The organism is Bordetella genomosp. 4 (genome assembly GCF_002261185.1).
In the GTDB taxonomy this organism is placed as follows: Bacteria; Pseudomonadota; Gammaproteobacteria; order Burkholderiales; family Burkholderiaceae_B; genus Bordetella_A.
Map to the genome: position 1 here is coordinate 56,928 of NZ_NEVQ01000003.1, position 397,376 is coordinate 454,303.

The 397,376-nt window shown below is 59.8% G+C and carries 364 protein-coding genes, 4 tRNA genes, 1 other RNA gene and 1 riboswitch (1 of these 370 only partly in view); of the genes, 198 read left to right on the forward strand and 171 right to left on the reverse strand.

Going from position 1 to position 397,376, the window contains the following annotated elements; all coding sequences use genetic code 11:
* On the reverse strand, positions 1-36 hold the start of the coding sequence (locus CAL20_RS02685; RefSeq protein WP_094823812.1) for an NmrA family NAD(P)-binding protein. 897 nt of this gene lie to the left of the window's left edge; only the first 36 of its 933 coding nucleotides appear in the window; it begins with the start codon at positions 34-36; its stop codon lies beyond the left edge, outside the window.
* A gap of 350 nt (positions 37-386) precedes the next feature.
* Between CAL20_RS02685 and CAL20_RS02695 the strand changes: the two genes are divergently transcribed.
* On the forward strand, positions 387-1,118 hold the full coding sequence (locus tag CAL20_RS02695) for an AraC family transcriptional regulator (protein WP_254924423.1): 732 nt from the start codon (positions 387-389) through the stop codon (positions 1,116-1,118).
* Between the two features lie 354 nt (positions 1,119-1,472).
* Here the strand turns inward: CAL20_RS02695 and CAL20_RS02700 are convergent, their stop codons facing one another.
* The 5 genes from CAL20_RS02700 to CAL20_RS02720 are packed head-to-tail and all read right to left on the reverse strand — an operon-like array spanning position 1,473 to position 6,695.
* Complete coding sequence (locus tag CAL20_RS02700) at positions 1,473-2,711, reverse strand: acyl-CoA dehydrogenase family protein (protein ID WP_254924422.1); 1,239 nt, start codon at positions 2,709-2,711, stop codon at positions 1,473-1,475.
* A 13-nt stretch (positions 2,712-2,724) separates the two neighbouring features.
* Positions 2,725-4,071 (reverse strand): NtaA/DmoA family FMN-dependent monooxygenase, encoded by a 1,347-nt coding sequence (locus CAL20_RS02705; RefSeq protein WP_176456623.1) that lies wholly within the window; start codon positions 4,069-4,071, stop codon positions 2,725-2,727.
* A gap of 7 nt (positions 4,072-4,078) precedes the next feature.
* A complete protein-coding gene (locus tag CAL20_RS02710) occupies positions 4,079-5,077 on the reverse strand; it encodes an NrtA/SsuA/CpmA family ABC transporter substrate-binding protein (protein WP_094823808.1) in 999 nt (332 codons plus the stop codon).
* Between the two features lie 31 nt (positions 5,078-5,108).
* Entirely contained in the window at positions 5,109-5,816 is a 708-nt protein-coding gene (locus tag CAL20_RS02715) for an ABC transporter ATP-binding protein (RefSeq protein WP_094823807.1), read from the reverse strand.
* A 3-nt stretch (positions 5,817-5,819) separates the two neighbouring features.
* Positions 5,820-6,695 carry an ABC transporter permease subunit gene (locus tag CAL20_RS02720; RefSeq protein WP_094823806.1) on the reverse strand — a complete coding sequence of 292 codons (876 nt, stop codon included), beginning with the start codon at positions 6,693-6,695 and terminating at the stop codon, positions 5,820-5,822.
* 290 nt (positions 6,696-6,985) lie between these two features.
* Between CAL20_RS02720 and CAL20_RS02725 the strand changes: the two genes are divergently transcribed.
* Positions 6,986-7,315, forward strand: a complete 330-nt coding sequence (locus CAL20_RS02725) for a hypothetical protein (RefSeq protein WP_094823805.1) — start codon at positions 6,986-6,988, stop codon at positions 7,313-7,315.
* 242 nt (positions 7,316-7,557) lie between these two features.
* Here the strand turns inward: CAL20_RS02725 and CAL20_RS02730 are convergent, their stop codons facing one another.
* From CAL20_RS02730 to CAL20_RS02745, 3 genes are all read right to left on the reverse strand, one after another.
* Positions 7,558-8,457, reverse strand: a complete 900-nt coding sequence (locus CAL20_RS02730) for a site-specific integrase (RefSeq protein ID WP_256981326.1) — start codon at positions 8,455-8,457, stop codon at positions 7,558-7,560.
* Positions 8,458-8,611: 154 nt separating this feature from the next.
* Entirely contained in the window at positions 8,612-8,905 is a 294-nt protein-coding gene (locus CAL20_RS25835; RefSeq protein WP_094837121.1) for a DUF4224 domain-containing protein, read from the reverse strand.
* Between the two features lie 581 nt (positions 8,906-9,486).
* Positions 9,487-10,401 (reverse strand): dATP/dGTP pyrophosphohydrolase domain-containing protein, encoded by a 915-nt coding sequence (locus CAL20_RS02745; RefSeq protein WP_218830692.1) that lies wholly within the window; start codon positions 10,399-10,401, stop codon positions 9,487-9,489.
* Positions 10,402-10,455: 54 nt separating this feature from the next.
* Between CAL20_RS02745 and CAL20_RS02750 the strand changes: the two genes are divergently transcribed.
* Positions 10,456-11,409, forward strand: coding sequence for a hypothetical protein (locus CAL20_RS02750; RefSeq protein WP_094837123.1), 954 nt, complete (start codon positions 10,456-10,458; stop codon positions 11,407-11,409).
* 89 nt (positions 11,410-11,498) lie between these two features.
* Here the strand turns inward: CAL20_RS02750 and CAL20_RS02755 are convergent, their stop codons facing one another.
* From CAL20_RS02755 to CAL20_RS25740, 4 genes are all read right to left on the reverse strand, one after another.
* Positions 11,499-12,461 carry a ParB/RepB/Spo0J family partition protein gene (locus CAL20_RS02755; protein WP_094837124.1) on the reverse strand — a complete coding sequence of 321 codons (963 nt, stop codon included), beginning with the start codon at positions 12,459-12,461 and terminating at the stop codon, positions 11,499-11,501.
* Complete coding sequence (locus CAL20_RS02760; RefSeq protein ID WP_094837125.1) at positions 12,458-13,153, reverse strand: hypothetical protein; 696 nt, start codon at positions 13,151-13,153, stop codon at positions 12,458-12,460. Before CAL20_RS02760 ends, CAL20_RS02755 begins: the two co-directional genes overlap by 4 nt.
* A 277-nt stretch (positions 13,154-13,430) precedes the next feature.
* Entirely contained in the window at positions 13,431-13,658 is a 228-nt protein-coding gene (locus CAL20_RS02770) for a hypothetical protein (RefSeq protein WP_094837127.1), read from the reverse strand.
* Positions 13,655-13,783, reverse strand: a complete 129-nt coding sequence (locus CAL20_RS25740) for a hypothetical protein (RefSeq protein WP_256981327.1) — start codon at positions 13,781-13,783, stop codon at positions 13,655-13,657. The genes CAL20_RS02770 and CAL20_RS25740 overlap by 4 nt, the downstream gene beginning before the upstream one ends.
* A 123-nt stretch (positions 13,784-13,906) precedes the next feature.
* Here CAL20_RS25740 and CAL20_RS02775 point away from each other — a divergent pair, with 123 nt between their 5' ends.
* From CAL20_RS02775 to CAL20_RS02785, 3 genes are all read left to right on the forward strand, one after another.
* Positions 13,907-14,251, forward strand: a complete 345-nt coding sequence (locus CAL20_RS02775) for a hypothetical protein (protein WP_094837128.1) — start codon at positions 13,907-13,909, stop codon at positions 14,249-14,251.
* A gap of 836 nt (positions 14,252-15,087) precedes the next feature.
* Entirely contained in the window at positions 15,088-15,495 is a 408-nt protein-coding gene (gene bamE / locus CAL20_RS02780) for an outer membrane protein assembly factor BamE domain-containing protein (RefSeq protein ID WP_094837129.1), read from the forward strand.
* A 364-nt stretch (positions 15,496-15,859) separates the two neighbouring features.
* The gene (locus CAL20_RS02785; protein ID WP_094837130.1) at positions 15,860-16,444 is read left to right on the forward strand and encodes a Panacea domain-containing protein; all 585 of its coding nucleotides are present in this window, start codon (positions 15,860-15,862) and stop codon (positions 16,442-16,444) included.
* 490 nt (positions 16,445-16,934) lie between these two features.
* On the opposite strand, the gene CAL20_RS25745 is transcribed toward CAL20_RS02785, so the two are convergent.
* Both CAL20_RS25745 and CAL20_RS02800 read right to left on the reverse strand, forming a co-directional pair.
* On the reverse strand, positions 16,935-17,984 hold the full coding sequence (locus CAL20_RS25745; protein ID WP_256981328.1) for a S24 family peptidase: 1,050 nt from the start codon (positions 17,982-17,984) through the stop codon (positions 16,935-16,937).
* Between the two features lie 447 nt (positions 17,985-18,431).
* Positions 18,432-18,809, reverse strand: a complete 378-nt coding sequence (locus tag CAL20_RS02800) for a hypothetical protein (protein ID WP_094837131.1) — start codon at positions 18,807-18,809, stop codon at positions 18,432-18,434.
* A gap of 347 nt (positions 18,810-19,156) precedes the next feature.
* Between CAL20_RS02800 and CAL20_RS02805 the strand changes: the two genes are divergently transcribed.
* From CAL20_RS02805 to CAL20_RS02970, 31 genes are all read left to right on the forward strand, one after another.
* Entirely contained in the window at positions 19,157-19,672 is a 516-nt protein-coding gene (locus tag CAL20_RS02805) for a phage regulatory CII family protein (RefSeq protein ID WP_094837132.1), read from the forward strand.
* Positions 19,666-19,971: a hypothetical protein gene (locus CAL20_RS25440; RefSeq protein WP_143277040.1), complete on the forward strand. Its 306-nt coding sequence runs from the start codon at positions 19,666-19,668 to the stop codon at positions 19,969-19,971. The genes CAL20_RS02805 and CAL20_RS25440 overlap by 7 nt, the downstream gene beginning before the upstream one ends.
* Positions 19,964-20,260 carry a hypothetical protein gene (locus CAL20_RS02810; RefSeq protein ID WP_094837133.1) on the forward strand — a complete coding sequence of 99 codons (297 nt, stop codon included), beginning with the start codon at positions 19,964-19,966 and terminating at the stop codon, positions 20,258-20,260. Before CAL20_RS25440 ends, CAL20_RS02810 begins: the two co-directional genes overlap by 8 nt.
* Complete coding sequence (locus tag CAL20_RS02815; RefSeq protein ID WP_094837134.1) at positions 20,257-20,751, forward strand: nuclease domain-containing protein; 495 nt, start codon at positions 20,257-20,259, stop codon at positions 20,749-20,751. Before CAL20_RS02810 ends, CAL20_RS02815 begins: the two co-directional genes overlap by 4 nt.
* Positions 20,748-21,599 (forward strand): helix-turn-helix domain-containing protein, encoded by an 852-nt coding sequence (locus tag CAL20_RS02820; RefSeq protein WP_094837135.1) that lies wholly within the window; start codon positions 20,748-20,750, stop codon positions 21,597-21,599. The genes CAL20_RS02815 and CAL20_RS02820 overlap by 4 nt, the downstream gene beginning before the upstream one ends.
* The gene (locus CAL20_RS02825; RefSeq protein WP_143277041.1) at positions 21,571-22,326 is read left to right on the forward strand and encodes a replication protein P; all 756 of its coding nucleotides are present in this window, start codon (positions 21,571-21,573) and stop codon (positions 22,324-22,326) included. The genes CAL20_RS02820 and CAL20_RS02825 overlap by 29 nt, the downstream gene beginning before the upstream one ends.
* Positions 22,323-22,745, forward strand: a complete 423-nt coding sequence (locus CAL20_RS02830) for a putative PDDEXK endonuclease (RefSeq protein WP_256981329.1) — start codon at positions 22,323-22,325, stop codon at positions 22,743-22,745. The genes CAL20_RS02825 and CAL20_RS02830 overlap by 4 nt, the downstream gene beginning before the upstream one ends.
* Positions 22,745-23,410: a hypothetical protein gene (locus tag CAL20_RS02835; protein WP_094837137.1), complete on the forward strand. Its 666-nt coding sequence runs from the start codon at positions 22,745-22,747 to the stop codon at positions 23,408-23,410. Before CAL20_RS02830 ends, CAL20_RS02835 begins: the two co-directional genes overlap by 1 nt.
* Before the next feature lie 154 nt (positions 23,411-23,564).
* Positions 23,565-23,639 (forward strand) — tRNA-Met (locus CAL20_RS02840).
* 488 nt (positions 23,640-24,127) lie between these two features.
* Positions 24,128-24,352 carry an HNH endonuclease gene (locus tag CAL20_RS02850; protein WP_256981330.1) on the forward strand — a complete coding sequence of 75 codons (225 nt, stop codon included), beginning with the start codon at positions 24,128-24,130 and terminating at the stop codon, positions 24,350-24,352.
* 182 nt (positions 24,353-24,534) lie between these two features.
* Positions 24,535-24,900 carry a P27 family phage terminase small subunit gene (locus CAL20_RS02855; RefSeq protein WP_256981331.1) on the forward strand — a complete coding sequence of 122 codons (366 nt, stop codon included), beginning with the start codon at positions 24,535-24,537 and terminating at the stop codon, positions 24,898-24,900.
* On the forward strand, positions 24,869-26,650 hold the full coding sequence (locus CAL20_RS02860; protein ID WP_094837141.1) for a terminase large subunit: 1,782 nt from the start codon (positions 24,869-24,871) through the stop codon (positions 26,648-26,650). Before CAL20_RS02855 ends, CAL20_RS02860 begins: the two co-directional genes overlap by 32 nt.
* Positions 26,647-27,945, forward strand: coding sequence for a phage portal protein (locus tag CAL20_RS02865; RefSeq protein WP_094837142.1), 1,299 nt, complete (start codon positions 26,647-26,649; stop codon positions 27,943-27,945). The genes CAL20_RS02860 and CAL20_RS02865 overlap by 4 nt, the downstream gene beginning before the upstream one ends.
* 10 nt (positions 27,946-27,955) lie before the next feature.
* On the forward strand, positions 27,956-28,831 hold the full coding sequence (locus tag CAL20_RS02870) for a head maturation protease, ClpP-related (RefSeq protein WP_094837143.1): 876 nt from the start codon (positions 27,956-27,958) through the stop codon (positions 28,829-28,831).
* A gap of 2 nt (positions 28,832-28,833) precedes the next feature.
* Positions 28,834-30,027 carry a phage major capsid protein gene (locus CAL20_RS02875; protein ID WP_094837144.1) on the forward strand — a complete coding sequence of 398 codons (1,194 nt, stop codon included), beginning with the start codon at positions 28,834-28,836 and terminating at the stop codon, positions 30,025-30,027.
* 61 nt (positions 30,028-30,088) lie between these two features.
* The gene (locus tag CAL20_RS02880) at positions 30,089-30,319 is read left to right on the forward strand and encodes a hypothetical protein (protein WP_094837145.1); all 231 of its coding nucleotides are present in this window, start codon (positions 30,089-30,091) and stop codon (positions 30,317-30,319) included.
* Positions 30,320-30,322: 3 nt separating this feature from the next.
* Positions 30,323-30,643: a head-tail connector protein gene (locus CAL20_RS02885; RefSeq protein ID WP_094837146.1), complete on the forward strand. Its 321-nt coding sequence runs from the start codon at positions 30,323-30,325 to the stop codon at positions 30,641-30,643.
* On the forward strand, positions 30,643-31,005 hold the full coding sequence (locus CAL20_RS02890; RefSeq protein WP_094837147.1) for a head-tail adaptor protein: 363 nt from the start codon (positions 30,643-30,645) through the stop codon (positions 31,003-31,005). The genes CAL20_RS02885 and CAL20_RS02890 overlap by 1 nt, the downstream gene beginning before the upstream one ends.
* A 9-nt stretch (positions 31,006-31,014) precedes the next feature.
* Positions 31,015-31,482 (forward strand): HK97-gp10 family putative phage morphogenesis protein, encoded by a 468-nt coding sequence (locus tag CAL20_RS02895; RefSeq protein WP_094837148.1) that lies wholly within the window; start codon positions 31,015-31,017, stop codon positions 31,480-31,482.
* Positions 31,482-31,847 carry a DUF3168 domain-containing protein gene (locus CAL20_RS25840; protein ID WP_094837149.1) on the forward strand — a complete coding sequence of 122 codons (366 nt, stop codon included), beginning with the start codon at positions 31,482-31,484 and terminating at the stop codon, positions 31,845-31,847. Before CAL20_RS02895 ends, CAL20_RS25840 begins: the two co-directional genes overlap by 1 nt.
* A gap of 83 nt (positions 31,848-31,930) precedes the next feature.
* Positions 31,931-32,653, forward strand: coding sequence for a phage tail tube protein (locus tag CAL20_RS02905; RefSeq protein WP_094837150.1), 723 nt, complete (start codon positions 31,931-31,933; stop codon positions 32,651-32,653).
* A 2-nt stretch (positions 32,654-32,655) separates the two neighbouring features.
* Positions 32,656-33,036 (forward strand): phage tail assembly chaperone family protein, TAC, encoded by a 381-nt coding sequence (locus CAL20_RS02910; RefSeq protein ID WP_094837151.1) that lies wholly within the window; start codon positions 32,656-32,658, stop codon positions 33,034-33,036.
* 2 nt (positions 33,037-33,038) lie between these two features.
* The gene (locus tag CAL20_RS25940) at positions 33,039-33,296 is read left to right on the forward strand and encodes a phage tail assembly protein T (protein ID WP_094837152.1); all 258 of its coding nucleotides are present in this window, start codon (positions 33,039-33,041) and stop codon (positions 33,294-33,296) included.
* 41 nt (positions 33,297-33,337) lie between these two features.
* Positions 33,338-36,457, forward strand: a complete 3,120-nt coding sequence (locus CAL20_RS02920) for a phage tail tape measure protein (RefSeq protein ID WP_094837301.1) — start codon at positions 33,338-33,340, stop codon at positions 36,455-36,457.
* A gap of 454 nt (positions 36,458-36,911) precedes the next feature.
* Positions 36,912-37,391, forward strand: a complete 480-nt coding sequence (locus CAL20_RS02930; protein ID WP_094837154.1) for a DUF1833 family protein — start codon at positions 36,912-36,914, stop codon at positions 37,389-37,391.
* A 375-nt stretch (positions 37,392-37,766) separates the two neighbouring features.
* Positions 37,767-40,469 (forward strand): host specificity factor TipJ family phage tail protein, encoded by a 2,703-nt coding sequence (locus CAL20_RS02940; protein WP_094837156.1) that lies wholly within the window; start codon positions 37,767-37,769, stop codon positions 40,467-40,469.
* A gap of 143 nt (positions 40,470-40,612) precedes the next feature.
* A complete protein-coding gene (locus CAL20_RS02945) occupies positions 40,613-42,505 on the forward strand; it encodes a hypothetical protein (protein ID WP_179266614.1) in 1,893 nt (630 codons plus the stop codon).
* A gap of 21 nt (positions 42,506-42,526) precedes the next feature.
* Complete coding sequence (locus CAL20_RS02950; RefSeq protein WP_094837158.1) at positions 42,527-43,303, forward strand: hypothetical protein; 777 nt, start codon at positions 42,527-42,529, stop codon at positions 43,301-43,303.
* A gap of 58 nt (positions 43,304-43,361) precedes the next feature.
* Complete coding sequence (locus tag CAL20_RS02955; protein ID WP_094837302.1) at positions 43,362-43,748, forward strand: hypothetical protein; 387 nt, start codon at positions 43,362-43,364, stop codon at positions 43,746-43,748.
* A gap of 259 nt (positions 43,749-44,007) precedes the next feature.
* Positions 44,008-44,439 carry a glycoside hydrolase family protein gene (locus CAL20_RS02965; RefSeq protein WP_094837160.1) on the forward strand — a complete coding sequence of 144 codons (432 nt, stop codon included), beginning with the start codon at positions 44,008-44,010 and terminating at the stop codon, positions 44,437-44,439.
* On the forward strand, positions 44,436-44,705 hold the full coding sequence (locus tag CAL20_RS02970) for a hypothetical protein (RefSeq protein WP_094837161.1): 270 nt from the start codon (positions 44,436-44,438) through the stop codon (positions 44,703-44,705). The genes CAL20_RS02965 and CAL20_RS02970 overlap by 4 nt, the downstream gene beginning before the upstream one ends.
* Before the next feature lie 187 nt (positions 44,706-44,892).
* On the opposite strand, the gene CAL20_RS02975 is transcribed toward CAL20_RS02970, so the two are convergent.
* The 4 genes from CAL20_RS02975 to CAL20_RS02995 form a co-directional block, all read right to left on the reverse strand.
* Positions 44,893-45,177, reverse strand: coding sequence for a hypothetical protein (locus tag CAL20_RS02975; protein ID WP_094837162.1), 285 nt, complete (start codon positions 45,175-45,177; stop codon positions 44,893-44,895).
* Positions 45,178-45,822: 645 nt separating this feature from the next.
* Positions 45,823-46,491 carry an SOS response-associated peptidase gene (locus CAL20_RS02985; RefSeq protein WP_094837164.1) on the reverse strand — a complete coding sequence of 223 codons (669 nt, stop codon included), beginning with the start codon at positions 46,489-46,491 and terminating at the stop codon, positions 45,823-45,825.
* Position 46,492: 1 nt separating this feature from the next.
* Entirely contained in the window at positions 46,493-47,086 is a 594-nt protein-coding gene (locus CAL20_RS02990) for a hypothetical protein (RefSeq protein ID WP_094837165.1), read from the reverse strand.
* Between the two features lie 169 nt (positions 47,087-47,255).
* A tRNA-Phe gene (locus tag CAL20_RS02995) sits at positions 47,256-47,331 on the reverse strand.
* A 188-nt stretch (positions 47,332-47,519) separates the two neighbouring features.
* On the opposite strand from CAL20_RS02995, the gene hemA reads away from it, so the two are divergent.
* The 4 genes from hemA to grxD all read left to right on the forward strand — a co-directional run bounded on the left by hemA (position 47,520) and on the right by grxD (position 51,284).
* Complete coding sequence (hemA, locus tag CAL20_RS03000; protein ID WP_094837166.1) at positions 47,520-48,794, forward strand: glutamyl-tRNA reductase; 1,275 nt, start codon at positions 47,520-47,522, stop codon at positions 48,792-48,794.
* Between the two features lie 92 nt (positions 48,795-48,886).
* Positions 48,887-49,969 carry a peptide chain release factor 1 gene (gene prfA, locus CAL20_RS03005; protein WP_094823803.1) on the forward strand — a complete coding sequence of 361 codons (1,083 nt, stop codon included), beginning with the start codon at positions 48,887-48,889 and terminating at the stop codon, positions 49,967-49,969.
* Between the two features lies 1 nt (position 49,970).
* Positions 49,971-50,789, forward strand: a complete 819-nt coding sequence (gene prmC / locus CAL20_RS03010; RefSeq protein WP_094823802.1) for a peptide chain release factor N(5)-glutamine methyltransferase — start codon at positions 49,971-49,973, stop codon at positions 50,787-50,789.
* 168 nt (positions 50,790-50,957) lie between these two features.
* The gene (grxD, locus tag CAL20_RS03015; protein ID WP_094823801.1) at positions 50,958-51,284 is read left to right on the forward strand and encodes a Grx4 family monothiol glutaredoxin; all 327 of its coding nucleotides are present in this window, start codon (positions 50,958-50,960) and stop codon (positions 51,282-51,284) included.
* A gap of 497 nt (positions 51,285-51,781) precedes the next feature.
* On the opposite strand, the gene CAL20_RS03020 is transcribed toward grxD, so the two are convergent.
* The 10 genes from CAL20_RS03020 to CAL20_RS03065 form a co-directional block, all read right to left on the reverse strand.
* Positions 51,782-52,360, reverse strand: coding sequence for a DUF934 domain-containing protein (locus CAL20_RS03020; RefSeq protein ID WP_094823800.1), 579 nt, complete (start codon positions 52,358-52,360; stop codon positions 51,782-51,784).
* A complete protein-coding gene (locus tag CAL20_RS03025) occupies positions 52,353-54,098 on the reverse strand; it encodes a nitrite/sulfite reductase (RefSeq protein ID WP_094823799.1) in 1,746 nt (581 codons plus the stop codon). Before CAL20_RS03025 ends, CAL20_RS03020 begins: the two co-directional genes overlap by 8 nt.
* A gap of 211 nt (positions 54,099-54,309) precedes the next feature.
* Positions 54,310-54,966, reverse strand: a complete 657-nt coding sequence (locus CAL20_RS03030; protein WP_094823798.1) for a carbonic anhydrase — start codon at positions 54,964-54,966, stop codon at positions 54,310-54,312.
* An 86-nt stretch (positions 54,967-55,052) separates the two neighbouring features.
* On the reverse strand, positions 55,053-55,388 hold the full coding sequence (locus CAL20_RS03035) for an FxLYD domain-containing protein (protein ID WP_094837167.1): 336 nt from the start codon (positions 55,386-55,388) through the stop codon (positions 55,053-55,055).
* Positions 55,389-55,512: 124 nt separating this feature from the next.
* On the reverse strand, positions 55,513-56,553 hold the full coding sequence (locus CAL20_RS03040; RefSeq protein WP_094823796.1) for a cyclase family protein: 1,041 nt from the start codon (positions 56,551-56,553) through the stop codon (positions 55,513-55,515).
* 21 nt (positions 56,554-56,574) lie between these two features.
* Entirely contained in the window at positions 56,575-57,354 is a 780-nt protein-coding gene (gene pcaD, locus CAL20_RS03045) for a 3-oxoadipate enol-lactonase (RefSeq protein ID WP_094823795.1), read from the reverse strand.
* A gap of 56 nt (positions 57,355-57,410) precedes the next feature.
* Positions 57,411-57,707, reverse strand: a complete 297-nt coding sequence (locus CAL20_RS03050; protein WP_094823794.1) for a YciI family protein — start codon at positions 57,705-57,707, stop codon at positions 57,411-57,413.
* A 23-nt stretch (positions 57,708-57,730) separates the two neighbouring features.
* The gene (gene catC, locus CAL20_RS03055; RefSeq protein WP_094823793.1) at positions 57,731-58,006 is read right to left on the reverse strand and encodes a muconolactone Delta-isomerase; all 276 of its coding nucleotides are present in this window, start codon (positions 58,004-58,006) and stop codon (positions 57,731-57,733) included.
* A 33-nt stretch (positions 58,007-58,039) separates the two neighbouring features.
* A complete protein-coding gene (locus tag CAL20_RS03060; RefSeq protein ID WP_094823792.1) occupies positions 58,040-58,684 on the reverse strand; it encodes a 3-oxoacid CoA-transferase subunit B in 645 nt (214 codons plus the stop codon).
* Positions 58,681-59,364, reverse strand: a complete 684-nt coding sequence (locus CAL20_RS03065) for a 3-oxoacid CoA-transferase subunit A (protein WP_094823791.1) — start codon at positions 59,362-59,364, stop codon at positions 58,681-58,683. The genes CAL20_RS03060 and CAL20_RS03065 overlap by 4 nt, the downstream gene beginning before the upstream one ends.
* Before the next feature lie 162 nt (positions 59,365-59,526).
* Between CAL20_RS03065 and CAL20_RS03070 the strand changes: the two genes are divergently transcribed.
* Positions 59,527-60,303 (forward strand): IclR family transcriptional regulator, encoded by a 777-nt coding sequence (locus tag CAL20_RS03070; RefSeq protein ID WP_373558264.1) that lies wholly within the window; start codon positions 59,527-59,529, stop codon positions 60,301-60,303.
* A 138-nt stretch (positions 60,304-60,441) separates the two neighbouring features.
* On the opposite strand, the gene CAL20_RS03075 is transcribed toward CAL20_RS03070, so the two are convergent.
* From CAL20_RS03075 to CAL20_RS03085, 3 genes are all read right to left on the reverse strand, one after another.
* Positions 60,442-61,167, reverse strand: a complete 726-nt coding sequence (locus tag CAL20_RS03075; protein WP_094837168.1) for an SDR family NAD(P)-dependent oxidoreductase — start codon at positions 61,165-61,167, stop codon at positions 60,442-60,444.
* A gap of 19 nt (positions 61,168-61,186) precedes the next feature.
* Entirely contained in the window at positions 61,187-62,524 is a 1,338-nt protein-coding gene (locus CAL20_RS03080) for a short-chain fatty acid transporter (protein ID WP_094823788.1), read from the reverse strand.
* 121 nt (positions 62,525-62,645) lie between these two features.
* Positions 62,646-63,578 (reverse strand): 3-hydroxyacyl-CoA dehydrogenase family protein, encoded by a 933-nt coding sequence (locus tag CAL20_RS03085; protein ID WP_094823787.1) that lies wholly within the window; start codon positions 63,576-63,578, stop codon positions 62,646-62,648.
* A gap of 421 nt (positions 63,579-63,999) precedes the next feature.
* Between CAL20_RS03085 and CAL20_RS03090 the strand changes: the two genes are divergently transcribed.
* Positions 64,000-64,941, forward strand: a complete 942-nt coding sequence (locus tag CAL20_RS03090) for an alpha/beta hydrolase (protein ID WP_254924419.1) — start codon at positions 64,000-64,002, stop codon at positions 64,939-64,941.
* A gap of 113 nt (positions 64,942-65,054) precedes the next feature.
* Here CAL20_RS03090 and ppc read toward each other — a convergent pair whose 3' ends face one another.
* A complete protein-coding gene (gene ppc / locus CAL20_RS03095; RefSeq protein WP_094823786.1) occupies positions 65,055-67,904 on the reverse strand; it encodes a phosphoenolpyruvate carboxylase in 2,850 nt (949 codons plus the stop codon).
* Between the two features lie 249 nt (positions 67,905-68,153).
* Here ppc and queC point away from each other — a divergent pair, with 249 nt between their 5' ends.
* Together queC and CAL20_RS03105 are read left to right on the forward strand one after the other, a co-directional pair.
* The gene (gene queC, locus CAL20_RS03100; RefSeq protein WP_094823785.1) at positions 68,154-68,858 is read left to right on the forward strand and encodes a 7-cyano-7-deazaguanine synthase QueC; all 705 of its coding nucleotides are present in this window, start codon (positions 68,154-68,156) and stop codon (positions 68,856-68,858) included.
* A 245-nt stretch (positions 68,859-69,103) separates the two neighbouring features.
* Positions 69,104-70,438 (forward strand): MFS transporter, encoded by a 1,335-nt coding sequence (locus CAL20_RS03105; RefSeq protein WP_094823784.1) that lies wholly within the window; start codon positions 69,104-69,106, stop codon positions 70,436-70,438.
* A 34-nt stretch (positions 70,439-70,472) separates the two neighbouring features.
* On the opposite strand, the gene CAL20_RS03110 is transcribed toward CAL20_RS03105, so the two are convergent.
* Together CAL20_RS03110 and CAL20_RS03115 are read right to left on the reverse strand one after the other, a co-directional pair.
* Entirely contained in the window at positions 70,473-71,672 is a 1,200-nt protein-coding gene (locus tag CAL20_RS03110) for an MFS transporter (RefSeq protein WP_094823783.1), read from the reverse strand.
* A gap of 4 nt (positions 71,673-71,676) precedes the next feature.
* Entirely contained in the window at positions 71,677-72,228 is a 552-nt protein-coding gene (locus CAL20_RS03115) for a GNAT family N-acetyltransferase (RefSeq protein WP_094823782.1), read from the reverse strand.
* 164 nt (positions 72,229-72,392) lie between these two features.
* Between CAL20_RS03115 and CAL20_RS03120 the strand changes: the two genes are divergently transcribed.
* Complete coding sequence (locus tag CAL20_RS03120; RefSeq protein WP_094823781.1) at positions 72,393-73,283, forward strand: LysR family transcriptional regulator; 891 nt, start codon at positions 72,393-72,395, stop codon at positions 73,281-73,283.
* 67 nt (positions 73,284-73,350) lie between these two features.
* Positions 73,351-75,210 (forward strand): dihydroxy-acid dehydratase, encoded by a 1,860-nt coding sequence (gene ilvD, locus CAL20_RS03125; RefSeq protein ID WP_094823780.1) that lies wholly within the window; start codon positions 73,351-73,353, stop codon positions 75,208-75,210.
* Positions 75,211-75,529: 319 nt separating this feature from the next.
* Here the strand turns inward: ilvD (CAL20_RS03125) and CAL20_RS03130 are convergent, their stop codons facing one another.
* The 6 genes from CAL20_RS03130 to CAL20_RS03155 form a co-directional block, all read right to left on the reverse strand.
* The gene (locus CAL20_RS03130) at positions 75,530-76,339 is read right to left on the reverse strand and encodes an SDR family oxidoreductase (RefSeq protein ID WP_094823779.1); all 810 of its coding nucleotides are present in this window, start codon (positions 76,337-76,339) and stop codon (positions 75,530-75,532) included.
* A gap of 137 nt (positions 76,340-76,476) precedes the next feature.
* The gene (locus CAL20_RS03135; RefSeq protein WP_094837169.1) at positions 76,477-77,814 is read right to left on the reverse strand and encodes an NAD(P)H-dependent oxidoreductase; all 1,338 of its coding nucleotides are present in this window, start codon (positions 77,812-77,814) and stop codon (positions 76,477-76,479) included.
* Between the two features lie 154 nt (positions 77,815-77,968).
* Positions 77,969-78,529, reverse strand: coding sequence for a 5'-3'-deoxyribonucleotidase (locus CAL20_RS03140; protein ID WP_094837170.1), 561 nt, complete (start codon positions 78,527-78,529; stop codon positions 77,969-77,971).
* A 361-nt stretch (positions 78,530-78,890) separates the two neighbouring features.
* Positions 78,891-80,339, reverse strand: a complete 1,449-nt coding sequence (locus tag CAL20_RS03145) for an efflux transporter outer membrane subunit (protein ID WP_094823863.1) — start codon at positions 80,337-80,339, stop codon at positions 78,891-78,893.
* A gap of 230 nt (positions 80,340-80,569) precedes the next feature.
* Complete coding sequence (locus CAL20_RS03150; protein ID WP_094823776.1) at positions 80,570-83,767, reverse strand: efflux RND transporter permease subunit; 3,198 nt, start codon at positions 83,765-83,767, stop codon at positions 80,570-80,572.
* 142 nt (positions 83,768-83,909) lie between these two features.
* A complete protein-coding gene (locus CAL20_RS03155) occupies positions 83,910-85,229 on the reverse strand; it encodes an efflux RND transporter periplasmic adaptor subunit (RefSeq protein ID WP_094837172.1) in 1,320 nt (439 codons plus the stop codon).
* 257 nt (positions 85,230-85,486) lie between these two features.
* Here CAL20_RS03155 and CAL20_RS03160 point away from each other — a divergent pair, with 257 nt between their 5' ends.
* The 3 genes from CAL20_RS03160 to CAL20_RS03170 all read left to right on the forward strand — a co-directional run bounded on the left by CAL20_RS03160 (position 85,487) and on the right by CAL20_RS03170 (position 88,680).
* A complete protein-coding gene (locus tag CAL20_RS03160) occupies positions 85,487-86,500 on the forward strand; it encodes a LysR family transcriptional regulator (RefSeq protein WP_094823774.1) in 1,014 nt (337 codons plus the stop codon).
* Between the two features lie 156 nt (positions 86,501-86,656).
* Entirely contained in the window at positions 86,657-87,778 is a 1,122-nt protein-coding gene (locus CAL20_RS03165; protein ID WP_094823773.1) for an AI-2E family transporter, read from the forward strand.
* A gap of 134 nt (positions 87,779-87,912) precedes the next feature.
* Positions 87,913-88,680 carry a phytanoyl-CoA dioxygenase family protein gene (locus CAL20_RS03170; protein ID WP_094837173.1) on the forward strand — a complete coding sequence of 256 codons (768 nt, stop codon included), beginning with the start codon at positions 87,913-87,915 and terminating at the stop codon, positions 88,678-88,680.
* Here the strand turns inward: CAL20_RS03170 and CAL20_RS03175 are convergent.
* Positions 88,608-90,491: an ABC transporter ATP-binding protein/permease gene (locus CAL20_RS03175; RefSeq protein ID WP_094837174.1), complete on the reverse strand. Its 1,884-nt coding sequence runs from the start codon at positions 90,489-90,491 to the stop codon at positions 88,608-88,610. The genes CAL20_RS03170 and CAL20_RS03175 overlap by 73 nt on opposite strands.
* A gap of 216 nt (positions 90,492-90,707) precedes the next feature.
* Entirely contained in the window at positions 90,708-91,616 is a 909-nt protein-coding gene (locus tag CAL20_RS03180) for a LysR substrate-binding domain-containing protein (RefSeq protein ID WP_094837175.1), read from the reverse strand.
* A gap of 167 nt (positions 91,617-91,783) precedes the next feature.
* Between CAL20_RS03180 and CAL20_RS03185 the strand changes: the two genes are divergently transcribed.
* Positions 91,784-92,950, forward strand: coding sequence for a mandelate racemase/muconate lactonizing enzyme family protein (locus tag CAL20_RS03185; protein WP_094823862.1), 1,167 nt, complete (start codon positions 91,784-91,786; stop codon positions 92,948-92,950).
* Between the two features lie 923 nt (positions 92,951-93,873).
* On the opposite strand, the gene slmA is transcribed toward CAL20_RS03185, so the two are convergent.
* From slmA to argB, 3 genes are read right to left on the reverse strand one after another with little or no spacing between them, the layout of a single operon-like run.
* Positions 93,874-94,446, reverse strand: a complete 573-nt coding sequence (slmA, locus tag CAL20_RS03190) for a nucleoid occlusion factor SlmA (RefSeq protein WP_094819645.1) — start codon at positions 94,444-94,446, stop codon at positions 93,874-93,876.
* Positions 94,447-94,491: 45 nt separating this feature from the next.
* On the reverse strand, positions 94,492-95,241 hold the full coding sequence (locus CAL20_RS03195) for a pyrimidine 5'-nucleotidase (protein ID WP_094837176.1): 750 nt from the start codon (positions 95,239-95,241) through the stop codon (positions 94,492-94,494).
* The gene (argB, locus tag CAL20_RS03200) at positions 95,241-96,143 is read right to left on the reverse strand and encodes an acetylglutamate kinase (protein ID WP_094819647.1); all 903 of its coding nucleotides are present in this window, start codon (positions 96,141-96,143) and stop codon (positions 95,241-95,243) included. The genes CAL20_RS03195 and argB overlap by 1 nt, the downstream gene beginning before the upstream one ends.
* A 231-nt stretch (positions 96,144-96,374) precedes the next feature.
* On the opposite strand from argB, the gene CAL20_RS03205 reads away from it, so the two are divergent.
* The 6 genes from CAL20_RS03205 to CAL20_RS03230 all read left to right on the forward strand — a co-directional run bounded on the left by CAL20_RS03205 (position 96,375) and on the right by CAL20_RS03230 (position 102,403).
* Positions 96,375-97,160 carry a MetQ/NlpA family ABC transporter substrate-binding protein gene (locus tag CAL20_RS03205; protein ID WP_094819648.1) on the forward strand — a complete coding sequence of 262 codons (786 nt, stop codon included), beginning with the start codon at positions 96,375-96,377 and terminating at the stop codon, positions 97,158-97,160.
* Between the two features lie 202 nt (positions 97,161-97,362).
* Positions 97,363-98,688 carry a histidinol dehydrogenase gene (gene hisD, locus CAL20_RS03210; RefSeq protein WP_094819649.1) on the forward strand — a complete coding sequence of 442 codons (1,326 nt, stop codon included), beginning with the start codon at positions 97,363-97,365 and terminating at the stop codon, positions 98,686-98,688.
* Positions 98,685-99,452 (forward strand): SDR family NAD(P)-dependent oxidoreductase, encoded by a 768-nt coding sequence (locus CAL20_RS03215; RefSeq protein WP_094819650.1) that lies wholly within the window; start codon positions 98,685-98,687, stop codon positions 99,450-99,452. Before hisD ends, CAL20_RS03215 begins: the two co-directional genes overlap by 4 nt.
* Positions 99,449-100,480 carry a LacI family DNA-binding transcriptional regulator gene (locus CAL20_RS03220; RefSeq protein ID WP_094819885.1) on the forward strand — a complete coding sequence of 344 codons (1,032 nt, stop codon included), beginning with the start codon at positions 99,449-99,451 and terminating at the stop codon, positions 100,478-100,480. The genes CAL20_RS03215 and CAL20_RS03220 overlap by 4 nt, the downstream gene beginning before the upstream one ends.
* Before the next feature lie 163 nt (positions 100,481-100,643).
* Entirely contained in the window at positions 100,644-101,588 is a 945-nt protein-coding gene (locus CAL20_RS03225) for a Bug family tripartite tricarboxylate transporter substrate binding protein (RefSeq protein WP_094819886.1), read from the forward strand.
* 29 nt (positions 101,589-101,617) lie between these two features.
* Positions 101,618-102,403, forward strand: coding sequence for an HpcH/HpaI aldolase family protein (locus tag CAL20_RS03230; RefSeq protein WP_094837177.1), 786 nt, complete (start codon positions 101,618-101,620; stop codon positions 102,401-102,403).
* Positions 102,404-102,412: 9 nt separating this feature from the next.
* Here the strand turns inward: CAL20_RS03230 and CAL20_RS03235 are convergent, their stop codons facing one another.
* The 4 genes from CAL20_RS03235 to CAL20_RS03250 all read right to left on the reverse strand — a co-directional run bounded on the left by CAL20_RS03235 (position 102,413) and on the right by CAL20_RS03250 (position 104,999).
* Positions 102,413-102,907 (reverse strand): peroxiredoxin family protein, encoded by a 495-nt coding sequence (locus tag CAL20_RS03235; RefSeq protein WP_094837178.1) that lies wholly within the window; start codon positions 102,905-102,907, stop codon positions 102,413-102,415.
* A gap of 80 nt (positions 102,908-102,987) precedes the next feature.
* The gene (locus CAL20_RS03240) at positions 102,988-103,725 is read right to left on the reverse strand and encodes a BON domain-containing protein (RefSeq protein WP_373558265.1); all 738 of its coding nucleotides are present in this window, start codon (positions 103,723-103,725) and stop codon (positions 102,988-102,990) included.
* On the reverse strand, positions 103,725-104,318 hold the full coding sequence (locus tag CAL20_RS03245) for a phosphoheptose isomerase (RefSeq protein WP_094819654.1): 594 nt from the start codon (positions 104,316-104,318) through the stop codon (positions 103,725-103,727). Before CAL20_RS03245 ends, CAL20_RS03240 begins: the two co-directional genes overlap by 1 nt.
* A gap of 180 nt (positions 104,319-104,498) precedes the next feature.
* Positions 104,499-104,999 carry a YraN family protein gene (locus CAL20_RS03250; protein WP_094837303.1) on the reverse strand — a complete coding sequence of 167 codons (501 nt, stop codon included), beginning with the start codon at positions 104,997-104,999 and terminating at the stop codon, positions 104,499-104,501.
* 68 nt (positions 105,000-105,067) lie between these two features.
* Between CAL20_RS03250 and rsmI the strand changes: the two genes are divergently transcribed.
* On the forward strand, positions 105,068-106,006 hold the full coding sequence (gene rsmI, locus CAL20_RS03255; protein WP_094819655.1) for a 16S rRNA (cytidine(1402)-2'-O)-methyltransferase: 939 nt from the start codon (positions 105,068-105,070) through the stop codon (positions 106,004-106,006).
* The gene (locus tag CAL20_RS03260) at positions 106,003-106,590 is read left to right on the forward strand and encodes a methylated-DNA--[protein]-cysteine S-methyltransferase (RefSeq protein WP_094819656.1); all 588 of its coding nucleotides are present in this window, start codon (positions 106,003-106,005) and stop codon (positions 106,588-106,590) included. Before rsmI ends, CAL20_RS03260 begins: the two co-directional genes overlap by 4 nt.
* Before the next feature lie 14 nt (positions 106,591-106,604).
* Here CAL20_RS03260 and CAL20_RS03265 read toward each other — a convergent pair whose 3' ends face one another.
* Both CAL20_RS03265 and rapZ read right to left on the reverse strand, forming a co-directional pair.
* Entirely contained in the window at positions 106,605-107,633 is a 1,029-nt protein-coding gene (locus tag CAL20_RS03265; protein WP_094819657.1) for a septal ring lytic transglycosylase RlpA family protein, read from the reverse strand.
* Positions 107,630-108,502, reverse strand: coding sequence for an RNase adapter RapZ (rapZ, locus tag CAL20_RS03270; RefSeq protein ID WP_094819658.1), 873 nt, complete (start codon positions 108,500-108,502; stop codon positions 107,630-107,632). Before rapZ ends, CAL20_RS03265 begins: the two co-directional genes overlap by 4 nt.
* Positions 108,503-108,833: 331 nt before the next feature.
* On the opposite strand from rapZ, the gene CAL20_RS03275 reads away from it, so the two are divergent.
* Together CAL20_RS03275 and CAL20_RS03280 are read left to right on the forward strand one after the other, a co-directional pair.
* Positions 108,834-109,448, forward strand: coding sequence for a c-type cytochrome (locus tag CAL20_RS03275; RefSeq protein WP_254923901.1), 615 nt, complete (start codon positions 108,834-108,836; stop codon positions 109,446-109,448).
* A gap of 12 nt (positions 109,449-109,460) precedes the next feature.
* The gene (locus CAL20_RS03280) at positions 109,461-110,786 is read left to right on the forward strand and encodes a cytochrome c (protein WP_094837180.1); all 1,326 of its coding nucleotides are present in this window, start codon (positions 109,461-109,463) and stop codon (positions 110,784-110,786) included.
* A gap of 11 nt (positions 110,787-110,797) precedes the next feature.
* Here CAL20_RS03280 and hprK read toward each other — a convergent pair whose 3' ends face one another.
* From hprK to CAL20_RS03320, 8 genes are all read right to left on the reverse strand, one after another.
* Positions 110,798-111,724, reverse strand: coding sequence for an HPr(Ser) kinase/phosphatase (gene hprK / locus CAL20_RS03285; protein WP_094819661.1), 927 nt, complete (start codon positions 111,722-111,724; stop codon positions 110,798-110,800).
* Between the two features lie 17 nt (positions 111,725-111,741).
* Entirely contained in the window at positions 111,742-112,197 is a 456-nt protein-coding gene (locus CAL20_RS03290; protein ID WP_176456437.1) for a PTS sugar transporter subunit IIA, read from the reverse strand.
* 358 nt (positions 112,198-112,555) lie between these two features.
* Positions 112,556-112,894, reverse strand: coding sequence for a ribosome hibernation-promoting factor, HPF/YfiA family (hpf, locus tag CAL20_RS03295; RefSeq protein WP_094819663.1), 339 nt, complete (start codon positions 112,892-112,894; stop codon positions 112,556-112,558).
* A gap of 234 nt (positions 112,895-113,128) precedes the next feature.
* Positions 113,129-113,920 carry an LPS export ABC transporter ATP-binding protein gene (gene lptB / locus CAL20_RS03300; RefSeq protein ID WP_094819664.1) on the reverse strand — a complete coding sequence of 264 codons (792 nt, stop codon included), beginning with the start codon at positions 113,918-113,920 and terminating at the stop codon, positions 113,129-113,131.
* A gap of 28 nt (positions 113,921-113,948) precedes the next feature.
* Positions 113,949-114,524, reverse strand: a complete 576-nt coding sequence (gene lptA / locus CAL20_RS03305) for a lipopolysaccharide transport periplasmic protein LptA (RefSeq protein ID WP_094837304.1) — start codon at positions 114,522-114,524, stop codon at positions 113,949-113,951.
* Positions 114,525-114,607: 83 nt separating this feature from the next.
* Positions 114,608-115,219, reverse strand: coding sequence for an LPS export ABC transporter periplasmic protein LptC (gene lptC, locus CAL20_RS03310; protein ID WP_094837181.1), 612 nt, complete (start codon positions 115,217-115,219; stop codon positions 114,608-114,610).
* 13 nt (positions 115,220-115,232) lie between these two features.
* Positions 115,233-115,841 (reverse strand): KdsC family phosphatase, encoded by a 609-nt coding sequence (locus tag CAL20_RS03315; RefSeq protein ID WP_094819666.1) that lies wholly within the window; start codon positions 115,839-115,841, stop codon positions 115,233-115,235.
* Positions 115,838-116,827, reverse strand: coding sequence for a KpsF/GutQ family sugar-phosphate isomerase (locus CAL20_RS03320; protein WP_094819667.1), 990 nt, complete (start codon positions 116,825-116,827; stop codon positions 115,838-115,840). The genes CAL20_RS03315 and CAL20_RS03320 overlap by 4 nt, the downstream gene beginning before the upstream one ends.
* A gap of 111 nt (positions 116,828-116,938) precedes the next feature.
* Here CAL20_RS03320 and purT point away from each other — a divergent pair, with 111 nt between their 5' ends.
* The 8 genes from purT (at position 116,939) to CAL20_RS03360 (ending at position 126,242) form a co-directional block, all read left to right on the forward strand.
* Positions 116,939-118,153: a formate-dependent phosphoribosylglycinamide formyltransferase gene (purT, locus tag CAL20_RS03325; protein WP_094837182.1), complete on the forward strand. Its 1,215-nt coding sequence runs from the start codon at positions 116,939-116,941 to the stop codon at positions 118,151-118,153.
* 381 nt (positions 118,154-118,534) lie between these two features.
* The gene (locus CAL20_RS03330) at positions 118,535-119,080 is read left to right on the forward strand and encodes a GbsR/MarR family transcriptional regulator (RefSeq protein WP_094819669.1); all 546 of its coding nucleotides are present in this window, start codon (positions 118,535-118,537) and stop codon (positions 119,078-119,080) included.
* A 207-nt stretch (positions 119,081-119,287) separates the two neighbouring features.
* Positions 119,288-120,865: a cytochrome ubiquinol oxidase subunit I gene (locus tag CAL20_RS03335; RefSeq protein WP_094819670.1), complete on the forward strand. Its 1,578-nt coding sequence runs from the start codon at positions 119,288-119,290 to the stop codon at positions 120,863-120,865.
* 15 nt (positions 120,866-120,880) lie between these two features.
* Complete coding sequence (gene cydB, locus CAL20_RS03340) at positions 120,881-122,035, forward strand: cytochrome d ubiquinol oxidase subunit II (protein WP_094819671.1); 1,155 nt, start codon at positions 120,881-120,883, stop codon at positions 122,033-122,035.
* Positions 122,036-122,063: 28 nt separating this feature from the next.
* Positions 122,064-122,198 (forward strand): cytochrome bd-I oxidase subunit CydX, encoded by a 135-nt coding sequence (cydX, locus tag CAL20_RS03345; protein WP_094819672.1) that lies wholly within the window; start codon positions 122,064-122,066, stop codon positions 122,196-122,198.
* Positions 122,195-123,958: a thiol reductant ABC exporter subunit CydD gene (gene cydD / locus CAL20_RS03350; protein WP_373558266.1), complete on the forward strand. Its 1,764-nt coding sequence runs from the start codon at positions 122,195-122,197 to the stop codon at positions 123,956-123,958. Before cydX ends, cydD begins: the two co-directional genes overlap by 4 nt.
* The gene (gene cydC, locus CAL20_RS03355; RefSeq protein WP_094819673.1) at positions 123,955-125,640 is read left to right on the forward strand and encodes a thiol reductant ABC exporter subunit CydC; all 1,686 of its coding nucleotides are present in this window, start codon (positions 123,955-123,957) and stop codon (positions 125,638-125,640) included. Before cydD ends, cydC begins: the two co-directional genes overlap by 4 nt.
* Positions 125,641-125,693: 53 nt before the next feature.
* Positions 125,694-126,242 carry an adenine phosphoribosyltransferase gene (locus CAL20_RS03360; RefSeq protein WP_094819674.1) on the forward strand — a complete coding sequence of 183 codons (549 nt, stop codon included), beginning with the start codon at positions 125,694-125,696 and terminating at the stop codon, positions 126,240-126,242.
* A 10-nt stretch (positions 126,243-126,252) separates the two neighbouring features.
* On the opposite strand, the gene CAL20_RS03365 is transcribed toward CAL20_RS03360, so the two are convergent.
* Positions 126,253-127,170: a LysR family transcriptional regulator gene (locus CAL20_RS03365; RefSeq protein WP_094819890.1), complete on the reverse strand. Its 918-nt coding sequence runs from the start codon at positions 127,168-127,170 to the stop codon at positions 126,253-126,255.
* A gap of 716 nt (positions 127,171-127,886) precedes the next feature.
* Between CAL20_RS03365 and CAL20_RS03370 the strand changes: the two genes are divergently transcribed.
* A complete protein-coding gene (locus CAL20_RS03370) occupies positions 127,887-129,005 on the forward strand; it encodes a porin (RefSeq protein WP_094819675.1) in 1,119 nt (372 codons plus the stop codon).
* Between the two features lie 270 nt (positions 129,006-129,275).
* Here CAL20_RS03370 and ilvA read toward each other — a convergent pair whose 3' ends face one another.
* Positions 129,276-130,784, reverse strand: coding sequence for a threonine ammonia-lyase, biosynthetic (gene ilvA, locus CAL20_RS03375; RefSeq protein ID WP_094837305.1), 1,509 nt, complete (start codon positions 130,782-130,784; stop codon positions 129,276-129,278).
* Positions 130,785-131,012: 228 nt separating this feature from the next.
* On the opposite strand from ilvA, the gene CAL20_RS03380 reads away from it, so the two are divergent.
* Together CAL20_RS03380 and CAL20_RS03385 are read left to right on the forward strand one after the other, a co-directional pair.
* On the forward strand, positions 131,013-131,558 hold the full coding sequence (locus CAL20_RS03380) for a YqaA family protein (protein ID WP_094837183.1): 546 nt from the start codon (positions 131,013-131,015) through the stop codon (positions 131,556-131,558).
* 190 nt (positions 131,559-131,748) lie between these two features.
* Positions 131,749-135,708, forward strand: a complete 3,960-nt coding sequence (locus tag CAL20_RS03385; protein WP_094819677.1) for a DUF3683 domain-containing protein — start codon at positions 131,749-131,751, stop codon at positions 135,706-135,708.
* Positions 135,709-136,622: 914 nt separating this feature from the next.
* Here CAL20_RS03385 and CAL20_RS03390 read toward each other — a convergent pair.
* The 7 genes from CAL20_RS03390 to phoB all read right to left on the reverse strand — a co-directional run bounded on the left by CAL20_RS03390 (position 136,623) and on the right by phoB (position 143,355).
* Positions 136,623-137,393 carry a LamB/YcsF family protein gene (locus CAL20_RS03390; protein WP_094819678.1) on the reverse strand — a complete coding sequence of 257 codons (771 nt, stop codon included), beginning with the start codon at positions 137,391-137,393 and terminating at the stop codon, positions 136,623-136,625.
* Between the two features lie 114 nt (positions 137,394-137,507).
* Positions 137,508-138,509, reverse strand: coding sequence for a biotin-dependent carboxyltransferase family protein (locus CAL20_RS03395; RefSeq protein WP_094837184.1), 1,002 nt, complete (start codon positions 138,507-138,509; stop codon positions 137,508-137,510).
* Positions 138,506-139,231 carry a 5-oxoprolinase subunit PxpB gene (gene pxpB / locus CAL20_RS03400; protein WP_254923886.1) on the reverse strand — a complete coding sequence of 242 codons (726 nt, stop codon included), beginning with the start codon at positions 139,229-139,231 and terminating at the stop codon, positions 138,506-138,508. Before pxpB ends, CAL20_RS03395 begins: the two co-directional genes overlap by 4 nt.
* 24 nt (positions 139,232-139,255) lie before the next feature.
* Positions 139,256-139,633, reverse strand: coding sequence for a VOC family protein (locus CAL20_RS03405; protein ID WP_373558269.1), 378 nt, complete (start codon positions 139,631-139,633; stop codon positions 139,256-139,258).
* Between the two features lie 374 nt (positions 139,634-140,007).
* A complete protein-coding gene (gene serA / locus CAL20_RS03410) occupies positions 140,008-141,207 on the reverse strand; it encodes a phosphoglycerate dehydrogenase (RefSeq protein ID WP_094837185.1) in 1,200 nt (399 codons plus the stop codon).
* 138 nt (positions 141,208-141,345) lie between these two features.
* A complete protein-coding gene (gene phoR, locus CAL20_RS03415; protein ID WP_094837186.1) occupies positions 141,346-142,644 on the reverse strand; it encodes a phosphate regulon sensor histidine kinase PhoR in 1,299 nt (432 codons plus the stop codon).
* A 12-nt stretch (positions 142,645-142,656) separates the two neighbouring features.
* A complete protein-coding gene (gene phoB, locus CAL20_RS03420; RefSeq protein ID WP_094819892.1) occupies positions 142,657-143,355 on the reverse strand; it encodes a phosphate regulon transcriptional regulator PhoB in 699 nt (232 codons plus the stop codon).
* A gap of 157 nt (positions 143,356-143,512) precedes the next feature.
* On the opposite strand from phoB, the gene ubiE reads away from it, so the two are divergent.
* The 6 genes from ubiE to rfaE2 all read left to right on the forward strand — a co-directional run bounded on the left by ubiE (position 143,513) and on the right by rfaE2 (position 149,561).
* Positions 143,513-144,277 (forward strand): bifunctional demethylmenaquinone methyltransferase/2-methoxy-6-polyprenyl-1,4-benzoquinol methylase UbiE, encoded by a 765-nt coding sequence (gene ubiE / locus CAL20_RS03425; protein ID WP_094819684.1) that lies wholly within the window; start codon positions 143,513-143,515, stop codon positions 144,275-144,277.
* Positions 144,278-144,533: 256 nt separating this feature from the next.
* Positions 144,534-145,535 carry a Tim44 domain-containing protein gene (locus tag CAL20_RS03430; RefSeq protein ID WP_094819685.1) on the forward strand — a complete coding sequence of 334 codons (1,002 nt, stop codon included), beginning with the start codon at positions 144,534-144,536 and terminating at the stop codon, positions 145,533-145,535.
* 250 nt (positions 145,536-145,785) lie between these two features.
* Positions 145,786-146,424 (forward strand): ubiquinone biosynthesis accessory factor UbiJ, encoded by a 639-nt coding sequence (locus CAL20_RS03435; protein WP_094819893.1) that lies wholly within the window; start codon positions 145,786-145,788, stop codon positions 146,422-146,424.
* 3 nt (positions 146,425-146,427) lie between these two features.
* Positions 146,428-147,981 carry a ubiquinone biosynthesis regulatory protein kinase UbiB gene (gene ubiB, locus CAL20_RS03440; RefSeq protein WP_094837187.1) on the forward strand — a complete coding sequence of 518 codons (1,554 nt, stop codon included), beginning with the start codon at positions 146,428-146,430 and terminating at the stop codon, positions 147,979-147,981.
* A gap of 167 nt (positions 147,982-148,148) precedes the next feature.
* Entirely contained in the window at positions 148,149-149,036 is an 888-nt protein-coding gene (locus tag CAL20_RS03445; protein WP_094819687.1) for a ferritin-like domain-containing protein, read from the forward strand.
* Between the two features lie 36 nt (positions 149,037-149,072).
* The gene (rfaE2, locus tag CAL20_RS03450) at positions 149,073-149,561 is read left to right on the forward strand and encodes a D-glycero-beta-D-manno-heptose 1-phosphate adenylyltransferase (RefSeq protein WP_094819688.1); all 489 of its coding nucleotides are present in this window, start codon (positions 149,073-149,075) and stop codon (positions 149,559-149,561) included.
* Between the two features lie 485 nt (positions 149,562-150,046).
* Here the strand turns inward: rfaE2 and CAL20_RS03455 are convergent, their stop codons facing one another.
* Complete coding sequence (locus CAL20_RS03455; protein ID WP_094819689.1) at positions 150,047-150,466, reverse strand: CBS domain-containing protein; 420 nt, start codon at positions 150,464-150,466, stop codon at positions 150,047-150,049.
* A gap of 342 nt (positions 150,467-150,808) precedes the next feature.
* On the opposite strand from CAL20_RS03455, the gene CAL20_RS03460 reads away from it, so the two are divergent.
* Positions 150,809-151,258, forward strand: coding sequence for a DUF2231 domain-containing protein (locus CAL20_RS03460; protein WP_094819690.1), 450 nt, complete (start codon positions 150,809-150,811; stop codon positions 151,256-151,258).
* Entirely contained in the window at positions 151,255-152,649 is a 1,395-nt protein-coding gene (locus tag CAL20_RS03465) for a PQQ-dependent sugar dehydrogenase (RefSeq protein ID WP_094819691.1), read from the forward strand. The genes CAL20_RS03460 and CAL20_RS03465 overlap by 4 nt, the downstream gene beginning before the upstream one ends.
* Before the next feature lie 166 nt (positions 152,650-152,815).
* Here CAL20_RS03465 and CAL20_RS03470 read toward each other — a convergent pair whose 3' ends face one another.
* The 6 genes from CAL20_RS03470 to CAL20_RS03495 form a co-directional block, all read right to left on the reverse strand.
* On the reverse strand, positions 152,816-154,150 hold the full coding sequence (locus CAL20_RS03470; RefSeq protein WP_094819692.1) for a TolC family outer membrane protein: 1,335 nt from the start codon (positions 154,148-154,150) through the stop codon (positions 152,816-152,818).
* A gap of 9 nt (positions 154,151-154,159) precedes the next feature.
* Positions 154,160-154,840, reverse strand: a complete 681-nt coding sequence (locus tag CAL20_RS03475; RefSeq protein ID WP_094819693.1) for a protein-L-isoaspartate O-methyltransferase family protein — start codon at positions 154,838-154,840, stop codon at positions 154,160-154,162.
* 189 nt (positions 154,841-155,029) lie between these two features.
* Positions 155,030-155,866: a bifunctional hydroxymethylpyrimidine kinase/phosphomethylpyrimidine kinase gene (gene thiD, locus CAL20_RS03480; RefSeq protein ID WP_094819694.1), complete on the reverse strand. Its 837-nt coding sequence runs from the start codon at positions 155,864-155,866 to the stop codon at positions 155,030-155,032.
* Positions 155,863-156,672 carry a thiazole synthase gene (locus CAL20_RS03485; RefSeq protein WP_094819695.1) on the reverse strand — a complete coding sequence of 270 codons (810 nt, stop codon included), beginning with the start codon at positions 156,670-156,672 and terminating at the stop codon, positions 155,863-155,865. The genes thiD and CAL20_RS03485 overlap by 4 nt, the downstream gene beginning before the upstream one ends.
* 99 nt (positions 156,673-156,771) lie before the next feature.
* Entirely contained in the window at positions 156,772-157,695 is a 924-nt protein-coding gene (locus CAL20_RS03490) for a helical backbone metal receptor (RefSeq protein WP_373558270.1), read from the reverse strand.
* A 161-nt stretch (positions 157,696-157,856) separates the two neighbouring features.
* Positions 157,857-159,890, reverse strand: coding sequence for a TonB-dependent receptor (locus tag CAL20_RS03495; protein ID WP_094837188.1), 2,034 nt, complete (start codon positions 159,888-159,890; stop codon positions 157,857-157,859).
* Between the two features lie 74 nt (positions 159,891-159,964).
* Positions 159,965-160,103: riboswitch (cobalamin riboswitch) on the reverse strand.
* A gap of 107 nt (positions 160,104-160,210) precedes the next feature.
* On the opposite strand from CAL20_RS03495, the gene metH reads away from it, so the two are divergent.
* Positions 160,211-163,984, forward strand: coding sequence for a methionine synthase (metH, locus tag CAL20_RS03500; RefSeq protein WP_094819895.1), 3,774 nt, complete (start codon positions 160,211-160,213; stop codon positions 163,982-163,984).
* A gap of 774 nt (positions 163,985-164,758) precedes the next feature.
* Here the strand turns inward: metH and CAL20_RS03505 are convergent.
* A complete protein-coding gene (locus CAL20_RS03505) occupies positions 164,759-165,529 on the reverse strand; it encodes a class I SAM-dependent methyltransferase (protein ID WP_094819697.1) in 771 nt (256 codons plus the stop codon).
* Positions 165,530-165,628: 99 nt separating this feature from the next.
* Here CAL20_RS03505 and CAL20_RS03510 point away from each other — a divergent pair, with 99 nt between their 5' ends.
* Positions 165,629-166,450 (forward strand): helix-turn-helix transcriptional regulator, encoded by an 822-nt coding sequence (locus tag CAL20_RS03510; RefSeq protein WP_094819698.1) that lies wholly within the window; start codon positions 165,629-165,631, stop codon positions 166,448-166,450.
* Between the two features lie 150 nt (positions 166,451-166,600).
* Here CAL20_RS03510 and mutY read toward each other — a convergent pair whose 3' ends face one another.
* From mutY to CAL20_RS03525, 3 genes are all read right to left on the reverse strand, one after another.
* On the reverse strand, positions 166,601-167,659 hold the full coding sequence (gene mutY / locus CAL20_RS03515; protein WP_094837189.1) for an A/G-specific adenine glycosylase: 1,059 nt from the start codon (positions 167,657-167,659) through the stop codon (positions 166,601-166,603).
* Positions 167,660-167,931: 272 nt separating this feature from the next.
* Positions 167,932-168,840, reverse strand: a complete 909-nt coding sequence (locus CAL20_RS03520; protein WP_094837190.1) for a cell division protein FtsX — start codon at positions 168,838-168,840, stop codon at positions 167,932-167,934.
* Entirely contained in the window at positions 168,837-169,505 is a 669-nt protein-coding gene (locus CAL20_RS03525; RefSeq protein ID WP_094819701.1) for a cell division ATP-binding protein FtsE, read from the reverse strand. Before CAL20_RS03525 ends, CAL20_RS03520 begins: the two co-directional genes overlap by 4 nt.
* Positions 169,506-169,720: 215 nt before the next feature.
* Here CAL20_RS03525 and CAL20_RS03530 point away from each other — a divergent pair, with 215 nt between their 5' ends.
* The 4 genes from CAL20_RS03530 (at position 169,721) to CAL20_RS03545 (ending at position 173,959) form a co-directional block, all read left to right on the forward strand.
* Positions 169,721-170,737, forward strand: coding sequence for an amino acid ABC transporter substrate-binding protein (locus CAL20_RS03530; RefSeq protein WP_094819702.1), 1,017 nt, complete (start codon positions 169,721-169,723; stop codon positions 170,735-170,737).
* A gap of 128 nt (positions 170,738-170,865) precedes the next feature.
* Complete coding sequence (locus CAL20_RS03535; RefSeq protein WP_094837191.1) at positions 170,866-172,056, forward strand: amino acid ABC transporter permease; 1,191 nt, start codon at positions 170,866-170,868, stop codon at positions 172,054-172,056.
* Between the two features lies 1 nt (position 172,057).
* Complete coding sequence (locus CAL20_RS03540) at positions 172,058-173,158, forward strand: amino acid ABC transporter permease (protein ID WP_094819704.1); 1,101 nt, start codon at positions 172,058-172,060, stop codon at positions 173,156-173,158.
* Positions 173,159-173,218: 60 nt separating this feature from the next.
* Positions 173,219-173,959, forward strand: coding sequence for an amino acid ABC transporter ATP-binding protein (locus CAL20_RS03545; RefSeq protein ID WP_094819705.1), 741 nt, complete (start codon positions 173,219-173,221; stop codon positions 173,957-173,959).
* An 862-nt stretch (positions 173,960-174,821) separates the two neighbouring features.
* On the opposite strand, the gene CAL20_RS03550 is transcribed toward CAL20_RS03545, so the two are convergent.
* Both CAL20_RS03550 and CAL20_RS03555 read right to left on the reverse strand, forming a co-directional pair.
* Positions 174,822-175,826, reverse strand: coding sequence for a tripartite tricarboxylate transporter substrate binding protein (locus CAL20_RS03550; protein WP_094837192.1), 1,005 nt, complete (start codon positions 175,824-175,826; stop codon positions 174,822-174,824).
* Positions 175,827-175,849: 23 nt separating this feature from the next.
* On the reverse strand, positions 175,850-176,953 hold the full coding sequence (locus CAL20_RS03555; RefSeq protein WP_094837193.1) for a mandelate racemase/muconate lactonizing enzyme family protein: 1,104 nt from the start codon (positions 176,951-176,953) through the stop codon (positions 175,850-175,852).
* Between the two features lie 219 nt (positions 176,954-177,172).
* Here CAL20_RS03555 and CAL20_RS03560 point away from each other — a divergent pair, with 219 nt between their 5' ends.
* From CAL20_RS03560 to CAL20_RS03595, 8 genes are read left to right on the forward strand one after another with little or no spacing between them, the layout of a single operon-like run.
* On the forward strand, positions 177,173-178,129 hold the full coding sequence (locus CAL20_RS03560; RefSeq protein ID WP_094837194.1) for an NAD(P)H-dependent flavin oxidoreductase: 957 nt from the start codon (positions 177,173-177,175) through the stop codon (positions 178,127-178,129).
* A 44-nt stretch (positions 178,130-178,173) separates the two neighbouring features.
* Positions 178,174-178,911: an enoyl-CoA hydratase/isomerase family protein gene (locus tag CAL20_RS03565; protein ID WP_254923888.1), complete on the forward strand. Its 738-nt coding sequence runs from the start codon at positions 178,174-178,176 to the stop codon at positions 178,909-178,911.
* 1 nt (position 178,912) lies between these two features.
* Complete coding sequence (locus CAL20_RS03570) at positions 178,913-180,109, forward strand: CaiB/BaiF CoA transferase family protein (RefSeq protein ID WP_094837195.1); 1,197 nt, start codon at positions 178,913-178,915, stop codon at positions 180,107-180,109.
* A gap of 27 nt (positions 180,110-180,136) precedes the next feature.
* On the forward strand, positions 180,137-181,120 hold the full coding sequence (locus CAL20_RS03575; protein WP_094837196.1) for a Bug family tripartite tricarboxylate transporter substrate binding protein: 984 nt from the start codon (positions 180,137-180,139) through the stop codon (positions 181,118-181,120).
* An 8-nt stretch (positions 181,121-181,128) separates the two neighbouring features.
* On the forward strand, positions 181,129-181,902 hold the full coding sequence (locus tag CAL20_RS03580; RefSeq protein ID WP_256981333.1) for an enoyl-CoA hydratase/isomerase family protein: 774 nt from the start codon (positions 181,129-181,131) through the stop codon (positions 181,900-181,902).
* 5 nt (positions 181,903-181,907) lie between these two features.
* The gene (locus tag CAL20_RS03585) at positions 181,908-183,569 is read left to right on the forward strand and encodes an AMP-binding protein (RefSeq protein ID WP_094837307.1); all 1,662 of its coding nucleotides are present in this window, start codon (positions 181,908-181,910) and stop codon (positions 183,567-183,569) included.
* On the forward strand, positions 183,566-184,540 hold the full coding sequence (locus CAL20_RS03590; protein ID WP_254923890.1) for a hydroxymethylglutaryl-CoA lyase: 975 nt from the start codon (positions 183,566-183,568) through the stop codon (positions 184,538-184,540). Before CAL20_RS03585 ends, CAL20_RS03590 begins: the two co-directional genes overlap by 4 nt.
* A gap of 55 nt (positions 184,541-184,595) precedes the next feature.
* Complete coding sequence (locus CAL20_RS03595; protein WP_094837198.1) at positions 184,596-185,117, forward strand: MarR family winged helix-turn-helix transcriptional regulator; 522 nt, start codon at positions 184,596-184,598, stop codon at positions 185,115-185,117.
* Positions 185,118-185,222: 105 nt separating this feature from the next.
* On the opposite strand, the gene CAL20_RS03600 is transcribed toward CAL20_RS03595, so the two are convergent.
* On the reverse strand, positions 185,223-187,286 hold the full coding sequence (locus CAL20_RS03600; protein WP_094837199.1) for a TonB-dependent copper receptor: 2,064 nt from the start codon (positions 187,284-187,286) through the stop codon (positions 185,223-185,225).
* 190 nt (positions 187,287-187,476) lie between these two features.
* Here CAL20_RS03600 and CAL20_RS03605 point away from each other — a divergent pair, with 190 nt between their 5' ends.
* A complete protein-coding gene (locus tag CAL20_RS03605; protein ID WP_094837200.1) occupies positions 187,477-188,505 on the forward strand; it encodes a Bug family tripartite tricarboxylate transporter substrate binding protein in 1,029 nt (342 codons plus the stop codon).
* A gap of 17 nt (positions 188,506-188,522) precedes the next feature.
* Here the strand turns inward: CAL20_RS03605 and glpK are convergent, their stop codons facing one another.
* Positions 188,523-190,064, reverse strand: coding sequence for a glycerol kinase GlpK (glpK, locus tag CAL20_RS03610; RefSeq protein ID WP_094819716.1), 1,542 nt, complete (start codon positions 190,062-190,064; stop codon positions 188,523-188,525).
* 133 nt (positions 190,065-190,197) lie between these two features.
* Positions 190,198-191,562, reverse strand: coding sequence for a DHA2 family efflux MFS transporter permease subunit (locus tag CAL20_RS03615; RefSeq protein WP_373558271.1), 1,365 nt, complete (start codon positions 191,560-191,562; stop codon positions 190,198-190,200).
* A 165-nt stretch (positions 191,563-191,727) separates the two neighbouring features.
* Between CAL20_RS03615 and CAL20_RS03620 the strand changes: the two genes are divergently transcribed.
* The 4 genes from CAL20_RS03620 (at position 191,728) to CAL20_RS03635 (ending at position 194,145) form a co-directional block, all read left to right on the forward strand.
* Positions 191,728-191,916 (forward strand): DUF3460 family protein, encoded by a 189-nt coding sequence (locus CAL20_RS03620; protein WP_094819718.1) that lies wholly within the window; start codon positions 191,728-191,730, stop codon positions 191,914-191,916.
* Positions 191,917-191,947: 31 nt separating this feature from the next.
* On the forward strand, positions 191,948-192,835 hold the full coding sequence (locus tag CAL20_RS03625; RefSeq protein ID WP_094819719.1) for a segregation and condensation protein A: 888 nt from the start codon (positions 191,948-191,950) through the stop codon (positions 192,833-192,835).
* Positions 192,836-192,868: 33 nt separating this feature from the next.
* The gene (panC, locus tag CAL20_RS03630; protein ID WP_094819720.1) at positions 192,869-193,711 is read left to right on the forward strand and encodes a pantoate--beta-alanine ligase; all 843 of its coding nucleotides are present in this window, start codon (positions 192,869-192,871) and stop codon (positions 193,709-193,711) included.
* A 200-nt stretch (positions 193,712-193,911) separates the two neighbouring features.
* On the forward strand, positions 193,912-194,145 hold the full coding sequence (locus CAL20_RS03635) for a LuxR C-terminal-related transcriptional regulator (protein WP_094819721.1): 234 nt from the start codon (positions 193,912-193,914) through the stop codon (positions 194,143-194,145).
* A gap of 85 nt (positions 194,146-194,230) precedes the next feature.
* Here CAL20_RS03635 and CAL20_RS03640 read toward each other — a convergent pair whose 3' ends face one another.
* Both CAL20_RS03640 and CAL20_RS03645 read right to left on the reverse strand, forming a co-directional pair.
* Positions 194,231-196,267 (reverse strand): PIG-L family deacetylase, encoded by a 2,037-nt coding sequence (locus tag CAL20_RS03640; protein ID WP_094837202.1) that lies wholly within the window; start codon positions 196,265-196,267, stop codon positions 194,231-194,233.
* Between the two features lie 197 nt (positions 196,268-196,464).
* The gene (locus CAL20_RS03645; protein ID WP_094819723.1) at positions 196,465-197,202 is read right to left on the reverse strand and encodes a copper resistance protein NlpE N-terminal domain-containing protein; all 738 of its coding nucleotides are present in this window, start codon (positions 197,200-197,202) and stop codon (positions 196,465-196,467) included.
* Between the two features lie 179 nt (positions 197,203-197,381).
* Between CAL20_RS03645 and CAL20_RS03650 the strand changes: the two genes are divergently transcribed.
* From CAL20_RS03650 to CAL20_RS03680, 7 genes are all read left to right on the forward strand, one after another.
* Positions 197,382-198,254 carry a prepilin peptidase gene (locus CAL20_RS03650; protein ID WP_094837308.1) on the forward strand — a complete coding sequence of 291 codons (873 nt, stop codon included), beginning with the start codon at positions 197,382-197,384 and terminating at the stop codon, positions 198,252-198,254.
* 141 nt (positions 198,255-198,395) lie between these two features.
* Positions 198,396-199,043, forward strand: coding sequence for a dephospho-CoA kinase (gene coaE, locus CAL20_RS03655; RefSeq protein WP_094837203.1), 648 nt, complete (start codon positions 198,396-198,398; stop codon positions 199,041-199,043).
* Between the two features lie 40 nt (positions 199,044-199,083).
* Entirely contained in the window at positions 199,084-199,836 is a 753-nt protein-coding gene (gene zapD, locus CAL20_RS03660) for a cell division protein ZapD (protein WP_176456434.1), read from the forward strand.
* A 119-nt stretch (positions 199,837-199,955) separates the two neighbouring features.
* Positions 199,956-201,257 carry an MdtA/MuxA family multidrug efflux RND transporter periplasmic adaptor subunit gene (locus CAL20_RS03665; RefSeq protein ID WP_094819725.1) on the forward strand — a complete coding sequence of 434 codons (1,302 nt, stop codon included), beginning with the start codon at positions 199,956-199,958 and terminating at the stop codon, positions 201,255-201,257.
* Positions 201,254-204,430, forward strand: a complete 3,177-nt coding sequence (locus CAL20_RS03670; protein ID WP_094837204.1) for an efflux RND transporter permease subunit — start codon at positions 201,254-201,256, stop codon at positions 204,428-204,430. The genes CAL20_RS03665 and CAL20_RS03670 overlap by 4 nt, the downstream gene beginning before the upstream one ends.
* Positions 204,427-207,543 (forward strand): multidrug efflux RND transporter permease subunit, encoded by a 3,117-nt coding sequence (locus CAL20_RS03675; protein ID WP_094837205.1) that lies wholly within the window; start codon positions 204,427-204,429, stop codon positions 207,541-207,543. Before CAL20_RS03670 ends, CAL20_RS03675 begins: the two co-directional genes overlap by 4 nt.
* Positions 207,544-207,623: 80 nt before the next feature.
* Positions 207,624-209,084: an efflux transporter outer membrane subunit gene (locus CAL20_RS03680; protein WP_256981334.1), complete on the forward strand. Its 1,461-nt coding sequence runs from the start codon at positions 207,624-207,626 to the stop codon at positions 209,082-209,084.
* Positions 209,085-209,928: 844 nt separating this feature from the next.
* On the opposite strand, the gene CAL20_RS03685 is transcribed toward CAL20_RS03680, so the two are convergent.
* The 4 genes from CAL20_RS03685 to CAL20_RS03700 form a co-directional block, all read right to left on the reverse strand.
* Entirely contained in the window at positions 209,929-210,891 is a 963-nt protein-coding gene (locus tag CAL20_RS03685) for a Nudix family hydrolase (protein WP_094837207.1), read from the reverse strand.
* Complete coding sequence (locus tag CAL20_RS03690) at positions 210,884-211,750, reverse strand: ATP-binding protein (protein ID WP_094837208.1); 867 nt, start codon at positions 211,748-211,750, stop codon at positions 210,884-210,886. Before CAL20_RS03690 ends, CAL20_RS03685 begins: the two co-directional genes overlap by 8 nt.
* 72 nt (positions 211,751-211,822) lie before the next feature.
* On the reverse strand, positions 211,823-213,049 hold the full coding sequence (gene argJ, locus CAL20_RS03695) for a bifunctional glutamate N-acetyltransferase/amino-acid acetyltransferase ArgJ (protein ID WP_094837209.1): 1,227 nt from the start codon (positions 213,047-213,049) through the stop codon (positions 211,823-211,825).
* A 214-nt stretch (positions 213,050-213,263) separates the two neighbouring features.
* Entirely contained in the window at positions 213,264-213,752 is a 489-nt protein-coding gene (locus CAL20_RS03700) for a MarR family winged helix-turn-helix transcriptional regulator (RefSeq protein ID WP_094819732.1), read from the reverse strand.
* Between the two features lie 187 nt (positions 213,753-213,939).
* On the opposite strand from CAL20_RS03700, the gene CAL20_RS03705 reads away from it, so the two are divergent.
* The 12 genes from CAL20_RS03705 (at position 213,940) to CAL20_RS03765 (ending at position 227,555) form a co-directional block, all read left to right on the forward strand.
* Positions 213,940-215,103: an ABC transporter substrate-binding protein gene (locus CAL20_RS03705; protein ID WP_094819733.1), complete on the forward strand. Its 1,164-nt coding sequence runs from the start codon at positions 213,940-213,942 to the stop codon at positions 215,101-215,103.
* A 33-nt stretch (positions 215,104-215,136) separates the two neighbouring features.
* The gene (locus CAL20_RS03710; protein ID WP_094819734.1) at positions 215,137-216,051 is read left to right on the forward strand and encodes a branched-chain amino acid ABC transporter permease; all 915 of its coding nucleotides are present in this window, start codon (positions 215,137-215,139) and stop codon (positions 216,049-216,051) included.
* A gap of 3 nt (positions 216,052-216,054) precedes the next feature.
* Positions 216,055-217,011, forward strand: a complete 957-nt coding sequence (locus CAL20_RS03715) for a branched-chain amino acid ABC transporter permease (protein WP_094837210.1) — start codon at positions 216,055-216,057, stop codon at positions 217,009-217,011.
* Positions 217,008-217,823: an ABC transporter ATP-binding protein gene (locus CAL20_RS03720; protein ID WP_094837211.1), complete on the forward strand. Its 816-nt coding sequence runs from the start codon at positions 217,008-217,010 to the stop codon at positions 217,821-217,823. Before CAL20_RS03715 ends, CAL20_RS03720 begins: the two co-directional genes overlap by 4 nt.
* On the forward strand, positions 217,817-218,521 hold the full coding sequence (locus CAL20_RS03725; protein WP_094837212.1) for an ABC transporter ATP-binding protein: 705 nt from the start codon (positions 217,817-217,819) through the stop codon (positions 218,519-218,521). The genes CAL20_RS03720 and CAL20_RS03725 overlap by 7 nt, the downstream gene beginning before the upstream one ends.
* Before the next feature lie 1,087 nt (positions 218,522-219,608).
* Entirely contained in the window at positions 219,609-222,044 is a 2,436-nt protein-coding gene (locus CAL20_RS03735; RefSeq protein ID WP_094837214.1) for a bifunctional salicylyl-CoA 5-hydroxylase/oxidoreductase, read from the forward strand.
* On the forward strand, positions 222,041-222,832 hold the full coding sequence (locus CAL20_RS03740; protein ID WP_094819739.1) for an SDR family NAD(P)-dependent oxidoreductase: 792 nt from the start codon (positions 222,041-222,043) through the stop codon (positions 222,830-222,832). The genes CAL20_RS03735 and CAL20_RS03740 overlap by 4 nt, the downstream gene beginning before the upstream one ends.
* A 54-nt stretch (positions 222,833-222,886) precedes the next feature.
* Positions 222,887-223,744, forward strand: a complete 858-nt coding sequence (locus tag CAL20_RS03745) for an enoyl-CoA hydratase family protein (RefSeq protein WP_094819740.1) — start codon at positions 222,887-222,889, stop codon at positions 223,742-223,744.
* Between the two features lies 1 nt (position 223,745).
* A complete protein-coding gene (locus CAL20_RS03750) occupies positions 223,746-224,915 on the forward strand; it encodes an acyl-CoA dehydrogenase family protein (protein WP_094837215.1) in 1,170 nt (389 codons plus the stop codon).
* Positions 224,916-224,960: 45 nt separating this feature from the next.
* A complete protein-coding gene (locus tag CAL20_RS03755) occupies positions 224,961-226,601 on the forward strand; it encodes an AMP-binding protein (protein ID WP_094819742.1) in 1,641 nt (546 codons plus the stop codon).
* A gap of 41 nt (positions 226,602-226,642) precedes the next feature.
* Positions 226,643-227,077, forward strand: a complete 435-nt coding sequence (locus tag CAL20_RS03760; RefSeq protein WP_094819743.1) for an acyl-CoA thioesterase — start codon at positions 226,643-226,645, stop codon at positions 227,075-227,077.
* Between the two features lie 73 nt (positions 227,078-227,150).
* Positions 227,151-227,555: a RidA family protein gene (locus CAL20_RS03765; RefSeq protein WP_094837216.1), complete on the forward strand. Its 405-nt coding sequence runs from the start codon at positions 227,151-227,153 to the stop codon at positions 227,553-227,555.
* A 101-nt stretch (positions 227,556-227,656) separates the two neighbouring features.
* Here the strand turns inward: CAL20_RS03765 and CAL20_RS03770 are convergent, their stop codons facing one another.
* Positions 227,657-228,553, reverse strand: coding sequence for a LysR family transcriptional regulator (locus tag CAL20_RS03770; RefSeq protein ID WP_094837217.1), 897 nt, complete (start codon positions 228,551-228,553; stop codon positions 227,657-227,659).
* Between the two features lie 108 nt (positions 228,554-228,661).
* Between CAL20_RS03770 and CAL20_RS03775 the strand changes: the two genes are divergently transcribed.
* The 5 genes from CAL20_RS03775 to CAL20_RS03795 are packed head-to-tail and all read left to right on the forward strand — an operon-like array spanning position 228,662 to position 233,282.
* The gene (locus CAL20_RS03775) at positions 228,662-229,654 is read left to right on the forward strand and encodes a Bug family tripartite tricarboxylate transporter substrate binding protein (RefSeq protein ID WP_094837218.1); all 993 of its coding nucleotides are present in this window, start codon (positions 228,662-228,664) and stop codon (positions 229,652-229,654) included.
* Between the two features lie 34 nt (positions 229,655-229,688).
* Positions 229,689-230,738, forward strand: a complete 1,050-nt coding sequence (locus CAL20_RS03780; RefSeq protein ID WP_094837219.1) for an Ldh family oxidoreductase — start codon at positions 229,689-229,691, stop codon at positions 230,736-230,738.
* A 28-nt stretch (positions 230,739-230,766) separates the two neighbouring features.
* Positions 230,767-231,744, forward strand: coding sequence for a Bug family tripartite tricarboxylate transporter substrate binding protein (locus CAL20_RS03785; RefSeq protein WP_094837220.1), 978 nt, complete (start codon positions 230,767-230,769; stop codon positions 231,742-231,744).
* Between the two features lie 3 nt (positions 231,745-231,747).
* Entirely contained in the window at positions 231,748-232,518 is a 771-nt protein-coding gene (locus tag CAL20_RS03790; RefSeq protein WP_094837221.1) for an MBL fold metallo-hydrolase, read from the forward strand.
* 23 nt (positions 232,519-232,541) lie between these two features.
* Positions 232,542-233,282: an ABC transporter substrate-binding protein gene (locus CAL20_RS03795; protein ID WP_094819750.1), complete on the forward strand. Its 741-nt coding sequence runs from the start codon at positions 232,542-232,544 to the stop codon at positions 233,280-233,282.
* A gap of 67 nt (positions 233,283-233,349) precedes the next feature.
* Here CAL20_RS03795 and hemL read toward each other — a convergent pair whose 3' ends face one another.
* The 3 genes from hemL to CAL20_RS03810 all read right to left on the reverse strand — a co-directional run bounded on the left by hemL (position 233,350) and on the right by CAL20_RS03810 (position 236,335).
* Positions 233,350-234,633, reverse strand: a complete 1,284-nt coding sequence (gene hemL, locus CAL20_RS03800) for a glutamate-1-semialdehyde 2,1-aminomutase (protein ID WP_094837222.1) — start codon at positions 234,631-234,633, stop codon at positions 233,350-233,352.
* A gap of 200 nt (positions 234,634-234,833) precedes the next feature.
* Positions 234,834-235,529 (reverse strand): thiamine phosphate synthase, encoded by a 696-nt coding sequence (gene thiE, locus CAL20_RS03805; RefSeq protein ID WP_094819752.1) that lies wholly within the window; start codon positions 235,527-235,529, stop codon positions 234,834-234,836.
* Positions 235,526-236,335, reverse strand: coding sequence for a hydroxymethylpyrimidine/phosphomethylpyrimidine kinase (locus tag CAL20_RS03810; RefSeq protein ID WP_369597627.1), 810 nt, complete (start codon positions 236,333-236,335; stop codon positions 235,526-235,528). Before CAL20_RS03810 ends, thiE begins: the two co-directional genes overlap by 4 nt.
* 160 nt (positions 236,336-236,495) lie before the next feature.
* Here CAL20_RS03810 and CAL20_RS03815 point away from each other — a divergent pair, with 160 nt between their 5' ends.
* From CAL20_RS03815 to CAL20_RS03830, 4 genes are all read left to right on the forward strand, one after another.
* Positions 236,496-236,660 carry a rubredoxin gene (locus CAL20_RS03815; protein WP_094819754.1) on the forward strand — a complete coding sequence of 55 codons (165 nt, stop codon included), beginning with the start codon at positions 236,496-236,498 and terminating at the stop codon, positions 236,658-236,660.
* Between the two features lie 49 nt (positions 236,661-236,709).
* Positions 236,710-237,324: a YqgE/AlgH family protein gene (locus CAL20_RS03820; protein WP_094819755.1), complete on the forward strand. Its 615-nt coding sequence runs from the start codon at positions 236,710-236,712 to the stop codon at positions 237,322-237,324.
* A complete protein-coding gene (ruvX, locus tag CAL20_RS03825) occupies positions 237,317-237,712 on the forward strand; it encodes a Holliday junction resolvase RuvX (RefSeq protein WP_094819756.1) in 396 nt (131 codons plus the stop codon). The genes CAL20_RS03820 and ruvX overlap by 8 nt, the downstream gene beginning before the upstream one ends.
* Before the next feature lie 132 nt (positions 237,713-237,844).
* Complete coding sequence (locus CAL20_RS03830) at positions 237,845-238,594, forward strand: lysophospholipid acyltransferase family protein (protein ID WP_254923892.1); 750 nt, start codon at positions 237,845-237,847, stop codon at positions 238,592-238,594.
* A 70-nt stretch (positions 238,595-238,664) separates the two neighbouring features.
* Here CAL20_RS03830 and CAL20_RS03835 read toward each other — a convergent pair whose 3' ends face one another.
* The 8 genes from CAL20_RS03835 to mpl all read right to left on the reverse strand — a co-directional run bounded on the left by CAL20_RS03835 (position 238,665) and on the right by mpl (position 247,438).
* Entirely contained in the window at positions 238,665-239,504 is an 840-nt protein-coding gene (locus CAL20_RS03835; RefSeq protein ID WP_094819758.1) for a symmetrical bis(5'-nucleosyl)-tetraphosphatase, read from the reverse strand.
* The gene (gene lptG, locus CAL20_RS03840; RefSeq protein ID WP_094837223.1) at positions 239,501-240,679 is read right to left on the reverse strand and encodes an LPS export ABC transporter permease LptG; all 1,179 of its coding nucleotides are present in this window, start codon (positions 240,677-240,679) and stop codon (positions 239,501-239,503) included. The genes CAL20_RS03835 and lptG overlap by 4 nt, the downstream gene beginning before the upstream one ends.
* Positions 240,680-240,791: 112 nt before the next feature.
* Positions 240,792-241,526, reverse strand: coding sequence for a monofunctional biosynthetic peptidoglycan transglycosylase (gene mtgA / locus CAL20_RS03845; RefSeq protein WP_141217648.1), 735 nt, complete (start codon positions 241,524-241,526; stop codon positions 240,792-240,794).
* Between the two features lie 6 nt (positions 241,527-241,532).
* Positions 241,533-242,393, reverse strand: coding sequence for a shikimate dehydrogenase (gene aroE / locus CAL20_RS03850; protein ID WP_094819761.1), 861 nt, complete (start codon positions 242,391-242,393; stop codon positions 241,533-241,535).
* Positions 242,394-242,490: 97 nt separating this feature from the next.
* Entirely contained in the window at positions 242,491-243,390 is a 900-nt protein-coding gene (locus CAL20_RS03855) for an energy transducer TonB (RefSeq protein ID WP_094837224.1), read from the reverse strand.
* A 14-nt stretch (positions 243,391-243,404) separates the two neighbouring features.
* The gene (locus tag CAL20_RS03860) at positions 243,405-245,294 is read right to left on the reverse strand and encodes a ribonuclease catalytic domain-containing protein (protein WP_094837225.1); all 1,890 of its coding nucleotides are present in this window, start codon (positions 245,292-245,294) and stop codon (positions 243,405-243,407) included.
* A gap of 140 nt (positions 245,295-245,434) precedes the next feature.
* Positions 245,435-246,034, reverse strand: coding sequence for a YqiA/YcfP family alpha/beta fold hydrolase (locus CAL20_RS03865; protein WP_179266617.1), 600 nt, complete (start codon positions 246,032-246,034; stop codon positions 245,435-245,437).
* Between the two features lie 21 nt (positions 246,035-246,055).
* Complete coding sequence (mpl, locus tag CAL20_RS03870; RefSeq protein WP_094837227.1) at positions 246,056-247,438, reverse strand: UDP-N-acetylmuramate:L-alanyl-gamma-D-glutamyl-meso-diaminopimelate ligase; 1,383 nt, start codon at positions 247,436-247,438, stop codon at positions 246,056-246,058.
* 69 nt (positions 247,439-247,507) lie between these two features.
* Between mpl and CAL20_RS03875 the strand changes: the two genes are divergently transcribed.
* The 8 genes from CAL20_RS03875 to CAL20_RS03910 all read left to right on the forward strand — a co-directional run bounded on the left by CAL20_RS03875 (position 247,508) and on the right by CAL20_RS03910 (position 254,520).
* Complete coding sequence (locus tag CAL20_RS03875) at positions 247,508-248,050, forward strand: TlpA family protein disulfide reductase (RefSeq protein WP_094819766.1); 543 nt, start codon at positions 247,508-247,510, stop codon at positions 248,048-248,050.
* Between the two features lie 136 nt (positions 248,051-248,186).
* A complete protein-coding gene (gene aroQ / locus CAL20_RS03880; RefSeq protein ID WP_094819767.1) occupies positions 248,187-248,621 on the forward strand; it encodes a type II 3-dehydroquinate dehydratase in 435 nt (144 codons plus the stop codon).
* Between the two features lie 121 nt (positions 248,622-248,742).
* Complete coding sequence (gene accB / locus CAL20_RS03885) at positions 248,743-249,201, forward strand: acetyl-CoA carboxylase biotin carboxyl carrier protein (RefSeq protein ID WP_094819768.1); 459 nt, start codon at positions 248,743-248,745, stop codon at positions 249,199-249,201.
* Positions 249,202-249,209: 8 nt separating this feature from the next.
* Positions 249,210-250,556, forward strand: a complete 1,347-nt coding sequence (gene accC / locus CAL20_RS03890; protein ID WP_094819769.1) for an acetyl-CoA carboxylase biotin carboxylase subunit — start codon at positions 249,210-249,212, stop codon at positions 250,554-250,556.
* A gap of 257 nt (positions 250,557-250,813) precedes the next feature.
* A complete protein-coding gene (prmA, locus tag CAL20_RS03895) occupies positions 250,814-251,734 on the forward strand; it encodes a 50S ribosomal protein L11 methyltransferase (RefSeq protein WP_094819900.1) in 921 nt (306 codons plus the stop codon).
* Positions 251,735-251,757: 23 nt separating this feature from the next.
* The gene (locus CAL20_RS03900) at positions 251,758-252,828 is read left to right on the forward strand and encodes a DUF3426 domain-containing protein (protein WP_094819770.1); all 1,071 of its coding nucleotides are present in this window, start codon (positions 251,758-251,760) and stop codon (positions 252,826-252,828) included.
* Positions 252,829-252,840: 12 nt separating this feature from the next.
* Entirely contained in the window at positions 252,841-253,782 is a 942-nt protein-coding gene (locus tag CAL20_RS03905; RefSeq protein WP_094819771.1) for a carbohydrate kinase family protein, read from the forward strand.
* A 234-nt stretch (positions 253,783-254,016) separates the two neighbouring features.
* The gene (locus CAL20_RS03910) at positions 254,017-254,520 is read left to right on the forward strand and encodes a glycine zipper 2TM domain-containing protein (RefSeq protein WP_094819772.1); all 504 of its coding nucleotides are present in this window, start codon (positions 254,017-254,019) and stop codon (positions 254,518-254,520) included.
* Positions 254,521-254,593: 73 nt separating this feature from the next.
* Here CAL20_RS03910 and CAL20_RS03915 read toward each other — a convergent pair whose 3' ends face one another.
* From CAL20_RS03915 to CAL20_RS03935, 5 genes are all read right to left on the reverse strand, one after another.
* Positions 254,594-255,157, reverse strand: a complete 564-nt coding sequence (locus CAL20_RS03915; RefSeq protein ID WP_094837228.1) for a YggT family protein — start codon at positions 255,155-255,157, stop codon at positions 254,594-254,596.
* A gap of 146 nt (positions 255,158-255,303) precedes the next feature.
* On the reverse strand, positions 255,304-255,894 hold the full coding sequence (locus tag CAL20_RS03920; protein WP_094819774.1) for a histone H1-like DNA-binding protein: 591 nt from the start codon (positions 255,892-255,894) through the stop codon (positions 255,304-255,306).
* Between the two features lie 317 nt (positions 255,895-256,211).
* Positions 256,212-257,414, reverse strand: a complete 1,203-nt coding sequence (locus CAL20_RS03925; RefSeq protein ID WP_094819775.1) for a ribonucleotide-diphosphate reductase subunit beta — start codon at positions 257,412-257,414, stop codon at positions 256,212-256,214.
* Between the two features lie 27 nt (positions 257,415-257,441).
* Positions 257,442-260,372 (reverse strand): ribonucleoside-diphosphate reductase subunit alpha, encoded by a 2,931-nt coding sequence (locus CAL20_RS03930; protein WP_094819776.1) that lies wholly within the window; start codon positions 260,370-260,372, stop codon positions 257,442-257,444.
* Positions 260,373-260,677: 305 nt separating this feature from the next.
* The gene (locus tag CAL20_RS03935) at positions 260,678-264,232 is read right to left on the reverse strand and encodes an indolepyruvate ferredoxin oxidoreductase family protein (protein WP_373558272.1); all 3,555 of its coding nucleotides are present in this window, start codon (positions 264,230-264,232) and stop codon (positions 260,678-260,680) included.
* A 142-nt stretch (positions 264,233-264,374) separates the two neighbouring features.
* On the opposite strand from CAL20_RS03935, the gene CAL20_RS03940 reads away from it, so the two are divergent.
* The 3 genes from CAL20_RS03940 to CAL20_RS03950 all read left to right on the forward strand — a co-directional run bounded on the left by CAL20_RS03940 (position 264,375) and on the right by CAL20_RS03950 (position 266,872).
* Positions 264,375-264,836: an Lrp/AsnC family transcriptional regulator gene (locus tag CAL20_RS03940; protein ID WP_094837230.1), complete on the forward strand. Its 462-nt coding sequence runs from the start codon at positions 264,375-264,377 to the stop codon at positions 264,834-264,836.
* 289 nt (positions 264,837-265,125) lie between these two features.
* Entirely contained in the window at positions 265,126-265,635 is a 510-nt protein-coding gene (locus tag CAL20_RS03945) for a hypothetical protein (protein WP_094819901.1), read from the forward strand.
* 1 nt (position 265,636) lies between these two features.
* Positions 265,637-266,872, forward strand: a complete 1,236-nt coding sequence (locus CAL20_RS03950; RefSeq protein WP_094819779.1) for an MFS transporter — start codon at positions 265,637-265,639, stop codon at positions 266,870-266,872.
* 198 nt (positions 266,873-267,070) lie between these two features.
* Here the strand turns inward: CAL20_RS03950 and gltX are convergent, their stop codons facing one another.
* Complete coding sequence (gene gltX / locus CAL20_RS03955; RefSeq protein ID WP_094837231.1) at positions 267,071-268,468, reverse strand: glutamate--tRNA ligase; 1,398 nt, start codon at positions 268,466-268,468, stop codon at positions 267,071-267,073.
* A 122-nt stretch (positions 268,469-268,590) separates the two neighbouring features.
* Between gltX and CAL20_RS03960 the strand changes: the two genes are divergently transcribed.
* Positions 268,591-271,038 carry a bifunctional acetate--CoA ligase family protein/GNAT family N-acetyltransferase gene (locus tag CAL20_RS03960; protein WP_094837310.1) on the forward strand — a complete coding sequence of 816 codons (2,448 nt, stop codon included), beginning with the start codon at positions 268,591-268,593 and terminating at the stop codon, positions 271,036-271,038.
* A gap of 44 nt (positions 271,039-271,082) precedes the next feature.
* Here CAL20_RS03960 and CAL20_RS03965 read toward each other — a convergent pair whose 3' ends face one another.
* Positions 271,083-271,766 (reverse strand): alpha/beta hydrolase, encoded by a 684-nt coding sequence (locus CAL20_RS03965; protein ID WP_094837232.1) that lies wholly within the window; start codon positions 271,764-271,766, stop codon positions 271,083-271,085.
* 81 nt (positions 271,767-271,847) lie between these two features.
* The gene (gene yjgA, locus CAL20_RS03970) at positions 271,848-272,399 is read right to left on the reverse strand and encodes a ribosome biogenesis factor YjgA (protein ID WP_094819782.1); all 552 of its coding nucleotides are present in this window, start codon (positions 272,397-272,399) and stop codon (positions 271,848-271,850) included.
* A 71-nt stretch (positions 272,400-272,470) separates the two neighbouring features.
* Between yjgA and pmbA the strand changes: the two genes are divergently transcribed.
* The 7 genes from pmbA to erpA all read left to right on the forward strand — a co-directional run bounded on the left by pmbA (position 272,471) and on the right by erpA (position 278,898).
* Positions 272,471-273,838 carry a metalloprotease PmbA gene (gene pmbA / locus CAL20_RS03975; protein WP_094837233.1) on the forward strand — a complete coding sequence of 456 codons (1,368 nt, stop codon included), beginning with the start codon at positions 272,471-272,473 and terminating at the stop codon, positions 273,836-273,838.
* Positions 273,839-274,045: 207 nt separating this feature from the next.
* Positions 274,046-275,143, forward strand: a complete 1,098-nt coding sequence (locus CAL20_RS03980) for a TRAP transporter substrate-binding protein (RefSeq protein ID WP_094819784.1) — start codon at positions 274,046-274,048, stop codon at positions 275,141-275,143.
* A gap of 395 nt (positions 275,144-275,538) precedes the next feature.
* Positions 275,539-275,967, forward strand: a complete 429-nt coding sequence (gene rplM, locus CAL20_RS03985) for a 50S ribosomal protein L13 (protein ID WP_094819785.1) — start codon at positions 275,539-275,541, stop codon at positions 275,965-275,967.
* A gap of 9 nt (positions 275,968-275,976) precedes the next feature.
* The gene (rpsI, locus tag CAL20_RS03990; RefSeq protein ID WP_003814889.1) at positions 275,977-276,369 is read left to right on the forward strand and encodes a 30S ribosomal protein S9; all 393 of its coding nucleotides are present in this window, start codon (positions 275,977-275,979) and stop codon (positions 276,367-276,369) included.
* A 155-nt stretch (positions 276,370-276,524) separates the two neighbouring features.
* Positions 276,525-277,589 (forward strand): N-acetyl-gamma-glutamyl-phosphate reductase, encoded by a 1,065-nt coding sequence (argC, locus tag CAL20_RS03995; protein WP_094819786.1) that lies wholly within the window; start codon positions 276,525-276,527, stop codon positions 277,587-277,589.
* 42 nt (positions 277,590-277,631) lie between these two features.
* A complete protein-coding gene (locus CAL20_RS04000; protein ID WP_094819787.1) occupies positions 277,632-278,432 on the forward strand; it encodes a DUF6776 family protein in 801 nt (266 codons plus the stop codon).
* A gap of 97 nt (positions 278,433-278,529) precedes the next feature.
* On the forward strand, positions 278,530-278,898 hold the full coding sequence (gene erpA / locus CAL20_RS04005) for an iron-sulfur cluster insertion protein ErpA (protein ID WP_094819788.1): 369 nt from the start codon (positions 278,530-278,532) through the stop codon (positions 278,896-278,898).
* A gap of 77 nt (positions 278,899-278,975) precedes the next feature.
* Here erpA and CAL20_RS04010 read toward each other — a convergent pair whose 3' ends face one another.
* Entirely contained in the window at positions 278,976-280,184 is a 1,209-nt protein-coding gene (locus tag CAL20_RS04010; protein ID WP_094819789.1) for an anhydro-N-acetylmuramic acid kinase, read from the reverse strand.
* Positions 280,185-280,208: 24 nt separating this feature from the next.
* On the reverse strand, positions 280,209-281,615 hold the full coding sequence (locus tag CAL20_RS04015; RefSeq protein ID WP_373558273.1) for a M23 family metallopeptidase: 1,407 nt from the start codon (positions 281,613-281,615) through the stop codon (positions 280,209-280,211).
* Between the two features lie 310 nt (positions 281,616-281,925).
* On the opposite strand from CAL20_RS04015, the gene tyrS reads away from it, so the two are divergent.
* The 12 genes from tyrS to CAL20_RS04075 all read left to right on the forward strand — a co-directional run bounded on the left by tyrS (position 281,926) and on the right by CAL20_RS04075 (position 296,498).
* The gene (gene tyrS / locus CAL20_RS04020) at positions 281,926-283,155 is read left to right on the forward strand and encodes a tyrosine--tRNA ligase (RefSeq protein ID WP_094819790.1); all 1,230 of its coding nucleotides are present in this window, start codon (positions 281,926-281,928) and stop codon (positions 283,153-283,155) included.
* A gap of 30 nt (positions 283,156-283,185) precedes the next feature.
* On the forward strand, positions 283,186-283,842 hold the full coding sequence (locus tag CAL20_RS04025) for a YbhB/YbcL family Raf kinase inhibitor-like protein (RefSeq protein ID WP_094819791.1): 657 nt from the start codon (positions 283,186-283,188) through the stop codon (positions 283,840-283,842).
* A 325-nt stretch (positions 283,843-284,167) separates the two neighbouring features.
* Entirely contained in the window at positions 284,168-285,415 is a 1,248-nt protein-coding gene (glyA, locus tag CAL20_RS04030; RefSeq protein WP_094819792.1) for a serine hydroxymethyltransferase, read from the forward strand.
* A gap of 195 nt (positions 285,416-285,610) precedes the next feature.
* Positions 285,611-286,090 (forward strand): transcriptional regulator NrdR, encoded by a 480-nt coding sequence (nrdR, locus tag CAL20_RS04035; RefSeq protein ID WP_094819793.1) that lies wholly within the window; start codon positions 285,611-285,613, stop codon positions 286,088-286,090.
* 146 nt (positions 286,091-286,236) lie between these two features.
* Entirely contained in the window at positions 286,237-287,409 is a 1,173-nt protein-coding gene (ribD, locus tag CAL20_RS04040) for a bifunctional diaminohydroxyphosphoribosylaminopyrimidine deaminase/5-amino-6-(5-phosphoribosylamino)uracil reductase RibD (RefSeq protein WP_256981336.1), read from the forward strand.
* Positions 287,410-287,475: 66 nt separating this feature from the next.
* Entirely contained in the window at positions 287,476-288,096 is a 621-nt protein-coding gene (locus CAL20_RS04045) for a riboflavin synthase (protein WP_094819795.1), read from the forward strand.
* Positions 288,097-288,486: 390 nt separating this feature from the next.
* Positions 288,487-290,412, forward strand: a complete 1,926-nt coding sequence (locus CAL20_RS04050; RefSeq protein ID WP_176456436.1) for a PrkA family serine protein kinase — start codon at positions 288,487-288,489, stop codon at positions 290,410-290,412.
* A gap of 12 nt (positions 290,413-290,424) precedes the next feature.
* Positions 290,425-291,690: a YeaH/YhbH family protein gene (locus tag CAL20_RS04055; RefSeq protein WP_094837235.1), complete on the forward strand. Its 1,266-nt coding sequence runs from the start codon at positions 290,425-290,427 to the stop codon at positions 291,688-291,690.
* Positions 291,687-293,252 carry a SpoVR family protein gene (locus CAL20_RS04060; protein WP_094837236.1) on the forward strand — a complete coding sequence of 522 codons (1,566 nt, stop codon included), beginning with the start codon at positions 291,687-291,689 and terminating at the stop codon, positions 293,250-293,252. The genes CAL20_RS04055 and CAL20_RS04060 overlap by 4 nt, the downstream gene beginning before the upstream one ends.
* A gap of 246 nt (positions 293,253-293,498) precedes the next feature.
* Positions 293,499-294,461: an NUDIX hydrolase gene (locus CAL20_RS04065; protein ID WP_094819799.1), complete on the forward strand. Its 963-nt coding sequence runs from the start codon at positions 293,499-293,501 to the stop codon at positions 294,459-294,461.
* Between the two features lie 127 nt (positions 294,462-294,588).
* Entirely contained in the window at positions 294,589-295,452 is an 864-nt protein-coding gene (gene nadC, locus CAL20_RS04070) for a carboxylating nicotinate-nucleotide diphosphorylase (RefSeq protein ID WP_094837237.1), read from the forward strand.
* Positions 295,453-295,553: 101 nt separating this feature from the next.
* Positions 295,554-296,498, forward strand: a complete 945-nt coding sequence (locus tag CAL20_RS04075; RefSeq protein WP_094819904.1) for a Bug family tripartite tricarboxylate transporter substrate binding protein — start codon at positions 295,554-295,556, stop codon at positions 296,496-296,498.
* A 26-nt stretch (positions 296,499-296,524) separates the two neighbouring features.
* Here the strand turns inward: CAL20_RS04075 and CAL20_RS04080 are convergent, their stop codons facing one another.
* The 3 genes from CAL20_RS04080 to CAL20_RS04090 are packed head-to-tail and all read right to left on the reverse strand — an operon-like array spanning position 296,525 to position 299,509.
* A complete protein-coding gene (locus CAL20_RS04080; RefSeq protein WP_094819801.1) occupies positions 296,525-297,499 on the reverse strand; it encodes a Bug family tripartite tricarboxylate transporter substrate binding protein in 975 nt (324 codons plus the stop codon).
* Between the two features lie 46 nt (positions 297,500-297,545).
* On the reverse strand, positions 297,546-298,841 hold the full coding sequence (locus CAL20_RS04085; protein ID WP_094837238.1) for a hydantoinase/carbamoylase family amidase: 1,296 nt from the start codon (positions 298,839-298,841) through the stop codon (positions 297,546-297,548).
* Positions 298,838-299,509, reverse strand: coding sequence for an orotate phosphoribosyltransferase (locus tag CAL20_RS04090; protein ID WP_094837239.1), 672 nt, complete (start codon positions 299,507-299,509; stop codon positions 298,838-298,840). Before CAL20_RS04090 ends, CAL20_RS04085 begins: the two co-directional genes overlap by 4 nt.
* 198 nt (positions 299,510-299,707) lie before the next feature.
* On the opposite strand from CAL20_RS04090, the gene CAL20_RS04095 reads away from it, so the two are divergent.
* Positions 299,708-300,622 carry a LysR substrate-binding domain-containing protein gene (locus CAL20_RS04095; protein WP_094837240.1) on the forward strand — a complete coding sequence of 305 codons (915 nt, stop codon included), beginning with the start codon at positions 299,708-299,710 and terminating at the stop codon, positions 300,620-300,622.
* A 35-nt stretch (positions 300,623-300,657) separates the two neighbouring features.
* Here CAL20_RS04095 and CAL20_RS04100 read toward each other — a convergent pair whose 3' ends face one another.
* Positions 300,658-301,059: a type II toxin-antitoxin system HicB family antitoxin gene (locus tag CAL20_RS04100; RefSeq protein WP_094837241.1), complete on the reverse strand. Its 402-nt coding sequence runs from the start codon at positions 301,057-301,059 to the stop codon at positions 300,658-300,660.
* 176 nt (positions 301,060-301,235) lie between these two features.
* On the opposite strand from CAL20_RS04100, the gene CAL20_RS04105 reads away from it, so the two are divergent.
* Positions 301,236-301,326: transfer RNA gene (locus CAL20_RS04105), tRNA-Ser, on the forward strand.
* A 74-nt stretch (positions 301,327-301,400) separates the two neighbouring features.
* Here the strand turns inward: CAL20_RS04105 and CAL20_RS04110 are convergent.
* The 13 genes from CAL20_RS04110 to CAL20_RS04170 form a co-directional block, all read right to left on the reverse strand.
* Entirely contained in the window at positions 301,401-302,606 is a 1,206-nt protein-coding gene (locus CAL20_RS04110) for an ISL3 family transposase (protein WP_306431326.1), read from the reverse strand.
* A 113-nt stretch (positions 302,607-302,719) separates the two neighbouring features.
* Positions 302,720-304,267, reverse strand: coding sequence for an amidase family protein (locus tag CAL20_RS04115; protein ID WP_218830697.1), 1,548 nt, complete (start codon positions 304,265-304,267; stop codon positions 302,720-302,722).
* Between the two features lie 11 nt (positions 304,268-304,278).
* A complete protein-coding gene (locus CAL20_RS04120) occupies positions 304,279-305,166 on the reverse strand; it encodes a glycine betaine ABC transporter substrate-binding protein (RefSeq protein WP_094837244.1) in 888 nt (295 codons plus the stop codon).
* Between the two features lie 33 nt (positions 305,167-305,199).
* Positions 305,200-305,862, reverse strand: a complete 663-nt coding sequence (locus CAL20_RS04125; RefSeq protein WP_094837245.1) for an ABC transporter permease — start codon at positions 305,860-305,862, stop codon at positions 305,200-305,202.
* Complete coding sequence (locus CAL20_RS04130; protein ID WP_094837246.1) at positions 305,862-306,857, reverse strand: ABC transporter ATP-binding protein; 996 nt, start codon at positions 306,855-306,857, stop codon at positions 305,862-305,864. The genes CAL20_RS04125 and CAL20_RS04130 overlap by 1 nt, the downstream gene beginning before the upstream one ends.
* The gene (locus tag CAL20_RS04135; RefSeq protein ID WP_094837247.1) at positions 306,854-307,537 is read right to left on the reverse strand and encodes an ABC transporter permease; all 684 of its coding nucleotides are present in this window, start codon (positions 307,535-307,537) and stop codon (positions 306,854-306,856) included. Before CAL20_RS04135 ends, CAL20_RS04130 begins: the two co-directional genes overlap by 4 nt.
* 123 nt (positions 307,538-307,660) lie before the next feature.
* Entirely contained in the window at positions 307,661-308,677 is a 1,017-nt protein-coding gene (locus CAL20_RS04140; RefSeq protein WP_094837248.1) for a GlxA family transcriptional regulator, read from the reverse strand.
* Between the two features lie 153 nt (positions 308,678-308,830).
* The gene (locus CAL20_RS04145; RefSeq protein ID WP_094837249.1) at positions 308,831-309,796 is read right to left on the reverse strand and encodes an alpha/beta hydrolase; all 966 of its coding nucleotides are present in this window, start codon (positions 309,794-309,796) and stop codon (positions 308,831-308,833) included.
* On the reverse strand, positions 309,793-310,719 hold the full coding sequence (locus tag CAL20_RS04150) for an amidohydrolase family protein (protein ID WP_094837250.1): 927 nt from the start codon (positions 310,717-310,719) through the stop codon (positions 309,793-309,795). Before CAL20_RS04150 ends, CAL20_RS04145 begins: the two co-directional genes overlap by 4 nt.
* Positions 310,720-310,975: 256 nt before the next feature.
* Positions 310,976-312,247: a putative Na+/H+ antiporter gene (locus CAL20_RS04155; protein ID WP_094837251.1), complete on the reverse strand. Its 1,272-nt coding sequence runs from the start codon at positions 312,245-312,247 to the stop codon at positions 310,976-310,978.
* 173 nt (positions 312,248-312,420) lie between these two features.
* The gene (locus CAL20_RS04160) at positions 312,421-313,170 is read right to left on the reverse strand and encodes a 3'-5' exonuclease (RefSeq protein ID WP_094837252.1); all 750 of its coding nucleotides are present in this window, start codon (positions 313,168-313,170) and stop codon (positions 312,421-312,423) included.
* Between the two features lie 2 nt (positions 313,171-313,172).
* A complete protein-coding gene (locus CAL20_RS04165; protein ID WP_094819807.1) occupies positions 313,173-315,050 on the reverse strand; it encodes a DUF294 nucleotidyltransferase-like domain-containing protein in 1,878 nt (625 codons plus the stop codon).
* 82 nt (positions 315,051-315,132) lie between these two features.
* Positions 315,133-316,773, reverse strand: a complete 1,641-nt coding sequence (locus tag CAL20_RS04170) for a BCCT family transporter (RefSeq protein ID WP_094837253.1) — start codon at positions 316,771-316,773, stop codon at positions 315,133-315,135.
* A 215-nt stretch (positions 316,774-316,988) separates the two neighbouring features.
* Between CAL20_RS04170 and CAL20_RS04175 the strand changes: the two genes are divergently transcribed.
* The 6 genes from CAL20_RS04175 to CAL20_RS04200 all read left to right on the forward strand — a co-directional run bounded on the left by CAL20_RS04175 (position 316,989) and on the right by CAL20_RS04200 (position 324,066).
* On the forward strand, positions 316,989-317,936 hold the full coding sequence (locus CAL20_RS04175) for a LysR family transcriptional regulator (protein WP_094837254.1): 948 nt from the start codon (positions 316,989-316,991) through the stop codon (positions 317,934-317,936).
* A gap of 181 nt (positions 317,937-318,117) precedes the next feature.
* Positions 318,118-319,089 (forward strand): tripartite tricarboxylate transporter substrate-binding protein, encoded by a 972-nt coding sequence (locus CAL20_RS04180; RefSeq protein ID WP_094837255.1) that lies wholly within the window; start codon positions 318,118-318,120, stop codon positions 319,087-319,089.
* 33 nt (positions 319,090-319,122) lie between these two features.
* Entirely contained in the window at positions 319,123-320,571 is a 1,449-nt protein-coding gene (locus tag CAL20_RS04185) for a sulfatase-like hydrolase/transferase (RefSeq protein ID WP_094837256.1), read from the forward strand.
* Between the two features lie 167 nt (positions 320,572-320,738).
* Positions 320,739-322,091, forward strand: a complete 1,353-nt coding sequence (locus CAL20_RS04190) for a Fic family protein (RefSeq protein ID WP_094837257.1) — start codon at positions 320,739-320,741, stop codon at positions 322,089-322,091.
* Between the two features lie 80 nt (positions 322,092-322,171).
* Positions 322,172-323,371 (forward strand): multidrug effflux MFS transporter, encoded by a 1,200-nt coding sequence (locus CAL20_RS04195; RefSeq protein ID WP_094837258.1) that lies wholly within the window; start codon positions 322,172-322,174, stop codon positions 323,369-323,371.
* 44 nt (positions 323,372-323,415) lie between these two features.
* Complete coding sequence (locus CAL20_RS04200) at positions 323,416-324,066, forward strand: hypothetical protein (protein WP_143277043.1); 651 nt, start codon at positions 323,416-323,418, stop codon at positions 324,064-324,066.
* A gap of 121 nt (positions 324,067-324,187) precedes the next feature.
* Here the strand turns inward: CAL20_RS04200 and CAL20_RS04205 are convergent, their stop codons facing one another.
* The gene (locus CAL20_RS04205) at positions 324,188-324,934 is read right to left on the reverse strand and encodes a class II aldolase/adducin family protein (protein ID WP_094837260.1); all 747 of its coding nucleotides are present in this window, start codon (positions 324,932-324,934) and stop codon (positions 324,188-324,190) included.
* On the reverse strand, positions 324,931-325,914 hold the full coding sequence (locus CAL20_RS04210) for a Bug family tripartite tricarboxylate transporter substrate binding protein (RefSeq protein ID WP_256981337.1): 984 nt from the start codon (positions 325,912-325,914) through the stop codon (positions 324,931-324,933). The genes CAL20_RS04205 and CAL20_RS04210 overlap by 4 nt, the downstream gene beginning before the upstream one ends.
* Positions 325,915-326,153: 239 nt before the next feature.
* On the opposite strand from CAL20_RS04210, the gene CAL20_RS04215 reads away from it, so the two are divergent.
* The 3 genes from CAL20_RS04215 to CAL20_RS04225 all read left to right on the forward strand — a co-directional run bounded on the left by CAL20_RS04215 (position 326,154) and on the right by CAL20_RS04225 (position 328,946).
* On the forward strand, positions 326,154-327,128 hold the full coding sequence (locus CAL20_RS04215) for a tripartite tricarboxylate transporter substrate binding protein (protein WP_094819825.1): 975 nt from the start codon (positions 326,154-326,156) through the stop codon (positions 327,126-327,128).
* A 78-nt stretch (positions 327,129-327,206) separates the two neighbouring features.
* Positions 327,207-327,998, forward strand: a complete 792-nt coding sequence (locus CAL20_RS04220; RefSeq protein ID WP_094819826.1) for an SDR family oxidoreductase — start codon at positions 327,207-327,209, stop codon at positions 327,996-327,998.
* Positions 327,999-328,115: 117 nt separating this feature from the next.
* Positions 328,116-328,946 carry an IclR family transcriptional regulator gene (locus CAL20_RS04225; RefSeq protein WP_094819827.1) on the forward strand — a complete coding sequence of 277 codons (831 nt, stop codon included), beginning with the start codon at positions 328,116-328,118 and terminating at the stop codon, positions 328,944-328,946.
* Between the two features lie 23 nt (positions 328,947-328,969).
* On the opposite strand, the gene CAL20_RS04230 is transcribed toward CAL20_RS04225, so the two are convergent.
* A complete protein-coding gene (locus CAL20_RS04230; RefSeq protein WP_094837262.1) occupies positions 328,970-329,683 on the reverse strand; it encodes a tellurite resistance TerB family protein in 714 nt (237 codons plus the stop codon).
* Between the two features lie 255 nt (positions 329,684-329,938).
* Between CAL20_RS04230 and CAL20_RS04235 the strand changes: the two genes are divergently transcribed.
* Complete coding sequence (locus CAL20_RS04235; protein ID WP_094819829.1) at positions 329,939-330,337, forward strand: OsmC family protein; 399 nt, start codon at positions 329,939-329,941, stop codon at positions 330,335-330,337.
* On the opposite strand, the gene CAL20_RS04240 is transcribed toward CAL20_RS04235, so the two are convergent.
* Entirely contained in the window at positions 330,312-331,298 is a 987-nt protein-coding gene (locus CAL20_RS04240; protein ID WP_094819830.1) for a LysR substrate-binding domain-containing protein, read from the reverse strand. The genes CAL20_RS04235 and CAL20_RS04240 overlap by 26 nt on opposite strands.
* Before the next feature lie 131 nt (positions 331,299-331,429).
* Here CAL20_RS04240 and CAL20_RS04245 point away from each other — a divergent pair, with 131 nt between their 5' ends.
* The 3 genes from CAL20_RS04245 to CAL20_RS04255 all read left to right on the forward strand — a co-directional run bounded on the left by CAL20_RS04245 (position 331,430) and on the right by CAL20_RS04255 (position 335,544).
* On the forward strand, positions 331,430-333,166 hold the full coding sequence (locus CAL20_RS04245; protein ID WP_094819831.1) for an IlvD/Edd family dehydratase: 1,737 nt from the start codon (positions 331,430-331,432) through the stop codon (positions 333,164-333,166).
* A gap of 99 nt (positions 333,167-333,265) precedes the next feature.
* Positions 333,266-334,588 (forward strand): MFS transporter, encoded by a 1,323-nt coding sequence (locus CAL20_RS04250; RefSeq protein WP_094837263.1) that lies wholly within the window; start codon positions 333,266-333,268, stop codon positions 334,586-334,588.
* A 29-nt stretch (positions 334,589-334,617) separates the two neighbouring features.
* Positions 334,618-335,544, forward strand: coding sequence for a dihydrodipicolinate synthase family protein (locus CAL20_RS04255; RefSeq protein WP_094837264.1), 927 nt, complete (start codon positions 334,618-334,620; stop codon positions 335,542-335,544).
* 249 nt (positions 335,545-335,793) lie between these two features.
* Here the strand turns inward: CAL20_RS04255 and fabI are convergent, their stop codons facing one another.
* Genes fabI through gloB form a run of 3 tightly spaced genes read right to left on the reverse strand, consistent with a single transcriptional unit; the run spans position 335,794 to position 338,833 of the window.
* Complete coding sequence (fabI, locus tag CAL20_RS04260) at positions 335,794-336,576, reverse strand: enoyl-ACP reductase FabI (protein ID WP_094837265.1); 783 nt, start codon at positions 336,574-336,576, stop codon at positions 335,794-335,796.
* Between the two features lie 54 nt (positions 336,577-336,630).
* Positions 336,631-338,010 carry a transglycosylase SLT domain-containing protein gene (locus CAL20_RS04265; RefSeq protein WP_094837266.1) on the reverse strand — a complete coding sequence of 460 codons (1,380 nt, stop codon included), beginning with the start codon at positions 338,008-338,010 and terminating at the stop codon, positions 336,631-336,633.
* A 10-nt stretch (positions 338,011-338,020) separates the two neighbouring features.
* Positions 338,021-338,833, reverse strand: coding sequence for a hydroxyacylglutathione hydrolase (gene gloB, locus CAL20_RS04270; protein ID WP_094837267.1), 813 nt, complete (start codon positions 338,831-338,833; stop codon positions 338,021-338,023).
* A gap of 21 nt (positions 338,834-338,854) precedes the next feature.
* Here gloB and CAL20_RS04275 point away from each other — a divergent pair, with 21 nt between their 5' ends.
* The 4 genes from CAL20_RS04275 to CAL20_RS04290 all read left to right on the forward strand — a co-directional run bounded on the left by CAL20_RS04275 (position 338,855) and on the right by CAL20_RS04290 (position 344,560).
* Entirely contained in the window at positions 338,855-339,631 is a 777-nt protein-coding gene (locus CAL20_RS04275; RefSeq protein WP_094837311.1) for a class I SAM-dependent methyltransferase, read from the forward strand.
* Between the two features lie 42 nt (positions 339,632-339,673).
* Positions 339,674-340,135, forward strand: a complete 462-nt coding sequence (gene rnhA / locus CAL20_RS04280; protein ID WP_094819837.1) for a ribonuclease HI — start codon at positions 339,674-339,676, stop codon at positions 340,133-340,135.
* A gap of 181 nt (positions 340,136-340,316) precedes the next feature.
* Positions 340,317-341,465 (forward strand): efflux RND transporter periplasmic adaptor subunit, encoded by a 1,149-nt coding sequence (locus CAL20_RS04285; RefSeq protein ID WP_094837268.1) that lies wholly within the window; start codon positions 340,317-340,319, stop codon positions 341,463-341,465.
* Complete coding sequence (locus CAL20_RS04290) at positions 341,462-344,560, forward strand: efflux RND transporter permease subunit (protein ID WP_094837269.1); 3,099 nt, start codon at positions 341,462-341,464, stop codon at positions 344,558-344,560. The genes CAL20_RS04285 and CAL20_RS04290 overlap by 4 nt, the downstream gene beginning before the upstream one ends.
* 4 nt (positions 344,561-344,564) lie before the next feature.
* Here the strand turns inward: CAL20_RS04290 and CAL20_RS04295 are convergent, their stop codons facing one another.
* Positions 344,565-344,804, reverse strand: a complete 240-nt coding sequence (locus CAL20_RS04295; protein ID WP_094837270.1) for a hypothetical protein — start codon at positions 344,802-344,804, stop codon at positions 344,565-344,567.
* Positions 344,805-345,106: 302 nt separating this feature from the next.
* Between CAL20_RS04295 and dnaQ the strand changes: the two genes are divergently transcribed.
* Positions 345,107-345,838: a DNA polymerase III subunit epsilon gene (gene dnaQ / locus CAL20_RS04300; RefSeq protein ID WP_094837271.1), complete on the forward strand. Its 732-nt coding sequence runs from the start codon at positions 345,107-345,109 to the stop codon at positions 345,836-345,838.
* A 109-nt stretch (positions 345,839-345,947) separates the two neighbouring features.
* Positions 345,948-346,022 (forward strand) — tRNA-Val (locus CAL20_RS04305).
* A gap of 288 nt (positions 346,023-346,310) precedes the next feature.
* Here CAL20_RS04305 and CAL20_RS04310 read toward each other — a convergent pair.
* Both CAL20_RS04310 and CAL20_RS04315 read right to left on the reverse strand, forming a co-directional pair.
* Complete coding sequence (locus CAL20_RS04310) at positions 346,311-346,508, reverse strand: hypothetical protein (RefSeq protein ID WP_141217650.1); 198 nt, start codon at positions 346,506-346,508, stop codon at positions 346,311-346,313.
* Positions 346,509-346,593: 85 nt separating this feature from the next.
* A complete protein-coding gene (locus CAL20_RS04315; RefSeq protein ID WP_094819843.1) occupies positions 346,594-347,055 on the reverse strand; it encodes a hypothetical protein in 462 nt (153 codons plus the stop codon).
* 177 nt (positions 347,056-347,232) lie between these two features.
* Here CAL20_RS04315 and CAL20_RS04320 point away from each other — a divergent pair, with 177 nt between their 5' ends.
* Together CAL20_RS04320 and CAL20_RS04325 are read left to right on the forward strand one after the other, a co-directional pair.
* Entirely contained in the window at positions 347,233-348,324 is a 1,092-nt protein-coding gene (locus tag CAL20_RS04320) for a helix-turn-helix transcriptional regulator (protein WP_254923899.1), read from the forward strand.
* Positions 348,325-348,428: 104 nt separating this feature from the next.
* On the forward strand, positions 348,429-349,370 hold the full coding sequence (locus CAL20_RS04325; RefSeq protein WP_254923900.1) for a ChbG/HpnK family deacetylase: 942 nt from the start codon (positions 348,429-348,431) through the stop codon (positions 349,368-349,370).
* A 97-nt stretch (positions 349,371-349,467) separates the two neighbouring features.
* Here the strand turns inward: CAL20_RS04325 and CAL20_RS04330 are convergent, their stop codons facing one another.
* The 7 genes from CAL20_RS04330 to CAL20_RS04360 form a co-directional block, all read right to left on the reverse strand.
* Positions 349,468-350,238 (reverse strand): enoyl-CoA hydratase/isomerase family protein, encoded by a 771-nt coding sequence (locus CAL20_RS04330; protein ID WP_094819845.1) that lies wholly within the window; start codon positions 350,236-350,238, stop codon positions 349,468-349,470.
* Complete coding sequence (locus tag CAL20_RS04335) at positions 350,231-351,379, reverse strand: extracellular solute-binding protein (RefSeq protein ID WP_143277044.1); 1,149 nt, start codon at positions 351,377-351,379, stop codon at positions 350,231-350,233. Before CAL20_RS04335 ends, CAL20_RS04330 begins: the two co-directional genes overlap by 8 nt.
* Positions 351,376-352,572 (reverse strand): CaiB/BaiF CoA transferase family protein, encoded by a 1,197-nt coding sequence (locus tag CAL20_RS04340; RefSeq protein ID WP_094837272.1) that lies wholly within the window; start codon positions 352,570-352,572, stop codon positions 351,376-351,378. The genes CAL20_RS04335 and CAL20_RS04340 overlap by 4 nt, the downstream gene beginning before the upstream one ends.
* A gap of 11 nt (positions 352,573-352,583) precedes the next feature.
* A complete protein-coding gene (locus CAL20_RS04345; RefSeq protein WP_094837273.1) occupies positions 352,584-353,354 on the reverse strand; it encodes an SDR family NAD(P)-dependent oxidoreductase in 771 nt (256 codons plus the stop codon).
* A complete protein-coding gene (locus tag CAL20_RS04350; RefSeq protein WP_094837274.1) occupies positions 353,351-354,547 on the reverse strand; it encodes an aldose 1-epimerase family protein in 1,197 nt (398 codons plus the stop codon). Before CAL20_RS04350 ends, CAL20_RS04345 begins: the two co-directional genes overlap by 4 nt.
* A gap of 77 nt (positions 354,548-354,624) precedes the next feature.
* Entirely contained in the window at positions 354,625-355,539 is a 915-nt protein-coding gene (locus CAL20_RS04355; RefSeq protein WP_094837275.1) for a sugar phosphate isomerase/epimerase family protein, read from the reverse strand.
* Positions 355,540-355,578: 39 nt separating this feature from the next.
* Entirely contained in the window at positions 355,579-356,673 is a 1,095-nt protein-coding gene (locus CAL20_RS04360) for a Gfo/Idh/MocA family protein (RefSeq protein WP_094837276.1), read from the reverse strand.
* 365 nt (positions 356,674-357,038) lie between these two features.
* Between CAL20_RS04360 and CAL20_RS04365 the strand changes: the two genes are divergently transcribed.
* Positions 357,039-358,049, forward strand: a complete 1,011-nt coding sequence (locus CAL20_RS04365; RefSeq protein WP_094837277.1) for a LacI family DNA-binding transcriptional regulator — start codon at positions 357,039-357,041, stop codon at positions 358,047-358,049.
* A 13-nt stretch (positions 358,050-358,062) separates the two neighbouring features.
* On the opposite strand, the gene CAL20_RS04370 is transcribed toward CAL20_RS04365, so the two are convergent.
* The 3 genes from CAL20_RS04370 to CAL20_RS04380 form a co-directional block, all read right to left on the reverse strand.
* Positions 358,063-358,977, reverse strand: coding sequence for an alpha/beta hydrolase (locus CAL20_RS04370; RefSeq protein ID WP_094837312.1), 915 nt, complete (start codon positions 358,975-358,977; stop codon positions 358,063-358,065).
* Positions 358,978-359,135: 158 nt separating this feature from the next.
* Positions 359,136-359,771: a LysE family translocator gene (locus CAL20_RS04375; RefSeq protein WP_094837278.1), complete on the reverse strand. Its 636-nt coding sequence runs from the start codon at positions 359,769-359,771 to the stop codon at positions 359,136-359,138.
* Between the two features lie 80 nt (positions 359,772-359,851).
* Complete coding sequence (locus CAL20_RS04380) at positions 359,852-360,775, reverse strand: DMT family transporter (RefSeq protein ID WP_094837279.1); 924 nt, start codon at positions 360,773-360,775, stop codon at positions 359,852-359,854.
* A gap of 156 nt (positions 360,776-360,931) precedes the next feature.
* Here CAL20_RS04380 and CAL20_RS04385 point away from each other — a divergent pair, with 156 nt between their 5' ends.
* The 4 genes from CAL20_RS04385 to fusA all read left to right on the forward strand — a co-directional run bounded on the left by CAL20_RS04385 (position 360,932) and on the right by fusA (position 365,946).
* Positions 360,932-362,329 carry an aminotransferase-like domain-containing protein gene (locus CAL20_RS04385; RefSeq protein WP_094837280.1) on the forward strand — a complete coding sequence of 466 codons (1,398 nt, stop codon included), beginning with the start codon at positions 360,932-360,934 and terminating at the stop codon, positions 362,327-362,329.
* A gap of 76 nt (positions 362,330-362,405) precedes the next feature.
* A complete protein-coding gene (locus CAL20_RS04390) occupies positions 362,406-362,753 on the forward strand; it encodes a TIGR01244 family sulfur transferase (RefSeq protein WP_094819856.1) in 348 nt (115 codons plus the stop codon).
* Positions 362,754-362,844: 91 nt separating this feature from the next.
* Complete coding sequence (locus CAL20_RS04395; RefSeq protein WP_094819857.1) at positions 362,845-363,312, forward strand: universal stress protein; 468 nt, start codon at positions 362,845-362,847, stop codon at positions 363,310-363,312.
* A 522-nt stretch (positions 363,313-363,834) separates the two neighbouring features.
* Entirely contained in the window at positions 363,835-365,946 is a 2,112-nt protein-coding gene (gene fusA / locus CAL20_RS04400; protein ID WP_094837281.1) for an elongation factor G, read from the forward strand.
* 449 nt (positions 365,947-366,395) lie between these two features.
* On the opposite strand, the gene CAL20_RS04405 is transcribed toward fusA, so the two are convergent.
* Positions 366,396-367,199: an alpha/beta fold hydrolase gene (locus tag CAL20_RS04405; RefSeq protein WP_094837282.1), complete on the reverse strand. Its 804-nt coding sequence runs from the start codon at positions 367,197-367,199 to the stop codon at positions 366,396-366,398.
* 140 nt (positions 367,200-367,339) lie between these two features.
* Between CAL20_RS04405 and CAL20_RS04410 the strand changes: the two genes are divergently transcribed.
* Both CAL20_RS04410 and CAL20_RS04415 read left to right on the forward strand, forming a co-directional pair.
* Positions 367,340-367,861, forward strand: a complete 522-nt coding sequence (locus CAL20_RS04410; RefSeq protein WP_094819860.1) for a YbaK/EbsC family protein — start codon at positions 367,340-367,342, stop codon at positions 367,859-367,861.
* On the forward strand, positions 367,858-368,766 hold the full coding sequence (locus CAL20_RS04415) for a DMT family transporter (protein ID WP_094837283.1): 909 nt from the start codon (positions 367,858-367,860) through the stop codon (positions 368,764-368,766). Before CAL20_RS04410 ends, CAL20_RS04415 begins: the two co-directional genes overlap by 4 nt.
* Before the next feature lie 243 nt (positions 368,767-369,009).
* On the opposite strand, the gene ybgF is transcribed toward CAL20_RS04415, so the two are convergent.
* The 8 genes from ybgF to CAL20_RS04455 form a co-directional block, all read right to left on the reverse strand.
* On the reverse strand, positions 369,010-369,693 hold the full coding sequence (gene ybgF / locus CAL20_RS04420; RefSeq protein ID WP_094819862.1) for a tol-pal system protein YbgF: 684 nt from the start codon (positions 369,691-369,693) through the stop codon (positions 369,010-369,012).
* Between the two features lie 85 nt (positions 369,694-369,778).
* The gene (gene pal, locus CAL20_RS04425; RefSeq protein WP_094819863.1) at positions 369,779-370,282 is read right to left on the reverse strand and encodes a peptidoglycan-associated lipoprotein Pal; all 504 of its coding nucleotides are present in this window, start codon (positions 370,280-370,282) and stop codon (positions 369,779-369,781) included.
* 33 nt (positions 370,283-370,315) lie between these two features.
* Positions 370,316-371,635, reverse strand: coding sequence for a Tol-Pal system beta propeller repeat protein TolB (tolB, locus tag CAL20_RS04430; protein WP_094819864.1), 1,320 nt, complete (start codon positions 371,633-371,635; stop codon positions 370,316-370,318).
* Positions 371,636-371,651: 16 nt separating this feature from the next.
* Entirely contained in the window at positions 371,652-372,830 is a 1,179-nt protein-coding gene (gene tolA / locus CAL20_RS04435; protein ID WP_094837284.1) for a cell envelope integrity protein TolA, read from the reverse strand.
* A 33-nt stretch (positions 372,831-372,863) separates the two neighbouring features.
* On the reverse strand, positions 372,864-373,340 hold the full coding sequence (tolR, locus tag CAL20_RS04440; RefSeq protein ID WP_094837285.1) for a protein TolR: 477 nt from the start codon (positions 373,338-373,340) through the stop codon (positions 372,864-372,866).
* Positions 373,340-374,020, reverse strand: coding sequence for a protein TolQ (gene tolQ, locus CAL20_RS04445; protein ID WP_094819867.1), 681 nt, complete (start codon positions 374,018-374,020; stop codon positions 373,340-373,342). Before tolQ ends, tolR begins: the two co-directional genes overlap by 1 nt.
* 3 nt (positions 374,021-374,023) lie before the next feature.
* Positions 374,024-374,446 (reverse strand): tol-pal system-associated acyl-CoA thioesterase, encoded by a 423-nt coding sequence (ybgC, locus tag CAL20_RS04450; protein WP_094837286.1) that lies wholly within the window; start codon positions 374,444-374,446, stop codon positions 374,024-374,026.
* Between the two features lie 49 nt (positions 374,447-374,495).
* On the reverse strand, positions 374,496-376,226 hold the full coding sequence (locus CAL20_RS04455; RefSeq protein WP_094819869.1) for a proline--tRNA ligase: 1,731 nt from the start codon (positions 376,224-376,226) through the stop codon (positions 374,496-374,498).
* Between the two features lie 64 nt (positions 376,227-376,290).
* Here CAL20_RS04455 and CAL20_RS04460 point away from each other — a divergent pair, with 64 nt between their 5' ends.
* The 3 genes from CAL20_RS04460 to CAL20_RS04470 are packed head-to-tail and all read left to right on the forward strand — an operon-like array spanning position 376,291 to position 379,142.
* The gene (locus CAL20_RS04460) at positions 376,291-376,866 is read left to right on the forward strand and encodes an RNA pyrophosphohydrolase (RefSeq protein WP_094819908.1); all 576 of its coding nucleotides are present in this window, start codon (positions 376,291-376,293) and stop codon (positions 376,864-376,866) included.
* The gene (locus CAL20_RS04465) at positions 376,847-377,533 is read left to right on the forward strand and encodes a response regulator (protein ID WP_094819870.1); all 687 of its coding nucleotides are present in this window, start codon (positions 376,847-376,849) and stop codon (positions 377,531-377,533) included. The genes CAL20_RS04460 and CAL20_RS04465 overlap by 20 nt, the downstream gene beginning before the upstream one ends.
* Positions 377,514-379,142: a sensor histidine kinase gene (locus tag CAL20_RS04470; protein WP_373558267.1), complete on the forward strand. Its 1,629-nt coding sequence runs from the start codon at positions 377,514-377,516 to the stop codon at positions 379,140-379,142. The genes CAL20_RS04465 and CAL20_RS04470 overlap by 20 nt, the downstream gene beginning before the upstream one ends.
* On the opposite strand, the gene CAL20_RS04475 is transcribed toward CAL20_RS04470, so the two are convergent.
* The 11 genes from CAL20_RS04475 to CAL20_RS04525 form a co-directional block, all read right to left on the reverse strand.
* Positions 379,139-380,071 (reverse strand): LysR family transcriptional regulator, encoded by a 933-nt coding sequence (locus tag CAL20_RS04475; RefSeq protein WP_094819871.1) that lies wholly within the window; start codon positions 380,069-380,071, stop codon positions 379,139-379,141. The two genes, CAL20_RS04470 and CAL20_RS04475, sit on opposite strands and share 4 nt — an antisense overlap.
* A 27-nt stretch (positions 380,072-380,098) precedes the next feature.
* The gene (locus CAL20_RS04480) at positions 380,099-381,004 is read right to left on the reverse strand and encodes an NAD(P)-dependent oxidoreductase (protein WP_094837287.1); all 906 of its coding nucleotides are present in this window, start codon (positions 381,002-381,004) and stop codon (positions 380,099-380,101) included.
* Positions 381,005-381,162: 158 nt separating this feature from the next.
* The gene (gene denD / locus CAL20_RS04485) at positions 381,163-382,140 is read right to left on the reverse strand and encodes a D-erythronate dehydrogenase (RefSeq protein WP_094837288.1); all 978 of its coding nucleotides are present in this window, start codon (positions 382,138-382,140) and stop codon (positions 381,163-381,165) included.
* A complete protein-coding gene (gene otnI, locus CAL20_RS04490) occupies positions 382,137-382,937 on the reverse strand; it encodes a 2-oxo-tetronate isomerase (protein ID WP_094837289.1) in 801 nt (266 codons plus the stop codon). Before otnI ends, denD begins: the two co-directional genes overlap by 4 nt.
* 66 nt (positions 382,938-383,003) lie before the next feature.
* Complete coding sequence (locus tag CAL20_RS04495; protein WP_373558268.1) at positions 383,004-384,323, reverse strand: MFS transporter; 1,320 nt, start codon at positions 384,321-384,323, stop codon at positions 383,004-383,006.
* A 78-nt stretch (positions 384,324-384,401) separates the two neighbouring features.
* A complete protein-coding gene (gene otnC / locus CAL20_RS04500) occupies positions 384,402-385,064 on the reverse strand; it encodes a 3-oxo-tetronate 4-phosphate decarboxylase (RefSeq protein WP_094837290.1) in 663 nt (220 codons plus the stop codon).
* Positions 385,064-386,350, reverse strand: a complete 1,287-nt coding sequence (otnK, locus tag CAL20_RS04505) for a 3-oxo-tetronate kinase (RefSeq protein WP_094837291.1) — start codon at positions 386,348-386,350, stop codon at positions 385,064-385,066. The genes otnC and otnK overlap by 1 nt, the downstream gene beginning before the upstream one ends.
* A 75-nt stretch (positions 386,351-386,425) precedes the next feature.
* Complete coding sequence (ltnD, locus tag CAL20_RS04510; RefSeq protein WP_094837292.1) at positions 386,426-387,340, reverse strand: L-threonate dehydrogenase; 915 nt, start codon at positions 387,338-387,340, stop codon at positions 386,426-386,428.
* A 111-nt stretch (positions 387,341-387,451) separates the two neighbouring features.
* The gene (locus CAL20_RS04515) at positions 387,452-388,324 is read right to left on the reverse strand and encodes a FadR/GntR family transcriptional regulator (protein ID WP_094837293.1); all 873 of its coding nucleotides are present in this window, start codon (positions 388,322-388,324) and stop codon (positions 387,452-387,454) included.
* Positions 388,325-388,626: 302 nt separating this feature from the next.
* Complete coding sequence (locus CAL20_RS04520) at positions 388,627-390,132, reverse strand: tripartite tricarboxylate transporter permease (RefSeq protein WP_094819879.1); 1,506 nt, start codon at positions 390,130-390,132, stop codon at positions 388,627-388,629.
* A gap of 13 nt (positions 390,133-390,145) precedes the next feature.
* The gene (locus CAL20_RS04525) at positions 390,146-390,610 is read right to left on the reverse strand and encodes a tripartite tricarboxylate transporter TctB family protein (RefSeq protein ID WP_094819880.1); all 465 of its coding nucleotides are present in this window, start codon (positions 390,608-390,610) and stop codon (positions 390,146-390,148) included.
* A gap of 434 nt (positions 390,611-391,044) precedes the next feature.
* Between CAL20_RS04525 and CAL20_RS04530 the strand changes: the two genes are divergently transcribed.
* The 4 genes from CAL20_RS04530 (at position 391,045) to CAL20_RS04545 (ending at position 392,900) form a co-directional block, all read left to right on the forward strand.
* On the forward strand, positions 391,045-391,506 hold the full coding sequence (locus CAL20_RS04530) for a hypothetical protein (protein ID WP_440898637.1): 462 nt from the start codon (positions 391,045-391,047) through the stop codon (positions 391,504-391,506).
* The gene (locus CAL20_RS04535) at positions 391,506-391,808 is read left to right on the forward strand and encodes a cell division protein ZapA (protein WP_094819881.1); all 303 of its coding nucleotides are present in this window, start codon (positions 391,506-391,508) and stop codon (positions 391,806-391,808) included. The genes CAL20_RS04530 and CAL20_RS04535 overlap by 1 nt, the downstream gene beginning before the upstream one ends.
* Positions 391,809-391,867: 59 nt before the next feature.
* Positions 391,868-392,053: non-coding RNA, 6S RNA (ssrS, locus tag CAL20_RS04540), on the forward strand.
* Positions 392,054-392,129: 76 nt separating this feature from the next.
* On the forward strand, positions 392,130-392,900 hold the full coding sequence (locus CAL20_RS04545) for an SIMPL domain-containing protein (RefSeq protein ID WP_373558274.1): 771 nt from the start codon (positions 392,130-392,132) through the stop codon (positions 392,898-392,900).
* On the opposite strand, the gene lgt is transcribed toward CAL20_RS04545, so the two are convergent.
* On the reverse strand, positions 392,875-393,663 hold the full coding sequence (gene lgt, locus CAL20_RS04550; protein WP_094819883.1) for a prolipoprotein diacylglyceryl transferase: 789 nt from the start codon (positions 393,661-393,663) through the stop codon (positions 392,875-392,877). The two genes, CAL20_RS04545 and lgt, sit on opposite strands and share 26 nt — an antisense overlap.
* Positions 393,664-393,766: 103 nt before the next feature.
* Here lgt and ilvD (CAL20_RS04555) point away from each other — a divergent pair, with 103 nt between their 5' ends.
* The 3 genes from ilvD (CAL20_RS04555) (at position 393,767) to msrA (ending at position 396,992) form a co-directional block, all read left to right on the forward strand.
* A complete protein-coding gene (gene ilvD / locus CAL20_RS04555) occupies positions 393,767-395,452 on the forward strand; it encodes a dihydroxy-acid dehydratase (RefSeq protein WP_094819884.1) in 1,686 nt (561 codons plus the stop codon).
* Between the two features lie 276 nt (positions 395,453-395,728).
* Positions 395,729-396,094 carry a c-type cytochrome gene (locus CAL20_RS04560; RefSeq protein WP_094837313.1) on the forward strand — a complete coding sequence of 122 codons (366 nt, stop codon included), beginning with the start codon at positions 395,729-395,731 and terminating at the stop codon, positions 396,092-396,094.
* A 334-nt stretch (positions 396,095-396,428) separates the two neighbouring features.
* On the forward strand, positions 396,429-396,992 hold the full coding sequence (gene msrA / locus CAL20_RS04565; protein ID WP_094837314.1) for a peptide-methionine (S)-S-oxide reductase MsrA: 564 nt from the start codon (positions 396,429-396,431) through the stop codon (positions 396,990-396,992).
* Positions 396,993-397,376: the final 384 nt, after the last annotated feature.

Here is a 397,376-nt window from a genome sequence, read left to right on the forward strand (position 1 = left end):
GATCCTGCCGGTCGCGCCCACCACGGCGATACGCATGGCTAATCTCCTGGAGTTGTCTAACCATGATCCTAGAGGATTGCGCCGCGGCCGGAATTGGAAATAATGCCATATGATCTCGAAATTGGGCCAAACTTCGAACAAGCGGCCTCCCCCGCGCACGGCTCCTTAGATGGGGGGAGCAGTGACGCTGAAGCCGGTCGCCTTTTCCATCGAGCGATGGGGCATCGCGCAGTCGGGTTCTGGGCGATCCGGGAGGATTGCGTCGCGAACGAAATTGGCGATAATGCCATATGATCTCGAAATTAGGCCAAGCTGCAAATAAGCGACCTCCCTGCGGTACCGCGATCAATCTGAGCCTCTCGCGAGGGCCAGCGATGGCAATCAGGGTGGACTTTGCCGACTATGAAGCCGAGGGGGCGCTGCACCAACACCCGCAGGGTCAACTGGTCCTGGCGCTACATGGCGCGGTTACCTGCAGAGCGGAAAGCAGGGTCTGGATCGTGCCGCCCGACTGCGGCGTTTGGATACCGGGTGGCGTTCCTCATAGCAATCAGGTCACGTCCAATGCTCGCCTGGCATATCTGTTTGTCGAGCCCGGTGTGGCCATGCTTCCGGATGCGTGCTGCACGCTTGCGGTGTCGCCGATGCTGCGCGAGATGATACTCCGGGTAGCGGACCTATCGGAAAGTAATGCGCGCGATGCTCATCTCGATCGGCTCATGCGGGTCATGCTCGATGAGCTCGCGCTGATGCCGCGGGAGAGGCTGGAGCTGCCCGTATCTGACCATCCAAAGATCGCCTTGATCGCTGCGGCTCTTTTGGCAGACCCGAGCGACCGCCGGACCGTCGGCCAATGGGCGGAGCGTGTTGCCCTCAGCGAGCGATCTCTGAAGAGGCTTATGGTCCACGAGACTGGATTGAGCTTCGGCCGTTGGCGGCGCCAGCTTCATCTCGTCATCGCGCTGCGGGAACTTGCTGGCGGTGCGACCGTCCAGCGGGTCGCAGGCGACTTGGGGTATGAATCCACGACGGCCTTCATAGTCATGTTCAAGAAGGCCCTCGGGACCACACCAACGCGTTACTTTGCCGACCGTTCATTGGCAACGGAGTACGCGTGAGGCAGTCCTATCCAAATCTCCGGCCGCCTTCATCCAGTTCGTGTCTGGAGCGAGCACGGCCCCGCACATTCGCCAAGTAAGAGGGCCAGCAGGAATCGCCGTGCATATGGCTGCGCCCAAAGCGCTTCCTGACAACCTCATTGTCACACGCCTCGCGCACAGATCCCCACGTTCTCATTGTCAATATTGGCCCAACGGCGCTCGGCTATCCAATCACGCTCCTCGAGTAGCATCGTGCAGGCGGTCCCGGTATAGGGCGCGTGCAGGTCGAAGCCGAAAAGCGCGTCGGCTGTGATCAAGGAACTGCCTACCTCAACGCCTACGGCGGCGCCGATGGCCGTCCGACACCGGGGATTAGAAGAACGCCCCGGTGGGCGGCAGGACGCCGTTGAGCAAGTGATCGCCGAGAAAACGCTCTTTGTACAGGCGCGGGTTGTGCGACGAAATGACCTTGATGTTGCGCCAATGCCGGTCCAGCGCGCCCTCGATGGTGACGACTGAACCTGAGCCCAGGTCTATCAGCCATCCTGCCAGTTGCGGCGCGATGTCGTCGGCGACGATCTTGGCCTCGGTCGCCTTGAGCGTAGCAGCCAGGGCCAGTGCGTCGGCCTGTGCGCTGCCGTAGGCGTCGAAAGCCGCTGCAAGCGCCAATATCGCGCGTTCTATGACAGCGTCCAGTGCGCCGGCGTGCGCGGCGATGCGGCCAAGCTGTGCCTGAAGCACGGCTTCGTCACGTGGCATGTCGGCCTGACCATGATAGAAGTTGCGCTGCCGTCCGTGGATGAGCTGAACGCCGTCGCACGCGATGCGGCGGGCGATGCCGGCGATGGCGTTGGTCAGGTACACCTGGTGGAAGGTGTAGCGCCAGGTGCCGTTGTACTCTGCCCTGGCGGGTACAGGATAGATATCGCCGGCCTGGATTTGTACCTCGGCGAACCGCGTGTTGCCGGAGCCCGTGAGCTTCTGTCCAAAACCGGGCCAGTCGTCGTTCAAATCCACGCCCGGAGCGCTGGTTGAGGCGAGGTAATGGACCAGTTTGTCCTCGCGGTTTTCGCGGGCAGGGCCGATGAGCCAGTCGGCATAAAGGTTGCCGGTGGAATAGGGTTTGATGCCGCTGCCCACATAAAAGCCCTGCGCGGCACGCCATTCCAGGCGTCCAGTAACGCCTGACGGTGCTTCGCCGGCGCGTTTGGGCGGGGCGTTGCCGAACCCTAGACCGAATGTGCGTCCTTCGGCGGCTTCGCGCAGCAGCCGCGCATACAAGGGCTCGCTGGGCGCGCGCAGGGCTTCTTCTACCGCATAGAAGTGATTGCGGAAAGCGTGCGCGATATTGGAGTCGGCATAGGCGAGGTCGCGCGCGAGCCGGAAAAGATCAGGCAGCGCCAGTCCGGCGCCCCCTTGTTCGCGTGACAGGCGCAGCCTGCCCAAGCCTGCGGCCTTGAGTTCAGCGACGCGATCCCGTGGAAGCCGACGCTCGACGTCGCGCTGCGCCGCTTCGTTGGCGATCGATTCGAACAGCGGCTCGAATCCCAGCATGTGCGTGACGGCGCTCCAGGCATAGCCTGACGTCTCTGTGGCGAATTCATGCGGCATGGTGCGGCTCCCTTCAGGCGCTGAGGCGCTCGGCAGCGCCGGGACGAAAGGGCTCCAGGCCCAGGTGGCCGCGCAGCGTGCGGGTTTCGTACTCGTGGCGAAAGCGCCCCGCGCGCTGCAGGACGGGAATCACATGGTCCGCGATCAGATCCAGGCCGGCGGGTTGCACGTCGATGTTGAGGTTGAATCCGTCGGCGCCCCGCGCATCCACCCATTCGATGATGTTGCGCGCGAAGCCGTCCGGTGTGCCTGTGTAGACGCGATGCCCGCCCGTGATGTTGGAGAACATCAGTTCGCGGATGTTCCAGCCATTGGCGCGCGCTTCCTTGAGCATCTCGTTGCGGTGCCAGCGCGAGGCAATGGGTACGATGGGTTCATTCGCATCTATCTTGGCGTGAGGCAACGGCGCGTCAAGGTCGGCGAGGTCCGCAGGTTCTAATGCCAGGTGGCGGGCCAGTTCGGCGCGTAGCGCCTCGGTGTTCAGCAAATCATCCAGCGCCCGCTTGTGGCGCTGCGCCTCGTCATCGGTGGAGCCCAGGATGGGGAACAGGCCGGGCATGATGAGCAACTGGCCGGGATCGCGGCCGAAGGAAGCCGCCAGCCGCTTGGTCTCGGCATAGAACGCTTGTGCGCTGGCCAGCAGCCGCTGGCCCGTAAACAGCGCATCGGCGTAGCGCGCGCCAAAGGCCTTGGAATCGGCGGATTGGCCGGCCTGAAAGATCACCGGGCGGCCTTGCGGGCTTTCCGGCACCGACAGTGCGCCGCGTGACGTGAAATGGCGGCCGCGGAAGTCGATGGGGCGCAGTTTGGCTGGGTTCAGGTAGACGTGTGAGGCCGCGTCGGCCTCGATGGCCTGTCTCGGCAAACTGCTCCACAGGCTTGTGACGATTTCAACGAATTCGCGGGCGCGCTCGTAGCGTTCGGCCTGATCCCAGCCTTTGTCGACGCCGAAGGCGCCGAGCGACGGCGGATTCTGCGAGGTGATGATGTTCCACGCTGCGCGGCCCCGGCTGATGTGATCGATGGACGCGATCTGCCGGGCGATGGTGTGGGGATGGCCGAACAGCGAGGTTGTGGTGGCGACCAAGCCTACATACTGCGTGTGCTGTGAGAGTGCCGCGACGAGGATGGAGGGGTCCAAGGCACGCCAGGGGCGGCTGTGGCTTTCCGTCACCAGGCCGCCCGGGCCGTCGGCCAGGAAGATAGCGTCTATCAATGCCCGTTCGGCGGATTTGGCGATGGCCGCGAAGTGGTCGATGTCGGTGGACAGGGTCGCAGCGTCAGGCAGGGTCTTCCAGGCCGCGTCGTGGCGGCCAGAGGCCAGTACGTTGACGCCCAGTCGTATCGGATTTGCAGACATGGTGGGTTCAAACCTTGATACTGTGGTCAGCGACCTTGATGTTGGACTTGATGATGCCGTGCGAGGCCAGCCAATCGGCGGCCCGCTGGAACTGGGCGATAAAGTGATCGTCATCCGGCTCGTAAAACTTGTTTTTGCGGGCGTAGCTGACCAGCTTGTCCCGCACGGCGTCGTTGTACTTGCCCTCGCGTTGGGCAATGGCCTCAGCTTCGACGGGATGTTCGGAGATCCATTGACCCTCGATGTAATAGGCGTCCTGCACGGCGCGCACCAAGGCGGCGTTGCGCGTGGCGAAGTCGCGAGTCACCACCAGCGAGCTGTAATCGATCAGAAAGTCCAGGTCGGTACCCTCGAAGAAAATGTCCTTGGCGCCGTTCTGTTCCCGCGAGATGTCCACGCCGGGCGACCACATGGACCAGGCGTCGACCTTGCCCTGGGCGAACGCGGGTCCGGCGTCGGGCGGGTTCAGGTAGACGAACTGCACCTTCTCGCGCGGCACGTTGAATTTTTTCAGCGCGGCGACGACCAGGAACTCGCCGAGTCCAGCCTTGTTGACCGCTACGCGCTTGCCGGCCAGGTCGCGCACATGGTTGATGCCGCTGTCTGTCCTGACGATGATGGCGGTCGATCGGGGCGAATACACATTGAAGGAGGTGAACACCAGCGGCGAGCCGGCCAATATGGCCGCCAAGGCGGGAGTGGTGGAACCCCAAAAGCCGAAATCGGCGCTGCCGCCCACGACTGCCTGCAGAGAGGGAGCGTGGTTGGCGAACGGGCCTACCCATTCGACTTTGATGTCTTGTTCCTTCAGGCGCTTTTCCAGTTCTCCACGTTCGCGCGCGACCAGCGGGATTCCGCCGCGGCCATAGCCCAGGCGGACAGTATCGGTATCGCGGGCGTCCTGGGCGGCCAGTCCTCGCGTAGGGACAATCAATCCTGAGGCCAGCGTTGCGGCGCCCATTTTCAGCAGATCGCGGCGGGTCAGAGAGGTCTTGAGTACGGGCATGAAATGCGGCTCCTGTTTTTTTGGCCGAAGACTACCGGCGGATCAGATCGTCGGCCACGCCCAGCTTGGTGAGCAGACGGTGGCGCAGCTGTGTGAAATCGTCTTGGCCGCTGGTGCGGTGCTCGCTGGCAATGCGGCCGTCGCTCATGACGAGGATACGGTCGGCGATGGCAATAGCCTCGTCGACATCGTGAGTCACGATAAGGACGCCGGGGCGGTGGCGGGCCACCAGCTCCCTCACCAGCACGTGCATCTTGATGCGGGTCAGTGCATCGAGCGCGGCGAAAGGTTCGTCCAGGAGCAGCAGGCCGGGCTCTCGGACCAGGGCTCGGGCCAGCGCCACGCGCTGTGCCTGACCGCCCGACAGCTTGCGCGGCCAGTCGTTCTCGCGGCCAGACAGTCCGACCTCGGCCAGGGCGGCTCGCGCCTGATGCACGGAGTCAGGCGGCCGCCCGAGCATGACGTTATCGAGCACGCTGGCCCAGGGCAGCAGACGGTGCTCCTGGAAGACCACCGCGGCCGAGCCGCGGGCGTGGATGGTGCCGGCATCGGGCGCGTCCAGGCCGGCCAGCGCGCGCAGCAGCGTAGTTTTGCCGCAGCCGCTTTCGCCCAACAGGGCAACAAACTCGCCTTTGCGTATGGTGAGGCCGAGGTCTTCGATGACGGTGCGTTCGCCATAGTCGCGCCGCAGGCCATGCACTTGGACCGCGAGTTCGGCCGAGGGAATCGGGGTATCCATGGTTCAGCCCTTGTCCGCGAAGTTGGGATGCCAGGACAACAGCCGGCGTTCCAGCATTCGAGCCAGGCCGTCGGCGACGACGCCGATGAGGGCGTAGATGATGATGGTCAGCACGATGACGTTGGTCTGCAGAAATTCCCTGGCGTCCATCGCCAGGAAGCCTATCCCTGAAGTGGTGGCCAGTGTTTCGGCGATGACCAGGGCCAGCCAGGCCGTGGCCAGCGAGTAGCGCACGCCGGTCAGCACTGAGGGCATGGCACCGGGCAGGATGATGCGGCGCACGGTGTCCAGCCGCGACAGGCCCGTGACTTTGGAGACTTCCAAAAGCTTGGGATCGATCTGGCGGATGCCGAGGACGGTGTTTACGTAGAGAGGAAAAAATACGGCCAGCGAGACCAAGAAGACCTTGCCTATCTCGTCCACCCCGAACCAGACGATGACCAGCGGCAGCAGGGCTAGAAAAGGGATGGCGCGGATCATCTGGATGGGGCGGTCCAGCAGGGCATGCGCTATGCGGGAGAAGCCTGTCAGCACGCCGAACCCGAATCCGGCTGTGCCGCCGATGAGAAAGCCTGCGATGGCGCGCAACAGGGAGGCTCCCAGGTGCCGGAACAATTCCCCAGAACGCAGCAGGTCCCATGCGGTGATCAGTACCGAGCTGGGAGGCGGGAGGACTTGAGATCGGATGAGGCCTGCTCGGGTAGCTGTTTCCCAGACTATGACAAGCAACGCCGGAACCAGCCAAGAGAGCAGAAAGTAGCTGGCCGGATTGACGAGGCCGGCGTGCGCCGTCGTGCTGAGGGGACGGGTTTGCGCGACGCTGCGCGCCGGAGAGTCAGCACGCGTAGAGGGGGGCGAGGTGGCAGTACCGAGGGACATGAATCGTGCCCGAAAAACTATTGAGGAACGGGGCATTCTAGGTAACCCCTTTTCCGGTGCAAACGATCAATTAGGCATTTCTTTACTAGGTATATTCAAATTACGGAGGGTGTGTTCATCCTTCGGGATTATTTGAAGGACTTGTCATTTTTTCGAACGGCGACTGATATCAGCGTTGAAACGTGAGCGGAGACCGATTGTCTTACCTTCCAGGAAGCATCGCATGCCCGGCTCTACATCATTAACGGGGGACATCGACATTCATTAGACTTGTTTAGGGTTGCGGGTTGATGGTGTTGCACCTGAGTGTGCCCAAGTACCACTGCACTGACTGCCATCGCTATTTCCGGCATCGATTCTCTGGGATTCGCCCTCGGCTTCGGGCCACCGAGGCCTATCGGCTGGAGGTGTTTGAGGCCCACGAGGGCGGCGTTAGTCAACGCAAGCTGACGGTCACACACCGGATCGGCAGCGCGACGGTCGAGCGCTGGTATCAATCGTTTGTGAGGCAGCGCGTCTCAGAGCTCTCGCGCCGGGCGTTTGGGTTCAGAAATTTTGAGAATTACCGCATGAGAGTCTTGGCTCAGTGCGGTTGGAACGGTGTGATTAACCGGGTCTGATGAATGCCCATCCCCCGTTTATGGGGTAGAGCCCACAAAAGAAAATGCCCAGCTTTTAGGGCTGGGCATCGAATTCGTGGTGGCCTGGGGCGGAATCGAACCACCGACACGCGGATTTTCAATCCGACCCCAGAATCGCCCGGAAAGCCGTGCCAAGTAACGATGTAGCGGACGGAAACGTCACATTGATTCCATCCGCTCTGCACACCTTTTCCCCTTGATCAGTCCGCCAAAACCACTGTTTATGCGACATGCTTTTTGCCTGGCTCGATAGCGTTCGGGGCCACCGTTTCGCGCCATCGAGCTTTGACGTATGTCTCTGTCGTGGCTTTCTGTTGGTGGCCGCATAGCATTTGGATACGTTCTATCCTTTCGCCAGATAGCCACATGTCCGTTGCGCCTTTGCCCTTCAAGTCCCTGAACCCAAAAGATGGCATGTTCTCCATCCCCTGGCGCTTACGAGCCTTTGCTTGGGCGCGGGTGAGCATGGACGTTATGCCACTATAGGTGTAGGCATTACCGTCAGCGGTGTGCACGATGGGTTGATGCAACACGGGGTTAGGGCCGATGGCCTGCTCGATCAGCTCCAAAAGCCTGCCAGTGAGTTCGATCTCCAAGACCTGGCCCGTCTTGTTCTGAGTTACCCGCAACACCCTTTGCTCACCTCGCCGCCGGACGTTTGCGGCTGTCCAGCCAGTCATGTCGCTTTCGGGGCGTTGCAGCGTGCGGTACACCAGCTCCATCATCAGACGAACAGGGGCGGGGGCGCAGTCATAGACGGTCAAGTACTCTTCGTCGGTGACGTATCTATCTCTGGGTCTTTCCGTATTACGCTGAATGCCGCTTGCCCGCATGCAGGGGTTGACCTTGAGGGTAGTCTTGCCCTTTCGGATGAGCCAGGAGATGCATGCGGAAAGGCAGGCCCGCTCCCTGTTGGCCCGTACGGCGCGCTGGGCTCGCTTGCCTTCGTCTAGGTATAGCTGCACCAGCTCAGGCGTAACAGCCTCCGGCGTCCGTTGGCCGAAAAAAACCTTGAGTTCGACAACGTTCTTCCAGTAGTCGTTCCGAGTGCGTTCGGCCAAATCCTTCGACGCCACTCGGGCGTCACAGTCCAACAAAAACTCATCCAGCCAATAGGCCATCGTGCCATAGTCTTTGCGGTCGCCGTTGTATATAGCGGCTTTTCGCTTGGCCTCGGTTACGTCAGTGCCTACCTTCTCCCATCGTCCGTCGCGATGTCTGTACCAGAATTTATTCCGTCGCCATGCTAACCGAGTGCCTGCGAGATTTAGCGGGTCATCGCCCGCGCGCCGCCGCCCCATGTCCGTTTCTCCTGTTTTGCCAATGATGCCGCAGGGCTATCACGTCGGCGGCTGGTGTGGATATTGGCACCTCGACGAGCCTAGGTGCCGGTTGTTCTGATGTCATTACGCGGTCGAAATCGGCACGAGCTACCAGCGGACGACCGTTGGGTTTTGCTCGTGCGTTCAGGCCGAGCCGCTTGAGGTGCCTCATCTGAGCCGCTGGCTGCGTGAGTGGTGTGCAGATATTGGCGATTTCCTCGTCGGTGAGGTATGGAGGGGTAATCATGCGATCTCCAAAACAATGCCCGCGTTATGCGGGCATCCAAGATTTTCTAGTTGTGTCGAGCAAGCGCTCGATGATGTCTGTGGTCATGCGGTATTCTGGAATGAATGGACTACGATGGTCTCAACATCAGCTTCGAGTGACTACCATGAAAATATGCGAACTTTGCCGGGAGTTGGACGGTAAGCCTGCCGCAGCCAAACCGCACTCTTCCCTTCTTCTCCATCACGGCACTGCTGCTGACGTTAGGGGTGAGAGTCCGCTTAAGCGTTGGAATTATCATTGTTCTGATTGTGATACGGAGATGTGGAGAAGCGTTGACGGTGGCGATTTCGTCGGAAATTGGAGGGCGGTTAATAACTAAGCGCTGTGCGTCTGTTGTTTCCCAGTCTCTTGCAGGGTTAGGGCGGCGTCAACAGCGCGGATATGTCGCTGCTGTTCCCGCTTACAGATTTTGATGATCTGTTGGGCGGCCTCGTTTGACAAAGGTTCGTAGAGGCATCCGCCTTCGAGAATTGCTATAACGGCTCCGAATACGGTTAGGTCGGTATGCGCGTGCATGGCCTTCTTGATTGCAGGCATATTCATTCTTTTCCCGGTTTCTGCGCCGCCAGCGCGCTGTACCTCTTCACTTCCGCCTTCGCCGCCTCAAATGCAGCTCGCTCATTTTTTCCCAACAGGTCATACAGTGTCGGGTTTAAGAAACTCACCACTGACCGAAGCGCACTGAGGTAATCCGCGCTGTCCGCAAAATAGATCGCGGCGACCGCTGAATGGCAGGCTTCTGCACGGTCCAGGTCCGGCAAATCGTCCGCACCCTTTGCGGAATCCTCACCATCCTCCCAATTCAGACATCCGCCGGTAAGATACTCACCGACCACGCGGGTTTTGCCGTCGTTGGGGGGGGCGTCTTGCGTACGGTCGTGTTCAATTGCCTTGTTCGGATCCATCGTGCGCCAGTCAGGCCATGCGCGGCCCTCATTCTTGGTCTGTTTGGCAACAATGGCGTCGATGATCTCCTGCGGCGTAGCACCGCTGCGCCATGCGCCATCAAGCGCCAGAATGATCACGTCCACCCATTCGCGTAAGTCGCCGGGGTCGGATTCGATTTCTCTTAGCTCCTTCCGAATGTGGTCGACGACCCCTTTGGCGCGGGAGCCGGGGCCGAATGTGCGCCCAGACCATTCTCGTTGCCGGTCAAGGTGGGCACAAAAATCGAATGCATCAGCGCTTGCCTGGGGTTTGCCGCTAATCAACGTGAGGAATTCTTCATCAGACCACAGGCCAGCTATTGCATCTTCAATAAGCAGCCGCTCAAACTCAGTGGGGGTGTGATCGCCCTCATCGGCGCGCAGTTCGTACATGTCTAGGTACTCGTCCACAGCGGCGTCTATAGCTCGCCAATCACGTTTTGTGGGCTCAGCTGCCTCGGGCTTTCCAACTGAATACGTGCCGTCAGGGTTAAAGTGCGCTGTTGTGTCGCTTTTATTGAAGGTCATGCTGACACTCCTGTTAGGGTGGGGTACGATCAATCTCCTAATTGGGAGACAGGTATGAACGGAAGCAATGAGGCTGTGCACGGAGAGTCTGGGCAGCAAAGCGCTGAGTTTGCCGCCGACACCCAAGCGGTACAGTTGATCAAAATGAAGGATCTTCGGAGCGCGGAGCTAAATGCAGAACTGTTAACTCAAATCGCTGAGGGCCTACGTTCCATCCAGCCGCAGATGAACGAGTTCCTTGATAATTTTTCTAAGGCTGTACAAGGGGCTCGGCAATGGTGGCGCTCGAATGGCCCACAAATTAAGGCAGCTATTGAGTGGCTTATATCGATTGATTGGCCTGCCGTTCTTAGCGCTATCCCTGAAACGTTCAGAAGGGCAATGGTTCGGGCGGCTGCACACGGATGGTTTGTGGGGTGGAACGACACGGCCCAAGAAGTATTCGACCTTACAGCAAAAATAAACTCGGCCGCAGATGCCGATATAGACGAAGTCCTTGCGACTCATTACCGGGCTCGGGTGCATGCCTATGGCGCGGAACTGTGTGCTGCATATCCCCACCGTGCCAAGCCAATTAATGCCGCCGTTTCCGTCCATCGGAGCCCCGACAGCGACGGCTTCTTCCTTTCAGTGCCCGTTTTTCTTGCCCAAGCGGATGGGGTTCTTCATGAAATTACTGGCTGTGAATCACCTATGTCAAAGGTAGGAAAGGCCGGCGCCAAGAGGATTAAAGCCGCGCCATTTTTGGAGTCTAATGCTGATGACTCCATGATTGCTTTTGGGGCACTAGAGCCAATCTTGGACATTATTCATTCACGGCTTTTGATGTCGAGTAGCGAACGAAGTGAAACGCAACGAATGACGGGAACGTCGTTTAGCTTCCTAAATCGTCACCAGGTAATGCATGGAGAGTCTAGCGACTACGGGAGCGAGGTTAATAGTCTCAAAGCGTTTACGCTCCTGACCTTTATTGGATTGCATTTGCCACTGGCGATGAAGCATAAGTAGAAATTGCCCTTGCGATACACCAACGCAGACGCCTCCCGGGTCCGGCACCACTTCGATGTGAATCGGTTCTTGTTTGGGGGGGGCGGTGTTCATGCTTCTGTCTCCTCGGGAGAGTTGATCGTCTGTTGAGGTGAGGGCTGCTTGGCTTCAGCGCGTTTGCGGTCGCGTTCAGCCTGTCGGGTGCGGGCAGTTTCTACGGCTCCATGGGCTGACAGCAGCGCTAAGAGTTGGTCCGTGTCCACTTGGATCGATTCGGGCGCTACGCGACCTTCCTGTCGATCGAGCAACGCCGCTTTCTGATTGGGTGTTAGCCCGCTAATAAAGGCATCGACCTGAAACACAAGCGGAACGACGACCTTTTTCGGCAGCGCCCGTCCATGGATGGTGCTAGAGGTGACTTTCGTTTTTCCTGCGGCTTTGGCCTGCGAGACCTTACCGCGAAGGAACTCGCCAGCTTGGGTCCCCATCTTGCGTACGGCTTCGATGGCAACCTCGGCGGCAACCTGCCCCAACCTCACCAACTCTTGGACATCCGGCTCCGCATCCGCGAGGACCAGATAGTTCTCGACGTGGGTACGGCTGCAATGGACCAGGGTCGCGATCTCATCACTATCCAGTCCCATCCCTCGGAACCGCTTAAAGCCCTTGGCCGCTTCAAGGGGGCGCAATTGAGCGTTCTTGTTGCTGGTGAAGATGCGCGCCTGCCGGTCCAGCTCGTTGCCACTGAATCCGACTATCGACACCCATTCAATCGGAGCACCTGCGGCAATGGCACGTCCGATGGCATCGTATCGGCGGTGGCCATCTACGATCTCGACGCCAGACCCATCGGGCAGCGGCACGACTTCCAAGGCAGGTAGCGTGCCGCCAGCCAGGATATAAGCAGTCAGGTCCTGAATTCCGGCTTCGTACTCGTCGTCAAGGTCGCGAAGGTTGAAACCGGCTTTTATGCGAATGTCGCTGTATCGGGCTTTCATCGCATCGGCGCGCTTGATCGTCTTGCTGTCGATCATTGACCGGAACGATGCGGGCGGGGTCGGATGGCTGCTCATGCTGTGGCCTCCTCGGTGGGCGCAACGGGTTCGGGCAGCTTGTCGTCCGTGAAAGTCGCTTTACTTTCGTCATGCTGTGCCCAAGCGGGCTTCGTACGCGTGGCCTTTTCGCTCTTGAACGGCATCACGATGCCAATGAAGCTTTCGTCCTTCATGTAAGGGAACACCAAAGCCGCGCCGTCGCCGTTCTGGGCGATCTCAACGCTGGGGAATCGATGCCCAGAGCCCAGTCCAAAGAACACACGCGCAGCCGATTGAAAGTCTTGCAAGTACTTGGGATTGAGGTCAGCGGCCACCCCTGATACGGAATCGGGGATAACTTTGCGCCAGACCGGATAATTGGCCGGAACAGGGGTGAAACTGATTTCGACTGCCCACTTGAACAGCGGAATCGACCACTTTCCATTTTCCTGAAAGGTCGCGGGGATGGCCCTCTGATTCCGTACAGAGCCGTCGATGATGCGTTGCAAGGCATCTTCAGGGATGATGAGGTTGATATCGTCCTCAATCTCATTGATGGCCGAAGAGCGCAGCGCGATCAGTCGATGTCCGTCAGTTGCGACGACAATCGTTTGCTCTTTGGTTGCCTCGACATAAACGCCGTTGAGGTAGTAGCGGATATCACTCTTGGCTTTGATTAAGCTTGCTGCTTTCAATGCAAGGTGATCGATAAGGATGGTCGGTTGGGTCATTTCGATCCTTGGGGGCGAAGGAATCTGCCTGCGCCTGGGTGGCCTTTCCAAATCTTGCAGACGATGGTGATGCTCACGTCGAATTGCTCAGCGAGCACTCGGGAAGGCAGAACACCGCGCATTGCGGTGATGTAGTCGATGTGTTCGTCTTGGAGTGGTGCGCCCTTGGGCGGAGGCTCCGGTATGGCGAACTCGGGATGAATGATTGGCGTCGGGGGCGGTATCGGTGGAGTCCATCCCAGCATGTCCCGAACGATGAATCCGATTCCGTTCATGGTCAGAAGCCTGCCCCGCGTCCAAGCCAGGGCAGCACCACGAGATAGAGGACGACGAACAGCAGTGCCCCGAGCCATGCGCCGAGCGGTATGCGGTCGTTGTTGTCCCAATTGCCTCGCCCTGCATGGTCTTTGGGCGCGATGAAATCCACCAGCCTATCTACTACCTTGGCGGGCGAGATTCGCTTTCGATTCGCGTACGGGGGCGCGATAGCGGTGAGTGTTTTCATATCGGTTTCCAAGGATCATTCGCCGCGTGGCGGCGGGTGAAGTAGTCTCCGAGGGGAGCCAGGACCAGCAGCACGAGGGCGAGCAGGGCCAGTCCCCAGCAGATAGCGGGGATGGATAAGGTCATGGGAAACGGCGCGGGGTGCGCGAGGGAGGGTGTAGATTGAGCGCTTTAAGCTAGTAACAAAATGCTATAAAGGCCTGTGGTCCTTCGTCCTAGTTGGTGCCAACTCAATTAAGAGAGTGATAAATGAGAACCGTATTGGTAGGTGTTGCCGTAGCGTTGGTGGCAGTTGTCCAGTCGTCCCATGCAGCTGAAGTCAGGATTCCTCGGAGCATGCAGGGAGACAAAGGGAAGTACTATCTTTTGGAGCGGTCAACGAAGGGCGGGATCATCACCGCGGTGTCGAGGCGCGACGGTGTTGATAGTGTTGTCTTTACTCGCACCGAGACCAACTGCAAAACCAAGAAAATGCGGGTCTTGGGAGAAAGCGAGACGTCGGTCCGCGACATCAACAATAATTCCACCAAGTGGTTTGATCTAGTCCCTGGTTCGAGCAAAAGCGATTTGTTCAACTATCTATGCAAGAAGTGAGTGGGGCGCCGGATCAATGATCAACGTAGCCTGATTCTACGAGGTGTCTAGATGGATGAATTCTGGGCAGTATTAAAGACTCACGGTATGTCTACGTTAGCGGAATTTCGTGTTCTTTGGGTGGAGGCTCAGCGGGGTAATGCTGATGCAGTAGCGAAGGTTTTCCGGATCAGCAGGGATTCGGCGTTTGCGGCAAATCGCATTGCCGAATGGGGCCAGCAACGCCGAGAATTTCTTCAGAAGAAAGGTGCATCGACAAAGAAGCGACCTGCCAAAGCTACTAACAACAAGAGTGTTTGGGAAAGACATCGCGAAAAGGCACAGGAGTCAAAGTGGACCCCCGTGTATCCCGGCGGTCTTCCGTCACTGGGGAAGAGGTCTAAGTAGCACTTCAGGCAGACTTCTTTCATGTGCTTCACATAATTGTTTCAGTGAACATCGACACGCGACGCTGGCCGAAACCCACTTTTCAGTGGTTCGGAGCCGTGCATGCCTGACAACACCCGTTCATCACGGCTCCAGGACTTGCACTGCTCATCAATCGCCGCAGGGTGCAGCCGTAGTGCTTGCCGCCCCTGGGTCGTTGAAATCCTCTGGTCTTGAGCAAACTTCGCTTCCGGGGTAGAGGGTTGCGCCCGGTGCCTAGAGACGCTTGTGCGCCATCGGCCTGTTCTATCGCTTGGCTGGTTGTTAAAGAGCGGTTTGTGCTGCTGCGGAACAAATAGTAGCAATAGCTACGCATATCATCAATAGCAAATGCTACGCTTTTTTTGTAACAAGCGAACTCCGATGTTTGTTGTACGATTCGGAATGATTTTGTTACGGAAGGGGTAGAGATGAGGTTTTGGGCTAGCGTGTGCGCATTGGTACTGATTGCCGGATGCGTATCGACCGGCGTACAGGTCAAAGATGAGCAGCTATCGTCATTCGTACCGGGGCAGACGACGAGGCAAGAGGTGATTGCGGCCTTGGGTCAGCCGACGACTCAAATGCGCAATGCGGATGGCACGAGCATGCTGATATACACGCACGTAGAGGCCCAAGCACGCGCCGCCAGCTTTATCCCTATCGTTGGCGCGTTTGTCGGGGGCGCTGATTCCCGGTCGAATCAGGTGACGTTGAATTTTGACTCTGACGGCAAACTCCTTGGGCACAGCAGCACAGAGAGCGCGTACGGCACAGGCTATGGCCTATCCGCAGGCCAGGTCGAATCTGTTACAGATCAGCCCCGAAAGGCTCCCTGACGAGAGAAAGTAGGTTTCAGCGAGGGAGCTTCCGAAGCTCCTGTCAAATTTAATTAAGACGAAGTTACGGAACCGAACTCGGTAATTTGGTACTCAGATAAATTAGACACTAGCGGCAGTTCGTAAATTGTTAGATTTGTGAAAAACACAACGTAATCGCTTGACGAACACAATGTGAACCTTTAAGCGAACTTTATGTCTATAATTCGTACGCCTTACTGATCGAATAATCAGTAAAGTTGCAGAAAGATCCCGAATGTGGTAGCCGATTAGGCCAGATTGCCGTCGCAAGACCTCACGCTCACCGAACCGATGGTGTGCCGCCTGTACGAAATGATTTGGCGTAGGGAGGCTCAGAAAGGAAATGGATAAGTTCAGCAGAAACCGTCTTATTAACGCGATTGTGTATTTCGCGCGTAATACGAAGTCTTCCGGCAAGATTAAGATCTTTAAGCTGCTGTATCTGCTCGACTTTGAACATTTCAGACAAACGGGCAAGAGTGTCACGGGCTTCGAGTATCAAGCATGGAAGTTTGGCCCTGTGCCGGTGGCTCTTATGGAAGAATGGGAGCAGCCAAAACCGGATATGGCGGAAGCTCTTCATATCGAGGCGGTGCGGGTGATTGACTATTGCCGTTATGAGGTCAAGGTCAATGATGGTGTTGAGTTTGATGATGAAGACTTTACGCCTCGTCAACTTCGAATCATGGAAGAGCTCTGCGCTCGTTTTGGCGGAGCGCTGTCCGAGAAAATGATTGACGTAACGCACGAGCAAAACGAAGCGTGGGACCGAGTTTGGCAGAAAGGCCAGGGTGCCTTCCACACGATCCCTTACGAACTCTCCATCCGTGAGGATGACGAGCATCGTGACGCTCTTTTGCAGATTGCCGCTGAGCAGCGGATGTACGAGCATGCCCTAGCAGGCGCGAGAAGCGTTAGCGTCCACTGATGAATAAGCCGAGATACGCGCCAGGTCAAATCTGGCGAGATGAATGCTATTACCTGGATGCCGTAACGCAAAGTTGCAAACCCAAGTATTTTGCGATACTCGCGCTAAGTGGCGATCAAACCGATTTTCTCACAGCAGTCCTGACATCGAAGCCCAATGGCTTGACCGAGCATCCCGCATGTTGTCTGGGACCTCCTCGCGCTGGTTTCTACCTCGGTGTTCTGGGTGGGCCTCTGCAGAAGCCCACCTGGATAGATTTCAGCAGTCTCCGGACGATGGAAGATCGAGACTTGAATCTACTTATTCAGCAGAAACGAACGACGATTGTCGAAGTGTCCCTTGAAACACGGCAACTGCGCTCCGCACTTGAATGCTTAAGGCAATCTGACGATATAAGTGGACGACAAGCCCGATGGATTGCTGATACGCTTGCCGGACTATAGTTAAAGGCCACCATTCGGTGGCCTTTTGCCTATCGTGCAGGAGTGGCCTACTTCGATAGCAGCCTTTCATCCACTCCATTTCTAAGGTCATAGGGTGACCAAAGAATTCTTCCAATGATGCGCACTTCGCGCCCGTCTTCTTTCTGTAGCGGGAAGGGCTTGTAGTCGAGGTTTATCGACTTAGCGAGCCATCTGCCATCTCGCTCGCGCTTGATGCATTTCACGATCATCTTTCCGCCGTGGTTGATGGCGTAGACGATACGCGGGTCGATCTGGCGCGGGTCGGTGATTTCTTCCTGATAGAAAAGCATGGGGCTGCGGTGCCTGATGATCGGCACCATGCTGTCCCCGTCTGCGTAGACGATTGTCATGCGGTCAATTGGCAAGCCGAAAGACTCTAAGAACGAACGGCGCAGCAGAATTTCCCCGATTTGCGTCTCGTGGTAGTTCTCAATGCCAAGGCTACCGGCGGCGAGCCGGACATCCAGCTCCGGGACGGGCAGGAACTCATGGTCATTCGCTGAGTACCCTGAATCCACGACGCGTCCCACATCTGGAGCGCGACTTATCCGCAGGGGCTGCTCGCGCTCCATTTGCTTGGTAGTGACGCCTCCTGGCTCCCATGGTGCCGGTGGGAGGCCATCGATTCTCATTGGGAACTCGTCAGCAGCGGAATCGAGATCGGCTAGGCCACCATGGCTAGGCGGAGCTGGTTGAGTCGGGGGCGCAACCTTGATGCCCAGCTTTAGTTGAGCAATCGCCAGGGCCATTGCGCCTTGTAGGGCGTTCAGCTTGTCGGGGGAGAGGTCGCGCACGTCCTTCTCAGGGATGGCGGGGAAGGGCCAGGACTCTATTGTTTGAGTGATGGCAGCTTTGCTCCCGTCCGGGTCAAACCAGCCTTTCATTCCCGGCATTGCTTCTACTGCCCTTACCGTCTTCTCGGAAATTGGCCGTCCGCCAGAAACCATTTGGCGAACAAAAGCCCCGTCTTTGTAGCCAAGGCGGCGACCAAAGTCGGTTTTGTTTCCGTGAGAAATCCGGTCCACAGCAGCCGCTAAGCGGGAAATGCGGAACTCGTTCAGTTGCACCTCGTTCATGCCAGAAAAGTAGCATACGCTACGGGTGCAATTGCTACTTGATATACGTAGCAATTGCTACTACCATGTCGCCATGGACGTGAACACATACCTATCTTCTCCCGGAGCCATGACCGTGTCGCAACTGCGTACGCGGATGATCGCTCTTGGATACCCCGTAAAAAGCGACGCACAAATTCGACAGTGGCGGACTCGCCACGAGGGGCGGGTTCCATCCCCTGAAAACTGTGTCGGTCTCGAACTAGCCACTTGTGGCGCCATCCGTCGCCAAGACCTGCGCCAGGACTGGATGAGGGTATGGCCGGAATTGGCTGGGGATAAGCAGACACGTTTACAGAACTCTCTGGAGGCGGAGTCATGAAATGGCCGCTTTACCTGTTGGTTTTAGGTGCTGGCGTTGTTGCCGTTCTTGTTTGGCGTCACACGACTGGAGATAGTCCAGCTGACTCATTCGTCGGAATTCTGTTTGTGTTTCTTTTGCAGTTCTTGGCCCTGACTCTCGCCTCGTTGTTTTCGAATTGCCGAGACCATCAAAAAGATAGCGGCAGCGTAGACGCTCAGTCCCACGAAGACGGCAAAGATGGCGAAGGTGGTGGCCGGTCTCGTGTCGCTGATATAGCGGCCGCAGATATATCCCGCAATTGCCAGGAGGAGTAGTGACATGAAGTACTCCCATCTCCTCCCTAAAAGCCGTGCCAATTTTGATGCTCCGCATTTGGCGACGCGGGCAAGCCTGGGAGCCATGATCCCGATCCCCAAGGGGACGAGCATCAACACTGCGTCCTTCAATGTGATCCCGAAAAACAATATTTTGTCCGGCTCCACGAGTAGTCCTTGTCTCTGTCTTTGGGTTAGGACTCTCGATCATATCCGGATGGGGTCGATTTTCAATTCTCTGGAGGTGGCGCATGCCTGATTCCTGCCAGCTGATCACGTCACACCCTATCTCAGTTGCAGAAATCTGCCGCTGGTTCCAAGTGGACCCGACAGACATCTTTCCGGTGGGTTGGGTCATAGACGCGCATATCCCTGGCGACACAACAACGCCGCCGCCATCCAACGCGATCCAAATCGGACCAACAGACATTTCCTGATTCGTTTGCATGTTGCTCATCTTAAAGACAGCGCCGTGTACCCGAAACCCTGATATCCGCAGTTTCCAAGGTAAGCCTATGACCATCCGCCTGCATTCTCATCACTGGCTTGATGTCCTTTACAACGATGTCCGCAATGCGCCTGGGGGCGTGAAGGACGCAGCACGGTTTCTGAGTGAACGCCGTGGCAAGTCCATTCATTACGAATCTCTGCGCGCCAAGCTCAACGGCCAGGAAGGCGAGGCGATGACGTTCGAAATGGCCGACCTATTGACGGAGTGGCTGTCGCAAAAAGCTGGTGGCGCAGAAGTGGCACATCGTTGGGCGCAAACCTACGCGATGGTCGAACACGGCCTTACCTGCTTGGATGTGCCTGCACCTCCTGAGGGCGGCTGGGCCGATGAGCTCAAGGCCATTCACGAAAAGGTTCTCAAGGTAGGCATGACCGTTGGGAGCTTGAATGCTTCGACGCTGAGCGCGATGGCAGACGGCCAGATTGACGCTGACGAACGTAGCGCTCTTTACACGTTGTTTATGGACTTGGCTGTTTTGGCATTCCGTGGTGCCCGCAATGTGTCGAGGGTGCAATGCTGAGTCGTTCGAGTTCAGGTAGCCCCGTAAGAGCGCGTGTAGCGCCTGGGGTGGGCAAGGGGGCGGTGCTGGCGCGAGTGGCGGGCCAGCTGTGCGCGAACAAGCGCTTTCAAGAGTGGGTCATTGCCCGCGCTGGCGCCGTCCCTCATGGTGTAGCAACGAGTGAGTACGCAGCCGACTACATACGTCGTGCTTGCGGCATTTCGAGCCGGAGCGAGCTGGGCCATAACGCTCAGGCGGCAGCACTGTTCCATGAGCGCATTCGTAAGCCGTTTCTCAAGTGGAGCGGTACGTATGCCTAGCTTGCATGTATTCCGTGGCTACCGCGTTCCTCTGGAGGTCATCACTCAGGTTCGTCAGATGATCCTCGACACTGAGCGTACCGTTGACGTTGACGCTCTGGTCTCTGTGATCAAGCCCAAGCTTATTGCGGTTGACCCCTGGTTCAGCACCACACGTGAAATGGCTGCGCGCCTTGCAGTGGATTCCCTGTTGGTCGATTACGCCCGGGCAGGAATGCTGACGCGTCATCCTCGCCGGTTGAGTTCGCCAGTATGGCGACGTGCGCAGACGGCAAAGGCCAAGCCATGACGTTGACCCGCAAAACCGGACTGAAGCAGCGCACGCCGCTCAAACGCGGCAAGCCGCTGACAACCAAGGCCCCGATGATGCGCGCTACGGCTGTTAAGCCGCCTCGTGCCGCGATGAAGGCACGTAGGAAAGGGAAGAGGGCGACCAAGACCGTTTATCGCAATCCCGAGCTGCTGGCTCTTGCTAACGGCGAAGAGTGCTTGCTGCGCGTGCCTGTGTACTGCTGGGGTGGAACAGATACCACCGTGGCTTGCCATTCGAACCGTACGCGTGACGGCAAGGGCAAGGGCATCAAGGCGCATGACTGGGCTATCGCGTTCGGCTGTGGTGGCTGTCACTGGTTCATAGACCAATCCCCGGCTTCCCGGGAAATCAAGTTGAGTTATTTCGTGCCTGCTCTGCGTCTGACGCGGCTGCGGATCATCGCTTTGGGCAAATGGCCTGAGCAAGCTGAGAGCGGGTATCAATCTTTGTATGGAGAGTCGGCATGAGCGTTGAAGTCATGACGATGGTGTTTAAGCGCTATCCCAACGGGGGCGGCGAGATGTTGCTTGCGCTGGCACTCGCTGACCATTCGAATGATGTAGGGACGGGGATATACCCCTCTATTGCGTCTCTGTCGGATAAGACTAGGCAGTCCGTGCGTGCTGTGCAGTATCAGCTGCGTGCCATGGAAAAGGCTGGCTGGTTGATCTTGGTCAATTCTGGGAATGGAGGGCGCAATCAGCGTCGTGAATACCGTATTTCCGAGGCTTGGATAAAGGGTGCAGATTTTGCATCCCTCGCCCCAGCCGACTCAGATCAAGAAAACGGTGCAAATTCTGCACCCATTAATTCAGCGGAAAAGGGTGCAATCCACGACATAAAGGGTGCAACTGATGACGCAAAGGGTGCAAATGACGACATAAAAGGGTGCAACGGGTTGCACCCGCATATAACCGTCATAGAACCATCAGAACCATCAAGAACCGTCAAAGGCGCACGTAAGCGTTCGCCTCATGGGTTCGACCCGATGAGCTTGGAATTGCCGGACTGGCTGGATGCAGACCTGTGGGGGCGTTGGGTACGTCACCGTGTGGAACTCCGCAAGCCGTTGACCGAAGAGGCCGCAAAGCAGCAGCTGAAGGACCTGGCTGCATACCGACTCCAAGGGCACACACCGACGGATGTGATCGAGAACGCCATCGGCAAGAGCTGGCAAGGCCTGTTTGCTCCGAAGGGGGCGGGCCTCGTTGGTGGCGCAAGCCAGCCGGGCAAGTTCAACCCAACGCAGTACGTCAATCGCAATCGCAACCACGGAGGCAACGGCCATGACGACGGTCGCACAATCGACATCTAAGCAGGCTGGCTGGTCTGTACCGCTGGCGAAGCTTGAGGGCATTTCCCTGATCGATCATCTGTGGAACAGGCTTTCGGGCACGTACGGGGGGCGGTGGCTTAAGGATTTCCCCGACATGCAGAGCATCGAGAACTGGAAGGGGGCATGGGCCGAAGCATTCGACGAAGAGGGCTTGACGCCTCACGAGGTTGCCGAAGGCTTGCGTGCTTGCCGTCGTATGTACGACTGGCCCCCGTCTGTCAGCGAGTTCATCAAGGCATGTCGGCCTGGCCTGATCCCGGAGAACGCGTTTCACGATGCCGTTGCGGGCATGACGGCACGCCAGCGTGGCGAGGTCGGCAGCTGGAGCCATCCGGCGGTGTACTGGGCAGCGGTTCGGGTCGGGCGCCACGACTTGCTCAACTGCGGATATGCAGTGATGCAGACACGTTGGGAGCGAGCATTGTCGGAAGAGCTGGCGCGATCCTCGTGGGAACCGATCCCGGCACCGGCGAAGGCGTTGCCGCCTCCTGCGGTCGATGAGCGGGCGAACGCCAAGGCTGCGGAGGCGATCAAGGAAATCAGCAGTCGAGCAGTGAGGCCTGATTGCGCTCGCGATCCAATCCGAGGAGCGCGGCGAGTGTTGGCTGAGCAGGCGCGCAAAGGTGGTCGGCGGTACTCGCCCGCAGTGGTGAAGCTTGCGCAAGCTGCCGTCGATGCCATGCAAAGCCAGGGGGCGCAGGTATGAGCGCGATGCAGCGGAACAAAGGGGCAGCATTCGAACGCAAAGTTGCCAACTTGCTTACCGAATCGACCGGCACTATCTGGCGCAGACGTGTTCGCAATGCGCTGGGTGACAGTGATGTCGTCGCAGATGACGCCGCTTTCGCCCTCATATCTGTCGAATGCAAGCATGCCAACACGCTTTGCCTGCCCGCGTGGTGGAGACAGGCACAAGCGCAGGCGGGCGATCAAGGGATACCCGTCCTCATCTACCGGCAAACGGGAGCGCGAGGCGAGTCCGTGATGCTGGATGCTTATCACGTTAATTCTCGGCATTGGCCGGTGCGGGGGCGTCACACCGTCACTCTCGACTGGGATGCCGCAATGCAATGGATGCGGGAAATGCTCCCGCTCAACACTACCTACAGCCCGGACATTATCTGATGAATACCACGACTATCTCTCGCGTGCCGAGTGTTGCGGCAGCAAAGCAAGAAGCAGAGCCCCTCTTTCGTAGCGCACACGCTGCGCTGACCTTTGCGTTGAATTATTCAATGCAGCAATATGACCGGCCCCTAATGAATCGGGCCATGGCAGGCCGATCTTCCCATGAAGGGAAGGGCCTTTTCGGAACGGACGGTGCTGGACAAGCAGGAATGATCCGAGCGGAGCTTGACCAACTGTTGCCTATCCACAAAGCTGTGTTGATCGCTTCGGTCGGGCCGTGGCAAGTCCCGTGCAGTTGCAAGGTTAGCTGCTGCTCTGGATGGAAACCTAACGCCGAGTGGGAGGCAGCAATGAGCCAGTTGACCACCTTGGCTGCTGGCGCTGCGTTGTCCGGTTGTGTGTCTAATGGGCGCGTCCGTTCGGCGTTGATACAGCGCTTGCTTGGGGCAAAGGTGACGCTGGCTGAGATAGCAGAGCGGTTTGATGTTTGCGAGCGCACGGTGACGGCTCACAGCCTGAAGATCAAGCGCTGGCTGTTTGGAAGTCAAGGGAAGAGCGAAGAGGACTCGAAGCTTGGACTGCATCAGGAGGCATACGCAGCAATCACCAGGCGGCTTCAGAATGGCGGCTTGGTGGGCGAAACCAACGAATCAAATAAATGATGTTGACGGTTGCAGTTTTTTCCTGCAATATCCGTCCTTAACGGATAAGGTGTATTAGTCCGTCTACAGAAACCCGCCCTCAAAAAAGGCGGGTTTTTCTTTTGCAGAATCCCATTGGCCCTGACTGGATAACCGGTCGGGGCCTTTTCATTTTCGCGGCGTAGCGCAGTGGGAGCGCGCCGGGCTCATGCCCCGGAGGTCACAGGTTCGAACCCTGTCGCCGCAACCAATCTCCCTTTGCTACCGAGGGCCGCACGTTGTGGATGGCGTGCGGGGGTTCGGGCGTCGCCGCCGGGCGGCGTGCAGTTGGTGGCACCCGGCACGATCACTTGAGGACTCTCAGCTATGACCTGCCTTGGATGCGCACGTAGGCGCGAGACTCTACGACGATGGACGGACCTTGCATATGAGCGAGCACGAAGCCTCTTTAACCCAACAGCTCCTAGCAGCACTGCTGGAGAACACGCAGGCCCAGAACAGACTGGCGCAAGCGATAGTGAGCCAAGCGGACGCGATAGCCGACCTAGCCGACGCCGTCGCAGGTCAGCTGAATGATGACGACCAAGGTTCGGGTACTACGTATCTGAGCGGCGCTCCACGCTGATGCCGACCAAGCCGAAGACGCACAAGGTTCGGCACGGCACGCCACGTCATGAGCCCATTGCCCCATCGTATGGACAAGGGCGAGGCGGCAGACCATGGCGCAGGCTCCGACTGATGATCCTGAATAGAGATGGCTGGCTATGCCAATGCGACGAATGCAAACGGCTTGGCCGTGTGCTCGTTGCACATGAAGTGGATCACCACATCCCGCTGTCTCGTGGTGGTACGGACGACCCTAGCAACCTGCGGGCTATCAACAGGGACTGCCACAAAGCAAAGACGCAACGTGAAGGCGGCAGGCGGTATCCAAAGCGGTCGCGCAACGCGGTTGGCACGTGACCCCGCCGCCCGACCCTGAAGCGGGGAGGGGTGGGTTCAAACTCTAGAGCCCTCTTGCCGGACACCGCGCCTCCAGCTTTTTTTTTACGCGTGCAATTCAAAAAAACGGTTTTTTCAACATGCCAAGACCCCGCAAACCTGACCACCTTAAGGTCGTTTCGGGCACGGACCAGCCTTGCAGGATGGACGGCCCGAACGCCGTCGAACTGCCATTGGTGGATGACATTCCGCCTGCGCCTGAATGGCTGATCAATCCGGCAGCAGTTGAAGAATGGAATCGCTTAGCGCGAATTCTGTACGCAAACAAACTTTTAACCGAGGCAAGCCTGACTTCGTTGGCGCACATGTGTGCGCTGCATGGAAAGATTCGTCAGCTGTATGCAGCTGGTGAAGCTCCAACAGCCAGCATGATCGGTGCTCTTCGCGCATATCAGAACGACTTTGGCCTAACGCCGGTCGCCCAGGGAAAGGTTAAGCCCTCTGGTGAAGTGCCAGCGGCAAACGAGTTCGCTAAAAATGGCCGCCCAGGTAAACGACAAGCCGCGTGATTATGTGGCAATCGCCATTGACTATGCGAAGGCAGCGGTAGCAGACAAAAAAAGGAAGAAATTTGGCAAGTGGATACGGCTCGCTGCAAAACGCTTTCTTGACGACCTAAAGCGAGCGAAACGTAAGAACTCTCCATTCATCTTCGATGAGTGGCATGCCAATGACCCTTGCGACTTTCTTGAAAAACTGCCCCACGTAGAAGGGAAGTGGGTGAATCCAGATGGTACGCCGCAGCCAAACCTTGTTTTGCACCCGTCTCACATCTTTTTCGTGGTGCAGTTGTTTGGATTTCGCAAACGCGATGGCACCGAAATACCTGACTACGGTTACTTCAGGCCGAGGCGATTCACGTCTGCGCTGTTCGCCGTAGCGCGTAAGAACGCGAAGAGCACGCTATCCGCCGGAATTCTGCTCTATTGCCAGTGCTGTGAGCCTGAAGAGGGCGCGCAGATCATGAGCGCCGCTACTACCTACAGCCAGGCCGCGATCATCTTCAAGGTCGCCAAGCGCATGGTCGAGCTGAAGACGGCTCTTCGCGAGGCCTTTGGCTTGCAGGTATGGGCGAAGGCAGTAACCCGCTTTGAAACTGGCGGCAGCTTCAAGGCGATCCACGCTAAAGCGAGTACGCAGGATGGTTTAAACCCGTCTCACACGGGGCTTGATGAGATTCATGCGCACAAGAACTCGGACTTGCTGAACGTTCTTACATCGGCAGCTGGTGCCCGGTCTAATCCGCTATGGCTATTCACCACAACGGAGGGATACGCAAACCCAGGCCCTTGGTCGGAAATTCGGCAGTTTGCAAGAAATCTGCTGCTCGGAGTGGTGGAGGCTGATCACTACTTGGCCTTGATATATGCGCTCGACGATGAGGATAAATCCGCTGGCTATAAAGAGGATGATGAGTTTGACGAAAGCAAATGGGTGAAGGCTAATCCACTGCTCGACATCAACCCGCACTTGATGGCGGCTGTTCGCAAAGAGGCGATTGAAGCCAAGCAAATGCCGTCGAAGCTGGCCGAGTTTCGAATCAAACGTCTGAATCGCCCTGCGTCAACAGCCAGCGGCTGGGTAGATCTGAACAAGTGGGCGAAGTGCAACGGAAAGGTTGATCTCGACTGGCTTTCTGACTATCCGTGCTGGGGAGGGCTTGACCTTGCGAGCACGACGGACATTGCCGCGTTCAGACTGGTTTGGGTTGTTGAGGGCGTTATCTATACCCATGGTTGGCGCTGGGTGCCAGCCGATGCTGTGACTCAACGCACGGAGCGCGGCACCGTCCCGTACGCGGGGTGGGTAGAAGACAAGCACTTAATCCAGACCGAAGGCGACGTAACCGACTATGCGGTAATCGAACGCGATGTCCTGGCCGCTGTCGAGCGATTTCAGATTGAGGCGATTGCCTACGACAACTGGAATGCTGCGGACTTGGTTAATAGGTTGGTTTCCGCGCAGGTCCCCATGGTTCAGTTTGTCCAGGGGACGAAGAGCTACCACCCCGCTATGCAGGCGTTGGAGCGCGCCTATGTTGGTCGAAAGCTGGCGCATGGTGGAGACCCGATTCTGTATTGGTGCGCATCGAATCTTGTTGCCAGACGAGATGTGAATTTGAGCATGGCTCCAGACAGAAAGCGCTCGGCAGACAAGATCGACGATATGGCCGCTTTGTTAATGGCTGTCGGGCTGGCGACAGCCAGCGAGGATGGAGAAGACCTCTCCGAATTTTTCAATAAAGCGGTGATTGGATGAAACACAAAGCGCAGAAAATCGGTCGTCTCCGCGCAGCGGTGCTCGGCTGGCTGGGCGCGCCGTTTGGCCTCACCGATACTGAGGCCTGGGCGCGACTTGGCAGAAGTAGCTCAGCTGGCGTCAACGTCAATGATCACAACGTTCTCCAGTTGTCTGCTGTATGGGCATGTGTCCGATTGATATCGGAGACATTGGGCACCCTGCCGCTCGGCATGAACGAGAAAACGACGACTGGAAAGCGTCCGGCACCTCAGCATTGGCTCCACTCCATTATTGGTACACAGCCGAACAGTGACTCGATAGCCTCCGTATTTTGGGAATCGGTAGTGGCTACGATGCTTTTGCGGGGCAATGCGCACTGCGAAAAGCTGATGATTGGCGAAAAGACGGTGGGGTTGCAGTTCCTCTACCCTCATCGCCTGAGCATTTCGCGATTGGGTGCGGGTACAAAAGAGTATCGATATACAGACGATGACGGTCGCCAGCGAATAATTCCGGAATCACGGATTTGGACTATCCCAGGATGGTCTTTGAACGGGAAGACAGGCGTTTCCGTCATTCGCTACGGCGCAGAGGTCTTTGGCGCCGCGCTGGCTACCGACGAAGCCGCGTCCGGCGTGTTCAAACGGGGGCTGATGCCAACGACATGGTTTAAGTACCCGAAGGTCCTCAAGGACAACCAGCGTGAAGAGGCAAGGCTGTTTATCGAGGACCGCCTGTCAGGCGCTGTAAACGCGGGTAGACCGGCCATTCTGGAAGCCGACATGGAGGTCGGCACCATTGGGATCAATCCCGCCGACGCGCAGTTACTTCAGTCTCGTGGCTATTCAGTCGAAGAGATTTGCCGTTGGTTCCGTGTCCCCCCTTGGATGGTGGGCCATACTGAGAAAAGCACCAGCTGGGGGACAGGCATCGAACAACAGATGATTGGCTTCCTCGTGTTCACGCTTGGCCCCTGGTTAAAGAGGATTGAGCAAAGCATCTCAAAGGACCTTTTGAGTCCCATCGAACGCATGCGCTATTACCCGAAATTTTCCGTCGAGGGATTGCTGCGAGCGGACAGCGCTGCACGCGCTTCGTTCTATAGCGTGATGGTGAATAACGGAATCCTGACACGTGACGAAGTGCGTGAACTAGAGGATAGGGCACCGATGGGCGGCAACGCCGCCGTGCTGACGGTGCAAACAGCATTGGCACCTCTAGATAGCCTAGGCAGCAACACAGTTGATCAGCAAGCCCGCGCCGCATTGGCGAATTGGCTGAAGGACATGATGGCCTCCACGGCCGACACCTGAAGGAAACCCCATGAGCATTAAGAACCTGCCGGTCGCACCGGCTGGGCGGCCTTGTTCGGCCGTCAATTCCTATCTGTCGCCGCGTGCCTTGGAGCGCTGGGACGCAGGTGTTCGGGCGGCTACTGAATCAGAAGAGGATCGTTCTATCAGTGTCTATGACGTAATTGGTTATGACTGGTGGACCGGAGAAGGGGTAACCGCGAAACGTATCGCTGGTGCCTTGCGAAGCTTGGGAGCAGGCCCTGTCACGGTGAACGTGAACAGCCCCGGCGGCGATATGTTCGAAGGGTTGGCGATTTACAACCTGCTGCGCGAACACCAAGGCGAAGTGACGATAAAGGTGCTTGGCCTGGCAGCTTCGGCGGCATCGGTCATTGCTATGGCTGGCGACAAAGTGCAGATCGCCCGCGCCGGTTTCTTGATGATTCACAACTGCTGGGTTGTAGCGCAAGGAAACCGGCACGACCTACGAGAGTTCGCGAACACCATGGAGCCCTTTGATGCGGCGATGGCGGACATCTACGCAGCCCGCACTGGCCAAGAAATGGCGACCGTCCAGCAGCAGATGGACGGAGAGACATGGATTGGCGGTAGTCAGGCGATTGATCAAGGCTACGCCGACGAACTTCTTCCGTCTGATCAAGTTGGCAAAACGGACTCAAAAGCTTCGGCTAGTGCAGTGCGTCGTATCGAAGCGGCAATTCGTGCTGCTGGCCTACCCAGAAGCGAGGCCCAGCGCCTTATTCACGATTTCAAGTCCAGCCTGAGCGATTCGGCTGGCGGCGGTGAGCGCGATGCCACCGGACGCGACCCGAGTGATTCGGTCGCCCTCAGCACTACGGCCCAACTGGCCGCATCCCTCACCAATATATTCACGAAGAGGTAAACATGTCGCAAATCGACAATGACATCAAGGCGATCAATGCCAGCCTGAAAGAGGTCAATGATCAGCTGAAGACGCACGCGGAGGAAGCAGACAAGCAAATCCGTGCCCACCAGCAGCTTTCCCAAGAAGCAAAATCTCAGGTGGACGATCTGCTGGTCAAACAAGGCGAACTGCAGGCGGACTTGCGTGCCGCCATGCAAGTGATCGCGAAGCTGGAGCAAGGCGGCGGATCGCCTGCAAAGGCCAAGTCCATCGGACAGGTGGTGGCCGAGTCCGACGAACTGAAGAAGTTCAACCCCAGCATGCAGGGCAGCTTTACCATCAAGGCTGCTATCACTCGTGAAGATGATTCCGCTGGCCCGCTGATTCAGCCCACGCGTGTTCCGGGAATTGTGGCTACGCCTAATCAACGGCTTTTTATCCGCGACTTGCTCACCTGGGGACCGACGGACTCTAGCGACGTTGAGTATGTGCGGGAGACGCTGTTCACCAACAACGCGAACGTCGTCGCAGAGAACCCCGTTGACCCGAAGCCCGAATCGGACATCAAGTTCGAACTGGATTCGGAGAAAGTGGCGACCATCGCTCACTGGATTCGCGCATCCAAGCAGGTGCTGCGCAATGCACGACAGCTGCAAACCTACATCAACGGTCGGTTGATGTACGGCTTGGACTTGAAGGAAGAGCTTCAGATTCTGAAGGGTTCGGGCGTCGGCTTGAACATGAACGGCATCCTGACACAGGCGATTGCGTACGCAAACCCTGGCGTGGTGGTTCAAAATGAAACGCGCCTGGATCGTCTCCGTATCGCCATGCTGCAAGTCACATTGGCCGAATACGAGGCTGATGGCATTGTCCTGAACCCGATTGATTGGACCAGTATCGAACTGACCAAAACGGAGGACAAGCAGTACTTATTTGCCACGCCTCGCGGTTTATCTGTGCCAGGCCTCTGGGCGCGTCCGGTTGTGGCTACGCAGGCAATGGACCTCAATCAATTCCTGACCGGCGCGTTCAAGCTCGGCGCGCAGGGTTGGGATGGTGAAGAGGCCAACATCACGGTATCGAATCAGGACCGAGACAACTTCGTCAAGAACATGGTCACGATTCTGTGTGAGAAGCAATCCACGGTTACCGTATTCCGCCCGCAGGCGTTCGTGAAAGGCGACTTTACCGGCTTGGATGTAGCCCCCTAAGGCGAGTTCATAGCCCGTCCGGCGACGGCGCAAAGCCGTCGCTGGATTACTGGAGAGTGATATGCCACAAGTGATTGCGATCAGGTCATTCGATCATGATGGCCTGCGCCGAGTGGGTGACCAGTTCGATGTGTCGGAAAAGGTAGCCGAGCAGCTGGAAGGCAAGGGCCTTGTCAAGATTGAGCAAGGCGATGGCAGCGTACCTGAGAGTGCGAAATCGCCAGAGTCGGCTAGTGCTACAGAAGGCGATCAGAAACCCAAACGGGCGCGCCGAAGAGCTTCGACGGAGTAATCCATGTCTGTTATCCCTCTTGCGACTGCAAAGCAGTTCTTGGACGTGATCCACGGGGCCGATGACGGCAAGTTGCAGATGCTGTTAGACGGCGCAGAGGAAGAGGCCGTTCAGTACATGAATCGGGCCAATTTTGAGGGGCCGTGGACGGGATTCGAGCCTAAGCCTGATGCTACTGGCGCGGAGACACTGCCTCCATCCGTGGTGGTGGGAATACTCCTGCTGCTTCAGGGGGTCTATCAAGCCTCACCAGAAGACGCTGAGAAGCTGCGTATGGCTGGTGAAATCAAGCTTCATCCTCAGCGCGTTTGTTTGGGGGCGTAATGCTCAGTTATCGACTTCGGCATCGAATCACATTCGAGCGCCCCGTTCATATAAAGAACGAAGAGTCCGGTTCTGTTCGCACGGTTTGGGAGGTGGTCATCGTCGGGGGGGTGCAGATGGTAGATGTGCCTGCTGAGGTCCTGACAGGTGCTGGACGCGAGCTCATTGCGGCAGACGCGCGTCAAGCACAAACCACTGCGCGCATCAATTTGCGATGGTTTCCTGTTGACCGGCTGGAGCTAGCCAAGTGGCGCATCCTTTGGGATGACCGCCAGCTTGGCATCGTCTCTGCGGAGACTGATATCACCGCTCGGCGCGAATGGCGTCTTCGTTGTGAGGATGGGGTGCGCGATAAAACTTGAGGGGGCGTAATGGCCGAAAACCGCTTTTCAGGCTTAGACCAAGCCTTGAAGAACATGAAGGACTTGCCCGTCAAGATTCGGCGCTCAGCAGCCCGCAAGGCTGTTGGCAAGGGAGCTGCGATATTGCGCCGCAGAGCAAAAGAGAACGCTTTGCGCATTGACGATAAGGACACAGGGCGAAGAATCGCCGACAACGTCGGCCAGCGCTATCGCAGCAAAGAATCCCGGCGTACTGGAGACGTGATCATCAGTGTTGGTGTTCTCACTAAGAGGGGCCGCATCCCCCGGGGCAATCCTGATGAGGGGCCGAAGGGAAATACGCCCCACTGGCATCTTAAGGAACTTGGAACGAGCAAGGTTCGTGCTGAGCCATTCATTCGCCCTGCTGGCGAGGGCAGTGTTGACGAGGTGCTTAATGCCGTCGCCGCCGAGCTGGACAAGCAAGTCACCAACGAAGTTAAGAAATTGGGGGTGTGATGTATCCGCCCATATACGCAACAGTAAAGACCTCTCCCGCTGTCCAGGCCGTGCTAGGCGAGGACGTACGCCTCTTTCCTTTCGGAAGGGTCCCGCAAGGCACGCCGACGCCTTATGGAGTCTGGCAACTGGTTCCTGGCGGTAGCCCTGAAAACTACCTTGGGAATCTTCCCGACATTGACAGCATGCTGGTGCAGGTCGATGTCTACGCGACCGACGATGTTGACGCACGCGAGGCAGCAAAGGCCTTACGAGATGCTATAGAGCCGCACGCACACATTGTCTCTTGGCGTGGAGAGGACACAGACACCGAAACCGACTTGGCCTTCGTGAGCTTTGACGTGAGGTGGTGGGTACCTCGATAGCTAACCCAACTTTATTTCACCTATGCCCCGCACCTCGCGGGGCTTTTTTTGCCCGTGAATCGGGTTCCTTTGGAGTTGAAACCATGTCCATCTTGACCCAGGGCACACAAATCTATGTATTGGCGCCCACTGTTGAGGACCCGACTACGTTCGAGGCCTTGGAAATTGAATGTGCAACAGCGTTCTCGCCAGGCGGAAACCCCGCTGATCAGATCGAAACCACGTGCCTAAGTGACAAGATTCGCAGCTATTTGCGTGGCTTGCGTACGCCGGGGCAGGCCACGCTGAACATTAATGCTGACCCGCGCAACGTGTCGCATATCCGCCTGCATCAGTTATCTGAGGATGACAACGTTGAGGATCTGGCCTGGGCTGTGGGCTGGTCTGATGGCAAGGCGCCGCCGACTGTAATGGCGACTGGCATCGTCTCAGGCATCACCGTGACGAACGGGGGTAGCGGTTATACCACCGCGCCTACGGTGACGCTCTCGGGCGGGGGTGGCACCGGCGCGACAGCGACCGCTACCGTGTCGGGCGGTGTGGTCACCGCAATCACCGTAACTAACCCTGGCTCTGGGTACACGTCGGCCCCGACTGTCGCTATTGATGGCGACGGAACTGGCGCAGCAGCGACGGCGACTCTTGGCGCAGGTGACGATTTCAATCTGCCTTCGACTCGCACTTGGTTTGTTTTCCGCGCTTACGTGTCTGACTTCCCGTTCGACTTCGCGGCAAACACTGTTGTGGCGACGGCTGCAACCCTTCAACGCACGGGCGGCTCCGCCTGGATTCGTAAGGTGGCCTAAGCATGTTGATGACCAAAGAGAGTTTGGCGACAGCGGGCGCTTTCACAGGCAAGCCCGTTGAGAAAGAGGTTAAGTGGAAGAAAGACGGTAAAGAGCTGGTCTTTACTGTCTACGTCCGGCCTCTGGGTTATAGCGCCGCAGTATCCGACCTGCTGGCGATGTCCGGAAAGGTGGATGCGGTTGCGGGCCGTATTGCTGCCAGCATTTGCGATGCAGATGGAAAGCCTGTTTTTACCGTCGGGGACATTACTGGCGAAGCTGATTCAGATCGTGGTCCATTGGACGGCGAGCTGACTACTTCGCTTCTTGCTGTGATTGGCGAGGTGAACGGCTTGGGAAAGTCGAAGACCTCACCGAAGAGGATGAAATCTGGTGCGAGCTAGTAATGAACGGCGTTGGCGGTTGCACTATCGCCGAAGCGAAGGAGCGTCTTAGCTACCGAGAGTTCGTTACGTGGAGGCAGTACCGGACGAAGCGGGGAAGCCTGAATCTAGGCATGCGTGTAGAGCGTGCAGCTGCAACGCTTGCGGCGCTTTACGCCAACTCCCACAGCAAGAACGGTGGATACACCATCTACGACTTCATGCCTCATGAGAGTGCGCCAGCGATTTCGCTGGAACAGGCCATGAAGGAATGGGCATAAGCATTACCCCGCTTCGGCGGGGATTTTTTTGGGCGTTGAAAATGTCGAACTCTCGAAGTCTGGGCACTCTGACGCTTGATTTGATTGCGAAGCTAGGAGGGTTCGAATCCGGAATGGATCGGGCTGGCCGCATCTCCAAGGCCAAGAGCGACCAAATCGGAAAGGATGCTGAATCAGCCGCAGCACGGACCAAAGCAGCGTATGCGACTATCGCCGCCGTCGCGGCGGGGACTATTGCAGGAATATCGCTGGGTACGATTTTCGGGTCGGTTATCCAGGAGACAAAGCAGGCGGAGCGCGAGCAGGCTCAGTTGGCGGCGGTCTTGAAATCGACCGGTGAAGCTGCTGGCTTCAGTCGAGATCAGTTGAATGCGATGGCAGCGGAGCTTGAAGGCAAGAGCATATTTAGCGCCGGAGACATCAATCAAGCGCAAACAGCCTTTCTTGCCTTCAACAATATCGTCGGAAACGAATTTGTTAGGGCTCAGCAGGCCGCTGCGGACATGGCCACCCGCACAGGCATGTCGATACAGTCGGCTGCTGAGACGATAGGTCGAGCGCTGGATATTCCATCTGAAGGAATGGCGTCGCTGACTCGGCAGGGATTTAAATTCGGGGAGCAGGAACGAGAACTCGTCGCCGCGTTGGAGTCGGTCGGAAAGGTGGGCGAGGCGCAGGCGATTGTTTTGCAAGCGCTCGAATCGAGTTATGGTGGCGCAGCCGAGGCTGCTCGGAATACGTTCGGTGGCGCATTGGATGGCCTTCGAAACACCATCAGCGGCCTGCTGACAGCCGATGATGGGAGCCTGGAAGGTGCGCGCCTAGCCGTCGAGGATTTCAATAAGCAATTATCGAGTCCCGAGGCAGTCGCGGCCTTTAGTGCACTTGTCACGACGATTGCGGAAGGCGCTGGCTTGCTTGTTCGGGCGCTAACGTCTGTCCCTTGGGAAAAGACTCTTACGGTAGCGGGGGCGATTGCTGTTGTCCTGGGCGCGCGCCTTGCTGCGGCAGCGACGGCGTCAGCGGTAAGCTTCGCAGCTGCGACGGCAGAGTCTGTGCGCTATCAAATGGCCCTGGCGTCAATGGCTGGGCTCACAACGAGAGCGGCGGCGGGGATCACAGCCATGGGTGTTGCTGCCCGCGTAGCTTCCGGGGCTATGGCACTTCTGGGTGGTCCTGTTGGCGCGGCAATCACCGCTGGTGCCGCGCTGGTCTACTTTGCCACGTCAGCAGGAGAGTCCAAGAGTAAAGCAGAAGACCTGGGCCAGCAGGTTGATTACCTGAGCGCCTCATTCGATGGGTTTACAAAAAGCAATGCTCAAGCTGCGCTGATTGATATCCGGAATCAATTGGCGCAGGCGCAGCTTAAGTCACTTGATGCCAGTGATGCGGTTAATACGCTGTCTGCGAAACTGGCCGGTATACCGAATACGGACCCGAGATTTCAGAGCCTCAACGACCAGCTAATAAAGGCAAGAAGTGAGTTTGACAATGCCAGTGGGGCAGCGTCCCGGCTGAATGACCGCATAGTCGAGCTGAGCGCCATTATTGCGGGCTTTGACGCTTCAGCAGCCGGGGGGGCGGTCACTGCATCCAAGACGTTCACAGAGCTGTCTGACAAGATTAATGAGCAGATATTGCTCACTGGGAAACGGACTGAGGCCGACAAGTTAGCGGCTCGTATTGGCGCAGGACTCGTTAAGGGATTAAAGGAGGGCGAAGGCGAGAAACTTATCGCTCTCCAACGCACCGCGGATCAGAAAGCTGAGGAGGACAAGAAAGAGAGGGAGCGTGAAGCCAAGGCCAAGGCCGCAGCTCAGTCCGCGCAGAGTGCCGCTGCAAGTGCGGCAAAGGCTCGTGAACAACGAGCTGCTGAAGCAATCAAGGACTATGAACGTCAGATTGAATTAATCAATACGACGGGAAATCGTCAGCAGGACGCTAGCGAGGCGTCAAAACTAGCCTTTGAGCTGGAGTCCGGCAAGCTGACAGGCATCAGCGAGCAGCAGAAAGCGCGTTTGAAGCAGCTAGCGCAAGAGCTAGACATTAAATTGCAGCTCAAGCGTGAGAACGAAAACGCGATCAAGCTGGCGTCCTACGCGGCTACGCTCGATGAGCGGAACCAGACGGCTAGTGATGGCTTTGAGCTGGAACTCGCTGGCGCGGGGATGGGGGACAAGTACAAAGAGCGGTTGAGAGAAATTCTTACCATACGGCAAGAGTTCAATCGTGAAATGAGCGACCTCCAGGCTCAGTTGAATAAAGGTGATATTGATCAGGGGCTCTACGACGCTGAGACTGAAATCCTTCGAAAGGCCCTAGAAGATCGGCTTGCTCTTCAGCGGGATTTCTATGAGCAGCAGGACGAGGCGCAGGCGAACTGGCTGGATGGTGTTTCCTCTGCTTGGGAAAACTACCGCGATACGGCTGTCAACTATCAGCAACAGGCAGCGGACTTTATTTCGGGAACGCTCGATGACACAACCGTCGCTATTGGCAACAACCTCGCTGCGATGGCGCTGGAAAGCGAAAATCTTGGGGATGCCGTTGTAAACGTCGCTGCAACGATGGCGCGGAGCATTATCAATGCTCTGGCACAAATGGCAGCGCAATGGCTCGTGTATCAGGCAGTTCAATTGGTGGCGGGTAAGACGGCCCAGGCTAGCGCCGCCACGACATTGGCCGCCAACGCAACTGCTACATCGTTGCAGGCTGGGCTAGCTGCATTTGCAAGTACCGCAGCAATTCCAATCGTAGGTCCGTTCTTGGCTCCTGCCGCAATGGCAACGGCTTTGGCTGCTACTGCTCCAGTCGCGGCAGCAGTCAGCGCGGCAGCATTTACCGGGATGGCACACGACGGTATTGACGCAGTGCCGGAAACCGGCACATGGCTTTTGAAAAAAGGCGAGCGCGTTACCACGGCTGAAACGAGCGCAAAGCTCGATTCGGTGCTCAGCCGCATTGATTCGAATGTGGATCGGTCGGGGCGCGGCTTAACGGTCGTCCTCAACGAAGACCGCGAGCGGGCCGGAACAGTTGATCAGTCTACGGGGCTGGATGGCGAGGATGTCATCCGCATCTTTGTTGCCAACATCCGCAACGGCGGAGATGCCGCTGATGCGATTCAGAGCAGCTATGGATTAAGAAGGGTTGGGCGATGATTTCAACGGACATTGATTTCCCGGCTGGCTTGCCCCTCCCATTGCGCGAGGGGTATGGGTTCAAGCATGCCCAAACATTCAAGCGGACGGAGATGCAGTCGGGTAGGCCTCGCTATAGGCGCATCCCGTCCGGGCCTAGCGTAGTGCCGGTGTACTGGATATTTCGACAGAACCAAGCAGCCGCATTTGAGGCTTGGTATCGAGACTCCATCAATGACGGTGCGGCCTGGTTCAACTTCAAGCTGTTGACTCCCGTAGGGATGCTGACTGCTGTCTGTCATTTCAAGCAGATGTATGAGGGGCCGGAGCTCGTCGGCCTTTCATCGTGGCGTGTCTCGGCTGAATTGGAAGTTTGGAGCCGTCCTTTGTTGCCGCCAGGCTGGGGGAACTTCCCCGAGTTCGTGACTGGGGCAAGCATCTTTGATATTGCAATGAACCAAAAGTGGCCTAGAGCATGACAATCCTATCTGTCGTCTACGCCTCCGCGCCAACGGACGAACTCATCATCCCGACGCTTGAGATACAGCTGCCAGAGCGATGGATTCGTATCTGCGCCAGTTTTGAAGATCAGCTGCTTGGCGTTAACGGTGAAATGGTTTGGTTCGAGGCAGGCTCATTGAGCATCACTCTGCCATCCAAGAACTCCACGAGCGTGCAGACGCTGACTTTCGGAGTTCCTGCGATAGATGGAGCCATTCAGCGTTATGTAGATCAGGCGCTTGAGGCTGATCAGGAAGTCAAGCTTATATATCGGGAGTACCTGGAGAGCGATAAATCAGCGCCGTCCCGTGCCCCGACAGTTATGGCCATACGAGGTGGCATTTTTGAGGATGTCGAGGCCCAATTTGAAGCGGGGTATTACGACATTTTGAACACGGCGTGGCCGCGCCCTAGATACACGGCGGAAACTGCGCCGGGGATTAGGTTCACATGATCAATCGGTATCTGTTGACGCGCTACGTGGCGGGTGGACGTGGCCCGCATGAGTATGACTGTTGGGGCATGGCGCGGGATGCGCGTGCTGAGCTGTTTAACAAGCCGCTTTTGCCATCGTGTCCGGCGGCTAAACCAGGGGCCTTACAGGAAATCACGTTGGCATGTGGAGAGGTCGCAGGTGCTTACGGACTTAGGCCTGCACCAAGAATTCCTGGCGCCATCGCTACCGCCTGGCGGGCAGGATTGTGCGTGCATGTGGGGCTAGTTGTGGAGGCGGACAACATGCAATGGATTCTGGAGACCGACATCGGAACCGGGCCGTGTTTGACTCGCCCGAGCAAGTTCGAAGAGCGCTATACAAAGGTTGTCTACTATGCGGATTGAGGTGTACTCCACATTCCTGCCTGAGGTCGTGCTCGAAACGAACGAGTGGAAGGGTGATACGTTCGCAGGCTTCTTGGATTCCAACAAGATCGAATGGCGAGGCATTGCCTCGCAGCCCATCGTTGTCAAAATCGACGATGCAGAGATTCCTTCGACCTTGTGGGAAAAGGTACTTTCGCCGGAAACGGTCGTGCGCGTCTACGCGTTACCGCGTGGTGGCGTATTCAAGAGCATCGGCAGCATTATCGGCAAGATTTTTAATGCCGTTTTTGGATGGCTTACTCCAAAGACGAACGTGTCAAGTTCCAATTCTGCGGAACAGAGCAAACGCCTTGAGACCGTGGACGCCAAAGCGAACCAAGCCAAGCTTGGTCAAGTGGTTCCTGAAATAGCGGGTAGGCATCAGCGCTATCCCGACTATCTAGTGCCGCCGCATCGCTTCTTTGAAGATCAGCGTACGCAGCGAGTGCAGTTTCTGGTATGTATTGGACCGGGTCTTTATAGCGTCAATGGACAGGAAGTCAAATTAGGTGACACGCCGTTCGAAACGCTGGGCGACGATGCAACCTATCAGATATATCCGCCAGGTGTTGAATTGTCTGGCGACTATGCGTCGGAGCACTGGCACCAGACTGAAGAAGTCGGCGGGACCTCTTCAGGAACGCCAGGGCTTGTTCTTTCGACCAACGTCGCGAATCGGGATAACGTTGACCCGGCTGCTTACCTGTTTGACTGGGACACCATCCGTCGCACAGAGGGCGAGTGGCCGAGTGGCTGGGGGCCAGGGTCGAACGTTCAAGTGGAGTTCCCTGTTCCCTATGGTGTTGTAACCATCTCAGTGCCGCCTACGGAATCAGCGCCGGGATATCAAATTAGCGAAATCACAGGGTGGTTCCATCATCTGCCGAATAGCTTGCTTGCCCCAAATGCGATCATCGGATTAGGCCCGATAGATAGCGTGGAGGTCTACCGCATTCGGTCGATAGAGCCGGGCGCTACGCTGGGCATCTACACGGTTCGATTGGAACAGGTCGGTACGGGCAATCCGATTGTTTTTCCCCCAGGGTCGTCCGTGGTCTTGCGCTTTGGGAGCGACTTATCCCGGAATATCTATGCAGCGGTAGGGGAGGATGCTTTTCAAGTCGCGCCGGGGCGCTTTCAGACAGAAGGCGATCCGATGTCCGTCTCTGGGGCTAAGGTTCGCTATCGTGATGGTGCGGCGTACGGGGAATGGACCGGCGAGTTTGTAGCTACGCCGGGCGAAGAGAAGACATCAACCATTGAGTATGACGTTTTCTATCAGAACGGTCTCGCCTACATAGAGGATGACGCGGAGACTTCTCCGCGCAGTGTGAGCGTCCAGTTTCAATATCGAGACATTGAAACGGATGTTCGGACAACCATTACCAAGACCTATACAGAGGCTACGCTTGACCAAATCGGTTTTACGGAGCGGGTTGACCTGCCATATCCGATGCGTCCGTCCTGCCGCATGCGCCGCATTACCGCCAATGCTATCGATAACCAGGTGCGAGATGAGTGCACGTGGTACGGCCTGAAGGTTCGGATACCGACTCGGACTGTTTATCCCGATTGGACGACGATGTCAGTGTCATTGCGCTCTGGAGGGCGGATAGCTGCTCAGTCTGAAAATCAGGTCAACTTGGTTGTGGAGCGCCTGCTGCCGCAACTTAATCCGGATAACACGTGGACAGAGCCACAGGCCACACGGCAGATTTCTGCGTTCTTTCGGTACATCTTGACGACCATCGGCTATACCGACGAGCAAATCGATATGGAGGCGCTGCAACAGCTGCATTCAGTTTGGTATTCGAGAGGCGAAACACTGGACTACGTCTTTGACGAGACGACAGTGAAGGAGGCGCTTCAGCTGGCGGTAGAGGCGGGGATGGGCGAGTTCACGATTTCTGACGGGAAAGTGAGGCCCATTCGCGAGGGAATTCGGACGGTGTTCGAACAAGCCTATTCGCCGCAGAATATGACCAGCCCGTTGAGGCGGCAGTTCGCGTTTCGATTGCCGGACGATTCTGATGGTGTCGAGGTGGAATTTATCAACGCGAAGACCTGGGCAAAGGATGTAGTGCGGTGCGGTCTGCCGGGAGACAACTTCTTCAAGGTGGAGAAACTTACCATCAAGGGGGTGACTGATCGCACGATTGCGTGGCGTATCGGAATGCGCTATCGAAGGCGGTTGCGTTACCGGCGCGGGTCATACAGCTTTTCCACGGAACTCGATGCACTGAACAGTGAATACAAGAGCTACGTGCCCCTGTTTGCTGATATCCCAGGCTTCGGACAGTCGTCGCGGATTGTGCGCATCAGTGCCGCGCCTGACGGTTCCGCAAGAATAGGCCTAAATGACGCAGTCACCTGGGAGGACGGCAAGACGCATGTCTTCGGATACCGCCGCCCAGACGGTACGTTTGTAGGGCCTTATCCGGCGGAGCGTGGTGACAACGATTTTGAAGTCATCGTTCCGCTGCCTCAGCCCTGGCCCACAGTCACGCTCAAGATGGAACTGCCGCATGCCTTTTTCGGAGTGTCGGAGAGATTCTGCTTTCCCGCTTGGATCACCGACATCTCCCCAAAGGGAAATGACTCTGTATCTGTCAAAGCCGAGAACTACGACGAAAGGGAGTACGCGTCCGACGACGCGTTCCCACCTGATTAATTAGATAACTTGCATCAACACAAGCCCCTTTTCGAGGGGCTTTTTTTATGGGCGACGGTATGACGACCTATAACACTGGGAATCCAGTTCCTAGCACCGACCCGCGAGACCTGCGCGACAACGCGGAGAACTACGACACCGCAATGAACGACCGGGACAGTCCGAGTTGGATTGATCGGCTAGGGCGCCCGCGTAAAACTTTCGCTGAAATTGAGCGCCTCGCTGACCCTGGAACAGTGCTGGCAGCTGTAGAGACCGCCGAAGAGGCGGCGAGAACTGCGGTTGCTGCCAATCGAACAATCTTTCGCGCAACTAAAGCCGAGCTCTTGGCTGCGATGCAAGGCCCTCCAGCGCAGTTGGATGAAACTCCAGGAAAAGTTACGAACGATCCCGGCCACACCGTTGAGAACCCTGTAAACGGTGATTATGTATGGAGGAATGGGCAGCTGGTCTATTCCGCCGCACAGCCCGCAACGCGAGAGGAAGTGGATTATGCCCTGGAGACCTATAGCGCTCTAGTGGGGGAGCCAGTTGAGCAGTATGAATTCTTTAACGAGTACCCAGTACCGGAGTTCTTTACAGACAAAGCATACGTGGGTACAGATTCGGCCGATTTCGTGATCGAGTCCAAAACCACGTCCGGCGAGTTTGTGTTCAACGGCTCCGCTTCTAGCGGCGACGAGACTCAATATGAATTTCATAATGCCCCCGATACAGAGGGTATGGGGTCTGTGTTTGTTGATCGCAACGAGTACATTTTTGCGAACTTCAGCCAGGTCGGCGACTGGTCGGGTGAGGCCACACCTGCAAACTCTGAGGCGAACCTCAAATTCCCTCTCAATCCCTTGACTCAAATGTTGGGTCAGATCTTATATGGGCAATCCTTATACATGGGGTGCCGAGGGATTCCTCCGCTATCTACGGATCAGCCATATTCCAATTGGACGTTTGGCCAAGGTCCTCGCTCAACTCGACCAGGCGGAACGGGTGGTGGAACAGGTACGCAGTCGGCTATTCCGCTGATTGAAAACACGTCAAACATCGCTGGGAACGGATCTCCAGATCCTGGCGAGACTCCATGTTCGGGCGCGGCGAACTTTTTTAGCGTCCAAATCAAAGATTGGGGTATCGACCCTAATGCATTGCCGGTTTTCTCATCAACGGCGGGTCATGGCGGTTATAGCATTACGCAGCTAAATGAGAACTCATCGTGGATCGCTGTTTGGCGCGATCACGTGACACAGCAAAAGGCGCGTGCGGAAGAGATGGGGAAAGAGTACATCGTTCCCGTCCTGCATTACGGACAAGGCGAATCTGATGGCGGGATGGATGAGATCGTATGGCGTAACTATTTTCTCGCTCTGTACGCTTATCAAGTGTCCTTCGTCAAGTCTGTTACTGGTCAGAAGTGGACGCCGCCGATGCATACTTATCAAAACTGGGCCACCGGCAACGCGAGTAACCCTGCTAAGGCTTATTTGTGGCTGGCCCGAAATTATCCTAACACCTTCAGGTTGGTTACTCCGCTGTATCACTTGCCGCGTGCCGACTATGCCAGCGATGGCACTCATCTGAGCAATATCGGTTCCAAGCATCTGGGTTGCTATCTAGGTCGCGCCTCGGCTGACGTAGTTCTAAGCCGCCCGATGACCAACTTCATCATGCCAGGCAAGCCTGTGTATGAGTCTGATACTCGCATTCGCATTCCGCATGCCAGTGGATTTCCTCTGCAGCTGACTGAGACCACCGCGCAGAGCGGATACAAGGTGTTGACTGGGGGAGAGGACGCTGGCGTTCCTGTCGTTACGTTGGATGAGTACAAGAACGTAATTTTGACCCTGCCCCAAAGCGTAAGTCCCGAGGATTTGGTTGTCCGCTATGCGCGAGATTACAAGCCTGAGGGCATTGTATTGAACGGTGGTGCGGGTGATCTGTGTGATACCGACCCGAGTACTGTGATCATCTCGGATGAGCTTCGGAGCCTTCGTAGCTATTGCCCGTCGTTCGTAGAAACCGTCACTCTGTCTCGCGTTTGAATTTAAGAAGGTAAACCAATCATGATGCAAGTCCAACAATATCCGAGCGTGGTCACTGACAACCCAGATCTGCCAAAACTGGTCAGATCAGCGGACGCGCAGGCAATCGCAAAATTCCCTGATTTCGGAATAGTCATTGACCCCAGCTATATTTTTAATGATGGGAAGTCGCCCATCAATCGAGCCACAGGCCAACTCATGCCAACTGCGCTCGTGGATAACCCGCTTGTGATTGGGACGTTCCCTAATGGGGCGCCGTGTTTTGATATCTTGGCATCAGCCAACAATCTGCCGAGTGGCGTGAATGTGTTGCGTCTAGGTGATGTGAGTGCATCGCCGTTTCCCGCCACTGAATTCTCGATGGCTTTTGTGATGATGCGCGTTGGTGCGGCAGCGTCAACACTCGGTTTTTTAACGTCGGCGAACGGCACTGCCGGCAACCCCCGCATACTTGTGAACACTGCCGGTCGGCTGGTGATTGCCAACGGTACAGCATTCCCGGTCTCTGACACTGTTACGTCAAACCCTTTACCTACGCGCTATGTAATCACTTATTCCAACGATCTCGGCGGGAAATTATTTCGAGACGAAGCTTTGATTTCTTCGAGTCCAACCGCGTTTGCAGATCCTGGTTCGGTGTTAAACCGCATGTACGAATTCAATAAGTTGAACTTAGGAACTTTGGAGAGTTTCCTGCTTTCGGTCGGCTATCACACCACGATTGATCTTTCTCGACCGCAGAACGCCGGACATCTGGCGCGTATCAACAAACACATGAGGTCAATGTTCATCGACTAGTTTGAATTTTCAAAAAAACATCATGCCCACGTTTGTGGGCTTTTTTAATGGGATTCGGATGAATAACTTAGACCCGGTCAACGTTGCTGTAGCCGTCGCGTCGGTGCTGTTTGGTCCAACGTTGGCGGCGATCATCGGCCCGTATGCCGTCATAGTCATTGCTTCAACAGTGGGGGCTGCGTGGTCGTTGGGGCGGCGCGACCCTACGGCCAGGCTCGGGGCCGTTTGGTACTTCCTACGTCTCAACGCTACGGCAGTACTTATCACCGCAGGTTTGGCTGACATTGTTGGGCGTTGGATTGGCGGGAGCGATACGTCATGGTTGTTGGCACCCATTGCTTTGTTGGTTGGGGGCGTGGGCGACGACTGGCCTCGCATAGGCCGTTGGATCATTGCCCGCGTAGGCAGCGTGTTTGAGCGCCGGATCGGCGGGGGGCCGCAATGACCTGGGAAACACATCAAATCACAGCCATCGTCAATCTAGCGATCTGCATCGCTATTTGTGGCTCATGCATTTGCCGACTGACTCATGTCGGCAAGCACGACCTTGCGCGCAGGGCGCGGTATGCGTTGATGGTGGGCGGTTCAGTTACGTGCGGCTTGCAGCCTGTCTTGTTCGGTCAGTGGCCGAGCGTAGCGACGACGGTGTTTGCGGGCTGCATCCTGCTCAACATGATGATTAATGCGTCACGGTGGAGACGATCATGACACTACAGGACCAGCTCACAACTCAGCTGCGTCGTGACGAGGGCGAAGTACTGCACGCCTATCAGGATCACCTTGGCTACTGGACCTTGGGGATAGGCCGTTTGATTGATAAACGGAAAGGGGGCGGGATAACGCCTGATGAAGCAGCATATCTGCTCGCCAATGACATCAATCGTGTGTCAACCGAAGTCAGCGAGCGATTGCCCTGGTTTGAATCCCTGGACGAAGCACGGAAGGGTGTTCTGTTGAACATGGCGTTTCAAATGGGCGTGAATGGCCTGTTGGGCTTTAAAAACACTCTTGCGATGGTTGCACGCCATGACTATGCAAAGGCCGCAGACGGCATGCTCAACAGTCTGTGGGCGCGTCAGACTCCAGACAGGGCGCTGCGCCTATCAAAGCAGATGCGTACGGGGGAGTGGCAATGATAGCCATCCTTGATCGATTCAAGGGCTACCTGATAGCCCTTGGCGCAGCCATCCTGACGCTGATCGCTGTTTATGTTCGAGGGCGGAGCACTGGCCGAGCCACCGAACGGCAGGAACGAGAGGCCCAAATCAATAAACAGGCGGACGAAGCCCGCCTAATTGTTCAAGAGGTGCGCAATGAATCGGCTTCTAAGTCTGATGACGCTATTCTTGCTGAGCTTGAGCGTGACTGGGTGCGCAACAACTCAGACACGAATCGGCGTTGAATATTGCGATCACGCTTTCCCAATTCGGTTTGACACAGCGGAGGATGTGCGCTCGACGCCGCCCACGGTGAGGCGACAAATCCATGAGACCAATGCGACCTGGGCAAAGCTTTGCGGCAGGCGATGAAATTGGCAATAAAGTAGTGATTTGTCCCCGAGTACTTCTTTGTTTCTATTGGTTGGACTTTTAACGCAATAGATTGGAGCTTTTAACAGGCTCCTGAAGCCACTTCAGTGCAATCCCGTCAGTGCCCACGAGCCCGACGCCGACAGGCCCCAGCGCGTGCAGTTCACGCAACTCTAATGGATCGCTGTGCAACCATTCAGTGATTGGCTGCGCCTCAAGTGCGATATGGGGCGCTATATCTGAGATATAGCGCAGCGCCACGACGCGGCCGCCCAGGAGGGCACCAATGGCCCACTCGTCGCCGTCGTGGGAGTCTTGGAGGGATTCGGGGATGGGATAGATCATGGTGATCGTATGTTACTTCCAGTCTACCGCTTGCGGCTCTTTCTGCGTGGTGTGGCAATCGGCTGGACGGGGCCAACGAATTCCCTGAAAGGCGCATAGTGGGCGAACAGATTCCCACGCTCTGCTGATTTTCTTCTTATTTCTTCGTCTTTGAGTCGCCACCATCGCACCCCCGGCTCTTGTTCAAGCAGAACGACACAATGGCTTTTTGCGACGCCGACGAAATAGCTTAAGTCGGGATCTAGTCCTCGCAGATGCAGGTCCAAACTAATCAGCACTTCGTGTAGGCGGTGAATCTCCCAAAGCAAACGACGGGCGGCCGGATTGCTCTTATTAGCTTCCTGGATCGCTTGGAGTTCGCGAATTGTGAGGGCTGGATATCTTGGCATGGCTATATACTGGTTGAATATCCAGTATATGCGACATAAAATCGGTGCCACAGTGGCAATCTGTCACGAAATATCGAGGCACCCATGAGCGCAACCGATTGGCAGCAGGTCGATGAGTATTATTGGTCGGGTCCTGGTGGCTGGACCATATGCCGGGTCTTCGTGAATGGCGGGTGGATATTTGAGCTTTGGAGTGGCGGTGAGTGCCGCGGCTCTAGGGCTTCACTCGAAGGCGCAGTCGCCCTTCATCAGCAAATCACTTAATTGGTTCGGGCGTGGCTACCAGAGCGTCCGCCGGGTAGGGCAGCAGGAAATCCCGCGTTTCGCCTGGGGCTGCGGCCAGCCAGTCACCATATGCGCCATCGGGCAGGATCACCACCATGCGTTTTTCTTTGTTTGGCTGGTGATAATGTTTGAATAGCGGGTGAGCGTCGGCGTTGATGGTCAGCATGGTGTAGCTGAGCCGCCAATTGCCGTCCACGTCTTTATATCGGTCCCACAGCCCCGCGATGCCCATGGGCGCGCCATCGGCTCTAGTAAAGCGAGTCGGCACCGATTTACCTGATCGCCAGTCTGGTTCGTAGATCGCCTCGGCCGGAACGATGCAGTGTTGACCGCGCTGCCAGGCGCTGCGGAACGTCCATAGCTTATCGGCGGTTTCGGAGCGAGCGTTGAACGTGCTTTTCTTGCCCGCTTCATCCAGTTTGTCCGGCTTCGTGCCTGGTGGGATCATGCCCCAACGCCCGACCTCTATCTCACGCTCTGGAACTGCTTCATCGCCCGAATCCCACTCGGGAGGGCGGCGGATGAATTCGCCTGTGTACTTCGGCCACATGTCCCAGTCCGCAGGCAAGGGGATTCCATGAGCGCGGAAATACTTTTCCATCTGCTCTCGTTTTTTTATGCCTTGGTAGTGGCTGCACATACTAGGCCTGCCGTTCGTTCTCGGCGTTCTTCGCAGCCAAATATTGCCGTTCGAATGCCGGGAAACGGAATACGAAGGATTCCCGCTCGGCTACGATCTGTTCGATGGGGAATTCGTTCAGCGGGTCCTTTACGGAATCTGGCCATTGTGAAAAAGCTATCACGACAGCAGCCGACTTGGGGACGATGGTTCGCTGAAGGTCTGAGTCGCCCTCGGGAGGGTCGAAATAGCCGTATCGCTTTTCAAGCGGCTCCAAAATGAGATAAAAGCGAAGACGCCATGCTTCCTCTCTCTCATTGCAAATCAACTGTTGGGTGCCCTGTAAGTGGGATTTAAGCTTTCGGTAGCGGAGAAGGTGGCGAGCGCTCGTCAACCAGTTCAGGCGCGATTGTGCAGGTGCTCCATTCTCTAGATCCTTAGTTAGGGATTCATAGGCCACTTCCAATGCGGTCGAAGCTTGCGCCAATAATGCATCCCCGCGTTTCTCTGCATCCGCCCTAGTCTGCAACTCTTGGCTGAGTCGTAACCCACGCAGGGCGGCGCCCGCAGCCACGCAGGCGCTCAAGGCGGAAACCAAATTCACAAAATCGACCATTGGAGCGACACGCACTTGACTGGAATGCGGCCACGATAGCTCAAAAGTCAGGCCGAGCGGCAAGAAATGCGGGAGACTGCGACTACTGGATATGCGACAGGTGTCTCATATCCGTGTCTCAAATGAAAATAAAAAAGGGCTACGCAATCGCGTAACCCTTTGAATTCGTTGGTGGCCTGGGGCGGAATCGAACCACCGACACGCGGATTTTCAATCCGCTGCTCTACCAACTGAGCTACCAGGCCAACGAAGTCCGCAACTATACACAATTTTTTGACCTTGTGCAGGCGAATCCCGAAAAAAAGTGCCAGACCGGCAAAAAAACATGTGTAAATCAGCTTTACTAAGGGATAACCCTTGGCTGTATAATTTTGATCTACCACATGTTACAAATGCGTCGTGCTCCGCCTGACGGCGCTTATTTCTGTATCCCATGTTCGTAGCTGTTCTTGCGTTCGGTCTGAATCACACGTCTGCGCCCGTATCGGTGCGCGAACGGGTGTCTATGCCCGTCGATTTGGTGCGACCGGCGTTAGAGGGCTTGCGTTCTGCATTTGGCGGGGCGGTGCGCGAGGCGGCGATTCTGTCTACCTGTAATCGCACTGAGGTCTACTGTGCGGCGGATGCGCACGTGGCCGAGCACTTGCCCGTGTGGCTGGCTGATCATAACCGCCTGGAGGCGGGGGCGCTCAGTCCGCACCTGTATCGCCACCAGCAGGACGACGCCGTGCGCCATGCATTCCGCGTGGCCAGCGGGCTCGATTCGATGGTGCTGGGCGAGCCGCAAATCCTGGGCCAGATGAAAGACGCGGTGCGTGCCGCCGGCGAGGCCGGTTCGTTGGGCACGTTGCTGCACCAGCTGTTCCAGCGGACGTTTTCTGTTGCCAAAGAGGTCCGGTCACAGACCGAGATCGGCGCGCATTCAGTATCGATGGCAGCGGCGGCGGTGCGCTTGGCCGAACGTGTCTTCGGCAATCTGGATCAGGCGCGCACGCTGTTCATCGGCGCGGGCGAGATGATCGACCTGTGTGCGACGCACTTTGCGGCGCAGCGTCCGCGCAGCATGATGGTGGCCAATCGTACGGCAGAGCGCGCCGAGGCCTTGGCCGGAAAATTCTCGGCCAGCACGATGAAGCTCGCCGATCTGCCCGACCGCCTGGCGGAATTCGACGTCATTGTTTCCTGTACGGCCAGTTCCCTGCCCATATTGGGTCTGGGGTTGGTCGAACGTGCGACGCGCCAGCGCCGTCACCGGCCGATGGTGATGATCGATCTGGCGGTGCCGCGCGATATCGAGCCCGAAGTCGGCCGGCTCGATGATGTGTATCTGTATTCTGTTGATGACCTGGGCCGCCTGGTGCAAAGCGGCACCGATGCGCGCCGCGCTGCGGTGGTACAGGCCGAGGCCATCATCGAGACGCGTGTCCAGGGCTTTATGCACTGGATGCAGTCGCGCGAAGTCGTGCCCGTGATCCGCGACCTGCATCAGGCCGCCGAGGACGTGCGCGCCGCAGAGCTCGACCGCGCCCGCCGCATGCTGGCGCGTGGCGAGTCGCCCGAGGCCGTGCTGGAGCAATTGGCACACGGCCTCACTCAGAAATACTTGCACGGCCCGCTGGCGGCACTGAACCGCAGCGAGGGCGACGAGCGCAAGCAATTGCTCGCCTGGATGCCGCGCCTGTTCCCGGGTCGTGATACGCGCCGTTAGCGCTGCTGCCGCAATGCCCGCCTCTTGGCGGGCGTTCGCATTTCGGGCGCCCGCGTTTCGCTAATCCCCTTTTGTCTCTTTGGTATCCATATATGAAATCTTCCATGCGCAGCCGGCTGGAACAGTTGTCTCACCGCCTCATCGAGGTAGACGCGCTGTTGGCCGAACCCGAAACCGCTGCCGATATGGAACGCTTTCGCAAACTATCGCGCGAGCGGGCAGAGCTCGAGCCTGTCGCATCGGCGTTCGGACATTTCGCGCGGACGGAAGACGATCTGGCGACCGCGCAGGAAATGCTGAGCGATCCCGACCTGAAGTCCATGGCCGAGGAAGAAATCAAAACGGCCAAGGATCGCCTGGAAGTCCTGGAAAGCGAACTGCAGTTGTTGCTGTTGCCGCGCGATCCCAACGACGGCCGCAGCTTGTTCCTGGAAATCCGGGCGGGCACGGGCGGCGACGAGAGCGCACTGTTTTCCGGCGATCTGCTGCGTATGTATTCACGCTATGCCGAACAACGCGGCTGGCGCGTCGAACTGATGTCGGAAAGTCCCTCGGAGCTGGGCGGCTACAAGGAAGTGATCGCGCGCATCGACGGCGATGGCGCCTACGGACGGCTGAAATTCGAGTCGGGAGCGCATCGTGTGCAACGCGTGCCCGCCACCGAGGCCCAAGGCCGCATCCATACCTCGGCGTGCACCGTGGCCGTGATGCCCGAGGCCGACGAGATGGGCGAAATCGTCATCAATCCGTCAGATCTGCGTATCGACACGTTCCGCGCCAGCGGCGCGGGCGGCCAGCACATCAACAAGACCGATTCCGCCGTGCGCATCACGCACTTGCCGACGGGACTGGTGGTGGAATGCCAGGACGACCGTTCGCAGCACCGCAACAAAGACAAGGCCATGCAGGTGCTGGCCGCGCGCCTGAAAGACCGCGAACTGCGCGAGCGCCAAAGCAAAGAGGCCGCAGAGCGCAAGAGCCTGGTGGGCTCGGGAGACCGTTCCGAGCGCATTCGCACGTACAATTTCCCACAAGGTCGTGTGACCGATCACCGCATCAACCTGACGTTGTACAAGCTGCAGCAAATCATGGAAGGCGATTTGGAAGAACTGACCGGCGCACTCATCGCCGAACACCAGGCCGAGCTATTGGCGGCGCTGGGAGACGAGGTCTAGCGTGAGCCGCCCCATCCTGCAAACCTTGTTGCGGGACGCGCGCTTGCCGCGGCTGGAGGTGCGTATGCTGCTCGAGCACGTGTTGAACAAACCGCGCGCGTGGATGCTGGCGCATGACACCGATCCGATCGAATCCTGGCAGGCTCAGCAATACCAGGCCCTGGTCACGCGCCGGCTCGCTGGCGAGCCTATGGCCTATCTTGTGGGACATCGCGAGTTCATGGGCCACGATTTCGCGGTGACGCCTGATGTGTTGATTCCGCGGCCGGAAACGGAATTACTGGTTGAGACGGCTTTGGCCTGGCTCGCCGATCGCCCCGAGTCCGCCGTGCTGGATTTAGGCACTGGCAGCGGCGTGATTGCTGTGTCCATCGCGCTGGGAGCACCGCAAGCCACAGTGACGGCCACGGACATCAGCGCGACCGCGTTGCAGATGGCCGTGCGCAATGCGGCACGTCTGAACGCGCGCGTGGATTTTGCGCAAGGCAGTTGGTATGAAGCCTTGCCGCCCCGCGCGCGTTATGACCTGATCGTATCCAACCCGCCTTATATTTCTCGTGATGACGAGCATCTGGGACAAGGCGACCTGCGGTTCGAGCCTCGGGGCGCATTGACTGACGGCGCCAACGGGTTGCGCGATTTGACCACCATTGTGAATGGCGCCGTCGACCGTTTACGTCCGGGCGGCACACTGTGGGTCGAACATGGCTGGGATCAGGCCGCAGCTGTTCGGCGATTGCTGACAAATGCCGGCTTCAAGAATGTTTCCAGTTTGCGCGATCTCCCGGGAATCGAGCGAATTTCTGGCGGGTCTCTATAATGGATTTATCCGAATTTTCGAGAACCCCCGCGCTGGCATCAGGGGCTGCGATGAGGTACCACTTCTTTCCTGTCATCCCCTGAGGCTAAAGCCCACGCCACATCGTTTTGCGGCACATTATTCAGGACCTGGGGCAATCCATCCGTTTTACATGTTTGTGAGATCACCATGAGCGACGTACAAGAATTCATCCGCGACACCGTGACCCAGCACCCCGTGGTGTTGTTCATGAAGGGCACGGCCCAATTTCCCCAGTGTGGCTTTTCCGGCCGCGCCATTCAGATTCTGAAAGGCTGTGGCGTCAAAAAGCTGATCACCGTCAACGTGCTCGAGGACGACGAAGTCCGCCAGGGCATCAAGGAATACTCCAACTGGCCCACCATCCCGCAGCTGTACGTCAGCGGCGAATTCATTGGCGGTTCGGACATCATGACCGAGATGAACGAAAGCGGCGAGCTGAAGACGCTGTTGGATCAATCCGGCGCGACAGCATAAATCGTAGAGCGCGGTAACCACCCGCAATCAAGCGAGACGCGGAATGGCGAACAACATTCCGCGATAGTGATTTTGGTCGCGCCCGTAGGCGACCAAAATCGCAGCCCTGCAAGATCTTCCGTTCCGCAAAAACGGCAACCCACGAAGCCCAAGCACGCAGCCCGTCCCAGCGATCGTACGATTTGATTTGCTGCGAGTTGATGCGGGGCAGTGGCCGTGTTGGGGCGCCTCGGCGTCGAGCGAGGGAAACCGAAGGAGCGCAGCGACGAGGTTGACGAAGCGGTGTCGGCCGCGCAGGCGGCCGACCGACGCCGCGAAGCCCCAACGCGGCCACTGCCTCGCATCAACGTCCAGAAGAACTCAACCGCTCGACTGGAACCAGCACCTGCCGCATTCAGAAGAAACTCAACTCCTCGCCGGAATCAATCCTGCTGCGTCTGAATCCTGCCAACCGTCACAGCAGACATGAGTCACCGCGGAACGAAAGGAATTCGAATTCAAGCAGCCAACAATTCCGGCGGCTTCGGATAGGTCTTCTGGTAATGCACCGTAAACGTCCTGAACGCAGCCAGCGCCTTCTCAGGATCGTGCCCAGGCTTCACCAAGAAGCTATCAAACCCCACCCGCGCCTGATAGTGAATCGTATCGATCATCACATCTCCGATCGCACGCAATTCACCCTGCCATCCATGACGCGTACGCAGCAACTGCGCCAGCGAATAACCTCGCCCGTCCGTATAGATTGGAAAGTCAATCGCAATAAATGCGAGACCCGCATCATCAACACGGCCGTCTTCGCCAATCAGATCCTGCAACTTAGAGTCAGGCGACAGCAGCACCGCAACCGGATGCTGCCGTTGACGCAGCGTATCGCGATGCGTCGTCCAGAGCGCCAACGGAACAATCCATCCCGGCTCATCCACAGGTAACGCAGGAGCCGCATCAGCAGCGACCTGGGCGTCCTCACCAGTGGCCTCTTCAGCGGCCGGCGCAAAAACACGCCCATCGTTAACCTGCAATTGGCCGTGGCGAATCAGGCGCGCAACATTGTCATCCGCAGAAATAAGATCAGACATGAGCCACCTCACGAGCTGCCGGCGCGGCCTTGGCCACGGCGGGATCGGAATACACGTCTTCCTTGAATGGGGCGATACCCACGCGGTCGACGACATCAATAAAACGCTCCGCGTCGCTGTCACGCAACCGCAGATAAGTCTGGATCAAACGCTCGACGACATCGGGCACCTGCTCGCGAGCAAATGATGGCCCGATGATGCGGCCAATCGCTGCCCCGCCGCCTCGTGTGGATTGCAGATCCGGCAGCGGTTTCGCTGCGCCATTTTGGCGCCCGCCCAGCGTGACCTGATACCACTCTTCGCCGTTCTTATCGACGCCCAGAATGCCGATATGGCCGACGTGGTGATGGCCACAGGCGTTGATACAGCCCGAGATATTCAGATCGAGTTCGCCGATTTCGAACAGATAATCCAGATCGTCAAAACGCGCCTGGATGGCCTCGGCGACCGGAATGGACACGGCATTGGCCAAGGCGCAGAAATCACCGCCAGGGCAAGAAATGATGTTGGTCAGCAATCCGATGTTAGGCGTGGCCATGTTCAGCGCGCGCAGTTCTTCCCAGAGAGAGAACAGTTGAGAACGGCGCACGTCGGCCAGTACCAGGTTTTGCTCGTGCGAGACGCGAACCTCGCCATAGCCGTAACGCTCGGAGAGATCGGCGACGGCATCCATCTGGTCGGCCGTGATATCGCCGGGAGGCACGCCCGTGGGCTTCAGCGACAACGTTACGCTCGCGTAGCCTGGGATCTTGTGGTCGCGTACGTTCTTTTGCAGCCAGCGGGCAAAGGCAGGATGTGCGGCCGCATGCATTTCAGTCGGGTCGGGCTCGCCTGCAGCAGAGGCGTCATAGTCGGGCCACGTAAAGCGCTGTGCAATGGTGTCGACGTATTCCTGGGTCAGCGTGTCGGGGCCGCCCTTGATGAGTTGCCATTGTTCATCGACCTGCTCGGCATAGACCTCGGGTGTGAGTTCCTTGACCAGGATTTTGATACGCGCTTTGTATTTGTTGTCGCGTCGGCCATGCAGGTTGTAGACACGTAATGCCGCTTGCAAATACGTCAGCAGATGCTGCCATTCGACAAACGGATTGATCAGATGGCCCACCATGGGGGTACGGCCCAGGCCGCCACCGACCCAGACACGGAAACCGAGTACGCCATCGCGCTCGACAGCCTGCAGGCCGATGTCGTGGACGCCGACCGCGGCGCGGTCTTCTTCGGCGCCGCTGACGGCGATCTTGAATTTACGCGGCAGAAATGCGAATTCCGGATGCAACGTCGACCATTGGCGAATGATCTCGCACCACACGAGCGGATTGACCAGCTCGTCGGGGGCAACGCCTGCAAAATGGTCGGAGGTGGTGTTGCGTATGCAATTGCCGCTGGTCTGGATCGAGTGCATTTGGACCTTGGCCAATTCTGCCAGAATCGTCGGCACGTCTTCCAGCTTGGGCCAGTTGAATTGCATATTCTGGCGTGTGCTGAAGTGGCCGTAGCCACGATCCCACGTGCGGGCGATATGGGCCAGGGTGCGCAGTTGGCGCGCGGCCAGCAGGCCGTACGGAATCGCGATGCGCAGCATCGGCGCATGACGCTGAATGTACAGGCCGTTCTGCAGGCGCAGGGTACGGAAATCGTCTTCGGTTAGCTGACCATCGAGAAAGCGCTGCGTCTGGTCGGTGAACTGCGCGACACGTTGTTCTACAAGCTGTTGATCGACAGGGTCGTACACATACATGGCAAGTTGCCCTATTGGGGCGCCCGGTGGGGCGTAATGGAACCACTGACAACAAACGACGCTTAAGGCATGACAATAAACGTCGCGGACGCAAAAGCGCGCCGCCAGGCGGCGCCGCTACATGCTATGTACATAACCGTAACAGGCGATATCCTCGGCTGTCTAAGTCATTTTCGTTATAAGAATAGAAGCCGGCCGAGGACTCAAACGGTCAATCTGCCGTGCCGGAAGCCTCCGGCTGGCAGGGGGCGAACTTTCCGCTTTCAGGGTCACGCAGGAACAGCAGGCCGGTGGCCACGCCGAAGTAGGCGCCGTGCAGTTCGATCTGGCCGGCTTCGACACGTCGGCGAATCGACGGGAAGGTCTGCAGGTTGCGCAAGCTGTGCTCGACCACGGCCCATTCCAGACGCTGGATATCCGTGGTGCGGTCGCCAGTGCGCGGCAGTGCATCGGCGACGGGGGTGATCTGCGACATCCATTTGCCGACGAAGTCGATTTTGGTCAACGGTTCGGCGTCGTCGAACACCGCACGCACGCCGCCGCACGAGGCGTGGCCCAGCACGACGATGTGCTTGACGTTCAGCGCGTTGACGGCGAATTCGATGGCCGCACTGGTGCCGTGATAGGACGAGGACTCGGCATCGCCCTCATAGGGCGGGACCAGGTTGGCGACGTTACGGATGACGAACATCTCGCCGGGGCCCGCATCGAAGATGACCTCGGGCGACACCCGGGAATCACAGCAGCCGATCAGCAGGATCTCGGGGTTTTGGCCCAATTCGCCCAGGGCTTCGTAGCGTTTGCGTTCATTGTGAAAGCGGCCGTCCAGAAAAGCCTGATAGCCGTCAGTAAGTCGTTTGGGGAACATAGAAACTCCTTGTTGTTATGGCGAACGCACGACGTTATTTTCCCACAGCACGCTTACATCTAGCCTGCAGTTTTCTCTGTCCCCATTTATTGGATCTGGATATCCTTGGCGCTAAAGCGTGTGAAATTCGTGGTGGTCGGCGTCTGCGAGTGCCAGCTTTCGCCGGGGGCGAGAGGGGTATCCCGGCGGCCTGTGACGCGGCCGATTTCCTTTCCCTGGGCGTCGTATAACGCGTAGGTGACCGACAGGCCCGTGACTGCAGTATCGCGATGGTTGGAGACGGTGCTGGTAATGATCCAGACGCCGTCGGCCTGGCGAGTGGCGCCCAGGTCCTGGATCGATACGCCGTGCGGCAGGCTGCTTTGCGCCGAGGCGCCGGCGCTGATCAGGGACAGCAGCAGGGAAGCGAGATACTTTTTCATGGGAATCTCCTCGCCGCGGGAGCGGCTGGGTGTTTGCCATAAATTAAGGGGGGCTCGCCGATGATGCAATGGCCGATTGTGTTAGGAGTTTGCTATTTGCAAGGATGCGCCCCTCTGTGCGCTGTTATACCGTCGCGACAGGGGTAACTGGCGAGCCGACCGCGTGCGGCAATCGCAACGGAGGCGCGGTCAGCATGAACCGGTGCCGGCCATTGCTATGCAGCCATTCGGCCAGGTCCTTGAGGTACCACAGCTCTGCCAGGGGCAGGCCCAGTTTGAACAGGCAGTGATGATGCAGCGGCAGCATCGCGCGCGGACCTTGGCGATCACGGGCGGGATAGGCTTCGACGGCGTAGTTGTCGGCGCAGATGGCCGCGATGCCGCTGTCCGTGATCCACTGCAGCAACGCCGCATCGGTACCGTCCAGGGCTGCACCGTAGGTGTGCAGCACGTCGGCCTCGGGCTGGCCGGCCATCTCGATGATTTTTTCTGCGTAGCCGGTGCGCAGGACCAGCATGTCGCCGGATTCGATCGTGATGTTGTCGGCCTGTAAAACTTGCATGAGCTCGGCATGGCCGATCAAGGTGCGTCCGGTGCCGAAGTGGCGGGCCAGATCGACCAGCACGCCGCGTCCTTGTATGCCTTTCTGAGCGAGGTTTTCGATACCGAGCTTCAGGGCGGCCGAAGGGCCGCCGCTGTTGCAACCGCAGCCGGCATGGTCGCCGTCGGCCGGCCCGACGATGTCTACGCCGGCGCGGTAGCCGTTGTAGTAGCAGAGTTCGGCACGGCCGTCGCCGTCTGCGTCGAACAGGGCGCCGACGTGTGCCAGGGAATCCCACTGGGTGGAGTACTGCATCGATAGCAGCACCTGATCGTCGCTCAAGACGTCCACCGCGTCAGGGTTCAGATTGCGCAATGGAAAGTTCAGATAGGGCGTGTCTTGCAATCGCGTGGGGCTCAGCTGCGGCGGGTGGCGGCGCGGATTCAGGATGTTGCCGCCGGGCAGATCCAGGGGCAGCGACAGGCAGAACGTTTTGCCTGCCTGGATTTCGCGAGCGCCTTTGAGGACTTGAGCCTCGGTCAGCAGATTGAGCCGGCCCAGTTGATCGTCGGGGCCATAGTCGCCCCAGTTCGAGCCCTCTGGGCGTTGTTTCCAGCGTTGCATAGACATGCCTCCCTGACTGGTTTATGCCGTGAGAAAGTCCACAAGCGCGCGGGTGTAGGCTTGCGGCTGTTCCCAATTGGCGATGTGCGAGGTGTTCAGTTCCAGGTACTGAGCGCCTGCGATACCGGCCTGGAGTTCGCGGCCGTTTTCCGGTGTGGTCGCGGGGTCCTGAGTGCCGGCGATGACCAGGGTGGGAACTTTGATTTCGGACAGACGTGTCCGCAGGTCGGCATCACGCAAGGCCGCGCAGTTGGCGCTGTAGCCCTCGTTGGAGGTACGGCGCAGCATGTCGACCAGCACTTGGGTCAGGCCGGGCTGAGCGGCGCGGAAATCGTCCGTCAACCAGCGTTCAACCAGGCTGGGCGCCATGTTTTCCAGGCCGTTTTGCGCGACGGCTTCGATGCGGCTGGTCCAGCCTTCGGCGCTGCCAATGCGGGCAGCCGTGTTGGACAACACCAGCTTGCGCACGCGTTGCGGATGATCCAGCGCCAGTTGCAGGCCGGTGGGCCCGCCCATCGACAGGCCGCAGAAGCTCGCCTGATCGATATTCAGGTGGTCGAGCAGTTCGGCGACGTCGCCCGCCAGTTGCGAGAACGTGTATTCGCCCGCCGGGACTGACGATTTGCCGTGGCCGCGGGTGTCGTAGCGCAGTACGCGGAAGTGTTGCGACAAGGCCGGGATCTGGCGCGCCCACATGTCGGAACTTGTGCCGAGCGAATTGGAGAGCACCAGCACGGGCGCATCGGCGGGACCGTCGATGACATAGTACAGGCGGGCCTGGCTGAGATCAGCGTAAGACATATGAAAAATCCTGGGTGCTGTGGAAAGCTTGTCGGGCAATGGTCGATGGATGCGGACTACAGCATCAATTCGCCGCCGACGTAGGCTTTGCGCCAACGTGTGATGGTGACGCGTTCGAACAGGTCGGCCTGGGCAAAGGGATCTGCCGCGATAAAGGCTTCGGTTTCCGCTCGGGTATCCAGATCGACCACATAGAGGCCGCCGCCTGCATCGGAGCCATCGTCATTGAGTTTTGCGCCGCAAGCCAATAGCAGCGCTTTGTTGGCCGCCAGGTATTCCAGATGGGCCGGGCGATGCGCCTGGCGCACAGCTTGATGGTTCGGCTTGTCGAAGGTTTCGATGATGTAAGGCATGTGGGGCTCCGTGGTCGATGGGCTTAGATAGCCGAGGGGTGACGCGCCAGTGCAGTGACCTGAATATCCATGTACGGGAACAGCGGCAGCGACGACAACAGTTGATGCAGTTCATCATTGTTTTCAACGTCGAAAATGCTGACGTTGGCGTAGCGGCCGACGACGCGCCACAGGCTGACCCATTTTCCATCGCGTTGCAGCTGTTGCGCCAGGGCTTTTTCGTCGGCCTTGAGTTTGTCGGCGCGCTCGGCAGGCATGTCTACGGGCAGGTTTACTTGCATTTGGACCATGAACAGCATGGCAGACTCCAATTAAAAAGGTTTGATGCTGATTTATTGAGCGAATTTCAAAGGCAGGCCCGTCAGGCGCAGCAACTCGTCGGCTGTGATGTCGCCAAACATGTCGATGACTTTGACTTCGCCGTTGCGGATGTCAAAGACTGCCACGTCGGTATAGACACGCGAGACGCAGCGCACGCCGGTCAGCGGATAGGTGCATTCGGCAACCAGTTTGCTCTGGCCGTCGCGGGTGAGTAATTCCATCATCACAAAGACGTCTTTTGCGCCGATGGCCAGGTCCATCGCGCCGCCGACTGCGGGGATGGCATCCGGTGCACCGGTGTGCCAGTTGGCCAGGTCGCCGTGTTGCGAAACCTGAAACGCACCGAGCACGCAGATGTCCAGATGGCCGCCGCGCATCATGGCAAACGAATCGGCATGATGAAAGAACGAGCAGCCCGGCAACTCCGTGACGGGTTGCTTGCCGGCATTGATGAGGTCGTAGTCTTCTTCGCCTTTGGCGGGGGCGGGCCCCATGCCCAGCATGCCGTTTTCGGTATGCAGGATGATGTCGCGGTCCGTCGGCAAATAGTTGGCGACCAGCGTGGGCAGGCCGATGCCGAGGTTGACGTAGGCGCCTTCGGGGATGTCTTGGGCGACGCGTGCGGCGATCTGGTCGCGGGTCAGTTTGCTGCTCATTGTTGCTCCTTGGCCGCCGGGGCGATTTGCACGACGCGTTGAACAAAGATGCCGGGGGTGACGACGGTCTCGGGATTGAGTTCACCGAGTTCTACCGTTTCGCGGACCTGGGCGACGGCGATGCGCGCGGCGCTGGCCATGATGGGACCGAAATTACGTGCGGTCTTGCGATAGACCAGGTTGCCCCAGCGGTCGCCGCGCTCGGCCTTGATCAGCGCGTAATCGGCGTGCAAGGGGTATTCCAATACATAGTGGCGGCCGTTGATTTCGCGGGTCTCTTTGCCCTCGGCCAGTGGCGTGCCGTAGCCTGTGGGCGTAAAGAACGCGCCGATACCGGCGCCGGCTGCGCGGATGCGTTCGGCCAGGTTGCCTTGCGGAACCAGTTCGAGTTCGAGCTTGCCGCTGCGATACAGGCCGTCAAATACTTGCGAGTCCGATTGGCGCGGGAACGAGCAAATGATTTTGCGTACACGGCCAGCAGCAAGCAATGCCGCCAGGCCGGTCGTGCCATTGCCTGCGTTGTTGTTGATGATGGTGAGATCTTTGGCGCCCTGTTCCAGCAGGGCATCGATCAGTTCCATGGGCTGGCCGGCGGTGCCGAAGCCTCCGATCATGACGGTGGCGCCGTCGGGTACGTCCGCTAAGGCGGCCGCCGCATTTGCAACGAGCTTTGAGATCATGGGGTGAGTCCGCAATAAAAAGGGCGTGTCATAATTTGTTCTTAATTAGAACTTTCGTTCTTTTGAAGAACATCGTTTCATGGTGACCGGGAGGTGTCAAGGCGGTAGCGCCAAACGTCTCACGGCGTGGATATCCGGACTTGCGCGGACATGGTTACAGATATGGAAAATACTCAACAACCCAGTGACAGCTATGTGCAGTCGTTTGCGCGCGGGCTGTCGGTGATCAGGGCGTTCGGACCGCAGCGGCCGCAGATGACCTTGTCGGAAGTTGCGGCGCAATGCGGGTTGACGCGCGCTGGAGCGCGCCGCATCCTGTTGACCCTGGAGCACCTGGGCTATGTCGCTGTCGAAGGGCGCCAGTTTTCCTTGACGCCGCGCATCCTGGAGTTGGGCTATTCCTATTTGTCGGCCACGCCCTTGTGGGATCTGGCCTTGCCCTATATGGAAGAGGTTGCCGAGGCGACGCGCGAATCGTGTTCGGTGTCGGTGCTCGATGGCACGGATATCGTGTACATCCTGCGCCTGTCCATGCATAAGGTCATGAGCATCAATCTGGCCGTAGGCAGCCGCTTGCCTGCGTGGGTGACTTCGATGGGCCGTGTGTTGCTGGCGGGTTTGCCTGCTGCGGAACAAGACCGGGTGCTGGCGGCCAGCGATATTCGGGCGCACACGGCGCATACGGTCACCAGCATGGCCGATTTGAAACGCATGCTGGCGCAAGTCCGTGTTGATGGCTATGCCTGCGTGGTGCAAGAGCTGGAGCCCGGTTTGCAATCGGTGGCCGTGCCCATCATGGATCGCACGGGTCGCGTGATTGGCGCGATGAACGTCAGTGGTCATGCGAACCGATACTCGCGCGACGCCATGCTGGAGGCGTTCCTGCCGCCACTGCGTCACGCTGCGGATCAGATCAACCAAGCACTGCGGCGCCGTTGAGGCTCGAGGGGCGGGCATTGAATGCCGGCGCGTCTGCGCGCATGCGACGCTGCGATATCTCTCAGCCGACGTAGCCCTGGGAGATATCGTTGCGGAGACGGAATCGCTGCGCATTGTTGCAACCATGAGGCTGATCAATCAGATCGGCGCGACGCCGAGTGTGGTGCCGCCGCAGACGTACAGCATCTGTCCCGTGACAAAGCCATTGTCGGGCGATAGAAAGAACATCGCAGCCCGCGCAACGTCTTCCGGTGTGCCGAGACGTTTGACGACGATGCTGTTGATGATGCGCTCCGTTTGCGGCGCGCCATCGGGATTGCTGTTGCGAAACAGGTCAGTGGCAATCGGGCCGGGGCCGATCGCATTGACAGTGATGCCGTCGCCGCCCAGCTCCATGGCCAACGTGCGCGTCAGTCCTACCAGGCCAGCCTTGGTGGCCGAGTACACCACGCGATCGGGCTTGCCCAGCGCAGCGCGCGACGACATGTTGACGATGCGGCCAAAGCCGGCCTCGCGCATGTCGGGCAATACGGCCTGCACCAGAATCATGGCGGTGCGCAGGTGCAGGGCGACGACATAATCCAGATCCGCCAGCGTGGCCGTATCGGCGGTGCCGGGGCGCGTCGCGCCTGCGTTGTTGACCAGGCCAACGATGGCATGATCACGCGTGGCCTGTGCGGCGGCGGCTTTGGTTTGTGCTTCGTCGGTCAGATCTGCCTGGATCGACACCAGGCCCTCGGGCGGATTCTCGGGCAGACGATAGTCGATGTTGACGACGCGGTGTCCGGCATCGAGCAGGGGCCGCACAATAGCGGCTCCGATGCCGGCGCTGCCGCCGGTGACGAGATAAGCCTGGGGTTTCATGATGGACTCCTCGGATCGGTTAGTGGGTCAGGATGCCCCAGCTCAGCACGGCGATGATTTCAATGATGCCGACCCAGATCATCATGATCACGGTGTAGCTCATCACGTCGCGCAGCTTGAGTTTCGAGAGCGCCAAAGCTGGCAGAATCCAGAACGGCTGAACCAGGTCATTCCAGGAGTTGCCCAGCATGACGGCCATCGAGGTCTGGCTGATCGAGCTGCCGATTTCCTTGGCGGCGTCGATCATGAAGGGGCCTTGGATCATCCAGTGGCCGCCGCCAGAAGGCGCGAAGAAGTTGATGAAGAACGAACTGATCAGGCCCCAGAACGGCAGCGTGCCCGGCGTGGCGACGTCAACAAAAACGTGGGAAATGGTATTCACCAGGCCCGAGCCCGCCATGATGGCCATGATGCCGGCGTAGAAGGGATACTGCAGAATGATGCCGGAGATCGTCTTGATGCCGTCATTCAGCTTGGCCACATAAGCAGCCGGCGTGCCCAGCAGCAATACGCCCAGAAAGAGGATAAAGAAGTTGATCAGGTTCAGATCCAGCGAGCCGCCGTCCACGAAGTGAAAAACGACATAGGCCATGCCGAGCAAACCGATCAACAGGCTCAGGATGCGGCTGTTGTTGAGCTTGGAAGCAATGGTGTTTTGTTCGATCAGGTCGCTGCCTGGCGCAGGCTCGGTCGACTTGTCGATGGCCGGATCGACTTCGATGACTTTTTCACCGGCACGGGGATGCAGCCAGGCGTTGAGCAAGGGCAGCGTGACGATGATGATCAGGCTCGTGATCAGCATGGGCGCGGAGAAAATCGTTTCCGACAGCGGCACCGTACCCATCTGATCGACCAGGGGATGGCCTGGCGTTGCGATCAGCACCGGGATGCTGGCAGACAGGCCCAGGCCGTACATGGTAAAGCCGCTATAGGCTGCGGCGATGATCAATGGGTAGTGCACGCCTTTGACTTTCAAGGCCAGTTTCTTGGCGACGATACCGCCGATGACCAGGCCAAAGCCCCAGTTCAGATAGCTGCCGATGCCGCCTACCAGCGTGGCCACGATGATGGCCGTGCGAGGCTGATGCACGTGGCTGACGATGCGGTTGAGCAGGCGATCCGTGAGCGGCGCGGTGGCCAGCACGTAGCCCATGGCCAGGATCACGGCCATCTGCGTGGTGAACGCCAAGAGGCTCCAGAATCCTTTGCCCCATTCACGGGTAATCTGGCCCAGGCTCTGCCCCTCGATGCCCATGGCCATCAGCACGGTCAACAGCGTCAGCGCGATGGCGAACACAAAAGGATCGGGCAGATACTTGCGCATCAGCTCCGTAAAGAAGGACGTTAATTTGTTCATGCTGCCTCCAACTCACTCCGTAAGGCGTACTTAAAGGCAGAGCCGATCATCAGGCGCGACAGGGCGTCCTGGATGCAAGGGTCTGCGGGGGATTACATAAATCGATATGAGGGACAAGCCTTTACTGGGCTTGTCGTTTGTTCAACCAGGCCACTAATTCACCCAGGGCTGCGCTTTTGTCGCGCAGTACTTGTTCGCGGCGCTCGGGCGGCCAGGCATAGAAACCCTGGCCGGTCTTGGCGCCGAGTTGGCCGGTGGCAACTTTCTCAGTGAGCAACGCCGAAGGCGTGGTGCGGTTTTCCAGGTCGGCGTAAAGGTAGCTCGCGATGGCATGATGGACATCGATGCCGTTCATGTCGCGCTGCTCCAGCGGCCCGGATAGCGCCAGGCGGATACCCAGGCTCCATTTCACGACTTCGTCGATGTCTTCGGCGCTGGCGATGCCTTGTTCCAGCAGCGAGATGGCCTCGCGGGCGAGGGCGTGTTGAATGCGGTTGGCGATAAAGCCCGGGATATCGCGATTGACCAGCACGGGGCGTTTGCCGCCGAATCTCAGCGTTGCCATCACGCGCTCGACGGTTTCGGCCGAGGTGTCGTCATTGCGTACGACCTCGACCAGAGGAATGACATCGGCGGGCGTAAAGAAGTGCGTGCCCACAAAACGATCGCGGCGTGTCACGGCCTGGGCAATGGCGTTGATCGACAGGCCCGACGTATTCGTCGCGAAGATCGTCTCGGGTTTGCACAGCGTGTCCAGGCGAGCGAATGTGTCGCGCTTGAGCTCCAGCTTTTCCGGAATGGCTTCGATGACCAGGTCGCAGGCGCAGGCGGCCTCCAGACCAGTATCCATGCGAATGCGGCGTCGTGTCTCAGCCACCGCATCGGGGGCGTAGACACCGAGTTGCCGATCAATGACACCGGCCGCGCGTTCGAGCGCGCCGGGTACGGGGTCGATCAAGACGACCTCAAGTCCTTTTGCTGCAAACAGGGCAGCGATGCCGCTGCCCATGGCGCCTGCGCCGACGACGGCCAGGCTCTGGATAGGAAGATCCATGTCGAAAGGCTCCGGGAGGCTCGCGCTCGGTGATGGGCGCGTCGGAGCACGTCTCATCCGAATACTGTTCCAGGCGCGGGCCAGGAATCGTTGTTGTTCTATATACGAACATTTGTGCGTATATAGAATTTATTTAGGGATAGTACTAAGAATTTCGGGCGGACGCCAATGGGCCGGGATTGTCATGCGGCACGATGATCATCACAACGGCCACGTAGATCGACGGCGCAGGCCAAAAATTTCCTAAGTTAGAATTGCTAGTTATTCTCATTTAGATTGGTGACCCTACGCCCGCCAGAGGCTGCGGTATCCCACCTCTCTGGTGAAAACCACGGGCGTTGAAAGTGGCTCGCCCATGCGCCGTTCTGTGACGGTCAACCTGAAACGCAATTGCTGGATGATGTTGAGAAACGATTTGTCTATGAAGTTATCGATGCTGTCTTTGTGCTGCCTGCTGGGCACCACCTACGTTCATGCGCAAACCCCTGCAGCCGGTCAAATGCCGGGTATGCAATTGGTGGGCGAGACAGTCGTGGATCATCCGTCCGAGTGGTATCAGTTTGAACGGCATCAGATCGACTCGGCCGATGGCAAACGGCATTACCGCATCGAGATTTCGATTCCTCGCGCCGCTGCGCCGGCGGCAGGCTATCCCGTGCTGTACATGTTGGATGGCAACGCTGCGATGGCGACGTTGAAAGACGCGGACTTGGCGGCGCTGGCGCGCAGCGGCCATCCGCCTGTGCTGGTGGCGATCGGTTACGACGTGCCTACACGCAATGATGTCGTGTCGCGTGCGTTCGACTACACGCCGCCCACATATGAAAACGGCCAGCGTGTGCACCAGGAAGACGATCGGGGACGCGCCGGCGGCGGTGCCGATATTTTTCTGGAATACATCAAGTCGTCCATCAAGCCTCTGGTGCAGTCGCGCGTCAAAGTGGATCCGCAAAAGGAATATTTGTGGGGCCATTCCTATGGAGGGCTGTTCACCTTGCATACCTTGTATACGCAGCCCAATGCCTTTGCGCGCTACATCGTCGGCGACCCTTCGGCGTGGTGGAATGATGGTGTGCTGGTTCAGGAATGGCACGCGTTCGACGCGAACAAGGCGGCGGGCAAGCGCATCGCGATTCTCGTTGGCACAAAGCCCCGTGATCCTAATCGGCCGATGCCGAATCTGCCGCGTGCAAAGCCTGGCCGCGCGCCGATTGAAAATCCTCGCGCCGTCATCGGCGATATGGCCGACGGACTGCGCAAGGCTGGTGGCGATGTCAGCTACGAGACCTTCCCGCAATACGGGCACGGCGACATGATCCGCGTGTCGCTCGAGCGCGCATTAGAGGTCGCTGTGCAACCTTGAGGCAACGATCGAAGGACAGACGAGTCGGCATGCGGCATGTCTGTCCTTGAGCGGTTTGCATGTTTGTCTGGATTGATGCGCGCTCGCGCTGACTGATGAGCGGGGGCGCTTCATCAGCCAGAGTTGCGCAGCCCCGCCGAGATGCCGTTGATGGTCAGGTGAATTGCACTGCGCACGCGTTTGTCGGGCTCTGTCGCGCCATCCTGTTGGGCGGCACGGTAGCGGCGGATCAGATCGATCTGTAGATAATTCAACGGATCGATGTAGGCAAAGCGTTCGCGCAGCGAGGCCTGCAGGGCAGGGTTGTCCGCCAACAGTTCCCGTTGCGTCAATAAACGGAGCATGGCGATGGTACGGCCATGTTCCGCACTGATCTGGTTGAAAATACGTTCACGCAGTGCCCGCGCGGGCAGCAGTTGCGCATAGCGCGCCGCAATGGCCAGATCGGATTTGGCCAGCACCATCTCCATATTGGAGAGCAGCGTGCGAAACGCGGGCCACTCTCGCGCCATCTCTCGCAACTGGGCGAGCCGGGCGCGGCGCGAACGGGGCGCGCCTGTCGCACCGGTCTCGAGATAGGATTCGATGGCAGAGCCCACACCGTACCAGCCGGTCAGCATGAGGCGGCACTGTGCCCATGAGAACCCCCATGGAATGGCCCGCAACTCGTCGATGTGCTGGCCTTGTTTGCGCGAGGCCGGGCGAGAGCCGATGTTCAGCCCGGCGATTTCCGTAATCGGTGTGGTGGCAAAGAAATACTCTGCAAATCCCGGCGTTTCATAAACGAGGCCGCGATAGCTGCGTTGCGCCGTGTCGGACATGAAGGACATGGCCGGACCATAATGTGCCATATGGGCGTCTTCGGCACTGGCGGCAGCCGCACGGGGCGCCAGCGACGACTCCAGCGTGGCCGCAACCAGCAGTTCAAGATGCCAGCGGCCCACTTCGGCATCTTTGTACTTGCTCTGGATGACTTCGCCTTGTTCTGTCAGGCGCAGTTGACCGGCCACGGTGCCCGGCGGCTGTGCCAGGATGGCGTCAAAGCTCGAGCCGCCGCCGCGCCCTACTGAACCGCCACGTCCGTGAAAGAGCCGCAGCCGCACACGGCGCGTGCTGAACACATTGACCAGTGCGCGCTCGGCTTGATAAAGCGACCAGTTCGATGTGAGAAAACCGCCGTCCTTGTTGCTGTCGGAATAGCCCAGCATGACTTCCTGGGTGTCGTTCTGCGCGTGTTTGACGCGTGCCCGCACCTCGGGCAGATCCAACCACGCCGCCATGATCTCCGGACCGCGCTCCAAGTCAGGAATGGTTTCGAATAACGGGACGACCATCAGGCCGTCCTGCGGTTCGATGTCCTGACCGGGAGCCGTGGTCAAGCCGGTTTCTTTTTGCAGCACCAGGACTTCGAGCAGATCGCTCAAGGTTTCCGTATGCGACACAATCGTCTGCTGCACTGCCTGTTTGCCGTACCGTGCGCGCCCCGCGGCGGCGGCGCGCAAAATGGCCAGCTCGCGAGTGGTTTCTTCGCTGTAGGTGATCCAGGGCGAGGCCAGAGGCCGGGCCTGGGCCAATTCGGATCGCAGCAACGCCACGCGTGCGTCTTCGTCGAGTTGGCGGTAATCGACCGGTTTGCCATCGTGCTGCGTGCCGGCACGGGTGAATAGTTCGGTGAGCACGCGTTCGTGCACATCTGAACTCTGACGCAGGTCGACCGTCGCGAGGTGAAAGCCGAAGACTTCCACAGCCTGCTGCAAGCCGCTCAGATGCAGCCGGGCGATCGGCGCGCCATGGTTGGCAGACAGCGATGAGGCAATGACGGCCAGATCGTTGGCCAGCTCGCGCGGGGTGTTGTACGGTGGCGCCGGATGCGTGACGCGGCGAGCCAGATCGCGGCCAGTCAGTTGCTGAGCCGTCGCTGCCAGACGGGCATAGATGCCCACCAGAGCGCGGCGGTACGGCTCGTCGCGGCGGTGAGCCGAATCGTCGCCGCCTGCATCGGCCAAGGCTCGCAGGTCCGAGTCGGCATCGATCAGCAGCGTGGTGATCGATAGTTCTGCGCCGAGCGCATGGACCTCTTGCAGGTAGTATTCGAACAGCACGGTGGCCTGGCGCAACAACGCGAGTTCCAGCGTGCCTGCGTCTACATTGGGATTGCCGTCGCGGTCACCCCCGATCCAGCTGCCCATGCGCAGAAAGGGTTCCAAGGGCGGCGGGGGGGCTGCAAAGGGTTTGACCGGGTCGCGGGCCAGCAGGCGGGACAGGTCCGAATACACCCGCGGGATGACGTTCAAAAACGTGCTGCGATAGTACGACAAGGCGTTTTCGATCTCGTCGGCCACGGTCAGCCGCGTGTAGCGCAGCATCCGCGTTTGCCACAGCGTGGCGATGCGTCCCAGCAGGACGAGGTCCAGGTCGGCGATCTCCTGGGCTGTCAACGGCCCCTCGCGTTGCAAGAGTGCTGTTGCGATTTCCCGGTGCACGTCCAGGGTGCTCTTGCGCTGCACCTCGGTCGGGTGTGCTGTCAGGACAGGTACGAGGCAGGCCTCGGAGAGTAAGCGGCGGATTTGGGCGGGGGTGACGCCTTGCGCCTCCAGCGAGCTGACGGCCTCGCGCAGGCTGCCACGTGCTGGCGTCTCGTTGGCCAAAGCGTGTTCGCGTTGCGCGCGATTCTGGTCGCGATCTTCGGCGATATTCGACAAATGCAGAAAATAACTGAACGCGCGGGCCACTGAGTTCGGGTCATTGCCGCGCAGCCGCTTCACGCGTTGTTCCAGCAGCTTGCCGTCGGCCTTGTTGCCCTCGCGGCGAAACCGCACGGCTGTACGGCGCAGGGTTTCGATCGTATCGAATACCCGCTCGCCCTCACAGGCTTGGATGACTTCGCCTAATAAACGCCCCAGCAGCCGGATATCGTGACGTAAGGGTTCAGCAGTATCGGACTGCGGGCGGATGGCTTTCATAGGCAGGAAATCCGTCGGGCAAAAGGGTGGGTTGAGAATTCGGGCTGATCGCAAAAACAGTGAGGCTATGGATGCAAATCATTTTACGCAGCATCCGTGACAAATAACCCTAAATAAAAAAGGGGATATTTGGGCGTGGTGCTGCGCTGATTTTTCTCATTCTGTGGGGTGGCGTGCGGCGCGGTGCGTCATGGGTTGCGGTACAGTTTCTGCTCGGGCGCTTTGCCTGGCAACGAATCTGAAAGTGTTATGCAAAATCATCAACGACGCGCACTGGTCCTGTTTTCCGGCGGCCAGGATTCCACGACTTGTCTGGCTTGGGCGTTGGATCGCTATGCTCACGTCGAGACGGTCGCGTTCGACTATGGACAACGCCATCGCATCGAGCTGGACGCGCGGCTGCGTGTGTTGAGCGAGTTGCGCGCGCAATTTCCGGATTGGGCGCAGCGGTTGGGCGACGATCATTTATTGGATCTACGGGTGCTGGGCCAAGTCGGCGATACGGCGATGACCAGCGATCGCGCCATCGAGATGCAGGAAAACGGTTTGCCCAATACCTTCGTGCCCGGCCGCAATCTGCTGTTCCTGACGCTGGCTGCTGCGTTGGGCTACCGCCGCCAATTGGATGTGCTGGTAGGCGGGATGTGCGAAACCGATTTTTCGGGCTATCCGGATTGCCGGGATGACACCATCAAGGCTCAGCAGGTCGCACTGGGTCTGGGCCTGGGGTCGCGTGTGACGATCGAGACACCATTGATGTGGATCGACAAGGCGGACACCTGGGATCTGGCGCAGCAACTCGGCGGTCAGGCGTTGGTTGATATCGTGGTCGAGCAGAGCCATACCTGCTACCTGGGTGAGCGTGGCGCGCGCCATGCTTGGGGCTATGGCTGCGGAACGTGTCCGGCATGCGCGTTGCGCAAAGCCGGGTGGGAACGTTGGCAGGCGCGATAAGCGTCAAGCACCCATATCGTGCGATGCGTCCCGCCGCACTGAAAGTCTGAAGGCTCGATCTCGTGAGATCGAGCAGGTCATGCTGCGAAATGAATAGACCGTCTTAGTAAAGACGCCGATTGCAAACTCCCCTCTGAAACTGATATGTTTAAACCTAAACTATCTTGCTGACGCACCGCTATCGCGGCGGCAAGTGTTCAGGTGGTTCTATCGCTGTCTTACCCAGCTTCAGAGGGACTTGCAACATGAATACTGCCGGCGCGCAGCCTTGGCATCCGTCATCCCGTACGACGTATACCGTGCTTTTCGTGTGCTTTCTGGCCATCCTGTTCGAGGGGTATGACGTGGGCGTCATGGGCGCTGTGCTGCCGTCGATGGCCGACGATCGCAATTGGAATCTGACGCCGCTGGAGCTGGGCGCGCTCAGCAGCTATGCCCTGGTCGGGATGTTCTTTGGCGCGTTCATGGTGGGTACCCTGAGCGAAATGCTGGGCCGTCGCCGCATGCTGCTGCTGTGTGTCTCGGTGTTTTCCTTGACGATGGTGGGCGCGGCGTTAGCGCCTGCGCCTTGGTTCTTTGGGCTGATGCGTTTTATTGGCGGTCTGGGGTTGGGCGGTGTGATCCCGGTGGCAGCGGCATTGACGGTGGAATATTCGCCCGTGCATCGCCGCAGCTTCAACTATGGTTTGATGTACTCGGGATACTCGATCGGCATTCTTTGCGCTGCGCTGATCGCGATCTGGCTGCTGCCCACGATGGGATGGCGCGGCGTGATCGGATTGGGGGTCGTTCCATTAGTGCTGGTGCCGTTCATGGCGCGCCTGTTGCCCGAGTCGATCGAGTACCTGCAAGGATGCGGCCGTATCCAGGAGGCCCAGGCGTTGGCGTCGGCAACGGGCGAGGGCGTGTGGCGCCGGCCTGAAGCGAGCCCGTCCTCCGAGTCGCGCACATCGTGGCGCGATGTGGTCAAAATCATCTTCTCTCGCGACTACATCCGCGCGACGGCGTGCTTCTGGATTGCACTCTTTCTGGGCTTGCTGCTGGTCTATGGCTTGAATACCTGGCTGCCTTCGATCATGCGCAAGAACGGCTATGACTTGGGCTCCAGTCTGCTGTTCCTGGTGGTTTTCAGTCTGACTTCTGCAGCGGGCGGTTTGTTTTTAGGCAGCGTGGCCGACAAGCTGGGCGTGCGCGGTACCGTGGCTGTGTTTTACCTGATAGGCGCAGCGGCGATCGGCGCGTTGCTGTTCGGTAATTCGCTGGTGGTCAACTACACGCTGGTGGGCCTGGCGGGCGTGGGCAGTGTGTCTGCATCGTTGATCTTGACTGGCTACATCGCGGGCTATTATCCGGCGCATATCCGGGCGGCCGCCACAGGATGGGCATTGAGTTTTGCGCGCGTGGGTGCGATGGCCGGGCCCATGGTCGGCGGCTATGTCGCAGGGTCGGGATTGAGTTTTTCGTGGAATTTCATTGTGTTCGCTGCGGCGGCTCTGGTCGCGGCGATCGCAGTCATTCTGCTGCCGGGAACCAGGCGCAGGGCGCTCGCCGCAGCAGAAATCCGGCCGGTGAAGGCTTGATGGCTATGCGAAGCCAGGCGCGGCATGACCCAATTCAGGTCTGCTTTGCCTGATTGCGATGAGCCGTGCGCCCAAATCGCAGGTACAACCAGACAGAGGCACCTAGAATCACGCCGGACAGTATCAGCGACGCCGCCATGGCTGCGCGTGGTCCTTGCCAGGCAATCAGCTGCGCGTAGGCGACGGGCGCCGCTGCGGTCAATACAAAACTGGGGACCAGCAGACGGCCGACCAGCGTGCCGTAGATGCGATAGTCGAATAGGGCCAGGGGCAATGTTCCCCGGGTAATCGTGAGCAGGCCATTGCACGCGCCATACAGGCAGGTATAGATCGCTGCCGCTACAGGATGGCTGGCTGCCAGGCCGGCCAGAAAGCACCACGGCATGACGATGGTCGTCAACAGATTCAAGGTCAATGGCGGCAGGCGAGCGCCGAACAGCAATTCCAGCAGGCGTGCGCTGACTTGGCCGATCCCCCACAGTGACGCTATGCCCACCACGACCGATGCCAATAATCCCAGATCAGTCAGCATCGCGATCATATGCGTGGCGTTCGCTGCTGTCAGAAACGTGGTCAACATGGTGATCACGGCATACAGGCACTGCGCCAGGCGCTGGTCGGCCCGGGTCCGGGCCAGCCCCTCATGCTGCGTCGAGTGGATATCGCCGGTGTAACGAGCGCGAGGCAATATCCAATACAAGGGCAGCGTCAGCAGCGACAGGCCCGCATAGACCAGCACCGCGCCGCGCCAGCCCAGCAGTTGCGCCAGCCATTGGCCAACGGGCCACATGACGGTCGAGGCCAAACCGCCAAATAGCGTGATCTGCGACATCGCCCGCCGGGCTTGCGGGCCGCCGATGCGCGCGAGCGTCGCGAAGGCGGCATCGTAAAGCGATAGCCGCATGCCTATGCCCAGTGCAACCCAGGCTGTGTAATACGGCAAGGTCGAATGGGACAGCGACAACAGGGCGCAGCCCATCGCGGTCAATATCGCGCCCACGGGCATGACGCGCTGGCCGCCCCAACGGTCAATCGCGCGCCCAGCGGCAGGCGAGGTGAGGGCCATCACGATGATGGCCAACGAAAATCCGCCAAACAGACGCGCGGCGCTCCATCCCAGATCGGCCTGCATGGCAGGTCCGAAATTGCTGATCAGGTAAAACGACACGCCCCAATTGATGAGCTGGGTGACGCCCAGGCACATGACGGCCCGGGTAGGGATGACCGTTGCCATGATGTCAAATTAATGGCGCAGTTTCTGGGTCACCTTGGTCGCCGTCCCCGAGAGCGCGTTGCATCAGGACCGTGTCCCGCCATTGGCCAAATTTGTAGCCCACGGATCGCAGCGTACCCACGGGATGAAAGCCCTGGCGGGCATGCAGCGCCAGCGAGGCGGCGTTACGGCTATCACCCACGACCGCCAGCATTTGCCGCCATCCGCCCGCGGTGCATCTTTCCACCAGCTCGGCGAGCAATCGGCTTCCTATGCCCTGGCCGGCGATGCCGGGTTTGACATACACCGAGTCTTCCACGGTATAGCGGTAGGCCGGGCGGGGTCGGTACGGCGTTGCGTAGGCATAGCCGACGATTTCGCCTTCGCGTTCGGCTACCAGATAAGGCAGGCGTTGGGCCAACACCGCCTCGCGCCGCGCGTGCATGTCGGCGAGCGTGGGCGGGTCGAGTTCAAATGAGGCGGTGCCCTGCGAGACGTGATGGGCGTAAATGGCTTGGATCGCTGGCACATCGTCGGGCGTGCTGTCGCGCAGGATCAAGGCAGAAGATTCGGGCATGTTCGTATGTGCGGGAAGAACTGTGCGGGCCAACGGATTATGAGTCCGTTGGGGTATTCACAGTGTGAGGCACGATCAAGTATTAATAAAGCTTTGGTTTATTATTCAAAGCATAAGGAATTCTTTGCTTTCCCCAAGCAACCGATGTTTTTCAAGAGCGACCCATGCGCGGCCTGAACCTGGATCACCTGCGTATTTTTCTGGATGTGATCGAGCTGGGCAGTTTTTCCGCCGCGGCGGATAGGCACGGGTTGACGCAGCCTGCAGTGAGCCTGCAGGTGCGGCAATTGGAGCGCCGTTATGGTTTGCGCCTGGCCGAACGCGTCGGCAAGCGAGTAACCGCGACGGCCGCAGGCATGGATCTGGTGACACATATCCGCGCTATCGATGCCGCCGTCGAGCAGGCCGAGCGCAGCATGCAGGCACACAGCGCCCAAGTGGTGGGCCGCGTACGCTTGGGAACGGGGGCGACCGCTTGTACGTATTTGCTGCCGCCGCTGCTGGCGGATCTGCGGCGGCGGTTTCCTGCCTTGGAAATTGTGGCGAGCACGGGAAATACAGCGGATGTGCTGCGCGACATTGAGGCCAATACCCTGGATATCGGCCTGGTGACCTTGCCCGTGTCAGGCCGTATGTTTCAGGTGACGCCGGTGCTGGAGGATGAGTTCGTAGCGATTTTCCCGGGTGCGGACGAGGTTCCTCCCGCCATTACCCCGCAGGCCTTGGCCGAACGGCCGGTCGTGTTGTTCGAACCGGGTGCGCGCACCCGCGAACTGGTGGATAACTGGTTCGAAGCGGCCGGGGTGCAGGCTCGGCCGGCGATGGAGTTAGGCAGCACCGAAGCCATGAAGGAGCTCGTCGCGGCGGGCCTGGGATGCGCCATTTTGCCGGCACTGGCGGTCCCGAAACGGCGAGAGTCGACCCTGCAAGTCCGGTCTTTGACCCCACGGCTGTCGCGTACCCTGGCGGTGGTGTTGCGCAGCGATAAACCGCTGCAGCGAGGGCTGGCGCAGCTGCATACGGCGCTCTTGGCGTTGCGCCAGGGGCACGGCTGAATACAGCCCCCGGGCGATCCGGCGTATTATTGACGACTTTGCGAACTTTCCCCGTCCGAGAAATATCATGCCGCAATACCGTTCCCGTACTTCCACCCACGGCCGTAACATGGCCGGCGCTCGCGCCCTCTGGCGCGCCACCGGTATGCAGGACGGCGACTTTGGCAAACCGATTATTGCGGTAGTGAACTCGTTTACGCAGTTTGTGCCGGGTCACGTGCACCTGCGCGATCTGGGCGCTCTCGTTGCCAAAGAAATCGAAGCCGCCGGCGGCGTCGCCAAAGAGTTCAATACCATTGCCGTGGATGACGGTATCGCCATGGGTCACGGCGGCATGCTGTATTCGCTGCCCTCGCGCGAGCTGATCGCGGATTCGGTCGAGTACATGGTCAATGCCCACTGCGCCGACGCCATGGTGTGTATCTCGAACTGCGACAAGATCACCCCGGGAATGCTGATGGCCGCGATGCGGTTGAATATCCCGGTGGTCTTCGTATCCGGCGGCCCCATGGAGGCTGGCAAGATCAAGTCGCCGACTGACGGTAAAGTCATCGCCAAGATCGACCTGATCGACGCCATGATCAAGGCCGCCGATCCCAACATCACTGACGCCGAGGCCGAACAATACGAGCGCAGCGCCTGTCCGACATGTGGATCGTGCTCGGGTATGTTTACCGCCAATTCCATGAACTGCCTGACCGAGGCGATCGGCTTGGCCTTGCCAGGCAACGGCACGATCGTCGCGACGCATGCGTGGCGCAAGGGCCTGTTCGAACAGGCCGGCCGTCTGGTGGTCGATCTGTGCCGCCGCTATTACGAGCAAGACGACGCGTCGGTCCTGCCGCGCAATATCGCGACCAAGAGTGCTTTCCAGAATGCCATGACGCTGGATGTCGCCATGGGCGGTTCGACCAACACCGTGTTGCACTTGCTCGCCGCAGCCCAAGAGGCCGGCGTGGATTTCAACATGGAGGATATTGACCGCATTTCGCGTAACGTGCCCTGCCTGTGCAAGGCGGCGCCAGCGACGGACAAGTATCACATTGAAGACGTGCACCGTGCCGGCGGCATCCTGGGCATCCTGGGCGAACTGGCGCGCGCGGATCTGCTGGATCTGAGCTGCGGCAACGTGCACAGCGGCACGCTGGGCAAAGCGATCGAGCAGTGGGATATCAACGGCGGAGCCGGCGAGGCGGCGCAAAAGTTCTATCGCGCAGCGCCTGGCGGCATTCCTACGACGGTGGCATTCAGCCAGGATGCGACTTATCTGACGCTGGATCTGGATCGCAAATCAGGCTGCATTCGCGACAAGGCCAACGCTTATTCGAAAGACGGCGGCTTGGCGGTGTTGTACGGCAATCTCGCGCCCAAGGGCTGCATTGTCAAAACGGCTGGCGTGGATGAGTCGCAGTGGGTGTTTACGGGTCGCGCACGGGTCTTTGAAAGCCAGGATGATGCGGTGGAAGGCATTCTGGGCGACAAGGTCGTGGCCGGCGATGTCGTGGTGATTCGCTATGAAGGTCCGAAGGGTGGCCCGGGGATGCAGGAAATGCTGTATCCGACGTCGTATCTGAAGTCCAAAGGCTTGGGCAAGACCTGCGCGTTGTTCACGGATGGCCGCTTCTCTGGCGGTTCGTCGGGGTTGGTGATTGGTCACGCGTCGCCTGAGGCGGCCGAGGGTGGCAATGTGGGTCTGGTCGAGGATGGCGATACGATCGAGATCGATATTCCCAATCGCAAGATCCATCTCGCGATTTCCGATGATGAGCTGGCCAAGCGCCGTGCGGCGATGGAAGCCCGTGGTGACAAGGCATGGAAGCCCGTGGATCGTCAGCGTGTGGTGTCGCAGGCGTTGCAGGCTTATGCGGCGTTGGCGACTTCTGCCGATCGTGGCGCGGTGCGGGATGTGTCGCAGTTGAAGCGTTGATGCCGTTGGGCAGGCGGGGTTCTTGAGACGTCCCGGCCGGTTGCCGTGGGCCGCACCGGCCTAATCGGATCGGCTCGGCGCAAGACCAGGCGCCTCGGCCCCGCTACGCGGGGCTGCCCGACCCTCAAAAGGCCGGCGCGGCCCACGGCAACCGGCCGGGACTCGCAGTAATGGCTGACTGAGAACGCTGTTGCCGGTCGCGGTATTTTTCGAGCGCTTTCTGTTTTCTGGTGCGTCGATTTGTTGATGCCGTGCACATGTGTGAAGCATGTGCACGGCATTGATTTTTGTATCGCCGCTAAATCGCCGACGACAGGCCTTAGATCACCGAAGACATACCGCCATCCACTGGGATGATGGCGCCTACTACATAGGCTGAACGTGGGCTGGCCAGGAACAGGGCGACGTCGGCGACTTCTTCGGCCTTGCCGTAGCGGCCCAGGGGGATGCGGGCCTGGCTGTCGGCCAGAGCCTGGTCGCGCGAGATGCCTTGGCGTTGGGCGTCGAGTTCCAGGACCTGCTCGACGCGTTGCGTGAAGGTCGGGCCGGGGTTGATGCCGTTGATGCGGATGCCGTAGCGGGCGTAGTGGGCGGCCAGGCCGACCGTTGACAGCATCAACGCGGCGTTGGCGGAACCGCCGGCCAAATGGGTGCTGGTGGGGCGCTTGCCGCCGTTGCCGATGATGTTGACGACGATGCCATTGGTAGCGCCTGCGGGGCGGGTGGCGGCACGCTCGCGCATGCGGGTGAGGACGGCGTCTTGTACATGGATGTAAGGAAAGAATTTCGCGTCCATGGCGGCGCGCCATTTGCTGGCGTCCAGGTCTTCGGGCTCGTGGCGGCGGGCGGCACCGGCGCTGTTGATCAAAATGTCGATCGGGCCTATCTCGGTCTCAATCCGCTCGATCGTCCGGGTAGCAGCCTGTGGATCAGAGAGGTCTGCGGCAAAGGTGGCGACGTTGTGTCCGCTCGCTTGTAGTTGGGCTCGAGCCTGTTCGAGTCCCTGTGGATCGCGCGCGATGATGGCGACGAACGCGCCTTCGGCTGCGAATGCGTTGGCGACCGCCAGGCCTATGCCTTTGCTGCCGCCCGTGACTACTGTGACTTTGCCGTTCAGTTTCAGATTCACCTGATGCTCCGCGAGAGATGGACGATGCGGTTAACGATACTTCATTCACGCCATGCGAGGCGTCGCCTGACGCGGCGCACATGAGGGTCCACGTTTATCGCGCCGCGCACGGACTTTGCCGTTGCCGCGGGGGACGTTCAGGCAAATGTCTGCTCCATTTCCCGGCGGAACTGCACCGCGGCGGACTTTTCGTCGAATTCGACGTCGTGCCAGCGGATGGGTTGTGATTGCCGGACAGGGTTTTTCAGTTTGACTTTGTGCGCGAGGCCCAGCGGCAGATAGCCGTCCGCGACGGAGTCGCGAGCGGGCATCAGCCGGCCGTAAACGGTATAGCCGCCTTCACCATCGAGCTCTTGGCCGACCGCCAGGTCCTGTTTGGCGGTCGCAACCACATCACCATGCCAGCCGGTCGGCGAACCGGTCGGCTCGTGACGCAATCCGACACTGGCCACGCTGATGCCCAGTTCGAGGCCGATCAGGTGGTAGGGCTTGTACATGGCAGCGTAATTACCGCTGGGGTCCGTCAGTAGGCCATATTCCTTGAAGCAGCGCCGGACGTAGTCGCTGTCGGCTGCCAGCGTGACATAGACGCCCCAGCGCAAGTCTCGAAATACGGGGCGGCCGTCGCGTTCCAGAGAGGAGATGACTTCGACCTGGCCGCGGTGGTGCAGCATGCCGCCCTCTTCCCGTGGACGCAGTACGCGCGGCAGATCGTCTACGCCGCACGGCGGAAAGTGCAGTCCCGACGGGGCGGGCAGCAGGCCGGTGGCGTTAGACACGGCCGCCATTTCGATGGCGCTCTTGGTGCCGTCCAGAAAGCTGTTGAACATCTGGGCGTTGAAGTCGCCTGCCGCCACCATCTCATCGGTGAAGCCGTAGTAGGGCCACACGGTGTCGGGGGTAGAGGTGTGAAACTCTGGCAAATACTTGGTGCCTTTGCCAGCGGCGATGACCTCAAAGCCGCTTGCGCGTGCCCAGTCGACCATATCGCAGATGAGGGCAGGCTGATCGCCGTAGGCCAATGAATAGACGATGCCGGCTTCGCGTGCGCGGCGTGCCAGTAGCGGACCGGCCAAGGCGTCGGCTTCGACGTTGACCATGATGATGTGTTTGCCGTGTTCGCAGCAGGCGAGCACATGCGCGATGCCTCCCGCCGCATGGCCGGTGGCGTCGATGACGATCTGTATTTCCGGGCTGGCGATTACCTCCAGCGCATCGTCGCTGAAATAGACGCGGCGTGATCGCGCTGCATCGGGCAGGCTGTCTGCATGCAAGGCGTCGGCGGGCCAGCCTACTCGTGTCAACGCTGCGCGCGCTCGAGAGGGCTGCAGGTCTGCGACGGCGACGAGTTGAATGCCTGGGGTGCGCCGGGCTTGGCTGAGAAACATGGAGCCAAACTTGCCGGCGCCGATGAGGGCGACACGCAAGGGTTTGTTGTCGGCCTGGCGCTGTTTGAGCAGGCGGTGCAGATTCATTGCGTCTCCTTCGCGGATTGGGGCGTGGGCCGTCGGGGCGCGGCTCATCAATCTGATGTCAGGAATGTCGGCGGTGCTGCAGATGGCAGCATAGCGGTTTTCCGTGACGGATAGCTGAAGAATTTGCTGCCGGTGCTCGGGATGGGCGATTGCCTCAGGCGTCGGCGGTGTAGAGCTCGCCGGCGAGGACGTTGCGCCAGTTTGCCCAGGTGAGGCGGGGGCGGCCGGTGATGTGTCGGTTGTACGGGGCGTCGTACAGGATGTGTTTCCATTTCGGACGGACGGCGCCGGTGATTTCGGGTTTGTCGTCGATGAGGAGATCGCCCTGGATCAGGGTTTTATCTTTGGTCAGAATCAGACGGTTGGTGGCCTCGCGGCCGAGATGCTTTTCTACCCAGAGGTATTTTTCGGCGACGCAGTTTTCGAATTGCGATAGAGGGGATGAGCAGATGCGGATGTCCATGCCTAATGCCAGCAGTTCTTTGAGGGCTTCGATGGCGCCAGGGATGGGGGGGAGGTTACGTATGAAGCCGGGAGCGGTATAGATGGCTTCGGCGCGGGCGCGTAGTTCGGGGGGGTAGTTTTGCAGGATGTAGAACGAGGTGCGGTCATGGTATTCGACCGGGGGGATGTCGGGGTATTGCTCGCGCCAAGCGGTTACAAAGCCGTGCTCGAAGTCAGCTAGGACGCCGTCTTGATCTAGCAGGATTAGCATGGTGGGCAATGGGAGTATCGGAGGGAGATTGATTTTGCCATGAGGTTGCTTTTTGGGGATGGCTCATTGTCTGTGCATGGCGAGGTGTTGTTCTTTTGGCGTCGAGGAGGGGCAGTGGCCGCGTGCGGGCTTCACGTGATCGGTCGGCCGCCTGCGCGGCCGACACCGCTTCGTCAACCTTGTCGCTACGCTCCTTCGGTTTCCCTCGCTCGATCACGAGGCGCCCGCCAGGAGCGATCGGGATGTTGATGCGTCGTACTGTGGATGCGCGGGTACGGGTCGCTACGTTCGGGTATGGGCTACAAAGTACAGGATGCAGGTCTGGGTCACGTTTGCAGGTTAAAGGGGCGGAGCCGGCATGTCAGCGGGCTGCCAGCTCTGGGGGTAATGGCGTGTCCCAGCCGCCGCCCAGGGCGCGTACCAGATTGACTGCTGATCGTGCCCGCTCGCCATCCAGTTGCACTGATACTCGCTGCTGGGCTAATACGGTGCGATCGGCTTCGATGACGTCGAGGTAGCTGATCGAGCCTTCGTTGTATTGCGTGTGCGAGATGCGGGCGGCGCGTTGGGAGGCTTGCAGGGCGGCGTCTTGGGCGGATATCTGGCCGGACATGATGCGCAGGTTGGCCAGGTTGTCTTCGACTTCGCGGAATGCGGTCAGTACGGTTTGGCGGTAGTTTGCTACGTCTTCTTCGTAGACGGCGCGTGCACGGTCCAGACCGGCTTGACGGCGGCCGCCGTCAAAGATGGGCAGCGAGAGTGCAGCGCCTACCAGCGGGCCCAGCAGGAAGGTACGCGTTGACCATTCGAACAAGTTGCCGAGCTCTGCAGACTCAAAGCCCGCGCCGCCGGTAATGTTCAGCCTCGGGAAGAACGCTGCCTGCGCAGCACCGATACGGGCGTTGGCCGCGGCCATGGCGCGTTCTGCGGCAGCGATGTCGGGGCGGCGTTCCAGCAGGGTCGAGGGCAGGCCGGCGGGGATGGTGACGGCGATGCGCGTGAGCGGTTGTTCGGGCAAGCTGAATTCCGATGGGGTTTTGCCTAACAAAACCGCCAAGGCATGCTCTGCCGTGGTGCGGCGGCGTTCGAACCCCAGCGTTTCTGCGCGAGCGGATTCCAGCTCTGATCGGGCACGGGCCAGATCCAGTTCACTGATGTCGCCGGCATCGTAGCGGCGCTGGATGAGTTGCAGAGTTTCTTCGCGCAAGGTGACGGTCTGGCGATACAGGCGCAGCCCTGCGTCCAGTTCACGCACTTGAAAATAGGCCTCTGCGACGTCGGCTTGCAGGGCGAGCAGTACGGAGCGGTAGAGGGCTTCGCTCTGCTGTGCGTCGGCCGTGGCTGCGTCTACGGTCGAGGCGACACGGCCGAACAGGTCGGCCTCATAGGCCACGGTGGCTTCAGCCCGCCAGAGCGTCGACGCGTCAGAGGACGCGCTGTCGGACAGGCCTTGCGAGGCAGGCGAGGGGCGTTGGCGTGTTGGACCGAAGCCTGCGTCTACGCGGGGAAAGAGCTCCGAGCGGGCGTCGCCCAGCAGCGCGCGCGCCTGTTTCAAGCGTGCCGCAGCAGCCTGCAGATTCTGGTTGGATTTCTGTGCTTCCTGTTCCAGGGCGTTGAGCGTGTCGTCGCCGAACAGCTTCCACCATTCTCCGCGCAGCGCCTGCTCGGCGGGCTGAGCGGTCTGCCAGGAACCGGCCTCGTGCGCGGGCAGGGACTGTTCTGTCGGGGCCTCTTTGTAGGCCGCGGGGGTGGCGACCTCAGGACGTTGGTATTCGGGCCCTACCGCACATCCGGCCAGTACCAACAGCATCGCCAGCAGCCCGGAAATTTTGGGCAGAAAGGTGCGCACTGCATGCGTCTTTGCTGCGGGCGCTGCGGCCAGCAGCGCGTGCATTTGGGAACGAGGAGCATCACTTTGTTGTGAAAGCGATGCTGCGACTCGCGGCCGTGTCATGAGGCTTTCTGCAGCGAAAGCCGGTGTCGATAAGTGTGTCATGAAGGTGTTCTCTTAATCGCGGATATCCATGAGTGCCGTCATGTTCAATGGCTCGAGTGATCGGTTGCAGGATGCGTCGTTACAGGAGCTTCGTGATGCGAGGCCGAATGCAGTTTGCGCGCGCTCATGGTCCGCAGCAGGACGTAAAACACGGGGGTCAGGAACAGGCCGAACAAGGTCACGCCCAGCATGCCGAAGAACACGGCTACCCCCATGGCTTGCCTCATCTCCGAGCCGGCACCAGAGGACAGCACCAGTGGCACAACACCCATGATGAAAGCAATGGAGGTCATCAGGATGGGACGCAAGCGCAGACGGCTGGCTTCGATCGCGGCTTGCAGCGGCGTGCTGCCTTGCATCTCCAGTTCGCGTGCAAACTCCACAATCAAGATGGCGTTCTTGGCGGACAGGCCGACCAGGACCATCAAGCCAATCTGCGTAAAGATGTTGTTGTCGCCGCCGGTCAACCAGACGCCTGTCAGAGCGGCCAGGATGCTCATGGGCACGATCAGAATGACGGCCAGAGGCAGCGTCAGGCTTTCGTACAGCGCGGCGAGCACGAGGAACACCAGCAATACACTGATCGGGAACACCCAGATGCCTGCGTTACCCGCCAGGATCTGCTGATAGGTCAAGTCGGTCCATTCAAACTTGATGCCGCGCGGCAAGGTCTCGGCTGCGATGCGTTCAGCTGCCTCTTGCGCCTGGTTGGACGAGTATCCCGGCGCGGGCCCGCCGTTGATGTCGGCGGCCGTATAGCCGTTGTATCGCACCACCATTTCCGGCCCAAAGGTCTGACGCACATCGACCAACGCGGACAGCGGCACCATCTGGCCGGTATCGCTGCGTGTCTTGAGTTGCAGGATATCGTCCGGATGAGAGCGGAAGGGCGCATCAGCTTGGGCGCGTACTTGGAAGACACGGCCAAAACGGTTGAAGTCGTTGACGTACATGGACCCCAGATAAATCTGCAGCGTATCGAACACGTCAGTCACCGGTACACCCAACTGCTTGGCTTTGACACGATCGAGATCGACATCCAACTGTGGCACGTTGATCTGATAGTTCGAGAAAGTGGGGCCCAGTTCGGGTGTTTGGCGCGCTTTTTCCAAGAATGCCTGGGTAGCCTTGTCCAGCTCCGCATAGCCCAATGACGCGCGGTCTTCGATCTGCAATTTAAAACCGCCCATCGTGCCTAGTCCCATGACCGGCGGAGGCGGGAACACTGCGATATAGGCGTCCTTGATGGCTCCGAACTTGGCGTTGAGTTTGCCTGTAATGGCGTCGCCCGACAGCTCGGCGCTGTGGCGTTCTTCGAACGGTTTGAGCATCACGAATACGATCCCGGCGCTCGAGCTGTTGGTGAAACCATTGATCGACAGACCCGGGAAAGCGATGGCGCTTGCCACGCCTGGCTCTGCTAACGCAATGTCGGTCATGCGGCGAATCACGTCTTCGGTGCGATCCAACGACGCGCCATTGGGCAACTGCGTAAAACCGATCAGGTACTGCTTGTCCTGTGCGGGCACGAATCCGCCCGGCACCAATTGGGAAATACCCACCGTCGCCGCAAGCAGCACTGCGTATACCGCCATCGAGCTGCCTTTGCGACGAATTACCCCCTTGACTCCGACGGCATAGGCGTCCGAGGAGCGCGAGAAAAATCGGTTGAAGGCGTTAAAGAACCGGCCGAACAGGCGATTCATGACGCGCGTCAGCCAATCGGGCTTGTCGTGATGACCCTTTAGCAAGATGGCCGACAAGGCGGGTGACAACGTCAACGAATTGAACGCCGAAATCACCGTCGAGATGGCGATGGTCATGGCGAACTGTTTATAGAACTGACCCGACAGTCCCGTCATGAAAGCTAGCGGTACAAACACCGCGCATAGCGTCAGGGCGATGGCGATGATAGGGCCGCTGACCTCGCGCATGGCGCGATAGGTGGCGTCTCGAGGCGTCAACCCGGCCGCGATGTTGCGCTCGACGTTTTCGACCACCACGATGGCGTCGTCGACCACGATCCCAATGGCGAGCACCATGCCGAACAACGACAAGGCGTTAATCGAATAGCCGAACATCAATAGCAGGGAGAAAGTCCCTACGATAGAAACGGGCACCGCCAGTAGCGGAATCAGTGACGCGCGCCACGTTTGTAGAAAGACGATGACCACCAGTACCACCAGCGCGATGGCCTCCAATAAGGTCATGATTACCGCTTTGATGCTGGCACGCACAAACTGTGTCGGGTCGTACTCGATGCGATATTCCACCGAGGGCGGGAAATCGGCAGACAACTCTTTCATGACTTCCCGGACCTGCGACGAGACATCCAGCGCGTTGGCGCCGGGCGATTGCATGATCCCCATCCCAATGGCGGATTGGTTATCCAGTAAGGAGCGCAATCCGTATTCCTGAGCCCCCAGTTCGATACGGGCGACATCAGAGAGTCGCGTGATCGCACCGTCCGGCGAGGATTTCAGGATGATGTTGCCGAATTCGGTTTCGTTCTGCAGACGACCTTGGGCATTGACCGAGAACTGCATCGGTACATCACCCATTGTGGGCGATTGGCCGATCACGCCGGCCGCGACCTGCACGTTCTGCTCGCGGATGGCGTTAACGACATCGGTGGCAGTCAGATCGCGCTGTGCCACTTTTTGTGGATCCAGCCACACGCGCATGGAGTAGCTGCCCGATCCCCAAATCTGGACTTCGCCCACACCACTGATCCGTGCCAGGCGATCTTTTACGTTCAGGACGGCATAGTTGCGCAGGTAGGTGCTGTCGTAGCGGTCGTCGGGCGAAATCAGGTGAACGACCAGCGTCAGTGTCGGCGAGCTCTTGGTGGTGGTGACCCCGAGGCGCTGCACATCGGGCGGCAGGCGTGGCAATGCCTGCGAGACACGGTTTTGCACGAGCTGCTGTGCTTTGTCTGGATCGACGCCCAGCCTGAAATACACGGTCACCGCCAGATTGCCATCACTGTTGGCCTGCGACTGCATATACAGCATGTCTTCGACGCCATTGATGGATTCCTCCAATGGCGATGCCACCGTTTTGGCGATCACATCAGGATTGGCGCCAGGATATTGGGCACGCACCACGACCGAGGGCGGAACGACTTCGGGGTATTCCGAGATGGGCAGTTGGAACATGGCCAACAGGCCTGCCAACAACACGATCACCGATAGAACACCTGCGAAGATGGGCCGGTCGATAAAGAATTTAGAGATATTCATCTTGCTCTTCCTGCAAGGGGCATGGCGGCTTCGGGCAACACGGGGCCTAGCCAGCACACAACATCGTGTGCTGGCGGCGAAAGCGGGCTAAAGCCTTTTTATTAGTTCAGGTGCGAATTTCCTGGTGCGGGCGCAGTGTTTTTCAGTTCAGGCTGGCAGTGGTCTTGGGCTTCGCAGGCGCGGCCGAGGCCGGTGTCGTCGCAGCAGCCGGCGTCGCAGCTATCTCGGAGGTCGAGGCAGGCACCGTTGCCGGCTTTGCGGCCGGCGCCGTTGTCGACCCGGTGGCAGCGATCGGCGGGCTGGACGACGGCGTATCCATCGACACGAGGTTCGGCGCGACGGTCTCGCCGGGACGCACGCGCTGCAGGCCATTGACCACGATGCGTTCACCCGGCTGCAAACCGCTGGTGACCACGCGCAGTTTGCCCTGGCTCGCACCTAACGAGACTTGCCGGTATGCGGTGCGGCCTTGGTCGTCTACCACGAGGACAAAGCGCTTGTCCTGATCAGTACCGATGGCACGTTCTTCGATCAGCACGGCTTGATGAGGTTCGGTGCCGCCCAGGCGGATGCGGGCGTACATGCCCGGCACGAGCTGGCCATCCGTGTTGTTGAACACGGCCCTGACGCGTATCGTGCCCGAGGTGGTGTTGATGCGGTTGTCCACCGATTGCACGACTCCTTCGCGGGAGTAGCCGTCCTCATTGGCCAGGCCCAACTGGACTGGCACCGAGGCGCCGGTGACACGGGCCGGGCTCACGTATTTCAGATAGGCTTGTTCATCGACGTCAAAGGACGCATACATCTGCGAGACCGACACCAGTGTCGTCAGCGGCACCGAGCTGGCGCCCGCGGCTACGACGTTGCCCTCGGTGATTTCTGCGCGGGAAACCCGGCCCGCCACGGGCGCGACGATCTCGGTATAGCCGAGGTTCAGTTTCGCGGCATCCAGGGCGGCTTCGGCAGCCTGGAGGTTGGCGCTCGCTTCGTTGGCATCGTTGCGTTTGGATTCGAAATCGCGCTTGGCGATGGCATTTTCCGCCAGCAGCCGTTTGCCGCGTGCGAATTCGGATGCCGTGAAGGCCACCCGAGCGCGGGCCGCAGCGAGCTGAGCGGCGGCGCGGTTGACTTCGGCGGCATAGGGGCGCGGGTCGATCGTAAAGAGCCGGTCGCCCTTATTCACCAGGCTGCCGTCTTTAAAATGCACGGCAGTCAGCGTGCCGGACACGAGCGGCCGGATGTCGACCCGGTCGATGGCTTCCAGCCGGCCGGAGTAGTCTTGCCAGTCGATGATGGTTTTACCCAGCGCCGGGGCCACGTCCACCGACGGAGCGGACGGTGCGTTCTGGGCTTGGGCGGCTCCCGTGCCGGACTTGTCGTTCCACAGGGAATAACCGCCCCCCGCGGCCAGCAAGGCCACGAAAACCGCCAATAAGGCAACGCGTGGACGCGAAACAGACATGGTGTTTCCTTAAACTTGTGATGCTTAATGGGGGAGATGGACGAGAGCGGCGGGAACAGGCATTCCGCTGGGCACAGACCCGGGAACAGAGGGGTCAGAGGCTATCGGCCAACTTAGATGAGGTGTATTCTGAATGTTTTCTGATTCAGGATAAATACAGCTGATTCGTCAACACTGTTTGTACAAAACGAACAATCAGAGCCAAAAGCGCGGTATGCTTTGCACACTGCTACTACTCAAACTACCTGGACCGAACCATGGATCGTTTTCAAGCCATGCAGGTATTCGCACGCGTTGTCGAGGTCAATAGCTTCACTCGTGCCGCCGACACCCTGGGATTGCCTCGCACGACGGTAACCACCACGATTCAGAATCTGGAGCGCCATCTGGGCGTTCGATTGCTGAATCGCACCACCCGCCGCATCAGCCTGACCCCGGACGGGGCGGCCTATTACGAACACAGCAAGCGTATCCTCGCCGACGTCGAGGAAACGGAGGCGTGCTTCCAGGAGGCCGCCGTGCGGCCGCAGGGCAGATTGCGCATTGATGTCCCTGCCAGCGTCGGTCAACTGATTCTGTTGCCGGCTTTGTGTGAGTTCCACACGCGTTATCCGGATATTGAGTTGGTCCTGGGGATGAGTGACCGCCGGGTCGATCTGGTCCAGGAGGCCGTCGACTGCGTCATCCGCGGCGGCGATTTAGAAGACTCTACGCTAGTGGCGCGCCGGATTGGCTCGTTTCAGTTCCTGACTTGCGCGGCCCCGTCGTATCTGGAACGCTACGGTGTGCCTCATAGTCTGGAGGAACTGGCGAACCACAAGGCGGTGAACTATTTTGCCAGCCGCTCAGGCCGGGACTACGCCTGGGATTTCGTGGTCGGCGGCGAGGTGCGTGAAATCAATATGCCCGGCGCCGTGTCGGTGAACGACTGGAACGCCCACATGACATTGGCCCGGCAAGGTGTCGGTCTGATTCAGACGGCGCGGTTCATTGCCTTGCCTCATATACAGTCCGGCGAGCTGCTCGAAGTCTTGCCTCAATGGAAACCCCGGTCCTTGCCGATTTCCTTGCTCTACCCTCAAAGCCGCCAGCTCTCGCCCAAAGTACGGGTGTTCTCGGACTGGGTGGCGGAGCTGTTTTCCCGCTGTCCGTTGCTGCGAGGCGGCGACGGGACCGAGAGCTGTCATGATGTCCAGTGCGCTGAGCTGCACGAGGCGGCGCTGCGCGCGCCCCGGCGTGGTGAACTGGTCGAGGCCGAGTATGTGATGTAACGCTGGCGGCCGCAATGGCCGCCGGTTTGTGGCGGGGCGGAGGCAGGCCGGGATCAGGGCCGGCCCGCCGGGCGGCAGGCGCCGGGGGGCGGGCATGCCATACCTGTGCGTACTGTATATTTGGGCGGTTGCCTTTACGCCTCATTGGCCCACTCTATGCAGCAGCCCGTTCTTCCCGCGTATTTGATTGCCCGCTGGCTACTTTTGCTGGTGCTGTTGGCCGGCGTCTATTTTCTGAGTGGATTTTTGGTGCCCGCCCTGGCGGCGCTGATCATCGGCTTGGCGACATGGCCATTGTTTCAGCGCATCGTAGCCGCATGCGGCGGGCGCACCATGCTGGCGGCCTCGCTGGCGCTGATAGGCGTGATCCTGGTGTTGATCGTGCCGCTGTCGCTGGCACTGTCCTATGCCGTGCAGGAGGCCAGCAATTTCATCGCCTGGGCACTGGCGGCTAATCGCCACGGAGTGTCGGTGCCCGTCTGGATTTCGTCCATGCCTATTTTCGGCGACCGGCTGTCCGAATATTGGCGCACCTACCTGGGCGAGCCTCATGCGTTGGGGACTCTCGTCGAAATGGTCAGCGGCGAGCATCTGGGCAACATCTATCGCATGGTGTTGTCCGCCACCGGCAACGCGTTCCAGTTGCTGCTGAATGTCGTGTTCATGTTGATCACCCTGTTCTTTGTTTACAAAGACGGCGATCGCATGATCGGTCAGTTGGATATCCTGGGAGAGCGCATCCTGCCCTCGCGTTGGCTGCGGTTTTCTCGCGTGGTGCCGGCAACAGTGGGCTCGACCGTCACGGGTATGAGCCTGATTGCCGTGGGCGAAGGCGTTGTGCTGGGTTTGGCGTATTGGATTGCCGGTGTGCCGTCGCCTGTGTTGTTGGGGGTAGTAACGGGTTTTATGGCCTTGATTCCTGGCGGTGCGCCGTTGTCATTTACGCTGGTGTCCTTGTATCTGGTGGGATCGGGGCATCTGGTGGCGGGCATTGCCTTGTTTGTCTGGGGCACGGTCGAGCTTTTCATCGTCGACAAGACCCTGCGCCCGCGGCTCGTGGGCGGGCCGGTCAAATTGCCGTTTCTGCCGACGTTCTTTGGGCTGATCGGCGGCGTTAAAACCATGGGCATTGTCGGTCTCTTTGTGGGGCCGGTGTTGATGGCGCTGCTGGTCGCTGTATGGCGGGAATGGGTACGAAACGTGCAGCGTGAGCGCGATGCTGGCCAGTTGAATAATGACCACATTGACCCCGCGCTGCAGCGCGACGAGCGCGCGTAAAGCGATATGATGGCATTTATATCGACGCATTCGCGTTGATATCACTGGGCGCCCCCAAGACCGGGCTGCGCCCGGCCAGCCTCTGATGAGAGGCAAGAAACGTGGGACAGCCCGGTGTTTCTGTAGAGGAAAAAATGTCTGCATCATCCGTGGCGGAGCAAGTCGCCACTTTGCGCAATCAAGGTTTTGTCGTGGCTCGCCAGCTAGCGTCACCGGATACGGTGAAAGCCATACGAGCCGAGGCGCAGCGTCAATTGGCCGAGGCGATCGAGCCTCTGGAATACGAGGCTGATGTGCAGTATCCCGGTGCGCCTGCCTCGCGCCAGGCACAGGGCGGCGCCACGGCGCGCCGGCTGCTCAATGCGTATGGCCGCGGTCCTCTGTTTCAAGCCTGGGCTACTTCGCCTGTGGTGGCGAAGTGGCTGCATACCTATTTTGCCGATACGCCTGTGCTGTCCAAAGTGCATCACAATTGCGTGATGACCAAGCACCCTGCCTATGGCAGCTTGACGGGCTGGCATCAGGACATTCGCTATTGGTCGTTCTCTGACGATGACTTGGTGTCGACGTGGCTGGCCTTGGGACAAGAGACGGCCGACAATGGCGGACTGTTCTTTCTGCCTGGGTCGCATGCAGCCTCATTTTCAGCATCGCAGTTCGACGAACAGAAGTTCTTTCGCGCGGATCTGCCGGAAAATCAGAATTGGATCGAGCGTGCTGTCTGTCCGGAACTGCAGCCCGGCGATGTTGTATTTTTTCATTGCCGTACCTTGCACGCTGCACGGCAGAACAGCAGTGATCAGGTGAAGCTGTCCTTGGTTCACACCTATTATCCGCAGACCACAACGCCGTTGCCGGGAACGCGCTCGGCGTCGGTGCCAGGAGTACCGCTGGCGACGTGAGTGCCGGCGCGATCTGCGGCAAGTAGTCGCCAACCTCCATGGCCGTCCAACCGCAGTACCTGGGTGTGAAACGCATCCAGCGTACTGCGATGTCCGACGCTCACGAGCATGCTGCCAGGCAGCTCGGTGCGCAGCAGCGTATAGAGCGCATGTTCCAGCCCCTCATCGGTGGCAGAGGTCGCCTCGTCCAGAAAGACGATGGCGGGCCGATTGAACAAAACGCGTGCAAACGCCAATCGCTGTTGCTCGCCGAGCGAGAGCACGCGCGACCAATCGTTGGTCAGGTCCAGCGCCGTGACCAGATGTGCGAGTTGGGTGTGTTGCAATGCGGTGATGAGGCGTGCATCGTCGGCTGCAGCGGCGGTGGCGGGATAGGCCAATGCCGTACGCAAGTCGCCTAGCGGCAGATAGGGGCGTTGCGAAAGGAACAGCGCGTCGGCTTGTGTAGGGCGCTGTACCTGGCCCTCAGCATGGGGCCACAGGCCGGCGAGCGCGCGTAATAGCGTGGTCTTGCCGCTGCCGGATGGACCTTTGATCAACAAGGTCTCGCCCGGTGATAGCTGCAGATGCAAGTCGCGCAGCAACGGGTGATCGCGATCATCCGGGCGATAGACGCTCATGTTCTCGATGCGCAACGCATCGGCCAGTGATTGCGTTTGCACATGCGGCAGTGAGCGGGCTTGTTGATTGGCTTCTTGGAATCCATCCAACCGGCTGAGCGTGGCACGGTACTGCGCAAACGTGTCGTACGAGGTGCGAAAGAACGATAGCGAATCCTGAACTTGGCCGAAGGCTTGCGAGGTTTGCATGACATCGCCGAGTTTGATGGCGCCACTGAAAAATCTGGGCGCTTGCAAGATAAACGGGAACACCACCGCGATCTGGCTGACGGCGAGGTTCAGGCCGCTGAACTTCAAGGTACGGCGAATCAACGCCCATTGGTTGCTGATGTAGGCGGCAAAGCGCGCACCCAGGGTCTGCTGTTCGACGGCGGCGCCTTGGTAAAACGCGATGTTCTCCGCGTTTTCGCGCAGCCGCACGAGGGCATAGCGAAAGTTTGCGGTGAGGCGTTCTGCCAGAAAATTCAAACGGATCAGAGGATGCCCGATCTTGAATGCCAGCAGTGTGGCCACGATGACGTACAGATAGACCAGCATGACCATGGCGCGGGGAATCTCGATGCTGCCTAACGACAGGGGGCCGGATAGATTCCAGAGAATCTGCGTGAATGCCACCAGCGACACGATGGCGCTGATCGCACCGAACGCGAGACTGCGCGATCCGCTGATGAATGCCGCGATGTCCAATTCAATGCGTTGGTCGGGGTTGTCGACAGGCTGATCGAGGAACTGGCCGCGATAATAGGCGCTGCCCGCCAGCCAATCTTGTGTCAGGCGTTCATTGAGCCAGACGCGCCAGTGAATCTCAAAGGCTTGACCGACATAGTAGTCAATCAACGCCCGTGCGACGTGTACGGTGGCCAGCACGCCGAATATGCCCAGCATGAGCCAGAATGCTTTGGCGTTGAGCGCCTGGAGGGCGTTGTAAAACCCTTGGTACCAATACGAAAACAACACGGTCATGCGTACGGCGGCTAAGGCCAGGAACAGCTGTAGTGCCAGACTGAGCAGTGGTTTATAACTGCGCCTCGGATCGAGATATGGCCACGTGAGACGCCAGAATTGCCGGCCCCAGGTCGTGGTGCGCGCCAAGATGAAAATCGAGATAGCCGAGACACTGCCTGCGATGAGAAAGCTGTATGTCAGCCAGAGCAGACTGCTGCCCAGTTGCTGATGCCAATCCAGATCCATGAAACGCCTGCCTTGCCGTGAGTTCTTTTTAGTCGCAGGACTGCCGCAAAAACAACGCGTTTGGCAGCAAGCCAAAGGCGCAGCATCGGTTTCTTTTCGCGATGAGTCCTATTGCGAGCGTGCGGCGTCGGGCTAGCCCCATGCCGCTACTCATGGAAAATTAGAGCGGATATCGTTGAATAGTTCCCTGAACGCCAGTTGAATGGCGATGCAGCGTCACGGGCAATGTGCAGTTTGCGCGGCGAGCCAGAACGCTTCGGCCGCAGGGGTGAGTGTGCTGTTGGGGCGGAACAGGCAGATATCGGCAATGACTTGCCAGTCAGCGTCACCCGCCTCGACCAGGCGGCCCTCTTGCAGATCGGTTGCGATCAGACTTTGTGGCAGCCATGTCACCCCTCGGCCATCGAGCGCCATGTTTTTCAGCACAGCGGCCAGATGAGCCGTGAAAACGGGTTCTACGCGAGCGCGTTGCAGAGCGGGTCCCAGCAGGGCGCGGATCAAGCGGCCGAGCCCGGATTCGGTGTTGTAGGTCAACATGGGAATGGCCTTGCGCGCGTGGGTGGACAAGGCATGACGCGGACGGCCGGCACGATCGGGAGCACACACCGGGATCAAGGTATCGGTGCCGATTTTCAATAATCGATAGCCAGGGGTATCCAGGCGGCTGGGCGCCTGCGCGTGCGTGTGGCATATCAGAAACTGCACCCGGCCTTGCTGCATCCAGGCTTCGCATTGCTGCAGCATGTCGGACACCAATTGAATGGGCCCGATGGATGTGCGCGACTCGAGGCCCCGCAGCCATTGCGGCAGGAACGTCAGCGAAAGCGCATGCGTGGCGGCAAAGCGCAAGGTGGCCGAGCCCGCCGAGGCCACAGCGCGCGCCTCATCGGGCACGCGCGCGACACGCCCCAGGATTTCCTGTGCGGTAGTGCGGAACCAGGCCCCTGTCTCGGTCAGCGTGGCGGGATGCGTGCTGCGGTCAAACAGCTCTACGCCCAGCCATTGCTCCAGCGCACGGATCCGGCGGCTGAATGCTGGCTGTGTCATGTGGCGGTCTTCGGCTGCGCGCGAAAAATTGCCACTGGCAGCCAATGCGAGAAAGTCTTCCAGCCAGGACAAATTCATGGGGTTGCTCCGAGGATGCCGCGGGCTATTAAAAGCTATGCCGGCAAAGCATGAAAACAGAAAAAAACAGCATTGGGCAAGGCTGCCGCACGACCTCGATAATACGCTGCATCGATCGCCGGGACATCGGCGCGAACCAGAACTCATCAGTGACCGGAGACCAGCTCATGAAGATCGTCGACATCCGTGAATCGACTCGTCCGATTAAATCCAATATCCGTAACGCCTACATCGATTTTTCGAAGATGACGCTCAGCCTGGTTGCAGTGGTGACCGACGTCATCCGCGATGGTAAGCCGGTGATCGGTTACGGGTTCAATTCCAACGGGCGCTATGGCCAGGGCGGCCTGATCCGCGAGCGTTTCGCGCCGCGTGTATTACAGGCCGATCCTGCCAGCCTGCTCGACGATGAGCGCGACAACCTGGACGCCCATAAAATCTGGGCCACGATGATGACCAACGAGAAACCTGGCGGTCATGGTGAGCGATCGGTGGCGGTGGGCACCATCGATATGGCGGTCTGGGATGCCGTCGCCAAAATCGAAGGCAAGCCCCTCTATCAACTGCTGGCCGAGCGCTATGGCAATGGCACGCCGAACCGCGACGTTTTCGTCTATGCCGCCGGTGGCTATTATTGGCCAGGGCAGGGTCTGGATGGATTGCGTCGCGAAATGCAAAGCTATCTGGATCGTGGTTATTCCGTGGTGAAAAAGAAAATCGGCGGGGCCTCTTTGGCCGAGGATTGCGAGCGGATCGAGACGGTATTGAAACTGCTCGGACCAGGGCAGCGTCTGGCTGTCGATGCCAATGGCCGCTTCGATTTAAAGACAGCGGTGGAATATGCCAAGGCGCTGTCTCAATACGACCTGTTCTGGTACGAGGAAGCTGGTGATCCGCTGGACTATGCCTTGCAGGCGGAACTGGCGAATCATTACGCAGGGCCGATGGCGACAGGTGAGAACCTGTTCTCCATGCAGGACGCGCGCAACCTCATCCGCTACGGGGGCATGCGTCCAGATCGCGATTGGCTGCAATTCGATTGTGCGTTGAGCTACGGGCTGGTGGAGTATCTGCGTACCTTGGATATGTTGAAAGAAAACGGCTGGTCGGCTTCGCGTTGCATTCCCCATGGTGGCCATCAAATGTCGCTCGCTATTGCGGCAGGGCTGGGATTGGGGGGCAATGAATCGTATCCGGATCTGTTCCAGCCCTATGGGGGGTTTCCGGATGGGGTGCAGGTCAAGGACAGTATCGTGACCTTGCCGGAATTGCCGGGGATTGGGTTTGAGGGGAAGGCGGATTTGTATGCGGAGATGAAGGCGTTGGCGGAGTAAAGGTGTGTTGCGTGAAGGAGGGAGTTCTATTGGTCGTCGAGCCGAGGCAATCGGCCCGGCCGGGCTTCACAAAGTCGGTCCGGCGCGCGGGCGCCGGACACCGTGTTCGCTCGCTTCGTCCGGCCCCTTCGGGCCTCCCTTCAGCGTCCGCTCCACTCGACTTTGAGGCGCCCGGCCGGGCCGATTGCCTCGGCTCGACTAGCAGCAATTAGAATTCTCTGCACCGCTGGCACGACTTTCTTGCTTGGCGTTTTTTCGCAGCCGCATTGGTAGAGAGAAAGATCTTGCGGTGCTGCTTTCGGCGGCCGCCCTGCGCGGCCACCTCAAGCGATCGGTCCGGGCATGCGACGGGGTGGCGTGGTGCCTAGTTGGAATATCTGCTTGGCCGCGAGTGAGGCTTGCGGCGATGATGCGTAGGGCACTTTTCCCGGCGGCATATCCGTAGCATGCCCGTGTTCTGGATCAGAGTTCATCCGCGGACGTGATTTGGGCTAACCATGATGGCATTACAACGAGTGCCATGCGTGGCATTACGTCAATGTGACTCGAGAGATCTTTTGTCGAGTAACGGTGCCACAGCCTCTGCATGCAGATCCCGAACGCGGTGAGCGGGTGTGCAGGGCACCCGCTCATCGCAGCCCTGCAAGATCTTTCTCTTCACCCAGACTGATGCAGAAGAATGCCAAGCAAGAAACCCGTGCCAGCGATGTGATGAGCTTGAGTTACTGCGAGTCGATGCGGGGCAGTGGCTGCGTGGGGGCGCCTCGTTGGCGAGCGGAGCGGACACCGTAGGTAGGCCCGAACGGGCCGGACGAGGTGAGCGAACGCGGTGTCCGGCGCCCGCGCGCCGGACCGTCAACGTGAAGCCCCCACGCAGCCACTGCCCCGCATCGACGCCAATAGCACCAAAACCGCCCCACCCCCTACAACATCACCCTCAAATGCTCATCCAAATGCCCCGTAGGCACCACCCTCCACCCACTCTGCGCATACCGCAACCACCGCCCCAATACGAGATGCGTCAGCAAACTAGCCCGAGCACTGACATCCGTATCAACCGGCAGATCCCCGTTAGTCACCGCAACCCGCAGCGACTGCTTCAACGAAGCTTCAATCCGATCATTGATGTGATTGATCCGCTCCTGCAGCCGATTATCCTCAGTCACCAGCGCATCCCCCGTCAGCACGCGCGTCATGCCTTTATTGCGTTCTGAAAACGCCAGCAGCATCGACACCGTTTTGCGCGCCTGCCCCACACCATGCGGCTCGGCTGCGACGATCTGATTGACCAGCGTGAACAGGCTGACCTCGATGAATTCGATCAGCCCCTCAAACATCTGCGCCTTGCTCGCAAAATGTCGATACAACGCTGCTTCGGATACCTGCATGCGCGCCGCCAGCGCAGCCGTGGTGATACGTGCCGCGTGTGGTTGCTCTAGCATTTCTGCCAGGGTTTGCAGGATCTGGGTCTTGCGCTCGCCGGGTTTGCTGGCCATGGCTGACTACAGTTGGTCTGAATCAAGGAAAAGAATGAATGCCCGCTATACCACGCGCAGCGGACGGCGACGGAGCAGTAAATCACTGACCGAGTTTACCCGCAAGTCGACATAGCTCGGACGTTGGTTGTTGCGGCGTGCGAAAGGCGTGCCCGTGTGATAGACATGGACCGTTCGCAAGCCCACCTGGCGAGCGCCGCGCAGATTGGGCAATGTGTCCTCGACCAGGACCGCTCGCGACGCAGGCACGCCTTCGTGCGCCAGGACGTACCGTAGCAAGGCAGCAGAAGGCTTGGGACGAAACTCGCCATGCAAGCGCATATGCTCAATGGCCCACATGCTGTCGAAATGCCGCAAGATGCCCAGGTGCCTCAGCACGTCGCGCGCGTAGTGAAACGGCGCGTTGGTGAGCAGGACCTTGCGCCCGGGCAACTGACGCAGCTTGCCCGCCAGGCCCGTCTCTGCACGGATCAACGGACGCACGTCAAAGTCGTGACTCAGACGCAGAAAGGCATGAGGATCGACGCCATGATGGCGCACCATGCCAATGACGGTCGCCCCATAGCGCCGCCAATACTTCGAGCGCAATTGATTGGCCGTGTCGATATCGACATTGAGCGATTCGGCGACAGCACGGGTCATGCCATGATCGATACGCGGAAAAATCGCGTGTGAGCAATCGTGCAGCGTGTTGTCCAGATCGAACAGCCACAGGCGTTCGGACACGCCCGTGGCAATGCGGCGCGAGCGGCGCTGGCGCGCCGCGGGCCGCAACAGATAGCGTTGGGCTCGCATCAATGCGAGCTGATCATGGTGCCAACGCCTTCGCTGGTCAGGATTTCCAACAACAGGCAGTGAGGTACGCGGCCATCGACGATGTGGACCGAATTCACGCCGTTTTTCGCAGCATCCAATGATGACGAAATCTTGGGCAGCATGCCGCCAGAGATGGTGCCATCGGCGAACAACTCATCGATGGTCTGGGCCGACAAGGTACGCAGCAGTTTGCCGGCCTTGTCCAGCACGCCCGGGGTATTGGTCATCATCAGCAGTTTTTCTGCGCCCAGGACCTCGGCCATTTTGCCAGCCACCACATCCGCATTGATGTTGTAGGCCGTACCGTCCTCGCCATAACCAATGGGCGAAATCACCGGAATGAACTGATCGTCCTGCAGGGCCTTGACCACCGCGGGCTCGACCTGCGTGATGTCGCCGACAAACCCGATGTCCAGCGGCTCGGCGGGGTTGTCCTTGTTGGCCATCAGTTTCTTTTTGGCCTGGATCAACATGCCGTCTTTGCCGGTCAGGCCGACGGCCTTGCCGCCTGCTTCGTTGATCATCATGACGATGTCTTGCTGGACCTGGCCGCCCAGCACCCATTCGACGACTTCCATCGTCTCGGCATCTGTGACGCGCATGCCTTGGATGAACGTGCCTTGTTTACCGACACGGCGCAGGGCATCGTCGATCTGCGGGCCGCCGCCGTGCACGACGACAGGGTTCAGGCCGACGAGCTTGAGCAGCACCACATCGTGGGCGAAGCTGCGTTGCAGGCGCTCTTCGGTCATGGCGTTGCCGCCGTACTTCACCACGATGGTCTTGCCATGGAATCGTCGGATATACGGCAGCGCTTCGGAAAGAACGGCCGCCTTTAGAGCGGGCGACGAAACGACGGCAGGATCGGGGGTGTCGGTCATGGCAAAAAAACTCAGTCAGAAGGTCAGGAAAAATGAAAATGCCTGCGCCGGCGCGTAGAAATCGGCGCTGCCAGGGCAAGCATACGGCAGATTGTAGACCGCGCGTATGCCATATATCCAAAACCTATGTTGTTATGCCCGACAAATAACTGCTATTCAGGTAAATTGAGGGCGTTTTTGCAACGGCCACGGCTCACGAGGCCTGTGATTGTTTACTTTACGAGGTTATTTATGCGCTTCCCCTTTGTCCGGACGGCCCTGGTGGCCTCTGCATTTTTCCTGGCCGGCGCCGCTCATGCCGAAAAGCTGGTGGTGGGCGCGACACAGGTGCCGCACGCCGAGATTCTGGAGGTCGTCAAACCCGAGCTGGCCAAAGAAGGCGTGGAATTGGACATCAAGGTGTTCAGCGACTATGTGCAGCCCAATCTGCAGTTGGCCGATAAAGAACTGGATGCCAATTTTTTCCAGCATCAGCCTTATCTGGATACCTTTAACAAGGATCGCGGTGCGAAACTCGTGGCGGTCGGCCTGGTGCACGTCGAGCCCTTCGGCGGTTACTCGCGCAAGCTGAAATCGCTGGCCGATTTGCCCTCGGGCGCGACGGTTGCGATCCCGAATGACCCGTCCAACAGCGGCCGCGCTTTGTTATTGCTGCAAAAACAGGGCGTGATCAAGCTGAAAGATCCGACCAATATCACGGCGACTCCGCTGGATATTGCCGAAAATCCCAAAAAATTGCAGTTCCGCGAACTCGAGGCGGCCATCTTGCCGCGTGCACTGGATGACGTGGCGCTGGCGCTGATCAATACCAATTACGCGCTGGAAGCCGGCCTGGTACCGACCAAGGATGCCCTGTTCATCGAGGGGGCGGATTCGCCCTACGCGAATATCGTGGTCACGCGCGAAGACAACAAGGACGCTCCGGCCATCAAGAAACTGGTCAACGCGCTGCACACTCCCGCAGTGAAGAAATTCATCGAGGAAAAGTACAAGGGCGCGGTGGTGCCGGCGTTTTAAGCCGTACCAGATATCCAGGCTTGCCCATGAGGGCGGGCTGAGGATGGCGCAGCGGTAAAAAGCCGAACCGGGATTCCGGTTCGGCTTTTTTTATGTGTTGTTATCGCATGAAATTACGGGTTTTCCCTTATTTGCATACGTATGCAAGGCGTCGAAAGTGCAGCCACTTTATGGATTCACTGACCTTTGCAGGGATGCAAACATGATTCGCTATTTGAAGCGTGGCAGGACCGCTGCCGTAAAAACGGATGACGACGCCAAAGTCCGAGCGACGGTCGAAGGCATCATCCGAGACATCGAGGCGCGTGGCGACGAGGCGGTGCGGGAATACAGCCGCAAGTTCGATCAATGGGATCCCGCAGATTTTCGTTTGTCGCGCGCCGAAATCGAGGCGGCTCGCAAACAGCTGTCTGATCGGGAAATCGAGGACATCGCGTTCGCGCAAACTCAGGTGCGCAATTTCGCGCAGATACAGCGCGACTCGATGCGTGAAGTCGAAGTCGAAACGTATCCGGGAGTGGTGCTGGGCCACAAGCACGTGCCCATGAATGCGGTCGGATGTTATATCCCGGGCGGCAAGTATCCGCTGCTCGCCTCGGCGCACATGAGCGTGCTGACCGCAAAGGTCGCGGGCGTAAAACGTATCGTGTCGACGGCGCCGCCTTATCAAGGTCAGCCGCATCCCGCCATCGTGACGGCCATGGACATGGCTGGTGCAGACGAGATCCTGGTGCTGGGCGGTGTGCAGGCGGTGGTGGCCATGGCAGTCGGGACGCCCAGCGTGGCGCCTGTGGATATGCTGGTCGGGCCCGGCAACATGTTTGTGGCCGAGGCAAAGCGCCAACTGTATGGCCGTGTGGGCATCGATCTGTTTGCGGGTCCGACGGAAACGCTGGTGATCGCCGATGACAGCGTCGACGGCGAATTGTGTGCTGTCGATCTGTTGGGCCAGGCCGAACACGGACCGACTTCGCCCGCGGTGCTGCTGACAAACAGCGAGCAACTGGCACGCGACACGATGGCCGAGATCGAGCGGCAATTGGCGATTCTGCCGACGGCGGGCATTGCCGCGGTTTCATGGGCGGATTGCGGCGAGGTCATCGTCTGCGACAGCTATGAAGAAATGCTGCAGGTGGCTGACGAGATTGCCTCCGAGCATGTGCAGGTCATGACGCGCGATCCGGACTATTTCCTTAACAACATGACCAACTACGGCGCGCTGTTCCTCGGGCCGCGCACCAATGTGAGCTTTGGCGACAAGGTGATTGGCACCAATCACACGCTGCCGACCAATCGCAATGCGCGTTATACGGGTGGCTTGTGGGTAGGCAAGTTCCTGAAGACCTGCACCTATCAACGCGTGTTGACGGACGAGGCCAGCGCCACCATGGGAGCATATTGCTCGCGCTTGTGCCATATGGAAAATTTCGCCGGGCACGGCGAGCAGGCCAACATCCGCGTGCGCCGCTATGGTAATCGTCCCGATTTGCCGTGGTATCAACCGGTCGACGCCGAGGCGGACGCATGATTGCCTTGCCCAAAGGCCCCGATTTTCGTGTGGACGGGCGCCGCGCGCTGGTCACGGGCGGCAGCGGCGGGATCGGGCTGGCGGCGGCGGCCGCGCTGGGGCGTGCCGGTGCGCACGTGACGGTAGCGGCGCGGCGTGAGCCTGAGTTGATGCAGGTGTGCGAGGCGCTGCGCGCCGAGGGTATCGCCTGCGCGCCCATGGTGCTGGACGTGACGGACGCGGCCGCGGTAGACCATGCGATCGAACAGGGTGAGCCCTTCGATATCCTGGTGAACAACGCCGGGATGAATCGCCCCAAGCCTCTGGTCGAACAACCCGTCGAGGATATCGACGCCGTGCTCGATCTCAATGTGAAGGCCGCCTTTTATACCAGCCGTGCAGTCGCGCGCCGTTTATTGAAATCAGGATTGGCGGGGTCCATCATCAATGTCTCATCCCAGATGGGACATGTGGGAAGCCCGCGCCGCACCCTGTACTGTGCCAGTAAACACGCCCTGGAAGGGATGACGCGTGCGTTGGCATGGGAGCTGGGCGGCGCGAATATCCGCGTGAACACGGTATGTCCGACGTTCATTGAAACGCCGATGACTGCAGGCATGCTGCAGGAGCCCGGTTTCCGTGATTGGATCTGTGCACGTAACGCATTGGGACGCGTCGGCCGGCTGGAAGAGGTGATGGGAGCCATCGTCTTTCTGGCCAGTGATGCATCCAGCCTGATGACAGGCAGTGCGTTGATGTTGGATGCAGGATGGACCGCCGCATGAAAACCGCACCTCGTGCCCAGGATGTCGCCGATCTGGCGCAGGTGTCGCAGTCCGCGGTGAGCCGCACCTTTACGCCCGGGGCCAGCGTGTCAGAGGAAACGCGGCGCAAGGTGCTGGCCGCGGCGCAGAGGCTGGGCTATCGGCCCAATGCCTTGGCGCGCAGTCTGATTACGCGCCGCAGCCGTATCGTAGCGCTGGTGATGAGCTATCTCGAAAACCAGTTTTACCCGCTGGTCATCGAAAAGCTTTCGCAAAAATTGCAGAAAGAGGGCTATCACGTCTTGATGTTCATTGCCGAGGTCGACGAGGCCGCGGACGGCGTGTTGGCAGAGATTTTGCAATATCAAGTCGATGGCATCGTGATGGCCTCGGCCATGCTGTCGTCTAACGTCGCGCAGAGTTGTGCCGAGGTCGGCGTACCGGTGGTGCAGTTCAACCGGGTATCCATTCTGGGTGGGCTGGCTCGGCATGCCAGCAGCTCAGTGACTTCGGACAACTATGCTGGAGGCGCCAAGGTCGCGCGGCTGCTGGTTGAACGGGGGTATCGTCGCTTTGGTTATCTCGCCGGGCTCGAGGATTCGTCTACCAGCATCGAGCGGGAGCGTGGTTATCGCGATACGTTGCAGCAACTGGGGCACGATGTCGGTTACCGCGAGGTGGGGCACTACAACTTTGACCTTGCGCAGGCCGCAGTGCGTCGCATGTTTGCGGGTGATGCTCGTCCCGATGCTTTGTTCGCAGGCAACGATCATATGGCCATTGCGGCCTTGGACGTGCTGCGCCAGGAGATTGGCTTGCGCATCCCCGAGGACGTCGCTGTGGTCGGGTTTGACGACGTCCCCCAGGCGGCTTGGGGAGCATATCAATTGACGACCGTGCGCCAACAAGTCGAGCCCATGGTCGATGCCACCGTCAGCTTGCTGCGTGAACAGATGCAGGCCGAGCTGCGGCCGCGCGACGTGGTCGTGCCTTGCGATCTCATAGAGCGTGCGACCGTCAGATCGAAACCGAAACACAACAACCTTTAACGGCGTGTATTGAACACGCCGACAATGATTTGCAGGAGACAATATGATCAGCCGTTTTTTCGTTGCCGGACAGTTTCAAAACAAAAGCACCCGCTTGGGGCGCAGCAGGCCGAGGGCGCAGCGCGGGGGCTTTCTCGTTCGCGCCTTGATTGCATTGGCGACCATGGGGAGCGTTGTTCCGGTGGCCCAGGCCCAGACGAATGACACCGCCTGGCCCACCAAAAGCATTCGATACATTGTGCCGTTCTCGCCGGGCGGGGTATCCGATGGCGTGGCCAGATTGATGGCGGAACAATTGAGCGCGCGGCTGGGGCAGTCGGTGATCGTCGAGAACAAACCAGGCGTGTCAGGGCTGGTTGGCACACAGCAGGCGGCTCGTGCCGAGCCGGATGGCTACACCCTGGTGGGTGGCACGATCACGACACATGCAGTCAATCCGTTCTTCATCAAGTCGCCTGGCTACGATCCGGTGAAGGATTTCACGCCGGTTGCGCTGGTGGGGATGGTCAGCAATGCGCTGGTGGTGCGTGCCGACAGTCCGTTCAACTCGGTACAGCAGATCATCGATGCCGCGCGCGCGCAGCCGGACAGTTTGACTTACGGCACGGCGGGCGCAGGGACTTCGCAGCATTTGTCGGGCCAGTTGTTCCAGTCCATCTCGGACACGCGCCTGCGTCAGATCATCTACAAAGGCGGGTCGCAAGCCATGGTGGATTTGATCGGCGGGCAAATCGATATGGTGTTTGAGACGGTCGCCGCGGCTCGTCCCATGATCGATGCGAAACGCGTCAAGGTATTGGGCGTCACCTCGGCACAGCCTTTGGCAGATTTGCCTGGGGTCAAGCCATTGGCCGAACTCGGGCTGCCGGGTTTTGAGATGCAGTCCTGGCAGGGTATCTTTGCACCTGCAGGAACACCCGCGCCCATCGTAGACCGGCTGGCGCGCGAGATAGCGGAAATTGTGAAGACACCGCAGGTGCATGCCAAATTGATGACGCTGGGCGTCGCGCCGGATGGCCGGGATTCGGCTGCATTTTCGCAATTCCAGCGCAGTGAAATGGAAAAATGGGGCAAAGTGATCAAGGATGCGGGTATTCAAGCCGATTGATCACATATCGCTGTATTTGGAGACAGGTAATGACTGATGCGCGTTTTCCCCTGGACGGCCGCTTGCCCGCCATGCTGCGCAGTGGCAAGCCTCTACGAGGCCTGTTCAATGGCCTGCCCAGCCCGGCCATTGTTGAGATGTGCGCCTATGCGGGCTTTGATTTCATCATTCTGGACAACGAGCACGGCAGTGCGGATTTCGGGATGACGGAACACATGCTGCGCGCGGCGCGTGCCACCGGTATCGTGCCCATCGTGCGTTGCTTTGAACCAGACCTGCCGCGCATCCTGGACATGGGGGCCAGTGCGGTGCAGATACCCATGGTCGAGAGTGTTGCGCAGGCGCAGCGTCTGGCGGACATGATTCACTATCCGCCAGTGGGCCGGCGCGGCAGCGCATTCAGCACGCGTGCCGCAGGCTACGGCGCGTTCGGCGGGGCCGGGCATACCCAACGCAGCAATGACGGCATTGGATTCATTGCCATGATCGAAACCCCGCAGGCTATTGCCGTCGCAGGAGAGATCGCTGCAGTGGATGGCGTAGACGCGGTGTTTATCGGCCCGAACGATCTGGCCCATGCCATGGGATACGGCAGCGACTGGAATGCTGCACCCGTGCAGCAGGCCATCGAGCAGGGGCTGAAGGCGATTGCCTCGGCAGGAAAGTGTCCGGGCATCATCGCATTGACGCCCGCCGACGAGGAAAAGTACGGCGCCCTGGGGGCACGCTATTTTGCCAATGTGTCGACCAGCATCATTACCAAGGCGCTGGCGCAGGCGGCATCGGGCGGCAAAGAGGCCCAGTTGCGATACTGATCGCTGCGATCAGCCGGTTGCCAAGGCTCTTTCCAGCGTGGCGTGAAATTCCGCCACGTCGTAGTCGCCCAGATAGCGTTTGATGATGTGTCCTTCCTTGTCGATCAGGAACGCCGTGGGGGTGAGCTTGACGTCGCCAAAGGCGCGCGCGAGTTCGCCTTTGGTGTCCAGTGCCACCGGGAAGGGCAGCTTGCGCGTTTCGGCGTAGTTCAAGACGTAATTGGGCGGATCGTAGCTCATGGCCACGGCCACGGCTTCATAGCCTTTCGGAGCGTATTTCTTGTACGTCTCGATGGCGCCCGGCATTTGCTTGACGCAGGTGACGCAGCTCGTGGCCCAGAATTTCACCAGCACGACCTTGCCGCGCAGGTCTTGCATGCTGAACGTTTTGCCTTCGAGCGTTGTAAAAGCCACATCAGGCGCGGTCGGGGCCGGGCGCCACACGAACCAGGCGCCGATGCCGGCCGCCACCAGGACGGCCAGGGTGAGAACGATTTTCTTCATCTTGTGCCTCGAAAAACCGCGGCATTCATACCGAGGAAAAAAGGGCGTAGCCGCAAGGCGGCCGGGTTGGTCTATTTGGTTTATTTGATCGGCATGAGTTCGACACCGCCCCCGGTATTGCCGCTGCCGGACTCGATGGGGGCGTGGGTTTGCGAGGACGTGCCGGACGACGAGGTATTACTCGACTTGGCGTTGCTCTGCCCGGACAGGCGCAGGGCTTCTTCGCGGCTGATGGTTTCGAAGATTTTGACGACTTTGGTCACGCCGCTGACTGTCGAGGCGGCATTGGCGGCGTAGTCGCCTTCGGCTTCGGTGACCAGGCCCATCATGTACACCACGCCGCGATCCGTCGTGATGTCAATCGTGGCAGACGGTACATACTTGGTGTTGATCAACTGGGTTTTGACTTTGGACGTCAGCCAGGTGTCGTTCGAGCGGGTGCTAAACGGCGCTGCGGGCCCAATATTGAGCTGATTGACCACTTTCTTGACGTGCTGGATGCTCTGGGCAATGGACGTGGCCTGGGCTTTGGCTTCTGCAGAGGGGACATCCCCCGTCAATAACAACACATTGTTGTAGGACAGTGCATTGACCCTAGCGCTGTCGCCCAGTTTGTCGCCGATCTGCTTTTCGGCCTTGAACTCGATGTTTTTATCCTCGAGCTGAGCGCCGGAGGTGCGCCGATCCGTGATGACGACCGCCGTGGTGGCCGCCGCGCCGCCCACGATCAGTGGAGCGCAGGCCGAAAGGGAAACCGCCGCAGTGGCGATCATGGCAGCCAGAAGCAGGGGGCGAGCAACCTTTTGAGTGTCCAACATTATTCGGTGTCTCCGAGAAGTAAGGCATCGATACCGTCACAGAGCGCATGCAACAGCAGGGAGTGAATCTCCTGGATGCGCATGGTGCGGTCATGAGGCACACATAAATTGACGTCGTGTTCGGTCAATAGTTCACTCATGACTCCGCCGCCCTTGCCCGTCAGGACGATGATGGTCATTTCACGGTCGTGAGCGGCCTCCATGGCGCGGATCACGTTGGGGGAATTGCCGCTGGTCGAAATCGCGACCAGCACGTCGCCCGGCTGTCCGAGCGCGCTGACCTGGCGTTCGTAGATTTCTTCGAAGCCGTAATCGTTGCCGACGGCGGTCAGAATGGCGGTATCGGTGTTCAGCGCGATGCCTGCCAACGGCAGTCGTTCGCGTTCGAAGCGGCCGACCAGCTCGGCAATGAAATGTTGAGCGTCGGCAGCCGAGCCGCCGTTGCCGCAAGCGAGAATCTTGCCATTGTTGGCCAGCGCAGCAAATAGCATATCCACCGCGCTGGCCAGCGGGGCCGACAGCGCGTGCATGCTTTCTTCACAGGCAGCCATGGCGTCGCGAAAGTGCGACGTCATTCTAGAGGTCATATCCATGCGCGCATTATCTCATGGTCGCAAGGGGCGGGGCGGACGCGCCCAGGGGCAGCGAGGCGGGTTCACGAGGTGTCACGTCGGTGTCGGCCGGGGGAGCAGACCGGCAAACTCAGGGCGGCTGGGCGGGGCACATTCGGTGTTTGCAGGAGGGATACATGTGTCACTAAAACTATCCGCCTTTCACAGACTGAACGCCGCGCGCAGCCATTCAATCTCATCGCCGTCAAAGGCGACCACGTCAAAGCGGGCGACCGGGGTCTGGCCCCGCCAGTACCGGCGGGCCAAGCCGGGCAGTAGCAATGTCGCGCTGCGAATGAGGCGCGCGCGTTTCTCGGGGCCGACGCTGGCCGCGGCGCCGCCGTAGCGATTGCTGGCCCGGGCTCGGACCTCGACAAAGACCAGCACGTCGCCATCCCGCATGACGAGATCGATTTCGCCGGCGCGGCACTGGAGATTGCGCGCTAAAGGAACCAGCCCTGCATCGATGAGCCGTTGCAACGCCCGGTCTTCATGTGCGGCGCCCACGCGTTGCGTTGGGGATATTGATGGTTCGTGATCAAAGTCGCCGTCTGGTGTGGACGTTCGAGCTGCTCGCCGGGCGGCGGCACGGCGCCGCTTGAGTTGACGCTGCTGCGCCTGCTGAGCGCGCGCATAGGCAATATTCAGAAAAGGGTCATGCATGGGGCCGGATGCCATCGTCCTGTCGAGGCGGCTACACTGACATACTTTGCTGTTTGGTGGTGTCCAGAATGAATCAAAATGTCCCATTGGCGCAGGCTGGCGATGCCTGGAGCCGCATGGCCGAGCGCGTGACTGGCCAATTCTGGCCCGAGGCCGCCTTGTACGTTGTGGCTACCCCGATCGGCAACCTGGGGGATCTGGGACTGCGCGCCTGGCAGGCTCTGGCGCAGGCGGATGTGATCGCCGCCGAAGACACGCGTTCCAGCCGGAGTCTGTTGGACGCCTGGGGCATTTCCACGCCGCTCATGGCTGCCCATCGTCATAACGAGGCCGCTGCCGCCCAGGACATTTGCCAACGCCTGGAGCAGGGCCAACGTGTAGCGCTCATCTCCGACGCGGGTGCACCTGCGGTCAGCGATCCAGGTGCGCGTGTAGTGCGTGCCGTGCGTGCCGCCGGCTATGCTGTAGTGCCAGTGCCCGGGCCCAGCGCAGTCATCACGGCCCTGATGGGCAGCGGCGTGACCTCCGACGAAAATCCTGCCTATGCTTTCGCGGGCTTTGCGCCGCACAAGGCCGTGGCACGGCAGCGCTGGCTACGTTCGTGGTGCGCATTACCAGCGCCGGTAGTGATGTTCGAGTCGCCGCACCGGCTTACCGCCATGCTGGCCGACTTGCTCGACGTGTGCGGCGGTCAACGGGATCTGACGATCGCCCGTGAATTGACCAAGCGTTTTGAGCAAATCGTCACCCTGCCGCTGGCGCAGGCCGCCGATTGGTTCGCCGAAGACCCCCATCGCGCCCAGGGCGAATTCGTATTGATCGTGCACGCAGCACCTTCGTCTGGAGATGACGAGTCTGGCCCCGACGACCCCGCGACCCTCGTATTACTCGATGCCCTGCTCGAGACATTATCCGTGCGCGATACTGCAAAGGTCGCCGCAAAAGTCACCGGCCAGCCGCGGGACGTCTTGTACGCGCTGGCACTAGCTCGCAAGGCAGACGCATGAAACTCCCTAGTGCCGAACACCGCGTGATTTATCTCGACACCGAAACGCCCTTGGGCCCGATGCGCCTCGCCGCAGCATCTCTGTCCAGTGCCGATAATGATTTCCCCGCCTTGAGCGGAGCTTGGTTTCTGGACCAATGGGATCTGCCTGCCTACTCGGATGCGTGGCAACAGCACCCCGAACACCCGATACTTTGCCAGGCCCAAACCGAGCTGGCCGAGTGGTTCGCGGGACAACGCCGTGAATTCGACGTGCCGCTCGCCCCGCAGGGTACGCCGTTCCAACGCACCGTCTGGGATGCCTTGTTGGCGCTGCCCTTTGGTACGACCAATAGTTATAGCGATCTCGCCTTGTCCATCGGCAAGCCCAAATCCGTTCGTGCCGCCGCCCAGGCCGTCGGCCGCAATCCGATTTCGATTTTCATTCCCTGTCACCGCATCATCGGCCGCGATACCTCGCTAACCGGATTCGGCGGCGGCTTGGAACGCAAACAAGCTTTGCTAAAACACGAGGGCCACCGCTACCTGGGTCATCATCCCCGCGTGCGCCGTGTGGACAACGGGCAGCTAGACCTGCCGTGGTGATGCAGTAACTACCCTCAATAAGTCGCCAAACTCGGCAAAATGCCGGTCCGATCCGCCACCTGCTGCGCCACATTCAACGCCGTAGCCCGATCGGCGTAAGGGCCCAGCCGTACCCGATACAGCGATCCATTCTGCTGCACGACGGCGGGCACATTCCCCGCTGACGAATCCAGTTGACTATTGACCCGCCGCACCAGCGCCTGCGCATTCGCAGGCTGGCTGAAGGCACCCATTTGCAGATAAACCCCGGCAGGCGGAGCGGCCGCCGGCATCGGCGTATTTGCAGCACTTGCAACGGCTGCCCCTGCGCCTGCGCCAGCGGGGACCCCCGATACCGCAGCCGGCGCCATCGAGGCCACCGGCGTAGGCTCCAACTCCGTCATAGTCAATGTCGATGCTGGCAGCGGTGTGGGCGTGACCGTCTCAGTCCGGGCGGTGGACGCCGCCTCGCCCGTTGCCGTCACCACTGTCCCCCGCGACTGCGCCAGACGGATCTCTTCGGGCAGAATGCGCTCCACCGTTACTTCGCCGCTGCCGCCGCCGATCAAGCCCAGCTTATGCGCCGCGGTATACGACAGATCCATGATGCGGCCGCGATGAAACGGCCCTCGGTCATTGACTCGGACAATGATCGTACGGCCATTGACGCTGCTGGTCACACGCGCATAACTGGGCAGAGGCATCGTGGGATGTGCCGCCGTCATCGCGTACATGTCATAAGACTCGCCAATCGAGGTGCTGTTGCCGTGAAATTTTTTGCCGTACCAGGAGGCCACTCCGCGCGCCTTGTAGGGCTGGTCCGGATCTGTGATCGGCACATAGCGTTTGCCCAATACGGTGTACGGACGGTTGGCCCCGCTGGCCAGCGGCTCGATACGCGGAATCGCGTCCGGCGTCGTATCGATATCAGCGGGTACGTCTTTACCTGGACCATCGTCCTTGTAATATCCGCCCGCCTTCCGGGTGCTGGTGGACGAACAGCCAGCGATGATCACGGCCAGGCTGACCACAAAGGGCATCAGGAGTTGGCGGGTGCGGATCACGTGTGTTCGTCCGGTAACTGGGCGCGGTGGCGTATCAGCAACGGGTCGTGGTCGGCAAAACGTTTGGCCAGTTGTTCGACGACATAGACCGAACGATGTTGTCCACCGGTGCATCCCACGGCGACAGTCAGATAATTGCGCGTATCGTGCGTGTATTGCGGCAACCAGCGCCGTAAATAGCCCGTAATGTCGTCGATCATCTGCCCGACAACATCAAAGCTCGCCAGCCAGGTGGCCACAGGCTCGTCGCGGCCCGTCAATGGACGCAAGTTGCGGTCATAGTACGGATTGGGCAAACAGCGCGCGTCAAATACCAGGTCTGCGTCGTTCGGCACACCGCGTTTATAAGCAAACGACTCGAACGTCAGCACCAACGGCGGCCGATCGTCTTGGATCAGATCTGCGATCCACGAACGCAATTGACCTGGCGTCAGGCCCGAGGTGTCGATCACATGCTCCTGCTCGCGCAAGGGCGCCAGCAGATCGCGCTCGAGCGAAATCGCATCAAGCAGCGAGGGAGCTTGCCCACCCCGTGACAGACGGTCTGTCAGCGGGTGACGGCGGCGAGACTCGGAATAACGCTGGACCAGTGTCTGTGTGTTGGCATCCAGGAAAATGACCCGTAGCGACGTGCCCATGGCACGCAGCGCGGTCACCACGTCAGGCAGTTCTGCCAGCTCTCCTGGCGAACGCACGTCGATGGCAATAGCGACCCGCTCCAGATTTTCGTCGCGCGCACTGGAGATGAACTCGCTTAAGAAGCGCACCGGCAGGTTGTCGATGCAGGTATAGCCGGTGTCTTCGAGCATACGCAATGCCACCGACTTGCCTGAGCCAGATATTCCGGTAATGAGGACGACTCTTAACATGACCCTGATTGTTGCATGATTTTGGCTACCCGTTCTTTACCGGATCCCTTGTGATGTGATCAGTAGCAGGCGAGAACCCTAGGAGCTTGCTGTACCTATCCGACTTGGCAGCGTAAGATGAGGCCGCCATGTCATGCCGGCCGTTCATTGTCCTGATTTCTTTCCTTTGCAGCAATCAATGTCAGCATCTTCCATGTCAGCATTTTCCTGTTGGTATCGAATTGGATGGTCCTTGCGCTGGATCTTCGGCCTGGCGGTGACGGCGATAAGCGTTCTGTCACCGGTCTCAGCGCAATCTGCTCCGGACAACAACCTCCTGCAACCAGGCACCATGCAGGCCCGTGTGGCAGCCTGTACCGCCTGCCACGGCGAGCAGGGCAAGGCTGGCGCCGACGGCTATTACCCCCGGTTGGCCGGCAAGCCCAGCGACTATCTTTACCATCAGTTATTGAATTTTCGTGACGGTTTACGTCTATATCGGCCCATGACCCATTTGCTGGCGGGGTTGCCGGACGACTACTTGCGCGAAATAGCGGCCTATTTTGCGGACCAGCACGTGCCGTATCCGCCTCCTGTTCGGGCGGCGGTGTCGCCCGACATGTTGGAGCATGGCCGCGTGCTGGCCATGCAGGGAGATCCCGCTCGCGGTTTACCTGCATGCGTTGCCTGTCATGGTACGGCGCTCAGCGGGCATTCGCCAGCGATTCCCGGTCTGCTGGGCTTGCCGCGCGACTATATCGGAGCGCAGATCGGCGGCTGGAAAAACGGACTGCGTCGGGCGGCCGCGCCGGATTGCATGGCTGACGTTGCGCAAAAACTTACCCCGGAGGATATTGGCGCATTGTCGGCGTGGCTGTCCTCGCGTCCCGTAGTAGAGCCATACCAACCCGACCCCGCAGGGGAAACGACCTTGCCTGCCGAATGTGGCAGCCAGGCGCAACGCTGAGAGGGGGGCGGCATGAAACGCATTATTCAATATGGTCTGCTGGCTTTGTTTGCGGCGTGCGTGGTGGCCGTGGGCGTCTTGTACTGGATAGGCACCCGTGACGACGCGGCGCCGAACCCGGCCGTTGTGCAGGCCGGTGCTGGCGGGGCTGCCGCGGGACAACAGCTGGTTGAGCAGGGGCGCTACCTGGCTAGGCTGGGCAACTGCATGGGATGTCACACGGTACCCGGCGGCCAAGCCTACGCAGGCGGCACGCCCATCCCCACGCCGTTTGGGACCTTGTATGGGCCGAACATTACGCCGGATCCGCAAGCCGGTATCGGCGGTTGGAACGCTGATGATTTTTGGCAAGCCCTGCATAACGGCAAGTCCAAGGATGGCAGCCTGCTGTATCCCGCTTTCCCTTATACGGAGTACACCCGAGTTTCACGTGCGGATTCGGATGCTTTGTTTGCGTTCTTGCGCACAGTGACGCCCTCCAGTCAGCCGAGTCGCGCACATGAGCTGAAATTCCCCTACGATCAGAGAGGGTTATTGGCGTTTTGGCGCGCGCTGTATTTCGAGCCCGGCGTGTTGCCAACGAACGAGAGCCAATCTGCGCAGTGGAATCGCGGCCGCTATCTGGTCGAGGGGCTGGGACACTGCGCTGCGTGCCACGCGCCGCGCAACAGCCTTGGGGCGACGCGAGCCGCAGACGGGCTGACCGGCGGCATGATCGTGGGGTTGGACTGGTATGCCCCTGCTCTGACCGCCGATCCGGTGAGGGGCTTGGGCAAATGGACTGCCCACGACATCGCGGCGTTGTTGCGCACAGGCGTGGCGCAGCACTCGACGGCCAGCGGGCCCATGGCCGAAGTCGTGCTGGGCAGTTCGCAGTATCTGAGCGAGGCGGATGCTTTAGCCATGGGGACGTATCTGAAGTCCCTGCCTCCTACACAGGGCAGTCCGGACGCATCCTCGTCCAACAGCCCGTCCGGCGGCGCCGCCACTCAGCCCTCGAACGCAGTAATGGACCGTGGCGGAAAGCTGTATGCCCAGCATTGCGCACAATGCCATCAAGACCAGGGCCAGGGCAGCGGGCTGGCCTGGCCGCCATTGGCGGGCAATCCCACGGTGACCGCTCCATCGCCGATCAACGCGATCCGTCTGGTGCTGGATGGGGCTTATGCGCCGGCCACGGCGGCTAATCCGCGGCCACATGGTATGCCGCCCTTTGGGCAGGTCCTGGGAGACAACGATATTGCCGCACTGGTCTCGTTTATCCGATTCAGCTGGGACAACCGGGCCAGCGCGGTGACGGCGTTCGAGGTCAAGCGTGTGCGGGATGCTTCGCGTTGAGCTGAGCGCGTTTATTTGCTGCTTTGCAGGATCGCCATGGCCTGGCGTTCCATGAACTCGCCCAGCGTGTCGATGCCGCGCAGTTTCAGGATGGTATTGCGTACGGCGGCCTCGACCAGCACGGCCAGGTTGCGGCCGGCGGCCACTTGCAGCATGACTTTGCGCACGGGCAAGCCCAGCATGTCCTGCGTGATGTCTTGCAATGGCAGGCGCTCGAATTTGTCTTGCGCTGTCGCACGTACCAAATGCACGATGAGCTTCAGACGCATTTTGCGGCGAACGGAGGTCTCGCCAAAAATCGTGCGGATATCCAGCAGCCCTAGTCCGCGCACCTCCAGCATGTTTTGCAGCAGAGGCGGACAATGGCCCTCGATCATGTTTGGAGCAATACGCGAAAACTCCACGGCATCGTCGGCGACCAGGCCGTGCCCGCGCGAGATCAATTCCAGCGCCAGTTCGCTTTTGCCCAGCCCCGACTCGCCGGTGATGAGCACGCCCAGGCCCAGCACGTCCATGAAGACGCCATGTACGGTAGTCGTAGGCGCGAGCTTCTTGCTCAGGTAGATCCGCAGCAGATCGATCAGTTGGGCGGCGGCCACTGGCGTCGATAGCAGGGGCACCTGATGCTGTTCGCATTGGTCGATCAGGTCCTGCGTTGAAGTCAGGCCGTCGGCTAGCAAAATGGCCGGCACGCCGCCGAGCAAGAGCTCGTCCATGAGGTGGGTGCGGCGGCGCCTGTCGATGCGCTGATAGTAGGCGATTTCCTCTTGGCCAAAGACCTGGACGCGAGAGGGGTGGATGAGGTTGAGGTGACCGACCAGGTCGGCGGCCGCCATGCCGTCGTCAGGAATTGCCCGTTGGGCCGCATTCTGGCCCGCGATCCAGTTAAGGGGAATGTCACCAACGTTATCGTCGATCAGTTCCTGCACCGTCAGCATGGCGTTGTCCCGCGATATCAGCGTTGGCCGGTGGTCAGCATGCGGTGTACCTCGGCCGGATCGGTTTCCGTGGCCAGGGCTTCGCGCAAGGCTTTGTTGGACATGAGCTGGGCCAATTCGGCCAGAATGTCCAGATGCTGTTGGGTAGCCGTTTCCGGCACGAGCAGGCACATCAGCATGGAGACTGGCTCGCCATCGGGAGCATCGAATGCGATGGGCTGTGCCAGCCGGACGAAAGCGGCCAACGGCGTTTCCAGCCCCTTGACGCGGCCGTGGGGCACGGCCACGCCCTGACCCAGGGCCGTAGACCCAAGACGCTCGCGAGCGAACAGGCTGTCGAACACGACGGTTCGGGCCAGACCGTGATGGTTTTCAAAGAGTAGCCCGGCCTGCTCGAATGCTCGTTTCTTGCTGGTAACGGCCATGTCGAGCACAACGTTGCCGGCGGGTAGGATGCGCGACAAATGATTCATGCGGGTCATTATAGAGTTTTATGCCGCAGTGCAAAAAAGCCTCCACGCTGCGCCCTCGGTTGGCTGCCCTCGAGGGGGAGCTTTCTGCCTTGGGGCGGCCCGGCGGCAAAATCGCTGCGGTCGCTCGCCTGTTTGAATCCGAAAGCATAGTCGGTTCCGGGCAAGAATGAAAAGGGGGACGCCGAGCCAGGGATGTAACCGGTGACCAGGGTTTTGGGGGAGGGGGGCGGGGGAGTAACTTGCCGATGCCCCGGCGGGATTTTTGCATCCTGCGGGACACCGGTGTCAGCATGATCCGTCGAGAGGATCTAGGAGGATTGGGTCGCGTTATATGCGAGCCCGTCGTGCTACAGAGGCCTTATGGGGAAGGCGGCGCGCTAAAGTCCGTCTGTCTTTTGACGGATTCAGCTGTATGGCTTTGCACCTTGTCTTTGTGTTTCAGGACTTGACGGTCGATCTTGTCGGCCAGAAGGTCGATCGCTGCATAGAGATTTTCGTCCACCGCTTCGCAATGGATGTCCTTACCACGCAGTCTCATCGTAATTTCGGCTCTATGCCGCAGGGGCTCTACTGAGAGCATAACCTGGGTATCGATCACGTGATCGAAATGCCGCAGCACTCGCGCCAGTTTGTTCATGACATATTCCCGGATGGCCGGGGTGACGTCGAGATGACGACCGCAGATGCTCAGGTTCATAGTGCGCTCTCCTTCTATATCAAAGAGAAGTTTGCCGTCAGGCCGTCCGTGGGCAAACGCGCTCCCTCGGGGGAGCAGCAAGCCGAAGGTGCGGCGAGGGCATTACAGATGCGCTTATCGCGCGGGAAAGTGAATAAAAGGGTCTCCTGTAGGAAAGATGAAAAGGAACTCTGTTAGTACTAGTGTATAGACTCTGTCGGGTAAAACAAGTCGGGTTCGTAGCAATTGTTTTGCTTACATCCGGAAATGCTCGCCCAGGTATACACGGCGCACGGCGGGGTCGCCCACGATTTCGTCAGGCTGGCCGTCGGTGAGGACTTTGCCCTCGCTGATGATGTAGGCGCGGTCGCAAATACCCAGGGTTTCACGCACGTTGTGATCGGTGATCAGAACGCCAATCCCACGGCCTTTCAGAAAACGAACGATGCGCTGAATCTCGATCACGGCGATGGGATCCACCCCGGCAAAAGGCTCGTCCAGCAAAATGAAACGCGGCCGTGTGGCCAAAGCGCGCGCGATCTCTACGCGCCGGCGTTCACCGCCGGACAAGGAAATCGCGGCACTGCCGCGGATGTGGCCGATCTGCAGTTCGTCGAGCAGTGTTTCGAGCTGCTCTTTGATTTGCGGTTCGGAAAGGCTTTTACCGTGTGCATCGAGCTGTAATTCCAGGACTGCCCGGATGTTTTGTTCGACGGTCAGGCGACGGAATACCGATGCGTCCTGAGGCAGATACGACAGCCCCATGCGAGCCCGTTTGTGAATCGGCATGGAAGTGATGGCTGTCCCGTCGATTTCGATGCGGCCTGAGTCGGCCGGCACCAAGCCGACAATCATATAGAAGCTGGTGGTTTTGCCGGCGCCGTTGGGGCCCAGCAGCCCCACCACTTCGCCGCTGACAACCGACAGGGAGACGTCTTGCACGACGGTGCGGCCGTTGTAGACCTTGCGCAGGCCCGTGGCACGCAGGCTGCCTTGCTTGGCGCCTGCGATAGAGGGTGACGCAGACGGCGTGCGAGTGTCAGTCATTGCTGCGGTACTGAGAGATGAAGAAGAATTAGCCATTAGTTTGTTTGGCCTTATTGTTGCCCTTGCCGGCGCGGCATTCGGCGACTGCCGCATCGGCCTTGGAGCGCGGCTCGACGACGGAACGCACGCGACCGCCGGGGGCAGAAGAGTTGGCCCCGCCTTGCGCTTGATAAACGCCGGTTTTTTCGTTGTAACGCACTCGCTCGCCGCGGATTGTGTCGAACTGTTTGCCGCAGATATAGCGGATCACCACGGCTTGGCCGATCAGGTCGAACTGACTTTTGCTGCTGTCGTATTCGGCGCGCAGACCCGTGCCTTCGATGACGTCGAAGGTCTCCGGGCGCTCTTGGCGGATCGTGACGACTTTGCCCTTGTTGGCAATGGCCGTACCGTGCTGGTTGCCCGCCTCGTCCTCGTTGACCTCGAGCTTGTCGGCGGTCAGTTTCATCAGCCCGCGTGTGAGCACCACGTTGCCCGTGAATACACTTTGGCGTTTGATATCGTCATAGTGGAGCGTGTCCGACAAGATCATGGTGCTGGGCTCTTCAGCCGAACCACTTTGTTGTTGCGCATGAACGTTGGCGCCCACACCCAGCAACAGCATTGTCAGGAGCAAGGCGCCGGTACGTGCCACATTGTGGCGGCTGGCCAGGGGCGCGACATGGGGGAAAGTTCTGTCTGTCATGGTCAATTCTGGTTGGCGCCGTTTCGAGTACGGCCACGTGTTTCGGAACCGGAAATCTCAACGTCGGTCGACGCGGAGACCTGGAGTTGCCGGGTCTTGTTGTTGTAGTGCATGCCAGTGCCGCTCATGCGCGAATTGCCTTTGAGGACGACGGCGGGCAGGTCGGTATAAATGACATCCTCATCAGGCAGGATGATGAGCTGTTCGCTGCGTACGTCAAGTGCATCGTTTTGGGCGTCTTGCTGGCGGTGCAAATGGGCCTTGCCGTTCATCACGATGCGTTTGCCGCCCTGTTCCATGATGGCGGTATCGGCCGTGCCGACGGTGATGGGGTTGGCTTCTTGTTGGCCGATCGCACGCGGAGCCGTGACATGGTACGAGTCGTCATCGGGAAAGTGTTCCGCGTATTTGCCTTCCATGCGATTGATGGGTTTGCCCTGGGGGTCGGTGCGCAACATGACAAAATCGCGTGCCCAGGAATCCATTTCGTGCGTCAGGCGGCGTGGCGGATCGACGGGAATGGCGCGTTGTGCGTAGTCGGCAGCCCACCAGGTGCATGCCACCAGTGCAATCAACAACAATAATGCGATTAATGCGGGAAGTCGCTCTTTCATGCCTGGCCGATGGTTATTGGATGGCGCCTGCGCTCAGCAGGCCTGGCGCCGTCATGAAGGGGCCGAGCCGGCCCTGCGAGGCCAACAGCAGGTCGCAGCATTCGCGTACGGCACCGCTGCCGCCAGGCTGCGAGGCGACCCAGTGCGCCGCCTGAGTGATATAGCCCGGCGCGTTGGGCACGCTCGCGGCAAAGCCGGCGCGCTGCATGGCGGGCAGATCAATGATGTCGTCACCCATAAAGCCTGTCTGGTTGAGCGCGACCGCGTGCCGTTGGGCGAGTTCTGTCAGCGCACCGGCCTTGTCGCGGACGCCTTGCATGACGTCGGCAATCCCGAGTTCCGCTGCGCGGCGGCTCACGATGGGGCCTGAACGTCCCGTGACGAGCGCGATTTTCAGGCCACCCTCAGTGAGCAGGCGCAGACCATGGCCGTCCAGGGTATGGAATCGTTTCAGTTCTTCGCCGTTTTCACCGTAGTACAGGCTGCCGTCGGTCAGTACGCCATCCACGTCGAAGACCATCAAACGCACAGCGGCGGCACGTTCGCGCACGGCAGGCGGAATGCGGGCCAGCACCAGCGCTTCGGCGGGGTGGGGAGAAGAGCGGGGGATATTCATATTCATACTACCTTGGCTGCCATCAGATCATGCATATGCAAAGCGCCCAGCAGGGCTCCACTAGCGTCGACAACCAGCATCTGGTTGAGCCGTTGCTCATCCATCAGGCGGGCGGCATCGACGGCCAGCGCGTCGGGGCCTATGCTGCGCGGCATACGGGTCATGCCCTGAGCGACAGTCAGATTGCGGATGTCGCCGTGGCGTTCGATGAGGCGGCGCAAGTCGCCGTCGGTAAAAATGCCGACCGGTTTATCCGACGAATCTACCACGATGGTCATGCCCATGCCTTTTGCGGACATTTCTTCGAGGGCAGTGAACAGTTTGGCGTCCTCCGCGACCAGCGGCAGGGCTGGGCCATCACGCATGACGTCGCGTACGTGAGTCAGCAAACGGCGGCCCAGGGTGCCGCCGGGATGCGACCGGGCAAAGTCCTCGGGGCCGAAACCGCGAGCCTCCAGGCAGGCGACAGCGAGCGCATCGCCCAATGCCAGTGCTGTCGTCGTGCTGGCCGTGGGAGCCAGATTCAGCGGGCAGGCTTCTTGGGCCACGCTGGTGTCCAGATGCAGATCTGCCAGTTGCGCCAATTCGGATGCGGGGTTGCCGGTGATGGCGACCAGCCGGGCGCCCATGCGGCGAGCGACCGGCAGAATGGTGAGCAACTCCTGGCCTGAACCGGAGTGCGAGACCGCGATCAGGACATCATCGCGGGTGATCATGCCCAGGTCGCCGTGTATGGCCTCGGCGGCATGCACAAAAAACGCGGGCGTCCCGGTCGAGGCAAAAGTGGCGGCGATTTTGCGGGCGATATGGCCGGTCTTGCCGATGCCGCTGACGACAACCCTGCCGCGACAGGCCAGGAGCAGTTCTACGACGCGCGTAAAGTCGCCGTCCAGCCGGGCGGACAGGTCGATGATGGCCTGGGCCTCGATTTGCAGCGTTCGGCGCGCCGATTCGAGTGCCGTGTCAGGCGAGAGAGTGGGATGGTCGGTCATGAGCGGATTTTAATCGCAGTACGGTCAGTTGCCGCCGGTCGGGGGCTATGGCATGCTGGCGCGGCAAAATTTCGTTTTTACTCGTTTTTTCACTTAGACAGGTTTCTCATCATGTCCTCGTTTCCCGCGCCCGTATTGGGTACGCCCTTGTCCCCCTCGGCTACCCGCGTCATGCTGCTGGGTAGCGGGGAACTTGGCAAAGAAGTCATCGTTGCATTGCAGCGGCTCGGTGTCGAGGTCATTGCCGTCGATCGTTATGCCGACGCGCCAGGTCATCAGGTCGCCCATCGTGCGCACGTGATCACGATGACCGATCCCGAGGCCTTGCGGCGCGTGATCGAACAAGAGCGCCCTGACGTGGTGGTACCCGAGATCGAGGCGATTGCGACGGATGTGCTGGTGGCCTTGGAGGCGGCTGGCGCTGTGCGCGTCACGCCGACTGCCCGGGCGGCGCAACTGACGATGAATCGCGAGGGCATCCGCCGTCTGGCGGCAGAAACGCTGAAGCTGCCGACTTCGCCATACCGCTTTGTGGATACCGAGGCGGCGCTGCGCGAAGCCATCGAGGGCGGTATCGGCTATCCGTGTGTGGTCAAGCCGGTGATGTCCTCGTCCGGCAAAGGCCAGTCGGTGATTCATGGACCCGATGAGATCGCTGCTGCCTGGCAATATTCCCAAGAAGGCGGTCGTGTCGGTGCGGGCCGCATCATCGTCGAGGGGTTCATCAAGTTCGATTACGAAATCACCTTGTTGACCGTACGGGCGCGCGCCGCCGATGGCAGTATCGAAACGTATTTCTGCGACCCGATCGGCCATCGTCAGGTGGACGGCGATTATGTCGAGAGCTGGCAACCGCATCCCATGTCGCCGGCCGCGCTCGAGCGTGCCCGCGACATCGCCCGTGCCATCACGGGGGATTTGGGCGGTATGGGAGTCTTCGGGGTCGAGTTGTTTGTGGCGGGCGATCAGGTCTGGTTTTCCGAGGTCAGCCCCCGGCCGCACGACACGGGGATGGTGACCATGATTTCGCAGGTGCAAAGCGAATTCGAGCTGCATGCGCGCGCGCTCTTGGGCTTGCCGGTCGATACGTCGCTGCGTCAACCGGGCGCCAGCAGCGTTATTTACGGGGGCGTCGACACCAAAGATGTGACGTTCCATAACGTCGCACAGGCGCTGGCTGAGCCGGGCACTGATCTGCGGCTGTTCGGCAAACCGGAGTCCTTTGTCAAACGTCGCATGGGTGTGGCGTTGGCGGTCGCTGCCGATGTGGACGCGGCTCGAGAAAAGGCCAAGCGCGTGTCATCGACGGTGGTCGTCCAGGGCTGATCCTGGTCTCATGCAGAACGCCGCGGCATCGCCTGCCGCGGTGAGCGCGCCCCCCAGGGGGCGTTTTTGTTTTGGGGCGGCCCGGCAAGGGAAAAGCCCCCACGCTGCGCCTTTGGCTTGCTGCCCCCCCAGGGGGTGTTTTTGTTTTGGGGCGGCCCGGCAACAAAAAAAGCCCCACATTTGATTTTTGTCATGGCATGACGATTTGTCGGGGCAATTGTCACGCCCGACGCATTTTGCAGCCGTATGATGCCGCGATTGCAATTTCATGTTTCTTGATGGCGAATGCGACTTGTGCGGGTCACCGCACATGAGCCAGTTGTCTTCATGTTCTATTTGTTCGATAATTTCAGGAATTTCTGAAGTTAAAGTAACAAAATTATGCCACTTAGCCCTCAAACAGAACGATTCGTACTGCATTTCGGAGAAATGGGCAGCCGCTGGGGCGTGAATCGCACCGTGGGGCAGATGTACGCATTGCTGTTTCTGTCGCCACAGCCATTACATGCGGATGACATCGCAGAGGCGCTGAGTTTTTCGCGCTCGAACGTCAGCATGGGGCTCAAGGAACTGCAGTCCTGGCGCTTGGTGAAACTGGTCCATCGAGTCGGTGACCGGCGCGACTATTTCGAAACACCTAAAGACGTCTGGGAGATCTTTCGCATCCTGATGGAGGAAAAGCGCAAGCGTGAAATCGACCCGACGTTGACATTGCTGCGCGATACCTTGCTTGAACCGCCACAAGGCGAATCGGAGGCGTATGCCCAGCAACGCATGAACGAAATGCTCGAACTCATCGAGTTGACGACGGGGTGGTTCGACGAAGTGCACGGCCTACCCCCCGAGACGCTGCAACGTCTGATGCAGTTAGGGAAAAAGGTGCAAAAGGCATTGGATTTTGCCGGCAAGCTGCGGGGCCGGGATTGACGTCGTGGCGTATATAGAGAAGGGTTATGAAGCTGCCTTGTAGGTCCTTATCAGGAAAGCGCCGGGTGACGCCCGATTTTCCTGGTCTCCGCGGCACGGCCGCTGGGTTTATTCACGCCGTTGAGAGTATCGTATGCAACACTCATTGCGTCGGCTGTGGTCTACGCATGCCGTCCGGGTTCGTTGTCTGTCTGGGGAGAGCGGTCCATGGTTGATTTAGATGTTGTGAACCTGTCGCGGTTTCAGTTTGCCGCGACCGCGATGTACCACTTCATTTTTGTGCCGCTGACGCTAGGGCTGTCGTTCATTCTGGCCATCATGGAAAGCGTGTACGTCATGACAGGCCGGGACATCTGGCGCCGCATGACGATGTTCTGGGGCACTTTGTTCGGCATCAACTTTGCCTTGGGCGTGGCGACCGGCGTGGTGATGGAATTCCAGTTCGGCATGAACTGGTCCTATTACAGCCACTACGTGGGCGATGTGTTCGGGGCGCCGTTAGCACTGGAAGGCCTGATGGCTTTCTTCCTCGAGGCCACGTTCGTCGGTCTGTTTTTCTTTGGCTGGAATCGCCTGTCCAAGGTCGGCCATTTGATTGTGACCTGGCTGGTGGCGTTTGGCACCAATTTCTCGGCGCTGTGGATTCTGATCGCCAATGGGTGGATGCAGAACCCGGTCGGCGCGGTGTTCAACCCCGACACCATGCGGATGGAAATGACCGATTTTGCTGCGGTCATTTTCAACCCGGTCGCTCAGGCGAAATTCGTGCACACCGTGAGCGCAGGGTATGTCGCGGGGGCCATGTTCGTCATGTCGATCAGCGCCTGGTATCTCTTGCGCCGCCGTCATGTGGATCTGGCCAAGCGTTCGATGGCCGTAGCTGCCAGCTTTGGCCTGGCCGCATCGCTGTCTGTGGTGGTGCTGGGAGACGAAAGCGGCTATCTGACTACCGAACATCAGAAAATGAAGATCGCGGCGATAGAGGCTATGTGGCACACCGAGCCGGCGCCGGCCAGCTTCAATCTGTTTGCAATTCCCAACCAGGCTGAGCGCAAAAACGATTTTGCCATCGAAATTCCGTATGTAATGGGCATCATCGGTACTCGTTCACTGACGACGCCGCTGCTCGGTATTGACGATCTGGTCAGGCGGGCCGAGTTCCGCATTCGCGAGGGCATCGTGGCATACCAGGCGATGGAGCGGATCCGGAAAAATCCCGGCGACGCCGAGGCACGCATGGTGTTGGACAAAGGATGGCCCGACTTGGGATACGCCTTGTTGGTCAAGCGTTATCAGTCTGACCTGAGCAAGGTCACCGACGCCGATATCAAAAAGGCGGCGTTGGACACGATCCCGAATGTCGCGCCGCTGTTCTGGGCGTTCCGCATCATGGTCGCGGTCGGAATGTATTTGATTGCCTTTTTTGCGGTCGCATTCTGGCTGGCGTCGCGCGGCCGTCTGGATAGCCGGCCGACCTTGTTGAAGATCGCACTGTGGAGCCTGCCGCTGCCGTGGGTGGCGATCGAAGCCGGCTGGTTTGTCGCCGAGTACGGGCGTCAACCTTGGGTGATCGAAGGCGTCCTTCCCACGTACTATGCCGCCTCTGGCCTGACGTTCACCGATCTGGCGATCAGTTTGGGAATATTCCTGGTCTTGTACACCGTGCTGTTGATTGTGGGCGTGAAAGTCATGTTGCACGCGATCAAAGCCGGGCCCAAAACCGAGGCGCCCGCACCGCGTCCGACCCAGGCCGACCCCGTGGCGGCTGCTGTTGATGCCTACTGAGCACGGAGACCGCACATGGAAACGTTGATTCCTTTTGATTACGCGACACTGCGCGTGGTGTGGTGGGGGCTGCTGGGCTTCCTGCTGATTGCTTTCGCCGTGATGGACGGCTTTGATCTGGGTATTGCGGCGTTGTTGCCGGTGGTGGCGCGCACTGATGCCGAACGGCGTGTGGTAATCAATGTGGTGGGCCCCGTCTGGGAGGGCAACCAAGTCTGGCTGATTACCGCGGGTGCAGGCGTGTTTGCGGCGTGGCCGCTGTTGTACGCGGCGTCGTTCTCGGGCTTCTATCTGGCGATGATGTTGGTGCTGATCGCATTGATTGTGCGGCCGGTAGGCTTTAAATATCGCAGCAAGATGGAAGGCACGCGCTGGCGCAGTACGTGGGACCACGTGCTGTGCGGTTCGGGGATAGTGGCCGCTTTGGTGTTTGGGGTGGCCATGGGCAACCTGATTGTGGGTGTCCCGTTTGGCTTTGACAGCAATACGCTGCGGCCGGAGTATCACGGGCATTTTTATCAGCTGTTCAGCCCGTTTGCCCTGCTGGCCGGGGTGTTGAGCGTGGTCATGTTGGTCATGCACGGCGCGGTGGTGTTGGCGTGGCGTACCGACGGCGCAGTGGCGATGCGTGCGCGCAACGTAGGCCGTATTGCCGCGGTGCTGACTGCCGCATTGTTTGCTGCGGGCGGGTTCTGGGTTGCGGGCGGTCTGGACGGACATGTCGTCGTCAGTGCGACCAATACGCTGGCCGCGTCGGACCCCGCGCTCAAAGAGGTTTCGGTACAGGCCGGCGCGTGGATGGCTAATTTTGAAAAATGGCCTGTCGCCTGGATTGCACCGGCATTGGGCGTGGGTGGCGCGCTGATCGTGGCATTGCTGCTTAGCGTTCGGGTGAATTGGCTGGCCTTCGTCGTGTCGTCATTGGCAGTGGCCGGCGTCATTCTGACGGTGGGGGTCGCGCTGTTTCCATTCCTGATGCCTTCGTCGACCGTGCCGCGTTTCGGACTGACGATATGGGATGCGTCGTCGAGCCATCTGACGTTATGGATCATGCTGCTGGCGGTGGCGTTCTTCATGCCCATCATCACGGTCTACACCGCGTGGGTTTATCGCGTCATGCGCGGCAAGGTCACGACCGAGTCGATCTCGGGTACGCCTAATTCTTATTAGTCCATCCCATTGTCTGGAGCGTAAAAGCATGTGGTATTTTTCGTGGATTCTGGGCTTGAGTCTGGCCTGTGCGTTTGGCATTTTGAACGCCATGTGGTTTGAGCTGCGTGAAGGTGAGGAACACGATCCTGTCAGATTGGCCAAGGCATCTGAACGCACGTGACAAGCACGCAGTTTGATGCTGCTCAGACGGCATCCAATCCGGGGCCCGAGGCAGCGAAGCTGGCGCGTGAGCAATCGCGTTGGTTGAGTGAGCAGGCGCGCTTGCCGCGGCTGCCGCTCATTGTGGCTGTCGGGGCGCCTCTGCTGGGTGGGGTGCTGTTATTGGTGCAGGCTTGGTTGTTGGCCCGGGTGCTGGATGCGGCGATTGTCAGCCAGGCGCCTCGCAGTGCATTGCTCGGTGATATCGCGGTGATCGTTGTCCTGATGTTGGGCAGAGCGGGCCTGGCCTGGGCCAGCGAACGGGCGGGAGCTCACGCGGCTGAAAGCATCAAACAACGTATTCGTCTGGCCTTGTTCGATCGCCTGGTGGGCCGCGGCCCTGTGTGGTCGCGGACCCGGGTGTCGGGGGAACTGGCTAGCGCTATTGTCGATCAGGTCGAAGCGCTGGACGGGTTTTTTTCGCGGTATCTGCCTGCAGCGGTATCGGCGGCAATATTGCCGCTGGCATTTGCGGTAGTGCTGTTGCCCTTTGATTGGATTGCGGGGTTGCTGTTGCTCGTGACGGCGCCCTTGATTCCGCTGTTCATGGCACTGGTGGGGTGGGGCGCCGAGGCGGCGAGCCGGCGGCATGTGCGCGCATTTGCCAGGCTATCCGGGTTTTTCGCCGATCGTCTGCGCGGCCTGGCCACCCTGAAACTCTACGGCCGTGCACAAGCCGAGGCCTCGTCGGTCGCCACGGCCAGCGAGGCCGTGCGCAAGCGCACGCTGTCAGTATTGCGCATTGCTTTTCTGTCGTCGGCGGTGCTGGAGTTTTTTGCGGCCTTGGGCGTTGCCGGGATGGCGGTGTATTTCGGTTTGTCGTACCTGGGGTTTCTCGATGTGCGGGCGACGCCGTTGACGCTGCAAGTCGGTTTCTTCTGTTTGTTGATGGCGCCGGAGACTTATGCGCCATTGCGTCAATTTGCGGCGCACTATCATGATCGTGCGGCGGCGCGTGCCGCGGCAGCGCAGATCGCCGCATCGTTCGAGGGCTTGCCCGACACGTCGGCGCCGTTCGGCGACACTCATGTCACGGCTGCATCGGCCGATACATGCGCTGCGGGGCTTGCAGTATCGGTGCGCGGCCTGAGTATTCAAGCCCCCGGGCGAATTTCGCCGGTGATGGACGATGCATCGCTGACGTTGTCTGCGGGCGAGCATGTTGCTCTGATGGGGCCTAGCGGCAGCGGCAAGACGACTTTGCTGGAAGTCCTCTCTCGTTTGCGTCCCGGCGCAGGACACATCATGCTGGACGATGTGCCGCTCGCCGAGTGGGATGAAGCCCTGCTGCGTGAGCGTGTGGCCTTGATCGGTCAGCGGCCTTTTTTGTTTGCGGCCAGTATTGCCGACAATATCCGTTTGGGGCGGCCGCAGGCAACTGACGAACAAGTGCTCGAGGCCGCCCGCCGTGCTTGCGTCATGACGTTCGCCGAGCCATTGCGCGAGGGGTTGGATACGATGCTGGGGCCTCGCGGACGCGGCTTGTCGGGAGGACAGGCACAGCGCGTGGCGTTGGCGCGCTTGTTTCTGCGAGATCCCGGCCTGATTTTGCTGGATGAGCCTACGGCCTCTCTCGACGAGACCACGCAGTCCCAGGTCCTGGACGAAATCCTGGCATTTGCGCGTGGACGAACATTGTTGCTGGCAACGCATGCTTCAGCCGTGGCGCAGCGCCTGCCGCGCACGGTCACGCTGATCCACGGCAAATTGGAGCCGGCATGACAGCATTGCTGCGTTTGTTGCCGGCTTTATATCGTCGCCGTCTGGGAGCTTTGCTGGGTGCGTTGTTCCTGGCATTGCTCACCATCGCAGCCGGTGTCGGCTTGCTGGGCGTATCAGGTTGGTTTCTCAGCGCTGCGGCCTTGGCCGGCGCAGGTTCTGTTTTTAATCTTTTTGTCCCCTCTGCGTTGGTGCGCTTGTTGTCGTTCGTGCGTATTGCGGCGCGTTACGCGGAGCGATTGGTAGGGCATGCTGCCACGTTGCGCTTATTGACGGATCTGCGCAGCCACGTGTTCGAGGCGCTGGTGCGTTTGACGCCGCGTCAATTAGGGCGCTATCGCGATGGCGATCTGGTGACTCGCCTGACAGGGGATGTGGATGCGCTGGATACGGTGTTCCTGCATGTGCTGACACCGATGGCCACGTCGGCGATTGCCGCCGCCGTGTTGGCTGTGGTGGTAGGCGTCTGGGTGCCGGCCGCGGGGTGGGTATTGGCGGGTGCGATGTTGATGGCATGTGTGGTGCTGCCTGTATGGCAGGCGCGTGCTGCGCGCTTGCCAGGCTTGGCGATCCAGGAAAGTCAGGCGGCGTTGCGTGCCATGACGTTAGAGACGGTGGAAAGCCACGCCGATGTCGTGGCGCTGTCGGCGGTCGACCAAGTACGGACCGGCTTTATGTCGCACTGCGCGGATATGACACGTGCGCGCAAAGCGCAGGTACGTATTGCCGCCAATGGAGCATGGGCCTTGCAGGTTTTGGCCGGCCTTTGTGTCTTGGCGATCTTGTGGTTTGGCCTGGACGAGCTCAGCCGGCAGCATCTGAGCGGGCCGTTATTGGCGGGATTGCTGTTGGCAGTCATTGGCATTTTTGAAGTGGCAGGGCCGCTGATGCGAGGGGCGGCGCGGCTGGGTGGCGCGGTGGCGGCGGCACAGCGGATTCAGGCGGTGGTGGAACAAACACCGGACGACGCTGACCCAGACCGGCCCGTACCATTGCCCGCGCGGGGCGCAATCGAGTTGGACCGGGTGTCGTTTGCCTATCCTGCAGCTGTTGGCGAGTTGGGGCCGTTGGTGTTGAATGCCGTCAGTCTGCGCATCGAGCCTGGTGAGCGTGTGGCGATTAGCGGGCCGAGCGGTTCGGGTAAATCGACGCTGTTGCAACTATTGCTGCGGCTGGAGGATCCCGTTTCCGGTTGTATTCGTTTCGGCGGAATCGATCTGCGGCACGCGTCGTTGACCGAACTGCATCGCCGCATTGCCTGGCTTGCCCAGGACGCGCCTGTTTTTCTGGGGACATTGCGGACCAATTTATTGATTGGCGATCCGGGGGCGGACGATGCCATGTTGTGGTCTGCCTTGGACGCCGCACGGCTGGGCGATTTTGTGCGTGGCTTGCCCGATGGTCTGGATACATGGGTCGGCGAAACTGGCGCGAGTTTGTCGGTAGGACAGGCGCGGCGGCTGTGTCTGGCCAGGGCGTTGTTGACGTCTTGTCCCGTCCTCGCCTTGGATGAGCCGACCACGGGTCTGGACGAAGCCGCGCAGGCGGCATTCTTTAATGATCTGGCTCACGCTACGGCGGGGCGTACGGTGGTGCTGGTAACGCATGCCGCCCTGCCGCAGGGGGCGGTTGAGCGCCATCTGGTTTTGCGCGATGGTTGTCTGAACGTTTCTGTTCTGGCCTAACCGCATCGGCGCGGTTATAGTTCGCCTTGCTTCAATTTCCCCGGGGTAGGTTCATGCAGACTGACACCGTCGAACTCATTCGGCGCACTATCCGCAGCATCCCCGATTGGCCTCGCCCGGGTGTGGTGTTCCGCGACATTACGCCTTTGTTACAAGACCCGCGTACTTTCCGTGTCTTGATCGATCTTTTTGTCTATCGCTATATGCGGCAGCGCCTGGATCTGGTCGCGGGCGTCGACGCGCGCGGCTTCATTATTGGCAGTGTGCTGGCCTACGAACTGAATCTGGGTTTCGTGCCTGTGCGCAAGAGCGGCAAACTGCCGTATCGCACAGTGGCCGAGGAATACTCGCTCGAGTACGGCAACTCGTCGGTGGAGATCCACACGGATGCTGTGCGTACCGGCCAGCGGGTGCTGTTGGTGGATGATCTGATCGCTACGGGCGGCACGATGTTGGCCGCGGTCAAATTGCTGCAACGCCTCGGCGCCAATGTCGTCGAGGCTGCTGCGATTATCGATTTGCCGGAGTTGGGTGGCTCTGGCAAGATCGCCGCGACGGGCACGCCCTTGTTTACCGTATGTAGTTACGATAGCGCCGAGTGAGGCCGTTGTCTCAGGCGGCGTCCGGAATCGCCCACGAGCCCGGATCGGTCAGGCGCGGCTGGATAAAGTCCAAAAACGCCCGCGTCTTGGCCGGGATTGTTCGCGAGGGCAAGAGGGCGAATAGCGGAATCGGGGTCAGGGCCCAGTCGGGCAATACCGGCACGAGCCCTTTGTTTTGAATCGGCTGACCGATGGTGTCGAAATATAGCAGCGGGGCAATGCCCAGCCCCTGGCCCGCCAGGCGCGACAGCATGCTGACGTTATTGGCGGCGACGCGCCCGGACACGGCGACACGTTCGACTTTATCGCCCGAATGCAGCACCCAATAAGAATAGGCCTCGCTCATCGCGGGGCGCAGACATTCGTGATGCCCCAGATCAGCGGGCGACCGCGGTGTGCCATGCAAAGCCAGATACTGCGGCGAGGCATATAGACGATGCTCCAGCAGTACGATCTGGCGTGCGACCAAATTGGAGTCGGGTTGCCGCCCAAAACGCAGCACGAGGTCAAAGGGGTTGCTGATCGGATCGATCGGCTGCATGTTCAGATCAAAATCGCACTCGATATCCGGATACTGAGCACGAAAGCCCTGGATCACCGCGGGCAGGAACAACTGCGCCAGGCTCGAAGGCATCGACACACGCAGACGTCCTTTCGGCTGCGCGGCCATGTCCAGCAATTGATCATGAGCGACGCGGACTTCTTCGATAATGGGCCGGCAGCGTTCAAAGTACATCAATCCGGCTTCGGTCAGATCGATGCGCCGGGTGCTGCGATTGAGCAGCTTCATGCCGATATTGTGTTCGAGATCGCTCACGCGCCGCGACAGAGTCGATGCGGGGATGTTGAGCGCCTCGGCAGCATGGCTGAAATTTTTGCGCTTGGCGACTTCGACAAACAACGCGATGTCGTTTAGCTGGATATCCATGTGATTCTGTATGTTGCGTGCTGGATATAGACAATATCCCAACACTACCTGGAATGTATGCAGCAAAAATGGAAATAACTGTTCCGTTTGCTGGAATAACGCTCGCTGCAACACGGGTGAGGTCCATCGTATGCGGGCGAAGCGCCCTAGATAGGACGCTAATACTGGAAAAACGTTCCTGGCCGACCCGCAATTAGGACGGGCCCGAAGGTTCAATAATATGAGGGACGCGGATGTCCGCTAGGCGCGGCATGGCAGGGTGATGAGGGCGTTGAAAGCGGCGGTCTTTCATCATTAACCATCACTAATCAATAATGGGGCGTATCCCGAGATCGTGTCACACTGGTCCAAGTCGGCGCCGTCGCCGAACTGAGCGCGGCCGTGGCGTGCTGCCTGTCGCCGCTAATAATATGAGCGACATGTCGCGAATGTTGTTCAAATGCAACGTTGCTTATTAACAAATGATCACTGGATACTGGCTGATTCGGGCGCAGTGATCTAGGACGAAATCGCCGTCTTGCCTAGGGACGCCGCCGATTGTTGCATCGCAAGTCATGGTTTACCCGCATTTATGGAAAACAGCTCTCCAAATTTGTGGTTAATCCCTATTGCCCAAGGAAAGATACTTCTAACCGTACATGCGTCGTCCGACGTTGCCCTTGGCATAAAGCGGGTCACGCATGCCCTTTCCTGTCACATCGCTTTAGGAAATCATGATGAAAAAAACGCTACTGGCCGTTGCGCTGGCCGCCGGCTTCGCAGGCGTGGCTCAAGCCGAAACCTCGGTTACGCTGTACGGCCTGATTGACGCAGGTATCGGTTACAACCAAGTCAAGGGTGCTAATGGCGACAAAGCCAGCCGTGTTGGCGCTGTGGACGGCGTGAACAGCGGTTCGCGTTTCGGTCTGCGCGGCTCCGAAGACCTGGGCGATGGCCTGAAGGCTGTCTTCACCCTGGAAGGCGGTTTCTCGCCCAACAACGGTAATTCTTCGCAAAGCGGCCGCCTGTTCGGTCGTCAAGCTACCGTTGGCCTGCAAAGCGACAGCTGGGGTCAATTGGACTTCGGTCGCCAAACCAACTTGGCTTCGAAGTACTTCGCTGGCATCGATCCCTCGGGCATCAGCTACGACCAAGCCACCATGGGTACGTCGTTCAGCTCGGCTAACACCGTCCGTCTGGACAACATGGTGTTGTATCAAACCCCCTCGTTCTCGGGCTTCAAATTCGGCGTTGGCTACTCGTTCAATGCTGACGACGAAGCGTCGACCGGCGGCGGCTTCCGTACCAACAACAACAACCGTGTTGTGACCGTTGGTGGCCGTTACCAAAATGGTCCCCTGGATGTGGCCCTGTCGTACGACAACTTCCGTCCGGACAGCAGCCGTACCAAGGGTCAATACGACACCGACAACGTTCAGTCGTACATCATCGGTGCCGCTTATGACTTCGAAGTTGTCAAGGTTTCGGCCGCTTTCGGTCAAACGTTTGACGGCTGGTTCGTCGGTACCAGCGCTGATGGCATTGGCGACGTCGACGGCACCAACATCGGCAGCTGGAAATTGGCTGACGGTTCGCGCGTGAACTCCTACCTGTTGGGTGTCAGCGCTCCGATCGGCGGCGCCAGCAACATCTGGGCGTCCTGGCAGCGTGCTGACGTCAACAACAGCCGTCTGGCTGGTGATGACGCCACGAGCAACACGTTCAGCGTCGGTTACACCTACGACCTGAGCAAGCGTACCAACCTGTACGCCTTGGCTTCGTACGGCGACAACTGGGCGTTCCAAGAAGACCAGCGCAGCACCTTCGCTGCGGTCGGTCTGCGCCACCGCTTCTAAGTACCTCACACGTCCCGGCGCGGGTTGACGAATGTATGGTCTTCTCCGTTATCCATCGAGTGACAACTGACCCCGCGAAGGTTTGCGCCGGGCGTGTGTAGTACCTAGAAAGGGGGGCCTCTTCGGAGGCCCCCCACTTTTTTGCGCTGTTGATTTATGGCCGCGACGAGTGAATGGCAAGTGGCGCTAGCAAAACGCCGGAGCATGCGAAATAAAACGGCCCAGAGCAATGCCCCAGGCCGCGTTGACGAGCGATGGATGTCGTGACGGTTACAGGAACAGCCTGTAGGCAGGATTGTCCGTCTCGTTCCAGTGGGGATAGCCCAATTCGGCGACAAAAGTCTTGAACAATTTCTTGTCCGAAGGCGGAACCTGGATACCTATCAGGATGCGGCCGTAGTCGGCGCCCTGATTACGGTAATGGAACAGGCTGATGTTCCAGTCCGGATTCATCGCATTCAAAAAGCGCATCAGCGCGCCCGGACGTTCGGGGAATTCAAAGCGATACAGCAGCTCATTGCTGGCCAGGGCAGAGTGGCCTCCTACCATGTGGCGCAAGTGCGTCTTGGCCATTTCGTCATGGGTCAAGTCCAGGGTATCAAAACCATGGCGGCGGAAATTTGCCGCGATCTTGTCTGGCTCGGCCGGCGAGTTGATTTGAACGCCGACAAAGACATGGGCGCGCTGGGCGTCGGATATCCGATAGTTGAACTCCGTGACGCTGCGGTTGCCCACCAGCTCACAGAACCGACGGAAACTGCCGCGTTGTTCGGGCATGGTGACGGCAAATACGGCTTCGCGCATTTCACCGACCTCGGCACGTTCTGCGACGAAACGCAGGCGGTCGAAGTTCATATTGGCGCCGCATGCGACAGCGATCAAGGTTTTGCCCTTGAGTTTGTGGTCGGCCGCGTATTGTTTGGCCGCCGCGACAGCCATGGCGCCAGCGGGCTCGAGCACGCTGCGTGTATCCGTAAACACGTCTTTGATGGCAGCGCAGATCGCGTCGGTATCGACCACCACGAAATCGTCCACGTATTTGCGCGTCAGTCGGAATGTTTCCGCTCCTACCATCTTGACCGCCGTGCCATCGGAAAACAAGCCGACGTCATTGAGCTGGACTCGCCGCCCGGCCCGTACGCTGCGCAGCATGGCGTCCGAGTCTTCGGTCTGGACACCGATGATCTTGATCTCGGGCCGTAGTTGTTTGACATAAGCGGCGACGCCCGAGACCAAGCCACCACCCCCAATAGCGACAAAAATGGCGTCGATGGGGCCGGGGTGCTGGCGCAAAATCTCCATCCCGATGGTTCCTTGGCCGGCGATCACATCCGGATCATCAAAGGGATGTACGAAGGTGAGTTTTTCTTTCTTTTCCAGCGTCAACGCATGGGCGTAAGCGTCGGAAAAACTTTCGCCCGCCAGCACGACTTCGCCGCCCAGGCCGCGCACGGCATCGATCTTGACCTGCGGGCTGGTGGTTGGCATGACGATGACCGCACGGCATCCTAGCCGGCGAGCCGATAAGGCTACGCCCTGCGCGTGATTGCCCGCGGAGGCCGCGATCACGCCGCGATTGCGGGCCGCCGGGCTCAGGTTGGCCATCTTGTTGTACGCACCGCGCAGCTTGAAGCTGAACACTGCCTGAGTATCTTCACGCTTGAGCAGAATCGTGTTCGAAATTCGCTGAGACAACTGAGTGGCGGTTTCGAGGGGGGATTCGACAGCGACGTCGTAGACCTTGGAGGTCAGGATGCGTTTTAGATAATCGTCAGACATGATGGCGTAAAAGGCCGGGTGAGAGAAATAAGGCGTGGGCCAGATTACCACAGCGTCCGGCGCGACTTTGCCGTCCGGGCTACACTGCCGCCCATCCGGTATCGATTGATCGATCTTCGCGCGCCGCATTGCGCTTTGAATGGGCAACGCGTGTCGCGTGTGCGGCTTCGTGCCGCGCCCCTCGCCGGGGCTCTATGAGGAAATATTGGGCAACTCGTCCGTGGCGCCATGGAACAAAGTCTACTGAGTGCGGTGCATTGGTTATTAGCGGTCTTGGCATTGCCAACGATCGGTTTGCCCGCCATCTTTTTGATCAGCCTGATTTCGGCGACGCTGCTGCCTTTGGGATCCGAGCCGGCCGTCTTCGGGTTCGTGAAATTGGCCCCGGATATGTTCTGGCCAGCCGTCCTGGTGGCCACGGTGGGCAACACCATCGGCGGCGCGATCAGCTACGCCATGGGACTTGGCGCGCACCGGGCCCTGGAACGCTGGCGTGAGAAGCATCCCCATCTGTCTTCGGAGGGTGGGGAGCCTGTCATGGGCAAGAATATGCGCAGCCGCTGGCATCAATATGCCCAGCAATGGTTGCATCGCATGGGACCGCCTGCCTTGCTCCTGTCCTGGTTGCCTGCCGTAGGCGACCCGCTATGTGCGGTAGCCGGGTGGCTGCGCCTGGCATTCTGGCCCTGCGTGCTGTACATGGCCATTGGGAAATTCGCTCGCTACACAGTGATGACCGCAGGCCTGTTATGGTTTTTTCCGCAGCCGGTGTAGTGCTGGAAGATGGGCTGCTGAATGGCCCGGTCGACCTTAACCCATTGGCATGTATGCGTTTTTTATACATTACGCTATTTCGTCAAGGGGCGGGGCACCGCCGTTTTTTCAGACGCGTCAGCACGCCGCAGGGCAATTTCTGCGCAATGTCATAAAATGATTCTTTAAGGGCCATTCCCAGTCTTGTTTCATGAACGCCCCCCTCGCCAGCCAAATCCTCTCTGAGGCGATTCCGCCCGCAGCTACTGCGCGTTTGCGCGAAATTCCGTACAACTACACCTCGTTCTCCGATCGCGAGATCGTGGGCCGTCTGTTAGGCGAAGACGCCTGGCAATGGCTCTGCGATCTGCGTGGCGAACGGCGCACCGGCCGGTCCGCACGGATGCTGTACGAGGTGTTGGGCGATATCTGGGTGGTACGCCGCAATCCCTATTTGCAGGACGATCTGCTCGACAACCCGAAACGGCGCAAGCTGTTGATCGAAGCACTCCATCATCGTCTGAGCGAAATCGACAAGCGCCGCGAGCCGGATTCGCCTACCGAAGCCGGCCATGACCCGCAGCGCGACAGTAAAGTCGTCGAGCTGCTGGCCCGCGCGCGCTCGGCCATCGCGGCGTTCGAGAGCGAGTTCGATCAAACCCAGCACCTGCGCAAGCAAGCCCAGAAAGTGCTGGGCCGCATCACAGCCAAGGACAATATCAAGTTCGATGGTCTGTCGCGGGTGTCTCACGTGACCGATGCGACGGACTGGCGCGTCGAATATCCCTTTGTCGTACTGACTCCGGACAACGAGTCCGAGATCGCCGCCCTGGTGCGCGCCTGTATTGAGCTGGGCCTGACCATCATTCCTCGCGGGGGCGGCACCGGCTATACCGGCGGCGCGATCCCATTGACCTGGAAATCGGCTGTCATCAATACCGAGAAATTCGACACGCTGGGTGCGGTCGAGTCCTGTATCTTGCCCGGCCTGACCGAACCCGCGGCCGTGGTGTTTGCCGGGGCAGGGGTTGTGACCAAGCGCGTCGCCGAGGCTGCCGAACAGGCGGGATTCGTGTTTGCGGTGGATCCGACTTCGGCAGAGGCCTCGTGCGTGGGCGGCAACATCGCCATGAACGCGGGCGGAAAAAAAGCCGTGCTGTGGGGCACGGCGCTGGATAACCTGGCCTGGTGGCGCATGGTCGATCCCAACGGCAACTGGCTGGAGGTCACCCGCCTGGATCACAATCTGGGCAAGATCCACGACGTCGAGACCGCGCGGTTCGAGCTGAAATGGTTCGACGGCAGCGGTCAGCCTGGCGAAAAACTGCTGAAGACCGAATTGCTCGAAATCGCCGGCAAGGTGTTCCGCAAAGAAGGCCTGGGCAAAGACGTCACCGATAAATTCCTGGCGGGCCTGCCTGGCGTGCAAAAAGAAGGCTGCGACGGCCTGATCACGTCGGCGCGGTGGGTGCTGCATCGCATGCCGCGTCATACGCGCACGGTCTGTATGGAGTTTTTCGGTCAGGCTCGCGATGCGATTCCGTCGATCGTCGAGGTCAAGGGTTACCTGGATGGCGAGGGCCGCGCACGCGGGGCCATTCTGGCAGGCCTGGAGCATCTGGACGAACGCTACCTGCGCGCGGTCGGCTATGCGACCAAGAGCAAACGCGGCACGCTGCCAAAAATGGTGTTGATTGGCGATATCGTCGGTGACGATGAGGACGCGGTGGCGGTTGCTGCCAGCGAGGTCGTGCGTCTGGCCAACACGCGCCACGGCGAGGGCTTCGTCGCCGTCAGTGCCGAGGCGCGCAAGAAATTCTGGCTCGACCGTTCGCGTACGGCGGCGATCGCCCGCCATACCAATGCGTTCAAGATCAATGAAGACGTGGTCATCCCGTTGTCGCGCATGGGCGAGTACACGGATCACATCGAACGCATCAACATCGAACTGTCGACGCGCAACAAGCTCAAGCTGTTGACCGCGCTGGATGCTTATCTGTCCGAACCTTTGCCTGTGGGCAAAGCCGAGGACGAGGATGATGAGATCACGCGTACCCAGACGCTGGCCGAGCGGACCAGTCACGCGAAGGAGGTCTTGGCCGAGGTGCGCCGGCGCTGGCAATGGCTGCTGGACAATCTCGACTTGCCGCTGCGCCAGGCATTGCCGGATCTGGCCAGCGTGGGCATGACGCCCTTGCAAGGTGCTTTGTCTGATCGTGTAGCTGCCCAACCAGACGCTCGCCTTTTTGATGTGGTGCAGGATCGCACGATACGCGTGTCCTGGAAGACCGAAGTCCTGGCGCCGTTGCAGAACGTTTTTTCCGGTGCGACGGGCGCGCACATCGTGGACGAACTCAAGGCCATACACGCTCGCGTGCTGAAGGGGCGTGTATTCGTTGCGCTGCATATGCATGCGGGCGATGGCAACGTGCACACCAACATCCCGGTCAACTCCGACGATTACGAGATGCTGACCGAGGCCCACCAGGCAGTGGATCGCATCATGCAGATCGCACGGGATCTGGATGGCGTGATCTCGGGCGAGCACGGTATCGGGCTGACCAAGTATGAGTTCCTGACCGAGGCCGAGCTGGCGCCATTTCAGGAATACAAGCGCCGTGTCGACCCGCGCGGGCATTTCAACGCAGGCAAACTGATGCCGGGTGCAGATTTGCGCCACGCCTGGACGCCTAGTTTCAGTCTGATGGGGCACGAATCGCTGATCATGCAGCAGAGCGATATCGGCGCGATCTCTGCATCGGTCAAAGACTGTCTGCGCTGCGGCAAGTGCAAGCCCGTCTGCGCCACGCATGTGCCGCGCGCCAATCTGCTGTATTCGCCTCGCAACAAGATCCTGGCCACATCGCTGCTGGTCGAAGCGTTCCTCTACGAGGAGCAGACCCGTCGCGGCGTCAGCTTGAAGCACTGGGAAGAGTTCGAGGACGTTGCCGACCACTGCACGGTTTGCCACAAGTGCTACAACCCCTGTCCGGTAGATATCGATTTTGGCGACGTGTCGATGAATATGCGGGCGTTGTTGCGACGGATGGGGCGCAAGTCCTTTAATCCGGGCACGGCGGCGGCCATGTTCTTTTTGAATGCGAAAGATCCGGCCACGATCAATGCGACGCGCAAGGCGATGGTGGGCGTCGGGTACAAGGCCCAGCGTCTGGCCAATGATGTGTTGTCGTCGTTTGCGCGCAAGCAGACCGCGCATCCGCCTGCCACGGTCGGCAAGCCGCCGCTGCGCGAACAGATCGTGCACTTCGTCAACAAGAAAATGCCGGGCGGTCTGCCCAAGCAAAGCGCACGCAAGCTGCTCGACATCGAAGATGCCAATTACGTGCCCATCATTCGCGATCCCAAGACCACGTCGGCGGATACCGAGGCGGTATTTTATTTCCCGGGTTGCGGATCGGAGCGTTTGTTTTCGCAGGTAGGGCTGGCTACGCAAGCCATGCTCTGGCACGCAGGCGTGCAGACTGTCTTGCCGCCGGGCTATCTATGTTGCGGTTATCCGCAGCGTGGCAATGGCATGAACGACAAGGCCGAACAGATCATCACGGATAACCGGGTACTGTTCCATCGTGTGGCGAACACGTTGAACTACCTGGACATCAAGACGGTCGTGGTGAGCTGCGGGACGTGTTATGACCAGCTGGCCGGCTATGAATTCGAAAAAATCTTTCCGGGCTGCCGTCTGATCGATATTCACGAATATCTGCTGGAAAAGGGCATCAAGCTCGATGGCATCACCGGTACTCGCTACATGTACCACGATCCTTGCCACACGCCGATGAAGCTGCAGGATCCGATGAAGACCGTGCGTTCACTCGTAGGCGATGGGGCGATCAAGACGGATCGTTGCTGTGGCGAATCGGGGACCTTGGCGGTGACGCGTCCTGACGTATCTACTCAGGTGCGTTTCCGCAAGCAAGAGGAACTGCTTAAAAACCAGAACACCTTGCGTCAGGATGGATACGCCGGGGATATCAAAGTACTGACATCTTGTCCGTCGTGTCTGCAGGGCTTGTCGCGCTATGAGGGTGATACGGCTATGGATGCGGATTACATCGTTGTTGAGATGGCGCGGAATATTCTTGGTGAGCAGTGGATGGAGGAGTATGTTAGGCGGGCTAACTCGGGGGGGATTGAGCGGGTGCTCGTGTAAGGGGGGCGGTGCCTCTTAGGACGAGGTAGGGGTTCTATTGGTCGTCGAGCCGAGGCAATCGGCCCGGCCGGGCTTCACAAAGTCGGTCCGGCGCGCGGGCGCCGGACACCGTGTTCGCTCACCTCGTCCGCGCCTGCGCGCTCCCTACGGTGTCCGCTCCACTCGACTTTGAGGCGCCCGGCCGGGCCGATTGCCTCGGCTCGACTGGCAGCAATTAGAGCTCTCTGCATCGCTGGCACGACTTTCTTGCTTGGCGTTTTTTCGCAGCCGCATTGGTAGAGAGAAAGATCTTGCGGTGCTGCTTTCGGCGGCCGCCCTGCGCGGCCACCTCAAGCGATCGGTCCGGGCATGCGGGAGGGGTGGCGTGGTGCCTAGTTGGAAGATCTGCTTGGCCGCGAGTGAGGCTTGCGGCGATGATGCATAGCGCAGGTTTTCTGCCGGCGTATCCGTAGCATGCCCGTGCTCTGGATCAGAGTTCATTCGCAGACCTGATTTGCGCTCACCATGACCGCGCTATAACGAGTGCCATGCGTGGCATTACGTCAATGTGACTCGAGAGATCTTTTGTCCGGCAACGGTGCCACAGCGTCTGCATGCAGATCCCGAACGCGATGACCGGGTGTGCAGGGCACCCGGTCATCGCAGCCCTGCAAGATCTTTCTCTTCACCCAGGCTGACACAGAAAAATGCCAAGCAAAAAAGCCGTGCCAGCGATGTGATGAGCTTGAGTTACTGCGAGTCGATGCGGGGCAGTGGCTGCGTGGGGGCGCCTCGTTGGCGAGCGGAGCGGACACCGTAGGTAGGCCCGAACGGGCCGGACGAGGTGAGCGAACGCGGTGTCCGGCGCCCGCGCGCCGGACCGCCAACGTGAAGCCCCCACGCAGCCACTGCCCCGCATCGACGTCCAATAGCACTCAAACCTTCCGAATCTCAACTCCCGCCTTCAGCAACGCCTCTCTAAGCCCTTCAGCAAACACCACCGCATTAGGCTGATCCCCATGAATGCAAAGCGTGTCTGCTTGAACCGGAACATCACGTCCATTGACCGAGCGGACAACTCGATCCTGGACCATGCGCAGCACCTGGGCGACGGCAGTATCGAGATCCTCGATCATCGCGCCCGCCTGTGTGCGAGGCGTCAGGGATCCATCATCCTGGTAAGTGCGATCGGCAAACACCTCATTGGCAGCCCGCAAACCGAGTTCATTGGCAGCCTCGATGAGATAGCTGCCCGGTAAACCATACAGGACAAGGCTTGCATCGACATCGTGAACCGCCCGAGCGATGGCTTGCGCTAGAGGGCGGTCTTTGACGGCCATGTTGTAGAGCGCGCCGTGAGCTTTGACATGATGCAGACGCGTGCCCTGCGTGGCAGCGACGGCGGCCAGGGCGCCGACCTGGTAGACCACCATATCGTAGGCTTCTTGCGGCGTGACCTGCATCGGGCGGCGGCCGAAGCCCACCAGATCGGGCAGGCTCGGGTGGGCGCCGATTGATACGTTGTGCTTCAGCGCAGCGGCGACCGTCTTGCGCATGGTAGAGGGATCGCCACCATGAAATCCACAGGCGACGTTCGCTGAGCTGACAAACTGCAGCACCGCATCGTCGTTGCCCATGTGCCAGGCGCCATAGCTTTCGCCCATGTCGCAGTTCAGATCGATGACGAGATTGGTCGTGGCGGTCATGATGAAGTTCCTGATAGAACGAATGATTGTGAGTGGCCGTGACGGTGCAGGGTGGGCGTCGGATTCTGTGTTCGACGTCTAGCCGAGGATCAACATAATCCTAACCCGTAGACGTCAGGTGCGCAGCAATGCCCGTAACGGCGCGAGCGCTTCCTGCAGCTGCGTGAAGGCTTCTTCGCGCTCGCCGTCGAGCCGTTGCGCTTCGTCGAGCTCGATCGATGCAAAGCGCACGCTTTGCCCGGGCCTGCGTTGTGCGAGGTCGGGCAAATCGACTGAGATGACCTGCGCGATTTTGGGATAGCCACCGGTACTCTGGCGATCGGCCATGAGGACAATGGCTTCGCCACCGGATGGAACCTGAATGGTGCCGTAACCGGTCGCTTCGGACAGAATCTGGCGCGGCGTGGTCATGGCCAGCGGTGGGCCTTCCAGCCGATAGCCCATGCGATCCGATTGTGTGCTGATGCGGAATTCGGCATGCAAGAGATCGTGTTGCGACTCGGGGGTGAATTCGTCCCAGTGCACACCCGGGAGCAAGCGCAAGTAGTCCCGTGTCCGTCCTGACAACGCAGACGGCACATAAACGCGGATTTGCCATAGTGCCTGAGCCAATTCGGATAGCGACTCTGGCGCAGTGGGCAGTGATGCGTGCAGCCCGATGACATCGCCTTTGGCCAAGGCGCGCCCCGCATGGCCGCCAAAGCCGCCACGTACATAAGTGCTCGTGCTGCCCAGGACAGGCGTTAGCGCATAGCCTCCATGAACAGCGAGATAGGCTCGTACGCCCGTATCTGGAGGCGCAGCGCCAAACGCCAATACATCACCCGCACGCGCGATCAGAGGGCGATAGCCTGCAACCGGATTGCCGTTGAGCGTGGGCTGCAAGTTGGCGCCGGTCATGGCAAAACAGGCGGGCGCCTCGAATCGCAGCGTCGGACCCGTCAGGGTGATTTCCAAAGAGGCGTGATCTGCATCGTTGCCCGCCAGCAAGTTCGCCAGCCGATGGGCTTTCAGATCCATCGCGCCACAGACGGGGACTCCCACGTGCTGGCTGCCGGTGCGGCCAAGGTCCTGGAATGTCGACAATAGACCCGGTTTGAGGACGGTGATACTCATCGCTTTGTCTCGCGCAGACGGTCAAACTCGGCCGCGTCGATCGGCACAAAGCGTACTCGATCACCGGGCTGCATCAGGGTCGAGGGCGTACGCGCCGGATCGAATAGCGATAGCGGGGTCGCACCGATGATGTTCCATCCGCCTGGCAAGCGGCTGGGATACAGCACGCTTTGACGATTGGCGACGGCGACGGAGCCGGGAGGTACCGCTGTGCGCGGTGACGCGCGGCGAGGGATGTTCAAGCGCTCGTCGTGTACGCCGATGTACGGCAGACCTGGGGCGAATCCCAGCATGAACACCAGATTGCCCGGTTGTGTGTGCAACGCGATGACCTCGTCGGTCGAGATGCCGGCATGCCGAGCCACCTCGTCCAGATCGGGGCCATATTCCCCGCCATAACAGACCGGGATCTCGACATCTCCCCCCGTTTGCGTATCGGGGGTGATGCCTTGCGACAGGATCCGTTCGATTTGTGCCGCGAGCTCAGCGTAACGCGGTCCGTGCCGGCCATTAGGCTGGTAATGAACGGCCAGTGCAATGAATGACGGCACCACGTCCGTCACACCGGGCAGCTCGGCTTGCCGCAGCAGATTCGCCGCGGCCAGGCACAGGCGGCCGATCGACATGTCGATCTGGTCGCCAAAGTAAATCATCAGGCAACGATCGCCTTGGGGCTGAATGCGCCAGGCGGCTGAACTGGATGTGAGGGGAGATTCGTTCACCAGGGCAACCGCCTCCAGACGGGATTATTTTGCGAACAAAGAGTCCAGGTTTTTGAACGACTTGAATTCCAGAGCATTGCCCGACGGATCCAGGAAGAACATCGTAGCCTGTTCGCCGACTTCGCCTTTGAAACGGACGTAGGGCTCGATCACGAATTTCGTGCCGGCATCGGTCAGTTTTTTGGCCAGGGCTTCCCAGTCTTCCATGGGCAGGACCGCGCCAAAGTGGCGAACCGGCACATCGTGGTCGTCGACAGCGCTGGTCGATTTGTGACCGCACTCGTCGGGCGACAAGTGTGCAACGATCTGGTGGCCATAGAAATTGAAATCCACCCACTCAGGCGCGCTGCGCCCCTCCGGACAGCCTAGCAACTCGCCATAAAATGCGCGGGCCTCGGCGATGTCGCGGACAGGAAATGCGAGGTGAAAAGGGGGCAGGACGGCAGGGGTACTCATACAAACTCCGAATCGATAAGGATAAATCAAAATAAGTGGGCCTGTGTCGCGATCCCGTCACCGAGAAACTCAGCGTACGGATGGCAACCGCATGGCGGATAGTGTAGCCACTGTTTTTTGATAGAAAAACGATATTTTTTGGGTGTGAGCATCAAAAAAATCGATTATTTCATCGATGCGTATTTCGGGGAGCTATGTCATCGGGGCGTTGAAAGTTTGTCGTGCTCACGGCCGGGACGAGGTCCCCGAATCGGACGGTATGGCGCAATAGCGAGCGGCGCCCACTCCGACGCCGCCCCTGTCCTGTCAATAACAGTCTGTCAGACCAGATCGCAGCGCACCGTAATGGGGTGGTTGCGCAGCGTCGCCAGCACGGCGTCGCTGACTTCGCCGTCGACGTCTGTAATCACATAGCCTACCTGGCCGCGTGTCTGCAGGCTCTGGCTGACGATGTTCAGGCCCTGTTCGGCCAGCAGATTGTCCAACGTACCCAATGCCCCCGGCGCGTTGCGGTGCACGTGCAAAATACGCGCCTCGCCTGCGGGCTCTTGGTAGGGCAGTTCGGGGAAATTGACCGCCCCCTTGGTTGTGCCTGCCTGCAGGAATCTCACCAGTTTTTCCGCGACCTCGCGGCCGATGTTCTCTTGGGATTCCTGCGTGCTGCCGCCAATGTGCGGCGTCAACAATACATTGGGCATGCCGATGAGCGGGCTGGCCAGCGGCTCGTTCGGGCCTTTGGGCTCGGTGGGAAAGACGTCTAGTGCAGCGCCCGCCACATGGCCGGCTTTCAGCGCTGCATGCAGCGCATCGATATCCACGACGGTGCCGCGGGAGGCGTTGATCAAGATCGCACCGCGTTTCATCTGCGCCAGCGTGTCTGCATTGATCAGGTTTTCGGTGCTTTTGCCACCCGGCACATGCAGCGTCACCACATCGGCCTGCTCCAGCAATTCCGTCAGCGTGGTCGCTGCGCGGGCATTGCCTAGCGGCAGTTTGCCCTCGACATCATGGAACACGACTCGCATGCCGAGACTTTCCGCCAGTGTGCTGATCTGCGAGCCGATATTGCCATAGCCGATGATGCCCAGTGTCTTGCCTCGGATCTCGAACGCGCCCGTGGCGGATTTATCCCAGTGCCCCTGATGCACACGGGCATTCTTCTCCGGGATACGCCGCAGCAGCAGAATCGCCTCGCCGAGCACCAGCTCTGCGACCGAACGGGTGTTGGAAAATGGCGCGTTGAATACCGGGATGCCGCGTTGCATCGCGTGATTCAGGTCCACCTGATTGGTGCCGATACAAAAACATCCCACCAGCCGCAGATCGGGAGCGGCGGCAAAGGCCTCTGCGTCCATTTGGGTGCGAGAACGGATCCCCGCCACGTGCGCGCCGCGCAGGGCTTCGCGCAGTTCAGACGGCGGCAGGGCCGTCGCATGCGTGACGATGTCGGTGTAGCCCGCTGCGGCGAAGACTTCGCGGGCACTGGGATGGATGTTCTCGAACAGGACGATCTTGGTCATGGATGCGGCAGGGGGAAAGGCGGTGAAAAAAAGGCAGGCCCGAACGGAAGGAGTAAATGAAACTCTTTCCGTTCATTGTGACGCAGTTTTCCGCCCGGGACCCGAGAGTCCATTCGGTCTGTATGGCGATAGCGCCGGTCAGGCAGCCGCGACCCTTTCCGCTGGAAAATGCAACGCGAACGTGCTGCCTTTACCCGGCTCGCTGGTGATGGTCAGCTCTGCATCGTGGCGGATGGCGATGTGTTTGGTGATGGCCAACCCCAGACCCGTGCCGCCTGCAGCGCGCGAACGGCCCCGGTCAACGCGGTAAAAACGCTCGGTGAGACGCGGGATATGCAGCGCTGCGATGCCGATCCCCGTGTCTTGGACACTGTAGCGCGCTCCGCCATCGGGCGCGCCCTGCCAGCGTACTGTGATGGTGCCCCCGTCAGGCGTATAGCGCACGGCATTGGTCAGCAGATTTGACATGGCCGAGGCCAGTTCGGTCTCTGCGCCCAGGACGTCAAGGGACTCGTCGATATCCCAGTGAAAGACATGCCGGCCAGCGGAGAGGGCTTCGATCTGCTGGCGGGTGGTCTGCAACAGGGCGGGCACATTGACGGCTCGCGGGTCGGATCCGGGCGACGATTCCAGCGTGGACAGGGTCAGCAGGTCTTCTACGATGGCCTGCATGCGCAAGGCCTGCTCGTGCATCATGGACAGGTACTGGGCGCGCTGCTCTTCATCCAACGCCTCGGCGGGCATATCGCGCAGCGTTTCCAGAAATCCGGCCAATACCGTCAGCGGCGTGCGCAGTTCGTGCGATACGTTGGCGACGAAATCGCGCCGCGTCGTTTCCAGTTTTTCGATCTGCGTGACGTCGCGCGTGATCAACAGGCGGCGATTGCTGGCGTAGGCAGCCAAGTGCATCATCATGACGCGCTCTTGCCCTCCGTGAACCAGGCGGACCAGGATGGGCTCGGGCCAGTCGCTGCGGTGGGCGTAGGCGACAAACTCCGGAGCGCGCAGCAGATTCAGCAGATTCTGGCCGCGATCGGCCGGCAGATTCAGCGTCAAATGGTGGCGTGCGACGCGATTGCACCATTCAATCTGAAAGTCTTCGTTCAATGTCACGACGCCGTCGGGCAAGGCCTGGGCCGCGGACAGCATGCTTTGCATGGCAGCACGGGCCTCGGCCAAATCCCGTGCGCGAGCGCGGGTATAGCGATACAGCGGCGCCAGTATGTCGTCCCACGGTCCGACCGACGCAGGGGGCGAGGTTTCGGGATGGTGGGCCCAATGCGACACCGAACGCAGCCGCCAGCTGCGCCAGAACAGCATGAATAACAGTGCTGCGCAAAATACCACCCAACCCGCCGGGTCGCCGATCAGCCATTGCAGGAACAGTGAAATGATCGCCCAGAGGGTGACCAGGAAAAAAGTGCGCAGCCAGATCATCGTGGCTGTTTTTTAACGTGCCGGGACCTGGGCCGTAAAGCGATATCCGCTGCCACGGACTGTTTCGACATGCGAATCATGCCCGGAGGGCTCTAGCGCCTTGCGTAGACGGCGGATGTGCACGTCGACGGTGCGCTCTTCGACGAACACGTGGTCGCCCCACACTTGATCCAGCAGTTGCGAGCGGGAGAATACGCGTTCCGGGTGCGTCATGAAGAAATGCAGCAGGCGGAATTCGGTCGGCCCGATCGACAACGATTGCTCGTTGCCCGACAGGCGGTGAGTCACGGGATCGAGTTTCAGCCCGCTGACGTCGATGATGTCGTCCGTCAGTTGCGGCGCGCGGCGGCGCAAGACCGCCTTGATGCGTGCCATCAGCTCCTTGGGCGAGAACGGCTTGGTGATGTAATCATCGGCGCCGGCTTCCAGGCCGTCGACCTTGTCCTGCTCGGATCCCTTGGCTGTCAACATGATGACGGGAACGGCTCGGGTGCGCTCGCTGTCGCGCAGCTTGCGGGCCAGGGCCAGGCCAGAAGTGCCGGGCAGCATCCAGTCCAGCAAAATGAGGTCGGGCAGTTCGGCGCGGATCAGGGTCTGGGCCTGTTCAGCGTCGAAAGCGCGCAAGACTTTATGGCCGGCAAACGACAGGTTGACGGCAATGAGTTCTTGGATGGCGGGTTCGTCTTCGACGACAAGAATGGTGCTGGACATTGGCAATAGAGGCAGACGATGAGCGCCGGCAGGCGCGAACATTGCGATAGTATGGCCGGAATATTTCAGGTATGTGACGATTTGGTGTTTTGCTGCCGGCTTTCTGCTGTCTTGGGCCTCGATCGGCTACCATTGCGTCATATACCGGGCTCTTACTATGCAACAAAACCCTGATTCTTCTTCTGATTCGGCCAGCACGCATTTCGGTTTTCAATCCGTCCCTGAAAACGAAAAGGCGCGCAAGGTCGCCGAGGTCTTCCATTCGGTGGCGTCGCGCTACGACGTCATGAACGATTTGATGTCAGGCGGCCTGCACCGCATCTGGAAGGCCTTCACCATCGGGCGCGCCGCCATCCGTCCAGGCATGAAAGTGCTGGACATTGCTGGCGGGACGGGCGATCTGGCGAAGGCCTTTGCCCGCCGCGCGGGCCCGACAGGCGAGGTCTGGCTGACTGATATTAACGATTCCATGCTGCGTGTGGGGCGGGATCGCATGACTGATGCCGGGCTATTGTTGCCCACTGCAGTCTGTGACGCCGAGAAATTGCCCTTTCCATCTGGATATTTTGACCGGGTCAGCGTGGCATTCGGGCTGCGTAATATGACCCACAAAGACCGCGCGCTGGCGGAAATGACGCGCGTGCTCAAGCCCGGCGGAAAACTGCTGGTGCTGGAGTTCTCGCGCGTGGCGCGGCCTCTGGCGCCGGTATATGACTGGTATTCGTTCAACGTGCTGCCCTGGCTGGGCAAAAAGGTCGCGGGGGACGAAGCCAGTTACCGCTATTTGGCAGAATCCATTCGCATGCATCCAGACCAGGATACCCTGGCCGACATGATGCGTACCGCAGGTCTGGAACGCGTGCAGTATTTCAACCTGACCGCGGGTGTGACGGCTCTGCACGAAGGCGTGCGTCTGGGTTGAGGGCTGGCGGATACAGCGTCCCTGACGGCGTTACCTATCTATTACGACGGTCGCCTCGCCATACGGTGTTGCCGGGATAGGGTTATTCAAAAGAAAGACGGGACCTGGCGGGAACTTGTCGTCCGTCAGCTTGTCCGTTATTCTTAAGGCATTCAGCTTTCTGTCAGAAAGTGTTCAACAAAAAGCCAGCCACCTAGCGGGGGGCTGGCGGGCAGGGGTCATTCAGGCCCCGGTCACGTGTCAGGAGTCACACAATATGTCCCGATCCGGAATTTCCCGGTTTTTCGCCGCAGCCCTGATTGCTGTCGCCGGCACGGCGATGCTGGCGACGTCGTTCGACGCCGAAGCCCGTCGCATGGGCGGGGGCAGCAGCGTGGGCCGTCAATCGACCAATGTTACCCAGCAGCGGCAGGCCACGACGCCGCCGGCGACCGCAACCACCACCAACCGTACGGCAGCACCGGCCACCGCTGCGACGGGCGCGGCAGCCGCAGGCACCGCCGCGAAAAGCGGTATGTCACGCTGGTTAGGTCCTATCGCCGGTATCGCCGCTGGTCTGGGTATCGCGGCCTTGCTGTCACATCTGGGTCTGTCCGGCGCATTTGCCGAGTTCCTGTCCAGCATGTTGCTGATCGCGCTGGTCGTGTTCGCCGTGATCTTCATCGTGCGCCGTCTGCGCGGCGCGGGTGCACGTCGTCCGGCGATGCAGGGCGCTTATGGCGCCAGCAACGCGGCACGTCAGGGCGATGACCGCCAAGGCCAGCAGCCTCTGTGGCGCGAATCGCTGGCGCCCTCGGCCGCTGCGCCAGCCGCTGCCGCTGCAGCGCCTGCAGCAGCCGAGTTGCCTGCGGCCGGTGCCAGCGACAACTGGTACGTCCCCGGCGATTTCGACAGCACGGCTTTCCTGGCCAATGCCAAGAAGCAGTTTGTGGAAATCCAGGCCATCTGGGATAGCGGCAATACCGATCGCCTGCGCGAATACTTGACCGACGATTTGATCGCCGAACTCAAGCAACAGCTGACCGAGCGCGGTGCGGCGCCCAGCCAGACCGAAGTCGTCCTGCTGAACGCCGAGCTGCTGGGCATCGAGACGGTGTCTGACGGTCACTTGGCCAGCGTACGCTTCTCCGGCATGCTGCGCGAAGCCCCGGGTACCGAGGCCTTCCGCTTCGAAGAAGTCTGGAACCTGTTCAAGCCCCAGCAAGGCGGCTGGCTGTTGGCCGGTATTCAACAGATTCCTGTGGAATACGCCAGCTGATTGGAGCCTGGGCCGGAACATTTCTCTTGATCCGGCCTGGTCTCCAGCCACTGCAGAAGGGCGCCGTTCGTGCGGTGCCCTACTTTTTTGTCCAAGCCGCCTCAAGAGGGCAGCAAGCCGCAGGCGCGGCGTGGGGGCCGATTTCCACGGGTTGCAGCCCGTTTTCAGGGACGGCACGCCCTGACCCGGTAAACTCCGGGTATCTCCGTTTTTTTGGCGGGGTCTGCCAGTGCAGGCTCGCTTTGCATCGATGTTGCCTTTTTCCTTTTTGCCCACTCCGTCGCGGTTAGCCGTTCGCGCGCTCAACGGCTTGTTGTCGCGTGAAGACTGGGCGCGCGAGCGCCTGTCGCGCCACGCGGGCAAAACCGTGCGTTTTGCGCTGGGCGGCTTTGTGACTGGCTTGGCAATCAATAGCGAAGGCTATGCCGATCTGGCCGACACCGCGGTGGTGCCCGACGTCACCCTGACTGTCAATCCCGGCAAACTCAATCCACTAGGGATGCTGCCTGGACAGGATAGGCCCGATGTCGCCGAGGCGACGCACATCGAGGGCGATGCTGCGCTGGCTCGCGTGGTGGCTGAGCTGGCGGAAAACCTGCGTTGGGACCCCGAGGACGATTTGTCGCGGCTGGTGGGTGATATTCCCGCCACGCGTCTGATGGCCGGCGCTCGCGCGGCGGGCGAGGGGGCCAAGGCCGCGGTGGCCAGTCTGAGCCGCAACGTATCGGAATATTTGGCCGAAGAGCGCGGCGTTCTCGTCGGGACATCGCTGCTGGAGCAGTGGAGGCTGGATCTCGCCGACCTGAATCAACGACGTGATGCCGCTGCCAGAGCGGCAGCGGCATTGGATGCGCGCCTGGCTCGTCTGGCTGCGAAGCGAGGCGCTTGATTCATGCTCAGCTTTTTCCGCGTCCTTCGCATTCTGTGTGTCGCCTACCGTTACGGCCTGGACGATCTGGCCTTGTCCAGCCTCAATCATCCCTTGGCAAAGGGGCTGCGATGGTTGCTGCGTCTCGGACGGCGGCCAAAAGCGCCTCGAGGGCTGAGGCTACGGCGTGCGCTGGAGTCGCTAGGTCCCATTTTCGTCAAATTCGGCCAGGTGCTTTCCACCCGGCGCGATCTGATTCCGGCGGATATTGCCGACGAACTGGCGCTGTTGCAGGATCGCGTGGCACCCTTTCCCTCTGCCGAGGCGGCGGCATGTATTGAGGCCGCACTGGGGGCGCCGCCGTCCAAGCTGTTTGCACAGTTCGAGGTGGACCCTGTGGCCTCGGCGTCCATCGCTCAGGTGCATTTTGCTGTGCTTCACGATGGCCGCGAGGTCGCGGTAAAGGTCTTGCGCCCGGGCATGCGCCAAGCAATCGAGCGTGATTTGTCGTTGCTGCATATTGTGGCGCGCATCGTCGAGCGCGCCGGTGCAGACGGGCGGCGCCTGAAGCCTCGTGAGGTCGTTGCCGAGTTCGACAATTATCTGCATGACGAGTTGGACCTGGTGCGCGAGGCCTCGAACTGCAGTCAGCTGCGCCGGAATTTTGACGCGGCATCGGGGCGCGGCGATTTGCTGATCGTGCCGGAAGTCATCTGGGAATACACCGCGGCGACGGTGTTCACCATGCAAAGGATGTACGGCATTCCCGTGGGACAGATCGATCGCTTGCGCGCTGCAGGTATTGATATTCCCACGTTGGCGCGCAGTGGCGTCGATATCTTCTTTACCCAGGTGTTTTCCGACGGGTTTTTCCATGCGGACATGCATCCGGGCAACATTTACGTTTCTGACCGGCCCGAGACGCTCGGGCGTTATATCGCGCTGGATTTTGGCATCGTCGGTTCGTTGTCGGAGTTCGACAAGAACTATCTCGCGCAGAATTTCCTGGCTTTCTTCCATCGGGACTACCGCCGTGTGGCGCAGTTGCATATCGAGTCTGGCTGGGTGCCGGCCGATACCCGCGAAGAAGAGCTCGAGGGCGCTGTACGGGCCGTCTGCGAACCGTATTTCGATCGGCCGTTGTCCGAGATTTCGTTAGGGCAAGTGCTGCTGCGCCTGTTCCAGACGTCGCGGCGCTTCAACGTCGAGATTCAGCCGCAATTGGTACTGCTGCAAAAAACGCTGCTCAACGTCGAAGGGCTCGGCCGCCAACTCGATCCGAATCTGGATCTCTGGAAAACGGCCAAGCCTTATCTGGAAAACTGGATGCGGCGTCGTATGGGATTTGAAGGCTTTCGCCAGTCGTTGGCCAAAGAAGCCGCGCAATGGTCGCAGACACTGCCGGCCTTGCCGCGCTTGATGTACGAGCAGCTCAGCCGTCCCGATACGGCGCCGCAGTTGCTCAATGAAATGACCCGTCTGCGCCACGCGCAAGAACAGGGAAACCGCCTATTAGTCGCCTTGACGGCGGTGTTGGCGGTCGCAGTGGGGGTGGCCTTGTGGGCACTGACTCGCTGATACGCTGACTGTGCGTCTGTCATGATTTTGTCGTAAATCTGTCATGACAGATTCGCACGCAACAGCGATAAACACGCTTGCGTGACATGCGCGTAGCGTCCGGGCCGTGATGACACGGCATTCCGAAAATGATAGCGCCCCACGCGGGAAAAACTAAGGGCCACACCATGCTTTATCCTGAACTCTTCAAGACCATGGAAGCCGTGCGCTGGAACATGGCGAGCGATATTCCTTGGCACGAATTTGATCGCAGTAAACTGTCGGACGAACAGGCGTACACCATCAAGATGAACGCCATCACCGAATGGGCAGCGCTGCCGGCGACGGAAATGTTCCTGCGCGATAACCGCGGCGATAGTGATTTTTGCGCGTTCATGTCGGTGTGGTTTTTCGAGGAACAGAAGCATTCCCTGGTGTTGATGGAATACTTGCGGCGTTTTTGCCCCGAGCTGGTTCCGACTGAGGAAGAACTGCACAAGATCCGTTTCGAATTTGATCCGGCGCCTGAGCTCGACACGCTGATGCTGCATTTTTGCGGTGAGATCCGTTTGAACCACTGGTATCGCCGCGCTGCGGACTGGCATACGGAACCGGTGATCCGCGAGATCTATCGCACGATTTCGCGCGACGAGGCTCGGCATGCGGGGGCGTATTTGCAATACATGCGGCGCGCGCTGCATGATCGTGGCGAGCAGACCAGCGCCCAGGCACGCTTGTCGTTTTCGAAGATTGGCGTGTTGATGGCCTCGGCCAGCCGTACCTCGCAGGCGATGCATCCGACCAATTTGCACGTGAACAAAAATCTGTTCCCGAATGACACGGTGCAGTCGCGCCTGCCCGAGCCGGGTTGGCTGGAAAACTGGTTGGATACGCAGATTCGTTTTGACGATGTGTGGGAACAAAAGGTCGCTACGCGCATTCTGCATATCCTGTCCAAGCTGATGGGTCGGACTTTCGATACGGTGAAGGACTTGAGCCGCTATCGCAAGGAAGTCTCCAGCTTGATCTCGGCAAGCAACGAGAAGTCCGGATTGATCGTGCCTGTTGGCGCGTGATACGCATCCAGGACGGCGGCGGCGTACAATCCGGGTATGTCTGCCGCTCGTTTTGAATCCAAAATCCTGTCCCGCGACGCTTGCGCCGCGGCGATTGCGTTGGGGAAATTGCCCCGGCCGCTGGTCTTTACCAATGGCGTCTTCGATATTCTGCATCGAGGCCATGCTACCTATCTGGATCAGGCCGCTCAATTAGGGGCGACGCTGGTGGTGGCGATCAATACCGATGATTCGGTGCGGCGCTTGGGCAAGGGGGATGATCGTCCGCTCAATCGCCAAGAGGATCGCGCTGCGTTGCTGGCCGCGTTGGAATGCGTGAGTATCGTTACGACTTTCCACGAGGATACGCCGGTGGAGATCATTGGCGAGTTGCGGCCGGATTTGATCGTCAAGGGCGGCGATTACGATATGGAGACGCTGCCTGAGACGGCGCTCGTGAAGACCTGGGGCGGGAAGGCGTTGGCGATTCCGTTTGAGTTTGAGCGGTCTACGACGTCGTTGGTGCGGAAGATTCGGGGCGATTGACGTCGGTCGCGGCTGGAGAGTCCGCTTGAGCAGGCTTATGAGTTCCGGTGGCGGCTGAGGAGTCCGCTTGAGACGGCTTACGAGTTCCGGTGGCGGCTGAGGAGTTCGCTGTTTGGGCTTATGAGTTCTTTAGGCGCCGGGGCTCGTCGTGTAAAGGGCGCGCTGGCCCTATCGCCTGGTCTGGCCGCCTGCGCGGCCAGACTGCCCTCCACCTGTCTTGCCAGGCGGGGCGGCTGGGCAAACTCGCTCCGCTACGCTCCACTCAAACATGCCCAGCCGACTTCCCCCCGCCTGGCAAGACAGGTTCGGCAGGCTCTACGGGCCAGCGCACCCTTTACACGACGAACCCCGGCTCGCGGCGGTTATGAACGCATCAGGAGGACAGCCGACAGCCGCAGCCGCGGCCGACTCTTGCGGCGTTGACGCGCGTTGGGTCGAGCCGGGGCGTTGAGGCGCGTTCGGCTGGTTCGCAGGGTGGGGGTGTTTTATCCTCGTTGAGAGATGCCGGATAGGGCTTGGCCGGCGGGTTTGGGGCTGCTTGCGCCGATGGCCAGGTCGCCCAGCGCTACGATGCCTACCAGGCGCTTGTCGGTGTTGATGATGGGTAAGCGGCGGATCTGGTTCTCGCTCATGATTTGGCAGGCTTTTTCTACCGAGTCGTTGTCGTACGCCCACAGTACTTTTTCGGACATGATGTCTCGGACTCTGGTGCCAGAGTCGCGGCCTTCTGCGACTGCGCGCAGCACGATGTCACGGTCTGACAGCGTTCCGATCAGGCGATCGTTTTCTCCTACGGGCATGAGGCCAAAGTCGCCGTCGCGCATTTGGCTTGCAGCATCTTTGATGGTCGTCTCAGGGTTCAGGATTTTGACGCGTTCGGTCATTACGTCTTTGAGCTGTTGCATGATTGCTCCTTATTCACGGTTGAGGCCTGTCTGGAACGGCCGCAAGCGGCGATCCTGCGCATTGCGCGGTGCATCCATGCATTGCCACTTGGGCCGCGGCCCTTTTCACGGACTCGGCGCGTGGTCGCCGCTTTCGATGCGTTGAAAGTTTTCGTTAACCAGGAGGATCCAAGAAGAAGAAATTTTCCGATTGCGCAGGCACAAATTGCCTGCAATCAGGCAAGGCGTCGCGGGGGGGGCAGCAAGGGGAGTATTGCGGCGGTGCAGGCAATTTGGGTCAGGCACTTTACTTGCTGCTTTTTATTGGCGTTGTAGTCCGGCGATCTATCAAGGAGGCTACCAGTGCCCCAAATTGTCGAACCTCGCTATGCCTTGACAGTGCACCCCTTGCATGCAGTATTTGTTGGGGGAGCGTTCTCTTTATTTATCGGCGCGGCTCTCAGCGATGTCGCCTATGCGATGTCGTTTGATATCCAGTGGAATAACTTTGCCTCGTGGCTCCTGGTTGGCGCGCTGATTTTTGGTGGCATCGCGCTGGTCTTTGCCATCGTTGATCTTTTTCGGGCGCAGCAGCGTGAGCGCGGAGTGATCCCCTATTCGCTGGTGTGGATAGCGGCGTGGGTCGTGGGTTTTTTCAATGCGTTGATTCATGCGCGCGACGCGTGGGCGAGCATGCCTGCCGGCCTGGTCTTGTCGGTGATCACAGTGGTGCTTGCCGGCATAGCTACGTGGCTGGGTTTTCGCACTCCGCATATTTTTCGCACTCCGCATATCAGCAGAGGTGCCGTATGAAAACGCTGAGCGTGATCGCCGCGGTGCCGTTGCTCGCCGCTGTGGGCGTGTGCAGCGCCCAATCCGGATCTTTGGTCGGGCCAGAGCCTGAGCTGCCCAAGCCCCAGCAAGGGCTGCTGCCTGATATGGTGATCGCAGAGCCTGCGCCATGGGGAGACAAGGTTCCAACAGTGCCAGAAGGCTATACGATTGCCGCCATCGCGACAGATCTGAAGATCCCGCGGCAGACGCTGGTATTGCCCAACGGCGACATCCTGGTGGCCGAGGGGCGGGGCGGTAATGCCGCGAAGCTCAAGCCCAAAGACGTGATCGCCGGCATCATCAAGGCGAGGGGCACGAGCCCGGTCAAGGGGGGCAACCGCCTGACGTTGCTGCGCGATCCCGAGGGAGACGGTACCTATGAGGCGTCGACTTTCGCGGAGAATCTGAATGCGCCTTACGGGCTTGCGTTGGTAGATAACAATCTTTACGTTGCTAACCAGGACGCCCTGGTGCGTTTCGACTATCAGCCAGGGCAGATGAAGGCCAGCGGCCCGCCTGAGACGGTTACGCTGCTGCCATCGGAAATCAACCATCACTGGACCAAGGCTCTGACTGCTAGCGCGGACGGGCAGTATCTGTATGTAGGCATCGGGTCCAATAGCAATATCACCGAACGCGGCATGACGGCGGAAGCTGACCGTGCGCGTGTCTGGAGGGTGAATGCCCGCACCGGCGAGTACAAGACTTACGCCACGGGCCTGCGCAATCCCACTGCGCTGACCATCCAGCCTGATACGGGTCAGTTATGGGCGGTCGTCAATGAGCGCGACGAGCTCGGCTCGGATTTGGTTCCCGACTATCTGACGGCGGTGCAGGAAAACGCCTTCTATGGCTGGCCGTACAGTTATTGGGGGCAACACGTAGATGAGCGTGTGCGGCCGCAGGATCCGGAAAAGGTCAAGGCTGCGATCAAACCCGATTACAGCTTGGGCGCGCACGTGGCGGCGCTAGGGGTGGATTTCTCGACTGCCGCGATGGGCGACCGGTTTGCCGAAGGCGTCTTCGTCGGCGAACACGGCAGTTGGAATCGCAGCGAACCCTCTGGCTACAAGGTGGTCTTTGTGCCCTTCAGTGCGGGGCGTCCATCTGGGCCGCCGGTAGATTTTGTGGCTGGATTCCGGGACAGTGACGGCACGACTCGCGGCCGTCCGGTAGGGGTGACGGTAGACCCGCGCGGCGCGCTTATTGTCGCTGACGATCTGTCAAACACGATCTGGCGCATCACGCCGACACAGCCCGCCGGGCCGCGGACGCAGACTGACGGGCCGGCGTCGGTGCAGACACCGACATCGCCCCCAACACCGACACAGACACCCACACAGACACCGACGTCAACGCCGCCGACCTAGCCGCTCCGACGGTCTCTTGAGCGACTCGGCGTCCTACGCGACTCAGCGGCTTAGGGACCCAGCCGTGTCACCGATGTAGCCATGTAGTCCACCGATCGCCGGCAGACCGTCGGACCCAGCGCGGCTTTCTGAAGCGTCGCAGCCCCCAGCCCGTACGCAAGTCCGCTTATTGCGGCGGCAAGCGTAGCAGACGGTTGATGGTCTCAAGGTCGACTTCGGACAGGATGCCGCCGGCCGCCTTGAGGCGCAGGCCGTCCAATAGCGTGGCGTAGCGTGCCTGCGCGAGGTCGCGCTGGGTGGCGTAGAGCTGTTGCTGGGCGTTCAGGACGTCCAGGTTGATGCGCACGCCGATCTCATAACCGGTTTTGTTGGCTTCTACAGAGGCCCGGCTGGATTTTTCCCCGGCCTCCAGGGCACGGATACGGGCCAGGCCGGTCATGACGCCTGTGTAGTACTGACGGGCAGATTGTGCAGCCTGACGGCGGGCTGCCTGGTAGTCGTTGCGCGCTTTTTGTTCGAGCTGGACTTTTTCTGTGACCTGAGAGGATATGCCGCCGCCCGCGTAGATGGGCACAGACAATACCAGGCCGACAGCGCTGTCGGCCGCCCGGCTGCCGGCGGCGCTGCGATTCGAGGTGCTGGCGCTGCCGCTGCTGGCCTGCAGGCTCAGGGTGGGGTAATGTCCGCCGCGTGCTATTTGGATATCGCGTTGAGCAATCTGGGTCTGCAATTGGGCGCGTGCGACTTCCAGGCTGGCGGATTCGGCCTGGGTAGACCAATCGTCCTGTCTCGCTGGCTGAGGCGCTGGCAGCGGGACTGTGGACGGCAACTCGGCCAGCGCTTCAGGGGGCTGGCCAATGATTTGGGTCAGCTGCCCGCGTAATACTGTCAGGTCGTGCTGTTGCTGCAATTCCTGGGCGACAACCAGGTCGTAGCGGGCCTGCGCCTCGTAGGTGTCGGTGATCGTGGCATTGCCCAGCTCGAAATTTCGCTTGGCGGACTCGAGTTGGGCGGCTACCGAGGCCTTTTCTCCCTCGGTGGCTGTCAGGGCGTCCTGAGCAGTGAGGATGCCGAAATAGGTGTCCGATACGCGCAGCAGCAGGTCTTGATAGGCCTGTTGCAGGGCGAGCTCCGCGTCGGCGACGCCGAGTTTGGCCTGTTCGTAGCGCTGCCAGCTTGACCAGTCGTAAAGCGGCTGCGTCAGGACCAGTTCCCACGGCGCCCGCGTGTTGTCCTGAACACGCCGGGACAGATTGCGCGTGGCGCGGGTGTCTTGGTAGGTCAGGCCGATTTCGGCATTGATGGCCGGCAGCAGCCCAGCGCGCGCCTGAGGCAATTGTTCGATCGACGCACGGTACTGGGCACGGGCCGCTGCGTATACGGGATCGTTGGCCAGTGCCGCCTGCCATGTCTGCAGCAGGTCCTGCGCAGCGCTAGCCGGGAAGCACCAGCTGGTACTGAGCGCCAGACCCAGCGTAGCCGCAAGCGATCTGGCGCGCATGGGGCCGTATCAGAACTTGAAATGCGAAACGGTGGTCCCGCGCAGCGGCTTGACGACGGTCTCGAACAAATTGACGGTTTCGAAGCTGGCTGCCGTAGTGCGCGTGATGCGACAGGCGGTCATGATGGGGGCCTGCCCCACGATGATCACCAGGCGGCCACCTACGCGCAACTGATATTTCAGTGCATCCGGCACGGCGGGCACTGAACCCGTGACCAGAATGGCATCATATTCGGTGGTACCCCAGCCATTGCGTCCGTCACCGGTTTCGACCTTGACGTTGGTGACGTTGTTCGCCTGCAGGTTGTTCTGCGCGAATGCCACCAGGCGATTGTCGATTTCGACCGAGGTGACCTGTTGGGCCAGATGTGCCAGCAAGGCTGCCTGGTAGCCCGATCCCGTGCCGATTTCCAGCACGCAGTCGGTCGCGGTCAGTTGCAACTCCTGGGTCAGACGGGCCTCGACCTTGGGGGCCAGCATGTTCTGGCGGGTGTTGGTCGCATTGATTTCCAGCGGCAGTTCCAGGTCGGAAAACGCCAGGGCTCGCAACGCCGGCGGCACGAATTGCTCGCGGCGGACAACAAACAGAGCGTCCAGGACCTTGGGATCGAGTACGTCCCAGGGGCGGATTTGCTGCTCCACCATGTTGAAGCGGGCTTGTTCTACATCAGGCAGGGTCGAAGCGTTCATGACAGCGAAGAGAAAATCAAGAAGAACCAACCGGACATTGTACTGATTCGGTGGGAATGTGGGTGACGGCCCCCCGGAGTGGGGCGGGCGCCTTCATCGGGACTGTTTCCAGCGGGGCTCATGCGGCTGGTCAGGGCGGCGAGGGGAGCCTGTAGCTGCGGCCAGGCCTAGGCGCCGTTACCGGCACGATTACCACCAAGCGTGAAAATGGTGTGTGGGGCCATGTCCGGAGCCGACCTTCAGGCGGTCAGCATGGCGCAAAGCCTCGGCCAGGTAGGCCTTGGCGCGGCGGGCGGCCTCGGGAACATCATCGATCTGCGGCAGCAGCGCGGCCAGGGCTGCCGACAGCGTGCAGCCTGTGCCGTGGGTGTTGCGTGTTTCGATGCGATGGCCGGGCAGTTCGATCATCCGGTCGCCGTCGTGCAGCAGGTCGATGGTGTCGTTGCCCGGCAGGTGGCCGCCTTTTAGCAGCACCCATCGCTGCCCGGAATACGCCATGATGTTGCGCAGCCGCTCGGCGACGCGACGCATTTCCTTGACGGTTTCGACGGGGCGTTCGTCCAGCAGTACGCCCGCCTCGGGCAGATTGGGCGTCAACATGGTGGCGTGCGGCAACAGGGCCTCGCGCAGGGCGCCGACGGCATCGCGCTCGAGCAGGTGGTCGCCGCTCTTGGCGACCATGACCGGATCCAGGACGACATGAGCGGGCAGCCATTTGGCCAATTTTTCCGCGACGACGAGCGTTACCGGCCGTTGACCCAGCATGCCGATCTTGACCGCGTCGATGCGGACATCGGCAAATAGCGTGTCGATCTGTAGGCCGACGAACTCGGGCGGCACGGGGGCGATGCCGGTGACGCCTTGGGTGTTCTGTGCGGTGAGCGCGGCAATGACCGCGCATCCATAGGCACCCAGTGCGCTCATGGCTTTGACGTCGGCCAGCACGCCGGCGCCGCCGGAGGGGTCTACGCCGGCGATGCTGAGCGCGTTGGGAATCGGCCGGCCGCTGCCTTGCGAAGTGCTCATCGCGTATTGGCCGGGGCGGCGGTGATCAGGCCTTCGGTGGGCGAGCTGGGCGCGCCACTGTACAACTTGCGTGGCATGCGGCCGGCCAGGAAGGCATCGCGGCCGGCCTGGACGGCGTTCTTCATGGCGCGAGCCATCAGAACGGGGTCTTTGGCGCCCGCGATCGCGGTATTCATCAGGACGCCGTCGCAGCCGAGTTCCAGAGCGATGGCGGCGTCAGACGCGGTGCCCACCCCTGCGTCTACCAGCACCGGGACACGGGCCTGATCAATGATCAGGCGCAGGTTCCAGGGATTCAGAATGCCCATGCCCGAGCCGATCAACGAGGCCAGCGGCATGACCGCGACCACGCCGATGTCTTCCAGCATGCGGCACTGGATGGGGTCGTCGGTGCAATAGACCATGACTTTGAAGCCATCGTTGACCAGGGTCTTTGCGGCCTCGAGGGTGGCAGGCATGTTGGGGAACAGCGTGTGCGGATCGCCCAGGACCTCGAGTTTGACGAGGTCATGGCCGTCGAGCAGCTCGCGCGCCAGCCGCAGGGTACGCACCGCGTCGTCAGCGGTGTAGCAGCCCGCGGTATTGGGCAACAGAGTGAACTGCGAGGGCGGGACATAGTCCAGCAGGCTGGGTTCGCCTGGATTTTGACCGATATTCGTGCGGCGGATGGCCACGGTCACGATTTGCGTGCCGCTGGCATCCAGCGCGGCGCGGGTTTGTTCGAAATCTTTGTATTTGCCGGTGCCTACCAACAGGCGCGACTGGTATTCGCGCCCGGCGATGGTCAAAGTGTCTGGAGTCGTCATTGTGCAGCGTGCTGAAAAAGAGTCCGGTGGCCGGGCGTGAGGCGACCGGCATCTAGGTCTCCATGATAATCCACCTGGAGAGCCGAGGCGGTTCTGCGGCTAGCGAGAATGGCGGACCCGATCCAGGTCCTGGCATATTTGCTCCGCCATGCCGATCAAACGTGGTCCGGGACGATAGAGCGCATCGGCATCGAGGCTGAATACGAAGCCTTGCTGTGCGGCGGGCAGGCCATATTGTCGCCAGGTTTGCAGGTTGCTACGGCCATCGTCGGCGCTGATCGCCCCGGCTATCACCGCGTCCGGCCGCGCGGCAAGCACGCTTTCGAGCGACACCTGCGGCGCCAGCGCGTTTGTCTGCGCAAACACATTGACGCCGCCGCACAGACGTATGGCATCGCTGACGATACTGCGGCCGTTCAGGGTGTAAATCGGCTGCAGGCCGGCTTGAATGAAAACGCGCACGGGTGCGAGATGCGTGTAGCGTGCGGACAGCGAGGCGAGCCGGGCGCGTAAAGCCTCGGCTGCAGGATTGGCCTGCGTCTCGGTGCCGAACAAGCGGCCCATGGTTTCCACCGCGTCGGGAATCTCGGCCAAGGTGCGCGGGTCGCTGTAGAACACCGGCACTTTCTGGCGTTGCATGAGATCCCCCAATGGATCAGGGACCGCTGGCTGCCAGGCGATCAGCAGGTCGGGTTGCAGCGCTGCTGCGATTTCCAGGTTCGGTCGCAGTGTGGTGCCGATGGAAGGCAGCGTGAGGGCCGCGGGGGGGTAGTTACTGCCCTGGGCAGTGCCGGCGAGATAGATGCCTGCGCCAGCCGCGTAAACCAATTCTGTGGCATGTGGCGCGGCCGTGATGGCACGCCGCGCGGGGGCGGGCAGCGTGATGGTATGGCCGTGATCATCGCGCAGTGTGATCACTGCGCGATGCGCCGTCGTTGCAACGGGTGCGGGGGCCGTCGCTATTTGTGGTCGCTCCGATGCCGTTGCTGCCACAGCGGTTGACGGGACAGTCGCAGCCGAGATTGTTTTTGCGGTCGTTGAGGCAACGTGGGCAGCACCCCGTGTCACGGTTGCCGTATCCGCCCACGCAGACATTGCGGTCAGGCCGAGCAGTGCTGCCGCCAATGCCCGTCCATCCAGGCTGAAAAGCCTGGCACCACTGGAGGCGGGCAGGGCGGATTGCATCAGTAGCGGATCGTCAAGGACGCCTGGACGTTGCGGCCGGCAGCCGGATAGAGGTTATACGCACCCGTAGCGCCGGTGCTGCCCGAGCGAATGCCATAGGTCGCGTATTCCTTGTCAAACAGATTGTTTACCGCCAACGTGCCTGAGATGTTTTTGGTAAAGGCATAGCCGACCTTGCCGTTGACCAGGAAATAGTCATCCAGTTGTTTGTCGAACTCGTTGGCCTGGTCGTTATCCATGCGTGCTTTGCCTACGTATTGGCCGGACAGGCTGATGAAAAGCTTGTCCATGGGGCGCCATGTGGCGCCCAGGTTGGCCATCCATTTTGGCACCAAGGGCACGGTGTTGCCGGCCAGGTCCACGCCAGCGGCGTTGCCGGAGCGGAATTCAGCTTGCATCCACGTGACGTTTGCATCCAGGCTCAAGGTCTTGGTCAGATCGTGATGGCCTTCCAGTTCGACCCCTTGGCGGCGCGTCGGATCCAGGTTGACGTTGGAGAACGTGATCGGGTTGTACTGGATCTCGTTGGTCAGATCGTAGCGATACCAGGTCAGGCGGGCGCTGGAGGTATCCGACTTCCACAAAATGCCCAATTCCTTGTCCACCGAGGTCTGCGGTTTGAGCGGGGTCGCGACGTATAGCAGTTCGTCGGAATTGGCGAAACGGAAGCTGCGGCCGACTTTGCCGTAGGCGCTGAAACCCGCGCCGAGTTCCTGGCGCAGGGCCAGTTGCCACGCGCCCAGATGGCGTGTCTCGTCGGAGTTGCCACTGTAGCCCGACAGGGTTTCCAACTGATCGTTGGCATATTGGCGGCGGCCGCCCAGCGTGATGCGGGTCGTATCGGTAGCCTGGATTTGGGCCTCGGCAAAGAAGCCGTGCTGACGCTGTTTGGCGCGCCATTGATCCGGCGTAGGCGAGTACGAGTAGAGATTGGAAGCGTCCAGGCTGCTGTCGAGCATGTCGGCGCCCACGATCAGTGCGTGCTTGCCGGCAATCGGCAACTGATAGCGAATGCTGCCGGTGGTTTCGTCCAGATCCTGTTCGCGGGTCGTGTCGCCGTAGCTGGATCCCGTGAAACCTGTCAACGACTTGTCGCGTTGATTCAAGTCGGCATACAGGGTGCCCGTGCCCAGGCGCTGTTCGATTTGCAGGCCGAACGCGTCTGTTTGGGTGTTGACATAATCGTCGGGCGTGGAGGTGCCGCGCGGGTCGTCCTCGTACTCGTTCAGGCCTGTGGCAGGATCCACGCGGCGCGGGCCAGGCAGGCCGAGTTTCTGCGTGGTGGTGCGGGCATAGAGGCGGATCTGGCCATCGTCGTGATGAAACGCCAGGCCGATGCCGCCACCGTCGCGGCTTTCGCGATTATTGTCGCGGTAGTTGTCGGTACGCAGCGTTTGCCCGTAGACGTCGACAGTCACGTGTTCGTTTTGCAGGCTGACGGCGGCATCCAGTTGATGCAGGCCGTAATTGCCTACCGTGCCGGTCACGCTGGCCGAGACGGGTTGGCCGTCGGGATTGCCGCGCTTGGTCAGGATGTTGATGACGCCGCCGGTCGTGCCGCCGCCATATTGAACGGAACCGCTGCCGCGTACGATCTCGATGCGTTCGATGCGGTCCAGCGGCACCGTGCCCAGCGAGGGCGCCGACAGGTCATTGTTGTTCTGCGGTACGCCATCGATCAGGATCAGCGTGTTGCTGAACCCTGCAATACCAAACCCGCGCAGGTCTATCTGCGCCTGTGCCGCTGCCCCCGTGCTGTTGATCGCGTGTACGCCGGCTTGGGTGGACAACAGCTCCTGAACCGTCATGGCGCTGCTGGTGCGGATTTGTTCCTGGGTCAGCACAGACACCTGTACGGGTTGCTCGCGGGCCTCGGTAGGCACGCGCGAGGCCGTGACGGTGACGGTGCTGAGCTCTGGGGCGGCTGCCGCAGTCGATGTTTGAGTTTGTTGTTGGGATTGTTGGGCGGCGGCCAGCGCGGGCACCGCGCAAATCAAGATTCCGGCTGCATGCCGGAAGGGGCGGGATTTCATCAGACAAGCCTCGGTTTGACGCGCGACCCCGCACGTCGTTCACGGTAATGGGCCGCACGGGGCGTCCCGGTGGGTGAACTGGCCGGTGTCGGGCTGCCATGCGGCGCGATGCACGCATGGGGACCGTTGCGGGGGCAGCACAGGCTGGGCGCGGCGCGCCTTCCTGTTTCCCGTTTACCTTCGGCGCGCATCGCGCACCAGAAGCACCAGTTCGGGGCCGCACTGTAGCATTGGCAGACAGAGCATTAGCCATTTTGTTACCATCAAGTGTCGGTTTTCGGGCATTTTTTGCCTTTTCGCCACATTTCCGAGATATTTCCGTGTCGTATCCCCGCCTGCCTTATCCGCCTTCATCCTATACCCGGGGTGGTGATTTTGCCCGCCTGCTCGGCGAGCGCATTCTGATCCTGGATGGTGCGATGGGCACCATGATCCAGCGCTACAAGCTCGGCGAAGCTGATTTCCGCGGTCAGCGTTTCGCGGATCACCACAAAGATCTCAAGGGCGATAACGAACTGCTGTCGCTGGTGCGGCCGGATGTCATCGACGAGATCCACCGCCAGTATCTCGAGGCAGGCGCCGATGTCATCGAAACCAATACTTTTGGCGCGACGTCTATTGCGCAGGGCGACTATGACTTGCCCGAGTTGGCGTACGAGCTGAATCTCGAGTCTGCAAAACTCGCGCGTGCGGCCTGTGATGCGTACAGCACCCCTGAGCGTCCGCGTTTTGTGGCGGGCGCGTTGGGGCCGCAACCCAAGACCGCGTCGATTTCCCCCGATGTGAACGATCCTGGCGCGCGCAACATCACCTTTGATGAGCTGCGCATCGCCTATATCGAGCAATTGAATGGCCTGCTCGACGGTGGCATTGACATTGTGTTGATCGAAACCATTTTCGACACGCTCAATGCCAAGGCTGCGATTTTTGCCGTCGAATCCGTGTTTGAAGAGCGCGGCGTACGCCTGCCCGTCATGATCTCGGGCACCGTCACCGATGCGTCAGGCCGCATTCTCTCGGGCCAGACTGTCGAGGCGTTCTGGAATTCCGTGCGTCATGCTAGGCCGGTCACGATCGGATTGAACTGTGCGTTGGGTGCGGCGTTGATGCGCCCCTATGTTGCCGAGCTGTCCAAGATCTGCGATACCTACGTCTGTGTGTATCCCAACGCAGGTCTGCCCAATCCCATGGCAGAAACGGGCTTTGACGAAACGCCCGCCGATACCTCCGCGTTACTAGAGGAATTCGCGCGCGCCGGATTGGTCAACATGTCGGGCGGCTGCTGTGGCACGACCCCTGACCATATTCGTGCGATTGCAGAGAAAGTCACCGCGCTGACGCCGCGCGTTGTGCCAGAAATTCCCGTAAAGACTCGCCTGTCAGGGCTGGAGCCGTTGAACATCGACGAGGAGTCCTTGTTCGTCAACGTGGGCGAGCGCACCAACGTGACAGGCAGCAAAATGTTCGCGCGCCTGATTCGCGAAGAAAAATACGACGAGGCTTTGGCTGTCGCGCGGCAACAGGTCGAGAACGGCGCACAGATCATCGATATCAATATGGACGAAGCCATGTTGGATTCGGTGGCGTGCATGCACCGTTTTCTGAACCTGATCGCTTCCGAGCCCGACATTGCCCGCGTGCCGATCATGATCGACAGCTCCAAGTGGGAGGTCATCGAGGCAGGGCTCAAATGCGTGCAAGGCAAGCCCGTGGTGAACTCGATCTCCATGAAAGAGGGCATCGAGATCTTTCGCGAGCATGCCCGTCTGTGCCGCCGCTATGGCGCAGCCGTGGTGGTGATGGCCTTTGACGAACAAGGCCAGGCCGATACGCTCGAGCGGCGCAAAGAGATTTGCGGGCGCGCCTACAAAATACTGGTCGAAGAAGAACAATTCCCGCCCGAGGACATCATCTTTGACCCCAACGTGTTTGCGGTGGCCACCGGTATCGACGAACACAATCACTATGCGATGGATTTCATCGAGGGTACGCGTTGGATCCGGCAAAATCTGCCGCACGCGCGCATCTCCGGCGGTATCTCGAACGTAAGCTTTTCGTTCCGCGGCAATGAGCCCATGCGCGAAGCCATTCACACGGTGTTCTTGTACTACGCCATTCGCGAAGGCCTGACGATGGGTATCGTCAACGCGGGTCAGTTGGGCGTGTACGCCGATCTGGATGGTGTGCTGCGAGACCTGGTCGAAGACGTCATCCTGGACCGTGATCCCCCCGTGGGCAAAACCGATCCCGCCGACGAGCGCACGCCCACCGAGCGGCTGGTGCAGTTCGCCGATACCGTCAAAGGCTCGGGCGCAAAGAAAGAAGAGGATCTCGCCTGGCGCGACGCTCCTGTGCAAGACCGCTTGTCGCACGCGTTGGTGCATGGCATCACGACATTCATCGTCGAAGACACGGAGGAAGTCCGTCAGCAGATCGCCGCGCGTGGAGGCCGTCCGATCGAGGTGATCGAAGGGCCATTGATGGATGGGATGAATATCGTCGGCGATCTATTTGGCGCCGGAAAAATGTTCCTGCCCCAGGTGGTGAAATCCGCACGCGTGATGAAGCAGGCCGTGGCGCATCTGATTCCCTTTATCGAAGAAGAAAAGCGTCAGATTGCGGCGGCAGGCGGCGACGTGCGCGCCAAGGGCAAAATGGTGATTGCCACCGTCAAAGGCGACGTGCATGACATTGGCAAGAACATCGTTTCTGTCGTGCTGCAATGTAATAACTTCGAAGTCGTGAACATGGGCGTGATGGTGCCGTGCGCGCAGATTCTGGAGAAAGCCAAAGAAGAGCAGGCCGATATTGTGGGCCTGTCGGGCCTGATCACGCCCAGCCTCGAGGAAATGGCCTATGTGGCTTCGGAAATGCAGCGCGATCCGTATTTCCGCGATCGCAAGATTCCGCTGATGATCGGTGGCGCGACGACCAGCCGCGTCCACACGGCCGTAAAAATTGCGCCCAATTACGATGGCCCCGTGATCTACACCCCCGATGCCAGCCGTGCTGTGGGGGTGGCAGCCAATCTGGTATCCGAACAGGCCCAAACGTATATCGACGAGATCGCCCAGGAATACGAAGAAGTCCGCCGCCGCCATGCGAATCGCAAGGCCACGCCGCTGATCTCATTGGCCGAGGCACGTGCCGCACGTCCGCAGATCGATTGGGCCAACTACACGCCGCCGCGTCCGAAATTCATCGGTCGTCGTTCGTTCAAAAGCTACGATCTGAGCGAGATCGCCAAGTATCTGGATTGGACGCCGTTCTTTCAGACCTGGAGTCTGTTCGGGCAATTCCCGGCCATTCTCGAGGACAAGGTCGTCGGCGAGCAGGCGAAAAAGGTATATGCCGATGGGCAGGCCATGCTCAAGCGCATCATCGATGGCCGTTGGCTGACCGCCAATGGCGCGGTGGCGTTTTATCCGGCCAATACCGTCAACGACGAAGACATCGAGATCTATACCGATGAGTCGCGCAGCGAAGTGCTGTTCACTTATCGCAACCTGCGTCAGCAAGGTGCCAAGCGCGAGGGCGTCAGCAACAAATGCCTGGCGGATTTCATCGCGCCGAAGTCTTCTGGCGTGGCCGATTACATCGGCATGTTCGCGGTGACAGCGGGATTGGGCATCGAAAAGAAAGAGGCCGAATTCCAGGCGGCGTTGGATGACTATTCCAGCATCATGCTCAAGGCCATGGCGGATCGTTTGGCAGAAGGCTTTGCCGAGTGCCTGCATGCGCGCGTGCGGCAGGATCTGTGGGGCTATGCACCTGACGAAGGTTTGTCCAACGATGACATGATTGCCGAGAAATACGTTGGCATCCGTCCGGCGCCGGGGTATCCGGCTTGTCCTGAGCATGTGGTCAAGACCGATATGTTCCGTGTGTTGGATGGTGCGGATATCGGGATGATGTTGACCGATAGCTATGCGATGTATCCGGCGTCCAGCGTGTCTGGGTTCTACTTCAGTCATCCGCAGTCGCAGTATTTCAACGTGGGAACGATTGGTGAGGATCAGCTTGCTGATTACATCGCGCGTAGTGGGCGGACTGAGGGGGATGTTCGGCGGACGTTGGTTAGTAGTTTGGGGTGATGGGGGTTAGTGCTATTGGACGTCGATGCGGGGCAGTGGCTGCGTGGGGGCTTCACGTGGCCGGTCCGGCGCCCTGCGCGCCGGACACCGTGTTCGCTCACCTCGTCCGCGCCTTCGCGCTCCCTACGGTGTCCGCTCCACTCGACCACGAGGCGCCCCCACGCAGCCACTGCCCCGCATCGACTCGCAGTAACTCAAGCTCATCACATCGCTGGCACGGTTTTCTTGCTTGGCATTTTTCTGCATCAGTCTGGGTAAAGAGAAAGATCTTGCAGGGCTGCGATTCACGGGTGCCCTGCACACCCGTGAATCGCGTTCGGAATCTGCATGCACAGGCTGTGGCACCGTTGGATGGCAAAAGATCTCTCGAGTCACATTGACGTAATGCCACGCATGGCACTCGTTGTAATGCCATCATGGTTAGCCCAAATCACGTCCGCGAATGAACTCTAATCCAGAGCACGGACATGCTACGGATACGTCGCCGGAAAAAGTGCCCTACGCATCATCGTCGCAAGCACCAAACGCAGCCAAGCAGATCTTCCGATCAGGCATGACGCCACCCCGTCGCATGCCCGGACCGATCGCTTGAGGTAGGCGCGCTGGGCGCCTGCCGAAAGCAGCACCGCAAGATCTTTCTCTCTACCAATGCGGCTGCAAAAAAACGCCAAGCAAGAAAGTCGTGCCAGCGGTGTAGAGAATTCTAATTGCTGCCAGTCGGGCCGATTGCCTCGGCTCGACGACCAACAGAACTCCATCCCTCACACAGCCCCATCACCCCCTACGCACCACCAACGTCCCCGTATCACTACTAAACGACCCATCCCCCTGAATCTCAAAATGCCCCCGCACCACATCCGGCGCAATCGCATGCAGGGCTCTCAATGCGGCCACGAACGTCTCGGGCGTCCGCATCCGTGCCACCCAGGACGAGAACTCCAGCGGCAAACGCCGCAATGTCGTGCTTTGCAACGTAAAGCCCGCTTGCGTCAGCAACGCAGACCATTCCGCGATCGAGTAATTACGCACATGCGAAGTATCACGCAGTAATTCGAACGTTTGCAGCCACGTATCGAGTAATGCTTCGCCGGGCGAAACCACATCTGCAAAGGCTGCGATACCCCCGGGCTTCAATACGCGTCTTGCTTCGCGTATGGCTTGTCCGGGGTCCTGCCAATGGTGGGTCGAATAGCGGCACAGCACCAGATCGAACTGCTCATCGTCGAATGGCAGACGTTCCGCCTTGCCCTGACAGGTGTCCAGGTTGTGCAATCCGCGGCGGCCAGCTTCGGCGGCGACGACATCGAGCATGGCTTGGGACAGATCGTAAGCAGTGACGTGTTGAACCAAGGGGGCAACGAGAAAACTCACATGGCCTCCGCCGCAACCGAGATCCAAGACACGAGCCTTTGGTTGCTCCCGAGCGAGGCTGGCCAGTTGTTGCAGGTCTTCGCCCTGCGCGTGAACTGCGCTGGTCAAATATGCGGCGGCTTGTGGACTGAACTGACGCTCGACAGCGGCGTCGTGAGAGGCAGAGAGGGTCATTAATGACTCCAAAAACGGCGTTGGGACAGATGGCATGACGTGCCAGGAGTTAAGATAAGTGTCTGTTGATACGCGTACAAGACCATTGCTTATCCTGGTATGAGTGCTTCCCCCCAAGCCGGTTTGCCGGCATCACATGACAGTTCGACCCGCCGCCGTCACGCTTTGGGTGAATTCGTGCGTGCCGCGCGGGCGCGGATTACGCCGCAGATGGCGGGATTGCCGGAAGGTATGCGACGTCGCACACCCGGACTGCGGCGCGAAGAGGTCGCGCAGTTATGCGGGATCAGCGTGACCTGGTACACCTGGATCGAGCAAGGACGCGAGGTCTCTGTGTCGCCTGCCGTGTGGGCGCGGATTGCAGGTGTGCTGCAGTTGGCGCGCGCCGAGCGTGCATACCTGTTCGAGTTGGCCGAGTGCGCGGACCCACAGCACCCGCGCGACGAGGGTAGCGAGGCGCCCGGGTTGTTGCGCGAATGTGTGGATGCGATCACTGCGCCGGCTTATGTACTAGATCGCGCATGGAATGTGTTGGTGCACAACGCATCGATGAGCGAGCTGTTTGACGACTGGCCGGTACGCGATCCTCAGCCGAATCTGTTGCGTTATATCTTTCTCGATCCGGCCGCGCGCCAACTGGTGGTGGACTGGGATCAGCGCGCGCGCCGCGTCGTGGCCGAGTTCCGAGCCGATGCCGGGGCGCATCTGGATGAACCAGATGTGTTGACGCTGCTCGATGAGCTGAATCGAGACAGCGATGTGTTTGCGCATTGGTGGACACGTCACGCCGTGGTCGAGCGCGAAGGCGGTCTACGCGAATTTCAACATCCGCGTCATGGCCGGCTGGCTTATCAGCAAACGACGTTTCGCTTGGCGACGCATCCGGATCTGAAATTGGTGATGCTGTTGCAGGGCACTTGAGCAATCTGGAATTTTCCTGGATTGTTCAATGACCGCTCGCCTAAGCGATCGGCCGTGCCGCCGTGTGAATAGCAAACGAAGGCTTTCAACTCGGTCGATCAGGCGGAGCTCCATGTTGCCGCCGAGTACCGTACTGTCAGGGGCAGTGGCTTATTCAGGCAAGCCTGCCTCCAGCAGCCCTTCCAATAATTTTCGTATCGGTGCCGGCAGCGCCAGCGATGGCAGCTCCGCGAGGCTAGCCCAGCGCTGCGGTGTCGTCGGCTCGGCTATGGCCGCAGCTTGGCTCACGGGCAGATACCACGGTTTGATATGCAACCGGTAATGCGTGAACGTATGCGCAAACGCGGCCAGTTCGTATCGCTGCGTGGGCTCCAGGCCCAATTGTCGTGCGGCCTGAGCCGGATCGCCGCCTGCTTCGAATTCCGGCAAGCTCCACAAACCACCCCAGATACCCGGCGACGGCCGTTGTTCCAGCAAAATTGCACCATCGCGTTGCAGTATAAGCATGCCGGTCTGGCGTTCGGGGATGGCTTTGCGGGCCTTGGGAGTGGGGAGTTCGCTCTGGCGCCCATCGCGGCGCGCGATACAGGTGTCGGCTACCGGGCAGCGCGTACAGTCGGGCTTGCCGCGCGTGCATAATGTGGCGCCCAGGTCCATCAAGCCCTGGGTATAGGTGGCCATGTTCAGGCCGGGCGCCTCGGCAACCTGTGCATCTGCCAGTTCCCACAAGCGCTGTTCGACTTCACGCCGCGTGGGCTCGCCCTCGACACCGAAATGCCGCGTGAATACGCGCTTGACGTTACCGTCCAGGATCGGAGACCTCTCCCCGTAGGCAAAGGCCGCAATCGCGGCCGCCGTGGACCGGCCTATGCCCGGCAACGTGGCGATCTGCTCGGCGGTGGGCGGAAAACGTCCGTCCCAGTCGCTCATGATGGTTTGCGCGCAACGGTGCAGGTTGCGCGCGCGTGCGTAATAACCCAGGCCTGCCCAATAAGGCATGACCGCTTCCTGGTCCGCAGCCGCCAGCGTTGCAACGTCGGGGAACCGTTCCAGAAACCGCTGGTAGTACGGAATGACCGTCGTCACCTGCGTTTGCTGCAGCATGATTTCTGACAGCCAGATCCGATACGGGTCTTGCGTATGTTGCCAGGGGAGTCCGTGGCGGCCGTGGCTAGCTTGCCAGGCGACGATGCGAAGGGCGAAATCCATAGCGCGGGATTATCGCACCCCGCGCCTGCCCAGCGGTTCGCTCGACTTCAACGAGTACGGCGAGGCATGGGTACATAATTAGATGATTTTAAAAAATGGCCTGACTATATATATAAGTTATGTAGCCATGATCAGAGGCCATTTGCCGCGACAGTTCGTCTGAAACTTTTATTTTCTGAACGTAACAGAAAAATAAAAATACGTCCGAATTTCTTGGCCATGAGCCCGAAAAAATCGGTCTCATGGCCGGCTTGGCTTTAATGCGTCCCCGATTAAAAACGGGTGCTGCGAGTGACTGACCAGCGTGCCGCCAGTGCTCCCAGGATACCCGTGCCCACCACCGCAATCGCCAGTATTGGCAATCCCGGCAAATGCAGGGCAAAGTTTGCCCCGTAACTACGGGCGAGCCCCACCAATGCGTTATTCAGCGGAGTCAGGGCGGCAGCCGCCGCGCCTATGGCGATCAAGGCCGCCAACGCACCCGACAGGGCGCCCAGATATAGAAAGGGCCGGCGGACAAAGGATTCCGTGGCGCCCACCAGGCGTGCAACCGCGATCTCTTCTCGTTGCAGCATGGCCTGCATGCGTACCGTATTGAAGACCGCTGCCAGCACCACTGCCGCGACGCATGCCGCCAGGAATATCAGCCCCACACGTGCAAAACGCAGAATGGCTTCCAGTCGCTGCACCCACGCGCTGTCCAGCTGCACCATATCGACGTGCTCCCATTTCTGCCACGTCTCGGCGAGCGCGTTGGCGCGCTCCGCGAGTTGTTCTCCCTCGGTCAGCGTGGCCACTACCGCATCAGGCAGCGGATTGCCAGGTAACACGGCCAGGGCCTGATCCCAAGTAGGATCGTTGCGCAATGAGGCCAGTGCCTCGTCGCGCGGCACGACACGTACTGCTTGTACCTGCCCGGCATTCTCGTCGCGGATGCGTTGCGCAATCGCGGCGGCAGCGCCGTCGGGGGCGGACGTCTTCAGGAACAACGTGATCTCAGGCGTTACCGATACTTGGCGGGCGACTGGCTGGGCAGAGACCAGAATCGCCGCTCCCAATAGCGGCAAGGCCAAGGCCAGAGCCATGACCACGAGATTCGCCAACGAGGAAAAGGGGTGCGCCGCCAGCCGGCGCAACGTCACTATCAGCGCATAGCGATGCAATCGCAACCAGGATTTCATTCGTGGGCTCCCGAATCAAAGAACTTGCCGGGTTCCAGCCGCAGGGTGCGCGTCGCGTACTGCGCCATCAGGGCCTGATCGTGCGAAGCAATCAATGTCGTGACACCAACGCGATTGAAGTCGCGAAACACATTCAAAATGCGCCGCGCCGTGTCCTGGTCCAGGTTTGCCGTCGGTTCGTCGGCAATCAAGATCGCAGGCCGGTTCACGATCGCGCGCGCAATGGCCAGGCGTTGTTGTTCACCGCCAGAGAGTTCGATCGGATTCATATCTTCTTTACCTGCCAGGCCGACCTTGTCCAGGGCGGCGCGCGCTCGCGCGCTGGCGGGCCCGTGGGCTTGACCGGTGACCGCCAGGGGAAGCATGACGTTCTGCAGGGCGCTGCGATCAAACAGCAAGTGAGTGTCTTGCAGGATCACGCCCACCGCACGCCGCAGATAGGGCCGCGCACGTGCCGAGAGCTGGTCCAGACGCTGGCCGTTGACCTGGATCGAACCCCGGCTGGCAGGCTCCAGCCCGCCGATTAGTTTCAGCAAGGTGGATTTGCCCGCGCCCGACGCCCCTGAGACAAACAGGAACTCGCCGGCGGTTACGCGGAAATTGATGTCGGCCAGGATGTTGCGGCCGCGCCCATACGATTTGAAGACGTGCTGGAATTCGATCATGGCGGCAAGAAAGGATGAAGCAGCAATAGTACCGTGTGTATTCCGGTTAGTGGGACGTGTCACGCTTGTTGCATATTTCTTGTGTCCCCTTTTTTTGCTCAACTTGTCGAGGGATTTCCCCCATGTCCCCGAATATCTCCAACCGCTACCATCCCCGGCGATGCTTGAATTGCCGGATTACGTTGCACAGCAAGCGTTTCTTACAGGAGATCCAAATGAAAGCACTAAAATTAGCCGCAGTGGCTGCTGCGTTATTGGCTACTGCGGCGACCGCTCATGCGGGTGCCACTTTTGATAGCGTCAAAAAGAAAGGTTTCGTCCAGTGCGGCGTGTCCACGGGGATTTCGGGTTTTTCCATGGCCGACAGCAAAGGGCAATGGCAAGGGATTGACATCGATATGTGCCGCGCCATCGCAGCCACGATGTTCAACGACGCGACCAAATTCAAAGTCACTCCGCTGAATACGCAGCAGCGTTTTACCGCGCTGCAGTCCGGCGAGGTCGATGTATTGACTCGTAATACGACGCAAACGCTGACGCGCGACACCACCCTGGGCCTGATTGGCGCCGGCGTGAACTACTACGACAGCCAAGGCGTGATGGTGTCCAAAGAGCTGGGCGTCAAGAGCGCGAAAGAACTGAACGGCGCTACCGTCTGCGTTCAGCCTGGCACCACTACCGAACTCAACCTGGCCGACTGGTTCCGCGGCGAAAAGATCGAGTTCAAGCCAGTCGTGATCGACAAGTACGACGAAATCATCCGCGCTTTCTCGGCCGGTCGCTGCGACGCCTTCACGACCGACAAGTCGCAATTGGCTTCGAGCCGCACCACGCTCGAAAAACCTGACAATTACATCATCCTGCCGGAAGACTTCTCGAAAGAGCCGCTCGGCCCCATGGTGCGTCAGGGCGATGAGCAGTGGTTCAACGTTGTTCGTTGGACGCTGAACGCCATGATCGAAGCCGAAGAATATGGCATTACGTCCAAGAACGTCGACGAAATGACCAAGAATCCCAATCCCAATATTCAACGCATCCTGGGCGTGACCCCGGGCATGGGCAAGAACCTGGGTGTGGATGACAAGTGGGCCTACAACATCATCAAGCAGGTCGGTAACTACGGCGAAAGCTTTGAGCGCACGCTCGGGATGAGCAGCCCCATGAAACTTGAACGCGGCCTGAATGCCTCGTACAAGAAGGGCGGCATTATGTACGGTTGGCCGGTGCGCTAAGCATCGCTGCCGGGCAAGACGGGATCAACCCGTCTTGCTTTGATGTCCGCATCATGCGGACGGCAGGAGTGAGGTGGCCTGCGGCGGGTCCCAGGCCATTCCTGTTTTGACTTCTGTAGAAGCTTTTCATGACGACAAACAACCCTCAAGCTCCAGTGGCCGCGCCCAAACGCCGCCTCAGCTGGAACGATCCCGGCGTGCGCGCCGTGGTCTATCAGGTTGTCGCGCTGGCCCTCGTTGCCTGGGCCGTGTGGTTCCTGGTTTCTAATACTCTGAATAATCTGCAGGTACGCAATATTTCGACGGGTTTCGGCTTTCTCGATCGAGAGGCTGGATTCGCGATCGGCGAGACTCCGGTCGCCTATAGCCCTGCGGACACGTACGGCCGCGCCATCTGGGTCGGCTTGCTCAATACGCTGCGCGCTGCGGTGCTGGGCATTATCTTTGCGACGATTCTGGGCACGCTCATCGGCGTGGGACGCTTGTCCAAGAACTGGTTGATCGCCAAAGTCTGCTCGGTCTATGTCGAGGTCATGCGCAACGTACCACTGCTGTTGCAGCTGTTCTTCTGGTACGCGCTGATTACCGAAAACATGCCCGGTCCGCGCCAGGCGTACAACCCGCTGCCTGGTGTGTTTATTTCCAATCGTGGCTTGAAGGTGCCTGGTCTGGAAGGCAACTCCATGGATTGGATACTCGGCGGCTTGGCGCTGGCGATTGTCGGCACGATTCTGGTGGCGCACTGGGGCAAGAAACGCCAAGAGGCCACCGGTCAGATTTTCCCGCTGGGGCGTGCAGCGTTAGCGCTGTTCATTGGTTTGCCGATACTAGGCTGGCTCGTCAGCGGCGCGTCGCTGTCGTTGAATATGCCCGAGTTGAAAGGTTTTAACTTCAGCGGCGGCTTGACGCTGTCGCCTGAGTTTGCTGCATTGCTCGCGGGTCTGGTGATCTACACCGCTGCCTTTATTGCGGAAGTCGTTCGCTCGGGTATCCAGGCTGTCAACCATGGCCAATGGGAGGCTGCCGGCTCGTTAGGGTTGCGACGTTCCCGCGTACTGCGTCTGGTGGTATTGCCTCAGGCCTTGCGCGTGATCATTCCGCCCATGACCAGTCAGTACCTGAACTTGACCAAGAACAGCTCGCTGGCGGTGGCGATCGGCTACCCCGATATCGTGTCGGTGGTCAACACCATGATGAATCAGACGGGCCAGGCGATCGAGGGCATCTTGATCATCATGGCGGCCTATCTGACCGTCAGTCTGTCGATCTCGATTTTCATGAACTGGTACAACAAGCGCATTGCGCTGGTGGAGCGTTGATATGAGTACGACTACGCCTATCCCCAGCGAAGGCCTGCCGCCGCCCAAAAACCAGGTGGGCCTGTGGCCCACCTGGAAAGAACGCCTGTTCTCGTCTCCCTTGAGCATCCTGGCCACGGTGTTGACGGCCTGGGTGCTGATCATGGCGGTGCCCGCGTTGATCGATTGGGCATTCTTGCAGGCGGATTTCACCTCGTCGACTGCGCAGGAATGCCGCAAGGCCGCAGGCGCATGCTGGGCATTCATTGCTGAAAAGCATCGTCTGATCTTGTTTGGCACTTATCCCTACGATGAACAGTGGCGGCCGCTGATCGCTACCATCATCTTGATTGCGGTCATCGTGTGCAGCGGCTTGCGCCGCTTCTGGAACGCACGCCTGGCGCTGATCTGGGTTGTGGGCCTGACGGCTGTGGCGGTGCTGATGTGGGGCGGTGTGTTTGGTCTGACCTACGTCGAAAACTCGTTGTGGGGCGGCCTGCCGCTGACATTGATCCTGTCGACGTTCGGTATTGCTTTTGCTTTCCCGCTGGGCGTGTTGCTGGCCCTGGGCCGCCGATCAAAAATGCCGGCTATCAAAGCCCTCTGCGTCGTGTACATCGAGTTGATTCGCGGCGTGCCGCTGATCAGCCTGTTGTTCATGTCCTCGGTCATGTTGCCGCTGTTCTTGCCGGTAGGCTTTTCCATCGACAAACTGCTGCGTGCGCAGATCGCCATCATCATGTTCGCGGCGGCCTACATCGCCGAGACTGTGCGGGGCGGCTTGCAGGCTATTCCAAAGGGGCAGTACGAGGGCGCCGATTCACTGGGGCTGAACTACTGGCAGCAAATGCGCAAGATCATCTTGCCGCAGGCGCTGCGCATCGTGATTCCGCCTTTGGTCAGCATCTTTATCGCGCTGTTCAAAGACACGTCGCTGGTGGTGATCATCGGGATTTTCGATCTGACGCTGGCTGCCAAGGCAGCGCTGTCGGATGCGGCATGGCGCGGCTTCGGTATTGAGGCCTACGTCTTCATTTCACTGATTTATTTCGTGTTCTGCTTTTCGATGTCGAAATACAGCCAACGTCTGGAAACGCGCTTGGCGGCCGGACAGAAACGATAGTTGCCTGGCCCGGGACCGCTCAGAGCGGCTCGGGCAGGCGAACCTTTTGGGAGTACAGGCATGAGTGATGCCATCATCCGCTTGCAGAACGTGAACAAGTGGTACGGTCAGTTCCACGTGCTGCGCAATATCAATCTGGATGTGACGCCAGGCGAACGTATTGTAATCTGCGGTCCATCGGGCTCGGGTAAGTCGACGATGATTCGCTGCATCAATCGTCTGGAGGAACACCAGCAAGGTCAGATCATTGTCGATGGCACTGAGTTGACCAATGACCTGAAGCAGATCGAAACCATCCGCCGCGATGTCGGCATGGTGTTTCAGCACTTCAATCTGTTTCCGCATCTGACCGTGCTGGAAAACCTGACGTTGGGGCCGACGTGGGTGCTGAAGAAATCACGTGCCGAGGCCGAGGCGACGGCCATGAAATATCTGGAGCGTGTTCGTATTCCAGAGCAGGCCAACAAGTATCCCGGTCAGCTTTCGGGCGGCCAGCAACAGCGTGTGGCGATTGCGCGGTCTTTGTGCATGAGCCCCAAGATCATGCTGTTCGATGAGCCGACCTCCGCGTTGGATCCGGAAATGGTGAAAGAAGTGCTGGACGTGATGGTGACGCTGGCTCAGGAAAGCGGCATGACCATGCTGTGCGTGACGCACGAAATGACGTTCGCGCGTAAGGTGGCTGATCGGGTCATCTTCATGGACCGTGGTGAGATCATCGAGCAGAATAGTCCGGATCAGTTCTTTGATAATCCGCAGAACGAGCGTACGAAGCATTTCTTGAGTCAGATTTTGCATTGAGGAGTGCTTGCCGGGGGGGGGGCGTCGGCGGCGTGGGGGTGCATGAGTTCTGTTGGACGTCGAGGCGGGGCAGTGACCGTGTTGGCGCTTCACGGAGTCGGTCGGCCGCCTGCGCGTCCGACTCCGCTTCGTCAACCTCGTCGCTACGCTCCTTCGGTTTCCCTCGCTCGACTCCGAGGCGCGCCAACACGGTCACTGCCCCGCCTCGACTCGCAGCATCTCTGATTCCCTCGTCGCTGGCACGACTGGTCTACGTAGGCTTCGTAGGAACTGGCGTTTGCAAGGATGAAGATCTTGCAGGGCGGCTATTCATGGCCGCCTACGGGCGCGGCCATGAATAGCGTTCGGGATTGGCATGCGAAGGCTTTGGCATCGGAGATGAACAGAAGCTCTCTCGAGCTACGATTTCGTTATACCTAGAGATGAGCTGCGCATCATCGTCGCATGCATCAACGCTAGCCAAGCAGATCTTCCAACTTGGCAACACGCCACCCCGCCGCATGCCCGGACCGATCGCTATTCGCGCGTGTGCAGGGCACGCGCGAATAGCAGCACCGCAAGATCTTTCTCTTTGCCAACAGGGCTACAAAAAAACGCCAAGCAAGAAAATCGTGCCAGCGATGTGATGAGCTTGAATTACTGCGAGTCGAGCCGAGGCAATCGGGCCGTGCGGGCGCCTCAAAGCCGAGTGGAGCGGAGGCTGAAGGGAGGCCCGTAGGGGCCGGACGAAGCGAGCGAACACGATGTCCGGCGCCCGCGCGCCGGACCGGCTTTGTGAAGCCCGCACGGCCCGATTGCCTCGGCTCGACGTCCAACAACCACGCCAACCTCACAACACTTCGATCACCGCCAACGCCTTCCGTCATTCCCACGTGATACGCGCCCTCTGACCCAGGTCACGCCACAATGCGATGTCCTTGTTCAGATAAGCCACGAATTCCTCCGGCGTACTGCCCACGATTTCAACGGCGTCGGCAGCCAGTCTTTCTTTCAAGGCCGGCGTATTGCAGGCTTGTATGATTTCATTGTGCAGCCGGTCGACGATGGCTGTTGCCGTGCCGGCCGCTACTGCGAATCCCCACCATCCCACGACGTCGTAACTCGGGTACCCAGATTCGGCAATGGTAGGGATATCGGGAAAGACCGGTGCCCGTTTTGCACTGGTCACCGCCAAGACTTTCAACCGATCCGCCTGGATGGCCGCCGCTGCGCCCGAGTAGGTGCTGAATGTGCATTGGACTTGACCGCCAATGATGTCATTGATCGCAGCGGCCGTGCCTTTGTATGGCACGTGCAGCATCTGGATGTCCGCTACGTTATTGAGCAATTCTCCCATCAAGTGCGCATTACCACCGGTGCCGGATGAGGCAAAGCTGATGGCGTCGGGGGCTTTCTTTGCGGCAGCTACTAGATCTTGTACGGAATTGATCGGTGAAGCTTTGCTGACGACCAGCAAAAAGGGCGCCCGGGCAGCCAGGGTGATAAAGCTGAAATCCTTGATTGGGTCATAGGGCAAACGGCGTTGGAGCGCCGCATTGATGGCATGCGCGGCGGGGACTTGCAGCAGCGTGTAGCCATCCGGGTCGGATTTGGCGACAAACTGCGTGCCGATCAGGGTATTGCCGCCGGGCTTGTTCTCTACGATGACCGCTTTGCCCATCGACGCGGTCAACCTTTCGCCAATGGCGCGCGCCAGCACATCATTGATTGCACCGGGCGGATAAGGAACAACGATGCGCAGCGCCCGCGAAGGATAGGGCTCGCTTGCCCGACTCGACTTGCCAGCGATGGCCGGCGCCATGGACAGCGCGGCCAGTCCTCGCAGCAGGCTGCGTCGCTTTCTGCTGTCTATTTTTGTTGTGATCATCTCCCTTCTCCTGTTCTGAGCTGCTATCGGGCGCGCAGGCTGACGCCGCTGCCGTAGCCGTCCGAGACCGGAACGTGGCCATCCTGGGCGCCAAACCCCGAAAATGGGTCGTCCAGCAAATGTTCGGATTCGGCGATCTCGGCGCCGCCCTCTATGGACTGCAGACCAGCGGCCAGATGGGCCGCCTGAGCCGATGCCAGACGAGGCCCAAAAATGGCGCCGAGCCGGCATTGAACGCCTGCCGCTTCGCACAGCCGTGCGGCAGTCAGCGTGTTGCGCAGGCCGCCCATATAAGGCACCTTCAAGTTGTACGAGTGCGCAGCCCCCATGGCGATGAGTTCGACCAAACCACGCAGCGAGCCGATGGCTTCATCGGCTTCGATACGCATCACGCCACTTTGCGTGATACGCCGCAGGCCATCGCGGTCTGCGGCGGGCACAGGCTGTTCCATGAGCGTGACCTGTTGTTCGGACAAGGCACGGCAGACCTCGATTGCGGTGTCGGCGTCGTAAGCCTGATTGGCATCAACAGTGAGGAGCAGATCGGTCCCTACGGCTGCACGTACGGCACGTACGCGAGAAATGTCGGTGTCAGCTTCGCCATTGAGCTTGAGCTTCAGGCCGCGAAACCCCTGGCTTTGCAATCGCAGGGCTTCGGTGGCCATGAGCTCGGGCGACTTGATAGGAATCAGTCTGGTAGCGGGAATGCGGTGACGGACCGTACCTCCCAATAGCGCATGCAACGGCACCCTCAGACAACGTGCGGCCAGTTCCAATGCGGCGGAAGTGATGCCTGACTGAATGCAAGGCAGGCCATGGCAGGGTTCTGCCAGCACCGCGTGCATCTGTTGTTGGTCCAGCGGGCGATGTCCTACGACGAGCGGCAATGCCGCTTTGAGCGCGTTCTCCGTGCGGGCCACGTCCGGATTCGCTATCGGCGTGGTAAGGACATGTCCCCAGCCTTGTTCGCCTGAGCGGGCAGTGAGCGTGACGATCCAACCCTGGATCTGCGGGATGCCGCCTCGGGAGAATCTCCAGGTGGGATCTTCCTGGCGTTGCAGGTATGGCGTGCAAGTGGCTGATTCAATGATCATCGATTCGCCGGGGGCGTGGTCGGGGGCATTCATGGTGGCGCTCCTGGGGCCATTAGGGTGGCGATAAATTTCGTTTTGTTGTTCTTTTGTAAAGTTGAATTTATCCACTAATTAGTTTCATATGTCAACCAATAGTGATTTTTTCATTGGTCATGGATGGTGAAAAAAATCATGATGTTTTTTTTGATTTGTTCTTGTTGTGGATTTGAAAGTAGTTTAAATTGTCAACTAGTTTGGTTTGGCGAAATTTTCATGGCTACCCGCATTACGAATTTGTTAGGCATCAAGTACCCCATCGTGCAGGCGGGGATGAGTTGGGCGTCGTCGAATGTCGAACTGCCTGCCGCAGTGTCCAATGCCGGCGCACTGGGGGTGTTGGCCGCGGGGCCAATGCGCGTAGACGATTTCAGCCGCACTTTGGATGCTCTGGCAGGGGCAACCGATAAACCCTATGCCGTCAATATCCCGCTGTATCGACCGCAGGCCGCCGAGTTGCTGGACGCCATGGCTGCGCGTCAGGTGCCCGTAGTCATTGCTTCTCAGGGCGGTCCGAAAGCGCATTTGCCGCGATTCCGGGAATACGGCGCGGTGTGGATTCAAGTGGTCTCGACGCTTGAACATGCCAAAAAGGCGGCCGATGCCGGCGTCGATGCCTTGGTCGTCGTAGGCGGCGAGGCCGGCGGGCATCCTCCGGCCAATGAGGTCAGTACGCTCGTCACTGTGCGTCGGGTCCTGCAAGAAGTCTCCGTTCCCGTGATCGCGGGTGGAGGCGTTGCCGACGGTTGGGGCATCGCAGCGTTGCTTGCATTAGGGGCGGATGCCGTGCAGTTGGGGACGCGGTTTCTACTCACGCAAGAGGCTGGCGTACACGAACGCTACAAGGCGGCCGTACTGGCAGCCGACGTGCATGACACGGCGCTGATCGGACGCAGAGGCCTGCCCGTCAGAGGAATACGCAACGCCTTTGCGCAAGCGATATTTGACGCCGAACGCGAACAGATGCCTCAAGAGCACTACGACGCGCTATTCAAAAAAGGCACGCTCAAGCAGGCGGCCCTGGATGGCGATATCGAATGGGGAAAGGTCGAGCTCGGACAGTCGGCCGGCCTCATTTCCAGTATTCGGCCGGCCGCCGAGGTGGTCAAGCAATTGGTTGACGAGCTCAGGCAGGCCAGTGCCCGGCTGCACGAGATGGATCTGAGAGGCTGACCGCATGTCAGGCCTTTCTTGTTGATAACGAGAGATACCAAACCATGATGGAACACCTGCTCATCGAAGACCGCGGTGCGGTTCGCATTTTGACGATGAATCGTCCGGAAAAACATAACGCCTTGAATACGGCATTGACGCAGACGCTGCTGGACAGCCTGCGCGCGGCAGATAGCAACCCCGCCGTCAACGCGGTGGTGCTGACTGGTGCAGGGAAATCGTTCTGCGCCGGCGCCGACACGACCGAGTTTTCGGCACTGACACCAGAAGACCCTCAGGCCGTGACCGCGCGAGCGGATTTGACTACGGCATTGCATCTCGTTTTCTCGCAGATGAACAAACCCGTCATTTCGGCGGTGCGCGGCAATGCATTGGGTGGCGGCGCAGGCCTCGCCATTGCCTGCGATCTTTCGGTTATGTCCGAGACTGTGCGATTCGGTTATCCAGAACTGAAGCACGGCATCGTGGCTGCCGTAGTGATGGCGAATCTGGTCCGGCAGGTTGGGCGTAAACAGGCTTTCGAACTGGTGGCTTTAGCCGAGCCGCTGGATGGCCATGCTGCCAAAGCGATGGGACTATGCAATCGTGTTGTGCCTGATGCACAGGTGCTCGATGTGGCTTTGGCGTTGGCCAGCACGGTCGCCGGCTGGAGTCCGGTCGCCATGGCAACGACCAAGCGGAGCTTTCATCGGGTTGCCGATCTGGCTCTGGCTCCCGCGTTAGAGGTCGGGCGCGACGCCAATGTGATGATGCGGGGCTTTCGCAAGGCCAAAGGAGCGTGAAATGAGGCCGCTCGAAGGAATCACCATTCTGGATCTATCGCGCGTACTGGCATGTCCATTCGCGTCGATGATACTCGCGGAATTGGGTGCTGAGGTCATCAAGGTCGAGCAGCCAAAGACTGGAGACGAAACTCGGTCGTTCGAGCCCATGGTGCAGGGCGATGCGGCAGCGGTGTCGGCCTACTATCTCGCTTTTAATCGCAGCAAGCGTTCTATCACCGTCAATCTGCGATCGCCTCAGGGGCAGGACATCGTGCGTCAGCTCGCGGCGCAAGCGGACGTAGTGCTGGAGAACTTCCCCGTTGGAACCTTGGGCAAGTATGGCCTGGACTATGCGGCGCTGCGTGCAGTCAACGAACGACTGGTCTATGTCAGTTGCACAGGCTTTGGCATGACGGGGCCCTATGCCAATCGCAAAGGCTACGACACGGTATTTCAAGCAATGGCAGGCATCATGAGCCTGACAGGCGAGCGCGGTGGCGGTCCGGTCAAGCCCGGCTTGCCTGTGGCGGATTTGAGCTCCGGACTCTGGGTGACGATTGCTGTGCTGGCCGGGCTGACAGGACGCGACAAGACGGGCAAAGGCAGTCATGTAGATTTTTCGATGTTCGATGGCCAAGTGGGCTTGTTGTCGCTCGCTGCCGCACGCTGGTTCGCCCTCGGAGAGGTCCCTGAGCGTCTCGGCACGGAACATCCAGGGCGCATCCCGTCTGCGGCATTTGTTTGCGGCGATGGAAAATGGGTGCAGATCACCGGCAGCGATCAACATTGGGCGCCCTTGTGCAATTTGCTGGGACTGGAAGACTGGGCCAGCGATGCCGAGCTCGCAAAAAATGCCGGCCGCCTGGCGCGCCGCGAAGAGGTGATGGCAGGCTTGCAAGCGGCGATCAGTCGGCTGGATCGGGATGAGTTATGCCGCCGTTGCGACGCAGTAGGTGTGCCGGCTGGCCCTATTTTGCAGGTCGACGAAGTGCTCAGCAACGAACATGTCGCTGCGCGCGGCATGGTGGTGGAGTATCCGCATCCGCAAATCGGCCGTTTTCATGGCCTGAAAATCCCGTTCCGCTTTGACGGGTTCGATGATCCCAGCGTCACGCGCCCGCCCATGCTGGGCGAACACACGCACGATATCCTGCACGAAAAGCTGTCGCTCAGCGATGCGGAGATTCAACGCTTGCACGCCGAGGGGGCGATCTGAGCTTTTCCGGAGATGAAGGAGACAATCATGAGAAAAACTATTCGCTTGTTGAGAAATGCATTATTGCTGTTGTCCGCGGGTATGGTGACGTCGGCCGCCGTGGCGCAAGATAATTACCCATCCCGGCCTATTACCCTGGTCAATCCGTATGCGGTAGGCGGTCCGGCAGATTTGCTGGGCCGCGCACTGGCGAAGGAATTGGGCGATGTCCTCGGTCAATCCATCATCGTTGAAAACAAAGCCGGCGGCGGGGCTTCGATTGGCGCCGCCTATGTCGCCAAGGCCGCACCCGATGGCTACACCTTGCTGTTGGGGACAGCCGCCGCCCACACGGTGACGCCGCTGGCCACTCATGTGCCTTATGACGGTGTCGCGGATTTCGAGTTCATCGGCATGGTGGCCAATGTGCCGAATGTGCTGACGGTGCATCCGTCGGTGTCTGCTAAAACCGTGCAGGAATTCATTGCCCTGGCCAAGGCCGAACCAGGGAAGATCAGTTATGGTTCGGCGGGGATGGGCAGTTCACCGCACATAGGCGGTGAAATGTTCAAGAAGGCCGCTGGCGTCGATCTGATGCACGTGCCCTACAAGGGTGCTGCGCCGGCCGCCAATGATATGGTGGCTGGCGTCGTGCAAGCCGGGTTCCTGAATGTCTCTGCCGTATTGCCATTGATCAAATCCGGCCGTTTGCGTGCATTGGCGTATGGCGGTAGCAAGCGCCTGGCGGATTTGCCCGATGTGCCGATTTTTGCGCAGGCCGGGCTGCCTGATCTGGAAATGGGCAGCTGGTATTCGCTGGCAGTGCCTGCCAAGACGCCGGCAGCGGTGGTGGACAAGCTCGCAGCCGCCCTGCAGACGGTACAGGCCAAGCCCGAGTTTCAAAAGACGCTGGCCGTCCAGAATGCCGAAACCATGCCTCAGCTAAAGGCGCAGGCAACCGAATACATCCGCGCGGATGGGCAACGGCTGGCCGAGCTCGTGCGTGCCACAGGCATGAAATTGCAGAACTGAGATCCAAGGTGGCTTTGACTATGCAGACTTATCCGGAATTCACCACATTACGTTTGGCAGTTACCGAAGGCGTAGCCACGCTGTGGCTGGCGCGCCCAGATAGCCGCAACGCTTTGAATGTCGCGATGTGCCAGGAGTTGACGGCCGCGTGCGAAGCGCTCGAAAACGACGACGAGGTGCGGGTCGTCGTCATCCGTGGCGAAGGCGTCGCATTCTGCGCCGGAGCCGATCTCAAGGAACGCCAGGGCATGAGTCCTGCCGAGATGGTGGCGCGGCGCGTCAATGGCTTTACCGCCTATGCTGCGATCGAGGCAGTGTCCAAACCCGTCATCGCGGCGGTGCATGGCCCGGCGTTCGGGTCGGGTTGCGAGATTGCGGCAGCGTGTGATTTTGTGCTGGCCAGCCCTGCCGCCGTTTTCAAGTATCCCGAAGTGGGCTGGGGAACGGTGGGTGCGACGCAGCGTTTGCCGCGCATTGTGGGACGGCGCATGGCAAAGGAACTCTTGTTCACTGGCCGGCTCGTCGACGCCAGCGAGGCGGCACAACTGGGTCTGGTCAATCATGTGTTTGATGCAGAGACATTTGATATGCGGGTGACGGAGATGGCCACGCAGATTGCCGCCGCAAATCCGTTGACGGTAAAGCTGACCAAACGCAGCATCGATAACGGTCTGGAGACTACGCGCGAGGGAGCGATGGCGATCGAGCTGTTGGCGATTCAGGAAAATCTGCGCCATAGCGATTGGAAAAAAGCCATCGAAAATTTTGGCAAGAAAGGTTGAAGACGATGCGATTGCTGGATGAGGCAGGGATTCCTGTACCCACTACGCTGCCGCAGGTGCTGCGAGAGACGGTGACCAGCCGGGGCGATCATGAGGCTTATGTGGGACCGGGCGAGCGTCATGCCTGGTCGGCCCTTGCGGCCGACAGCCGCCGTATCGCAAAGTCGCTGTACGCTGCCGGGATTAAAAAAGGCGATCATGTCGGGCTGATGCTGGGCAACTCCGGCGGCTGGATCGCGGCGTTTTTTGCTTGCGCCTCCATTGGGGCAGTGACTGTTCCCGTCAATACGCGCTTCAAGGCCGAAGAACTCTTGTTTTGCCTGCAGCAATCGAACGTCAAGCTGCTGATCTATGCAGACAGTTTCTTGGGGATCGATTTCACAGGGTTGCTGCGCCAGGTCGAGCCCGCGATCGACGGGCAGTTGCCGGGCACGGTGCTGCCTGCGCTGGCTTATGTGGTCACCGTAGGTGATGCGGGCGTTCCTGCTGGCACTGTGTCTTACGACGCGTTCTTATCGGCAGGCGGGAAAATTTCCGACGAGGAAATCGAACTGGTGATGGCTCGCGTTGTGCCCGACGATGTGCTGCTGATTCAGTACACCTCCGGTACGACGTCATTTCCCAAAGGCGTCATGTTGACCCATGCGAACATGCTCGGCGATGCAGCGAGCGTTGCCAGGCGCATGGGCGTATGCGCGGATGACCGCTATTTCAGCATTCGTCCTTTTTTCCATGTGGCCGGCAGTACTTTGTCTGTGCTTGTATCGCTGGTGTCGGGGTGTTGTCTGCTAAGCATGCCAAAGTTCGACGTAGCCGAGGCTTTGCGCGTGCTGGAGACAGAGCGTTGTACGTTGACATCGGGCAATGACACGATTTTCTTGATGCTGATGGGCCACGAAGATTTCGATCCGGCTCGCTTGCATCTGACCGGCGGGTGGGCCGCCGCGGGCCCAGAGGTCATGCAGAAAATCCGCGATGTGATGAACGTGCCGTTCGTCTGCAATGCCTATGGTCAGTCCGAGGCCTCGCCTAACGTGCTCATCAGCGACAAAGCCGACGATTTCGCATTGCGGCGCGATGGCTTCATGTGGCCTCACCCGGGTGTCGATGTACGCATTGCAGATGCAGAAACGGGTGCAGTGTTGGCGCCCGGTACCGGCCAAGGAGAAATCCAGGTTCGCGGCTGGAACGTGATGCGGGGCTACTACAACATGCCCTATGCGACTGCCAAGGCATTTACTGCCGATGGCTGGCTGCGTACCGGCGATTTGGGAGAGCAGCGCGCCGATGGGCGAATGCGCATGGTGGGCCGTCTGAAGGACATGTACCGTGTCGGCGGGGAAAATGTCGCACCGGCAGAAGTCGAGGAGGTTCTACATGCGCATCCTGCTGTCAGGCAGGCTCAGGTGATCGGTGTGCCGGATGCCAGACTTGGTGAGGTGACGGGCGCATTCATTTTGCTCAAGCCGGGGCAGCAGGCAACCAACGATGAATTGGTGGCATGGTGCAAGGCACGATGCGCAAATTTCAAGGTGCCTAGATATATTGCCCAGGTTGATACGTTTGAGCATATTGGCATGACGGGCAGCAGCAAGGTTCAGAAAAACAAGCTGCGCGAGCATGCCATCAAACTGTGGGATATTCGTTCGGATACGGTGGCGTCATGACGATGGATGCGTTTACGCTTGAAGACGACGGGCGCGATGTGGTGCTGTGCGAATGCTTTGCCCGTGACGGGCTGCAGCATGAACCGAATCACTTGGCAACCTCGACCAAGGTGGATTTGGTCGCTCGCTTTGCCGAACTGGGATTCGCCCGCGTCGAGGCGACGTCTTATTCCAATCCCAAGGTGATTCCGCAGTTTGCCGATGCGTCGGCCATGCTGCAGGCATTGCCGCGCAAACGCGGGGTCTTTTATAAAGCCACCTGCGCCAATATGCGAGCGGTTGAGCGTGCATTGGCCGACGCCGAGGCAGGTTTCGGTGCGAACGAGATCAGCTTGCTGGTATCTGCCACCGATACGCACTCGCAAAAAAACCTGGCGCGCAGCCGGGCTGACCAATGGAATAACGTTGCCGAGATGGCGGCAGCCGCCGCAGACCGTTTCCGTTTGATCGGCACGATCTCCATGGCTTTTGGCTGCCCATTCGAAGGGCGTGTCGATCCAGAGAGTGTGTTGGCCGATGTGGGGCGATTTCGAGACGCGGGCGTACGCTATATCGCGCTGGGCGATACCACGGGCACGGCCACACCGCGGACCACGGCAGACCTGTTTCGCCGCATGCGCAATGCTTATCCGGATGTGCATCCTATCGCGCATTTTCACGATACGCGCGGCACCGGCCTGGTCAATTATGTGGCGGCCCTGGATCAGGGTGTACGCCATTTTGACTGTGCCATTGGCGGTGTGGGCGGTCATCCGGTCAAGGTGAAATATGGCGGCGGACACACCGGTAATGTCGTTAGCGAAGACCTGATCGATCTTTTCGAAAACATGGGGGTGAAAACCGGTGTGAACATGGATGCCTTGCTGGAGACGGTGGAGGCTTGCGAAGCCGCGCTGGGAAGAGAGCTGCAAGGGCGTGTGGCACGCAGTGGGCTCAATCCGCTGCGCAATGCGTTGAACCACCGGGATTGATTGCGGCGGTCGGTGCTTCTTTCACTGTTGACCGGGATTTTTTATACTTGCGCCCATGCCTAATACCGACCTCCCCTCGCCCGAATCCGCGCCCACTGCCGCGAGTCACTTCAAGGAACTGGTCTCGTTTCGCCTGAATATGCTGGCCAACCACTGGAGCCGCCTGGCAGCCGAGTCGAACCAGCGTGATTTTGATCTCGATCCGCGAGAGTGGCGGATCCTGGGCATGCTGGGGGCTTACGCACCGATGTCGCTGCAGGGGCTGGCCAGAGAGGTCAATATCGACAAAAGCCTGGCGAGCCGGGCGGTGTCATTAATGATCGAGCGGGGGTTGCTGCGGCGTGGTTCGGATGAGAACGATGGCCGTGGTGTACAGCTAAGCCTGACGACGAAAGGCAAGAATCTGTATCGCAAGGTCTTTCCCAAGGCGGTGGAGCGCAATGAGGCTCTGTTGTCGGTATTGAGTCCGGAAGAGCGAGAGGTCTTTGAGCGTGCTCTGACTCGGCTCACGGAGCATGCGCAACAGACTTTGGCGTTGGATCGTGTCAAAACGTCCAGGCGTAAGAAGGAAGCTTGAATCTTCGACGTCCAATAGAACTCGACTCCTTCCTCAGCCGCCTCCCCCGACGCGGCAAAAAACAGAAAGCCCGCCTTGTGACCAACAGAGTTATTGAATACGACCTTAGTAAGTCACTCCCACCCGCGCCCAGACCGCACGTCCTGGTTCGTTAAAAGCAGTATTTCCCGAATATCCGAACGCCGCGTTGCCCGCGCGATTCAGATGTTCGCTGTACGTCTTGTTCAATAGATTGTCTATCCCGGCTGTGAGTTGAACATGCTTGTTCACGGCGTAGCCGCCATTGAGGGAAAGCACGCCAAATCCGCTGCTGGCGCTGAAGTCTTTACCGGCCGCGTTGCCGGTGTTCAACGCGTAGCGGTGTTGCGGAGCAACCAGACGCCACAAGACGCCCGCCGTCCACGTGCCATCGTCGTAGGTCGCCATCAGGCGTGCATCCAGCGGCGGAATTTGCGGCAGGGGGCGGCCATCGCTGGTGTTCTTGGCCCAGGCATAGGCCAAGGTCGCCGTCGTCGTCCAGGTGCGGGTGAGTGCATACCGGGTGCCGAATTCGCCACCGAAAATGCGCGCGTCGACGTTGGTGGCCTGTGTGCCGCCCATCATGCCTGCCGCCGGGTATTTCAAGAGGATGAAGTCGTGGATGTAGCCCGCATAGGCAGAGACCCACGCGCTGAACGCTTCAGTTTTGTACTGTGCGCCTATATCCAGCTGCGTGGTTTTCTCCGGCTTGACGCCCTGAAATGCGTTGACCGATCCTTGAGGGCCGCGGCTGGGGGGAAACATTTCCCAATAATCCGGAAAGCGCTCGACATGTCCAAGCCCGACGTACCACGTCGCGGGAGCCGCCGCCAGATCGTGCTCGTAACGCAGGAATCCGCTGGGCAGTGTGTCAGTGCGGCGTTCGCCCGCCGTGGGATCGGGCATACGCGTGACAGGGCGTTTCGTGCCGCGTAAATCGGTGGCCTGTGCCCAGTCCAGGCGCGCACCGCCAATGATCCGTTGTGTGTCTTCTGCGAGATGCCACGTCATTTCGCCGAACAGGCCAGTATTGGCAAAGGTGGCATTCGTGGTCCAAGACTCACGGCGATATGATGCCGTGTCTGTGCCGCGACGCACACGGTGTCGGCTGCGCTGGAAATCCAATCCCGTGACGAGGCTGGTGCGATCTGACAGGGTCCAGGTTCCAGCGACCCGGCCGCCCCAGGTGGTGCGATTGACGTTAGACGCAAGCCCCGAGGACATGGAGCTCATACGGTCAGGTGCACGTAGTGTGAAGTTGTCCATGACATGATTGGCGTCGTTGTAATACATCTGCGCTTGTATGGCGCTCAACGTATAGCCGAGGTTGTCTTTTTCGAAACGAAAGCCGAAGCTCTCTCGTTTGAACTGTGTCCCGTCCATGCCACGGCTGGCATAACGGGCCTCGCCATCGCCGGTGCCGGCCGTCAACTCGTAGCGCGTGTCGGCATCCGGAGTGAAGCCTAGCGTCAGCTCGGCACCCCATTTGTCCCAGCGCGAAGGAACGGTGTTGCCGTCGCCATCCTTGTAGTCTTGAGAGTGCGAGTGATTGGCCGTCACGCGAGCGTATGTCTTGTCGTTGCCCATGGTCAGGTCCGCGGCTTGATCGTTGCGGCCAAAGGAGCCGCCAACCAGGCTGCCATCGAAACGGACGCCCGTTTCGGCAAAGCGCGGCGTGTCCCTATCGAATTTGACAGTGCCAGCCGATGCGCCCGGCCCCCACTGCACGGTCTGAGGGCCCTTGATCACTGTCAATTGATCAAAGTTCGACGGCGAAATATAAGACGTGGGCGGGTCCATCCGGCCGCCGCACGCACCGGGCATGGAGGTGCCGTTGCTCAGGATATTCAGGCGCGAGCCAAAGAGTCCGCGCAATACCGGATCGCTATTGGTGCCGCCATTGCCAATCGCAGAAAACCCGGGGATGGTCTTCAGATAGTCGGTTCCATCGCTGGCTGGCAGAGGCTGCCGAGGCAGCTTGGGATCGGTGATAAAGATCAGCGGCGCGCTCGGTGACGTGCTGGTGATGACGATGGGGCCGGGTTGATAAACCGCGCCAGGCGCGTCATCAGCGTGAGTGACGGCGGGATGGATGCATATCAGTGCAGGGGCAAGGAGGCTCACGTGGAGCCAAGAGGGAGGATTTTGCATGAGGGCCGGCGTGGTGTGAACAGGGGCAGTGCTGACAGGTACCCCATCCGGCGGCAGCGGTGTCCAGAAACGGCATCTTTGTGCTCAAAATAGGACCGGGCGTCCTTCTTTGCTCGATTCGCCTGGCGGCCTGAGATCGCATGGAGTATGCTGCGGGCCTTACAAAAACCCATGCCTTGGAGACAACGCCATGTTTCAATCACCATCGCATTCACTTGTTTCGACGGTGCGCCGCACACTGGTGCTCGGGGCTGCCGCTGTCGTGACCGGGCTGGCCTGCATCGCGCCGGCGAGTGCGCAAAACACCGATTTCCCCACCAAACCCCTGCGCTTTATCGTGCCTTATCCGCCTGGCGGGCCGCTGGATTCTTCCGCGCGTTTGCTCGCCGAGAAAGTCCGCGCCTCGCTGGGCCAGCCCGTCATCGTGGAAAACCGCGCTGGCGCGGGCGGTAACATCGGCGCCGATCTGGTGGCCAAGGCTGCGCCAGACGGCTATACCCTGGTCATGGGCGCCGTGGCGACGCACGCCATCAATCCCTGGCTGTTCGCCAATTTGCCGTACGACCCCATCAAGGATTTCGCGCCAGTCACCATCGTGGCGGCGGTGCCGAATGTCCTGGTAATGAACGTCGATTTCGCCAAGGCCAACCACATCAATACGCTGGCCGACCTGATCGATTACGCCAAGAAAAACCCTGACCGTTTGAACTACGGTTCAGGCGGCAACGGCAGCGCCGGCCATCTGGCAGGAGAGTTGCTCAAGGCACGCGCCGGCGTCCAGGCCGTGCATGTACCCTATCAAGGGGCGTCCCCCGCTCAACTGGCGCTGCTGGCCGGGCAGTCGGACTTCATGTTCGACAATCTGGCTGCCTCGGCCCCCATGATCAAGGACGGCAAAGTCAAAGCCCTGGCCGTTACGACCCTGCAGCGTTCTTCACTGTTGCCTGACGTGCCTACGATGGACGAGGCTGGCGTCAAAGGCTTTGACCTGGGTACCTGGTTCGGTATCTTTACCACCGGCGGCACGCCGCCCGATGTGGTGGCAAAGCTGAATAAAGCCTACGCAGACGCCATGCGCCAACCCGATATCCGCGAACGTCTGCTCGCCATGGGTTCCGAGGCACAGCCTATGACGGCCGAGGCGTTTGCGGAGTTCGTGAAAAAAGAAAAGGCCAAGTACCAGGAAATCGTCAAACTTTCGGGTGCCAGCCTGAATTAAAGACTACGCCCGGGCATTCAGTTGCCTGGGCGTGCCCAGCCTTTGGCGTGTTCCACGGCCTGGCGCCAACGCGCCAGCCGTGCAGTGCGCTGATCCGCGCTCCACTGCGGTTCAAAGCGGTGTTCAGCTTCCCATTGGCTGGCAAATTCGTCCAGTCCCGACCAGAAACCGACGGCCAATCCTGCCAGCCCGGCTGCGCCGCGTGCGGTGGACTCCGACACGCGCGGCCTGACGACAGCGACCCCCAGCAGATCGGCTTGCATCTGCATTAATAGATCGTTGCGCGCCGCACCGCCGTCCACGCGGAGTTCCGACAATTCAATGTTGCTGTCGGCCTTCATGCAGGTCATCAGCTCGGCGCTTTGCAGTGCGATGGCTTCCAGCGTGGCTCGCGCGACGTGAGCGTGTGTCGTGCCGCGAGTCAGCCCGACTAGCGTGCCGCGCGCATAAGGATCCCAGTCCGGTGCCCCCAAGCCTGCAAAGGCGGGGACCAGAAACACATCGTCCGTGTCGGCTACGCTGGCTGCCAAGGCCTCGATCTGGTCGGAGCGTTGAATGATCTTCAGCCCGTCCCGCAGCCATTGCACGGCGGCACCCGCCATGAAGACTCCACCTTCCAGCATATACGTGGGTGTCCCGGCGGAAGACGTGGCGTCATTCGATCTGTGCTTGTCGGCAGGCAACCCCCAGCCTATCGTCGATAGCAGGTTGTTGTGCGACACGACCGGTTTATCGCCGACATTCATCAGCATGAAACATCCGGTGCCATAGGTATTTTTGGCCATGCCTGGCTTGAAACACGCCTGGCCAAAGGTCGCAGCCTGTTGATCGCCTGCGACGCCGGCAATGGGAATGGGGCCGCCAAACCAGTCAGGCAGCGCCTGACCGATCACGGCGCTGCTGGGTGCGATCGATGGCAGGACGCTGCGTGGAATGTCGAGCAAGGCCAGGATCTCGTCGCTCCAGTCTTGCGTATGAATGTCGAATAACAGGGTGCGCGAGGCATTGCTGGGATCTGTGCTGTGCACAGCGCCGCCGGTCAGATGCCAGATCAGCCAGCTGTCTATCGTGCCAAAAGCGACTTCGCCCCGTTGCGCGGCTTTGCGTGCGCCGGGGACGTTATCCAGCAACCATGCCAGCTTGGTGCCGGAAAAATATGCATCCAGCACCAGCCCGGTGCGTTCCTGCAGCAGCTTGTCATGACCCTGCGCGCGCAGTTCATCGCACAAGGGGGCCGTACGGCGGTCTTGCCAGACCAGCGCATGCGCCAACGGTTGACCGGTGGCACGGTCCCAGATCAATGTGGTTTCACGCTGATTGGTGATGCCGATCGCCGCAATGTCGGCCGCGGTGGCGCCGGCATTGCGCAGCGCGATACGGGCGACGTCCAACTGGCTTTGCCAGATTTCGTTGGCATCGTGTTCCACCCAACCCGGCTGCGGGTAGTGCTGTCGGAATTCGCGCTGGCCCAGGCCTCGGGCCGTGCCTTGGCGGTCGAACACGATGGCACGTGAGCTGGTGGTGCCCTGGTCCAAGGCCAGGATGAACGATTTGGTCATATTGCTCGGGCCCTAGGAAATGCGTTGTCTCGTGGAATGCTGTTTTTGGCTTGCCTATATCCGCAAGTATGACCGACGTCGCGAACGAGGGGTAGTCAGCTCCCGCGGCCGTAGCCGGGCCCTGGCTGGCGGGCTACGCCTGCCGCAGTTGCGCGCCGGCTGTTTTCGACAAGCGCTGAAACGAGAACGTGGCGGCCGAACACAGGACGCCGATGACCACAAAGGCCACCATGACGTCGCTGATCGCGACTCGGTCGGCGCCGCGGGCTGCGATGCTGAGATTCAGCGTGACAGCCGCGACGCCGACGCCCAGGCTGATGCCCAGTTGTTGCGCCATCGCCGCGAAACTGCTGGCGCGGCTCATGCGTTCGGGCGACATGTCGGCATAGGTCAAGGTGTTGACGGCGGTGAACTGCAGCGACCGGAAAAATCCGCCCGCAAGCAAAATCGCGATCATCAACCAGACGGGCGTCGTGGGCGTAAAGGCGGCGCAAGCAATGATGAACACCCCGGTCAACACGGCATTGATCGTCAGCACACGGCGAAAACCGAAATGTTGCACGATAGGGGTAGCGACGAACTTCATCAGCAGGGCGCCTGCCGCGCTGGCAAAGGTAACCAGGCCGGCGGCAAAGGGAGTCATGTTGAAACCGACCTGCAACTGGACAGCCAACAAAAATGGCATCGCGCCTACGGCGAACCGGCAAAGATTGCCGCCCAGCACCGAAATCGCAAAGGTCGGCTCACGCATCAGCGTCAGGTCCAGAATGGGGTGCTCGGCGCGTTTGGCATGTTGCACATACAGCCACCCGCAGATCAGCCCGACAGCGGCCAGGCCGATGACGGCGGCCGGCGGAATCAGGCTATGCCCCAATGCCTCAAAAGCGCTGACCAGGGTGGCCAGGCAGACGGCGCTCAGCAGAAAGCCCGGCCAATCCAGCCCCGGCACCGAGGCCTCGCGAATTTCGGGGACATAGCGCCGAACCAACATGATCCCGATCGCGCCGATAGGGATATTGATCAGGAAAATCCAGTGCCACGACATGTAAGTGACCATAAACCCCCCCAGCGGCGGCCCGATGACAGGCCCGAGCAAGGCGGGGATGGACAGGAACGACATGGCTTTGAGCAGGTCTTGCTTGGGCACCACGCGCAGCAAAATGATACGGCCGACCGGCACCATCATCGCCCCGGCAATCCCCTGGGCAATCCGGGCCAGCACCAGGTGGATCAGATTCTGCGACAGCGCGCAGGCTACCGAACTGAGGGTGAACAGGGCGATAGCCGCCATGAACACGCGCCGGGCGCCATAACGGTCGGCGGCCCAGCCGCTGACAGGGACAAAGACCGCCACCGCCAGCAGATAGGAGGTGATCGCCACGTTCAGCCGTACTGCCGTCGATCCCAGCGCCTGAGCCATCGCCGGCAGCGCGGTCGCCACCACGGTGGAGTCGAGCATCTGCATGAACAGCGCGCATCCCACGATAAAGGGGATCATTCGGGCTGCGCGAGTGGTGTCCTGGGCAGAATCGGGTGGCGAGGCAGTACTGGCGGATTCGGAGGGCATGTCGGCGAGAGGTTCGGGGGCCTGTCGATTGTAACGCCGAGTTTTGGCCGGGCTGAAGTAAACTTGGGTTATCCGTAACCTGTTGACGCTGGTGTCATGGCCAAGAACTACGAATCCGAAATCACTCTCTTCCTCAAGGACTACAAGGCATCGCACCCCGATGTCGAGCAGCGCCAGCTCGAAGGGCGTGCCCGTCTCTGGGACAAGCCGCAGGATCCCGAGCTTCTCGAAGGCTTTCGCGCCGCTCGCGTGCCGCAAAAGCCTTACGTGTACCAAGCCGACTGATCTCAGTCGGCGACGCTCGTAACGCGCTCGAATGCCCTCCAAACCGCCGGTTTCCGGCGATGCAATGGCCGCTCTGGTGGAACCCCCGGTAGACAGCACGCCTGATGTCGTCGATACCGTCGCGTTCGCACGTCTGTACGGCGAGCCGCTGTTTCAGCTGCCCACCGATCTGTACATTCCGCCGGATGCGCTGGAGGTCTTCCTCGAGACTTTCGAGGGTCCGCTTGACCTGCTGCTGTATCTGATCCGCAAGCAGAACTTCAACGTGCTCGACATCCCGATGGCGGATGTCACGCGTCAGTATCTGTCTTATGTCGACCAGATCCGCGTGCACAACCTCGAGTTGGCGGCCGAATATCTGCTGATGGCGGCCATGCTGATCGAGATCAAGTCGCGCATGCTGCTGCCGGTCAAAAAGACCGACACCGGCGAAGAGCCCGAGGATCCGCGAGCCGAACTGGTACGCCGCCTGCTCGAATACGAGCAGATGAAACTGGCCGCCCAGAAGCTCGATGCCATGCCTCAATTGGGCCGGGATTTCAAAAGCGCTCAGGCCGTGGCGGACATCAGTTTCGAACGCATGCAGCCCGAGGTCAATCTCGATGATCTGCGTGCGGCATGGGCCGATATTCTCAAGCGCGCCAAGCTCAATCAACACCATCACATCACTCGCGAACAGCTCTCGGTGCGCGATCATATGACGCACATTCTGCGCCGTCTGAACGACGTGCGGTTCATGGAATTCGGCGAACTGTTCATGGAGCGCATCCTCGAAGGCGCGCCCGTCGCCGTGGTGGTGGTGCACTTTATCGCCATGCTGGAACTGGCGCGCGAATCGCTTCTGGATATCACTCAGGCCGAGCCCTATGCGCCCATATACGTGCGCCTGGCCTATACCAGCGTTGCCGCCGCCGCGTGAGCGCGCGGCGGGTCCTCGTTTTCGGAGAATCTTTTGAAAGTCGTTCACACGATTCAGGAATTGCGTGACCATTTGCGCGGGCAGAACCGCGTGTCGTTCGTGCCCACCATGGGCAATTTGCACGAGGGTCACCTGGCCCTGATGAAACTGGCGCGCCAGCACGGCGATCCGGTGGTGGCCAGTATTTTCGTGAATCGTCTGCAGTTCGGCCCTAACGAGGACTTTGATCGATATCCTCGCACGCTGCGCGATGACATCGAGAAACTCGAACGCGAGCGTGACGTCTATGTGCTGTTCGCGCCCGACGAGCGCGAGATGTATCCCGAGCCGCAAAGCTATCGTGTGCAGCCGCCCGATGATCTGGGCGATATTCTCGAGGGGGAGTTCCGCCCCGGATTTTTTGGCGGTGTCAGCACAGTCGTGCTGAAGCTGCTGTCCTGCGTGCAGCCGCGCGTGGCCGTATTTGGCAAAAAAGACTATCAACAATTGATGATCGTGCGTCAGATGTGCCGGCAATTCCAGTTGCCTGTGGACATCGTGGCGCATGAGACGGTTCGTGCTCAGGACGGTCTGGCCTTGTCCTCGCGCAACCGCTACTTGTCGGCCGAGGATCGTGCCGAGGCGCCCGCACTGTACGCTGCTCTGCAAAGCATCAAACAACGAGTCGCTGCCGGTGAGCATGATTTGTCCGTGGTCGAACATGAGGCGATGCAGGCCTTGGCCGGGCGCGGCTGGCAGGTGGATTACCTGGCCGTACGCCGCCAGCGCGATCTGCAACGTCCCGAGCTCGCCGAGATTGCGGCAGGCGAACCTCTGGTAGCGTTGGCTGCTGCCAAATTGGGCGCGACGCGTTTAATCGACAACCTGGAACTGTAAGTCCGAGGCGGCCGCCGTCGCGCGCATGGTATGCCCCGGCCGCTCCCGGTTTGCCGTTCATCCTGAGGACCTGGCGCGCCGCTTGGGTATGCTCAGACAGTGTGAGCATTTTGTCCCGCCTGTCAGGACTGACAGTTGTTGGGACTGCGTATGCCCTGGCAGACTCTCTTGCAATATTGCGATGCACAAGAGAGCTACCGATGTCGAATTCCGCTGCGCTGCCCATTACTGCGGCTCGTTTATTGACTCCTCGCGAATGCGAGGTCGCGTCATATCTGGCGACGGGGCGGCCTAACAAGGTCGTCGCGATTGAATTGGGTATTTCATTGCGTACGGCAGAGGCGCACCGGGCACGCATTTTCCGCAAACTAGGCGTGCGCAACACGGTGGAGCTGGCATGCAGCCTGTGCCGTCATGGCGGCTGTCGCAGATGACTGCAGGCTTGCCGTGCTGATTGCGCGGTGCCTGGCGATTGCAAACCCGCAGCGGCGGCGAGTTGATCGCCCGACCGCTCGTGGATCACTGTACCGTGGCGGCCGGCGCGGCGACGGTACTCACCGCAGACGTTGCCAGCATGCCGGATTCGTTTGCCGCCATACCGATAAATGGTCCGCCGCCAGCCTCGGGCAGGGCGCCAATGGCCGTCGCTGTTGCCCAAACGCCCTCACGGTTGCGCGCCATCACCTGGTACGACTGTACGCGCCCGGCGCTGCGGGCCACGACATACAGAGTTCCGTGTAGCGAGCGCATGGCCGGCAGCGAGGCGGCTTTGGCTTCCAGTTGAATGGCCTGTCCATCGTCAATCAGCCAGAGCGGTCCATCCTGGCGTTCCAGCACGGCGACGAGGACTTCACCGTCGTGGTCCAGGCCGATAGCGGGTTTGCCCACGTAGCTCACGCCCAGATCGGTGATGGCGGCCCGGCGTACCTCTGCAACATCCGCCTTATTGGCGGCCTGGGGCGCAGGCTGAATGATGCGCACGAGGTGACGACTATCCCGGTCGCGCAAGTACAACTCTATCTGCCCTTGGCTATTGCGTATTGCGGCCAATCCGCCGTCGCTGACAGGCGAGGGCACGCGTTGCCAGGGGCTCCAGCTCAAGGCTGGCTCGGGGCGTTGGGCGCTCATGTACACATGGCCCGCTCGATCGGCCGCGAAGGCAACGAAATGGTTGTCGGGCGTTTTGGCAATAGCGGCGTTGCCGCGCGCGTGAGGCAAGGCAGGCAGCGCCTGCCACGCGGACCATCCGCTATCCAGGCCTTTGAGGGCCGTCCAGTAATACAGGCCATCGTTGCCCATGGCGATAGCGGCCGCGTCGCCATTGGGCGCAACAGCGGGAGAACGGGTCACTCGCAGGCCCGCCATGGCCTGCCAGCCTTTCCAGGATCCGTCGCGGTTTTGTTTGTTGACCCACAGCCCGCCCAAGGTATCGCGAGCAAAGAGGCCTGCCGTTGCATCGGGATAAGCAAAGGACACGAGCGGCCCGGCAGTGCGTCCGCCCAGGGTATTCCATCGATGGTTGCGGCCATCCCACATATTGACGGCGTCGTTGTTTTCGCCTGCCGCAAATAACATCAGGCCTCCTTGGGAGTCTGAAAACAGGTCGGGCGCCACGTCGTGGCGCGACACATAGTACGAGCGTTTCACCCACGCCGCCGCGGGGCCGGCCGGCTCCTGGCATCCCTGCTGTCCCGAGCAGTAGTGGTAATCGTCCCAGGCATAGCGCCGGAAGATCTCGGATTTGATGGTGGCTTCGGCGTCGGCCAGATTGGCCTCGTGTTCCTGGCTGGGATAGTCGATATAGCCCGTTTCCGCATAGTTGCCGGGGGCTTGGGCAATCGCCTCGCGGACTAGCCTGGCGCTGGCAATGTGATCAGGATGCCCATGGCCCGCGCAACGCCAGCACAGTTGGGTATAGGGCACGGCAATGGTGTCGTCCAGATGGCGCACCGTGGTCGGGTTGTATCCGGTGATGATATTGGCCAACGTGCGCACCAGTTCATCGCGCGTGTAGACGTCGTGATAGGGGCCCAGCGTGTCCGCAGTCATATTGGCGACGGACTCCATACGGCTCAACGGCGTCAGGCTGCCCCAGCCTTTGCCCAGCCAGGGGTCTTTCAGGCGCATGTGCCACAGCTGCACATGCGGGTTGCCTTGCAGGGTAAAGCGCGCAATATGATAAGTGCCGACTTGCACCGTGTCTTCTTTCCATAGGTCGGGCTGCTTGGCCATGTAGGCATAGGCGGCGCGCACGCCGCGCTCGCGGCCCAGCATATAGCCTTCGCCTTCCCCGGCATCGCTCGCGGTCAGATATACCACTTGCACACAGGCTCCCGCCTGAATGTTCGACGCAATATCGGGGTTCATGAACAGCAAGTCGTCGTCCAGATGAGCGACAAACGTCAGGTCTTTAACGCCGTGACATTCGCTCAACGAGGGCGGGGCGGGCGAGATGAGTTCGGGGGCGGCATACGCCTGGGAAAAGATCGCAAACCCGGCCAGCCATGGCAACACGAGGCGCATGGCGCGAGCAGCGCTGACGAGGATGGAATGCATGAAGGAGTCGGCAGCCGATAACTCGATGCCGAAGGGGCAGGCATCGCATGCCGCGCCCTCCAGTCACACGATGCCAGCGGCACAGGGAGAGGGTGCGCGGCGAGTGTAGCCGGTTGCCCGCCGTTGCGCTATCGGGTGTTGCTATGAGACAGCAGGTCTAGGGATATCCCTGCTGTCAGGGGCCTGATGCCGGGATGTCAGGGGCACTTGGGCGCGGGCTGTTGCGACAATTCGTCGATGGGGTCCAGGTCGGGCTGGCGCGTCAAGCTGTAGTTCAGGTTGGGGGTGACGCCCAATACCGATCTGACACGCAGCACGTTATTGGCCGCGACGACGAATTCCACGCGCTGATTACCGGAAGCATCCGCCAGGAACACTCTAGGCGGCCGTTCGGAGGTCACATCCCAGCAGCCTTGTTCGGTCGAGGGCGTGGCTTGGTTGCCGGCGTTGTCCAGATAGGCCGAACGGCTGCGCCAGCGGCCGTTGGGGGCCAAGGTCAGTGTGACGCGCTGGGCGGCGCATTGCGCCGATGGCGACATGCACGGCAGCGTGCCCATATAGGTCTGAGCCTGAGGCACGAGCGCATGAGCCGCAGCCGAGGTACTGCCCGCGGCGGTGGCGGCGGCTTCCGCCTGAGCGTCGGCGACGGCGGCTTGCTGAGCTGCTTGCTCCGGGGTCGGAGCGGGCTTGCGAGGCTGGCCCGGAGGCGTGGCTTTCAGCTCGATCTGCAGTTGCGAGGGGGCCTGAACCAGAGGCAGGTAGCCGGCTCCTTGCCCTTGGTATTGCGCATCTGTGACAGTGCTCTCTCGGGGTGGGTTGTAGTATCCCTCTGAGCGTTGCTGCGCGCAGCCGGCAGCCATCGTGGCACCCGCCAGGACGGTCGCGATCAGAATCAGGGAATTTCGGCGAAACGGAACAGGCGCGGAATCGGACATGGCAGATGCAGCATGAATAGTGAGTATGTCCCGAATTCTACGCATTTATGTGCGCCTCCGATACGGCTGGATGAACGATGGCGCGTGGCCGAATGGTCACGTCCCGGTTGAACAATTTCCCGCATGCCGGAATAATGGCGCCTTTCCTGGTGAGCCCTCGCGGCCGTGTTCTGATTGCTATGTGGCACACCTTTGCTATCGATCCTGCCTGGGCTGTCGCGCTGGCTGCCGTGTTGGGCTTGTTGGTTGGCAGTTGGCTGACTGTCGTCGGCCATCGCTTGCCGCGGATGATGGAACGCGACTGGCTGCAGCAGGTCCAGGAATCCCAACAAGGGCAGCAGGACAGTCTCTCTGATGTCTCCGACGTAGTGCCTGGGCGTTCTTCCTATAACTTGTGGCGGCCCGGCTGGCATTGCCCGTTCTGTGCGGCGCCGGTGCGGGGCTGGCGCCGCGTACCGCTCGTGGGTTGGGTCCTTGCCCGCGGGCGCTGTCAATCATGCCGACGCAATATCGGCTGGCGCTACCCGTTGACCGAGATCTTGACCGCCTTGCTGTTCGGTTTATGCGCATGGCGTTTCGGGCCCACGCCGATTGCCCTATGTGCCATGGCGCTATGTGCGGCGCTGGTGGTGCTCTCGTGGATCGATTTGCAGACCAGCCTGCTGCCCGACGCGATCACCTTCCCTCTGGTATGGGCCGGGTTGTTGATCAACCTCAATGGCGCCTTGGCACCTCTGCCGCTGGCGGTGTTGGGCGCGGCGGTGGGCTATGTCTTCTTGTGGCTGCTGTTTCACATGTTTCGTTTGCTGACAGGTCGCGAGGGCATGGGCTATGGCGACTTCAAGCTGCTGGCGGCATTGGGGGCTTGGTTCGGCTTGGCGGCGCTTCCCTCGTTATTGCTGGTGGCGTCGCTGACCGGGGTGCTAGCTGCCGGATGTCTGCGCCTAACGGGCCACGCGCAGCGAGGCCAGGCATTGCCTTTCGGGCCCTACCTGGCGCTGGCAGGGGTTGTGGCGTTGTTTGCAGTGGCGGGGCGCTCTGCGTGGTTCTGAGCGCAGGGCGCGCCAAGCCATCTCGCGCTGAGGGCGCGGGCGTTGCTGCCGAACATACCTGCAGCGTATGCTGTCCTCGAACATGCAGGTCCGTCGCTTGCCGCGGCCTGGTAATGAGCAACACTCTCTGGGTGACTTAGTATGTACAAAATCGGCTTGACCGGCGGGATTGGCTCCGGCAAGACGCGGGTGGCGGATATGTTGGCCGAATGGGGCGCAGCGTTGGTCGATACCGATGCCATCGCCCATGCCCTGACCTCGCCGGGCGGAGAGGCGATGCCCGGCATCATCGCGGCGTTCGGGGGCGAGGCCGCGAACGCTGATGGGTCGTTGAATCGCGGCTGGATGCGGGACCTGGTGTTTCGCGAACCGCAGGCTCGTGCGCGCCTGGAAGGCATATTGCATCCGCTCATCGGCCTGCATACCGAGCGTGCCGCGGCGCAAGCCCAGGGCGTGTACCTCGTGTACGTCGTCCCATTATTGGTGGAGTCGGGGCGTTGGCGTGACCGGGTTGACCGCATCTGCGTCGTCGATTGCGACCCGGAAACCCAGGTCGCCCGGGTGCAGGCACGCAGCGGGCTGACGGCGGAAGCTATCCGGCGTATCATGGCGGCACAGGCCGCGCGGGCTACCCGGCTGGCGGCAGCGGACGATGTCATCGTGAACGATGGTGCGACCACTGCCAAACAGTTGCGCGCGCGGGCAAAGGCTCTGCACGACCGCTGGTGCCACATGGCGGCGGCATCGCGCCGGCCGCACTGTAGTGGTGTGGACGGCTTCCCTGAATAATCCGGCCCACGGGCCGATCACCAACAGGCCTGTAGCAAGCGTGATTCTTTTCGAATATCCATTTAACGAACGCATCCGAGCCTACCTTCGGCTGGAATATCTATTCGATAGGCTTTTCTTTTTCGCCGGCGAAGGCGACCCCCATCACCACCAGATCGCTGTCTCGACCTTGTTCGACATCCTGGATGCCACCGAACGGGCCGACGTCAAGACCTCCGTACTGCAGGATCTCGAGCGCCAACGCATGGCGCTGGTCGCGTTGCGCGATCACCCAGGTGTCGCTCAGGACGCCCTGGAGGCCATGCTGGGCGACATGGAGCGTACCGTCAGTGCACTGGCGGGCCAAGGCCGTGCCGGCCAGCCCTTGCGCGAAAACGAATGGTTGATCAGCCTGCGCGGTCGGCTGGCCGTCCCCGGCGGCGCCACCCAGGTCGATATGCCGTCCTATCATGCGTGGCAACACAAATCCGAGGCCGACCGTGCCGCCGATCTGCAAGCCTGGATCGCCCCGCTGCGGCCTTTATACGATGCGGTCGCCATGGCGCTGCGTTTGTTGCGAGAGTCCGGCCGCCGCACCGATATCGTGGCTGAGCAGGGCGGCTATCAGCAGATGCTGGCGGGCAAACTATTCCAACTGTTACGTGTCTGGGTGGACCCTGCTCGAGGTGTTTTTCCGGAAATCAGTGCGAACAAGTACATGATCTGGATCCGCTTCTCGTCCCAGGACGGCGATGCCAAACCGCAGCAAGTGGCCAAAGATATCGAGTTTCAGATGTCGCTTTGCAGCGCCTAGCTTTCCATATAGGTCTGATATCTGTTGCGGCGTATTTCAGTTCGGTTTTGAGGACATGGCAATTCCACGGACTTAGGGGACAATATCGGCTCCCGACGTTCGTCTGTGCTTGACCTCCTATGCCTGAAAGCCGATCTGCCACGCCTCGCCGCAAGACCCTTTGGGTCGTCATCATCCTGCTGGCAGTCGCCGCTATAGTCGCATGGTGGGTGTTTAACAAGCCTGGCGAGCAGAAGGCGTCCACGCAGGCTGCGCAACGGGCCAATGGCGGTGGACGTGGCGCGGGCGGCGGGATGCGCGGCATGGGAGCGGGCGCGATGCCGGACACGCCGGTGCGTGTCGCGGCAGCGTCGACGCAGACCATCGATATCGTACTGCGCGCACTTGGCACCGTGACCGCGTACAACACCGTGACCGTACGCAGCCGCGTCGACGGAGAATTGATCCGGGTAAATTTCAATGAGGGCCAACGCGTCAAGGCGGGGGATCTGCTGGCGCAGATCGATCCACGCCCCTACGAGGTGGCACTGGCGCAGGCCCAAGGCCAACAACAACAGAACCAGGCGTTATTAGCGAATGCTCGGCGCGACTTGCAGCGTTATCAGACCTTGTTCAAGCAAGACTCCATCGCGCGTCAGCAGCTCGATACGCAAGCAGCATTGGTCCGTCAATACGAGGGTACGCAGAAGGTCGATCAGGCTGCTGTCGACGATGCTCAACTGCAGTTGAGCTATACCCGCATCACCGCACCGATCAATGGCCGTTTAGGCCTGCGCAAAGTCGATCCGGGTAATCTGGTTTCGACCGGCGACACCGAAGGACTGGTCGTGATCACGCAGACTGAGCCTATCGCGGTCGTGTTTTCTTTGCCTGAAACGCAATTGCCAGAGGTGTTGGCGCAGGTGCGCCAGGGCCACACTTTGCAGGTACAGGCCTACGATCGTGCCGATGAAAAAGTGATTGCCACAGGGCAGCTGGAAACCGTGGACAATCAGATCGACATCACCACGGGTACCGTCAAGCTCAAGGCGCGTTTCGACAACAAGGACGATCTGTTATTTCCCAATCAGTTCGTCAATGTGCGGTTGTTGGTGCAAACACGCGACGATGCGACAGTGATCCCCACCGCGGCCGTGCAGCAGGGATCGGCAGGGCCTTTTGTATTCCTGATGCGTGATGACAATACCGTCGAGGTCCGGCAAGTACAGTTGGGGCCCATCAACGGTGACCGTGTGGCGGTCAATCAAGGCCTGGTGCCTGGGGATCGCGTCGTCATTGAGGGCACTGATCGATTGCGTACCGGAGCGAAGGTAAGCATCGTGACGGGCAACGCGACCATTCCCGCGACCCCTGGCGAGGCCATGGGCACAGGGCCGTCAGGGCGTCCCGCTCAAGGTCAATCTGCAACGAAGACGCCGTGAGTCTCTCTCGTCTGTTCATTCTGAGGCCGGTTGCCACCACCTTGTCGATGGTGGCAATCCTGATCGCCGGCTTTATTTCCTATCGCTTGCTGCCGGTATCGGCCCTGCCGGAGGTCGACTATCCCACGATTCAGGTGGTGACTCTGTATCCGGGGGCCAGTCCAGACGTGATGACCTCGTTGGTGACTTCGCCTCTGGAGCGCCAATTTGGACAGATGCCGGGGCTGAACCAGATGTCGTCGACCAGTTCGGGCGGCGCATCGGTGATTACGCTGCAATTCAGCCTGGACCTGGCTCTGGATGTGGCCGAGCAGGAAGTGCAGGCGGCGATCAACGCCGCGTCAAATCTGCTGCCCAGCGATTTGCCGGTGCCGCCCATCTATAACAAGGTCAACCCGGCCGACGCGCCCGTCATGACTTTGGCCATCAGCTCTCCGACCATGCCGCTGCCGCAGGTGCGCGATCTGGTCGATACCCGGATGGCGCAAAAGCTCTCGCAGGTGCCGGGGGTGGGGCTGGTCAGCGTGGCCGGCGGCCAGCGGCCTGCCGTGCGTATTCAGGTCAATCCCGTTGCGTTGGCCTCGACCGGCATGTCATTGGGGGATTTGCGCACGGCTGTGGTGGGCGCCAACGTCAATCAGCCTAAGGGTAATCTGGACGGGCCCGAGCGCTCGACGACGATCGATGCCAATGACCAGTTGAAGTCTCCTACCGAGTACAACGATCTGATCATTGCCTATCGCAATAATGCGCCGGTGCGCCTGTCCGATATCGCGACCGCCGTGTTAGGCGCCGAGGACGTTCGCCAGGCGGCCTGGGCCGGCGGCCAGCCGGCGATTCTGTTGAATGTGCAGCGGCAACCCGGCGCCAATGTCATTGACGTGGTGGACCAGATTCGCGCCATGATGCCGCAGTTGCAGGCATCCATGCCTGCAACGCTGGACCTCTCTGTGGTTTCCGATCGAACCCAGACGATCCGTGAGTCCGTGGCGGACGTGCAGTTCGAATTGTTGCTGGCCGTGGCTCTGGTCGTGATGGTGACCTTTGTCTTTTTACGGAGCTTGACTGCCACGGTGATCCCGAGCGTGGTGGTGCCGCTGTCGTTGGTGGGCACCTTCGGCATCATGTACTTGGCGGGCTTCAGTATCAACAACCTGACGCTGATGGCGTTGACGATTGCCACCGGGTTCGTGGTGGACGATGCCATCGTCATGATCGAAAACATCGCCCGGCACCAGGAGGAAGGCGAAACGCCGATGCAAGCCGCGTTGAAAGGCGCCGCACAGATCGGCTTTACCCTGGTGTCGTTGACCTTCTCGTTGATCGCCGTACTGATCCCCCTGTTGTTCATGACCGAGGTCGTGGGCAGGCTGTTTCGCGAGTTCGCCATTACCTTGGCGGTGGCGATACTGATTTCACTGGTGGTGTCGCTGACGTTGACGCCGATGATGTGTGCACGGCTGTTGCGTCCGGAATCGGAGCATCGCTATGGACGCTTTCACCGGACGACGGGCGCGTTTATCGATAGATGCATCGCCGGCTATGACCGTACGTTGCAGTGGGTGCTGCGCCATCAACCACTGACACTGCTGGTGGCGTTGGTGACATTCGCGCTCACTGTGCTGCTGTATATCGCGATCCCCAAGGGTTTCTTTCCGCAGCAAGACAGCGGCATGATCCAGGCGATCACTCAGGCGCCGGCCTCGATTTCGTTTACGGCGATGGCCAAACGCCAGCAAGAGGCCGCACAAATCATCCTGCAGGATCCGGATGTCGAGTCCGTGTCGTCGTTCATCGGCGTAGACGGCACTAACGCCACGTTGAATAGCGGCCGCATACAAATCGCGCTGAAACCAAACAAGGATCGCGATGCCGATCTGGCGACTATCAGCCAGAGATTGCAGGACGCCTTGGAAGACCATTTTGGATCACCGGGAACGACCGCGTCCGGCCGCGATGCTTCAGAGGCTGCGGCAACACTCCGGCCCGCCACGGCGACGCAACCGCCGCTGACGGTATATATGCAGCCGGTGCAGGATCTGACCATCGAGGATCGCGTCAGTCGCACGCAATATCAGATGACATTGTCCAATCCGGACATCGACGTGTTGGCCGAGTGGGCCCCCAAATTGGTCGAGCGTTTGTCTGCGCTGCCGGAAGTGACGGACGTGACCCACGATCTGCAAAACGACGGCTTGCAGACCTGGGTCGATATAGACCGCGATGCGGCGGCACGTCTGGGCATTACGACCTCAGCAATCGACGAGGCGCTGTACAACGCCTTTGGCCAGCGGCTGATTTCGACCATCTTTACGCAGTCCAATCAGTATCGCGTGGTGCTCGAGGTCTTGCCGCAATTCAGCAAATCGCCTGAATCATTGAACCAGGTGTACCTGACATCCGAGTCGGGTACCCAAGTTCCTCTGTCGACGGTGGCGCACATTTCAGAGGGGCACACCATGCTGGCGATCAGCCGGCTGGATCAATTCCCGATGACGACGCTGTCGTTCAATCTGGCGCCGGGCGCATCGCTATCGGGTGCGGTCGAGGCGATTACGGCAGCAGAGGCGGAAATCGGCATGCCGGCAGGCATCGAGACGCGTTTTCAAGGGGCTGCGCTGGCATTCCAGAATTCGTTGTCCAGCACGCTATGGTTGATCCTGGCTGCGATCGTCACGATGTATATCGTGCTGGGGGTGCTGTACGAGAGCTACATCCACCCGATCACCATTCTGTCGACCTTGCCTTCGGCGGCGGTGGGGGCTCTGCTGGCCTTGATGATCAGCGGTACGCAGCTCGATATGATCGGGATCATCGGCATTATTCTGTTGATCGGCATCGTCAAGAAAAACGCGATCATGATGATCGACTTTGCGCTGGAGGCCGAGCGCAAGCGCGGGCTCGCGCCCAGAGCCGCCATACACGAGGCGGCCTTGCTGCGTTTCCGTCCGATCCTGATGACGACGCTGGCGGCATTGTTTGGCGCATTGCCGCTGATGCTATCCACCGGTACGGGGGCCGAGTTACGCCAGCCTCTGGGTCTGGTCATGGTCGGTGGACTCTTGTTGAGCCAAATCCTGACGCTCTACACCACGCCGGTGATTTATCTGATGTTTGACCGTCTGGCGCGACGAGGCCGAGGCCGTGCGCGTGTCGCGGCGGAGCAGCCATGATCCTGTCGGCGCCGTTCATCGTTCGTCCGGTTGCCACCGTACTGTTGTGCCTGGGGATGGTGTTGGCAGGCGTACTGGCGTTTCGCTTGCTGCCTGTCGCGCCGCTGCCTCAAGTCGATTTGCCGATCATTTCCGTGTCGGCCAGTTTGCCGGGCGCGAGTCCCGAGACGATGGCCTCCAGTGTGGCGACACCATTGGAGCGTTCTCTCGGCAGCATTGCCGGCATTACCGAAATGACTTCGCGTAATTCGCAGGGGTCCACGCGCATCACGCTGCAATTCGACCTGAGCCGTGATATCAACGGCGCCGCCCGTGATGTACAGGCGGCCATCAATGCGGCGCGATCGCTTCTGCCCACGGGGATGCGCAGCAACCCCACCTATCACAAGGTCAATCCCTCGTCGGCGCCCATCATGGTGCTGGCCATGACGTCGGGCACATTGAGCCAGGGCAAACTGTATGACCTGGCCTCGACGATCGTGGCGCAAAAACTCGCTCAGGTAAATGGTATCGGCGAGGTTACGGTAGGCGGCAGTTCCTTGCCCGCGGTGCGCGTCAATTTGATTCCCGGTGCATTATCCAGTCGTGGCGTGTCGCTGGACGAGGTGCGCACGGCCTTGAGCGAAGCCAACGCCAACAAACCCAAAGGCATGATCGAAAGCGACGAGTATCACTGGCAAATCATGGCCAGCGATCAACTCGATCGAGCCGAACAGTATCGGCCCTTGATTGTGGCGTGGCGCGACGGATCCGCTATCCGGCTATCGGACGTGGCGACCGTCGAGGACTCGGTCGAAGACCTGTTTCAGACGGGCTATTACAACGATCGTAATGCCATTCTGATCATCATGCGACGCCAGGCCGACGCCAACATCATCGAGACGGTAGAGGCTGTGCGTGCGCAATTACCGCAGCTCTCGGCGCTGTTGCCGGGTGATGTCGATCTGACCGTTGCACAAGATCGCACGCCGAGTATCCGCGCCTCATTGCACGAGGCCGAGCTCACGCTGGTGGTCGCGGTCGGGCTGGTGATGCTGGTGGTGCTGCTGTTCTTGCGGCATTGGCGTGCTGCCCTGATCCCCAGCGTGGCAGTGCCGGTCTCGTTGATTGGCACCTTTTGCATCATGTATTGGTGCGGCTTTACGTTGAATACGATTTCGCTGATGGCGTTGATCGTGGCCACCGGCTTTGTGGTGGACGATGCCATCGTGGTGCTTGAGAACATCATGCGGCATATCGAGCGTGGAGCATCGCCATTGCGGGCAGCCTTGCGGGGATCGCGTGAGGTCGGCTTCACGGTGTTGTCGATGAGCCTGTCGCTGGTGGCCGTGTTCATCCCGATCCTGTTGATGGGCGGCGTGGTCGGCAGGTTGTTTCGCGAGTTTGCCGTGACCTTGTCGGCTTCTGTCATGGTATCGATGGTCGTGTCATTGACATTGACGCCCATGATGTGCGCCCAGCTGTTGCGTCAGCAGGCCCTGGAACAGCGGACGCCAGGCCGGGTGTCGCGAATGCTCGAGTCATTCTTTGAGGCATTGCTGCGCGGCTATCGTCGATCGTTGTCGTGGGCGTTGGCGCATGGGCGTTTGATGTTGGTGCTGCTGGCGGTGACTATCGGCTTGAACGTGTACCTGTATGCTGCTGTGCCGAAGGGATTTTTTCCGCAGCAGGATACCGGGCAGCTGATAGGAATTTTTCGCGTGGACCAGGGCACGTCGTTTCAAGCCATGGTTCCCAAGCTCGAGTACTTCCGCAAAGTCATCATGGCCGACCCAGCGGTGGCGAGTATTACGGTTCATGCGGGCGGCCGTGGCGGCAGTAACAGCAGCTTTATGATGATCCAGCTCAAGCCGCAGGACGAACGACGAGCCAGCGCGGTCGATGTGGTGAACCGCCTGAGAGGGCAATTGCAGAGTACTGCTGGCGCACGCGTCTTCTTGATTCCGCAGCAGGATATCTTTGTGGGCGGCGGGCAGGGTAGCGGTTCGTACGACTACACGCTGTTGGCCGGAGAGCTGTCGCTGCTGCGCACATGGACACCGAAGGTCAGGCAGGCCATGGCCGCGTTGCCTGAGCTGACGGATGTGGATTCCAGCGTTGAAGACAAAGGCCGACAGGTCAATTTGATCATTGACCGCGAGGCGGCAACGCGGCTGGGCATCAACATGTCCGATATTTCTGCGGTGTTGAACAACTCGTTCAGTCAACGCCAGGTTTCGGTAATGTATGGGCCGTTGAATCAGTATCGCGTTGTGTTGGGGGTGGATCAGCGCTTTGCCCAGGATGCCGAATCGCTCAAGCAGGTGCATGTCATCACGAGCGACGGGTCTCGTGTGCCGTTGGCGGCTTTTGCGCGATTTGAAATGGGCAATGCGCCATTGAGTGTGCAGCATAATGGCTTGTTTGCTGCTGACGAGATCTCTTTCAATCTCGCCCCTGGTGTGTCACAAGACCAGGCGATACGCGCGATCGATGCTGCAGTCGCACGCATTGGGCTGCCTTCGGATCAGATCCAGGCCGGCTTTCTCGGCACGGCCGCGGCGCAGCAGGCCTTGCAGAGCCAGCAGCCTTGGCTGATTCTGGCCGCGCTGGTCACGATGTATATCGTGCTGGGGATTTTGTACGAGAGCTTTGTGCATCCCTTGACCATTCTGTCGACGCTTCCGTCTGCCGGTATCGGTGCACTGTTGGCGTTGATGCTGGTGGGCAGCGAGTTCACGGTCATCGCCTTGATAGGGGTGTTTTTGCTGATCGGCATTGTCAAAAAGAATGCCATCATGATGGTGGATTTCGCCCTGGATGCGGAGCGCAGGTTGAATCTGTCGCCGCGCGATGCGATTTTTGAGGCCTGCCTGACGCGATTCCGACCCATTATGATGACCACGATGGCGGCGATTTTCGGCGCGCTGCCATTATTGCTGGCCACGGGGGCAGGTGTAGAAATGCGCCAGCCTCTGGGGGTGACGATCGTAGGTGGTCTGATCCTCAGCCAGATTTTGACGCTGTACACCACGCCTGTGGTCTATCTTTATCTGGACCGCTTCCGTTTATGGGCTCGCCGCCGTGCTGCACGTCGCACGATAGGCCCGCAACCTGATGTAGAACGCCAATAATGAGTCGCGCATCGTTTTCTTCTTTATCGCTTCGGTTTGGCCGAACGGCCGATGTACGCCTGTCGCGTTTGACTGTGGCCATGACGTGTTGCGCCCTGTTGGCCGCGTGCGCGGTGGGGCCGGATTATCAGCGTCCCGAGATCGATGTGGGCGAAGGGTATAGACAAGCTCAGGGTCAGGCGTCTGTACCATCCAGTTCTGGGATGCAGGGCGATGGCGCTCAGGCTCAATCCCCCAATGGCGCCGTCCAGACTGACGGCTGGACTCCTGCGAAACCGAGGGACACGGTTGAGCGTGGCGCATGGTGGCAGATATATGGCGATACCACCCTGAATGGTCTGATGGACCAGCTGAACGCATCGAACCAAACCATCGTGCAAGCCGAGGCCAACTACAGGCAGGCACAGGCTCTGGTACGAGGCGCGCGCGCCAGTTTTTTCCCTACTGTAGGGACGAGTGCCGGCGCGACACGGTCGGGGTCGGGCAGCGGATCGACCAGCAGCACTGGCAATGATTACGACCTGAGTGCATCGGTCAGTTGGGAGGTCGACATCTGGGGGCGAGTGCGTCGCCAGGTCGAGGCCAGCCGTGCTGAGGCCCAGGCCAGTTTTGCGGATTTGGCGAACACCCGGCTGAGTACGCAGTCGTCGCTCGCGCAAAACTATTTTCAATTGCGCGTGCTGGATGAGCAAAAGCGATTGCTGGAGTCGACGGTAGCCGCCTATGAGCGCTCGTTGAAATTGACGCAAAACCTCTATGACGCCGGCGTTGTCGGTAAATCGGATGTGACCGTGGCGTTGGCCCAATTGGAGGGCACGCGCGCCCAGTTGGTGGATCTGGAATGGCAGCGTGGTCAGTATGAGCATGCGATCGCCGTGCTGATCGGCTTGGCGCCCTCGCGCTTTACGCTGCCGGAGCAACCTTTCGCGCAGGTGATTCCGCAGATTCCTGTGGGATTGCCATCGCAATTGCTGGAGCGGCGTCCCGACGTCGCGTCGGCTGAGCGTTTGACGGCAGCAGCGAATGCCCAGATCGGTGTGGCGCAGTCGGCGTGGTTTCCCGATCTGACGTTAAGTGCCAATGGCGGATTTCGCAGCGGCGAGTTTGCGCAATGGCTGACGGCACCGGCGCGTTTCTGGTCCCTGGGGCCGGCGTTGGCGTTGACCTTGTTCGATGGCGGTGCCCGGCAGGCGCAATTGGAACAAGCCCGAGCAGCCTACGATGCCCAGGCCGCTGCGTATCGCCAGACAGTATTGAGCGCCTTGCAAGAGGTTGAAGACTATCTCATCCAATTGCGGGTGATGGGGCAAGAGCAGGTGGTGCAGCATCGGGCACTGGAAGCGGCGCGGGAGTCGTTGAGGTTGGCTCGGAATCAATATCGGGCTGGGACGATTGACTATCTGGATGTGGCCACGTTGGAAACGGGGGCACTGAACAGCGAACGGACGGCGCTGACGTTGATGGCTAATCGGCTGACGGCTAGCGTGCAGTTGATTGCGGCGCTGGGTGGGGGATGGGAAGGGGGTGTTGCTGAGGAATGATGGCGTTGGTGCGTGAGGGTGGGGTTCTATTGGTCGTCGAGCCGAGGCAATCGGCCCGGCCGGGCCGATTGCCTCGGCTCGACTAGCGACAACTAGAGCTCTCTGCACCGCTGGCACGACTGTCTTGCTTGGCGTTTTTCTGCAGCCGCGTTGGTATGGAGAAAGATCTTGCAGTGCGGCTTTCGGCGAGCGCCCTGCGCGCTCACCTCAAGCGATCGGTCCGGGCATGCGACGGGGTGGCGTGGTGCTTGGTTGGAAGATCTGCTTGGCTGCGAGTGAGGCTTGCGGCGATGATGCGCAGGGCAGCTTTTCCGGCGGCGTATCTAGCATGCGCGTGCCCGGAATCAGCGTTCCTCGCCGCAGACATGATTTGCGCTCACCAGGAGCGCGCTACAACGAGTGCCATACGTGGCATTACGTCAATGTGACTCGAGAGATCTTTTGTCGAGTAACGGTGCCACAGCCTGTGCATGCAGATCCCGAACGCGATTCACGGGTGTGCAGGGCACCCGTGAATCGCAGCCCTGCAAGATCTTTCTCTTCACCCAGGCTGATGCAAAAAAATGCCAAGCAAAAAAGCCGTGCCAGCGATGTGATGAGCTTGAGTTACTGCGAGTCGATGCGGGGCAGTGGCTGCGTGGGGGCGCCTCGTGGCCGAGTGGAGCGGACACCGTAGGGAGCGCGCAGGCGCGGACGAGGTGAGCGAACACGGTGTCCGGCGCGCAGGGCGCCGGACCGACCACGTGAAGCCCCCACGCAGCCACTGCCCCGCATCGACGCCCATAAGCACCAAACCCTCACACTCCAAGACACTCTACCTAAACAAACGACAACAAAACCCCCACTAAATCAGCCCCCGAATCCCCGCAATGCCATGCGCCCCATGCCGGCGCGCCTCATCCAGGGTATCGACAGACTGCCCTCCCAGCGCATACACAGGCAGCCCGGCATCCCTATTGCCGGCAACAAAACCATCCCATCCCATACCAGCTTGCCCCGGATGCGAAGGTGTTTCCAACACTGCTCCCAGCACAGCAAAATCCGCGCCCATTTCGCGCGCATGTACGATCTGTGCATTGTCGTGGGCTGACACGCCGACTAAAGCGCCTTCGGGCAACTCCGGCCGCGTATGTAACGCCGCTGCATCGTTCGTGCGTAAATGCACCCCGTCGGCCTGACGCCACCAGGCTGCAGGATGCGCGCTGTTGATCAGCACACGAGCACCCGCAGCGTGGCACAGTTTGACGATGGTCTGCACGGCGTCGCGCAGCGATGTGGCTCCAGGGCCATCAGGCCAATCCGGTTCACGGACTTGTACGAGCTTCAGGCCTCGTGCCAGCGCACGCTCCAGGCGCTCGAGAAATGCGGGCAACCCCGCACGCCCGCCGATGGACGTGATGCCATAAGCGTTGGGCAACTGCAGCCAACGCAACGGCGGCAGGGTGGCTGGCAGCAGATCGCCGACACTCGACGCCTCGGCGGGATTGACCCACTCCAGGCGTTGATTTTCCAGACTGCGCGGCTCGCCTTTCCAGCCGGTGACTTGGCAAAATGCCAGCCGAACGGTGGTGTGAGGATAGGCGTGCACATAAGTCACCCACGGCACCGCCTGCGTGACTTCGATACCGATTTCTTCTTGCAGCTCGCGCGCCAATGCTTGCAGCACGGTCTCGCCGGGCTCGAGTTTGCCGCCGGGCAGTTCCCACCAGCCCGCCCAAGGTTTGCCCTCGGGCCGTTGTCCCAGCAGGAGTTGGCCGTCGGGCCGCAGAATCAGGCCCGCAGCGACGTCTATGATGCCGTCAGACATGGCGTGCCGCCCAATCGCGGGCAAATTGATACGCCACCCGGCCCGAGCGTGAGCCGCGTTCCAGCGCCCATTGCAACGCCTCCGTGCGGCTGGACTCGATCTGATCCGCGGGGCAGTTCAATTCCTCCAGCCAGTGATACACGATATCCAGATAGTCATCCTGTTTGAACGGATGAAATGACAGCCACAGCCCGAAACGCTCGGACAGCGAGATTTTTTCCTCGACGGTTTCGCCCGGATGAATCTCGCCATCGGCCTGGTGCTTGGCCTGCAGGTTTTCGCTCATGTATTCCGGCATCAAGTGACGCCGGTTGGACGTCGCATAGATCAGCACGTTGTCGCCCGATGCCGACACCGAGCCATCCAGCACTGATTTCAGGGCCTTGTAGCCGGCTTCGCCTTCCTCGAAAGACAGGTCGTCGCAGAACACGATATAGCGTTCGGGACGCGCCGCGACCAGCTCGACGATGTCGGCCAGATCGCCCAGGTCGGATTTGTCGACCTCGATCAAACGCAGCCCTTGGTCGCCATAGGCGGCCAGCATGGCCTTGACGAGCGAGCTCTTGCCCGTGCCGCGCGCGCCGGTCATCAGCACATTGTTGGCCGGCTTTTTCTGCAGAAATTGACGTGTGTTCCGGTCGATGATGCCCTTCTGGCGTTCGATGTGCTGCAGATCGGTCATGTCGATGCGGGCGACATGCCGCACGGCATCCAGCCAGCCGCGTGCACCGCGTTTGCGCCAGCGGTAGGCATGGGCGGACCAATCAATCTCGGGCGGTGCGGCGGGCAGCCAGGCTTCGAGCTGGGCCAGCACGCGTTCGGCACGTTCGATCAGAACGGAAAAATCAGCAGCACTCACGTCGGTATTTCCTGCAGGGGCAACAACAAGACAACAAGGGCACGAGATTACGCGCCCTCAGCGATCAATGTATCAAGAGCGGTAATCGGCGTTGATGCTGACGTACTCGTGCGAGAAATCGCAGGTGTACACGGTGTCAGCTGCCTGGCCACGCGCCAGCGCGATGCGCACGGTGATTTCCGCTTGCTTCATGACACGCTGGCCGTCTGCTTCTTGGTAGTCCGGATTGCGGCCGCCGTCTTTGGCGACCAGCACGTCGTCCAGCCAGAGGCGCAGCTTCGAGACGTCCAGGTCGTCTACGCCGGCGTAGCCGATGGCAGCCAGGATGCGGCCCAGGTTGGGGTCGGAGGCGAAAAACGCCGTCTTCACCAGCGGCGAGTGGGCCACCGAGTAAGCGATTTTCAGGGCTTCTTCGGTGGTCAGGGCTTCTTCGACGCGTACGGTCATGAATTTGGTCGCGCCTTCGGCGTCGCGCACGATCTTCTGTGCCAGGTCCAGTGCGGCCGCAGCCAGCGCATCGCGCACGGCGGCATAGTGCGGATCAGCCTCGGAAGTGATCTCCACGCCCGATTGGCCGGTGGCAATGATGATGAACGAGTCGTTGGTGGACGTGTCGCCGTCGACGGTGATGCGGTTAAACGATTGGTTGGCGATTTCCAGGGCCAGCTTGCGCAGCACCGGTTGGGCGATGCCGGCGTCCGTGGCCAGGAAACTCAACATGGTGGCCATGTTCGGGCGGATCATGCCGGCGCCCTTGCTGATGCCGGTAAAGGTGACGGTCTTGCCGTCGATCTGCTGGCGCTGCGAGTGGATCTTGGGCTGCGTGTCGGTGGTCATGATGCCGTGGGCGGCGTTGAACCACTCGTTCGGGCCCAGGTTGCCCAGGGCCGCGGGCAGGGCAGCGGTCAGGCGATCCAGGGGCAGGGGCTCGAGAATGACGCCGGTCGAAAACGGCAGGATCTGCTGGGCGGGTACGTTCAGCAGCTTGCCCAGGGCCACGCAGGTGTCCTGGGCCTTTTTCAGGCCCTCGGCCCCGGTACCGGCATTGGCGTTGCCGGTATTGATCACCAGGGCGCGGATCGGGCCGCCCGCGGCCAGATGGGCTTCACAGACCTGCACCGGTGCGGCGCGGAAACGGTTGCGAGTGAACACGCCTGCCACATTTGAGCCAGGCGCCAGCTGGAAAACGGTCAAATCACGTCGGTTGGCCTTGCGGATACCGGCTTCGGTAACGCCGATGTCTACGCCGGCAACGGGAAAAATATCGGACTCGGAGGGGATCTGCAGGTTAACGGCCATGACTTCGTCTCTGTGGCGGGGCAAAAAGGATCTCGGGAACCCCACCTGTCAGGCGGGGGCTCCACGTATTATCCCACCATCGCGTGACGGGCCAAGTGAGCGCCCCGGGACGCTCCGGTTTCTACCGGGCGCGGGTACGGCTCGGATCTGGAAGATTTCAGGCATTGCGCCTCAGGCGCCCGCGAGACGGCGGCGCCAGTGTGCCCGATCGCGATCAGCGATCGTGTTTGCGGGTAGCGACGACTTGCAGTTTCAACTCGCCTAGGGCCTGATACAAGGCATCACGATGATCCTCGGGCAGATCGGCGAACATCCCTTTTACCCAGCCCTCGTGCGCACGCGCCATGCGAGCAAACACCCGGCGGCCCTGCGGTGTGAGTTTCAGGACAGAACTGCGCCGGTCGGTTTCGACCTTGGTGCGCATGACTAAGCCTTCTTTCTCGAGCTGGTCGGTGATGCCGGTGATATTGCCGTTGGTGACCATCATCCGGCGCGACAGCTCGCCCATTTTCATGCCCTTGGGCGCGCGTTGCAGCTGCGCCATCAGGTCAAAACGGGGCAAAGTGGTATCGAACTCGGTGCGCAGGCGGCTGCGAATCTCGGACTCGATCAGATTGCAGCAAGTCAGCATGCGCAGCCATAGGCGCAACGCATGGTGATCATCGGGCGCAGCGCGCGTTTCCAGGTCAGGCGTGTCGATCATGATATGGCGCAGAGCGAGTCTCGGTAAAAACCCTAGTCTTGTCTTGCCAGATACTTTAAACCTAAACTATGAGACACGCTAGTCCTGTTTGTGTCGTCCGGGAGATGTGCTCAGGTCAGCGACAGCCGTTTCGCATTCGCATTCCCTTATAAAAAACATCCGCCGCCCGCGGCGCAGGAGTACCACGATGCGTTTCATGACTTCTTTGGCGGCTGCAATGGTGCTGCTGCCAGCCCTCTCATCCGCCGATCCCGTCAAGGTCGGTATTGCTAATGATATATCGGGTCCGTTTTCTGCGCTTGGCGCCGAGGCGCGCGACGGGTTCAATCTGGCGATCAAGCAGTTGGGCGGCAAGCTGGGCGGCCAGCCGGCCGAGTTCCTGCAAACAGACATGGGCGGCAACCCCGATCAGGCGCGCCAACTGGTGTCCCGCTACATCCAGCGCGACAAAATCGATTTCTTTACCGGCCCCATCGGCTCGAACGTCGCGCTCGCAGTGGGCCCCGCGTTGTTCGCCGCCAAGGTACCTTATCTCTCCAACAACCCTGGCCCGAGCCAGTTTGCTGGCGAGCGCTGCAATCAATACTGGTTCGGCACCTCGTATCAGAACGACGCATTTCACGAGGCCGCAGGCAAAGTCGCCGCGGACAAGGGCTTCAAGAAAGTGCTGATCATGGCGCCGGACTATCCGGCAGGCAAGGACGCACTGACAGGATTCAAGCGCGGCTATAAGACTGACGTCGCCGAAGAGGTCTACACCAAACTCGGCCAGCTCGACTACGCTGCCGAGTTGGCGCAGATCCGTGCGGCCAAACCGGATGCGGTCTTTATCTTTTTGCCGGGCGGCATGGGCATCAATTTCGTCAAGCAATTCGTCTCGACAGGTCTGTCGCAAAGCGTCAAACTCATCGGTCCGGGTTTTTCGGCTGACGAGGATGTGATCCAGGCCGTTGGCGACCCGATGCTGGGCATGTTCAACACGGCGCAGTGGGCTCACGATCTGGATGTGCCGCAAAACAAGCAGTTTGTAGACGCTTTCCGCAAAGAGTATGGCGGCCGTTATCCGTCCGTCTATGCGGCGCAGGCCTATGACGTCATCATGGCCATGGACGCTGCAGTGAAACAGGCCGGCGGCAAAGCCTCTGACCGCGAAGCGATCGTGGCGGCACTCGCCAAGGCCGATTATCCCTCGGTGCGCGGCAAGTTCACCTACGGCAAAAACCATTATCCCATTCAGGCCTACTACCTGCGCGTGATCGAAAAAGACGGCGAAGGCCGCATCACCAACAAGCTGATAGGCAAGGTATTTGACGACTATCAGGACGTGTACGTGGGCCAGTGCAAGCTGTAGCCATGTAAGACACCCCGCGGGCCGGAGTACTTGATGACGCTAGTGGTCGAGCAGTTGCTAAACGGCCTGCAGTTCGGGCTGATGTTGTTTTTGATTGCCGCCGGGTTGACCTTGGTGTTCGGGATCATGGACATCATGAACCTGGCGCACGGTTCTTTGTATATGGCGGGCGCCTATGTCGCAGCCGAGACTATGCAACGCACCGGTTCTTTTCTCGCTGCGGTCCTGGTTGCCGCATTGGCGACGGGGGTAGTGGGCTTGGTGCTGGAGCGCCTTTTGATACGCCGCCTCGCTGTGCGCGATCACCTGGCGCAGGTTTTGGGCACGTATGCCGTTATTTTGATTGCCAATGATCTGGTCAAAATGATCTGGGGCCCTGCGCCGGTGATGTTGAATTTGCCGGCCGCTTTATCCGGGCCCGTGCGCTTGCTGCCCGATCTGATGTATCCCGCCTACCGGTTGATGATCATTGCTTGCGGGCTGGCCGCGGCGGTCGGTCTGTACTGGTTCGTGACGCGTACCCGCGCTGGCGTGTTGGTGCGGGCAGGCGCGTCCAATCGGCAAATGGCGACACTGATGGGCGTGCGCGTACCGCTGCTGTTTCTAGGGGTATTCACCATCGGCGCCATGTTGGCTGCGGTGGCAGGCGCACTGCTGGGGCCAATCACTGCGGTGCAAGTCGGGATGGGCGAAGAGATCCTGATTCTGGTACTGGTGTGCATTGTGATTGGCGGCATCGGGTCGATACGAGGCGCATTTGTCGGGGCCTTGTTGGTCGGGATGGTCGATACCGCCGGCCGGGCGTTTCTGCCCATGCTGTTGCGCGAGGTGTTGCCGCCCGCGATGGCGTCCAGCCTGGCGGCGACGCTCGCGGCGATTTCCATTTATCTGCTCATGGCTGTGGTGCTGGTATTCCGGCCGGCTGGGCTGTTTCCGGCACGTGGGTGAGCGATGCGCAAAGCAATCATAGGCAGTTGGATCGTGCTGTTGGCCTTGGCGATATTTCCGCTGGTGGCCGAGGCGATGGGACTGGATTTCTATGTGTCGGTCGTACGCCGTGTGCTGATCTACGCAGTGGCGGCGACGAGTCTGAATTTGATCCTGGGATACGGCGGCATGGTGGCGCTGGGGCATGCCGCGTTTTTCGGCGCGGGAGCTTATGTCGTCGGGATTCTGGAGTCCTATGGTGTTCAGGCGGGACTGATCGTCTGGCCTGCCGCCGCTGCGCTGGCAGGCGTTCTGGCATTGCTGATCGGTGCCGTATCTCTGCGCACGCGCGGGGTCTACTTCATCATGATCACCCTCGCTTTTGCGCAGATGGTGTATTACGTTTTCATCTCGCTGCGTCAGTATGGGGGAGAAGACGGCCTGAATCTGGCGGGGTATTCGTCCTTGCCCGGCGTGGACCTGGCTGACAGCAACAGCTTTTATTACGTCGTCCTGGCGTTGTTCGCCGTGTTGATGTGGGCTTTTGGGCGGTTGGTGAATTCGCGATTCGGAACTGCGCTGCAAGGGATACGCGAAAACGAATCGCGTATGGAGGCACTGGGCTATCCCGTATTTCGATTGAAGCTCGCGGCCTTTGCCCTCAGCGGCGCCGTGGCGGGATTGGCGGGGGCGTTGCTCGCCAATCACAACCTGTTTATTTCGCCTAGCCTGATGCATTGGACGCAATCAGCCAATCTGCTGGTCATGGTGCTGGTGGGCGGCATAGGTCTGCGTTACGGTGGCGTAGCGGGTGCGGTGGTGATGCTGGCGCTGGAGGAAATCCTGCGCATGTGGACGGAATATTGGCATCTGCCGCTGGGGATCTTGTTGCTGTGTGTGGTATTCGGAGCGCCGCGTGGTCTGGCGGGCCTGGTCGCGCCGTGGTTTGCAGGGGCGGCGGTGCGAGGAGGCCGGTCATGATTGATGTGGCAAAAACCTCGGCGCCTGTGTTGCAAGCGACCGGCCTGGTTCGCCGTTTTGGCGCGTTGCTGGCGACGGATCATGTTTCCTTGTCGCTGGTGCCTGGCGAAATCCATGCGCTGATCGGCCCCAACGGTGCGGGCAAATCCACCTTGATCCATTTATTGTCCGGGACCTTGCCGGCCGATGAAGGTAGTCTGGTGTTGGGCGGCGTCGATGTGACGCGTCTGAATGCGCACCAGCGCGTAGCGGCCGGCTTATCGCGTTCGTATCAGATCACGAATATTTTCAAGTCGTTCAGCGTGCTCGACAATCTATTGCTGGCGGCGCAGGCTCATGCGGGCAGCAGTTTCCGCTTCTGGAAGCCGCGCTCGGCCGATGCGGCGCTGTACGACACCGCGCATGCACTGGCCCGTCAATGTGCCATCGACGAGGCGTTGCTGGATCGTCCCGCTGCAACCTTGCCGCATGGCGAGCAGCGCAAGCTCGAGTTTGCCCTGGCCTTGGCTGCCAGGCCGAGCGTGTTGTTGTTGGACGAACCTATGGCGGGCATGGGGCCTGATGAAACACTGCGTTTGACCGATCTGATCGAGTCGATGCGGGGGCAGGCCGCCATGCTGTTGGTGGAACACGATATGCAAGCAGTATTCCGTCTGGCTGATCGTATCTCGGTGCTGGTGTATGGACGCGTCATCGCGACGGGAACGCCGGAGGAGATCCGCACGAACCCAGAAGTGCGCAAGGCCTACCTGGGTGACGATGATGCCTCTCACGGTGGAGTTGCACGTGTACAGGAGCAATCGCCATGTTGAGTATGCGCGCGGTCGAAAGCGGCTACGGGGCCAGCCAGGTGTTGTTCGGGGTGGACCTGGATATCAATGCGGGTCAGGTAGTCACGTTATTGGGACGCAATGGAATGGGCAAGAGCACCCTGTTGCGTACGATGTTCGGTCAGTTGCCGTTACGGGCGGGCAGTATTCGTTTTGCAGGCCAGGATATTGGCGGCTGGGCGCCGGATCGTATTGCCCGCGCGGGGTTGGCGATTGTGCCGGAGGGGCGGCAGTGTTTTCCGAATCTGACGGTGCGGGAGCATTTGACGGCATTTGTCGCGGCGCGTAATCCTGATATCGAGGCTCCTTGGACGGTTGACCGAGTTTTTGCGCTGTTTCCCCGGCTGAAGGAGCGTGCGGGCAATATGGGGAATCAGTTGTCTGGTGGCGAGCAGCAAATGCTGGCGATCGGGCGGGCGTTGGTGACGAATCCCAGACTGTTGATCCTGGATGAGGCGACCGAGGGACTGGCACCGTTGGTGCGTGAGGAAATCTGGAATTGTGTGGCTACGTTGAGAGAGGCGGGGCAGACGATTTTGGTGATTGATAAGTACGTGGAGAGGCTGCTGGGGTTGGCGGATTATCACGTAGTGCTTGAGCGCGGGCGGGTGGTTTGGACAGGGGATTCTGAGGCGTTGGATGGGGATCGGGGGGTTTGGGAGCGGTATTTGGGAGTTTGAAAAGGGGCGGTGTCGGAGAGTGGTCGTGGTTTTGCGTGAGGGTGGGGTTCTGATGGTCGTCGAGCCGAGGCAATCGGCCCGGCCGGGCTTCACAAAGTCGGTCCGGCGCGCGGGCGCCGGACATCGTGTTCGCTCGTCTCGTCCGCGCCTGCGCGCTCCCTTCGACGTCCGCTCCACTCGACTTTGAGGCGCCCGGCCGGGCCGATTGCCTCGGCTCGACTAGCGGCAACTAGAATTCTCTGCACCGCTGGCACGGCTTTCTTGCTTGGCGTTTTTTCGCAGCCGCATTGGTAAAGAGAAAAATCTTACGGTGCTGCTTTCGGCGAGCGCCCTGCGCGCTCACCTCAAGCTATCGGTCCGGGCATGCGACGGGGTGGCGTGGTGCCTGGTTGGAAGATCTGCTTGGCCGTGAGTGAGGCTCGCAGCGATGATGCACAGGGCAGTTTTTCCGGCGGTATATCCGTAGCATGTCCGTGCTCTGAATTAGAGTTCCTCGCCGCAGACATGATCTGAGCTCAACACGATCGCAACATAACCATTGCCATGCGTGGCATTACGTCAATGTGACTCGAGAGATCTTTTGTTGAGTAACGGTGCCACAGCCTGTGCATGCAGATCCCGAACGCGATGAGCGGGTGTGCAGGGCACCCGGTCATCGCAGCCCTGCAAGATCTTTCTCTTCACCCAGGCTGATGCAGAAGAATGCCAAGCAAAAAAGCCGTGCCAGCGATGTGATGAGCTTGAGTTACTGCGAGTCGATGCGGGGCAGTGGCTGCGTGGGGGCGCCTCGTTGGCGAGCGGAGTGGATGTCGAAGGGAGCGCGCAGGCGCGGACGAGACGAACGAACGCGGTGTCCGGCGCCCGCGCGCCGGACCGCCAACGTGAAGCCCCCACGCAGCCACTGCCCCGCATCGACGTCCAATAGCACTAACCCCCCCCCCCCCCCCCTCCCTACCGAAACCCCACACACAAAGTCCCTTGCACGAATCTTCCCCCAGATATATAGTTGAAACCTAAACTAATTGATCGCCAGGCAATAGCAGCAAAAACCACCTGGCAAAGAGCCGGTTTCACGGAGTCATGTGTCATGAAAATTGTCTGCCTAGGAGGCGGCCCCGCTGGTCTGTATTTCGGGCTGCTCATGAAATTGCAGAACCCTGCCAACGAAGTGACCGTGATCGAACGCAACCGGCCGTATGACACGTTTGGCTGGGGCGTGGTGTTCTCTGACGCCACGATGGACAACCTCCGGCAGGCCGATCCAGTGTCGGCGCAGACCATAGGCGATGCGTTCAATCATTGGGACGACATTGAGATCAATTTCAAGGGACAGAGCATCCGCACCAGCGGGCACGGATTCATAGGCATCGGCCGCAAGAAATTGTTGAATATCCTGCAACAGCGCTGCGAAGACGTCGGCGTAAAGCTGGTGTTTGAAACTTTCGTGCAGGATGACCAAGCCGCGGCGCAGCAGTATGACGCCGATCTGGTGATCGCCTCCGATGGTCTGAATAGCGTCGTGCGCACCCGCTACGCAGACACGTTCAAACCGGATATCGACACGCGCCGTTGCAGGTTCGTGTGGCTGGGAACGACCAAGGTTTTTGATGCATTCACCTTTGCCTTTGTGCAGACCGAGCACGGCTGGTTCCAGGCGCATGCTTATCGGTTCGAGGACGGACTGTCGACGTTCATCGTCGAGACACCCGAGGAAACCTGGCAGGCCGCTGGCATAGGCGAGATGAGCCAAGAGGAAGGCATCGCCTTTTGCGAAAAGCTGTTTGCGCCCTGGCTGGACGGGCATCGATTGATCAGCAATGCCGCCCACCTGCGTGGCGCCGCAATCTGGATCCGTTTCCCGCGCGTGATCTGCAATACCTGGGTGCAGTGGAACACACTCGATACGCCGCGCGGCGAGCGCCGAGTACCTGTGGTGTTGATGGGTGATGCGGCACATACCGCACATTTCTCGATCGGCTCAGGGACCAAGCTGGCGCTCGAGGACGCTATTGAATTGGCGCGCTGCCTGGGAGGCGCAGAAGGTGGACTGGAGCAAGGCCTGCAGCATTATGAGGATGTGCGCAGCGTCGAGGTGCTAAAGATTCAAAACGCTGCCCGTAACTCCACCGAATGGTTTGAGAACGTGCAGCGTTATGCGGACCTGGACCCGGAGCAGTTTGCCTACTCGCTGTTGACGCGTTCGCAGCGGATCTCGCATGAGAACCTGCGCCTGCGTGATCCTGCCTGGTTGAATGGCTATGAGAGCCGTCTGGCGCAGCGTGCAGCAATGCAGGTCGAGGGCGTTACTGAGGCGGCTGGCGTGCATAGCGCAATGCGCGCTGCGGCTCAGGTTCCTGAGGTCGGCGCCGCATCGGACAACATTTCCTCCACTGCAGCCCCGTTGCCGATGCTCACCCCGTATCGCGTGCGCGGCACCACACTGAAGAACCGCATTGTCGTTTCCCCCATGGCCATGTATTCCTGCGTGGATGGCGTCCCCGGCGAGTTTCATCTGGTGCATTTGGGAGCCCGCGCGCTGGGCGGCGCAGGCCTGGTCATGGTCGAGATGACATGCCCGTCGCCCGATGCACGCATCACGCCGGGATGCCCTGGACTATGGAACGACGAGCAGGGTCAGGCGTTTGGTCGTATCGTGGATTTCGTGCACGCCAACAGCGATGCGCGCATCGGGATACAGTTGGGCCACGCGGGCCGCAAAGGTTCTACGCAGTTGGGCTGGCAGCAGATGGATCACCCGCTGCCAGACGGCAACTGGCCGCTGTTGTCGGCTTCCGCGTTGCCTTATTTACCGGGCATTTCTCAGACGCCGCGTGCAATGACGCGTGAGGATATGGATCGCGTGCGCGATGACTTCGTCGCGTCGGCCCGGCGCGCGGCTCAGGCCGGGTTCGATTGGCTGGAATTGCACTGCGCCCACGGCTATTTGCTGTCCAGCTTTATTTCGCCTTTGACCAACCAGCGCGATGATGAGTACGGCGGCAGCCTGGAAAATCGATTGCGCTATCCGCTGGAGGTATTTAACGCGGTGCGCGAAGTGTGGCCTCAGGATTTGCCGATGTCCGTGCGTATCTCCGCCCACGATTGGGTCGAGGGAGGGATCACCGCGGACGATGCGGTAGCGATCGCACGGCACTTCAAGGCAGCCGGCGCGGACATGATCGATTGCTCGTCAGGCCAGGTCAGCCCGGATCAACACCCCGTATACGGCCGCATGTATCAGACGCCCTTTGCGGACCGAGTGCGTAACGAGGCGGGCATTCCCACGATCGCAGTCGGCGCGATTTTCGAGGCCGATCATGTCAATGGCATCATCGCCTCGGGCCGTGCGGATCTGTGCGCGCTGGCTCGCCCGCATCTGGCCGATGCGGCATGGACATTGCGAGAGGCTGCGCGCGTCGGTTACCGTGATACAGCGTGGCCGAAACAGTATGCGGCAGGCAAGCGCCAACTCGAAACCAACTTTGAACGCGCTGCACTGATGGCGCAATTGGATGTTAAATGAACACGTCTACCGGCGTATTGGATGGCCGCCATGCCCTGGTGACGGGCGGCGCACGCGGTATAGGCCTGGCCTGCGCGCAGGCCTTGCAGCAACGTGGCGCAACGCTGACCTTGCTGGGGCGTGACCGGGTCGCACTGGATGCTGCCGTGGCTGCCTTAAGCAAACATGGCAAGGTCAATGCCGTGGTCGCCGATATTGCTGACGAAGCCTCGGTGCGGACAGCCTTCGAACAGGCCGCACAGCATGGCGGTACCGTGGATATCCTGGTCAACAACGCCGGGCAGGCGGTCAGTCAGCGATTCGATCGCACCGACGCGGAAACATGGCAGTCCATGCTGGCGGTGAACTTGACCGGTACCTATCACTGCACGCAAGCCGCGCTGTCAGGTATGTTGGCCGCCGGATGGGGACGAATTATCAACGTCGCCAGCACGGCAGGCTTGATCGGCTATCCCTACGTCAGTGCTTATTGTGCAGCTAAGCATGGTGTGGTCGGCCTGACTCGCGCATTAGCGCTGGAGTTGGCGCGCAAGGGCATCACCGTCAACGCGGTTTGCCCGGGGTTCACCGAGACCGACATCGTGCGCGATGCCGTGAGCAATATTGTCAGCAAGACGGGCCGCTCTGCGGAAGCTGCGCGCGATGAGCTGGCTGCCCGCAATCCACAAGGCCGTCTGGTGCAACCCGCAGAGGTTGCCGAGACGGTCGCCTGGCTGGCCCTGCCGTCATCGTCATCCATCAATGGCCAGGCCATCGCCGTCGATGGCGGCGAGGTCATGCCAGGCTGAAACCTTTAACCTATTTCTATCCCAACGATACGTCGCGGATTAGCAGGAGACATCATGACCGAAGCATCCACAGAGCACACCATGAAACATCATCGCCGTCCGTATGCAAACTATGCGGCACGGACTTTCCTGTGGGAGGTGTCAGCGGATGGCAAGGTTGCGACGATCACCTTGAATCGCCCCGAACGCAAGAATCCGTTGACGTTTGATTCGTATGCCGAGCTGCGGGATCTGTTTCGTAGCCTGTGCTATGCCACGGACATCAAAGTGGTCGTGGTAACGGGGGCCGGGGGTAATTTCTGCTCGGGCGGCGATGTGCACGAGATCATCGGGCCGTTGACCAAAATGAGTATGCCGGAGCTGCTGGATTTCACCCGGATGACGGGCGATCTGGTCAAGGCGATGCGTGCTTGCCCACAGCCGATTGTGGCGGCCGTGGACGGTGTATGCGCGGGCGCGGGAGCAATGATTGCTTTGGCATCGGACATGCGTCTGGGAACGCCGGCGGCGAAGACCGCTTTCCTGTTCACGCGGGTAGGGCTGGCCGGGGCGGATATGGGAGCTTGCACCTTGTTGCCTCGGATGATCGGCCAGGGGCGCGCATCCGAGCTGCTCTATACCGGACGCTCCATGAACGCAGAAGAAGGCTCGCAGTGGGGATTCTTCAATAGCCTGCACGACAGTGCGCAGTTGTTGACGGCAGCGCAGACGCTGGCCGCGCAGCTGGCCGCCGGCCCGACGTTTGCTCATGGCATGACGAAAAAACTGCTGCATCAGGAATGGAATATGGGTGTGGACGAGGCGATCGAGGCCGAAGCCGAAGCACAAGCCATCTGCATGCAGACACGCGATTTCCACCGGGCATACGAGGCGTTCGTAGCCAAGCAGAAACCGGTCTTCGAAGGGGATTGAGATGGCGGACACGTCGTGGCTGGACTGGCCTTTTTTCGAGGACCGTCATCGCGAGATGGCTGCCGAGCTGGAGGCGTGGTGCGTCGACGCCCTGGCCGATATCGATCATCATGATACGGACGAAGCATGCCGCCGATTAGTCGCTGCATTGGGACAGGCGGGCTGGTTGCGTTATTGCGTACCGGCAGGTCCCGACAATACGTGGGGCGGCGCCTTGCCTCAGGTTGACTCGCGCATGGTCTGCATTTTGCGCGAGACGCTCGCACGGCATGAGGGATTGGCAGATTTTGCGGCGGCGATGCAGGGACTGGGCAGCGGCGCGATTGCGCTGATGGGCTCAGACTCGCTGCGTCAGCGTTACTTGCCCAGAGTGGCCGGCGGGCAGGCGATTGCCGCGTTTGCGCTGTCGGAACCGGAGGCCGGTTCCGATGTGGCAGCGCTGTCTTGCTCGGCGCGACTTGACGGCGATCACTATGTGCTCAACGGCGCCAAGACGTGGATTTCCAACGGTGGTATCGCGGACTTTTATTGCGTCTTTGCCCGGACCGGCGAGGCGCCGGGTGCGCGAGGCATCTCCGCGTTTGTGGTGGATGCCGACACGCCGGGATTCAGCGTTTCCGAACGCATTGACGTGATTGCACCGCATCCCTTGGCGACACTGACGTTCGATAACTGCCGTATTCCTGTTGCGCAACGCTTGGGCGAACCGGGGCAGGGATTCAAGCTTGCCATGATGACGCTCGATATTTTCCGTGCGTCAGTGGCCGCCGCTGCGCTCGGTTTTGCGCGTCGGGCGCTGGACGAGGGTTTGTCGCGCGCTCGCGAGCGTCGCATGTTCGGCCAGACGCTGGCGGATTTGCAGTTGACGCAGGCGGCGCTGGGCGACATGGCGACGGCAATCGATTCTGCTGCGCTGTTGACGTATCGCGCCGCCTGGTTGCGTGACGTCAAAGGGGTGCGCACGACACGAGAGGCTGCGATGGCCAAGATGGCCGCTACCGAGTCGGCGCAGACGGTCATCGATCGTGCTTTGCAAATGTTCGGGGGCGCCGGCGTGGTATCGGGCGTGCCCGTCGAGAAACTGTATCGAGAGATCCGCGCCTTGCGCATTTACGAGGGCGCGACGGAAGTCCAAAAACTCATCATCGCCAGAGAGCTGCTTAAAGACTAGCCCACTAGCAACGGCAGCCCATCATCGCATCGCAAGGGGAACACCATGGAACGCTCCGCTCATCTGGATACTTTCGCAAGAGACCATCTGCCTCCGCCCGAGCAATGGCCCGAATTTCTGCTTGACAGCCCTGATGTGAACTATCCCGAGCGCATGAATTGCGCCGCGGAACTCGTCGACGCGGCGGTGATGGCCGGACGTGGCGACCGTATTGCGCTGCGCTGGCGTCAGGGCGACCAGATCGAGACCATGACGTATGCCGAGTTGCGAGCGCTGAGCAATCGGATCGCTCACGTATTGACCGAGGATATGCGGTTGGTCCCGGGCAATCGTTTGCTATTGCGTGGCCCGAATAATCCGATGATGGCCGCCTCGTGGCTGGCCGCCATCAAGGCCGGCCTGGTCACTGTGCCGACGATGCCGTTGCTGCGTTCCAAGGAACTGAAACAGATCATCGAGAAAGCACAGGTGACGGCGATGCTATGCGACGTGCAGTTGCGTGACGAGGCCGAGCATTGTTTGCAGCAGGATCATGAACATTACTGCGAGCCGCTACGTCAGATCGTGCTGTTTAACGATAGCGCGCCGGATTCGCTGGATGTGTTGGCGCAGGCTAAATCCGATGACTTCACTGTCTGCGATACGGCTGCTGATGATGTGTGCTTGATTGCGTTTACCAGCGGCACGACGGGCATGCCTAAAGGATGCATGCATTTCCATCGCGATGTGCTGGCCATGTGCGATCTGTTTCCTCGCCATGTCATCAAACCCGGGCCCGACGATATTTTCTGCGGTACGCCGCCCTTGGCGTTCACATTCGGTTTGGGTGGCCTGTTGTGTTTTCCGTTGCGCGTGGGCGCCAGTGTGGCGTTGGCGGAAAAACTCAATCCCGATGCATTGATGGCCCTGATCCAGGATTTTCGCGCGACGATCGTGTTCACCGCGCCGACCTTCTATCGTCAGATGGCGGGTTTGGTCGGCAAATACGACATCAGCTCGTTAAAGAAAAGCGTGTCCGCAGGCGAGGCCTTGCCTGACGCCACACGTGAGTTATGGAGAAACGCGACAGGCATCGAGATGATCGATGGGATCGGCGGCACCGAGATGATCCACGTGTTCGTCTCCAGCCCGCCCGATGAAATCCGCCCCGGAGCCATAGGCAAGGTCGTGCCAGGCTATGTGGCCTGCGTGGTGGATGAAGACATGCAGCCTGTGCCCAACGGCACCGCAGGACGTTTGGCGATCAAGGGACCGACGGGATGCCGTTACCTGGCAGATGATCGTCAAAGCCGCTTTGTGCAGCAGGGGTGGAATCTGCCGGGCGATACCTTTATACAAGACGACGACGGCTATTTCTTTTACCAGGCCCGCAATGACGACATGATCGTCTCGGCGGGGTACAACATTGCCGGACCCGAGGTCGAGGATGCGCTGCTGCATCATGAAGCCGTGGCCGAGTGCGGCGTTGTAGGCGTGCCGGATGACGAGCGCGGTCAGATCGTGAAAGCGTTCGTGGTGCTCAAGCCCGGCTACGAAGCGAGCGACGAGCTGGTAAAGGCTTTGCAGGCTTTTGTAAAAGCGACGGTGGCCCCCTATAAGTATCCACGCGCGATTGAGTTCGTGGAGGCCCTGCCGCGTACCGAAACCGGGAAACTGCAACGCTTTGCGTTGAGGCAAAGAGCCTGAGGCAGGATATGGAGCAGGTTTCACCCCTAGGATCGACGGCGATGTCAGGACAGCCTTTTATCAGCGAAGTCAACGTACGTTTTCGGCATTGTGACCCCGCCGGTATCGTGTTTTATCCGCGCTATTTCGAGATGATCAACGATTTCGTCGAGGAATGGTTCGATAAAGGGATGGGTTTGCCGTTTCACACCCTGCATGTCGGGCGCCGCATCGGAACGCCGCTGGCATCGGTGCAATGTGATTTTTCCGCGCCGAGCCGTTGGCATGAGACCTTGCGCCAGGAACTGATTGTGCGCCGTATCGGCGGCGCGTCGTTCAGTGCCGAAGTGACTTTCTTCGGGCCCGATGGCGGTGTGCGGCTGAAGGCATCGCTGACCATCGTCACGGTGGACCTGGATCGTATGCGATCTACCGCGATTCCCGATGATTTACGCCTGCGTATGCGAGAGTTTTTAATCGCAAAGCCGTCGCAGTAAGACAATCGTGCTTTCGATGACAGCCGCCAGCCATAGCGGCGGCGTTCGAGGTTTTTAATAAGAGGATGATTCCATGAAGATTTTGCAACCGCCCGACTGGATGCCGCCGCGTGGCTATTCGAACGGAGTGATGACGCAAGTCGCGGTCGGAGACCGGCTGGTATTTGTCGGCGGGCAGGTGGGATGGAATGGCCAACAGCAATTTGAGACGGACGACTTCGCCGGACAAGTACGGCAGGCGTTGCTGAACGTGATGGCGATATTGGCCGAAGGCGGCGGCAAGCCGGAGCACATCGTGCGCATGACATGGTATGTAAAGAACAAGCGCGAGTACGTGGCGTCCTATCCGGAAATCGGCAAGCACTATCGGGAAATTGTGGGCCGGCATTTCCCGCCGATGAGTGCGGTTGAGGTCGCAGATCTGGTCGAGGATCGGGCCAAGGTAGAGATCGAGGTGACAGCGGTGATTCCGGCCTGATCAGCCGTCTAGAGACGGGTCAACATACCGGCACCGGCAGCATTGCGCGCGGATCGAGCGGCGCATTGCCGGTGTGTGGGCCTTGCATTTTGATTGCCAGGCTAACGCCTGGACTCCACTTTTTCCGCCAGCAGGTCGTATAGCAGCCGCGCGACGGGGTTGAGGTCCTTGCCCCGGGGATGTATCAGCCCAATGGTTCGCGTGATTGTGGGATTGCGCAGTGTGATGCTGACCAAGGTGTCATGGCCTTTGGACGGCATGGCCAGTCGGGGGACGACGCCGATTCCGAGGCCGGCTTCGACCATGCTGACCAGCGCCGGTACATGTTGTACTTCGCAGAAATGGCGCGGCCGCTGTTCACTGCGCGCGAGCGCCTGGTCAATCAGAAAGCGGTTGCCGCTGCCTTGTGCGAGCGTGATATAGGCGTGATGAGCCAGGTCTGCCCAATTGATGGACCGCCGCTTGGCCAGGGGATGTGCGCGGCTGACTGCCGCGACAAAGGGCTCCTCGAGCAATGGCTTGAACTCGATCTCTGCATCGTTGGTGCCGATGTAAGTCAAGCCGAAATCAGCATCGCCACGCGAGACTGCCGTTAATACCTGCGACGAGGATTCGTCGATGATGCGGATCCTGATGCGCGGATAGCGCGCATGGTATTCACGAATCACGTCGGGTAGAAAGTATCCGACAGCCGACGGTACGCAGGCGATGGTCACCATTCCCGATAGCCGTTCGGCCACGTCTTGAATGCCGACCAACGCATTTTCCAGTTCGTTCAGAACGTTCCTGGCTCTGGGAACAAAACCGCGTCCTATCGTGGTCAGTTCGACTTTTCTAGTGGTTCTTGTAAACAGTTGGACGCCAAGCGCGTCTTCCAGTTTGTCGGCGCGTCGCGATAGCGCCGATTGTGAGAGGTGCAACGCCTCGGATGCTGCTCGAAAGCTTCCTAAATCAGCAACGGCCAAGAAAGCGCGCAGATCGGCAAGATCGAATTTCATGCGTTTTGGACAAGAATAGATCGAATTTTTGCACTTTACTCCATTCTGCAGCCTGGGAGACGATAGCTCCCGTCGCAGAGAACGGTCTGCGAGCGAGGAGACAAACCAATGACGCTTTTACGCAGAAAACCCCTGCGCCGATGGGCACGGCTTGCCGGGATTTCTATATTGATCGGTGCGACGGCGGCGGCAAACGCGGGCGAGTGGCCCGAGCGGCCTATTCGATTGCTCGTCCCTTATGGGCCTGGCGGCAGTTCAGACGTGGTCGCGCGGGCAGTTGCCGCAGAAATGTCGCGTGACTTGGGACAGCAAGTCATCGTGGAAAACAAGGGTGGAGGCCAGGGAACGATTGCCACGACTGAAGTCGCCCGGGCCAATCCGGATGGATACACCTTGATTTTGGGGCATGTGGGGACGTTGGCGGTCAATCCCAGCATGATGCCGAAACTGAACTACGACCCGCGCCGCGATTTCGCACCGATCGTTTTGCTGGCCAAATTGCCTATGGTCTTCGCCGTGGGCGGCAATGTACCGGCAAAGACTTTGCCCGAGTTTGTTCAGCTGGCGCGATCTAAACCTGGCGAGATCAATTACGGGTCCGCAGGTAATGGCAGTGCCGGGCATCTCGCATTCGAGATGCTGAAAACGGCGGCAAAGATCGACGTGGTTCATGTGCCTTATCGAGGTACCGGCGCGCAGGTAAACGACTTGTTGGCAGGCAATATCGACGCCGCCGCAGCGGGAACGCCAGGGCTGTTGCCGCACGCCCAGGCGGGCAAGATCCGAATCGTGGCAGTGGGATCAGCAGCCCGGCTTTCTGTGCTGCCTGATGTGCCCACTGTGGCTGAACAGGGATATCCGGGTTTTGAAAGTTCGCAGTGGTTTGGCCTCTTGGCACCAGCAGGAACCCCAGACCCCGTTATCAAACGACTGCACCAGGCGGCTGTGCACGCGCTTGACACCGACGCGGTCCGAAACCGCCTGGCTCACGACGCAAGCGAACCATCCGGTGCGGGTCCCGCCGAATTCGCGGCTTTTATCGACGCGGAAGAACAGCGATGGGGCCGGGTCGTGAAAGACGCGCACCTCTCTATTGAATAAATCAAGACAGCGTACCCATCCAGGAATATTCAGCATGACTCAAGCACGAGAAAAGATCGTTGTACAGGAAGCGCAATTAACGGAGCTCGGCATCCGAGCCTTCGAAGGGCTCGGATTACCCCATCAAGATGCGGTGGATGTGGTTCGGATTCTCGTGCTGGCAGACTTGTTTGGGCTCTCCACCCACGGTTTGTCGCGCATCGAGTCCTATGGTGAACGCCTGCAGCTGAGCGGGATCAATGCCCGTCCAAATATTCAAGTGACCAGCCCCGCGCCTGGGTTGCGATTGGTGGCCGGGGATAATGCCGTTGGCCCTCTGGTGGGAATGCATGCGTTGCGGGCTGCCATGCAGGCGGCAGAGCAGTGCGGCGTTGGGATCGCGTTTGCACGGCAGAGTAATCATTTCGGGCCGATTTCGCCTTATGGCCTGATCGCGGCTGAGGCCGGATTTGCCAGCATCATAGGCAGTAACGCGACCACGACCATAGCCCCATGGGGAGGAACGGATGCCCGCGTGGGCAATAGTCCGATTGGCTTTGCCGTTCCCAACCCTGGAGGAAACCCTTTCCTGTTGGATATGGCCATGAGTGTTGTCGCCCGAGCGAAGATTCGCAATGCCCTGAAAGCGGGCGCCGCGATTCCGGATACCTGGGCAACTGATGCCTTCGGTCGGCCGACGACGGATCCTAAGCAGGCGCTAGATGGTTTCCTGCTGCCTATCGGCGGACACAAAGGCTACGGCCTCGCGTTGATGGTGGATCTCTTTGCCGGATTGCTGTCCGGCGCGGCCTATCTGACGCACGTGAAATCATGGGTCGATGCGCCAGACGAACCGCAGAATTTGGGGCATTTCTTTCTCTTGATTGATGCCAAGAGGCTGGGCTCGACGCAGTGGCTCACGGACAGGATGAATGATTTCGCCTCCATTTTGCATGACAGTCCTCCTGCAGATGCCGAGAGGCCAGTTATTCAACCGGGCGACATCGAGTTGTCCAGATTGAAAGCGCAACGAGCGGACGGGATTGCCATCGAGCCAGAGGTGCTGGCGTTATTGCGCAAGCATGCGGGTGAGCTGGCCGCCTGAGTGTGGCGGCGTATAGAGGAGACAGGCGATGAAGAAAAAGAGTCTATGTTTGAACGCGGCTTTAGCCGCAGGGCTGATGATCGTCTCCGGTGCCGCCGTGGCCGATTACCCGGATAAACCCATCCGGATGATAGTGCCCTACGTCGCGGGCGGTGCCGCCGATATCACCGCGCGAGTGCTAGCCGCACAGATGTCTCTCGAGCTCGGCGGCACGATCGTTGTGGAGAACAAGCCGGGAGCCAATGGCATGATCGGCACCGATATGGTCGCCAAGTCTGCGCCGGACGGCTATACCTTGCTGCTCGATGCGAGTGGTCCGCTCGTCGTCAACCCTTCGCTTTACCAAAAAACGCCATACGATCCCGTCAAGGATTTTGCTCCTATCAGTCAGATCACGAGCTACCAGTATGTGCTGGTCGTACCCGAACAGTCGTCGATTCACGGTCTTGACGAACTTATTGCAGCCGCAAAGGAGAAACCCGGTGCTATGACTTATGGCTCCGCCGGTATCGGTGCCGGCGGGCATTTGGCCGGGGAACTGTTGGCGATGCAGACCAAGACCGAGCTTTCGCACATTCCCTACAAAGGCAATGCGCAGGCATTGACGGATGTCCTGGGTGGCCAACTTTCTTTCACCTTTGATACGGTGGTCACCGCCACGCCCTATCTGCGTACGGGAAAACTGCGCGGCTACGCGGTATCCGGTCCCCACCGGGCAGAAGGGCTTCCCGACATTCCCACGATGCAGGAGCTAGGCTACAAGGATTTCGTGGTGACACAGTTTCAAGGCCTCTTGGCGCCGGCCGGTACAGATCCGAAAATCATTGCGAAGCTGCACGACGCCGCCGTGCGCGCCGCAAAACATCCTGAAGTGGTTCGCAAACTGGCGACCGACGGCGGCAACGAGATCGTCGCAGGAGCGCCCGAAGCGTTCGCACAGCAGATACGCGAGGATCTGCTGCGCTATCGGCAACTGATTCAAAATGCTCATGTGAAAGCGGAGTAAACGATGTATCAGATCGATATTCTTGTGCAGGGATACCCCGGTCGTGCCGTCTGCCACGGTGGACTGGGTTGGAGCACCAGCACGTTATTGCGCGCAGCGGATCGCAAGATCCTGGTTGATGTGGGGGCCTTCGGTGTGCGCCATCTGCTCAACAAGCAATTGCATGCTTGTGGTGTCGATGCGTCAGAGATCACGGATGTGGTGCTGACGCACGCCCATTACGATCACGCTGTGAATTTCACGCTTTTCCCCAATGCCACCGTTTGGATCGGGGAACGGGAACTCGACTGGGCATCAAAACAACCTCCCGGTTTCAATCCCTTGCCCGAACTGTATGTGCGAGAGCTGACACAGTTGGCCCGCGTCAAGCGCCTGCATCACAACGAAACGTTTATCCCCGGCATTACAGCGATCGCCGCGCCGGGGCATACCCCGGGGCACCTCCTGTTTTATGTGGAAGACGAACGCCAGCCCGTGCTGTTTACCGGAGACGCAGCAAAGAATCGCGCGGAGTTGATATCCGGCCTTGTCGTGGATACAGGGGACGTCGCAGCGAGTCAAGCAAGCGTGGAACAGATCTGGACGCTGTGGCGCCGTCGGCCTAATACGTTGCTCGTGCCGGGGCATGATGTGGGAATGGTTTTGAATGATCAGGGCATGCCCGAATACGTGAGTGAACGCCACGCAGCCATTAACGCGTGGTTCGGTGATGATCTGGAACCTATGCAGATCGATCTTTGCTGTCAGCCGCGATTACAACGATTTTCCGTTTGAATTATCACTTGGCATTTTTCTCTATGACTATTGATCCGAATGTCGTTTCTTCCTTCACCCCTACCGGCCGTTTACGCGCGTCTATCAATCTCGGTAATCCCATTCTCGCGAATCGAAATGCGGCGGGTGAGCCGGTGGGCGTGTCTGTAGACCTCGCTGGTGCGTTTGCCCGGAGTCTCGGCGTGGAGCTGGAGCTGGTGGTGCTTGATAGCGCCGGCAAATCGGTAGATACGGTGACAGAAGATCGAGCCGATATCGGTTTTTTTGCCATCGATCCGAAACGTGCGGCGGGGATATGCTTTACCGATGCCTATGTGCTGATCGAGGGGGCCTATCTGGTCCGTGATGACTCGCCGTTACGGCACATGGACGAGGTCGATCGCGCGGGACATCGTGTGACGGTAGGCCAAGGCAGTGCCTACGATCTGTTCTTGTCTCGCGAATTAAAGCACGCGTCTATCACGCGGGCAGCGACTTCTCCGACCGTTGTGGCAACCTTTTTGGCTGATGGGACCGAGGTGGCAGCCGGGGTCAAGCAACAACTTGAGTCGGATGCGCGCCACTATGGCGGATTGCGTTTGCTTGAAGGAAGCTTTATGACCATTCGCCAAGCGATGGGGCTGCCGCGCGGACGAGGAGAGGACGCTGCAAAAGTGCTGGCGAGCTTTGTCGAAGAAATGAAGCGCAGTGGATTTGTTGAGGATGCGCTGAAACGTCATGGCATACAGGGGGCAGCTGTGGCCCCAACTGCGGCCTTGGCCTGAGTCCGATGTCATCAGGCCATCTACGTTCAGTAGACGGACTGATGACGTTGCGATGTTTCCTCAGGCCTTAGGCCCGCATTCCCGCAAAAACTGCCTCGGCTGCGTCCAACGTCGCGTCGATCACTGCGTCATCATGCGTGGCCGAGACAAAACCGGCCTCAAAGGCCGACGGCGCAAAATGCACGCCACGATCCAGCATGGCGTGGAAGAAATGCTTGAACGCTTCGCCGTCGCTGGCGGAAACCTCGGTGAACGAGGCGGGGACAGTCTCTCGGAAATACAGGCCGAACATGCCGCCCACAGAGTCGGCCGAGAAAGTGATATTCGCAGCTTGGGCGCGCTGGCGCAGGCCGTCGACCAGGCGCGTCGTCTGGGTTGCCAGGCGATCATAGAAACCCGGCTCGCCAATCAGGCGCAAGGTGGCCAGACCAGCGGCGACCGCGACAGGGTTGCCCGACAGGGTGCCTGCCTGGTAGACGGCGCCCAGCGGAGCCAGATGTTCCATCAGGTCGGCGCGGCCGCCCAAGGCACCGACGGGCATGCCGCCACCAATGACTTTGGCCAAGGTCGTCAGATCGGGTTTGATGCCGGTCAGACCCTGGACGCCTTGGGGGCCCACACGAAAACCTGTCATGACTTCATCGAAAATCAGAACGGCGCCATGTCGCGTGCACAGATCCCGCAGGCCCTGCAGGAAGCCATCGGCAGGTTTGATCAGGTTCATGTTGCCGGCGACAGGTTCTACGATGACGCAGGCAATGTCGGTGCCGTGTTGGGTAAATGCGGCTTCGACGGCAGTGAGGTTGTTGTATTCCAGAGTCAGCGTGTGCGAGACAAACTCAGGCGGCACGCCAGCAGAACTGGGATTGCCCAGCGTCAACAAGCCCGAGCCGGCTTTGACCAGCAGGCTGTCTGAATGGCCGTGATAACAGCCCTCGAATTTGACGATCTTGGCACGGCCGGTTGCGCCGCGAGCCAGGCGGATAGCCGTCATCGTGGCCTCGGTACCCGAGCTCACCAGGCGGACTCTGTCCAGAGACGGCAGGCGTTCGATCAAGGTTTCGGCCAGCTCGATCTCGGCCTGGGTCGGTGCGCCGAACGACAAACCCCCTAGCGCAGCTTCGCGCACGGCTTCGACGACTTCGGGATGGGCGTGGCCCAGGATGGCCGGCCCCCAGGAACCGACGTAGTCGATGTAACGGGTGTCTTCCTCGTCCCACACATAGGGCCCTTGGGCGCGCTTGATAAAGCGCGGTGTGCCGCCCACCGAGCGGAAGGCGCGTACGGGTGAGTTGACGCCGCCAGGAATGCTGCGGCACGCACGATCAAAAAGTTGGGCGTTGGTGGACATAATGTTCTTGAGGAAAAAAGCGACGCGTCTACGTCGCGGCATGATGATGGGCTGGTTCAGCCTTTAGGATATACCCAATGGGATATTTCCATGCGCGATGCCCCGGGACTGGCCGGCAAGGCGGACCAGGTGTCCATGACGGCTCGTACGGCAGCGAGGCTGACCAGGCGGAACGCATGTCATCCTCTTGCTGCGGGTCATCAGGCGCTGAACGGCGCAGCGCAGGTTTGGGCTGCCGCCTTGATATCAGGAGCCTCGAACAGCCCCGTGATCACCGCGATACTGTCTGCTCCCGCCTGGGCCACCTGAGGTGCCAGGGCAGGGGTGATGCCACCGATAGCGACTACAGCAGCGCGCGCCACGGTTGTTGCCGAGGACGCCGTCGCTGCGGTCACCGGTTCGCGATCCGCGGCATGACGTATCGCCAATTCACGAGCCTGTGCGAGCAGGCTCAAAGGCGCTTGCACTGCTTGTGGCTTGGTGGGCGAGGAAAACACCGCGCCAAACGCGATGTAATCCGCACCCGCATCGAGCAACTGACGCGCCCGATCCAATTCGTTGTAGCAGGACGCGCCCAGGATCAGGTCGGGCCCGGCATCCGCACGCGCCTGCGCCAGATCACCGTCGTCACGGCCCAGGTGTGCGCCATCGGCGCCGACTTCCAGGGCCAGACGCCAATGGTCATTGATCAAAAATACGACGCCGAGCGCGCGGCATAGCGGCGCCAGTGCGCGAGCCTGAGCCGCACGCTGTTCAGGGGTGGCGTTCTTGCGCCGCAGTTGCAGGGCACGCATGCCGCCCTCGGCAGCGGCGCGCACGGCATCCAGCAATCGATCCGTGTCGTCCCATTCAGGGGTAACACCGTAGAGTCCCGACGGAAAGCGTAATGTGGTCATGGGGTGCCTATCCGATTTGGAATCCGCCGGCCCATTCCCGCCAGGAAGGCGGCTGCCAGGGCCTGGTCGGCGTGGTGCAGGGCTTGTTCGACCGCCTTGGGCATGTCCAGCCCCTGTGCCAGCATGGCGGCAGCTGCCGCGGCAGCGACGCCGCCTGTGTCGGCATTGCGCTCAGGAGGCGCCTGCCATGGCAATGTGACGGTTTGTCCTTCGGGGCCCAGCAGTACATTGCCATGATGTCCGGGACGCACGGGAGCGCCCAGCACCAGCGCCCACTGCGCGCCGCCTGCGACCAGCGCGTGCATGGGGCTGGGCGCGTCGCCGATGTTGATTTCGCCATCCGCATGCCATTGCGCCAGGCGCATGTGCTCGACCACCACCAGGTCGGTTTGAGGCAGCACCAGCTCCAGGGTGGCGGCCAGCAGGTCTTGCGCGTCGTCCTCGGCGGCCACGTCCTGGGCCGGCAAACCGCGTTGGCCCAGGTGCAGCACCAGCGGCACCTGGCTATAGTCTGCGGCGATCTGCGCCACCACGCTGGCCGTCTCGGCACTGTAAAGTCCACCGACTTTAATCGCTTGTACCGGCATGTCTTCGAGGAGGCAGCGCGCTTGGTCGTCGAGCAATTCGGGTGAAATCGGCTGGATGTCTTCGATTCCGGCAGTATCCTGCACGGTAAGGGCCGTCGCCGCGGCCAGCCCGTGGCAGCCCAGGCGGGCACTGGTCACGGCGTCGGCGGGGAGTCCGTCGGCGCCAGAGGGGTCAACCGGCCCGAAAATCAGGATGAGAGGGGGAGTCACAGAGGTCAAATGCTGCGTGAAAGACGGGATTTTGTCCGATCGCACGACGGCAAATCGGGCAACCCCTATTGGGTTTCGGTAAGATTGCCCCATTCTAATGGATGCGGCTTACGCTTTGCCCGTCGCGGGCGCGTCGGCCGCCAATTGATGTAACAGAGAAAAGAGAACTATGCGTACTTGGATGTGTTTAATTTGTGGCTGGGTATACGATGAAGAATCTGGCTTGCCAGAAGAAGGCATTGCGCCAGGCACCCGCTGGGAAGACGTCCCGCCGAATTGGGTCTGTCCCGAGTGCGGCGCCCGGAAAGAAGACTTTGAATTGATGGAAATCTGAACGTGCGGGCAGCCCGGCTGTCCCCGTCCAGCCCCAACAAGGGGGTGTTATGACCGACGAGCACTACGATACGCATGCTGATGGCGCGGACGACGATACGTCCCAGGCACCGGCCACCGATTTTTCCAACCAGTTCCTGATCGCCATGCCGCAGATGGTCGAGGGTAATCTGGCTGGGTCGGTCATCTATATTTGCGAGCATACCCAGCGCGGGGCGCTGGGATTGGTGATCAATCGCCCTACGGACCTGACTTTGTCCGGTTTGTTCGAGCGTATTGACCTGAAACTCGAAATCCAGCCGGTGAACGATACGCCGGTCTTCTTTGGCGGCCCGGTGCAGACAGATCGCGGATTTGTCCTGCATGCGCCTGCCGGGGACTACAGCTCGAGCATCAAGATGGGCGACCTGGCCCTGACGACCTCGCGTGATGTGCTGCAAGCTGTTGCCGATGGTAACGGACCGGCGCGCATCCTGGTGACACTCGGTTATGCCGGGTGGGGCGCTGGCCAACTCGAAAGCGAAATGGCCCAGAATGCCTGGCTGAGCGTGGGCGCAGATGCCAAAGTCATCTTCGATGTCCCGCCCGAAGACCGCTACCCCGCGGCGCTGAAACTGCTGGGCGTAGACCCCGTCATGCTGTCCGGCGGTGCGGGGCATGCCTGAGGAAACCCTGCTGGCCTTCGACTTCGGAGAAAAGAAAATAGGTATCGCCATCGGGAACACCTTGACCCGGCAAGCACGGCCGCTCGAAATCATTTTCTCCGAAGTGCGCGATGCCCGATTTGGGCGCATTGCCCAATTGCTCGAGGAATGGCAGCCCCAACGCGTGATCGTGGGGTTGGCATTGGCCTCTGACGGCGGGGAACAGCCCGCCACCGCCCGCTGCCGGCGTTTTGCCAATCAGCTCCACGGCCGTTTCGGCTTGACAGTGGAGCTTGTCGACGAGCGTGGCTCCAGCATGGAGGCCCAGCAATTACTGGGCACGAACGAGCCCGACGACGCGATGGCCGCCTCGGTCATCCTGCAACGCTATCTAGATGCCTTGCCTTGACCACTATCCGCTCGTACAGCGAGGCGTTGCCCCTACTGTAATGAGATGCCAGCAAGCAATCACAGGTATGATGCTGGCCGGCCGCCAGTCCGCCCCGTGGGAGGGCGCGACGATGGCCTGGGAGTCCTGAACTTGTCTTTGCTCAAGTTTCCACGCATCGTTCTGCGTCTGATCCTCGTGGTGCTGTGGATCATTTTTGGCTTGCTCTGCGTAGGCCTTGTCTATCCCTTTCTGGGTTTGTCTGCGCGTGCGCGGCTAAATCGCTTCTGGTCTCGCTGGCTGATGTCGTTTTGCGGCATTCGCGTGGTTGTCAGCGGTCAGCCCCTGCTGACCGGCGCGGTTCTGTGGGTCGCCAACCACGTATCCTGGATCGACATCTTCGTCGTCAACTCCGTTCGCGCCACCTCGTTCGTGGCCAAAAGCGAGATCCGCAGCTGGCCTGTCATAGGTTGGCTCGCTGCAGGCGCCGGCACCCTGTTCATCGAACGAGGCCAACGCCATGCCGTGCACGCCGTCGGCGAAGCCGTCCAGGCGCGCTTTCAACAAGGCGAGGCCGTCGGCTTATTCCCCGAAGGCACCACCAGCGAAGGCGACACCGTACGTCCCTTCCACGCCAGCCTTTTCGAGCCTGCCCGCGTAGCCTGTATCCCGATCCAGCCCGTCGTCCTGCGTTTTCTGCAACACGGTCAGCGCAGTCCCTTGGCCGCCTTCGTCGGCGAAGAAACCCTCGCCACCAACCTCTGGCGCGTCCTGGGGGCCACAGGCCTCTCGGTCGAAGTCGAATTCGTCGCCCCGCTGGCCACGCAAAGTCCTGACGGTACTCCCGTCACCCGATTGGAAATCTCCAAACACGCCCGTTCCGCCATCGCCGACCGCTTATAACTGCGGGCGAGACCCCGTCCCTGCTCGGCGCCGAAGAACTCACCCTCCGTCCGACGAGCCCCCACCGGGGCTATTTCTCCACCAACGGATCCCGAAACTGCGAGCACTTGATCTGCACGAGCTTGCGATCCTGTAACCGCATAGCTGTCAGTTCCCCGCCCCAGACGCATCCCGTATCCAGGCAGATCACGTCCGGCCTCACCAGCAACCCCAGCGTAGACCAATGCCCGAATACGACCGTCACATCCCGAGTCTGCCGCCCCTTGACGTCAAACCACGGTACCAACCCCGCAGGCCAGGCCCCCGGCGCCACTTTGGTATTGAACTCCATATGCCCACGCGGAGTGCACAACCTCATGCGCGTCAACGCATTGATGATGACCCGCAGGCGTTTTCCCCCCGTATGGCCATCCTTCCACTGCCTCGGCTCATCGCCGTACATCTTCTGCAGCGCCTTTTGCCAATTCGGCCCGCGCAACATGGTTTCGACTTCGCCGGCGAGCGCCAATGTCTTGGCCACATCCCATTTCGCCAGAACACCGGCGTGCACCAGCAAATGATCATGTTCAAAATGCGCCAGCGGACGAAAGCGCAGCCAGTCGATCAGTTCCTCAGCATCCGGCGCATTCAGAATCTCGTCGATAGTGTCCGATTTGGAGGGCTTGCGCACCCCGGCTGCCGCCGCCAGCAAATGCAGGTCGTGATTACCCAGCACGGATATCGCGCGATCACCCATCGCGATGATGCGCCGCAGGCTGGCGAGCGACTGCGGTCCACGATTGATCAAGTCACCTGCGAACCAAAAACGCGCATCCGGCTCACTACTGATATCCGGATGGGATAGCAACTGCTCAAGCGGCGCGCAGCAACCCTGTACGTCGCCAATCATCCAAATGCTGCCGCCTGTCATACGGGATTTTTTCTCCAAGGCCAACGCGTTTGTATAAGACGCGTCGTCGCGTGCCGATATTCCATCAAGCTGAGTGCGCCCAGCGCCACTAACACGGCCCCGACGTTGGGACCCAAGGCGGTCAGCCAGGGCGGCCAGCGGCTCAGCATACCGACGTTCAGCGCCAGCTGATTCAGCATGAAAAAGCCTACGCCCAATAGAATCCCCACGAACACCTTGGCGCCCACGCCGCCTCGGCGCGTCTGCATAAAGCCGATCGGTGCCGCGATCGTGATCATGACAAATAGCGTAAAGGGATAGGCGACCTTGCGCCAGAGTGCGACGATCTGGCGGCTGGCATCGAGCTGGTTCTGGTTCAGATAGTCGATGTAGTCCAGCAAGGTGTTCAACGACATGCGCTCGGGCGTCAAGACACGCGCCAACAGGCGATCAGGACTGAGCGTCGTGTCCAATTCGCGTTGTGCAACCTTGGTGACTTGAGCAGGCAACGTGGTCGGCTGCTTGGCATTGGCCAACGCCTGGGCCGCCGCGTCATCCAGATGCGTTTCGGCTACGTCGTGCAGCACCAGTTTGTCGTTGGTAAAGGAACCTGTCGCGGCCTTGGACAGCGTTGTCAATTCCTGGCCAGGTTTGAACTCATACAGTGTCACCCCTTCCACATCGCCGTTGGCCAGCAGCGTGGCAATATTGATGATCCGGGTGCCGCCATTGCGAGTTGGTTCCTTGAACCAATAGCCGCTGTCCATGCGGGCGCCACTGGCCTTGCCGCGGAACATCAGGCTGGCTTCGCCGCTTTTGATTTCAGCGGCCGGGGTGACAAATTCGGACAGCAGGGTGGCGCCGATGACCAGGGGCAGCGTGATGATCCACAGCATGCCCAGCAACCGCATGCCGCTGACTCCCGACACGCGCAGGATGACCAGTTCGTTACGCTGGGCGAGGCCCGCCAACGCCAGAATGGCGCCGATCAGCAAGCCGATGGGCAGCAGGTCATAGAGGCGTGTGGGCAAGGCGAGCGCCTGCATGTATAGCAGGGCGAGCATGCTGAATTTGTCACCGACGTTGTCCAGGTCGTCGACCAACGCGAAGAACGTGAAAAGCCCCAGCAGAGCCAACAGGACCACTGCACAAGAGCGAAAAATTTCGCGGGCCAGATAACGACGGGCGGTACGCATGAAATATAAGTCGAGCGTGGGGATACGCGTAAACGTGAAAGCTTACCAAAATCGCTCAGTCTGCCGGGGATGTTTTGCATCGACGGACCGAGATAGAAGGTTTCCCCTGGTGTTAAGGAATGTCAACCAGTCGCATACGGCGCGTCAATGTAGCCGTACGTGAATTCAGGTAACTGGTGTTGCGGTGTTTGTCGTAGTAACGCGGATTGGGCAGCATCGCTGCCAGACGGGCAGACTGTGAGACCCCCAGATTGCCGGCGCTTGTCTTGTAATAGTGGCGTGCAGCAGCCTCGGCCCCAAAAACGCCTTCGCCCCACTCGGCCACATTCAGATACAGCTCCAGAATACGCTCTTTGGACATGACGTGCTCGATCATATAGGTCAGCACCAGTTCCTCGCCCTTGCGCACATAGCTGCGCGAGCTGGACAGAAAGAGATTCTTGGCCAGTTGCTGCGTAATGGTCGACCCGCCGCGCATTTTGCCGCCGCCTTTTTCTGCCTGGCGTTGGTTGTATTCCCATGCTTTGCGAATCGCATCCCACTCGACACCATCATGTTCTGTAAAGTTGGCGTCTTCTGAGGCGATGACTGCGCGCTTTAACGACGTGCTGATCTTGTCATAGGGAACCCACTGATACTGCAGCTCGGCATTCGGATTGGTGTCGCGCAGCCGCGATAGTTCCTGACGCATGACCGCGCTGCTGCCGGGGTCCCGGTAGGCATACCAGACCACCAGGCAGAACATCCACAGCTGATAAATGATCAGCAGGCACAACAGGGCCATCAGGCTGGCTCCGATCACCCGGCCCCAACGAATTCGGCGAATAGTCGAGTTGCGCGTCGCCATCCGGGGTCAGCCCTTGGCCAACAGTGCAGCGCGCAACGTGGCGAGCACCGGCGCCGGGTCGGGGCGTACCCCATGCCAGATCAGGAAGCTCTCTGCGGCCTGGCCAACCAGCATGCCCAGGCCGTCGGCAGTGCGCGCGGCGCCATCGGCAGTCGCCTGTTGCATGAACGCGGTGGGCGTGGCGGCATACATCATGTCGTAGGCCAGCGCATTGGCGGCATAGAGACCGCGCGGCAGATCAGGCGCCGCACCTTGCAGGCTGCTGGCGGTGGCATTGATGACGAGATCCCAGCCGCCTGCTGTGCCAGCCTCTGCCAGGGCGCCTGCGGTGATGCGGGTGTGAGGCGTTGCGCCGGCAGGCCAGGACGCGACCAATTCGTGAGCGCGCGCAGCGGTGCGGTTGACGATATGCAGTTGGGCGCAACCCTGATCGGCCAAGGGCTGCAGCACGCCTCGCGCGGCGCCTCCGGCGCCAACCAGCAAGACACGTGAGCCCGCCAGGGTGACCCCGAGCCGCAGCAGGTCTCCCACCAGGCCAACGCCATCGGTGTTGCAGCCGTGCCAGGCGTTATCTTGCAGCCATAGGGTGTTGACCGCACCTGCCAGGCGAGCGCGTTCGCTCAGATGGGCGCGGGCCAATTCAAAAGCCTCTGCTTTGAATGGTACGGTGACGTTCAGCCCCAAGCCGCCTTGTTCACGAAAGGCTTGCACGGTCGCTGCGAATCCATCCACTGGCGCCAACAGAGGTTCGTATTGCAGAGGTTTGCCCGTCTGCGCCGAAAACAGCGCGTGAATATGAGGCGATTTGCTATGCGCCACGGGGTTGCCGATGACGGCGTAGCGGGGGAGAGAGCTGGACGGGGTCATCTGCGTTATCTGGGTCGAGGGCTTGGCTGGTTCGTCGGGCCGGATGCTGCGTCGGCTTATATAGGTAGGTGGTTCAAGGGGGTAGCTTACGCAAAAATCATGGGGCCTGGGTTTGCAACGTGTCGTTGACGAAATGCCAGGTCCGCGTAATGACCAGGATATCCGTCTCGCTGGCGATGTCGGCCGGTAACGGCGGGAAAGGCGACGCCAGCTGCACGATACGCCGCGCCGCCTGATTCAGCACGGCATGTTGCGAGGGCCGATCGATGTCGACCGACGCGACGCTGCCGTCAGCGCGGATGGAAACGGTAATTTGCAGCGAACCATATAGCCGGCCGCGTGCCTCGTCCGGATAATGGCGGGTACCGATGGCCTCGACGCGCGAGCGCCAACTGTCCAGATACGCGGCATAGTGCGAGGCCTGTGCCGACGGCGCGACGAAGGTCTTGCGCGGTTGCGCGTTATAGGACTGGATGCGTGAGGCCAGTGTGGCAATCTGGGCGTTCTGCACGACTCCTGGCTGCTCGTGCACGTCTTCGCCATCTACCGTGGCGTCGGGCCAGGGGTATACCGATTGGCGCTCGGTGCCGACGGTGACCTGGGACTGCAATTGGGTCAGCAGCCGCATTTGTTCGGCCTCGAGCTGGGTCTGGCGCTTGCGCATGGCCTGCAGCACGATGGTCTCGGCCGAATCCCCGGTACGAGGCAGCGGCGTGGCAGCGACGCCGCGCTCGGCGTTGCCGCCGCCGTCTACCTGATTCTGTGCAATGACTTGCGCCTGCGCCGGGGCCAGCTCGGTGCGGGCGTTGACCAGCGTGATCTCCAGCGGCGCCTGCTTGGGGCGGCTGGCAGGGGGCGTGCTCAGACGCCACGCCAGCGCGCCAGCGTGCAGCAAGAGCGAGATCGCCAGGCCGATCCGCAGATAGTGCTGGGCGGGCGCGCCAAACCAGCGCAATAAACCGCCTCGCGTCGAGTACAAATCAACAGAACGTCGCACGGGGGCATTTTAGATCAGGCAGGGTTTGCCGGACCTACATATCGGCAATCCAGCTCTAATCCCAACTCGTCAAAACCGAGAATCTCGAGCTCTACCGCTGCGCCGCGCTCGAGCTCGGGCAGGCCTCCAACTCGTGTGACGAGCGGCGCATTACTGAGGCGGACCAGATCGTCTCGCAATACATTCGCCACGACGCGGGTGATGCCTTGTTGTTGGAGCCAGCGCAGGCACCAATAGCGTTCCATGCTGTTCTGGAAATCGTTCCAGGCGGCATATTGCGCGTCAAAGGCGCCGATGATGGCGAACAGGTCGGCATCGCGCGGTTTGAAAGGCGCCACCAGGCGCGCCGATACGCCGTGTTCCACGGCGGCGATCAACTGCCATTGGTTGACCAGGTCGACATAGCGGCGCAACGGCGACGTGCTCCAGGCATACTGCGGTACCCCGATTGCCTCGTGCGGCAAGGCCTGGGTACTCATGCGCACCCGGCCGGCTTGTTGCGACCGGTAAATGCCGGGCACGCCGTGTTGGTTCAACATGCCGCCCCACAGGTTGTTGGCCAGGATCATGTATTCGGCGACCAGGCGATCCAGCGGCGCGTTGCGCTGACGAGGCACCAGCCGTACTGGCGTGTCAGGGTCGTCTGGATCGCCGTCCAGGTAAAAGCTGTACTCGACCCGCGAGTTGTTTTCGGGCTTGCCGCGGACTGTATCGCGCTGCGCCGACAGCGCCATGGCCAATTGCCAGAGCGGGCGCATCCAGTGACCATAGGGCAGGGGCGCGTCGGGATCATTCAACATGGCCTCGGTGATCTGACCATCCAGCTCGTTGTGGCGCAGATTGGCGCGCAACACGACGCGTTCTATCCGCGTTTCGGATTCGGCGATTTCACCAGTTGCCGGGTCTGCGGTCACATAGAGAGACAGGGCAGGGACTTCGCGCCCCGCGTCCAGGGAAAATGCCTGGATCACATGGTCCGGTTGCATAGGGATTTTCTCGCCCGGCATGTAAACGGTGGACAGACGAGCGCGCGCCAGTTTGTCCAGGTCGCTATCGCGCGTGACGGACAGGCCGGGGGCGGCCACGTGAATGCCCACGCGGATTTTCCCATCGGGCAGCGACGTCACCGATAGCGCGTCATCGATCTCTGTGGTGGTGATGTCGTCCACGGAATAAATTTCCGCATCCGCCAGCGGCAGGTCGCGCGCAAGCGGGGGAAGGGGCGTATCCGGAAAGCCCGTACCGCGCGGGAAATGGGTGGCCAGAAAACGGCGCTTGTGCAGGGCCAGCGCATGCGGCCATGCGCCCAATTCCAGCAACAGGCGGTCCGGGCTTTTCTGCAGCCTGGCGCACGCCGCGTCCAGCGCTTTCCATTGCATGCTGTTCTTGTCGGGGCGAATCAGCAGCGTTTCTGCGACTTGGGCGATCTCGCTGGGCAGGCGGCCCGCGGCCATGTCATCGACCCATTGCTGTTGCTGTTCAGCCTGTTTCTGCTTCTTTTCCAAGGCAGCCAGCGCTGCCGCCAGGATATCCGGCGGGGCGGGGCGGTAGGTGCCTTTGCCGCGGCGGTGAAAATACGCAGGCGCGCTGTGCAGGCGCATCAGCAAGGCGGCGCGCTCTACCGCGGTGGGGGTATGACCAAAATAGTCAGCGGCCAGTGCTGAGGAGTCGAATTCCTCTTGCGGTGCACATTCCCACAGGAACTGCAGATCCAGCGCTTCCGCATCTTGCGCGGCTTGCGCCATCAGCGCGCCCGGCGCCGGCTCAGCAAAAGTGAACAGGACATTGGCGCGTTTGATCTTGCTGCGCTTGCCCGATTCTGACTCCACCTGCAGGCTGGCGTCGGTTTCCGACATGATATTGCCAGCCTTGAAGCCGCCGTCTTCTTCGTAAAACACGTACATAATTCGTCCATCGAGCGCGCGGCGTCATCCGCGCAGACCTATCTTGAAAGCACATTCCGGACCGGGCGTCGCACAGTCCGTCGCTGCGAGTAAGGAACCTGAATCGGCTCGCTGTTCCTTGAGCGCAGGCGCTTGGTTGTCTAGTTTGAGTCCAGTCCAGCGAACTCCAGCACCTCGGGTAGCCATTGTGCAAAATCCGACAGCCCATGATCGCTGCCTGGGACGATGCGTTGGCGGCAACCCGCATAGCGATCACGCATTTCGCGCCAATCGAGCACTTCGTCACCCGTGGCGGCTATCAAAAAATAGCGCTCCGGCTGAGTGATGGCGGGCACGTACGCGGTGGATAACTCGTCCACATACTCGGCCCGAAACTCGAATGGGGCGTCGGAATGATACAGGCGGTGGTGGCCGACCTGTGTGGCCAAATCGCGCGGCGCCTCGACCGCGGGATTGAGCAGCACGGCTTTGCAGTTCAGTTGTTCGGCGAGCCAGGTGGCATAGTAACCGCCCAGCGACGAACCAATAATCGTCAGGTCGCGAGGGGAGACGGCCGTTGCCAATTGGCGCTGCGCCAGGTCCATAGCCAAGTCCAACGCGGCTTTGGGGCTGGCGGGCAACTGCGGGCATTGCCAGTCGCGCTCGCCCGCTTGGCCGCGATCGGCCAGCGTTTGCGCCATCAGCCGGGCCTTGAACGACTCCGGCGAGGAACGAAAACCGTGCAGATACAGAATCATGATGAGTCCTGGCCGTGCCGTGCCTCAGTGCGTGGAGCCGGCGCGTTGCGCCAGTGCATCGAGCAGCTTGCCGTGTACGCCTCCGAAACCGCCGTTGCTCATGACGAGGACGTGGTCGCCGGGACGTGCTGCCTGGGTGACCGCGGCCACCAGAGCTTCCAGATCATCATAGCTGCTGGCGCGCGTTCCCAGCGGGGCCAGGACCTCGTCGGGGTTCCAGCCCAGCGCGTGCTTGCCGCTGCGCGCGCCAAAGCAGAATACTTGATCGGCCAATTGCAGCGATTCGGGTAAACGCGCCGCCATGGCGCCGAGTTTCATCGTGTTCGAGCGCGGCTCCAGCACGGCCAGAATGCGCGCGTCACCGACCTGGCGGCGCAGACCCGCCAGGGTCGTTTCAATGGCGGTGGGGTGATGCGCGAAATCATCATAGACCTTGACGCCATTGGCCGTCCCGCGCAGTTCCATACGGCGTTTGACACCGCCGAATCGGCTGAGCGAGTCAATGCCATCGGCAGGATCCACACCGGCATGTTCGGCAGCTGCCAGCGCCGCCAAGGCGTTCATCCGATTGTGTTCTCCGCCCAATGCCCAGCGCACGGTGCCCAAAGGCCGTCCATCGCGCAGCACCTCAAAGGCGCCATCCGCATCCGCCGGGCCGGCTTGCCAAGCGCCATCGGCGCCAAAGCTCACCGTTTCTGACCAGCAGCCGCGTGCAATGACACGGTCCAGGGCCTCGGATTTTGTAGGCAGCACAATACGGCCCGAGCCGGGGATGGTGCGAACCAAATGATGAAATTGGGTCTCGATCGCCGCCAGGTCGGGAAAAATATCGGCGTGATCGTATTCCAGATTATTCAGAATGGCCGTGCGGGGACGGTAGTGCACGAATTTTGAGCGTTTATCGAAAAACGCCGTATCGTATTCGTCCGCTTCAATGACAAACGGCCGTACGGCCGGATCGTAGCGAGCCGAGACCTTCAGATCATTGGCTACGCCGCCAATCAGAAAATTGGGATGCCGCTCAGTCGCCTCGAGGATCCAGGCCAACATGGAGCTGGTCGTGGTTTTGCCATGCGTGCCGGCGACTGCCAGTACATGGGCGCCAGGCAGAATATTGTCTCCCAGCCATTGCGGTCCCGACACGTAGCGCGCGCCGGTATCCAGAATGGCTTCCATGAGCGGATTGCCGCGCGTGACAACGTTGCCGACGACATATAAATCAGGCGACAGTGACAGCTGGTCCGCGCCGTATCCCTCGATCAGCTCAATGCCTTGCTCGGCCAACTGAGTGCTCATCGGCGGATAAACAGCAGTATCGCAGCCCGTGACGCGATGTCCGGCCGCGCGTGCGATGAGCGCCAGGCCACCCATGAAAGTGCCGCAAATACCAAGAATGTGCAGGTGCATAGATCATCTCCTCGGGCGCATTGTAGAGGGTGGCTGCCCCAAGGCGTCACCTGAGGTTATGATCAGGCCATGAATCGTCGTCTCTTTCTTTATGCCGGAGCCGCGGTAGCGGCTGCCGCGGCGGGGGGCTATGCCTATCGCGCGCGTCAATCTTCCTCCGCGTCTGCCGCCGCCCCGGGGCCGGTCGCTGCTGACCCGCTTGCCGCGTTGCGCACGCTGTCCTTGCCTGATCTGGACGGCAAGCCGCACCGCATCGACCAGTGGCAAGGGCGTCCGGTCGTGGTGAATTTCTGGGCCACTTGGTGTGCGCCATGTGTCAAAGAGATGCCCGAGTTGCAATCTTTGCAAGAAAAATACCCCAAAATTCAATTTGTGGGGATCGGCGTTGATAAAGTTGCGAACATGCGGCAATTTCTCCAAAAAGTGCCGGTTTCATACCCTCTCTTGGTGATGGAGGCTGGGGCTATTGATACCCTGCGAACGCTCGGTAATCCGGCAGGGGGGCTGCCATTTACCTTGGTTTTCGATGCAAATGGCGGCATTAACCGTAAAATACTGGGCCAAATCCAATTTGATGATCTTGACCGCACGCTAAGCAGTCTGGCCGCATGATTCCGTACCTGCCACAAGATGCCGTATAACGTTACTTTGCGACAATCTGTTGGACAAATGGTGTGAATAGGCGTAAAAAGGCGGTTTATCGACTGTTTTGCCGACACTTTGCGGCAGGTTTTCTGGCGCGACGCTCATGGCGCAACACATCCTGGTATTGCATGGCCCCAACTTGAACCTGCTGGGTTCACGCGAACCCCATATTTACGGCAGCTTGACGCTGGCGCAAATCAATCAGGGATTGGAATCCTTGGCCGGGGAGTTGGGCGTAGGGCTTACCGCATGGCAAAGTAATCACGAAGGCGCATTAGTGGATCGCATCCAGGCTGCTCGCCAGGATGGGACCGACTTTATCGTCATCAACGCGGCGGCATATACCCATACCAGTGTGGCGTTGCGAGATGCGTTGGCGGCGGTCGCAATTCCTTTTATTGAAGTACATTTGTCGAACCTGTATAAACGCGAGCCATTCCGGCAGCATTCCTATCTGTCTGACTTGGCCGTGGGCCTGATCAGCGGCCTGGGCGCAGACGGCTACGAGGCAGCAGTGCGCTATGCGGCGCGGCATTAGTCAATGCCGCATGTCGTCTGCGACGTGGCAGTCTCAGTATTTTCCTAACTTTATATACACATACGATGCAGCGCGGTCCTGTTGAAGGCGCGTTGTCAACATTAATCGGGAAGCAGCTTCTATGGATCTCCGAAAACTCAAGACCTTGATCGATTTGGTAGCTGAATCGGGCATTGCCGAGCTTGAAATCACAGAAGGCGAAGGCAAGGTTCGTATCGTCAAGTTCTCGCAGACCCTGCAACCGGTGGCTTACCATGCCCCCGAAGCAGCCGTCGCACCCGCTCCTGTCGCCGCAGCGCCCGCGGGCACTGCCGCACCGGTTGCCGAGGCCGCTCCGGTCGTGCAAGGCCATGTGGTCAAAGCACCGATGGTCGGTACTTTCTACCGAGCACCGAATCCGGGCGCCGCTCCCTTTGTCGATGTCGGCCAGACCGTCAAAGAAGGCGATCCCCTGTGCATCATCGAAGCCATGAAGCTCCTCAATGAAATCGAAGCCGACAAGTCCGGCGTCATCAAAGAGATCCTCGTCGAAAATGGCGAGCCCGTCGAATACGGTCAACCGCTGTTCGTTATTGGCTGATTGCTCCTATGTTTGAAAAAATCCTGATCGCCAACCGCGGCGAGATCGCGCTGCGCATTCAACGCGCTTGCCGCGAACTCGGCATCAAGACGGTGGTCGTGCACTCCGAGGCCGACCGCGACGCCAAATACGTACGCTTGGCCGATGAGTCTGTGTGTATCGGGCCGGCGCCGTCGCGCGAAAGCTACCTGAGCATGCCGGCCATCATCTCGGCGGCAGAAGTCACCGACTCCGAGGCTATTCACCCGGGGTACGGTTTTCTGTCCGAGAATGCCGATTTCGCCGATCGTGTCGAGAAAAGCGGCTTTGTCTTTATCGGACCGCGTCCCGAGACCATACGTCTGATGGGTGACAAGGTCAGCGCCAAGCGCGCCATGATCGAGGCCGGCGTGCCGGTGGTGCCGGGCTCCGAAGGCGCCTTGCCCGACGATCCCCAAGAAATCCTGCGCGTGGCCCGCGAAGTCGGCTACCCCGTCATCATCAAGGCGGCTGGCGGCGGCGGTGGCCGCGGCATGCGCGTGGTCTACACCGAGGCGGCCCTCTTGAACGCCGTCACGATGACGCGTTCCGAGGCGGGTGCGGCCTTCAACAATCCCGAAGTCTACATGGAGAAATTCCTCGAGAATCCTCGCCATGTGGAGATCCAGGTGTTGGCTGATGGCGGACGTAACGCTGTCTGGCTGGGCGAGCGCGACTGCTCCATGCAGCGCCGCCACCAGAAAGTCATCGAAGAAGCTCCGGCGCCCGGCATTGCGCGCCGCCTGATCGAGCGTATCGGCGATCGTTGCGCCGATGCTTGCCGCAAGATGGGCTACCGTGGCGCGGGCACGTTCGAGTTTCTCTACGAAAACGGCGAGTTCTATTTCATCGAAATGAACACCCGTATTCAGGTCGAGCATCCGGTCACGGAACTGATCACGGGCATCGATCTCGTACAGCAGCAGATACTCATCGCCTCGGGCGAAAAGTTCCTGTTGCGTCAGCGCGATATCCAGTTCAAGGGCCATGCCATTGAATGCCGCATCAACGCCGAAGACCCGTTCCGTTTCGTGCCCAGCCCGGGCCGTATCACCAACTGGCACACGCCGGGCGGTCCTGGCGTGCGTATCGATTCGCACGCCTTTAACGGTTATTTCGTGCCGCCCAACTACGATTCGATGATCGCCAAGGTCATCACGTATGGCGATACGCGTGACCAGGCATTGGCTCGCATGCGCATCGCGCTGTCCGAAATGGTGGTAGAAGGCATTTCCACCAACATTCCGTTGCATCGCGAGTTGCTGCAAGATGCCCGCTTCGTCGAAGGCGGCACCAGCATTCACTACCTTGAGCACAAGCTGGCCCAGCGCCCTTGATGCCAGGCGGGCCCTCGTGGCCCGTTTTTTTGCCGCCGGGCCGCCCCAAGGCAAAAACGCCCCCCTGGGGGGCAGCAAGCCGAAGGTGCGGCGTGGGGGCTTTTTTGCCGCCGGGCCGCCCCAAGGCAAAAACGCCCCCGGGGGGGCAGCAAGCCGAAGGCGCGGCGTGGGGGCCATTTTTGCCGTCGCCCGCGCTTTAGGCGAAAATGCTCCCTCTTTGGCTGCAAACCGGCAGACTTTTTCTGGAATACATCGTCATGCGTGAACTCGTCCTCCATTGTCTCGAGGCGCAGGCCGAGGCGCTATCTGACGCACTGCTCGAAGCCGGCGTCCTGTCGGTCTCCGTCGAAGACGCCGATCTGGGCACCGAGGCTGAACGCCCCTTGTTCGGCGAGCCAGGTACAGAACCCGACGTCCAGGCATGGGATCGCAACCGTGTCGTCGCGTTGTTGCCTGATGGGGCCGACCCGGCGCAGGTCTACGAGCAAGCCACGGCCGAGGCCGGGCTGGATCCTATCGAGCTTGGTGGCTGGTCGCTGCGCGATGTCCCCGATGCTGATTGGGTGCGGCTGACGCAATCCCAGTTTGGCCCGATTCACATCGGCGAACGCATCTGGATTGTGCCCAGTTGGCATCGCGATGATCACGCTGTGTCGGCCGCCGCGACGCAGGCCGACGATGCGATTCATATTGAATTGGACCCCGGTTTGGCATTCGGCACGGGCAGTCACCCCACGACCCATTTGTGTCTGGCGTGGTTGGAGACCGAGTTACCCGCAGGCGCGACCGTCCTCGACTACGGATGCGGATCCGGGATTTTGGCCATCGCCGCCCGTAAATTGGGCGCCGGACCGACCGATGCAGTCGATATCGATCCTCAGGCCGTGCAAGCGACGGCGGACAATGCTCGCGTGAATCAGGTGCAATTGCAGGCGCTGTTGCCAGATGGATTGGCCGAAGGCACGTATCAGGTCGTTGTCGCCAATATTCTGTCCAACCCGCTGAAGGTGCTGGCGCCGATGTTGGCGGGGCGCGTGGCGCCAGGCGGCAAATTGGTGCTGTCCGGTGTGCTCGAACGCCAGGCTGAAGAAGTCGCCGCTGCCTATGCGCCGTGGTTGACGATGTCGGTTTGGCAATCCCGGGACGGTTGGGTTTGCCTGCACGGGCAGAAAAGCTGAGCCGTGACGAGCAGGACATCGCCATGGCCATGACGACTCGTTGCCCACACTGCGGTACCACCTTCAGGGTGGTGCCAGACCAGTTGCGAGTACGCAATGGCTTGGTGCGTTGTGGAGAATGCGCGACAGTATTCGATGGCCGAGCATGTCTGGTAGCCCAGATCCCGGGCGGGGTGCCGGCAATGCCAACACCCCCCGTAACGATGCCTAGCGAGGTGTCCGGGAGATTAACTCCGCCAGAGCCAGCACCGCCAGCCGTCTTGCGAGGCCGATCAGACATTGCAAGGCATGATCCTTATGTGGACAAAGGCGGTGCCGACGAAGACGACGAGGACAGCGAGCGGGAGGTGCAGGCCGATCCTGAGTCTGTCCAGCACTATACGGCGCGTCATGTAGACCAGGACGAGGTGGTCTTCAGAATAGGCGAGCGGTCCGCTGGCATGGATGGGGATGATGACGTCGACCCGCGGGATGAGCCGGACGATCACGGACGTACTGCGGTTCTGGGAGAGTCGCGTACGCGTTATCACGGCACAACCGATGTGGGCCGCGCACCGCCAGAGTTCCTGGATTCGGATCATCAAGCACGCCGGTCGTTCTTGCGCAGCTTGTGGGGTTATGCCTGCGTCCTGGGGCTGTTGCTGCTCGCTGCGCAATTGATTTTTGTCTATCGTTCCAGCATTGCGGACATGGCGCCTCAATTGCGTCCGCTGCTTGTGCGTCTGTGCGAGCCGCTAGGGTGCGAGGTGGGCTACGCGCGGCATATCGACCGTATTGCCATTACCTCATCGTCGCTGCAGCCGCCTGCTGGTCACGCCGGTGCGCCGCAACAAGAGGCTGTGACAAAGCTGGTGCTGCGCGCATCGCTGCGCAACCGCTACGATCAGCCGCAGCCTTGGCCGGCCTTGCGCCTGGATCTGAGCGACCTTTCCGATACCGTGGTGATACGTAAAGTCTTGCTGCCCGAAGATTACCTGCCTAAAGGGCAGACGCAGCGTCCGTTTGAGGCCGGCGCGGAACTCAACATCGCTGTGCCCATCCAGGTGAGCGGCCCGCACGTCAACGGTTTTCAGCTCCATAAGTTTTTTCCTTGAAGGATAATCAGCATGACGGCTTCTGTTCTGGTTTGCGGGTCGATGGCATTCGATACCATCGCGGTATTCGAAGGACGCTTTAAAGAGCACATCCTGGCCGATCGCATCCAGTCGCTCAGCGTATCGTTTCTCGTGCCCACGATGCGCAAAGAGTTTGGCGGCTGCGCTGGCAATATCGCCTACAACCTGAAGCTGCTAGGTGGGCAACCGGTACCGGTGGCCACGGTCGGTGACGATGCCGCAGACTATATCGAGCGCTTCAACAAACTGCAGATCGATACCTCGCGGTTGCGCGTCATGCCTGGCACGTTTACGGCTCAGTGCTTTATTACGACTGATCTGGATGACAGCCAGATCGCCGCTTTTCACCCCGGCGCGATGGAGCTCTCTGCCCAGAACGATCTCACCGGCGCGAAGGCGGCTTGGGCGATCGTCGCGCCTGACGCCAAAGCAGGCATGTTTGCACACGCCGAGCGCCTGCACGCAGCGGGAATCCCATTCATCTTTGATTTGGGCCAGGCCATGCCGCTGTTTGACGGCGCCGATCTCGAGCGTATGCTGGGCCTGGCTCAGGTGTTGACGGTCAATGATTACGAAGCCGGCGTCATCGAGCAACGCACAGGCCGCAGCATGGAGCAGATCGCGGCCCAGATGCAGGCCGTCGTGGTGACACGTGGCGCTCAAGGGTCGACGCTGTTGACGGAAGGCACTACCGTACAGGTGCCGCCCGTGCAGGCTGCTGCTGTCGTCGATCCGACTGGCTGCGGCGATTCGCACCGTGCGGGCTTACTATATGGGCTGACTAGTGGCTGGAACTGGCTGGACAGCTGCCGTTTGGCGAATGTGATGGGATCGATAAAAATCGCTTCACGCGGCCCCCAGAATCATGCGCCCAGCCGGGCCGAGATCGATGCGCAATTGCGCGCGGCCTATGGAATCAGTCTGCCTGCCTAGGAACTCGGTGTTCCGAAGCCAGTCAAACTGCAGATCGTCTTGCGGGTAGGGATGGAAGTTTGAGATTATTTGCGGTGCAGCACTGCTCGATATGGCTTTGCCGCCCTGTTTAAGCGTTACAGAGTTCGACTAAAGGCCGTTCAAAAGTTGCACGCTGTTTCGCACCCGTTGTTTCCGGCCAATGCCGGGGTATTATCCGTAAAATAATTCGTGGTTACCGACCAAGGAGTCCACATGAGCCAAACCCTTTCTACTTCTGTCATCGCACCCCGTGCGGGCCGCTGGCTGGCCGTGGCTGCCGTCGTGACATCGATAGCGCTGCTGGGCGGGTGCGCGAATCGCAGCGCCTCCAGTTCCGTCTATAGCTACGATCAGGCACAGCGAGAGCAAATCGTGCGCAATGGCACGGTGACGAGCGTGCGTCCGATCACTATCGAAGAAGACAAATCCAGCGGTGTCGGTATGATTGCCGGCGGCGCATTGGGCGGTGTCGCCGGTAATGCAATCGGCGGTGGCACGGGGCGTGCCATAGCCACCGTGGGCGGCGCGATCTTGGGCGCACTCGCGGGGAATGCCGTAGAAAACCGCGCGAACCGCGCTTCGGGCTTGGAAATCACCGTCCGCCTGGATAACGGTGAAACCCGCGTCGTTGCCCAAGAAGCTGACACGCCGTTCAGCGTCGGGCAGCGTGTACAGGTGATCAGCGGCGCAGGTCCGACGCGCGTCGCCCCGTATTGATTTAACAGGCCCCAAAAACAACGCCCACCTTTTGGTGGGCGTTGTTCATTTACGGACAGATCTGAGCCTAGCGTCAGACACCGATCAAGCTGAAGGTCAGGCGAGACAACATCATCAATACGATCTGCGCCAGGATGAACAGCACCAGCGGCGAAAAATCGATGCTGGTGCGGCCGGGCAGAATACGGCGTATGGGCTCGAGCATCGGCGCAGTCAGCGTTTGCAGTAATGGCATCAGCGGCGACAAGGGATGTACCCACGACAGCACCGCCTGCAGAAACGTCAGCCAGACAATGACGTTCAACGTCCACTTTGCCACCAGCAATATCGATGCGCCCAGCGCGGCGGGCCATAAGGCGGCAGGAATCAGCGTGTGCGCAGCGATCAGCCACATCAAAATCAGATAGAGCAGGGCGGTCAACCAGGCCGCGACCAGGCTCGACCAATCCAGGGTATTGCCGGCAGGGACGAGTTTGCGGATGGGCAGCACCAACCAGTTGGTGACTTGATAAACAGCGCGAGACAGCGGATTGAACGGGTGCAGTCGCACCGCGTGGATCCAGGCGCGTCCGATCAAGGCTGCGCCAAACAGCATAAAGGTGATTTCAAGCAGGAAACGGAGCGTATCGCCGAGCATGAGAACAGTCTGCCAAAAAGAATAGTTTTAATTGTCGCATGGCCATATGGCAGTGTCGTGAGGCGGAATGCACCTCATCAAGCAAAAAGCCGCCTGGCGTGAGCCAGGCGGCTTTGAGGGTACCGCAGTAAACGGCTCCGCCCGTATTACGGACGGCCGCCCGTCGGGAAGGGCCACGACGCGGCAGGATTTACCGTGGTTTTTGCGCCTTGCGCAGCAGCTGCGGTCGGTTGCGCAGCAGGCTTTTTGGCAGCGGCTTTTTTAGCGGCAGGCTTTTTGGCTGCAGCTTTTTTCGCCGGTGCTTTGGCAGCTTTTTTAGCAGGCGCCTTTTTCGCTGCTTTCTTGGCAACAGCCTTCTTGGCTACGGCCTTTTTAGCAACGGCTTTCTTGGCGACGGCTTTTTTGACTGCCTTTTTAGCGACGGCCTTTTTAACGGCTTTTTTCGCTACTGCTTTTTTAGCAACCGCTTTCTTGGCGACAGCCTTTTTGGCTACCGCTTTTTTAGCGACGGCTTTCTTGGCAGCTTTTTTAGCGACAGTTTTCTTCACAGCCTTTTTGGCAGCCGTTTTCTTCACGGCCGGTTTCTTGGCTGCAACTTTCTTCACTGCCTTTTTAGCCGCGACCTTCTTCACGGCGACTTTCTTCACGGCCTTTTTGGCCGGGGCTTTCTTAGCTGCGGCCTTCTTGGCTGCAACTTTCTTTACCGCTTTCTTTGCGGCCTTTTTGGCTGTTGCCATGGTCATGCTCCTTAGGTTCAGGGGTCCCAGAACGTAAACCCGTGCCACCTTCCGTCGGTTAACGGACGATGCCCGGGCTATTCATCGGCGCATGCCGCTGCCCCATTCTGGCGACAGCTACTACGGTTTGCGCTAATGAATTCGGCACAGCCATTTGATATGGCCCCCGCGATTCGCGCGAGCCATCTCAAATGGCGCCAGTAGGCAACCTTTTCAGGTTGCCTACTGCTTGGTACTGCGTATTCGAATACCTGGCCGACGGAGCTGTTATCAGGGCGCTGCGCAAATCACATTGCGCGCGGCTCGCCTGAAGGTCGTCATTCCCAGCTGAGCGTACCGCCAGTCTGGTATTCGATCACGCGTGTTTCGAAAAAGTTTCGTTCCTTTTTTAGGTCGATCATTTCTGCCATCCACGGGAAGGGATTTTCTTCCTGAGGGAACAGCGGTTCAAGACCAATCTGTTGGCAGCGACGGTTTGCGATGAAGCGCAGGTAGGATTTAAACATAGGAGCGTTCAATCCCAACACACCACGCGGCATCGTGTCTTCGGCGTAAGCGTACTCGAGTTCTACTGCCTTTTGGAATAGTGCGCGGATTTCTTCGCGAAATTCCGGCGTCCACAAGTGAGGATTTTCGAGTTTGACGGTGTTGATCAGGTCGATGCCGAAGTTGCAGTGCATGGATTCATCGCGCAGGATGTACATGTACTGCTCGGCAGCGCCGGTCATTTTGTTCTGGCGACCGAGTGCCAGAATCTGCGTGAATCCAACGTAGAAGAACAGGCCTTCCATGAGGCACGCGAACACGATCAGCGATTTCAACAACGTCTGGTCGGCTTCGGGCGTGCCGGTTTTGAAGTTGGGATCGGCGATGGCGTCGATGAACGGGATCAGGAACTCGTCTTTGGCACGAATGGACGGCACTTCGTTGTAGGCATTGAAGATCTCGGCTTCATCGAGATCCAGGCTTTCGACGATGTATTGATATGCGTGCGTGTGAATGGCTTCTTCGAATGCCTGGCGCAGCAGGAACTGGCGGCACTCAGGCGCAGTGATGTGGCGATAGGTGCCCAGCACGATATTGTTCGCGGCCAGCGAGTCGGCCGTGACGAAGAAACCCAGGTTGCGTTTGACGATGCGGCGCTCGTCTTCGGTCAACCCGTTCGGGTTTTTCCAGAGCGCGATGTCGCGCGACATGTTGATTTCTTGCGGCATCCAGTGGTTGGCGCAAGTGGCCAGGTATTTTTCCCAGGCCCATTTGTATTTGAACGGCACCAACTGATTGACGTCGGTTTCGCCGTTGATGATGCGTTTGTCCGCAACTTTGACGCGATGTGCGGTGGCATCGGCGCTCGCAGGCACAGAGGCGGCTTGCGGAGCTGCCGGGGGCAGCGCCGCATCCGCGAACGCGCCCGTTGCTGCGCGCGTCGGTTGTGCAGCCGCCGCCGGCTGTCCGCCCGCTGCGGGAGCGGGGGCTTTAGCCGGTTGCGTTGCGAGGTTGTCGTCTTCCCAATTAAGCATAAATAAATTCTCCGGAGGCGGTGGTGATTACTGGCAGGCTTCGCACTCTTCGAAACCGGGATCGCCCGGCCGCATCGTGCAAACCGCCCCGAGAATTTCGGGTTCCGGCAAAACAGGGGCTGCTGCGGCCGCGACTGCTGCGGCAGTCTGGCCCGCGCTCACGGCGTTCAATTCACCGCCGCGGCCCGTCGATTTTTCAGCGCTGGTCGCGCCCAGCGTGCGCAGATAGTAGGTGGTCTTCAGGCCACGCTGCCATGCCAGCTTGTAGGTGTCGTCGAGTTTCTTGCCCGATGCGCCCGCCATGTAGATGTTGAGCGATTGTGCTTGATCGATCCATTTCTGGCGGCGCGATGCGCACTCAACCAGCCAGCGCGGTTCGACTTCGAACGCAGTGGCGTAGAGTTCGCGGAGTTCGGAAGGTACGCGATCGATGCGGGACAGGCTGCCATCGAAGTACTTGAGGTCAGCGACCATGACTTCGTCCCAGAGACCGAGTTTCTTCAGGTCACGCACGAGATAATCGTTAACGACCGTGAACTCGCCGGAGAGATTCGATTTGACGTACAAGTTCTGGTAAGTAGGTTCAATGCACGCAGATACACCAATGATATTGGAAATCGTCGCGGTTGGGGCAATTGCGATGCAGTTCGAGTTGCGCATGCCGTGTTGTTTGATGCTTGCACGCAACGCATCCCAATCGAGCGTGCTCGAATCATCGACTTCAACATGACCACCACGCTCATCGCGCAGCATCGCGACAGTGTCTTGCGGCAAGATGCCGCGCGACCACAACGAGCCTTCGTATGAAGGATAGCGGCCGCGTTCTTGCGCGAGTGTATTCGAGGCCCAGTATGCGTAGTAGCACACGGCTTCCATCGAGCGATCTGCGAATTCAACGGCGGCTTGCGAAGCATACGGCACGCGCATCATCTGCAGGCAATCTTGGAAACCCATGATGCCCATGCCGACCGGACGATGGCGTTCGTTCGAGTCTTTGGCTTTCTTGACGGCGTAGTAGTTGATGTCGATCACGTTGTCGAGCATGCGCATGGCGATGCTGACGGTACGCTTGATCTTGTCGTGATCGAGCTCGTAGCCACCGGCGGCTGCGGGTTTCATGTGCGCGACCAGGTTCACCGAACCCAGATTGCACACGGCGATTTCCGAGTCATTGGTGTTCAGCGTGATCTCGGTGCACAGGTTCGAGCTGTGCACGACGCCGATGTGCTGCTGCGGCGAACGGATGTTGCACGGATCTTTGAAGGTGATCCACGGATGGCCGGTTTCGAACAGCATCGACAGCATCTTGCGCCACAGCGACACGGCGGGCATCTTCTTGAAGAGCTTCAGTTCGCCGCGTTCGGCTTTGGCTTCGTAGCCCAGGTAGGCTTGTTCGAATGCCTTGCCGTACTTGTCGTGCAGGTCGGGGCAGTCGGACGGCGAGAACAAGGTCCATTCGCCATTTTCCATGACGCGCTTCATGAACAGATCGGGAATCCAGTTCGCCGTGTTCATGTCGTGCGTGCGGCGGCGCTCGTCGCCGGTGTTTTTGCGCAGTTCCAGGAATTCTTCGATATCCAGGTGCCACGTTTCCAGATAGGTGCAGACGGCGCCCTTGCGTTTGCCGCCCTGGTTCACAGCGACAGCGGTGTCGTTGACGACTTTCAGGAACGGCACAACGCCCTGGCTTTCACCGTTGGTGCCCTTGATGTGGCTGCGCAGGGCACGTACCGGCGTCCAGTCGTTGCCCAGACCGCCGGCGTATTTGGCCAGCAGTGCGTTTTCCTTGATGGCGTCGTAGATGCCTTCCAGGTCATCGGACACGGTGGTCAGGTAGCACGACGACAGTTGCGAGTGCAGGGTGCCCGAGTTGAACAGCGTGGGCGTCGAGCTCATGAAGTCGAACGAGGACAGGATCTCGTAGAACTCGATGGCGCGTGCTTCGCGATCGGTTTCGCGCAGCGCCAGGCCCATGGCGACGCGCATGAAGAAAACTTGCGGCAATTCGATGCGAGTGCCGCGGATGTGCAGGAAGTAGCGGTCGTACAGCGTCTGCAGGCCGAGATAGCTGAACTGCAGGTCGCGGCGCGAATCCAGCGCGGCAGCGATGCGCGCCAGATCGTATTCGCCCAGTTTGGGGTCGAGCAGGCCGCCTTCGATGCCACGCTGGACGAAGGTGGGGAAATATTCCGCATAGCGCGTCGCCATGCTGGCTTGCGAGACTTCTTCGCCGAGGACTTCTTTGCGGATCGTGTGCAGCAACAGACGTGCCGTGACCTGGCTGTAGGCCGGATCTTTTTCGACGAGCGCGCGAGCAGACAAAATCGCGGACTTGAAGACTTCGTCGACAGGGATGCCGTCGTACAGGTTCTTGACCGTTTCCTTCAGGATGGTCTCGGTGTCGATGAATTCGCTCAATCCTTCGCCGGCGGCCTCGATGGTGGCACGCAATGCGCTCAGGTTCAGCGGGCTGCGTACACCGTTTTCCACCACGTTCAGATGGCTGGTCTCGCCTTGCGACGGCGAGGTGAGGCTGCTTTGCCCTTGGGTGGCGGCGCGTTCTTGCGCGCGTTTTTCGCGATACAGCACGTAGGCGCGCGCGACATCATGCTCACCCGAGCGCATCAGGGCCAGCTCGACTTGATCCTGGATGTCTTCGATATGGAAGGTGCCGCCATTGGGGCGATTGCGCACCAGCGCGTTGACTGCTTGCGTGGTCAGCGTTTCGACCAGCTCGCGCACGCGCGCGGACGCGGCGCCTTGGCCGCCATTGACGGCCAGAAAAGCCTTGGTCATCGCAATAGCGATTTTGCCGGGCTCAAAGCCCACAACCGAGCCATTGCGTCGGATGACGCTATAGCTGGCCCATTGGCCACCGTTCGCGTCGGCTGATTTAACAGCAGTTTGGGAGGGCGGCTCGGCGGAAGGCCGGGTCACAGAGGCGATCGTCGTCTGCATGGAAGCTCCTGTGGAAATAACGTAAAAGGACACGGGCGTGGTCCGTGTCGGGGGCTAAATGTGTCTAAATGCGTGAGGGTCGAGCTGAGCGGGGAGAACACCCGGCCGCGCCAGAATGAAGTGAATCTGGCTATGTTTTGACCACTACATATAGTGTACCACCCCTCGTATGACACTAATTCTAGTGATCAATGGGAGAAAGGCACAAGAAGAAGCTGTGAAGGGCGGATTAATTAATCGTGACAAAATGCGAAGCACGCGCCAATCAGGCGCGTGCGGCGTAGTGATTACTTCAGGTCATTATTTTACGCGCGTCTGCGCACAGAAATCTCGGTCATGGCCGGCAGGCCGTAATGTTGCAGTTCCTGTTGCAGAGCATTGCGGTATTGCGCCACATTGGCAATTTTGACATGGCCGAAACCCCGTATCTGGTCGGGCAGCGCAGCAATCTTGGCCGCTTGAGTCAGATTGGCGGGCGACAAGTGCTCGAGCAGGATGTCCACTGTCTGGCGATATTGCGCGATCAGCTCGCGCTCCATCCGGCGTTCCTCGCTGCGGCCAAAAAGGTCCAGCCACGTGCCTCGCACGCGTTTGCAACGAGCCAGGACTTTCATCACGGTCATCGTCGCAGGGCCCAGGGAAATCTTGCGCGGAATGCCCGTATGGGGGTCCTTGCGTGCCAGCAGGGGCGGCGCCATGTGAAAGCGCAGGGTGTAGTCTCCTTCGAACTGTTCGCGCAATTGCTGTTGGAACGTGCCGTCTGTATATAGCCGGGCGACCTCGTACTCGTCTTTGTATGCCATCAGTTTGAACAGATTGCGGGCTACCGCGATGGCCAATCGCGGTGAGCGCGAGGACGGTGCTACCTCGCGTTCGCGTTGGGCCACGCGTTCGACCAGTTGCTGATACTGGCGCGCATACTCGGCGTCTTGGTAAGCGGTCAGGTCGCGAACCCGGCGCGACACCATGCGCTCGAACGACTCGGGAATGTGCAGTTGGACGACCTGGCCCGCGGGGCGCAATGCGGCCGCCAGCGCTTTGGGATTGTGCGCGGCGAGCCGGCCGGCTTCGAAGGCCTCGCGATTGGCCTGTACCGAGACGCCATTGAGCTCGATGGCGCGGACCAGCGCAGCATGCGACAGCGGCACATGGTTGCGCTGCCAGGCGTAGCCCAACATGAACATATTGGACAAGATGCTGTCGCCGAATAACGTCTGTGCGGCGTGATGAGCGTCCAAGGCGGCGGTGTGGCTGGCGCCGACCGCGTGCTGGATTTTGGCTAGCAAGGCGTCGGGCCGCAGTGCCGCATCGGGGTCGCGGGTAAATTCGGAAACGGGTGCAACGTAGGTGTTGATCACGGTTTGCGTGTGCGCATGCCGTAGGGCGCCCAGGGCATCAGGGGCCGTCGCGGCCACCGGATCGCACAGAATCGCCGCGTCGGCTTGTTGCCAGTCCAGTCTGACAGGGCCATTGGCAGCATGCGCGGGGGCCAACCGGATATGGCTGATGACCGTGCCGCCCTTTTGCGCCAGGCCAGTCAGATCCAATACCGACGCTGAGAGACCTTGCAGATGGGCGGCCATGGATACGATCGCCCCGATGGTGATCACGCCGGTGCCCCCCATTCCCGCGACCAGCAGGCGGTAGGGCTGCGTCAGAGTCTCAATGGAGGGCATGGGCAGCGCAGCAGCGTCTTGGTGCCATGCAGCGGCCGTCGCCCTGGCGTTCGACGTTCCGTTGCCTGCCGTGGCCGTTGCCGGATTCTCGCGCGGCGCAGCCTGCTTGCGCAGTTTGCCGCCCATGACCGACACAAAGCTCGGGCAAAATCCTTCGGCACAGGAATAGTCTTTGTTGCAGCTGGACTGATCGATGGCGCGCTTGCGCCCATAGGGTGTCTCCATGGGCACGATCGATAAACAATTGGATTGCGTCCCGCAGTCGCCACAGCCTTCGCACACTGCGCTATTAATCAGCAGCCGGCGCGCGGGATCGGGAAATTGTTGTTTTTTGCGGCGACGGCGTTTTTCGGCGGCGCAGGTCTGGTCGTGAATCAGGACCGTGACCCCTTTGGTCTCGCGCAGTTCGCGCTGCAAGGCATCCAGTTCGCGCCGGTGATGCACTGTCACGCCGGCGGGTAATTCGACGCCCCGATATTTGTCGGGCTCGTCGGTGGTGACGACGATCCGGGCAACATTCTCGCCGCGCAGTTGTTGGCAGATCTGCGGCACGGAGATCGGTCCGTCTACCGGCTGCCCGCCCGTCATGGCGACGGCATCGTTGAACAGAATCTTGTACGTGATGTTGGCCCGCGCCGCGACGGCCTGCCGGATCGCGAGGTAGCCGGAATGGTAGTACGTACCCTCGCCCATGTTCTGGAAGACATGGGGCATCTCTATATAGTTAGAGAGTCCAATCCAGTCGACGCCTTCTCCGCCCATCTGTGTCAGGCCGGCTGTATTGCGGTCCATCCATGCAGCCATGTAATGACAGCCCACTCCTGCAAGCGCCTGGCTGCCTTCGGGGACTTTGGTGGAACTGTTGTGCGGGCATCCCGAGCAAAAGTAGGGGCGACGGCGCATGCCATCGGCGTCATTGGACAGCGGCGCCGCGCAAGTCAGCGTTGCAGGAACGGACACGTGGTGCAGCCCCGCCGTGCGTGTCAGCCATGCGGCCAAGGGCGCTGCCAGCAGTGAGGGGCGTAATTGACCGGCTGACGGAATCAAGGGCTCGCCGTCCCAGCCGGTCTTGCCTGCGACCGTCGGGCGCTCGGGACGGTTGTAGAGCAGATCTTTGATCTGGCTTTCGACGACCGCGCCTTTTTCTTCGATGACCAGGATGTGCGACAGCCCATGGGCGAAATCAAATAGACGTTCGGCATCGAGCGGCCAGGTCAGGCCCGGTTTGTAAATACGCACGGGACTATCCGCGGCGTGAGGATTGATGCCCAGATGCGCCAGTGCTTCCAGTGTGTCGAGATGTGCCTTGCCCACGGTGACGATTCCCACCGTGGCGTGCGGTGCCGGACAGACGAGTTTGTCGATACTATGACGGCGCGCAAAAGCGCGTACGGCTTTCAGGCGGGTTTGCATGCGCAGTTCGACCGCGGGGGACAGAAAGTCGCGTGCGGTGTACTCCAATGCCTCGGGCGGCAATTGGGGATCGGCAGGCATGTCGTAGTTTGCGATGGGAGCGGGAGTATAAGACTGGCCGCTCTCGATGGTTTCGGAGACGGCTTTGAATGCAACCCACGCGCCGCTGTGGCGCGACAAGGCCCAGCCCCAGAGGGCAAAGGTCTCGTATTCGTCGATCGAGGCAGGATGCACGATCGGCATTTGCCAGCCGATCAGCGAGGCCTCGCTCGCATGGGGAATGGATGACGATACGGCGGTGTGATCGTCGCCGACGACCACCAGCACGCCGCCATGACGCGAGGCGCCGGCGGCGTTGCCGTGATGCAGGGCGTCGCCCGCGCGATCTACGCCGGGGCCTTTACCGTACCACAGCGCAAACACGCCATCGACTTTGCGATCATCGCGCACGCCCGCCTGTTGAGTGCCCATGACGGCGGTGGCCGCCATGTCTTCGTTGATGCCCGGCAGAAAGGTGATTTGATGGGCGTCGAGGATGGGCTTGGCTTTCCACATGGCCATGTCCACGCCGCCTAGGGGCGAGCCCCGATACCCCGAAATAAAGCCTGCCGTATTCAACCCGAGCTCGCGATCGCGGCGACGCTGGGCCAACAGGATACGTACCAACGCTTGCGTGCCTGTCAGAAAAATGCGGCCGTTTGTGCGGGTGAGGTTGTCCTGCAGTTGATAGTCCAGATCCAGCGCCGGTTCGTCTGCCGGGGCCGGATCCAATGGGGTGCCGTCCATGATTTCGCTCCTGCCTATTATTACGATCATCATAGGTGCGCACGGATGTTGATTTATTGCGTTATCGGATCGTGTAATCCCTATAATTCGAAATAAACATTTCGTTTTGGCTCGGAAAAGGGAAAAAATGGACAAGACAGATATTGGTATTCTGAGAGCCCTGCAAGAAGACGGCAGGGCGTCGGCTCAGCAACTGTCCGAGCAGGTAGGCTTGTCCACTGCGCCGGTGTGGCGCCGGGTGAAGGCGCTGGAGGCCGCTGGCGTGATCCTGGGCTATTCGGCCCAGGTCGACCGCACCAAGGTCGGGTTGCAGGGGTGTATGTTCGCGCAGATCAGTCTCGAACGGCATTCGGCCAGCACGGTAGAGAATTTCGAGCGCTCGGTGCGCAATGCGCCCGAGATCCTGGAGTGTTATGCGGTTACGGGCGACTCGGATTTTCTGTTGAAGATCCTGGTGGAAAGCCCGGAGGCGTATGACCGGTTCCTGCATCGCTTTCTGTTCAATCTGCCGGGCATTCGTCAGACCCGCACGATTGTTGCTCTTCGCGAGATCAAGCACGAAGTCCGTCTGCCCCTCGATGCCGCATGAAGTTGGCAGCATGATGTCGGTCGTTTGGAGTTTGTGACGTGATGTTGGCGGCGTGATCGCGCGGATTGCATGAAACAAGGACGCGATCGCCCTCGGAATAACGGCGATCCTCGATAGCAAAGTCAAGATTTTCGTGCTCATTGTTTGTTTCCAGACTGTTGCGTCTACACCGCATTCCCGCTATTGCTGCATTGCATCCTGAGCACGCCCTCATTAGAGTCGCACCTGCAAATGCGCAGGGATAGATCCGCTATGCAGCGGTGTGATGCGCGTGCGTTTCGAGGGTGTCATGAAGAGTGTGTGGCGGTATCGCGGTTTTGTGGTGGCGGGTGCAGTGTTGACGTTGGCGGGATGCGTGACGAAGAAAGCGCCCGTTGAACAGGTTTCTGTTGCGCCTGAGGCGCCTCGGCCCATCGTTTGCTCGCCGGCAGAGGCAGGCAGTCAGTTGGTTGGTACATGGCAGTCCAATACGCGCCCTCGCGGCGTGGCCGGTGATTTTCGTGCGCTGATCGTGCTGGGGGCTGATGGCTCGATGGCCTATGACACCCAACTGAAGGTGGGCAAGCGTATTCGTCCAGGTTTGCGCGAGGCAGGCTGTTGGCAGGTCGCCGATGGGGTGATTACCTTGCAGACGATCAAATCCAATGGAGAGTTGATCGATATGGACGATCCCATCTATCAGAACCGCTATCGGATCGAGAAGACCGAGCCGAGCCGTTTGACGCTGCGTGAATTGCGCAGTGGCGGGCAGTCTATTACGGCGCGTCGCATGCAACCGGGTTATCGTTTACCTTATTGAGATGTCCTCTCCACATTCTCAGAATCGAGCGATTCTCTTGCTGGCGCTGGCGGCTTTCGTCAGCGCCAGTGCTTTTCGTATTTGCGATCCGATGTTGCCGCGGCTGGCAGCCGAGTTTGGCACGTCGACCGGGCAGGCAGGTGCTACCGTCACGGCATTTGCAGTGGCGTATGGCTTGCTGCAGATGTTTTTCGGGCCCGTGGGAGATCGCTACGGCAAATTTCGCGTCGTTGCCATCGCAACATTTGCGTGCGCCATCGGCAGTATGGGGGCGGTGATGGCGCCGAACCTGGATGTATTGATTGTGTGCCGTGCATTGTCCGGTGCGGCTGGCGGCGGCATCGTTCCGTTATCGATGGCGTGGATCGGCGATAACGTACCTTACGAGGAGCGGCAGGCGACCTTGGCGCGCTTTCTGACAGGTACGATTTTGGGAATGGCGATGGGCCAGTTGGCCGGTGGCTTGATTACCGACACGATGGGATGGCGCTGGGCCTTTGCGTTCTTGGTCGTGGGGTATGTGGTTGTCGGTAGCCTGTTGTTGCGCGAGGTCGGGCAACAAGCTGCGCAGCGGCGGTCGGCGGCCGCGGCAGGCGCGACGACGGCGACTCAATCCGCTCCGCGGCATGGCTTTGTCGCCCAGGTGCGTACCGTGTTTGGCGTGCCATGGGCGCGCGTTGTCCTGGTCACGGTGTTCCTGGAGGGGCTGCTGGTGTTTGGCTCCTTGGCATTCGCGCCTGCCTATTTGCACGACCGATTTGGCTTGTCATTGTCGGCGGCCGGCGCTGTGGTAGCGGTGTACGCCTTGGGCGGATTGCTTTACACGCTGGTGGCGGGACGGGTGCTGCGTTGGTTGGGAGAACGAGGTCTCGCCGCTGCAGGCGGTGTCGTCCTTTGCGTCGCCTTTCTTGCATATTGGCTCGGCCCGGCATGGGGATGGGCAGTGGCGGCGAGCGTGCTTGCTGGCTTTGGCTATTACCTGCTGCATGCGACGTTGCAAACCAATGCGACGCAGATGGTGCCATCAGCGAGAGGAACCGCCGTGGCATGGTTCGCCTCATGCTTGTTCATGGGACAGGCAGTAGGGGTGGCGCTGGCTGGCGTATTCGTGGACGTTGCAGGCGCTGCCGTATTGTTCGGTACGTCGGCGGTATTGCTGCCTCTCTTAGGAGCCAGCTTTGCGTGGGCGTTAAAGCGCCGTGCGCAGGCGAAAACCGGCGAGCCGGTGGTTCAATGAAGGCATGAATCAACACCGCGCGTCAGGATCGCAATGGTGTCATGTATGCGATCCAAGGTGTCCGTGTCGATCGAAGACATCGGGTTGAGCCTCGGCACTGCGCCTTTTGCGTTTGCGCAATCTTTGGAATGAAAAAGGTGCCGCCAAATCGTTGGCAGCACCTTTTTGGCGTCAGGAGTTCCGGTTGGGCGTGTCTATTCAGATTGCGCCCAAGCGCTGCAAGACCGTATCTTTTCCAATCAAAGCGAGCACTGCATCCACTGCCGGCGTCTGGGTCTGGCCCACGACGGCGACACGCAACGGAATCGCCAGTTGCGGCATTTTGAGGCCGCGATCGGCCAACACGGCCTTGATGAGCGCAGTGATTCCCTCACGTGTCCAGTCCGTGTCTGCGGCGCGTTGAGCAAAGTCGGCCAGGGCTTCGCGCGCAGCCGGGGTCAGGTGTTGCTCCACCAGTTCGGCCGGTGCTGGCGTGAACGGTTTGCAGAACAACATCGCCGATTCGGCCAATTGCTCCAGCGTTTCGGCACGGTCTTTCAGTAGTCCCATTGCCGCAGGCAGGTCAGTGGCGGCGGGGTTGCCGCCACGTTTTTCAATGCGCGGGGCAACGCGGGCGGCCAACTCGGCATTGTCCATCTGCTTGATGTAGTGCGCATTGACCCAGTTCAGCTTTTTCGGGTCCCATTGCGATGCGGATTTGGACAGATGATCGGTGTCGAACCATTGCACCAATTGTTCGCGCGTGAAGAGTTCGTCATCGCCATGGCTCCAGCCCAGGCGAGACAGATAGTTGATCATCGCTTCGGGCAAGTAGCCTTGCGCGTCGTATTCCATCACGTTGACGGCGCCATGGCGTTTGGACAGCTTTTCGCCGTCGGGGCCCAGGATCATCGGCACGTGACCGTATTCCGGCACCGTGGCGCCCAGCGCGCGCAAAATGTTGATCTGGCGCGGCGTGTTGTTGACGTGATCGTCACCGCGCAGAATATGCGTCATGCCCATGTCCCAATCGTCGACCACCACGCAGAAGTTATACGTAGGCGTGCCATCGGGGCGAGCAATGATCAGGTCGTCGAGTTCGCCGTTTTCAAAGCTGATCGGGCCTTTGACCATGTCGTTCCAGCTGGTCGAGCCCTCTAGCGGGTTCTTGAAACGCACGACGGGTTTGCGGCCTTCGGGGATGGGGGGCAGTGTCTTGCCCGGCTCCGGGCGCCAGGTGCCGTCGTAACGCGGCTTCAATCCTTTGGCGCGAGCGGCTTCGCGCATTTGCTCGACTTCCTCGGGCGAGCTGTAGCAATGATAGGCCGTCCCGGCTTTCAGCATTTGTGCGATGACTTCGCGATAGCGGTCCATACGCTGCATCTGATAGAACGGGCCTTCGTCCGGTTGCATGCCCAGCCAGTCCATGCTGTCCAGAATGGCCTGTACTGCCTCGGGCGTGGAGCGCTCCAGGTCGGTGTCTTCGATGCGCAGCACGAAAACACCCTGGTTGTGGCGCGCAAACGCCCATGAAAACAGCGCGGTGCGGGCGCCGCCCAAATGCAGAAAACCCGTGGGCGATGGGGCAAAACGGGTGCGGATAGGGGTCGAGGTCATAGTCAGCAGGAAAAAGCGTGGCAGGCCGCCGCGACAGGGCGGAAAACATGGCGTGCGATCATGGCGATCACGCGGCCGTCTTGTTACGATGGGCTTATTTTAGAATAGCGCCCGACCTGCCTATGTTGCGACACGCTCTTGCCCCGCTGTTCGACCCCAAATCGCTGGTGATCGTGGCCGATCGGCCCCTGCCTGTGGTCAATACTTTACGGGCCGAATTGCGTGCGAACACGACCCAGGTCGATGTGCAGGCAGGGCAGGCTCCGGCAATTCCCGAGACTTGTCAGGGACTGTCAGCCGGGCAGCGGCCTGATCTGGCGTTGATATGCGTTTCGCCCGCGATATTGCCGGATGTTTTGCGGCGACTGACGGCGTTGCAGCCGCGCGCCGCGATTGTGCTGCCCCACGAACTGCCCGATCCCTATCCCGGCGGTACTTTGGCGTTATGCCGCGCATGGGCCGAGCAAACGGGTTGCGCGCTATTGGGGCCTAGGGCCTTTGGACTGCAACGGCCTCATGCCAGCCTGAATTTCAGCCAGCATTCCTTTTTGGCGCGCGCCGGCCGTGTGGCGTTGGTGACGCAATCGCGTTCGATCACCGCCGCTGTCATGGACTGGGCGGATGATGTGCATATTGGCTTTTCCACCGCGATTTCACTGGGGGACGAGGCCTCGATTCGTCTGGCTCAAGTGCTGGACTTTCTGGCCAGCGACCCGAGGACAGACAGCATCGTGCTGTACCTCGAGGATGTAGGCGTTGCACGCGAGTTCATGAGCGCGTTGCGCTCGGCCGCCAGCGTCAAACCCGTGATTGTGCTCAAGGCCGGCCGTGATGGTCCGCCGGGCAGCGATCCCGCACTGGATGCAGCGCTGCGACGAGCCGGCGCGGTACGCGTCCGGTATTTTGTGCAGCTATTTTCGGCCGTCAAGGTGCTGGGTTATGCGCGGCGCCCGCGTGGCCGCCGCGTTGCGATCCTTTCGAATGGCAGTGGCCCACCTCAGTTGGCGCTGGATCTCATCGGCCCGGACACGGCGATGTTGCGCGCCGAGTTGGCCCCAGCCACCCGGCGGGCGTTGACGGAACTGCTCGAGCCCGATGCGGCGACGGCCAATCCTGTCATTACCTATGTGCCCCTGACACCGGAGCGCATACAGGCCATGCTGGATAGTTTGATCGACGATCAAGGGGTGGACGGTGTGCTGGTGGTGCTGGCGCCCGATGCGCTGGCGGATATGCCTGCGGTGGCGCGCCAATTGGCACAGTTTGCACCGAATGCCCGCAAGCCCGTGGTGAGTTGTTTCATGGGCGACGCGGGTATGCGGCCGCTGCGTCGGATGCTCGACGATGTCGGAACCCCAGCCTTTCGCACCCCTGAGTCTGCAGCCGATGCTTTTGGCGTACTTTCTACGCACTACTACAACCAACAATTGCTGCTGCAAACGCTGCCGCCCGAGCCGCCGAGCCGCTTGCCGGACGTGAGCAAGGCGCGCCTTGTGCTGGAGAGCGTTCGCGCAGCGGGCCGCCTGGATTTGTCTGTGTCCGAGTGCCGCGCCGTGTTGGATGCCTTCTATGTCCCGCTGCGCGATGTTCCTGCGGGCGTGCTGCCGGGTGAGCCCGAGTCGCGGCCTATGGCCATTCGCGTGCGGCGTGACCCGAATTTTGGGCCCATCATCCAATTCGGTGCGGGCGGCCCCGATGCATTGCTATCGGCGGGCTCCGATAGAGGCCGGGATTTACCGCCGCTCAATGGCTTTTTGGCGCGCCAACTGATCGAACGCAGCCGTACATGGCAGCGCGTGCTCGCCTCGCAGATCAGCAGCGCTGCCGCCGAGGCTTTGCAGCACACATTGGTTCAGGTGTCTGAGGTCATTTCCGAATTGCCCGCCATCGAGTCGCTGGATATCGATCCGTTGTATGCGGGTGAAACGCAATTGCGCGCTGCTGGCCTGCGCATCACCCTGTGCGCCGAGCCTGCCTGTGCCACGCCGCAAACCAGCGGTTATCCGCACATGGCGATTCATCCTTATCCTGCGCGGTTAGTGCGGCGCCGCGAGTTCGATGACGGGACTGAATGGGTGATTCGTCCCATTCGTCCCGAAGACGGGCAGACCTTGCAGGATTTCATCCGTGGCCTGTCAGAGCGTTCGCGTTATATGCGTTTTGTGTCCATGATGCGCGAACTCACGCCGCGCATGGTGGCGCGATACACGCAGATCGATTACCACCGCGAACTGGCGCTGGTGGCGACCACCTATGTCCCGAATCCGGCAAACCGGGGGCATCCGCACGAGATCATCATCGGCTTTGCGCACTACTTGCGTAATGCCGATGGGCGCGGCGCCGAGTACGCCCTGGTCATCGGTGATGACTGGCAACGCCGGCATCTGGGCGGACAATTGATGCAAGCCCTGATCGACGCGGCCCGTGACCAAGGACTGGAATATATCGATGGCCTCGTGTTGGCCAATAACCGGCCGATGTTGACCCTGATGACGCGTCTGGGATTTACGAACGATCCGGATCCGGAAGACCCCACCATGCGACGGGTGTGGTTGAGTCTGCTTTCCTGAAAACCCGAATCGGGTTTTGTCGTACCCGATTTGGTTTTTTCCAATTACGCCGATGTCAAAACTTCGCGCAAAAACGCCGCGATATCGTTGATTTCCGGTGCGCATACCGAGTGGGGCATCGGGTAGGTATGCCAGCGCACGTCATAGCCTAACGACTGTAATTGCGTCAGCGAGGCTTCGGCACGCGGCAGCGCAACGACAGGGTCAAACGTGCCGTGCGCCAGAAAAATCGGCGTACCGGCATTGGCGGTGTGACGCTCGGCGGCTGCCGTGTCCAGCAATGGCAGGTAGCCGGACAGGCCGATCATGCCTGCCAGTTTTTCTTCCAGCCGCAGCCCGGTATGCAGCGTCATCGCGCAACCTTGCGAGAATCCGGCCAGCACAATGCGCGAGGTCGGGATGCCGCGAGCATTTTCGCGGGCGATCAACGCCCGTACGGCGGCTTCGGATTGCCGGATGCCTGCTGCGTCCTCTTGGCGCACTAGGTCAGTGACCAGAATGTCGTACCACGACCGCATAGCCATCCCGCCGTTGATCGTCACGGGTTGCACCGGTGCATGGGGAAAGACAAAGCGCACTGCCGGGCTATCGCCTAGTCGGAGTTCGGGCACAATCGGCGCAAAGTCATTACCGTCGGCTCCCAAACCATGCAGCCATATCACGGCATGAGTCGGGTTGGGGGCGGTCTGCATTTCGATGCAGTCCAACAGGGCAGGGGTGGCAGTCATGGCGGCAGAGAGAAACGAGAGGGCCGAAAACGGTCCGATTTGGCTAATGGCTATTGATTGGCGCCGTGGTCTGGGTCAGCGTCAGGAAGACAGGGCTTTCAGGGCTTGGAACAGGGCGCGGTAATGCTTGCGCTGCGGCTCTTGGCCTGGCTGCAGGGCGGCATTGCCTTGCGCTTCTTTGCGTGCCGCGCGTATGGTCGCGCGCAATGCCTGCACATCGGCGCCAGGATGGGCATCGAGCAATTGGGTCAAGGCATCGTCATCGCTCAGCAGTTTGTCACGCAGCGACTCCAGCCGATGCATGGCGGCAGTTTCTTCGCGCGAACCGTTTTGCCAGACATCGAGCTGCGCACGGATCTCATCGGCGGGTGCGTCACGCATCAGCTTGCCCACAAAATGGGTCTGCCGGCGCTTGCCTTCGCGGCTGGTGGTCTTTTGCGCCAGGCGAATTGCCTCGTACAGACGTTCGGCCAGCGGCAATTGCTTCAGACGGTCGTCAGGCAACTCGATCAATTGTTTGCCCAAATCGAGCAGGGCATGCATTTCGCGCTTGATTTGCGATTTGCTGGGACGGTCGTAACCGTTTTCGTCGAATTCGCCTTCGGCGGTCGAATCAGGGATAGAAGAATTCATGAGGAACGCAATGGGGGAACAGCATCAACGCAGACTTGGCTATGATAACCGTCTCTGCTTACTGGACTGCAATGGTCAATACTTCTACCTCCTCTCTTCCCGTGGCCGCGAACCACGCGCGTTTCAGCGAACTGGTCGAACAAGTCCTGGCGTATGCACGCCAGATCGGCGCCAGCGACGCTGCAGCCGAGATTTCCGAAAGCCTGGGGCTGTCGGTATCGGTGCGTAAAGACGATATAGAAACGGTCGAACAAACCCGCGACCGCTCACTGGATTTGACGGTGTATGCCGGCCAGAGCCGCGGCTCTGCCTCGACCTCGGATTTTTCCGAGGCTGCGCTGCGCCAGACGGTCGAGGCCGCCTGGCATATCGCCCGCCATACGGCAGCCGACCCGGCAGCGGGGTTGCCCGATGCTGACCAGTTGGCGACCGATGTCCCCGATCTGGCCTTGCATTATCCCTGGCCAGTCACCACGGAGCAGGCCGCCGAACTGGCATTGCGCGCTGAGCGCGCAGCCCGAGCCGTGGATCGCCGTATCACCAATACCGATGGCGCAACCGTAGGCACCTACGAAGGCCAGTTCGTCATGGGTAATACCCGAGGCTTCCTCGGGGGTTACCCGTACTCGCGCCACAGTCTGTCGGTCGCTCCGATCGCCGGGCGCGGCAACAACATGCAGCGCGACTACTGGTATAGCTCGGAACGTAATCCTGCGTTGTTGGCCGCGCCCGAGGCCGTCGGCCGTTACGCGGCCGAGCGCACCTTGTCGCGCCTGTCGGCCAAACGAATTCGCACCGGTAAATTTCCCGTGCTCTTCGAGGCGCCTCTGGCGTTAGGGCTGCTGGGCGCGTTTACGCAGGCAACCAGTGGTGGCGCCTTGTACCGCAAGGCCAGTTTTCTGGTCGATGCTCTGGGCAAACCTATCTTTCCCGACCATATCGACATTGCCGAAGACCCCCACGTGCCTGGTGGCATGGGCAGTTCGCCTTTTGACGACGAGGGCGTGCGCACCCGGGCTCGCAGCGTGGTGACAGGCGGCGTGCTGGAAGGCTATTTCCTGTCGACCTACACGGCGCGTAAGCTCGGTATGACGACGACCGGCAATGCAGGCGGTTCGCATAACCTGACCTTATCCTCGCGCCTGACTTCGGCCGATGATGATTTCGAAGCCATGCTGCGCAAGCTCGGTACAGGGTTGCTGGTTACAGAGCTGATCGGTCAGGGCGTCAATTACGTCACGGGCGATTACTCGCGCGGCGCGTTCGGATACTGGGTGGAAAACGGTCAAATCCAGCATGCGGTCCAGGAAGTCACGATCGCCGGCAATTTGGCTGATATGTTCCGTCAGATCGTCGCCGTAGGTGCCGATACGATTGCTCGCGGAACCAAGCGCACAGGTTCGATTCTTATCGAGCAAATGGCGATTGCCGGGGTCTGATTCGCGCAACGCCAGCCGGTGACTCGCCTTTTCGCCTCTGTAGCAGGCCGGGCTTCCCTCAGTCCGGCCCTGTTGGCCAGCCAAATTCACGATTGCCGGCTTGCGGGCTGGTAACCCCTCTTACGGTATAGATATAACAACGTGTAATATCCGCCACATATCGCGTGCGATATCTCATACCAAATTGCTGTCGAGGAGCCAACCTTTATGCAACGTCGTTCCTTTTTGAAACAAGCCGGCCTGGGCGCTGTCGCAGGTAGTGCGGCGGTTGCCGCGCCGGTATTCGCGCAAGACGCACCCAGCCTGAACTGGCGCATGGCGTCCAGCTTCCCGCGCAGCCTGGATGCGCTGTTCGGCACCGGCGACATTTTCTGCAAGTTCGTCAACGAAGCCACGGGCGGTAAATTCAACATCCGTCACTTCCCGGGTGGTGAAATCGTTCCTGCCTTGCAGGTCATGGACGCGGTGTCCAACAACACCATCGAGTGCGGCCATACCGTGTCGTATTACTACTACGGCAAGGATCCGGCGTTCTGCTTTGACGCGGCTGTGCCTTTTGGCCTGAACGCGCGTCAGATGAACGCCTGGATGTTCAACGGCGACGGCATGAAGCTGACCCGCGAAATGTTCAAGCCGCACAAAATCGTCAACTTCCCCATGGGCAACACCGGTGTGCAAATGGGCGGCTGGTACCGCAAAGAAATCAAGACCGTCGACGATCTGAAGGGTCTGAAAATGCGTACCGCCGGCTTCGCGGGCGAAGTCCTGTCCCGTCTGGGCGTGGTGCCGCAGCAACTGGCAGGTGGCGATGTGTATCCCTCGCTCGAAAAAGGCACGCTGGACGCCGTCGAGTTCGTCGGTCCGTACGATGACGAAAAACTGGGCTTTAACAAGGTCGCCAAGTATTACTACTACCCGGGCTGGTGGGAAGGCGGTCCCCAGGTCTCGCTGTACCTGAACGAAGGCGCCTGGAACAGCTTGCCCAAGAACTACCAAGCCATCGTCGAGGCGGCCAGCCGCGTCGCGCATGTGGCCATGACCTCCCGCTACGACGCCGAAAACCCCGGCGCGCTGCGCCGGCTCATTGCCGCAGGCGCCGAGCTGCGTCCGTTCCCGCGCGCCGTGATGGACGCGTCGTACCAGGCAGCTCAGACGGTGTACAAGGAGTTCAGCGACAAAGACCCGAAATTCAAGGCTTTGTACGACAACTACATGGGCTTCCGCGACAGCGTGGTGCCGTGGTTCCGTCTGGCCGAAGGATCGTACGACCAATATCTGGGCGTGGCGATGTCGGCGCACAAGTAATAAATAGGTATCTCGGTACAACGGGCGCGCTTGTGGGCTGTCCCCAGGGTTGGAGCATATTCAACCGCCCTGGAAAGACGGTTCACCACGCGCCCGTTTCGCATAGTTGGTTCCCCCCTGGTGCCCGCAAGCTACGGGTAGCAGGCCACATTGCACGAGGGCTCGGACAGTTCCTGATCCTCAAGTTGCACAATATTTGAGCAATCGTGCTAGAATGGTCGACTTTCCCTTATTCCGGTTGGTAGCACGGGCGGTTAATAACGCTTAGGCCAGCTGCGGATCGCATGATCGGCGCGGGATTTCCCGGTCGGATGATGCGCCAAGGCACAACGGAACAGGAAAAGATTCTCGTCAGGCTGTTCTGACCAGAAAAATTTACCTTTTAGGAACCAATCATGAAGACCTTTGTGGCCAAGCCGCATGAAGTCCAACGTGACTGGTTTGTGATCGACGCCAAGGGCAAAGTCCTGGGTCGTGTGGCCAGCGAAGTCGCACGCCGCCTGCGTGGTAAGCACAAACCTGAATTCACGCCGCACGTTGATACGGGCGATTACATCGTCATCATCAACGCTGCTGATATCGTTGTTACGGGCACCAAGACGCAAGACAAAAAGTACTTCCGTCACACCGGCTATCCCGGTGGTATCCGTGAAACGAACTTCGAGAAACTGCAACAGCGGTTTCCCGGCCGTGCCATCCAGAAGGCCGTCAAGGGCATGTTGCCCAAGGGTCCGCTGGGCTACGCCATGATCAAGAAACTCAAGGTGTACGCCGGTGCCGAGCACCCGCACACCGCTCAGCAGCCCAAGCCGCTGGATATCTAAGGAAACGCCATGATCGGTAACTGGAACTACGGAACCGGCCGTCGCAAAACCTCGGTGGCTCGTGTTTTCATCAAGAAAGGCTCGGGCAAAATCGTTGTTAACGGCAAGCCCGTCGACGAATTCTTCGCTCGCGAAACTGGCCGCATGATCGTGCGCCAGCCGCTCGAACTGACCGGCCACCTGGAATCGTTCGACATCAAAGTCAACGTCCACGGCGGTGGCGAAACCGGCCAAGCCGGTGCGGTGCGTCACGGCATCACCCGCGCTTTGATCGACTACGATGCGGCCCTCAAGCCCGCGCTGTCGCAAGCCGGCTTCGTGACCCGCGATGCCCGTGAAGTCGAACGTAAGAAAGTCGGCTTCCGCAAGGCTCGTCGGCGCAAGCAGTTCAGCAAGCGCTAATCGTCTTGCTTGCCCCGGGTCGCGAAAGCGGCCCTGGTGGCAAAACAAAACGCCCCTGTTTTTACAGGGGCGTTTTGTTTTTGGCGATGCGCGAAAAAATATCGGTATTGAGTTAGCGATACAATTATTTTTCGTCTTACGGAACACCCCCCACCATGGCCCAAGCATCGAATTCCCGTATCAAGGTTGGCATTGTCGGCGGCACCGGTTATACCGGCGTCGAGCTGCTGCGTCTGTTGTCGCAACATCCTCATGTAGAACTGACCGCCATCACCTCCCGCAAAGAAGACGGGCTGCCGGTGGCCGACATGTATCCCAATTTGCGTGGCCGCGTGAATCTGGCGTTTTCCACGCCTGAAAAGGCCAATCTGGCAGATTGCGACGTTGTTTTCTTTGCCACGCCGCACGGCGTGGCCATGGCGCAGGCCAAAGAGCTCCTGGCTGCTGGTACTCGTATCATCGATCTGGCTGCAGACTTTCGGTTGCAAGACACGGCTACGTTCGAGCGCTGGTACAAGATGCCGCATGCGTGCCCCGACATCCTGGCTGAGTCCACCTACGGCCTGGTCGAACTCAATCGCGCGGCTGTGTCCAAGGCGCGCGTCATCGGTAACCCCGGCTGCTATCCGACGACGGTTTTGCTGGGCTTGGCCCCCTTGATCGAGAACGGCGCCCAACTGGTCGATACCCAAACCCTGATCGCCGATTGCAAATCGGGTGTCTCAGGCGCAGGCCGCAAGGCTGAGGTCGGTTCCCTGTTTTCCGAGGCCAGCGACAATTTCAAAGCCTACGGTGTGGCAGGGCATCGCCATCACCCCGAAATCACCGAGCAACTCGAAAAACTGGCGGGCGGCAAAGTCGGCCTGACGTTCGTCCCGCATCTCGTGCCGATGATCCGCGGCATGTTCTCGACCTTGTATGCCCGTATCCGCCCTGAAGCACTGGATACGGATTTCCAGGCGCTGTACGAAAAGCGTTACGCCAACGAGACGTTTATCGATGTGATGCCGGCCGGCAGTTTGCCCGAAACCCGTTCGGTGCGTGCGTCGAACAATCTGCGCATCTCGGTGCAGCGTCCCAATAATGGAGATCTGTTGATTGTGCTGGTCATCCAGGACAACTTGGTCAAGGGCGCATCGGGTCAGGCTGTGCAAAACATGAACCTGATGTTTGGCCTGCCCGAGTCGGCAGGCCTGGATCAAGTCGCTATTCTGCCGTAGGAGATCCTTGGCCGGCCTGGCGGGCTGGCCGGATCGGCTTAGATGCAATCGGCTCCTGAATCCACGGCCGGGTCCCGTCCCGGCTCTCTCTCGCGATGGCTGTTCGTGCTGAGTGCGCTGGTCGTCGGCTTGGCCCTGGGGGCGCTGGCTGGCTATCAGTACGCGCAGCAGTCGGTGATGGCGGTTCCCAGCGTCGTCATTACTGCTGAACAAGTCGCTGCACAAGATGCCGCGGTACGGCAAAGCCAGGCAGAAAGCCGTTTCCTGCGGGCGCAGCTCGATACGGCCGATGGCGAAATCGCGGTCGAGCGTGCTGCTCGCCAAGAACTCGAGGCGCAGTTGCGCGCGGGTCAGGAGGAGCTGGGCCGCGTGCGTGACCGCCTGGCCTTTTTCGAGCAATTATTGCCGCCCGGACCCGAAGGCGCTGTCGATATCCGTGGCGCAGAGATTCAGCGTGACGGGCAAGGACTGAAGTATCGCGTGTTGCTCATGCGTAGTGGCCGCAGTGACGCGCCGTTCGTGGGCACCTTACGTTTCCAGGCCTCGGGTGTGCTAAAAGGGGATGTCGTTTCTGTCGACTTGGCCCCCATGCAGGTAAAGACCGATACCCCCGAGGGCGACGACAACGGTGATGACTCCAACGCCTCGCCGGGCAGCAAACCCAAGCCCTCCGCCGAAGCAGCGGCCGCTGCGGGCGGCCTCTTGCCATTGCAATTTGATCAATACCAGCGCATTGAAGGCGTGCTCGATCTGCCCGAGGGATTCGTCCCCGAAAGCGTAACCGTTAGCGTACTCGAGGGATCCACCGTGCGGGCGTCCCGCACCATCAAGCTGGCATTTTGAACCCCGGCCCTCTCTGCGCTACTATGAGAGTATTGAGGCGGCTCGCCCGTCAACTTTATACGTGATATTGGCCGATTTTTCGGCCAGGAGCTCCACCATGAATGCAGTCACCGAAACCGTCGATCTCCAGGCGCCGCCGACGCCGTTGATTTTCACCGATTCCGCCGCAGCCAAAGTCAAAGACCTGCTGGCCGAAGAAGGCAACCCCGAATTGAAACTGCGCGTATTCGTGCAGGGCGGCGGCTGTTCCGGTTTCCAGTATGGTTTTACCTTTGACGAGGCCGTCAGCGATGACGATACCGTGCTGGACAAGGATGGCGTGCAATTGCTGGTCGATCCCATGAGCTTCCAGTACCTGGTCGGTGCCGAAATCGACTACAAGGAAGACCTCGAAGGCGCGCAATTCGTCATTCGGAACCCCAACGCCACCACGACCTGCGGCTGCGGCTCGTCGTTCTCGGTGTAACGCCTGAAGGCTGGGCCTCGCCCCAGCCTGCCTGCTACCAGTCCGTAGCAAGGGTTGCCCGTAAACTGCCCGGTCGCTCAGGCCGGGTACAGTGCGCCCAGTACACGCGGCCCGCGTGCGCCTGTTACTCCAGGTACGCCCGCCGGAATTCGATCTAAAAAGGCTTGTGCCAGCCAGGCAAACGCCATGGCTTCGACCCATTGGGCCGGCACGCCTGCGCTGTCGGTGGGGCTGACAGGGCGCTGCAGGCAGATCGCCAATTCGCGCATCAATCCTGCATTGCGTGCCCCGCCGCCGCACACTAGTACATCGTGGGTAGCAGGGGCTGTCGCCTCTAGCGCATCTGCTACGGTACGAGCCGTAAATCGCTGCAATGTCGCTTGGATGTCCTGCGGGGCGAGTTTTGCTGCGCCCTCGTAATTTTGCAGACGTTCATCCAGCCAGGCTGCGTTAAACAAATCGCGCCCCGTTGATTTTGGAGGGGGCAGGACGAGCCAGGGTTCTTCGGCTAATAGGTGTTCGAGCAGGGCTGGCTGCACCTGACCGCCAGCCGCCCATTGCCCGTCTTTGTCGTAGGGCCGGCCGGTATGCCGCTGGCACCAGAGATCCAGCAAAACATTGGCGGGGCCCGTATCAAAGCCGCGCGGCGGCTCGCCGGGAGTCAATAGGGTGAGATTGGCAATGCCGCCCAGATTCAATACAGCTCGCGGGGCGGGCGAGGCGAACACGGCTGCGTGAAAGGGAGGCACCAAGGGAGCGCCTTGGCCTCCTGCTGCTACATCACGGCTGCGGAAATCAGCCACCACGTCGATGCCGGTCAATTCTGCCAGCAAGGCGGGGGCATTGAGTTGCAGCGTAAAGCCTAATTCCGGCCGGTGGCGCACGGTTTGTCCGTGTGCGCCAATGGCAGCAATGGCGGTAGCGGGTTGTTGTGCCTGATCCAACAGGGCTTGGACAGTCTCGGCGTATAAACGCATCAACGCTTGGCTGGCCAGCGCTGCGCGATGCAGCTCGTCGGCGCCGCTTTGGTTCAGCGCCAGCAACTCGCGCCGCAGTTCGGCCGGCATGGGCAATGCCGCGGTTGCCAGAACTTCTACGGTAGGCGCTTGTTCGACGTCTTTGAGGGCGTTTGCCGCTGTCCGAACATTGCCGGATTCCGATGGGACACCGCAGGGCGTATGTAAACGCACCAGCACGCCATCGGCGCCATCCAGACTCGTGCCAGACATCAGGCCAATGAAGAGGCGGCCGGTCGTCAAAGCTGGTTGGCCGCGAAATCGAGACATGGCGTCAGAGAGGCGAGCGCCGGGTCAGCGGCTGGCGACATTCGTGCTGGACTCAGGCAGCGTTTGCTGCAGATGAGTCAATAACGCGAGCTGCTGCTTGTAGGGCTCCGTTGCCGCCTGGAACTTGCGAGCCTCGTCCGGATCGAGCGGGCGGGAAATCGGCAGGTCCGCGGCCAGAGGATCCACAGGCTGGTTGTCAATACGGAACTCGTAATGCAGATGCGGTCCGGTCGCCCAGCCCGTCGAGCCCACGTAGCCGATCAACTGGCCTTGCGACACCTTGGTGCCGACTTTGATGCCAGGGGCAATACGGCTCTGATGCGCGTACAAGGTCGAATACTGCCCGTAGTGCTTGACGATGACTACGTTACCGTACCCGTTTTGCCAGCCGGCAAACTCCACGGTACCGTCCGCGGTGGTGTGGATCGGCGTGCCCGACGGCGCTGCATAGTCCACGCCCTTGTGTCCGGTCCAGGTCTTGTGGATCGGATGCATGCGCATGCCAAAGGTCGAACTGATGCGAGAAAATTTCAACGCCGTGCGCAAAAAGGCCCCGCGCAGGCTGACGCCGTCAAAACCGTAGTAATTGCCCGATTTTCCGTCCGGACTGAACCAGACGGCGTTGTAGGTCTTGCCGTTGTTGATGAACTCCACGGCCAGCAAGCGACCGGCACCGGCATAGCGGCCCTGGTGCGAACGGACTTCGTAGACAACGCGGAATTGGTCGCCCGGGCGAATATCGCGCAGAAAATCTATCTTGGAGCCGAGCACGTCAGCCATCTGCTGGGTGATCGAATCCGGAATGCCGGCCGTGTCGGTCGCACCAAATAGCGAATTGCGGATCGTGCCGACGGCGACGCGCGTCTGCAAATCGGTGCGGTCGGTGATCTCGCGCGCAGTGTAGGAGTCTCCCGACGGCGTCACCAGCAGCATTTTGGTGGTGACTTGGCCGTCGTCTTCCTCGCCTGGGGTATGGATATACCGCAGCCAGACCAGGTTGCCCTCGGCATCGGTTGCTGCCTGCACAGAGCGGCCGGGGTACAGCTTGTAAATACTGCGAGCGCTGGGGGCCTGCGTCAGGAAGCGTTGCAAGCCCGGCGCGTCGATCTCCAGGCGTTGCAGCACTGAGGCCAGCGTATCGCCGGCGCGAATGCGCGTTTCGCTGACAAACGGCGCATCGCTGTCCGCGCTGCTGACACTGACTTGATTCGAAGCCAGGGGCAAAACGCTTTGGATCTGACGCGACAGGGGTAATTGCGTGCGGTCGGGTTGTTGGACCATGCCCAGCGCAGCGGCGCCAGCAAACAAACCTACGGTGCTGACCAGTAACGTGCGGCGTAGCCAGCCAGCACGACGGGACGACTCGGGGCGAGACAGGGCGGCCGTGCTGCCAACGGAGCGATCAGCCGGGCTGTGAGGGCCACGATCTATCAAAGTAAAGCCTTTCTTCAGGGGGGTGTAAGTCCCCAGGACGCCGGTACGCCAGCACAGCATCACCCAGCGCATCAGCGATACGCAATGGGAGCCGCCTCTGGCGAGGCATCTTGTGAACAACAGGGGGTTAGCCGGGTCGCAACGGCAATAACGCCATAATGGCTACAGTTGCGTATGATTAGCGTCGTATCCTAGCTGATTCGGCTAGAATTTTCGACTGATTTCCCGGTCACGCTGACAGTTTTTACACGTTTTTTGCAATTTTCGGCTCTTTCTTAGCCCTTTATCGCCGCATCCGGCCCCAGATATGTCTCAACCCGAAGCCCCCATTACCCCTGAAGTCGAAGCCGACCTGCGCATCGCCAAGCGCGGTTGCGACGAATTGCTCGTTGAATCGGAGTTCGCCCGCAAGCTGGCCAAGAGCCGCGCGACCGGCGTACCGCTGCGTATCAAATTGGGGTTGGATCCCACCGCGCCCGACATCCATCTTGGTCACACAGTGGTGCTGAACAAGATGCGGCAATTGCAGGATCTGGGGCACCACGTCATTTTCCTCATCGGTGACTTCACCTCCACCATTGGTGATCCCAGCGGCCGCAACTCCACCCGCCCACCGTTGACGCGCGAGCAAATCGAAACCAACGCCCAGACCTACTACGCGCAGGCCAGCATGGTGCTGGACCCCACGCGTACTGAAATCCGCTACAACTCCGAGTGGAGCGATCCGCTGGGCGCTCGCGGCCTGATCCAATTGGCGTCGCGCTACACGGTCGCGCGCATGATGGAGCGCGAAGATTTCACCAAGCGCTTCAAGGGCGGCATTCCCATTGCCGTGCACGAGTTCCTGTACCCCTTGATGCAAGGCTACGATTCCGTCGCGCTGAAATCCGACCTCGAGCTGGGCGGCACTGACCAGAAATTCAACCTGCTGGTGGGCCGCGAGTTGCAGAAAGAGTATGGGCAGGCTCCCCAGTGCGTCCTGACCATGCCGTTGCTCGAAGGCACCGACGGCGTCGAAAAAATGTCCAAATCCAAGGGCAACTACATCGGTATCTCGGAAACGCCGGATTCCATGTTCGGCAAGCTGATGTCGATTTCCGATACGCTGATGTGGCGCTACTATGAATTGCTGTCGTTTCGTTCGCTGGACGATATCGCTGCGCTCAAGGCTGCCACCGACGCTGGCGCCAATCCGCGCGATGCCAAAGTCGCCCTGGCGCAAGAGATCATTACGCGCTTTCATTCCGCCCAGGCCGCCGAAGACGCCTTGGCCAATTTCCAGGCCCGTTTTCGCGACGGCGCGGTGCCCGACGAGATGCCCGAGGTCAATGTGGCTGGCGCGCCGCTGGGGATTCTCAAAGTCCTACGCGAAGCCGGTCTGGTTGCCTCGGGCGCTGAAGCCCAGCGCAACGTCGAGCAAGGGGGGGTCCGTGTCAACGGCGACCGCGTCGAAGACAAATCGTTGCAATTACAGGCCGGGTCTTACGTCATTCAAGTAGGCAAGCGCAAGTTCGCTCGTGTTAATTTGGCTGGGTAGGAAGCGCCTACTGCCTCGCAGGAGTACGACATGAAACTTTCGAGTCTATCTTTTTCCGATAACGAATCGATGCCCGACCGCTACGCTTTCGGCAAGATCGACGCCCAGTCGCACGTCATCCTCGCGGACAACTTCAATCCCCAGTTTTCCTGGGGTGAGGTCCCGGACGGCACGCGTTCGTTTGCCCTGATCTGCCATGATCCGGATGTCCCTTCAAAGCCCGACGATGTCAACCAAGAAGGGCGTACCGTGCCGGCGAGCTTGCCCCGCGTGGATTTCTTTCACTGGGTCTTGATCGATCTGGATCCCGAGCTGCGTGAAATCGAAGAAGGCTCCTTTTCCAGCGGCATCACTCCGCGCGGCAAGGGAGGCCCCCTGGCTCCTAACGAGGCTCGCCAAGGGATCAACGATTACACGTCATGGTTCGCTGCCGATCGCGATATGAGTGGGGACTATTTCGGCTACGACGGCCCATGCCCGCCGTGGAACGATGAGTTGCTGCATCGCTATATCTTTACGCTGTACGCCCTGGATGTTCCCAAACTGGACGTGCATGGGCACTTCAATGGCAACGATGTGCTGAAGGCGATGCAGGGCCATATCCTGGCCCAGGATAGCCTGACTGGCGTCTATTCTCTGAATCCGGATCTGGCGCCTAAGCAAATCGGTAGCACTGCTGCTACCTGACACTGTGTGGAGTGTCGATAGATTCGCCCTTCAGCGGTTGTCGCTGAGGGGCGAATTTTTGTCAGTGGGACGTCGATGCTGGGACGGGGTTCGTGCTTGGGGGGCGTCGGCACTGAGGAGGACGACGGCTCCAAATTACATGAAATCCCCTCATGCTCAACTTGAGGCGATCTGCAAGTTGTCCGCGCGTTCCTCGCTTTTGGCGGTCTTCTCAGCGAAATTTCCGCAATTTCAAGGTCCTAGCCCCAAACGCTGCGGACCCATCGCGGTAAACTAACGGTCATCCATTACCCCGTTCCCCCTATCTACGCCTCAGGAACCCCCCATGTTCGACCGTAACCGCACCTTGTCCCAGGTAGACCCCGACGTCTGGGCCGCCATCCAGAAAGAAGACGTCCGCCAGGAACAGCACATCGAGCTGATCGCCTCGGAAAACTATGCCAGCCCTGCCGTCATGGAGGCCCAGGGCACGCAGTTGACCAATAAATACGCGGAAGGCTATCCGGGCAAGCGCTACTACGGCGGCTGCGAATATGTCGACATCGTCGAGCAACTGGCCATTGACCGCCTGAAGCAGATCTTCGGCGCCGAGGCAGCCAACGTGCAGCCCAACTCGGGCTCCCAGGCCAATCAGGGCGTCTACATGGCCGTGCTCAAGCCGGGCGACACCGTGTTGGGCATGAGCCTGGCCGAAGGCGGTCACTTGACCCACGGCGCCTCTGTCAACGCGTCTGGCAAGCTCTACAACTTCATTTCGTACGGCCTGGATGCCAACGAAGTGCTGGACTACGAACAAGTCGAAAAGCTCGCCAAAGAACACAAGCCCAAGCTGATCGTCGCTGGTGCATCGGCCTATGCACTGCGCATCGATTTCGAACGTATGGCACGCATCGCGCACGAGAACGGCGCGCTCCTGATGGTCGACATCGCCCACTATGCTGGCCTGGTCGCCGGCGGCGTGTACCCCAACCCGTTCCCGCATGCCGATTTCGTGACCTCCACCACGCACAAATCCCTGCGTGGCCCGCGTGGCGGCGTCATCATGATGAAGGCCGAGTACGAAAAGATCATCAACTCGGCGATTTTCCCCGGCATCCAGGGTGGCCCGCTGATGCATGTCATCGCCGCCAAGGCCGTGGCTTTCAAAGAAGCTCTCTCGCCTGAGTTCAAACAGTACGCCGAACAGGTCGCCAAGAACGCCAAAGTGCTGGCTGAAACGCTGGTCAAGCGTGGCCTGCGCATCGTGTCCGGCCGCACCGAAAGCCACGTCATGCTGGTCGACCTGCGTCCCAAAGGCATTACCGGCAAAGAAGCCGAGGCCGTGTTGGGCCAGGCCCACATCACCGTCAACAAGAACGCCATCCCCAACGATCCGGAAAAGCCTTTCGTGACTAGCGGTATTCGCCTGGGCACCCCGGCCATGACCACGCGTGGTTTTACCGAAGCCGACGCCGAGCTCACGGCGAACCTGATCGCTGATGTACTGGATAACCCGCGTGACGAGGCCAACATCGCTGCCGTGCGCGCTCGCGTGAACGAGTTGACGGCTCGCCTGCCCGTCTACGGCCGTTAAATCATCAACGCAGGCGCTTGTTCAGGCGCCTGCGCATGATGGTCTGATTGAAGCTGCCTACTCGCCCGTCCGCCCAGGCGGACAGCGGTAAATTCCCCGGCTCACACCCGCGTCTGCCGTATATTTGCCACGCTGGCGCGTCATGCGCCCGCAACATTTACAATACGGCGACTGAAATGGACTGGGGGGCGCATCATGAAATGCCCGTTTTGCGGCAATGTCGATACCCAGGTAGTGGATAGCCGGGTATCCGAAGAGGGCGATACGATTCGCCGCCGTCGCCGCTGCCTGTCCTGTGACAAGCGTTTCACCACCTACGAACGCATCGAGTTGGCCATGCCGTCGGTAGTCAAGCGCAATGGCAGCCGCAGCGAATACGATCCGGCCAAGCTGCGCGGCAGCCTGTCCCTGTCCCTGCGCAAACGTCCCGTCAGCACCGACGAGGTCGACAGCGTTGTCGCTCGCATTGAAGAAACCCTCCTGGCCAGTGGCCAACGCGAGGTGTCGACTGAGCGCATTGGCGAACTGGTCATGGTCGAGCTTAAAAAGCTCGATAAAGTCGCCTACGTCCGTTTTGCCTCGGTGTACAAGAATTTCGAGGACATCGGCGAGTTTGTCGAGGCGATTCGCGAGATGCAGGGGCCCATGCTGCCGGGCAAACTACGCCGCAAATAGCACCCGTTCGCGGTTCGTGGCCGTGCTGGGGCGGATGCCCGATTTTTGGTGACGGCGGGACGCGAGCGGCCGTCAATTCGCTTGCACACATGAGGTCGTCGTGGGCTTTCATGTGAATTGGGAACACGGCGCATACAATCGCACACGTGACTGCTACAACCGATTCCGACGATATCACCTGGATGCGCCAGGCTTTGGCGCTGGCGCGCAGCGTGATGACTTCCACCACCCCCAATCCGAGGGTAGGGTGCGTCATCGTGCGAGATGGCCGCATCGTGGGCGAAGGCGCGACTCAGCCGCCTGGTGGCCCTCATGCCGAAGTCTGCGCGTTGCGCGACGCCGCTGCCCGTGGCGAATCGGTGCAAGGCGCCACCATGTACGTGACCCTCGAGCCCTGCAGCCATTTCGGGCGTACACCGCCATGCGCAGATGCCATTGCGGCCGCACAGCCTGCCCGCGTGGTGGTGGCCATGGGCGACCCTAATCCCCAAGTCAATGGTCAAGGCCTCGCGCGGTTGCGGGCCGCGGGGATTGCTGTGACGACCGGAATCTGTGCCGACGAGGCGCTGGAAATCAATGCCGGATTTATCGCCCGCATGAGCCGGGGCACGCCGTGGGCCTGGGTCAAAATGGCGGCGTCGCTCGATGGTCGCAGCGCGCTGCATAACGGCGCGTCGCAATGGATCACCGGCGAAGCTGCGCGTGCTGATGGCCACGCTTGGCGTGCGCGCAGTTGCGTGGTGCTGACCGGCATGGGCACTATGCTCAAAGATAATCCGCGTTTGAACGTGCGCGCGGTGCCGACGACGCGAGCGCCGCGCCGGGCGGTCGTGGACGGGCGTTTTGAGGTCCCTGAAGACGCTCTGCTGTTCGACAGCGCAAACGCCGATGGCGTAGAAACCCTGATTTTTACGGCAGATCCGCGGGCAGCGAATTCCGACAAAGCGGCTCGTCTGGCCGACAGGAATGTCCGTGTCGTCACCTTGCCCGAGGGTGATACGCATCGCGTCGATCTGCCCGCGATGATGCGCTGGCTGGGCAGCCACGACATCAACGAGGTCCATGTCGAAGCCGGTGCGGGCCTGGGCGGCGCGTTATTGTCGGCCGGTTGCGTGGACGAGTTGCTGGTCTATTTAGCGCCCGTCTTGCTCGGGGATGCTGCCGCCATGCTGCGTTTGCCGCTGATCGAGCATCTGGAACATGCCCGCCGGTTCGAGTTCACGGATACGCTTCGCCTCGGCGCAGATCTGCGGCTGCGTGCGCGAGATGCTGCCCGCTGGCAGGCTCTGCATCATGCGATCATGTGCCGTCAGGACTAGGGCGCTCGCATGGCAATGATTAAAAGGGCAATGCCCCACATTTAACGGCTAAAGGAAATCCATTCTATGTTTACCGGTCTGGTCGCGGCAGTTGGCCGTATTACGCATCTAGAGCCGCTGGCAGAGACTCAGCAGGGCGGCGTACGCCTGACGATAGACGCGGGCGAGCTCGATTTGAACGACGTGCGCCTTGGCGATTCCATCGCGGTGCAGGGCGCCTGCATGACGGTGATCGCACTGCAGGCGGGTGGATTTCAGGTCGATGTGTCGCGTGAAAGCTTGAATCTGACCACGGGATTGGATCGCGTGGGCGAGGTCAATCTCGAAAAATCACTGCGAGTCGGCGATCAAATTGGCGGCCATCTCGTGTCCGGCCATGTCGATGGCATGGGCGAAGTCCTGCGTTTTGAGGCAGTAGGGGAATCCCGCGAACTCGTGATTCGCGTGCCCGAGCATCTGGCGCGATTTTTGGCGTACAAAGGCTCCATCACCGTCAACGGCATCAGCCTGACGGTAAACCGTGTCACGGATGTTGTAGGCGGATGTGACATCAGCATCAACATCATTCCACACACGCAATCCGTCACTACCTTGCGCAACGTCGCCGCTGGCGATCGCGTCAATCTAGAAGTCGATACGATTGCACGCTACGTCGAACGCATGCTCAGCGTCAGTCCTTCGGTCTGATTCTTGCGGATGCTATCTCGCGAAAGCAAATCAGCACCCGGCGTGCCTGGGCGCGCTTTTTTCGGCTGCTGTTGCGCACCATTCGTGCGCCTAATGCGCGCTGCTTGTGCAGTCGCGGCGTGAGTTTGCGTCTCTGATATGCACTGAAACGTGCATTACCAGCTTTCACACGATTTTGATGATTCTTTGCTTGATTCGCGGAACTTGTTCCTGGATGCTATAGCCTAACGTAACACAGGCTCGTTAACCCAATCTATGGTGTGTGCCGAAAGCAACATATCAAGATGATGTGCATAATCCCATTACGAGAAAGTCTAGCGACATTCGAAAATGAGGAACACAATGGGATGACGGACTCGTTAACCGACCATGAGCTGTAGGAGGTTCTCCGTGCAAAACATCGTCGAAGGCTTCAAGTCGCTGTATGCGCAAGACCAGGAAACCGAGCTTTCCCTCGAGGAATATCTCGATCTGGTCAGAAGTGATCCCATGGCATATGCCAGTCCCGCAGAACGCATGTTGGCGGCGATAGGGGAGCCGGAACTCATCGATACGCGCAATGATCCGCGCTTGTCCCGGTTGTTTTCCAACCGAGTGGTGCGGCGCTATCCCGCTTTTAAAGAGTTTTTCGGTCTGGAAGACGTCATCGATCAAATCGTGGCTTTCTTCAAGCACGCGGCTCAAGGGCTCGAGGAACGCAAGCAGATCCTGTACTTGCTGGGGCCGGTCGGCGGCGGTAAATCCTCCATTGCAGAACGGTTAAAAGTGCTGATGGAGGCTTATCCCATCTACGCGCTGAAAGGCTCGCCCATCAACGAGTCGCCCCTGGGTCTGTTTCATCCCGACCGGTTCGGCGATACGCTTGAAAAAGAATACGGCATTCCCCGCCGCTATCTCAGCGGCATCATGTCGCCGTGGGCAGTCAAACGCTTGAAGGAGTTCGATGGCGACATCTCGAAGTTTCGCGTGGTGCGCCTGAACCCGTCAGTATTGCGCCAAGTGGCGATTGCGAAAACCGAGCCCGGCGACGAAAACAACCAGGATATTTCCTCGCTGGTCGGCAAGGTCGATATCCGCAAACTCGATCGCCACTCGCAGGACGATCCCGACGCCTACAGCTACTCCGGCGGCTTGTGCCTGGCCAACCAGGGCCTGCTCGAATTCGTCGAGATGTTCAAGGCGCCCATCAAGATGCTGCACCCCTTGCTGACGGCGACGCAAGAAGGCAACTTCAAGGGCACCGAAGGGTTCTCCGCCATTCCGTTCAATGGCCTGATCCTGGCGCACTCGAACGAATCCGAATGGCAGACCTTCCGCAACAACAAGCACAACGAGGCCTTCCTTGACCGTATCTATATCGTCAAGGTGCCGTACTGCCTGCAAGTCACCGAAGAAATCGAGATCTACAACAAGCTCCTGCGCAATAGTTCGCTGTCCAAGGCGCCATGCGCCCCGGGCACGCTGGATATGATGGCGCAGTTCTCGGTGTTGACGCGTCTGAAAGAGCCGGAAAATTCCAGCATCTATTCCAAGCTGCGGGTCTATGACGGCGAATCGCTGAAAGACGTCGATCCCAAAGCCAAGGCGTTGCAGGAATACAAAGAGTACGCCGGTACCGACGAAGGCATGACCGGGGTATCGACCCGTTTTGCCTACAAGATACTGTCCAGCGTGTTCAACCACGACCAGACCGAGGTGGCCGCGAACCCTGTGCACCTGATGTACGTGCTGGAGCAGCGCATCGGCCGCGAGGACTACCCCGAGGAAATCCGCCGCCGTTATCTGGATTTCATCAAGGGCTACCTCGCCCCGCGCTATGCGGAATTCATCGGCAAGGAAATCCAGACCGCTTATCTGGAGTCCTATTCCGAGTACGGGCAAAACATTTTCGACCGCTATGTAACTTTTGCCGATTGCTGGATCCAGGACGAGGAATTCCGCGATCCCGAGACGGGCGAGAGCTTTGACCGCAGCGCGTTGAACGACGAGCTCGAGAAAATCGAAAAACCTGCGGGTATTGCCAACCCCAAGGACTTCCGCAACGAAATCGTGAACTTTGTATTGCGCGCCCGTGCCAATAACGCTGGCCGCAATCCGACCTGGACCAGCTACGAAAAACTGCGCGAAGTGATCGAGAAGAAAATGTTCTCGAATACCGAAGACCTGTTGCCGGTGATCTCTTTCAACGCGAAAGCTTCCGCGGAAGACAAATCCAAGCATCAGAGCTTTGTCGATCGTATGGTGGACAAGGGCTACACCGAGAAGCAGGTCCGCTTGCTGTGCGAGTGGTATTTGAGAGTGAGGAAGTCATCCTGAGCGAGGTGAATCATGAATTCACTGATCGACCGGCGTCTGAATGGCCGCAATAAAAGCGCGGTCAATCGGGAACGCTTTCTCAGGCGATACAAAGACCAGATCCGCAAGGCCGTGCAGGATATGGTGCGCGAGCGGTCCATCGAAGACATGGACCAGGGTGGGGAAATCAACCTGCCCACTCGCGATATCTCCGAGCCGCATTTCAGGCACGGCCAGGGTGGCGATCGCGAGCTGGTGCATCCTGGCAACCGCGAGTTCGTCAAAGGCGATACGTTCCAGCGTCCGCAGGGCGGGCAGGGACAAGGCGGGTCTGAGCCCGGCGAAGGTGAATCGGTAGATCAATTCACCTTCAGCCTGTCTCGCGCCGAATTCCTGAACCTGTTCTTCGAGGACCTGGAGCTGCCGCACCTGATACGTACCCAGCTGGGCGACGTAGAGCAAAAGAAATGGCAGCGCGCGGGGTATACGACCACGGGCTCGCCGAGCCTCTTGAGCGTCAGCCGCACGCTCAAGGCCTCGTTATCGCGACGCGTCGCATTGACCGTCGCTGCGCGTGCCGCGTTGGAGGCTGCACAGGCCAAACTGGATGCTGCGATCGCGAAGGGTGCTCCGCAAGCTGAGATAGACGCCTTGCGCCAAGAGGTCGAAGATTGCCAGCAGCACCTGGACAATGTCCCGTTTCTCGACGATCTGGATCTGCGCTATCGCAACCGTATTTCTGTCTCCATGCCGATGGCGCGCGCCGTGATGTTCTGTCTGATGGACGTCTCCGGCTCGATGGACGAAGGCAAGAAAGATCTCGCTAAACGCTTCTTTACGCTGCTGTACTTGTTCCTTTCGCGTAAATACGAGCATGTGGATGTGGTGTTCATCCGTCACACCGACAATGCCGAGGAAGTCGACGAGCAGACCTTTTTCTACGATCCCAAGAGCGGCGGCACCATCGTGTTGTCGGCCCTGGAGCTGATGAACGAGATCGTGCAGAAACGCTACCCGCCCAGCGCCTGGAACGTCTATGCGGCGCAGGCCAGCGATGGCGATTCATTTGGCGCCGACGCCGGTAAAAGCGCGCGTTATCTGGCTGAAAATCTGTTGCCCGCCACGCGCTATTTCGCGTACATCGAGGTCCCGGATTCGCCAGAGGCCCGCAAGAGCAGCCTGTGGGCCGAATACGAACAAAAAACGGCGCCGCATTTTGTGATGCGCCGGATCTGCGAACGCGGAGAGATCTATCCCGTGTTTCATGATCTGTTCAAGAAGGAGCCCGTAACATCATGAACGCACTGACTGGCTCTCGTGCCGAGCTGGAGGCCCTGCAAGGGGCTCGGCCCATTTCCGAAGACTCCGAATGGACCTTCGAACTCATCCAGCGTTATGACGAAGCCATCGCCGAGGTGGCCGAAGAATTCGGTCTGGACACCTACCCGAACCAGATCGAGGTGATTACCTCTGAGCAGATGCTGGACGCCTATGCGTCAGCGGGCCTGCCCATCGGCTATCCACACTGGTCCTATGGCAAGGAATTCATCCGCAACGAGCAGTTCTATCGCCGCGGGATGCAAGGGCTGGCGTATGAGATCGTCATTAACTCCAACCCCTGCATTGCCTATCTGATGGAAGAAAACACCATGGCCATGCAGGCCCTGGTGATCGCCCATGCCTGCTACGGGCACAACTCGTTTTTCAAAGGCAACTATCTGTTCCGTCAGTGGACGGACGCCGACAGCATTCTGGATTACCTGGTCTTTGCGCGTAAATACGTCATGGACTGCGAAAGCCGCTACGGTATCGATGCGGTGGAGTCTTTGCTGGACTCTTGTCATGCCCTGACGCCTCACGGTGTAGACCGCTACAAGCGTCCCACCCCTATGTCGTACAAAGAAGAAGCCCAACGCCAGGCCGAGCGGGCCGAACACGCCCGGCTGCAATACAACGATCTATGGCGCACCTTGCCGCGTGTCGAAGCCGACGCGGCCTCGGAAAAGCAGCGCGTCGTCTTTCCTCCAGAGCCCGAGGAAAACCTGCTGTATTTCATCGAGAAGCATTCGCCGAAACTGGAGCCCTGGCAGAAAGAACTGGTGCGCATCGTGCGCAAGATCGCGCAGTATTTCTACCCGCAAGGGCAGACCAAGGTCATGAACGAAGGCTGGGCCACGTTCTGGCACTACACCATCCTGAATCGCCTGCACGAAAAAGGCCTGGTGACCGATGGCTTCATGATGGAGTTCCTGCAGAGCCATACCAATGTCGTCAGCCAACGCGGTTTTGACGAGCGAGGCTACGGCGGCATCAATCCCTATGCGCTGGGGTTTGCCATGATGCAGGACATCCGCCGTATCTGCGAATCACCCACGGAAGAGGACCGAAAGTGGTTCCCTGATATCGCAGGCAGCGACTGGATCAAGACGCTGGATTTTGCAATGCGCAATTTCAAGGACGAGTCGTTTATCTCGCAATACCTGTCGCCGCGCCTCATCCGTGAGTTCCGCTTTTTCGCGATCGCTGACCACGAGGCCAACCCTGTGCTGGAGGTCGCCGCGATTCATGACGACGAGGGCTATCGCCACATTCGTAAACTCCTGGCCGAGCAGCACAACCGGGACAATCAGGTGCCGGACATCCAGATCGTACGTTATCGCCGCGAGTCGGATCGTTCGTTGGTGCTGCGGCACTTGCGCACGCGAGGCCGGCCATTAGCGGCCGAAGATGCCGATCAGGTCATGAAGCACCTGGGCCGCTTATGGGGCTTTAAAGTCCGGCTGGAAGAAACCGAGGCTGATGGGACGGTAAGCTCATACCGCGAGGTCAACCCGACTGCGCCGTATCGCGAAGGTATCTAGCTGAGCGTGGCTCGCTGCGTCGCTGTTTTCTATGCCACCCAGCGTAGGCGCGGGCGACACATTTGCGCATGCGACTTCTACATGCAAGTGACGGTTTGCTGGCGTCTGCGGCGCCATCGTATCAATCGTCATCTGCCACACATAGTGACCCCCTATAATTCAGAGCAGCCTACAACCTGAAGCGTGTGTCAGGCTGTGGGACTACCTTTTGCCCGTCATGGTTTGCTTTGCATTCTGGAGCCGCTATTGCCCGATTCCGCCGAAAATTTCGTGTCTGCCGAACTGGTCGCCGTCCTCGTGGCAGTGACCAAGGGTGAGCCGCGTGTGCTGGTTCGCACCCATGACGCCGCCAACGGGGCACGCACGAAATACGACGGCTTGCCTTCGGGAGCGTTTCAGCCCGGGCATCGGTCTTTACAGGCAGGGATGCGGGCATGGGTAGAAACCCAGACCCACCATCCGCTGGGCTACGTCGAGCAGTTGTACACCTTTGCCGATCACGATCGGTTTGACGAGTCTGGTCCACGCGCGATTTCGATCAGCTACCTCTGTTTGACCCGGGAAGGCGATGCAACCGGCGGCACAGAGGCGGTGTGGCAGGACTGGTACCGCTATTTCCCTTGGGAAGACCGTCGCGGTGCCGAGCCCGCTGTATTGACCGAGTCGATCGTGCCGCGGCTGCGTCAGTGGGTCGCCGATACGCGAGACGCTGGTTTGCGTGCGCTGCGTGCGCAACGCTTGGCCGTGGTTTTTGGTCTGGACGATGCGCCGTGGAACGAAGACATGGTGCTGCAGCGTTACGAGCTCATGTACGAAGCTGGGCTCGTGCCTGAGGCGACGCGGCATACCCCTTCGGCCGAGCGGGATGCGGTGCCAGGTGATCCGATGCGCACGGACCATCGCCGCATCCTGGCGACCGGGATTGCGCGCCTGCGTGCCAAGATCAAATATCGGCCGGTGGTTTTCGAGCTGTTGCCAGCCGAATTCACCCTGCTGCAATTGCAGCAGACCGTCGAGGCGCTGGCCGGGCGGGATTTGCACAAACAGAATTTCCGTCGCTTGATTGAACAGCAAAACCTGGTCGAGGAAACCGGCGGCATGTCGGCCGCGGGAGCAGGCAGGCCGGCCAAGCTATTCCGATTCCGGCGTGATTTGCTGGCCGAGCGCGCTATCGCCGGCAGCAAATTGCCGCTGTCGCGTCAGGCCTGACCGCTTTATTCGCGCAACGCTTTGTCGCGCCGCACAACAAAAAGTGCTTGACAGTCATTTATGCTCAAAACTAGCATAAATGCGTGATGCCCGATGGGCGCTTTTTTTGGCTTCTGAAATACTCAAAATGAGCATATCTAATACTCTTGCTGTCCCGCCGTTGCCAGCCGTGTTGCTGGAGCCCTTAGTGCGTAACGCGCTCGTCGAGGACCTGGGACGTGCCGGTGACATCACCACCGATGCGATCGTGCCAGCGGACGCCATGGCAGAAACCCGCCTGGTCGCTCGACAAGACGGCGTGCTCGCGGGTCTGGATCTGGCACGCATCGCATTCGAATTGGTCGATCCGCGCATTGAGTTTCAGCCTCGCCTGGCTGATGGCGCGACGCTCGCGCCCGGCGCAGAAATCGCGCTCATCCGCGGACCGGCGCGCGGCATGCTGACAGGGGAACGCGTGGCGTTGAATTTCCTGTGCCATCTGAGCGGCGTGGCATCGGCCACCGCATCGATCGTGCATTCCATCCGCGAATATCGCGCGCGTGTGACATGCACGCGCAAGACCATGCCGGGTCTGCGCGCCGTACAGAAATACGCCGTCCGTGTCGGCGGTGGCAGCAATCACCGGTTCGGCCTGGACGATGCCGTATTGATCAAGGACAACCACATCGCCATCGCCGGTGGCGTACGCCAGGCCGTCGAACGCGCGCGTGCGGCGATCGGGCATCTGGTCAAGATCGAGTTGGAGGTCGACACGCTGGAGCAATTGCGCACTGCGCTCGACCTGGGTGTGGAAGTCGTGTTGCTCGACAACATGGGACCCGACATGTTGCGCGAGGCCGTGCGTATGGTGGACGGCCGTGCGATCACCGAGGCCTCCGGCCGCATTACGCCCGAGACGGCGCCTGCGCTGGCCGCCACGGGTGTGGATCTGATGGCCATCGGATGGTTGACCCACAGCGCGCGGGTATTGGATATCGGGCTGGATAGCTAGAGGCACCGGAGCAATCGATGAAAACGCGTTTCAACCTTTCGCGGCGCGCTGCGATGTTGACGATGTCTGCGCTGGTTGGATTGGGGGCGGCGTTGGGGGGAATGGGCCTGCTGTCCGCAGCGGGATCCGAGACTCGCACCGCGGCACAGAGTTTTCCCAATCGGCCCATCACGATCATTGTGACGTTTCCTCCTGGAGGAGGAACAGACTTGTTGGCCCGCAAGCTGGGCGCCTTGATGCAGGAACGCCTGGGACAGGCTGTGGTGGTGGAGAACCGGCCGGGGGCGAGCGGCAATATCGGCGCGCGCGCCGTAGCAGACGCTGCGCCTGACGGCTACACCTTGTTGATGGTCAATAGTTCGTTTGCCATCAACCCAGGGGTATACGGGAATCTCGGCTTTGATCCCAAAGGCGATTTCCAGGCCGTAATCAATGTGGCGTTTGTGCCCTCTGTATTGATCGTGCCGCAGGATTCCCCCTATCGCACGCTCACCGATTGGATGGATGCCGGCCGCAAACCCGGTGCGATACTGCCATTTGCTTCTTGCGGCAATGGCACCCCACAACATCTCGCCGGAGAAATGTTGACCGCCAACGCGCATTTACCCGTGCAACATGTGCCGTATCGTGGCTGCGGTCCTGCGTTGACAGACGTGCTGACGGGCCAAGTCCCCATGGGCATCGTGACAGCGTCCAGCGCATCGCCATTTCTGCAGGCCGGCAAATTACGAGCGTTGGCAGTGACCTCGCCGCAGCGCTCGACGCTGATGGCGGACGTGCCGACCGTGGCAGAGCAGGGCATGCCCGGATACGAGCTGGATCAATGGCATGGGCTGTTGGCCCCGGCGCAAACGCCTAAAGACATTCTCGCGAAATTGAATCGCACCGTCGCGCAGATCATGAAACAACCCGACGTCCGGCGCGATTTGCTGCAGTTGGGATTCAACCCGACGACCAGCACCTCGGTAGAGTTTCAGTCGCTGATTGGCCAGGATATTGACCGGTTTGCGTCGCTGACGCAGCGGATCGGACTGCGGGCGGATTAGCTGCTGATCCGCCCGCTATGCGGCTGTTATTCCAGCACGACTTTGGCGTCGGTGGCGATCTTGCCGAATTTGACGGTCTCGTCAGCGATGTAGGCTTTAAAGGCTGCAGCGTCTTTGTACGACACGGTGATGCCGGCAGCTTCCAGCTTTTCGGAGACGTCGGGCATGCTCAACGCTTTATTGAGTGCGTTGCTCAATGTGGCGACGACAGCAGGATCTGTTTTGGCAGGCGCCCACAGGCCAAACCACAAGACGACGTCCACGCCTGCCAGTTCGGGCGTTTCTGCCAAGGCGGGCACGTCCGGGGCGGCCTTCGTGCGGGTGGCCGAAGTCACGCCGATGCCTTGCAGTGCGCCCGAGCGGATATGGGGCAGGGCAGTCGAAAATACGAGCACGCCGCCTTCGATTTGGCCACCTACGATGTCCGCCAGGGCCGGTGCGCCGCCTTTGTACGGCACGTGGAACATCTTGCCTCCGCTTTCTTTGGCGATCAGTTCGCCAGCCAGGTGCAGTGGGGTGCCGATGCCGGAGGTGCCGTAACGGAATTCTTCGGTTTTGGTGCGCGCGAGAAACTCTGCCACCGTCTTGACGCCGAGGTTGGGTGCGGCGACCAAGGCCAGGGGTTGCGCGCCGATCTGTCCGATGGGTGCCAAGTCGCGTTGGCCATCGTATTTCACATGCGGATTGATCTGGCTGGCAATCGAGATCTCGCTCGGCGAGCCGAGCAGAATCGTGTAGCCGTCCGCGTCGGCGTTGACCACGCGGTTTGCACCGATGACGCCACTGGCGCCCGGTGCATTCACGATGACGACGCTTTGGCCTAACTGGTCGCCCATGCCTGCGCCGACGACGCGGGCGATCAGGTCATTGCTGCCGCCAGAGGCATAAGGCACCACGATGGTCACAGGTTTATCTGGAAATGTGCTGGCCAGCGATGGCGCCGACAGCGCAGCCGTGCAGGCCGTAAAAACCCCGGCCAGATATTTTTTTAGTGTGGACATGGTATTTCCCCTTGCTGATATGGGCCCGATGGTGGGCCCATTTGTTTCAATTTGTGACTTGTACCGATTGACGAGGTGGAATTGTGCCGTTCAGAGCGCGATGAAGCAAATCGGTTCCCAACAGAAAGTCTTCGATGTCCATGGCTTCGTGCGGATTGTGGGATCCGTTTGCGTTGCGTATGAACACCATGGCCGATGGAATGCCGGCATTGGCAAATACCGATGCATCGTGCCCGGCACCGCTGGGAATACGTTCCAGCGTCATGCCCGTTTGCGCTGCCGCTGATTCCAGCTTTGCTATCCAGGCCGGATCCATCGTTGCCGGTTCTGTAAAGAGACGTTCGTCGAACTCAAAACGCACGCCTCGACTCTCCTCGATGGCGCGGCATTCGTCGCGCATCAGGGTGTAGAAGCGTTCCAGTGTCTGCGTGTCCTGGCTGCGCACCTCAAAGCTGAGTTGGACTTCGCCCGGAATGACGGATACAGCATGCGACTGTTGGGGCGTCGAGCAAATGCCGCTGGTCATGACCAGATCCATGCCCATCTGCAGCAGGACCCGCCAATGTTCATCCATGCGTGACAGCAGTTCCGCTACGGCCAGCAGCGCGTCTTTACGCAGCCAGCGCGGCACCGCGCCCGAGTGGCCGGTTTCACCGACACAGCGTACGTGATTGTGCCGGATGTTGCCTCGAATGCCAGTGACTGCGGCAACCGGCCACTGACGAGCGACCATGACCGGGCCCTGCTCGATGTGCAGTTCCAGATAAGCGCCCATCCGGGCAGGATCAATCATCGGTTCTGCACGGCGGACTGCTTCAATATCGACGCCACTGCGGGCCATCGCGTCGCCCAGTGTGCCTTGCCCGCCGCGGTGAGGCATGTTCAACGCGGATGCAGGCAAGCGTCCCAGCAGTGCGAGGGACCCCATATAGGCCTTGCCATACCAGGCGCTTTCCTCGCCGCGCAAGGCCAGAACGCGCACTGGCGGCGCATCCTCGTGATGTCCGCGCAGGCTGGACAGCACCAGCATGCCGGAGACCACGCCTGCCAAGCCGTCAAAGTTGCCGCCCTGCGGGACGGAGTCCACGTGCGATCCGATCGTGACAAAGGGATCGGGGCGCTGGTCCTGCGGCAGCCACATCCACAGATTCTGCGCACCGTCACGTTCATATGCCAGACCCAGGCGTTCGGCATGGCGCTCCAGAATCCGCAAGGCGGCCTCTTCGCCTGCGCCATAGCTTTCACGCGTCACGCCCAGGCCGTCACGCGTGGCCTCGCGGATTTCGGCGAGAATCGTTTGCGCCAGATCGCGCAAGAGCGGGGATGTCCGACTGGTCGTCATGCGCCGGTTCCTCCGTGGCCGATGGACCATGCCACCGGGTCTGCGGCGAAATCGGCCAGCATGGCTGCCTGTGCGTCATTGAGTTGTCCGCTGGCGAGCAGTGCCCGATGCAGATGCGGCCATGACGCCAGGGCATGCAATTGCAGCGAATGGTCTGCGAGTGTCTGGTTTTCCTGCGCGTAGAGCGCATAGTCCAGCAGGACCATTACATGTTCCACCGTGGGACCCGACTGGCGCAGCGCAGCGACCGCGCCGGCCTTGGAGCGGCCATCGGTTGTGATGTCATCGACCAGCAGTACGCGGGCATCAGGTGGCAGCCGGCCTTCGAGTTGAGCGGTGATGCCCCAGCCTACCGGCCGTTTACGCAAATACAGCATGGGCAGTTGCAGCCGTTCGGCCAGCCAGGCCGCGATGGCGATGCCCGAGCTCTCCGTGCCCACGATGGCATTGATCTGGCCCGCTGCAATGACCGGGGCGATCGCGCGTGCGGCGATGTCCATGATCTCGGTGCGCCATTGCACATCCGACATCAATACATGGGCATCCACGTAGACTGGGCTGGCCCAGCCCGAGGTGTAGAAAAAGGGTTGGTCTGATGCGATGCGGACGGCGCCCAGCGCAACGAGCGCCTGAGCGACACGCGGGGCGTCGGAAACGGAGAGAAGCATGGGATATCCGTCGGCAAAAGCTCGATGCTATGGAAATCCGCCTATCCCTGAGAAGCAGTGAAAATTCAGCAAGCCGTTCCCAAAAGTGATGGCTCGACCCCGGTGTTGCGTTACGATGCCTCTGCTTCAGGATGAAATTCCTCCACCCGTTCCGTTTCGCGTTATCCGGCTATACCGCTATCGTGTGCCGATTCCATCATGTCCATGTTCGCCTCTCCCCGCAGTTTTTTACGTCACGTCGATCTCTCGACGCTGGATCTGTTCGTCTTGACGTGTCAGTCCGGCAGTATTGCCAGGGCTGCGGCACAGGGGCAGTTGGTCGCCTCAGCGGTGAGCAAACGCATTGCGGAATTGGAGTCCCTGGCGCAGACGCCACTGTTGCAGCGCCATGCCCGGGGCGTGCGTCCCACCGCTGCAGGCGAACTGCTGTTGCGGCATGCACACGCGATCTTGCAGGAGGTTGAGTACCTGCGTGCCGATCTGAGCGAGTATGCGCGGGGCGTGCGAGGCGTGGTGCGTTTGAGCGCGAATGCCTCGGCGGTCGAGCAGTTTCTGCCCGAAGACATCGCTGCTTTCATGAGAGAGCACGCCGAGATACGCATCGACTTGCGCCAGGCGACCAGCCGCCGGGTCGCTCAGGCCGTGAGAGATGGAGAGGCCGATCTGGGTATTTGCAGTCCCAGCGATGAGGCGGGGGGATTGGAATCTCTGCCATATCGGCGTGAACGCATGGTATTGGTCATGCCACGTACTCATCCATTGGCCGAACACCAGCAGCTGGCTTATGAACAGGCTCTGGATCACGCGCAGATCGGCCTGCGCGACAGCAGCATCATTCAGGAAACGTTGAGCCGCGCCGCGCAAAGCGGGCGGCGCATGTTGCGGCAGCGTATCGAGGTCGATAGCCTCAGCGCCATGTGCCGCATGATCGAATGCGATCTAGGTGTGGGCGTCATGCCTGAGGGCGCGTATCAGTCTGTCGGTGGGTCACGCCAGTTGCACGCCGTGCCGCTGACGGATGCCTGGGCAGAGCGCACGCTGAATCTGTATGCGGTCAGTTTTGCGGAGTTGTCGGTGGCCGCCAGGCGTTTTGTGGGGCGGATTACGCAGTAAGCGGCGTCGTTTGGCACACGGCGGTGCCGACCCGATTACGGCTGTTTGGCCATGGCCCTGCGAGCGGCTTCGACCAGAAAGCCGCTACGGGTTGCACCATGCTCCTTTGCATAACGATCGATGCGTGCCAGCACGCGTCGCGGCACAGTGATATTGATTTTTTCGGATCGTCCATCAAAGCGAGATACGTCAACATCAATGACCGCCCAGATGCCGCCCGCATAATCAGGGTTGTTGATGTGCTGGGCAATTGGCAAAGTGAGAGGGACGTCATCGCCGTCTTCGGTCAACCCTTCCAAGTGCAAGTCAATGGCTTCTTTGACGGATTCCAAGGCGTCTTCAATGCTGTCGCCTGCAGAGAAACAGCCCGGCAGATCCGGTACGGTTACTCCGTAGTGGATGCCATCATCGGTATGTAGCACTATGGGAAATCGCATGCTGACTCCTATTTCCAACCCGACTGCTGTTTATGGTGGTTATTATAACCACCAGCCGGAAAGTATTGTGCTCAGGCTCCGGCTTTAGCGCACTATCTCCATTTCTGCTAGAATCGCGGATTCGCGTTGTGGCCAGCTTCTTTGAGGCGACTCGGCTGCAAACGTGTCCCAGATCAGGACAGGTGGCCGAGTGGTTGAAGGCGCACGCCTGGAAAGCGTGTATACGTGATAAGCGTATCGGGGGTTCGAATCCCCCTCTGTCCGCCAGAAATACAAAAGCCCTTGAGATACTCAAGGGCTTTTTTGTTGGCTCTACCCCATAAACGGGGGATGGGCATTCATCAGACTCGGTTAATCACACCGTTCCAACCGCACTGAGCCAAGACTCTCATGCGGTAATTCTCAAAATTTCTGAACCCAAACGCCCGGCGTGAGAGCATCTCCATCTTCGTATGGAATCCCTCGGTGATCCCGTTGGACTTGGTGAAACGCCACATTCGTACGATCGGCTCCAGCCACGATAGTAACGTCGCGGCCAGCGCCTTGGCCGGACTTTGCTCGAACTGCCGGATCAACGCCAGGAATTTGGGTAGCATTTTCTGGGAGCGTTCGGCCTTCAGGCTCTTCAGGACTAAAAAGCCGTTGAGCTGCTGCTTGGCAAAATACAGCGCCTGCAGCACCGGCATCTGTGCCAGGTACTGGTGCAGGTTTTCCTTCTGCAGGGCGGTCAGTTTCCAGTGATGGCGGCGCATCAGGCTTAATAGTCCACGGTTTCTGCGACCGTCGGGATCGTGCTGTTGCCACAGCTTGAGGAAATGGTGATTCACCAGCCGAATGACGTGGAAACGGTCAGCCACAATCATGGCATTGGGGAAGTACCGTTGGGCAATTCGGCGATAGGTCTCGGACAAATCCATGACGATGACCCGCACGTGCTCCTTGCCCGGCAAACGCTGCAAATAGCGATGCAGACTGTCCTCTGAGCGCCCCAGCACGACATCGAAGACCTTATGGTTCTTTAAATCCACCAGCGTCGTGGCGTAGCCCTTTTTACGACTGAAAAAGTGTTCATCGATCCCCAGCACCTGCGGGCAAGCCCGGCTCGAGAGCTCTGAGACGCGCTGCCTCACAAACGATTGATACCAGCGCTCGACCGTCGCGCTGCCAATCCGATGCGTGACCGTCAGCTTGCGTTGACTAACGCCGCCCTCGTGGGCCTCAAACACCTCCAGCCGATAGGCCTCGGTGGCCCGAAACCGAGGGCGAATCCCAGAAAATCGATGCCGGAAATAGCGATGGCACTCAGTGCAGTGGTACTTGGGCACGCTCAGGTGCAACACCATCAACTGATTACCCTGACGAGTGTGTTTAACGGTGCGCCGATGCGTGGCCTTAATGCGCAATCCGTCGTGCGAACAATACTCGCACACCGGCCGCTTCGCCGGCCTGGCCCAGACGTGAATGTCTCGGCGCCTCTCGACCCGCTGAACTACTAAATCCCGCAACCCTAAGATAGAATCGACTGGGGACATCGGCATTGCCTCCATTAAACCTGTTTCTTCGCAAAAACAAGTCTAATGAATGTCGGTGTCCCCCGTTAATGATGTAGAGCCTTTTTGTTTTCGGGCCCATCAAGGCCTGCGTGCGGTGATACCCAAATTTACCTGCCCATAAACGCGTATCCCGCTCGCACCACTTCGCGGTCTGCGCCACGCTGCCCCAGAAATGAGATGCCCACGGGCAGATTCCCCTCAACGATGCCTGCCGGCACCGAAATTTCCGGGAAACCTGTGGCGGAGGCAATGTACGCGGAAGCGTAGGTGTCTTCTGCCTTGCACACATAGCCAGGATCGGATTGGCCTGGCACTACCGATGCGGGGCAATTGATCGTCGGAAACATAAGGACTTCTACGCCCGCCTCGTGCATCAGTGCCGAGAGTTCGGTTCTGATAGATGGAATCGTATTGGTCAGGATCGAAATGTACCGCGGCGAGGCACTGGTAACGTTCTCGTTGAGGTCTTTCAGTGCGGCCAGGCGCTTGGGGTTCATGAGGTGGTCTTGATGTTCGCGCTGATGTTCATCGGCTAGCGCTACAAAGTCTGCCAGAGTCTTGGGTTGCATCCCGGAAAGCGTTTTCAGATAACGCTCGAATTGCGGTGGGAACTCGCTGTCACCGACGGGCCCTAGTACCGTCGCCCAGAGTTTCTCGTAGTGTTCCGGCAGCTTTACCTCTATAAGCCGAGCTCCCTTGTCCTGCGCATGCCGCTGGGCGGCAGCAAATACTGCATCCACCTGATCGTTGGCACCGGTGAAATTTGTCACCACGCCGATGGTCTTGTCCTTGAGAGTGCTGTCCTCCAAGTCTCGGACGAAGCTAATGGATGTCGATTCTATGTTCTCAGTGGCCGCGTCATTCTCATCTCGGCCCTTGATCACGTCCAGTACGACGGCCTGATCGCGCACAGTTCGCGTGATGACTCCAGCAGTATCAAAAGACAACGACAGCGGCATGATCCCGCTGCGACTGATCAGGCCTAACGAAGGACGCAAGCCCACCGTCCCGGTCACACTGGCAGGCGCCCTGATCGAGCCGCTGGTATCGGTGCCTAGTGCAAAGGGCGCGAATCCGGCCGCGACAGCCGCGGCGGATCCACTGCTGGAACCGGAAGCGTCATGTCTCAGATTGTGTGGATTGAGCGTCTGCCCGCCGAGCGAGCTGTAGCCCATCCAGCCGAATGAGGCGGCCAGTTCGGACATATTGGTCTTGCCGAGCAGAATGGCACCGTCAGCATCCAATTGTTTGAGTACGAAGGCATCGCTGGTCGGTTTAGCGTTGCGTAGGACCCACGATCCGCCACTGGTTGGCAGGCCCCTGGAGTCGATGTTGTCTTTAGCCAGATACGGAATGCCGGCAAGGGCGCCATGCTTGGAATTTGGATTTCTTGCTCTTTGTTCGTCCCAAGCTTTCGCCTGCTCTAAAGCATGCTCGTTCATGCGGATAACCGCATTGATTCGATCACCCTGACGGTTGTTCTGCTGGATTTTCTGTTGATAGTGGCGCACCAGTTGTTCTGCGGTGATGCGGCCTTCATCCAGTGAGCGCCGAAGTTGGCGCAGGTCCATGTCATCCAGATTATTCGCCAGTGCAGGTATAGAAATCAGCAAGGACAGGATGTAGGCAAAAGGAGATTTCAGAGGCAAGAGCACGGCATGTCCCATCAATCGACTATCAGCTTGCTTTGGATTAGGTGCTCGGCGGCAACTTTCTCAATTGCTTCTCTACCAACGTCTACTCGTGCATTGAGCGCCGCGATAGTCTCGCTGTCCAAAGTAGCAGAAAGGCTGTTGAGCAAGGTCGCCACCCGGGGATGCTCGTCAAGAAAAGCAGTCCTCACCACCGGAGTCAGGGCGTAGCTGGGGAAAAACGATTTGTCGTCCTTAAGGATCACAAAACCGAATGCCGACACTCTGCCATCTGTGGACAGTACCAAAGAAACATCCGTCTGCCCCTGACGAAGCGCGAGATAGGTGAGTCCGCCATCCATACGCATCACGTCACGTCGCTCGAATTTGAATCCGTAGCGTTCCTGCAGCGGACGCAGACCGTCGGGCCGGGAATAGAACTCGGCGTTGGAGGCAAATGTGAGGTGCTCGCCAGCGTTAATGTGTTGGGCCAAGTCGGACATTGTGACGATACCCTTGGCTTGAGCTTCAGTTTTTCTCATTGCAAACGCATAGGTATTGTTTGCTTTGGAAGGCTGCAGCCAAGTCAATCCCTTAGCCGCGTCCAGTTGCTTGACCCGTTGGTAAGTCTGTTCGGCATCCAACTGTTCTTTGACCTTGTTGTAAATGATCAGAGAGGTACCGGTGTATTCCCAATAAATGTCAATCTGACCGTTTTCTTGAGCAGCCCTCAAGACCGTCGATCCGAGGTCAGAGCGCTTATCCACGGAGAAACCGTTGCTTCTGAGCAGTTGGCTGGTCATTTCGGAAACCAGCTGTTGTTCGGTGAACTTCTTGCCGCCGACCACTACAGGAGATTTGGCGGCGACGCTGGCGCCTGTCAGAAATATCATGAAGGCGAAGACGATTGTGCGTGGAAACATACAGCACCTATTCTTGTCGTTGTTCGTTGTGATCTAGCGTGCCGCCAGCCGTAGGCCGCGGGAAACTGAGGCGCGCTGTACCAGCCCGCAAAGCGTATCCACCAGCATCGCGAGACCGGCCGTGGCGATGGCGCCGGCCAGCATCATTCCATAGTCGTTGAGGTCGATCCCGGTGAAAATAAGCTCGCCGAGACCCCCGCCACCCACGAGGAAAGCAAGAGGCGCGGTACCGACATTAATGGCCAGGGCTGTACGCAGACCTGCGAAAATTACGTTCAAGGCGTTAGGAATCTCGACTTTAAAAAGGGTCTCACGCGGCGTCATGCCTATGGCTTCTGCTGCTTCGAGCAGGTGTCGGGGCACGGCGCGCAGGCCTTCGTAGGTATTGACGGTGATCGGAAGGATAGTTGCTACCCATAAGGCAAAAATCGCCGCAGGAGCGCCAACCCCTACCAACGTCATCGCCAATGTAAGCAAAGCCAGTTTAGGTACCGCCTGACCTATGTTGAGTATCTGCATGACGGCCAAGGCGCGACGATGGTTGCGCGGGCGACTCATCCAGATGCCGATTGGCAGCGCGATGATGATGGCCAGCGCACTGCTGACCGCCACGATATGGAGGTGCTGAAGCGACAGGTAAACCACTTCGCTCCAATAGGCCTGAAGCCATGCCATCATCTTGTTGAACAGGTCCATCACGCCACCGCCGCAGTGTTGTCGACTAAGCGAGCAAGAATGTCCCGCTGATGTACGAAGCCAATGAACTGCCCCTGTTCGTTCTTACATACCGCCCATTCGCGACCTTGGCCCAGCAACAGGCAAAGCACTTGGCGCAGGTCATCCCTCGACGACACGGTAATGGCGCCTTCCGGCGCGGCAGCAAACTGGTCGCTGGCAACGTTCATGCCTTCCTGAGGGGGAGTTGGGCAGACAATATCTGCCGCTTGCAAAAGGCGCAGGCGTTTCATGATGCGGTCGCTGCCCATGAAGTTCGCCACGAAATCGCTGACGGGACGGGCAAGCAAGTCGTCCGGCGTACCGAATTGTTCGATCCTGCCGGCATTAAACAGCGCAACACAATCCGCCATTTTCACCGCTTCGTCGATGTCATGGCTGACGAACAGAACCGTTTTGCCGACCTGACGCTGGATTCGCATGAACTCGTCCTGAATCGTGTCGCGATTGATCGGGTCGATGGCTCCGAAGGGCTCGTCCATCAGCATCACTGGTGGATCTGCAGCCAAAGCGCGGGCAACGCCAACGCGCTGCTGTTGTCCGCCGGAGAGTTCGCACGGGTAGCGTTTGGCGAACTTGGATGGTTCCAGAGCTACTACTTCCAGCAGCTCCGCAGCACGTTTGCGGCTTTTGGTCTTGTCCCAACCCATCATGTCCGGCACTACGCAGATGTTGTCTTCGACTGTCATGTTGGGGAATAGCCCGACTTGCTGAATCACATAGCCGATCGAGCGACGCAGAGTGACAGTGTCCAGTTCAGCAGTATCCCGTCCACCAATCAGCACTCTTCCCGAGGTCGGCGGGACCAGGCGATTGATCATCTTCAGCGTGGTGGTCTTCCCGCAGCCAGAGGGTCCGAGCAGCACGCATATTTTTCCCTCAGGTACAGTGAAGGAAACATCTTCCACGGCGGTGATTGAGCCGAATTTTTTATTCAAATTATCAATCTGAATCACGGTGTCGCTTCCTTCATGCTGAGGTTGTTAAGCTTGATTACTCCTTTAGGTGTCAACACACGCTGAAGGGCGGCCAGGGCGTAGTCCGCGGTCACGGCGATTACGCTGATTAAAACTGCACCGGCAATTAATTGCCGTGTGTCGGACTGTGCGATGCCACGCACGATCAAGCTGCCGAGCCCGCCAGCGCCGATATAGGCAGCGATCGCCGCGATGCCGATATTGATCACCGTCGCCACGCGGACCCCGGCCATGATCAACGGCGTCGCAAGAGGAAGTTCCACTTTCCACAAACGTTGCCACGATGACATACCCATACCGAGAGCCGCCTCTCGCAACGAGGGTTCAACGTTGGAAATGGCAGTGTGCGTGTTGCGAATGATGGGAAGCTGCGAATACAGGAAAAGGGCGATGATCGCCGGCACGGTGCCGATACCTTGCCCCCAGATGGACAGCAAAGGAATCATGAGGCCGAACAGTGCCGCGGAGGGGATCGTCATCAGCATGGCGGCAAATGTCAGAATCCAGTGACCCGATCGAGAACGCTGGGAGACGTAGATTCCCAACGGAACCCCGGTGAGGATAGCGAGCCCCACAGCCATGAAGACGATATAGAGGTGCTGTCCAAGCAACTGAGTTATCAAGCCCAAATTCGAGGCGATAAAACTTATCGTTTCCATTTTTTTATGCCTTGTCTCCGTAGAATTATTGTTCGCCGGTTCATCAAAGACGAGAGTCCCGGCATTGAGGAGACATTAACCCCGAAGGGCTGCAATCTCAGAATTTACGTTCGACGATTTTTATCAAAAATTCGACAAATCGTTTGCTTGCCGCTTTGGCGGCGCACTATCAAACTTCCGACGTTCCTCCCCTGGGCTACATCCCCAGACTTTGCGATATGCACTGCCCAGGTGTGACGGTGAGACAAAGCCGCAGGAGTAGGCTACCGATGCGATAGATTTGCTGCTTTCGCGCAGAAGCCGGCGGGCTTCGGCCAGGCGCAGCTCTAGATAAAAGCGCTGCGGTGTCATGCCAAAGTGTTGATGCCAAAGCCGTTCGAGTTGGCGTTGTGAGACATTACAACGATCGGCCACCTCCTCTATGCCTATAACGTGTTCGAAATTGGCCTCCATGTGCCCGATGGCCGCGGTGATACGCCGATCGTGGATGCCGAATCGCCATTGAATGGACATGCGCTGATGCTCTTCCGGTCCTCTGATTCGAGCATGCAGAAACTGCTCCGCGACGGCGGTGGCCAACTTGTTGCCGTGATCCACGGAAATCTGAGCGAGCATTAGATCTATCGCGGCAGTACCTCCCGCGCAGGTCCACCGGTTGTCGTGGTTCACATACAGTTCGCGGGTCACGTCAATGCCAGGGAACTCTTCGGCAAACTCATTGATCGATTCCCAATGCAGAGTGCACTTGCGGCCGTCCAACAGACCCGCCCGAGCCAGAATGAAGGTGCCGGTGCTGAACGCGCCCACCGTCTTCCCCTGCGCGGCTGCCCGCTGCAGGAAGCGCAGCATCTGCGGCGGCCGTAGGTGTTCGATATCAAGGCTAGCGAGGACGAAAACACGATCCAGTTCGTTCGCATCGCCTAATGTGCGAGTGCTGATTTCAACGCCACTGCTGGAGCACACGACGCCGCCGGTTTCGGACAACAATTGCCATTCGTAGAGAGCTCTTTCTGCCAACCGATTGGCTGCGCGCAAGGGCTCAATGGCGCCCGCCAGAGCCATCATGGAAAACTGAGGCAGGATCAGTAGGCCGATCCGCTTGTAGCCTTCGTTGAGTTTAGCGACGTGCAGTGGCGTCATTCCAGAACCTCATTCAATGACTTAGGCGCCGATAGGCGCCTGTTGTGTTCTCAGGATACTGGAGCGGAGCGTCGCGGTACCGACAGGAGGACTTGGGGCCGACGAAGGATCTCCGATCCCGCAGAGTCGAAGGAGCCCTGCGGGAGGTGGATTTTACAGACGCTGGCGCACGGCCTCATCAATGTTCTCAATGATGGCCCTGAATACGGGATGGCCAGCCTCGTTCTGTTGACCATGCTGCATGTCGGATATCATCAGAACGCCATCACCTGCCTCGCCAGGGTAGCGCCGATACAGGCGCTCGGACTCAGCAGGCATATGCAGAGTGTTTTTTGCCCCATGGATGATCAGCGCAGGCGGGAAACCGGTCGCACCCTCGAGTTCGCGCTCTGGGTCAAAGCCGACATAAGAGCTGTAGGACTTGGCAGTGACCCAGGCACAACCCGGCCAGCGGTCTGCGCCGCCGGCTTCGGTGTAGGCCCCTAACTGCTCGTCGACATACTGCTGGGTGGCAGGATCGAGCGGGTAGTACCCAAGCCGGGTGGCTTCGGTGCCGGTGTCGAATGGCGGAATGGCGAAATCAGGACTCAACGCCTTGATACTGGCATCAGCCGTTTGCGGCTCGGCGCGTAGGGCTTGCAGTGCGCTAATGCTGGTGTAGCTCATTGGCACCCAGAACTTCACCTGTTCTGCCTTATTGCGGGCCAGTTCGGCAATCGCTGCCAAGCTGGCCACCGAACCCATTGCCCATGAAGCCACCACCGGCATTTGCCCAAAAGCACTGCGCGCCCACGCTACAGCGCCTAGCACTTCGTTCTTTTGATCTTCCAGGCTGACGTTCGTCACCGTCTTGCTGTCAATTTGCAAGGTATTGCGCACAGCTTTGTTGCTGAAGAAACCTGCCACATCGTAGGTCATAACGCGGTAGCCGCGCGCAGCCAGCGCACGACCGAACAACTGGCCGTACATTGACACGCCGCCGGTGAAGCCGGAGTTGAACACGACTGGAGGTAGGCTCTGGTCAGGCGAGGTGGGCTCGAAGACGGTGCCGTCGAGGCTTAGCACCTCGTCGCCGAAATCGACGTCGAACTTAATTTCTCGGCTGGATACGTTACTCATTTTGTCACCTGGGTCCTGTTGGTTTGCATGTTGGGAAAGACGGCTGAAGCCGCACCGTTGAGGAGTTCGTCGGCAGGGACGCCACAATGTTGTGACGCAGCGCTGGCCAGTTGTTGAACGAAATCGAATGCGCTGGAGGGATGAAAGAGGTCGCGATAAGCGCGCGCACTCTGGTCGGCGCCGACATGTGGTGCATCGGTTGCTTGCAGAAGCAGCTTTTCAGCGCCGAGCGCTTTGATAATTCGAACGACAAAAGGCACAGTTTCCTGAATGTCGGTCGACGTGCGATAACCCGGGCCTTTGAACCAGACATTGCCGCGCCGATGAGCCTCTTCGAGCAGCTTGGTGAAGGCCCCGTCATCGGCGTTCAGGTTTGCATGGCAAGTGCCTAGATGATCGATGACAACGCGCACATCGTCAGGAATCTGACGGAGTACCCGATGGTTAGTGGCGGCTGCCTGAGCATAGACATGCACGTGCTGGTGCGCTGCAAGGCGCCCATATAAGGTTTGCCAGGCAGGGGTGCTGTAAGCATCGGAAGCAATACTCTCCTCGGGGGCGTCATGCAAGACGATCCGAACACCGACGACTTGTGGATGGCTCAGACGCTCTTCGTTCGCATAAACAGGATCAGCTTTTATCGTCCCGACCAAGCGAACTTTGTCGAACTTCCCTGGAAACTTTTTCTTCAGATCAGCAAGTTCCTTAAACGAGGAGAATATATTCTCGGAGTTTGGAAGAACGCTCAGATGTACATTATTAATCAGCGTAGGCAAGCGGCCTTTAGCTTCCAGATCTTGGAGATAAACCGAAAGCGGGTTAGGTTCAGGGCGGTCGTAAGGAAGTTCAGCGCTGACTGCGTTGAGATCATCTTCTGTAAAGAAGTGCACATGGCCATCTACTAGGTAGTCGTTATTACTCATCGGCGTGTCTCCGTGGGCTTGGAAACACGATACGGGTAAATCCAACGACGTACGTTCCGTGCAGCCGACGAGTCCTATCAAAAATTCGCCATGCAGCTAGCGGTCGTCCCCCATGCCTGCAATGACTGGAGGTACGCTATAGTTGTTTCAGATTTGGATATTCAAGACCAGAGACCGCTGTGGAGATTCATGCCGCCGCATCGACGAGGCATCTCAGGCCGGAGATGAGCCGGCCCGCTTTGGGTAATCGTCAAGATCACAACAGCAGCAAGGCCGCCGCCGCCACGGCTGTCGGCACCAGAGCTCCCAGCAGCAACCCACCTGCACTGACGGTTTCGTCAGAAAACCCGCGTTTGAGCAACGCGACGCCGGCGGGGTTCGGTGCATTCGCAATAACGGTCAGCCCACCGCCCGCAACGGCTCCTGCCATGAGCATGTATTTAGCGTCGTCGGACATTCCCTCAATCAGCGATCCGAGGTAGGTCAGCGCGGCATTGTCCGTAATAGCCGTCAAGCCCAGAGAGCCAAAGAATAGGGCAATGGGTTCGAGGCTCGATACGACGGGTTGCAGCCACCATTGCTGCATCCCGCCGAGCACCACCAGACCTGCGAGGAAAAAGCCGACCAACAAGGCTTCTTTGATAATGAGGGCGCTCTGATGGCGCTCATAGGCGTGAGTAAACCCGAGGAAAAGGAGAAAAATCCCCAAAAAGGCCACCGGATGATGAGCAAGCATGACAACCGCCGCCAACGTCGCGAGGTGTATCGCGACCACAGATACCGGGACTGGCTTGGCATTCGCCGTGGTGCCGGAGCTCAAGGCGACGTTGTCGATGTGCGTGCGGACGGCGAGCGTCGCGATGGTCGCATTCACCACAACAGCCAATGCCGACTTCCATCCGAAGTTGGCGAGCATGAACGCCGAGTCCCATTGCCACGTGCTGGCCACCATGAGAACGGGCGGCGCTGCATATGATGTCAGTGTTCCACCGATCGACACGTTGACAAAGAGAACGCCAAGCGCGAGGTACTTGGCCCCGTTGGGCATTGCAGGCCTGAAAATCTGCGGTGCGAGCAGCAATGCTGCAATCGTCATCGCCGCAGGTTCGGTGATGAGCGAACCCATCAGCGGCACGACGGCCAGCCCTAGCCATGCTGTTGCGACAGACGTACGGACCGGCAGCATCCGCGCGATGGCATTGATCATGGCCAGCACGGTTTGCAGTATGGGCCGCGACGCCGCCACCACCATGACGACGAATACAAACAACGGTTCGGTGTAATTACGTGATTCAGCGTACGCTAACGCTTCGCTGCCTCCTACCGTCAACGCCATGAATGCGATGAGGATGGCAGCCCAGAATCCAAAGACGATTTCTACTTCGCCTAGCAGATGAAATAAGCCAGCGTGGCGCGGGAAACGATGAGAGAGACGTTCAAATTGCTTGGCAGCGAACGTATGGAGCAGCGCCAGTGCAAAAATGATAGCGGCTGCGACTTCAAAAAAAGAAGAAGTGGTGTCGTGCATAGTCGAAGTTACTCCGCGCGGCGGCCCGACCTGCGCGTTAACCTGCCCAGCAATGGAAGTTTGCTTGACACCCAGCACGGGAGTGTATCAAAGTGGTCGCGTTTTTACCAAGGGCACGCCATTCACATCGTGCCGCGGTGAGCGAGCCTTGTGCACAGGAGCAATGAGTGCTCTCACCGCCACAGCTCATGCAGCGGGGTTTGTGGGGAAAATCTGTGCGCCACTTGTGCCTGCAACAATTCTGCGGTGGCCAATGCGTCAGTCAGCGCATGGTGCGCGCGGTATCGCGGCAGCCGATAGCGTGCGCGGCTGGGCGCAAGCCGGATGGAGACTGGCCGCGTTCGTCGGCCTAGCAACCTGGCAAAGAGCGTGGGCGGCTTGCGGTGTAGTCTCGCTTCGAGCTCCATGGTGTCGATGACTGGAAATTCGATGCCTTCGCCGATGCGCGACATGAGCGCAGCATTCAGAAAACTGCGCTCGATGTCGCGGCAATGGACGACAATGATGCGGCCTGCCAGCATTGGCAGCAATTCATCGAGAATCGCCTCCAAATCCGGCGCTTCTTCGATCTGCGAGTGGGTGATGGCGTGGATGGTTATTGATTCCGGCCTCAATTCTGTCTTGGGATGGACCACCCAGTAACGGGAAGCGCTCGCCTGAATGCGCTCCAATGTCATGGGGACGACGCCGATGCTGACGATCTCGTCCTGCGAGGTATTGAGACCGGTAGTTTCCACGTCGAGAGCAGCAAGCGGGACGTGCTGCAAAGGGCTGTCGCCGGATGGCGTGCCCTGTGCGTAGAAGGCCTTGAGACGAGGATCACGAGCCGTCTCGGCCAGCATCGAAAAGCGCTTCGGCCAGTCGTGTACAAGCGTGGTGCGACTGGTATCTTGCTCTGTTCGCAGGTTTCCCAGATGCAGCATTTTTAATTGGACCGTCCCGGCTGATAACGGTACTTGAGATATTTCTGCGCGTTGCTCAGTATCAGGAACGCGTCGCGTAGACTCTTGCGTTCGAAATCCGAAAGTTTTTCGGGCTCTACACTGTTATCGGGATCGTTGCCTGCACTCAGTTCATCAGCCTGGACTCGCGCCCTCACCATGGTGATGAACTCCAGAGCATCGTACATATCTTGACCTCGCCCCAGCGGCAGGATCGCAGCATCGATGATCTCGCGCAGGCGATCAAATGAATTGAGTGCCGGTGAGCCGATTGCTAACGCATGAACGCGGATCAGATCCGTCAAAGGGCCGGTGCCGCGGCGCTTGATGTTGATGGCGTGCGTGTGCCGGCCATCGGATTCGACGACAAAGTCTTTGAAGAAACCCAATGGCGGTGTGCGCAGCAACGCATTGCGTGCCATACACGCGAGGAATCGCGAGTTCCCCTGGGCCTTGCGCGCAATCATCTTGCGCAGATGCGCTGCCCATTCCGTGCGTCCCCATACGCCATCGAGGTCAAAAAATATACCGGCGTGAAGCAGCGATTCGGGAGTTGGACGCTCGATCCAATCGGTAAAGAGGCGCTCCCAGGTTTTCAACGGCTGACGCCATTTGTCATTGGTCGCCATGACGCCGCCCGTGCAGTACGAATAGCCGCAGCGTGCCAAACCATCGCTGACGAAGGTGGCGAGCGCCTTGAACCAGGCGTCATGCTGAACGGGATCAAAGCGGTCGTCCACGATGAGGGCGTTGTCCTGATCGGTGACAATCAGCTGTTCCTGGCGAGCCATTGACCCCAGCGCGAGAAAACAATAGGGCACAGGGGGCGGGCCGAGCTCGGCCTCCGCGAGCTCCAGCAGACGTTGTTTCACGGCGCGCCCAATCGCGGTCATCGCGCTGCCTATCATGTGCGCGCTGGCGTCCTCAGCGACCATGCGGGTGAAGCAGGCCTGCATGTCGGGCACCAGTGCCGCCAGTTCATCTGCGTTCTGTGCGCGGAAGATGCTTCCGACTACGAAAAGACTGTTGCGCGATTCATAACGGATGATGTCTGACAGTGCGATGATACCGAGCGGGCGCTGGTCCTTCATCACTGGCAGGTGATGCACGTTATGGCGCAGCATCGCCAGCATCGCTTCGAATATGACTTGGTTATGTGACACCGTTACTACATAAGGTGTCATGATGTCGGCCACTGGCGTGTCGTGAACCAAGCCTGGCGCAAGCAGCCTCGTACGCAGGTCGCGGTCGGTAAGTATCCCGGACAGCAACGGCAGGCCAGGAATGTCGGGATTGTCATCGACGATCAATAGCGAGGACACGCCTTCTTGTGTCATGCGTTCCGCCGCTTCGCGCGCGCTGGCCTGGCGGCCCAGGGTCACTGCCTCGCGCGTGACCAGGGTGTCGACGGTCGCTGACAACAGATCATTGGCATCCTCGCGACGCGACATGACTTGCCGTAACCGGGTGCGGTCTTCGATCTCGACGTAATCCGCGAACGCCTCATTGTTATCGAACAAATCGAGAAATACTGACTGCGGAATCAGGTAGATCAGCGAGTCTTCCAGCGCACGCGCAGGAAAACGAACCCGTCCGTGACGCAGCAAACCGAACTCTCCGAAGTATCCGCCGGAGGTCAGACGGTTATACAAGGTTCCGGTGCGTCGAAAGACTTCCACTGCGCCGCTGCGGACTACATACCAGTATTCGGACGCTTGTCCGAACTCTACGATCTGCTCGCCCGCCTTGTAATAACGGACGTCGACGGCCGCGGTCGCCTGTTCCAGCGCCTCGTGCGGCAAGGCATCGAAAGGCGCGTGGGAGCGAAGAAAATCGAAGATTTCAAGCTGCTCGATCTGCATGAGTTCGATACGAGGAGGAATGCGTGGCTGTATCGGTGGTTCGGGGTAAGGCTGCTTAGCGCAACCCCGCCCCTGGTTTTTCTTAGCGTCGTGGTTCCGACATCAGCCCTTTGATAATGGCCAGGGTGGCTGCCAGCAACACGATGGCAAATGGCAGCCCCGTCGATACCGCCATGGCCTGCAGGGCGACCAGCCCGCCACTGAGAATCAATGCGATGGCCACCAGCCCTTCAAACACTGCCCAGAACACGCGCTGAGGAACTGGGGCATCGACTTTGCCGCCCGCTGAGATGACGTCGATCACCAGGGACCCAGAGTCGGAGGAAGTAACGAAGAACACTACCACCAGAATGATGGCGATGAAGGAGGTGATTTCCTTCAATGGCAGCGCATCGAGCATCATGAACAGCTGCAGCGGCAATTCCGCATCGCGGGCGGCTTCGTAGCCGTTGCGCACGACTTGTGAGATCGCGGTTTCGCCGAACACCGTCATCCACAGGGTGCACGCCAGCGAAGGCACAATCAGCACCGAGATGATGAACTCACGCACCGTGCGGCCGCGCGATACACGTGCGATGAACATGCCGACAAAGGGCGACCAAGAGATCCACCATGCCCAATAGAAGGCGGTCCAGCCTTGCAGGAAATTAGTATCCTCTCGCCCTATCGGGTTGGACAAGGCCGGCAGATACTGTAGATAGGCGCCCAGGTTCGAGAAAAATCCGCTGAGGATGTCCAGCGTTGGCCCCACGGCAATGACAAACAGCAGCAGCAGTAATGCCAGCGCCATATTGATCTCGGACAGGCGCTTGACCCCCGCATCCAATCCTGCGACGACTGAGAACAGCGCGATGGCTGTGATGACGACGACCAGTACGATCTGGACGGTGATGCCTTGCGGAGTACCAAACAGAAAGTGCAGGCCCGAACTGGCCTGCGACGCCCCAAAGCCCAGCGAGGTGGCCAAGCCGAACAGCGTGGCTAGCACGGCGAGGATGTCGATGACGTGTCCGGGCCAGCCCCACACGCGTTCGCCCAGCAGCGGGTAGAACACAGACCGGATCGTCAGTGGCAGTCCCTTGTTGAACGAAAACAGCGCCAGCCCTAGTGCGAGTACGGCGTAGATGGCCCACGGGTGCAGCGCCCAGTGGTAGATCGTGGCCGCCATGCCCAGGCGAGTGGCTGCCTGCGCATCGCCAGCTGCCGCGCCCAGAGGGGCCCAGTCGGTCCGTACGCCATCGGTCATTTCTATGCCGCCGAACGCAGTGCCGAAATGTGTCAAGGGTTCGGAGACACCGAAGAACATCAGCCCGATGCCCATGCCGGCGGCAAACAGCATCGAGAACCACCCTAGATAGGTATAGTCGGGCTTTGCTTCCGTGCCGCCCAGCCGTACTCGGCCTAGTGGAGAGAAGGCGACAATCAAGCACACCAGCACAAAAATGTTGCCTGCTACAAGAAAGAATCCGTCGAGGTTGGCTGTCAGCCAGTTCTTCATCCCGCTGAAAAGCGACTCGACTTGATCGTGAAAACCCAATGTCAACGCAACGAACAAAATCACCAGCCCGCCCGCAACGCCGAATACCGGGTTGTGTATGTCGAGGCCGAACGGCCCGACGTTGACGATGATGTTGTCCTGACCCACTTGATAATCAGTGTCGATGGGATTGACTTCTCCATCGGGGATCATGGGATCTTTCTTTTCTGGGCGTTCTTCCGTCATCCATATTTCCTTGAAGTTACCTGGAATAGGGTGGACTCATTCCGCGAGGCATGTAACGCGCACGATAAAGGACTTGCTGCGTGGCGGCAACCTGCAGGCCATTCTGGCTCAAGATAAGCTGCTACATTTATCCCCTTGCTGACTGAACATTACGCGAATGCGCTTCGTGATAGTGGCCCCCCCACGATCAGGACGAAGGTTTCCCGTAGATTGCGATGACCCCACGCCAATTACGCTATTTCCTGGAGATCGCCCACAACGGCAGCCTGTCGTTGGCGTCCGCGGCGTTGCGTATTGCGCAGCCTGCCTTGAGTCAGCATGTGGCGGCGCTCGAATCAGAGTTAGGTGTTGTTTTATTCGAGCGTCATGCCAAAGGCGTTGCCTTGACGCCTGAGGGCAAGCGGCTGCAACTACGTGCAGCGTCGATCCTCGATCAATTGGAGTCTCTGAAGGAAGACGTGCTCGGCCTGACCGGGACTCCCCGAGGGGCTGTGCGTATATGTATGGCGCGATCGCTGGCGCAGGTGCTTGCGGCCCCGCTCGTGCGGCATGTGGAACAGACCTATCCCGAGATTCGCCTGGTGTTGTCCTCGGCGTTGTCCAGCGAGATGCGGTCCGCTGTGGAATCGCGTCAGTTGGATGTGGCACTGATGCCCAATGCGTTCGAATTGCCCGGGTTGTATTGCAAGCCGCTGTACGAGGAAGGATTTTCCCTGTTCGGTGTAGAGGCGATGTTCGATCGCCCGGGCAAGACAATCGCGTTTTCTGCCATTGGGCAACGTCCCCTGGCGGCTCCCGATCGTGATCATGACTTGCGTAGATTGATCGAGCGCACGGCATTGGATCGGGGCTCTACGCTCAATGTGAAGTACGAGATCAATGATCCTGTCTTGAATTTTGCACTGGTGAGGGACGGCATGGCGTTCGCGATTCTGCCGGACAGTGCTGGCTGGGAATTGATGCGTGGCAATCCGGAGATGGGCGTGCGGCGCATCGTGAGTCCGGTCTTGTCCCGTACGCAGTCCATCGTCCGTATGGCCGAGAGTGAGCCCGGCCGCGCGGTGCTGGCAGTCGAGCAGAGCATAGACATCGTGCTGCGCCGTCTGATCAAAGAGAAGCTCCTGCGTGGCCGGCTGGCGCCGGTATTGAGCGCAGCGGCTTGAATCGTGCTGTGCCGTCGGTCCCGGCAATCGAGGCGCCTGTGACAAGCTCCCGGCCGTAACAAGCGAAGTTATATATAGAAAATCTTATATTTCCGTAAGATAAATAATATTTGTCTTTTATGTTTGCGCCGCCTTACGCTTGCCTAAAGAAATAGACAATACGCGAGTCACGGAGACAAGTATGCAAGCACGACGCAGGCAGTTCCTGGGCGCGTTCGGCGCTGCCCTCGGCTGTAGCATGCTGCCGATACGGCGGCTATACGCGAGTGCGCCGTTACGTATGTTGGTAGGATTCGCTCCTGGCGGAGCCGTGGACCTCGTGGCGCGTGCGCTGGCCGAAGGGATGCGCGCACAGGGTTATACCACCATCGTCGAAAACAAATCGGGAGCCGGCGGCCGTATCGCGGTGGATGCCTTATTGGCGGCTGGGGGTGAGGGGAACTCAGTACTGTTGACACCCTCGACGAATCTGACGCTGTATCCGCATCTTTATAAAAACCTGGGCTATGCGCCTCATGATTTCACGCCATTAGGCACTGCCAGCGAATTTGTTTTCGGTTTTGCGGTGGGTGCAGACAGCTCCGCCAAGACGCTGCAGGATTTTCTGGCGTTGGCGCAACGGGATGCCCGTATGGCGGTGTATGGCACACCAGGAGCGGGTACGGTCATGAGTTTCTTGGGCGCGATGCTGGCCAAGGCATCGCACGTTGCTCTGACGGCGATTCCCTATAAAGGCGGATCGCTGGCACTAAGCGATACCGTCGGTGGAACGTTGCCGTCTTTGATCACGACGCTGCCCAATCTGATTCCTATGCACAAGACGGGCAAGATACGTATTCTGGCGACGACGGGCACGGCCCAGTCTCCGAGCGTGCCCGATGTGCCGACATTTGCGGCTGCAGGATATCCGGCTCTGACCATGACTGAGTACTTCGCCTTACTTGGCCATAAAGACATGTCGAGGGAAGCCGCGCAGACGTTGAGCCAAGCGGTGATCGACGCTGTAGGGTCGCCGGTTTTCGAACAGGCAATGCGACAACTGTATTTCCAGCCTAAGACTACGGCGTCCGAGGCGCTGACACAGCAGCTCGACAAGGACTACGCGTTTTGGAACCAGATAGTCCAGGACAGCGGCTATACCCCCGAGATTTGACGGGCGCAGTTGCCCGAGACTGCAGGACGCACCATGAAAGGTAAGAACCTCATTGTCATCATGTCTGATGAGCATAATCCCGCGTTTATGGGCTGCTCAGGGCATCCGTTTATTCAGACTCCGCACTTGGACGCGCTGGCGGCGCGAGGCGTGCGTTTTGCGAATGCCTATACGCCGAGCCCCATCTGTGTCCCGGCGCGGGCAGCATTCGCCACCGGGCATCGGGTCCATCAAACCCGTCATTGGGACAACGCGATGCCCTACGTTGGCGACCCGCAGGGGTGGGGGCATGTCCTGCAACAGCAGGGCATTCGCGTCGAAAGCATAGGCAAGCTGCATTATCGCAATGAGGAGGATCCGGTCGGATTCGATGCCGAGCATATCCCGATGCACGTCGTAGGCGGACACGGGATGGTATGGGCCTCTATACGTGATCCTTATCTGCCGGTCGAGGGGCGCAAACGTATGCTGGGCGATCGCATCGGCAGCGGTGAGTCCACGTACACGTCCTATGACCGATTGGTGACTGGGCGTGCATTGGATTGGTTGCGCGATGCTGCGGAGCGCAAGGAGCCGTTTGTTTTGTACGTAGGCTTGGTTGCACCGCACTTTCCGTTGATTGCGCCGCAGGAATTTTTTGATTTGTACGAGGCGCGTCAAATTCCTCAGGCGAAGCTCCATCCCAAGGACGGCTATACGCGTCATCCCTGGGTGCAGGCCTACGCCGATTTCGAGCGCAGCGAAGAGACTTTTCAGAACGAAGACGAACGTGTGCGGGCTTTTTTGGCCTACTACGGCTTGTGCAGTTTTCTGGACAGCAATGTGGGGCAGATCGTGGACGGCTTGAATGCGTTGGGCCTGGCCGATTCTACGCATGTGATTTACACCTCGGATCATGGTGATAACGTAGGCGCCCGTGGATTGTGGGGGAAATCCACGCTTTATCAAGAAAGTGTGGGGATTCCGATGCTTCTGGCCGGGCCCGATGTGGCGCCATCGCTGTGTCATACACCAGTGGACCTGCTGGATCTATACCCGACGATATTGCAGGCGGTAGGCGTTGATCCTGGCCCTCGGATGGGCTCTCGTCCCGGGCATTCGCTATTTGACGTGTCCAGAGAGCCCGAAGACGCGACCCGCGCCGTGCTGAGCGAATATCATGCCGCGGGCAGCAATACCGCGGGATTCATGCTTCGCAGGGGGCCGTGGAAGTATCATCACTACGTTCGTTTCGAACCAGAGCTGTTCAATCTGGATACGGACCCAGAGGAGTTGCGTGATTTGTCCGCGGATCCGGAATACGCAGAGGTGTTGGCGAATATGAGGGCTGCACTCCATGCGATATGCGATCCAGAGCAAGTCGATCGGCAGGCTAAAGCCGACCAAGCCGCGATGATCGGCCGATTGGGTGGGCCCGAGGTGGCGGGGTCGATGGGCCTGAGCGGAGCAACGCCTGCTCCTCAGGTCGAGCCAGTTGGCTGAAGCGGGATATGCTGGCGCCAGCCGGGTAAAGCCTATTCATTGCAAAAGGCTAAACGGGTTCTCTCAGGCAGAATTCGGCTCAAAACAGCCCATTTTCGGACTAAATCAGCCCAAAAATGGGCTGAAAATTGTTAAAATGACTCGTATTGGGCTGATTTGGACCGATAATGGCTATCAGAGAGCAGATTTTGCAGTTGCTGCATGCGCAGCCGCAGCCTGACGTGCGTGGACTCAGTTCGAATGAGATAGCCCATCGCATTGCGGTCAGCGTGTCGACTGTGAAGCGTTATCTGGACGTCCTCTTGCAGACGGGGGAGATCGTTCGCGAGGGCAAAGGGCGTGCCACACGTTATCGCGTTATTGCGCCGTCTGCGGTGAGTACGATTGGCGAGCCGACCACATCCTATGTGCCAATGGACCCGATGGCGTGGTCTGGGGCTGGGCAGGCATTGCTGCTGGAATTGCGTCAGCCTCTTGGCGCACGCGAGGTGGCGGGATATCAGCGCGCGTTCGTAGACAACTACGTACCGAATCAGAGTTCCCTGTTGCCTCCCGTTTTGGCGCAATCGCTCTATGACGAAGGACGCATGAAAGGGCAACAACCCGCGGGGACTTATGCGCGCAAAGTCCTGGGGGCACTGCTTATTGATTTGTCATGGTCGTCGTCACGTCTGGAGGGCAATCGCTATTCACGCCTGGACACCGAGGAGTTGTTTAAAAACGGATCGGCCGGGAACGACCTGGATGCGGTGATGCTGCTCAATCACAAGATCGCTATCGAGTTTCTGGTCGATGCGGTGCCCGAATATGGCTTGACCCAGCCCTTGATTCGCAATTTGCACGCCATGTTGATGCAAGATCTGCTGGTCGATGCCAGCCATCTGGGCAATGTACGCCAAAAGGTCGTCAATATTAGCGGGACCACGTACGTTCCATTGCAAGTCCCTTCGTTGTTGGAAGAGATGCTCGGGCTTGTCGTCGACAAGGCAAAGTTGATTAAGAACCCAATCGAGGCAGCATTTTTTCTCTGGGTGAATCTGGCTTATCTGCAGCCCTTCGAGGACGGAAATAAACGTACCAGCCGGTTGTCAGCCAACATACCGTTGATGCTCTATAACTGCGCTCCCTTATCGTTCTTGTCCGTGGAGACTCCAGATTACGCCTATGCGATGATGGGCGTATACGAGCGCTGCAATGTCGCGCTCGCCGTGGATTTGTTTGAATCCGCGTATCGACGGTCGGTCAAGAAGTATGCGATCTTGCTGGATGCGATGGGTATTCCAGATCCCGTGAGGTTACGGTTCAGGGAGGCTTTGACTGAGTCGGTCGGCGCAGTGGTGCGCGATAGGATGAACGTCGACGCCGCGGTGGCTTTGCTTGGCTTGCCTGCGCCAGACATTCTGCAGTTTCAACCCATACTCTTGCGGGAATTACAGGCATTGGATCTCTATAACTGCGCACGCTATCGATTGACAATGACGCAGACGCGGCAATGGATCGAGGCTGGCCGTCCGCACTAATTAATGGGCAATCTCCATCATTGTTCCACTTTTGTCGGCTATCCTTGGCGGATTCTTTACCCGCTTAAGATTGTTGATTAATGACCTCTATCCGTACCCTGACGGTGATCCTGGCCTGTCTGGCCATGTTGGGCCCGTTTGCGACTGACGCCTATCTGCCGTCGTTTTTAAGCATAGGCAATGAGTTCGGCGCCAGCCAGTCCATGGTGCAGCAGACTTTGAGTCTGTACCTCGCCGGCTTTGCGGTCATGAGCCTGTTCTGGGGCACGCTGTCCGATAGCTTTGGGCGGCGTCCCATCATCATTGTCTCTCTGGTGATGTTTGGCATTGGGTCCGTGGGCTCTGCGCTGGCGCCGTCGTTTGGCTGGCTATTGTTTTTCCGCATGGTGCAGGGTTGCTCCGCCGGAGCCGGCCGGGTGGTCGGGCAGGCGCTGGTGCGTGACCGCTTTCACGGGCCAGAGGCACAAAGGCTCTTCGCCAATATCACGATGGTCTTCAGTCTGGCGCCGGCGATTGCGCCTGTGATCGGGGGCTATCTGAATAGCCACGCGGGATGGCGATCGACGTTTGTTTTGTTGACGGTATTTACTGTCGCGCTGATTGCCGTGTGCTGGCGCCAACTGCCCGAGAGCTTGGCGCCAGAGGCGCGTCAGCCGCTGAAATTGGGAACGATACTGCGCAATTACGTGCTCGCATTGCGTAACCCCCAGTTCCTGTTCGCGATCCTGGCGGTGGGTTTTGCGTTCTCGGGGTTTGCGCTCTATATCTCATCCGCAGCCAGCTTCATCATGGAAATCCTCAAGCTGCCGGAAACGGCGTTTGCCTGGCTGTTCATCCCGTTCATCTCTGGTATGGTGCTCGGTTCGATGATCAATTCCAAGCTCGCCGGGGGAGTCGGTGCGTCCACGTTCATACGCGTGGGTCTGATCATCATGGCATCGGGCACTGTGGTCAACGTGCTCTATAACCTCACCTGGCAAGCGACCGTGCCGTGGGCTGTAGTTCCGATTTTTATCTATGCGCTAGGGATGTCGCTGGCATTGCCGGGTATGACGGTCATGGTGTTGGGAATTTTCCCGCAGATGCGGGGCCTGGCCTCGTCGTTGCAGAGTTCTGCGCAAATGACAATTTTTGCGACGGTATCCGGCGTCGTGGCACCGCTGTTGTTCCACAGTGCCTTGCTGCTGGCGTTGGGAATGGCCGGGAGTGCGGCGTTGTCGATAGGATGCTGGGTGGCTAGCCAGCAGATTGCGCGGCGCCAGAAATTGGCTCGGGCTTGATGCCGCGGCTGAAGGTTTTTGATTTTCAATTTTTAGTATCGATCATGGGTATTGCTTCGTTTGCGCGGCTATCGGGATGTCTGGCTGCGAGTGGTTTGATCATGTCTGCGGCGCTCGCAGCGACATCTGCAGAGGATGCCGTGCGGCACGATATCGCTGCGATGATGACGGGCCAGAAAAATCAGACATCCATTGACCGTACGGATCGGGGCGTGTTTCTGGAAACGCGCCACTGCCTCGACGGCAAACAGTCTTTGGTGCAGACGATGCGCGGGCAACTGCGGGTGGACCAAGAGGACGCGTTGCTCGCGCTTTTTCAGCGCGTGCTTTGCGCGCGTTCCGATGACGGCATGGGTAAGCTGACCGTCGCACGGTTTGGCGACGACGTTGCCGAGCCGTTTCAGACGGGGCTGGCGATGTATTCCGGGATGCTGGAGCTAGGTGGATGGCCTATCGACTGGTCGGACAGCGGCATCGGGAAAAGTCCGCGTAGCGAGGCCTTTGTTTCCATGCTGGGCTTGTCGGCAGACAGTCCGTTGTCTGCCGTATCGCGTTGGGAGGTGCTATCGCCCAGCCATGTGCGTGTGTGGTTCGGTCAGTTCAGGCAAGCCCCCTCAGATACGATGACCTATGATTTCGAGCTGCGGGGCAAACGCTGGGTATGGACCTCGGCAGTGGCCTCGACGCGGCTATGAAGGCCTACAGGCGCAATCCGCGCCCGCGCCTTCGTAGTGCGAGTATTCCTCTCTACGTGGAAGCGATGCCGCCGTCGCGGTCTTCGCGCGTATCTATGATGACGAGCCGCGGGACCTGCTCTTAGTCCTGATAGCCCGGATTGCGCCTGTCCAGATAGCGCAGCATTGCTGGCCATTCCATCAAGCCGAATGGCCGGCGGACGGACGGTTGATAGAGATGATGGGTTCGATCGATGACGGCCTGTGGCGGCATCGTCAGGGCGGCGCCAGAGCACATGGCGTCGACTTGCGCGCGGCAAGCCATCTCTAGCCAGTACATGGCATTGAATGCCTCGGCGATGCTGGCGGACGCGACCAAGAGTCCGTGATTGCGCAGGATCATGGCGTCCTGTGAGCCCAGATCGGCGACTAATCGGGCGCGTTCGTCCAGGTCGATGGCGACGCTTTCGTAGTCGTGATAGGCGATGTCCTTGAATCGCATCGCCGTTTGCGTCAGGGGCAGCAGTCCATCTTTCATGCACGATACCGCCATTCCGGCGCGCGAATGCGTGTGAATCACGCAGCCTACATCGTGGCGTGCGCCATGGACGGCGCTGTGGATGACGTAGCCCGCCTGATTCAGGCCGTGGTCCGTGTGCGGGTTGTCGAGGATCTCGCCTTGGATATTGATCTTGATCAAGCTCGAAGCGGTGATCTCTTCGTACATATACCCATAGGGGTTGATCAGGATTTCGTCGTCCGTTCCAGGAATGCGTGCGGTGATGTGGTTGTAGATCAGGTCGCTCATGCCGAACAGCGGCATCAAACGATAACAGGCGGCGAGGTCGATACGGGTCTGGCGTTCTGCGTCGCTATAGGTCTGGGTCATTTCTGTGTGACTCCTGCTAATTGAGCCAACGCGCCCCAACTGCGATAGTTTTGTGCAACCATCTGCCGGAATGCGTCAGGAGAGGGACTGGACACGACCTCTGAGCCTAGTGCGACCAATTTCTGACGGACGTTCGGGTCTTGGAGGGCGCGGTTCAAGTCGGTATGGATTTTTTCAATGATAGGTGCAGGTGTGCCTTTCGGTGCGAAAAATCCCAGCCAGGCGCCGAGATTGAAGTCTTTGACACCTTGTTCTTCGATGGTGGGCACGTTCGGAGCCAATTGCGCCCGGTCGTGCGTGCTGACGGCGATGGCTTGCAGCCGCCCCTCTTTGATATGAGGCAAGGTCGAGACCACCGTGTCGAAGGTCATATCCACGTTGCCGCCGATCACGTCGGTCTGCGCCTGGCTGCTGCCTTTGTAGGGAACATGCGTGAGCTCTGTGCCGGTGCGTTTCATCAGCATCGCCATCAGTAGATGACTGGTGGTGCCGGTGCCGATCGATGCGAATGTCAATTCGCCGGGATGGGCTTGGGCGTAGTCGACGATTTTCTGAAAAGAGTCGAGCCCTTTCCTCTTGTTCGTGACCAGCATGTAGGGCAACCATGTCGTTTGGCCGATGTATTCGAAATCCGTCAACGGATCGTAGTTCAGCTCCTTGTAGACATAGGGGTTGATATTCATCGGGGCGGTGGCGGACAGCACGAGTGTGTAGCCGTCAGGCGCGGCACGTTTGACTTGCGCAACCGCGAGACTGCCGCCTACTCCTGGCTTGTTTTCCACAATGACGGGCTGCCCCCAGTCCGCGCTGAGTTTTTCTCCGATGATGCGGGCGACGGCATCGGTCGATGTTCCGGGGGGAAAGCCTATGACGATGGTGACAGGGCGTTGCGGATAGTCTTGCGCGGCGGCCTGAGGCGCCGCGGTGATGAACGCACTGGCGCACAGCACGCCAGCCATTGCCCTCCAAGAAATAGCCATCTGGTGTCTCCGTTCTTCTTTATAGGTTTGTCCCCGATTCTGGCATGGGGCATTTGGAGAGCTCAATTCGCTTGTCTGGAATGCGGTGTTTCCGGATATGGAACATTGCTGGCCTGCCGCTCCGTGGTTGTCGCTACGGGTAAGCCCGGGGCTTGTCAGGATGAGCAAGCTGTCTATAATCTGTCCACAAAATAAACAACTTGACCATAATATGGTCAACATCTCAGATGGAGAGACAGATGAAGCGTCGAGCGTTCAATCGCTGTATGGTTTCCGCATTGCTGGGCGGCGTTGCTGCATTGGCGGCGGTACCTGCAGCGCAGGCGCAGAGTTTTCCGAGCCGGCCGGTAGAACTGGTGGTGCCGTTTGCCGCAGGCGGCGGCACGGACGCCCTGGCGCGGGCCATGAGCGATGCGTCGCGCAAGCATTTTCCGCAGCCCATCGTCATACTGAACAAACCAGGCGCGGCAGGCGGCATAGGCCTCACCGAGGTCGCCAGGAGCGCCCCGGATGGCTACAAGCTGGCCTTGGTGACGGCAGATATGGTGATCATTCCGCATTTGGGTTTGACCAAGACCACGTACGAAAGCTTCACGCCGATTATTCAGCTCAATGCAGACCCGTCGGCGATCACCGTAGCGGCCGATTCACCGTACAACACGATCGAAGAGTTTCTCGAGGCCGCCCGCGCCAAGCCCGAGACGATGCAACTAGGCAATGCGGGAGTGGGCTCCATCTGGCATTTGGCTGCGGCAGCGCTCGAGGACAAGACCGGCGTGAAGTTCAATCACATCCCGTTTACGGGCGGGAACCCCGCTGTATTGGCGCTGCTGGGAGGCCACATTGATGCGGTGGCAGTCAGCCCCGCGGAAGTCATTCAGTACGTGAAAGCCGGAAAACTAAAGACGCTGGCCGTGATGGCCGACCAACGAGTCAAAGGCTTTGAGAATGTGCCGACGCTGAAAGAGCGCAAGATCGATCTGTCTATCGGTACATGGCGAGGCATTGCTGCGCCGAAGGGCACGCCGCAGCCGGTGCTGGATACACTGGGCGAAGCTTTTCGCAAAGCGGCAGCGGAAGACAGTCTGAAGAAATTTATGGACGAACAGAATCTGGGCTACGTCGTCGAGGACCAGAAAGTGTTTACCGCACAGATCGAGCGCGACAATGCTACCTTTAAGGCTCTGATTGAAAAATTCAACATGAAGCCGTAAGCGTTGTGTGCGGCGTGTTTGCCTCGGGGGCTGCACGCCGAAGGCGCAGCGTGGGTTTCTTTAGACGAGGAATCAAGGATGGATTTAGGAATCGCGGGCAGGACCGCCCTGGTGGGTGGGGCAAGCAAGGGTCTGGGTTACGGCTGCGCGTTGGCGCTGGTGCGCGAAGGCGTGAATGTGGTGATCGTCGCACGTGGCGCAGAGGCGTTGAACGCGGCACAGCAGCAGTTGCTGCAGGCCCGCTCGAACGCTGACACCTTTGTCAAAGCCGTGGCCGTCGATATCACGACGCCGCAGGGCCGCGAGGCCGTGTTTGCCGAGCACCGCGATTACGATATCGTCGTGACGAATGCGGGCGGCCCGCCTCCTGGTGATTTCCGCGAGTGGGACCGCGAGCAGTGGCTCAAAGCTGTCGAGGCCAACATGCTGACACCGATCGAGTTGATCAAGGCCACGGTGGACGGCATGGCCGAGCGCGGCTTTGGGCGTATCGTCAACATCACTTCCAGTGCGGTAAAGGCGCCGATCGATGTGCTGGGCTTGTCTAATGGCGCGCGCAGCGGGCTCACCGGTTTCGTGGCGGGCGTGGCGCGCAGCGGCATCGCGGCCCGCGGCGTGACGATCAATAATTTGTTGCCCGGTGCCTTCGAGACGGATCGCCTGAAGGCCACGATGGCGGCTGCTGCCTCCAAGACCGGCAAAGAGGTCGATGCGTTGCGCGCTGCACGTTTGGCCGGAATCCCCGCCAAACGTTTCGGCAACGCCGAGGAGTTCGGCTCGATCTGCGCGTTCTTGTGCAGCGTGCAGGCCGGCTACATGACGGGCCAAAACGTGCTGGCCGATGGCGGTACGTATCCTGGCACTTTCTAAGCATTCTGCGTGTTGGGCTTTATCTGACGGGCTCCGTACAATACGCAAACAGTGTGGGCGTCTCGTCGTGTGGACGCCCACGCTTCGCCATGTTCTGATTCGCCATCATTGATCGCCATGCCAGCCTCTACGCCCGTCGCGTCCCCTCCCACAGCCCAGGTCGCAGGGACTGCTGCGTTCTCGAAGTTCATGCATATACTGCAGCTGGTGGCGGACACATCGGATCCGATGACCATTGCCGAGCTCAGCAAGCTGAGCGGTTATCCGCGTCCTACGGTGTACCGCACCGTGGCCGCTTTGCTGGCCGAACGTTTATTGGCCGAGCATCCTCATACGGGAAAATTGACGCTGGGGCCCCGCCTGATTCAGTTGGCCAGCCGCAGCTGGGGGCGTTCGGAGTTACGTTTGGCGGCTGTCGAGGCGCTCAAACAGCTGCGTGATGTGACGGGCGAGACCGTGCATCTGGCGGTGCCCAACGGCCAGCACATGGTCTACATCGAAAAACTCGAAAGCCCGAGTGCCGTGCAGATGAACTCGCGCATCGGGACCAATGTTTCCCTGCATTCGACGGCTGTGGGCAAGGCTTATCTGGCCATGTTGGACCGAGAGTCGCAGCAAGCCGTGTTAGAGACATTGCCGCAACCGTTACCGCACTATATGCCGAATACGGTGAAAGACCTCAAGGCCTTGCGTGGGGTGCTGGAGCAAGTCCGTCAGCGTGGCTGGTCGGTAGACGACGAGGAAAACGAGGCGGGGATTTATTGCTTTGGCGCACCGATTTTTGGGCGTAACGGTATGCCGGTCGCGGCTATCAGTGTCAGTACACTGCGCTTTCGCCAAAAACCCGACCCGGAGACGGCGTATGTCGCGCCGTTGCTGCAGGCCTGCCGGGCGATCAGCCAGCGTTTGGCCGAGACGCCGGCGTTGTCTTCTGCGGACATGTTGTAGGGCCTGTCTGACAGGCCCTGCAATTACGCCGGTGTTTTTACCTGGCTTTCCAGATGTGCCTTCAAATCAGGCGCGAGCTTGAGTTGGCGTGCCAGTTCATCCAGATAGGCACGTTCCATGTAACTTTCTTCGTCGACCATGATGAGGCTGGCCAGGTACATTTCCGCGCCCATCTCGGGGCTTTGCGCTGCGGCGGCAATCGCGCTGGGGTCGAGCGGGCGGGCCAATTCGGCCTCTAGCCACCTGCGATCGGCTGCGTCTGTGGACAGCTTGCCGAGTTCCGTCTCCAGTAGCTGACGTTCTTCGGGGCCGATATGGCCGTCGGCCTTGGCCGCGCCGATCATGGCTGTGAGCACGGCTGAGCTGTGCTGCTCGAGCTGGCTGGCGGGCAGGCTCTGGAAGGACTCGGCCGTCAGGGCGGGCGTCGCCGCTGCAGCCGGCACCGATGTGGGTTGCTGAGCCTGTTTCTTCTGCCAGTCGCCGTATGCGCGATAAGCCAGCGCGCCCAGTGCAGCCATGCCGCCGTACATGGCCACCTTGCCGCCCACCTTGCGGGCCTTTTTGCTGCCTAGCAGCAGGCCTAACGCACCGGCGCCCAAGGCGCCGCCGCCGAGCCCGGTCAGAAAGGACGACGCGTTGCCGCCGCCAGAGGTGGCGGATTGCACACGCGCGCTGGCTTCACGGGCCAGACCCTGGCCGGATTGCAGAAGTTGTTCTAGTAACTGGCGGGCGCTCATGAAAGACGGGCTCCTGTCGAGAATGCGGAACAATATCTGACTGCCTGGCGGGCAGGAAGTTCAGTTTTCTGTCAGGACGCAAGATTACGCGGTATCCCTCGGGGAACGCCGTCGGAAAATGCTACAAATAGCAAGAAGGCCCGTCGCATAACGTCCGCGGTACGCGAACTCACTGCAAGTCGAACCTGTCCCGCAGCGTTGCGGCTGCGTCCCTTTTCTGCCCGGTATGAATACCGAGGCTTTTCGGAGCAAAAAATGACCATTCGCATCCGCCAGAATGCCCCACGTACCATGGAATTCACAGCGACGGCCGAAGGCCACTCGCTGCCCTTGGCCATGCCTCAACCGCAAGGCGACGGACCTGATCCGCATGATTATTTCGATACGGCTTTGGGGGGATGCAAGGCGTTGACAGTGCTGTGGTACGCCCAGCGCAAGGAAATGCCGCTGGAGTCTATCGACGTCGACGTAGTGCGGGATGCGTCGGAGGAGCGCAAAGGGGTGTATCGCCTGACGGCCAAACTCACGCTGCACGGCGAACTCAGCGACGCCCAGATCGACGAATTGCATTCCGTGGCGGAGAAATGCCCGGTGCACAAGTTGATGACGGCGGTGGACGTACAGGTGTCTACCTTGGTGGTGCGGCCGCAATAGCAGGCGTAGCAGGCAGCGGCGATTCTGTCCGAGCGCCAGCACGGGTGCGCAGTATCTCCAGCAAACGTGCTGTCGCCGGTGATAGCAGGCGGTCGTTACGGGTGATGAGACCGTAGTCGTCCATCTGGCAGGGCATGGGCAGCGGCAAGATCGCGACCAGGCCGCATGCCGAGTAATACCTGGCCACATCGACAGGCAGGACCGCCAGCATGTCGCTGCGTTCAAGCAGGCTGGTGATGAACAGCAGGGCTGGGCTTTCCACGACGCTCGTCGGCGGCCGCAGGCTGGCGTGCTGGAACATCAATTCGAAACGGTGGCGCAGCACCGAACCCATGGGCGGCACGATCCAGCTTGCGTCAGCGACCTGGGTCAATGAGAGCTCAGGCTGTTGCAATAGGGGATGATCGGGGCGCGCGACCGCGTTGACTGGCTCGAAATCCAAGGGCTCGAAATTCAGCGCCAGCTTGTCGTGTTCGGGCGATAGGCGGCCGATAACCAGATCCAGCCGCTCCTGGGCCAGGCGTTCCAACAGCAGATTGCTGCTTTCGACTTCAACGGTAATGGTCAGCCGCGGCCATTGTTGTTTGATCTCGGCGATCGCCGCGGGCAGCAGGCTTACCGCGGGCGAGGTGATGGCGCCGATGCGGACGTGGCCCGCCTGTCCGTCCTTGAGATGGGCAATTTCATCGCGCGCCTGATCGAGACTTTCCACCAACAGCCGTGCATGGCGGATCAGCGCCTGTCCATATTCCGTGGGCCGTACGCCGCGTGGCAGGCGTTCGAACAAGGGGACATCCAGCATATGTTCCATCTCGCGCAGCATCTTGGAGGCTGCGGGCTGTGTCATGGACAGCGCGGCGGCCGCGCGGTGGATGTTGCCGGTTTCCGCCAATGCCACGAGCAACAGCAGATGGCGTGTCTTCAGCCGCGAGCGGATATACCAGGGCCGGGTGTTGAGCATAGGGTTTTCGAGAATATGTAAATTGATATCGAAAGCGGCTGGATTTTCATTAGAACGATAACAAAAAAGTATCTACATTAGCGCTTTCTGCCGCGACGACGGCATCGCAATTCCCGGAAGAGACACACAACATGACGAACAAATCCAAGCCCAAGCTGCGTTCTGCCGAATGGTTCGGCACCAACGATAAAAACGGTTTCATGTACCGAAGCTGGATGAAGAACCAAGGGCTGCCGGATCACGCGTTCGATGGGCGTCCGGTCATCGGCATCTGTAATACCTGGTCCGAACTGACCCCCTGTAACGCGCATTTCCGCAAGATCGCGGAACACGTCAAACGCGGCGTGTACGAGGCCGGAGGTTTTCCGGTCGAGTTTCCGGTGTTCTCCAACGGGGAATCCAATCTGCGCCCCACCGCGATGCTGACGCGCAATCTGGCGGCGATGGATGTGGAGGAAGCGATACGCGGCAATCCGATCGACGCGGTGGTGTTGCTGTGCGGCTGTGACAAGACGACGCCTGCGCTGCTGATGGGCGCGGCGAGCTGCGATGTGCCGGCTCTGGTGGTGACGGGCGGTCCGATGCTTAACGGCAAACTGGATGGCAAGAATATCGGCTCGGGTACGGCGGTGTGGCAGTTGCATGAGTCGCTCAAGGCCGGCGAGATCGATCTGCACAAGTTCCTGTCGGCCGAGGCAGGGATGTCGCGTTCCGCGGGCACCTGCAATACGATGGGCACGGCATCGACGATGGCGTGTATGGCGGAATCGCTGGGTGTGAGCCTGCCGCACAATGCTGCGATCCCTGCCGTGGATTCGCGTCGCTACGTGCTGGCGCATATGTCGGGCCGGCGCATTGTCGAGATGGCGTTGGAAGGCCTGACGCTGTCGAAAATCCTCACACGCGAAGCGTTTGAAAACGCGATTCGCACGAATGCGGCAATCGGTGGTTCGACCAATGCGGTCATCCATCTGAAGGCCATCGCGGGCCGTATGGGCGTGCCGTTGGAACTGGAAGACTGGACGCGTGTGGGGCAGGGCATGCCGACGATTGTCGATCTGATGCCCTCGGGGCGTTTCCTCATGGAAGAGTTCTACTATGCCGGGGGTCTGCCTGCCGTGCTGCGCCGCATGGGCGAGGCCGGACTGTTGCCGCATCCGCAGGCCCTCACGGTCAATGGCCATACGATCTGGGACAACGTCAAAGACGCGCCCATCTATGATGACGAGGTGATTCGCCCGCTGGATAACCCGCTGATCGACGATGGCAGCATTCGTATTCTGCGCGGCAATCTGTCGCCTCGTGGTGCGGTGCTCAAGCCTTCGGCGGCAACGCCCGAGTTGCTCAAGCATCGCGGCCGCGCCGTGGTGTTCGAAAATCTGGAGCACTACAAAGAGCGCATCGTCGACGAGGATCTGGACGTCGATGCCGACTCGGTCCTGGTCATGAAAAACTGCGGTCCGCGAGGTTATCCCGGCATGGCCGAGGTAGGCAACATGGGGCTGCCGCCGAAGCTGCTGCGCCAGGGCATCAAGGATATGGTGCGGATTTCCGATGCGCGTATGAGCGGCACGGCATATGGCACGGTCGTGCTGCACGTGGCGCCCGAGGCAGCGGCTGGCGGACCGCTCGCCATCGTGCAAGACGGCGACTGGATCGAACTCGATAGCGATGCTGGCCGCCTGCATCTCGATATTCCCGAAGACGAGTATCAGCGTCGCATGGCGACGGTGCAGAAGAATGCTGCGCCCGCCGACGGCGGCTATCGGCGCCTCTACGTCGATCACGTGCTGCAGGCCGACGAAGGTTGCGATCTGGACTTTCTCGTCGGTTGCCGCGGGTCGGCAGTGCCGCGCCATTCTCATTGACATCAAGACCAGGATGACGATTCGTGCCGGGCCCTTTGTTGCAGGGCTCGCGTAGCGCTGAGTCGTCATGCTGTACAGAAATTAAAACGGAGACCATTCATGACTACTGTCGCATCCAGCGGCCGGTTGGCCGCGCCCGCAGCCGCCGAGCAAGGAGAAGAGTCACGCATCATCGGCATGCTCGTGCGCAAGCTGCTGCCTTTTTTGGCATTGATCTATATCGTGGCGTATATCGATCGCGCTGTGGTTGGTTTTGCCAAGCTGCATATGAATGCCGACATCGGCATCAGCGAAACCGCCTATGGCATTGGCGCGGGATTGTTTTTCATCGGTTATTTCTTGTTTGAAGTCCCCAGCAATCTGGCGCTGGAGCGTTTTGGCGCGCGTCGGTGGTTTGCGCGTATTTTGTTCACGTGGGGCGCGATTACGATGGCCATGGCGTTGATTCACAACGCCACGACGTTCTATATCGCGCGGTTCTTGTTGGGTGCGGCTGAAGCGGGGCTGTACCCCGGCATTCTGTATTTCCTGACCAAGTGGTTTCCGCTGCGCCATCGCGCGCGCATCATTGGACTGTTGGTGCTGGCTCAGCCGATCGCCTTGATCGTGACGGGGCCGATGGCGGGCTTGTTGCTGGATGGCAGTGGATGGTTCGGGCTTTCGCCTTGGCAGACGCTGTTTGTGGTGAGCGGTCTGCCTGCGGTATTGCTGTGTTTGCCGACCTTGCGCATTTTGCCGGAGTCGCCTGCGACGGCGAAATGGTTGAGCGCGGATGATCGCGCCTGGATCGAACGCGAGCTGGCTGCCGATGCGTCCACGCATGCGCTGAAATCACACGGCAATCCGCTCAAGGCGTTGGCCGATAAACGCGTGCTGATGCTGGCATTGCTGTTTCTGCCGTTTCCACTGGCGATTTACGGCCTGTCGATGTGGTTGCCGACCATCATCAAGCAGTTCGGTGTGACCGACTCGATGACGGGATTCTTGTCGGCGGTGCCTTATTTGTTCGCGGTGGTGGGCCTGCTCGTCGTGCCTCGGCATTCGGACAAGCACGGCGAGCGCTATTGGCATATCGCTATCGTGTCAGGGGCTGCGGCGATTACCTTGGCCGCCAGCGCCTGGTTTACGTCGCCGGCGCTGCAGTTTCTCTTTATTTGCCTGACCGCATTTTCCATTTACTCTATCCAGGCCGTGGTCTGGGCGCTGCCAGGGCAGTTCCTCACCGGCGGCAGCGCTGCTGTGGGTATTGCGATGATCAATTCGCTGGCGAACCTGGGCGGATATATTGGCCCGTTCGGCGTGGGCTATATCAAGGACGCTACCGGCAGCACCTCGGGCGGTTTGTATTTTCTGGCCATCATGCTGGTGTTTGCGGTGGTGATGACCTTTGTCGTGCGTGCCGCGCTAGATGGCAAGCGCTGATTTGATTGATTTGATACGGAACACATAACATGGCTCATCCTTCGACGCCTTATCGTGGCATTTTCCCGGTCGTGCCGACCACGTTTCATGAGGACGGTACGCTGGATCTGGCGAGCCAGAAGCGCGCCATCGACTTCATGATCGACGCCGGTGTGGACGGCCTGGCGATTCTGGCCAATTTTTCCGAACAGTTTTCGCTGGCCGATGATGAGCGCGACGTGCTGACGCGTACAGCGCTCGAGCATGTGGCGGGGCGTGTCCCGGTGATCGTGACGACCTCTCACTATGCCAGCCAGGTCTGCGCACAGCGCAGCCGTCGCGCGCAGGATATGGGGGCGGCGATGGTGATGGTGATGCCGCCCTACCACGGTGCGACTTTTCGGGTGCCCGAGGCCGGCATAGCGGAGTTTTATGCTCGTGTGTCAGATGCCATCGACATCCCGATCATGGTGCAGGACGCGCCTGCCAGCGGTACAGTCCTGTCCGCCGCATTCTTGGCGAAACTGGCGCGTGAGGTTGAGCACGTTTCGTATTTCAAGATCGAAACCGCGGGAGCAGCAGCCAAGCTGCGCGAGTTGATCCGTCTGGGCGGCGATGCGATCGAGGGCCCTTGGGACGGCGAAGAGGCCATTACGCTGTTGGCCGATCTGCATGCCGGCGCAACTGGTTCGATGACGGGGGGCGGTTTCCCCGACGGGATTCGCCCCATCATCGAAGCGTTCCAAACCGGCGACACCGATGCGGCCTTTACGCTGTATCAGCGTTGGTTGCCACTGATCAACCACGAAAACCGGCAGGCCGGCATGCTGGCAGCCAAGGCGCTGATGAAGGAGGGCGGCGTGATTGCCTGCGACGCGCCCCGCCATCCTCTGCCGCCTATGCACCCTGAAACACGGCGCGAGCTGCTCGATATCGCTCGCCGACTCGATCCGCTGGTATTGCGCTGGGGGCGGTGAGATTTTTCGGTGAAAGTTGGTTTGTCGTCTGGTATGAGCGCGTTGCATCGATCCCGTACCGCCACCGTCACCACTCGGGTGCAGAAACGGCCTGCCGGGTAGCAAAAAAGCCCCCACGCCGCGCCTTCGGCCTGCTGCCCCCCAAGGGGGCGTTTTTGCCTTGGGGCGGCCCGGCGGTAAAAAAAACGCCCCGACGAGGGCGTTTTTTGTTGATCGCTGATCTCAGTGGCGGGACGCCATCCGAGCAGCTTATTCCATGCCAGGCGTGACCGTCGAGAAACCCGCATCGACGTGCGTGATTTCACCCGTCACACCAGCGGCCAGGTCCGACAGCAGGAAGGCGGCGACGTTGCCGACTTCTTCGATGGTGACATTGCGGCGCAGTGGAGCATGGGCCTCGACGAATTTCAGGATCGAGGAGAAGTCCTTGATCCCGCTGGCGGCCAGGGTCTTGATGGGGCCGGCAGAGATGCCATTGGAGCGGATGCCGCGCGGGCCGAGTGCTGTCGCCAGATAGCGGACACTGGCTTCGAGCGAGGCCTTGGCCAGGCCCATGGTGTTGTAGTTGGGGACAACACGTTCGGCGCCGAGGTAGGTCAAGGTCAATACGGAAGCCTTGCGTCCCTCCATCAGGGGCAGGGCGGCCTTGGCCAGGGCTGGGAAACTGTAGGCCGAGATATCGTGGGCGATGCGAAAGCCCTCACGTGAGAGTCCATCCAGAAAATCGCCTGCGATGGCTTCGCGCGGCGCAAAGCCGATCGAATGCACCAGGCCATCCAGCCCATCCCAGCGTTTGCCTAGTTCAGCGAATGTTTCCTCGATCTGGCTGTCTTCGGCCACATCGCAGGGCAGCACGATATCGCTGCCGAATTGGGCAGCGAACTCGCTGACGCGGTCTTTGAAACGGTCGCCCACATAGGTGAAAGCCAGTTCGGCGCCTTGTTGGTGGCAGGCTTGTGCAATGCCGTAGGCGATGGAACGGTTGGAAAGCACCCCGGTGACCAGAATGCGTTTGCCGGCGAGAAAGCCCATGTGTCGTGTCCTATGAATTCCGTGCGGAAAGGCAGCTATTTTAAAGCGTAACGATCAGCCTCGCGTGCCGGTGCCCGGCACGCGCAGTTGTGCGCCGACTTTCAGGTTGCTGCCCTTCATGTTGTTGAGCGCGCGCAAGGCGTCGACCGAGGTGCCATAGCGCCGGGCGACGCTGCTCAGGGTGTCGCCTGAGCGTACCTTGTGGGTCCGTACATTGGGACGTGTTGCCGTGGTGCGTCGGGCGGAGCGAGAGGCCGGCGAGACGGTCACGCCAGCCGGGGTTTCGAGGGAGGCGAGCTGAACGCCGCCAGGCTCGCTGGTGGGAATCAGCAGGGCTGCGCCGCTGGCGGATTTGGTGCGGCGGGATATGCCGTTGGCGCTGCGCAGCGCGGCCTCGGTGACGCCAAAACGTTTGGCGATCGCGGCATAGGATTCACCGCGGCTGGCCTGATAGACCTTCCAGGAGGTCAGATCGCCTTTGTAGGCTTGCAGATTGGCATTGAACTTGTCCACTCGATCTGTCGGCAACAGCAGCGTGGGCTGGTGTTCGCCGCGGATAACCGGACGGTTGAACGAGGGATTCAGGGCCTTGAATTCCTCGAGCGGCATTTCGGCGAGCCGGGCTGCGACTTCGAGGTCAATGTCGCGGTTCTTGCGCACCATGGCGAAATAGGGCGAATTGTCGACAGGTGGCAGAACGACAGCGTATTTCCGTGGATTGGCGATGATGTTCTTGATGGCCTGCAGTTTGGGCACGTAGTTGCGCGTTTCCTCGGGCATGTTCAGCGACAGATAGTCCGAGGGCAGGTTGGCAGCTTCGTTTCGGGCCATCGCGCGCTGTACCGAGCCTTCGCCCCAGTTGTACGACGCCAGGGCCAGGTACCAGTCACCCTGCATTTCGAAGAGCTTTTCCAGGTAGTCAAGCGCCGCGTAGGTCGAGGCAATGGGATCGCGCCGTTCGTCGCGCCACCAGTCTTGCTTCAGATTGAAATACTGGCCCGTCGCGGGGACAAACTGCCAGAGGCCGGACGCCTGCGAGCGCGACAGCGCCGTCGGGTTGTAGGCGCTTTCGACAAAAGGCAGCAGGGCCAGCTCGGTAGGCAGGCCGCGGCGGTTGATTTCGTCAACGATGAAATACAGATATTTGCCGGCCCGCTCGGCCATGCGCTGCACCGATTCGGGGTGGGCCGCATAGTAGTCGGTCCATTCCTGCGCCAGTTCGGTATTCAGATTGGGGATGGCGAAGCCGCGGCGGATGCGGTCCCAGGCATCTACGGGGGGATTGGTCAGATCGACAGTACGCGAGGTGTCCGCTGCGACATACTGCTGCTTGTTGTTGGTGGCGGCTGCCGGTGTGGCCGAGTGGCGCGGCGTGCCGGCACAACCGGCAAGGATGGCGAGAACAACAGGTAGCAGAAGTCTAAACAGGGTCATCGGGTCATTGTCACTTGAAATCGTTTTTCCATTCACGCAAAGCCGCAAACGTGGCCACAGGCGTGTCCAGCGCTTGTCCGGACTGCTGGCGGGCAGCCTGAATGACAGCGGCTTGGCTGGTGCGCAAGAACGGATTGGTGTCCAATTCTAGTGCCATAGTGGTCGGCACGGTGGGACAGTCGTGTTCGCGTAATTGCTGGGCCCGCTGATACCACTGTTGCAGGGTATGGTTGGCAGGTTCAACTGCCATGGCCCAGCGCAAGTTGGATAGAGTGTACTCGTGCGCACAGCAAACCTGTGTATCGGCGGGTAAGGATATGAATTTTGCCAGAGAGGCGTGCATTTGTGCGGGCGAGCCCTCAAATAACCGGCCACATCCGCCCGCAAACAGGGTATCGCCGCAAAATAATACGGGTTTTTCCTGGTCTTGCAGCCGGCCAAAGTAAGCAATGTGTCCAGCTGTATGTCCCGGAACGTCCAGGACAGATAGCGTCAGGCCCACCTCGGGCAGGGCTACCCGGTCGCCTTCGACGAGCCGGACGTCGCAGTGCGGCAGACGCTCGTTCGCAGGGCCGTAGACGGTGGCCGGGGCATGGCGCAGCAATTCCAGCACTCCCCCCACATGGTCGCCGTGATGATGGGTGAGTAGAATGGCGCGCAGTTGCAGCCCGCGCTGCGCGATCAGGTCCAGCACCGGTCCGGCTTCGCCCGGGTCCACCACGACGGCATTATTTCCGCGCACGATGGCCCAGATATAGTTGTCGGAAAAGGCGGGCAGCGGCAGGATAGTGCCGTCGCCATTCGTGACGGGCAGGGTTTGCATCATTTTTTCAGGAACGTCGACGTGACCGAGGAAACTCCGCCGATTGTAGAACTAGCCGAGTGGTTCCAGACACCGCCAGGACAGTACGTACTGGCGTGGGAGCGCTCGCAGTTCGACGCCATCGTGGCAGATGTGTTCGGATATTACGCTTGGCAAGTCGGTTTTGCAGAGTTTAATTTGCTGCAGGCCAACCGGATGCCCTTCAAGGGCTGGGTGGGGACGCAGATGCCTGGTCCCGAGCAGGCGGCCCTGTGGCAGGGATGTGTGGTGGCGCGGCCAGACGCATTGCCGTTCGAATCGCAAAGCGTGGACTTGCTGGTGTTGCCGCATGCATTCGAATGCACGGACTCGCCGCACGACGTGTTGCGCGAGGCCGAACGTGTGCTGGTGCCAGAAGGGCGGGTGGTGATCTCGGGTTTCAATCCCTGGAGCCTCTGGGGTGCCCGTAACTGGACGCCCGGTATGGAGCCGTGGCTGCCATTGCCGCCTTCGGCTCAGGTATCCTTGCCACGCTTGAAAGACTGGCTGAAGCTCATGTCGTTCAATGTAGGGTCGGGCCGGTTTGGCTGCTACGCCCCGGCATGCCGGACCGAAAAATGGCTGCAGCGATGGCAGTTCATGGAAACCTATGGGCAGCGCTGGTGGGCGGTGGGCGGTGCGGTCTATGTCGTGTCCGCCGTCAAGCGGGTGGCGGGTATGCGATTGGTCGGCCCCGCCTGGAAATCCGCTAAACGCCGCCGGCGCACCCGCGCCGCACCGGTCGTTGTCAACCGCGAGGCCGGGCCAGGCAAAACGTGATGAGGCGTCAAGGATGCCTCGTCTGATTTAACAGTAGGAACAATGCAAACAAACAACGATAACGGTCCGCAGGTTGAAATGTGGACGGATGGGGCATGCAAAGGCAATCCTGGGCCAGGTGGCTGGGGCGTGTTGATGCGTGCTGGCGCGCACGAGAAAACGCTGTATGGCGGCCAGGCCGGCACGACCAACAACCGCATGGAGTTGCTGGCCGTGATCGAAGGCCTGCGCGCGCTCAAGCGGCCGTGCAAGGTACGGATTCATACCGATTCGCAATATGTCATGAAAGGCATGACCGAGTGGCTGGTCAACTGGAAACGCCGCGGGTGGATGACTGCTGATAAAAAGCCGGTGAAAAACGCGGAACTCTGGCAGGCGCTGGATGAGCAGGTCTCGCGCCACCAGGTGGACTGGCGCTGGGTGCGCGGCCATGCCGGGGATCCGGGCAACGAGCGTGCTGATGCATTGGCGAACCAGGGTGTGGAAAGCGTGCGAAAAGGCTGATTTTTACGGCGATTTTCATGCGGGAATACCCTGGAAATAGTCCGCAGATCGTTCTCGCCGGCCAACTTTGTGCCAGTATGTAAACCGCTGGTGCTAAAGTGCCAGGTCCATAGCTTGTTTCCACCCCGTCGGGCCAGCAACGCGCGCGGCTCGGCATGTTTACGCACCGCGATCATTGCGCATGAAAAAAGCTGTACTGCTGACCGCCATTGCGGTCGGGCTCGCCGCGGGCGCGGCCTTGGGGTTTTGGGTCCCGCGCTGGTTGGCGACCCCCGCGGGGCCTGTTGCGGGTGCTGCTTCTACGGCGGTATCGCCCACACCGAAAGCCAAACCCTTGGATACGGTGCGGATAGAAGTGGCACAAGTCCAGCAACTGAAATTCACGCGCGGTATCTCTGCGGTCGGCAGTCTGCGCTCTGACGAGTCGGTCGTGTTGCGTCCCGAAGTCGCGGGCCGCATTCAGTCTATCGATTTCAAAGAAGGCCAGCCGGTTGAGCGGGGGCAGGTGCTGATTCGGTTGGATGATTCGGTGTCCCGGGCCGAATTCGATCAGGCGCGCGCCAATTTAGCGTTGGCGCAAACACATTATCGCCGTGCAGTCGAGTTGCAAGGCCGCGGTTTTGTCAGCCAGCAGGCGCGAGACGAGGCCGGCAGCAACCTGAAAGTGCAACAGGCGGCCACGGCATTGGCCCAGGCGCGCCTCGACAAGATGACGATACGTGCGCCTTTTGCAGGTATTGTGGGACTGCGCAGTGTGTCGGTTGGCGATTATGTCGATCAGGGGCAGGATCTCGCGCCGTTGGAGGCGATTGATCCTCTGAAGGTCGATTTCCGTGTGCCCGAAATGTATTTCAACAAAATCCAGGTTGGCCAGTCGCTGACCATCCGCCTGGATGCTCTGCCTGGCTCAGAGCGCCAGGGGCAGGTATATGCCGTGAGTCCGCTGGTGGATGCAGGAGGCCGCTCGATCCTGCTGCGGGCCACGATCCCGAACCCGGATTCGCGGTTGCGGCCAGGTATGTTTGCTCGCGTGCAACTCTTGTTTGGGGCCGACGATGTGCTGGCCGTGCCGGAAGCAGCGCTCGCGCCCTCGGGCCAGGCTCAGTACGTTTTCACGGTGCGAGAGGGGCACGCCCACCGCACCGAAGTCACCCTGGGCGAGCGCCGGGATGGGCAGGTCGAGATCCTGACGGGCGTTGCCGCGGGTGACCAGGTCGTGGTCGCCGGCTTTCAGCGGCTGACTGACGGCGCACCGGTCGAGGTGGCCCCGGCGGCCGCTACAAGGCCGGCGCAGAGCAAGGCGCAGGGACAACAGGCGAGTCGATCATGATTCTGTCCGAGGTCTGCATCAAGCGGCCGGTATTTGCATCGGTCTTGTCATTGATCATTGTCTTGATCGGCCTGATCTCATATTCGCGCTTGACGGTGCGCGAATATCCGAACATCGACGAGCCCATCGTCTCGGTCAGCACGACCTATAAAGGCGCCTCTCCTGAGGTCATCGAATCGCAGGTCACCAAACCCCTCGAAGACCAGCTGGCCGGTATCGAAGGGGTGAACGTGATGACCTCGCGCAGCCGGTCAGAACGCAGCTATATCAACATCAAATTCAATCTGTCGCGGGATCCCGATGCCGCCGCCGCCGAGGTGCGCGACAAAGTATCCCGCGCGCGCCGCTATCTGCCGGACGAGATCGACGAGCCCATCATCGGCAAGGTCGAGGCCGATGCCACGCCGGTCATCTATATCGCGGTAGAGTCCGGCTCGCTATCTGTGATCCAGACGTCCGACTACATCAACCGCTATATCAAGACACGCCTGTCGGTGTTACCCGGGGCCGCGGAGGTGCGCGTGTACGGCGAACGCCTGCCGTCGATGCGGATATACGTCGATCGAGCGAAGCTCGCGGCCTATCAATTGACCGTTCAGGATGTCGAGAACGCGCTGTCCAGCCAGAACGTGGAGATTCCCGCGGGCCGCATCGAGTCGCGTGATCGCGAGTTCACGGTCGTGTCGTCGACCGATCTGCAGACGCCTGCACAGTTCGCTGATATCGTGGTCGCCAACGTCAAGGGCTATCCCGTACGGATGCGCGATGTGGCCAGGGTCGAGGTCGGTGCGGCAGATGATCGCGTGTTGTCACGCTTTAATGGCAAGAACGCGATCAATATCGGGTTGACCAAGCAATCCACCGCTAACCCCCTGGATCTGTCCAAAGCGGTGCGTGACGAGGTGGCGCTCTTGAATGAAACCTTGCCCGACGGGATGAGGTTGAATATCGCCTACGACACGTCCACATTCATCGAGCGTTCCATCAGCTCGGTGTACCACACCATCCTCGAGGCCATTGTGCTGGTGGTGCTGGTCATTTTCTTTTTCCTGCGCAATTTGCGGGCCAGCATCATTCCCATCGTGACGATCCCGGTGTCGCTGATCGGTGCTTGCGGCCTGATGTACATGTTTGGCTTTTCGATCAACACGCTGACGTTGTTGGCCATGGTGTTGGCGATCGGTCTGGTGGTCGATGACGCCATCGTGGTGCTCGAGAATATTTTCCGACATATCGAAAACGGCATGCCACGCCGCGAGGCGGCACTGCAGGGGTCGAAAGAAATCGGTTTTGCCGTGGTGGCGATGACGCTGACCCTGGTCACGGTGTATGCGCCGCTGGCATTCGCAACGGGGCGTACCGGCAAGCTGTTCATCGAGTTCGCCCTGACGTTGGCCGGCGCGGTACTGGTGTCGGGTTTTGTCGCGCTGACGCTGACACCCATGATGTGCTCAGTCTTGTTGCGCCATCAATCCAGCCATAGCCGCTGGTACAACCTGATCGAGGGTTGGCTTAATGGCTTGGCGAACGGCTATCGCCGCACTTTGCTGTGGGCCCTGCATCAACGGGCGCTCATCGTGATCATCGGTCTGCTTGTGGCGGCAGGCAGCGGCGTCTTGTTTTCAGTGGTCAAAAGCGAGCTGGCGCCCGTCGAAGACCGCGGGGCGATTTACGGCAGGGTGACCTCGCCCGAGGGCGCGACCCTGGGTTACATGCTCGAGAGCGTGCAGCAGATCGAACAGTTCTACGCCCAGATCCCGGAAACCGAGGCCTATCAGTCGTCGATCGGTTTTCCGACTGTCACGGACGGTACGGCGATTCTGCGCTTGGCCCCTTGGGAGCAGCGCGATCGCAAACAACAGGAGATCGCGCGCGAGCTGCAGTCCAAGTTCGCTTCGCTGCCCGGGGTCAAGGCCTTTCCGACGAATCCGCCGTCGCTGGGGCAATCCTCACGCTCCAAACCGGTCGAGTTCATCATCATGAGCCAGTCCTCGTATGCTGAGTTGGACAAGCTCGTGAACGTGTATGTGAACGCGTTGCGTGATTATCCTGGCTTAATCAACCTGGATACGGATCTGCGTTTGAATACGCCAGAGCTGCGTGTGCAGGTGGATCGAGACAAAATGGCCGACGTGGGCGCGGCGGTCGACGTCGTGGGCCGTACGCTGGAGTCGATGCTGGGCGGACGGCAGGTGACGCGCTACAAAGACGACGGCGAACAGTACGACGTGATCGTGCAAGTCTTGCCGCAAGACCGCAGCAACACGACGGATATTTCGGGTATTTATGTCCGCACGCGCGACGGCAGCATGGTGCAGCTGGACAATCTGCTGTCGGTGCATGAGAGTGTCTCGCCTCAATCGCTGAACCACTTCAATCGCCTGCGCGCAGTGAAGATCGAGGCCGAGGTGGCCCCGGGCTACGCGCTGGGCGAAGTCCTCTCTCACATGCAAGACGTGGCGCGTCAGGTACTGCCCCATACCTTGCAGACCGATCTGGACGGCCAGTCACGCGAGTTCCGCGATTCGTCGGGCAGTATCTATCTCGTGTTCGCCATGGCGCTGGCGTTCATCTATTTGGTGATGGCCGCGCAATTCGAGAGCTGGCGCAATCCGTTCATCATCATGTTGTCGGTGCCCTTGTCCATGACGGGGGCGTTGCTGGCGCTCTGGCTGAGTGGGGGCACCTTGTCGATCTATAGCCAGATTGGTTTGATCACGCTGGTCGGTTTGATCACAAAACACGGCATCCTGATCGTCGAGTTCGCTAATCAATTGCGGGACGAGGGGCATGAGCTGTTCGACGCTGTCATCGAGGCCAGTGTGCTGCGCCTGCGTCCGATTTTGATGACCACAGGGGCGATGGTGTTGGGTACCCTGCCGCTCGCAGTTTCCACCGGTGCGGGGGCAGAGTCCCGGCAGCAGATTGGTTGGGTGCTGGTCGGCGGGCTGATGCTCGGTACGTTTCTGACCTTGTTCGTAGTGCCTGTGGCGTACACGTTGATCGCAAAAGCCCGTCTGCCCCGCGATGCGAGCGGCGACGACAAGGCGCACGCTGCCGGCAGCGCGCAGGCTGCGCCATCCAGCGAGCACTAACGATTCAGCGGTCTTGCTTGTCCGACTGTGACGTGTCCAACATGTCGTCTTCGGGGGTAATCACGCCCGGTTCGCCGGGTGGCGTGATGACGCGCCCTTGACGGGGACGCCCAGCTACCTTGGGTGCGTCATCCGGCATAGGCATGATGCCGGTGCCATGGACCGGGTCGGTAGGCGTTTTGGGCGGCCGGGCATCGGCGGCAGTGTGCTCTGAGGGGGCATTCTCTCGGGCAGTTTTTTCCATGATGAACTCCTGGTGAGCAATGAGTGCGGTGCGGACCACAGCCGTTTACCTGCTTAGGTGGGCAGCGGCTCGACGGCCATGACGGTATGTATCCCTAGCAAGTCGCATGCCGGTGCAGCATGATCGAAGGAGTGAAATCCGGATGGACCTGCTCGAAGGAGAGATGCTGGGTACACTAATGGCTTCGCTTGTGGCGCCGTAGCCGGCCCGCTGAGAGCGGCTGCCATGCCGTTCCAGTGTGTTGGTCCGGGTGCCAACCATGCCGCACCCTGCGGCATACCTCTAGTTACCAATAGCCTGACATGCGCCAAATCATTTTCGATACTGAAACCACCGGCCTGGACCCTGCGCAGGGGCACCGGATTGTTGAAATCGGCTGCGTCGAGATCGTCAACCGGACCGTCACCGGGAACAATCTGCACATTTATTTGAATCCGGACCGCGACAGCGACCCCGAGGCGCTGGCGGTACACGGTCTGACGACCGAGTTTTTATCCGACAAGCCGCGTTTCAGTGACGTGGCGGACCAGTTTCTCGAATTCATCGCCGGCGCAGAGCTCATCGCCCATAACGCGGCGTTTGACGTGAAATTCTTCAATGCCGAGCTCAAACGCATCGGCCGCGGCGAATTGGCCGAGCTGTGCGGCAAGATCACGGATTCGCTGTTGTTTGCGCGGACGCTGTATCCAGGTAAACGGAACTCGCTGGACGCCTTGTGTGATCGTCTGGGGGTGTCCAATGCGCACCGGACGCTGCACGGCGCTTTGCTTGACTCGCAACTGTTGGGAGAAGTCTGGCTGGCCATGACCCGCGGGCAGGATGCGCTGTTGATCGATGTCGACGACAGCGGACCGTCCACGGGGGCTGGGGTGACGCTGAAAGCGTTTGACGGCAGTGTATTGCCAGTGTTGGCGGCCTCCGCGGAGGAATTGGCCGAGCATGAGGAATATTTGGCCAGTCTGGATAAATCCGTAGGGGGTGACTGCGTGTGGCGTAGTCTGGAGGCGCCTAAAGCGGTGGTCGCCGCCGCGTGATGCGGGATTGCTCCCGGTGACGTCATTTTTACTGGGAGAAAACCGAGAGGCGCCGCGCCCAGCGGTATTTGCCGGGCTGGCTTTTTCTATGCTAGAATTCCGCTTCTTTGGGTGGTTAGCTCAGTGGTAGAGCACTGCCTTCACACGGCAGGGGTCACAAGTTCGAACCTTGTACCACCCACCAGGATATCCAAAGAAAAGGGCCTGATCGCATAGATCAGGCCCTTTTTTTCGTGTGTGCAGCAGGCGGGTTCTACCCCGCAAACCGGCTTAAGTGCCGTTGCTTTGCTGTTGCGAGGCGATTCGCTCTTTTACTGCCTCGTACATCCAAAGTAATCCAATGATCAGAAAACCGGCCATCCCGCCTCTCCCTTGTGTAAATTCCATCCGTGCTGCCCGGTATCTGTCTTTACCGTGTCACTGACACTGGTCTTCGCAGGGCAGATCCAGCGTCAGGCAGTCTGTTGTCGTTCTATCGCTTGAAGTAGTAGTCCAGCATCTCGCCAGTAGGGTACTGGCGTTTTGGGTATCGCCTTGCCAGATAGGCCTTCAGCTCGTCTTCTGCGCTCGGCGGTCGAAAGGCGTTGGTAGGCGCCCCCATCAGGCGTTGAGCCTCCTGTAACGTGCGTTGCGCGCACAGCTCTCCCGCGCTGACAGGGGCATTTCTCATATTCTTCTTCTGGTCGAAGCTTTCCATTTTTGTCGTCAGAGATCAGTTGGCAAAGGAGTGACTGAAAATTCGTGCCCGGCGCCGGCTATTTCTTTCGATGTGCGCGCACCACTTCAACGTTGGCCCGCTGTTGCGCGGTAAACGATGCCAGGGCCTGCGGACCAGCGCTCTGCTCCACCGCCAGATACATGCCAGCGTGCAGGACGGCCAGCGTGGCCGAAACATATTGCTGGCTCGACAATCCGTGCCGCGCCAATGCCGCACGTGCCTCCGGCCGGGCATTGAGCCGGCGCGCGAGGTCTTCGACTGAATCGGCGGCGTCGCTTTCATCATCGTCATCGTTGTCGTCTGCGTCGCTGTCGTCCGCCATCTGCACGGTGCCTAGTTCCGCCGTCACGGCGGCCATGCGGTCCAGCATGGCGGGAGTCAGGACAAAGCTTGCCGGGTCGGCATCCGACGAAGCCCAAACCTGGTCTGTGGCCATCACGAACATCAAACCCAAGGCCGCGACAAAGCGCCGAGAAAAAGAACTGCTGGAGAAAGACATGGTTCTTTCCATTCAAGAACACCACATAGAGGCCCGCAATCTACCTGTCCGTCATGCGCTGCGCCCCACCCCGGCGGGGTAGGTGTCGCAAAATGGTAACGATGGCGCTCGCCTGTTCCTGGCGTGGATAAAATCCGCCCAGCGTTGTTTCGAAGGGAAGTCCAACGGAGATCGTCCATGTCTACCCGCCGTTCCACGAGTCGTGCGCTGGCAAGCCTGCATCAGATGACCTGTCTGGATACGGGCGGTCCGCAGTTGATTCAGCCTTTGCTGCAAAGCATGCACCAATTGATCGGCTTTGAATCGGGGGGGTATTTCTATCCGGGCGGCGATGGCGAGTTGGAAGCGCACATGGAAGATCCCGGTGTTGCCGCTGCTGTGCCAGAGCATTTTGATCCGTGTCTCCTGCGCAGCGAAAGCCAGATGTTCCACAACACCTTGCGCCAATCCAGCGATATCGCTCTGCATGAATACGGTCCTCGCACGCTGGATCAGATGCTCAGAGGGACGTATTCCGGACTGCTTCGCAGTGACTATTACAACGTGGTCATGCGTCCTGCGGGCGTCGCCGACTGGTTGTGCCTGGCATTGCGCACGCAGCAGGGGCAGGGCATAGGCATGTTGTTCCTCTTTCGTCCGGCGGGCGCGCAGCCCTTCCAGCAGGCCGAGGTCGCGGCGCTGGCGCGTCTCGAATCCCATTTGGCGAGCGCCCTGCAGCCCGGCGCATCCGACTCGGGCGAGCGGGACGCGCATCGCCAAGGGTTGTTGATCGCCACTCTCGACGCGAAGCCGTTGTGGATCTGCCCCGAGGCCGAGGTGCTCATGCCACTGGCGTTCGGCTGGCGTTGGCGGCGCGGCGCGGAATTGCCCGAGGTTGTGAAAGCGCTGTTGCAACGGCTTGTTCCGCGGCCGGGAACCTTGCCGCCCCCGCCGTACATGGATTGGTGCAACGCGCAAGGCCGATTCTCACTGCGCGCCGTACGCCTGGCCGCGGCCCTAGGCCATGGCGAAGCCGTGGGGGTACACATCACTCAGCACGTAGCGCGCGGCGTGCGCCTGATGTCGGCATTGAGCGCGCTGCGCCTGCCGCAACGCCAATATGAACTGGCCTATTGGCTGGCGCGAGGCCTGTCGGAATCACAAATCGCCCAACGCATGGATATCAGCCTCAACACGGTGGTCTATCATCGCCGCCAGCTCTATAACCGATTGGGGGCGAATAACCGCATCGAACTGCTGACGAAGTTGGGGTTGTACGGTCGCCCATAATAGTAGCGGCCGTTCCCTGTCACAGGATTGATGCCGTCACTTGGTCTGGTTCTGTAGTTTGATTGAGCGCTGCAATCTGCGCGACATACGGAGCGGTTATGGTCATGGCTGAAACCGCCACAGTGGCGGAAAGTGAGCCCAGCATGCCCGACGGCAACGTCCCAGCCAGACTATTCGATTACTGCCCCCAGGGTGCTCAGCCACCCGCTGGCAGTCCCTCATTGGCAGAGGGCACTGGGCAGTGGTGGAAACGCATTGTGGTATGCGGCGATGATTTTGGCATGAACGCCAGCATTGACGCCGGGATAATGAGACTCGCTCGACTGGGGCGTTTGAGCGCCGTCAGTTGTTTATCGCAGGGGCAGACATTTGCCGACCACGGGCCGAATTTACGCGAATTCGATCTGGATTTAGGCGTACATCTGAATCTGACCCAGAGCTTGGGCGATCCTGCCCAGACGCCGATCATGTCTTTGCCTGTCCTGATCGCACGCGCCTATGCAGGACGCCTGGACGAGGCATGGATCGATGCTCAGCTGGCGCGCCAGTTCGACGCCTTTGAGGCCGTGATGGGCCGCGCTCCCGATTATGTAGATGGGCATCAGCACGTGCATCAACTGCCTGGGGTGCTGCCGCGCTTGCTGCAACTGCTGGAGTCCCGCTACGGCACGCATGCGCCTTGGCTGCGTCATACGGCGCCGGGCATGCAGGACGGCATTCCCTTGCGCGAGTCGGCCAAGGCGCGTCTGGTTGGCGCATTGGGTGCGAGCGCCATCGCTCGGGTGTCCGATCGAGACGGGTGGCGCACGAATCGCCGGCTATTGGGCGTGTATGAACAGCAGGGGGGCGGACGGCGTTATTCCCGGCTGTTGCAGCGGTGGTTGCACAATGCGCGCGATGGAGACCTGGTCATGTGTCATCCGGCATTGCCTGGCGGCTGCGATGCGCTGGCATCGCAGCGCGCGGCCGAGTTCGAGGTGCTGTCGCGCCCTGACCTCGGCGATTGGATGCGTTGCAATGGGGTGCGAGTGGCGCGGCCGGCCTGACAGCAGCGTACGGCTGAGCGGACACCCTTGATCTCAGCCGTCATCCGCCACGATCCGGCAGGCGTTTGGCACGGGCAGAAAATTTGCTGCGTTGCCCTCAACGCCGCCGGAACGTAGGTGAACGTTTTTCCTGAAATGCCCGACGTCCTTCCATGGCGTCCGCAGTGGCAAAGCAGATGGTTTGCAGATCTCGTTCGTATGCCGTGGCTTGCTCCATCGGCATGCTCAGTGCCGCGCGCAGGTTGACCTTGGCGGTTTCCGCTGCAATGGGCGCGCGGGCCGCGATTGCGCCGGCAATCGCGGCGGCACGTTCGCGTAATGCATCGGAAGCAACAACTTCACTGACCAAGCCCCAACTCAAGGCCTGTTGCGCCGAGATAGGGTCGCCTGTCATCACCATCAGCGCTGCGTTCGAGGCGCCGATGGAATGCAGCAGTTGTGCCGTCATGCCGCCGCCGCCAATCCAGCCTAGCTTGATTTCGGGAGAGCCGAGCTTGGCATTGTCCGAAGCGATGCGAATATCGCACGCCAGCGCCATTTCAAGACCGCCGCCAAATGCATAGCCGTTGATTGCCGCAATGGCGGGTTTCTTGAGTGCGCGGATCAAATCGCAGTAATCGCGGCGGTTGCGGAAATCCCATGGTGTGGCGTAGCTGTCGAGTTCTACGATATCCGAGCCTGCGCAGAATGACTTGGGTCCCGCACCGGTCAGGATGACGGTACGTACGTCATCGCTTTGATTGCAAGTCTGAACGGCTTGAACCAGCAGCTCCGCCATCTCCGGCGTCATCGCATTGAGTTTTTCGGGCCGGTTCAGCTCGATCCAGGCCACATGATTTTGAATATGCAGGTTGACGAGACTAGTCACAGAGATTCCTTTCAGCAATCGTGGAGTGCGGCGCGCACAGCGTGTTCAAGCCGTCGGCCAGTTTTGCAGGCGAGGCGTGATTGAACAGCCCTTCGCGCAGAAATGCCGACGCGCGGCTTTGCAAAGCAATGAATCCATCATGACGAGGCCGCAGGCTGGCCGCACTCAGGGTGTCGAACGTATCGAAATAGAAATGGCTGCTGTCTGCATTGACGGCTGGGTCTCGCCAGCTGGATAGGTGGCTAGGCTGGCCGGCATGCTGTGGAATGAAATGAGTTTGCGTGTCTTCGCTGAGCAGCCACAGCAGATGCTCGATCAGTGACGCATCGACCGCGCAGCGTCGCGAAATCGCGATACCAGTGCCGCCGAGAATAGAGCCGGGCGCATGCGATGCGACGCGCGGTGCATTGTGAAACGTCAATGCGGTACCTGCGGCGGCTCGTGTGTAGTTTACGTAGCCATAGACCAAGGGACATAGCACCACGTCGTCGTGCATGGTCATGTGATGCAGCAGGGAAATCGGGTTGGCGTCTCGTACGGAAACGGGGCTGAGTGCAGCAAGTTCGACCAGCCATTCGCAGGCTTGTTGAAGGACTGCCGGCTGATGCCAGCGTCTGCCGTCATCTAAATTGAGGTCCGGGTCCAGCGCGGCGCACATCGACAACAGCGTCAGAAAGGCATGTGGACCCGCCAGCGACAGGGCGACTTGCTTAGTTTGTCGTGACAGCGCCAGTACATCCTGCCATTGCACAGGCACGGCATGATCGCCTCGCTTCAGCAGATCCGGACGTACTGCCATCACTTGTGTTGCCGCATCCAGCGGCAGCGCCCATTGCTGGCCAGCCATGTGATAGCTGGCGTAGGTCAGCCCGATGCTGTTGCGTTCTATCGAACGCAATGCCTCATCGGGCAAGAGCCGATTCAGAGGTTGCAGGCAGCCTTGGGTCAAGGCTTCGCCCAAGTGCGGGTGATCGAGCACGATCAGATCGTACTGCTCGCACAATTGCGCGATGGGGGCGGATTCGAAGCCTTCGAGCGAATGCGTATGCCAGTCGATTAATCCAGTCTGGTCTGCAGCGGCTTGTAAAGCGGCATAACCTCTAGGGTGATCCCAGGTCAAGCCTCGCCAACGCCGGCTCATGCCTGTTCTCCGCACACAATGGCGCCGTGCGCTTCAAAGGACGCGATACGATCCGCATCGAAGCCGTACTCACGCAGAATCTGCGCGCTGTGTTGGCCAGTCAAGGGCGCACCGCGCTCCACTCGCGCAGGCGTTTTGGTAAAACGAATGGGAAACCCCGGCGTTTTGACGTGGCCTTCAGTGGGGTGGTCATATTCGACAAAAGTCCCGTTGTGCGCGATCTGCGGGTCGGCCACCAACTCGGCATAGCCGTAGACAGGGCTGCACCAGATACCGGCGACGTTGAGCCGTTCGAACCAGTCCTTTGTCGTGCGCTGTGTCATCGCCTCGCGCACCAGACGGAAAATCTCGTCCCGGTGATTCCAGCCAGCTGCCTCATCGGCATAGTCGAGCAGCGCGGGCTGTTCCAGCTCGCGCGCCAGCACGGCCATGTCAGGCATGGCCAGCGCCAGATAGCCGTCTTGCGTCGCAAAGGTGCCGTAGGGCGCGCGAATATAGCTGTGCGCATGGGGTTCGGCGCTGCGGGTCTGTGGCTTGCCGCCGACCGTGAAGACGGACAATTCCTGCATTTGCAGCGTTGTAATCGCGTCCAGCATGTTGACTTCGACTTTCTGGCCTTCGCCGGTGCGTTCGCGATGAAGCAGCGCGGCCAATACGCCCTCAAAGGCGCAGTAGGCAGTGACCGCGTCCACCAGGTATTGACCAGCGGCACGCGGCGCCTCGCCATCGCGGCCGGCCGACAGCATGGCGCCGGACATGGCCTGCAACAGCAAATCCTGTCCGGGCCGGCGGGCATAGGGCCCGTCTTCGCCGAATCCCGACATCGAGACATATATCAGCCTCGGATTCAACGCCGACAGGCTTTCATAGTCGACGCCCAGGCGCTGAGCGACGCCGGGACGGTAGTTTTGAATGAACACATCGGCCTGGCTCGCCATCTGGCGAATGATGGTCTGGCCGTCCTCGCTTTTCAGGTCGACGGCGAGCGAGCGTTTGTTGCGGTTGAGCGAAAGAAAGGACACATTGATTTTGTTGCCTTTGATCCCGCCCGCAGGCGCATGGCGTTGCCATTCGCCTTCCTTGGGTTCGATCTTGATCACGTCCGCGCCCAGGTCGCCCAGCCGCTGTGCGGCAAATGGACCTGCCATGGCAATCGAGCAATCCAGGACCTTGTAACCCGTCAAAATTCCCATGATGAAACCTTTCAGTGCATGACCCAGCCGCCGTTGACAGCGAGGGTCTGGCCGGTGATGAAACCCGCTTCTTCGGAAGCGAGGAATACGATGGCAGCCGCGATGTCGTTGGCGTGGCCGCGCCGTTTGATGGACTGGCGCTCGAGAACCATGCGCTCGTAGCCGGGCAGGTCGGGATGGATAGCCTCTGCCGCGGTAGGAAAGGCGCCTGGCGAGATGGCGTTGCAGGTGATGCCCGATGCGCCGAATTCCCGTGCCAGGGCGCGTGTGTTGCCGAGCATGGCGCCCTTGGATTCGACATACGGCTGCAGCAGTTCCCAGCCGCCCGACAGCGTGATGGACACGATGTTGATGATGCGGCCCCACTGTTGTTGCTGCATGCCGGGCAGGGCGGCGCGTACGATCTGCAATGCGGCCGAGACGTTGATGCGATGAATCAGCGCGCGATCATCGTCGCTGTAGTCTTCGAAACGTTTGGATGGGTAGATGGCGGCATTGTTGATCACGACATCGATGGCGTGATCAGCAGTCATCGAATCCAACGTGCGTTGCAGCGCAGCGGTATCGGCCAGATCCACGGACAGGGCCTGCAATTGACTGGCGAGTTCGGCAGGCACGGCCTCTTGCAATTGTCGCAGTGCTTCGGCATCGCGGTCCAAGGCAAACAGTTGTGCGCCTTGGCGCAGCAGCGCCAGGCTGACGCCGTGCCCTAGCCCTCCGCCAGCCCCCGTCAGCAGGACGCGGCGGCCTTGCAAGGAGAACGACATGCCCGATGTGTTCATGTCGAGGCTCCCGAGTCTGTGCTGCGGTTCAGGGGTAGAAACTCGCCGGAGAGCGCTGGATAGTCTTCTCCTGGCTGCGGTGCGATGGCGCGTATGCGTTGTTCGCATTGCGCGATGTCGTTGGCATCGCCCAGGATGCGGATGCACGTGTCGTAACGGCGTTCTTCTGCATGCTCTAGCCAGATGAGTTCGCCGCGTTCACGGGCTGCGCCTTCGCCCAGCACATGATTGGTGGACGGCTCGATTCCCATGGCATATTGCCCGGCTTGAAAATTCTGCCATTGATATTGGCAAGGGAATTGATCTTTGCGCGTGGTGACTTCGATACCGATATTCAGGCGATCATTCACCAGCGCGACGGGCACGTAGCCGTCCCCGTCCGCTTTCATTTCGTGCTGCCACACTTGTTCGTGGAATCCCAGTTGCGGTGCAGGCATGCGTTGATAGCCTACGCCTTGTGCACGGTAGTCATTGGCATGGGCGGCCCAGACGACGTCCTGGATAGGGGCGAGATAACGAGAAGCCTCATCCAGCACGGGATAGCCGACGTTCAAGTGATAGCAGAACATGTGCGGCGTGCGGTAAAAACCACGATTGACGACCCGGTCGTGCAATTGAATATCGTTGGTGCCGACCTCGATTTCGATACGCCGGTGCAGCTCCAGATGTTCGCCAAACACAGTGCCTTGCGACACCATGCCCTCGGCCCATAGAAAGCATCTGTCGCCGTCCCAGCGTTCGCCATAGCCTGTCAGGCGCGCGGGAATGGTGCCGACGCGGCCGTGAATCGAGTGCTGTACCTTTTCTCGAGGCTTATAGACGTAGTTGTCCGCCGGCGAATCATGCATAAACAGGATGTGATCCAGGCCACACGTGATCATCAGGCCAGAGAACGATCGCATCCATCCCAGCCCTGATTCGCCCTCGTATTCATGCAGCCCGGGATGGCGAAAGCCCGCCGGCGAATGCCAGCCCACGGCATAGCCACGGAACTCGCATTCGGCGATGTCCATGGCGCGATCGACCAGCACGGTAAATCGCAGTCCTGTGCCGCTGCGAAACTCCAGCAGCCGGATATCCCGTTCAACGCCGTCCTGCAGCGTGACGAGCCGCACGCCGGCAAACTGCGCCAGTTGTCCGCAGCGCGATTCGATTTGTTGCCGGTTCATGGCGGTGGCATATAACTGTGCCATGGATGCTTCTACTCCAGAGGCCGGTGCGCTACTGCACCGGAGATGGTGAAATGACTAGAGGTGCGCGTGTATACAGATCACACGCCGTTGGCCAGCAGCTTGCCGTCCAGGAATGCCTTGGCGCGCGGGACGTCGTCTTCGGTCAAGTGCTCGATGATGATGGGGATGTTGGGATGGCGTTTGGCCAGGCGCTGCAAATACAGGTCGTAATTCAGGCTGCCCAGTCCCGGAGCCGGCAATTCGATTTCGCCCACGCCTCGGAACGTATGGCTTTCAGCAGCATCAGCATCGCCGATATCGCTGTGTTTTTCGGATTTATCGCCCTCGGCGCGCTTGACGTCTTTGGCGTGTGCAATGCAGATCTTGTCGGACAGCGCATCGAAGACCTGATTGAGCGTCTTGTCCATATCGTCGATGTTGTGATCTTCGAAATAATTCGTCGGGTCCATCAACAAACCCAGGCCAGGATGATTGACCTCGGCAAACATGCGCAGCGTTTCCTCTACCGAGCCCACGACGTTGTTGACGTAGGTCTCCAGCAAAAATATCGCGCCATGATCGTAGGCATGTTGTGCCAGGTCTTGAATCACCGAACGGCATTGTTCCCAGCCTTCTTCGGTCTTGTTTTTCGGGTGATGCACCCAATCGCTATCGGTGGCGAACGTGCCGGTCTCAGAGATCACGTAGGGGGATCCCAGATACTGAGCGTGCGCGATGATTTCCTTCAGGTAGCCATTGCGACGTTGCCGTTCTGCGGGCTCGGGATGCACGATGTTGGTGTAGGCCGAGATACAAGAGATGGGCAGGTTATGTTCGCGAAAGGTATCGCGGATGCGTTTGCATTTTTCAGGAGTGATCTGGCCTGCGCTGAGGTCCATGTCCTTGAAATGCAGGTCCAATTGCACGGTGTTGAAGCCTTGTGCCCGGATTTTGGCGGCCGAGGTGGCGAGGTCGTACGGGAAATAGCCTGAAAAAATGCCGGTTTGAATCACGTTTGTCTCCTTGGTGCAGGGCGGTGCCGCCCCTTTGGTTTACTTGTGTTGGATCGGAACTTCGTCCAGGCGTACCGTCCGGCGCTCGGCATCGGATAGATACGCAGCCTCGACCAGCGCCATGGTTTTGACGTTGTCGGCAACCGTCAGCGCGGGCTCGGTGCCGCTGGCCAGTGCGTACTGCAGTTGTTCCATCACACCGATAAAGGCCTGCGGAAACCACATGGAGGACCATTCGGGCGTGACCCATTGGCCTTGCGTAGCCTGTTTCGACGTGTAGGACAGCGTGGAGGGCTGGCCGTGCGGCCAGCCTATAGTGCCCTTTGCCACGCCCTCGGTACCCTCGACTCGCCAATGGATGTATTGGTCGTCGGCGTGGCCCTCGCCGCGAGGCCCGGCCCATACGTCTTCCAATGACAAGGCCATGAGCCCGGATGCGAATTGCAGCGTCGTGGTGACGATGCCGTCGTGATGGGGAAATGTCGTGCGCGGGTCGCTGCGGGTGAGGGTGGTAACGTGAGTCGGCTCGCCAAACAGATAGCGCAGCACGTCCAGGTGATGCACGCTCATGTTCGAGAGCGTGAGGCGATCATAGTCAGCTAAGAAACCCTGCCAGTGTGGAATGGCATGCATGTCGATCTGGGCCAGCACAGGGGTACCGAGCACGCCTTGGTCGAGTAACTGCTTGAGCACGCGCATGGATTGGTCATAGCGCATGTTCTGATTGACCGATAGCAGTTTGCCGGCGCGCTGAGCCTCATCACGCAATGCGATGGCTTCCGGCAAAGACAACGCTAATGGTTTCTGCGCCAGGATTGCTTTGACGTTGGGTGCGGCAAGTGCAGCGCGGATCAGTGCGGGTTGCTGATCCGGCGGGAAAGCAATATCGACGATGTCGACGTCAGGATCGTTGATGAGCGCTTGGGGCGAATCATGGACCCGCCCGATCTCCCATCGTTGCGCGACGGCCTGCGCTTTGCTCGGCGTGCGCGAGGCAATGGCGACCACTTGAAAACCCGCTTCACGATAGGCCGCGAGATGACATTCCGCCATGATCATCCCTGCGCCGATGCAACCAATACGAAACTGGCGTTCTCGCACCGGCGGGTCGGGCTGGAGGGTAAGAGGGGGCATGGCGGTCTCCGATGGCTGGCCAGTCTTGCGAGTCAGGCAGAAAGCCCAACTCGAAGCGAGCGCTTGATTGATCTAATTGGAGGTCATTATTACATCATTTCCATCTTTAAATAACATCAATAAACATCAGAAATAGCCCTTATCGACAGAAAGAAAGTCATTCTTTACGTGCAGCAGGCCTGTGCCGGCCGCGCGCAGTGGCATCAGAGGGCGCGCTGCGCACTGCCTATTACCCGAGCACACAGCGCAAAATCCCTTGGTGTTCGCATTCTTGATTCAATCACATCATTTTGATGTAATTAAATCAAATTGATGTGATATGATCCATCCCCATACCGACTGATGATGACGTTAAGGTGACCACGATGGCGCGAGCCACCATCACGACGATTGCCGAGGCCGCGGGGGTCTCTACTGCCACCGTCGACCGTGTGCTGAATGGGCGCGAAGGCGTACGCCGCCAGACGCGGGACCACGTCTTGGCGATCGCGCGCAAGCTGGGGTACGGCGCCGAGCTGGGCCAATCCGAGAGCACCGCCATGCGCCTCGATTTTGTGCTGCCCGCCGGCGATAACAGTTTTATGGTGCTGTTGCGCCAGCATCTGCAGGCCGAGGCGCAACGCCGCCCAGATATTCAGGCGAGATTGCATTTGGTTGAGGGCTTTAATGCCGACAAGCTGGCGGCGCAGCTCTATCAACTGAAGGGCAATACCGATGGCGTCGGGCTGGTCGGGCTGGACGACCCTCAGGTTCGAGACGCCATCGCTGCATTGCAAGTCGGCGGTATTCCCGTGTGCACCTTGGTGTCGGATATTCCGACGTCATCGCGCATCGGTTATGTGGGTATAGATAATCGCGCGGCGGGGCGGCTGGCTGCCAGCTTGCTGGGGCGCTTTTTGCCGCCGGGCGTATCGCAGGGGGTGACGGTATTTCTGGGCTCGCTCGCCTACCGTGGACACGAGGAGCGCGAAATGGGTTTTCGAGCGTTGCTCAACGAGGAGTTCCCGCACCTGAAGATCGAGCGCATGCTGGAAATCGGTGATGATCGCGCTCGTGCTTATGAGTTGACTCGGCAGGTGTTGCAGCAGTCCACGCCGGCGGGCATCTATAACGTCGGTGCCGGCAACTCAGGCATCGGCCGCGCCTTGCAAGAGGCCGGCGTGCAGCGCCAGGTCGTGTTTGTGGGACACGATCTGACGACGACCTCGCGGCAGTTTCTGCTGGATCGCACGATGGATGCGGTGATAGATCAAAATCCTCGCGTCGAGGCGCGCGAGGCGATCAGCATGCTTGCTGCAGCGGTGCGAGGATTGTCTGAGCCGACATATATGCCACGGCTGCAAGTGATTTTTCGCGAAAACATTCCATCGAGCTGACGCGCCGCAGTTTTTATCCCGCCGACTGCGAGGCGGTATTGTCGGCAGCTGCAGCTGGATAGGCCTTGCCCGCGTCGCGAATAAAGTCCCGCACAGCGGTCTCGTAAACTGCACCGCTGCGGATCGCGCCGGAATGCGAGGCACCCTCGATTTTGATGACGCGTTTGAGATTTTCCGGGACTTTGACGGCTGCTGCGAAAAGTTCATCGCTCATGGTGTGCGGCACGACGCGGTCTGCCGTGCCGTGTAAAAACAGCATAGGCGTGTTTAACGTTGCCAGCTTTTCCACGGACGCAAAGGGCTGCGTCACCAACAGACTCGCACCGGGAAGCTTGCCCCATTTCAACGTACCCAGCATGGCGGCAATGCTGGTAAAACTGGATTCGACGATCAACCCCGCAAAGGCAGGCATATCGGGACGCGACGCCAGATCGATCGCAATTGCGCCGCCCAGGCTATGGCCGTAGACAAATCGCTTGGCGGGATCGGGTTGGCGGCGAGCGAGTTCGTGTAACGCTGCAGAGGCGTCCTCGAATGCGGAGTCTTCCGATGGCAATCGCGGTGTCGATTGGCCAAAGCCGCGGTAGTCGATGGCCAGCACCGAATAGCCCATGCGAGTCCAGCCGGACATGCGAAAGGCGCTACCGTTCAGATTCCAGCGCGCGCCGTGCAGATAGAGCACGGTCGGGGCCGACGTGTTCGGATGTTGCCAATACCAGGCATGGACCTTGTCGCCGTCTTCCAGCGTCAGATCAAAAACCTTCGTGCCGGTCGGCGGCTCGCTCCACCAACGCTGCGGTTCGGGCTCGGGAGAAAAAATCGCTTGCCGTTGCCAGGCATCGAGTTGCGTGCAGCCGACCACGCTGGCACAAGCCAGCAGACCGACGACGATAAGGCGCCGTAAAGAGAATCGCGGCAGCAAAGACATAAGCAAGGTGGCCACAGTCTCTGCGGCCGAATACGGAATGCGTTGTCGATCATACACTGCGTCGCGTCATCAAGGCGCGAGCCGGTTGCGCAGCGTAATGGCGATGTATTTGCCGCCGAGGTGACGAGCTAGGGACGACGTCGACGAACGGATCGTTCCTAGATCATGTCCTGCACAATGGGATATAGCGATGCGACCAGCAACAAGGCCATGCCGATATTGAACATCCGTATCGCGTGCGGGCGGTGCAGAAATTTCTGCAGAGCGGCGCCAAAAGCGACCCAGACGCCCAGGCTGGGCAGGTTGACCAGGCAGCACACCAGCGCCGCAAGCATCAGGTTCCAGTAAAACCCCGTTTGCGGGGTATACGTGACGATGATGCCCACGGTCATGATCCATGCTTTCGGATTGACCCATTGGAACAGTGCGGCCTGCAGAAAGCTGAAGGGCCGGCTGCGCTGCTCACCGCTTTCGAGGGGGCCGGATTGGGCAATTTTCCAGGCCAGGTAAAGCAGATAGGCAGCGCCCACGTATTTCAGCACGGTATAGAGCCACGGGAACTGATGAAAGACGGTATCCAGTCCGAGTCCGACCAGGATCAGCATGAGCGTGAACCCCAGGTTCACCCCTAGCATGTGGGGAATCGTGCGGCGAAAGCCAAAGTTCAGGCCCGATGAGGCCAGCATGATGTTGTTCGGCCCGGGCGTGATGGAGGTGACCAGAGCGAATAGCGATAGCGGGCCCAGCAAGAGCCAGAGTTGTTCGCTGGAGGGCATGGCGGTGGCGAGAGACATGATGGATCGAGGCCAATGACAATGACAATGACTGAGTGCTAGGTGCTAGGTGCTAGGTGCTAGGTGCTAGGTGCTAGGTGCTAAGCTGCTTTTTTCACGATAGCGCGGCGGCCGCCTGCGATGATGGCAATGACAGCCAGCGCAAACACAAAAGTCATCGGCTCAACCGGCTCATGAAACAACCACGCAGCGGCCAATACGGTCAAAAAGGGCTGCAACAGTTGTACCTGCCCGACGCGCGCGATACCGCCAATCGCCAAGCCGCGATACCACGCGAAAAACCCCAGGAACATCGACCCGAACGCCAGATAGGCAAATGCGCCGAGGACGCCTATGTCGGGCCAGCCGCTGGTCGTGACCAGATCCACGCCCATCCAGATGACGGGAACGGCCAGGACAGGTGCGCTGATGACCAGCGCCCAACAAATCGTCCGTGCGCCGCCGAGGGTGCGCGAGGCCCGGGCGCCTTCGGCGTACCCCATGCCGCCGAGGATGACGGCCACCAATAGCCACAGATCACCCGTCTGCAGGCTGCCATGGCCTTGGCGCAACGCATAAGTCATGACCAGAATAGCTCCCGCGCCGGCCCAGCCCCAGAATGCGCCCGACGGGCGTTCGCCGCTGCGCCACGCTGCAAAAATCGCCGTGCAAAGCGGCAGCAATCCATTAAAGACTGCGCCGTGCGAGGACGACACGGTGGCCATGGCCAGTGTTGAGGTCAGTGGCCACCCGACGACAATGCCCAGGGCGGCCAGAACCACTCCGCGCCACTCGTCGCGATTCGGCAGCCGGCTACGGCCCAGCCACAGCAGCAGGGCGGCCGGTACAGCCGCCACCAGCGCGCGCCCCAGGCCGATCAACAGTGGCGACATCTCAGCCACGGCAATCCGCGTCATGGGCAGGGTGAGAGAAAACACCAATACCCCGATCAGGCCGTAGCTATAACCCTCCCAGAGTGGCGAAGCGGCAGGGGCGGGCACAGCATAAGTGGTCGGGCGCGACATGATTTCGGCAGGCGTAGGTGAACGTTGTGATTTCCCACACTCTACGCAAATAAAGCGGTACAGTACCTATACACTTTTTCAGTTCACTTTGATGTCTGGCCTGGTAAAACAACCATGACAGTTGAAATATCTCCCCCTACGTCCAACTGGCGGCCGGTGCGTCAGGCCGATGCCACGCTGGTGGCCCAGTTGGCCGACGACGTTGCACGCCGTATCGATGACCAAGGTCTGCGTCCGGGAACCCGGCTGCCGTCCATTCGTACGATGGCCGAGCAGACTGGCGTCAGCCGATTCACGGTCGTCGAGGCCTACGATCGCCTGGTCGCGCGCGGTCTGGTGCAGTCGCGCCGTGGGGCAGGCTTTTTTGTGCGCGCGCGTCGCGAGCCGCTGAGCGCCGAGCAGGCTGCCAAGCCAGATTCCTTGGCGCCGCCGGCCCGCATTGATGTGACGTGGTTGCTGCGGAGCATGTTTCGCGAGCCCACGACCTCGTCCATGCCCGGGGGCGCGGGTCTTTTGCCGGCGGATTGGCTGGATCCGGACATGGTCTCGGCCGCTGTCCGTGCCGTCGGGCGTTCTGTACGCGGTAATCTGGTGTCCTATGGTTCGCCGCAGGGATACGCTCCGCTGCGTCAACAGTTGGCGTCGCGTCTGCAGGCCGAGGGCGTGCCTGCTCATCCCGAACACAATCTGCTGACCACCAACGGTGTCACGCATGGCCTGGATCTGGTCGGCCGGCATTTCGTGCAACCAGGCGACGCCGTGCTGGTCGAGGATCCCGCCTGGTTCGTGATTTTTGGGCGCTTGGCGGCGTTTGGCGCGCGCTTGATCGGGGTGCCCCGAGGGCCGGATGGCCCGGATCTGGAACAACTGGACAGGCTCGCGGCGCTGCATAAGCCGCGTTTATTCATCACCAATACGACGGTGCACAATCCGACCGGCCATACCCTGTCGGCGGGCGCTGCGTACGATATTTTGCGTTTGGCGGAGCGGCACGATTTTTGGGTGGTCGAGGACGATACGTACGGGGAATTACATCCCGGCGGCGCCGTCAAGTTGGCATCGTTGGACCGGCTGAACCGCGTCATCCTGGCCGGCGGATTCTCCAAGATGCTGGCAGCCAGTTTGCGCGTGGGTTACCTGGCGGCCAATGCCGAGGTGTTGCGCAGACTAGGGGATCTGAAAATGCTGGCAGGCCTGACGACGCCTGAATTGGGCGAGCGGGTGGTGCATCGGGTGTTGATCGAGGGCCAGTATCGCCGGCACGTCGAACGGGTGCGCGCGCGCGTCAATGCGGCTCGTGAACAGTGCCTGGCCCAACTGACGTCGTTGGGAATGACGGTGCCGCACGAGCCGCACGCCGGAATGTTTGTCTGGGCGGATTGCGGCCGTGATGCCGAGGTGCTGGCCCGCACGGCGGCCGATCGCGGCCTGTTGCTGGCACCCGGCAGTTTGTTTTCGCCTTCTCAGGCGCCCTCGACCATGTTGCGGTTCTCTGTTTCGATGGTGGACACGCCGGGAATTTGGCCGGCCTTGTCTGCAGTCTTGGCGGCCTAGGTCCGTCCAGACGCCCTATACTGATTGCTTACTGTGACCGTTTTTTCTTTCTACGTATTTACCCGAGGAAATCTTCATGTCTGACGTCCAAATTCGCCCATTGACTGAGCAGTTCGCGGTGGCCCCGCAGTTGTCGCCTGCAGACATGGCGGGAGTGGCTGCCGCGGGTTACAAGAGTGTGATCATCAATCGTCCCGACTATGAGGGCGGCCCCGACCAGCCTACGGCTGCGGATGTTTCCGCTGCGGCGCGCCAAGCGGGGCTGCAGGTGGAGTACCAGCCCGTGGTCGGCAGTGCGATGACCGCTGATGATGTGGTCCGATTTGCGGAGTTGCTGCGCACGCTGCCCGGTCCGGTGTTGGCATATTGCCGTACCGGTACGCGTTGCACGAATTTGTTCGTTGCCTCGCAGCAGCTTCCTTGATCGGCATCAAATATTGCGGAAAGCCCGCAATGTTGCGGCCGGCGTTTTCCGGTAGCATGGCATTTCCTACTAGCAGACAGGAGCAGGCATTATGTTCAAGAAAGTCTTGATTCCTACCGACGGCTCCCCGCTCTCGGCTCAGGCCGCCAATGCGGGTATCTGCTTTGCCCGGTCCGTCGGCGCCGAGGTCGTTGCCCTGCATGTGACACAGCCTTTTGCTGCCACCATCGGATTTGATGGGATGGCTGCGGCCTACGCTATCACTGACGAAGACTACGAGAAAGCGTCGGCGGAGCAGGCGGAAAAGTATCTGAAGCAGATCCTCGCGCGGGCGGAGACGGCCGGCGTCAAGGCCGACTCGCGCGCGGTGTCCAATTTCAATGTGGCCGACGGGATTGTGCAGGCGGCCAGCGAGAATGGATGCGATTTGATTTTTATTGGCAGCCACGGGCGTAGCGGGTTGTCGCGCTTGCTGCTGGGCAGCGTGACGGCGAAGGTGTTGTCCTTGGCTACCAGTGCTGTGCTGGTTTATCGCGTTAAAGAAGAAAAAAAGAAATAGCTAGGAGCTCTGTGCCGTTCTCGGGTTGAAAAGTGGCCTCTCTCTTTTGCGGGGGGGGCGGGTCGACGAGCGGCGAAGGGGCGTTTGTTGCGGCCGGACGGGAGCTTTTGCTGGCGAGAGAGAGGCGTTCTTTTGGCGCCGCCGTCCGCCGTGTAAAGGCCTCATCGGCCCTATCGCACGGACTCGCCCCGTTAGCAGGGGGCTCGGTCCGCTGCGCGGACTGGGATCCGTGCTCTACGGGCCGGTGAGGCCTTTACACGGCGGACGACGGCTCGCGGTGGGGGAATGCCATCGTCGCGAGTTTTGCCGGGCTGCTTTGATTTGTCCTGCGGATTTTTGATTTTCAACGGTCTTGTTGGGTGCGCTCCTCGCTGTGGTTTGGCGCGTCTTGACGCGCCCTTTTGCAAACCTATTGCGAGGATAGGGCTATAGGGGGTGGGCGTTATTTTGTGGGCGTAATATGCTTTGAGCGCAGGTCTATGACTGCGCTGCATCACTGGATTGAATTCACCAGGAAAGGCTATGACTCGCAAAACGCGCATCGATCAATATCGCAATATCGGTATCAGTGCCCATATCGACGCGGGCAAGACGACGACGACTGAGCGCATTCTTTTCTATACCGGGATCACCCATAAATTGGGCGAGGTGCATAACGGCGCCGCGGTGATGGACTGGATGGAGCAGGAGCAAGAGCGCGGTATTACGATCACGTCGGCGGCGACGACGGCGTTCTGGCGTGGGATGGCGGGGAATTATCCTGAACACCGCATCAATATCATTGACACCCCGGGACACGTCGATTTCACGATCGAGGTCGAGCGCTCGATGCGCGTGCTGGATGGCGCTTGTATGGTGTACGACGCGGTGGGCGGTGTGCAGCCGCAATCCGAGACGGTGTGGCGGCAGGCGAATAAATACGCTGTGCCGCGCATTGCGTTCGTGAACAAGATGGATCGTATCGGCGCGGATTTCTTTCGGGTGCAAAAGCAGATCGTCGATCGCCTGAGAGGCGATGCAGTGCCGATTCAGATTCCGGTAGGGGCCGAGGACCATTTCCAAGGTGTGGTCGATCTGGTCAAGATGAAATCCATCATCTGGGATGACGAGAGTCAGGGTGTGCGGTTCGAGTACCGCGATATTCCGGACGAGCTGCAGGATGTGGCGCGCCGATGGCATGACCATATGGTTGAAAAGGCCGCAGAGGCCGACGAGGAACTGCTGGAGAAATATCTGGCAGGCGAGGCCCTGTCCGAGGACGATATCAAGCGTGGTTTGCGCAAGCGCACGATCGCCAATGAAATCGTGCCGATGCTGTGCGGCAGCGCGTTTAAGAACAAAGGCGTGCAGGCCATGCTGGATGCGGTGATCGATTATCTGCCGTCGCCGGTGGATGTGCCCGCCATCAAGGGGCACGATGAGAAAGACCGCGACATCGAACGCCATCCGGATGACAAGGAGCCGTTTTCGGCTTTGGCATTCAAGATCATGACGGATCCCTTCGTGGGACAGCTGGTGTTCTTCCGCGTGTATTCCGGGGTGGTTAAGTCCGGCGACTCGGTGTTGAATCCGCTCAAGGGCAAAAAGGAACGTCTGGGGCGTCTATTGCAGATGCATGCCAACGAACGGCGCGAGATCAGCGAGGTGTATGCAGGCGATATCGCCGCCGCGGTGGGAATCAAAGAGGTCACCACGGGCGACACGCTGACTGACCCAGCGCATGTGATCATTCTGGAACGCATGACGTTCCCCGAGCCGGTGATTTCTCAGGCGGTGGAGCCTAAGACGAAAGCCGACCAGGAAAAGATGAGCTTGGCGCTCAACCGGTTGGCGCAGGAGGATCCTTCGTTCCGGGTGCGCACGGACGAAGAGTCCGGCCAGACGATTATTTCCGGTATGGGTGAGTTGCACCTGGAGATCTTGGTCGACCGCATGAAGCGTGAGTTCGGCGTCGAGGCCACGGTGGGCAAGCCGCAGGTGGCGTATCGCGAAACCATACGCAAGACCTGCGACGAGGTCGAGGGCAAGTTCGTGAAGCAATCGGGCGGGCGCGGCCAGTATGGTCACGTGGTGCTGAAACTCGAGCCCCAAGAGCCCGGCAAAGGCTATGAGTTCGTCGACGCGATCAAGGGCGGTGTGGTGCCGCGCGAATATATCCCGGCGGTGGACCGCGGTGTGCGCGAGAGTTTGAATGCCGGGGTGCTGGCGGGCTATCCGGTGGTGGATATCAAGGTCACGTTGGTGTTCGGTTCGTACCACGATGTCGACTCCAACGAAAACGCATTCCGGATGGCGGCTTCGATGGCGTTCAAGGAAGGCATGCGGCGCGCCAAGCCGGTGCTGCTGGAACCCATGATGCAGGTCGAGGTGGAGACGCCAGAGGAGTTCACCGGGCACGTGATGGGCGATCTGTCGTCGCGTCGGGGGATGGTGCAGGGGATGGAGGACATCGCGGGCGGCGGAGGCAAGCTCGTGCGCGCCGAGGTGCCGCTATCGGAGATGTTTGGCTATTCCACGTCGCTGCGTTCACTGACGCAGGGGCGGGCGACTTATACGATGGAGTTCAAGCACTATGCCGAGACGCCTAATCAGGTGGCGGAGCAGGTTATTGCTGCGCATGGTGGGGGGCGTTAAGGGGGGCGGCTTTGTGGTGTGTGGAGGGAGTTTGCTGACGTAGGGCGCGATGCTGCTGTTGAGCGGGCTGGGCTTTTGCGTACGTGGGGAGCGGTGTTTGGGGGAGGCGTTTGCTGGCGTCGAGTGTCGCTGTCGAGACGTCCCGGCTGGGTGCCAGGAAGGCGCACCGCCCCTATCACAGCGGCTCGGCCCATGAGCAGGGGCCTCGGTCGCCTTCGGCGACTTCCCGCTGTTCAACGGGGCGGCGCGCCTTCCTGGCACCCAGCCGGGACTCGCAGTCGTGACTGGCCACGAGTAGTACGCGGACGGTTGTAAGGCCAGTCTCGGGCAGTGGACGGGCGGTTGTTAAGGCTGGCCCCGGACGTACTCCGAGGGTTGCATTTTTCGGGGCTGCGCGGAGCGAAAGGCTGCTGCGGCAATCGATCTGGATCCGCCTCGGGTGGCCGGTGTCAGATCAAGAAGTTCTCGATCGCACTGTTGAAGGCGCGTGGGTTGCCCAGGTTCATGCCGTGGGACGAGCCCACGATGACCTCTTTGTGGGCCGAGGGCAGCCATTCTGACAGCGTTTGCAGCACGGCGGGGTAGGGGGCCGGGCTGAGTGCGCCGCCGATCAATAGCAGCGGCATGGCCAGCTTTTGGATTTGTTCGCGGCTCAGCGAGTTGAGCATTTCTGTGGCCTGCCCACGCAGTGTGGTGGCATTGTCTCGGACCATTTCTTGAAACCAAGGCACCATGCGGCGCCACGTGTCGGGGCCAGACACGGTGTCGACAAAGAGCGCCAGGCCGGCATCCAGTTCGCCGTCGTCGATCAATTTCAGTGAGCGCTGACGAAAGCCGCCACGATCGTCGGCGGACGGGTTGGGCGCCAATGGCCCGGGATCCGCGAGTGTCAGCGTGCGGACGCGTCTGGGTTCGCGCAGGGCGGCCTCGAGGGCGACGCGGGCGCCACGAGAGTGGCCGACGACATGCGCTGCGCCTTCGCCGACTGTCTCGATAAAGGCCAGCAGGTCGTCGACGTGTTGATCGACGGAAAAGGGACCGCCGTCCCACTCTTGCGGCCAATAGTGGCGCAGGCTGGGGGCAAGCACGCGAAAGGACCGGCCCAGTGGGCCCATCTGAGATTTCCAATACCTGCAGTCACACAATGACCCGTGCACCAAAACCAGCGGCGTGCCCTGACCGTGTTCGGTGTAGGTCATCGCATAGTCGTTGATATAAGTGGTTTGCAGGGGCAGTTGAGGTTCAGAACGCATGGTGGGCACGGAGGGAATCAAGCTCGTGATTCTAGCGCTCCGGGCGGTTTCAGGTCTTTGCGCCCCAGTCGCTGATACACTCATTGCCCTCGCGCCGTATTGCCGGCCGCGATGTATTCGACCACACGGAATCGCCAAGCATGTCAGCTGAATCTGCCTCTGCTTTACCCGAATCTGCACAGCGTGTGGCCCAATTGCTGCAATCATTGGGCCATGAGCATCCTATCGTCATCCTGCCGCAAACCGGCCGCACCTCGGCCGAGGCCGCTCAGGGCCTCGGTTGCGAGGTTGCTCAAATTGCCAAGTCCATCATCTTTCGGCGTCGATCCGACGATGCACCGGTATTGGTCATCGCCAGCGGCGCCAATCGCGTCGATGAAACCAAAGTTGCCGAGATCGTGGGCGAACTGGGCAAGGCCGATGCGCGTTTCGTCCGAGAGATGACCGGCTACGCCATCGGCGGTGTGTGCCCGATCGGTCATGCGGTCAAACCCGTCATGCTGCTCGATGAGGATCTCTTTCAATACGACACCTTGTGGGCCGCGGCAGGCCATCCGCACGCCGTATTCCGTCTGAGTCCTCAACAACTGGCCGCTATGACAGGCGCGCCCGTGGCCGACGTGGCATTACGCGTTTCCGCAGCTGATAGAGCACCAGAATGACCGATTGGGCCTGGATCTGGATTCCCGCCACCCTGGCGGCTGCCGCCGCTCAAGCCGGCCGCAATGCGGTGCAGCGCAGTCTAACGGCTACGCTGGGTACCTTGGGGGCAACACAAGTTCGTTTTCTCTTCGGATTTCCGTTTGCGCTCCTGTTCCTGGCCATCGTATTTGCCATCGATGGCGGCCCGCTACCCGGCATCCATTCAGAATTCCTACTCTTTGTCGTCGGCGGCGCCGTCGCGCAGATCGCAGCTACCGGTCTCATGCTCGCTGCCATGCGAGAGCGTTCCTTTGTCGTCGTCACCGCCTGGACCAAAACCGAGCCGATCCAAGTCGCCTTGTTTGGTTTCGTAGTCCTGGGTGATCCGCTATCGATCACAGGGGTGTTGGCCGTCATTCTCGCCACATTAGGCGTCGTCCTGATGTCAGGCAATCCTGCCTCCGCCACCGGTCGTGGCAGCCTGCGCCCGGCATTGTTGGGCCTGGTGTCCGGCGCCTGCTTTGCGCTTTCCGCCATCGGCTTTCGGGGCGCGATTCTGACGCTCGACAGCGGCAGCTTTGTCCTGCAAGCCACCTGGACGCTCGCGTGGTCCCTGGGCATACAGACCTTGATCCTGGCCGTCTGGATGATTCTTTTCAATCGCACCCTGCTCATCGCCTGCATGGCGGCCTGGCGCACCTCCATCTGGGGCGGCCTGCTGGGTGCCACGGCCTCTCAGGGCTGGTTCATCGGCTTCGCCCTTACCGCTGCCGCGAATGTCCGTACCCTGGGTCTTGTAGAGGTTCTATTCGCCCAAATCCTCTCCCGCCGCGTCTTCTCACACGCCACCAGCCGTCGAGAACTGTTAGGCATCGCGCTAATCATCATCGGCGTTGCAGCGTTGCTAATCGCCTCTGCACACTAACCGGGGTCGTGATACCTCAGGCCTGAAGCCTCAGCAATTCACTACTGTGAGCCCCTGTCGGGTGCCGGGAAGCCACGCCGGCCCGTTGAGCGCGGATTTAGCCCGCGAAGCGGGCCGAGGCCCCTGGTCATGGGCCGAGTCCGTGCGATAGGGCCGGCGTGGCTTCCCGGCACCCGGCAGGGGCGGCTTAAGAGATATCCTCTAGGCCAGCAAGAGAATAGCGCCCCATGCCAGCACCAACCGCTACTGCAGCAACTGCAACCGATTCTTAGCCGTCCCCGCCGCCTGGCTATTAGGATAATTCTTAACAATCCGCTCCAGCGAAGCCTTGGCCCCCGCCCGATTGTTCAGCTCGATCTGGCTACCAGCGATCACCAACAACGCATCCGGCGCCCGAGCATCGTTCGGCGTCTGCTGCACGAGTTGATTCAGCTCTTCGATAGCGCCCTTATAGTCCTTGATTGCATACCGGCTGCTGCCCAGATAAAACTTGGCCGTCGGTGCCAACTGGCTATTGGGATACAACGCGAGAAACGCGGCGAACGAATCAGCTGCGTCCTGGTATTGCGCCTGACGGAATTGATCGATCGCGCCATCATAGGCCGACTGCTCGCTGGGATCGCTAGCCGTGGCTCCAGGCGGATTCGCCGAACCATGGCTCGCCTGCCCGCTAGGCTGTTGGCGCGACACCAACTCTAATTGCTCGCGCAACTGAGTGATTTCCTGTTGCATCGACTGCATTTGATCCGCCAGTTGCAGCCGTGCGCGTTGATTTTGTTCGTTTTGTTGTCTTACTTGTTCGCGCAAGTCCAGAATGGCCCGACGGGCCTCATCGTCGGAAAAGGCATGAGCTGGTGCTGCAATGGCAGAGAGGGCCAGCGTGGCGGTGACGACCAGGGTACGTAAGGACAAGACTTTATCGCGCATGAGGAATTCCAGAGTCCAAAAAACAAAAACGTCGGAACGGCCGCTTGACCGTTCCGACGCGCGGCAGAGCTAGTGCGCGAAAAGCTTAGCGCTGATATTCGATATCGGCGCGGCGGTTTTCCGCGAAATCAGCTTCGGTGGAGCCCGTCGAACGGGGTTTTTCCTTGCCGAAGCTGATGGTCTCGATCTGAGCGTCGGTGGCGCCCAGCAGCGTCATCATGCGACGCACTGCGTCGGCACGGCGTTGGCCCAAGGCCAGATTGTATTCGGCGCCGCCGCGTTCGTCAGTGTTGCCTTGGATCTGCACGCGCTGTTGCTGGTGCGAAGCCAGGTAACGGGCATGGGTTTCCACCAGGCTGCGGTACTGTTCAGGCACCGTGTAGCTGTCGAAATCAAAGTAGACCGAGCGCTGTTGCGCCAGGATGCTTTGCGGGTTGAACGGATCCAGGATCTGGCCGGAGGCCGAGCCACCTGTGCCGCTGCCCGTGGTCGAACCAGCGTTTTGGTCATCTAGCGGTACCGAACTGCAAGCTGCCAATGTGGCGGCCAAGGCGGCAATGGTCAAGCTTTTGGCAATGCGCGTCTTCATGATGTTTCCTTTGCAAAGAAGGGTCATGCGTGTTTAGCGGGTAAAAGGGCCCCACGTGGGTTCACGTATTTCCCCGTTCAGTACGGAGAGCGTTTGCCGCACACGTCCATCACTAGATACTCCTGCCAGCACGCTGCGGCCGTTTTGCACAGCAGCGTACAGGATTTGCATGCCGTTGGGAGCGAAGCTGGGTGACTGGTCATCACGACCATCGGTCAGCAGGGCTTCGTTCCCAGAGGCTAGTTGTAATGACGCGATGCGGAACGAGCCGTCGCGTTTGGAAACGTACAGCAGCGTGGAACCGTCGGGGGAAATTCGGGGTGAGATGTTGTAACTACCGTTAAAAGTCAGCCGACGGGCATCGCCTCCGTCGAGGCTGGTTTGATAGATTTGCGGTCCACCGCTGCGATCACTCGTAAAGATAATAGAACGGCCATCCGGCGTAAAGATCGGTTCGGTATCAATGCCCGGAGAACGCGTTAAACGGCGCATATTTGAGCTTCCGTCAGCGCCAACGATGTAAATTTGCGACAAACCATCGCGGGTCAGAGCCACGGCCAGTTTGGAGCCATCGGGCGACCAGGCGGGGGCGCTGTTGTTGCCTTTGAAATTTGCAACAGGGATGCGGGCGCTGGTTGCCAAGGTGTGCACATAAACAACAGGTTTGCCCGATTCGAAGCTTACATAAGCGAGCTTGCTGCCATCAGGCGACCAGGCCGGTGAGATGACAGGTTCGCGCGAACGCAGGGCGACTTGCGGGTTTTGGCCATCGGCATCGGCAATTTGCAGTTCGTAGGTGTTGCCACGCTTGAGTACGTAGGCAATACGCGTCGAGAACACGCCCCGAACGCCGGTGATCTTTTCGTAGATGCGGTCGGCGATCTGGTGCGCGACGCGCCGCAGTTCCTGTTCGCTGCCGGAGAAGGCAACGCCATCCAGTTGGCCTTTCTTGATCGTGTCGCCTAAGCGGTAGCGCACGTCGTAGCGGCCATCGGCGCCACGGGTGATGCTGCCATAGGCCAGGAAATCCGCGCCCTTGTTGCGCCAGTCGTCATAGTTGACCTGCGAGTCGACGTTCAGCCCGGCGCCAGAGGCATTGATCAGGCGAAATTGGCCGGTCCGGGTCAAATCAGCGCGGATAACGTCCGCAATAGCGCGGCCATGCACGTCATCTACGGCGAAGTCGGCGATCGCTACCGGGTACTGTGTAGCTCCGGTCCCGGAGATATCAACCCGCAATTGGGCGTGAGCGGGCTGCCAGACCAGCAGAGCGATTGCCGTCAGCAGGGTAAATAGCATGCCATAGGCACGCGCAAGCCCCATGGTCGAGGGGCGGCTGGAGGCGGGAGTCATTATCAGCAATCTCCTGTCAGTCATACATTCTGTACACAACGTCGATAACGGACGGATAGGCGCCCGTCGAGGGTTTGGGGAACGGATTGCAGCGGCGGATCCCCGTTTCGACCGCACGGTCAAATACGGAGTTGCCCGACGAGCCGGTCAGATTCAAGCCGGTTACCTTGCCGTCTGAACTCAACTGTACCCGGTATTGGGCTGTCGGGTTAGCCGTACCGCTACGGGGAGGCGTATCAAAAACCACGCCGGGGCGTACGCAGGTGCGCACCTTGGCGGCATAGCCACTGTCGTTGCCACCACCGCCTCGCTGGTTGCGGTCGGCCGTGCCGCCCGGGATGCCGGCAGCACCCAGCGCATCGCCTCGCATGGCGTCGCGCAAAGCCTTGTCGGCGGCTGCTTTTTTCGCTGCGGCTGCCTTTTCCGCTGCTGCCTTCTTTTCGGCTGCAGCTTTTTCAGCTGCGGCTTTCTTCTCGGCAGCGGCTTTTTCGGCTGCGGCCTTCTCTGCGGCGGCTTTCTTTTCGGCAGCAGCCTTTTCCGCGGCCGCTTTTTGTGCGGCAGCTTTCTCGGCAGCGGCTTTCTCTGCAGCGGCTTTTTCTGCCGCAGCCTTTTGAGCAGCGGCCTTTTCAGCGGCTGCCTTCTTCGCGGCGGCTGCCTTTTCGGCTTCTGCTTCCTTGCGCTCTTGCTCCAGGCGTTGCTGTTCCTTCAGCTCGGCTTGTTTGCGTATTTCGTCTTGGCGGGCCTTTTCTGCCGCGGCTTCAGCGGCCAATCGGGCTTTTTCCTCTTGTTCGCGTTTCTTGCGCGCGGCCTCGAGCGCGATTTCGGGGTCGGGCTGAGGATCGGGTTGTGCGACCGGTGGCGGCGTCTTGGGTTGAGGCGCGGGCTGCGGTTCCGGTTCGGGCTGAGGCGCGGGTTCAGGCTCCGGCTCAGGTTCGGGCTCGGGCGGCTGAGGCTCGGGGGTGACTTTAGGCTCGTCGGGCTGTTCTTCGGGAGGGCGCGAATTAGGCGTATCGCCGTTGGCCCATAGTTCTACCTGGACCGGCCCGGGATTTTCAGTATGCCAACTAACGCCAAAAATCAGGGCGATCAGCAGCAGCACGTGCGCCAGGATGGCCAGGCCCAGCGCTTTGCGATTGTCCTGCGCGGCGGGGGAGTGCGGCGCGGTGCTGTCGTGTCGAAAGAGAGGCGGGGTCATAAATGATGTGGCAAAGCGGCGCGCACCAGCGCGTCAGCGCCCTCTGGTTTGCTGTGGTGCGGACTGAGTCGATTGCTGGGCGGCAGCGCCGCCTTGGTCAACCAGCAGGCCCAGGCGCGTCACGCCGTTGCTGCGCAACTCGTCCATGACTTTGACCACGGTTTCGTAGGGCACCTTGCCGTCGGCGGCAATGACCACAGGAGTCTCAGCGGTGATTCGTTGACGGACTTGGTCCACCAATTGATCGCGTGGGATGTCTTGCAGCGTGGCGCCTGCCTCGCGCATGCGCAACGCCAGTTGACCATCCTCTGAGATTTGGACCTCCAGCGGCGTGGCAGGCACGTCCGAGGCTTGGCCCACCGACGGGAGGTTGATCAGGCCTGGCGTGATCAGCGGAGCGGTAACCATGAAGATCACCAGCAGCACCAGCATCACGTCAATGTAGGGCACGACATTGATGTCGGCCTTCATGCGTCGGCCCGCGCGGCCGTTCGACCGTACCGAAGGCATTAGCGCACCTGGCGTTGGAGGATGTTCAGGAACTCATCGACAAAGCTGTCGAAACGAATCGACAGGCGGTCGATATCGTGCGTGTAGCGGTTGTAGGCTACCACCGCCGGGATGGCGGCAAACAGACCGATGGCAGTGGCGATCAGCGCTTCGGCAATCCCCGGCGCCACCGATGCCAGCGTGGCCTGCTGCATGTTCGACAGGCCGATGAAGGCGTGCATGATGCCCCACACTGTACCCAGCAGACCGATATAAGGGCTGACCGAACCGGCCGAAGCCAGGAAGTTGAGGTGGGATTCCAGCGAGTCCATTTCTCGTTGATAAGCGGCACGCATGGCACGGCGCGGGCCATCCAGGATGGTGTTGACGTCGCCATTGGTGTTGGCACGACGCGCCTTCAGGAATTCGGTCATGCCGGCATCGAAGATGCGGGCCAGGGCGCCTTGTTCTTCACGGCGGCTGGCGACGGCCTGTTGCAGCATCGACAGATCTCCACCCGACCAGAAATCGTCTTCGAAGCGGCGGGTTTGCGTGTGTGCACGCTTGATCGCCAACCGCTTGGCGAAGATGTATGTCCAGGACATGATGGAAATGCCCAGCAGCAGCAACATGATGAGCTGGACGGGAAGGCTGGCGTGCGTGACCAGCGAAATCAACGACATGTCGTTGGAGACTTGCATGGGTTATTCCTGAAGGGATTCCAATTTGGCGCGTACGACAGCAGGTAGTGCCGCCGGACGCAAATGCACTGCATCAACACAACAGATTTGGATATTGCCACGCGCGAGCAGTTCCCCGTCGCGTTCCGCGCGTTGGTCGAAATGTATCGACGCGCGGCCCACACGGGTCACTCGGCTGCGTATGGTAATCAAATCGTCCAATCGTGCCGGTTTACGGTATGACATGTCCAGCGAATGGACGACAAACATCCGTGATTCATCTGCGACCAACGCCGACTGCTGAACGCCCAGTTCGCGCAGCCATTCGGTGCGGGCGCGCTCCAGGAATTTCAGATAGTTGGCGTAGAACACGACGCCACCTGCATCCGTGTCTTCGTAATAGACACGGATATTAAAGGTGGCTTCGGTGGACGTCGATTCAATCACAGTGAGAGAGCAGCCTTATCAGCACGCCTAGCTTGGTGGGCTGGGCAGTCTACAGTGTTTCCAGCTTGTCCAGCACCTGATTCAGGGCGGACTCGACAGGAATTTTTACAGCGTCGCTTTCGCGACGGGCCTGCAATTCCACCACACCGTCGTTCAGGCCGCGTTCTCCAACTGTTACGCGCAAGGGGACCCCTATCAGCTCCCATTCAGCGAACATCACCCCTGGCCTGGCGTCACGATCGTCCAGAATGACATCTACGCCACGGGCTCGCAGTTCGTCATAGAGTTTTACGGCCTCGTTACGAACAGTTTCATTTTTGCCCCAGCCTACCGGGCAAATCACGACTTCGAAGGGGGCAATCGCCTTGGGCCAGATGATGCCGCGGGCGTCATGATTCTGTTCAATGGCGGCGCCTGCAATCCGGGTGATCCCGATACCGTAGCAGCCCATTTGCAGGGTGGCGGGCTTGCCGGTTTCGTCCAGGAAGGTCGCCTTCAGCGCGTCGGAGTACTTCGTACCCAGGAAAAAGACGTGTCCTACCTCGATGCCGCGCTGGATCGCCAGGTGGCCCACGCCATCGGGGGACGGGTCGCCCGCCACCACGTTGCGCAGGTCAGCGACGATTTCAGGTTCCGGCAGGTCCCGGCCCCAGTTGGCGCCGGTGTAGTGGTAGTCCTCGCGATTGGCGCCGCAGACAAAATCGGCCATGTTGGCGACGGTGCGGTCGGCGACGACTCGTACCGGCAGGGCCGTGCCGATCGGCCCCAGATAGCCGGGTTTGCAGCCAAAATGCTCGACGATTTCGGATTCGGTGGCAAAGCGGAAGTCTGCCAGGCCAGGGACTTTGCCGGCTTTGATTTCATTGAGTTCGTGGTCGCCGCGCAGCATCAGCAGCCAGATCTGAACCTTGCCGGGCTCGGGCTCGGTCGCCAGCACCAGCGATTTGAGGGTGCGCTCCAGGGGCAAGCCCAGCAGTTTGGCGACGTCCTCGCACTTGGCGGCGCCAGGCGTAGGGGTGGCCTCCAGCTTCTCGGCCGGTGCGGCCCGCTCGGCCAACAGGCAGGGGGCCTCGGCCAATTCGATGTTGGCGGCATACTGGGAGTCGGGGTTGTACACCAGCAGGTCCTCGCCTGTGTCGGCAATGACCTGGAACTCGTGGCTGCGCGTGCCGCCAATCGAGCCCGTATCGGCCGCAACAGCGCGGAATTCCAGCCCCAGACGGCTGAAAATGCGCATGTACGCCTCGTACATCTTGTCGTAGCTTTGCTGGGCGCTGGCTTCGTCGCGGTCGAACGAATACGCGTCCTTCATGGTGAATTCCCGGCCGCGCATCAGCCCGAAACGAGGGCGGCGCTCGTCACGGAACTTGGTCTGGATGTGATAGAAATTCAGGGGCAGTTGCCGATAGCTGTGGATTTCATTGCGGGCGATATCGGTGATGACTTCTTCTGAGGTCGGCTGCAGGACGAAATCGCGTTGATGGCGGTCCTTGATGCGCAGCAATTCGGGGCCGTATTGCACCCAGCGGCCGGATTCCTGCCAGAGCTCGGCCGGCTGCACCACGGGCATCAGCAGCTCGATCCCGCCTGCGGCGTTCATCTCGTCGCGGACGATGGCTTCGATTTTGCGGATGACCTTCAAACCCAGAGGCATATAGGTGTAGATCCCGCCCGCCAATTTGCGGATCATGCCGGCCCGGGTCATCAGCTGGTGGCTGACGACTTCGGCTTCCGAGGGGGCTTCTTTCAGCGTATTGAGATGGTAGGTAGATGCGCGCATAGTTAAAGGTGGCTACGGATACGTATAATCGACTGTAATTGTATTGAATTCGGTGGGGGTGGCCATGCTTGATCGTGAAGGCTACCGTCCCAATGTCGGCATTATTCTCGTCAACAGCAAAAACGAGGTCTTTTGGGGCAAGCGAATCCGGGAACATGCATGGCAGTTTCCGCAGGGCGGCATCAAATATGGCGAAAGCCCGGTGCAGGCCATGTATCGCGAGCTCCACGAAGAAGTAGGCTTAAAGCCTGAACATGTCCGTATTTTGGGGCGCACACGCGATTGGTTGCGTTATAACGTGCCGGACCATTTCGTCCGGCGAGAGTGGCGAGGGCACTATAAGGGTCAAAAGCAGATCTGGTTTTTGTTGCGTCTGGTAGGGCGCGACTGCGACGTGTGCCTGCGCGCGACGCAGCATCCGGAGTTCGATGCTTGGCGTTGGAGCCAGTATTGGGTGCCTCTGGACGCAGTCATCGAGTTCAAACGCGAGGTATACACCCTGGCGCTGAACGAGCTTTCGAGCATTCTGTTCCGGCGCCAGCACGAAACCCGCTATCTGCGCCAACGGGTCCATGGCCCGGCGCGGGTCGCCGATAGCCTTTCTGCCGACTCAGACGGCCATGCGCATATTGCTGGTTGAAGACGAGCTCGAAATGGCCTCCTGGCTGGTGCGAGCGTTGGCGCAAAGCGGGTTTACCCCCGATCACGCGCCGGACGCCCGCAGTGCCGAGGCCATGATGAGCGCTCACGAATACGACGCCATCGTCATGGACCTGCGCTTGCCCGACAAGCACGGGCTGGTGGTGCTGCGCGACATGCGTAATCGTGACGACCGCACGCCAGTACTGCTGCTGACGGCGCAGGGCGCCTTGCAAGACCGTGTGCGGGGGCTCAATCTCGGCGCCGACGATTTCCTGACCAAGCCTTTCGCCCTGGAGGAGCTCGAGGCTCGTGTCGCGGCCTTGGTGCGCCGCAGCCGCGGGCGCCAGCAGCCCAGGCTGCAATGCGGTTCGTTGTCTTATGACGGCGAGAGCCGTGCTTTCACCCTGGACGGTGTGCTGCTGCTGCTCACGCCGCGAGAGCACGCCGCCCTGGTGGCCCTGCTGACGCGCAGCGGCTATCCCGTCGACAAGGCCCAGTTGTTCGGCAAGGTATTTACCCAGGACAGCGAGTCCAGCCTGGACGCCATCGAAGTCGTGTTGCACCGGTTGCGTAAAAAACTGGCAGGAAGCGACGTACGCATCGTGACGGTGCGTGGATTGGGATACATGCTGGAAAGCAGCGTCAGTGAAACTGCCGAGCTCTGACCGTTTTCGCTTGCCACTGTTCGGCATCCGCACGCTGTTGATCACCCTGTTGTTGCCGGGAGTGATCCTGTTGTTGGTGATCGATAGTTGGAACGACTATCGAACCCTGTCTGCAATCACTAACGAAGCCTACGACAGTGCACTGCTCGAGCCCGCACGCGTACTGGAAAGCAGCATCGAATTCACCGAAGCGGGGCAGTTGATCGTGACCACGCCGGTATATGCGCAGGTGATCCTGGAGTCCAAGGCAGGGCTGCGAAAATATTTTCGCATCGAAGAAATCTCTCCTCCGCTTCCCGAAGGCGCTGAAGTCGTACCTCCCTCGGGGCGGACGCTGGCCGGTATGCCCGAACTGCCTCGTCCCCCCTCGTGGCCGTCTGCCCGGGGCGAGCCTATGTTTTTCAACAGCGTCTATCGCGATGATCCGGTGCGCGTGGTAGCCGTGTTACGCGACTTGTATTATCGAGGCCAACATCGGCAGGTGCTGGTGCTGGTGGCCGAAAGCATAGGCCGGCGGCTGCAGGCCGAGGAGGCGGCGCGGCGCCAGGAGTTGCTGCGTGATGCGCGTATGCTGGCGTTGGTTGCTATTCTGGTGTGGTGGGGTGTGGCCTGGTCGTTACGGCCGTTGACCCGATTGCGTAATGATATCCGCGCTCGCTCTCCGGAGGACATGACGCCGTTGGATGCCTCGCGCGTTCCCAGCGAGGTGATTCCTCTGGTCGAGGCGGTGAACTATCACATCGAACGGCACCGGCGCGTGCTCGACGAGCAGGCGCAGTTCCTGGCCGATGCTTCGCATCAGTTGCGTACGCCAATGGCGATCATCCTCACGCAGGCGCAATATGCGCTGCGAGAGCCCGATCCCAAACGGGCTCAAGAAGGATTGCGCGCGATCGTGGATCAGCTGGGGCGGACACGGCGTTTGACCGAGCAGTTATTGTCCTTGGCTCATGCCAGCCAGGGCGACTCCACTCCTCGCCAGCTATTGGATCTGAATGCGGTGGCGCGCAATGTCGTTTTGCAGTATCTGCCCTTGTCGCATGAAAAAGGGCAGGATCTGGGGTGGGTGGCGGCTGAGCCTACCGATGTGACAGTCCGCAATGCCCGGGCATTGCGTGCAGAGGAAACTGCCGGGACAACATCCGGTACTCCCGCCGAAACGAGTGAGGGCTTTGACGGGGACGACAGTGCTTCGGCCGTGCCGGTGTTGCCTGTGTTCGGCAGCGAGGCTGAATTGCATGAGGCATTATCGAATCTCTTGCACAACGCCATCCATTACGCACCTGTAGGTGCGCGGATCACCGTATCGGCGGCCTTGGCCGGTGATCGGGCCGAGATATCGGTATCTGATAACGGTCCAGGCATTGATGTCGCATCACGCCATCGCGCATTTGCCCGTTTCGATCGCCTGGGTTCGGGACGCGGTTCGGTGTCGTCTGGGTCGGGGTTGGGACTGTCCATCGCCCGAGCCTATGCGCGCCGCAATGCTGGCGACATCACACTGCGCGATGGCGAGCCCAATGCTCAGGGCGGTGTCGGGTTGGCGGCTGTGTTGTGGCTGCCATTGGCGATGCCCAAAGACGTCGCATTGGTGAGCGCTGCAGACTAGGCGCTCAATTCTCCGGTATTTATTGTGCGGGCATATACCCCGGGCAGCCGTTCCGAAATAAAGTTCAGCAGCGCCCGTACTGCCGGCGACATGCCTCGGCGCGAGGGATAGATGCAGTGCACGATGCCTGTAGGCGCACGCCATTCCGGTAATACTTGTACCAACTGGCCCCGTCGCAATGCGTCATAGGTCGCCACGCTGGGGAGCAGGGCGATTCCCCGCCCTCGGACGGCTGCCTCAGTCAGCACAATGAAGTCGTTGCAGCACAGCCGGGGCTGCACTGACACTTCGACTTCTTCATTGGCGGCATTGCGCAGCCGCCAGCGCACGTCTGTTTGAGGGTCGTTAAAGCTCAGCGTGGCGTGCGCGGACAAGTCTTGGGGCGTGTCTGGCGTACCGCTGCGCTCCAAGTACGCCGGGCTGGCGACCATGGTGCTGCTGTCCTCGCCCAAATGTTTGACGACCAATTCCGCGTCGGTGTCCAGACGCGTACGTACACGTAACGCGAGGTCGACGCCCTCCCGAATCAGATCGACGCGGCGATTGGTGGCCAGCACCTGTACGGACACCGACGGCCAGGTGTCCAGAAATTCCGGCAGCAACTGCGCCAACATTTGCTGGGCAATGGAGATGGGGCAACTGATGATGACGGGCCCGCAGGGTTGCGATTGCAGTTGGCGCATAGCCTCTTCTGCAGCGCGGGCCGACGCCGTCACTTCGCGGCAATAATGCAGATAGCGTTCGCCTGCCAAGGTCAGCCGCAGCCGGCGGGTCGTCCGCTGCAACAGGCGTACGCCCAATGTTTCTTCCAAATGGGCGATGCGCCGCGACAGGCGCGATTTCGGGATATCCAGGGCGCGCGCCGCGGCGCTGAAACCGCCGTGTTCCACCACCTGAGAAAAAAAGTACAGGTCGTTCAAGTCTTGCATGACGGCAGTTTCAGGGTTGAGCGATCGTTAATCTCGCAGACGCGTGATCAGGCTGGATGTATCCCAGCGGCCGCCGCCGGCGCGTTGTACATCGCCGTAGAACTGATCCACCAGTGCCGTCAACGGCAAGCGGGCGCCATTGTTGCGGGCTTCGGCCAGCACCAATCCGAGATCCTTGCGCATCCAATCCACGGCAAATCCGAAATCGAACTTGTCGTCCACCATGGTGCCGCCACGGTTTTCCATCTGCCAGCTCTGTGCGGCACCTTTGCTGATGACATCCAGCACGAGTTTCATGTCCAGATTCGCGGCCTGGCCGAACGCAATGGCCTCCGACAGCCCCTGGACGATCCCGGCGATGCAGACCTGGTTCACCATTTTCGCCAATTGCCCCGCGCCTGGTGCGCCCACGAGCGTGACGGCACGGCCATAGGCTTGAGCAATGGGCTTGATGATGTCGAAGGCAGCTTGGTCGCCACCGCACATGATGGTCAACACTCCGTTGACGGCGCCGGCCTGGCCTCCGGACACCGGGCCATCCACGAATTGAAGATTCAGTTCCCGGGCTTGTCCGTACAGTTCACGGGCCACGTTTGCGGATGCGGTGGTGTGGTCCACAAAAATGGCGCCCGGGGCCATGCCCGCAAACGCCCCGTCTTCGCCCAGCACCACGCTGCGCAAGTCATCGTCGTTGCCCACGCAGGCAAAAACGATCTGGGCGCCGGCAACGGCTTCGCGTGGGGTAGGGGCACTGCTGCCACCGAATTCTTGTGCCCAGGCTTTCGCCTTGGCTTCAGTGCGGTTGTACACCGTTACTTGGTGGCCGGCTTTCGCCAAATGGCCTGCCATGGGAAAGCCCATGACGCCCAAGCCAAGAAATGCGACTTTCTGGGGTACGACTTTGTCGTAATCCCTGGAACCGATGGATGCCATACCAAATCTCCGGGTTGTTTGTGTCAAAACCTCAAACCTGAACGTTACCGCAATCCGCGCACAACTCGGTACTTCAAGAGGAAAAAAAGCCCTCAGACTGTAGAGCAACTGAGGGCTTTCTTCCTTACGGCCGCCGAAACGGCAGCGCGTTGCGCCGTTTATTTAGGCATATCGTCTTCTTGATAGGCGCGGATCACGTCGGCATAGTTGCTGTCGGCCTGAAAGCCCAGCGATTTGGCACGCGTGGCGGCGAACTCGCCAGGCCAGGATTCCACGATCTTTTTGATGACCTCGTTAGGTTCCCACTTCACCAGATCTGCGACCTGATCGCCCGCGACCTCGCGCAGCGCATCCACCATGGCTTTCACGCTCACCGACAGGCCGGGCAGGCTGATCGTGCGGGGGAAACCAATCGCATCGCCGTCCAATTCATGGCCATGGATGAGGTTTTCGATCGCATAGCGCGGCGACATGAGCCACATCTTGGTCTCGGGCGAGACGGGGGCGACAGCGCTTTCGCCGTTCAAGGGTTCGCGCACGATGCCGCTGGCAAAACTCGATGCAGCGGCATTGGGTTTGCCTGGGCGTACGCTGATCGTGGGCATACGCAGGGTGCGGCCGTCGATAAAGCCTTTGCGGCTGTAATCAGACACCATCAATTCCCCAGAGACCTTCTGAGCACCATACGAACTCATCGGCGTGGGTGCCGTGTCGTCCTGCACGATGGCGGGCAGCTTGCCGCCGAACACGGCGACCGAACTGGTGAACACGAAACGAGGCTTGTGGCCGAGCTTGCGGCACAGTTCCAGCAGCTCGCGCGTGGCATCCAGATTGATGCGCATGCCCAGGTCGAAGTCAGCCTCAGCGGCGCCGCTGACGACGGCTGCCAGGTGGAACACCGAGGTCACGCTGGTGTCGATGACTTGGCGCAGTAGCGAGGCATCTGCGATGTCTCCGGTCACGACCTTGATGCGCGGGTCGTCCAGGTCCGTGGGGGCCACCATGTCCAGCAGAATGATCTGCTCGATCTTTTCGGGTTGGCCGCTGGCGCCTTTCAGTTCGCCGCGCTCCAGCAATTTCTTGGCCAGGCGTTTGCCCAGGAAACCGGCGCCGCCGGTAATCAGTACTTTACTCATTTGTTGCTTTCCGAGTTGGCACGGTACGTACGCAGCCAGGCCAGGCCATCGCTCGTTGCCGCACGGGGTTTGTATTCGCATCCCACCCAGCCCTGGTAACCCAATTGGTCCAAGGTCTGGAAAATAAAGGGGGAATTCAGTTCTTCGCCATCGGGCTCGTTGCGGCTCGGCACGCTGGCAATCTGGATGTGTCCGATCTGATCGAACATGGCGCGCAGTTTCATGACCACATCGCCTTCCATGATCTGGGCGTGATAGCAGTCGAACTGCACTTTCACGTTGTAGGCGCCGGTGGCGCGCACGACGTCCAGCGCGTCCTTTTGATAGCTCAGCAGATAACCGGGCATATCGCGCTGGTTAATAGGTTCGAGCACGATAGTCAGGCCTGCGGCCTTGGCTTGTTCTGCGGCCCAGGCCACATTACGGGTGTACAGGTCCAGGCGTTCAGCGCGATTCGCGTCCGCCGGCAACAGGCCCGCCATGACGTGCACGCGTTGGTTGCCCAGCACTGTCGCGTATTCGATGGCGCGCGCGATGGACTCCTTGAATTCCTGTTCGCGTCCCGGCAGCGACGAAATGCCGCGCTCGCCGCCAACCCAGTCGCCAGGAGCTGCGTTGAACAAGGCTTGTTCGATGCCGTTGTCAACCAGGCGCTGCTTGATCTCGGCAGCGGGAAAGTCGTAGGGGAATAGATATTCCACGCCTTCAAAACCGTCTTTCGCAGCCGCTGCGATGCGATCCAGGAAGGGCAGGTCTTGGTATAGAAAGCTGAGATTGGCGGCGAATTTCAATGACATTTTGGTAGCTCCGGGAAGTGCATACAGACTGGGCGCGGCCGATAGCGGCGCGCGCCCAGAGGGTGTTTAGCGATTCACCTCGTTCTTGTTCGTCAAGAACACGGCGACGGCGCCGAGCAGCAGCATGCCGGTCAACATATACATGCCGGCCGCCGAACTCTTCGTGGCGTCATTCAACAGACCAATAGCGTACGGGCTGACAAAGCCGGCCAGGTTACCCACCGAGTTGATGACTGCAATCCCTGCGACCGCACCCGTGCCGGACAGGAATGCCGTAGGCAGCGACCAGAACAAGGGCGAGCACGTCAGCGCACCGCCCGCCGCGACGGACAGAGCTATCATTGCCAGCACCGTGTTGTCGGCGTAAGCGGCAGAGACTGCAAATCCGATCGCACCAAACGTAGCTGGAATGATCAAGTGCCAACGACGCTCACGCATGCGATCGGCATTGCGGCCGATCAAAATCATCGAGATCGCTGCAACTACAAAGGGAATGGCACTGATCAAACCGATATTGAATGCACCTTGTACTCCCGTGGATTTCACCAGAGACGGCATCCAGAATGTCAGACCGTACTGACCCATGACAAAGCAGAAATAGATCAGACACATCCACCACACTCGCAGATCGGTGAATACCGCTTTAGTGGTGCCGGGGCTGGTCTTGCTCTTGGATTTGGTCTCTGCCTCGATGTCGCGGGCAACGACCGCCTTTTCTTCGTCGGTCAGCCATTTGGCCGAACGCACGTCGTTATCCAGATAGAGCAGCGTCACGATACCCAGGACCAATGCGGGCAGCGCTTCGATGACAAACATCCATTGCCAGCCGCCATGGCCCATATAGCCATTGAAATTCTGCATCAGGTAGCCGGACAGCGGCCCGCCGAAAATCCCTGACAATGGAATGGCCGCCATGAACACCGCGATCATTTTGGCGCGGCGATGTCCAGGGAACCAGTACGTCAGATACAGGATCACGCCGGGATAAAAGCCTGCCTCAGCCGCGCCCAACAGAAAGCGCAACACATAGAACTGCGTGGGCGTAGACACAAAAAAGAAGCAGCCCGACAAAATGCCCCACGTGATCATGATGCGCGCGATCCAGATGCGCGCGCCGACACGATTCATCAGCAAGTTGGATGGCACTTCGAAAAAGAAGTATCCAATAAAGAACAAGCCTGCACCCAATCCGAACACGGTTTCCGAGAAACCCAGATCGATGGACATTTGCAGCTTGGCAAAACCGACGTTCACGCGATCCAGATAGGCGATGACATAGCAGACCATCAAGAAAGGCATGATGCGCCACGCGATCTTGGAATAGACGCGATTGGATTCCGAACTGGACACCGTGCCAACGGTATCCGTCACTGTTTGAGCAGTCACTGTGCTCCTCCTGCTGTTTATAAAAAAAGGTGACGAGCCCCGCTCGTGGCGGGACTCGTAGATGACCGGCCTCAGGCGCTACCAGCGCGCCTTGAATGTCTGGCGCAATTCATCGATCGCGTCCTCGGACAGTGCCGTGCCTTGCCGTTGCATCATGAGCCACAGCTTGGCGGTTTCTTCGAGCTCTTCCAGTGCAAAAGCCGCGTTGGACACCGAGTCGTGCCAGACGACGGGCCCCAGGCGTTCGAGCAGCACGCCACGCACGCTGCTGGCCAATCCTGCGATCTGTTCCGCAACCTTTGGATCACCGGGGCGGTGATAGGGAATCAGCGGGATGTGGCCCACTTTCATGACGTAATACGGCGTGATGGGCGGCACCACGTCTTCAGGCTTCCATACGCCGGCCAAGGTCAACGCGACCAGGTTGGTCGAGTGCGTGTGAACGACCGCGTTGGCTTGTGCATTGTTGGCGTAGACGTTGCGGTGCAATGCCAACGTCTTGGATGCGCGGGCACCAGAAATTTGTACGCCGTCGGTACCTACCTTGCTCAATTGAGCAGGGTCCAGCATGCCCAGGCAGGCATCAGTGGGTGTGATCAACCAGCCATCGGGCAAGCGCGCGCTGATGTTTCCGGACGAGCCCACGGTGTAGCCACGATTGAACAGCGCCGCACCGATGCGGCAGATTTCCTCGCGCAGTGCGCTTTCCGCGTTCGCCGCGGCGTCGATAACGTTGACCATTACAGGGATCCTCCGACCGCTTTCAGGGCTTTCTCAAAGAAGTCCACCGTGCCGAAATTGCCCGATTTCAAGGCCAGCGCCAATTGCGCATCGCCATTGCCGTCGATGGCGACTGTCGCGGGCACACCAGGATCGATCTGCGGGCCGATACGCAGAGCGCGCACGTCCAGAGCCTGTACCACGGCGCCTGAGGTCTCGCCACCGGCGACCACAAAGTGCGTAATGCCTTGTTCACGCAAGTTGCTCGCAATGGCCGCCAAGGCTTGCTCGACCAATTCTCCTGCGCGTTGCGTGCCTAGTTCTGCCTGCACTGCGCGGACTTCATCTGGCGTAGCGGTCGCATAGACCAGCACCGTTTTGGGGGCATGTTCTTGCGCAAACGCCAGTGCTTGTCCCACGACATCTTCGCCCTTTGCCAGCGCCAACGGATCAATGCGGAACGCGGGGTGAGAGGCCTTCCAGTGCGCGACCTGGCCGTTGGTGGCTTTGGACGCACTGCCTGCCAGGACAACGCTTCGACCTTCGATGCCGGGTAGATCCGCGGCCGATCCTGTGGCGTTCAGCGCGCCGGTGCGCACGAAATTGGCTGGCAACCCGAGTGCAACACCCGAGCCGCCGGTAACCAGCGCCAGATCGCTGCATCCGGCGCCCAGTGTGTACAGGTCATCATTCGAAATTGCATCGGCAATCGCCATACGGACGCCGGCTTCGCGCAACGTCGCAATCTTCGCTTTGATGGCATCGGCACCTTTCTTGACGGTATTCGCGTCAATCAAACCCACTTTGGACGGTGTCTGACGTTGCAGCACACGGACCAGGTTCGCGTCGCGCATGGGCGTCAATGGATGGGTTTCCATGCCCGACTCATTAAGCAATGTGTCGTTCACAAACAAATGACCGTGATACACCGTGCGGCCGTTCTCGGGGAACGCGGGGCATGCGATCGTAAAGTCGGCGCCCAGTGCTTGCAGTAACGCGTCCGCAACGGGCCCGATATTGCCCTGATCGGTCGAGTCGAACGTCGAGCAGTATTTGAAGAAAAACTGCGTGCAGCCCTGCGTTTGCAGCCATTTCAAAGCGGCTAGCGACTGCTCGACGGCATCTTGCGGCGCGATGGTGCGCGATTTCAGTGCGACGACGATGGCGTCCACATCCTGCACCGGCGCAGCAGGCACGCCGATGGTTTGAATCGTGCGCATACCCTCGCGCACCAGCATGTTGGCCAAATCAGTAGCGCCGGTAAAATCGTCGGCGATGCAGCCCAGCAAAGGCTTACCAGATGTCATGACGGAGATCCTGGGATAGCAGAGAAAAAAGGTTGAATATGCTGTGTGCCTGCGGCTTTGATGCAGGTACGGCGTTTAGTTCGTGCCGGGGTCGCGTTTAGGCGGGACTTCAATGCCCGGGAAAATCTTGATGACTGCGGAGTCGTCCTCACCGCCATGTCCGGCGGTGGATGCCTGCATGAACATCTGGTGCGCAGTCGCCGACAGCGGCAGCGGGAATTTGCTGGCGCGAGCCGTATCCAGAACCAGACCGAGATCTTTCACGAAAATATCGACGGCCGACAACGGCGTGTAATCGCCATTCAGAATGTGCGGCACGCGGTTTTCGAACATCCACGAATTCCCTGCGCTGTGGGTGATGACCTCGTACAACGCATCGGGATCCACGCCTTCGCGCAGTCCCAAGGCCATGGCCTCAGCCGACGCGGCGATATGCACGCCTGCCAGCAATTGATTGATGATTTTGACCTTGGAGCCTTGGCCGTGCTGGTCGCCCAGCCGATACACCTTGCCGGCCATGGCCGCCAGCACATGTTCGCATGCTGCATACGCGGCTGCCGGGCCAGAAGTCATCATCGTCATGGTTCCTTCTGCCGCACGAGCGGCTCCGCCGGACACCGGCGCGTCCAGCATATGCAGGCCCATGTCTTGCAGACGCTGGCCCAGACGGATGGCAAATTCGGGTGCCACCGTGGCGCATGCGATCACCACCGAGCCAGGCTTCATTGCATGCGCCAAGCCGTGCGTGCCGTCAGCGCCAAACAGTACGCTTTCGGTTTGAGCAGCGTTGACCACTAGCAGGACGACAGCGTCGCAATGCTTGCCCATATCCGCCACGCTCTGGCAGGCGATCCCGCCTTCGGCGGCGAAACCGTCCAGCACCTGTTGCCGTACGTCATTGGCATAAACGTTCAAGCCAGCGCGCAGCAGCGAGCGGGCCACGCCCAGGCCCATCGCGCCCAATCCAACTATGCCTACGTTCTTCGTCATATTTGTTCCTTCGATTACGTTGGGATGCCGTGACGTCTAGGAAGTTGTTGTGCAGACGTCAGCGAGCGTCTGGCATCGGAGCTGCGTGTGCCAGGCGCGAGTGGCAGGATGTCAGGTGTCTATCCCCGCGGTATTGGCTGAATTCGTCTTGCGTTTGCGTGAGCGCGAAGTATCTGCAATAGCCTGTTTACCGGTGCTGTTCGGACGCGCCGTGGCACGCGAGGAGGGGCCTGCGAGCTTGCGGTCTTTCTTGGCCGTTTGCCCTGTCAGGCTGGCTGCTGCCTGAGCGCTTTGTTTGAGGCGCCGCCCGGCGTTGTACAGATGGGTTTGCGCCATATGACGCGCAGAGACCGGATCGCCTGCGCGTATTGCATCGACCAGCGCCTGATGTTCCTCATGGACCTGTCGCGCAAAGTCGGCATTCTGCGCTTCGTTGTTGCGCGTAATGTGTACGGCCGCTTCCAGATACTGATTCAGGAATCGCAACGTATTCAACAGAAATGGATTACCTGCAGCCTGGGCGATGGTCCGGTGAAACGCCACATCGGCCAATACCCCATCGTTGCCTTTGGCGACCTCGTGCGAGATCTCAGCCAATGCATTTTCAATTTTTTCCAGTTGGCGCGCCGTGCGTTTTATCGCGGCCTGTTCGGCTGCTTCTGCCTCCAGTGCGCGTCGCACGTCCAACAGTTGCAGCACCGCGCTCAACGACCCCACGTCACCTGGATCGATGCGCAGCGGCATGACCAATCCATGGGGGCTGACATACACACCGCTGCCTTGGCGCGACTCGACGACCCCCTGGCTTTTTAACTGCGCCATGGCTTCACGCACGACGGCGCGGCTGATGCCGAATTGCTCTGCCAGCACGGCCTCGGACGGCAATTTCGCCCCGGCGGGCAGGTTGCCGTTGCTGATTTGCTCCAGCAGCGCCTGCGCGACACCGTCGCTCAGCCCCGCACGAGAATTGACTTTCTGGAACATGTCTCTGGGTTGTATTTCTAGTCGATTTACTCTGAAAACCACCCTGGTTATCAGACAACTTTGCGGAAGTTTAACCGACGAAATCAAACTGTCAAATTCCCCCGAGCCGCCCTTCTTGCATAAGAAAGGGCCGGAGTCACATCGTGACCGGTTGTCTTAAAAAACTACGAATTCCGGCGCGTTCAAGCCAAAAAAAAGCCAGGCACCTCACAGTGCCTGGCCTCAGGGACGCTATCTGCGTTTCGCCGTTTGCCGACGTCTACATAGAGTGTCGGCAGCAGACGTCAATGCTGTAAACAGCCTTAATCTTCTTCGACGAACGTTTCTTCGCGCTTCTTGCGGATCGATGGCAACGCCACCAACACCACCAGGAATACTGCGACAGCCAACAGCGATGCCGACAGCGGTCGATCCACGAATGTCAGGAAGTCACCGCGTGACAGCAGCAGGGCGCGACGGAAGTTTTCTTCCATCATGGGGCCCAGCACCAGACCCAGCAGCAGCGGGGCGCCTTCGCACTTCAGTTTCGACCATACATAACCGATCACGCCAAAGATCGCCGTAGTGAAAATGTCGAACGTGTTGTAGTTCAACGAATACACCCCGATCGTGCAGAACACCAGAATCGCCGGGAACAGAATGCGATAGGGCACTTTCAGCAGCTTGACCCACAAGCCGATCAGCGGCAGGTTCAGCACCACCAGCATCAGGTTACCGATCCACATCGAGGCGATCAGGCCCCAGAACAGTTCGGGGTGGCTGCTCATCACTTGAGGGCCGGGCTGAATGTTGTGGATGGTCATCGCACCCACCATCAGCGCCATCACGGCGTTACCCGGGATACCCAGGGTCAGCAGCGGGATGAACGACGTCTGCGCCGCAGCGTTGTTGGCCGACTCGGGGCCGCCCAGACCGGCCGGGTGGCCCTTACCGAAGCGCTCGGGGTTCTTCGAGATCTTCTTTTCCAAGGTGTACGAGGCAAACGAGGACAGCACCGCGCCGCCACCGGGCAGAATGCCCAGCATCGAGCCCAGAACCGTGCCACGTACCGCGGCCGGAGCCGCTTCCTTGAACTCCTGCTTGTTCGGATATAGCGAGCCGATCTTGTCGGTAATGTCGACGCGGTTCTCTTTCTGTTCCAGGTTGGTCATGATTTCGGCAAAACCGAAAACGCCCATGGCCACGATGGCAAAGTCGATACCGTCTTGCAGTTCGGGGATGCCGAAGTCAAAGCGAGCGACCCCCGAGTTCACGTCCGTACCCACCATACCCAGCAGCAGGCCCAGGATAATCATCGCGATTGCCTTGGGCAGCGAACCCGAGGCCAACACCACCGCGCCCACCAGGCCCAGGGTCATCAGCGAGAAATACTCGGCGGGGCCGAACTTGAACGCGACTTCAGCCAATGGGGGCGCAAAAGCGGCCAGCAACAGCGTTGCGACGCAACCGGCGAAGAACGAGCCCATGGCGGCAATTGCCAATGCTGCGCCTGCCCGTCCGTTGCGCGCCATCTGGTGGCCATCGAGCACGGTCACCACCGCGGACGTCTCGCCAGGGAGCGCCACCAGAATAGCCGTGGTCGAACCGCCGTATTGCGCACCATAATAAATACCGGCCAACATGATCAGGCCGGCCACAGGCGGCAGCACATAGGTGATCGGCAGCAGCATCGCGATCGTCGGAACCGGACCGATCCCGGGCAACACCCCGATCAAGGTCCCCAGAATACAACCCAGCAAAGCGTACAGCAGGTTCTCGGGCGTGAACGCCACCGAGAATCCCAGCATCAAGTGATCAAATAATTCCATGGCCGAAGACTCCTTAGTTCATGCCTAGAAACGACGGCCACAGCGGGAAAATCAGCCCCAGCCCTTTGATGAATGCCAGATACGAGAACACCACCAGGAAAATCCCGTTGCCGATCGCGACTTTCAGGTTGAACTCGTGGCTGGCCAGGCTGCTGACGATGACCAGTACAAAGACCGAGATATAGACGCCCAGCAGTTTCAGGATCAAGGCGTACAACACGACGGACCCGATCACCAGGAAGGTGATGCGCCAATCGAATTTCTCGACATGGGTCTCCGTTGCTTTTTTGCTCAGCGAGCCAAGCAGCACAATGGCGCCCAGTAAGGCCAGGACCAATCCCAGCGCGAAAGGAAAGTACCCCGGTCCCATCCGGGCGGCGGTTCCCATTTGATAGCTTGTCGCTTGCCAGGCTGCTCCCAATCCGATGGCGATGAACATCACCCCGGACCAGAAATCCTGCCGATTGCGTAGCTGCATGGTCTACTCCTATTTACAGCATGTGAGTTAAAGCCAGGTCGTTCGATGAACGATGCTCTGAAAAAATGAACACCTCGTCGTGCTGCTCGTTGTTATGAAATCGAGGTGCGTCTTTTGAGCAGGGCGCATGGTAGCGAAGGGGCCTGGGCCTGCAAACCCACGCTGTTCCAGATGCAGATGGGGTTTTCCCTAAAACTGGCGTCCAAGTTGTAACCTTGGGCCATCACCGGCTCAAAATGAAAGCAAAATGAAAGTAAATAGAAAGACAGGCGAAAGCCTGTGATCGATCAAGGCTTGATCAACGCAAGTCCTGTGTCAGAATTCTTTGGTACGGGCGGTTGGGGTGCCAACTGCAAGTCCTACAGAATATTGCTGGTTTTCTCACGTTGCGTACGGCCTCCCAGCCAGTGCGCGGATGGTTTACGATAGCGCCCATGCTGCAAGATCTAGATCAACTCGCCGCCCGTATCGGGCAATTAGTGCAACGCACCCGGCAACTTCAGGCCGAGCGTGATGCGTTGCGTATCAGCCTGGGCCAAAGCGAAGCCGCTCAGCGCGCATTAGAGCAACGCTGCAACGAGCGGCAGGCCGAAATTTTGGCGCTGCAGACCAAATTGCAGGAGCACGACGGGGCGGTAGAAGACCTCCTGTCCGAGGCGCGCCAGTCAGAGATAGATTTGCGTGCGCAACTCGCCCGCCAAATATCCGAGCAGCAAGCGCTCGAATCTCGTGCCCAGACGCGCGAAGCGGAATTGCTCGGCAGCCTCAGTGCCAAAGACACGGATCTGCAACGCCTGCGTGTCGCGACAGACGCCGCACGTGAGCGGATCGATAGCGTATTGGCGCGCTTGCCGGGCGCTGCCGCCGAAGACCAATCCTCCGGAGCGCAGCCCTGATGGAACGTATTGATGTCACGATATTGGGGCGCGACTATTCTCTCGCTTGCTCCACCGAAGAAAAACCCACTCTGTTGGCTGCCGTGCGCCACGTTGATCAGCTCATGCTGCGCATCCAGGGCTCAGGCAAAGTCTCCAGCAACGAACGCATTGCCGTCATGGCGGCTTTGCAGATTGCTAGCGAGTTGTTATCCATGAAAGCGCCCGACGGCCCGCTCGGCGGTTTGGCGGTAGGCGAGTTCAAGGGTAGAATCGAACACATGAATTCCCTGCTTGATGAGGTATTGTCCAAACAGGGATAGCAGTACGGACCTCGGTCCCCGGCGTGTCGGTATCACGCACGATTTGATGTTTTTTCAGTTTGTCCCTGCAGTGCTCGTGACCTGGCCATACATTCTCTGAACCTATGTCTTACGGCATATTGGTTGCGTGAATGGTGAGTGGGAGTGATTGTCTACCCGTAGACGAACCCGAAGCTCAACGGATCGCGACCACCTTGAACCTCACGGTTCGAGATGCCGGCCTAGACGGCACAGGCGGGGCATCTATTCCGGCGGGCCTGGGTTTCTCTCAGGTCCGCGCCGGGTGTCTCTCTTTCCCACTCTTTCTACAGGTCTGTCATGATGCACTCCTTCCGCGTGCCTTCATTGAACCGTCTTGCGGCTGCCTGCTGCGCCGCATTTGCCTTGACGGTGGCTCCGTTCGCGCATGCTCAACAGCCACCCGCGCCGCCGCGCGCACCTGCGCCGGCTGTGCATCCCGACGAGCGCGTGCCCGAATTGACCCTGCAGGCATCTGCCTCCGCCGATGTACAGCAGGACACCGTTCGCATCACCCTGGCCGCGGAGTTCGATGCAGACTCACAGACCAAGGCCACGACCCAGTTGAGTACAGTGCTTGACGAGGCCGTCAAACGTACCGAGGGCGCAAAGGGCATTCAAGTCCATACTAGCGGCTACAACGTTTGGCCCAATACGGACGAAAAGGGCAAGATCCAGAACTGGCGCGCTCGCGGGGAAATCGTCCTCGAGTCCAAGGACTTTGCCGCTGCCTCGGCATTGGCCTCCAAGCTGTCCGACAAAGTCGCCATCTCGCAGATCAGTTTCTCGCTATCACGCGAGGCCCGCGAGGCCGCAGAAAAGAAACTGCTCGGCCAGGCCGCTGATGCCTTTCTGGCGCGGGCGCAAGCTGCGGCCCAGGCTTTCGGCTATAGCAGCTATCGCGTGCAACAGCTCGAGTTGAGCGGGGGTGGTTCACCGGTCCCGGTACCGAGACCCATGGGTGCGATGGCCAAAAGCAGCCTGAGCAGTGCTGCCGGCTATGCCGATGCGCCGCTCGAGGCTGGCCAGGTCACTGTGACGCTTTCGGTCAATGGGACTGTCGCTTTGCAGTAAAGAAAAACATCACAAGGCCGATGAGCACCATGGGCAGGGACAGCCACTGTCCCATGCTCAGGCCTGCAGCGAGCAACCCCAGAAAATTATCTGGCTCACGCGTGAATTCGACCAAAAAGCGGAAGGCCCCATAACCGATCAAGAACAGCCCGCTGACTTGGCCGAGGGGGCGAGGCTTGCTGGAAAACCACCATAGCAGGGCGAACAGGACGATGCCCTCCAATCCCAGCTCGTAAAGCTGCGAAGGGTGGCGCGGCACATCGGTACCCGATTGCGGAAACACCATCGCCCAGGGTACGTCGGCGGGGCGGCCCCACAGTTCGCCATTGATGAAGTTGCCCAGACGCCCTGCGCCCAGTCCCAGGGGAATGAGCGGGGCGATGAAATCACTGATCGTAAAGAACGACACCTTCTTTTTGCGCGCAATCAGCAGCATGACTACGATCACGCCGATCAACCCGCCGTGAAAAGACATGCCGCCTTCCCAGAGGTAGAAAATTTCCAGGGGGTGGGCCAGGTAATAGCCGGGCTTATAAAACAGCACGTAGCCCAGGCGGCCGCCCAGCACCACGCCCAGCACGCTATAGAAAATAATGTCTTCCAGATCGCGCGTATTGAGCGCTGGCGTGTGGCCGCTTGTCAGGCGCCGGCGGCCCAACAAATAAACCAGCGCAAATCCGACGAGATACATCAGGCCATACCAATGAATAGCAACGGGGCCGATGCTCAAGGCAATAGGGTCAAACTCGGGATGGTGCAGCATAATCCGCCATGCAATAAAAGATTAGGTCGATAATAACCGGCACAGGTGTTGTTATGCCGCTCGGCCGGTCATGACATTCAAGGAAACGCTTCGGAGACAGACCATGCCCAATAACGAACGTTCACGCCACGTGACCCATGGGGTCGCCCGTGCCCCCAATCGGGCCATGTATTACGCGCTGGGCTACCAAGAATCCGATTTTGATAATCCCATGATAGGCGTGGCCAATGGCCACTCCACCATTACGCCCTGTAACAGCGGCCTGCAACGCCTGGCTGACGCCGCCATCGATGCGATTCGTGAATCGCGAGCCAATCCTCAGGTATTCGGCACGCCCACCATCTCCGATGGCATGTCCATGGGCACCGAGGGAATGAAATATTCCCTGGTCTCGCGCGAGGTGATTGCCGACTGCATTGAAACGGCGGTTCAAGGGCAGTGGATGGATGGCGTAGTCGTCATCGGAGGGTGCGATAAAAACATGCCCGGCGGCATGATCGCGCTGGCCCGTACCAACGTCCCCGGCATCTATGTGTATGGCGGCACCATCAAGCCCGGCCATTACCAAGGCAAAGACTTGACCATCGTCTCGGTGTTCGAGGCCGTGGGCGAGTTCACCATGGGACGCATGAACCAAGAGGATTTCAAGCAAATCGAAAAATGCGCAATCCCAGGCTCAGGATCCTGCGGCGGGATGTACACCGCCAACACGATGAGTTCCGCCTTCGAGGCGCTGGGCATGAGCTTGCCGTATTCCAGCACGATGGCCAACGAAGACGACGAAAAAGTCGTTTCTGCGGCCGAGTCGGCCCGGGTTCTGGTTGATGCCGTGCGACGTGGCGTGCGTCCGCGCGACATCATTACTCGCGAATCCATCGAAAATGCCGTGTCCGTCATCATGGCCACGGGCGGTTCCACCAACGCGGTCCTGCATTTTCTGGCCATCGCGCATGCGGCCGAGGTCCCGTGGACGATTGATGACTTCGAGCGTATCCGGCGCCGTGTTCCCGTTATTTGCGATTTAAAGCCTTCCGGCCGCTACGTTGCGACCGACCTGCATCGTGCTGGCGGAATTCCGCAGGTCATGAAACTTCTGCTGGACGCGGGATTGCTGCATGGTGATTGCATCACCATTACCGGCAAAACTATTGCGGAAACTTTGGCTGACGTTCCTGCGGTGCCTCGTTCAGATCAAGATGTAATTCGGCCGATAGACCGTGCGCTGTATCCGCAGGGGCATCTGGCCATTCTCAAGGGCAACTTGTCTCCCGAGGGGTGCGTCGCCAAAATTACCGGACTGAAAAATCCCGTCATTACCGGGCCGGCCCGCGTTTTCGATTCCGAAGACGAGGCCATGACAGCCATCATGGACCGCCGCATCCAACACGGCGACGTTGTTGTCATCCGTTACGAGGGGCCCAAAGGCGGTCCGGGAATGCGCGAAATGTTGGCGCCTACCTCCGCATTGATTGGCCAAGGCTTGGGCGAGACCGTAGGTTTGATCACCGATGGCCGTTTCTCTGGCGGAACCTGGGGCATGGTTGTCGGGCATGTGGCTCCCGAGGCCTATGTTGGCGGGCCGATCGCCCTCATTCGAGAGGGCGACTCAGTTACCATCGACGCTCATCAGTTGCTGCTGCAGCTCAACATTTCTGACGAAGAATTGGCGGCGCGCCGAAAAGCCTGGGTCCAGCCCAAACCACGGTACACCCGGGGAGTGCTGGCTAAATTTGGCAAATTGGCCAGTACAGCCAGCCGAGGAGCGGTGACAGACGCCTTTGAACCCTGACGATTCGCTTCGAGATTTGGGCTCAGGCCCGGGTCGCCACGCAGTTGTGCGAAAGGGGGCGGGAGTTAGGAGGCCGGCAGCCGGAATCCAGGAAGCCAGAAATCCGGGAATGCCAGGATGCCAGAATGCCAGGAAGCTAGGAGCTAGGGACTGGGATCTGGGAGCTAGGATCTGGGAGCTAGGAACTGGGAGCTAGGAACTGGGAGCAAGGAACTGGGAGCTAGGATGTCGCGGTTTCGCGATTTCGGTGTGTTTTTCAAACTTGAGACAGTACGGATGCATGTAACGACAAGCAGGACGGCCGCCATTGTTTTCGGCCTATGGGCAATCATCGTGTCCCCCATTGGCGCGCAAGCGGCCGATCAATCCACAGGCGAGGCCTTGGCGCAAAGCAAAGCCTGTATGGCGTGTCACCAAGTCGACAGCAAGCGGGTAGGGCCGCCGTTGCGCAGCATCGGGGAACGATATGCCGCGGCGGGCGAGGGCGACGCCATGGTGCAGTATCTGGCGGGCAAAATCCGTTCCGGCGGACGAGGCGTGTGGGGGGCCGTACCGATGCCGGCGCAACCGCAGGTCAGCGAAGAGGATGCTCGCACCTTGGCCGAGTGGGTGCTATCCCTGGCACCGGCTAAATCAAAGTAGTTTCGGCACTTGTCCGTGCAGGTCAAATAGGCCTCGTCAGATCGGAGGGCCTGCTCGACGCGAGCAGCGCGCCTTTTTATCCATATATCTCACAAGCCCACGCATGAGCGGGCCTGCCTTCATGGCTTCCCGTCTTTTGCGTGCGAATGGGCCCGTCTGTATTGGCATGGCCGGCATCTCCGGCTGGCTCGGTCGTTATGCCTTTATATATAGCGGCCCGTCTCCATATCTGTCCCTCTATCTATATATAGAGCAGCGGCCCATTCCTATCTACTATCTATATATAGTAGATAGCAGCGGCAGAGAAATGCCTATTGAACAAGGAATCATGATCATGTCGGAATCCACATCTTCCCCGGTTACCGAGGTCGCCATCCTGGGCGGGGGCTGCTTCTGGTGCGTCGAGGCCGTCCTTGAGGATTTGCGCGGCGTCGTCAGCGTGCTGCCCGGCTATAGCGGCGGCCATGTCGATCATCCTTCGTATGAACAGGTCTGCGGCAAAGCCACTGGCCATATCGAAGTCGCCCGCGTCGAGTTCGATCCTTCAGTGTTGTCCTATGCCGACCTGTTGCGGGTATTCTTCGCCACGCACGATCCGACCACTCCGGGGCGTCAGGGCAATGACGTGGGGCCGCAGTACGAGTCCGCCATCTTTTGGCAGAACGAGACCCAGCGCGAGCAGGCTCAGGCCGTCATTGCCGAAGTCGATGCGCAGCATATTTATGATGCGCCTATTGTGACCCAGCTGCGCGAGCCCGCCACATTCTGGCCCGCAGAGGACTATCACCGTAATTATTTTGAGCTGCACCCCGAACAAGGCTACTGCCAATTCGTGATTGCGCCAAAGGTCGCGAAATTCCGTAAACAGTTCAGTGATCGACTGAAAAAACAGGGTTAATACACATCTTTCACAGGGGACGACCGGCTTTTTAGCCTCTCGTCCCCAATTTTTTTAGAAATTTTAGAAAAAAGTGCCGGTATCGCCGTAACGGCTTTGTAATGTGTGCTATAGTCTCGCTCCTTCGCTGCTTGAACACGAATTCAGACGAAACGCAGTTTCAGACGAGACGGATTCAGGCGGTGGGGCCGAAGTGGTAGCGCAGTAAATTCCCGCGACGATGATTATTTGAGATCTAGTTGCACTGAATTTAAAAGGTGTGTTAATATTTCGGGCTCGGCAGTTGGTGAGGTTAGGGTAAACCCTGATATCCCGAGTGACCGAGGCAGCAGCCGGGGCGACCTGGCAGCTGTGAGGTGATGAAGAGTTCAGATCGGCGAATAA

Coding starts and splice junctions, on each gene's coding strand:
- CAL20_RS02700 (WP_254924422.1), bottom strand. CDS start 2,711: ATGCCGCATGAATTCGCCACAGAGACGTCAGGCTATGCCTGGAGCGCC.
- CAL20_RS02705 (WP_176456623.1), bottom strand. CDS start 4,071: ATGTCTGCAAATCCGATACGACTGGGCGTCAACGTACTGGCCTCTGGC.
- CAL20_RS02710 (WP_094823808.1), bottom strand. CDS start 5,077: ATGCCCGTACTCAAGACCTCTCTGACCCGCCGCGATCTGCTGAAAATG.
- CAL20_RS02715 (WP_094823807.1), bottom strand. CDS start 5,816: ATGGATACCCCGATTCCCTCGGCCGAACTCGCGGTCCAAGTGCATGGC.
- CAL20_RS02720 (WP_094823806.1), bottom strand. CDS start 6,695: ATGTCCCTCGGTACTGCCACCTCGCCCCCCTCTACGCGTGCTGACTCT.
- CAL20_RS02725 (WP_094823805.1), top strand. CDS start 6,986: ATGGTGTTGCACCTGAGTGTGCCCAAGTACCACTGCACTGACTGCCAT.
- CAL20_RS02730 (WP_256981326.1), bottom strand. CDS start 8,457: ATGGCCTATTGGCTGGATGAGTTTTTGTTGGACTGTGACGCCCGAGTG.
- CAL20_RS25835 (WP_094837121.1), bottom strand. CDS start 8,905: ATGATTACCCCTCCATACCTCACCGACGAGGAAATCGCCAATATCTGC.
- CAL20_RS02745 (WP_218830692.1), bottom strand. CDS start 10,401: ATGACCTTCAATAAAAGCGACACAACAGCGCACTTTAACCCTGACGGC.
- CAL20_RS02750 (WP_094837123.1), top strand. CDS start 10,456: ATGAACGGAAGCAATGAGGCTGTGCACGGAGAGTCTGGGCAGCAAAGC.
- CAL20_RS02755 (WP_094837124.1), bottom strand. CDS start 12,461: ATGAGCAGCCATCCGACCCCGCCCGCATCGTTCCGGTCAATGATCGAC.
- CAL20_RS02760 (WP_094837125.1), bottom strand. CDS start 13,153: ATGACCCAACCGACCATCCTTATCGATCACCTTGCATTGAAAGCAGCA.
- CAL20_RS02770 (WP_094837127.1), bottom strand. CDS start 13,658: ATGAAAACACTCACCGCTATCGCGCCCCCGTACGCGAATCGAAAGCGA.
- CAL20_RS25740 (WP_256981327.1), bottom strand. CDS start 13,783: ATGACCTTATCCATCCCCGCTATCTGCTGGGGACTGGCCCTGCTCGCC.
- CAL20_RS02775 (WP_094837128.1), top strand. CDS start 13,907: ATGAGAACCGTATTGGTAGGTGTTGCCGTAGCGTTGGTGGCAGTTGTC.
- bamE (WP_094837129.1), top strand. CDS start 15,088: ATGAGGTTTTGGGCTAGCGTGTGCGCATTGGTACTGATTGCCGGATGC.
- CAL20_RS02785 (WP_094837130.1), top strand. CDS start 15,860: ATGGATAAGTTCAGCAGAAACCGTCTTATTAACGCGATTGTGTATTTC.
- CAL20_RS25745 (WP_256981328.1), bottom strand. CDS start 17,984: ATGAACGAGGTGCAACTGAACGAGTTCCGCATTTCCCGCTTAGCGGCT.
- CAL20_RS02805 (WP_094837132.1), top strand. CDS start 19,157: ATGACCATCCGCCTGCATTCTCATCACTGGCTTGATGTCCTTTACAAC.
- CAL20_RS25440 (WP_143277040.1), top strand. CDS start 19,666: ATGCTGAGTCGTTCGAGTTCAGGTAGCCCCGTAAGAGCGCGTGTAGCG.
- CAL20_RS02810 (WP_094837133.1), top strand. CDS start 19,964: ATGCCTAGCTTGCATGTATTCCGTGGCTACCGCGTTCCTCTGGAGGTC.
- CAL20_RS02815 (WP_094837134.1), top strand. CDS start 20,257: ATGACGTTGACCCGCAAAACCGGACTGAAGCAGCGCACGCCGCTCAAA.
- CAL20_RS02820 (WP_094837135.1), top strand. CDS start 20,748: ATGAGCGTTGAAGTCATGACGATGGTGTTTAAGCGCTATCCCAACGGG.
- CAL20_RS02825 (WP_143277041.1), top strand. CDS start 21,571: ATGACGACGGTCGCACAATCGACATCTAAGCAGGCTGGCTGGTCTGTA.
- CAL20_RS02830 (WP_256981329.1), top strand. CDS start 22,323: ATGAGCGCGATGCAGCGGAACAAAGGGGCAGCATTCGAACGCAAAGTT.
- CAL20_RS02835 (WP_094837137.1), top strand. CDS start 22,745: ATGAATACCACGACTATCTCTCGCGTGCCGAGTGTTGCGGCAGCAAAG.
- CAL20_RS02850 (WP_256981330.1), top strand. CDS start 24,128: ATGATCCTGAATAGAGATGGCTGGCTATGCCAATGCGACGAATGCAAA.
- CAL20_RS02855 (WP_256981331.1), top strand. CDS start 24,535: ATGGACGGCCCGAACGCCGTCGAACTGCCATTGGTGGATGACATTCCG.
- CAL20_RS02860 (WP_094837141.1), top strand. CDS start 24,869: ATGGCCGCCCAGGTAAACGACAAGCCGCGTGATTATGTGGCAATCGCC.
- CAL20_RS02865 (WP_094837142.1), top strand. CDS start 26,647: ATGAAACACAAAGCGCAGAAAATCGGTCGTCTCCGCGCAGCGGTGCTC.
- CAL20_RS02870 (WP_094837143.1), top strand. CDS start 27,956: ATGAGCATTAAGAACCTGCCGGTCGCACCGGCTGGGCGGCCTTGTTCG.
- CAL20_RS02875 (WP_094837144.1), top strand. CDS start 28,834: ATGTCGCAAATCGACAATGACATCAAGGCGATCAATGCCAGCCTGAAA.
- CAL20_RS02880 (WP_094837145.1), top strand. CDS start 30,089: ATGCCACAAGTGATTGCGATCAGGTCATTCGATCATGATGGCCTGCGC.
- CAL20_RS02885 (WP_094837146.1), top strand. CDS start 30,323: ATGTCTGTTATCCCTCTTGCGACTGCAAAGCAGTTCTTGGACGTGATC.
- CAL20_RS02890 (WP_094837147.1), top strand. CDS start 30,643: ATGCTCAGTTATCGACTTCGGCATCGAATCACATTCGAGCGCCCCGTT.
- CAL20_RS02895 (WP_094837148.1), top strand. CDS start 31,015: ATGGCCGAAAACCGCTTTTCAGGCTTAGACCAAGCCTTGAAGAACATG.
- CAL20_RS25840 (WP_094837149.1), top strand. CDS start 31,482: ATGTATCCGCCCATATACGCAACAGTAAAGACCTCTCCCGCTGTCCAG.
- CAL20_RS02905 (WP_094837150.1), top strand. CDS start 31,931: ATGTCCATCTTGACCCAGGGCACACAAATCTATGTATTGGCGCCCACT.
- CAL20_RS02910 (WP_094837151.1), top strand. CDS start 32,656: ATGTTGATGACCAAAGAGAGTTTGGCGACAGCGGGCGCTTTCACAGGC.
- CAL20_RS25940 (WP_094837152.1), top strand. CDS start 33,039: ATGAACGGCGTTGGCGGTTGCACTATCGCCGAAGCGAAGGAGCGTCTT.
- CAL20_RS02920 (WP_094837301.1), top strand. CDS start 33,338: ATGTCGAACTCTCGAAGTCTGGGCACTCTGACGCTTGATTTGATTGCG.
- CAL20_RS02930 (WP_094837154.1), top strand. CDS start 36,912: ATGACAATCCTATCTGTCGTCTACGCCTCCGCGCCAACGGACGAACTC.
- CAL20_RS02940 (WP_094837156.1), top strand. CDS start 37,767: ATGCGGATTGAGGTGTACTCCACATTCCTGCCTGAGGTCGTGCTCGAA.
- CAL20_RS02945 (WP_179266614.1), top strand. CDS start 40,613: ATGAACGACCGGGACAGTCCGAGTTGGATTGATCGGCTAGGGCGCCCG.
- CAL20_RS02950 (WP_094837158.1), top strand. CDS start 42,527: ATGATGCAAGTCCAACAATATCCGAGCGTGGTCACTGACAACCCAGAT.
- CAL20_RS02955 (WP_094837302.1), top strand. CDS start 43,362: ATGAATAACTTAGACCCGGTCAACGTTGCTGTAGCCGTCGCGTCGGTG.
- CAL20_RS02965 (WP_094837160.1), top strand. CDS start 44,008: ATGACACTACAGGACCAGCTCACAACTCAGCTGCGTCGTGACGAGGGC.
- CAL20_RS02970 (WP_094837161.1), top strand. CDS start 44,436: ATGATAGCCATCCTTGATCGATTCAAGGGCTACCTGATAGCCCTTGGC.
- CAL20_RS02975 (WP_094837162.1), bottom strand. CDS start 45,177: ATGATCTATCCCATCCCCGAATCCCTCCAAGACTCCCACGACGGCGAC.
- CAL20_RS02985 (WP_094837164.1), bottom strand. CDS start 46,491: ATGTGCAGCCACTACCAAGGCATAAAAAAACGAGAGCAGATGGAAAAG.
- CAL20_RS02990 (WP_094837165.1), bottom strand. CDS start 47,086: ATGGTCGATTTTGTGAATTTGGTTTCCGCCTTGAGCGCCTGCGTGGCT.
- hemA (WP_094837166.1), top strand. CDS start 47,520: ATGTTCGTAGCTGTTCTTGCGTTCGGTCTGAATCACACGTCTGCGCCC.
- prfA (WP_094823803.1), top strand. CDS start 48,887: ATGAAATCTTCCATGCGCAGCCGGCTGGAACAGTTGTCTCACCGCCTC.
- grxD (WP_094823801.1), top strand. CDS start 50,958: ATGAGCGACGTACAAGAATTCATCCGCGACACCGTGACCCAGCACCCC.
- CAL20_RS03020 (WP_094823800.1), bottom strand. CDS start 52,360: ATGTCTGATCTTATTTCTGCGGATGACAATGTTGCGCGCCTGATTCGC.
- CAL20_RS03025 (WP_094823799.1), bottom strand. CDS start 54,098: ATGTATGTGTACGACCCTGTCGATCAACAGCTTGTAGAACAACGTGTC.
- CAL20_RS03030 (WP_094823798.1), bottom strand. CDS start 54,966: ATGTTCCCCAAACGACTTACTGACGGCTATCAGGCTTTTCTGGACGGC.
- CAL20_RS03035 (WP_094837167.1), bottom strand. CDS start 55,388: ATGAAAAAGTATCTCGCTTCCCTGCTGCTGTCCCTGATCAGCGCCGGC.
- CAL20_RS03040 (WP_094823796.1), bottom strand. CDS start 56,553: ATGCAACGCTGGAAACAACGCCCAGAGGGCTCGAACTGGGGCGACTAT.
- pcaD (WP_094823795.1), bottom strand. CDS start 57,354: ATGTCTTACGCTGATCTCAGCCAGGCCCGCCTGTACTATGTCATCGAC.
- CAL20_RS03050 (WP_094823794.1), bottom strand. CDS start 57,707: ATGCCTTACATCATCGAAACCTTCGACAAGCCGAACCATCAAGCTGTG.
- catC (WP_094823793.1), bottom strand. CDS start 58,006: ATGCTGTTCATGGTCCAAATGCAAGTAAACCTGCCCGTAGACATGCCT.
- CAL20_RS03060 (WP_094823792.1), bottom strand. CDS start 58,684: ATGAGCAGCAAACTGACCCGCGACCAGATCGCCGCACGCGTCGCCCAA.
- CAL20_RS03065 (WP_094823791.1), bottom strand. CDS start 59,364: ATGATCTCAAAGCTCGTTGCAAATGCGGCGGCCGCCTTAGCGGACGTA.
- CAL20_RS03070 (WP_373558264.1), top strand. CDS start 59,527: ATGGAAAATACTCAACAACCCAGTGACAGCTATGTGCAGTCGTTTGCG.
- CAL20_RS03075 (WP_094837168.1), bottom strand. CDS start 61,167: ATGAAACCCCAGGCTTATCTCGTCACCGGCGGCAGCGCCGGCATCGGA.
- CAL20_RS03080 (WP_094823788.1), bottom strand. CDS start 62,524: ATGAACAAATTAACGTCCTTCTTTACGGAGCTGATGCGCAAGTATCTG.
- CAL20_RS03085 (WP_094823787.1), bottom strand. CDS start 63,578: ATGGATCTTCCTATCCAGAGCCTGGCCGTCGTCGGCGCAGGCGCCATG.
- CAL20_RS03090 (WP_254924419.1), top strand. CDS start 64,000: ATGAAGTTATCGATGCTGTCTTTGTGCTGCCTGCTGGGCACCACCTAC.
- ppc (WP_094823786.1), bottom strand. CDS start 67,904: ATGAAAGCCATCCGCCCGCAGTCCGATACTGCTGAACCCTTACGTCAC.
- queC (WP_094823785.1), top strand. CDS start 68,154: ATGCAAAATCATCAACGACGCGCACTGGTCCTGTTTTCCGGCGGCCAG.
- CAL20_RS03105 (WP_094823784.1), top strand. CDS start 69,104: ATGAATACTGCCGGCGCGCAGCCTTGGCATCCGTCATCCCGTACGACG.
- CAL20_RS03110 (WP_094823783.1), bottom strand. CDS start 71,672: ATGGCAACGGTCATCCCTACCCGGGCCGTCATGTGCCTGGGCGTCACC.
- CAL20_RS03115 (WP_094823782.1), bottom strand. CDS start 72,228: ATGCCCGAATCTTCTGCCTTGATCCTGCGCGACAGCACGCCCGACGAT.
- CAL20_RS03120 (WP_094823781.1), top strand. CDS start 72,393: ATGCGCGGCCTGAACCTGGATCACCTGCGTATTTTTCTGGATGTGATC.
- ilvD (WP_094823780.1), top strand. CDS start 73,351: ATGCCGCAATACCGTTCCCGTACTTCCACCCACGGCCGTAACATGGCC.
- CAL20_RS03135 (WP_094837169.1), bottom strand. CDS start 77,814: ATGAATCTGCACCGCCTGCTCAAACAGCGCCAGGCCGACAACAAACCC.
- CAL20_RS03140 (WP_094837170.1), bottom strand. CDS start 78,529: ATGCTAATCCTGCTAGATCAAGACGGCGTCCTAGCTGACTTCGAGCAC.
- CAL20_RS03145 (WP_094823863.1), bottom strand. CDS start 80,339: ATGCTGTTGGTACTGGCCGGATGTGCGGTAGGGCCCGAATACCAACGT.
- CAL20_RS03150 (WP_094823776.1), bottom strand. CDS start 83,767: ATGAATATCTCTAAATTCTTTATCGACCGGCCCATCTTCGCAGGTGTT.
- CAL20_RS03155 (WP_094837172.1), bottom strand. CDS start 85,229: ATGTCTGTTTCGCGTCCACGCGTTGCCTTATTGGCGGTTTTCGTGGCC.
- CAL20_RS03160 (WP_094823774.1), top strand. CDS start 85,487: ATGGATCGTTTTCAAGCCATGCAGGTATTCGCACGCGTTGTCGAGGTC.
- CAL20_RS03165 (WP_094823773.1), top strand. CDS start 86,657: ATGCAGCAGCCCGTTCTTCCCGCGTATTTGATTGCCCGCTGGCTACTT.
- CAL20_RS03170 (WP_094837173.1), top strand. CDS start 87,913: ATGTCTGCATCATCCGTGGCGGAGCAAGTCGCCACTTTGCGCAATCAA.
- CAL20_RS03175 (WP_094837174.1), bottom strand. CDS start 90,491: ATGGATCTGGATTGGCATCAGCAACTGGGCAGCAGTCTGCTCTGGCTG.
- CAL20_RS03180 (WP_094837175.1), bottom strand. CDS start 91,616: ATGAATTTGTCCTGGCTGGAAGACTTTCTCGCATTGGCTGCCAGTGGC.
- CAL20_RS03185 (WP_094823862.1), top strand. CDS start 91,784: ATGAAGATCGTCGACATCCGTGAATCGACTCGTCCGATTAAATCCAAT.
- slmA (WP_094819645.1), bottom strand. CDS start 94,446: ATGGCCAGCAAACCCGGCGAGCGCAAGACCCAGATCCTGCAAACCCTG.
- CAL20_RS03195 (WP_094837176.1), bottom strand. CDS start 95,241: ATGCGAGCCCAACGCTATCTGTTGCGGCCCGCGGCGCGCCAGCGCCGC.
- argB (WP_094819647.1), bottom strand. CDS start 96,143: ATGACCGACACCCCCGATCCTGCCGTCGTTTCGTCGCCCGCTCTAAAG.
- CAL20_RS03205 (WP_094819648.1), top strand. CDS start 96,375: ATGCGCTTCCCCTTTGTCCGGACGGCCCTGGTGGCCTCTGCATTTTTC.
- hisD (WP_094819649.1), top strand. CDS start 97,363: ATGATTCGCTATTTGAAGCGTGGCAGGACCGCTGCCGTAAAAACGGAT.
- CAL20_RS03215 (WP_094819650.1), top strand. CDS start 98,685: ATGATTGCCTTGCCCAAAGGCCCCGATTTTCGTGTGGACGGGCGCCGC.
- CAL20_RS03220 (WP_094819885.1), top strand. CDS start 99,449: ATGAAAACCGCACCTCGTGCCCAGGATGTCGCCGATCTGGCGCAGGTG.
- CAL20_RS03225 (WP_094819886.1), top strand. CDS start 100,644: ATGGGGAGCGTTGTTCCGGTGGCCCAGGCCCAGACGAATGACACCGCC.
- CAL20_RS03230 (WP_094837177.1), top strand. CDS start 101,618: ATGACTGATGCGCGTTTTCCCCTGGACGGCCGCTTGCCCGCCATGCTG.
- CAL20_RS03235 (WP_094837178.1), bottom strand. CDS start 102,907: ATGAAGAAAATCGTTCTCACCCTGGCCGTCCTGGTGGCGGCCGGCATC.
- CAL20_RS03240 (WP_373558265.1), bottom strand. CDS start 103,725: ATGTTGGACACTCAAAAGGTTGCTCGCCCCCTGCTTCTGGCTGCCATG.
- CAL20_RS03245 (WP_094819654.1), bottom strand. CDS start 104,318: ATGGATATGACCTCTAGAATGACGTCGCACTTTCGCGACGCCATGGCT.
- CAL20_RS03250 (WP_094837303.1), bottom strand. CDS start 104,999: ATGCATGACCCTTTTCTGAATATTGCCTATGCGCGCGCTCAGCAGGCG.
- rsmI (WP_094819655.1), top strand. CDS start 105,068: ATGAATCAAAATGTCCCATTGGCGCAGGCTGGCGATGCCTGGAGCCGC.
- CAL20_RS03260 (WP_094819656.1), top strand. CDS start 106,003: ATGAAACTCCCTAGTGCCGAACACCGCGTGATTTATCTCGACACCGAA.
- rapZ (WP_094819658.1), bottom strand. CDS start 108,502: ATGTTAAGAGTCGTCCTCATTACCGGAATATCTGGCTCAGGCAAGTCG.
- CAL20_RS03275 (WP_254923901.1), top strand. CDS start 108,834: ATGCAGGCCCGTGTGGCAGCCTGTACCGCCTGCCACGGCGAGCAGGGC.
- CAL20_RS03280 (WP_094837180.1), top strand. CDS start 109,461: ATGAAACGCATTATTCAATATGGTCTGCTGGCTTTGTTTGCGGCGTGC.
- hprK (WP_094819661.1), bottom strand. CDS start 111,724: ATGCTGACGGTGCAGGAACTGATCGACGATAACGTTGGTGACATTCCC.
- CAL20_RS03290 (WP_176456437.1), bottom strand. CDS start 112,197: ATGAATCATTTGTCGCGCATCCTACCCGCCGGCAACGTTGTGCTCGAC.
- hpf (WP_094819663.1), bottom strand. CDS start 112,894: ATGAACCTGAGCATCTGCGGTCGTCATCTCGACGTCACCCCGGCCATC.
- lptB (WP_094819664.1), bottom strand. CDS start 113,920: ATGACTGACACTCGCACGCCGTCTGCGTCACCCTCTATCGCAGGCGCC.
- lptA (WP_094837304.1), bottom strand. CDS start 114,524: ATGCTGTTGCTGGGTGTGGGCGCCAACGTTCATGCGCAACAACAAAGT.
- lptC (WP_094837181.1), bottom strand. CDS start 115,219: ATGAAAGAGCGACTTCCCGCATTAATCGCATTATTGTTGTTGATTGCA.
- CAL20_RS03315 (WP_094819666.1), bottom strand. CDS start 115,841: ATGAATATGAATATCCCCCGCTCTTCTCCCCACCCCGCCGAAGCGCTG.
- CAL20_RS03320 (WP_094819667.1), bottom strand. CDS start 116,827: ATGACCGACCATCCCACTCTCTCGCCTGACACGGCACTCGAATCGGCG.
- purT (WP_094837182.1), top strand. CDS start 116,939: ATGTCCTCGTTTCCCGCGCCCGTATTGGGTACGCCCTTGTCCCCCTCG.
- CAL20_RS03330 (WP_094819669.1), top strand. CDS start 118,535: ATGCCACTTAGCCCTCAAACAGAACGATTCGTACTGCATTTCGGAGAA.
- CAL20_RS03335 (WP_094819670.1), top strand. CDS start 119,288: ATGGTTGATTTAGATGTTGTGAACCTGTCGCGGTTTCAGTTTGCCGCG.
- cydB (WP_094819671.1), top strand. CDS start 120,881: ATGGAAACGTTGATTCCTTTTGATTACGCGACACTGCGCGTGGTGTGG.
- cydX (WP_094819672.1), top strand. CDS start 122,064: ATGTGGTATTTTTCGTGGATTCTGGGCTTGAGTCTGGCCTGTGCGTTT.
- cydC (WP_094819673.1), top strand. CDS start 123,955: ATGACAGCATTGCTGCGTTTGTTGCCGGCTTTATATCGTCGCCGTCTG.
- CAL20_RS03360 (WP_094819674.1), top strand. CDS start 125,694: ATGCAGACTGACACCGTCGAACTCATTCGGCGCACTATCCGCAGCATC.
- CAL20_RS03365 (WP_094819890.1), bottom strand. CDS start 127,170: ATGGATATCCAGCTAAACGACATCGCGTTGTTTGTCGAAGTCGCCAAG.
- CAL20_RS03370 (WP_094819675.1), top strand. CDS start 127,887: ATGAAAAAAACGCTACTGGCCGTTGCGCTGGCCGCCGGCTTCGCAGGC.
- ilvA (WP_094837305.1), bottom strand. CDS start 130,784: ATGTCTGACGATTATCTAAAACGCATCCTGACCTCCAAGGTCTACGAC.
- CAL20_RS03380 (WP_094837183.1), top strand. CDS start 131,013: ATGGAACAAAGTCTACTGAGTGCGGTGCATTGGTTATTAGCGGTCTTG.
- CAL20_RS03385 (WP_094819677.1), top strand. CDS start 131,749: ATGAACGCCCCCCTCGCCAGCCAAATCCTCTCTGAGGCGATTCCGCCC.
- CAL20_RS03390 (WP_094819678.1), bottom strand. CDS start 137,393: ATGACCGCCACGACCAATCTCGTCATCGATCTGAACTGCGACATGGGC.
- CAL20_RS03395 (WP_094837184.1), bottom strand. CDS start 138,509: ATGAGTATCACCGTCCTCAAACCGGGTCTATTGTCGACATTCCAGGAC.
- serA (WP_094837185.1), bottom strand. CDS start 141,207: ATGACCAAGATCGTCCTGTTCGAGAACATCCATCCCAGTGCCCGCGAA.
- phoR (WP_094837186.1), bottom strand. CDS start 142,644: ATGATCTGGCTGCGCACTTTTTTCCTGGTCACCCTCTGGGCGATCATT.
- phoB (WP_094819892.1), bottom strand. CDS start 143,355: ATGTCCAGCACCATTCTTGTCGTCGAAGACGAACCCGCCATCCAAGAA.
- ubiE (WP_094819684.1), top strand. CDS start 143,513: ATGCAACAAAACCCTGATTCTTCTTCTGATTCGGCCAGCACGCATTTC.
- CAL20_RS03430 (WP_094819685.1), top strand. CDS start 144,534: ATGTCCCGATCCGGAATTTCCCGGTTTTTCGCCGCAGCCCTGATTGCT.
- CAL20_RS03435 (WP_094819893.1), top strand. CDS start 145,786: ATGTTGCCTTTTTCCTTTTTGCCCACTCCGTCGCGGTTAGCCGTTCGC.
- ubiB (WP_094837187.1), top strand. CDS start 146,428: ATGCTCAGCTTTTTCCGCGTCCTTCGCATTCTGTGTGTCGCCTACCGT.
- CAL20_RS03445 (WP_094819687.1), top strand. CDS start 148,149: ATGCTTTATCCTGAACTCTTCAAGACCATGGAAGCCGTGCGCTGGAAC.
- rfaE2 (WP_094819688.1), top strand. CDS start 149,073: ATGTCTGCCGCTCGTTTTGAATCCAAAATCCTGTCCCGCGACGCTTGC.
- CAL20_RS03455 (WP_094819689.1), bottom strand. CDS start 150,466: ATGCAACAGCTCAAAGACGTAATGACCGAACGCGTCAAAATCCTGAAC.
- CAL20_RS03465 (WP_094819691.1), top strand. CDS start 151,255: ATGAAAACGCTGAGCGTGATCGCCGCGGTGCCGTTGCTCGCCGCTGTG.
- CAL20_RS03470 (WP_094819692.1), bottom strand. CDS start 154,150: ATGCGCGCCAGATCGCTTGCGGCTACGCTGGGTCTGGCGCTCAGTACC.
- CAL20_RS03475 (WP_094819693.1), bottom strand. CDS start 154,840: ATGAACGCTTCGACCCTGCCTGATGTAGAACAAGCCCGCTTCAACATG.
- thiD (WP_094819694.1), bottom strand. CDS start 155,866: ATGAGCACTTCGCAAGGCAGCGGCCGGCCGATTCCCAACGCGCTCAGC.
- CAL20_RS03485 (WP_094819695.1), bottom strand. CDS start 156,672: ATGACGACTCCAGACACTTTGACCATCGCCGGGCGCGAATACCAGTCG.
- CAL20_RS03495 (WP_094837188.1), bottom strand. CDS start 159,890: ATGAAATCCCGCCCCTTCCGGCATGCAGCCGGAATCTTGATTTGCGCG.
- CAL20_RS03505 (WP_094819697.1), bottom strand. CDS start 165,529: ATGACCCTCTCTGCCTCTCACGACGCCGCTGTCGAGCGTCAGTTCAGT.
- CAL20_RS03510 (WP_094819698.1), top strand. CDS start 165,629: ATGAGTGCTTCCCCCCAAGCCGGTTTGCCGGCATCACATGACAGTTCG.
- mutY (WP_094837189.1), bottom strand. CDS start 167,659: ATGGATTTCGCCCTTCGCATCGTCGCCTGGCAAGCTAGCCACGGCCGC.
- CAL20_RS03520 (WP_094837190.1), bottom strand. CDS start 168,840: ATGAAATCCTGGTTGCGATTGCATCGCTATGCGCTGATAGTGACGTTG.
- CAL20_RS03525 (WP_094819701.1), bottom strand. CDS start 169,505: ATGATCGAATTCCAGCACGTCTTCAAATCGTATGGGCGCGGCCGCAAC.
- CAL20_RS03530 (WP_094819702.1), top strand. CDS start 169,721: ATGAAAGCACTAAAATTAGCCGCAGTGGCTGCTGCGTTATTGGCTACT.
- CAL20_RS03535 (WP_094837191.1), top strand. CDS start 170,866: ATGACGACAAACAACCCTCAAGCTCCAGTGGCCGCGCCCAAACGCCGC.
- CAL20_RS03540 (WP_094819704.1), top strand. CDS start 172,058: ATGAGTACGACTACGCCTATCCCCAGCGAAGGCCTGCCGCCGCCCAAA.
- CAL20_RS03545 (WP_094819705.1), top strand. CDS start 173,219: ATGAGTGATGCCATCATCCGCTTGCAGAACGTGAACAAGTGGTACGGT.
- CAL20_RS03550 (WP_094837192.1), bottom strand. CDS start 175,826: ATGATCACAACAAAAATAGACAGCAGAAAGCGACGCAGCCTGCTGCGA.
- CAL20_RS03555 (WP_094837193.1), bottom strand. CDS start 176,953: ATGAATGCCCCCGACCACGCCCCCGGCGAATCGATGATCATTGAATCA.
- CAL20_RS03560 (WP_094837194.1), top strand. CDS start 177,173: ATGGCTACCCGCATTACGAATTTGTTAGGCATCAAGTACCCCATCGTG.
- CAL20_RS03565 (WP_254923888.1), top strand. CDS start 178,174: ATGATGGAACACCTGCTCATCGAAGACCGCGGTGCGGTTCGCATTTTG.
- CAL20_RS03570 (WP_094837195.1), top strand. CDS start 178,913: ATGAGGCCGCTCGAAGGAATCACCATTCTGGATCTATCGCGCGTACTG.
- CAL20_RS03575 (WP_094837196.1), top strand. CDS start 180,137: ATGAGAAAAACTATTCGCTTGTTGAGAAATGCATTATTGCTGTTGTCC.
- CAL20_RS03585 (WP_094837307.1), top strand. CDS start 181,908: ATGCGATTGCTGGATGAGGCAGGGATTCCTGTACCCACTACGCTGCCG.
- CAL20_RS03590 (WP_254923890.1), top strand. CDS start 183,566: ATGACGATGGATGCGTTTACGCTTGAAGACGACGGGCGCGATGTGGTG.
- CAL20_RS03595 (WP_094837198.1), top strand. CDS start 184,596: ATGCCTAATACCGACCTCCCCTCGCCCGAATCCGCGCCCACTGCCGCG.
- CAL20_RS03600 (WP_094837199.1), bottom strand. CDS start 187,286: ATGCAAAATCCTCCCTCTTGGCTCCACGTGAGCCTCCTTGCCCCTGCA.
- CAL20_RS03605 (WP_094837200.1), top strand. CDS start 187,477: ATGTTTCAATCACCATCGCATTCACTTGTTTCGACGGTGCGCCGCACA.
- glpK (WP_094819716.1), bottom strand. CDS start 190,064: ATGACCAAATCGTTCATCCTGGCCTTGGACCAGGGCACCACCAGCTCA.
- CAL20_RS03615 (WP_373558271.1), bottom strand. CDS start 191,562: ATGATCCCCTTTATCGTGGGATGCGCGCTGTTCATGCAGATGCTCGAC.
- CAL20_RS03620 (WP_094819718.1), top strand. CDS start 191,728: ATGGCCAAGAACTACGAATCCGAAATCACTCTCTTCCTCAAGGACTAC.
- CAL20_RS03625 (WP_094819719.1), top strand. CDS start 191,948: ATGCCCTCCAAACCGCCGGTTTCCGGCGATGCAATGGCCGCTCTGGTG.
- CAL20_RS03635 (WP_094819721.1), top strand. CDS start 193,912: ATGTCGAATTCCGCTGCGCTGCCCATTACTGCGGCTCGTTTATTGACT.
- CAL20_RS03640 (WP_094837202.1), bottom strand. CDS start 196,267: ATGCATTCCATCCTCGTCAGCGCTGCTCGCGCCATGCGCCTCGTGTTG.
- CAL20_RS03645 (WP_094819723.1), bottom strand. CDS start 197,202: ATGTCCGATTCCGCGCCTGTTCCGTTTCGCCGAAATTCCCTGATTCTG.
- CAL20_RS03650 (WP_094837308.1), top strand. CDS start 197,382: ATGTGGCACACCTTTGCTATCGATCCTGCCTGGGCTGTCGCGCTGGCT.
- coaE (WP_094837203.1), top strand. CDS start 198,396: ATGTACAAAATCGGCTTGACCGGCGGGATTGGCTCCGGCAAGACGCGG.
- CAL20_RS03665 (WP_094819725.1), top strand. CDS start 199,956: ATGCCTGAAAGCCGATCTGCCACGCCTCGCCGCAAGACCCTTTGGGTC.
- CAL20_RS03675 (WP_094837205.1), top strand. CDS start 204,427: ATGATCCTGTCGGCGCCGTTCATCGTTCGTCCGGTTGCCACCGTACTG.
- CAL20_RS03680 (WP_256981334.1), top strand. CDS start 207,624: ATGACGTGTTGCGCCCTGTTGGCCGCGTGCGCGGTGGGGCCGGATTAT.
- CAL20_RS03685 (WP_094837207.1), bottom strand. CDS start 210,891: ATGTCTGACGGCATCATAGACGTCGCTGCGGGCCTGATTCTGCGGCCC.
- argJ (WP_094837209.1), bottom strand. CDS start 213,049: ATGGCCGTTAACCTGCAGATCCCCTCCGAGTCCGATATTTTTCCCGTT.
- CAL20_RS03700 (WP_094819732.1), bottom strand. CDS start 213,752: ATGATCGACACGCCTGACCTGGAAACGCGCGCTGCGCCCGATGATCAC.
- CAL20_RS03705 (WP_094819733.1), top strand. CDS start 213,940: ATGCGTTTCATGACTTCTTTGGCGGCTGCAATGGTGCTGCTGCCAGCC.
- CAL20_RS03710 (WP_094819734.1), top strand. CDS start 215,137: ATGACGCTAGTGGTCGAGCAGTTGCTAAACGGCCTGCAGTTCGGGCTG.
- CAL20_RS03715 (WP_094837210.1), top strand. CDS start 216,055: ATGCGCAAAGCAATCATAGGCAGTTGGATCGTGCTGTTGGCCTTGGCG.
- CAL20_RS03720 (WP_094837211.1), top strand. CDS start 217,008: ATGATTGATGTGGCAAAAACCTCGGCGCCTGTGTTGCAAGCGACCGGC.
- CAL20_RS03725 (WP_094837212.1), top strand. CDS start 217,817: ATGTTGAGTATGCGCGCGGTCGAAAGCGGCTACGGGGCCAGCCAGGTG.
- CAL20_RS03735 (WP_094837214.1), top strand. CDS start 219,609: ATGAAAATTGTCTGCCTAGGAGGCGGCCCCGCTGGTCTGTATTTCGGG.
- CAL20_RS03740 (WP_094819739.1), top strand. CDS start 222,041: ATGAACACGTCTACCGGCGTATTGGATGGCCGCCATGCCCTGGTGACG.
- CAL20_RS03745 (WP_094819740.1), top strand. CDS start 222,887: ATGACCGAAGCATCCACAGAGCACACCATGAAACATCATCGCCGTCCG.
- CAL20_RS03750 (WP_094837215.1), top strand. CDS start 223,746: ATGGCGGACACGTCGTGGCTGGACTGGCCTTTTTTCGAGGACCGTCAT.
- CAL20_RS03755 (WP_094819742.1), top strand. CDS start 224,961: ATGGAACGCTCCGCTCATCTGGATACTTTCGCAAGAGACCATCTGCCT.
- CAL20_RS03760 (WP_094819743.1), top strand. CDS start 226,643: ATGTCAGGACAGCCTTTTATCAGCGAAGTCAACGTACGTTTTCGGCAT.
- CAL20_RS03765 (WP_094837216.1), top strand. CDS start 227,151: ATGAAGATTTTGCAACCGCCCGACTGGATGCCGCCGCGTGGCTATTCG.
- CAL20_RS03770 (WP_094837217.1), bottom strand. CDS start 228,553: ATGAAATTCGATCTTGCCGATCTGCGCGCTTTCTTGGCCGTTGCTGAT.
- CAL20_RS03775 (WP_094837218.1), top strand. CDS start 228,662: ATGACGCTTTTACGCAGAAAACCCCTGCGCCGATGGGCACGGCTTGCC.
- CAL20_RS03780 (WP_094837219.1), top strand. CDS start 229,689: ATGACTCAAGCACGAGAAAAGATCGTTGTACAGGAAGCGCAATTAACG.
- CAL20_RS03785 (WP_094837220.1), top strand. CDS start 230,767: ATGAAGAAAAAGAGTCTATGTTTGAACGCGGCTTTAGCCGCAGGGCTG.
- CAL20_RS03790 (WP_094837221.1), top strand. CDS start 231,748: ATGTATCAGATCGATATTCTTGTGCAGGGATACCCCGGTCGTGCCGTC.
- CAL20_RS03795 (WP_094819750.1), top strand. CDS start 232,542: ATGACTATTGATCCGAATGTCGTTTCTTCCTTCACCCCTACCGGCCGT.
- hemL (WP_094837222.1), bottom strand. CDS start 234,633: ATGTCCACCAACGCCCAACTTTTTGATCGTGCGTGCCGCAGCATTCCT.
- thiE (WP_094819752.1), bottom strand. CDS start 235,529: ATGACCACATTACGCTTTCCGTCGGGACTCTACGGTGTTACCCCTGAA.
- CAL20_RS03815 (WP_094819754.1), top strand. CDS start 236,496: ATGCGTACTTGGATGTGTTTAATTTGTGGCTGGGTATACGATGAAGAA.
- CAL20_RS03820 (WP_094819755.1), top strand. CDS start 236,710: ATGACCGACGAGCACTACGATACGCATGCTGATGGCGCGGACGACGAT.
- ruvX (WP_094819756.1), top strand. CDS start 237,317: ATGCCTGAGGAAACCCTGCTGGCCTTCGACTTCGGAGAAAAGAAAATA.
- CAL20_RS03835 (WP_094819758.1), bottom strand. CDS start 239,504: ATGACAGGCGGCAGCATTTGGATGATTGGCGACGTACAGGGTTGCTGC.
- lptG (WP_094837223.1), bottom strand. CDS start 240,679: ATGCGTACCGCCCGTCGTTATCTGGCCCGCGAAATTTTTCGCTCTTGT.
- mtgA (WP_141217648.1), bottom strand. CDS start 241,526: ATGGCGACGCGCAACTCGACTATTCGCCGAATTCGTTGGGGCCGGGTG.
- aroE (WP_094819761.1), bottom strand. CDS start 242,393: ATGACCCCGTCCAGCTCTCTCCCCCGCTACGCCGTCATCGGCAACCCC.
- CAL20_RS03860 (WP_094837225.1), bottom strand. CDS start 245,294: ATGTACGTGTTTTACGAAGAAGACGGCGGCTTCAAGGCTGGCAATATC.
- mpl (WP_094837227.1), bottom strand. CDS start 247,438: ATGCACCTGCACATTCTTGGTATTTGCGGCACTTTCATGGGTGGCCTG.
- CAL20_RS03875 (WP_094819766.1), top strand. CDS start 247,508: ATGAATCGTCGTCTCTTTCTTTATGCCGGAGCCGCGGTAGCGGCTGCC.
- aroQ (WP_094819767.1), top strand. CDS start 248,187: ATGGCGCAACACATCCTGGTATTGCATGGCCCCAACTTGAACCTGCTG.
- accB (WP_094819768.1), top strand. CDS start 248,743: ATGGATCTCCGAAAACTCAAGACCTTGATCGATTTGGTAGCTGAATCG.
- accC (WP_094819769.1), top strand. CDS start 249,210: ATGTTTGAAAAAATCCTGATCGCCAACCGCGGCGAGATCGCGCTGCGC.
- prmA (WP_094819900.1), top strand. CDS start 250,814: ATGCGTGAACTCGTCCTCCATTGTCTCGAGGCGCAGGCCGAGGCGCTA.
- CAL20_RS03900 (WP_094819770.1), top strand. CDS start 251,758: ATGGCCATGACGACTCGTTGCCCACACTGCGGTACCACCTTCAGGGTG.
- CAL20_RS03905 (WP_094819771.1), top strand. CDS start 252,841: ATGACGGCTTCTGTTCTGGTTTGCGGGTCGATGGCATTCGATACCATC.
- CAL20_RS03910 (WP_094819772.1), top strand. CDS start 254,017: ATGAGCCAAACCCTTTCTACTTCTGTCATCGCACCCCGTGCGGGCCGC.
- CAL20_RS03915 (WP_094837228.1), bottom strand. CDS start 255,157: ATGCTCGGCGATACGCTCCGTTTCCTGCTTGAAATCACCTTTATGCTG.
- CAL20_RS03920 (WP_094819774.1), bottom strand. CDS start 255,894: ATGGCAACAGCCAAAAAGGCCGCAAAGAAAGCGGTAAAGAAAGTTGCA.
- CAL20_RS03925 (WP_094819775.1), bottom strand. CDS start 257,414: ATGCTTAATTGGGAAGACGACAACCTCGCAACGCAACCGGCTAAAGCC.
- CAL20_RS03930 (WP_094819776.1), bottom strand. CDS start 260,372: ATGCAGACGACGATCGCCTCTGTGACCCGGCCTTCCGCCGAGCCGCCC.
- CAL20_RS03940 (WP_094837230.1), top strand. CDS start 264,375: ATGGACAAGACAGATATTGGTATTCTGAGAGCCCTGCAAGAAGACGGC.
- CAL20_RS03945 (WP_094819901.1), top strand. CDS start 265,126: ATGAAGAGTGTGTGGCGGTATCGCGGTTTTGTGGTGGCGGGTGCAGTG.
- CAL20_RS03950 (WP_094819779.1), top strand. CDS start 265,637: ATGTCCTCTCCACATTCTCAGAATCGAGCGATTCTCTTGCTGGCGCTG.
- gltX (WP_094837231.1), bottom strand. CDS start 268,468: ATGACCTCGACCCCTATCCGCACCCGTTTTGCCCCATCGCCCACGGGT.
- CAL20_RS03960 (WP_094837310.1), top strand. CDS start 268,591: ATGTTGCGACACGCTCTTGCCCCGCTGTTCGACCCCAAATCGCTGGTG.
- CAL20_RS03965 (WP_094837232.1), bottom strand. CDS start 271,766: ATGACTGCCACCCCTGCCCTGTTGGACTGCATCGAAATGCAGACCGCC.
- yjgA (WP_094819782.1), bottom strand. CDS start 272,399: ATGAATTCTTCTATCCCTGATTCGACCGCCGAAGGCGAATTCGACGAA.
- pmbA (WP_094837233.1), top strand. CDS start 272,471: ATGGTCAATACTTCTACCTCCTCTCTTCCCGTGGCCGCGAACCACGCG.
- CAL20_RS03980 (WP_094819784.1), top strand. CDS start 274,046: ATGCAACGTCGTTCCTTTTTGAAACAAGCCGGCCTGGGCGCTGTCGCA.
- rplM (WP_094819785.1), top strand. CDS start 275,539: ATGAAGACCTTTGTGGCCAAGCCGCATGAAGTCCAACGTGACTGGTTT.
- rpsI (WP_003814889.1), top strand. CDS start 275,977: ATGATCGGTAACTGGAACTACGGAACCGGCCGTCGCAAAACCTCGGTG.
- argC (WP_094819786.1), top strand. CDS start 276,525: ATGGCCCAAGCATCGAATTCCCGTATCAAGGTTGGCATTGTCGGCGGC.
- CAL20_RS04000 (WP_094819787.1), top strand. CDS start 277,632: ATGCAATCGGCTCCTGAATCCACGGCCGGGTCCCGTCCCGGCTCTCTC.
- erpA (WP_094819788.1), top strand. CDS start 278,530: ATGAATGCAGTCACCGAAACCGTCGATCTCCAGGCGCCGCCGACGCCG.
- CAL20_RS04010 (WP_094819789.1), bottom strand. CDS start 280,184: ATGTCTCGATTTCGCGGCCAACCAGCTTTGACGACCGGCCGCCTCTTC.
- tyrS (WP_094819790.1), top strand. CDS start 281,926: ATGTCTCAACCCGAAGCCCCCATTACCCCTGAAGTCGAAGCCGACCTG.
- CAL20_RS04025 (WP_094819791.1), top strand. CDS start 283,186: ATGAAACTTTCGAGTCTATCTTTTTCCGATAACGAATCGATGCCCGAC.
- glyA (WP_094819792.1), top strand. CDS start 284,168: ATGTTCGACCGTAACCGCACCTTGTCCCAGGTAGACCCCGACGTCTGG.
- nrdR (WP_094819793.1), top strand. CDS start 285,611: ATGAAATGCCCGTTTTGCGGCAATGTCGATACCCAGGTAGTGGATAGC.
- CAL20_RS04045 (WP_094819795.1), top strand. CDS start 287,476: ATGTTTACCGGTCTGGTCGCGGCAGTTGGCCGTATTACGCATCTAGAG.
- CAL20_RS04055 (WP_094837235.1), top strand. CDS start 290,425: ATGAATTCACTGATCGACCGGCGTCTGAATGGCCGCAATAAAAGCGCG.
- CAL20_RS04060 (WP_094837236.1), top strand. CDS start 291,687: ATGAACGCACTGACTGGCTCTCGTGCCGAGCTGGAGGCCCTGCAAGGG.
- nadC (WP_094837237.1), top strand. CDS start 294,589: ATGAGCATATCTAATACTCTTGCTGTCCCGCCGTTGCCAGCCGTGTTG.
- CAL20_RS04075 (WP_094819904.1), top strand. CDS start 295,554: ATGGGCCTGCTGTCCGCAGCGGGATCCGAGACTCGCACCGCGGCACAG.
- CAL20_RS04080 (WP_094819801.1), bottom strand. CDS start 297,499: ATGTCCACACTAAAAAAATATCTGGCCGGGGTTTTTACGGCCTGCACG.
- CAL20_RS04085 (WP_094837238.1), bottom strand. CDS start 298,841: ATGACGACCAGTCGGACATCCCCGCTCTTGCGCGATCTGGCGCAAACG.
- CAL20_RS04090 (WP_094837239.1), bottom strand. CDS start 299,509: ATGCTTCTCTCCGTTTCCGACGCCCCGCGTGTCGCTCAGGCGCTCGTT.
- CAL20_RS04095 (WP_094837240.1), top strand. CDS start 299,708: ATGTCCATGTTCGCCTCTCCCCGCAGTTTTTTACGTCACGTCGATCTC.
- CAL20_RS04100 (WP_094837241.1), bottom strand. CDS start 301,059: ATGCGATTTCCCATAGTGCTACATACCGATGATGGCATCCACTACGGA.
- CAL20_RS04110 (WP_306431326.1), bottom strand. CDS start 302,606: ATGGAGGCAATGCCGATGTCCCCAGTCGATTCTATCTTAGGGTTGCGG.
- CAL20_RS04120 (WP_094837244.1), bottom strand. CDS start 305,166: ATGTTTCCACGCACAATCGTCTTCGCCTTCATGATATTTCTGACAGGC.
- CAL20_RS04125 (WP_094837245.1), bottom strand. CDS start 305,862: ATGGACCTGTTCAACAAGATGATGGCATGGCTTCAGGCCTATTGGAGC.
- CAL20_RS04135 (WP_094837247.1), bottom strand. CDS start 307,537: ATGGAAACGATAAGTTTTATCGCCTCGAATTTGGGCTTGATAACTCAG.
- CAL20_RS04140 (WP_094837248.1), bottom strand. CDS start 308,677: ATGACGCCACTGCACGTCGCTAAACTCAACGAAGGCTACAAGCGGATC.
- CAL20_RS04145 (WP_094837249.1), bottom strand. CDS start 309,796: ATGAGTAACGTATCCAGCCGAGAAATTAAGTTCGACGTCGATTTCGGC.
- CAL20_RS04150 (WP_094837250.1), bottom strand. CDS start 310,719: ATGAGTAATAACGACTACCTAGTAGATGGCCATGTGCACTTCTTTACA.
- CAL20_RS04155 (WP_094837251.1), bottom strand. CDS start 312,247: ATGCACGACACCACTTCTTCTTTTTTTGAAGTCGCAGCCGCTATCATT.
- CAL20_RS04160 (WP_094837252.1), bottom strand. CDS start 313,170: ATGCTGCATCTGGGAAACCTGCGAACAGAGCAAGATACCAGTCGCACC.
- CAL20_RS04165 (WP_094819807.1), bottom strand. CDS start 315,050: ATGCAGATCGAGCAGCTTGAAATCTTCGATTTTCTTCGCTCCCACGCG.
- CAL20_RS04170 (WP_094837253.1), bottom strand. CDS start 316,773: ATGACGGAAGAACGCCCAGAAAAGAAAGATCCCATGATCCCCGATGGA.
- CAL20_RS04175 (WP_094837254.1), top strand. CDS start 316,989: ATGACCCCACGCCAATTACGCTATTTCCTGGAGATCGCCCACAACGGC.
- CAL20_RS04180 (WP_094837255.1), top strand. CDS start 318,118: ATGCAAGCACGACGCAGGCAGTTCCTGGGCGCGTTCGGCGCTGCCCTC.
- CAL20_RS04185 (WP_094837256.1), top strand. CDS start 319,123: ATGAAAGGTAAGAACCTCATTGTCATCATGTCTGATGAGCATAATCCC.
- CAL20_RS04190 (WP_094837257.1), top strand. CDS start 320,739: ATGGCTATCAGAGAGCAGATTTTGCAGTTGCTGCATGCGCAGCCGCAG.
- CAL20_RS04195 (WP_094837258.1), top strand. CDS start 322,172: ATGACCTCTATCCGTACCCTGACGGTGATCCTGGCCTGTCTGGCCATG.
- CAL20_RS04200 (WP_143277043.1), top strand. CDS start 323,416: ATGGGTATTGCTTCGTTTGCGCGGCTATCGGGATGTCTGGCTGCGAGT.
- CAL20_RS04205 (WP_094837260.1), bottom strand. CDS start 324,934: ATGACCCAGACCTATAGCGACGCAGAACGCCAGACCCGTATCGACCTC.
- CAL20_RS04210 (WP_256981337.1), bottom strand. CDS start 325,914: ATGGCTATTTCTTGGAGGGCAATGGCTGGCGTGCTGTGCGCCAGTGCG.
- CAL20_RS04215 (WP_094819825.1), top strand. CDS start 326,154: ATGAAGCGTCGAGCGTTCAATCGCTGTATGGTTTCCGCATTGCTGGGC.
- CAL20_RS04220 (WP_094819826.1), top strand. CDS start 327,207: ATGGATTTAGGAATCGCGGGCAGGACCGCCCTGGTGGGTGGGGCAAGC.
- CAL20_RS04225 (WP_094819827.1), top strand. CDS start 328,116: ATGCCAGCCTCTACGCCCGTCGCGTCCCCTCCCACAGCCCAGGTCGCA.
- CAL20_RS04230 (WP_094837262.1), bottom strand. CDS start 329,683: ATGAGCGCCCGCCAGTTACTAGAACAACTTCTGCAATCCGGCCAGGGT.
- CAL20_RS04235 (WP_094819829.1), top strand. CDS start 329,939: ATGACCATTCGCATCCGCCAGAATGCCCCACGTACCATGGAATTCACA.
- CAL20_RS04240 (WP_094819830.1), bottom strand. CDS start 331,298: ATGCTCAACACCCGGCCCTGGTATATCCGCTCGCGGCTGAAGACACGC.
- CAL20_RS04245 (WP_094819831.1), top strand. CDS start 331,430: ATGACGAACAAATCCAAGCCCAAGCTGCGTTCTGCCGAATGGTTCGGC.
- CAL20_RS04250 (WP_094837263.1), top strand. CDS start 333,266: ATGACTACTGTCGCATCCAGCGGCCGGTTGGCCGCGCCCGCAGCCGCC.
- CAL20_RS04255 (WP_094837264.1), top strand. CDS start 334,618: ATGGCTCATCCTTCGACGCCTTATCGTGGCATTTTCCCGGTCGTGCCG.
- fabI (WP_094837265.1), bottom strand. CDS start 336,576: ATGGGCTTTCTCGCCGGCAAACGCATTCTGGTCACCGGGGTGCTTTCC.
- CAL20_RS04265 (WP_094837266.1), bottom strand. CDS start 338,010: ATGACCCTGTTTAGACTTCTGCTACCTGTTGTTCTCGCCATCCTTGCC.
- gloB (WP_094837267.1), bottom strand. CDS start 338,833: ATGCAAACCCTGCCCGTCACGAATGGCGACGGCACTATCCTGCCGCTG.
- rnhA (WP_094819837.1), top strand. CDS start 339,674: ATGCAAACAAACAACGATAACGGTCCGCAGGTTGAAATGTGGACGGAT.
- CAL20_RS04285 (WP_094837268.1), top strand. CDS start 340,317: ATGAAAAAAGCTGTACTGCTGACCGCCATTGCGGTCGGGCTCGCCGCG.
- CAL20_RS04290 (WP_094837269.1), top strand. CDS start 341,462: ATGATTCTGTCCGAGGTCTGCATCAAGCGGCCGGTATTTGCATCGGTC.
- CAL20_RS04295 (WP_094837270.1), bottom strand. CDS start 344,804: ATGGAAAAAACTGCCCGAGAGAATGCCCCCTCAGAGCACACTGCCGCC.
- dnaQ (WP_094837271.1), top strand. CDS start 345,107: ATGCGCCAAATCATTTTCGATACTGAAACCACCGGCCTGGACCCTGCG.
- CAL20_RS04310 (WP_141217650.1), bottom strand. CDS start 346,508: ATGAGAAATGCCCCTGTCAGCGCGGGAGAGCTGTGCGCGCAACGCACG.
- CAL20_RS04315 (WP_094819843.1), bottom strand. CDS start 347,055: ATGTCTTTCTCCAGCAGTTCTTTTTCTCGGCGCTTTGTCGCGGCCTTG.
- CAL20_RS04320 (WP_254923899.1), top strand. CDS start 347,233: ATGTCTACCCGCCGTTCCACGAGTCGTGCGCTGGCAAGCCTGCATCAG.
- CAL20_RS04325 (WP_254923900.1), top strand. CDS start 348,429: ATGGCTGAAACCGCCACAGTGGCGGAAAGTGAGCCCAGCATGCCCGAC.
- CAL20_RS04335 (WP_143277044.1), bottom strand. CDS start 351,379: ATGAGCCGGCGTTGGCGAGGCTTGACCTGGGATCACCCTAGAGGTTAT.
- CAL20_RS04340 (WP_094837272.1), bottom strand. CDS start 352,572: ATGGGAATTTTGACGGGTTACAAGGTCCTGGATTGCTCGATTGCCATG.
- CAL20_RS04345 (WP_094837273.1), bottom strand. CDS start 353,354: ATGAACACATCGGGCATGTCGTTCTCCTTGCAAGGCCGCCGCGTCCTG.
- CAL20_RS04350 (WP_094837274.1), bottom strand. CDS start 354,547: ATGGCACAGTTATATGCCACCGCCATGAACCGGCAACAAATCGAATCG.
- CAL20_RS04360 (WP_094837276.1), bottom strand. CDS start 356,673: ATGCCCCCTCTTACCCTCCAGCCCGACCCGCCGGTGCGAGAACGCCAG.
- CAL20_RS04365 (WP_094837277.1), top strand. CDS start 357,039: ATGGCGCGAGCCACCATCACGACGATTGCCGAGGCCGCGGGGGTCTCT.
- CAL20_RS04370 (WP_094837312.1), bottom strand. CDS start 358,977: ATGTCTTTGCTGCCGCGATTCTCTTTACGGCGCCTTATCGTCGTCGGT.
- CAL20_RS04375 (WP_094837278.1), bottom strand. CDS start 359,771: ATGTCTCTCGCCACCGCCATGCCCTCCAGCGAACAACTCTGGCTCTTG.
- CAL20_RS04380 (WP_094837279.1), bottom strand. CDS start 360,775: ATGTCGCGCCCGACCACTTATGCTGTGCCCGCCCCTGCCGCTTCGCCA.
- CAL20_RS04390 (WP_094819856.1), top strand. CDS start 362,406: ATGTCTGACGTCCAAATTCGCCCATTGACTGAGCAGTTCGCGGTGGCC.
- CAL20_RS04395 (WP_094819857.1), top strand. CDS start 362,845: ATGTTCAAGAAAGTCTTGATTCCTACCGACGGCTCCCCGCTCTCGGCT.
- fusA (WP_094837281.1), top strand. CDS start 363,835: ATGACTCGCAAAACGCGCATCGATCAATATCGCAATATCGGTATCAGT.
- CAL20_RS04405 (WP_094837282.1), bottom strand. CDS start 367,199: ATGCGTTCTGAACCTCAACTGCCCCTGCAAACCACTTATATCAACGAC.
- CAL20_RS04410 (WP_094819860.1), top strand. CDS start 367,340: ATGTCAGCTGAATCTGCCTCTGCTTTACCCGAATCTGCACAGCGTGTG.
- CAL20_RS04415 (WP_094837283.1), top strand. CDS start 367,858: ATGACCGATTGGGCCTGGATCTGGATTCCCGCCACCCTGGCGGCTGCC.
- ybgF (WP_094819862.1), bottom strand. CDS start 369,693: ATGCGCGATAAAGTCTTGTCCTTACGTACCCTGGTCGTCACCGCCACG.
- pal (WP_094819863.1), bottom strand. CDS start 370,282: ATGAAGACGCGCATTGCCAAAAGCTTGACCATTGCCGCCTTGGCCGCC.
- tolB (WP_094819864.1), bottom strand. CDS start 371,635: ATGACTCCCGCCTCCAGCCGCCCCTCGACCATGGGGCTTGCGCGTGCC.
- tolA (WP_094837284.1), bottom strand. CDS start 372,830: ATGACCCCGCCTCTCTTTCGACACGACAGCACCGCGCCGCACTCCCCC.
- tolR (WP_094837285.1), bottom strand. CDS start 373,340: ATGCCTTCGGTACGGTCGAACGGCCGCGCGGGCCGACGCATGAAGGCC.
- tolQ (WP_094819867.1), bottom strand. CDS start 374,020: ATGCAAGTCTCCAACGACATGTCGTTGATTTCGCTGGTCACGCACGCC.
- CAL20_RS04455 (WP_094819869.1), bottom strand. CDS start 376,226: ATGCGCGCATCTACCTACCATCTCAATACGCTGAAAGAAGCCCCCTCG.
- CAL20_RS04460 (WP_094819908.1), top strand. CDS start 376,291: ATGCTTGATCGTGAAGGCTACCGTCCCAATGTCGGCATTATTCTCGTC.
- CAL20_RS04465 (WP_094819870.1), top strand. CDS start 376,847: ATGCGCATATTGCTGGTTGAAGACGAGCTCGAAATGGCCTCCTGGCTG.
- CAL20_RS04475 (WP_094819871.1), bottom strand. CDS start 380,071: ATGCAAGACTTGAACGACCTGTACTTTTTTTCTCAGGTGGTGGAACAC.
- CAL20_RS04480 (WP_094837287.1), bottom strand. CDS start 381,004: ATGGCATCCATCGGTTCCAGGGATTACGACAAAGTCGTACCCCAGAAA.
- denD (WP_094837288.1), bottom strand. CDS start 382,140: ATGAGTAAAGTACTGATTACCGGCGGCGCCGGTTTCCTGGGCAAACGC.
- otnI (WP_094837289.1), bottom strand. CDS start 382,937: ATGTCATTGAAATTCGCCGCCAATCTCAGCTTTCTATACCAAGACCTG.
- otnC (WP_094837290.1), bottom strand. CDS start 385,064: ATGGTCAACGTTATCGACGCCGCGGCGAACGCGGAAAGCGCACTGCGC.
- otnK (WP_094837291.1), bottom strand. CDS start 386,350: ATGACATCTGGTAAGCCTTTGCTGGGCTGCATCGCCGACGATTTTACC.
- ltnD (WP_094837292.1), bottom strand. CDS start 387,340: ATGACGAAGAACGTAGGCATAGTTGGATTGGGCGCGATGGGCCTGGGC.
- CAL20_RS04515 (WP_094837293.1), bottom strand. CDS start 388,324: ATGTTCCAGAAAGTCAATTCTCGTGCGGGGCTGAGCGACGGTGTCGCG.
- CAL20_RS04520 (WP_094819879.1), bottom strand. CDS start 390,132: ATGGAATTATTTGATCACTTGATGCTGGGATTCTCGGTGGCGTTCACG.
- CAL20_RS04525 (WP_094819880.1), bottom strand. CDS start 390,610: ATGCAGCTACGCAATCGGCAGGATTTCTGGTCCGGGGTGATGTTCATC.
- CAL20_RS04530 (WP_440898637.1), top strand. CDS start 391,045: ATGCTGCAAGATCTAGATCAACTCGCCGCCCGTATCGGGCAATTAGTG.
- CAL20_RS04535 (WP_094819881.1), top strand. CDS start 391,506: ATGGAACGTATTGATGTCACGATATTGGGGCGCGACTATTCTCTCGCT.
- CAL20_RS04545 (WP_373558274.1), top strand. CDS start 392,130: ATGCACTCCTTCCGCGTGCCTTCATTGAACCGTCTTGCGGCTGCCTGC.
- lgt (WP_094819883.1), bottom strand. CDS start 393,663: ATGCTGCACCATCCCGAGTTTGACCCTATTGCCTTGAGCATCGGCCCC.
- ilvD (WP_094819884.1), top strand. CDS start 393,767: ATGCCCAATAACGAACGTTCACGCCACGTGACCCATGGGGTCGCCCGT.
- CAL20_RS04560 (WP_094837313.1), top strand. CDS start 395,729: ATGCATGTAACGACAAGCAGGACGGCCGCCATTGTTTTCGGCCTATGG.
- msrA (WP_094837314.1), top strand. CDS start 396,429: ATGTCGGAATCCACATCTTCCCCGGTTACCGAGGTCGCCATCCTGGGC.